Source organism: Mangrovicoccus ximenensis (assembly GCF_003056725.1).
In the GTDB taxonomy this organism is placed as follows: Bacteria; Pseudomonadota; Alphaproteobacteria; order Rhodobacterales; family Rhodobacteraceae; genus Mangrovicoccus; species Mangrovicoccus ximenensis.
Map to the genome: position 1 here is coordinate 579,728 of NZ_QBKZ01000001.1, position 447,989 is coordinate 1,027,716.

Sequence of the window (447,989 nt, forward strand, 5' to 3'; positions counted from 1 at the left end):
ATCATGCAGGATCGCCTTGGCCAGTGAGACGCTCCGTCCGATCTGTCCATTCCTGGCAAACAGGATGCGGTCAACGAAGGCGTCCTCCTCGGAGACTTCGATGCCGAGAACCTCCGCGGACTTTCGGAAATTCGTGGCAAAGATTTTGGTTTCTCGGCTTCCGGGGCGAATGTCGTCGAGGTCCAGCTCCTGAAGGCGACGGTAGGTTTCTCCCGAAGTTTCCGAGAGGATGGCTTCGCGCAGGTCTGCCACCCCGGCGATGATGAGGGATACGCCGCCCGCCGACTGGAGAATGTGCTTCATGGACTGGATCGCACCAAGCTTGTCGCGACCGGCCCCGGGGCGAAACAGGTGGTGGCACTCATCAATCACCACAAGCTGGACGCCGACTAGGGACAGGCGATGCATGACCATTTCCCAAGCATCTGCAGAGCGGAGCTTGGCATCGACGCGCTGATACCCTGTCGCGGCGAGGCCTGGATGGCATTCGCCGGGCAGGGCTCCGCCCGTCCGGCCCTCCGGGGCTCCGACCGGTCCTTCCCCAAACTGTCCGCGGGGACAGTTGCCTCCTGCGGAGGACCGGAGTGACCCCCGCCGGAGGATTTGCCGCTGGCGCGGACCGGCCCGACCTCCCCCGGACGATTTCCTGGGCCTCCTCATACGCCATAGGCCTGCTGGCGGCCGCGACGCCCGGACGGCACCGCGTCCCATTGCATCGAGCGATCGGACCAGACGGTCAGCGATCCACGCTGCTTCAGCGCCTGGTTATGCACTTGCCAGTTGGTGGTCTTGCAGGTCGGCTCCGGCGGTCTGCTAATCGCCGCCGGCTATCATGCTGGATTCGCGCAGTGAATCCCCAGCCGCATCTACGCAACAAGGCTTCCACGCGCAGCTTCCAGCGACAGGCGGCGCATGTCTCCCAACAGCGCGTCCCGGCGCTTGCGGGCTTCGGGCAGGGAGCGGGTCGTTAGGCCGCGTTTGATCTCCTTGCCGAGCAGCTTGCCGTCCCACGGCTTGGGCATGCCGATCAGATGCGGCGGCGTGAGCATCCTGAAGACCCATGACTTGCCGGGTCCCCGCGGCTGGGTGAGGTACTGCATATCGTCCTGATCCACCGTTTTGTGGTCCATAATGGACAACGCCTTGATGGATGTTATGCGGATTTCTTGTTGAATATCAGCATCTTGCGGAAAATGGCGACCCCTTCAGGACTCGAACCTGAAACCGCGGACTTAGAAGGACCGTGCTCTATCCAGTTGAGCTAAGGGGCCGTATGCCCTTCGTTACACCAGCCGCCATGACGGGGCCAAGCCGATTCTTCCCGTTCCGGGACCCGGGTTAGCGGCCGCAGGCCGCGAGCAGAGGCGCTTCCGGAACGGCGCTGTCTTCGGGCTGGTTGGTGAAGCTAAGGCAGGCCCTGGCCGCATCGACCCAGTATTCCTTCAGGTCGACCGCCTCGCCGTCGCCGGTCTCGATCAGCGCCATCGTGTGCAGCACCGGGCCCGGATCGACCTGGCCGAGCCGCCCGGCCATGGCGGGGTCGGGCGGATCGACGCAGACCCGCACGCTGCGCATTGCCGGGGCCGCCACGCCGCAGCGTTCCAGCACGCCGCGCATCGACAGCTGGCCTTCCAGCACGTCCGAAATGCCGGGCAACCGGTGCTCGGCCAGAAGGTCCCGGCACAGGCAGAACGGATTTCCGTCGACCAGGAGCAGGGTCTCGTAGCACAGCAGTTCCTGATCGGGGGCGCATCTCAGGGCGGCCGCCTCGGCGCCGCTTGCCCCGCGGCGCCAGAGCCTTTCGCGGCGCCGCTCCAGCACATGCCCGGCACGGGCCAGATGGTCCGGCAGGTCCAGCCCGCCGGTGATCGGCAGGGTGATCGGGCGGGGCTTCACGAAGATGCCCGAGCCGCGCTGGCTGCGGACCAGACCGGCCTCTGCCAGTGCCGCGACCGCCCGGCGCAGGGTGTGGCGGTTGACGCCGAAGCGGCGGGCAAGGTCGGTCTCGGTCGGCAGCTTCTCGCCCGGCCGGTAGCGTCCGGCAAGAATCTCCGCCTTCAGCTCCTCGGCGATCCCGCTCCAGATGCTTGTCCTGCCCATGCAAAATTCCAGCCCGAAGCTGCTCCCCGAAACCCCCGGAACTCATGGGTTCCGCCCCCTGATCCCAAGTAGCATGCCGCGCAGGCGGGGTCCTTGCGACAAGTCAACCCCAGGCGCCCAATGCCTGCCTCGGCGGCCCAGGCACGGATAACGGAGGTGCATTGGGAGCGGTGCCGCCTGCTCCCGAAGGGCGCTCTCCCCGGGATTTGGGCGCGAGCCGGCACTGACCTTTCCCCCGGTTCCCGGACTGGGGCGATATTCACACTGGCCGGCGATGTCTGCGTGCGCGGAGCGGAGGCCGCCGCCCCGGACATGATGCTGGCAGGCGACAGCCATGCCGGCGCGCTGGCACAGGGCTTCTTCGAGGCGGCCGCCACGGCGGGGCGCGCCGGCTACCAGTACAGCTCGAACGGCTTCCGTCCCCTGCCGGGACTGGAGCAGCGCGGCGATCCGCAATGGGGCCGGCAAAGCGATGCCTTCACGGCCTTCCTGCGCGACCATCCCGGCATCCGCACCGTCTATCTTGCCGTCTACTGGCAGCACCAGGTCTCGGGCTCCACCTACCGCCACAGCGGCGATGTCTGGACCGATGCCGACTATGACGGATCCGGAACCGCCTACAACCCCGTGGCCATGGCCAACGGCTTGGCCCGGCTGGCCGGGATGTTCCCCGACCGCCAGTTCGTCCTGCTCGACGATGTCCCCACCGGGCACATGCAGGACCTGCGGACCGCGGTCCGCGCGATCCGCTTCGGCCATGTGGACGACTGGTCCCGGACCGGAATCGGCGCCGGGGAGGAAAGCGCGCAGCGCGCGCTCTACGAACCGGTCCTGACCGCCGTGGCGGCGGCGCATGCCAATGTCACCTACCAGCCGGTCTTCGCCGGGCTGTGCGGCGAACGCACATGCCCGCTTTTCGACGGGACGACTCCCCTGTACCGCGACGGCGACCATCTCGGTCCGGCCGGATCGCTCCGGATGGCCCCGGTGCTTCTCGAACTGCTGTTCCGCAAGGCAGACGCCGCCGCGCCGTGAGGCATCGCGTGCCTGCAGGCACTTGCCCCTACGAAGCTTTTGCCATCGGCAGGACATGTTAACCCCATCGTGCTAACGCGGAGCGATTTAGAGAGAATCGGGAGAGCCCCCATGGATGGCCAGTTCACAGAGATGCCCCGCCTGGAGGCCGCGCAGGCAAGCAAACCCCTCGAGGGCCGCAAGGTCCTCATCATCGTCGAGAACCTGCCCCTGCCCTTCGACCGCCGGGTCTGGCACGAAAGCCGCACCCTGACCGCGGCAGGCGCCCAGGTGGCGGTGATTTGTCCGACCGGCAAGGGCTACGAGGCGCCCTATGAGGAAATCGACGGGGTCCACATCTACCGCCACAAGCTGCCTCTCGATGCCAAGGGGGCCAGCGGATACCTCCTGGAATACGGCGCAGCGCTCTGGCACGAGACCCGGCTCGCCTGGAAGATCCTCGGGAAACACGGGTTCGACACCATCCAGGGCTGCAACCCGCCGGACCTGATCTTCCTGATCGCCTGGCAGTTCAAGCTCCTGGGCAAGCGCTACATCTTCGACCATCACGACATCAATCCCGAGCTCTACGAGGCCAAGTTCAACAAGCGCGGCTTCTTCTGGAAGCTGATGGTGCTGTTCGAGCGGCTGAACTTCTGGACCGCGGACGTGGTGATTTCCACCAACCAGTCCTACCGCCAGATCGCGATGGAACGCGGCAAGAAGAAGCCGGAGGACATTTTCGTGGTGCGTTCGGGGCCGGACCTGAACCGGCTGCACATCATGCCCCCGAACCCGGAGTGGAAGAACGGCCGCGAGGCCATGGTCGGCTATGTCGGCGTGATGGGCGACCAGGAGGGCATCGACCTGCTGCTGGAGGCCGCGCGCGAGATCGTCTTCGACCGCGGCCGCGACGTGCAGTTCGTGCTGGTGGGCGGCGGACCGGCGCTCGGCGACCTGAAGGCGCTGACCGCCAAGCTGGGGCTCGAGGACCATGTCACTTTCACCGGCCGGGCGCCGGACGCGGAGCTCTTCGAAGTGCTGAGTTCGGCAGATGTCTGCGTGAACCCGGACCGGGTGAACCCGATGAACGACAAGTCGACGATGAACAAAATCCTCGAATACATGGCGTTCTCGAAGCCCATCGTGCAGTTCGAGGTCACCGAGGGGCGCTACTCGGCGGAAGACGCCTCGCTCTATGCAGCGCCCAACGACACCTCCGACATGGCCGGCAAGATCCTGGCGCTGATCGACGATCCGGAACGCGCCGCCGAAATGGGACGGACCGGCCGCGCCCGCGTCGAGAGCGAGCTGAGCTGGGACTATCAGGTGGATTCGCTGATCAGCGCCTATCAGCGCGCCGCAGGCTGAAACAGGGCGGCGGAACATCGTGCGCCGCCGCCTTTCCAGACGCAGTTCACGCGCCCCGGAGCGCCTGGCCCACCATCCACAGCGCCCGCGCGCTGCGCAGCCTCAGCAGCGTCACCGCGGCACGGCGCCTTTCGGTGCCGTCCCTCAGCTTCTGCGATCCGAGAACCTTCGGCAGATGCGCCGGCCCCGAGACCGCCACTGCCAATGCCCGCAGCGCCCATTTCGAGCGGGCCGCCGCAGAAGTCCCGTTGCGATGGAACCCTTCGAGGGTGGTGCGCCGCCATTTTTTCGCCAGCGCCGGCCAGTCCTGCCGGGTCGGATGCGGCACGGCCAGTTCGCCGCGATAGACGAGGGCATGGCCTTTTGCCCTGGCACGGAAACACCAATCCATGTCCTCCGACAGGCCCACGACCATCGGCCCGGTCCGTTCGAACACCGCCCGCGAGGTCACCAGGTTCGCCGTGACCGAGAAGCCCTTCTCCTCGATGTAGCTTTTCTGCCAGAAGGCGAAGACCGTCTCGAAGGCCTCTGCCCCCGAACGCGGGGACGGGGTCTCGTCGAAGGTGTCGATCCGCCCGCCGATCACGTCCGCGCTGCCCGCCAGCCTCCGCGCCGTTGCCAGCCAGTCCGGACCCGGCACGCAATCGCTGTCGAGGAAAGCCAGATGGGGGGCACTGGTCTCGGCCACGCCGCGGTTGCGCGCGGCAGCCGCGCCTTTCATGGATTCCGTAACGAAACGTGCCCAGGGGCAGCCTGCCTTCAGCGCGCCCAGATCGGCAGGACTGTCATTGTCGACAACCACCACTTCGACGGCCGCCCCCGCATCGGCCGCCTGCGGTGCCAGGGCGCCAAGACATTTCCCGAGCCGGGCAAGATCGTTGTAATGCGGGATGACCACGGCCAGTTCGGGCGGGGTCGCGGGGGAGGAGTCGGTCATCGGGTTCTCGGAAATCTCCGCCGGGACAGGGACCGGCGCGGCAGGGTTGCACACAGGGGCAATCTGTCAAATCCCGTTCCCGCGGCAAACCCCCCATTATGCCGCCGACATTCCCCGCAGCCCGTGGTCAGATGTCCCCGCCAACCGCCGGGGCGGGTCAGCGGACAAGTGCAAGGGACAAGAGATGGACGAGATTTCCGTCGGCGTGGTGATCGTAGCCTTCAATTCCGGCCAGGAAGCAGTCGACTGTGCCGAGTCGGTGCTGTCGGCCGCGCGGGCCGCCGGGCTGGGGCTGAGGGTCGTCGTGGTCGACAATGCCTCTGCCGACGACACGGTGGCGCGGCTGCGCGGCTGGGCCTCGGGCCAGGTGCCCTATGCGCCGGGCACGCCCCTGCCCTTCCCCATCGCGCCGCTGCCCAAGCCCCTCGCCCTGCCCGAGGGCGGACCCGGCATGGCCCCGGTGGAGGAGGCGCCGGTGGCGCTGATCCATTCCGGTGCCAACCGCGGCTTCGCCGGCGGGGTGAATGCCGGGCTCGCCTATCTGGCACAGTTTCCCGCCATCCGCCACATGTGGGTCCTGAACCCCGACAGCGTGGTGCCGCCCGAGTCGCTCGCGGCGCTCAGGACGCGGCTCGAGGAGGGCGGAACCTACGGGCTGATGGGCGGAAGGGTCACCTATCTCGATCCGCCGGACATGATCCAGATAGACGGCGGCGGGCGGGTGGACCCGCGCACCGGAGTCACCGCCAACGCCAATCTGGGCGCCTCCCATGCCGCCACCCCGTCCCCCCGGACGGAGGAAATGGATTTCATCATGGGCGCCAATGTCATCGCCAGCCGCGCCTTCTACGACCGGGTCGGCCCGATGCGCGAGGACTACTTCCTCTATTACGAGGAGGTGGACTGGGCGATGCGCCGCGGCGACCTGCCGCTCGCCTATTGCGAGGGCCTGCGGGTATACCACCTGGCCGGAACCTCGATCGGTTCTCCGACGCTTGCGAAGCTGGCCTCGCCCTTCTCGCTCTATTTCAAGCATCGCGGGCGGATGAAGTTCGTGCGCCGCTTCCTGCCCCGGGCCAGGGCAACGGCCTATGCCTATACGCTGGCCTATGCGGCGCGCTGCCTGATCCGCGACCGCCAGCCGACGGCGGCCCTGGCCGTTCTGCGCGGTGCATTCGGACTGCCTGCCCCCCGGGCGATCCGCGACCGGCTCGCTCCCGAAGCCTGCCGCATCGCCTTCGGCAAGTGAACGCTCCCGCTTGGTGCAGATGCCGGGCCTCTGGCTGCAAGGCCCCGAACGCAGGGAACGCCCATGCGGCAAGCCTTGCCTTTGAGGGAGGCTCTCAACGGCAAGGCAGCCCGGGGGATTGCCGGAACGCCGCCCGCGTGCGCAGTCCGGTCCCGGCGGCAGGCCACGGCACGGGGCCGCGCGCCGATCTGACGCTCCGGGGGGAATTGCCCGCAGGTGCGTTCCGCAGCTACATGATTTGTGCGCTTCGCCCGCCGCAAGCCGTATCCGGCCCTGCCGTTCCGACAGACCATTGCCCGGCCGGATTGCCGCGCCGTACCGAGGGAGCCCCCAGATGAACACCATGGCAACCCGCCGAGGGCGCGCCAGCGCGATTGCCCAGGCCCCGGACGACAGCCTGTCCATGCCGATCGTGCTGGGGCTGTTCGTGTTCTCGATCACACAGCCCTACCTGTTCAATTTCGGCGGCTTCATCATGGCCCCCTACCGGCTGCTCCTGCTGATCATGCTGGTGCCGCTCGGGATCAACTGGCTCATGGGAAAGTACAACGGCTTCATCCTGCCCGACTTCCTGGTGATCGGACACATGCTGTGGATGCCCGTCAGCATGGCCGTCAACGGCCAGATGTCGGGCATGCCGGTCTATGTCGGCTCCCAGTTCACCGACATCGTCGGGGGGTACCTGCTTGGCCGGGCAGCCATCCGGAACAAGGAAGACCTGATTTTCTTCACCCGCTGCCTGTTGATCGTGCTGATGATTCTTCTGCCTTTTGCCGCCATCGAGAGCTTCGGCAAGGTGATGATCCTCAACGACATCGCCCAGAAGCTGCCCTTTGCGGAAGCGCACAAGCGCACCACCCTGGACTACCCGCCGCGCTTCGGGATGCAACGCGCGCAGACAGCAACTCCACACCCGATCCTCTACGGCATCACCTCGGCGCTGGCCTTCTCGCTGGGCTGGCTTGTGCTGCGCCATGGCAGGAAGCCGGTCAACGGGATATTCGGACGGCTTGCCTGGAGCAGCGGCAGCCTCGGAGGCGCCTTCTTTGCCCTGTCGGCCGGCGGCTGGATGAACATCCTGATGCAGATCGGCTATCTGAGCTACAACCGGATATTCCGCCAGATCGGCGCCCGCTGGAAGCTGCTGCTCTGGGGCGGCGCGGCCTTCTATGTGTTCCTGATCTTCTATTCCGAACGACCGCCCCTTGTCGTGCTCTCCCGCCTTGTCGCGCTCAACCAGGAAACCGCGTGGTTCAGGTACCTCATCTACGAATACGGCAGCGCGGAAGTCGCCCGTCATCCCGTCTTCGGCATGGGCCTGTTCAACGACTATATCCGCGCGCCCTGGATGATCCCCTCCGTTGACAACCACTGGCTGCTGCAAGCGATGCGATGGGGCTATCCCGGCTTCCTCATGCTGGTCGTCGCCGCCTTCTATCCGATCGTGAAACTCGGGCTGAAGAACTTCCGCGGCAACGAGATGCTGTCGGATTTCCGCTATGCGATGATCTTCTCCATGACGTCCTTCTATATCAGCATGGCGACGGTTGCGGTCTGGAACATCCAGTATTCGCTGATCATGCTGATGATCGGCGCCACGGCCTGGCTGATCAAGATCGATCCCCCCGCCCCCGCAGGCGGCGGCAACGAGGCGGACACCCAGGCCGAAGAGCCTGTCCGGAAAGGGCGCTACACCCGGTTTCCCGGACGGGCGTCCGCAGCCGGCAAGGCCTCTCCTGCCCGGGAAATCCCATCGGACACCCCGGCAGCGGCCGCCAGGCGCCCCCGGAGTTCCCGGTGATTTTCTCCTGACCTCCAGCGCCGTGCCGGTCCCGGGCACGGCCTGCAGGCGGCATCCCCTGGCCTCCGGCACGGGTGCCGGGCACTCCAAGCCGGAAGGCGGCACGCCCGGAGACGGTCACGGCAGCGCCGGTGCGGCCGGCCTTCCGCTCAGCCGCCGAGCTCCTCGCGCAACACCCTGCGCAACCGTTCCAGCAGCGCCTCGTCGACCTCCTCGCCGCGAAGCGTCAGGGTGATCTTCCGGCCCTTGCAGGCGGCGCGCATCTCCAGCCCGTCCCGCAGCTTTTCTTCCGGCTCCTGTTTCGCACGCGAAACGCCCTGGACAGACGGCTGCAGGAAAGCTTCGAGAATCCCGAGCTCATCGGCGGCCTCTTCGGGCGGGGCTTCGGCCAGTCGCCGGCGCAGCTCCGCGCCGCCTCCGTCCCGCAGCTTCGCCACCAGCGCCAGTCCCAGCCGTTCGGGAATGTCGACCGGGAAGCGCAGCACATCGCCCAGCTCCTCGTAGAGCGCCACGAAGCTGCCGATCTTGGAACGCTTGGCGCGGCTCGCCGTGGCGAAGAGGCTGCGCAGCGCGGTGGCCTGGTCGGGAAAGACGCCCCGTCCCGCGGTTTCGGCGACCACCCGAGCGCGCTCGTAATAGCTCAGTCCGACCCGGATCTCGTTTCCCTCGATCATGGCGACATAGCTCTGCCCGGCTTCGCCCGCCGGACGGATCAGCGCGCGCAGCCGGGCGAAGCGGTTCTCGCCGGTCTCCTCGTGCAGTTCGCCCAGGGCGCGCAGCCGCCGCCAGCCCGAGATCAGCCCGTAGCGGGCACCGCTGGCATCCTCGGCGGCAAGAGGGGTCACCTCCGCAGGGCTGCGCTGGCCATGGCTGCGGATCGAGGCCTTGAGCGCGTCGAGCTCTTCGCGGTCGAGATGCACCCGGTCGCGCAGCAGGTATCCGCCCGCGATTTCGGCCAGCGGCAGCTCGACGATCATGCGGCCTTCGGCGCGGGCCGTTTCAATCCCCTCCGCCAGTTCCCGCAGCGCGGCCGCTTCGGCCGACTGGCCCGAGACCTTGGCGATCGGCGGGGCAGCGGCGAAGGACAGGCCCTTGGCTTCGGGCGCTGCTGCAGGAGCCGAGGCCAGATGCCCCGGCTGGGCAGGGGTCAGGCGGCGGCGTGCCATGGGCGGTCTCCTTTCGCCTCGCTGTCCGCAGGAACCGGATAGGATGTTTCGCGCGCGAAACGCGCAGGCCAAACGGGCAGTGCCACAGCGGAGGGGGTCCCCCTGCCCTGCCCGGTCATTCTGCGGCCTCCGCCTCTGCGGCGAGCTCGTCACGCCGCCAGGCACCGACCAGCAGACGCTTGAAGGCGGCATAGGTCGCGTCGAAGGTTTCCCGCCCGCGGATATAGGTCTCGCGGTTGAAGTCGCGGTAATCGGCTTCGTAGATGCCGTTCACCTGCTCCCCGGCCTGGCCGACCAGAGCGGTGAAATCCTGGCGGTAGGGCGAGATGAACGGCGTGATGTAGGCCTGCATCAGATTGGCCATCTCCATCTGCTGCGCGGCATCGAAGCGGGTGACCACGGCGCGCACTGCATCCCATTCGAAGCGCAGCTCCGGCGTTCCCAGCGCCCGCGCCGCCAGGTTCTCGCCCTCCTCGATCGAACCGAAGGTGGCATGGAGCATGTCGAAGAACCGCCCCGTGGAATCGAATTCCAGGAAGGAGGCCCCGAGCGGCACCAGCAGGATGTCCGCGGCAGCCAGCGCGTTGATCGTCAGGTAGCCGAGGGCAGGGGGCGTATCGAGGATGATGACGTCATAGGCTTGGGTCACGCCATCGGCCTCGAGCCGGTCGAGGAGCGCGTCCCAGAGCTTCCAGCCCTTGTGGGCCATCCGCCAGACCGGGATCTGGAACTCGGCCCAGTAGAGGTTCAGCTGTGCGCCGATCAGGTCGATATTCGGCCAGTGGGTCTTCTGCGCCAGATCCGGGGCCCGGATCTTCAGCGCGTCGGCCAGCATGTCGTCCAGCGGCAGGGGCGTCTCGCCGCGGCTCATCCGGATCCGGTTCTCGGCCTGCAGGCTCTCGGCATAGCCGCGCGCCAGGAGCGGAAAGACGGTCTGCCATTCATCCTCGACCTTGCCGCCGAAGATCGAGGTCATCGACCCCTGGCTGTCGAGATCGATCACCAGAACCTTGTAGCCGTCGAGCGCGGCGGACATGGCGAGATGCGCGGCCGTCGAGGTCTTGCCCACGCCGCCCTTGAAGTTGGCCACGGCGGTGATCTTGGCGGGAAGTCCCTTCGGACGGTAGGGAAGGTAGGGCTTTGCCTTGGAGCCTTCCGCCGCGAAATGGCTGCGCAGTCGGAGCACCTCGTCGAGAGTGAACCACTTGGCGCCGCCCTCGGTTTCCGAACGCCCTTGGGGGAGGTCGGGATTGGCTTTCAGAACGCGGCGGAAATGCGGCGTCGCGACCGGGATCAGGTATTTGGTGATTTCCCATGTGGAGAACAGCCGCAGGTACTTGCGGCCTTCCGGGTCGAGCCCGCGGGAGATCAGGTCCTGGCGCCCTTGGGCGGCCATCCGTGCGGCTTCCCCGAAGCCGGCGGTTCCGACCGGGGAGCCAAGCTCTTCGAGGGCTGCATCGGGCGAGATGTTCATATAGGGGGGAAGCTCGGGGCCGGGCGGTTTCGGCGGGGCCTTGCGTGCGGGGCGCATGCGGAGTCCTTCCTGGGTGTTGGAGATCCGGATCGCTTTCCGGGATGGTCTGGCTCGATATCGGCAGGGTTGGAATCCAACCACATGCTCTTTTTTTTCCAAAATACACGAAAACGCAGCATGTCAAAGCAAAACCGATATGCGGTCTAATTTTTTATTTTAAATCATTGTGTTGGAGAAACAGGGAATTGCCTCTGCAAGGGCTGCTTCAAGCTTTTCCTGTTAGAATATGAGTTAATATAGTAGTTACGAGAATAGCAAGAATTCCATTAAGAGTTTGTTTTAAAAAAATAAATTCATTTTTTCTTCTGTCCTTGCGATTCCAGAACCACGATACTCCGACTCCAATCAGGCCCCATCACCCATTTTCAGCCATAGCTCTGCTTCAATGGGCATCTGCCAGTACGAGCAAGTTGCAGGTCTGTTCGTCGCGCTCGCCTTGGGCTAGGTTCACCTTGTCGTTCTAGGATAGGAACGTCGCCAAGAGGCTACAAGCATGACACATGGACCCAAGCGGAGCTCTCCTATTGGCGATCACGCCGAGAAGCGGGCGATCCCCAATCATCCCGACCAGCACGATTTAATCGACTGGGGGACCTTCGGACCGAAAGACCGTCGGATCGAACAGTTGGTATGGGAATTGGCGCAGGATTACGGGCTCCGCCTTGTCCAAATTGAAGCGAAAATTCTAAAATCCCTCTATGATTATAAAGAGGAGTTGGCAGAAGCAAGGCAAGGCCAATCAAGTTCCGGCGCTTCCTCAGATCTCCACTCGGAAAGATAGTGAGATTTAGCGCGGAAAATTAATCTACAGTAGGTATGTCGGCTGCCCTCGCCTCAATCCAAGCTATAACTTCATCGCGTACGGGAGCCGATAGATTAATCTCATGCTGATAGTACGCATGCAGTAGGCGTATTCTGTCAAACACCGTAATTTGGCCACTTAGTCCTGCACGTCGAATTTCCTCGGTGCTGATGACGAAAGGAGCAAGTATCCCCGTACTCGGCTGAACTGCTGAGTCCAGATATTTCATCCAAGACACGGCGCTCGGCGTGTGTATCTTGCTCCTCCAATTGGTCCCACTTGCACATTGCAAAAAATACGTGGGAGTAGCCTCTCGGGAATCTGAGAACTCTCGGTAGCAAACGATATCAAGGCCTCCATCGTTGGCTGAATCTGAGGTCCAAGCGTCCAAACGTAGGCTGCCAAGTGTGTTTAGCCGCCCGCAAAGATTCTCAACAATCATGTCAATGTTGACCGCATTGTCCGGAGACCAACCAGCTCTTACCGTACTCCATCCAGGAAGCAACCCCGGGCAGATTTCTTCCGAAACTTTCTCAAAGAGCTCACCTTGCACCGAAAAGTTTTTGTGCCTTTCGGCCCAGTCCGGGTAAAGTTGAAGAATGGAAAGCATCACAAAAAACGCATGAATTGGCTCTGCGCGCCAATCATCATCAAGCTTCAGTCGGGTTGGTCCAATGACTAAACTCGGGGGGGTGCCCCCCCAAGACTGCCTCAGCCTTATTTCAGCCCACCCTTGATCCGCAATCTCGTTGGCTAAATCTTGATCCCCATCGTTACATATCTGCTCTTCGATAAGCAGATCAACCACGTCACTCTTTGACACCTCGGCTTCATCAAAAAGTACCGTAGCCTCCAGCCAATCCGCCAAAGTACATGTCGCGACATTAATTTTATTTACGGATCTTGCAAAGTTTTTACCGGGAATTTTGAGCATGATTAGATTTCAAAAATCTTATTGAGTTGGGCTACGTTCGAAGAAAGTCGCTGCACAATCCTGATAAGTTTTTCATCGCCAGCATAGTGGTGAATCGAAGAAAGAGCCTCCTCGACGTTGTATGCCGCAGTTGTCATCAACTCATAGAGCTCTTCTTGATCGCCTCCCGCAATCACGAATGCCTTCTCCAAGCTCGGTCGCCTAACCGTTCGGAGGTAATCAAGCCCCTCATCGCTAGCCAACACTTTAGAGAACTTATCTACCTGTCGAGAATCAGTAACGACAGGTGCATTCTCATCATCTCCAAACAGCCATCTAGAGTACTCTTTGAGCCTCGGAACAAATTCCTCAGAAATAGGTGGCTGAACTTGCTCAGGAGGGACCTCAAACTTCTCCCTTAGCCCAAGGAAATTTCTTACATCTGTTCGTGCAAGAGATAGGAAAAGGACACTAAACTTGTCCTCAACCTTTCCGACGTCTAGACCTTCCGTTTCCTCCATTTGCATAAGGATCGAGTAGGCAATGTAATTTCTCTGAACAGTAGGGGTTTTACTCCCAATCTGCCTCATTACATCCCGATAGCTAAGGCCGTTTTGATCGATCAGCTTTGCAATGAATTGAGCTTTCTCTGGGGGCGCCCATTCCTTGATTCCGGTAACGTGGCGAAACCCTAGGAATGCATCTACCTCGCCCCTCTCCTCCAGGCGAATGAACGGCACTTCGGAGAAGAGTTTCTCAGGTTCTTGGATGCCTTCGATGATTTCGAGCCATTTGCGAGAAGTTTCATCCCCGTCATATGCTTTTTTTAGCCTTTTCAAGGCTGCTATCCGACGGTTACCCTCGATCACAACCAAGCGGTCGTCACCATGAATCTCTTCTTCAACGCAAAGAACTGCTTCGTGCGCCCAGAAGCCGCTCTCCAAGAACGAGGTTGCAAGTTCTTCAAGAGACCAATCTCGCATCAAGTCGAAGATTTCGTCCTGCGCCAAGTTTTTCTGATGGGCTGATCGACCTAGGCGCGGATTCTTGGGATCCAGTGCGATATGTGACAGATCAGCGTATTCAATTTTTCTCTGTTTCATAGCATTCCTCTCAGCCCAACCCAGCTATCGGCGCTGTATTTGTAGGGTTCTGGCTGCATTTTAGCTCCTCATTTGGAGAGGTTGCTGAAATCAAGTTTGCCGCCACCGCAGAAATAACATCAACGTTAACTGCATTTCCCAAAGCTTTGTATGCCCTAGTTTTACTCGAGGGCAACTGCTTCAAGCCCTCCATGCTTTGCAAGCGCGCACACTCTCTCATAGTCATATATCGTTTTTCCCAAGGAATGACTGGAACCTGACTCGTGGTTAAAGCCACCAAGGACGGTGCGGTTGCTGGGTTTTTAACACGGATGCCGGAAGCTCTGAATTGAATGACCTTGTCCCATAGGGTTCTACTACCTTCCCTCCAATTCCATTCGAACTTTTGGAAGCTAGGCGCAAACTGTCGAACCTTTGGCAGCCAAAGGTCCAATTGATGTTTATTCTGGTCGTAAAATTCCCGATTTTGAAGAATGAATCTTATCTTCCACCTGGGGAACTTAGTTTCACTTCCTCTCGCATACGAAGGGATGCTCGCAAGCTGCTGTCCTTTTGTTTTCCCTTGAAGGCTTGCGCCGAAGCTTCCGGTAAATCGGGATAGACTGTCTTTCGAGGAGGACTTAGGCGTTGTGTCCTCAACAGGATAGTTCGCTCCGAATTCCATGGCCCAAATCGGAAACGACGGCAGTTTCTTGTCTTCAGGGATAATCTGAAGAAACTCTTCCCAGACCTCTAGGTATTTCAAATAATCATCTGGAAGTTTATCTGAACCTACTGGGTTGACATCCAGGATGGAAGACAAGTGTAGTTCTGATGAGGTAACCTCAGGCCAATCGAAAGCGCTGAGGTCTCGCGCAGCAACGATCAAGGCGCGAGGCCTAACTTGAGGAACGCCGAATTGATGCGGCGAAAGCTCGCTAGCTTTCACATCATAACCACGCAATGACAGGCTATCTTGGATTTTCCTCCAAGTCCTACCTTCGTCGTGCCTAATTATATTTGGTACATTTTCAAAGATTAACATCTTGGGCTGATGACGATCCACTACTTTCAGAATGTAGTCGAATAAATCTCCAGAGGTTTCACACTCAAAACCTCTTTGCGACCCCGCCTTTGAAAAGGGTTGACAGGGGAAACCAGCGCACAAAATATCGTGCTCAGGGACATCCTTCCACGCGAAGCGAATATCTGATGCGGGTCGAATACCGTGATTTATGACATAGAGGTCTTGGAGTCCCTTATCCACTTCGCAAGCAAATACGCATTCGCAGCCAACACGGCTCAATGCGAGATGAAATCCGCCGAGACCGCTAAACAGGTCCACAAACCGAAGTTTCTTATTTTCCATCATTTATACGGACCCCCGGGCCATCGTCATTTGGGGCCAGGAACGTTGCACCCATGTTTTCAAGTGCGGCGCGAATGTCTCGTACGGTTCGATCATACGGCTCACGCTTGCCTGCCTCGAAGTCGGCGAGCGTAGCTACTGAAACTCCGGAAAGCTCGGCCAGCTTCGCGCGGGACAGACTCGCACCAACTCTAGCCATCTTGCACTGGATCGGTGTGAGTGCCACGAGATCGATCACCCTGAACATTTTGCCCTTATGTTAGTTCTTTTAACTCATGTTGTATGATCTGCAAGTGGACAATTCGGTGTCGGGTCCCACCGTCACCGATTTGTCTCGGCGCGGTGCTGCCAATCTGCTTGCGAAAAGCCGACACTGCGACGCGTCTGCGCCGGACATGTCGCGTCAGTCTCTCGGAAGCTCAGGAGCCTCTTGCAATCACTGTTGCGGGCCTTTACCGCCAGCACTCCTACCCCAATGCTTGTCGGCTTGCTGCGCGCATGTGGTTTAAAGAGTGGTATGACACCATGAGTGTAGATTTTTGTAGTTATAAAACAATATAGTAGCCAAAAAGTTCGCCACCCTTCGTCTCCGCCATCATGGCTTTATAATCCTGAAATATCAGGCCCTTGCGGGGCGTTGCGTAAACCCCGTCAGTCAGGGTTTACAATTGTGTTTCGTTTCTCGGTCTCCAGGAGCGATGCAATCGCCCGTTCGGCCAGCTTTGCACGGCTCGCCGCAACTGTATAGCGCGTGACTTCCGCCAGGGAGGTATGCCCGCTGATCGCCATGATTTCATGGGCCGTACATCCGGCCTCCGCAAGCCGCCGGCAGGTCGCCTTCCGCAGCCCGTGCGGCGAGAGACCGGCGGGCAGTTTCGCTTCCTGCACCATGTCATGGAACCAGTTCGTGAAGCCCGGGCCCGTGAAGGGGCGCTGTTGCGCAAATCAGCTGATGACCGCATTTCCCCTTTCCCCAGACACACCTATCCTGCGGCCACGGTCATCGGGATGCCGAGAGCCGTGAAGCGGTTGAGTACCGCCGCGCGGATCTGGACTTCGGCAACCTGGCGGTCGAAGTCGCGCGACATGAGCCGCTGGCCGAGCAGCTTCACGCAGTTCATTCAATCGCCGGGGAAAAGGTCCCCCGGACCTTTTCCCGGTCCGGCTCATATCTCCACCCTGCTGCGCCGGTGGTACCCGCTCCAGTTCCGCCAGATCGCCCGGCCGAGGTGCTTTGACGCCCGCAGGATTTCGTTGCGCGCACGGGCTCCGGCGGTGTCCGGCTTCCATGGCCTCGCCGTCCGCCTCGGCGGAATGACTGCCGCCGCGCCGCGGTCGGCGATGGCGTCGTGGCAGGCGCGCGTGTCGTAGGCGCCGTCGGCAGTGACCGTGGCGATTTGCTGATCCGGGCCGATCTGCTTCAGGAGCTCAGGCAGCATCGGCGCGTCGCCGACATTGCTGGAGGTGATCTCGACGGCCCGGATCTCCAGCGTTTCCTCGTCTATGCCGATGTGGATCTTGCGCCGCGAGCCATGTCCGCCATTGGTCCGAGGACAATGGCGAGCACGGCGCTTCGAGGCGCCGTGTTTGCGGCTGTGCCACTCGCCTTCGCCTTCCACCTTGATGCCGGTGCTGTCCACGAGCAGGTGCAGCTGCCCCTTGGATCCGCGATACGGGATGGTCACGTCCAGGGTCTTCTGGCGGCGCGAAAGGGTGCTGAAGTCAGGCACGGACCAGCCAAGCCCGGACAGTTCGAGCAGGCTCGCCACAAAGCCGATTTGGGGTATACCGGCTGGAGCAAAATGAACTGATGCGGTGGATGCCCCATCCAACGCGAAAATTAGCCTCCGGCAAACCCAGTGCGGTTCAAGGCTTGGAGGACAAGATGGGCGAGACGCAACGGACCGGAACCATCGTCGGCGGCGTGGATACGCACAAGGACCTGCATGTTGCCGCCGTGGCCGACGATCAGGATCGCTTCCTGGCCAGCGGGAGTTTCGCGGCGACGCGGCAGGGATATCGGCTGATGCCGGCATGGATGCAGTCGTTCGGGAGTATCCAGCGGGTCGGAGCCGAGGCGACCGGAACCTATGGCGCCGGCGTGCTGCGCTATTTCCAGAAGGCCGGGGTTCAGGTCCCCGAAGCCGCCGGTCCGGACAAACATGGTCGCCGGGCCCGGGGAAAGTCCGATGACCTCGATGCAGAGGCGGCAGCACATGCGGCCTTCGCTGGCAAGAGAACCGTCACCCCAAAACCCGCGACGGAATGATTGAAGCATTGCGGGTGCTTAAGGCGGTCCGGAGTGAGGCGGCCATGCGCCGCCGGTCCGAGCATGCCGGCGAACGGCGGTCCAGGCACGGCGGATCGCGTTGCAGATGATCGGCAACACCATCGTTTCAGCGCCTGACGCCTTGCGGGACAGCATTCGACACATGACCCGCATGAAGCAGATCCGCACATTGGCTGCCTGGCGCCCGGACATGACCGGCTTCCGTGAAATGGACACTGCCTACCGGATTTCCCTGAAGTCGCTGGCCCGGCGATATCTCGAGCTGCATGATGAAACCACCGATCCCGACGCCATGATCGAGGCCATCGCGGATGAACTGGCTCCAAAGCTCCTGGATCAGAATTCCATCGGCTATCAGTCGGCGGCGCGGCTGCCGGTCACGGCAGGAGACAATCCCGGGCGCCTCAAGTCCGAGGCCAGTTTTGCCGCCCTGTGTGGCGTCAGTCCGGTCCCCGCATCCTCAGGGAAGATCAATCGCCACAGACTGAACCGGGGCGGCGACCGGGCAGCCAACAGTGCGCTGCACATCATCGCCATAGGCCGTCTGCGATGCGACGAGCGGACCCGGAAATACGTCGCGCGGCGGATCGCAGACGGCCTGTCGAAACTCGGGGCCATCCGCTGCGTCAAGCGCTATATCGCGCGGGAAGTCTTCGCCATCATTCGAGACCGGTACAAGGAGATCAACCAGGCCCAGATCGCTGCTTGACAAACGGAAGGGCGTCAAAGGCTCCCAGTACCTGTCCATCAAATACACGGAGCGGCTGGCGGAAGCGGGTATCGAGCCGTCGGTCGGGAGCATCGGCGACAGCTACGACAATGCTTTGGCCGGGCGTTGTTGCAGAAGTCTGGGTTAGGACGTGATTACTTCGAGCACCGCTGGCGACGCCTGCGACACGCGTGCCTGCCACGACGCCGTCGCCGCCCGTGGCGCGGCGGCGGTTCGCCGGGCAAAAGGTCCCCCGGACCTTTTGCTGAACCTCCTCACTTCCGCCCCGCCGAAATGCGCGGCCATGGAAGCCGGACACGGCCGGAGCCAGGGCGCGCAACGAGATCCTGCGCGCGTCAAGGCACCTCGGCCGGGCGCCCGTTGGATGGGGCATCCACCGCATCAGTTCAGGCCAGCTTGAACGCGAGGCAATCATCCTTCCTGCTCATGGAAGCGTTGGCCGTCCATGCATCCAGAAGCCGCCGATAGTCTCCGCTGGCATATTGGATTCCGCGATCGGAATGACAGATCAGCCCCGGCACCGGCCGCCGGTTCTGCAGCGCCATGCGCATCGCGTCCATCGCGAGGCTGCTCTTCAGGCGCCCCGACATCGACCCGCTGCCCGGCTGGCGATTGCGTGCAACCGCCGGATGGGACCGGCGATCTCCATGGTGGCGTTCGCCATCGGTCCCGGAGGTGCCAGCGGCTGCGCCGCCGGTCCGAGCCCGATGGGCGACGGCGCATCCATGACGACTGGGGGGGGGGGGCGCCGCAGCGCCTGCGGCAGGCCCCGAAGATCGCCCGCATCCCGGGAAGAAGCTCCACGCGGCGGCAGGCCTGCCCGCAGACATCGCGGAGACGCTCGGGAGACTGGCGCAGGCAGGGGACGTGGCCGCCGCCTGCGCGCCGCTCTTCGCAGGGTTCGGCTGAGCGCTCAGCCGAAGCGCAGCGGGTCGTAGGGGGCCATGTCGATCCCCGGATCGCCGCCCGTGGCCAGCTCGGCGATCACCTCGCCGGTCTTCGGCGCCATCATCAGCCCGTGATGCGAATGGCCGAAGGCGGCGAAAAGGCCCGGATGAGCCGGGAAGGCGCCGAGCGCGGGCAGGCTGTCCGGCAGGGTCGGACGGCGGCCCATCCACATCCTTGCCGGGCTGTCGGCGACATCCGGGCAGATGCCGCGGGCGATCTTGCGGAAGATCGCCTCGCGCGACGGGTCCGGCGCCGCGTCGATCCCGCCGAATTCGGCCGTGCCCGCGACACGCAGCCCGCCCTGCATCGAGCTAGCCACGACCGTCGCCTCGACATCGGTGAAGGAGTTGTTGAGCGTCACGCCCGGATCGGAGATCTCGATATGGTAGCCGCGCTCGGCCAGGAGCGGCAGGCGCAGCCCGAGCGGCGCCAGGAGCGCGCGCGACCAGGCCCCGGCCGAGATCACCACCTTCTCTGCCTGATGCGTGCCGGCGGAGGTCGTGACCTTCCAGCCCTCGCAATCGCGCGCCAGCCCGGTGACCTCGGCGCGCTCCACGCCGCAGCCGCAATGCCGAAGTGGATTTCCGAGGCGGGAAACGCTCGAACGCGACGCATGCCTCGACGACCGATCCGGAGGCGCGGCTCTGCCGGAAATCGCCCGGCACCGGCGCAATGCTGTGCTTCCTGGGGCATGCGCTGATGGATATGAGGCGTCGTCCGCCATCGGTCCGAGGACCGCGCCGATTGCGCAGCGGCCTGGCCGTCCAGGGCGACCTGACGCAAGCCGACGGACATGCCGAACGCAANGGCGGCGCTCGACATGCTGCACCGGCAGTCGCCGGGATCGACGCGGCGGCTGACGCTCGGCATGGACAAGGCGTACGACGCGGCCGGGGTCGTGGCGGCTTGCCGGCAGGCCTGCCTCCCCCCGCATGTCGCGCAGAAGGCGCGGGTCTCGGCCATCGACGGACGCACCACGCGGCACAAGGGCCATGCGCTGTCGCAGAAGCACCGGAAACGCATCGAGGAGCTTTTCGGCTGGTCCAAGACCGTCGGCGGGGCGGCGCAGACCGTCTATCGCGGCGTGGAGCGGGTGCGCTCGCGATTCATCCTCACGCTGGCGGCGGCAAACCTTGCCCGGCTGCCGCGGTTGCTGGCCATCTGAAGACGGTGGCCGCGGCGCCATTTGCGCCGAGTGGCAAGGAACGGATGGAAGATCACGCCATCAAGCCCAGAAAGACGGAAAACAATTCCCTCCCCCGACTATTTCAGCAGCCTGCTATGCCTCCTTGGCAATGAGCGGAAATACCGGGGCGCCATTGTCGCTGTCGGTCATGCGGGCGGAGCGCCGCCGACTCGGGGCCAGGCCGTTCTCCTTCCTCCGCCGCCGGACCGTTTTCGGGGCCACGACCATGCGCCTGTGGCGGTTCCCGGCATCGGCGCGGCGGCAGCCATGGCCCTCGACCTCGCCGGTAGCCGCCCTGATTTCCGCGATGAGGACGGCGTCTCCTGGCTTGGGGCCGGGATCGCCATGGACGCTGGACCGCGCGCCCCGCATAAGCGCCCGTCCCCGGCGGATCGGGAGCCCCCTTTGGAAACTCGGTCTCGAGCGCCTGGCGTCCGGAACGCTGCTCGAACGCGGCAATCCGGCTTTCACGCTCGGCCATCAACTCGGCCGCCGCCAGGTCGTCGTCGAGCGCGCCAGACTCCACCTGTTCAATCCAGATTCTGATCAGAGCGCGCGACAGGTCGGGGCGGCGGCCTGCTCCGGGGAAGTCATTGCCATGGCGGCAACCGGGAGCAGAACCTCAACCGCCCGAACTCGCCGCGATTTCCGCATCCCCGGAATTGGGCCGCTCACCCTGGCTGATGGCGGCCCTTGCGGCACCTCTCGGCCCGGAGATGCCGCGGCACCAGGTCCGGAGCGGCGATGTGCCGGAGCTGATGATGCGCGTCCCGGAGCCGCAACATTCTCTCCGGCGCCAGACCGGCCAGGCCGTCCCCGCGATCGCGACCCCGGCCGGGGGGACCGAGGGAAGCCGCAGGACGCAGCGGCCGGGCATGCGCGCCGTGCGGGCGGCCTCGGCCACCCGGCTTTCCCAGGCGCTCTGGGCGGCGCAGGCCGATCCGGCCGACAGCGCGGCCATGGCGCAGGCCGCAAGGGCAAGGCGTCGCGGGCTCAATTGATCAGCGACTTTCCGGTCATCTCGGGCGGCGTGTTCAGCCCCATCAGCTGCAGCACCGTCGGCGCGAGATCGGCGAGGATGCCGTCATGCAGCGTGGCGCCTTCCGGCCCGCCGACCAGCGCGACCGGCACCGGGTTCAGCGTATGCGCGGTATGCGGCCCGTTGGTCTCGGGGTCCCACATCTGCTCGCAATTGCCGTGATCGGCGGTCACCACCATGGCGCCGCCGGCCTTCTCCAGCGCGGGCAGCACGCAGGCCAGGCCGCGGTCCACAGCCTCGCAAGCCTTCTTGGCGGCCTCCAGATCGCCGGTATGGCCGACCATGTCGGGATTGGCGTAGTTCACCACGATCAGGTCATAGCCCTTTTCGATTGCCTCGACGAACTTGTCGGTCACCTCGGCCGAAGACATCTCGGGCTGCAGGTCATAGGTCGCGACCTTCGGCGATTGCGGCATGAACCGGTCCTCGCCTTCCTCGGGCTCTTCCTTGCCGCCGTTGAGGAAGAAGGTGACATGCGGGTACTTCTCGGTCTCAGCGAGGCGGAACTGGGTCAGTCCCTGTTTCGCGACCCAGGCGCCCAGCGTGTTTTCGATGGCGCGCTTGGGGAAGACCGTCTGCATGAACGCGCCGTGCTTCACCGAGTAGTCCACCATGCCGAGCATCGCCGCGAATTGCGGGCGCGGCATCGGGTCGAAGCCGTCGAAGCCCGGCTCGCCGAGCGCCGACAGGATTTCGCGGGCGCGGTCGGCGCGGAAGTTCAGGCAGAAGAAGCCGTCGCCGTCCTGCATGCCCCGGTACTCGCCGATCACGGTGGGCTTGATGAACTCGTCGGTCTCGCCGGCCTCGTAGGCTTCGGCCACCGCGGCTTCGGGGTTGCCGGAGCGGCGCGCTTCGGCGGCGGTCCAGGCGCGGTAGGCGCTTTCCACGCGGTCCCAGCGCTTGTCGCGGTCCATGCACCAGTAGCGGCCCGTCACGGTGGCGATCTTCGCGTCGTTCTGCAGCCCCTCGACCAGCTCGGACATGAAGCCTGCCGCCGAGGAGGGCGCCACGTCGCGCCCGTCGGTCACCGCATGGATCGCCACCGGCACGCCGGCATCGCAGAGCACCCGCGCGGCGGCGAGGATGTGCTGGAGATGGCCATGCACGCCGCCGTCCGAGACCACGCCCATCAGATGCGCGGTGCCCCCCGAGTCCTTCATCTTCGCGATGAACGCCTTCAGCGTCTCGTTTCCGGCGAAGCTGCCGTCTTCGATGGCCAGGTCGATCTGGCCCAGATCCATCGCCACGGTGCGGCCCGCGCCGATATTGGTGTGGCCGACTTCGGAATTGCCCATCTGGCCCTTCGGCAGGCCGACGACCGGGCCGTGGGTGGTCAGTTCGGCATTGGGGCAGGTCGCCATGATGCGGTCGAAGACCGGCGTGTCGGCCAGCGCGGGCGCGTTGTCTTCGGTCCGGGAGCTCTTGCCCCAGCCGTCGAGGATGCAGAGGACGACAGGTTTCGGTGCCATGGGAGGGCTCCTCGGTCTTGGAACAGGTTGCGGGATATCTAGCTCATCATGCCGCGCAGGAAAACGCGCTCTTTGGCCTCTCCCGCCGGACGGCGGCAGGCGGCCGTAAACCATGACCTGACTCCGCGCGGGCAGCTGGGGGCAGTTTGAGATAAACATGGGCCAACAATCCGGGGATGCTGCGCGTCCCTTCCGGACAGCCACAGGCGAACAGGACAGTTGCGTGCAGGTACGAGTACGAGACGGCGTTTTTGACGAGATGCTGCGCAGGCCGGCCCCGCTGGCCTGTGCGGAGCGCGGGCTGTGGTCCGCGCAGGCGCCGGAGAACAGCGTTCCGGCGCTGGAGGCGGCCATCGCGGAGGGGTGCGAGCTGGCCGCCTTCGACCTGCGCCGGTCCCGCGCCGCCAATGGCGACGCCCGCAGGAAGCTCGGCGGCAATGCCCCGGTCCGCGGCCGGTGCCTCGACGACCTGCCGGGGGTCGAGCTGCCCGACCGGCTGCGCAACGAGGCCGGGACCGCCTTCCTGACCGGCCGCCCCTATTCGTCGATCTACACCTCGCAACGCCCCGATGGCGGGCTGGTTCTGATCCAGTGGGACATCTGGCCGCTGCACCGGCAGAACGGCCGCATCACCCATTGGATGGACCGGCGCCGCCGCACCTTCGCCGCCTCCGGCCGCCAGGATTCCGACATCCGCTGGCTGCAGCTCGCCGCCGATGCGCTCCGGGCGACCGATGTCGGCGTCTGGCACTGGGACCTGCGCAGCGGCCACATCACCTTCTCGCCGCGGCTGCTGCGCCAGCTCGGCTACGATCCCGCCGAGGCGGAGGGCAGCGAGACCTTCCTCGCCGGGCTGCACCATCCCGACGACCTGCCCAAGATGCGCGCGGCGATCGACGAGGCCATCGCCGGCAGCGGGCATTTCGCCCATGTCGTCCGGCTGATGGACCGCAAGGGGCGCTATCACTGGATCGCCGTGCAGGGCCAGGTGATCATCGATGGCGACGGCACGCCGGTGCGCATCCTCGGCACCGAATCCGACGTCACCGAGGAAACCCTGCTGCGCGACCGGCTGCTGCGCGCCGAACGGATCGCCAAGATCGGCAACTGGTCGCTGAAGCTCGATCCGCCCGGCATGTACTGGTCGCCCGAATGCTACCGCATCCACGGGCTTGACCCCGCGCGGTTCACGCCCACGCTGGCGCAGATCGGCTATCTGGTGCATCCCGAGGACAAGGCCCTGCTCCAGGACGCGCTGCGGCGCACCCTGAAGGACGGCAAGATGAATTGCGGCGACCATGACCGGTTCCGCGCCCGCATCATCCGCGGCGACGGCGAGATCCGCCATTGCGAATGGAACACGCTCCTGGAACGCGACAAGGCCGGCAAGCCCGCCGGGCTGACCGGCACGGTGCAGGACATCACAGATGCGGTCGATACCGAAAAGCGGCTGGTCCAGGCCCAGAAGATGGAGGTCGTCGGCCAGATGGCCGGCGGGGTCGCGCATGATTTCAACAACCTGCTGGCGGTGATCGTGGGCAATCTGGAACTGCTGGAGGAAACCAGCCAGCTGCCCGGCGGCGCCGACCTGATCCGCTCGGCGATCGACGCCGCCAAGAAGGGCGCCGGGCTGACCCGCAACCTGCTGAGCTTCGCCCGCAAGGCCACGCTGGAACCGACCCGCATCGAAATGGGCGAGCTGGTCGGCGAGCTGAACGGCATGCTCAGGCGCGTGCTGCCCTCGACCATCGAGGTGGAGCTCCGCTGCGGCGCCGACACCTGGCCGGTCCATGCCGACCGCAACTCCTTCGAGAACGCGCTGCTGAACCTCGCGATCAATGCCCGCGACGCGATGGACGGCATCGGAAAGCTGACCATCGAGACGCTGAACGTGGCGCTTGACGACCCCTTCCTCGAGGAGGGCCAGGAGGATCTGGCGCCCGGTCCCTATGCCGTCGTGGCGGTCACCGATACCGGCATCGGCATGAGCAAGGCGCAGCTGGCCAAGGTCTTCACGCCGTTCTATTCGACCAAGCCGCCCTCGAAGGGCTCGGGGCTCGGCCTGCCGATGGTGCAGGGCTTCGCCAAGCAGTCGGGCGGCGGCGTGCGGGTCTATTCCGAACCCGGCATCGGCACCACGGTGAAGATCTTCCTGCCTGCCTCGGACGCCGATGCCGCCCGGGTGCGGCGCGCCCGGGCCGCCGCGGAAACCGAGGTGCGGCTCTCGGGCCGGGTGCTGCTGGTCGAGGACGATCCCGGCGTCGCCCGCGTGCTGTCGCTCCGCCCGAACGTTCAGCGTGTCGCCCGCCGGGACACCGGTGACGGCCCACCAGTCGGGACCGCCCGACAGCCCGTCGGCATAATCCGCCGCCGGGGCCGTCTGCGCCGCCCCGCCGATCGAGACCGACAGCGTGTAGCCCGCAGCCTCGCCGCGCCGCGCGGCACTGCGCATCAGGTAGACGCGGATGCGGTAGTCGCCATCAACGGGCAGCACGCCGCTGAACCGGTTGCCCGCCGTCGAGCCGACATGGATTGCTGCCGGATCGCTGCCGCGCATCAGGTTGAAATAGGCGGCGGGGTTGTCGGTCTGGAACTCGACGGTCATGACCTGTCCCGCCCGTGCGCCGAGCAGGTAGTCGGTCATGTCTTCGCCGCTGATCCGGTCGCGGATCGTGGCCCCGGACGCCCCGGCAGCAAAGGTGACACGTTCTTCGGTGATCGGCTGGGCCGGCGCGGCCGCCGGGGACAGGCTCAGGCAACAGAGGAGGACGAGGCTGGAGATGCGCATGGGGCCATCCGTTCGGTCGGGAAACGCTCGGCGGCCCGATGCCGGGCCGCTCGTCGGACTCTCTTTCCGGACCGTCTTGCGTTCAGGCCGGGGCATCGCCGAAACCGCAGCTTGCGGTCCGATATTACCCCGCAAGGCCGCCCTGTCCACATGATGATTTTTTCATGTGACCGGATGTCCGCCGCGGCGGGATCGCCGCCCACCCCCTTTTTGCGGATCAATCGGAAACAATTGCCGGGCCGTGGTGACAATTCGCCCCGAAAAATCGCTCGCAAAGCCGTCCCGGCAACCCTACGCTGAGATCACGGAACCGTGTGCGCTTCCGCATGCGCAGCCCAGAGGAGAAGACCCATGACGACGCGCATCTTTCCCCGGACTTTCCTGCAACGTGCCGTTCCGGCCGCCGCGGTTTCGGCAGCACTGCTCGCAGCAGGCTGCATGGAGACCACATCCTCGGGAAGCATGTCCTCCGGAAGTGCCAGCTTTTCGGGCTCGACCCGCGACAGCGGCGGCGAGAGCGTCGATGCCCGGCTGAACCCGCGCTCCGGCGGCGGCTACACGCTGGTGCTGAAACGCGGCGAGGTGCTCTGCACCGGCGTGTTCGATGACGCGGCCGTGGCAGGCGGCACCGAGCTTGCCAGCCTGAACTGCACCGGCGATCACGATGGCACGGCCACCGTCGTCTATGGCGGCGATGCCGAACCGTCCCGCGTGGTCTTCTCGGTAATCGGGCTCGGCGGCGGCACCGTCTATGTCTGAGGCATGACGGCCGGCATGGCCGGGGCCGCGCGACGGATGCCGCGCGGCCCCGGCAGCGGCGGACCGGACAGGAACCCGGCCGGAAGCGCGCTGGACAAGCCGTCTTCCCGATCGCGCCGACTCGCGGAACTCGACATTGCGCGCAGCGCCGCGCTGGCCGCGATGGCGGTGTTCCACCTTGCCTGGGACCTGACGATGTTCGGCTTCCTGCCCGAGGGCACCATGCTGTCCCCGTTCTGGACCGGCTCTGCCCGCGCCATCGCAGGCAGCTTCCTGTTCCTGTCCGGCGCAAGCCTCTGGCTGGCCCATGGCACCGCCATCCGCTGGCACCCGTTCCTGCGGCGCCTCGCCCTGCTCGCCCTGGCTGCGGCGGCGATCTCGGTCGTCACGTGGCTGGCCATGCCCGGGGCCTGGATCCGCTTCGGCATCCTCCACGCCATCGCGGTCTCGAGCTGCATCGGCCTGCTCTTCCTCCGGGCGCCGCTACCGCTTCTTGCGGCAGCCACCGCGGGCATCCTCCTGCTCGCGCGGCTGGAGCTGCCCGGCTTCGGCGGACCGCTCTGGCTCTGGTCCGGCCTCGGCTCATCGCCGCCCCGGATGCTCGACTACGCACCGCTCGTGCCCTGGCTGGCCGCTTTCCTCGCGGGACTGCTATCGGCAAGGGTCTGTGCGAAGCGGCTGTCCCCGCGCCTTGATCCGGCCGTCCGCGCGGTGCAGGTCCTGTCCTGGCCGGGCCGCCACAGCCTCGCGGTCTACCTCCTGCACCAGCCTGTCCTGTTCGGCGCTGTCTTCCTCGCCAGACGCGCGACGGATCTGGCCATGGGATAACGTCTTCCGTTGATCCGACCGGCAAAGGCGGGAGCTCCCGGACCGGGCTGACCGAATTCTGTTGAACCGCAATGTCGAACGGCTGCTTCCTTGCCGGACTTGCGGCCGTGCCGCTACTAAGCGGCAGCTAGATTTGCACTGCGTGTACAAGATTGGATAATCTGCACCGGCAGAAAAGGGGCTCTCGCCAGCCTTGCGGCGGCGCGGAACCCGCTCTGCCTGTGCCGGACTCGGAACCCGTCATCCGAAACCATGCCATTCTCCAGCTGTCGGCGCGGTGCCGTCGCCGGGGTCGGGAGGGCCGGATGGAGACTCGTCATGTCGAAGATCCGATTGCCTGCCGTGCCCCCCGAAACGCCCGCCCTGGAACAAGGGCCGCCTCATGGGCCAGAAGCGCGCTTTCCTGCCCCGCCATTTCTGGGCCATCCGGGCGCGGCTCGAACTTGCCGGAAACCTGCGGGACCTGGCGCTTCTGAACCTCGCGATCGACAGCAAGCTCCGCGGCTGCGATCTCGTCGGGATGAAGGTGTCAGACGCGGCAATCGGCGACACGATCAAGGAGCGCGCCACAGTCATACAGAGCAAGACCGGTCAGCCAGTCGAGTTCGAGATCACAGAAAACACGCGGAAATCCATTTCCGTCTGGATCGACGCACCGCAGATGGCTGGCTGCGCCTTCCTGTTTCCGAGCCGGAGTCGTGCGTCCGACCACATCTCGCTGCGGCAGTACGCCCGCATGGCGAAGGACTGGGTCAAGATGATCGGGCTGGAGCCGAGCGGCTACGGCACCCATTCGCTGCGTCGGACCAAGGCCTTGCAGATCTACCGCAAGACCGGGACCCTGCGGGCGGTCCAGCTGCTTCTCGGGCATGCGAAGATGGACAGCACGGTGCGCTGTCTCGGCGTCGAGCTGGAGGACGCGCTGACGATTGCCCAGGGCATAGAGCTATGAGCGGCTGCCGGCGCCCGGCATCCTGAAGCTGCCGTCGCCGGTCGCAGGCCCGGCGGCGGATCGCAGCCCAAGGACGAAGCCGCTCACGCGGCATTGGCGCGCTTGGCAGCGGAGCGCGCTGATCGACCGCCTGTCCATTTGGGAATGCGGGCATCTGCCTGACGATTGGGGCCTCTCAATCGACAGACAGGAGGTTCCCATGACGGAGGAGAGAATATTGCCGCTGCGGGCGCGGATGATCGAGGACATGCGCATCCGGGGGATGGGCAAGAAGGCCCAGAAGTCCCACATCCGGGCGATCAAGGGTTTCGCCCGGTTCCTCGGGCATTCGCCGGATGCCGCCACTCCGGAAGAGCTGCGCGCCTACCAGCTGCACATGACCGACACCGGGGTCACGGCCAGCACGTTCAACGTGCGGATCGTGGCGCTCGGCGTTTCCGGGGCTTTCGCGGCGCCACTGGCGCCACGGTCCCCTCCAACTCTTCGGGATGACCAGCGGGCGCGATGAGAGTGAAGCGGACCAGGAAAGGCGCCAGTGGCGCGTTTCCCCGCTGAACGCGGTACATGCAGTTCCGCACGCTGCCGAGGAAGCTGCCCGTCGTGTCCAGCGTCGAGGAAGTCTCCGATATCCTGATGGCGGCGCCGGGACCCGGGCTCAAATGCCGCGCCGCGCTCAGCATTTCCCACGGCGCCGGACTGCGGCGCCGAGGTCTGCAACCTCAAGATCGGCGACATTGTGCCGGAGGCGCGTCTTGGACACGACGACAGCGACCGGGGGCTGGAGGCACGCCGGGAAGGATGGCTGTTTCCCGCTGCCCGGCAGGCGATTGCCTGCAATCGCCGAGAGAGGGCAAGCCGAAGATCAATCCGATCTCGCCGCGCCAGTTGAACCGCGCGTTCACCTCGGCCAAGGCCATGGCCGACATCAGCAAGCCGGCGACACTGCATACCCTGCGGCACAGCTTCGCCACCCATCTGCTGGAAGCCAGCACCGACATGCGGGTGATCCAGGTGCTTCTGGGCCATGCCAAGCTGACGACGACGGCGCAATACACCCATGTCGCGACCAAGACGATCCGCCATCGAACACCATCATGAGGCGCATCAGCGACCTCGGAGAAAACCATGATCCCGGACGGACACATCGCTCATCCGCTTGACAAAGCCGCAATCAGAGAACCGTGCTGCCCTGCGCCGGGACCGTGCCGATGCTGCTCTGGGCGCTGCTGGCCTCCGGCCAGATCCCCCTTCTCGCGGTTTGCAGGCAAACCGCTGCCGGGCAGCGGATGCGCAAGGCCGCCGGCTGGGAGACCCTTTCGCAGCCGCTCGAGCCGATGTCCCTTGGCCCCGCCGCCTGAACGGAGCCGGGTTCACAGGTCCGGAGCACGCCGATCGGCATTTTCCACCACATTCGCGACACGACGCGACATGACGGCGGCGGACTGGAAACGGACCTTGGACGTGACGCTGACCGGCGCCTTCCTGCTGGCCGTTTCGGGCTGCCGCATCTCCGCGAGACGCAGGGAGTGACCCTGAAAATTGCCCTGCAGCTGGTATATGCCAGGGCGCGCGGCTTCGCAGCCCATTCCGCGACCAAGGCGGGACTGATCTCGCTGACCCGGACGTCGGCGCTCGACCTCGCCGTGGACGGCATCCGCGCGGTCAGCCTGTCGCCGGGCGCGGTGATGGCGTCCCGCCTGATCCGGCGGGCCGGCAGCGAAAAGGAAGCGCAGGCGCAGCACGCTCCGCGCCACCCGATCGGACGCATCGGACGCATCGGACCCACGGCGAAGATCGCCGAAACCGCGTTGTTCCTGGTCAGCGACGGGGCCGGATTCATCCCCGGCAGCGATCTGCCCGCCGATGGCGGGTATGCGCTGAAGCAGACATGGGCACTGCCAGATTGCCCCGCCTTGCCCGAATGCTGCCGCGGCGGCCCCTTCGCCAGGCAGTGAGCCTGTCAACGCAGGCTGCCCGGCATTGCCAGGTAGCTTGCCGGGCACTGGCGGCACCGGGCCTCGTTCAAGACGGCGTCCGCGCAGGCTATCCCGGGGAAACGAGCGACGGCGGCGGATGCTCGCATCCGTCGAGGAGCAGTGCAGCGCCTGTGGTCGACCCAAGACGCAGCTCGAGGAGCGGCTCGTAGTCCGCGGAGGAGTACCAAGCGTCGAAGGCAATCCTTGACAGGAATTCCAGAAGGACCGGCGTGCCGAACGTCCAAGTGCCCTCGACGGTCTCGGCAGGTCCGCCGAGCACGAGATAGCGTCCGCCATGGGCCTCGACGGTCGCGAGAACCCCCGACCTGTAAAGGGCGAGCTTGTCGCCATCGGTAACATCCCGGATGTCCACGAGAAAATATACGGCCAATTCCGGCTCCTCCCTTCCCTGCGGGCGCGCGGCCCGCCTTCCGGCGCCGATGGCTCCGCTCCGGCTGCCGCAGCCCATGCCGCGCGGCCGGAACGGCGTCGCCGTCATTCATCCCCGTACGGCGCCTCCTGCCGCGGCTCGATCTCCGGGGGCCTGTGCGCCCTCACCTCCGGCGCCGGCCCGCCGAAGCGCTCCGCCTCGACGAGACAGGTCATCGCAGCCGAGCCCTGGGCGATCTCCGAGGTCAGCACGTTCGGGTTGCCGTGCCGGCAGAGCGTGGGATCGCCTTCCAGGTCCGGATCGTGCCAGGCGCCGGTCGGCAGGCTGATCACCCCCGGACGGATGTCGCGGCCGAGCCGGGCGACGCTCAGGCAGGCGCCGCGATGGTTGAACACCCGCACCATGTCGCCTTCGGAAATCCCGCGTTCCGCCGCGTCCTCCGGGTTGAGGCGGCAGGGTTCCCGGCCCAGGCGCTTGCCCGCCAGGCTTGCCGCGCCATGGTCGAGCTGGCTGTGCAGGCGCCCCTCCGGCTGGTGCGAAATCAGGTGCAGCGGCAGGGCGGCCGAAAGCGCGCTGCCCAGCCATTCCCGCGGCGCGCGCCAGACTTCGGCGAGGAACCCCGGCGCGGCAGGCGGCTGCTCCGGCATCTCGGTGCCGCCGAGCAGCGCCAGGCCCGCGTCGGTCCAGACCAGCAGCCCGCCTGCAAGCGCGACCTGGCCGTCGAACGTGTCCAAGAGCGCGAACGGCATCTCGGCAGCCTCGCCGTCCTCGATAACCGCGCCCTTGCCGGGATCGACCCCGCCGAGGCCGGGCCAGTCCGCCCCTGCCGCGCAGAGAACGCGCCTGTCAGTTCCGCTCATGATCAAAGTCCACCCTTCAATTCCGGCACCCGGCTTGCCTGCGGGTGAGCCGTCACGATTGCCATGGAAAACCCGGATATATCAAGCATGTTCCCCGGCTTTCCACTCAGTCTTCCAGCACGTCGACCGCCGCCTCGCGGCGCGGACTGACCGGCGCGCGGCCCTCTCGGATCAGCACCATGTGATGGCCGATCCGCCACAAGTGGTAGCTGACCCGCTGCAGCCAGCGCATTGCCTCCAGCCGCTGGGCCAGCGCGTCGCCGCCGATGCCGCCGCGGCGTGCCTCGGCCAGCAGCCGCGCGCGGCGAGATCCCCGGCCTCGGCGCCACGATCGGCGATCTCGCGCCGCGGCTCGTGCCTGCGGGGGCCGATCCGCGGGTCGCGCGGCTGACCGTCGAGAACCTGATCACCATGCAGGCCGGGCTGGAACGCACGTCCGGCGCGAATTACGGCGCCTGGGTCTCGTCGCGGAACTGGGTAGCCGACGCGCTGTCGCGCCCCTTCGAGGCCGAGCCGGGCACGCGGATGCTCTATTCCACCGGCAGCTACCACGTGCTGGGCGCGCTCCTCGCCGAAACCACCGGGCAGAGCCTGCTGCAGCTCGCGCGCAGCCGCCTCGGCGCGCCGCTCGACATGCCCTTCGCTCCCTGGGTGGCCGATCCGCAGGGCTACTACCTGGGCGGCAACGACATGGCGACGACGCCCGGCGGACTGCTGCGCTTTGCCGAAATGATCCGCCAGGACGGCAGCTACGGCGGCAGCCGGGTGATCGCGCGGGACTGGATCGAGGACAGCTTCCGGCCGCGCACACGCTCGCCCTGGTCGGGGCTCGATTACGGGCTGGGCTGGTTCCTCGGCCGCGCGGGCGGCACGCGCTACGCGCTGGCGCGCGGCCCGGCCGCCTCTGCGCCCGGTGCCAGCGGACCGCGTGCCGACGGCCCCGGCCCGGCCGATTCCGGCAGCGGGACGGCCATCCCCGTGACGCCGTCCGTCCAGGAAGACCCGCCGACGGCAGAGGACCGCCTCCCGGATGACAGCGGGGATGTGCCTGCCGATGATTTTCCGTCGCCGGGTCCGGCTCCGGACGACCCTTCCGTGCCCGGCACCACCGGGGACACAGGCCCCGGCGGCCCCATCATTGACGGGCCGGAGCCGGAAGAACCGGAGGCTGATCCCGTCGATCTGGAACTCCCGCTCGACCTGATCGACGAAGCAATCGGCGACATCGACCTGTCGCTCGGCGGCGGCGACGCGCCCGCGGCCGATCCGGCGGACGAGGACATCGCCCTCGAGCTCGGCGGGCTCGACCTCGAGATCCCGCTCGATCCCGCCGAGAGCCTGGCCGGCGACATCGACCTGTCGCTCGGCGGCGGCGACGCGCCCGCGGCCGATCCGGCGGACGAGGACATCGCCCTCGAGCTCGGCGGGCTCGACCTCGAGATCCCGCTCGACCCGGTCGAAAGCCTGGCCGGCGACATCGACCTGTCGCTGAGCGCGGACGGGCTGGGGCTGGACGCGGATCTGCTCTCGGACGCCAACGGCTCAGAACTTGATCTGCTCGGAACAGACTCCGGGCTGCTGTCCGGCAACCTTCTCGCCGACGGATCGGGCAGCCTGGCCGACGGGCTCGATGGCGGCGACATTCCGCTCTCCACCGGAGACCTGACCTCGGGAATCGACCAGGTGATCGTCAGCGACAGCCCGGATTCGGGCGGCAGCCTCCTGGGCAAGGTCGGCGGGTTCGGACTGTTCTGAGCGGCCATGATCCGCCAGCACACCAAGCGCGCCTCGGCCCGGGTCATCGCGGTCGCGACCTGCTGCATCGTCCTGCTGGAGCTGGTGGTGCCGCTGACCGTGCTGCAGACCTATGACCGCTTCATCCCGAATGGCAGCGCCGCCTCGCTGGCGGTGCTGCTGTCGGTGGCCGCGGTCTGCCTGGTCGCGGAATACATGCTGCGCCAGTCGCGTTCGGTCCTCTTGAACCTGCGCGGCAGCAGCTTTGCCCACCAGGCCGGCTGCCATGTCATGGACGAGCTTCTGCGCGGCGACATGGCGCTGGCCGGCGGGCAGCGGACAGGCGAGAACCTTGCGCTGCTCAATACCGTGCGGGGCATGCGCGAAATGACCAGCGGGCAATGGCTGTCGAGCCTGGCCGAACTGCTGCTGGTGCCGCTGTCGCTGGGACTGATCGCGCTGATTGCCGGGCCGCTGGTTCTGGTGCCGCTGGTGCTGATCGGGCTTTTCGCGGGCTTCTCCTGGATGGCCGGAAAAGGGCTGGCGGCGGACCGGGCAAGGCGCCAGGACACCGACGCGCACCGGATGAACGCGATGGTCGAGATGTTCCAGGGCCTGCCCACGATCAAGGCGCTGTCGGTCGAGCAGATCATGCGGCGCCGCTACGAGGCCGCGAAATACGGCAGCAGCCTGGCGCATATGAGCGTGATGCGGCGGATGACGGCGCTGTTCGATGCCACCACCAGCTTCGGCACGCTCCTGGTGATGAGCCTGATCATGGCGGGCGCCTTCCTGACCGTGACCGGACAGATCACCGCCGGCGCGATGATCGCCTCGGTGATCCTGTCGGGGCGGACCATGGCGCCGATCCAGAAGGGGCTGAGCCTGATCAACCGGCGCCAGGAATTCCTGATCGAGAAGCGCCATGTCGATGCCCTGCTGGAGACCGGGAAAAGCGCCGCGGCCGGGCTGCCGCTGCTGGAGCCGGCCAATGAGGGCCGCCTGGCGCTGCGCGGCGCCGCGCTGTCGCGCCCCTGGCGCAGGAGCTGGGCGGCGACCTGCCGGAGGCGCTCTCGGCGCTGGCCCGAGATCTGGAAACCGAAGCCGGCGTCCAGACCGAACTGGAGGCCGCTCTGGTCGCCGAGCCGCCGCATCTGGCGCGCGACGGCGGCTTCGTCGCGCCGGGCTTCCACGACGACCTCGACGCGGCGCGCCGGCTGAGGGACGAGGGCAGGGGCTATATCGCTGCCCTGCAAGGGAAATATGCCGAAGCCACCGGAATCAACGCGCTGAAGGTCAAGCACAACAACGTGCTGGGCTATTTCATCGAGACACCCGCCACCCATGCGCAGAAGATGCTGGCCGAACCGCTGGCCGGCCTCTTCAAGCACCGCCAGACCACCGCCAACGCGCTGCGCTTCACCACGCCGGAGCTGAGTGAGCTGGAAAGCCGCATCCTGAATGCCGGGGGCGAGGCGCTGGGGATCGAGGCGCGGATCTTCGCGAGCCTGCGCGAGGCCTGCCTGGCCGAGGCGACCGCGATCTCCACCGCGGCGCGGGCGATGGCGGAGCTCGACCTGCATGCCGGTTTCGCCGATCTGGCCGCCGAGCGCCGCTGGTGCCGCCCGCAGGGGGACAGCGCCAAGGGACTGGCGCCCCGGCGGGGACATCTTCGCCTCGGCCCGTTCCGGGCATGGCGGCCGGAAGGCCGTGGCCGGGCGGCAACATATCTGGTTCGGGCAGCGGCGCGGTCCGATTGCCTGGGGTCCGGCGCGTGGCAGCCCCGAGGCGCGGCCGGGCAGGGACCTGGCTGGCCTCCGCATTTCCCGGCCAAGCACAGTGCGCGTTTCGCCTGGTCCGAAGAAGGCCCTCCCGTGGGCTCTGCCCGGTCCCAGCGGAGCTTCCCCGGGCGGAGGAAGGGGATGGCGGGTGGCGGCGAGGGCCATGTCCCTGTCCGGCCGTCTCGGGCCATCCTGCGCCATGCCCTTCCGGGCAGCGTACCGCGCCGCGCCGGAGGCAAGCTGGCTTGTGTCTGCAGGTTTCATGTCCCGGCCTCAGTCGAACTGCGATGGCCGGAATGCCGTGTCCGGTCTGAGGGGAAGCGCCCCGGAGCCCATGCCGATCCGCCTCATGTTCCGGGCCTGCGCCGACCGCGATCCCCCGGCCAGGGCGCGTCAAAATGGGCGGAGGCCGACGCGCGTCCGGCTGCTGGCCGATTGCCGCCAGCTCTCGCGGCAGGCGGTCTCCGCGGTCCATTCCGGGGGCCGGAGGCGGCCATCGGATGGTCCCGGGAACTCCGGCGCGGCGGGTGGGGCGGCCCCGGTTTGCCTGTCCTGGCGTCAATGTCCCCGGGGCAGCTATCTCCGGCACGGTTGCCTGAACCGCCAATTCCCTATGGTTCGCCCGCCTGTCGCGCCATGGGGCCCGACGGCGAAGGACGTCTCGGGGTGCCAATGCTCGGGCGTGCCATGTTGCCGGCTTCCGTTGTTCCGAGGCGCCACGCCGCACTTGCCCGTGACGGGCACTGGTCATGTCCGCGGTCTTCGGCGCCCGCGCCACGGGGCGTGGCGGCGGAGAGCCTGATCTCCGCTCGCGGGCCTGCCCGCCCGGCCCGGACAGCTCGGGCAGCCACGCGGACCGCACCGCGCCGACCTGCGCGCCGTCTATGCCGCCAAGGGCGTGCCGGCCGCGCAGAGCTCCACCGGCGAGCAGAAGGCGCTCCTGCTGTCGCTGATCCTCGCCAATGCCCGCGCGCTGGCCGAGGATACCGGCGCGCCGCCGCTGCTGCTGCTCGACGAGGTCTCCGCCCATCTGGACAAGGACCGCCGCGCGGCGCTTTATGCCGAATTGCAGCACCTCGGCGCGCAGGCCTGGATGACCGGCACCGGCGCGGAGCTGTTCGAGCCCGGCGAGATCGACGCCCAGAGGTTCGAGGTGAAGGACGTGAACGGGACCAGCCTTGTGGAGGCCTTGCCATGACGCCGCAGCGCGTGACGCTGATCACCCTCGGGGTCGATGACCTCGCCCGCGCCAAGGAATTCTATGCCGCGCTCGGCTGGACGCCCGCAGAGGAGCAGGAAGGCGTCGCCTTCTACCAGATGAACGGGCTGGCGCTCGGCCTGTTCGGCCGCGCCGCGCTGGCCGCCGACCAGGGCCGGCCCGGCGCGGACCTGGGCACGGGCGCAATGACGCTGGCGCAGAACTTCGCCACCGAATCCGAGGTCGACGCCGCCTGGGCGCAGGCGCTCGAAGCCGGGGCCACGCCGCTGAAGGCGCCCGGGAAGGTGTTCTGGGGCGGCTACTCGGGCTATTATTCCGATCCGGACGGCCATGTCTGGGAACTGGCGATGAACCCGTTCTGGCCCCTGGGCGAAGACGGCTCGCTGACCCTGCCCGCATGACCGTCTCCATCGCCGACCTGGCGCTCTATGCCGGAGCGCTCTTCATCCTGTTCATGACGCCCGGCCCGGTCTGGGTGGCGCTTCTGGCGCGCGCAATCTCCGGCGGCTTCGCCTCGGCCTGGCCGCTGGCGCTCGGCGTGGTGGTGGGCGACATCCTCTGGCCGCTGCTCGCGATCCTCGGCGTCAGCTGGATCGTCTCGGCCTATGGCGATTTCATGGCCGTGCTCCGATGGATCGCCGCGGCGATCTTCTGGATCATGGGCGTCGGGCTGATCCGCCATGCCGGGCGCCGGATCGGCCAGGACAGCCGGCTGACGCGCCCGGGCATGTGGGCGGGCTTCGCTGCCGGGATCGCGGTGATCCTCGGCAACCCGAAGGCCATCCTGTTCTACATGGGCGTGCTGCCCGGCTTCTTCGACCTGGCGGCCGTCACCCCCTGGGACATCGCCGCGATCACAGCCCTGTCGGCGGCGGTGCCGCTGGTCGGCAACCTGATCCTCGCGGGCTTCGTCCACCGGATGCGCGCGATCCTCGCCTCGGGCGCGGCGCTGGCGCGGATGAACCGGATCGCCGGCGGCCTGCTGATCCTCGTCGGCTGCGTGATTCCCTTCACCTGAGACCCCGGAAAAAATGCCCCGGATGCGTGACATTTGCGCGCCCGCTTCGTATAAGATGGCAGAATTGAGAAGGACCCGCGTGAATGGCAGACGACGTGCAGACCCCCTCCGAATACGGTGCGGAATCGATCAAGGTTCTCAAGGGGTTGGAAGCCGTGCGCAAACGCCCCGGCATGTATATCGGTGACACCGATGACGGTTCCGGCCTGCATCACATGGTCTACGAGGTCGTCGACAACGGCATCGACGAGGCGCTGGCGGGCCATGCCGACCGCGAGCTCCGCCCGCCGGAATCTTGATCGGCGGGGCCTGCAGCCCCGGCAGGCCCGCAGTCCGGTTATCATTTCCACCGGCGCAGGGTTGCGCTATCCCGGGACAGGCATCGAGGAAGGAACGCACCATGCGGGCAAGCGCAGACATGCCCGGACATCTGATCCGGCGGCTGCACCAGATATCGACCCATATCTTCCACCAGCGGATGCAGCAGGCGGGATACGACCTGACGCCGGTGCAGTTCGCCGCCCTCGACGCGCTGGCGGACCGTCCCGGGATCGACCAGGCCGGGCTGGCCGAGGCCGTGGCCAAGGACAAGGCGACGATCGGGGCGGTGGCAGACCGGCTGGCGCAGAAGGGGCTGGTGGCCCGGGGTCCCAGCAGCCGCGACCGCCGGGCCAAGACGCTGAGCCTGACGCCGGACGGCGCGGCGGTTCTGGCGGCCGTCCTGCCTGTCGTCGAAGCGCTGCAGCGCGAAATCCTGCCCGGCCTCGACGAATCGGAATACCGCCAGTTCATCGCCCTCGCCGCCAAGGCAATGCCGGAAGCGGATCCGGACAGCCCGGGACGCGCGATGTAGCGCCGCCACGGCACCCGGACAGGCCGCCGTCCTTGCCGGAGCTCGCAAGACATGTCGCAAAATCGCGGAAACCGGCCGCTTTCTTCCCTTGGGGCAACGGTTCTCCCCGCAGCCATGCGCCTGGGTCAGAACAGCTTTGCATGAAAACGACTTGCTGCATCGCAGCGCATTCTCTATCTTCCATACCAGACGTTGCGAGTACACAGAGTAACTAGCGAGTGTCTTGAGTTTACAGTTTCCGGCGGTTCCTCCTCCTCCCTGAACCGCGGAAATCGGCGGCGATCCCCTCCTCCTCCCTGGGATCGCCGCCTTCTTTTTTTCTGCATTGCAGCATCGCCCGTCAGAATCCGATATCGGATCCGTCGAAGGCATCCGTCCCGATGCCGCGCAGGGTGATCTGGTCGAGCGTCGCGAGCACGCGGATCACCGTGTCGGCGCCCGAGGCGGCAATCTCGACCTCCGCCAGGCTGCCCGCCGCGCTGCCGGAGAGGTCGATCCGGTCGAAGCCCGGCTCGTAGCCGAGGATCTCGTCGGCGCCGCCGTCCTCCGCGAAGACGAGAACATCCGCCCCGGCGCCGCCCGAGAGGGTGTCATCGCCCGCGCCGCCCGCAAGCGTGTCATCTCCGGCGCCGCCCGCGAGGCTGTCCGCCCCGGCCCGGCAGCTGCCGCGTCGCCGCGAGCAGCACCAGCCCGGCAGGCAGCGCCCGCAGCACCGCGTCGGTCAGCGGGTAGCCCGGCGGCAGCAGCTCGGTGGTGACGATGTAGGTGCTCCCCCAGACCGCCGGGGCGGAGGCGGCCAGAAGCATGTCGAGATTGCGTGCCATCGGAGGCTCCTTTTTATCTTGATGTCGAGATAAAATCGCGAAAGCTTGACGTCAAGATAAAATCCGGCTAGCTGCCGGGCATGGATCAGGTGGACCGGATACTGGAGCAATGGCGCCGCGAGCGCCCGGATCTCGACGTCGGGCCGATGGGGCTTCTGGGGCGGCTGAAGCGGCTGCATGACCGGCTGTCCGAGGAAACCGCGCAGGTCTTCAGGGCCAACGGGCTGACCGCGGCGGGGTTCGACGTGCTGGCGACGCTGCGCCGCGCGGGGCCGCCCCATGCGCTGACCCCCTCGGCGCTGATCGACTGGACGATGGTGACGTCGGGGACGATGACCAACCGGCTCGACAAGCTCGAGGCGGCCGGGCTGATCGAGCGGCGGCCCAATCCGGCGGACGGGCGCGGCGCGCTGGTGGCGCTGACGCCGGAAGGCCTGGACCTGATCGACCGGGTGGCGAGCGCGCATGTCGCCAACCAGCACCGGATGCTCGAAGGGCTGCCGCCCGAGATGCGGGCGCGGCTCGATGCCGACCTGAAGGCCTGGCTCGGGCTCCTGGGCGGCGCCTGATCCGGTGGTTCGGGCTTACCGATACTAAATACTGAATTGATCGGGGCGCGCCCCGCCCGCAGACTCCCTCCCGATGGCTGGCCAAAAAAAAATTCAACAGCCGCATTGGGAGGAAAGAATGGGATTTTTGTCGAAGCTCTTCGGGGGCGGCGATGACGCGCCTGCCGCCGCGTCCGCGAAACCGGCCGTGCCGACCAGCGGGGTGAAGATCCACCCGGCGGTCGACAACGGCGTGAAACCAGCCCAGCCGGGGTTTTCCGGGGGCACGCTCACCTGCAAATGCGGCTCGGACAAGGTCGAGGTCACGCTGACCGGCCAGACCGCGCACAACCATGTCTGCGGCTGCACCAAGTGCTGGAAGCCGTCGGGCGCGATCTTCAGCCAGGTCGCGGTCGTGCCGCGCGACCAGCTCAGCGTCTCCGCCCATGCCGAGAAGCTGTCGATCGTCGATCCCTCGGCGGCGATCCAGCGCTATGCCTGCACGGGCTGCGGCGTGCACATGTACGGCCGCATCGAGAACCAGGAGCATCCGTTCCACGGGCTCGATTTCGTCCATACCGAGCTCAGCCCGCAATCCGGCTGGTCGCCGGCCGAATTCGCCGCCTTCGTCTCCTCGATCATCGAGTCGGGCGTCGATCCGTCGAAGATGGACGGCATCCGCGCGCGGCTGAAGGAGCTGGGGCTCGAGCCCTATGACTGCCTCTCGCCGCCGCTGATGGACGCGATCGCCACGCACATTGCCAAGAAGAGCGGGGCCCTGCCGGCCTGATCGCGGCAGGCGCGGGAGAATGTTGCGTCATGCCCCTCTTTGTTGTTTGGTCGGGGGAGGGAGGAACTGAACATGAAGCATGACCGATTGATTTCGGAGGGCAGGCCCGTGCGGTCTGTCCTCGTTATCGACGACCATCCGCTCTATGCCTATGCGCTGACCACCGCGCTGACGCAGGTCTTCGAGGGCTGCAAGGTGGAGACCGCCACGACGCTGAAGGACGGGCTGAAGGCGGCCGGGACCGGCGCCGGGCCCGATCTGGTGATGCTGGACCTGCGGCTGCCGGATGTCTCGGGCCTGTCGGGGCTGATCCGGCTGCGCGAGCGGCTGCCGGAAACGCCGGTGCTGATCATCTCGGCCCAGACCTCGGCCGACGTGGTGCAGTCGCTGATGGACATGGGTGCCGCGGGCTTCGTGCCGAAGGACCTGCCGCTGCCCGAGATCGAGGCGGCGCTGTCGGAGGTCCAGCAGGGTCGGCGCTACCTGCCGGTCGAGTACCAGAACGCCTTCCGCCGCCGCGCCGCGCCGCCGACGGATCTGGAGAACATCAGCCGCAAGATCGCCGAGCTGTCGCCGCAGCAGATGCGCATCATGAAGCTGATCTGCGCGGGCAAGGCCAACAAGCAGATCGCCTATGAACTGTCGCTGGCCGAGGCCACGGTGAAGGCGCATGTCACCGCGCTCTTGCGCCGTCTCGGGGTGCAGAACCGCACCCAGGCGGCGGTGATGATGGAAAGCGTCAGCCTCGAGGACGAGACCGGGGAGACGCTGAGGGCGCGTGGATAGCCGATGGGCAACCTGATCGCCGATCCCGTCGCGCGGCCCCGGGGGGCCGCGCCCGTTGCCGTTGCCGTGTCGCGCGACCCCGATCCCGGCCGGGCCGTGGCCGATCTGGCGCGCCAGCTTGCCGGAACCGACATCTGCTTTCTTCTGGTCTTCGCTCCGGCGGCGCTCGACCGGGACGCGCTGGCCGAGGCGCTGAACGGCGCCTTTGCCGGTCTGCCGGTCTTCGGCTGCACCTCCGCGGGGCAGATCACGCCCGAGGGCTACGAGACCGCCGCGCTCCTGGCCATCGCCTTCCCGAAGGCGCATTTCCGCTGCGCGTCCCTGCTGATCTCGCCCTTGAAGCCGCTGGCGATCAGCCGGATTTCCCGCGACCTGCGCCGCCTGGCCTCGCGCTTTCCGCGCACCGCCAACTGGAACCGGCTGGCTCTGACCTTTGCCGACGGGCTGTCGAAGCAGGAGGACATGCTGGTCGCCACCATGGTCACCACGCTCGAGGATCTGCCCTGCTTCGGCGGCTCGGCAGCCGATGACCACGAGTTCTCGGAAACCTTCGTGCTGCATGGCGGGCGGTTCCTGACCGATGCCGCCGTCGTGCTCTTGATCGAGACCGACATGGAATTCGCGGGGCTCGGCTTCGACCATTTCCTGCCCTCCGACCAGCACATGGTCGTCACCCGCGCCATCCCCGAAGAGCGGATCGTCGAGGAGCTGAACGGCGCGCCCGCCGCCGAGGAATATGCCCGGCAGCTCGGCCTGTCTGTGGACGAGCTGACCCCCAAGGTCTTCGCCGAGAACCCGGTGCTGGTGCGCAACAACGCCATGTACCACGTGCGCGGCATCCAGCAGGCGCTGCCCGACGGGTCGCTGTCGTTCCTGTCGGCGATCGAGGACGGCATCCTGCTGACGCTGGGCGAGGGGCAGGACCTGATCGCCAAGCTGCGCGCCGGGCTCGATGTCGCCGACACCAGGGGCAGGCGGCCCGATTTCATCCTTGGCTTCGACTGCTACCTGCGCAAGCTGGAGCTCGGCCAGAAATCCCTCACCGGCGCGGCCTCGCGGCTGCTCAAGGAACATCGTGTCATCGGCTTCAACACCTATGGCGAACAGCATTGCGGCGTCCACGTGAACCAGACCTTCGTCGGCGTCGCCTTTTTCGGACCGTCATGGACCACCCTTCTCTGATCAATCCCCAGGACCCGCCCGAGCTGCAGGTGGAAAAGCAGGCGCGCATCATCGACGCGCTGCTGCGCCGGACCGAGCGGCAGCACACGGTCGGACAGTCGGCCTATGCCGCCTTCCAGTCCGCGGTGACGCTGCAGGAACAGGTCTGGGCCAAGACCCGCGACCTGGAACGCGCCTCGACCGAGCTCGAGCAGCTGCGCTTCGACCGCGAGAAGAGCCGCAAGACCCTGACCGAGGCGCTGTCGGTGATGGAGGGGGGCTTCGCGCTCTTCACCGACGGGCAGCTCGACATCTGCAACGACCTGTTCGAGACGCTGCTGCCCGACGTGTCCCACCGCATCCGCGCCGGGCTGACCGTGGCCGAGTATTTCGACGCGCTGCGCGGCTCGGGCCATGTGCTGAACCATGACGGCCGCACCCGCGAGGCGCTGGCGCGGGCCCGCGACATGCCGCGCGGCCAGACCGTCAACACCTTCGTCGTCGGGCTGATCGGCGACCGCTGGTACCAGTTCTCGCTGCAGCGCACCTCGAGCGACAACCAGATCATCCTGCAGACCGACATCTCCGACATCGTGCGGCGAGCGCGGCGCGAGAAGGACCACCTGATCGACATGCACGCCCATTACATGCAGGCGGCCTTCGATCACATGTCCTCGGGGCTCGGCACCTTCTCCCGCGAGGGGGCGCTGCTGATCCACAACGACCGGTTCCGCGACCTCCTCGGCCTGCCGGTGCGGCTGGTGCAGTCGGGGACCTGCTTTGCCGAGATCCTCGATTTCATCCGCACCAGCTACGACATCCATGTCGAGGACCTGCTGGATTTCTCCAATTGGCGGCAGGTGCTGCGCGACGAGGGGCGCATCCGCAAGCGGCTGCGCCATCCCTCGGGGCGGGTGCTGGGCCTGCATGTCCACCAGCTGCCCGACCGCGGCTTCCTCGCCGACATTGCCGACATCACGCTGGAGGTGCAGGCGACCGAGCTGCTGGAGCGCCGCGTCGAGGAACGCACCGCCGAGCTGACCGCCGCGCATCAGGCGCTGCTGGAGCAGCACGAGCACCAGGCCAAGGTGAAGGAAGAGCTGAAGCATGCCAAGGAGCTGGCCGAAGAGGCGGTGACCTCGAAGACCCGGTTCCTCGCGGCCGCCTCGCATGACCTGCTGCAGCCCGCCAATGCCGCCAAGCTGCTTCTGTCCTCGCTGGCCGAGAAGGCCCGCGACAGCGAGCTGATCGGAATGGTGGAGCGGCTGCAGGGCTCCTTCGCCTCGATGGAGTCGCTGCTGCAGGCGATCCTCGACATTTCGCGGCTCGACAGCACCGGCGCGGATCTGAACGCCTCGCCGGTCTGTCTCGGCCCGCTGATGTCTTCGGTGGTCGAGGACCAGCTGCCGCTCGCCGCGCAGAAACGGGTGAAGCTCTCGGTCGTGCCCAGCTCCGCCTGGGTGATGAGCGACCAGCGCTACCTGTTGCGCTCGATCCAGAACCTCGTGGTCAACGCGATCCAGTACACCGCCGAGGGCCGGGTGCTGCTCGGCTGCCGCCAGCGCGGCGGCGAGACCGTGCTCGAGGTTTGGGACACCGGCATGGGGATCAGCCCCGAGGACCAACAGAAGATTTTCGAGGAATTCACTCGCGCGGGCGGGGCGAAGGCGGGGCCCGGCATGGGGCTGGGGCTTTCCATCGTCGACCGCACTTGCCGCCTGCTCGGCCACCGGCTGTCGGTACGCTCGACACCGGGCGTCGGCTCGGTCTTCTCCATCGCCCTGCCGCGCATCGATGCCCCGCGCGAGACGCAGCCAGCGCCGATGGCCTGCCCGGACCTGCCGGGCGAGGAACTCGACCTGCTGGTGCTGGTGATCGAGAACGATCCCGACCTGCTCTTCGCCACGGTGCAGGTTCTGGAAAGCTGGGGCGCCTCGGTCTTCGGCACCTGCTCGGCCGAGGAAGCGCTGGCGGTCACGGCCGATATCGGCATTCCGCCGGATCTGATCCTGGCGGATTACCATCTGGATGACGGGGCGACGGGCGTCGACGCGATCTCTGCCGTGCGCCGCGCGACGGGGGCGTCGATCCCGGCGATCATGGTCACCGCCGACCGCTCGACCGAGCTTCTCTGGACAGCCCGCTCGATGGGGGCGGAGGTGCTGACGAAGCCCGTGGACCTGCACAAGCTGCGCCGCCGCATCGCCGCCGCGATGCGCGGGCGCGACGTCTTTTCCGCGATGACCGCCTCCTGAGGCGCATCGCGGCTGACTTGAGGGAGGAACCGATGAAAACTGGCCTGAAGGCTGCGGCACTGGCCGCTGCGCTGGCGCTGGGCGCGCCCTTCGCGGCAGCCGCCGCCGAGACCGCCGCGCCCTATGCGCTGATGTTCCGCGAGGGCACGCTGGATGCCGTCGCCCATGACAGGGTGCTGACCTACAGCCGCAAGGTCGAGCTGCCCGCGGATGCGGAATTCGCGGCGCGCAGCAGCGGCGCGCTGCGCCTTGCCTTCGCGGAGGAGGCGGAGGACGAGGTGCGGCTGGGCTTCGGTCCCGACCAGCAGAGCACCCATGTGGTCGGCGCCTTTCCGGCAAGCGTCGGCAACCCGCTGGCGATGTACCACATGGAGACGGTCACCCGCGACATGGCGCGGCTCACCGGCGGCAGCCAGTTCTACATCCGCAACCGCATGAAGGACGCGCTGACCCGTCCGGCAAGCGTCGAACAGCTCGAACTGGACGGCGCGGCGGCGCAGGAGGTGGTGTTCCGTCCCTTCGAGGGCGATCCGAATGCCGCCAAGATGGGCGGCTTCGGCGCGCTGGAAATCCGCGCGGTGATGAGCGAGGCGGTGCCCGGCTGGTACCGCAGCCTCTCGGCCGTGGCGCCGGACGGCAAGGGCGGGGTGCTCTACAGCTCGGAAATCGTCTTCGACGGACGGGAGGCCGGGCAATGAGGCTGCTGCTCGCGGCGGGCCTGCTGGCCGGGAGCGCGGCGGCCGCCCAGGGGATCGACGAGCGGTTCAACGATTATCCGACTTCGGCGCGGGCCGATTACGTCTTCGGCTGCATGGCGGTGAACGGGCAGGGGCGCGACGTGCTGGAGCGCTGTTCCTGTTCGGTCGACCAGATCGCCGCGGTGCTGCCCTACGAGAAATACGTCGAGGCCGAGACAGTGCTGTCGCTGCGCCAGGTCGGCGGCGAGCGGATGGCGATCTTCCGCTCCTCGCCCTCTGCCGAAGCGCTGGTGGCCGACCTGCGCCGCGCGCAGGCCGAGGCGGAGATCCTCTGCTTCTGACCGTCCCGGGGCGCCGCAACCCGGAGTCGGCGGCAGGGCCCCGGATCGACCTTGCGGGACTGCGCTTCGGCAGCTCCTGCCGGACGGCGCAGCCTTCGGGAAACGTGCGGTGACGGTCGCAGATGGCGGTCTTGCGCTGTCGGCGCCATGCCGGTCGCTGCCGGCCGATGCCGCGCTCGAACCGCGCCGCCTTGCCCGGCCCGATCTGCGGCATGGCGATGGCATGGAAGCCGTGATCGGTCTGGAACCGCCCGGAATGGCAAGCGCTGCAGCCCGCGCGCCCCTCGAACAGCTGCCGCCCCGCCTCGGCTTCGGGCGGAAGCGGCGCGCCCGCGAGGAAACGGTCATAGGGGCTGTCATCGGCCCGCCATTCGACCGCGATGAAAGCGCCGAGCGCATTGGCGATATCGGTGAAGCGCGGCGGATCGGCGCCGATCTCGGCAAACCGGCTGCGGTAGTCCGGGATCCCCGCGACCCGCGCGGTGATCCGCGCCCAGGCGCCGTCCGGGCCGGTCAGCAGCCCCTGGCGCACCGCGGTCGAGACCTCGTTCTCGCCGTAATGCCCGGCCATCTCGTCGGGGCTGAGCACCGGGAACATGGTCTGCGCCGCAAGAACGCCGTCGAAGCCCGCGACCATCTCCGCGCCCAGCGGCGTGCGGATTCCGCCGGGCTGCGCCGGGTCCGCCTCCAGCCGCCCGTCATGGAACATCACCCGGAATTCGGGGTAGCCCAGATTGAACAGCGCGGTGGCATTCCGCGGCACGCGCTGCTCGGGCAGGTTCTCGGGGTCCGGATGCCGCTCCGGCCCCAGCCCCGCGCCGCCATCGCCCAGCCCGAGGCTCACCCCGTCCGAGGTGCCGAAGCGCGGATGGTGGCAGGTGGCGCAGGCCACCTCGCGGTTGCCGGACAGGACCGGGTCATAGAACAGCAGCTGCCCCAGCGCGGCCTCCGCCGGATCGAACCCCGGGAACTCCCCTGCCCCGGCAGGCAGGGCGAGGAGCAGCGCCGCCAGGACCGCGGCGCCCCGGGCCTGACCCGGGGCCTCCCGGAGCCAGCGCCCCGATGTCAGACGAAGCGGTTCACCCAATTCTCCAGGATCTCCTGCCGGCCCGATTTCGGTTGCGGATCGCAGCCGCGGGCCAGTGCCGCCGCGGCGATCTCCTCCAGCGGCTGCGCCAGCATCGCCTCTGCGCCGGGTTCCTGCCAGCCGCCATAGCGCGTCGCCAGCTCGGCCTCGAGCCCGCCGTCTTCCAGCATCGCCGCCGCCGCCTTCAGCCCGCGCGCGCAGACATCCATGCCACCGACATGCGCCGCGATCAGGTCCTGCGGATCGAGCGACTGGCGCCGGATGCGGGCGTCGAAATTCGTCCCGCCGGTGCCGAGGCCGCCCGCCTTGAGGATGATGTAATAGGCCAGCGCGACTTCCGGCACGTTGTTGGGGAACTGGTCGGTGTCCCAGCCCGACTGGTAGTCGTTGCGGTTCATGTCGATCGAGCCGAGCATTCCGTCGGCCGCCGCCACCGCCAGCTCGTGCTCGAAACTGTGCCCGGCGAGGATCGCATGGCCCTGCTCGAGGTTCAGCTTCACCTCGTTCTCCAGCCCGTATTTCCGCAGGAAGCCGATGCAGGTCGCGGCGTCGAAATCATACTGGTGCTTCGACGGCTCCTGCGGCTTCGGCTCCACCAGGATCGTGCCCTTGAAACCGATCTTGTGTTTGTATTCGACCACTTTGGTCAAAAAGGCGCCCATATGGTCAAGTTCCTGACCGATATCCGTGTTCAAGAGCGTCTCATAGCCCTCGCGCCCGCCCCAGAGCACGTAGTTCTCCCCGCCCAGCCGGTGGGTCGCGTCCATCGCCGCCTTCACCGTCGCGGCGGCATAGGCGAAAACCTCCGGGTCCGGGTTGGTCGAAGCCCCGGCCATCCAGCGGCGGTGGCTGAACATGTTGGCCGTGCCCCAGAGCAGCTTGGTGCCGGTCTCCTCCATCTTCGCGGCGAAGATGTCGGTGATCCGCTCGAGATTCGACACCGACTCCGCAAGGCTCGCCCCCTCGGGCCGGACATCGGCATCATGGAAGCAGAAATAGGGCTGGCCGAGCAGGCGGAACATCTCGAAGGCCGCCTCCGCCTTGGCCTCGGCATGGGCCATGTCGCCGCCTGCCTGCCAGGGCCTGAGGAAGGTGGCGCCGCCGAACGGATCGCCGCCCTCATAGGCCAGGCTGTGCCAATAGGCGACGGCAAAGCGCAGGTGGTCCTCCATCCGCTTGCCCAGGACGATCTCGTCGGGATTGTAGTGGCGGAAGGCCAGCGGGTTCGCGGTTCCGGGTCCCTCGTAGCGGACGGGCTCCAGCCCGGCGAAGAAATCCTTGGTCATTTCAGTACCTTCAAACTGGGATAGAGCGCGCGCCAGGCGGCATAGGCGTCATCATGGGCGGGGATCAGGTCGGCGCGCGGCAGCACGGTCTCGCCGATTTCCGGCCGGGTCATCACCGCATCCGGATCAGCGCCGGTGACGCCGCAGATGGCAAGCCGCGCCGCGCCGAGCGCCGCGCCGAACTCGCCCTTGGCCGGCAGGTCGAGCGGCTGGTCCAGCACCGTGGCCAGCAGTTCCACCCAATAGCGCGAACGGGTGCCGCCGCCGATCGCCAGGCATTGATCCAAGGCGGTTCCGGTCGCCATCAGCGCCTGCTGGCAGTCGCGGAGCGCGAAGCTGACGCCTTCGATCACCGCGCGGGCGAGGTCCTCCGGACCATCGGCGATATCGAGCCCGGTGAAGCCGCCGCGGACCCGGCTGTCATTGTGCGGCGTGCGCTCGCCGGAAAGATAGGGCGCGAAGCGGACCTTGCCGGGCACATCGAGCGCGCCGAGCCCGCCGAGCAGCTCGCCCGGTCCCTTGCCGGTGATCCGCGACAGCCAGTTGAGGCTGTCGGTGGCGGCGAGGATCACGCCCATCTGGTACCAGCGGCCCGGCACGGCATGGCAGAAGCTGTGCACCGCGCTGCCCGGATCGGCCCCGAAATCGTCGCGCGCCGCCAGAAGCACGCCGGACGTGCCGAGCGAAACGAAGCCCTGCCCCGCCTTCAGCGCGCCGACCCCGCAGGCCGATACCGCATTGTCCGCCCCGCCCAGGACGGGCCCGCGGCCAGCGCCAGCCCGGGCAGCGCTGCGGCGCCGGCGGCCAGAAGGCCGGCGGTCAGGATGCGGTTCATGGTGTCTCCTCCCTTGGTGACGGTCAGTTCGGCAGGCTCTCCCTGCCGGTGACGAAGCGGGCGCAGCGTTCGGCGATCATCATCACCGGCGCGTTGGTATTGCCCGAGACCAGCCGCGGCATGACCGAGCAGTCGGCGACGCGCAGGCCGCGGGTGCCGCGCACCTTCAGCTCGGCATCGACGACGCCCATCGGATCGGTTGCCGGTGCCATCTTGGCGGTGCCGGAGGGGTGGTAGACGGTCTTGGCGGTCTGGCGGATGAAGCCGCGCAGCGCCTCGTCGTCATCCACCGCCGCGGCCGTCGGCAGCACGAACTCGCGGCAGAGGCTGGCCAGCGCCGGCGCGCGGTAGATCTCGATCGCCTTCTTCACGCCGCGCAGCATCACCTCCATGTCGTCCGGATCCGAGAAGCTGCCCGCGTCGAACACGATCCTGTCCTTCGGGTCCTTCGAGCGCAGCCGCACCTGGCCGCGCGATTTCGGACGCAGCACGCAGGGATTGATCGACATGCCGTGATCCTCGATCGGATCGCGGTCGATGAAGCCGACGAGCGCGGGAAGGACATGGAACTGCACATCCGGCAGGCCCGCGCCCGACACGTCGGCGAAGCCGCCCGACTCGACCACGTTCGAGGTCAGCAGGCCGGAGCGGAAGGCGAGGTACTGCGCCATGTGGCGCGCCGCCTTCAGCCCCTTGTCCTCGCGGAACAGCGAGATCGGCGCCTTGGTCGCGCATTGCACGTTGGTTTCCAGATGGTCCTGGTAGTTCCGCCCGACGCCCGGCACATCCGCGGCCACCGCGATGCCGTGGCCCTTCAGCGCCTCCGCATCGCCGATGCCCGAGAGCATCAGCAGCCGCGGCGTCTCCAGCGCGCCCGCGCAGAGCACCACCTCGCCCAGGGCCCCGATCCGGCGAGGGCGCGCGCGCCGGAGTGCCCGCCTCGGTGCCGGAACTCAGCTGCGGCAGCGCCGAGGCATCGCCCTGCCGCGCATCGGCCACGATCTGGCGCAGCGCCGCGGCGTCGAGCCGGTCCTCGAGAATGCCGGAGCGCAGGATGAAATCCAGCCGCGCGGCCCTCTCCTCGACCACCGCAGTGCTGTTCAGCTCGCTGCGGATCACCTCGAAGCGGAATTTCTGCCGCTCCAGCTCGACCGTCGCATCCTGGCTCTGCCCGGCGCGGAACGTGTCGAAGACGAAGGTCGCCGCCAGCGTGATCAGCCCGCCGAGCGCGATGCTGACCGGCGTGCGCAATTCCCGCAGCCAGGCCCGGCCGCCCTGCGGCGAGGCCATCCGGTCCGCCCGCTCGATCAGCAGCGTCTTCATGGCGTCCGACAGCCCCGCATCCGCCGCAATCTCGGCGACGCGCCGGTCCAGATCGCCGTCTCCGTTCCTGCCTGCCATGCACCGCTCCTTGCCGCCCGCTCCGAAAATAGCACGGAACTGCCGCGGCAAGGTGCCGGTTTTTCAGACCCTTGCCCGCAAAAATGGCGCCTGTGCCGCAGCGTGCCGGGCTCGGGACTGGCGAAGCCACCCCAGATTGCCTATCAAACCCGGAGGAATGCGGCGCCCGCGCCGAAGAAGGAGACCGATCCATGTCCGAGACCCTGTCCGACCTCGCCGACGCCCTGCTGGCGGCGGCGCGCGCCGCCGGTGCGGAAAGCGCGGATGCCCTGGTGACCCGCGGCGCCTCGGTGTCGATCGGGCTGCAATCCCGCAAGCTCGAGGAAGTCGAGCGCTCGGAATCCGTCGATCTGGGCCTGCGCGTGCTGATCGGCAAGCGCCAGGCCTGCGTCTCCGCCTCCGACAGCCGTCCCGAAACCTTCGCCGCGATGGCCGAACGCGCGGTCGCCATGGCCCGCGAGGCGCCCGAAGATGCGTGGATCGGGCTCGCCGATCCGGAGCAGCTCTCGACCGGCTGGCAGTCGCTCGATCTCGATCTCTGCGACCCGGAACCCGAACCCGATCCCGCCGCACTGGAAGCCGCCGCGCGCGAGGCCGAAGCCGTGGCACTCGACACGCCCGGCATCTCGCAGGTGGAAAGCGCCAGCGCCGGCTACAGCCGCCGCGCGCTGCATCTGGCGGCGACCAACGGCTTCTCGGCCGGCTACGAGCGCACGGACCATGGGCTCTACTGCGTCGCCATCACCGGCACAGGCGGCGGCATGGAGCGCGACTACTACGGCTCCCAGCGCACCCATGGCAGCGATCTCGAAAGCGCCGCCGAGATCGGCCGCCTCGCCGCCGAGCGCACGCTCGGGGCAGGGCGGCGGCAGCGGCGATGGCGAGGAAGCGGCGGCGGGTCAGGGTCATTCCGCGGCTGTCCCCAGCTCGCGGCGCTTCGCGGCCAGCACCAGCGGCACGCATTGGCGCGGGTCGTCATGGATCGTCACGCAATCGAGGCACTGGAAGCATTCGTCATAGGCGATCTTCCCGGAGCGCTCGATCGCGCCATAGCGGCAGCGCACCTTGCAGAGCTGGCAGGGCGAGCCGCAGGCTTCGCGCCGCGGGATCCAGCGCCGCAGCCGCAGCATCCCGCCCACTGCCATCAGCGCGCCCAAGGGGCAGACATAGCGGCAGAAGCCCTTGAAGGTGACCATGGCCAAGAGCAGCCAGAAGGCCGCATAGGCGGCGTAAGGCCAGTCGCGGAGGAAGAAGGTGGTGATCGCGGTCTTGAAGGGCTCGACCTCGGCGGCCTTGTCGATCTGTCCGGGGGCGAGCACGGCAGTGGCGAGAAGCGCGGCGAGGATGACGTATTTCACGCCCTTGAGGCGGCGGTCCCAGGCGGCGGAGGGCTCGATCTGCGGCAGGCGCAGCAGGCGGCCGAGCCGGTCGGCGAATTCCTGCAGCGCGCCGAAGGGGCAGAGCCAGCCGCAGAACAGCCCGCGCCCCCAGAGGAGGAAGCCCGCGATCGCCGCCGCCCAGATCAGGAGCGAGAACGGATCATAGGCAAGAAAGGCGAGGCTGCCACCCTGCAGCGTGGCCGAGAGCACGGCAAGCGGCGTGACGATGGAAAGCTGCCCTTGGCCCCACCAGCCGACGAAGCCGAGCACCACGGCCAGCACGCCCAGCCGGATCGCGCCGAAGCGGGGATGGGCGGCAAGGCGGCTCTGGCCGAAGCCGAGGACGGGGAGCAGCACCGAAAGTCCGAGGCCGAGCGCGATCAGGTCTCCCTGCCGGTTCTCGGCCGCCACGCGCCAGGGCGGCAGCGACCGCGGCGCCTCGGGGCGGAGGAAGAACCGGGCGGGGGTTCCGTGCTCCAGCGACAGTTCGGCGGTGCCGGTCTCGGGCTGGAACATGCCGTGTTCGCGCACCGCCTCGACGGTCAGGGTCCAGGGGCGTGCCGGGTCGAAGCCGAGGCGGCGGTCGGTGCGCAGGATCATCGCCGTGGCATCATGGAGCGCCGCGGGAACCCCGTCGGCCAGCTCCACGAAGAGATCGGCATCGCGCAGCGCCACCGGCAGCCCGTCCTGCTCGGCCGTCAGCCGGTCCGGGGCGGTGTTGCGGACGAAATCTTCGCTGACCAGCCCGTGCCGCCCGGCATCGATCACCAGGATCGGCTCGTCATCGGGCGAAATCGTGCGGAAGTTCTGCAGCTCGCGCGAGGTGTCCCCGGCCAGAACCGCGCGGGCGATGGCGGGCGGGCCGAGATCGACCACGTAGAGATCGAGATAGAGGCCCTCGGGATCGGCGGCGGCCTCCGGGTCGTCATCGGCCCAGACCGTGCCGGCGAAGCGCGCGTCGATTTCGGCATTGCTCACGGCCAGCCGCCCGACGATGCCCTCGGCAACCATGTCTTCCCAGCCGAGCGGCTCGTCATGCGCCATGTCGGGATGGGCGGGCGGCTCGGCGGCGATGCCCTTCATCTTCTCCTGCGCGACGGCGCGGGTTGCGGCCAGCAGGCTCTCATGCGCGATGCGCACGCTCGCCGTCGCCTTGGTCACCCCGTCGAGATAGGTCAGCGGCCCCTCGGCCTTGCCATAGGGGCTGCCCACCACCATCGGGGTGGCGATCGAGAGGCCGCGATATTGCTCGAAGAAGGCATGGAACGGCGCCTCGCCGAGGCCCGAGACGAAGATCGGCTCGTTATGGCGCAGCAGCGAGACATCGAGGAAGCGGCCTTCGAGATCGATCATCACCAGGATGTCGACCGGCGCGCCGGAGAAGCCGGGCAGCGGCGCCAGCGGCTCGGTCTCGAAGACGTAGCCCGCCAGCGCGCCGCCGGAATTCAGCAGCTCGTGGACGCCGCGGTCATTGACCGCCTGCCCGAGCGAGAAGGGGGGCATGATCCGGGCGGCGAGCGTTTCTGGGGAGAGCGGCTCGGAGGCGCGGGCAGGGCCTGAGAGGAAACAGGCCAGCCAGATGAATAGCGCAATGGTTGCCCCCCGGATCATGCCTCCAGATTGCCCGAGCGGCCTGCGCCCGGCCATTCGACCATGGTCGGGCCGGACGATCCGAAGGTCGGTCTAGGCGCGGGAATCGGCGCGGATCATCTCGGCGGCCTTCTCGGCGATCATCACCACCGGCGAGGCGGTGTTGCCGCTGGTGATCGTCGGCATGATCGAGGCATCGACCACGCGCAGCCCCTGCACGCCATGGACGCGCAGCCGCTCGTCGACCACGGCCAGCGGATCGCGGCCCATCTTCGCCGTGCCGACGGGATGGAAGATCGTCGTGCCGACCGCGGCGGCAGCCTCGGCCAGCGAGGCCTCGTCGGCATAGTCCGGGCCGGGGCGGACTTCCTCCGGGCGGAAGGCGGCCAGCGGTTCCTGCGCCACGATCCGCCGGGTCAGCGCGATGGCGCGGGCGGCGGTGCGGCGGTCGCCCTCGGTCGACAGGTAGTTCGGCGCGATCTTCGGCTTGTCCTCGATCCGTTCCGAGCGCAGCCGCACCGTGCCGCGGCTTTCCGGGCGCAAGTGGCAGACCGAGGCGGTGAAGGCCGGGTAGGGGTCGAGATCCTCGCCGAATTTCGGCAGCGACAGCGGCTGGACATGGTATTCCAGATCCGGCGTTGACACCGAGGCGTCGGATTTGGCGAAGGCGCCGAGCTGCGACGGCGCCATCGACATCGGACCCGAGCGCTTCAGAGCGTATTCCAGCCCGATCTTCGCCTTGCCGAACAGGGTCGAAGCGCGCGCGTTCAGCGTGTCGACGCCGCTGACCCGGTAGGAACAGCGCAGCTGCAGATGATCCTGCAGGTTGCCGCCGACGCCTTCCAGCGCCTGCCGGAGCTCGATGCCGTGCTCCGCAAGATGCGCGGCCGGGCCGAGGCCGGAGAGCATCAGGATCTTCGGCGAATTGATCGCGCCCGCCGACAGGATCACCTCGGCGGAGGCGGCGATGTCGCGGACCGCCCCGTTCTGCCGGATGCGGAGCCCGGCGGCGCGGGACCCGTCGAACAGCACCCGCTCGACCTCGGCGCCGGTGATCACGGCGAGGTTCTGCCGTCCCTTCGCGGGCTTCAGGAAGCCTTTCGAGGTGTTCCAGCGCCAGCCCTTGCGCTGGTTCACCTGGAAATAGCTGACGCCCGCGGTGCTGCCGGTATTCAGGTCGTCGACCTTCGGGATGCCGGTCAGCGCGCAGGCGTCGGCGAAGGCGTCGAGGATGTCCCAGCGCAGCCGCTGCCGCTCCACCCGCCACTCGCCGCCCGATCCGTGCAGCTCGGAAGCGCCGCCGAAATGGTCCTCGGACTTGCGGAACCAGGGCAGCACGTCGTCCCAGCCCCAGCCGGTGTTGCCCATCTGGCGCCACTGCTCGTAATCCTCGGCATGGCCGCGCTGGTAGAGCATGCCGTTGATCGAGGAACAGCCGCCCAGAACGCGGCCGCGCGGGTAGCCGATGGCGCGGCCGCCGAGCCCTGCCTCGGGCTCGGTCCGGTAGCACCAGTCGGTCCGCGGATTGCCGATGCAGTAGAGATAGCCGACCGGGATATGGATCCACGGATAGGTGTCGCGGCCGCCGGCCTCGATCACCGCCACGCGGGTTTTCCCGTCCGCGCTCAGCCGGTTGGCGAGCACCAGCCCCGCCGTGCCGCCGCCTGCGATCACGTAGTCGAACCGATCGGTCATGCCGTCCTCCCTGTCTCCTCGGCAGGGACTTTCCATGGCGCACCGCCGCATGTACATGAACGAATATGAACGACAGCTGTGCGGAAACGGACGATGCTCTATCACTGGGACGACATCCGGTTCTTCCTCGAAATCCACCGGGCGGGCAGCCTCACCGGCGCGGCGCGGCGGCTGAAGGTCAGCCACACCACCGTGGCGCGGCACCTCGCGCGGCTGGAGCGCGACCTCGATGTCGAGCTGGTGGAGAAATCCGAGGACGGGCTCCGGCTGACCCAGGCGGGGTTCGACATGCTGGGGCTTGCCCGCGCCATGGAGGATACCGGCACCTCGATCGGCGACCGGATGGCGGCCAAGGGGGCGGCGGTCAGCGGCACGGTGCGGGTCGGTGCGCCGGACGGGGTCGGCAACGCGGTGCTGTCTTCGCTCCTGCCCGCGCTGCGCAAGGCGCATCCGGGGATCGAGCTGGAGCTGGTGCCGGTGCCGGTCACGCACAAGCTGTGGCGGCGCGACGTCGACATCGCGATCAGCCTCGACCGCCCCGAGACCGGCCGCCTGGCGATGCGCAAGCTGGTCGATTACGACCTGCGCCTCTACGGCGCGGCCGAGCTGCTGGCCGGAGGGATGCCGCAGGAGATCGCCGATCTCGCCGGCTTCGATTTCGTCGGCTACATCCCGGACCTGCTCTATACCGAAGAACTGAATTTCAACGCCCAGATCGCGCCCGGGCTTGCCGTGCCCTACCGCGCGGCGACGGTGCAGGCGCAGCTCGACGCGGTGCGGGCGGGCGCGGGGCTGGGGGTGCTGCCCTGCTACATGGCCGACGGCACGGGGCTGGTGCCGGTGCTGCCCGACAGGGTAGGGTTCTCGCGCACCTACTGGCTGCTGATTCCCGAGGAGATCCGCGACTGGCAGAAAGTGCGCCTCGTCGCCGACCACATCGCCGGAGCGCTGCGCCGCGATGCCGGGCGGTTCCGCTTCCGCCGCCCTCCGGTAGCGGAAACCTGAGCGCGTTCCTGCCAATCTGCGCCATTTGCGCGGTTTCCCTTGTAATGTGCGCAACTGCCTCTATGTTCGTGGGAGCTACGTTATTCCGACCGCAACCTGTCTCCTTCACGGCTTCAGTCTGCTTTTCGATCTGACACAGCCGGGCTGCCGCAATCTCGTGGGCAGCATAGGACTCAGGAGATATCACGATGGCCAATGGCACCGTGAAATGGTTCAACCAAACCAAAGGCTTCGGCTTCATTCAGCCGGATGATGGCGGCAAGGACGTGTTCGTCCACATCTCCGCCGTCGAGCGCGCGGGCATCCGGGATCTGCCCGATGGACAGAAAGTGTCCTTCGAAATCGAGACTGGCCGCGATGGCCGCCAGTCGGCACGCGACCTGGAACTCGCCTGATTTCCATCCCGAATCCTCCGGCCGCGCCGGGGGAACGTCAGGAAGGTCCATGACCACTAAGAAATCGTCTCCCGGCTTGTTCCGGGAGACCGGCAAGCCGCTGACCCCGTTCGAAAAGACGGCAGCGGCAGCCAAGGATATCATCGACACCGAAACGCAGAAACGCGCCGACCGGACCGCAGCCCTCAGGGCCGCCCGGATGGAGCGCGACGCCGAAGCGGAGCAGGCCGGGGAACCGGCCGAGCCTTCCAAGGACCGGCGATGATCAGGGGACGGCGGAAACGCCGTCCCTTTTTCTTTGCGCCGATGGCCGCGGCGCTGGCGCTCTTTGCCGGAACATTGCGAACCGGCGGTTCGGCGAGGCTCCGCCGCTGGCCGGTCCTTCACCGCCCGGTGTGTTGCCCGTGAAAACCACCTGACCACATCCTTTCGGAAGTATCCGTGTGTTTCCAGGAGGTTCCCGTGCCGTTCCGCAACCGTTCCCTGCGCATCATGTGCCTGTCCACCGCCCGGCGCCGCGCGCCGGAGGCCGATCGCTGGCTCGGCCTGACGCTCGCCCTGATCGCCGGGTCGCTCAATGCCGGCGCCTTCCTGATGCTGAGCCAGTATGCCTCCCACATGACCGGCCACCTGTCGCAGGTCGCCGGTGCGCTGGCCGGACGCGACTTCCGGCTGGTGGCGCTGAGCCTCGCCGTGCTCGCGCTGTTCGTCTCCGGGGCGGCGCTGGCCTCCGCGATGATCGCCCGCGGCAATTTCCCCCGGGCGCGCGGCACCTATTGCGCGCCGCTGGCGCTGCAGGGGCTGCTGCTCGGCTGCCTGGGATTCGCGGATGCGGTGCCGCAGGCCTGGCAGGGCTGGGCCGGCCTGGGGCTTCTGGCCTTCGCGATGGGACTGCAGAACGCGACGATCACGCGGATCTCCGGCGCGCGGATCCGCACGACCCATGCCACCGGGCTGCTGACCGACATGGGAATCGAGATCGGCCGCGGGCTGTTCGGGCGCGGTGCCGACGGCTATGACCGCGCGCGGCTGGTCCTCTTCGTGCAGCTGGTGGCCTGCTTCGTCCTCGGCGGCATCGCCGGCGTGCATGGCCAGCAGGACATGGGCTGGCGCTTTGCGCTGGTGCCCGCCGCCGTGCTTCTGGCGTTGGCGGCCGCGACCGCGCCCAGGGTGTTCACGGTCTCGATCCCGTCATAGGCGCCGATGATGTCGAGCTTCGGCTGGGCCAGGTCGGCGACGATCACCTTGGCGCAGCCGCCGGCCAGCGCGGCCAGCGCCACCATCATGCCGATCGGTCCGGCACCGGTGACGACGGCGATGTCGCCCGGCTGGATGCGCGCGCGCAGCGCCGCCTGCATGCCGATGGCGAAGGGCTCGACCATCGCGCCTTCGGCAAAGCTCACGCTGTCCGGCAGCTTGTAGGTGAAGGCGGCCGGGTGGATCACCTCGGGCGTCAGGCAGCCATGCACCGGCGGCGTCGCCCAGAACCGCACGGCCGGATCGACATTGTAGATGCCGAGCTTCGACGCCCGCGAATCCGGATCGGGAATGCCCGGCTCCATGCAGACCCGGTCGCCCGGCGCCAGCCCGGTCACCTCGGCGCCGCAGCCGATCACCGTGCCCGAGGCCTCGTGGCCGAGCACCATCGGCGCCTCGACCACGAAATGGCCGATCTTGCCATGCGTGTAGTAGTGCACGTCCGAGCCGCAGATCCCCACGGTATGGGTGGCGATGCGGACGTCCCGCGGGCCGAGCGTGCCCGGAATGTCGAAGTCCCGCAGCGCGAGCCTGCCCTTTTCCTCCAGTACCAATGCCTTCATGCCGGTCTCCTCCCGTCTGGCTGCCCTCCCGGATGGCGGGCCGGGCGGCGGATGTAAACGGAAACCGCCGAACCGGGGCAAAATGCTGCGGCAACGGGAAAATTCGTACCGGCCCGGCGGCGGGCACTGCACAGGCGCCGGGCCCCGGGCCCTCCGCGGCCGCCGCGATTCGACGGCGCCGGACGCGGACGAAGCCGCCGGCCGCGCAGCTCGACGGGCGGGACATGCCGCCGCTGCCGCCCGCGGCCACCGCCCTGATGCAGGCGCTTCTCGAGGCGCTTGCCAACGAAACCGGCAGCAGCCCCCTGCCGGACCGCCCCGCCACCCCGTCCCCGGAGGACCTCACATGACCGACCGCGTCTTCGTCTCCAATCTCTGCCTGCATGCCCATCACGGGGTCTTCCCCGAGGAGAAGCGGCTGGGCCAGAAATTCTATCTCGACATCGACTGCGGCATGTCGGTCGCGGGCGCCGCGAACGAGGACGATTACGGCCAGACGGTCTGCTATGACGGCCTGTGCAAACTGGCCGAGGAAGTCTCCCAGGCCGGGCCCTTCGACCTGATCGAGACTCTGGGCGACCGCATCGCGGGCACCATCCTGGAACGCCATCCGCTGGTCTCCTCGGTGCGCGTCGCGATCCGCAAGCCCGCCGCGCCGATCGCGGCGATGCTCGACCATGTCGGCATCGAGGTGTCGCGCCGCCGCCGCTACCGCGTGGCCTTCTCGCTCGGCACCAACATGGGCGAGAAAGAGCACAACCTGCGCAGCGCGCTGGCGCATCTGGTCGCCCAGGACGAGGTGGAAATCGACGCCGTGTCGAAATTCCACAAGACCGCGCCCTGGGGCAAGATCGACCAGGACTGGTTCCTCAATGCCTGCGCCACCGGCTGGTCGACGCTGGAGCCGCTGAAGCTGATGAAGCTCTGCAAGCGCATCGAGCTGGTCGTCGGCCGGGTGCCCTCGGACCGCTGGGGGCCGCGGATGATCGACATCGACCTGCTGCATGCCGACAACCTGGCGATCGACACGCCCGAACTGACCCTGCCGCACCGCGAGATGTTCAACCGCGCCTTCGTGCTGGAGCCGCTGGCCGAAATCGCGCCCGAGCTGGTGATCTGCGGCCGTCCGGTCGCCGCCGAGGCCGACCGTCTGGTGCAGGCCCAGATCTGACGCGCGGCGCCCTCCCTCTCCCCGCCGGGGAGAGGGCCGGGGTGACGCCGGGACAAGCGGGGCAGGAAACGGCTGCGGGATCGCCGGTGCGCAGCGATGCCGGCCCTGGCCGCTTCTGCCCTGCGCAGGCGCAGCTCTGGCGCCTTGCCGTGGGGATTGTGCAGGCTGCAGGACGCCGCGCCGGATCAGGAACGCGACGTCCTGCCAAAGCGGCGCGGCAGCGGGGCCGGGCCGTGGAACTGCCGTGTCCCGGACGCTTTCCGCCCGAGCTTCCCCCAAATTTCCCGCGGTGTATCCATGCTGGCCGATGCCCGGGGGCTTCCTTCGGCGACGACAGGCCGGAGACATGCCTGTCCTCCATCCGCAACCCGGCCGTTCCGGTGTCCCTGCCGGGTCCGCTTTCGGCCTGGCCATTCAGCAGCGACCTGGCGGCGCTCTCTGCGTCAAGGCTGTCGGACTTGCCATGAAGATAGCGCAGCTGCCGGTTCGGGCGCATGACATCCAGAACAATGTGTCCCGCAGCGGGCAACTCCCGGGACAGCCCGGCACCATCGGAGCCTGTCCCCTCGATGCCGAAGGCTTTGACAGGGCCCAAATCGGCGGCCCATGCCTCGACCTCGCAATAGCCGCGTCGCGTCGCAGGGATTGTCGTGGTGCCGAGACGCGCGCCATGGGCATTGATCGCGACAGCGGCGTGATCGTCGGCTTTGTGCGTGTCCACGCCGATGATGATGTCTTCCATGTCTGCCGTCCCCCCGAGATGGCCCGGGGAGCGATCAAAGAGGACAGGACTGCAAAGATACGCGACCGTCAGGCTCCTGTGACGTCACATCTTGCCCGCTGCCGGGGCAGCCTGATCGCCGACCCGTCAACGCAATGAAACCAGGTCAATCAAGGCATGGGTCAGGCCATCGGACTGCGGTCCCGCACCCCCAGTCCAGGCGATGTCCTGCACCTCGGCTGATTGGTCCCGCAGGATGAAGAGTTTCCCGGCGCCTGGCTTGGCAGGCAGCCGACAGGTCCGGGCCCCGTCCAAGAGCTTGTGGCGGACACGGGAATTGCCCGCGCGGGTGATCGCGCCGCGCCGTGCGGTCTTGCCCGCGGAACATCCGCCGGGCACGGGCCCCGGATCTGCCGTCAGCGTCACCGGGCGTTCGAACCGCCGCACATCCCCGATCCCGGCCAGGAAGCGGACGGCACCGGGAAAGGCGGCGGCGCGCAAGGCCCGGAGCACATGCACCCCGGGGGCGCGGTCCCGCTTTGGCACCAAGGCCTCGATGTGCCTGGCAAGCCGGGCCGCGCCTCCGTGGCCTTGCGCTCGTCCTGCAGCAGGTCCTGCAGGACGATCTGACGGGCGGGATGGCCGAAGCGTCGGCCCTGCAGCCATTGGCGGCAGCGCATCGTCCACGGCTTGGTCCCATGGCAAACCCGCCCTTGGCGCCGCAGGAACGCCGGCACCGGCTGGCGCTTGCGGCGCTGATCTTCCGCGGCCCTGTCCCGGGCGCGGACGAGTTCCCGCCTCGCCCCATGCGTCTCGCCGGGACCGCAGATCGGCGCCAATTCCCCGGCACGCAGGAGCCGCACCAGCCGGATGGCATCCAGCCGAGCGGTTTTCATCCGGGCGCCAGAGTGCACGGCGGAGAGGCAACCACGCATTCGAAACCGACTGCACGCACCTGCCGGCACAGCCCGTAGCCTGCCGGCCCTGCTTCATGGCAAATGCGGACGGTCCTGCGGCGGCCCGCCCGCCTCCCGCGACGCCGCTCCATGCTGGCGCGTGTTCGCGGATGCCGCGGGGCTGCGCACATCGCTTCCCGTGCCGCCAGCGGCGATCGAGGCCGCGAGCTTGTCCTTCGGCACGTCACTGCCGGCGCAGATCACGGTTTGGCCTAAGGTCATGCTGTCCTCCGGCGCAAGCCAGCGGCAAGTGCCGCGACGCGATCCGGATACAGGCTCGCCCCCGGCAGCGCGCCGCTGGAAAAGACATCGGGCCTTACGTGGCCAGATGGATCGGCTCTGCCGCGGCGCCGCGGCGGGGACGCAGCCCGGCCAGCGCCAGGAGGGCCAGCAGGATCAGCAGCCCGCCGGTCAGCGCGAAGGTGACCGGATAGCCCTGCGCCGCGATCAGCGGGGTCGAGACGAAGGGCGACAGGAACTGCCCGGTGAAGACGCTGGTCGTGATCGCCCCCGCCGCGAGGCCGCGACCCCGGCTGGGTCGTGCCCGTCGGGCCGCAGGTGCGTCCGGCGGGCGCTCCCCTCCTTGACCGCGCCGCGCGCGCAGTGGACCGTACGGGGTCCTCGCTGTCAGCCGACATGGATTGCCGAAGACATGCCCCCGCCGCCGCGCAGCCGGGACGGTGCCGGCGGACCTTCCCGCCCGGATTGGCGACCGGCGTGACCTTGAGGCGGCGCAGGTCTTCTGTCCGGCCGTTGGAGGAACCGATGATTTGGGTCTGGTCTTGGCCGAAGAACTGGCTCTCCGGCATGGATATGAGCTTGGTGCCGGTTCCGGCGCATCCGGCCGAAAATCGGCGGGACCGCGTCGTCACGGCGGGCGCCCCCGGAGAAGCTGCACGCATCGATCCGGACCCGCGCGGGCCGTCCTCTGTCGCGATGAGGTCGCATTCGGCAGCCCGGGCTGGTCTCGGTCGGGTCGCATTTCAGCAAAGACATTCCGGCCTCCCCGAAAGGGGGCGAAGGATCACGTCCCCCCTCGGATGGCCGCGTGCCCTTCGCCAGCGCCGCGCCGGGCAGGCCGATCTGCGCCTCTGTCCATCCGGCGGCCATGCCTGCCCCCCCCGAACGGAGAAACCCCGGCCGCGATGGCCGGGGTTCCGAGTCTGTCAGGGCTGTCCGGGATGCCGGACCTCAGCGGTCCTCGACATTCACGTAGTCGCGCTCCGCGGCGCCGACATAAAGCTGGCGCGGACGGCCGATCTTCTGTGCCGGATCGCCCAGCATCTCTTTCCACTGCGAAATCCAGCCGACGGTGCGCGACAGCGCGAAGATCGGCGTGAACATCGAGGTCGGGAAGCCCATGGCCTCGAGGATGATGCCCGAGTAGAAATCGACGTTCGGGAAGAGCTTCTTCTCGATGAAGTAGGGGTCTTCCAGAGCGGTCTTTTCCAGCTCCTTGGCAACCTGCAGCAGCGGGTTGTTCTCGACGCCGAGCAGCTCGAGCACCTCGTCCGCCGATTCCTTCATCACGGTCGCGCGCGGATCGCGGTTCTTGTAGACCCGGTGGCCGAAGCCCATCAGGCGGAAGGGGTCGTTCTTGTCCTTCGCGCGGGCGATGAATTCCGGGATGCGGTCGACGGTGCCGATTTCCTTCAGCATCTCCAGGCAGGCCTGGTTTGCGCCGCCATGGGCCGGGCCCCAGAGGCAGGCGATGCCGGCCGCGATGCAGGCGAAGGGGTTGGCGCCCGAGGACGACGCGAGACGCACGGTCGAGGTCGACGCGTTCTGCTCGTGATCCGCGTGCAGCGTGAAGATCCGGTCCATCGCGCGCGACAGGATCGGATTGACCTCGTATTCCTCTGCGGGCACGGCAAAGCACATGCGCAGGAAGTTGGAGGCGTAGTCCAGGTCGTTGCGCGGATACACGAAGGGCTGGCCGGTGTGGTACTTGAACGCCCAGGCCGCGATGGTCGGCATCTTGGCGATCAGGCGGATCGAGGCGACCTCGCGCTGCCACGGATCGGAGATGTCGGTCGAGTCATGGTAGAAGGCCGACATCGCGCCGACGATGCCCACCATGATCGCCATCGGATGCGCGTCCCGGCGGAAGCCGGAGAAGAAGTTGCGCATCTGCTCGTGCAGCATGGTGTGCTTGGTGACGCGGTTCTCGAAATCTTCCAGCTGCGCACCGGTCGGCAGTTCGCCGTAGAGCAGCAGGTAGCAGACCTCGAGGAAGTGCGATTTGCCCGCCAGCTGGTCGATCGGGTAGCCGCGGTGCAGCAGGACGCCTTCTTCGCCGTCGATGAAGGTGATCGTCGACTCGCAGGAGGCGGTGGAGGTGAATCCGGGATCGTAGGTGAAGACGTCGCCCTGGGCGTAGAGCTTGCGGATGTCGATGACATCCGGGCCCAGCGTGGGCGACATCATCGGCAGTTCCACGGTCTTGTCCCCGAAGGTCAGGGTCGCGGTCTTCGCCGGTTGCGCAGTATCAGGCATTGGCATCCCTCCTTTGCCGACCTGTCCCCCCGGAGCGGGTGGGACAGGCGATGGGTATGTCTTGCGCCGGCCGGGTCAGTCCCGGCCAGTGGATAATACGTCTTCGAGGCGGGCGAGAGTCTCCTCTCGGCCCAGTACGAGCATCATATCGTAGACGCTCGGCGTCACCGTGCGACCTGCCAGCGCGGCCCTGAGCGGACCGGCAAGCTTGCCGAACTTGAGCTCCCGAGGGTCCATGAAGTCGGCGATCACCGCCTCCAGATCATTGCGGGTCCAGCTAGCACTTTGCAACTGCGGCGTCAATTCGCACAGTATACCAATGGATACAGCGTCAAGCGCCTTGGTTGCCTTCTCATCCGGCCGGATCGGGCGGGATGATAGCGCAAATTCCGCCTTTTCAAGCAGATCGGGCAAGGTCTTCGCACGGTCTTTGAGGCAATACATCGCAGCGGAAAGGCGTTCGCGCTGGGTTGCATCCAGTTCCGGCTGTGCGGTTGCAGCAAGAAATCCGTCGATTTCCGCGATCAGCGCCGCGTCGTCCATCATCGCAATGTGATGGCCCGACACATTTTCCAGCTTCTTGAAGTCGAAGCGGGCGGGCGCCTTGTTCATGCCGTCGAAGCCGAACCACTCGAGCGCCTGCGCCGTGGTGAAGACCTCGTCGTCGCCATGGCTCCAGCCGAGCCGCGACAGGTAGTTCCGCAATCCCTCCACCGGATAGCCCATCGCGCGGTATTCCTCGACGCCGAGCGCGCCATGGCGCTTCGACAGCTTCTTGCCGTCGGGGCCGTGAATCAGCGGGATGTGCGCCCAGACCGGCAGGTCCCAGCCCATAGCGGCATAGATCTGCGCCTGGCGCGCGGCATTGGCGAGGTGGTCGTCGCCGCGGATCACATGCGTCACGCCCATGTCGTGGTCGTCGACGACGACAGCCAGCATGTAGGTCGGCGTCCCGTCCGAGCGCAGCAGCACCATGTCGTCGAGCTGGTCGTTGCGGAAGGTGACCTGGCCCTGCACCTGGTCCTCGATCACCGTCTCGCCGTCGCGCGGCGCCTTCAGGCGCACGACATAGGGCGCGTCCGGCCAGTCCGACGGATCGGCATCGCGCCAGGGCGAGCGGTAGAGCGTCGAGCGGCCTTCGGCCTTCGCGGCGTCGCGGAAGGCCTGGATCTCGTCCTGGCTTGCATAGCAGCGGTATGCATGGCCGTTCGCCAGCATCTCCAGCGCGACCTCGGCATGGCGCGGCGCGCGCTCGAACTGGCTGACGATCTCGCCGTCATGGTCGAGCTTCAGCCAGTTCATGCCCTCGATGATTGCGGCGGTCGCCTCGGGGGTGGAGCGGGCGCGGTCGGTATCCTCGATCCGCAGCAGGAACTTGCCGCCCCGGCCGCGGGCATAGAGCCAGTTGAACAGCGCGGTGCGGGCGCCGCCGATATGCAGGAATCCGGTGGGCGAGGGGGCGAACCTCGTCACGACGGGGGCATCAGCCATGGATCGGACCTCGTGTCTTGCTCGATTGAGCGCCGGTTTAGTCGCTGTGCCCGACCGGGTAAAGCGGCAGCCGGTGCCCCCGCAGTCCCTGGTAACCGAGCGACCTTAACCGGCTGTAAACCACGGATCGGCGATGCCGGTATGGTTAACCCTCTGGCAAGGAACCGCGCCGGTGCCGCTCGATGCGCTGATCGCCCCGCAGCGGGGCCATCTTTTCCCCTGGGTGCCGGTGATGCTGGCGCTCGGCATCGGCGGATATTTCGCGCTGCCTGCCGAGCCGCCGGGCTGGGCGGCGGCGCTTGCGGCGGGGCTGGCGGGCCTTCTGCTCCTTGCCAGTCTGCGCGCGTCCGAGTCGGCGGCGCCATGCCGCTGGCGCGAAGCAGGTCGCCGATCCGGGGCCGTCCCTGCGGCGGGGCCCCCTGCGGCGCCTCCGTGCCGGGGCGCCCGGCTGATCTGATCGGCACCGGGTCCATCACTTCCCGTCCAGTCGCTAGGATGGACGGGATTTGGCCTGATCTTGGTTAAATCCGGTTTAACTCAAATTGCCAGCTTCACGATCGCGGTCCGGAACCGACGGATTTCCGGACCGCGGGGGGCCTCCCGCGGGGCGGGAGGCGGCAGGCTCAGGCGGCGGGCGCCGGTTCCATTGCGGCGCGGAAGCGCTCGAACAGGTAGAAGCTGTCCTGCGGGCCCGGGCTCGCTTCGGGGTGGTACTGCACCGAGAAAACCGGGCGGTCGGCCATGCGGATGCCGCAGTTCGAGCCGTCGAACAGCGATACATGGGTCTCCAGCACGCCGTCCGGCAGCGACTGGCTGTCGACGGTGAAGCCGTGGTTCATCGAGGTGATCTCGACCTTGCCGGTTTCCAGATCCTTCACCGGATGGTTGGCGCCGTGATGGCCGTGGTTCATCTTCACGGTCTTGGCGCCGAGCGCCAGCGCCAGCATCTGGTGGCCGAGGCAGATGCCGAAAACCGGCAGGTTCTTCTCGAGCACGCCCTTGATCATCGGCACGGCATATTTGCCGGTCGCCGCGGGGTCGCCCGGGCCGTTCGACAGGAAGACGCCGTCGGGGTTCAGCGCCAGCACGTCCTCGGCCGTCGCGGTCGCCGGCAGCACGGTCACGTCGCAGCCCGCATCCGCAAGGCAGCGCAGGATGTTGCGCTTCGCGCCGTAGTCGATCGCCACGACCTTCGGCGCCGCGCCTTCGCGCGTGCCGTAGCCGTCCGGCCAGGCCCAGCGGGTCTCGTCCCAGCGGTAGGACTGGGCGCAGGTCACGTCCTTGGCGAGGTCGAGCCCTTCGAGGCCGGAGAACTCGCGGGCCTGGCGGACCAGCGCCTCGATGTCGAAATTGCCGTCCGGATCATGCGCCAGCGCGACATGCGGCGCGCCCTGGGCGCGGATCGCGCGGGTCAGGCGGCGGGTGTCGATGCCGGCGATGCCGATGCGGCCCTTGGCGGCCAGCCATTCGGACAGGGTCTGGGCCGAGCGCCAGTTCGACGGCAGGGTCGGGTCCCATTTGACCACGAGGCCCGCGGCCACCGGATCGCCGGATTCGTCGTCTTCCGGGGTGCAGCCCACATTGCCGACATGCGGGAAGGTGAAGGTCACGACCTGGCCTGCATAGGAGGGGTCGGTCATGATTTCCTGGTAGCCGGTCATGGCGGTGTTGAAGCACAGCTCCGCCACGCAGGTTCCGGTCGCACCGATCCCGTGTCCATAGAACAGGGTACCATCGGCAAGGGCGAGACAGGCGGTGGGCGTGGGCATGGGCGACTCCTATCGGCAAATCCGTGGTCAGATAAGCGTAACGGCAAGCCTCTGCAAGCAGGGTTGCGCGGCGAAGCTGCAATGCAGTATAGGCCCGCGGACCACAGACATCAGGGGATGGACGATGGGCAAGGACCTCAAGGCCCGCGTAGGCGAAAGCCTCAAGCAGGCGATGAAGGACAAGGACGCCGTACGGCTTTCTACCCTGCGGCTGATCAATGCCGCGATCAAGGACACGGAAATCGCAGTACGCTCGGCCGCGCCGGGCGATGCGGAGCCGGAACCCCTGTCGGATGACAAGGTGCTGGCAATCCTCGGAAAGATGGTGAAGCAGCGCCAGGAAAGCGCGCGCGTCTACGAAGAGGGCGGGCGGCTGGAGCTGGCCGAGCAGGAACGCGGCGAGATCGAGATCATCGAGGAATTCCTGCCCGCGAAGCTCTCGGCCGAGGACCAGGCGAAAGCGGTCGAGAAGGCGATTGCCTCGACCGGCGCCGAGGGCCTGCGCGACATGGGCAAGGTGATGGCCGTGCTGAAGGCCAAATATGCCGGCCAGATGGATTTCGGCGAAGTCGGCCCGCTGGTGCGCGCCAAGCTCGGCTGAGCTTTTTGCGTCACACGCAGTTCAAGGCGCCCGCGGTCCTGCCGCGGGCGTTCTGCATTCCGGGCCGCCCCCTGGGCGGGGCGGCCAGCTGCGCCGGTCCCGGGGCAGGCACCGTCTGACGTCCCGGGCCGTGTCGCTGGCGGACCGGGTGTTCGAGGCGGCTTTCGGGCGGCAGGTCTCCTTCGATGCCGATGCGTTGCCGGTGCTGGCGGGGCATGGCTGGCCCGGCAACCTGCACGAGCTGGGGCAAGTGGCGCGGATGATGGCGGCCTCTGCGCCTCCGGCGATGTCGGGCAGCCGGCTGCGTCTCGGCCGCGCGGATTTCCCGCCGCAACTTCAGGCGGCGCGCGACGGCGGCGGGGGCGAGGACCGCATCCTCGCCCGCCATCTCCACGATACCGGCTGGAACATCTCGGAGACTGCACGGCGGATGGGCGTCAACCGCTCCACCATCCACCGGCAGATCCAGCGCCACGGGCTCAGGCGGCCCTGAGCCCGCGGCCGGGGGTCAGAGGCTGATCCCGAAGGCCAGCCCGCCGAGCAGGTAGACGAAGGCGGTGATCAGCGCGACGCCGACCAGGTTCAGCACGATGCCGCCGCGCGCCATCTGGCCGATCGTCACCGCGCCCGAGCCGAAGACGATGGCGTTGGGCGGCGTGCCGACCGGCAGCATGAAGGCGCAGGTCGCCGCCAGCGCGGTCGGGATCAGCAGCGTGGTGGCGTCGACGCCGATCCCCGCCGCGACCCCGCCGAGGACCGGAATGAAGGTCGCCGCGGTGGCGGTGTTCGAGGTGACCTCGGTCAGGAAGATCACCAGCGTGACGACGCAGACCAGGATCGCGGCCAGCGGCAGGGTGCCGAGGCCCTCGACCTGCGTGCCGAGCCACATGTCGAGCCCGGTCGCCTTGACCGAGGAGGCCAGGCTGAGCCCGCCGCCGAACAGCAGCAGCACGCCCCAGGGCAGCTCGTCCTGCGCGGTCTTCCAGTCGAGGACCATGTGGCCCTGCCGATCGCCCGGCAGCAGGAACAGCGCGATCCCCGCGGCGATCGCGATGGCGGTGTCGTTGAGCGCGCCGAGCGCGGCGATGCCCGTGATGTCGGACAGGAGGCCCGGCACGATCCACAGGAAGGCGGCGCCGAGGAAGACCGCGGCGACCATCTTCTCGCCCTGGCTCATCCGGCCGAGCGCCGCGACCTGGTCGTCGATCATCTTGCGGCCGCCCGGGATCTCGTCGAGTTTGAAGCGGTAGAGCAGCTGGGTCATCAGCACCCAGGCGACCAGGATGAAGACCAGTGCCAGCGGCGCGCCGAGGATCATCCACTGCACGAAGCCGACATCATGGCCCAGCTCGTCCGACAGATAGGCGGCGACGATCGCGTTGGGCGGGCTGCCCAGCAGCGTGCCGAGGCCGCCGATCGAAGCCGACCAGGCGATGGCCAGCACCAGGCAGACGCCGAAGGCGCGGATGTCCGGATCGGCGATCACGCTCGAGATCGTGCCGCCGCGCTGCAGTTCGGCGCCCACCTCGGCGCCCTGATCCGTGGCGCGGCTGCGCTCCACCACCAGGGTCAGGATCGACAGGCCGATCGGCAGCATCATCAGCGTGGTCGCGGTGTTCGACACCCACATCGACAGGAAGCCGGTGGCCAGCATCATGCCGAGCACGATGCGCTTCGGCTCGACGCCGACCCGGGCCAGCGTCATCAGCGCGATCCGGCGGTGCAGCTGCCATTTCTGCATGGCGATGGCGATCAGGAACCCGCCGAGGAAGAGATAGACGATCGGACTGGCATAGGGCGCCGTCGCCTCGCCGACCGAGCGCCCCGCGAGCAGCGGCAAGAGGACGATCGGCAGGAGCGAGGTGGCCGCCAGCGGGATCGCCTCGGTCATCCACCAGATCGCCATCAGCGTCGCGATCGCGGCCACGGCGCGGCCTTCGGGCGACAGCGCCTCCTGCCCGCCGAGCAGCAGCCAGACAATGGCCGCGCCCGCGATCCCGGCGGCGCGCAGCCCCCAGGTCCATCGCGGGTCGCGTACCGCCTCGACAATCGGGACCGGCCCGTCCTGGTCGTTTTCCGTCACTGGGCACTCCTTGGTAACCTGCATGGATTCCGCGCGGCAATGGGTCATCCGCAGGCAGAAGGCAACAGGTCCCGGCAGCCCCGCCCGGGGACCCGCAGCATCCTGCGCCGCCCGCCAAGGCCTTGCCGCTCAACGGCATTCCTGCATGTGACGCCGCTTCGGTCAAAGCGCCCGGTTGTCCCTTGCGGGCCGGGCGCGATCACTCTTGGGTGAACTCAGAGCTCGAGTTCGATGTCGCTCAGCGGATGGCTGCAGCAGGCCAGGATCTTGCCCTGGTCGATCTCGCGCTTGCGGATGCCGCCGCCGTGGTTCATCTCGACCTCGCCCGAGACGAGCCGCGTCTTGCAGGTGCCGCAGATGCCCCGCTGGCAGGAGGAGAGCGGCCGCAGACCGGCCTCGCGCGCGGCCGACAGCACGGTCATGCCGGGGCTGCATTCCACCACCTTGCCGGATTTGGCGAAGCTGACCCGGAAGGTCTGGCCGCTGACCTCGGGGGCGGCCTCGGGTTCGCCCTCGAAATTGCCCGCGGTCTCGGCGCCGAAATCGAAGCTCTCCTCGTAATACTCCGCCATGTCGTAGCCCGCCTCGCCGAGCATGGCGCGCACGCCTTCCATGAAAGGCGCGGGGCCGCAGCAGAAGATCCGGCGCTCCGTGAAATCGGGCGCGATCAGCTGCAGCATCGGCAGGCTGAGCCGCCCGGTGAAGCCCGCCCAGGCCTCGGCGGCAGGCGCGGTGCCCGAGATCAGCGCCAGCTTCAGCCCGTGGTTGCGCTGCGCCAGAAGCGACAGTTCCTGGCGGTAGATCATGTCGGCAGGGCTGCGTGCGGCATGGAGGAAGGCGAGGTCGAAAGGCGCGCCGAGGTCGCAGGCAGTGCGGGTCATCGACATCATCGGGGTGATGCCGCTGCCGGCCGACAGGAACAGGAGCTTCTGCCCGGCGGTGGCGTCGGTGGTGAACTCGCCCATCGGTCCGGTGACGGCGATTTCGCGCCCGGGCGCATGTGGTCGTGCAGCCAGTTCGAGCCCGGGCCGCCCGGCACGCGCTTGACGGTGATTTCGACCCGGTAGGGCCGCGCTGCCGAGCCCGAGACGGTGTAGCAGCGCTGGATCATCCCCTCGACGGGCAGTTCGAAGGTCATGAACTGCCCCGGATAGAAGCGGAAGGCGCGCGGTTCGCGTCCCGAGAAGACGAAGGTCTTCACGTCATGGGTTTCCTGGCGCACCTGGCGGCAGACCAGCGTGTCGTCGCGCTCCGGGTCCCAGAGCGGAATGCGGGTGGCTTCGGTGAAATTGCCGTCCATGCTCACTCCGCCGCCATCGCGCTGCTGCCGGGCTCGAGGAATTCTCCGAGCCGGTCGATGTACCAGGCGGCGAAGGCCTCGACCATCGGCTCGGTGAAGGGCGAATAGGGGCCGGGACGGTAGGCGGGGTCCGAGACGCCGAGCTGTCCCAGCCGCACGAGGTCGGCATCCTCCTGGTTGGTCATGGTCCAGACCGTCGTCAGGTGGTCGGTCTTGTAGTCCTGGCCCTCGATGGCGTCCTTGTGGACGAGCCAGGTGGTGCGCACCAGCGTCTTGTCCGGGCCGAGCGGCAGCACCGAGAAGGTCACGACATGGTCGGACATGAAATGGTGCCAGGAATTCGGCTGGGTCCAGAAACTCAGCCCTCCGAGCGCCGCCTCGCGGAACCGGCCCAGCAGCTTCTTCGAGGCGACCTTGGTGTCGAGCGTGTGCGACTCTCCGGCGCCCATCAGCGGCAGGCGCATGGCGCGGAAGCCGGTGACCTCGCGCAGCCGGTTCACCTCCGAGGAGGGCAGGCCGCAGGACTGCCAGTGGGCGTGGCGCTCCTCGATGGCGGCCATGTAGGCGGCGGCCTCGTCGGAGCGGCGCTCGTCCAGCTCGTCGGGCGAGAAGCCGAAGCCGAATTCCGACAGCGGCACGGTCAGCTGCGGATGGTTGGTCTCGCAATGGTAGCATTCGCGGTTGTTTTCCAGCGTGAGCTTCCAGTTGCCCTCCTCGACCAGCTCGGACTGGTGGGCGACCTTGCAGTTGGCCAGGTCATGCGGCAGCAGGTAGGGCTCCATCGCGGCGGCCATGCCGTCGATGTCCTCGGGCGGCTCCCCGGCGAGGCAGATGAAGACCAGCCCGGCGATGTCGCGGACATGGACCGGGATCAGCCCGTGGCAGGAGCGGTCGAAATCCTCGCCCATGTGCTCGGCATGGATCAGCTCGCCGTCCTCGCTGTAGCTCCAGCCGTGGTAGCGGCAGACGACGTTGCCGACGGTGGTGCTGCGCGCCTCCACCAGCCGCGCACCGCGGTGGCGGCAGACATTGCGGAAGCCGCGCACCGCCATGTCCTCGCCGCGCAGGAGCAGCACCGAGGCCGCGCCCACCTCCAGCGTCACGCAATCGCCGGGTTCGGGCAGCTCGGGGCCGGCCGCGGCGAAGATCCAGTGGCGGTGGAAGATCGCCTCGATGTCGAGATCGAGGATGCCGGGATCGGTGTAGAACGTGGCTTCGAGCGTGTGGCCCGGCCTGCGGTTTCGGACGAGGGCGGAGATCTCTTCGGGACTTGGCATCGGCACTGCTCCGGATGGGGGAACTCAACGTCATCCTTCCAGCGTGACGCTGCGGCAGTGTCTGAACCTGCGAAATGCGACACTCCGGGGCATGTTTTCGGCGTTTCGGGGCATTTTGCGGTGCCACGGGCCAGAAATGGCCAAGCCTGGATCGCAAGATGCTTAACAGAGCGCCCAAAATGTGTTCGTTTGTGCAGTATCGAAGCAGATTCCCTGGTGCCTTGGTAGTGCTTCCCGCTTCGATGCCTTGCGTTCTCGACAGCCCCGGCGAATGCGACAGGCTTCTGGAAGGGGCGCGGACGGGCCGGGACAGGTCCGCCGCCCATCTCGACAGGGACAAGACCGAACGGAGGTCACAACATGTCATCAACCATCGTCGTCGCCTATGACGGCAGCGGCAGCTCCGAGCGCGCCATGGCGTTTGCCGTGGAGCGGGCCAAGGCCATCGGCGGCAGCATCTTGATTGCCCATGTGCTGGAATGGTCGCCCTATTCCTTCCTGACCGCGGAGGAGCTCGAGGAGCGCCACATCCGCCGCAAGGAGGAAATGGCGCGCGCCAAGCAGGCCCTGGTGGATCCCGAGCTTGCCAAGATCGCCGCGGGCGGCGTGCCGGTCAGCGCGGATATCCGCTACGGCCATGTCGCCGAGACGCTCATCAAGATCGCCGAAGAGGCCGGCGCCATCCAGGTCGTGATCGGCCGCCAGGGCCAGGGCAGCTTTGCCGCCCGCTTCTTCGGCTCGACCGCGGGCACGCTGGTGCAGACCTGCCCGGTGCCGCTGACAATCGTGCCATGACCTTCATGCAGGGGATTGCAATGAAAGATACGTTACGCAAGTTGCCGCTGCCTGCAGCGCTGGCCGCGGCCAGTGCCACGCCGGCGCTGTCGCAGAGCCTCGACGAAACCATCAACAACGCCTTCGCGGCTTCGACCGGCTGGTTCGTCAACCTGATCTTCGCGCCCATCCCGGGCACCGCCTTTCCGTGGATCGTCGCCTGGCTGGTGGTCGGCGCGGCCGTCTTCTCGATCTATTTCGGCTTCGTCCAGTTCCGCGTTCTCGGCCATTCCATCGGGCTGGTGAAGGGCGACTATGCCGACCCGAACGATGCGGGCGAGGTCAGCCATTTCCAGGCGCTGGCGACGGCGCTGTCCGGCACGGTGGGGCTCGGCAACATCGCGGGCGTCGCGGTGGCGGTCGGCATCGGCGGGCCCGGCGCGACCTTCTGGATGATCCTCGCGGGCCTTCTGGGCATGGCGACCAAGTTCACCGAATGCACGCTGGCGGTGAAATACCGCAACGAATACGAGGACGGCCGGGTCTCGGGCGGGCCGATGTACTACATGGTCAAGGGCTTCAAGGTCCTCGGCAAGCCCGGCGGCAAGCCGCTGGCGATCCTCTTCGCGGTCTTCACCATCCTCGGCAGCCTCGGCGGCGGCAACATGTTCCAGGCCAACCAGGCGCATGCGCAGCTGGTCAATGTCTTCGGCGATTTCCCGGGCGTGATCACCGGCGTGGTCTTCGCGGCGATCGTCTTCGCCGTCATCGTCGGCGGCATCAAGTCGATCGCCCAGGTGACCGAGAAGGTCGTGCCTTTCATGGGCGTGCTCTATGTCGGTACCGCGATCGTCATCCTGCTGCTGAACATCGACATGATCGGCTGGGCCTTCGGCCAGATCTTCGCCGGTGCCTTCACCGGGCTCGGCGTCGCGGGCGGCATGGTCGGCGCGCTAATCCAGGGCTTCAAGCGGGCGGCCTTCTCCAACGAGGCCGGCGTCGGCTCCGCGGCCATCGCCCACTCGGCGGTGCGCACCAAGGAACCGATCACCGAGGGCTTCGTGGCGCTGCTGGAGCCGTTCATCGACACCGTCGTGATCTGCACCATGACCGCGCTGGTGATCGTCATCACCGGCCAGCTGATGGTCGATCCGGCCACCGGCCTCTACATCGTCGGCGAATCCGGCGCGATCCAGACCGTGGACGGCAATACCGGCGTGGCGCTGACCTCGGCGGCCTTCTCGCAGAGCATTCCATTCTTCCGCTACATCCTGGTGGTCGCGGTGATCCTCTTCGCCTTCTCGACGATGATCTCCTGGAGCTATTACGGGCTGAAGGCCTGGACCTTCCTCTTCGGCGAGGGGAAGACCACCGAGCTGGTCTTCAAGGTGATGTTCTGCTTCTTCGTGATCGTGGGCGCCGCGGCCAGCCTCGGCCCGGTGATCGACTTCTCGGATGCCGCGCTCTTCGCGATGGCGGTCTGCAACATCATCGCGCTCTACATCCTGATGCCGATCGTGAAGCAGGAGATGAACAGCTATCTCGGCCGGCTGAAATCCGGCGAGATCCGCAAGTTCGCCTGATCTGATCCCCTCCCGGTCCGGCTGCTGCGCCGGTCCGGGACGCTGCCGCCCGCGACGGCATGGCGGCTATGACTTGCCCCGGGACTGTGAGAGCTTACCTTCGTGAGCGGTAACAGTGCAGGAGCTTTCCCCATGACCCCGATCCACGCCATCGGCGACATCCACGGCCAGCTTGCGCAGCTCGAGACCGCGCTGGAGCTGATCGAACGCCATGGCGAGCGGGGCGCTCCGGTGGTGTTCTGCGGCGATTTCGCCGATCGCGGCCCGGACTCGCGGGGCGTGATCGAGCTGCTGATCGAGGGCCAGTCCGCCGGCAATCCCTGGACCTGCCTGATGGGCAACCACGACCGCTTCCTGCTGCGCTATCTCGAAGACCCGCTCTACCAGGACCCGAATGTCTCGCGTCCGCTGTTGTGGACCGACGCTCCCCTGGGCGGACGGGCGACGCTGGCCTCCTACGGGGTGGACGTGTCCGAGGCGCGCGCGCTCGCGGACATCCATGCCGATGCGCGCGAGGCGGTGCCGCAGGCGCATCGCGACTGGATCGCGGGCCTGCCGCGCACCCATGAAACCGGCGGGCAGATCTTCGTCCATGCCGGACTGCGCCCGGGCGTGGAGTTGGAGGACCAGGCCGAGGACGACTTGGTCTGGATCCGCGGCGGCTTCCTCGAAAGCAGCTTTGACTGGGGCCGCCTCGTGGTGCATGGCCATACCGCGCTGGAGCACCCCGAGCTCTACCCGAACCGGCTGAACATGGATGGCGGCGCGGGCTATGGCCGCCCGCTGGTCCCGGCGCTGGTCGAGGGCCGCAAGGCCGCCGTGCTGGAACCGGCCGGCCGCCGGGCGCTCGGCATCAGCGAGCTGGCCGGCGTCTGATCCCGCTCCGGCCGGAGCGATTTCAGCACCGATACCGGCGCGCCCCGCCGCAAGGGGGGTGACATGGCCGGAAGCCCTGCACCGGGATCGGCAGTGCCGGAAGGACTGTGTCCGGCGGCGGCGAGGAGGCCGCCCCGCTTCGGCGCCCTCCGGGGTCTCGATTTTCTTCCGCCATATCGCATCGGCGCTGCCTTGAGCGCCTCTGCGACCGAACCGGACTCCGCGACGATCCGTGTCTCGGTGCTGAGGGACGCCAGCGTCCGGGCCAGTGCATCCGGGCCGCCCGCCATGCGTGGGGCGGCGCAGGGCGCACCGCAGGCGACAGCCCGTCCGTTGATCGCGGTCTCGCCGCAGGACGTGCCTTCAGCGGCAGCGCTCGCCGAAGCTGCCGTCGGAGCAGGGCTCGGGGGCCGAGCCGCGCGGACCAGGCCTCCAGCCGTTCCCGCGGCGGCGGCGTCTCGCGCAGGTCGACGAAGGCGGGCTCCCGCCCGGCATCGGCCAAGGCGCGCCTAGCTTTTCGGCATGTGTCGCAGGTCTTCAGGCCATAGAGGATCATGTGGGGCAGATTCCTTCACATTTGCTGCCTTGCGGCGAAAGATTTTCCAATATTCCTTGCCTTTTTTCAGCCTTGCTTAACCCTTGGGTACAGGGAGCACCATCCCTGGCCCGGCAAGGCGACACCGGGTCCTCGACAGCGGGGCCAGTCCGCGCGGCCCCACAAGTGCAAGGAGATACCGGATGCCCACTGGCACCGTGAAATGGTTCAACACTACCAAAGGTTATGGCTTCATCGCCCCCGATGACGGCGGAAAGGACATTTTCGTCCATATTTCAGCCGTCGAAAGGGCCGGCATGACCGGCCTGGCCGACAACCAGCGGCTCGAATACGAGCTGCGCGAAGGCCGCGACGGCCGGGCTTCGGCCACCGAGCTCAAGAACGCCTGACTCAGGGCTTTCCGCTTCAGGCGCGTCAGTCCCTGATCAGCGCCTGAAACTCCCGCCATTCCCCGGCGCTCATCCCCGACGCGTCCTGGCTGACCTCCTCGCCCTTCAGCATCCGGCGCAGGCAATCGAGCCCCTTGCCCGAAAGATGCGCGCCGTTCATCCGGTAATCCTCGAAGGCGGCATAGGCGGCGGGCACCCAATCCTTGACGATCTCGCAGATGATGTCGGCATAGACGCGGATTTCGTACTGCGCATGGGCATCGGCGCGCAGGCGCAGGAAGTGGAACAGGTTGTGGAGATCCACCTTCCAGTACCACTGGGTGTAGATGTTGGCGGGCAGGTTCATCCGCGCCAGCTCTCGCGCCAGCCCCTGCTGGCCGTCCTGGCTCAGCATCGCCTCGTAATTGTCGTAGGAGCGCATGGAATCGTGGCGCAGGATTTCCAGCACGCGCTGCGCCTCTTCGCCTTCCAGAACCTGGCCGCGGCCCTGGTTGTTCGTGGTCGACTGCGCCGCCAGCTGTTCCGGCGCGGGGATGTAGAATTCCCGGTCGAGGATCGAATAGCGGGCGGAGTATTCGTTGACGTTGGCGGTGCGGTGGCGGATCCACTGGCGCGCCACGAAGACCGGCAGCTTGACGTGCAGCTTCAGCTCGCACATCTCGAACGGGGTAGAGTGCCAGTGGCGCATCAGGTAGCGGATCAGCCCGGCATCGTCGCGCGCCTGCTTGGTGCCCGCGCCGTAGCTGACGCGCGCCGCCTGCACGATCGCGCTGTCATCGCCCATGTAGTCGACGACGCGCACGAAGCCGTGGTCCAGCACGGGATGGATGCTGTAGAGCCGGTCCTCCATCGCGGGGACAGTGGCACGCAGCGTCTGGCGCGGGTTGGCGCGGCTCTCGGCGATGGCTTCCGAAATCGGATCGGTCACGGCTTGGTCCTTCATCTGGCGCACTCTCGCTGCATATTGGGGGTCGCAGACCTCTTAACCCAATATGCAGTGCGTGCAAAGCGAGTCATGGTGTTTTAGCGCAGCCGCGCGCGGATGTCTTCCACTCCTCGGAAGGGGTGGCAATTTCCGGCAGGGCGGTTACCTGTTGGGACGCTAACACCGCGAAACGGGAAGACGCCAATGCACGTGAAGTACCTGCACACCATGGTCCGGGTGAAGGACCTCGAGAAATCGATGGAGTTCTACAAGCTGCTCGGGCTGGAAGAGACCCGCCGGATCGACAATGACAAGGGCCGCTTCAGCCTGGTCTTCCTGGCGCCTCCGGGCCAGCCGGAATGCCCGGTGGAACTTACGTACAACTGGGACGGCGACGAAGGCCTGCCCTCGGACAGCCGCCATTTCGGCCATCTCGCCTATGGCGTTGAGAACATCTACGAGATGTGCGCCAAGCTGCAGGACGCGGGCGTGACCATCAACCGGCCGCCGCGCGACGGGCACATGGCCTTCGTGCGCTCGCCGGACAATGTCTCGATCGAGCTCCTGCAGATCGGCGACGCCCTGCCGCCGGCGGAGCCCTGGGCCAGCATGGAGAATACCGGACACTGGTAATCCGGACATGCGAAAGCCGCGGCGGTCATCCCTTCGGGGATGGTCGTCTGCGGCAACCGGATTGTCTGCGGATATGGGGAGTGTCTGGGGCGCGGAGCTTTGCCGCGGAGGGGCGTTCCGCCCGATGGCCTTCTGCCATTTTCGACACCGGAGGGTTTCCCGGTGGCCTCCTGCCTGAAGCGCGGACCGCTTCGAGAGCCTTTCAGTAGATGTAGCGGATCTGGTCGGTCCAGTACCGCTCCACCCGTCGCAGCGACGTGTTGATGTCGTTGATGCCATCGGGCCCGAGAATGCCGCGGGCTTCCAGCCCTTCGGCGTGGCGCTGGAACAGGTCCTCGACGATGTCGCGGATCTGCTTGCCCTTCTCGGTCAGGCGCACGCGCACCGACCGCCTGTCGATTTCGCAGCGGTTGTGGTGCATGTATCCCATCTCGACGAGCTTCTTGAGATTGTAGGATACGTTCGAGCCCTGGTAGTAGCCGCGGGATTTCAGTTCCCCCGCCGTGACCTCGTTTTCGCCGATGTTGAACAGAAGGAGCGCCTGGACAGCGTTGATTTCCAGGATGCCGACACGTTCGAACTCGTCCTTGATCACATCCAGCAACAGCCGGTGCAGGCGCTCCACCAGGGCCAGCGAGTCGAGATAGGCGGAAATGAATCCCCTCTCCTGCGTCTCGCCGAGTCCGGGGTGTACACTCATACAGTTCCCTCCATGATGAATTTCACATGAAGGGAATGTGAGCAGAATACGGAAAAAAAGCTTTAATGGATACGGTAGCTTATTCCGTTATTTTCCTGAACTTGGTTACTTTTCGGCGGCAATTCGATTCAACTCGGCGATCCGCGTGATCAGGTCGAGATAGCGCGCCGGGGTCGGCTGCTGGCCGGACACCCATTGATAGAGATCGTGGTCGTTCTCCGCCAGCATCGTGTCGTAGAGGTCCAGATCGCCCTCGGGCAGCTGGCGCAGGCCGGTTTCGGCGAAGCGGCCGAGGATGATGTCCATCTCCTTGATGCCGCGGCGGATCGAGCGCATGTGCAGGCGCTTCAGTCGGTTCTCGTGGGTTTCCATGGTCCTATCCCAGTTCCTGCGCCGCCTGGCGCAGCCGTTTTTCCAGCACGCTCACGCGGTTCGCGAAGCGCAGCATCTCCGCCCGGATCTGGCGCATCTCGGCCAGCATCGGCTCGATGTCGTCGGGCCCGAACGCGTCGTCCCCGGGCGGGGCGACGCCCTCGCCCTCGCCGGTCAGGAGCCAGGGCAGCGAGACGCCCAGGAGCTCGGCCAGCATGTTCAGCCGGTTGGCGCGCGGCTCCGCGAGGTCGTCCTCCCAGGACTCCACCGTCGAGAGCTTGACCCGCAGCCGCTTGGCCAGATCCTGGCGCGACAGCCCGCGATGGTCGCGCGCGGCGGCCAGACGGTCGCCGAAGGTGCTGGCCTCGGCGCCGTACCAGTCAATATCAGGCAAGTCGCCCGCCATGGTCCGCTCCTTCTTGCGCCGCTTCCGGCGCCAACCTAGAGAGGTCCGCGTGCGCTTTCAACATGAGGTTCCGCCGATGTCCTTCCTGTCCGATACCCTGTCCCGCGTGAAGCCGTCCCCGACGATCGCGATGACCACCAAGGCACAGGAGCTGAAGGCCGCGGGCAAATCCGTGATCGGCCTCTCGGCCGGCGAGCCGGATTTCGACACCCCCGACCATATCAAGGCCGCCGCGATCGCCGCGATCAACGCGGGCAAGACGAAATACACCGCCCCCGACGGCATGCCCGAGCTGAAGCAGGCGATCTGCGGCAAGTTCGCCCGCGAAAACAGCCTGTCCTACGAGCCCGCGCAGATCAGCGTCGGGACGGGGGGCAAGCAGATCCTCTACAACGCCCTGATGGCGACGATGAACCCCGGCGACGAGGTGATCATCCCGGCGCCCTACTGGGTCAGCTATCCCGACATGGTGCTGCTCGCGGGCGGCGTGCCGAAGCCCCTGCCCTGCGGTCCGGAGACCGGCTACAAGCTGACCCCCGAAGCGCTCGAGGCGGCGATCACGCCGAAGACCAAATGGCTGATCTTCAATTCGCCGTCGAACCCGACCGGCGCGGGCTATGCCTGGGACGAGCTGAAGGCGCTGACCGACGTTCTGCTGCGCCATCCGCATGTCTGGATCATGACCGACGACATGTACGAGCACCTCGTCTATGACGACTTCGCCTTCTGCACCCCCGCCGAGGTCGAGCCCGCGCTCTATCCGCGGACGCTGACGGTGAACGGCGTCTCGAAGGCCTATGCGATGACCGGCTGGCGGATCGGCTATGCCGGCGGCCCGGTGGAGCTGATCTCGGCGATGCGCAAGATCCAGTCGCAATCGACCTCGAACCCCTGCACGATCAGCCAATGGGCCTCGGTCGAGGCGCTGAACGGATCGCAGGACTTCATCGCGGCCAACAATGTCGCGTTCAAGCGCCGCCGCGACCTGGTCGTGTCGATGCTGAACCAGGCCGAGGGCATCGACTGCCCGACGCCCGAGGGCGCCTTCTACGTCTATCCGACGATCGGCGGCTGCCTCGGCAAGACCTCGAAGGGCGGCAAGCTGCTGACCACGGACGAGGAGTTCTGCAACGCGCTCCTGGACGAGACCGGCGTGGCGGTGGTGTTCGGCGCGGCCTTCGGGCTGTCCCCTGCCTTCCGCGTCAGCTACGCGACCTCGGACGAGGCGCTGGCCGATNGCCTGCTCGCGCATCGGCGAGTTCTGCGCCGGCCTCCGCTGAGCCCCGCAGCCCCTTCCGGAAACTGAAAACGCCCGGCCGGAAGGCCGGGCGTTCCCAACTCCGGGAAGGGAGATTCCTCAGGCGCCGAAGCGGCCCGCGACTTCGGCCACGCGCGCGCCATAGGCTTTCGCGGTTGCCAGGTCGCCCGACGGGATCGCGTCATCGCCGGCATCCGACGGCGACTGCACCAGAACGCCGATCGAACCGCCGAGGTTGTTCATGTCCTCGCGGGTGGCCGCCAGCGTGTTCGAGGGCAGCATGCCCAGAGAGACCCAAACGCCGCCATGCTGCGACGCCAGGGTCTGCAGGTAGGCCAGGGTGTTCTGCTTGTCGCCGTTGAGCGATGCGGAGTTGGTGAACCCGCCGAAGACCTTGTCCTTCCAGCCCATGCCGAACCAGATCTTGGAGGTCGCATCGGCGAATTTCTTGAACTGCCATGCCGGGCCGCCCATGTAGGTCGGCGCGCCGAAGATGATCGCGTCGGCCGCGTTCAGCGCGTCCCAGGCTGCCTCGGGGATGTTGCCCTCGGCGTCGACGGCGACCAGCTCTGCGGCGGCGCCTTCGGCGACATTCTCAGCAACCAGTTTCGTGTGGCCGTAGCCGGAGTAGTAGACGACGACAGTCTTTGCCATGTCATGCCTCTTGCGTTTGCGAATTGAACCGTTGAGCCAGGAGATAGGGCACAAGCCGCTGCATTGCAGCGGCAATTTCGGACCGTCCGCGCACGGCCAATGTGCATGGGTGCGGAGACCGGCCTCAGGCGGCGGCCAGCTTGACCTTCCACAGCCGGTGCCACAGCAGCACCGCCGCGCAGCTCAGCCCGCCGGCCAGACCCGCCCAGACGCCGACCGCGCCGACGCCCGCGACGATGCCGAGCACATAGCCCAGCGGCGCCCCCACCACCCAGTAGGAAAACGCCGCCAGCCACATCGGCACGCGCGTGTCCTGCACGCCGCGGAGCAGGCTGATCAGGATGACCTGCGCGCCGTCGGCGAGCTGGAAGATCGCCGCCATGTAGACCAGCCCCACCCCGGTGGCGAGGATCGCATCGCGCATCGGGTCGGCGGCATCGACGAAGAGCCGGATCAGCGGCTGCGGGATTGCCGCGAGGATCGCGATGGTCAGCGCCGCGACCGACAGCGACACCACCAGCGAGGCGACCGAGATGCCGCGCTTGGCCTCCTCGTCGCGGCGGCCATGGGCGCGGCCCATCAGGACGGTGGCGGCCTGCGACAGGCCCAGATGCATCATGAAGGTGACGGTGGCGAGCTGGAGCGCGATGCCATGCGCGGCCAGCTCGGCCACGCCGATCCAGCCGACCATGACCGCGGCAGCCGAGAACAGCGCGGTTTCGGCCAGCGTCGCGATGCCGATCGGCCAGCCGAGCTGGAACACCTGGCGCAGCTCGGCCCAGTCCGGTTTCCAGAGCCGCACGAAGAGCTGCTGGCCGCGGAAGCTCCATTCCGCATAGACCGCCAGCGCCGCCGCCGAGGCGACATGCACCGTCACCGAGGCCGCCGCCGCGCCGCGGCCGCCGAGCTCGGGGAAGCCCCAGTTGCCGAAGATCAGGAGCCAGTTCAGCCCGGCATTGAGGAAGACCGCGCCGATCGTGACCCACATCACCACCTGGGTCTTCGCCTGCCCTGCCAGATAGGCGCGCAGCGTCATGACGGCGAGCGCCGGGAACACGCCCCAGCCCGCGATGTCGAGATACTCCCCGGCGATCCGCGCCATCTCGGGGCTCTGGCCGAGCGCCAGGAAGAGCGGCTCGGACCACAGGAAGACCGGCAGCGCCAGCGCGCCGTAGCCCATCGAGGCCCAGAATCCCATCCGCGTCACCCGGCGCACCCGCACCAGGTCGCCCCCGGCCGAGGCCGCCGCCACCAAGGGCGTCACCGCCCAGGAAAAGCCCGCGCCGACGATGAAGACGGAGAAGAACAGCGAGGTCGCCAGCACCACCGCCGCCAGCACCTCGAGGTCGTAGCGGCCCAGCATGAGCGTATCGATGATCTGGATCGAGACCTGCGCGATCTGCCCGCCGACAAGCGGCAGGCCGAGCACCAGCAGGGCACGGACATGGGGGCGGAGATCGGCAAGCTGAACCATGCATGCCGATTAGACCATATGCGTGCCAACGGGAATGCCCCGCCGCCGCGGGCAGCCGGGGGGTTGCCCGCTTGCCTCAGCCGGCCGGCGGCTCGCCGCGGCGCTGGTCGGGATGCAGCGAGGCGCCGAGGATATGGTCGGAGCGGTCCACCACATGCGAGGCATGGCCGACGATCAGCGGATCGGGCCGCCCGACCACCGCCTCGTCCTTGCCCGGATAGTCGATGCCGGACAGGAAATGCCGCATGCAGTTCAGCCGCGCGCGCTTCTTGTCGTCGGATTTCACGATGGTCCAGGGCGCGTCGGCGGTGTCCGTGTAGAAGAACATCGCCTCCTTCGCCTCGGTGTAGTCGTCCCATTTGTCTAGGCTGGCAATGTCCATCGGCGACAGCTTCCACTGTTTCAGCGGATCGGTCTTCCTCGCGGCGAAACGGCTGCGCTGTTCCTTGCGGGTGACCGAGAACCAGTACTTGTAGAGCCTTATCCCCGAGCGCACCAGCATCCGCTCCAGCTCGGGCGTCTGGCGCATGAATTCGAGATATTCGTTCGGCGTGCAGAAGCCCATCACCCGCTCGACGCCCGCGCGGTTGTACCAGGAGCGGTCGTAGAACACCATTTCGCCGTTCGTGGGCAGATGCTCGACATAGCGCTGGAAGAACCACTGGCCCTTCTCTTCCTCCGTCGGCTTGTTCAGCGCCACGACCCGCGCGCCGCGGGGGTTGAGATGCTCCATGAAGCGCTTGATCGTGCCGCCCTTGCCGGCCGCGTCGCGCCCCTCGAACAGGATGACGAATTTCTGCCCCGCCTGCTGCGCCCAGAGCTGGACCTTCAGGAGCTCCGCCTGGAGCGCCGCCTTCTCGGCCTCGTAGGTGCGGCGCGGCATCTTGCGGGCATAGGGATAGGCGCCGGTCTCGAAGGCGTGGCGGATCGCGTCCGCCTCGACCCGAGGAAAGCCGCGCGCCAAGGTCGGCGCGGCGGGCGCGGGACGGGCCCCGGTCGACGGCTGTCCGGGCTGCGGATCTGCGGGGCGGTCATCTAGGCTCATCGGCAGGGTCCTTTCCCGGTGTCGCTGCCCCTCCGCTAGCAAAGGCCGGGCGGCGGCGCCTTGATCCCTGTCATGAAACCGTCACAAATTCCTTTGCGTCAACGGAAAACCCGGTCAGCCGCGCAGGTTGTCCGAGACCCGGAACCCCTCGGGGATGCGGTCATGGCCGTCGAGCACCAGATCGGCCATCACCCCGGCCACCGCGGGCGCCATGCCGAAGCCGATCTTGAAGCCGCCATTGGCGATGAAGGTCCCATCGCGCCCCGGATGCGCCCCCAGCATCGGCGCGCGCGAGCGCGCCCGCGGCCGGACCCCCGCCCAGCGCTCGATCACCGGCGAGGCGCCGATCACCGGCGGCAGGCGCAGCCGGTCGCCGTCGAAATCGGCTTGGCACGCCTGCTCGCGCGGCGTGCCGATCCGGCGGATGCGGTCGGGGCGGTGATCGGACGTGGCCAGTGGCGCGGCGCAGATTTCCACCCCGGGACTGCCGCCGAGCGCCCGGAACAGGGCCCCGGCAGAGCGCTGCATCTCCTCGACCGTTACCTCGCGGTCCTTGTCGCTGTGGGCCCGGCCCCAGCGCGAGGCCGCGTCATGCCACAGGTTGCCGACGGTTTCTTCGGGCTCCATCAGATCGAGGACGTGCAGCATGGCGGTCACCCATAGATCGCCGCGGCGAGGTCGCGCAGCGCACGCTGCGTGTCCGGCTCGTCGCTGAGCGGTTCGACGATCGCGGTCTCGATCGACCGGTCCACCGGCATGCCGGCCGCGATCATCGTCGCGGCATAGATCAGCAGCCGGGTGGAGACGCCCTCTTCGAGATCCATGCCCGACAGCGCCCGGATCTTTCCGGCCAGGCGCACAAGTGCGGTGGCCCGCGCCTCGTCCAGCCCGCTTTCGCGCATCACCACGGGCGTTTCCACCTGCGGGGACGGGAAATCGAAGCCGATCGAGACGAAGCGCTGCCGCGTGGACGGCTTCAGCTTCTTGAGGATGTTCTGGTAGCCGGGGTTGTAGCTGGCCACGAGCATGAAGCTTGCCGGCGCCCGGAGCTCTTCGCCCGTGCGGTCGATCACCAGCCTGCGGCGGTCGTCGGTCAGCGGATGCAGGACGACGGTCACGTCCTTGCGGGCCTCCACCACCTCGTCGAGATAGCAGATCCCGCCCTCGCGCACCGCCCGCGTCAGCGGCCCGTCGGTCCAGACGGTTTCCCCGCCCTTCAGCAGGTAGCGCCCGATCAGGTCGGCCGCGGACAGGTCGTCATGGCAGGCGACGGTGTGCAGCGGCAGGCCCAGGCGGGCGGCCATGTGCTCCACGAACCGGGTCTTGCCGCAGCCGGTGGGCCCCTTCAGAAGAAGGGGCAGACCGTTGGAATGGGCTGTTTCGAAGAGCTCGCATTCGTCGCCAGCGGGCTGGTAGAACGGCAGGCCGGAGGTTTGCAGGTCTCTCATGGGTCACTCTCCCGGGGCGGCCAGGGGGCCGGGCTTGACGACTTCGCGGCGCACCACGAGCATGGAATAGATGAACAGCAGGGCGCCGAGGACCACGGCCACGCCGGAGCCGAAGCGCATCAGGTAGAACAGTCCCAGCTGGTCCTGCACGTCCATGTAGTAGTCGCCGACGATCCGCTGCATGTGCGTCTGGATGGTGCCCGCGAAGGTCAGCGTGAAGGTCATGAAGGCCATGCCGCCGGTCATCAGCCAGAAGGATGCCATGTTCAGGACCTGGTTGTAGGGATCGCGGCCACGCAGATGCGGCATCGCATAGGTGAACATCGCGAGGTTGAGGGCAACATAGGCGCCGTAGAAGGCCAGGTGGCCATGGGCGGCGGTGATCTGCGTGCCGTGGGTGTAGAAGTTCACCCCGTGCAGCGTGTGCAGGAAGCCCCAGACGCCCGCACCGAAGAAGGCGACGGTGGAGGAGCCCAGCGACCACAGCAGCGCGGCCTTGTTCGGATGGTTCCTGCGGCCCTTCCAGACCATCACGAAAGCAAAGGACATCATGGCGAAGAACGGGACCACCTCGAAGGTCGAGAAGACGGAGCCGATCCATTGCCAGTATCCCGGCGTGCCGATCCAGTAGAAGTGGTGCCCGGTGCCGAGGATCCCGGAGAAGAGCGCGGTGGCGACGATGACATAGAGCCATTTCTCGATCACCTCGCGGTCGACGCCGGTCAGCTTGAGCATCAGGAAGCCCAGGATCGCGGCCATGACCAGTTCCCAGGTGGCCTCGACCCAGAGATGGACGACGAACCACCAGTACATCTTGTCGAGCGACAGGTTGTCGGGGTTGATGAAGGCGAAGACCCAGAGCAGGCAGAGCAGCCAGAGCCCCGTCATCAGGATGTTGGTGATCGCCGTCTTGCGCCCGGCCAGGAAGGTCAGCGACACGTTGGCGAGGAAGATCACCGCGGCGACGAGGATGCCGAACTTGACCCAGAGCGGCTGTTCGAGGAACTCGCGCCCGCCATGGATGCCGACAAGGTAGGAGATCACCGCGCCCAGCGTGCCTATCACCAGGATTGCCAGCTGCAGATAAGCCAGCTTGACCGAGAAGATCTCGCGCTCGCTTTCCTCCGGCACCAGGTAATAGGCGGCGCCGAAGAAGCCCAGCAGAAGCCAGACGATCAGCGCGTTGGTGTGGATCATGCGGATCACGTTGAAGGGCAGGATTTCGGACAGGGTATTGGGCGAGACATAGATCCAGCCCGCCAGCAGACCGCCCGCCACCTGGATGCCGAACAGGGCCATTGCGACGAGAAAATACGCGTAGGCGACCTTTTGCGATTGGTATTTCATGGGGTTTCTGCTCCTCGGTCAGCCCGCGTCGTTCGGCGGCCAGTTCTGGGTGTCGGTCTGATCGGCCCAGCGGAGGAATTCGGACAGCGCCCGCATCTCCTCGTCGGTGATCTCGAAATGCGGCATCTGGCGGCGGCCCTCGATGCCCGAGGGCTGCGCCTGCATCCAGCCGTCCAGGATTTCGTAGGCGCCCTGGGGGTCGTCCGCGACGCCCCAGCGGGTCATCACGTTGCCCAGCTCGGGCGCGAAATAGGCGCCTTCGCCATGGAGCGTATGGCAGTTGATGCAGGAATGGCGCTCCCAGACATGCTTGCCCAGCCGCACTTCGTCGGTCAGGGGCATGCCCGCTGTGGCTTTCTGCGTGATGTGGCGGTGGCTCTGCACCGTCAGGGCCGCGAACACGGCCACGAAGAATATGGATCCTCCGTAGAACACGTTCCTGGCCCGCGATTTGGTGAGTAGGTCTGACATGGCGCGGTCCCGGTGCCTTGTTTGCGATGGCCCAGCTCTAGCGGGGCGTCCGGGGTCGCTTTTTGCGCAATCGCAAAGAACGGGGCGAAAGATGCGCGCAGCATGCGGCTATGAAAGGAAAGCCCATGTCCAAGCCGGATTTCGACGACCCCGACCTGCCGCTGCCGGATCTCCTTGCCGAATGGCCGGAGGCGGCTGCGGTCTTTCTGGAGCGCAAGATGCTGTGTCCGGGCTGTCCGATCTCGCCCTTCCACACGGTGGCGGATGCCTGCCTCGAATACGGTCTGGACGAAGGGGCGTTCCGCGCCGAGCTGTCATTGCGCCTGCGCAGGAGGGCGCCGTGAGGACGGAGCCCTGCCGGTGTGCCGTGCCGGGGGGCGGCCGCCTACCTGTTCCGCGAGGGGCCCGAGGGCGTCCTCGCGGCCAGTTTCGGCCCGGCGAGCCAGGGTCCGATCTTCCAGCACAGCAGGCCGAAGCCACAGACCCAAAGCGCGGCCGACAGATCGATCCCGTCGAGCGGCCCGATCCGCAGCGAGGACCCTGCCACGCGGGCCATGGCGGCCGCGAGGACGAAGGCGAAGGCGGCGGTCAGGGCAGGTCTGGCCGCGGCGGAGCCCTTCCTGGACCGGCATGCGGCCTTGTTCCAGGGGGCGCCGATGCGTCCTTGATCCATGGAGCGGCTGCCGCGGTCCCGGCGGCGCCGACCGGACTGCGGCAGGCGCGGGCACGGGGCCGTGCAGGTCCGGCGCATGTGACGGGGACTGTCCGAGGAGGCCCCTGTCCCGGGATTTCTCTGTGCTGCGCTCGGCGGGCCAGCCGCAAATCCCGCCCATGGGGCGATCTTCGGCCGGGGTCGCCCAACCTGCGCCAAGGGCGCGGAGGGTGGTCCATTGCAAAAGAAAATGCCCGGCGCGGGGGCCATCGGGCCTTGCGCCGCAACCGCGCCGCAGGCCCGTTTGCGGCTCCCGCGGCTGTCCCCGGGATATCGGGCTCACCGGGCGGGGGCGCCCGTCTGTTGCGACGGAGGCCTCCCGGGAGGCGGAAGGACCTAGCGCGCGGCCTTCTGCTCGGCCACGGTGCGTGTGACGAGGTCCTTGTAGAGGGCGCGGATGCGTTCGGTGACCGGGCGCGCACCATCCCCGATGCTGCGGCCGTCGATCTCGGCCACCGGGGTCTGCGCTCCGAAAGTGCCGGTCAGGAAAGCCTCATCGGCCGAATAGGCCTCGTAGAGCGAGAAGTTCTTCTCGAAGACCGGGATCCCCGCTTCGCGGCAGACCTTGATGACATTGGCACGGGTGACGCCGTTCATGCAGTAGTCGCCGGTCGAGGTCCAAACCTCGCCCTTGCGGACGATGAAGAAATTGCAGGCATTCGTGGTGTTCACGAAGCCATGCGGGTCGAGCATCAGTGCCTCGTCCGCGCCCGCCTCCTCGGCCTGCAGGCAGGCGATGATGCAGTTCAGCTTGGAATGGCTGTTGAATTTCGGGTCCTGGCTGTGCGGCAGGCCGCGCACCTGCGGCACCGAGGCCAGGCGCAGCCCCTTCGACAGCGCCTTGGCGGGGACCGAATGCTCGATGATCGCCACGATGGTCGGGCCCCATTTCGACAGGCCCGGATGCTGGAACGGCTTCGCCTTGCGGCCGCGGGTGATCATGAGCCGGCAATGCGCGTCGCCGGTCATGCCGTTCGCTGCCGCGGTCTCGTCGAGGATCGCGCGCAGCTCCCCGCGGGTCTTGCCGATCTCCAGCCGCACCGCCTTGCAGCTGTCATGGAGCCGGTCCATGTGCGCGTCGAAGAAGGCCCATTCGCCGTCGTAGAGCCGCATGCCCTCCCACATGCCGTCGCCCAGCATGAATCCCGAGTCGTAGACCGAAACCACCGCCTGGTCCTTCGGCACGATCTTGCCGTCCACGTAGATCATCACGTGATCGTTGCGGTCGTCGGCTTCGGCGGTATGGGTGGTGGTGTCGGTCATTTCAGGCCTTCAGCGCAAAGGGTTTCAGCGCGTCGTAATGGGGCAGGGCGGCATCGCAGACCGCCTGCAGGTCATCGGGCAGCGCGGGCAGCGGCCCTTCCGCGCCGGCGAAGCCCGTCGAGCGGTGCACCGCGTCGTACCAATGCGGCGCCCAGACCCCGTCATCGGCATGGCCGCCCGCAGGCCAGCGGATCATGCCGGGATCGCGCGGGATCCGCAGCGCGTCGCAGAGCGCGTCCATCATGCCCGCGGGATTGTCGCGGATGTCATGCGAGTCGATCACCACCGGGGTCTGGCCTGCGGCGCGTACCGCCTCGAAGATCTCGGATTGCTGGCGGAAGCCGATATCGTCGAGCACCGGATTCTCGCGCTTCTTGGCATAGCTCGCCAGCACCCGCGCCGGATGGCGGATCAGGAAGAGATGCGTGACCGAGGAGAACCAGTCCCGCGACACGCCCTCGATCATGTGATGGGTCATGTGCTTCTGGTAGAAGACCGGCCTGCCCGAGGGGTGCGGCGCGGCGCAGCGCGCGGCGACCTCGTCCGGGTCGCGCGGACCGGCGGCGATGATCTCGGCGCCCATCGGGTGATCCAGCCCGGTCATCTCCAGATAGGCGGCATAGAAGGGCTCGTCCCAGACAGCGGCATCGCCGCGCGCGCCGAAGGCGTACATCATCGCGGTCGAGAGGTTTCTCGGTCCGGACCAGGCGGCAATGTTGATCGGGGCGGTCATGCGGGGTCTCCGTCAGCTGGATGTCCGCGCCACCCTATGCCGCTGGATCCGGCCGGAGAAAGGCCTGCCGTCGCGTTTCCCGCGCTATGTCGCAGGCCTCAGGGCGGGCACAGCCGCAGGGCGATGAAAGAGAGGGCGAAGCCGCAGGGCAGCGCGGCCAGCAGCGTCCAGCGCGCGGTGCCCGCGCCGATCAGCCCCGCGCCGAGGCCGAGCGCGATCGCAAGGGCGGCAAGCGCGCCCAGCATCACGGCCAGCACCGTGCAGCGGCAAAGATGGATCAACCGGCTCATGCTGCCAGACTGCGCGCGCCCGGGTTGAAATCGGGTAAATCCTAGTCGGTCAGCGCCGTCGCCAGGTTGTAGTCCTGCAATTCCGCCTCGGTGAGGATGTAGATCGCCTCGGGCGGGGTCTCGAGCGCCGGGATGCGCAGGAGCGGATCGACGCCCATCTCCTGCAGGAAGCGCATCGCTTCGGCTTCGCCCTCCTGGATGGAGGATACGCCGACGAAGAGCGGGAGATAGGCCGAGCGGTCGTAATAGGACTGGTGGACGCCGACCCGCGCGCCGCGCGAGACCGTGCGTTCGGGCCCGCCCGCCAGCATGTAGGGACAGGCCGAGAAGCAGGCCGCGCCCGCGACCATCCGGGTCCCGATCCCGCGCGCGCGCAGTTCGCGTCCGATTGCCAGCGCCTCGGCGACCAGCCCGCGCCGCGTGCCACGTTGATCAGGTGCCCTTCCGGGCCGAGCGCGTCGAGAACCGCCGCATCGACCAGGTGCCGGCTCTCGGCGGTGGCAGGCGCGATCACGATCAGCCAGTCGGCCTCGCGGGCCATTTCGCGCAGGTCGCCGTAATAGCGATAGGGCACGCCCTCCTGTTCGCGGCGGCCGTGATAGGCGATCTCCATCTTGAAGACCTCGAGCCGCCGGGCGATCTCCTTGCCGATCCGGCCGAGCCCGAGGATGCCCGCGCGCTTGCCGGTCAGCTCGCCGGTGAAGGGATAGCGCCCCTCGGCCCAGCGGCCCTCGCGCACGAAGCGGTCCGAGGCGATCACCTCGCGCGCCAGCGCCAGCATCAGCGCCAGCGTCAGCTCGGCCACGCAGTCGTTCAGCACGTCGGGCGTATTGGTGACCTGCACGCCCTGCGCGGCCGCGGCCGCCACGTCGATGCCGTCATAGCCGACCCCGAAGGAGGAGATCAGCTCCAGCTTCGGCAGGGCGCGGATCAGCCCGGCATCGGGTCCGTCATGGCCGGTCGTCGAGATGTAGCGCAGCCCGTCCGAGAGGCTTGCGACCAGCGCCCGCGGATCGGCGGCCTCCCAATAGCGGTGCAGCCGGAAATCGCGCTCCAGCTCGGCGGGAATGTCGGGATGGGCCGGCGGGCCCATCAGCAGGATGTCGGGTTTCGTCATGTCACCTCCCCGTTGCGGGTCTTGCCGCGGACGAGCCGCAGGATCAGCGGCAGCATCCAGACCGCGATGGCGGCGATGCCGAGCCCCGCGGCGATGGGCCGTTCGAAGAAGGCGAGGAAGCTGCCGTCCGCCTTGATCATCGAGTTCACGAAATTGTCCTCCAGCATCGGTCCCAGCACGAGGCCGAGGATCGCGGGGGCCAGCGGGATGTTGTTTTCCTCCATCACGAAGCCGATCACCCCGAAGGCCAGCATGATCAGCACGCCCGCGACCGAGTTGTTGATGGCGAAGGCGCCGGTGATGCAGAACACCAGGATGATCGGCATCAGCACCCGCTGCGGCACCGACAGCAGCGTTCCCGCCGCGCGGATCGCCAGCCAGCCTAGGGGCAGCATCATCAGGCTGGCGATCATGAAGACGATGAAGACCGCGTAGATCATCTGCGGGTTCATCAGGAAGATCGTCGGGCCGGGATTGAGGCCCTTCACGTAGAGCACGCCGATCACGATGGCGGTGATCGAGTCGCCCGGGATGCCGAAGACCAGCGCCGGGATCCAGGCGCCCGAGACGGCGCCGTTGTTCGACGCGCCGGCCTCGACCAGACCCTCGACATGGCCGGTGCCGTATTTTTCGGGGGTCTTCGAGAATTTCTTCGACACGGCATAGCTGATCCAGGCCGCGATGTCGGCGCCCGCACCGGGCAGCGCGCCGATCGCGGTGCCGAGGAGCGAGCCGCGGACTGCCTGCGCGGGATAGCGCTTCAGGTTGCCGAACTGCACGCGCAGGATGCTGCCCTTGACGCCGGGCGTGCGCGGGGTGCCGCTTGGCCGGACGTAGTAGCGCAGCACTTCCGAGAGCGCGAAGAGCCCGATCATCGCCGGCACCAGCTGGATGCCCGCGAGCAGCTCGACCGACCCGAAGGCGAAGCGCGCTTCGCCCGCCGGGTTGTTCTGCCCGACCAGCGCCGCGGCCAGTCCGATGAAGAGCGAGACGAGGCCGAGGACCGGCGGGCCGGGCGAGACGAAGACCGCGCAGCTGAGCCCGAGCAGCACCAGCCAGAAATATTCGAAGGACGAGAATTTGAGCGCGATCTCGGCGAGCTGCGGCGCGGCGAGGCTGAGCACGACCGTGCCGACGATGCCGCCGATCACCGAGAAGAAGAGGCACGCGCCGAGCGCTTCGGCGCCGCGCCCGGACTTTGTCATCCGGAAGGCATCCTCGACATAGGCGGCGGAGGCCGGCGTGCCGGGCATGCGCAGGAGCCCGCCGGCGATGTCGCCCGCGAAGATCGCCATGCCGGTGGCGGTGACGATGGCGGCGATGGCCGGAAGCGGGTCCATGAAGAAGGTCAGCGGCACGAGAAGCGCCGTCGCCATGGTCGCGGTCAGCCCGGGAATGGCGCCGACGAACATGCCGAAGGCCGCCGAGAGGAAGATGACCAGCAGCACCTGCGGCTGCAGGACCAGCATCAGGGCGTCGAAATAGAGGGACATGGGCGCGCTCCTACCAGAGGAAACTCAGCAGGCCGCTGCGCGGCAGCGGCACCAGCAGCAGCCGTCCGAAGATCTGCTGCACGGCAATGGCGGCGATCGCCGCGAGCGGCAGCGCGGCGAGGACCGGGGTCCGGTGCAGCAGCATCAGCCCCAGCATGGCGGCGAAGACCAGCGGCACGAAGCCGGTGAGGCCGGACAGCAGGCAATAGCCGAAGCCGCAGGCCAGAACGGCCGCGGCCCCGGCCAGCAACAGCACGGCTCCGGACCGCTCGAGGCTCAGCCAGCCCGCCTCGCGCCGCAGCACCGCCCGCCCGGCCGGAGTCTCGAGCGGTCCCAGCACGCAGTCCGGACCGTTCGCCAGCACCCAGCCGGCCCAGGGCGAGATCCCGCAGGCCTCCTCCACCCCGATCAGCGGCAGGAGCGCCGCCCAGGTGTAGAACGGATCGGCATCGCCCTGGTCGAGCGCTTCTCCGGTTTCGGCATTGAAATTCTCGCCCGCCACCCGGTCCTGCCAGTTCCGCTCGAAGAGATCGCGGCTCCGCGCCGCCAGCCGGGACGCCGCCGCGTCTTCGCCCGCGCGCTTCAGCCCAAGCCAGACGAGGTAGGTCACGTTCGGCCAGATCCGCCCGCGCCAATAGACGTTCTCGGCATAGGCAGGCTGGCACGCGGGGGAAGCCGGCAGCGGGAAAGGCGTGCCGAACATCTCCGGGTCCCCGAGATGCGCCAGCAGATGCGCGGTCTGCGCCGCATCCGCCGCACCGCACAGGAGCGGGTAGAAGGCCGTCGGCGCCAGCGCCTCCACGAAGCCGCCCGAGCGCTGGCGGTTGGCGAAGATCTTCCGCTCCGGATCCCAGAGCCTGTCCCGGATCAGGGCGCGATGGGTCTCTGCCAGCGCCGCCATCTCCGCGGCCGTCTCCGCCTCGCCCAGCTCGGCGGCAATCAGCGCCAGCATCTCGGCATCGAGCGCCACGGCGCAGTTCAGCCCCAGATCCCAGGTCGAAAGGCAGCCGGTCGCCGGGTCGAGCACCGCCTCGTCATGGGTCGCGGAATTGTCCATGCCGGTCTCGTTGCGGGCGGCGAAATGGGTGCCCTTGTAGAGCGCGGTGCCGACATCGGACGTGCCGCAGGAGACCAGTCCGCTGCCTTCCGGATCACGCGCGGCGCGCCACCAGCGCTGATGGCGCAGCAGTGTGGCGAAATGTGCCGCAAGCCCGGCCCGGTCGCCCGAGCGAAGATAGATCATCCAGGCGATCAGCGCCCCCAGCGGCGGCTGGCTGCGATCGGTCCAGGCGTCATGCGAGGAGACCAGCGCGGCAAGATTGCCCTGCGGCGTCGCCGTGCCGAGCGCGATCGCCAGGTTCTCGCGCGCCAGCACCGGGTCGAGCGGCGCGGCGAGCAGCGCCGCATAGGCCTGGTCATTGGCGAAAACGGCGTAATCGCCGAGGTTCCAGACCCGCGACACCGCCGTGTAGCGGCGGCGGTTGGTCCCGTCCCAGACGGTGTTCCAGCCGAGGATGTCACGGATCGCGCCGAGCCCGCCATCGTCTGCGGCAAGGGAAGGTAGAGGCGCCGGGTCGAGCCCGGCGCGGGCCTGTTCCAGCGCCGGGCCGGGCGCATCGGCCACGGCGGCGCACCAGCGTCCCTCCGGCATCATGTCGAGATTGAAGCGCAGCCCCAGCACCGGCGCCGTTTCGGCACGGGTGGCGAGGCTGAAATAGCCGTTCTCCTCGAAATCGGCGGCGAGCGCATCGAGGCTGTCATGGCCGGTGACCTGGATCGCCGGGTCAGAGGTCGCCAGCGCCGCCCAGCGGCTGCCGCAGCGGATCATCACAGCCCCTGCGGCGGGATCGTAGCGCAGCTCGTCCGCCGCCTCCGCCGAGACCGCCAGCGTCACCCAGAACCGCGCGCCCCATTCGCCGGGCACGAGCCGTCTGGCTGCCCGCCGATGCCCGCGGCCCCGAGCGGATCGCGCCGGAATGGTGGCTCGACGATCCGGCCTGGCGCAGCGGCACGCGCGACTACTGGGAAGTGACCACCGCGGACGGCGTGCGGCTGTGGCTGTTCTTCGCCCATGGCGGCGCGCTCTCGCCCGGCTGGTTCTGCCAGGGCAGCTTCGACTGACGCGCCGCGGGCCCCGCCGGTTCCATCGCAAATCCGGCAAATTCTCCGCTTGCAAAATCGACATTCACAAATGAAAATGGACACACCATGGCGGGATTTGTCCCGCCGGGCCGGTTTGCCTCGATGTGCGTGCGGTGGGGGCTGCAAGACATCACATCGGGGCAGACCGCCGAAATTCCCGTGCATCATTTCCGGGGAACACGCCGCCGTCGCGGCCGTGCCGCAGGATCGCCGGAAAAAGCGTCCGGCACCGGCTGCTTTGGGGGCACACTTTCCGGCACCGGACGGGGCGGAGCGCCGCCCTCACCCTCCTTCGCACGCGACTGCGGCGGTTTCGGGGAGCCAAGACGGCAGGAATGCGGCATCCCGGCCCGCCGCCAAACCCCCGCTTGATTTGCCGCCACGGCGCGCCCAAGATGACAGGATGACACTGCAACCTCCCCCGTTCCCGGTCTCCGGAGCAGCCCCCGATGCGGTGGCCTTCCAGCGGGACGAACTCTCGGTCATCCTCACCCTCTACGGCCGCATGGTCGCGGCCGGGGAATGGCGCGACTACGGCATCAGCACGCTGCGCGACCGCGCGGTCTTCTCGGTGTTCCGCCGCACCGCGGAGCACCCGCTCTACCGCATCGAAAAGCAGCCGAAGCTGCGCAACCGCCAAGGCATGTACTCGGTCACCGCGATGGACGGGCAGGTGCTGAAGCGCGGGCATGACCTGCGCCAGGTGCTGCGCGTGCTGGAGCGCAAGCTGATCCGCCCGGTCGACTGAGGGCTCCGCCTCAGCCCTGCTTGAACAGGTTGATCCGGCGCCGCCCGGTCACCTCGCCGCCGCCCTGCGCCTTGATCCGCTCGAGCGCCCTGCCCAGCGGCTCCATCACCACGGCCATGTGATGGGCATTGGCATGCAGCAGGCGGTCGGGCCCGGCCACCCAGCCGACATGTCCCTTCCAGAACAGCGCATCGCCGCGCCGCAGCTCCGCCTCCGCGGACAGCTCGTCTCCGAGCTGGGTGCGCTGGTCGCCGCTGTCGCCCGGGCAATGCAGCCCGCAGGCATGCGCGGACACCTGGACGAGCCCCGAACAGTCGATCCCGAGGCGGCTGTTGCCGCCCCAGAGATAGGGCGTGCCGATGAACATCTCGGCCACCGCCACCGGGTCGGGAAAGCGGCGGTTGGCCAGGCGGCAATGCACCGCCGGAACGAAGCCGCCGCCGACCAGCTCGAGGAAGCCCTTGACCGGATCCGCCTCGGTCGAGAGGCGCGATCCGAAGGACAGGCTCATCAGCTCCGGCGACTTGATGTCGGGTGCGGAATAGACATGGGTCGCCAGCGCCGAGACCCGGTAGCTGAGCGGATGCGGCTCGCCCAGATCGGCGCGGGCCATGATGCCGCGATAGCCGTCGCGCACCGCCTCGATGCCGACATGCTCGCCCTTGTCGCGCAGCACCTTGACCGGCTCGCCGTAAAGCAGCTGGCGCAGCCGCGCGCCGCCGGGCTTGCTGCGGATATCCGCGACCGGCACGGCGACCTGCAGCAGCTCCGGCAGCTTCTTGTCAAACAGCATCTTTTCCGTCCAATCCAAGCACCTGCGGCAAGGCCGCGAAGAGCGCCCGCGCCCCCTGCCCGGCGCCGCCCAGCGGCCGGGCCGAGCGGCCCCGGACCGGCTCCGTCTCCATGGCGTCACGCATCGCCCCCGGCGCGGGATCGTTGGCCCGGCCGCGGACAGTGATTGCGCCCGGCGGCATCCGGGACCGGACCGGCTCCTGCCGCAGCGGCCGACATCGGTCTCTTCCTTGGACGCACGATCCGCTCCCTGCCCTGCGTGGCGCCAAGCTTCGGGCCGCCGCGGCACGCGACCCCCGGAAATCCCTGCCCGAAAGGCATAAGCGCGCGCTTATAAGCCCATGCTTAAGCCGCAAGCCAATGGGAAACCGCCGCCCGCCCCGGCAGATGTCGCCCAGCCGGCAGCGATCCCTGCTGCGGCGCAAACCGTCCAAACAGGAGCTACACATGAAATTCGCCGCAGCCGCCCTCCTCGCCTCCCTTGCCGCCGGCGCCGCCCTTGCCGAGGACCTGACACCCGCCTCGATGCTCGGCCATACCGAGGACGAGGTGAAGGCCACGCTCGTCTCGATGGGCTACGAGGTCCGCAAGATCGAGGAAGAGGACGGCAAGATCGAAGCCTATTTCGTCAAGGACAAGACGATGGGCGAAGTCTATGTCGATCCCGCCTCGGGCATCGTCTCCAAGCTCAGCATGAAGTGAGCCGGCCATGGCCGTCACCGACACCTCCGGCGGGCGCTCCGGCGCCCGCGACGTCCGGGTGTGGGACCCGCTGGTGCGGGCCGTGCACTGGAGCGTCGCGCTGATCGTTCTCGCCAACGGCTATCTCGACGATCCCGAGACGGATCTGCACCACTGGCTGGGCTACGCCGCCGCGGGGCTGGTCGCGCTGCGGCTGGCCTGGGGGCTGGTCGGCAGCCGCCATGCCCGGCTCTCGGCCTTCCCGCCCAGGCGAAGTGAAACCACAGGCATCAGAGGGCTGCGACAGGATCCGGGCGCAATCGCCCGGGGAACGATCCCCCGGATCGCTTCCAGATCCCCCCCATGCCCCGAAGCCTGGCGCGCCCTGGCTCGTCAGGTCCTCCACCAGTCACGCCGTCGCCCGTTGGGCCCGGAGCGATGGCGCTGCAACGGGCGGCCGTGCCTGCGGCACGACGCCATGCCGGACATCTTCAGGCTGCACGGGCCATGACGGCAATCGCGCCGCTGGCCGGATCATGACGCATGGCACTTCTCCTGCTCCCTGCCGCGCAGCCCGTCATGGCGCCCGGCACCTGCCTTCGCCTCCTGCGACAGCGCCGGCGCCTCCGGGGGCATGACCTCGGGCAGGCTGGGCACGGCGTCGGTCAGCCGGTGCAGGAGGTCCAGGACATGGGTCTTGGCGGGGACGTCTGCCTCCAGTGACCATTCCCCTGGCTCCGGGACTGGCCCGACGGGATGGTGGCACTGCTCGGCGGACCGCTGCCGCCGGGCGCGCGCTGGACCGTTTTCGCCGCGGCGCGGGCGGTGAATTCGCGGATCGTCAACTACCTGATGCCCGAGGCCGGGGTGCGCTTCGCCGAGGTCGGGCTGGAGCCGCTGGCGGGGGCGCTGGGACCTCTGGTTCCGGACACGCTCGACAGGGTGTTTTTCGACCAGCCCGCCCCGGGCCTCTACGACTGGGATGGGCGGCACGGCAACCTGCTGAACAGCCTGCCCTGGAGCGGCGGGCTGCGCGACGCGATCGCCGCCCGCGGACCGGTCGCGCTGCAGCTTGTTGCGCTTCTGGAGGAGTGCGGTCCCGGCACCGGCGCCACCCGCAGCTTCGTCTACCGGACCGTCACGCGCCTGATGCAGGACGGGTTCCTCGGAGCGCTGAGGGACTTCTGCGACCGGCGCGGACTGATGCTCTCGGGCCACGAGATCCTGCCGCATGTCGGCAGCTTCGCGCTGAACGGCGGCTTCCGCAGCATCGATCCGCGGGTCTCGCTGGCGACGGATTTCTTCGGCACCGACCGGTTCCGCGACGTGACGGCGGTGGATGCCAACAACCTCGTGCCGCAGCTCGCGCCGCTTCTGGGGCGCAGCGTGGCGCAGGCCTCCGGCCGCACCGGCTGCGAGGCGGAACTCTACATCACCTCGGAGCGCAGCGAGGCGCGCGCGGCAGGGCAGTGGGAGATGGCACCTGCGGCGCTCAGGGCGCAGCTGATCCGGCTGCACATGCTGGGGGCGTCGCGGGTGATCCTGCATGCGCTCTTCGCCGATGCCGGCGATGCCCGGCCCGAGCCGCTCGCGAACCTGCGCTTCGATTTCGCGCCCGGCTACAACCTGCAGCCCTGGTGGCCGGTCATGGGGGAGATGGCCCGCGAGGCCGCCGCCCTGGCGGATTTCGCCGAGGCCGCTGCGCCGGTCCGGCAGGTGCTGGTGCTCTATCCGCTGGAGACGGCGCTGCGGGAGGGGCCGCGCCACGTCCATGCGGAAGCGTTCGTGGCCGCGCGCTGGCCCGAGGCGCGCTTTGCCGAAGAGCCCGGCCGCGTCGGCGCGTTGGCGACGGCGGCCTTCGAAGGCCGCGGCGGCAAGCTGCACCTCATCGGCGCGCCGTTCCAGATCAAGGTCTGGGAGGCGCTGCTGCAGATCCCCTCGGGCCATGTCACAACCTATTCCGATATTGCCAGCGCCATCGGTCATCCGAAGGCGGTCCGCGCGGTCGGCACCGCGGTCGGCCGCAACCCGGTCAGCCTGTTCATCCCCTGCCACCGGGCGCTGCGCAAATCGGGCGGGCTGGGCGGCTATCACTGGGGGCTGACCGTCAAGCGCGCGATCCTCGCTTGGGAGAGCGCCCGTTCGGATGCACACGCAGAGGTCAACTCGGAGTGATTTCGTTTTCCGTCCGTCCGGCTATAGTGACGGCAAAACGACCAACGAGGCGATCCATGATCCGAGCGACCCTTCTGCTGACCACCGCGGCCCTGGTGCTGACGGCCTGCGACCCGGCGATGATGAACACCACCGGCAACCCGAACCAGAACCGCAATGCCGGCGCTCTGACCGGGGCGGCCGCAGGCGCCATCGCCGGCGTTGTGGCGGGCGACCGCGACCCGAAGGCGGTGGTTTTCGGAACCGCGGCGGGCGCGATCCTCGGCGCGGGCGTCGGCGAGTATCTCGACCGCCAGGCGGCCTCGCTGCGCAACGACCTGGGCAATGACGCGATCACCGTCACCAATACCGGCGACAGCCTGCTGGTCAACTTCCCGCAGGACGTGCTCTTCGCCACAGACAGCGCCTCGGTCTCGGCGGCGAGCCGCAGCGACCTGCAGGCGCTGGCGCGCAACCTTCAGCAATATCCCGACACCTCGGTGCAGATCATCGGCCATACCGACAATACCGGCGCGGCGGGCTACAATTTCGATCTGTCGAACCGCCGCGCGGGCGCGGTCGCAGGCGTTCTGGTGAATGCCGGCGTCGCGGGCGGGCGGATCACCTCGACAGGCCGCGGCGAAGACCAGCCGGTCGCGTCGAACCTGACCCCCGAGGGCCGCGCGCAGAACCGCCGTGTCGAGGTCATCATCCGCCCGACCGCCTGATCCCGGCAGGTCCGGTCAGGAAATCGGAGCGGTTCGCGCGGCAGGCGTTGCCCCCGCGGCCGCTCCGGTTATAACATCTGACCAGATCGGGGGCAGGCAAATGACATTCAGACGCATCGAGCCGGAGAAGCTGAGCCAGGCGGTGGTCCGCCAGATCGAGGACCTTATCCTGCGCGGCGTGCTGCGCCCGGGCGAGCGCCTGCCCGCCGAGCGCGACCTCAGCGAGAAGCTCGGCGTCTCGCGTCCCAGCCTCCGCGAGGCCGTGGCGCATCTGCAGGACCAGGGGCTCTTGACCGCGCGGGCGGGATCGGGCGTCTTCGTCGCCGAGGTGCTGGGCTCGGCCTTCTCGCCGGCGCTGGTGCGGCTGTTCTCGACCAACGAGGACGCGGTCTTCGACTATATCGACTTCCGCCGCGATCTCGAGGGGCTGGCAGCCGAGCGCGCCGCGCGGATGGCCTCGGATACCGACCTCAAGGTGATCGACACGATCTACCGCCGGATGGAGCTGGCCCACCGCAAGCGCAACCCGGCCGACGAGGCGCGGCTCGACGCCGAGTTCCACCTGTCGATCGTCGAGGCCAGCCACAACGTCATCACGCTGCACATGATGCGCTCGATGTTCGAACTCCTGCGCGAGGGCGTGTTCTACAACCGCCAGATCATGTTCAAGCAGCGCGCCACCCGCGACACGCTGCTCGGTCAGCATGGCGACATCAACCGCGCCCTGCAGGAGCGCGATCCGACCGCCGCGCGCGAGGCAGTGGCGGCGCACATGGATTTCGTCGGCCGCTGCCTCAAGGAGCAGCAGAAGGCCGACAAGCACGAGGCGGTGTCGCAGCAGCGGCTGGAGCATGAGGAAGCCCGGCGGCTCTGAGCCGTTGACAGCCGGGCCGGGCGGGCGTAGCCCGGAGACAGGTTCCGGCACCTGCCGCCCGCGGCCTTCCGGCCATGGTGAAGTCCGGCTCTGAATGTCCATGCTCCCGACGCTTTTGCGCCCGGACGGCAAGGCGGGCCCTGTCCATCCCGAGGCGCAGTTTTGCGAAAGGACAGGCCATGTCTGCTCTCCCGACCCTCGAGGTCCTGAAATACGAAGCCCGCGCGCTGCGCGCCGAAGCTGCCGCTTCGGGCCGGTCCCTGACCCAGTCGGCGGCACTGGAACAGGTCGCCCGCCGCCACGGGCTGCGCGACTGGAACACCGCCGCCGCGCTGGCGCGGCGCAACGTCGGAACCGTGCTTCGGCGGTTCCCGGTCCAGCGCGTGGTGCTGGTCGCCGACCGCGGCCTTCTGAGCCAGGAGAATATCGGCGAGCTGACGGCCCTGGCTGATCGCGACGGCCGCAAGCTGGCGTTCATCCTGGCCGTCCCCGCGCGCCGCAATGCGGAGCTTGCCGAAACATTCCAAGAACTTGACTTCGATGCCGACGGCCTCGCCGAGGCGGGCTTCGCCGGGCACCGGCTGATCGTCGCCCATGACCCGCTGCGCGCCGGGGAGCGGTCAGACCGCCGCCGCGCCCGCATCCGCGATCTCGGGGACATGGCCGAACGGCTGGCCGGAAAACTGGACAGCCAGGAGTTCGGACCGGACCGCGCAGCGGCAAATCCTCCGGGGGGATTTGGGGCCGAACGGACAGACGGCCCGGGGAGGCCGCGCCTCCGACCGCGGGGCCTGCAGCCGCTTCACCCGCGCCGTCGCCGAAGCCGAGCTCACCCACTTCATCAAGCCCGACCTGCAGGCCGCCCTGTTCAGCTGGAGCCTCGACGCGGCGGCCATTGCCCGCGCCGAACTCTTCGACGGCAAGCCGGCGCAGCGAAGGGCCATTCCGCAGGCCCGCGCAGCGCGCCGGACCTGCCCGCGCGCATCCAGAAGCACACGACGCATATCGGCGACCAGACCTTCACCGGCCTATCGAGGAGCATGCCCGAACAGCTCGATCCATTCGAAGCCCTGGGGCTCCCAAGGCCCGCCTGACAGCCAAGTTATGGCAAATCTCGCAATCCAGGGGGAGCAATATCAATTGCTTATCGATTTTGACGTCGAGCTTGGCGGTGCCACCTTCTGGACGGCGAACGGGTTCCTGCTGGCGGTGGCCGCCCTGCTGGTCCCAATGGTGCTTGACGATGATGCGTCGGCCTGGGCGGAGCGCTGCCTGATCGGAGCCGCTCTGCTCTGGGCGCTTGCGGTCATCAGCTGCGCCGCCTCCGCCCATATCGCGCCGCCGATCCTCGGGCCGCTGGCACGGTTGCAGGAGCTGGGCAAGTCGCGGCTGGGGCGGCGGGCAGTGATGGGCTGGCTCGATCCGCGGATCAAGCCGCGGGACGGGCTGGCGGGCTAACTGACCGCCGGGGTGCTGGACAAGGCGCTGCTCTTCGCAATGATCTATCCGATCCTTCTACCAATCTGCGGTTGGGCTATCTTAGATCATCAAATCACGGTCGGAGATTTTGTTTTCCTCTCTTCGGAATCGCCTATTTGGAAACGAGTACTGCTTTTGGTCACCATATCCGGATCAATGATTTTATTGATCCAAGAGGCGCTGTTGCGCAAATCAGCTGACGACCGCAGTTCGACGAATTGCGGCCGGACCCGGCGCAGCGCGTGGTCTTCGCCTGCGCGACCGGGCTCCGGGCATGGCGGGCGGCGCGGGCGCTGGAATCGGCGGGACACGGACGCACCGCCATCCTCGCCTGACACAGGGGCAACCGGCGCCTCCCGGATGGCGCATGGCCGCCATGTAGCAGAGGCATTTTTCGGCAAAAGCGTGCGCAAAATACGTACGCAAAAATTTTGCACCGCCGCAGCCCTCCCAGCCCCGGCCCGCTGGGAGGGCCCCGCGCCGCAACGCCCTAAAATAAGAAGATTTTCTCAAACCGCCCGCAAAATATGCGAATTCATGCAGGCGGGATGCCAGCTTTCCGGGCAGCCTGGAAACCGCGATTTTCCTGTTTCCGGACCGCTTGTCCGTCCGCATAGTGAGGGCATCGAGTAGAAGCGGTCTGGAGCCATCTCCTGGGCATTGCTCGACAGACCCCTAGCGGATCCCCTGTCGAACGGAGCTGACATGACACATCTGCCCCACCCTCCGGCCCTTGCCATTCCCGGCACCCATCCCTGTCTCGGCTGCCTCTCCGGTCCCGATGCCGCGAAACGCGCCTGTGCCCGGATGCGCCTTCTGGCCGAAGGCCATGCGTCCGAGGTGATCGAAGCGATCGACCCCACCCTCACCTAGACCCGCCAGACCCCGAAAGGTCCCTACCATGCAAGAACGACTGCTGGGCGCCTGCGCCCTCGGCGGCCTGATGGCTGCCTCCTCCGCAATCGCCGCCGACAAGGTCGCCTACCAGCTCGACTGGCTGCCGGGCGGCGACAAGGCGCCGATCTATGTCTGCATCGAAAAAGGCTTCTGCGAGGCCGAAGGGCTCGACGTCACCATCGTGCCGGGCCGCGGCTCCACCGACGCGATCTCGCGCCTCGCGGCAGGCTCCTCCGACATCGGCATGGCCGATATCGGCGCGCTCATGGCCGCGAAGGCGCAGGAAGGCGTCGGCGTCACCGCCGTCATGTCGGTCTTCAACACTGGCCCGCATGCCTTCTACACGCTCGCCGGATCGGGCTTCGGCAGCGTGGCCGACGTCAAGGGCCGCACCATCGCCACCTCGCCCTTCACCTCCTCGAATGTCTACCTTCCGCTGGTGCTGGAGGAAGTGGGCGCCACCGAAGACGACCTCACGCTGATCAAGGCCGATCCCGGCGCGCTGGGGCCCATGCTGATGACCGGGCAGGCCGACGGCATCATCGCCTGGATGACCGACCTGACGCGCTACGGCAACCAGGCCGCCGAGGCAGGCAAGGAAATCGTCGCGCTGCCCTGGTCCGAGGCCGGGCTGGAGCTCTATTCCGCCGCGCTGATCGCCTCCGACGGCTTCCTGGCCGAGCGCCCGGATGTCGCCGCCCGCTTTGTGAGGGCCTTCCGCGCCTCGGTCGAGTTCTGCCGCGAACACCCCGAAGACGCCGCCGCCTCGGTCGCTGCCATCGTGCCGGAACTGGGCGCCGAGGATGTCACCGGCTCGCTCAAGGATGCGCTGCCGCTGATCTTCAACGAGGTCACCGGAACCCACGGCCTCGGCACCTTCGACGCCGACCGGCTGGCCGCCACCTGGGCACGGGTCGCCGAGGCGCAGGGGCTAGATGCCGCCGGGTTCGATCCCGAAACCGCCGTCGCGCGCAGCTATCTGCCGGAGAGCTGAGCCATGGCCCCGCCTCCCGCCATCCGCTTCGACCGGACAGGCCAGGTCTTCTCCGCCCGCTCCGGGCGGGTGGAGGCCCTGCGCGATGTCAGCTTCGAGGTTGCCCAGCACGAATTCCTCGCCGTCCTCGGCCCCTCGGGCTGCGGGAAATCCACGCTCCTGCGGATGATCGCGGGACTGCTGGCACCCACGAGCGGCTCAGTCGAGGTCTATGGCAGGCCGGTGACCGGCCCGCGCGAGGATATCGGCATCGTCTTCCAGAAGCCGACCCTGCTGCCCTGGGCGACGGTGGAGGAGAACGTGACCTTCCCGCGCCGCCACAAGACCGGCCGGGTCAGCCGCGCCGACCGCACCCGGGCGCAGGAGCTATTGGAGATGACCGGTCTGGAGGGCTTCGGCAAGCGCCTTCCCGACGAGCTGTCGGGCGGCATGCAGCAGCGGGTCGGCATCGCCCGCGCCCTGCTGATGGACCCGGAGATCCTCTTGATGGACGAGCCCTTCTCGGCGCTCGACGCGCTGACCCGCGAGGTGATGGGCTTCGACCTCTTGAAGATGTTCGCAGACCGGCCAAAGACCGTGGTCTTCATCACCCATTCGGTCACCGAAGCCGCGCTGCTGGCCGACCGGGTGCTGGTGATGACCGGCCGCCCCGGAACCGTCCAGACCGAAATCGCCGTGCCGCTGGGCCGCGACCGCGGTCCCGAAACCCTCAAGGAGCTTGCCGTCAATGACCTCGCCTCGCATCTGCGCGACCTCCTCATCGGCAAGCGGGCAGCCTGAGATGGCGCAGGAAAGCTGGCCCGCCCCCGCCGTCACCCCCTTTCGCGACGCGCTTGCCGCCGCGCTGCGCCGCGCCGGACAGATACCCGGACTGGCGACGCTCCTGACCCTCGCAGGTACCGTCGCGTTCTGGGAAGTCGCGGTGCGGCTCTTCGCCGTGCCGTCCTACCTCCTGCCCGCGCCCTCGGCGATCCTCGGGACCTTCGGCGTGATCGGCTGGGACCGCTGGGCAACGCATATTGCCGCCACGCTCCGCGTCGCGCTGATGGGCTTCGGCCTGTCGATCCTGATCGCCATCCCGCTCGCAGTGCTGATGATGCGGGTGCAGATCCTCAGCCGGACGCTCTATCCGCTGCTCGTCGTGATCCAGTCCACGCCGGTCGTCGCCATCGCGCCGATCATCATCGTGGTGCTCGGCGCAGGCGACGCGCCGCGGATCGTGATCACGACGCTGATCACCTTCTTCCCGCTTGTGGTCGCCACCGCAACGGGCCTGGCCGCCACGCCGCCCGAGCTGATCGAACTCAGCCGCTCGCTCCGCGCCCCGGGTTTCCGCGAAATGACCCAGATCCGCCTGCCCTTCGCGGTGCCCTACATCTTCTCGGCCCTGAAGATCTCGATCACGCTGGCGGTCATCGGCGCGGTGGTGGCGGAGTTCTGCGCAGCCGAGGCCGGGGTCGGCTATTTCATCCAGGTCTCGACCTCGCTCTTCAAGCTGCCGCAGGCCTGGGGCGGACTTCTCGTCCTCGCCGCCATGTCGCTTGCGCTCTTCCAGACGGTGATCCTGGTGCAGCGGCTCCTCTTCCCCTGGAGCCTGCCGAAATCCCGCTGAACACCCACCGGGCCGTCGCGGCCCGGTCCCCGAAACCCGGAGCAGAAGCGGAAGGGGCACGCGCCCCGGTCATTGCTCCATTCCCCCGCCGGGACAACCGGCCCATGAAATGGAGACTGACATGACCCCCAATGACTACGCCCTTGCCGAACTGAACAAGGAAAGCGCCATCGGCGGCGCAGGCACCACCGTGGCGCGCGCCGTGCCGGTGATCGACCTGTCGGATTTCGAGACCCGCAAGCAGGAGATCGCAGATCAATTGTGGCAGGCGTCCACCGGGACCGGCTTCTTCCAGGTGACCGGCCACGGCATTGCCGAGGAAGACATCGACCTCGCCTTCGACACCGCCTGGGAGTTCTTCGAGCTGCCGAAGAAGGTGAAGGCGCAATATCCGATGCCGAAGGGCACCAATGCCGGCTGGGAATTCAAGGCGCAGGTGCGGCCCTCCACCGGCACGCCGGACAACAAGGAAAGCTACCAGATCACCCGGCCGGACATGGAGGGCCTCTGGCCCGCCGAGGCGGAACTGCCGGGCTTCCGCGAGAGGATGCTGCGCTTCGAGCGGCAGAACTGGGAGCTGGGCATGCGGATCCTCTCCTGCTTCGCGCTGAAAATGGGAATGCCCGAGCATTTCTTCACGCAGGCGCATGACCCGTCCTCCGACCAGTACCAGTCGACGCTGCGGCTGATCCACTACATGTCCATGGAAGGCGCCGATGCCGAGGACTTCAAAGCCTGGCGCGCGGGCGCGCATTCGGATTTCGACTGCCTCACCATCCTGCACCAGAAGGAAGGCGAAGGCGGGCTGCAGGTCTGCCCCGGCAAGGACGCGGCCTCCGGCCAGTGGACCGACGTGCCGCCGAAGCGCGGCCACATCACCTGCAATATCGGCGACATGCTGATGCGCTGGTCCGACGACCAGCTGCAATCGACGCTGCACCGCGTGCGGATGCCGGCGCCGGGCGAATACATGGGCCGCCGCCTGTCGCTGCCCTTCTTCTGCCAGGCCAACCGCGACGCGGTCATGCAGGGCCCCTTGGGCAAGTACGAGCCGATGACCGCGGGCGACTACCTGACCATGCGGATCAACGCGAATTTCGCCGCCGCGAAGTGAACCGTTGATCGGACACGCCGCCCCCGGCAGGATCGGGAGCGGCTTTCCCGCAAAGGATAGGACATGCTGCACGGACGCGCGCTGCGCTATATCGACGAGGTCGCCCGCCAGGGCTCGATCCGCCGCGCCGCCAAGGAGCTGAACGTCGCGGCCTCGGCGATCAACCGCCACATCCTCGAACTGGAGGAGGAGATGGGCGCGCCGCTCTTCGAGCGGATGCCGCGCGGGCTGAAGCTGACTTCGCCGGGGGAAATCCTTGTCGCGCATATCCGCGAGACCCTGCGCGCCCATGAGAAGATGAAGGCCGAGATCGCCGGGCTGCGCGGCCTCAGCCATGGCCGCGTGGCCATTGCAACGATGGCGACGCTGGCCTCGGGGCGGCTCGCCGAGGTGGTGGCGGATTTCCGCGAGGCGCATCCGCATGTCGAGCTGGAGCTGACCGTCTCGGACCGCGGCGGGGTCATGGATCTGGTCGCGGGCGGCGGGGCCGAGATCGCGCTGGCCTACAACCTGCCGCAGGATCCGCGCCTGGCCCGCGTCGCCGAGTACCAGCACCGGCTGGGCGCCGTGGTCGCCCCCGACCACCCGCTGACCGCCAAGGCCAGCGTCCGGGTCTCGGACTGCCTGCTCTACCCGATGGTGCTGGCCCCGCGCGGCATCTCGCTGCGCGAGGCGGTGGAGACCCTGGCCCCCGCCCATGCCGCCATCGAGCCGATGGTGGAGACGAATTCGATGGAGCTGATGAAGCGCCTGACCCGCCGCGTGCCGCATGTCACCTTCCTCAACCGCGTCGATGTCGACCAGGAGCTGCGCGACGGCGACCTCGCCTTCCTGCCCTTGCAGGGCGCGGCCGGACGGCAGCGGCTGACCCTCGTGCACCGCGCGCGCGGCACGCTCTCGCCGGCCGCCAGCCGGGCTGTCCTGCGGCTCCACCGCCACGTCGCAGCCCAGCTCGCCCAGCAGCGCCGCCATCCGCTCGGCCGTTTCGGGCGCCAGCCCGTCGACCAGGATGCGCGGCGCGCGGTAGAGGGTTTCCATGACGCTCTGGACCGGCACGCCGAGACCCAGCGCGATGGAGGCGGCCCGTGACGGCGTGGCGGTTCCGATCGACCGGACGGCCACGCGCATGCCTGCGGTTCCGGACGGCAAAAGTGCGGATGCGAGCGCACCTGGCATGTGCAACCCCCCCGATTATCCGATGTCTGCGATGTACCCGATTTAACCCGAGCCGACGCCGCTGCCTCCTACACGGCGCGGCCCGGACTCAACCCTTGAGGGAACGTTATCATGGATTTGCGCTGGGGCAAGCACTGTTCCGCCAGGGAAAGGAATACCCCCAGCGGACCGGCCGGCCCGGGCTCAGTCCGGCAGCGAGGGCAGCCAGAGCGCCAGCTGGGGAAAGGCCGCGACGATGGCAAGCGTGGCAAGCTGCATCGCCACGAAGGGGATGACGCCCGCATAGATCTCGCCGATCGAGGCGCCGGGCACCGAGGAGCGCAGGTAGAAAAGCGCCATGCCGACAGGCGGCGTCAGGAACGAGGTCTGCAGCACCAGCGCCAGCAGGATCGCGATCCAGACCGGGTCGAAGCCGAAGCCGGTCAGCACCGGCATGACCAGGGGCGCCACGATCAGCACAATCTCCATCCAGTCGAGGAAGAAGCCCAGCAGGAACACCACGCCGATCACGATGGCCAGAACGCCATGCGGCCCGAAGGGAAGCCCGGTCAGCGCCGCCTCCACCGCCTCGTCGCCGCCATAGCCGCGCAGCACGACCGAGAAGCACGACGCGCCGAAGATCAGCATGTAGAGGAAGGCGGTGTGCGCGCCGACTGGTGGCAGACCTCGCGGAAGGACTGCCAGCCGAGCCGCCCGTTGGCGAGCGCCAGCACCGTCGCCCCGGCCGCGCCGATCCCCGAGGCCTCGGTCGGCGAGGCTATGCCCGCCACGATCGAGCCCAGTACCGCGACGACCAGCGCCAGCCGAAGCGCTCCGGCACTCGCCGGGACGACGGAAAATTCCGCAGGGCCCGGATCGGTTCCCGCCTGTTTCCGGGTCCGGCTGCGGCGGTCTTCCGGGCTTCATCCAGCAGGCGACGGGCATGCCGGTCCCGGACCCTCGGCAGCGAAAGCCGGCCGTGCGGACGCGATGGGCTCTTCACGGCCTGATGGGCTGGCCAATCCGGCGCATTGCCTTGAGGAGCGGGAGATGCAGCCCGGCGGAAACGGCAATCGTCCCTGGGGTCTTCGCCGCGCTGCGCATCCTGTTGCACGGAGATCCGGATGGCGGCGCGCGGCTTTTGCCGCGGCCTCGGGCAGTGCTTCGGGCTGCACCGCGGAGACCGCATCGAGCGGGCAGGCCTGCCGTCCCGTCCCTGACCTGCGCGCTGCCGACGGCCCGCGTTCCGCCCGCAACGGCCGGACCTGCCGCGCAATGGCACGGTTATTGCAGCTCCGCCGCCATCCGGGGATCGGGCGGGGAGCTGCCCCGCCCGCGGAATTGGGAGGACATTGCCTTGAAGAACATGTTGATCGGCTGCGCTGCGCTCTTGGCCACGGCGGCCGTCCCGGCGGGGGCGGAGACTTTCCGTGCCGCGGGCTGGGTGAACGGAGAGTCGCCCAGCGGCGTCTTCATCAAGTATTTCGTCGATTTCGCCGAGGAATATTCCGGCGGCAGCCTGGAGTTCGAGGGCTTCACCGGCGGCGTGCTGTTCCCCGCCGAGGGCGAGGTCGCGGGCCTCTCCTCGGGCGTGGCGCACATGTCGAGCGTGACCTCCTCCTACGCACCGTCGGACATGCCGAACGACACGGTGATCACCGACGTGTCCTTCCTGGCCGAGGACCAGCTGGCACTGGCCTTCGCCGCGACCGAGCTGCGGTTCCTGAACCCGGCGCTGCAGGCGGAATATGACGGGCACGGCATCGTCTTCGCCGGCTCCTATTCCCAGAGCGTCTACAACCTGATCTGCGATTTCGTGGTGACGGGGATCGACGACTTCAAGGGCAAGAAGATCCGCATCACCACCAGCTCGCATGGCGACTGGGTGCGCGATGTCGGCGGCGTGATCGTCAGCGTGCCGGGCGGCGAGATCTATACCGGGCTGCAGCGCGGCTCGCTCGACTGCGCCTTCGGCACGCCGCTCTTCCTCACCGACTATTTCAGCCTGATCGAGGTCGCGGAGTCGGACTATCTGCTGCCGATGGGGTCGAATTCCAACGGCGGCTACTTCTTCAACGCCGATTTCTGGCAGGACCGCACGCCGGAGGAGCGCCGCATCCTGCTGAACGCGATCTCGAGCGCGCTGGCGATGAACATGGCGGAATGGGGCGCCAAGGCGGTCTCGGCGCTGGAAGAGGCCGGAAAGGCCGGCGTGACCCTGGTCGAGCCCGAGCCCGCTGCGGTCGAGAAGCTCGACGCGATGAAGGCGCATTTCCTCGACGGGCTGGCCCAGACCGAGATGGACAAGCGCGGCATCGAGGATCCGACCCCGATCATCGAGGGACTGCTCGAGGGCATGGAGCGCTGGAAGGTCCTGCTGGCCGATGTCGACACCACCGACTGGAAAGCGCTGGACGCGCTGATCCAGCGCGAGATCTACAGCAAGGTCGATGTCGAAACCTACGGCATGGGCTCCTGACCTTCTGCCCGGGCGGCCGGGCGGCCGCCCGTTGCGGCAAGGGGCAGGGGATCGGGAGACGACATGAACGAGCATATCTTCGCCACGGTGATGGCGCCTGACGACCGGTTTCTGGCGCTGGCGCCCGAAGAGCCGGTCCTGGAGCCTGAGCTGCCGGTCATCGACACGCACATGCATCTGTGGCACCGGCAGCCGGACCCGCCGTACTTCGTGCCGGAATTCGCGCAGGACATTGCCGCATGCGGCCACAACGTGGTGGGCAGCGTCTTCGTCGAATGCCACACGATGTACCGCAATTCGGGCCCCGACCACCTGAAATGGATCGGCGAGACCGAATTCGCGGCCGGCCAGGCCGCCATGTCCGAAAGCGGCGCCTATGGCGCGCGGGGCATCGCCTCGGCCATCGTCGGCTTTGCCGACCTGCGGTGCGGAGACCGGCTGCGCGACACGCTGGAGGCCCATGTGGCCGCCGCCGGCGGCCGGTTCCGCGGCATCCGCCAGCGGGCGAAATGGGACGCGGACCCCAAGGTCAAGGGCAGCTGGAGCGCCGACGCGCCGCATCTCTATCTCGATCCGGCCTTCCGGGACGGGTTGAGGACGCTGGCCGCGATGGGCCTGTCCTTCGATGCCAGCATCTACCACCCGCAGCTTCCCGACGTGGTGCAGATGGCGCGCGACACCCCGGAGGCCGAGATCGTGCTGATCCATTCCGGCAGCCCGGTCGGGCACAATTCCTACCGCGGCCGCGAAGCCGAGAACCATGCAGTCTGGCTCGACGGGATCAAGGCGCTGGCGGACTGCCCGAACGTCTCGGTCAAGCTGGGCGGCATTCTGATGAACCTGGGCAACTACGATTTCACCGCTGCCGCACGGCCGCCGGGGTCGCAGGAGCTGGCCGATCTGTGGCGGCCCTACATCGAGCCCTGCATCGAGCATCTGGGGGCGGGGCGATGCATGGTGTCGTCGAACTTCCCGGTCGACAAATGCGGCTTCCCGTACCGGACCGTCTGGAACATGTTCAAGCGGATCACTGCCGGATGTTCCGAGGCCGAGAAGGCGCTGCTCTACAGCGGCACGGCGCGCAGGGTCTACAAGATGGCGCCGCAGGACGGCTGAACCGCAGGGCGGCCGGACGGGCCGCCCGCCGCGGCGGACGCAGGCTTGGCTGCCGTGACTGCCCCGCGCTCCGAACCAGGCTCATCCGGCCGCCGCCTTCCGGCGGCCTGCTGTGTTCCGGCTGCCCGGCTTTTGTGCACCCGTTGAACCGGGCTCGCCGGATCCTGATTAAACGTTTAATTCGCCGTTGACCCCAAGGCGAGTCGCTGCTTAATCGTTTCACCAACGAGGGGGCGGCATGGCCAGCATCAAGCAGATCGCACAGGATATCGGCGTTTCGGCCGCGACGGTCTCGAACGCGCTCACCGGCAAGGGGCGGGTGTCGAAGGATCTGGCCGGGCGCATCCGGGCCCGGGCCGACGAGCTGGGCTACCGCCCGAGCAGCGCGGCGCGCGCGCTCAAGACCGGGCAGAGCGGCATCATCGGCCTCGTCATGCCCGATCTCACCAACCCGCTCTTCCCGCGCATCGCGCAGGGCCTGTCGATCGCCGCCGAGGCGCGCGGGCTCGGCATCCTGATCGCCGACTCGCGCACAGGCGGCGCGCGGCGTCCCATGGCGAGAGATCGCCCAGGTCGCGGGTCAGCGGCGGGCGGGCGGCGCCTCCGGGGCGCGGATCGGACAGGCTCGATGCGGCGGTCATGGCAGCGGCTCTTAGGGCGGAACGGGCGGCGGATCAAATGCTGCCTGCGGGAGGCCGGCCGATTCCGCGGAAATCCGGGCAGAGCCCCGTGCCCGACGGGGCTCTGCCCGGATTTTCGGCGCGCCGCGACGGCAACTTGTTATTGCATGAACATTTTCCTTCCCCGGCCGGATTCGCCTCTGCTAGCCTGAATGTGACATTGCCGACGGAGCCCCCCTTGCACCCGACCCTCCCCCCCGTCTTCGACGGTCACAATGACGTGCTGACACGGCTCCTGCCCCATGGTCCGGCTGCGGCGGCCGCGCGCTTCGCCCAAGGCGGCGAAGGCGCGATCAACCTGCCCAATGCCCGCGCGGGCGGTTTCGGCGGCGGCTTCTTCGCCATCTGGATCGCCTCGCCGAGCGACCCGGCGGTCAAGTTCGACCAGATGACCCGGGCGAGCTACGACATGCCCCTGCCCGAGCCTGTGCCCTTCGAGGCCGCCCGCCGATCGGCAGAGGACGAGATCGCCGTGCTGGAGGCTCTGGAGGCTGCCGGAAGCCTCGCCATCTGCCGCAGCGTGGCCGAGATCCGCGCCGCGATGGCGGCGGAGAAGATCGCCGCGATCTTCCATATCGAGGGCGCCGAGGCGATCGGACCGGATCTGGCGGAGCTCGACGGCTACCACGCCCGCGGGCTGCGCTCGCTCGGCCCGGTCTGGAGCCGACCGACGATCTTCGGCCATGGCGTGCCGTTCCGCTATCCGTCCTCGCCCGATACCGGCCCCGGCCTGACCGGCGCGGGCGAGCGGCTGGTCCGGCGCTGCAACGAGCTGAAGATCATGATCGACCTGTCGCATCTCAATGCGGCCGGGGTGGCGGATTGGCGCGGATTTCCGACGCGCCGCTGGTCGCGAGCCATTCGAACGCCCATGCGATCTGCCCGCACAGCCGCAACCTGACCGACGACCAGCTGCGGATGATCGCCGAGAGCGACGGCATGGTCGGCCTGAACTTCGCCGCCGCCTTCCTGCGGGAGGACGGCAAGATGCTGGCCGACGTGCCGGCGGAGATCTGCCTGCGCCATCTCGACCACATGATCGGCATCCTCGGCGAGGACCGGGTCGGGCTCGGCTCGGACTATGACGGGGCGGTGGTGCCGGAGGCGCTGGCCACGGCGGCGGGCCTGCCGGTGCTGCGCCAGGCGATGCTCGACCACGGATACGGAGCCGAGCTTGTGGCGAAGCTCTGCAAGGACAACTGGCTGCGGGTGCTGGAAAAAACCTGGGGGGCGTGACCCGCGCTGCGATCCCCCGGAACCGACAGAGAGGATACGAGATGACAGCGTTCAGCCGCCTGATGGCAAGCGCCGCCCTTGGCGCCGCGGTTCTGGCAGCGGGGATGCCCGCGGCACTGGCGGAAACGCCGCCCAACATGCTGGTGATCGCCAACCGGATCGACGACATCACCTCGCTCGACCCGGCCGAGAGCTTCGAGTTCTCGGGCGCCGACGTGATCCGCAACCTCTACCTGAAGCTCGTCAATCTCGATCCGATGGACATGGAGGCGGGCTACAAGCCCGAAGTGGCGGATAGCTGGGAGGTTTCGGAAGACGGCCGGACCATCACCTTCGAGATCCGCGACGGGCTGAGCTTCCAGTCGGGCAACCCCGTCACGGCGGCGGATGTGGAATTCTCGCTGCGCCGCGCGGTCGTGCTGAACAAGACGCCGAGCTTCATCCTGACCCAGTTCGGCTTCACCGCCGAGAACGTGGCCGAGACCATCGTGGCCGACGGCAGCACCGTCTCGATCACCACCGACAAGCCCTATGCGATCTCCTTCGTGCTGAACTGCCTGACCGCCACGATCGGCGCGATCGTCGACTCGAAGCTCGTCATGGAGCACGAGGCCGACGGCGACATGGGCAATGGCTGGCTGAAGACCCATTCGGCGGGCGCCGGCGCCTATTCGCTCGACGGCTGGACGCCGAACGAAAGCGTCATGATGACGGCCAACCCGGAGTTCTACAAGGGCGAGCCCGCGATGAAGCGGGTGATCGTCCGCCATGTCCAGGAAAGCGCCAGCCAGCGGCTGATGCTGGAGCGCGGCGACATCGACGTGGCGCGCAACCTGAACCCCGAGGATGTCGCCGGCATCGCCGATACCGAAGGCCTGCGCATCGACGAGGAGCTGGGCGGCCAGCTGATGTATCTCAGCTTCAACCAGAAGAACCCGGAGCTGGCCAAGCCGCAGGTCCGCGAGGCGATGAAATACCTCATCGATTACGCGGGGATGGAGGCGTCCTTCCTGAAGGGCCAGTGGGCGGTGCAGCAGAATTTCCTGCCGCTGACCTTCCAGGGAGCGGTCGAGGAAAATCCCTTCAGCCTCGACATCGAGAAGGCCAAGGCGCTCTTGGCCGAGGCCGGCGTGCCCGAGGGCTTCACCATCGAGGCGGGCGTGCGCGAGGCGCAGGAGCGCATCGAGATCGCCCAACGAGCTGAACGGCCAGACCACCGCGACGATGCTGGGCATGGCGCGGATGGTCAGCGCGAAGAAGGACTCGATCGGCGCGCTCATGAGCCGCCGCGGCGGGCTGGCGGAAGACCGCCGCCGCCTGGTCGGGTTGATTCCGGTCGATGCCGCCGATCCGGTGGTGGCGGGAAGCCATCTGCTGGCGCCCGGCGCGCCGCAGGACATGGCGCATGACCAGGGCTGGATCACCTCGGCCTGCTTCTCGCCGCATCTGGGGCACATGATCGGGCTCGGCTTCCTCGAGGACGGCGACAGCCGTCTTGGGCAGGAGATCATCGCCGCCAACCCGCTGGAAGGCCGGAACGTGCGGCTGCGCGTGGCCTCCGCGCATTTCATCGACCCCGAAGGAGGGCGCCTGCGTGACTGACCTGACCCCGATCACGGCGCTCGGCCGCCATGCCCCGCGCGAAGCCTGCCATGGCACGCTGGCGCTGCGCGAACAGCCCGGCCTGGCGCTTGCCTCGCTGGCCCCGGCCCCGTCGGCGAGGCTGCGCCCGTCGACGCCAAGCTTGGCCCAGGCATTGCGCGCGCGGGTCGGGCCGAGGTCGGGGCCGCCATGCTTCAGCGAGCCGCCGACGATGGTCGGGGCGATCTGGTTGGCCTTTTCGGCCCAGGCATCGGCGCCTTCCCAGCCACCCTCGGCCATCTGGTCGCGCAGCAGCTGGCCGACCGACGGGGCGGTGTCCTTCTGCGGCTCGGGCCATTCGAATTCGGCGCCTTTCGACATGCCGACGATCACCACCCGCGGGCGCAGCTGGCTGACGCCGAAATCCGAGGCCGAATAGAGCCGCCAGCCAACCGTGTAGCCGAGCTTTTCCAGCGCCTTGCGGAAATCGTTGCGGAAATCCTCGAAGGTCGGGTCGAGGAAGCCGCGGACGTTTTCCACCATGATCGCGCGCGGGCGGCTTTCGTCGACGGCGCGCAGGAAATCGGGGAAGAGGTTGCGTTCGTCCTCGGCGCCGAGCTGCTTGCCGGCCTTGGAGAAGGGCGGGCAGGGCAGGCCGCCGGCCAAGAGGTCGATGCCGCGATACGGGCGGGCGTCGAAGGTCTTCAGATTCGCCTGGTCGCCCGACAGCACCCGCCATTCCGGGCGGTTGAAGCTGAGCGTCTTGCGGCAGACGGCCTCGACCTCCACCAGGGCTTCATGCGCGAAGCCGGCGCGTTCCAGGCCAAGGGCCTGTCCGCCGGCTCCGGCGCAGACCTCGACTGAGGCAATCTCGCAATGCATCGGGGGGCTGCCATCCATTTCCGTCACTCCGCCGCAATCGCCGAATTATGGGCGTAGGTCTTCCAGTCCGGTTTGTAGTCTGCATCGGCCTGGTTGCCCCAGACCGTCCAGCCTTTCCGGACGCCGCGGCCGAAGAGCTCCAGATACGGCCCCCACGAGCAGGATTCAATCAGTTCGTACTGCTCATCGGGTTTGCGCGAGTGTTCACGCTTGCGGGTTTGCAACATGTTCACCTGGCTGCGCGCCGGGGCGAGGGTGCGGGCATTGCTGCCGCGCGTGCCGAAAAGCAGCAATTCCGTCACGTTGCGGAAGTAGAAGCCGACGCCGCGCCCGTCCGAGCCGCCATCCTTGCGCACCTTGTGCCAGACGATGTTCGACTTGTATTCGAATCCCCAGGCGGCCAGCACCTGCAGTCCTTCGGGCAGCAGCGCATTCGGCACCCACATGTAGCAATGCGCCCGGTCGGCGAGGAAATCCGCAACCGGCAGGGCGCAGATGTCCTGCAGCTCCATCGTCGGATAGCGGGTCAGGCGCCGATGCTCGGGCGCGACCTTGCCGGTGCGGTTGGCAAACCGCCAGGGCGGGTCCGCGAGAACCGTGCCGAAGCGGTCATTCCCGAGAAATTTGCATAAATCTAGGGCCGCTTCATTGGTCATGCGCCAGATGTCGTCCTGCTTGTTCGTGGGTCTTCACGAACACTAAGCGAACACCGGATCCAAGGCAACGCTTTCGTCCCCGCCCGGGCGGCTCAGATCGCGATCTGCTGGTCGAGGCGGCTCTGCACCATGTTGCGCAGCCGCGCAAGCGCCGTGGGATTGGCGGCGCCGCGCGCCTGGGCGCGCAGGATCGCCTCGGCGGCGGCGCAGAGCGGGCCGTCCTCTGCCAGCTGGCCCCGCCATCCTCCGACCGCCAGACGCCCGCGCCGAACCAGCCGCTGCCGCCCGCCGCCCAGATCCGGCCGCCCAGCCCGATCGCATGGTTGACCGGCCAGCCGCCGCAGAACGGCCCGGAGACCCGCCAGCCATCGCCGCCGTCGATCAGGAATAGACCCTTGGTGGTTCCGACCAGAAGACCCGTCCCGGCCATGCCGCCCTCCCTGGTTGCCCCAGGGGAATCATGCCACAGCACGCGCGTCCGGCGAAGCTCAGTCTTCGCCGAGACCGGGAATGGGCAGCGAGGTGGTCGCCTTGATCTCTTCCATCGACAGGAGCGCGGTGACGTTGAAGATCCGCACCTCCTTGATCAGCGCCTGATAGAATTCGTCATAGGCCCGGGCATTCGCCACGCGGACCTTGAGGATGTAGTCGATGTCGCCGGCCAGCCGGTGCGCCTCCAGAACCTCCGGTCTTTCGCGCAGCGTTTTCAGGAACTTCTGCTGCCATTCGGCCTCGTGCTCGGAGGTGCGGATCAGCACGAAGAAACAGGCCTCCAGACCCAGCGCCTCGGGGTCGAGGATCACCGTGTCGGCGGTGATCACCCCGGCCTCGCGCAGCTTGCGGATGCGGTTCCAGACCGGGGTCTTCGACGCGCCGACCCGGCGGGCGATTTCGTCCAGCGACTGGCTGGCATCGCGTTGCAGAGCGTCCAGAATTCTGCGATCTACGGCGTCGAGCTGAACAGCCATGGCCAATCCCTCCCTGAAAGAGCAAGATTATCCTAGCATGCGACATTGCGCGGGACAAAGTTCTTATTTGGAGGGGAACCTAGCGTGAATCGGGGAATTTGTTCTATATAACCCCCAACCAGAGACTGAAGGACGCCCCATGGCCCGTGCATTCACCCCGAAGGTCGTCACCGCCAACGACCTGATCGAAGGCGACGTGATCTATCTGACCGAGACGGATCAGTGGACCCGCCACCACAACGAGGCGGAACTGATCGAGGACGAGGCGCATGCCCAGCTGCGCCTGCTCTTCGCCAGCGGCCAGCCCGCAAAGGTCGTCGGCGCCTATCTGGCGGATGCCAAGGCCGGTCCGGACGGACCCGAGCCCGTGCATTTCCGCGAAGCCTTCCGCGCCAAGGGGCCGTCGAACTACGCCCACGGCAAACAGGAAACCCGGGCCTGAGCCCGCGCAAGCCCTTATCAGGAGCCCGCTCATGTACACGTATTCCGAGTATGACGACGCCTATGTCCGCCGCCGCGTTGCCGAGTTCGCCCAGCAGGTCGAACGCCGCATCGACGGGTCGCTGACCGAGGACGAATTCAAGCCGCTCCGGCTCATGAACGGGCTCTACCTGCAGCTCCACGCCTACATGCTGCGCGTGGCCATCCCCTATGGCACGCTCGACAGCGCCAAGATGGACCAGCTGGCCTATATCGCGGAGAAGTGGGACAAGGGCTACGGCCATTTCACCACCCGCCAGAACATCCAGTACAACTGGCCGAAGCTGCCGGACGTGCCCGCCATCCTGGAGGCGCTGGCCGATGTCGGCATGCATGCGATCCAGACCTCGGGGAACACGATCCGCAACGTGACCGCGGACCATTTCGCCGGCGCCGCCGCCGACGAGATCGAGGATCCGCGTCCCGTCGCCGAACTGCTGCGCCAGTGGTCGACCGACCACCCGGAATTCCAGTTCATGCCGCGCAAGTTCAAGATCGCCATCACCGGCAGCCCGAACGACCGCGCCGTGACCAAGGCGCATGACATCGGCCTGCGCATGGTCCGCAACGAGGCGGGCGAGCCCGGCTTCGAGGTGATCGTCGGCGGCGGCCTCGGCCGCACCCCGATGGTCGGCAAGGTGATCAACGAATTCCTGCCGAAAGCCGACCTGCTGCCCTATTGCGAGGCGATCGTCTCGGTCTGGAACACGCTCGGCCGCCGCGACAACAAGTACAAGGCGCGCATCAAGATCACCGTCGCCGAGAACGGGCTCGACACGTTCCGCGCGCTGGTCGAAGAGCGCTTCGCCGAGATCCGTCCGGAATTCACCGGCGTCGACCAGGAGATCTTGGCCTCGATCGAGAAGGAATTCACGGCACCGGCCTTCCGCAACGCGACCGCCGAAGCCTTTGACGCCGCCTATGGCGCCGACCCGGTCTTCCGCTCCTGGGCGGATACCAACCTGGCCGAGCACCGCGTCGACGGCTATGCGATCGTCACCATCTCGCTGAAGGCCCACGGCCAGACCCCGGGCGACGCCTCGGCCGACCAGATGCGCGTGATGGCGGATCTCGCCCGCCGCTACGGCCATGACGAGCTGCGCATCAGCCACGAGCAGAACGTGATCCTGCCGCATGTCCACAAGTCGGACCTGCCGCTGGTCCATGCCGAGCTGCTGCGCGCCGGGCTGGCCACGGCCAATGTCGGCCTGATCTCGGACATCATCGCCTGCCCGGGCATGGATTACTGCGCGCTGGCGACGGCCCGCTCGATCCCGGTGGCCGAGCAGATCGCGACCCGCTTCGACGAGCTGAAGCTCGAGCACGAGATCGGCGAGATGAAGATCAAGATCTCGGGCTGCATCAATGCCTGCGGCCACCACCATGTCGGCCATATCGGCATTCTCGGCCTCGACCGCGCGGGCGTGGAGAACTACCAGATCACGCTGGGCGGCGACGGCACCGAGACCGCAGCCATCGGCGAGCGCACCGGACCGGGCTTCGCCTATGACGAGATCGTCCCGGCGATCGAGAAGATCGTCGAGACCTACCTGAAAGAGCGCGAGAGCGCCGAAGAGCGCTTCCTCGACTGCTACCGCCGCGTGGGCATCAACCCGTTCAAGTTGGCCCTCTACGGCGAAGACGCGAAAGGCCGTGCCCGTGCCGCTTGAAGCCGTCCCCCTCCCCCCCACGGAGGACCGGGTTGCCTACCTGAACGACAGGTACCGGCACCACTCGGCCACCTCCGTGCTCGAACGCGCGCTGTCCGACCCCCAGGTCGGACGGATCGCCATGGTCTCCAGCTTCGGCGCCGAATCCGTGGCGCTCCTGCACATGGTGGCGGTGATCAACCCGGAGACCCCGGTGCTGTTCATCGACACCCACATGCTGTTCCAGGAAACCCTCGACTACCAGACCGAGGTGGCCGACAAGCTGGGCCTGTCCGACATCCGCCGGATCACCGCGACCCAGGTGCAGCTCGAGGCGCATGACCCCGACGGGCTGCTGCACACGCAGGACACCGATGCCTGCTGCAACCTGCGCAAGACCGTGCCGCTGGAACATGCCCTGTCGCGCTTCGACGCCTGGATCACCGGGCGCAAGCGGTTCCAGAGCTCGACCCGCGCGGCGCTGGAATTCTTCGAGGCCGACGGCCCCAACCGGATCAAGGTCAACCCGCTGGCGCATTGGGCGCCGCAGGATGTCCAGGATTACATGGTCAACAACCGCCTGCCCCGCCACCCGCTGGTGGCCCAGGGCTATCCCTCCATCGGCTGCGCGCCGTGCACGTCCAAGGTGGCGCCGGGCGAAGACCCGCGCTCGGGGCGCTGGCGCAACCAGGAGAAGGAGGAATGCGGGATTCACTTCATCAACGGCAAGATCGTGCGCGGTCCGCTGCCGAAAGGAGACGCAGCATGAGCGTGATCGTCACGGACAGCGGCTTCGCCGCCGAAGACTGGACCGCCGGCTTCATCGCCATGGGCGAGCTTCCGGCCGAGCATGACGGCCCGCTGGCCGTGGATGTGCCCTCGGACGGCAATGTCGCCGAGCTGAAGGACCGGGTCGGCCAGATCGACCTGATCCGCATCGACTTCCCCAGCTTCGCCGACGGGCGCGGCTTCACCCTTGCCGGCCAGCTGCGCCGCATGGGCTTCCAGGGCCGCCTGCGCGCCAAGGGCCATGTCATCGCCGACCAGTACGCGATGGCCCGCCGGATGGGCATCGACGAGGTGGAGATCTCCGAGGAGCTCGCCGCCCGCCAGCCCGAGGACCAGTGGACGTTCCGCGCCGACTGGAGCGCGTTCCACCACCAGGCCCGCCTGCGCGGCTGATCTGGATCAAGGAAAGATGTAACGGCTGTGCGCTTTATGCTGCTATGCAGCAGCGCACCCCCATGCGATGAAGGCCGAGAGTATGACGATTCAAGAAAACATGACCGATTCCGCCATCACCTCCAAGCCGGTGACCCTGCCCGACGCACAGACCGTGACCGAGGTCCAGCATTACACCGACCGGCTGTTCCGCTTCCGCTGCACCCGGCCTGCCAGCCTGCGCTTCCGCTCGGGCGAATTCGTGATGATCGGCCTGATGGGCGATCCCGACCCCAAGACCGGCAAGCAGAAGCCGCTGCTGCGCGCGTATTCCATCGCCTCCCCCTCCTGGGACGAGGAGCTGGAATTCTACTCGATCAAGGTCCAGGACGGCCCGCTGACCTCGAAGCTGCAGCACCTGAAGGTCGGCGACCAGATCATCCTGCGCCCGAAGCCCGTCGGCACGCTGGTGCATGACGCGCTGCTGCCGGGCAAGCGGCTGTGGTTCTTCTCCACCGGCACCGGCTTCGCGCCCTTCGCGTCGCTGCTGCGCGAGCCGCAGACCTACGAGGATTACGACGAGATCGTGATCACCCATACCTGCCGCGACGTGGCCGAGCTGAGCTATGGCGCCGAGCTGATCGAGAGCCTGAAGACCGACGAGCTCCTCAACGAGCTGATCGGCGAGGGCTTCTGGAAGAAGATCCGCTACTACCCGACCACCACCCGCGAGGAGAGCCCGAAGATGGGCCGGATCACCACGCTGCTGAAGGACGGCACCGTGTTCCGCGATCTGGGCATCGACGCAGGCAAGATGGATCCGGCGATCGACCGCGCGATGATCTGCGGCTCGATGGGCCTGAATCTCGATCTTAAGGAAATTCTCGAAGGCTATGGCCTCGAGGAAGGCGCCAATTCCGACCCGCAGCAGTTCGTGGTCGAGAAAGCCTTCGTCGGCTGACACGCCGGCAACAGCCGCAAACGCAGCGGAAGCGCGATTTTCCCCTGAAAACGGGGCAGATCGCGCTTGAAACGCTGCGTTTGCGGCTCTATCTTTACGCACCAATCCCGACCACCATCGAAGGAACGTCGACATAGCTCGCAGACCCCATAACGCGCCCCCGACGCGTGACACCGGCCCCCGCATCAATGGACGGATCCGGGCGCCTGAAATCCGGCTTATCGGTGCAGACGGCGAAAACGTCGGTCTCTGCACGCCCTCGCGCGGCATGGAACTTGCCGAGCGCGCAGGTCTTGACCTGGTGGAAATCTCGCCCAACGCGACGCCGCCGGTCTGCAAGATCATGGATTTCGGCAAATACAAGTACGAGACCCAGAAGCGGGAAAGCGAGGCCCGCAAGAAGCAGAAGATCATCGAGGTCAAGGAAGTCAAGTTCCGTCCGGGGACTGACACCCACGACTACGATGTGAAGATGAAGAACGTCTTCAAGTTTCTGGAAAAGGGCGACAAGGTGAAGGTCACCCTGCGCTTCCGCGGCCGCGAAATGGCCCACCAGAACCTCGGCCGCGAACTTCTGGAGCGCGTCGCCGACGACGTGAAGGAAATCGGCAAGGTCGAGAACATGCCGAAGATGGAAGGCCGCCAGATGGTCATGATGATCGGCCCGACCGCCAAGTAAGCGGACCGGAACCGGAGACGAGGGGCGCCTGGCGCCCCTTTTTCTTTGCCTGATGGCTGCCCGTCCGGCCTATTGACGCAGCGGAATGCACGGAGTTCCGCGCAATCCGCCCCGGTCAAGCCAAGTTCACTTTTACCTTCGCCCGCTCCCCCCTATCTATGAAGGGGTCCGGTCCCGCCGGAGGCAGGGTGCGGGCCGGAACGACAGGCGGAGACTCATTTGCAACGGATCGCATTCTTCCTTCTGCTGGCGCTGATCGTCTACGTGGCTTTCGGGGGGGCTGGCTGATGGCGCGGCGCTACGCTGGCAGCTACAGCCCCGACCCGGCCGAAAAGGCAGCGCCCCGCGCCCACCCCTGGCAGGGCAAGGTCCCCACGCGTCTCGGCGCGCGGGTCAACATCCTGTTCGCCCTGCCCTTCCTCTTCGTCATCCCCGCCTTCTTCTCGCCGCCGATGGAGATGGCCGCCGATCTGGCCGCCTTCGGCGCGATGATGCTCTCGGCCTGGCTGACCCGCGAGGGCATCCGCGCCGAGGCCGCCTATGACGCGCGCACCGTGGCGCGGCGTCCGGCGATCCCGCGCAAGCTGTTCGGCTCGGCCGCGATGGGGCTGGGCTGATCGAGCCGGAAACGCCGCCGCGGCGGCCGCTCTGGATCTTCGGCGCGGGCCATGTCGGCCGGGCGCTGGTCGAGGTGCTGCGCCCGCTGCCCGATTTCGCAATCACATGGGTCGATACCGGACCGGAGCGCTTTCCCGCAGCCATTCCCGGGGGCGTCACCGCCCTGCCCGCCCCCGATCCGGCGCGCGCGCTGGCGCTGGCCCCGCAGGATGCCGAAGTCCTGATCCTGACCTATTCGCACGAGCTGGACCTGGCGCTCTGCCACGCGGCGCTGGCGCGCGGACAGGGCCGGATCGGGCTGATCGGCTCGGCGACGAAATGGACGCGGTTCCGGTCGCGGCTGGCGCAGCTCGGCCATGCACCGGCCACGGTGGCGCGGATCGCATGTCCAATCGGCAACCCTGCCCTGGGCAAACATCCGCAGGCGATTGCCGTGGGCATCGCTGCCGCGCTACTGACGGAGCAAGGCGAGGAAATCACAGCAAGACAGGACCGTACCGGGTGACATCGACAGACGACCTGCTGGTCATCGAAGGGGTGACCAAGGCCTATCCCGGAGTGGTGGCCAATTCCGACGTGTCCTTCCGGATCCGGAAGGGCGAGGTGCATGCCCTGCTGGGCGAGAACGGCGCCGGAAAATCGACGCTGGTCAAGACCATCTACGGGCTGGTCACGCCCGATGCCGGGACCATGGTGCTCGACGGGCTGCGCTACGCGCCGTCCGAGCCCTCGGCCGCGCGCCAGGCCGGCGTCGCGATGGTGTTCCAGCATTTCTCGCTCTTCGATGCGCTGACCGTGGCCGAGAACATCGCGCTCGGCATGGAGACCCCGCCGAAGCGCCGGGTGCTGGCGCGCCAGATCCGCGAGGTCTCCGAGGCCTACGGCCTGCCGCTCTCGCCGCATCGCCGGGTCGGCGACCTCTCCGCGGGCGAACGCCAGCGGGTCGAGATCGTGCGCTGCCTGCTGCAGGACCCGCGGCTCCTGATCATGGACGAGCCGACCTCGGTGCTGACCCCGCAGGAGGTGGAGATCCTGTTCCGCACCCTGCGCCAGCTGAGTTCCGAAGGCACGGCGATCCTCTACATTTCCCACAAGCTCGACGAGATCCGGGCGATCTGCGACACCGCCACGATCCTGCGCCACGGCAAGGTGGTGGGCGATTGCGTGCCCAGCCAGACCTCGGCGCGCGACATGGCCGAGATGATGGTCGCCGCCAAGCTCGACACGCCGGTCAAGCATCCCGGCACGCCGGGGGCCGAGGTCCTCTCGGTCGACGGCCTGTCGCTTCCGGCGGCCAGCCAGTTCGGCACCGCGCTGAAGGAGATCGGCTTCTCGGTCGCCAAGGGCGAGATCCTCGGCATCGGCGGCGTCGCCGGGAACGGCCAGGACGAGCTTTTCGCCGTGCTCTCGGGCGAGACCCGCACCGCGCCGGATGCCGTCACCTTCGACGGCAGGCCCGTGGGCCGGCTCGGCCCGCACGAGCGGCGCGCGATCGGCATCCTCTCGGCGCCTGAGGAACGGCTCGGCCATGCCGCCGCCCCGGACATGAGCCTGACCGACAACGCGCTGATGACCGCCGCGCTCCGGATGAAGCTGGCGCCGGGCGGCTGGATCGACTGGGCCGGCGTGAAGGGCTATGCCGAGACCGTCATCAAGGCCTTCGACGTGCGCACCCCGGGCGCCCATACCGCCGCCGGCGCGCTGTCGGGCGGCAACCTCCAGAAATTCGTCGTCGGCCGCGAGGTGATGCAGGCGCCGCAGCTGCTGATCGTCAACCAGCCGACCTGGGGCGTCGACGCCGCCGCCGCCGCGCATATCCGCAAGGCGCTGATCAAGCTGGCCGAGGACGGCGCGGCGGTGATCGCGATCAGCCAGGACCTGGACGAATTGATGGAGATCAGCGACCGGATCACCGCGATCTGCGACGGCCGCATGGTGCGGCCGCGACCGGCGCAGGGACTGACGATGAACGACCTCGGGCTCATGCTGGGCGGCCGGGACCCCGAAGAGGAGGCCGTGGCATGATCCGGCTGGAACGGCGCCCGGCGCCTTCGAAATCCTGGACCTATCTCGCGCCGCTGCTGGCGGTGGCGGCCACGATGATCGCCGGCGCGATCATGTTCGCGCTTCTCGGCAAGGACCCGGTGCTGGCGATCAAGACGATCTTCTGGGACCCGGTCTTCTCGCCGCAATTCGGCAGCTATTCGCGGCCGCAGCTCCTGATCAAGGCCGGCCCGCTGATCCTGATCGCGATCGGGCTGTCCTTGGGCTTCCGCGCGGGCATCTGGAACATCGGCGCGGAAGGCCAGTACATCATGGGCGCGCTGGCGGGCGCCGGGCTGGCGCTGGCGCTCTACCCGATGGAGCTGCCGGTCCTCTTGCCGCTGATGGTGCTCGCGGGCGCCCTGGGCGGCTGGGCCTGGGCGATGATCCCCGGCCTCCTGCGGACCATGTTCAACACCAACGAGATCCTCGTCTCGCTGCTCCTCGTCTATGTCGCCGAGCAGATCCTCTCGGCGGCGGCGGTGGGCTTCCTGCGCAACCCCGAGGGCGGCGGCTTCCCCGGCTCGCGCAACCTGCAGTCCTATCCGTCGGCCCACAATGCCGAGATCATCGCCAATACCGGCATCCATTGGGGCGTGGTCGCCGCGCTGATCGCGGTGATCGCCGCCTATGTGCTGCTGCAGCGGCACATCCTCGGCTTCCACATCAAGCTGGCGGGCGAGGCCCCGCGCGCGGCGAAGCTCGCCGGCGTCAACCCGGCGCGGCTGATCCTGTTCTGCATGGGCGTCTCGGGCGCGCTGGCCGGCATGGCCGGGCTCTTCGAGGTGGCCGGTCCCGCAGGCAAGATCTCGATCGATTTCGGCGCGGGCTACGGCTTCACCGCGATCATCGTCGCCTTCCTCGGGCGGCTCCACCCGGTCGGCATCCTGCTCGCCGGGCTGCTGATGGCGCTGACCTATATCGGCGGGGAACTGGCGCAGCTGATGCTGAGCCTGCCGGCCGCCGCGATCCAGGCCTTCCAGGGGATGCTGCTGTTCTTCCTGCTCGCCTTCGACGTCTTCAGCCATTACCGGCTGCGCATCGCCACCGGGAGGGCCGCGTGATGGACATTTCGCTGATCAACCTGATCCCGCTCCTGATGGCGGCCTCCACCCCGATCCTGCTGGCGGGCCTCGGCGAGCTGGTCGTCGAGAAATCCGGCGTGCTGAACCTCGGGGTCGAGGGCATGATGATCACCGGCGCGATCACCGGCTTCATGGCCGCGGTCGCCACCGGATCGCCGACGCTGGGCTTCCTCGGCGGCGCGGCGGGCGGCGCGGCGCTGGCGCTGGTCTTCGGCGCGCTGACCCAAGGGCTGATGTCGAACCAGGTCGCCACCGGCCTGGCGCTGACGCTCTTCGGCCTCGGGCTCTCGGCGCTGCTCGGCCAGGCCTTCGTCGGGCTGAAGCCCCCCGTCACCCCCGACCTGCCGATCCCCGGCCTGTCGCAGCTGCCGGTCATCGGGCCGATGTTCTTCGACCATGACCTGATGGTCTATTTCAGCCTCTTCGCCGTCGCCGCGGTCTGGGCCTTCCTGCGCTATTCGCGCCCCGGCCTGATCCTGCGCGCCGTCGGCGAGAACCATGCCGCCGCCCATGCGCTCGGCTACAAGGTGACCCGCATCCGGCTGATGGCGATCCTGTTCGGCGGCGCCATGGCCGGGCTCGGCGGCGCCTATCTGAGCCTCGTGCGGGTGCCGCAATGGACCGAGGGCATGACCGCGGGCGCGGGCTGGATCGCGCTGGCGCTGGTCGTCTTCGCCGCCTGGCGGCCGTTCCCTCTGCTGATCGGCGCCTATCTCTTCGGCGGGATCACGGTCCTTCAGCTGAACATGCAGGCCGCTGGCGTCAACGTGCCGGTGGAGCTCTTGTCGATGTCGCCCTATCTGGTCACGATCCTGGTGCTGGTCGTCATGTCCGCCGCGGGTGCCGCGGCCGGCGCGCCCGGATCGCTGGGCCGGCCTTTCCACGCATCGCGCTGAGCCGGGGACGGAACCATGACGAGAGCCGAAATCCTAGAGGCGCTGGAAGGCGAGCACCCCCGTCTGGGGCGGCTCGTCGCCTTCGCGCTGAACGGGGCGATCGTGCTCTCGGCCGTCGCCATCACCCTGGAGACCATCGACGACCTGCCGCCCTTCCTGCGCGAGGTGATGGCGGTCTTCGAATGGGTCATCCTGGCGGTCTTCACCGCGGAATACATCACCCGCATCATCTGCGCGCCGCGGCCGCTGCGCTACATCTTCAGCTTCTGGGGCATCGTCGATCTGATGGCCTGCCTGCCGGCCTTCGCGCTGCTGCATCCGCAATGGGCCGCGCTCAGGACCCTCAGGATCGTGCGGCTGTTCCGGCTGCTGAAGCTCCTGCGCGCCGCGCATGCGCTTGACCGGCTGATCGAGGCGCTCTCCTCGGTCAAGGGCGACCTGACGGTCTTCGCGCTGCTCGCGGGCATCGTCCTCTACATCGCCGCCACCGGCATCTACATCTTCGAGCATGACGCCCAGCCCGAGGCCTTCGGGTCGATCCCCGAAAGCATGTGGTGGGCGGTCGTCAGCTTCACCACCGTGGGCTATGGCGACAGCTATCCGATCACCGCCGGGGGGAGGCTCTTCACCTCGGCCATCCTATTCGTCGGGCTGGGGGTCATTGCCGTCCCCGCCGCCGTGATTACCTCGGCGCTCATCGAACAGTCCCGGCAAGAACGCAGCAGGAAGGAAAGACATGAGATTTCCCAGCATTTCCGCCATGGCCACCAGCCTCGCCCTCGCCATGGGCGCGGCGACCGGGGCCCTCGCCCAGAACGGTGAGCCGGTCAAGGTCGGCTTCGTCTATGTCGGCCCGGTCAATGACGGCGGCTGGTCGCAGCACCATCACGAGGCCGCCGTCAAGCTGAAGGAGCATTTCGGCGACGCGGTCGAGCTGATCGAACAGGAATCGGTGCCCGAAGGCCCGGATGCGGAGCGCGTCCTGACCCAGATGGCGCTGACCGGCGCCGACATCATCTTCGCCACCTCCTTCGGCTACATGGACCAGGTGGAAAGCGTCGCGGCCAAGTTCCCGAACGTGAAGTTCGAGCACGCGACCGGCTTCAAATCCGGCCCGAACTTCGCCAACTACTCGGCGCGCTTCTACGAGGGCCGCGCGGTGATGGGCACCATCGCCGGCATGATGACCGAGACCGACAAGATCGGCTATCTCGCCTCCTTCCCGATCCCGGAAGTCATCCGCGGCATCAACTCGACCTATATCCACGCCAAGAAGGTGAACCCGGATGTCGAGATCCGCGTCGTCTGGCTGAACACCTGGTACGACCCGGCCAAGGAAGCCGACGCCACCCAGGCGCTGATCGAACAGGGCGTCGATGTCGTTCTGGCGCATACCGACTCCACCGCGCCGCTGGCGACGCTGGAGAAATCCGGCGGCTACGGCTTCGGCCAGGCGGCGGACATGGCGCAATACGCCCCGGCCCCGCGGCTGAGCTCGATCATCGATGACTGGGCGCCCTATTACGAAGAGCGCGTCCAGGCGGTCATGGACGGCAGCTGGGAAACCGCGGCCACCTGGTCGGGCATCGCCGACGGCATGGTCGGCATCGGCGCGTTCTCCGACGCCATGCCCGAGGAGGTGAAGGCGGCCGCGCAGGAGGTCATGGACTCGATCGTCGACGGCTCCTACCACCCGTTCACCGGCCCGCTGAACAAGCAGGACGGCACGCCGTGGCTGGCCGAGGGCGAGGTTGCCGATGACGGCGCGCTGGCGGGCATGAGCTTCTATCTCGAAGGCGTGACCGGCGAGATCCCGAACTGATCCCGTCCCAAGGACCGGAACCGGAAGCGCGCGAGGCCCCTCGCGCGCTTTTTCCGTTTCAGAGCAGGCGGTAGCCGCGCTCGCCCAAGGGCCGCGGACCAGCCTGGGCCTGGGCGAAACGCTCGGCCATGTAGCGGTATTCGGTGGGGATGTCGCGCATCGACAGGATGCCGATCACCATCGCGCCCTCGAGCACCGGCAAGTGGCGGAACCCGCCCTGGTGCATCGCCTGCAGCGCGGCGGCGACGCTGTCGGCCGCGTCGATCACCTCCGGGCCGCGGCTCATCACGTCGCTGACCGGCGTGCCGTCCATCGGCAGGCCTTCGCAGACCGCGCGGTGGATCACGTCGGTCTCGCAGAGAATGCCGCAAAGCGCGGCCTCCTCCATGACCGCCAGCGCCCCGTCCCCGGCCTCGCGCATCGCGCGGCAAGCCTCGCGCAGGCTCTGCCCCGGCAGCACCCTGCCGAAGGGTCGGTCCCGCACCACGTCTCCGACAGTTCTGATGACCATCTGCTCCTCCTCCCGAATTCCGCGGCAAAACGGTCTGTCATGCTCCCGTTACAAACTAGTCCGGTTTCCCGTTAAGTCTCTCCTAACGCCCGCGCTGCTGCACCCCCGGCGCCGGCGCGGTTTTTCCTGACTTCGGGATGCGGAATTTAGCTTGGATCAAGTTATTGCAATCTGTGACGCGCTAGAGACGTCTTCGTCAGCAACCATTCCCGGAAAGGGGCCGACGATGACCTGGGCCGACAAGCTCGACGAGATGAGAACCAACCTGCGCAGCCTCAACCAGGCGGCCCCCGAGATGAGCAAGGGCTTCGGCGCCCTATCGAAGGCCGCCAAGACCGGCAGCGCGCTCGACAAGAAGACGCTGGAGCTGATCGCGCTGGCGATTGCCGTCGCCGACCGCTGCGAGCCCTGCATCGCCTTCCATACCGAGGCGCTGGTGAAATGCGGCGCCACCCGGGAAGAGATCTCGGACATGCTGTCGATGTGCGTGCAGATGGGCGGCGGCCCGTCGCTGATGTATGCCGCCAAGACGCTGGCCTGCTACGACGAGCTGTCGGCCGCCTGAGCGCGGCCCCCGCAGCCGGGGGCCGGGCCTGTCCGGTCTCAGACCAGCATGGTGACCCGGTCATCCGCGCCGAGCGCGCTGTCTCGGAATTCCGAGAACCGCTCCACCAGAAGGCGGTACTGGGTCGGGATGTCCCGCATCGACAGGATCCCGACCAGCTCGCGGCCGAGCATGACCGGCAGGTGGCGGAAATCGCCGTCGGTCATGATCCGCATCGCCTCGGCGAGGCTCGCCGATACGTCGATGCAGCGCGGATCCGCGGTCATGATCGCGGCGACCGGAGTTTCCGTCGTCGGCCGCTCCGCGCAGATCGCGCGGGCGATGACGTCATGTTCGGATACGATGCCGACAAGCTCCCTGCCGTCCAGGACCGCAACCGCCCCTTCGGGCGCGACGACGAGCTTGTGGCAGGCCTCGCGGACAGTGTCGTCCGGAGATACGGTCTGGAGCGGGCGGGCTGTCACGATCGTGGCGATGGACTGATGGATCATTCGGGTCCTCCCTGCGCTGTCCAGATGGATGCAGGGCCAGTCTATGCGGAATCCGCCGCGGAACCGCGCGCTTCCTGCCGGGGCGGTTAACGAACCCTAACCTTCCGCAGGGGCATTGCGGACTGGACATGCGGAAACCGGAATGCTTGGATTTCCGCGGGAGCCGCGCCGCGGCCAGGGAGGAGACCGGAAATGCCCGCCATTGCACGCGATTACCTCGAAGTGGCGAAGGAGCTGGACCGCTACCGCCCCGCCATGCTGGCGCGGCAGATGGTGTCGGGCCTCGCGGATGTCTCGCGCGACACCAGGGCCGAGGCTGCGCTGACGCGGGGCGGCACGTTGCTGATCACCGGATCGAACGGGCTCGGCGACTATGTCGATTTCAACCTGCGACCCGGCCGCCGGCTCGCCGGCTCGTCGCGGCTGGCGGCGCTGACCGGCCCCCTGCCCGTCACCCAGTTCCATGGCGGCTTCCTGCTGCATGCCCTGAAGGTCCACGCCTTCCTGCGCGGGCGCAGGCCGTCCTTCATCGCCGGCCATTCGCTGGGCGCGGCCTCGGCGCAGATCCTCGGCACCGCGCTGCGGGTGCCCGCCATCGGCTTCGCCTCGCCGCAGGTGATCCGGGACGACCAGCCGCAGGTCGCGGGCGAGGGCTGGGTGATGAATGTCGTCTGGAAGCAGGATTTCGTCACCGAGGGCTACAAGCTGAGGAAGCTGCGCTGGCTCGGCTCGGTGCAGGAGCTCGACAGCGCGCGGTCGCATTTCGGCATCGACCATGTGGTGAAGGACTACATCTCGCTCTTGGAATCCGACCGGAGGGCAGCCGCGCCGAAGCTGACCGCGATGTGGCCGCGGCCGCGGGGCGCAACCGCCCTCGCCTGACGCGCGCGCCTTGCCTGTCTCCCTCCGGTTTCGTAGGACAGCCGCGAGAGCCTGGAGGGGTGGCCAATGGAAATCTGCCGAAGCAAGACCGAAATGCGCCGCGCCGCCGCCACGATGCGGGCGGGCGGCGCGCAGAGGATCGGCTTCGTGCCGACCATGGGCGCGCTGCACGAGGGCCATCTCGGCCTTGTCCGGCTGGCGAAATCGCAATGCGACCGGGTGGTGGTGTCGGTCTTCGTCAACCCGACCCAGTTCGAGGATCCCGCCGATCTGGAGAAATACCCGCGCGACGACCAGCGCGACCTCGACCTGCTGCGCTCCGAGGGCGTCGATGCGGTGCTCCTGCCCGCGGTCGAGGAAATGTATCCGCCGGGCGCGCAGACCGTCGTCGAGACCACCGAGCTGTCGAAGGTGCTGATCGGCGCGCTGCGCCCGGGGCATTTCCGCGGCGTGACCACGGTGGTGACCAAGCTCTTCAACATCGTGCAGCCGGATGCCGCCTTCTTCGGCCAGAAGGACTACCAGCAGCTTGCGGTGATCCGCACCATGGTGCGCGATCTCGACGTGCCGGTGGAGATCGTCGGCCATCCGATCGTGCGCGAAGCCGACGGGCTGGCCATGTCCTCGCGCAATGTCCGCCTGGCGGAAGAGCACCGGATCGAGGCGCCGGTGCTGAACCGGGCGCTCGACCGCGCCGAGGAGCTGGCCAAGAAGCCGGTGACCATCGGCGAGCTGCGCGCCGACATCGCGCTGACCCTCGCCGAGGCGCCTTCGGCCGAAGTCGATGCGATCGACATCCAGGACGCCGGAACGCTGGCCGATCTGGACGGTCCGCTCGACCGCCCGGCGGTGATCCTGCTGGCCGTCCGCTTCGGCCCCATCCTGCTGATCGACAACCGCGTCGTGACCCCCGCCTGAGGAGACAGACATGAGCACCCAAGCCCCCATCCGCCGCATCACCGTTCCGCAGATCGCCCGGCGCAAGGGCGGCGAGCCGATCGTCTCGCTGACCTCCTACCACGCCCATACCGCTGCCATCGTCGACGAGGTCGCCGATTTCATCCTGGTGGGCGACAGCCTCGGCATGGTGATGCACGGCATGGAATCGACTCTGGGCGTGTCGCTCGAGCTGATGATCATGCATGGCCGCGCGGTGGTGCGCGGCACCAAGAAGGCGCTGATCGTCGTCGACATGCCGTTCGGCACCTACGAGGAGAGCCCTTCCGAAGCGTTCCGCAACGCCGCGCGGATCATGAAGGAAACCGGCTGCGGCGCGGTCAAGCTCGAGGGCGGCAAGCGCATGGCCGAGACCATCCGCTTCCTGACCGATCGCGGCATCCCGGTGATGGCGCATATCGGCCTGACCCCGCAATCGACGAACGTGATGGGCGGCTTCAAGACCCAGGGGCGCGACGAGGAAAGCTGGCCCGCCCACGAGGAAGACGCCCGCGCGGTGGCCGAGGCCGGGGCCTTCGCGATCGTGCTCGAAGGCATGGTCGAGCCGCTGGCCCGCCGTATCACCGAACAGGTGGCGATTCCGACCATCGGCATCGGCGCCTCGGCGCATTGCGACGGCCAGGTTCTGGTGCTCGAGGACATGCTGGGCCTGAATCCCTGGACGCCGAAATTCGTCAAGGTCTACGGCCAGCTCGGCCCGATGATCAAGGAAGCGGTGCAATCCTATGCCGAGGAGGTCCGCGACCGGTCCTTCCCCGGCGAAGACCAGGTTTACCGGTGAGATCAATTTGCTTGACCTTGCAAAGCCAAAGAGGTTCCATCCGCACGTTGAATTCAGGATGAATGTTTTGGCGGACGGATCATGTCTCTGCTGAGCGCGCTTGCACAGTACAGTCTTGTGAACAGCCGCATCGACTCGCTGCTGATGCGGGACGAGCCGGATACCGCGGACCTGTCGCTTCTGCTGCGCCAGGCCCGCGACCTGCGCGGCGCGCTTCTCGAGACGGAGCCGCGCGACCCGCAGGAGGCCGCGCAGAAATTGGCCTGCATCGTCAACCTGATCCAGCGCGACGCCCAGATGCAGGGCTTCGCGCCCGAGCTGGCCGCGCTGCTGGATGCCGCCCAGGAGGCCTGCGGCGCGCTCAGCCAGGGGCCGCCGCGGCCCCGGCCGCCGCGCTGGCCGACCGCCCCGAGGAGGTTCTGGCCGCCTTCGATCTGGCCACGGAGCTGCCGGATCACGGCTGATGCGGTTCGACATCACCGTGCCCCACCCGTCGCGGCTGCGCGCCGCGAAGGCTGCCTTCGTCACCATCCCCGCCGGAACGGTCCTGCACCGCATCCATCCCGCGCGCTTCGGCGCGGCCGCCTTCAACGATACCGAGCGCGGCAATGCCCGCTTCTCGCCGATCCGCGATCCGGCGGGGCGGATCATCCCGACGATCTATGCCGCCGAAAGCTTCGACTGCGCGGCGGCCGAGATCATCCTGCGCAGCCCGGACGTGCCCGAGACCGATCCGGTCACCGGGCAGCCGCCGCTGACCATCGTCTTTCCGTCGGATTACGCGGGCCATGCCCATAGCACGGTCGCCGTTGCGGAGCCGCTGCTTCTGGTCGACCTGACCGTGGCGGGGCAGCGGGCGCTCGGCGTCGAGCACAATGCGCTGATTGCCGGGCCGACCGCCAGCTATCCGGCCGTGCGGGCCTGGGCGGAGGCGATCCATTCCGCGCTGCCGCAGGCGCAGGGGCTTTTCTACCACTCGCACCAGCTGGGCCCGGCCGGGGCGCTGGTTCTGTTCGGCGACCGGGCGGCTGCGCTGCGGCCCGGAGACACCCGCGCTGTCGCCGATCCGCCCTGCCACCGCGAGATCGTCGCGCTCGCGGACCGGCTGGGCATCGACTACATCGACATCTGAGCCGTCAGGCGGCGGCCTGCTCCATCGGCGCGACGACGCTGCTGCGGAACTGGTCCATGCGGCTGCGCAGCTCGGTGGCGTCGAACTGGCCCAGTTCCAGCCGGCAGCTGGTCTCGGCCCATTCCTCGGCGATCAGGTCCGGCGCCTCGCCCAGCTTGCGGCCGTAGCTCGGCACGATGCGGCGCAGCTTCTCCTGCCAGTCCGGGCTGGCGGCGCGGTCCGGGAAGATGCGCTCCAGCAGGTCCAGCATGATCGGCGCCGCGGTCGAGGCGCCCGGAGACGCGCCGAGCAGCGCCGCGATGCTGCGGCCCGCATCCGAAACGATCTCGGTGCCGAGCTTCAGCTCGCCGCCATGGCCCGGCTCCTTGCGGATCACCTGGACGCGCTGGCCGGCCTGCCACAGGCGCCAGTCGGCATCCTGAGCTTCGGGATAGTAGTCGCGCAGCGCCGCCATCCGGTCCTTCTCGGTCAAGCGCAGCTGGCCCGCGAGATATTCCACCAGCCCGAAATTGCGCACGCCGACCTGCAGCATCGGCAGCAGGTTGCGCCCGGTGATCGAGCCCGGCAGATCCCAGAGCGAGCCCTGCTTCAGGAACTTGGTCGAGAAGGTCGCGAACGGCCCGAACAGCAGCATGTCGCGGCCGCCGATGCAGCGGCGGTCGAGATGCGGCACCGACATTGGCGGGCTGCCGGCCTCGGCCTTGCCATAGACCTTGACGCCGTGCTGGGCGACGATCTCGGGGTTTTCGCAGACCAGGAACGAGCCGCCGACCGGGAAGCCCGCATAATTGCGCGCCTCGGGGATGCCCGACATCTGCAGCAGCGGCAGCGCCCCGCCGCCCGCGCCGAGGAAGACGAAGCGCGCATCGACGCATTCGGTTTCGCCGCCATGGGTCGCGGTGCTGGTCACCCGCCAGCCGCCCGCCGGAGTCCGGCGGATGCCGGTGACGGTGCGGCCGGTGCGCATCGCGAAATTCGGCCGGTCCGCCAGGGCGGCGACGAATTGCCGGGTGATCTCGCCGAAATCGACATCTGTGCCCTGCGGCGCCCAGGTCGCGGCGACCGGCACGTCGGCGGCAAGACCGCGGGTCATCAGCGGCGCCCAGTCCTCGATCTGCGCGCGGTCGTCGGAGAAGCGCATGCCGGCGAAGAGCGGGCTCTTCACCAGCGCCTCGTAGCGCTTGCGCAGGAAGGCGACATTCTCGGCGCCCCGCACGAAGCTCATGTGCGGCGCCCGGCTGATGAAGGATTTCGGGTTCTTCAGGACGCCGGTCTCGACCTGGTGCGCCCAGAACTGGCGCGAGACCTGGAACTGTTCGTTGATGGAGACGGCCTTGGAAATGTCGACCGAGCCGTCGGCGCGCTGCGGCGTGTAGTTGAGCTCGCACAGCGCCGAATGGCCCGTGCCTGCGTTGTTCCAGCCGTTCGAGCTTTCCGATGCCACGTCATCGAGGCGTTCGGTCAGTTCGATTGACCAGCCCGGCTCCAGTTCCTGCAGAAGCACGCCCAAAGTCGCGCTCATGATGCCTCCGCCCACCAGAAGCACGTCCACCTGCCGGTCAGCCCGCCGTTTCCTGAATTCCATCATGACACCCTTTCGTCCAGGGCCTCCCCGCCGCGAAATTATCTTGCGCGGGGCTGACTGCAAGCGCTGCAATGCGGCACGGACACACGCCAGGGTTGCGCACGAAAAAGTGACGCAGGCATGCGGATTTTCAATGCATTGTTTTCCATGATGATTTTTTCGGGAAAGAACACGACCGCCGAAAATTACACGCGAGTGAACCGTCAATGATGCAGATCAAATATGCATCCACCGTATGGCTATGCCGCGGAGCGGCCAAGCGCTTACCCGCCGCATGGTCAGGTTTCATGACCAATTGAGGGAAAAGACGCAGCCTGGCCTCCGTCCGCCGGACCGGCGAGCCGGCCGCAACGCGGCGGACCATCTGGCAGGAATTTGGTCATCTGCGGCCATCCGGGCCGCATCCCGCGGACCGGATGCATGCTTCGCGGCGTCATGTCGCTGGAAAGGCCGGAAAACTCTTGACTGTCCCGGCCCGTCAAGGGAGTGCTGGCCTATATGGGGCACCTGCCCGCGGCACGGCCCTTCCGGCCGAAGCGGCGCCGCGGATCGCCCTTCGGGGAATTGCATGGCGGGGCTGCGGACCGCCGGTTCCGGACAGGACCGGCCGGAGCAACGCGGGGTTTGGTGATTTGATGACGACAAGCGGACGCCCGGACGGGCAGCTGGCCCTCGAGGTCACCGGCATTCGCAAGACCTTCGGCGACCAGGAGGTCCTCAAGGGCATCTCGCTGAAGGCGCATGAGCATGACGTGGTGGCGATCCTCGGCTCATCGGGTTCGGGCAAGTCGACCTTCCTGCGCTGCATCAACCTTCTGGAGACGCCCACCGCGGGCGAGGTCCGCGTCAAGGGCGAGCTGATCGAGATGGGCATGCGCAACGGCGCGCCGCATCCGTCGAACCCGAAGCAGGTCGACCGCATCCGCTCGAAGCTCGCCATGGTGTTCCAGCAGTTCAACCTGTGGCAGCACATGACGATCCTGGAAAACGTCACCGCCGCGCAGATCCACGTGCTGGGCCGCCCGAAAGCCGAAGCAACCGAGAAGGCCGAGGCGATGCTGGCCAAGGTCGGCGTCGCCGACAAGCGCGGGCACTATCCCAGCCAGCTGTCGGGCGGCCAGCAGCAGCGCGTCGCCATCGCGCGGGCGCTTCGCAAAGCTCAAGGAAGACAATCCCGGCATGGGCGTGATCTTCGTCACCCACAACCTCGCCGTGGTGAAGGAAATCGCCACCCATGTCTCGGTGATGTATGCGGGCCAGGTTGTGGAGCAGGGCACCGTCGCCCAGGTCTTCGCCGATCCGCGCCACCCCTATACCAAGGCGCTGCTTGCCTCCGTGCCGGAGAGCGACGCCGCGCGGCTGGAGAGCATCCCCGGCACCGTGCCGCAGCCCGGCGCCATGCCCGAGGGCTGCCGCTTCGCCCCGCGCTGCGGCCATGCCGCGGCCGCCTGCGCCCATCCCCAGCCGCTTCTCGATACCGGCGAGGGCCGCACCACCCGCTGCCTGCGCTGGCAGGACCTCTGGAAGGACGTCGCATGAGCCCGATCATCGAAGCGCAGGAGCTGACCCGCAATTTCCCCTCCCGCTCGGGGCTTCTCGGGGCGAAGCGCGATGTCTGGGCGCTGCGCGGCGTCACCCTCGAGATCGCCCGCGGCGAGACTGTCGGCGTGGTCGGCGAGTCCGGCTGCGGCAAGTCCACGCTCGGCAACATCCTCCTGGGCCTCGACAGCCCGACCGGCGGCGGTGTCCGCTTCGAGGGGAAGTTCCTGCATGATTTCAAGGGCACGCATCGCCGCCAGATGCGCAAGCGGATGCAGCTCGTGTTCCAGGACCCGTTCGGCAGCCTCGATCCGCGCCGTTCGGTCGGCGCCCAGATCGCCGACGGGCTGAGGAACCACGACGTGGTGCCCGGCCCGGAGATCGACGCCGAGGTCGCGCGGCTCCTGACCCTCGTGGGTCTCGACCCCTCGGTCGCGCCGCGCCGCCCCTCGCAATTCTCGGGCGGCCAGCGCCAGCGCATCGCCATCGCCCGCGCTCTCGCGCCCCGGCCTGATTTCATCGTGGCGGACGAGCCGGTCTCGGCGCTCGACGTGTCGATCCAGGCGCAGATCGTCAACCTTCTGGCCGACCTGCGCGAGGAACTGGACCTCGCCATGCTGTTCATCAGCCACGACCTGCATGTGGTGCGCCATCTCTGCACCCGCGTCGTGGTGATGTATCTCGGCCGCATCGTCGAGGAGGGCCCGGCGGAACAGGTCTTCACCGATCCGCGCCATCCCTATACCCAGGCGCTTCTGGCGGCGACGCCCTCGCTGAAGCGTCCGGTCGGCGAGATGGGCGAGGTGCTCGACGGCGAGCTTCCGAGCCCCGCGAACCCGCCCTCGGGCTGCGCCTTCCGGACCCGCTGCCCGCTCGCGGCCGAGGCCTGCGCGTCGGGGGTGCCGCGAAGGGCGGGCAGCTGGCCGTCGCGGCCTTTCCGGCCCGCTGCCTGTCCTTCGCCATCTCCGACGTGCCGGGCGACGCGCCCGAGACCATCGGCTCGGGTCCNCGCCGTCGCCGATCCGACGACCCAGGCCGAGGCGCGGGCAGTGCTCNGGCCGCTACGGCATCGTCCCCGGACCCGGCATTGCCGCCGTCCTGGACAATCCCGGGTTGGAGACGCCGAAGCCGGGCGACTTGAAACTGCTTCGGTCGCACCAACGCCTGATCGCCTCGCCCCAGATGATGCTGGAGGCTGTACGTGCCGCCTCCCCCCTGCCCTGCCACCTGCTGGGCGACGCGATCGAGGGCGAGGCGCGCGAGGCCGGGCGTGTCATGGCCGGCATGGCCCGCGCCGTGTCCGAAGGACGCTCCGCCTTCGACGCGCCCTGCCTTCTGGTCTCGGGCGGCGAGACTACGGTCACTCTGCCGTCTGGGGCGGACGGGCGCGGTGGGCGCAATGTCGAGTTTCTGATGGGGCTTGCNCGATGCGATCGCGGGGNGTTCCGGGCATCTCCGCCCTGGCAGCTCGTCACTTCGATCTCGGCCAGGCCGCAGTCCGACAGGGCGTCGACCAGCCGGATCTTGTCCGAGGCGGCGATCATCGCCGGTTCGTTCTGCAGCCCGTCGCGGGGCGAGACCTCGACGATCGTCACATGCTCAGGCATCGGCCGCCTCCATCGTCAGGAGCAGCATGCCGTCCGACACCTGGTCCAGTTCTGCCACCAGCACTTCCGCCACGGTGCCGTCGCGGGCGGCGGCCAGAGTGTGCTCCATCTTCATCGCCTCGAGGATGATCAGCGGATCGCCCTTGCTGACCATGGCCCCGGCGGCGGCCATGACCCGGGTCACCAGCCCCGGCATCGGCGCCGCCAGCGTGTCGCCCGCAGGCCCGCCTGCGGCCAGGTCGGCCAGATAGATCATCCGCTCGGCGCGGGAAATCGCGTCGAGATGCGCGTCCTCGAGCTCGGTGACCAGCGTGCGCGGCCCGAGGAAAGGCAGCGCCACGCGCCGCGCCGAAGACAGCGTGCGGAGCAATTCGCGGGCCGGACCCGGCGCCTGCCGCCCGGCGGTCTCGTCGAGGAACCGGTCGAGATGGGCCTGCGCCTCGGTGGCCACCGGCCCTTCCATCAGCACCTGCACGTCATGCCAGGTGTCGGCGGCCGGACGGCGGTGCTCAAGCGTGTCCCAGCGCCGGTCGTCGAGGTCGAGCCCGCCGATATAGAGCCGCGTCCGGTCGAACACGGCGAGCTTCTGGTGATGTGTGCCGGGCAGCACTTCGGGCAGGATCAGCCGCTTGACCCGGAGCTTGCCGCCGCGCTCCTCCAGATGGCAGGCCACGCCGGGCAGGTCGCGCAGCGCCTCCTCCCGGTCGGCGGCGGACATCTTGTTCAGCTCGTCCGCCTGTTCGGCCAAATGCTTGCGGATCACCGGCAGGAGCGCGAGCCGCGGCAGCAGCCCCATCCGCGCCGGATGCGGCGCCAGACGCACGGTCAGCCGCCCCGCCCCTTCGGGCAGCCGGTCGCGGAGCCGCTCGAAGGCGCGGGCATGGGCATTGGCCATGCGGTGCAGCTCCGGACGGGCGATCGCATCGAAATCAGACAGGACCAGCGTTACATGCACGCCGCGCCCCAGGACATGCGCGACCAGATCCGCCCAGGTTTCGCCCACCGCCCGCGCGTCGGGCCCGCGCAGCCGCGTGGAAGGATCGAAGACCCGGAAGGATGCATGGATCTCGCGCGCGGCGCCGAGGAACTGCGCCTCCAGCGCCGGATAGGCTTCGGCGGCCGTCAGGCAGACCTGCCTGACGCAGGTCTCCTTGGCGGGTCCCGCGGAGGGACCCGAACCAGGCGCCTCCGGGGCGCGCGCGGCGAGAGCATCCATGGGATCAATCGGCGCTGGCGAGTTCGAGCGCGCCGAAGCTCTCGAAGCTGCGCATCTGCTCGGTGGCCCAGGCCTCGACGCTGTGGCGGTGGGTCGCCGCGCGGATCGACGCCATGCGGTGGCGCCTTGTCTCCTCGTCCATGGCAAGCGCCCGCTCGATCGCGGCATCCATGGAGCGGTGCGAGAACGGGTTGGTGAGCACCGCATCCGACAGCACCACCGCGGCACCGGCGAATTCCGACAGCACCAGGCAGCCGTCGCCATCGGTGCGGGCCGAGGCGTATTCCTCGCAGACCAGGTTCATCCCGTCGGCCAGCGGCGTGATCCAGGCCACGTCGGCCACCTTGTAATAGGCGATCAGGTCCTTGAACGGCACCGGGTTCGAGATGAAGGCCAGGGGCTGCCATTCGAAGCTGCCATAGAGCCCGTTGATGTGCCCGGCGAGCGACTCGAGACCGGACTGCACCTCCTGGTAGGCGGTCATGTTGGCATTCGCCATCACCGAGACATGCATCAGCCGGACCTTGCCGCGCAGGTCGGGGCGGCGTTTCAGCAGGCGTTCATAGGCCTGCAGCTGCTCGATCCCGCCCTTGGTGTAGTCGGTGCGCCCGACCGACAGGATCAGCCGCTTGCCGTCCAGCTCCTCGCGGATCGCGGCGACCTTGGCCCCGGTCTCCTCCGAAGCCGAGAGCTCCTCGATATAGCTCACGTTCACGCCGACCGGCGAGGTCGCCACGGTGATGTCGCGGTCGCGGTAGCGCAGGCTGTGCGGCACCCGGCGGTCGGACAGCGCCCCGCCATCGGTCATCAGGCTCTCGGGCACGTCGCGCCGCCCCGTCACCTCGACGTCCAGGAGCGACTGCGCCGCGCCGACGAAGTTTTCCGCATAGCGCGGGATGTGGAAGCCGACCACGTCGCAGGCGAGAAGGCTCTGCATGATCTCCTTGCGCCAGGGCAGGACGTTGAACATGTCCGCCGAGGGGAAGGGCGTGTGGTGGAAGAAGGCGATCCGCACATCCGGGCGCAGCGCCCGCAGATAGCCCGCGACCAGCCACAGGTTGTAGTCGTGGATCCAGACGATGGCGTTCGGATTGGCCTCGGCGGCGGCGGCCTCGGCGAATTTCCGGTTCACTTCCTGGAAGGTCGGCCAGTCGACGGGGTCGTAGTTGTAGCGTTCCTTGAAGTTGTGGAGGATCGGCCAGAACGCCTCTTTTGAGGTGATGTGGTAGAAGCTCGACACCTGCTCCTTGGTCAGCGGCAGGCGGCTGACGCGGTACTTGCCATAGGCATCGTCGATCTCGATGACCTGCTCGAAGCCCGGATTCTCGGGATCCTCGGCCTGCTTCCACGCAACCCAGGCACCGGTCGGCACCTTGCCGAACAAGCTTTTCAGCGTCGGCACGATCCCGTTCGGCGACTTGTTCTCGCGGTATTCGACTTTCCCGTCGACCTCGACTTCCTCGTAGGGCTGGCGGTGATAGACGATGACAAGATCACTTGGCATGGGCGGTCGCTCCCGTCGGATGAAGGTCGAAATGGGTGATGGCCTCGGCGATGCCCGCGCAGCCATGGCGTTCGGCATGGTGCAGGTTCGGGTGGTCGCCCTTGGCCAGAGCCTCTTTCAGCGGGGCCTCGGAATTCCCGACCGCGACCGCAGGCACCCCGGCCGTCAGCAGCGAATAGTCGTTCAGCGTGTCGCCCGCCGCCAGGACCTTGCCCTCGGCGATGCCCAGATGGGCCAGCAGCCGCTTCAGCGACGGCCCCTTGGAGATGCCCTTGGGCAGCACGTCGAAATAGCGGTTGTCCGAGATCAGCCAGTCATGGCCCATCTCCTCGACCGCCGCCTTGGCGCCGTGGTCGAACTCGCCGGCGATCAGGTCGTAGCTGACGCGGTAGCGGAACGCCGTCGGCTGCAGCCTGAGCCCCGGCCAGCCGTCGAGCCGCGCGCGGACGCGCTCGCCCGCATCGCCCCAGATCTCGGCGATCTGCTCTTCGAGCTCCTCGATCGGCTCCACCCCGGTCTCGGGCGAGACATGGGCGATGGTGGTGCCCACGTCGCCCACAGCATAATCCGGCCAGGGCGTGCCCTCGGCCTCGACCAGGCCCGCAATGAATTCCGGATCGCGGCCCGTGACGAAGATCAGCCCCACGGTGTCGCGGTTGTCCTCGATCCAGTCATACAGGGCGCGCCGCTCCTCCGGGGTGCCGCCCAGGAAGGTGCCGTCGAGATCGGTGGCAAGAACCATCGTCTTCTCGGCAATGTCGGGCAAGGTCACTCGGTCTTGGATGGTCATCACGCCTCCAGGCTTACAGGATGGGGGATTTCGACGGACATCGCCGCCGGTTCGGCTTCGAGCGGGCTCGACCAGAGCGCCGCGAAGCTCTCGCGCAGGTCGGCACCCTCGTGGAGGATGCGGTAGACCGTGTCGCAGATCGGCAGGCGCAGGCCCAGCCGCTTGGCCAGGTCATGGACGGAGCGGGCGTTGCGCTCGCCCTCGACCACCATGGGCTTGCCGTCGAAGCAGTCCTCGCGCGCCATGCCCTGCCCCAGCTGCAGGCCGAGGCTCATGTTGCGCGAGGTGGACGAATTGCAGGTCAGCGTCAGGTCGCCGACGCCGCCCATGCCCAGCACCGTGTCGGTGCGCCCGCCGAGCGCCAGCGTCACCAGCTGGATCTCGCCCAGGCCGCGGGCAATCAGCGCCGCGCGGGTGTTTTCCGCGAAGCCGACGCCGGTCATCATCCCGCAGGCGATGGCGATCACGTTCTTCATGGCGCCGGCCGTTTCGAGGCCCACGAGATCGTCGGACAGGTAGGGGCGGAAGCTCTCGCAGCCGAGGGAAACTGCCAGCCGGGCGGCCGGGCTGCCCTCGGGATTGATCCGGTCGATGGTCTTGAAGTCGAAGGCCAGCGTCGCGGCGGTATAGTCGCCGCGCGCTGCTTCGGCCGCGAAGGTCGGACCCGACAGCGCGCCGACCGGATGGCCGGGCAGTTCATCTTCGACCAGCGAGGACATCAAGAGGCCGGTCTCGGCCTCGATCCCCTTGGCGCAGACCACGATCGGGGTCAGCCGGTGCAGCAGCGGATTGAGCTGCCGTGCCATGCCGCGGATCGAATGCGACGGGGTGACAAGGAATATCGCCTCGGCATCCCTGACCGCACCCGCAAGATCGGTATAGGCCATGATCCCCTCGGGAAGAGGGATGCCGGGAAGATATTTCTCGTTGCGGGCGTTGTCGTTGATGTCCCGGGCGACGTCCGGATCTCGGGCCCAGATGGCCACCTGGCGGCCTGCACGGCGGGCGATTGCGGCGATCGCGGTTCCCCAGGAACCGCCGCCGAGGATGGCGACACGGGAATAGGGACGTATCGCGGCCAGGCTGTCTTCCGGGTTCGGAAGGTCATGCTGCATTGGTGTCTCCTTTGCCATGCGCAAACGCTGCACTCGCGAAAGAGTTCCGGCCGGGACGGAGATTTCCGACGATCCCTCTACCGCAGAGATGCGGGAGCGACCGGATATTGTGCGTTTTGCGCATGCAACGGAGGTAAGCACTCCCCCCCCTCGGGTCAACGGAACGGCCCGCCCCTGCGGCGTTAGCGCATAACATTTGCCCATTTTGTGAGCAATAAGCCTGTTTTATTGCCACCCGGGGGCGGTTTCAGCCGCGATCCGGGCCCGGTCCGGCAGCCGCGTCGCGATACTCATGCCCCGCGCCATGGCGGTCGCGCAGCCGGTAGCAGCCGTCTTCCTGCCCGAGAATCCAGCTGCGCGCGACCGGCACCTTGCCTGCTCCGCCCGGCAGGTCGAGCACGTAATTCGGCACGCAGACGCCCGAATGGCTGCGCCGCAGCGCGTCGATCAGGTCCTGACCCTCGGCAATCGAGGTGCGGAAATGGCCGGTCCCGCGCGCCATGTCGGCATGGTGCAGGTAATAGGGCTTCACCCGGTTGCGCACGAGCGCGCGGAAGAGCCGCCCCAGAACCTCGGCGGAGTTGTTGACGCCTTTCAGGAGCACCGACTGGCTCAACAGCGGAATGCCCGCATCGACGAGCCGCGCGATCGCGGCGCGCACTTCCGTGGTCAGCTCGTCGGGATGGTTGACATGCAGCACCACAAAGGCGGTCGGCCCGGAGCGCAGCGCGGCCAGAAGCTCGTCCGTGACCATCTCGGGCGCCACGGCCGGCACGCGGGTATGGAAGCGCACCACGCCGACATGCTCCACCTGCGCCAGCTCCTCCAGGACCGCGCGCAGCCGCCGCGGCGACAAGGTCAGCGGATCGCCGCCCGAGAAGATCACCTCCCAGATGCGCGGCTCGTTCCGGATGTAGTCGAGCGCAGCCCGCAGCTCCCCCGCATCGAGCCCGCGCGATCCCGGACCGACCATCTCGCGGCGGAAGCAGAAGCGGCAATAGACGGCGCAGGTCTTCAGGAGGTTCAAGAGCACCCGGTCGTCATAGCGGTGGACCACGCCCTTGACCGGCGAATGCGCGCCGTCGCCGATCGGATCGTCGAGCTCGGCCGCGGTCTCCTGCAATTCCTCCGCGGCGGGCAGGTATTGCCGCGCCACGCCGCCCTCGGGGTCGGCGCCGCGGATCGTCTCGATCACGCCCGGCGTCACCGAAACGGCATAGCGTTCGGCCACGCGGGCCAGCTCCGGCGTGACCCCGGCGCCGAGAAGCCCAGCGGCCTGCAGGTCACCGAGCGTGCGTGCGCCCTTTTTCGCGGCCGCCATGGCGGTTCCTTCCCGTGGATGCAGAGATGCCGCCGCCCTTCCGCGTCTCCGGACGGGCGGGCGGCGGACTCTAGCGCCGCGGCAGGATTCCGCAAGGCCCGCAGGCCCTGCCTCAGGCGAAGGCGACGCCGTTCTCGGCCAGCGGCAGCTCGGTCACCAGCCAGCCCCTCCTCGGCCGACAGCTTCGCCGCGCCGTAAAGCGTGTCCGGCCGCGGAACCAAATCCTCGGCCAGCAACGTCCCCGGCGGATAGGCGCCATAGACCGCGCGCGAAGACAGGAACACCGCCGATCCAACCCCGGCCTCGCGCGCCGCCCGGAACAGCGCCAGCGAGCCCCCGGCATTGCGCCGCCGGAACCCCTCGGGATCGTCGCCCTCGCCGCCGCGGTAGCGGCCCGGAACATGGTCGAACGCACAATGCACCAGCCGGTCCACCCCCCGCAGATCCGTCTCCGCCGCGCGGTCCAGCAGGAAGGGCCGGACCTCGGCCGGCCGGGAAAAGGGCGGGTCGGGCTGCCGGGCCCGGCTCAGGACCACGACCTCTTCTCCCGCTGCCAGCAGGTCCTCGACGATGAAGCGGCCGACCAGCCCGGTGCCGCCGGTGACGGCCCAGACGGTCATGGCCGGGGCAGATCGGCCAGCGGCGGCATGTCGCCTCCGGCGGCGATCCGCTGCCAGAGCCCGATCAGCGGCGCCAGCTCCGCCGCTTTCGGATGCGGCTCCTGCCAGGGCTTCTCGTACTGGAAATGCAGGATGCGGATCCGGGACCAGTCCCAGAGCTCCGGCATCGCGAACCAGACATATTGCAGCATGTTGAAATAGATCGGCAGCCCATGCCAGTCCGGGAAGAAGCTCTCCAGGAAGGTCTGGTCGGTGCGCCTCCAGAAGGCGCCGGGCGCATCGAGCGCCTCCATCATCGCGGCGAAGGTCGCCTCCGAGGGCCGCGCGGTGAAGACCCCGGAATTCATCCGGCCGAAATCGGCAAGGCTCTCATAGACATTCGGCGCCGCGCAGAACTCGGGGAACCCGAAGAGCTTGTCGCAAGTCTGGACCGCGATGGCATCGGCATCGATGAAGACGACCGCGCTGTATTCCGTCAGCTGCCAGAGCCGCAGCTTGGCGAAATTGTCCAGGGGCGTATGGAAGGACGGCTTGCCGCCCTTGGTGAAGGGCGCCGCGCCATGCAGCGCCGTCCTCGCATGGGCGGCATTGAAGGCCTCCGAGGTCTCCAGCAGCTCGGTCCGCACCAGCCGCGCGCCCAAAGACCGCAGCTCGGCCAGATCGGCATCGGCCACGCCGCCGGTGAACAGCACGACGCAATCCGCCTGAGTGCCGGTCAGCCTGAGCGAGCGGACCAGCGCCGCCGCCCCGCGGGCGTAATCGGCATTGGTCACCAGCGTCACATAGGCATGCTCGCTCAGCGCAGGCGTACCCGCCAGAAGTCCCGACACTCAGCCGACCTCGCGCAGCGCCTTGCCCTCGGGATCGCGGTCGACCCGCGCGCCCAGCTCCTTGGTCCAGCCCGAGACCGCAGGCACCCGCGAGCGGTCGACGCGATGCGCGAATTTCTTCGCCACGTCCACGACTTCCTCCAGAAGACCCTCGGCCAGCGTGATCGGATCGAGCCCCAGCGCCAGGAACTGGTCGTTCTTCACGATCAGGTCGTTTTCGGCGGCTTCCTTGCGTGGATTCGGCAGGTAGGCGACCTTGGCGCCGGTCATCTTCGAGATCATCTCGGCCAGATCGCGAACCCGGTGGGTCTCGGTCATCTGGTTGAAGATCTTCACCCGGTCGCCGCGCTCCGGCGCGTCGCCGAGCGCCAGCTCGATGCAGCGCACCGAATCCTGCACATGGATGAAGGCGCGGGTCTGGCCGCCGGTGCCGTGCACGGTCAGCGGATAGCCGATCGCCGCCTGGATCAGGAAACGGTTCAGCACCGTGCCGTAATCGCCGTCATAATCGAAGCGGTTGATCAGCTGGTCATGGCGGCGGGTCTGGTCGGTATGGGTGCCCCAGACGATGCCCTGATGCAGGTCGGTGATCCGGAGGCCGTCATTCTGCGCGTAGAACTGGAACAGGATCTGATCGAGCGACTTGGTCATGTGGTAGACCGAGCCCGGGCGCGTCGGATAAAGGATCTCCTGCTCGACCTTCTCGCCGTCGAGCTTGGCGATATCCACGGGCAGATAGCCTTCCGGGATTGCCGCGCCGATCGTCGAATAGCCGTAGACGCCCATGGTGCCGAGATGGACCAGATGCGCGTCGACCCCGGTTTCCACCATCGCCGCCAGCACGTTATGCGTCGCGTTGACGTTGTTGTTGACGGTATAGACCTTGTGGCGGTCGGTCTTCATCGAATAGGGCGCGGCGCGCTGCTCGGCAAAGTGGATGATCGCATCCGGCTTGTTGTCCGTCAGCCAGGCCTTGAAGATCTCGTAGTCCTTGGCGACGTCGATCAGGTGGAAATGGATCCGCCGCCCGGTGACCTCGTGCCAGATGCGGCAGCGTTCCTGCACGCTGTCCATCGGGGTCAGCGACTGCACGCCCAGCTCGGTATCGATCCAGCGGCGCGACAGGTTGTCGATGATGTGGACGTCATGGCCCGCCTCGGACAGGTGAAGCACCGTCGGCCAGCCGACGAACCCGTCTCCCCCCAGAACTGCAATGCGCATGACATGTCTCCCCGATAGTCGCTTGCCGGTTTGCGGCCTAATGTAGCCTCGACGTGACGGTTTTGCGACGGTCCGGGCGCGACATTTTCGTCTCACTCCGCCGGAAGCGGGGGCGGCAGGCCGGTTTCCGCCGGAACCGGCGCCGCTTCGGGCGCAGCAAGCGCCCGGACGGCGTGGCGCCGCCCCAGCACCGCCGCCGGATTCCAGCTCAGCATGATCGCCGAGCACGCCGTTGACGATCGCCACGTCGCCGGGCCGGATCCGCTCCGCCGCCAGCTCCCGCCCCGGCGGGATCGCGCCGACCCCCGACGTGGTGACGAACACCTTGTCCGCCGAGCCCCGCCCGACCACCTTGGTGTCGCCGGTGACGATCCGCACCCCCGCCTTCGCCGCTTCCTCCGCCATCGAGGCCACGATCCGCCGCAGCAGCGCGATCTCCGTGCCCTCCTCGATGATGAAGGCCGCCGAGAGCCACAGCGGCTGCGCCCCGCCCACGGCCAGGTCGTTCACCGTGCCGCAGACCGCGATCTTGCCGATATCGCCGCCGGGAAACTCCACCGGATCGACCACGAAACTGTCGGTGGTGAAGGCGAGCCGCGCGCCCGGCAGCTGCAGCGCCGCCGAACTCAGCCGCGCCTGGTCTTCCATGCCCGGCGGTCCGAAGGCGCTGGCGAAGACGCTCTCGATCAGCTCGCGCATCGCCTTGCCGCCGCCGCCATGGGCCAGCGTGACACGCTCGTCGCGAAAGGCCGTATCCTTGGGCATTGCTTGCTTCCTCTGCCGCGGGGCCGGGGGAGGGGGCCGGGGAGGGGGCGCGCCCCCTCCCCTATTCCGCCGCCGCCCGCGCGCCTCCGTATTGGTAATAAGCCGCGCAGGCGCCCTCGCTCGACACCATCAGCGCGCCGAGCGGCATCCCGGGCGTGCAGCCCTTGCCGAAATGCGGACAGCCCGTCGGTTTCAGCCGCCCGGTCATCACCTGGCCGCAGGCACAGCCCTCGGGCTCCTCGACGACGCGGGCCGCCGCGCCGTAGCCGATGCCGAATTTCGCCTCGGCATCGTAGCCGCGATAGGCCGCCCGGATGCGCAGCCCGCTCTCGTCGATTTCGCCCAAGCCCCGCCATTCGAAGCTCGGCCGCATCTCGTAGACATCGGCGATCGCCGCGATGCTGACCGGATTGCCATGCTCGGGCACGACGCGGGCATACTGGTTTTCGACCTCGGCGCGGCCGTCGCGGATCTGCTCGACCACCATCAGCACGGATTGCAGCAGGTCGAGCGGCTCGAATCCCGCCACCACGATCGGCTTGCCGAAGTCTTCGGCAATGAAGTCATAGGGATGGATGCCGATCACCATGCTGACATGGCCCGGCCCGACGAAGCCGTCGAGCACCATGTCCGGGTCCGACAGAAGCGCGCGGATCGGCGGCGGCACGGTGATGTGGTTGCAGAAGACCGAGAAATTCGCCAGCCCTTCGCGCGCCGCCGCCTGGATCGACAGCGCGGTCGAGGGCGTCGTGGTCTCGAAGCCGAGCCCGAAGAACACCACCTCGCGCTCCGGATTGCGCCGCGCCAGTTCCAGCGCGTCGAGCGGCGAATAGACCATGCGGATGTCGGCGCCCTCCGCCTTGGCCTGGATCAGCGACTTCTGCGTCCCCGGCACCCGCATCGCGTCGCCGAAGGTGGTGAAAATGACCTCGGGCCGTTCCGCGATGGCGATGCATTCGTCGACCCGGGCGCGCGGCAGCACGCAGACCGGGCAGCCGGGGCCATGGATGAACTCGATGCCGGGATGGGTCAGCTTGTCGAGCCCGTAGCGGAAGATCGCATGGGTGTGCCCGCCGCAGATCTCCATGATGTGCAGGGGCTTTTCAGCCGTCGCGCCGATCTCGTCCACGACCGCCGCGATCTTGGCCAGCACCGCCTTCGCCGGTTTCGGGTCGCGGAATTCCTCCATGTATCTCATGCGCGTTCCCCCAGCGCCGCGTCGCCGGCCGCCATCGCCTCGAGGGCTTCCTGCGCCTCGCCGAGCTCGCGCAGCGCGTCGAGCGTCGCCGCCGCCTCGTCCTCGTCGATCAGCGCCATGGCGAAGCCGACATGGATCAGCGCCCATTTGCCGACCAGATCCTCCAGCGGAGCGCTCGCCACGCAGGCGACATTGACCTCGCGGCGCACGCCCGAGACCTCGGCCATCGCCATCTGGCGCGCAGCGTCGGTCACCGCCACGATCCGGCCCGGAATTCCAAGGCACATCTCTTCAGTCCTCCTCGATCCGGTTCGGTTCCGGGATGCCGTAGCGCTCGATCTTCGCCCGGAGCCCCACGCGCGACAGGCCCAGCTCGGCCGCCGCGCGGCTCTTGTTCCATTTCAGCCGTGTCAGCGTCTCGCGCAGGATGCGCATCTCGATCTCCTCGACCCGGTCCTTCAGCGTGCCGGTCCCGGCCAGCACCCGGTCGAAGGACGGGTCCGACCCCTCCCGCGACGGCGTCGCCTGCAGGATGTGCCGCGAGATCAGCTCGGGGCCCAGCACCGTGTCCTGGCTGAAGATCAGCATCCTGAGCATCTCGTTTTCCAGCTCGCGCAGGTTGCCCGGCCAGTCGTGGTTGCCGAGAAACGCCAGCGCATCGTCCGACAGCCCGTGCACGATCTTGCCGTGCCGCGAGGCCGCGTCGAACAGCGCCTCATGCGCCAGCATCCCCAGATCCTTCAGCCGCGCGCGCAGGGGCGGCACCGACAGCGACGCCGCGGCCAGCGCGTAATACAGGTCCTCGCGGAACGCGCCCTCGCCCACCGCCGCGCGCAGGTCGCGATGGCTTCCGGCAATCAGCCGCACGTCGCAGCGCTGCATCTCGGCCGCGCCGATCGGGCGGAACTGCTGGCCGAGCGCCACTGGCAGCAGCTTCAGCTGCATCGCCGGGCTGAGGCTGTCCACCCCGTTCAGGATCAGCGTGCCGCGCTCGGCCTTCTGTATCAGCCCTATCTTGTTGACCTGCAGCCCGGGCAGCGCGCCGCGCCGCGCGCCGAACAGCTCCAGCTCCAAGAGGTCGTCCTCGACGCCCACCAGCGTGATCTCGTGGCAGGGCCGGTCCGAGCGCAGCGACGCATAGTGCATCGCCCGCGCCAGCGCCGCCTTGCCGGTCCCCGGCTCGCCCGAGATCAGGACCGGCACGTCGAAGCTGGCGAATTGGCGGGCCTGCTCGACCACGGCGTTCATCGGGCTGTCGGGGCCGCGCAGCACCTTCTCGAATCCGAGGCCCTCGCGCAGCGCCTTGCGCTGCTCCTCCAGCTTGGTTTCCACCGAGCGGCTGAGATAGCGCATTTCGAGGCTGAGCTGCTCGTGCTCGCGGTTCAGCCGGAACAGCTGCGCCGCGTTCTTGGCCACCATGATCAGCTGGTCCGGGTGCCAGGGCTTTGTGACGATCTGGTAGATGCCCGCCTCGTTGATCGCCGCGATCATGTCGGCGGTCTCGGTATAGCCGGTGATGATGATGCGGATCACGTCCGGCCAGCGGTCGCGCACCTCCGAGAGGAACTCGACCCCGGTCTGGCCCGGCATCCGCTGGTCGCACAGGATGACCTGGACGAACTGCTCCTCCATCACCTTCATCGCCTCGGCGGCGTTCGGGGCGGTGAAGCAGTCGAACTCGTCCTCCAGCGCCATCCGCATCGAATGCAGCGCGTGATCCTCGTCATCGACCAGTAGGATGCAGGGCAGGCTGGTCATCCCGCCAGCTCCGCCTTCTCGGCGAGACGGGCGCGCAGCCAGCCGGTCCAGCCCGCCATGCCCTCGCCGGTCCGCGCCGAAACCCGCAGGATCTCGATCCCTGGATTCACCCGTCGCAGGTTCTCTTCGTAGAGGTCCAGATCGACATCGCAATGCGGCGCGAGGTCGGTCTTGTTCAGGACGGCGAGCCGTGCGGCGGTGAACATGTCGGGGTATTTCAGCGGCTTGTCCTCGCCCTCCGTGACCGACAGGATCGCCACCTTGGCATCCTCGCCCAGATCGAAGGCGGCCGGGCAGACGAGATTGCCGACATTCTCGATGAAAAGCAGGCTGCCCCGCTTCAGCTCCAGATGCTCCAGCGCATGGCCGACCATGTGGCCGTCCAGGTGGCAGCCCTTGCCGGTATTGACCTGCACCGCCTGCGCGCCGGTGGCGCGGATGCGCTCGGCATCGTTGGCGGTCTGCTGGTCGCCCTCGATCACCGCCAGCGGCTGGTCCCCCAGCGCCTCGATCGTCTTGCACAGGAGCGTCGTCTTGCCCGAGCCCGGCGAGGAGACGAGGTTCAGCGCAAGCACCCCCCGGCCGGCGAAAAACGCCCGGTTCACGGCGGCATAGCCGTCATTCTTGGCGAGGATCGAGGTTTCGACCTCGATGATCCGCTCCTGCGTCATGCCTGCGACGGCAACGCCGGCGGCGCCTTCGCCGAAATGCAGGTCACCATGGCGGTGATCATGATGATGGTGGTGACCATGCTCATGGCCGTGATGGCCCTCGACCGTGGCATCTCCGCATCCGCAAACCGTGCACATCAGGCGACCTCCAGATCCTTGATCCGCATTTCATCTCCGCCGACCGGCATCAGCTTGCCGCCGCCGCATTCCGGGCAGGGGTCGAGCCGCTTGGCAATCTCCACTTCGGCCATGCAGTCGAAGCACATCGCCCGGCCCGGCAGGTCGATCATCTCCAGCGCGGCGCCCTCGGCAACCGTGCCGCGCATCACCACCTCGAAGGCGAATTCCAGCGCGGGCTTCTCGACGCCCGCGAATTTTCCCAGTTCCACCCGCACGCGGCGCACCTCGCCGATGGCATGGCGGCGGGCCTGATCCTCGATCACCTCGCGGATGCCCTCGCAGAGCGACATTTCATGCATCATGGGCCTCCTTCAGGGCGACAGGCTGGCACGGGTCCAGGAGCGCAAGCAAGACCTGCGCCTGCCCCGGCGGGCAGGTGGCAAGCGATTGTTCCAGAATGCCGCCGGGCGCAAGCAGATGCCCGGTCGGCGTCCAGCGGCGGAACCGGGTCACCCGGCCGTCCTGCCGGGCGGCCTCGACGGCATAGAGCCCGCGCGAGGCGGGAACGACAGCCACGCCCTGGCGCGGCCTGGCTGGTGCTGGCAAGGCGGAGGAGAGAGCCAGCACCCGCGCAAGCACGCGCCAGAGCGGTCCCCGCCCGAACCGGGCGGAGACGTGGCGCAACAGCGGGAAGGGAGGGAGCTGCGCGACCACGGTGTTCTCGATTGCGGCAGAGGCGGTCATCCGCTCTGCCGACGGCAGCGGCAGAGCGCCGGTCACCGCCGTGCCCGCGGGAAAGCGGGCAATGATTTCGGCCAGAACCCGGGAAACCGGGCAGGCATCGGTCAGAAAGCCCTCGAAATCCGGGCAATCCTTGACAAAGTCTTTAACCTCGCCCGCCAAGGCGAGCGGGTCGGGATGCGGCGCGAGGCCGAGCGCCTTCGGCAGCAGCACGCCGAGAAACAGCGCATGGTCGCGGGCAATGTCCTGCTCCAGCGCACTCCGGTCGGCTTCTGCCACCGGCAGGTCCAGCGCCATGCGGATCGCCAGCCGCTGCGAGGCGCGGCAAAGCGAGAAGATCCGCGGCAGCAGCTCCGCCGCCGCCTCCGCCGGTTTCCCGACAAGGAGCCGCTCCACCGGCAGGGATGCCGGGGTCTCGAAGCGGAGGGCTGCCGCGGCCATGGTCACTCGCCCATGCCGCCGGTGATCACCGCGCGGCGCGGGGGCATAGCTGCCGCTGCGCGCAGCCAGCTCCGCCGTGGCCAGCGGCCCGAGAATCTGGCCGGTGCCGTAGAGCAGCGTCATCCGTGCCATTTCCTGGCCCGAGGCGCCGGGCATGCGCAGCCCGGCGAGCAGCAGGGACAGCGCCACGACGACCACGAAGGCGGCCCCGAAGAGGATCGCCGAGAGATAGGCGAAGACGATGCCGCCGCCTGCGGCGAGCCCGGCCAGCGACAGCGCCTGCAGCGCCATCGCGCCGAACAGCACCGGCGCCAGTCCGAACCAGCGGGAAATGACCGAGCCTGCCATCGCGCCGGCCGCGTTTGCCAGTCCCAGGATGATCCAGGCCGCCGCTGCCGTGCCGCCGCCATGGCCGCTTGCCGCCAGGATGTCGACGCAGAAGGTGGCCCCGACGGCATAGCCCCATCCGGCCGCGAGGTAGCCCGCTCCGAACAGCCAGAACCAGCGCCTTGCGCCGGGGGCGGGGCGGGGTTTCCGCTGTCCTGCGGGGGGCGCCGCGTCGGCTTCGGGCTGCGGCGTGAGCGTCCAGGCAACGGGCAGGAGGAGGGCGGCGAGCCCGGCGAAGACGCCCCATAGCCCGGCCCAGCCGAGATGCGGGCCAAGAAGCAGCACCACCAGCCCGCTGAGGCAGATGCCGAGGCCCAGCCCCATGAAATGCGGTCCCAGATCGGGCCGCGCGTCGTTGCGGCGCAGCCATCCGAGGATGAATTCCGCGGCCAGAAGCATGCCGCCCGCGCCGCTCAGCCCGCCGAGATAGCGCGACACGGCCCAGAGCCAGGGATGGCTGGCCAGGCCCATCATCGCGGTGCTGAGGACGGCGAGCACCAGGCAGGCCCGGAACACTGCCAGCCGCCGCATCGGGTCGCGCAGGCCCGCCAGGAGCAGCACGGCCGAGAGGTAGCCGGCATAGATCAGCGCCCCGAGCAGCCCGGCGCCCTGCTGGGTCAGACCGGCCTCGGCCTGCATCGCGGGCAGCAGCGGCGTATAGGCGAAGCGGGCAATGCCGATGGTCAGCAGATGCGCGGCGATGCCGCCGAGGAAGCGGGCTGCGCGGCGACGCGGCGCTGCGCGATGGCGCGCGGGTCGAGATCCTCGCACCGATGCAGGGGGGCTGAGCCATGTTCTACGGCACCGAGCTGGCGAACCGCCTGATGCTGGGCACGGCCCAGTACCCCTCGCCGCAGATCCTGTCCGAGGCGATCGCCGCCTCGGGCGCCGAGGTGATCACCGTCTCGCTGCGCCGCGAAGGACGCGAGGGCGGCGCCTTCCGCGAAATCCTGAAGGAGGCCGGCCGCCGCATCCTGCCGAACACCGCGGGCTGCCACACGGTCAAGGAGGCCGTGACCACCGCGCAGATGGCGCGCGAGCTCTTCGAAACGCCCTGGGTCAAGCTCGAGGTGATCGGCCATGCGGACACGCTCCAGCCCGATCCCTTCGCGCTGGTCGAGGCGGCGCGCATCCTCTGCGCCGAGGGCTTCGAGGTCTTCCCCTACACGACCGAGGATCTGATCCTCGGCGAGAAGCTGATCGAGGCGGGCTGCCGGGTGCTGATGCCCTGGGGGGCGCCGATCGGCTCCGGCCAGGGGCTGCGCAACATCGAGGGGCTGCGCACGATGCGGGCGCATTTCCCGGGCGTGCCGCTGGTGGTCGATGCCGGGATCGGCGCGCCGAGCCAGGCCGCGCAGGCGATGGAGATGGGCTTCGATGCGGTGCTCCTGAACACCGCCGTGGCCAAGGCGCTCGACCCGGTGGCGATGGCGCGGGCCTTTTCCGGCTTTCGCGCCGTCGCGCAGCCGGCCGAAATCGCGCGCAGGCATGGCGTTCAGCGCATGGTCCAGCGTCTCGGCGCGGGCGATGCAGGCCTCGGCCAGCTCCACCGGCGAGAGCTTGCGCCGCGCGATCAAGCGGCGCGCCTCGATGGCGCCCAGATCGGCAGGGTCGGTTGCATCCGTCATGCGGTCTATTGGTATTCCGCGCTGATCATCGCCTCCGCGGCGCGCGAGCTGGCAGAGGACCCGGATGCGGCGGCGATGTTCCTCGAGGATGGCCAATGGCCGAAGATCTTCGGCTGGACGGCGCTGGCGGATGTGCGGCTCGACCAGTCGGGCATGGCGGCGACGCTGCAGCGGCTGGCCGAAGCCGGGGCGGAGGATTTCTACCGCGGCGACCTGGCTGCCGCGCTGGTGAAGGACGTCACCGCCAAGGGCGGCTTCCTGACGGCGGAGGATCTGGCGGAGTATGCGCCCGACTGGGCCGACCCGCTGGAAATTCCCTACCGCAAGGGCCGCATCCTCGCGGTCCCGGGCCTGACCGCCGGGCCGACGCTCGCGGATTCGGCTGGGGAATGGCAGGCGCTCTATGCCGCCGCNCGAGGCGGACAGCCCCGCNCGCCCATGTCGCGCGGGCCGCTGCGATGCGCNGAGGCTTATNGCGCGGCGGCTGTCGCATATGGGCGACCACGACTNCGGCAAAGGCGCCGGGCTGCACCACGCATTTCTCGATCGTCGATCGCGCGGGCAACATGGTGTCGATGACCCAGACGCTGCTGTCTGTCTTCGGGTCCCGGACGGTCTCGCCCTCGACCGGTCTGGTGCTGAACAACGGCATCATGTGGTTCGACCCCGAACCCGGCAAGCCGAACTCGCTGGCGCCGGGCAAGCGCTGCCTGATGAATGTCTGCCCGGTGCTGGGCGAGACCGGCAACCGCCGCTTCGCGCTCGGCGCCTCGGGCGGGCGCAAGATCATGCCGGCCGTCGGCCAGATTGCGGCGCAGCTCCTGGAAACCGGCGCCAGCCTGCAGGAGGCGGTCGAGGCGCCGCGGCTCGATGTGTCGGGCGGCGATCTGGTGGTTGCCGACGAGCGNGCTGGCCGGGCCGGTGACCGAGGCGCTCGGCGCGAAATGGACGGTCGCGACGGCGAAGCGGCTACCCTTCCCCTTCGCCTTCGCCTGCCCGGCGGCGGTGCTGCGCGAGGACGGGCTGAATTCCGGCACAACCGAAACCCTGTCGCCCTGGGGCGATGCCGTCGCCGAGGAGGGGCACCCAGGCCAAGCGCCGCGCGTCGGCCGTGATCATCGACCACCTGACGCCGCCGCTCACGCGGGCCGAGACCTACGGGCCGCTGCGCGAGCTCGAGGCGTTGGTCGACGAGTATTACCAGGCGGCCGGCGTGGACGCGCGGCGGATCGGCCATCTGCGCGGGCAAATCCTGTCGATGATGTCGGTGACCGGGCTCGACGAGGATGCCGGGCTGGACGGTCTCGACGATGATGCGCGGCTGGCGCGGCTCGATGCCTATCTCTGCGAGCTGAAGGAAAGCCAGATCCGCGACGGGCTGCACATTTTCGGCGCCGCGCCCGAGGGGCGGCTGGCGCGCGACCTGACGGTGGCGCTGGCCCGCGTGCCGAGGGGCGACGGCAAGGGGCGCAACGCCTCATCGCGACCGGACGGACCGGAAGCCGGTGCCGCGGCCGGAAGCGGGCCCGCAAAAGCGCAGGGGGCAGCGCCGGCCCCCGGCGCTGCCCCCTGGAATGTTCCGGTCATGCCGGACCCGGTGCATGCCGCTCCGGACCCGGCCCCTGGCCGTCTCAGAAATGGACGGAGTTGGCAGTCGCCGGTGCGGCGGCAGGCGGCGCGAACTTGGTCAGGTCGATGCCTTCCACCGCGGCCTTGTACTCGTCCGCGGAGGGCGTGCGGCCGAGAATGGCCGAGAGCACCACCACCGGGGTCGAGGCGAGCAGCGACTCGCCCTTCTTCTCGGCGCTGTCCTCCACGACGCGGCCCTGGAACAGGCGGGTCGAGGTCGCCAGCACGGTGTCGCCCTTGGCGGCCTTCTCCTGGTTGCCCATGCAGAGGTTGCAGCCGGGACGCTCGAGATAGAGGATGTTCTCGTACTCGGTGCGGTTCTGGGTCTTCGGGAACAGGTCGTCGAACTCGAAGCCCGAGTACTTCTGGAGGATCTCCCAGTCGCCCTCGGCCTTCAGCTCGTCGATGATGTTGTAGGTCGGCGCGGCCACGACGAGCGGGGCCTTGAATTCGACCTTGCCGTTCGCCTTCTCCAGGTTCTTCAGCATCTGCGCGACGATCTTCATGTCGCCCTTGTGCACCATGCAGGAGCCGACGAAGCCCAGATCCACCTTCTTCTCCGACCCGTAGTAGGAAATCGGACGGATGGTGTCGTGGGTGTAGCGGCGCGACGGATCGGCGTTGTTGACGTCCGGGTCCGCGATCATCGGCTCGTCGATCAGGTCGAGATCGACGACGACTTCGGCGAAGTACTTGGCATTGTCGTCGGGACGCAGCGCGGGCTTCTCGCCCGAGCGGATCTCGGCGATGCGCTTGTCGGCCTTGGCGATCAGGCCCGCAAGCGTGCCTGCCTCGTTGTCCATGCCCTTGTCGATCATCACCTGGATGCGCGATTTCGCCAGTTCCAGCGAGCCGATCAGCGTCTCGTCATTGGAGATGCAGATCGAGGCCTTGGCCTTCATCTCCGCGGTCCAGTCGGTGAAGGTGAAGGCCTGGTCGGCCAGCAGCGTGCCGATATGGACTTCGATGATCCGGCCCTGGAACACGTTGTCGCCATGCTGCTGGAGCATCTGCGCCTGGGTGGCGTGCACCACGTCGCGGAAGTCCATGTGCGGCGCCATCTGGCCCTTGAAGGTGACCTTCACGGATTCCGGGATCGGCATGGTTGCCTCGCCGGTTGCCAGCGCCAGCGCCACGGTGCCCGAGTCGGCGCCGAAGGCGACGCCCTTCGACATCCGGGTGTGGCTGTCGCCGCCCACGATCACGTCCCAGTCATCCACGGTGATGTCGTTGAGCACCTTGTGGATCACGTCGGTCATCGCGTGATACTGGCCCTTCGGGTCGCGCGCGGTCACCACGCCGAAGTTGTTCATGAAGGACATGAGCTTCGGAATGTTCGCCTGGGCCTTCTTGTCCCAGACCGACGCGGTGTGGCAGCCCGACTGGTAGGCGGCATCGACGGTGGAGGAGATCACGGTGGCCGCCATGGCCTCCAGCTCCTGCGCGGTCATCAGGCCGGTGGTGTCCTGCGAGCCGACGATGTTCACCTTCACGCGCACGTCCGAGCCGGCATAGAGCACCTTGCCCTTCGGCACGCCCAGAGCGTTGCGGTTGAAGATCTTCTCGACCGCGGTCAGGCCCTGGCCCTCGGCGGTGACTTCCTTGTTCGGCGCGAAGACCGGGGTCGGCTCGACGCCCAGCGTCTCGGCCGCGAACGTCTGCAGCTTCTTGCCGAACACGATGGCGTAGGACGAGCCCGCCTTCATGAATTCGACCTTCTGCGGCGTGAAGGCCGAGGCGACATCGGCCAGCTCTTCGCTGCCATCCTCGGATTTCAGCTTCTTGGCCTTGGTGTCGATGGTCAGCACGGTGCCGGTGGCGACCGAGTATTTCTGCTCGAGGACCGGGTTGCCCTCGTTGTTCAGCACCGGCTTGCCGTTGTCGTCGAGCTTCTTGACCCAGTTCTTCAGGTCGAGACCGATGCCGCCGGTGACGCCGACGGTCGTCAGGAAGATCGGCGAGATGCCGTTGGTGCCCGCGACGACCGGAGCGTAGTTGACGAAGGGAACGTAGGGCGAGGTCGGCTTGCCGGTCCACAGCGCCACGTTGTTCACGCCGGACATGCGCGACGAGCCCACGCCCATTGTGCCCTTCTCGGCGATCAGCATGACGCGCTTGCCGGGATGCTGCAGCTTCAGCGCCTCGATTTCCTTCTGCGCGGCTTCCGAGATCATGCACTTGCCGTGCAGTTCGCGGTCGGACCGCGAATGCGCCTGGTTGCCGGGCGACAGCAGGTCGGTCGAGATGTCGCCTTCGGCGGCGATGTAGGTGACGACCTGGATCTCGTCCTCGACATCGGGAAGCTTGGTGAAGAACTCGGCCTTGGCGTAGCTCTCCAGGATGTTCTTGGCGACGGCATTGCCGGCCTCGAAGGCATCCTTCAGGCGGGCCATGTCCGCGTCATAGAGGAACACCTGGGTCTTCAGAACCTCGCCGGCCTGTGCGGCGACGGCGGCATCTTCGCCGAGCGCCAGGTCCAGCAGGACGGCAACCGACGGGCCGCCCTTCATGTGCGACAGCAGCTCGAAGGCGAAGTCCGGCGTGATTTCCGCGACCTCGGCTTCGCCCAGGATGATTTTCTTGAGGAAGGCAGCCTTGACGCCCGCGGCGCTCGTGGTGCCCGGCAGCGTGTTGTAGATGAAGAACTGCAGCGAGTCGGCGCGGTGCTCGTTGCCGGCATCCTCGATCTGCGCGATCAGCTCCGCGACCAGGGCGCCATCGTCGATGGGCTTGGGATGCAGGCCTTCCGCCTTGCGGGTTTCGATTTCGTTTAGGTAGTCGGTGTACAAGCTCATGACGATCCCTGGTTCCGGTGCTGACTCGGCTCGAGGCACGGCGGCCCCGCTGGCCCCCGCACGCATTGTGTACGTACGTATACCGAGAACGGCGCGGCATCAAGCGGAACAGCTCCCCGAGGTTGCCATCCGGTTGATGCCTTCTCGCCGCAGGCGCTCTGTGCCGCCGGTTTCCGCACCGGGGCGCCCATCATCATGCGGCCATTCCGGCGCTCATGTCGATCCCATCCTGCCCAAGCGGCCAGTCCCCGGGGCGCGGCGCCGGCTTCCGGCGATGGCGCTGCGTTAAAAATGCGCAGCCTTGGCCCCGCGGCGGGCATCGCCCCGCGGCGCAGCGGACCGGCCCGGTGATCACGGGGACGCAGACGCTCTTCCCCGGCACGTCCGCCCTCTCGAGGCGCTCCCCCGGATCATCCGCTCCCCTGCCGCGGACCGGCATGACCCCGTGGCGATCCTCCTTGCGGCTCGACAAGACGGCCTCCGGCAACCGCCGCGGCCATCCAACTTTCAGATCGGGCCCGGCGCCGGCTGCCGCCCCGCCCGTCCGCTGGGCTGGCAGCGATCTGGCGCCCGGCAGGCAATGGCCTGCAATCGCAGGGAGGCGCGTGGTGACCTCCATTCCCGCCTCCGCCCCCTCCCGGAGCCGCCATCGCTTGCGAACCGGTCCGAGCGGCGACGGCGACGCAGCGCCGGCAGGCGGGCGAGGCCGGGCGCGCGCAGGGGCGGCGCGGTGATGTCGTGCAGGCTCATCTGGCGCTCCGGAGCCGGGGATTGAAGGCGATCGCCAGCATGTCCGCGGCCATGTTGAGGAAGATGTAGGTGGCGGCGAAGATCAGCCCGCAGGCCTGCACCACGGTGATGTCGCGCTTGGCGACGGAATCGACCATCAGCTGGCCCATGCCGGGATAGGCGAAGATCGTCTCGACGATGATCAGCCCGACGACGATATCCGCCAGCGTCATCACCACCACGGCCGAAACCGGCGCGGCCACATTGGGCAGGATGTGGCGCAGCACGATGCGGCCGCGCGGCAGGCCTTTCAGCATGGCGGTGCCGACATAGTCCTGCTCCATCGCCGCGACGATCGCGGCGCGGGTCATCCGCGCGACATGCGCCGTCGAGGTGACGACGAGCGTCAGCACCGGCAGGACCAGCACCTGCAGCACCTCCCAGGGGCTCATGCCCGGGCGCGGAATGGAGATCGAGGGCAGCCAGTTCAGCTCCACCGCCAGAACGGCGATGGCGACATAGGCGAAGAAGAACTCGGGCGTCGCCACGGTCACCATGGTCAGCACCAGCACCGCGCGGTCGATCCAGCTGTCGCGGAAGACCGCCGCCAGCGTTCCGAGCGCCAGCGCCAGCGGCACCGCGACCGCGGCGGCGAGCCCGGCGAGCATCAGCGTGTTGCCGAGACGCGCGGCGATCAGCGCGCCGATCTCGCGGCCATTGGTCAGCGACAGGCCCAGATCGCCCTGCAGGAGCCCGCCGAGCCAGTCCAGGTAGCGCGCCAACGGCGAGGCATCGAGCCCGCGCGACAGGCGCAGCGCCTCGACGGTCTCGGGCGTGGCGGAGGCGCCGAGCAGCTTCGAGGCGAAATCGCCCGGCATCATCTCGCCCGCGAGGAAAAGGAGCAGGGTGGAGGCGAGGACGAGGAGCACCCCCGTCCCGCTCCGGCGGAGCAGAAGCCTGCCCATCAGGCGGCGAGCCAGACGCGCTCGGTGAAGCGCGCGCCCATCAGGTACCAGGAGGGCGTCGGCATCAGGCCGCGCACACGCGGGCTGTAGGCATCGATGAAATCCGCGAAGACCGGGATGACATGCCCGGCATCGGCATGGATGATCGACTGCAGCTCCCAGTACATGTCCTTGCGCTTCGCGGCGTCGAGCTCGGCGCGGGCCTCGACCAGGATGCTGTCGAACCGCGGATCCGACCAGAAGGCCTCGTTCCAGGGCGCATCGCCGGCGAAGATCGTCGACATCAGCATGTCCACCGTCGGCCGCCCCATCCAGACGCCCGAGGTCATCTGCCGCGACGGGTTCAGCCAGATCTGGTCCCAGTAGCCGTCGGCGGGCTGGCGCATCACCTCGATGCCGATGCCCGCTTCCTGCGCCGCCTGGCGGAAGAGCTGGCCGACATTGGCGGAGCCGGCATAGGTCGCGTCCGAGGTGTCGAGCTGGAGCGACAGGCCGTCGAGCCCGGCCTCCTTCAGGTAGTGGCGCGCCTTTTCCGGATCATAGGGGGTCTGGGCCAGCTCGGTGTTGTAGAGCGGATCGGTCGCCGCCACCGGCTGGTCGTTGCCGATCCGGCCGTTGCCGCGCAGCACGATGTCGAGGATCTTCTGCCGGTCGATGCCGTGCTTCAGCGCGCGGCGGACATTGACGTTGTCGAAGGGCGCGAGCTTGCAGTTCGCGGCGTAGCTCCAGAACTGGCCGCCGGCGCTGTTGACGACCTGGGCGGCGCCGCTGCCCTTGAGCATCTCCACCGCGACCGGATCGACCAGGCCGAGCGCGTCGATCTGGCCCGATTGCAGCGCCGCGATGCGCGCCTGCGGGTCGTTCAGCACCAGGAACTCGACCTCGCCGACATGGGCGCGGCCTTCCTTCCAGTAGTTCGGGTTGCGCTCCCAGGTGGCGCGGACGCCCGGTTCGAAGGAGGTCTGGACATAGCCGCCGGTGCCCACGGGATTCATCCAGTCGTCGAAGCCGTCGGGCACGATCGCCATGTGGTCGCCCGAGAAGTTCCAGGGCAGGTCGGCATTGCCCGAGGCCAGGCGGATGCGGATCTGGTGGCTGTCGAGCTTCTCCACCTCCTCGACCGCCGCCATCAGCGCCTTGGCGCCCGATTGCGAGGCCTCGCCGCGATGGCGGTTGATCGAATAGATCACGTCATCGGCGGTCATCGACCGGCCGTCGTGGAATTCGACGCCCTTGCGCAGGTTGAACACCCATTCCTTCGCGCCCGGCGCGGCCTCCCAGCTTTCGGCCAGTTCCGGGGCCAGCGTCTTGTCGGGCGCGATCTCGACCAGGTGGTTGAAGGTCGTGTAGGCGGCCATGACGCCGAATTCGTCCTGGCGCAGCGCCGGGTCGTTGGTGTTGGAACTGGCGCCGAGGGTGCCTGCGCGCAGCGTGCCCCCCGATTGCGGCGCCTCCTGGGCGCGGGCTCCGCCGGGCAGCAGGAGGCCGCCCGCGCCGCGATGCGCTGGCCGGCCTGCGCACCGGCCGGCTGCTGACCGGCTACCGCGGCCGCAGCCCGGCCGATCTGGACGCCGTGATCGACGCGGTGATGTCCGTCCAGGAGCTGGTCGGCGCCCATGCCGGCCGGCTCCGCGAAATCGAGATCAACCCGCTGATGTGCCTGCCCGAGGGCGCGGTGGCGGCGGATGCCCTCATCCGGATGGGAGAGATGGAATGAACGAGATGACGAAACCGGCCTCCGCGGTCCGCACCGAGCGCCGCGGCGCCGTGCTGGAGGTGACGCTGGACCGGCCCAAGGCCAATGCCATCGACATGGCGACGAGCCGCGAGCTGGGCGAGACCTTCCTGGCCTTCCGCGACGACCCCGAGCTGCGCGTCGCGATCATCACCGGGGCGGGCGCCAAGTTCTTCTGCCCCGGCTGGGACCTGAAGGCCGCGGCGGAAGGCGAGGGACCGGATGCCGATTACGGCGTCGGCGGCTTCGGCGGGCTGCAGGAGCTGCGCGGGCTGAACAAGCCGGTGATCGCCGCCGTCAACGGCATCTGCTGCGGCGGCGGGCTGGAGCTGGCGCTGGCCGCCGACATCATCCTGGCCGCCGACCACGCGAGCTTCGCGCTGCCGGAAATCCGCTCGGGCACCGTGGCGGATGCCGCCACCATCAAGCTGCCGAAGCGCATCCCCTACCACATCGCGATGGAACTGCTCTACACGGGCCGCTGGTTCGACGCCGACGAGGCGCATCGCTGGGGCCTCGTCAACCGCATCCTGCCCGGAGGTGAGCTGATCGAGGCGGCCCGCGCCCTGGCCGACGAGCTGGCCTCGGGTCCGCCGCTGGTCTTCGCCGCGATCAAGGAGATCGCCCGCGAGGCCGAGGACATGAAGTTCCAGGACGCGATGAACCGGATCAACGGCAGCCAGTTCGAGACCGTGGAGCGGCTCTACCGCTCCGAGGACCAGAAGGAAGGCGCCCGCGCCTTCGCCGAGAAACGCGACCCGGTCTGGAAGGGCCGGTAAGGAGAGACGAGAATGCCGCTTCGCATGAACCGCAGGCCCTTCATCACCGCTGCCATCACCGGCGCGGGCGCCACGCAGGACAAGAGCCGCCTGGTGCCCCGCTCGCCGAAGGAAATTGCCGGGGCCGCGATCGACGCCGCCAAGGCCGGCGCGGCCATCGTGCATTGCCATGTCCGCGACCCGGAAACCGGCGCGCCCTGCCGCGACCTCGCGCTCTACCGCGAGCTGACCGACCGGGTGCGCTCGGCCGATGTCGATGTCGTGCTCAACCTGACTGCCGGGATCGGCGGCGACCTGACCTTCGGCGCGCCCGAGACGCCGATGCAGCTGGATGCGCCGAATACCGACATGGCCGGGGCCACGGAACGGATGGCGCATGTCCGCGCCTGCCTGCCCGAGATCTGCACGCTCGACTGCGGCTCGATGAATTTCGGCGACGGCGACTACGTGATGACCAACACCACGAACATGCTGCGCGCCATGGGCCGGATGATGACCGATCTGGGCGTGAAGCCCGAGATCGAGGCCTTCGACACCGGCCATCTGTGGTTCGCCTCGCAGCTGGTGAAGGACGGCGTGCTGGACGATCCGGCGCTGGTGCAGCTCTGCATGGGCATCCCCTGGGGCGCGCCGAACGACCTGCACACCTTCATGGCGATGGTGGCGAACGTGCCTGCGGGCTGGACCTGGTCGGCCTTCAGCCTCGGCCGGGACCAGATGCCCTATGTCGCCGCCGCCGCAATGGCCGGGGGCAATGTCCGGGTCGGGCTGGAGGACAACCTCTATCTGGAGAAGGGCGTGCTGGCGACGAATGCCCAGCTGGTCGAGAAGGCAGCAAGCCTGCTGGAGAACATGGGGGCCTCGCTGATGGGACCGCAGGAGGTCCGCGACCTCTTGGGCCTGACCAAGCGCGCGCCCGAAGGGCTGGCGGCATGAGCCGCGCCGCGATCATCGGCGGCGGGCTGATCGGCGGCGGCTGGGCGGCGCGCTTCCTGCTGAACGGCTGGGATGTCGCCGTCTTTGACCCCGATCCGGAGGCGGAGCGCAAGATCGCCGCCGTGCTGGAAAACGCCCGCCGGTCGCTGCCCGCGCTCTATGACCGGGCGCTGCCCGAAGAGGGCAGGCTGACCTTTGCCGCCACGCTGGCCGAGGCCGTCGCGGGCGCGGACTGGGTGCAGGAAAGCGTCTCGGAACGGCTGGAGCTGAAGCACCGGGTTTATGCGCAGATCGCAGAGGCGGCGCCGGGGACGGTGATCGGCTCTTCGACCTCGGGCTTCCGCGCCGCCGATCTGGCCTCGCAGGGCGCGCCGGTCGTGGTCGTGCATCCGTTCAATCCGGTCTACCTGCTGCCGCTCGTCGAGATCGCCGGGGACCCGGAGCTCTGCGCGAAGGCCGAGGCGCTGGTGCGCTCCGTCGGCATGGCGCCGCTCTTGCTGCGCAAGGAGATCGACGCCTTCATCGCCAACCGCTTCCAGGAGGCGGTCTGGCGCGAGGCGCTGTGGATGATCCGCGACGGCATCGCCACCACCGCCGAGGTCGATGACGCGATCCGGCTCAGTTTCGGCCTGCGCTGGGGCCAGATGGGCCTGTTCGAGACCTACCGCATCGCCGGCGGCGAAACCGGCTACCGCCACTACCTGGAACAGTTCGGCCCGTCGCTGGCCTGGCCCTGGTCGCGGCTGACCGACGTGCCGGAGCTCGACGGCGCGCTGGTCGACGCGATCTGCACCCAGTCCGATGCCCAGACGGGGGACCGCACGACTGCCGACCTGGAACGGCTGCGCGACGACAATCTCGTCGGCATGATCCGCGCGCTGCGCCAGAGCGGGTCGGGCGCGGGCGGCGTGGTGCTGGAGCACGAGGCGCAGCTCGGCACGGGGGGCATGCTGCATGGCCTGCCGGTCACCGCGGCGCGGCAAGTGCCGCCCGGCTGGGCCGACTATAACGGCCACATGAACGAGGCCGCCTATCTGGAGGCCGGAACCTGGGCCACCGACGGGCTGATGCAGCTGATCGGCGCCGATGCCGGCTATGTGGCGTCGGGGAAAAGCTTCTTCACCGTCGACACCCGCATCCGCTATCTCGCCGAGATGCATGTCGGCGAGCGGCTGGCCGTCACCACGCAGGTGCTGGAGGGCGCGGGCAAGAAGATGCGGCTTTTCCACCGCATCTTCCGCGCCGACGGCACGCTCTCGGCGACGATCGAGACGCTGCTTCTGCATACCGACCTGACAACGCGCCGCGCTTGCCCGCCGGAGGCACAGGTGGCACGAGAGCTGGACAGGCTTGCCGCGGCGCATCGGGACATTCCCGCCGAAGGGGCCGGACTGGCCGTCGGGCAGCGCGCCGCCCCGGCGAAGGAAAGGGACATCGCATGAAGGACATCGCCATGACCGAGGCCGAACGCAAGGCCCGCGAAGATCTGGCCGCCTGCTACCGTCTGGCAGCGCTGCACCGCTTCACCGACCTGATCTACACCCATATCACCGCCCGCGTGCCGGGCGAGGACGGGCATTTCCTGATCAATCCCTATGGCTGGCGCTGGGAGGAGATCACTGCATCGTCGCTGGTCAAGATCGACGTGAACGGCAACAAGGTCGACGGCAGCCCGCACCGGATCAACCCGGCGGGCTTCACCATCCATTCCGCAGTCCACATGCACCGCCACGATGCCGCCTGGATCATGCACACCCATACCCGCGCGGGCGTCGCGGTGTCCTGCATGGAGGAGGGGCTCCTGCCGCTCAACCAGATCTCGCTGCAGTTCCACAACCGCACCGCCTATCACGACTTCGAGGGGATCGCGCTCGACCTCGAAGAGCGCGAGCGCATCGTCGCGGATTTCGGCAATCACCCGGTCATGGTGCTGCGCAATCACGGGCTGATCGCCACCGGACGCAGCGCGGCCGAGATGTTCTCGCACATGTTCTACCTGGAGCGCGCCTGCGAGATCCAGATCGCCGCGCTCTCCACCGGCCAGCCGCTGCGCCAGGTCGACGAAGAGATCGCCGCCCATGTCCATGGCCAGTACGCCCAGATGCTGGAAGAGGACGGCGACCTCGCGCTGGAATGGGACGCGCATCTGCGCTCGATCGAGGGGCTGGGCAGCGACTGGCGCGCCTGACGCCCCGAGGGGCCGCTCCCGGCGGGGCGGCGCCCGCGGCGATCGGCAGGCCGCCGCTGCCCGGTCCTGCTCCCTGCGGCCATGGCGGTTCCGTCCCGTCCGGGCTGCGGCGTGGCTGCATTTGAAACCCGGGCGGCTTTGGGCCAATGTCGCGGCAGCAACGGGAGATGCGGATGGTCACTGACGCGGGCCGGCAGGATGCCGGCGGAGCGGCCTTGCGGATGGCGGCGGGCGGCGCTGNCGGGGCGCTTCCATGGCTGACATCGTCCTGCGGACCGAGGGGGCGGCCGGGCGGATCACGCTGAACCGTCCGGACAAGCTGAATGCCCTGACCCATGGCATGTGCCTGGCGATCGAGGCGGCGCTCGACGGCTGGAGCCGGGATGACGGCATCGCGCTGGTGCTGATCGATGCGGCGGGCGAGAAGGCGTTCTCGGCGGGCGGGGACCTGCGCTTCATTCACGACGCGGCGGTCGCGGGCGACTATGCGGTGCCGCGGGAGTTCTGGCGCGACGAGTACCGCCTGAACCTGAAGATCGCGGAATATCCGAAGCCGGTGGTCAGCCTGATGCAGGGCTATGCCATGGGCGGCGGGGTCGGGATCGGCTGCCATGCCTCGCACCGCGTGGTCTGCGAGACCAGCCGCCTCGCGATGCCGGAATGTTCGATCGGGCTGGTCCCGGATGTCGGCGGCACCTGGCTGCTGAGCCAGGCGCCCGGGCATGTCGGCGAATTCCTGGCGCTGACGGCCGGGCGGATGGGGCCGGGAGATGCGGTCTTTGCCGGATTTGCCGATCACTACCTGCCGCGCGACCGCTGGCCGGAGCTTACGGCGAAGCTGGCCAGGGGCACGGTCTCGGCGGTGGCCGACATGGCGGAGCCCGCCCCGGCCGCGAGCCTGGAAGGGGACCGCGGCTGGATCGACAGCGCCTTTTCGCTGGGCGGCACCGGGCCGATCCTGGAGGCGCTCGGCGAGATGGACTTCGCCGCGCCGCAGCGCGGGCGCTGTCGCCGCCAGGACGGCAACGGCTGCCCGGCTTGCTCCGCATTGCCCTCCGTCAGCAGCCAGGCGAATGGTGCTCCGGCGGCGCGCTTGTCCAATGGGTTCCCGGCGGCACCGGTCCATGCGGGGTTTCGCGGCGCCTGTCGGGCCGAGACTGCGGCCGCGCTCCCCGGTGCAGTCCGGCGAGCCGAAGCCACGGGAAATGCCGCGCAGGCGCCTGCGCCGTCCGTGCCTCCGGAATGACCTTGAGGACAAAATCAATTCTTATCACCATAAGCTCATCGGCGCGCCGTTCCCGCCGCGACGCGGATCGCCTATCAGAACACCACCCGTTTCCCCTTGGCCCTTCTGCCGAAAGGATTTTCCCCGATGCGCCTTGCCCGCACTGCCCTCTCCGCCACGCTGTTCCTCGCCGCCACCGCGGCATGCGGCACCGCCTTCGCTCAGTCCGCAGAGCGCGATTACGCGGCCGAAGAGGCCAACCGCGCCCTTGTCGTCGAGTTCTACGAGGGCGTGTTCCAGCGGCACGAGGTGGAGAAGAGCGCGGAAGTCCTGGCCGAGGACTACATCCAGCACAACCCGCACGTGCCTGACGGCAAGGCGCCCTTCGTGACCTACTTCACCGGCCTCTTCGCAGAGAACCCCGACGCGCGCTCGGAAATCAAGCGCAGCGCCGCGGATGGAGACCTCGTCTGGCTGCATGTCCATTCCACCGCCGGACCCGAAGACCGCGGCCGTGCCATTGTCGATATCTTCCGCGTCGAGGACGGCATGATCGCCGAACATTGGGACGTGATCCAGCCGGTGCCGGAAAGCTCGGCCAACGACAACACCATGTTCTGAGGCGGGGCCGCAGCCCTACCTGACGCACAGCACATGGCGGGCATTCCGGGAATGCGCGGCTCGCAGGCTTGAGCGCCCGGCCGATACATCATAAGTGTACACATGAAAGCGGCGCCCGGGAAACTTGGCGCCTTTTTCAACCTCCCTGTTGGACTTCGGCCGAGCTTTGTCTCGGCCTTTTTTTTGCCCGAAGCCTGCGCCCGGCGGGCGGCCCGTCAGAAGGCGACCAGCAGCGCGCCCATCAGGGCCGTGGCGAGCGCGGCATAGCCGCCATCCAGCAGCACCAGCTGCAGCGAGCGCCGCTCGGCAAGCGCCAGCATCCTGAGCCAGGGCACGACGAAGAAGAGCCCGCCTTCCAGCCCCGCAACCGATCCCAGAGCCAAGTTGGAGGTCAGCCCCGACACGAAGAAGATGTGCCGCGGAAGCCCGCCGACAGCAGCATTGCCAGCGCGGAGGCAAGGAGCGCCGCCGGGCTGTCCGCCCGGACCGGTGCCACAGGCCTCAGCTTGCGGGCGAAGGGCGCGCGGTACCACAGCAGCCCCGCCGCCCAGGCCGCAGCAGCCGCGGCGATCACGTTCCAGAACCCCATGGCGTTTTCCGCTCACGTGCCGTTGGGGAAATCTGTGCGCATCGTCAGAGGCTTGATCGCCTCGATCTGGCCCTTCAGCTCTTCGAGCCGGTTCGACATGACGCCATGCGCATAGGAGACGAGCGGCAGGCGCAGCGGCGGCTCGGCCTCGGCGGCGACCTCTGGCAGGATCGCGGCCGCGCGCACCGGATTGCCCTTCTGGGTGCCCCAGAGTCCTGCTGCAGGATGCGGCGCAGCCGTCACCGGAGGCCATGGCCCGAGGCCGCCGCGCTTCCCTGAGCCGGTTGCGCCCATTCGCAGCCGCCCACCCTGTCCTGCGCGGACGGCACTGCGTCCTGCTGAACCTGCGCCCCGGTCCGCTCCTGCGCCGCCGCGCCGCCTGACGCGGGAAAGCGGGCCGCCCCTCCCCTGGCGGCCCCGCCCCTCCCCGGCCTCAGCCGAGGATGTTGAAGCCCGGCCCGTAGGGATAGCCGGTGATGTTCTCGGCGCCGTCTTCCGTGATCACGAGGATGTCGTGCTCGCGGTAGCCGCCCGCGCCGGGCTGGCCTTCGGGAATGGTCAGCATCGGCTCCATCGAGATCACCATGCCGGGTTCCAGCACGGTGCCGATGTCCTCGCGCAGCTCCAGCCCCGCCTCGCGCCCGTAGTAATGCGACAGCACGCCGAAGGAATGGCCGTAGCCGAAGGTGCGGTACTGCAAGAGGCCGCGCTCGGCGAGGAAGGCGTTGATCTTCTCCGTCACCTCGTCGCAGCGCGCCCCCGGCACCAGGAGCGACATGCCGAATTCATGCGCCGCCACATTCGCCTCCCAGACCTTCAGGCTGGCAGCGTCCGGTTCCCCGAGGAACAGCGTGCGTTCGAGCGCGGTGTAATAGCCCGAGATCATCGGGAAGGCGTTGAGGCTCAGGATGTCGCCCTGCTGCAGCACCCGCGCCGTCACCGGGTTATGCGCGCCGTCGGTATTGATGCCCGACTGGAACCAGACCCAGGTGTCGCGGTACTCGGCCTCGGGAAACCGCCGGGCAATCTCCAGCTCCATCGCGTCGCGCCCGGCCATCGCCACGTCGATCTCGCGCACGCCCGCCCGGATCGCCGCGCGGATCGCGTAGCCGCCGGCATCGGCGACCTGCGCGCCCTGCTTGATCAGCGCGATCTCGGCCGGGGATTTGACCATCCGCTGCCGCATCGAAGCGGGCGCGATGTCGATGCAGGCGGCGGGCTTCAGGAAGCTGTCCATCAGCCCTTTCTGCGCCAGCGTCAGGTGGTCCGCCTCGTAGCCGATCACCTGCCCCTCGCCCGCCACCGAGCGCACCGCGCGCCAGTAGTTGTTCCGCGCCCAGTCGGTATAGGTGATGTTGTCGCCATGGCAGCGCCGCCAGGGCTGCGCCGCGTCGATCCCGGCGCTGATCGTCACGCTGTCCGCCGCCGTCACCACCAGCCCGTAGGGGCGTCCGAAGCTGCAATGGAGGAAGCCCGAGTAATAGGCGATCGCCTGCATCGAGGTCAGCACGCAGGCGCCGACGCCCTCGGCCGCCATCGCGGCGCGCAGCCCGGCAAGGCGGGCGTCGTATTCGGCAGGGGCGAAGGGCAGCACGCGGCTGCCTTGGTGGAAACGGTAGAAGTCGGGGCGCTCCATGCGGATCATCCTTGGTCGGGCCGGAGCCGCGGACCGGGGGGATCTCCCCCTGCCGCGGCGGCGGCAAAGCAAGATCCCGGCGTGCAGGACGGGGTGACGGGCCCGCTTCGCGCGGCGGCGACGCCATCGCCTGCCCTGCGCGGGATATTTGCCGAGTCCCGCCGCCCGCGCAAGCGCGAAACGCGCTACCCGTCCGGCTCCGCCGTGCCTTCCGGGCGCAGGACCGGACAAGATGATAGGCCAGCTCGCGCAGGCCGCCCGAGGGCGCGGCATTGGGATCGCCCGGAAGACAGACCGGGTACCGGCGCAGCAGCACCTCCCAGGCCAGCTCGAACCGGTCATGGCCGCGCCCCGCCTTCCGGCTCGGGCAGGGCGATGGCGGAGCGCCGTCCCCCGTCCACCTCCCAGGCCAGCACGTTGCCATGGCTGCCGCTGCCCGCGGAGGCAGCAAAGACCTAGAGTTCCGGCACGCCGTCGGCCCCGGGATCGGCCACATCCGGCTCTGGGCCCCATCGCCGCTGTTCATGCAGGCCGGAGACGGGCTCCGCCTGCGCCGCGAGGACCCGAGCGGCGCGCTGCCGGGCATGGTGGACGAGCTGTGCGAATGGCGCGAGGCGCAACCGGCTCCCGAAAGGCAAGCCGCCGAGAGCGGCGCGGGCTGGCAGACCGCGCCGGAACTCTGGCGCGAGTACATGCGCGAGGACATCCCGCGGCTGTTCGGAACCAGCTTCAGCCCGGGCAACTGGAATTCGGGCATCGTGCGCCTCGGCGCCGACCTCGTCCTGCTGACGACCCTGAAGAAAGCGAACATGACGGCCGGCAACCACTATGATGACGGCTTCCTCTCGGCCTCGCGGATGCAGTGGCAGAGCCAGACCCGGACCCGCCGCGACAGCCGGATCGGCCGGATGCTCAAAGGCGCGGAACCGGGAAGCCGCGTGCACCTCTTCGTCCGGAACGGCAAGCTGCGCAGCGGCAGGGCGGCGCCGTTCCTCTATTGCGGCCGTCCGGTCTTCGAGGGCTGGGAGGGCGAGACCCCCATCACCGTCACCTGGCGCCTGCCCGAAGACGTGCCGCCGCACCTGCGCCCTGCGCTCGGGATCGGGACGGCGGTCTGATCGCCGGCTCCCGCCGCCGGCCCCGGTCGTGGCTGTGCGGAGGCCGGTGGTATTTCTGGCGCAGTTGCTCTGTTCAGTTCGAATATGTGAACCCACATATTGACCGCAATGGAGGCTGGCGCCGATGATCTTGGGGTAAATTGGAAGACCGCAGGAATGGAAGCCCCTCAGCACATGACCCGGATGCCCGGCCCGCTTGCTGAGCGCTGCGTCTCCGTCGATCTCGAAGTCGACCCGAAGGCCGCGCGGATCTTTGCCATGGCGGCCGTCTGGCCTGGGGACCGCCGTCCGGCGCTATCCGTCAAGGGCGACAGCCCGGCGGCGCTGGACCGGCTCGAGGCCGCGCCCATCGACACGCTCTGGCTGAACCCGCTGGCCTTCCCGCGCAACCCGTACCACCACCTCGTCAAGCACTACCATGACGGGCGGCTGCAGGCGGGGCATGTGAACGATCCCGAAGAGGACGCGCGGCTGGTCTTCGCCGTGCTGGAGAACCAGATCGCGGCGCTCGGCGAGATGGCCCGCGCCGCGCCGGACTCCGTCGCCGCCTATCACTATCTCGCCACGCGGATGGAGGAGGCCGCCGGCTTCGACGCGGTGTTCCGCGAGCTGCGGCAGGCACCGGTGCCCTCGCCGCAGGAGGCCGAGGCCGCCGTCCGGTCGCGGCCGTCGCGAGAGAGCCCGCGCAGGAGCTTCTCGACGATGTCCGGCCGCACCCCGGCATGGCCGCCATCGCGCAGCGCCTGGCAGGTCTCGGCCAAGTTCAGCGGCAGCGGGTCGTTCTTTTCGGCCTCCGGGGCGGCCTCGCGCATCGCCGCGATCAGGCCGGTTTCCAGCGAGGCGGCTTCGGCCAGCCGGTGCGGCGATTGCCCGGCGACCCCGGCATGGACGAAGGCGGTCACGGCCAGGTCGTTGCGGGCAAGCCCGAAGATCTCCAGATCGGCCATCGCCTTTGACAGCGCCCCGGCCGTCAGCCCGCTGGCCCCGGTCAGGTCGTCGGTGGAGATGCCCTCTTCGGGCGGGGCGTTCATCAGGTGGCGGACGATGTCCAGAAGCTGCCGCCGCCGCGTGCCGGTGATCGCGGCGGTGCCAAGGAGCCGTTCGGCCTCGGCCATGTCGCGGATGCGCAGCGAGGAGGGAAAGACCTGCACCCGGTTCTCCTCGCGGCTGAGCAGCGTCGCCTCCTCCAGCCAGGAGATCGCGGTCTTGACCCGCGTGTCGTCGGTCGCGTCCTCGCGCTCGAATTCGCGGTCCTTCTCGTCGCGGACGATCTCGCCCGTGGTGGCGATGACGGTGCCGCCCTGCTTCATGCGCGTGTCGATCCGGCGCAGCGCCTTCAGGATCGCGCCGATCTCGCGGCGTTCCAGCCGCGACCGGGCCGAGAGCCTGAACTGGCGCTCCACATCGTCTTTCGCGAAAAGCAGCACGCAATCGGCATGGTCGCGGTCCCGCCCGGCGCGGCCCGCCTCCTGCAGGTAGTTCTCCAGCGATCCGGGGATGTCGCCATGGACGACGAGCCGGATGTCGGGCTTGTCGATCCCCATGCCGAAGGCATTGGTGGCGGCGATGATGCGCAGGTCGCCCGTGCGGAACCGCTCCTGGATTTCGCGCTTCTCCTCGGGCGAGCGCCCGGCATGGTAGTGCTCGGCGGCGAGCCCCTGGCTCTTGAGGAACTCGGCCACCTTCTCGGTGGCGGCGCGCGAAGCGCAATAGACCACCGCCCCCGAGGCGCCCTCGGCGGGCAGCTTGGCTTCGATCACGTCGAGGATGTCGCCCATCTTGGTGCCTGCCCTGGTCTCCCGCACCTCGAAGGCGAGATTGAACCGTGCCGCGCCGCCGTCGAGCAGCAGAAGGTCCGTGCCCAGCCGCGCCCGGAAATGCTCGCGAATGTCACGGATGACCTCGGGCTTGGCGGTGGCGGTCAGGCAGAGCACCGGGGCAGGGGGCTCGCCGCCGGAATATTCGCGGATGAAGCGGCCGATATAGCGGTAGTCGGGCCGGAAATCGTGGCCCCATTTCGACACGCAATGCGCCTCGTCGAGCACCCAGAGCCCGACCTCGCGCTGCGTCAGCACCGAGCGCACCGAGGCGCTGCGCAGCTGCTCGGGCGAGATCAAGAGGATCGCGGCCTCGCCCATCCGCACCCGGTCGAGCGCCTCCTGCCGCTCGGGCATCGACAGCATCCCGTTGATGGTGACGCCCGAGGAGATGCCCGTGCGTTCCAGCCCGGCGACCTGGTCGGCCATCAGCGCGACAAGCGGCGAGATCACCACCGTCAGCGCGCCGGTGCGATCGAACTTCGACAGCGCGGGCACCTGGTAGCAGACCGACTTGCCGGTGCCGGTCGGCAGGATGCCGAGCACGCCGGTGCCCTGCATGGATTCCGCGACGATGCGCTCCTGCAGCGGGCGGCCGGTCTCGTCGGCGGGTTCGGGCCGGAAGGCGCCGAAGCCGAACCAGCGCTTCAGCGCGGCACCGGGGTCGGCCTTCTCGCGGCACCAGGCGCATGTGGCAAGGCCGCAGTCGCTGTCGCCGCGGGTCCGCGCCCGAGGTGAAGGTCTCGGACGTGGCGATGGATCACGGCTTCCTGCATTGGGGCCGGTTCTCGCAGGCCTACCGCAAGATGTTCGGCGAGCGCCCCTCGGACACGCTGCAGGGGCGCGGTCCGGCGGTGCTGCCTGCCGGGCCGGCCTATGCCTGAGCGGCCTCAGCGGCGCTGCGGCACGCCGGGCAGGGCGCAGAGCATTTCATAGAGGAAATTCGCGGCGATCACCGCGGTGTTCCCGGCCATGTCATAGGGCGGGGACACCTCCACCAGGTCGCAGCCGACGAGGTTCAGCCCGGCGCAGCCGCGGATGATCTCGAGCCCCTGCATCGTGGTCAGCCCGCCGACCTCCACCGTGCCGGTGCCGGGCGCGAAGGCCGGGTCGAGGCTGTCGATGTCGTAGCTCAGATAGACCGGCGCATCGCCGATCTTGGCGCGGATCTCGGCCATCAGCGGCTTCAGCGAGGTGTGCCAGCACTCCTCGGCCTGGATCACCGTCCAGCCCTGTTTCCGTCCCCAGTCGAAGTCGTCCGCGGCATAGCCCGAGCCGCGCAGCCCGATCTGGAACACCTTGTCGTTCTGCAGGCAGCCCTCTTCCCACGCCCGGCGGAACGGGCAGCCATGCGCGGCGGTCTCGCCGAACATCTCTTCGTTGGTGTCGGAATGCGCATCGACATGGATCAGCGCGACCGGCCCGTGGCGTTCCTTCATCGCGCGCAGGATCGGCCAGGTCAGCGTGTGGTCGCCGCCCAGCGTCAGCGGCACCGCGCCATGGGCCAGCACGCCCCGGTAATGCTCCGCGATGATCTCCACCGATTTCTTCAGGTCGTAGAGATTGACCGGCACGTCGCCGATATCCGCGACCTGCAGATGCTCGAAGGGCGCGGCCCCCGTGGCCATGTTGTAGGGCCGGATCATCCGGCTCTCGTCGCGGATCTGGCGCGGACCCAGCCGCGTGCCCGGGCGGTTCGAGGTGCCGATATCCATCGGAATCCCGAGGAAGCAGGCATCGAGCCCCTCGGCCGTCTCCTGCGCGGGCAGGCGCATCATCGTCGCCGGGCCGCCGGTGCGGGGCATCTGGTTGCCGCCGAGCGGCTGGTTGAAGCGGTGGTCGCTCATCTTGGGTCCTTTCATGGGCAGGCCGACACCGCGCAGGCGCGCGGCGGGGCCGAAAAGAGGGAAACCGGCGGAACCATGCCGTCCGACGGGCCGTTGGCCCTCGCGATATCCGGATTTCGCAACGTGGAGCCAGTCATTTGGAACAGCTCGCCCGCCGCCTCGGCCTGAGGACCGACCCGACGATCTTCTTCCTGTCCGCCGGCATCACCGTCGCCTTCGTGCTGGCGCTGGTGCTTTTGCCCGGCCCGATCGGCGCGGCCTTCGCCGCCGGGCGCGCCTGGATCGTGACCAATCTGGGCTGGTTCTTCGTGGCGGGGGTCAATCTCTGGCTCGGCTTCCTGATCTGGGCGGCCTGCTCGCGCTACGGCCATGTCCGGCTGGGCCGCGAGGGTGCGCGTCCGGACTATTCCAACCTCAGCTGGTTCACCATGCTCTTTGCCGGGGGCATCGGCACGGTGCTGATGTTCTGGGGCGTGGCCGAGCCGGTCAGCCATTTCGCCGCCCCGCCGCTGCCGGGGGTGGAGCCCTTCACCGAAGAGGCCGCGCGCGACGCCATGTCGATCGCGATCTACCATCTCGGGCTGCACACCTGGACGATCTTCACCCTGCCCGGGCTGGCCTTCGCCTATTTCATCAACCGCTACGACCTGCCCGTGCGGGTCAGCTCGGTCTTCTACCCGCTCCTGGGCGAGGGCATCCACGGCCCCGCCGGCAAGGCGATCGACATCGCCTCGATCCTCGGCACGCTGTTCGGCGTCGCGGTGTCGCTGGGGCTCGGCTCCAGCCAGATCGCCGCCGGGCTCGACGCGCTCTTCGGTACCGGCGACGGCGTCGCGGTGAAGGTCGCGATCCTCGCCGTGCTGACCGTGGTGGCGGTCGGCTCGATCGTTGCCGGGCTCGATGCCGGGGTGAAGCTGCTGTCGAACATCAATATCGGCCTCGCCGTGGCGCTGATGGTCTTCGTTCTGGTGACCGGCTCGACGCTGTTCCTCTTGCGCGGCGTGGTCGAGACCTTCGGGCTCTACCTGTCGAACCTGCCGCATCTGGCCTTCTGGAACGACATGCTGGCGGATGAAAATCCGTCGAACGAGGCCTGGGGCTGGCAAGGCAGCTGGACGGTGTTCTACTGGGCCTGGACGGTGACCTGGTCGCCTTTCATCGGGCTCTTCGTGGCGCGGATCTCGCGCGGCCGGACGATCCGCGAATTCGTCTTCGGCGTCCTGCTGGCGCCGTCGCTCTTCACCCTCGTCTGGTTTGCCATCTTCGGCTGGCAGGCGATGGAGTTCGACGGGCTGGGCCTCGCCGCGCGCGAGGCGATGGGCGCCTCCGCCGGCCAGATCAGCGATGCGGTGGCCGAAAGCGTGCCCCTCGCGATGTTCGCCTTCTTCGAGAACCTGCCCTGGACGCCGCTGATCCAGGGGCTGGCGGTGGTGATCGTCGCGATCTTCTTCGCCACCTCCTCGGACTCGGCGTCGCTGGTCGTGGACATGCTCTGCACCGGCGCGGCCGAGCCCGGCCCGGTGCATCAGCGGGTGTTCTGGGGCGCGGCCGAGGGGCTGGTCGCCGCCATGCTGATCGTGCTGGCGGGCGAGGCCGGGCTGAGCGCGCTGCAGGAGGTGATCACCGTCGTCGGCCTGCCGATCTTCGCGCTGGTCTGCATGATGATCCCGTCGCTGATCCGGGGCTTTGCGCTCGAGGACATCGACCATGTCACGGTCGGCCAGCGCCCGGCTCTGGAGGAGTTCGGCCATGGCGCGGAGTCAGGCGCCGCGGTCCGCGAGCCAGTCGGTGATCAGGGCGCGCAGCCGGTCCCCGGAGAATGACTGGAAATGCCCGCCATGGACGGTCCTGACCGGCAGGGCCAGGAGCCGCTCCATGGACCGTACGTAATCCGCGGCATCGGCATGGTAGGTGTCCTCGATCAGCGGCCCGTCATAGACGATGTCGCCGGAGATCAGGATGCCGGTCGCCGCCTCCCAGAGCGCGATGCCGCCCGGGCTGTGGCCCGGCGTGTGGATCACCTCGAACTGCCTGTCGCCCAGGTCGATCACGTCGCCATCCCCGAGAATGCGCGTCGCGGGCGCGGCCTTCACCGCGTAGGTCGCCGATTGGTAGGGGACATCGGGCAGCGCGTCGAAGATGTCGTCGGTGACATAGGGATCGGCCAGGGTCGAGGCGCGGGTTGGGTTGGCCAGAATGTCCGCTTCGCAAGCGTGGCAGAGCCGGTCGGGAAATTCGTGGTGGCAGCCGACATGGTCGAAATGCGTGTGGCTGGCGACGGCATCGAGCGGACGCTCGCTGACCAGCGGCACCCATTGGCGCAAGCTGACCACGCCCATGCCGGAATCCACCATCATGTCGCGGTCGCGGCCGCGGACATGCCAGATATTGCAGCGGTAGAATTCCTTGATGAAGGGCTCGTCGATCCAGGTGATGTCGTCGCCGACCTTGCGCAGCCGGTACCAGTCCTTGGGGGGAATGCGGGTCATGCGGCCTCCGGCAGGATGACGGGATCGCGGCCGAAGAGCTCGACCTCGGCGCCGATCTCGGGATGGGACCCTTGCGGCAGATGCGCGACGAGGCGCATGTCGGGCGCGGCGAGCGGCGCGAAACGGCAGCGGTGATGCGCGCCGAAGAAGGCCGCTTCGGTCAGCCGCGCCCGGCCGAGGCTGAAGCTGCCCGACAATCCGACGCTTTCGGGACGCAGACAGAGGATGCCCTCTGCCGGAGGAACGGGCAGGGGGCCGAGCGGGCTGGCGACGCCTTCGCCTGCGGGACGGACCGGCAGGCGGTTGAGTTCGCCCATGAAATTCGCGGAAAAGAGCGTCCGGGGGCGCAGATAGACCTCTTCCGGCGTGCCGCAATGCTCGATCTGCCCGGCATTCATCACCACGATCCGGTCGGCGATGGCCATCGCCTCTTCCTGGTCATGGGTGACATGGATGAAGGTGGTTCCGACGCGGCGTTGGATCGCCTTCAATTCGTCCTGCATCTGGCGGCGCAGCTTCAGGTCGAGCGCGCCCAGGGGCTCGTCGAGCAGGAGCACGTCCGGCTCCACCGCCAGCGCGCGGGCCAGCGCCACCCGCTGCCGCTGTCCGCCCGAGAGCGCATGGGGTTTCCGCCCCGCCTTGTCGTCGAGCCCGACCATGGCGAGCATCTCCACCGCCTTCGCGTCGCGCGCGCGGCGGGACTGGCCGCGCATCCTGAGGCCGAAACCCACGTTGTCGCGCAGCGTCATGTGCGGGAAGAGCGCGTAATCCTGGAACATGGTCGTGGTGGGCCTGAGCTTCGGGCCGACATGGGTCATGTCGCGGCCGCCGATCAGGACCTGTCCCTCCGATGGCGTCAGGAAGCCGCCGATCAGCGAGAGAAGCGTGGTCTTGCCGCAGCCCGAAGGGCCCAGGAGCACGACGAATTCCCCCGCCGCGATCGACAGGTCGATGCGGTGCAGCGCGGTGAAATGGCCGAACCGGTGCTCGACGCCCCGGATTTCCACGTCTGCGGTCATTTGGATGCCTTTCGGAAGAGAGTCAGTTCCAGCGTCACGACCAGCAGCACCGAGACGAGGAAGACCAGCGAGCCCACCGCATTGGTCTCGGGCGAGAGGCCGGAGCGGAGCATGGACCAGATCTCCACCGGCAGGGTCACGTCGAAGCGGGTCAGCAGGAAGGCGATGATGAACTCGTCCCAGCTGAAGGTGAAGGACAGGAAGAAGGCCGCGGCCAAGGACGGCGCGATCATCGGCGCGAGGATGAGGAGCAGCACCTGCGCCTCGCCCGCGCCGAGGTCCCGTGCCGCCTTCAGCGCGGATTTCTGCGGCGCGCCGATTGCGGCAGAGAGGATGGCGAAGCACAAGGGCAGGTTGATCACGACATGGCCGATGCCGGTCGCCATCAGCGAGGGGCGGACGCCGGCCCAGTTGAACATCTGCAAAAGGCCGAGGCCGATGATCAGATAGCTGACGGTCATCGGCGCGATGATCAGCCCGCGCATCAGCGCCCCTCCAGGCAGGCGCGCTTGCGCGAACCCGGCGGCAGCGAGGAAGCCCAAGGTGAGCGCCACGGCGGAGGACGCGAGCGCCACCAGCATGGAATTGCCGAGCGCCGCCATCAGGTCGCGGTCGCCCAGCACCTTGGCATACCACTCCGCCGTCGGCCCGTTGAAGGGCGGCACCGGCAGCCGACCGTCCTGGAAGGAGAACACCACCAGCACCGCGACGGGCAGCAGGATGAAGCCGAACATCGCCGCCAGATAGGCCCAGGACAGATAGCGCATCAGACCCGCTCCATCTTCAGCCAGCGGGCGCAGCCGGCATAGGCGAGGGTCACCATGACCATGAGGACCACCGACAGCCCCGAGGCCAGCGGATAGTCGCCGCGCCGCCCGAGCTGCAGCATGATCAGCTGCGGCAGGCTCAGCTCGTTGTTGCCGCCGAGAATCTGCGGCGTGATGTAGTCGCCGATGCACAGAACGAAGGTCAGGAAGGCGCCGGTCATCACGCCCGGAAGCGTCAGCGGCAGGATCACCAGCCGGATCACCTGCCAGCGCGAGGCGCCGAGGTCTTCGGCGGCGCGGGCATAGTTCGGCGAGAGCTGCACGAGGTTGGAATAGATCGTCAGGGTCAGAAGCATGACGAAGAAATGGGTGAAGCCGATCACCGTGGCCGCGCGCGTCGCCATGATCTGCACCGGCTCCGCCAGCAGGCCCAGCCCGGTCAGCGCGTTCATGATCACGCCCTTCTCGCCCAGAACCAGCGCCCAGGAATAGGAGCGCACGACATAGGAGGTCCAGAAAGGCAGCACCGCCAGCAGGAGCGCCAGCCGCCGCCAGCGGGCAGGCACCCGCGTGGCGATGATCCAGGCGAGCGGCCAGGCGAGCAGCACCGAGAGCACCGTGACCGTGAGCGTGATCTCCAGCGAGACCCGGATGCCCTTGGCCAGAGATGGGTCGGTGAAGATCCGGGCATAGGTCTGCAGGTCCGGGCCGGGGAGGACCGCGCGGCCCTCCATGTGGCCGAGGCTCATCCAGACCATCGCCGCGAAGGGCAGGACGAAGAAGGCTGCCGTCCAAAGGAGGGCCGGGGCGGCAAGCGCCGCGCCCAGCCGTTTCTCGCTGCGCTCGATGCTCATGGCGTCAGTTCTGCAGCATGTCCGTCCAGAGATCCTGCATCGCCATGTCCGTGTCCGCGTCCGGCACCGGATAGAGCTGGGCGCGCGCCAGATAGGCCTCCTGGTCGTTCCAGCGCAGCACGGCCTTCTCGTCGTCGGTCAGGACCTCGCCCGCGGCCTTGTTGGCGGGCATCCCCCAGTAGCAGGAGGAGGTCGCCAGCCGCGCCTGGCCTTCGGGCGACAGGATGTACCGGATGAATTCCAGGGCCAGTTCGGGCTTTTCCGTGCCCTCGACCATCGCCATGGCCTGCGCCCAGACCAGCCCGCCCTCTTCGGGGATGGTCCAGTCGAGATCGGGGTTCTCGGAATGCAGCACCGCGGTCAGCCATTCGCCGCCGCCGATCAGGATGTCGACCTCGCCGGTAGCGAGCGCCGTCTGGCTGCCGACCACGTCCGAGACCTGGCGCGATGCGGCGCGCAGCCCCATCAGCGGGTCGCGCAGGGTCTCGAGCGCGGCGGCGTCGAGATCGGCCGTATCCACGCCCTCGGCCAGACCGACGAGGCCCAGCACCGGCAGGTAGTAGTCGTAGATCGCGATCCTGCCGTCATATTTGCCGGACCAGAGCGATGCCAGGCTCGCCATGTCCGCCGGATCGACCGCCGCCTTGTTGAAGGCGATGGTGTTGTAGCCGAATTTCTCGGTCACGCCGTAGAGCTGGCCGCCGACCGTCATCGCATCCGTCAGGGCGACCTCCGGGAAGGTGGCGGAGGTGTCGATTGCGCCCCCGGGCAGCGGTGCGAGGAACCCCGCCTCGGCGGCGCGGGCAACGTCGACGCTGTCGATCACCATCACGTCCCAGTCGCCCGGGCGGGACTGTTCGAGGATGGTCAGCCCGGCGGCGGTGCCCTCGTATTCCTTGACGTTGACGCGCACGTCATGGGCCGTCTCGAACGGCTCCAGCAGCGCCGCATCGGCATGGTCGCACCAGATCAGCGCGTTGAGGTCTTCGGCCGCCTGCAGCGCGGTGGTCGACAGGAGCCCGCCGGCAGCGGCAAGGCCCAGGGTCTGCATCCTGAAGGTCATCTGTGGTCCCCGTTGAGCGTATTCTTGGCGTTTTTCTGCCTTCAGCTTGACCAGCCGAATTTCTGTAGTCAATCTGAACTTGAAGTCACTACAGGTTTTTCGGATATGGCAGGTCTGCGGGAGCGGAAAAAAGCGGCAGCGCGGAAACGCATCCTCGATTGCGCCGCACGGATGTTCCGCGAGGATGGCTACGAGGCGTCGCGGATCGAGGATATTGCCGCGGCGGCCGAGCTGTCGGTGGCGACGTTCTACAACTATTTCGGATCGAAGGCGGATCTGCTGCTGGCCGCGGTGCTGGAGGAAACCGCGATGGTGATCGCCTCGGTGGAGGAGTGCATCGCGGCGCCGGAGCCGACGCTGGAGCAGGCCTTCGGCGCGATCATCGCCACCTATTTCGGCAAATCCTTCCAGTATTCCTCGCGCGAGGTCTGGCGGATGGCGCTGGCGCGGACGCTTCTCGATCCGGAGGCGGAATTCTCGCAGCGCTATATCGAAATCGACTGCGAGCTCAGCGACCAGCTCTGCCGCTTCCTGGCGGAGATGCAGCGCTGCGGACTGGTGCGGGAGGGGGCGGATACCGGGCCGGCCGGGCGGCTCCTGTTCAACAACGTCAACATGAACTTCATCGAATTCATGCGGAGCTCCGCCATGACGGCGGAGCAGGTGCGCAACAAGGTGATGGCGGAAAGCGCGCCGGTGCTGTCGCTGCTGGCGGCCTAGACGGCCGCCGCTTCGGCGGCGCGGGGCAGGGGCTGCGGCGCCGGGCCGAAGTGGCGACGCCGGTGCTGCGCTGCGACGGCGCGGCGCTGCAGGGCTTCCGCGACGACCGCAAGGCAGGCCGCGTCGGCGGCACCACCGCGGTGTTCCGCGCCGACGGCATGGCGCTCTATTTCTCCAAGGAAGTGATTCCCTATTCCGACGGCGTGCCGACGGACGGGCCGGAAACCCCGGTCTTCCACCATGTTGGCGTCTATGCCTACCGTCCCTCCGCGCTGGAGGCCTATGGCCGCCTGCCGGTCGGCAAGCTGGAGACGCTCGAGGGGCTCGAGCAGCTGCGCTTCCTCGAGCATGGCCACCCGGTGCTCTGCGTCGAGGTGGAGGCCCGCGGGCGCCAGTTCTGGGAACTCAACAACCCGTCCGACGTGGCCCGGATCGAGGCCATGCTGGCGGCCGGGTCCGGCGATTGACCGCGCGGCGGGGCTGCGTGCGCGCAGTTCCGCCGGGTTCCTCACCTGCGGCGCTGCGCCCGCAGCCCAGCGTTGCAAAACTGTTGCCTAGAGGCTTTAGTTCCAGCACGATGGTCGCGCGGCCGGAAATAATGGAACTTATAAATCGCGGTCCGCGTTGTTTATCTGAGTGCAGTTGCGTGTAAACAAGGGCAAGGTCATGAAACACAAGGTTACCAAGGCAATTTTCCCGGTGGCAGGCATGGGGACCCGGTTCCTTCCCGCCACGAAGTCGATCCCCAAGGAGATCATGACGCTGGTGGACCAGCCTCTGATCCAGTACGCCATCGACGAGGCGCGCGATGCCGGGATCGAAGAATTCATTTTCGTCACCTCCCGCGGCAAGTCCGCGCTCGAAGATTACTTCGACGGCGCGCCCCAGCTCGAAGCCACGCTGCAGCGCAAGGGCAAAACCGCGCTGCTCGACCAGCTCAAGCGCACCGACATGGAAAGCGGCGCCATCGCCTATGTCCGCCAGCGCGAGGCGCTCGGCCTCGGCCATGCGGTCTGGTGCGCCCGCCGCCTGATCGGCGACGAGCCCTTCGCGGTCCTGCTGCCCGATGACGTCATCAAGGCCGACAAGTCCTGCCTGGCGCAGATGGTCGAAGCCTATGGCGAAACCGGCGGCAACATGGTCGCGGCCATGGAAGTCCCGATGGACAAGATCTCCTCCTACGGCACGCTCGCCATCAAGGAAGACATGGGCCACATGGTCTCGGTCTCCGGCATGGTCGAGAAGCCCAAGCAGGAAGAGGCTCCCTCGAACCTCGCCGTGATCGGCCGCTACATCCTCGACCCGAAGGTCCTGTCGAATCTCGACGAGATGAAGATCGGCGCCGGCGGAGAGATCCAGCTGACCGACGCGATCGCAGAGGAAATCGAAGGCACCGGCGTCTACGGCTACCGCTTCCGCGGCGAACGCTATGACTGCGGCTCCAAGGCCGGTTATCTGCAGGCCACCGTCGCCTTCGGCCTCGAGCGCGACGACCTGCGCGACGAGTTCACCGAATTCCTGCGCGACTTCACCGCGATCCGCAGCGCCGCCGAGTAACCGCGCTGCACTTGACCTGATCTTGGTGCGCCGCCCGCGAGGGCGGCGCTTTTTTTGCGCGTCAACCGGGCTTTAAGCAGAAGCGCCGTAGCAACTGGACAGGAGGTTCCCGTGTGCGGCGACTCGATGGATGCCTGTATAAGCTGGTCCTGCGGACCCGCCGCCAGCGGCTGTTCCTGCGCAATTGGCGCAAGGGGCTCGACCTGGCGCCGGTGACGCCGCCGGCATGCCGGGACGGGATCCTGGCCTTTGCCTGCCTGCGCAACGAGGCGCGGCGCCTGCCCGAGTTCCTCGCCCATTACCGCCGGCTCGGCGTCGCGCAGTTCTTCATGGTCGACAATGCCAGCACCGACGGCACTGCGGCACTGCTCGCCGCCCAGCCCGACGTCGCGCTCTGGCGGACCTCGGCGTCCTACCGGCGGGCGCGCTACGGGATGGACTGGCTGGCCGCGCTGAAGCGGCGCCATGGCTGCGGGCGCTGGTGCCTGACCGTCGATGCCGACGAGCTGCTGGTCTATCCGGACTGGGAAACACGGCCGCTGCCGGCGCTCTGCGCCTGGCTCGAGGCCCGCAGCCTGCGCAGCTTTCCGGCGCTGCTGCTCGATCTCCATGGCGGGCCCGGTGCGGCCGGTCCGGAGGGGCGGATCCTCGACCAGGTCCCGTGGTTCGATCCGGGAACCTACCGGGCGCAGCGGGATCCGCGCTACGGCAATGACTGGATCCAGGGCGGCCCGCGGGAGCGCGCTTTCTTCGGCGCCGATCCCTGGCAGGCCCCTGCGCTGAACAAGGTGCCCCTGGTCAAATGGAAATTCGGCCAGACCTATGTCAGTTCCACCCATCACCTGCTGCCGCGCGGGCTGAACCAGCGGCGGGAGGAGGCGCCGACCGGGGTGTTGCTCCATACCAAATTCCTGCCGGGGTTCGCCGAGCGTGCCGAGGAGGAAACGCGCCGCCGGGAGCATTACGGGGATTGCGTCGAATACCGCGCTTACCTGGCGCGGGCTGCCGGGCCGCAGGGGCTCTGGCGGCCCGGCTCGCGGCGCCTTGCCGGATGGCGGCAGCTCGAGGCGCTGGGGCTGATGTCGCGCGGGGTCTGGATATGACGGCCGGCTGCGTGATGCTGTGCCATGGCAGCGAACCGCGCAGCGCCTTGCCGTCCGCCGCGATGGCATTGCTCGCGCCGAGCAGGGCGGCGCCCTCGGCCAGAAGCTGTCCGAAGGCGGCGTCAAGCGCCCTGGGGCCGATCATGCGGAACGCCGCCGGGAAGGTGCCGTGCGGGGGCACGGCATGGCGGAGCTTCGGGACGCCCCTGAAAACAGGTTGCTTTGCCTGGCCGAAGGCTGCCGGCCCGGCGCAGGACGTCGCGCCGCAGAGCACCGAGACCAAGGCAATGACGAGCAGCGCGCCGAGGTCGTGGCGGGCAATGTCCGCGCGGGGATCAGGGACGTCGTCAAAGGCGGAGAGGAACCAATGCATGGCGGCGGCGGACTCCGGCGGCTGGTGTCCGCCATCCAGACTCCATCCTCGCCGACGCGGCAAGGCCGGTCGTTCAGGATCTCAAAGCCAAATGCGATTCTCCTGCGCCGCGACCGGCGGTGGCCGGGGCCGCGCCATGGACGGTCTCCGGTCCGATGGCCGGGCGCCGGGGCAGAACCGTCGGCCGGTTCCGGCGGCGCGGACGGCGGCGACGGGTGCCCGGGCCGCTGAAGGCGAACCGGCACCCGCTGCTCTCCGGCGCCCGGGCCTGCCTGGACGAGCTCCGCGAAGGTCCCCCGTCGCGGTCGCCGCAGACAGCGGCCACGGCCGCACAGAGCCCCGCAGGGCCATGGTCGTTAAGGCCAGGGGACTGGCGGAGCGTCATGACGTCCCCGGGCTCAAGGCCTTCGGCCAGATCGAGGCCACGCGCGCCGCCGACGGCAGAACCACATCGGAAACCTGGATTTCCGCGCTGTCCTGGCTGCCTGCGACCGAGGTCCTGACGGACCCCCTCCGCGCCTACTGGGCAATCGAAATGCGCTGCACTGGCAGCTCGGCATGTCCTTCAGGGAGGACGCAGACCGCAACCGCACGGGTAACGGCCCGGCCGACATTGCCGTCCTGCGCCGCCGCGCGCTGGACATGTGCGGAGGGACACCTCGAAGGGATCGCTCTCCGTCAAGCTGAAGCGGGCAGTCTGGGACGACGAATTCCCCTTCTGACTTCTCCGGCTTTCCGGAAAGTTACGGGATGCGCAGCTCCAAGCGCGATAGCCCTGCGTCGTGGCCGCGCGGGCCGACCGGCGCGCTGCCCTCCGACAGGGAGTGAGGGCGGCCACGGCCTCCGCAAGGCCGCCGCCGCCCATCCCGGAAGCGGTCCCGGCCGTCCCCTCCCTGAAGCAGCCGCTCAGCCCGGCTCGCAGCATCCTCGCGCCACCGAATTCACCCTTCGCGCACTGAGCGGACGCTCGCCGTTCCGCAACCAACTGCTAGGATCGGCCCAAAGCCGCCATTTGCGCGAACAAAATTTTACACTCAGAGCAGACCTTGATGTCGGACGCAGCATCCTTACTGTCACCACATGGGCAGCAGGAACTTCAGATGAGCACCCTTTTTCATTTTGTCGGTCGGGTAGTCCCAGACCACATCCCGCTTACGGTAGCCTATTCGCCAAAATTCGAACGAACTCCATCTCAGCAAGGCGAGCCGAAATGCATGATTGAAGTATCGATTTATGATGGCGAGTTTCGGGTTTCGTTGGAGGTAGCAGAGTATTCTGATCGCGTGGCAATGAGTCTATTTCAGGCGGCCTGGGACGCCGCACAAAACCTGGCCAACACTGTCGGTTTCATTCACGCGGTACCGTATCAAATCATCGTGGATTATTTAGAGCAACCAGATGGAACGATCAAAGCATTAGCATTAGGTGATGAATATCTAAGAAACCTATCAACTTTCACACCAGAAGACATCGAAAACATCTCGGATCTCCTCATTGCAGATCATGCTCTTGGCCAAGCTATGTCAGACCTTCTTTCCATGCTTAGCAAGACACACTATGCGCCGATCAGCTATGGTAGAGTTGCGGAGAGCATAGCGCGCTTGGTCGCACCTTCGGAAAAACCAAAGTCAATGTGGAGCACGACCCGAAACGAACTTAAGGTAAGTGAGGGTTTTTTGAGGCAGCTTACCGATGTATCAACGGATCCGCGACACGGCACGCGGACGCCTGTAAGTGCCGCATCAAACAGACGTTTGAGTGAAATGAGCTGGAGACTGATGGATCGCTACCTGCACTATCGATTGAAGAATGGTGATCTCGACGGCGATAAGTTCCCCATGCTTACCGAATAGGGCTTGGGTATCTGCCTACAATTGTTCGCCCTTAGATCTAAAACGGCCCTAAGCGGACGGTCGACCACGAAATATGCTGCTTTGCAGTATTCCCGGTAGCTGCCGTTCGTCTTGAGCCGCAGCGAACACCGTAACCACCCGATTTGGACCGCCTTGCAATTTTAGAACAGCGGCGATGGGGCCCAGAGCCGGATGCCTTCGCCGAGCGCGGTGCCGCCCGCCAGCATCGCCGAGAGCGCCCGCAGGTCGGAGCCGGCCAGGGACGTTTCGCGTTCCAGCTGGCGCAGCAGCGATCCGTGGCTGTCGAGCACCCGCGTGTCGGGCAGGTCGCCCATGTCGCGCACGAAGTGAAACCAGCCGCCGTGACCGGTCCGGGCCGGGTCGAAGCCCATCTGCGCGATCTCGGCGGCGCGCGGGCGCTTGCCGTTCCTCAGCCGGAAATCGCGGTACTGCGCCTCCAGATCCTCGGCGCCGGATTTCGGGCGCAGCATCTCGCGCAGCATCTCGACGACCTCCAGATCATAGGTGACCGAGCAGCCATCCGGCAGGGACGCGGTACCCGCGAGGATCGCCTCGAGCCGCATGGCGAGGGAGCCGTCGCCCGGTCCGGCCTCCAGGAGCGCCCGGACTTTGGTCAGGAAGATCCGGTGGTTGCCGATATAGTCGATGACGCGCAGGATCTTGCCCTCGATGCGGCGCAGTCCCCGGCCCAGCTGCTGCAGCCAGAGGATGACGCTCTCGGTCGGGCGCAGCATCATGACCGTGCCGATCTCGGGCACGTCCACGCCCTCGTTGAACATGTCGACGGCGAAGAGGATGTCGATCTCGCCCCGGCCGAGCCGCTCCAGCGATGTCGCGCGCGGGGCCGAGCTGGGACCTGAATGCACGGCGACGGCGCGGATCCCGCGGGCGGCGAAGAACTCCGCCATGAAATCTGCATGGCGCTTCGAGCAGCAGAAGCCGATCGCCGGGCCGCTCCGATGCGCTAGGAACTGTTCCAGAGCGTTGGCCGCGCGGGTCCCGGTGGCAAGCGCGGCCTCCAGCGCCTCGGGATCGAATTGCGCGGAGCGCCAGGGGATCTGCGCGTAATCGACCTCGTCCGGCACGCCCATGTAGCGGAAGGGCGACAGCAGCCCTGCCTCGATCCCCTGGAAGAGATCGCAGCGGAAGACCTCGCGATCGTCGCAGAGCGCCAGAAGGTCGGCCCCGTCCGAGCGGTCCGGCGTCGCGGTCAGGCCCAGCAGGAAGCGCGGGGTGAAATGGTCGAGCAGCTTGCGGTAGCTCGCGGCCGAAGCGTGGTGGAACTCGTCAACGACGATGTAGTCGAAGGCATCCGGCGCGAAGCGGCGCAGGTGCCCGGCGCGGCCGATGGTCTGGATCGAGGCGAAGAGAATCTCGGCGCCCTCGTCCTTCTCCTCGCCATCGAAGCGGCCGAAGCGCGCCTCTGGCCGGATGCGGCGGAAGGCGGCCATGGCCTGCGCCAGGATCTCGGCGCGGTGGGCGACGAACAGCACGCGGGCGAAGGGCGCGCTGTCGAAGGCCGCAAGCCAGGTCTTGCCGAGCCCGGTGGCCAGCACGACCAGCCCGCGCAGGGCGCCATCGTTGCGGGCGGTTGCCAGTGCTGCGAGGGCGGAGCGCTGGATCTCGTGCGGTTCGGGCGGCGGGGCAGGGGGCTCGGTGGCCACGATCTGCTGTGCGCCGGGTGACAGCGGAGCGGCCCGGCGGCGTTCGGCATAGGCGGCAATGCGGTCTTCGGTGAGCACATGGGTGCGGGGATCGGACAGAAGCGCTTCGAAGGCAGCGTCGACTTGGTCGGCGGCGCCTTCGGAATGCAGGTTCCACTCGACGCCCGTGGTCAGTGCGGTCCTTGACAGGTTCGAGCTGCCCACCACGGCGGCGCCGGTGCGGTCGGCGGCCCGGAAGAGCCAGGCCTTGGGATGGAAGCTGCCGGTTCCGGTCTCGTGCAGGTGCACTTCTGCGCCGTCGAGATCGAGCAGCAGCCGCAGGGCGGCCGGTTCGGTGACGTCCATGTAGTCGCCGACCACGACGCGGAGGCGGCCTTTGCGCTCCAGAAGTTCCTCGAACCATGGCTTCAGCAGGGACACGCCCGAGCGCATTGCGAAGGCGACGGCCAGATCGACCCGCTCTGCCCGGTCGATGTCGCGGGTCACGAGCGGCAGCAGCGGATCGGCGCCGCCGGTGGTCAGGCGGGTCGCGGCCCCTGCGCTGCCGTCGATCGGCCGCAGATGGAAATGACCGTGCACCGAGGACGCTGCGATGCCCTGCGCTCCCGCCGTGAGGACTTCGCCGATCCGGACGAGCAGCGCGAACTGCTCGGCGGCTGTCAGGTCGGCCCAGTCCGGCACATGGCGCGGGGCTGCAATCAGGGCGCCGGGATCGCGGCAGAGCGGGCAGTCAGTCGTCATGGCGGGCCTTCGGAAATACCTCCCGCCTGTTGACCAGGTTGCAGTGGCCCTGTCCAGGTCCGGACCCGCCGCTGCGACGGCCAGTCGGTCATCTTGGGTCCCGCCGCTGTCCGGACAGGCGCGGCGAGCGCCATCCCGGTGCCCTTGCCGCCATTGCTGCAAGGGCCTCCCCGGCTCAGCGTATCTGCCCGATGACCGGCGGGAGGAGGCCGGAACGGACGATGCCGGGGTGGTTGTGGAGCTCGTCAAGCAGGCCGACATGCCGTGCGAATGTCAGGGCGAGGTCGGCGCGCCCGTGCGGGGGATGGATGACTGTCGAGCGCAGCTGGCGGTCGACCCGCTGCGCCCAGGCGAGGTCGAGCTCCTTCGGCTCGAGGTCTTCCGCGGCCAGATGGCGGAGCAGAAGCGGGACCGGGTTGCTCTTCCGGGGAATTTCCGCTGCCACGATCGCAAGCTGCAGCCGGAACCAGCCATTCGACCAGGGCAAGAGGAGGAAGGCACGGAACGAGCCGAAGGCTCTTGCGACGTCCTGCTGCCTTGCCTGGTCGCCGGGCCAGGCGATATCCGCAGGATCAAGCTCGAGAATCTGGCGGAGCGTGATCCCTTCCGCCCTGCTGGCGCAGACCGTGCGGATCGCGAACCGGATGCTGCGCTCCGTGGAGGCGGACAGGCCCATGGAGGCGAGAAGGGGCTCGAACTGGGCGCTGACGGTTTCCGGGAGCGGGTCGTCGCGCGTCGTGGCGCGTACAGTGCGGCTCTCCAGATCCGGCAGCGCGAGCTCGGTGGTCTTCCGGAGCTGCCGCATTTCTCCCACGGCGGCCCGGATCCGTCCCCTGTAGCGGTCCGGAACGGCGGCAAGCAGCTGGTCGACCCAGGACTGCGTGACGCCGGTCGGGCCGAGGCCATGTTCCAGCGCGAATTTTTTCAGGGCTGACAAGTTATTGAACGCGTTTCCGCCTTCCCAGCCGAGGGATCGCAATTGTGCATAGAGCTCTTTCCAGGCCGCTGCGGCAGCTTCCCTTGCGGGGTCTTTCGGCGGGGCGGGCGGCTTGGCGCGGACGGGCTTTCGGCGGACGCCGAGGGGTTCCGGCGGCAGCAGATGCGCCGGAAGGACACCCCGCATTGCGTCGAGCTGTTCGCAGGCGATGAGGGCGCGGTGCCGCTTGTCCGGGGCCGTCAGGTTCGCTGCAAGCTCCTCTGCTGCGGGCCCGGTCACGTGGCAGGGGGGCATGGCGCGCTCGATGGCGAACCGGGCGAGCACCCAGAGGCAATCCGTGGCGAGCCCGGCTTCTCTGGCTGCCTTGCGCAGGGCGTGCCAGGCCTGCTCGGCGAAGGGCAGGCGGGGGTCGGAGATGCCGAGGGCGGAAATCACGGCGGTGAAGTAGATCCGGCGCGTCTCCTGGCTGGTGGCCGGCATGGGCGCGACAGGTTCATCCGGAAGAAGGGGAATTGCCCCGGCAAGCGTTTCGAGCGTGTCAGTCCAGCCGTCGAGACGGCCCGCTAGTACTCCCAGGCGGTTGACATAGGCAATCGCCAGCCTGGTTCTCTTGTCGACGCGGCTCGCCCGGAGCGCTGCAATGGCGGGCGCCATCCGTGCCTTCCCCGCATGGTGACGGCTTGCCGGCAGCGCATCCGGGCAGTGCAGGGGCAGAAGACCGGCCGCCCGGCAGAACCGGCCCTTGTAGAGGCTGCGGAAGGCGGAAGCCTTCTGCCGGACTGCCTGCCTCCGGCGCTGTGGCACCGCGTCTGCCGCAGCGGACAGGAGCTCCGCGGTGACGTCCCCGGGCCGGGTTCCGGGGGGCAGGACGTTTTGCAGGTCCGCTGCGTATATGCCTTTGTTCCTGTATGGACGGAAATCCAGGTCTGCCGCGCGCTTCAGCGACCGCCAGGGATCACCGTCGGTGTCGCCCGGCGCGGCCTGCATCTGCAGGTCCAGGATGCAGTTGCGCCAGGTGCGGTAGCGTCCTGCCCCGATCACCGGCTCTAGGCGTTCCGGCAGCTCGGCCGGATAGGCGCGGGCGAAGCCCGGCGACGCAAGGCCGAGCCGGGGCACGGCCAGCCCTTCGAACAGGGCCAGCTGCTCGACAGCCGCCAGGGCGGCGATGGGCGCGATGGCCACGGGCACGAGATCGCCGCATGCGATGGCGGCATGGATGTCAGCAATCCGCATCGCCGTCCTCCCCGGTAGTCCGCGCCGGAAGATGGCGGCCGAGTCGCTCGAGCCGGGCCTCGAGACCGGGATCCACGGCCTGGCCGCGGCGGGCGGAGACCTTCCGCTGGACATGCCTGGAGGCGGCGGCGCGCGCCTCCCGCGTCTGGTACTTGGAGGCGGTGCCGGTGGAGGTCTGGTGCTCCACCCTCATCGTATCGAGCGTGCCGTCCATGCCGCGTGCCTCTGCCTGGTCGGTGTGCAGCATTGTCCTCGCCGTCGTGAAGCTGTTGCCGGTGAACTCTTTGAAAAGCCTGGGGATGTATGTCGGACTTGGCGTCGACCCGTCGAGATGCAGGAAGAGCAGACGCTGCTGGCGCAGGGCCCGCTCGCGGACCTGGGGCAGGAAGCGGGGCGGCCGGTTGCCAAGCAGAACCGCGTCGACATGGGCTCCGAATTCGGCAATGAGCTCGATGACGAGTGGCTCCGGATTGTGCTCCAGGGTCTTCCTTATCATGGTGTCGATCACCCAGGCCTGCCCCCTCCAGAAGAGCGTGTGCCCGAGCCGGAGAGCGGCAGAAGCATTGCGCAGGGGCACGATCGAGAAGAGCCCGAGGACGCCGCCGCCGTTGCGCAGCTTGTGGGCCCTCGCGGGATCGGACTCCAGCGCTGCCTCGGCGAACAGCGCATCGGCCGTGTCGGAGACGATGAGCGTCGTGTTCCCCGTCTGTCGCAGGGCTGCGAACTTTTGGGCCTCCTGGCCGTCCTCGAGAAGCTGGTAGCGGTCGCGCTTCTGGCCGAGATGGCCGACGAGGGTGCTGTCGAGCGCCATGCAGCGGGCCAGACGGTGCAGGTCCTCGGCGGTTGCCCGCAGCGTTGCCCAGCGGACCCCGTTCGGCCGCGCCCGCAGGCGCTCCTCGAGCGCACCGAGATAGAGGTCGGCAGCTGCTTCCGAGATATCGTCGGACAGTCCCGCCCGCCGGACGCTCCAGACGAACTGGCACGCCTTCTCCGTCATCCGGTGCACGATGCCGGTGGCCGGAGCGCGGGTTCCGGCGCAGGGCAGGCCCTTCGCAAGCCGGCGCAGAACGGTCTGGATCGCCTCCGGGAGCTGCCAGGGACGGACGGACACTCTCCGCGGGTAGGTCCTCCTGACGTTGGCGCAGGGGTCCCAGGCGCCGGGATGCCGGGCGGGGGCGGGGCCCGGCGGCGCCATGGCTTCGGCGCGGAGCAGCTGTTCCGCTGCGCGGATGTCGCCGGTCCTGCCCGGCGCAATGACCGCAAAGGCAGCCAGGAGCCAGCCCAGGCGCTGCGCCGGGTCATCCTCCGGATCGCCGTCCGCCCAGTAGCGGAAGTCGCGCGGACCCGGATCGGCGAGGCCATGCGCCCGGGCGTGGCGGAGGAAGTCGTCCGCCGTCTCGAGCACGGCCATCGGCAGGTCGTGCAGGCCTGATAGATGCAGGAACGGCATCCAGTGGGGCCCGTCGAGGAGGCCGGCCCTGGCGCTCATGGCCGGTCTCCCTCGATGTAGCGGCGGCGCCTGGAGATGCTCTGCTGGAGCCGTTTCGCCGAACGGTCCCGGTCGACGAAACCGTAGTAGACAGACACGGTCCGCTCGGTGTCGCCCAGGAAATCCGCCAGTTCATGCATCGTGCATTCCCGGTACAGGAGGGCGATGGAACAGCGGCCGTGCCGGAATCTGTGGCTGGTGAGCGGGAGGCCGATCTCGGCCGAGCATAGGGCGAGCCAGGAGTCGAAGGTCTGGGGCACGAGATGGTCCAGGGGCCGGGGGGAGGCGTTGGTGGCGGGCGGGAACAGCGTCTCGGTGCCGCCCGCCCCGAGGAAGAGCGGCCGGACCGTCTCGAGGTACCAGGCGAGGATTTCCGGACCGAAATCCCGCGCACCGTCGTCCCAGGCGCGGATCTCGATCCTGGGCAATGTCTTGCCGCGGATGTCCAGGGAGTCCCGGTTCTTCAATTCGCAGTTTGGGATCTCGATGGCGAGGTAGGGCGGATGTTCCTCCAGGTGGCAGAAGAGGGTCCGGTTGCCGCCGCGATGGCGGAGGCGGAGGATGTTCGTCCGCCGGTAGGGCGCGCCCTCGAGGGCGATGGCGGCATAGGCGGCGGCCGTGCCGAACATGCGCACGCGGCGCAGGAGGCCCTTCGCCCTGCCGCGTTCGCCAGGCGCAAGGCCGGCCATGCGGTTCGGGTCGCAGAGATCGAGCAGATCGAAGCCCAGAGCCGCGGCTTCCTGCTGCGCCTCTCGCGCGATTATGTAGTATTCGACATGCTGGCGTTCGAAGCGCTCGATCCGGGCCGGATCGGCAAGGAGGTCCATGCACCAGCGGACCGTCCCCGGGCTCATCCTCCTTCCGGCGTCGCGGCCCGCCCGGAGCCCGCGCATCTCCTTCAGCCCTTCGAGGAACTCCGCTTCCGGCACGGCATCGTTTCGTCTCAGGATCCGGCAAAGGCTGTCCACATAGGAGAAGTCGGTCTTGTCCTCGCGCTTCGCCTCTGCCGGTGCATTGACCCAGGCAGAGACGACGCTCTCCATCGTTTCTTCGGAAAAGAGGGACAGGAGGGTATTGGCGCCCGCCAGGTCATGGCCGAGCTCGCCCGCGGTCACGGCGTAGCAGCCGAGGGCCGAAGACATGACCTGGCGGGAGCCGGCGGAATAGGCCTCGCCGATGCGCCTCCGAGATTTCCTGCCGGCGAGTCTCGCGGCCCTGTCGACCCAGTCTGACCGTTCGGCTTCCAGATGCGGGGGCAATGCATAGGCCTTTTTCCGCAGGGCAGTGACGCTGGCCAGGGAAACGTTCGGCCGGTAATTTTCCAGTGGCGGCAGGTCGGGCAGATTTTCCATTTTCCGGAGCCCGGCCAGAATGGCGCCCCTTTCTGCCGGGGTCCCGCCGCAATCGAGGACCGGACCGGCATTTTCGCAATCCAGGTCTCGCGGGCCGAGACCCAGCTTGCGGCTGGCATCGGCCAGCCTGGTCATGGCCGTCCTGTCGGACTTGGAAGTGACGCCGGCGGTTTCGAGGATCTGCAGGGTAGCGAGTAAGCCGGTCCATCCATCGGTGCGCGAATTCCGCTCCTCTGCCGCTTCCGTTTCTCCGCTCAGGTAGTCTATGAGCCGCTTCGCAGCCCGCCAGTTCTGCTTGTAGGTGTCGGGCTTTATTCCGGCATGTGCCAGCCGTTCATTGAGCTTCACGTTTGATTTGGCATATTTCGGATACCTGCCTTCCAGGGCGGCAATATCCGCCGGAAAGTCCCGGAACTCCTCGCCGCATCCGTCCATCCGGAAAAGGTTCCTGGCCTTTTCCGCATCCTGAAGGCGCCTGGAATTTCCGTCCCGTTCGGCTTTCCGGACGGCGTGTAGCATGGTGAGGGGCCGGGCCGAAGGTCCGGGCGGGGATTTCGGGCGCATGGCGTTATCGGGCGTAGATGGCGTTACAGGGAGGTCCATAACGTTTCCTCCTTGTCTTTCGGGAACCGAAAGACTGCTGGTTTTCGTTATCCTGCCATTGCAGGGATTATAGGAGATTACAGGGACTTATCCGCAAAATTCCGTTATTGGAGCGGATTCTGCCCTGACAGGCGAGGACTGAACGGTCGCGTCCTGGGAGAAGGGCGGCGGCCGTCCCTCTACAAGCGCTTCGATCTCAGCCGGGATCCAGCGGCGGTCCCTCGGAAAATCAGGGCCTTTTCTCCGCCGCAGAAGCTGCACGGAGGCGGGAAATGAAGATTCGGCATCTCTTGCCTTTTTGCCGAGGGCGGAGACACTTTCTCCCGTGGTGCGGGAAACCCAGGACGCTCGCTGGAGAGGTTTTAGGAGGAGATGGAACTCCTCTGGAGATCCGGGAACAATCTTCAGAACCGCTCGGAATATGGCCAGCGTGGAGTATTTCCTGTTCCGCGCGTTTCCTGAAATGTCCTTCAGGTCGTGTTGCCGGATGAAGTCCGAAACAGAGTTCTTTCCGAGCTGTGTCCATGCTTTCAGTTCCGCCGCGGTCATGACGGTCTTGTTTTCAATCAGTAGCGGCGGAATCTTCCATTCGTCTATTTTGTCGTTGGGCATCATTTTCTCCATCTCGATGCCCAATCCATTTGTACGAATAAAATCGGCATGTCTAACAGTTTCAAAGCCGGGCTAAGAAAGAAAAACAGGATGGTTTTGTTTGATGTTATGTTCAGTATCAACAGTTGACATATTGCTGAAGTTCTGAATGCAAAAAGAGTATTTGATCTGCGAATCTTTGACTTCAATCACACGGCGGAAGGCCGAACTCGGCGCCGTTACCCGGTTCCCAATAAGGGAGCGGTTCGCAAGGGCGCCGACATAGTCGATCCTGAACAACGGGTTCAGGCGGCGGCACGGGCCTGCTGCGGGCCTTGGTCTCCGGTCATGAACACCCACAATGGCGGCGATGAAACCGGCCCAAACGACCCGCAGGTGGGCGAGGACCTTGCGGATGTCCTGGCCGCAGCCGCAGAGCACGGCAGAGATCGCGTCGCCCTCCGTTCCCTTCAACGGACACCGCGCCAGACGGCCATCCTTTTTCACGTGCCCGATCTCGGGCTCGATGGAACTCCGGTGCCATACGTCGGCGCCAGCTTCGGCGTCACGCTGCGGCGCTGGCTGCCGATCAGGATTCTCGCCGTTGTCACCTGGTGTCCGCGGTAGCCGCGGTCGAGCACCACCAGGCTCGGCATCCCGCCGGTCAGCACTTCGACCTGTTCCAGCGCAGCGCCGAGCGTGTGGCCGTCATACGGGTTCCCAGGAAAGCTCCGGGCGCCGACCACGAAGCCCTCGTCCAACGTGGTGGCCAGGCTGTCCTTGCAGCCGAACTCGTAGCGGATACGGGCTTTGCCCTTGGAGATGCAATTCACCGCGGGCTCTTGCAGCGCGTAGATCTTGCCGCGGCTTTTCGGCTTCTGATGCAGCAGCCGCTTCCATATATGCGTCTGAAAACCGTTGCATAACCGAAAAACATGGGAAGTTCGCTATGTAGCGCATTTCGGACCGTGACGTGGTGGCGGGACCTCCGGAGCAACGGGTGTCCCGGCTGAGATCGGCCACGGAATGGAAGCATGATAGCATGCGCAATGCGCTGCGAGCTGGAACTTCCGTGAAAATCCGCGGCACGGCGGGCATCTTGGGCACTTTCGTAAGTCCTTATGGTTCTGGCCAGCCGGTTTTGCCGGGCCCGCGAATATCGCAGGTCGCGCACATCATTCCAATTCCGTCCCGTCCCTGAACGGGGTGGCGGGTGGCTTCGATTGGGAGGCCGGGACGGAGGGAGGCGCCTTCGGCGCAGGGAACTGCACCGTTCCGGCTCAGCGGGCCGTGCCCGGGCGGAGCGAGCTTGCGATGGGCCATTCGCGGCAGTGGAAGATCCCCTGTGTCGATCGGGGGGGACGCTGCGGCGGGGCAGGGCCTGGAGGCTGCGGTCAGCGACCGTGAGAGAGAATGCGGCCTCGCCGGCCGACGGGGGCTCCGCGTGCGTCATCGTGCATGGCCGTCCCGGCGAGTCGCCCGGTTCTGGCACCTGCACCTGCTTGCGCGCCGAGCGCGAGTGACGGATGCCCTTGCCTCGGTCCGGCTGTCTTCGGCGCGTGCCGGGACAAGGGTTTCCCGGAGGCCGTCCTTGCCGAAGTTGCCCGGGCAGCCGGGATCTGCCAGAGCGTAACTCTGACCGCGTCGCGGCCTCCGGCACTTGTCGGCCGATCCGCTTGCAGCCCTCCGGCACCGGCTTTTTCGGCTGCGGCGTTCCGGCATCTCTCCCCCAGCTCCGCCAGGGCCTCGCCGAGCCCGGCGAATCTGCGTCTCTCCGCCTCGGCTTCCGCCTTCTGCGCGGCCCTTCGGCCCGCCCAGCCAAGGACCAGCGCGGCGCTGGCAAGTGCGGCACCTGCGATGGCGATCGGGTCGATTGGCATCATCGTCTCCATTCGTGAACCGGCACAGTCCGCGGGGCGGGGCATCGCTCAGTCTAGCCGCAATCCGGTCTTCCGGGAACCGGCTGCTGCGGCGTCCGGGCCGGAAGGGAGGCCCCCGCGCGTTCCGGGGCGGTCCAGGCGTGGGAGCATGCGGTGATCTCCGGGCATTCGCAGGGGGGCGGACTGGTATTCCCGGGAAAGCGGTTGCCGGGTTGAACCGCTCCGGCTGCGCAGTCCGCCAGTGGGGGATTTTCGAATGCATCTTGCCAAGTTCGTACCGCTATCCGCGGGTCTTTTTCTCGTTCTGGCGTCGGCGGCATCGCCAGCGCCGCAGCTGTCCGGCACGGGAGGTACCTGGCCTGCCGGTCCGGTCACCGAGGATGCGCCCGCTGCAGCCGGGTCCGCGGCCATTCTCGACCGCATCCATGCGCTGATGCCCGGCGGGGTCGAGGTCGCGGCTGCCTGCTGCAAGCGGTGCAAGAAGGGAAAGGCCTGCGGAGACAGCTGCATTTCGCGGGACAAGAGCTGCCACAAGGGGGCCGGATGCGCCTGCGACTGAACCTGCTGCCGGTCGTTGCTCTTGTCCTGGCAACGGCTACTTCTCCGGCCCTTGCCGCAGGTCCGTCCGAGATCTCCGGTGCCGTCCGGCTCAGGGACGGAGATACGCCCGTCGTCGGCGGCGTGCCGGTCCGCCTGGGCGGTCTGACCTGTGACGAGCGGGGCAGCAGGATGGGCGACCGGGCGACAGCGAGGCTTTGGGACATCGCCGGCAAGCGGCACCTGACCTGCTGAGGTGGTCCCCGTTTCCCGGACAGTTTTGCGGAAGGCAGTTCATCCCATTAGGTCATCCGTCAGTCCGATAGGCGCATCGCGCCTGCGGCGGTCTTTTTCATGCGTCCTTATTGCTTTTCGCCCTACATTGCTCCGCGCGGAGGAGTGTGCCATGTGTTTCCCGTATCCGCCCAGCAGCCCGGGGAGAGCTCTCGCAGATGACCGATTTTGCCCATCGCCGCACTCTGATGGTCGATACCCAGGTCCGGCCCGCCGATGTGACCAGGTTCCCGATCATCGAAGCGCTGCTGCGCGTGCCGCGCGAGATCTACGTGCCGGAGGAGCTGAAGGACGCCGCCTATGTCGGCGAGAACCTGCCGCTGGGCGAGGGCCGAGTCCTGCTGGAGCCGCGCACCTTCGCCAAGATGCTCGAGGCCGCGGCCGTCCGGCCCGCCGATCTTGTGCTCGATGTCGGGCCCGGTCTGGGCTATTCGGCCTGCGTGCTGGCGCATCTTGCCGAAGCCGTGGTCGCGGTCGAGGAAGATCCGGACATGGCCCGCGAGGCGGCGGCGAACCTCTCCGAACACGGCGCCGACAATGTCGCGGTGGTCGAGGGGCAGCTGGCCGAGGGCATGGCCCAGCACGGGCCCTATGACGTCATCGTGATCGAAGGTGCGGTAGAATCCATCGGTGATGCGCTATTAGCACAGCTCAAGGAAGGCGGTCGCATCGTCGCGCCGTTTGTGGATGGCGCGCTGGGGGCCGTGCGGGTAGGGTACAAGCTGAACGGATCGGTTTCGTGGCGGTTTGCCTTCAATGCCGGCGCGCCCGTCCTTCCCGGATTCGAGCAGACGAAAGACTCGCGCTCTGAGGGACCGCCTTTTCCGGCGGCGGAGCGCTGCAGGAAAAAGAACGAGGACCCAAGGTGCGCAAGATCAAGACAACCCTGCTGGCCTGCGCGGCGGCACTCGCGGTCACGGCCGCGTCGGCGGAAACCCTGACGGACACGCTGGTTTCCGCCTACAACAACTCCAATCTCCTCGAACAGAACCGCGCCGTGCTCCGCGCCGCCGACGAGGATGTCGCCATCGCGGTCTCCGCGCTGCGGCCGATCTTCGCCTATTCGGCCTCGCGCAGCTATTTCTGGGACCTCGATACCGACGTCATCCAGACCGCCGCGGGACGGGTGCGCGAGAACAGCCAGTCGATCACCAACACGCTGGAACTGACCGCGCAGATGAGCCTGTTCGAGTTCGGCCGCAACCGGCTGGCCGTGGAGGCCGCCAAGGAGGCGGTGCTGGCCGCGCGCCAGGCGCTGGTCGCGCAGGAGCAGGACGTGCTGTTTTCCGCGGTTCAGGCCTATACCCAGGTGCGCCAGGCCGCAGCCTTCGTCGATCTGCGCCGCAACAACGTCCGCGTCCTCGAAGAGGAACTGCGCGCCGCCAATGACCGCTTCGACGTGGGCGAGGTGACCCGCACCGACGTTGCCCAGGCCGAGGCCTTCCTCGCCTCCGCCCAGGCCAGCCTTGTTGCGGCGAACGGCGATCTGGAAACCGCGCGCGAGGCCTTCAACCTGGCGGTCGGCCGCTATCCGGGCGACCTTGCGCCGCCGCCGGCCTTCTCGAACCGCCCGGCAAGCCTGCAGGCGGCCCGCGACGTCGCCGTGCGCGGCCATCCGGCGATCCGCCAGCAGCAGTTCCTGGTCTCCGCGCAGGAGGTCAATGTCGACATCGCCCAGCGGGAAATCCTGCCGGCGCTCAGCGCCACCGGCTCGATCGGCTATTCCGACTCCGCGCAGAGCTCGAACACAAACGACCTGGAGCCGGTCGCCAGCGTCGGCATCGAGTTCGGCGGCCCGATCTACCGCGGCGGCCAGATCAACGCGCTCTACCGCCGCGCGGTCGCGCAGCTGGAGCAGAACCGTGCCGGGCTGCTGCAGACCACGCTGAACGTGCAGGAACGGGTCGGCTTTGCCTGGGCCAACTTCCAGGTGGCGATCGCCAGCCTCGAGGCCACCGAGCGCCAGATCGAGGCCTCGCAGGTCGCCTTCGAGGGCACGCGCGAGGAGGCCACCCTGGGCGCGCGCACCACGCTTGACGTGCTGAACGCCGAGCAGGACCTGCTCGACGCCCGCGGCAGCCGGATCGAGGCGCTGACCGTCGAGCAGGATGCCTACTACTTCCTGCTGTCGACCATGGGCCTGCTGACCGCCGACGATCTGGGTCTCGATGTCGTCGCCTATGACGAGAATGCCTATTACGAGAAGGTCCGCACCGCACCTTCGGTCGTTACCTCGGAGCAGGGCATCAAGCTCGACAAGGTGCTCAAGGCGCTCGGGAAGTGACGGCATGGCAGATAGCGGAAAGACGGAGGCGCAGATGAGCGCCTCCCGCGATCCCGAGGAGGTCCTGGCCTCCATCCGGCGGCTCGTCGCCAAGGAAGTGCAGCACCAGCAGGAGCGGGAGGCCGCCGAGCGGCCGGACCGCGACATGCCGGTGGTCAGCGAGAAGGCCAGCGCCGCCGCGCGGCGGCTGGTCCTGGGCACGGGCGCCCGGATTGCCGCCAACGGGGAACGGCGGCGGCGTCTGACGCGAGGACCGGCAGGAAGGCCTCGGCGCAGCGGGACCGTCCTGTCCGGGGCGCAATGCCGGTTTGGCCGTCCGCGCTCCCGCAGGTCTCCTTGTTGCCCGTTGCCGGTGCAGGGCAGCCGCTCGGAACCGGCGGGAGGGTCAGCGGCTCCAGGTCGCCGGGTCGGTTCGCCGGCGGCGGTTCCGGAAACGGAAAAGGGGCGCCCGGAGGCGCCCCTTCTGGTCTGCGGATCTGCGAAGGATCAGCAGCCGTAGTACATCTTGTACTCGATCGGGTGCGGGGTGTGCTCGTAGGCATAGACCTCGTCCCACTTGAGCGCCAGGTAGCCTTCGATCTGGCCCTTGGTGAACACGTCGCCTGCCAGCAGGAACTCGTGATCGGCTTCCAGCGACTCGAGGGCTTCGCGCAGCGAGGCACAGACGGTCGGGATGCCTGCCAGTTCTTCCGGCTCCAGGTCGTACAGGTCCTTGTCGGACGCTTCGCCCGGATGGATCTTGTTCTTGATGCCGTCGAGGCCGGCCATCAGCAGGGCCGAGAACGCCAGGTAGGGGTTCGCTGCCGGATCGGGGAAGCGGGCTTCGACGCGCTTCGCCTTCGGGGATTCCGCCCACGGGATACGCACGCAGCCGGAGCGGTTCGAAGCCGAGTAGGCGCGCAGCACCGGAGCTTCGAAGCCCGGGATCAGGCGCTTGTACGAGTTGGTGGTCGGGTTGGTGAAGGCGTTCAGCGTCTTGGCGTGCTTCAGGATGCCGCCGATGAAGTACAGCGCCTCGTCCGACAGGTCAGCATATTTGTCGCCTGCGAAGAGCGGCTTGCCGTCCTTCCAGATCGACATGTTGACGTGCATGCCGGTGCCGTTGTCGCCGGAGATCGGCTTCGGCATGAAGGTCGCCGACTTGCCGTAGGCCTGGGCCACGTTCTGCACGACGTACTTGTACTTCTGGATCTCGTCGGCCTGCTTGGTCAGCGTGCCGAAGATCAGGCCCAGCTCGTGCTGGCAGGACGCCACTTCGTGGTGGTGCTTGTCGACCTTCATGCCCATGCGCTTCATGGTCGAGAGCATCTCGGAACGGATGTCCTGGGCGTCGTCGATCGGGTTGACCGGGAAGTAGCCGCCCTTGATGCCCGGGCGCATGCCGGTGTTGCCCATCTCGTACTCGGTGTCCGAGTTCCAGGCCGCGTCGACCGCGTCCACCTGGAAGGAGACCTTGTTCATCGCGACCGAGAACCGGACGTCGTCAAACAGGAAGAATTCTGCTTCCGGACCCATGTAGGCCGCGTCGCCGATGCCCGAGGAGATCAGGTAGGCTTCCGCCTTTTCCGCGGTGCCGCGCGGGTCGCGGTCATAGGCGTCGCCGGTGTCCGGCTCGACGACCGAGCAGTGCAGACAAGCGGTTTTCTCTGCATAGAACGGGTCGATGTAGACGGAATCGGTGTCCGGCATCAGCTTCATGTCGGACTGGTCGATCGACTTCCAGCCGGCGATGGAGGAGCCGTCGAACATGAAGCCCTCTTCCAGGAAGTCCTCGTCGACCAGGTCTGCCAGCACGGTGACGTGCTGCAGCTTGCCGCGCGGGTCCGTGAAGCGGATGTCGACGTATTCGACGCCCTCGTCTGCGATCAGTTTGAGAACGGCTTCTTTACTCATTTGACCGTTTTCCCTTCTCTCTTACGGTTGTTCCAGTGGTTTCCGGGGTCAGAGGGCGGTTTCGCCGTCTTCTCCGGTACGAATGCGAATGGCCTGCTCGACAGGGCTGACGAAGATCTTGCCGTCGCCGATCTTCTTGGTGCGCGCGGCTTCCATGATGACGTTGATCGCGGTTTCGACCATGTCGTCGGAAAGCACAACTTCGACTTTTACTTTGGGAAGGAAATCAACAACATATTCAGCGCCGCGATAGAGTTCCGTGTGGCCCTTCTGACGTCCGAAACCCTTGACTTCGACGACGGAGAGACCTTGGACACCGTTTTCCTGAAGCGCCTCCTTCACTTCATCAAGCTTGAACGGCTTGATGATCGCTTCAATCTTCTTCATTCACCGACTCCTTCGCATCGTCTGGCGTTGGCAACGGACAGATCACTTTCAAACTTGCTCCACAATTGACTAGGGTCGGGCGGCTGCCCGATGGTGGATCGCGGGCGGAGCAAGGCCTTAAAAATGTGCACTGCGCAAGGGAAATAGGCGAAATGAAAACCCCGGGATCCAAAGGGTCGCAGGAGGTGCTCCCGGCTGCGGCGATGCGCCAGCTCGAACAGGCGGCTTTTGCCGCCGGGCGGGCCGACAGCCGCGCGGCGATGGAGCAGGCAGGGCAGGGGGTCGCGGCGGAGATTCTCGCCCGCCGCCCGGTGCCGGGGCGGGTGCTGGTGCTCTTCGCGCCGCCGGCCGGGCCATGCCGCCGCGGCTTTCCCGGCACAGATCGAGGGCGTGCGGCGCCATCCCGCATTCTGCCGGGAGAGCCGCGGCGACGGACCGCCGCGGTCCGGGCTAGCCGAATCCGTCCGTCCCGGCGAGGATCGGGCCAGACGGAGAGGAGACGACCGATGCGCAGACTGCCCGACCGCGAGAAGCTGCACATTGCCGGGTCCCCGGCCTGGCCGCTGGTGACCGCGCTCTTGTTCCTGGCGGCCTCGCTGACGCCCTCGATGATCCCGCGCGGCTGGCTGGTGCAGGGGGCGCTCTCGGGGCTGCTGATGGGGCTCGGCTACCTGATCGGACGGTTCCTGCTGCTGATCTGGCGCAGCCTCGGGCTGACCGCGCTGCCGGGGCGGCTGGCCTGGGCGATCCTCGACGCCGCCCTGGTCGCGGCGCTGGCGGTGGTGGCCGTGGCCTTCTGGCAGCAGGGTCTGTGGCAGGATGACGTGCGGATGCGCATGGAGATGCCGCCCGCCGAGGGGGCGCATCTGCTGCGGATCGCCGGGCTGGCGCTGGCCATCTTCCTGGTGCTGATGCTGCTCGGCCTGCTGGTGCAGCGGGTCTTCGACATGGCGCGCCGCCGCCTGACCCATGTCATGCCGCAGGGCGCGGCCAATGTGCTGGGGCTGGTGGCGGTCGGGCTCGGCATGTTCTTCCTGACCCGCGACGGTCTGGTCGATGCCTTCGTCACCGCGATGGACGAGTCCTACGAGACGGCGCAGCAGCTCTTCGACCCGGAACGCCCGGCGCCTGCCGACCCGCTGAAGACCGGCAGCGCCGAGTCGCTGGTCTCCTGGGGGGCGCTCGGCAAGCCGGGGCGAGATTTCATCGCCGGCGGCGTCGATGCCGCGCGGATCAGCGAATTCACTGGCCGCCCGGCGAAGCAGCCGGTGCGCGTCTATGTCGGCCGCGCCCAGAACGACGATCCCGAGCTGCGCGCCCGCCTCGCGCTCGCCGAGCTGATCCGCCAGGGCGGCTTCGAGCGCAAGATCCTGGTCGTCGCCAGCCCGACCGGCACCGGCTGGCTCGATCCCGGCTCCTTCGACGCGCTGGAGATGATGCATGACGGCGATGTCGCCTCGGTGGCGGTGCAGTATTCCTTCCTGCAATCGCCGCTGGCGCTGATCTTCGACACCCGCTCGGGGCTCGACCAGGCGGCGGCGACGATCCGGGTGATCCACGACTACTGGCGCGACCTGCCGCCCGAGACCCGGCCGAAATTCTACATCCACGGGCTGAGCCTCGGCGCCTGGTCCTCGATGTACGGGGTGAACGGCTTCCGCATGGCGAACGACCCGATCGAGGGCGCCTTCTGGGCCGGGCCGCCGTTTCCCTCGGACATGTGGACCCGCGCCACCCGCAACCGCGACGAGGGCAGTTCCCATGTCCTGCCGGTGCTGGCCAAGGGCGAGGCGGTGCGCTTCGTGTCGCATTACGGCGGCTTCGACCGCGACTACGCCCCCTGGCGCAATGTCCGGGTGATCTTCCTGCAATATTCCACCGACGCGATCGTGTTCTACGACCCGGCCTCGACCTGGCGGCCCTCGGACTGGATGCGCGAGCCGCTCTCGCCCGACATCTCGCCCTCCTTCCGCTTCATTCCGGTGGTGACCCAGTTCCAGATGGCGATGGACATGGCGATCGCGCTGTCGGTGCCGGGCGGGCATGGCCATGCCTATTACCTGCCGGATTACGTGCTGGCCTGGGCCGAGCTGACCGATCCGGAGAACTGGAGCGCGGAGGAAAGCGCGCGGCTGACCGCCTTCTGCGACGCGGAGGTCCAGGAAGGGTGCGCCGGAGATTGATCTGGGCCGGCGCGGTCCTCCTGCTGCTTGTCCTGCTGGCCGGGGCGAACACGCTGCGCAACCGGGCGGGCATCGCCTTGGGCGAGGACACGCTCGACGAGCGCATCGCCGAGCTGGCGCCTGGGGCGCACATGCTGCCCGAAGACGGCGCCGGGCCGCATCCGGTGGCGATTCTGCTTTCGGGCTGCGACGGGGTGCATGACAACATGTACTGGTGGGCCGAAGAGCTGGCGGAGCAGGGCCGTGCAGCGCTGATCCTCGACAGCCACGGGCCGCGCGGGCTCGACCGGCTGGAAAGCTGGCGGCTGGTCTGCGCGGGGCAGGTGATGCCCGGCGCCGAGCGGGCGGGCGACCTGGTGGCGGCGCTGGAGGCGATCAGCCCAGTCCGGGATCCGGGGGAAAGGTCAGTTCTGGAAAGCCGACGCGTCGACGAGCCCTGAAGGCGACTGCCTGGAGTTCAAGCTGCTCCGCGCCGGTGGCTCTGATGCTCCGAAGAGATCAGCCGAAGGCGCAGGCCGCGCCGATGGACAGCGTCTCCGGACCGCCGAAGCCCGAGCTGGTCCACAGCAAGAGGTTCCGGTCGCGCCGCGAGGCCAAGGCGGCGCTGTCCGAATGCCTCGCGATCTTCCGCAACCGGGAGCGCCGTCACGCGAGCATCCGCGACCGGACGCCCGGGCAGGCAGGGACCGGCAGGGCCGCTGCAAGGGCCGCATGGTGAATACCGAACCAGTCCGGGATGCGGGGGGCAAGATCAGCGCGGGACCTATGCCTCCGAGACCGCGAATTTCCACGCGTGACGAAGAATGAACCTCAGCTCTTCGTGCGGGTCTGCGGCACGATCGGGGACCTGCACAACCGGGCCTATCCGCAGGCCCTGGGAGATTTCGCAACCATCCTGCGATTTCCCCGGATCGGTTTCACGTGGGACCGGGATCCGGACGCCCCGCGGAGCGCCTTCCGCAACAAGGACACCATCCCGCCCCAGCGCCTCGAGGGCCGGACCACGGAAGGCTGGGTGAAGATCATCCGGCTCGCCGGGCTCGGCCGGGCGCGGGCCGCCCGCAATGCAGGCGCGGGCCGCCATTCACGGGATCGCGCCCGGCGCCCCCTTCCGCTCGGCGCGCAGCGGGTCTAGGCTCTGCCGGAACAAAGGAGTCCCCGATGCGCGATGCCGCCCCCCAGTCTGCCGCGGAAACCGTCTACCTGAAGGACTACGCGCCCTTCGGATATCTGGTCGACAAGGTCGACCTGGTGTTCCGCCTGCATCCGACCGCCACCCGGGTGGTCAGCCGCATCGCCTTCCGCCCCAATCCCGCCGTGCTGCCGAAGCCGAAATCCGAGTTGCTGCCCGGGCGCACGGCCGACAAGCCGAAGCTCCAGCTGCATGGCGAGAAGCTCAAGCTGATCGGCGCGCGGATCAACGGCGAGAAGGCGGAGCCGCGGCTGACCCGCACCGGTCTGGAATGCACCGTGCCCGAGGGTCCCTTCACCTGGGAGGCCGAGGTCGAAATCAACCCCTCGGAGAACACCGCGCTCGAGGGACTCTACATGTCGAACGGCATGTATTGCACCCAGTGCGAGGCCGAGGGCTTCCGCAAGATCACCTACTATCCCGACCGCCCCGACGTGATGGCGCCCTTCTCGGTCCGCATCGAGGGCGACCTGCCGGTGATGCTGTCGAACGGCAACCCGGGCAAACGCGGCGAGGGGTTCGCCGAATGGCATGACCCGTGGAAGAAGCCCGCCTACCTCTTCGCGCTGGTCGCGGGCGACCTCGTCTGCCATCCCGACAGCTTCGCCACCCGCTCGGGACGCACGGTCGAGCTGGGCATCTGGGTGCGGGAGGCGGACTTGGGCAAATGCGCCTTCGCGATGGATGCGCTGAAGCGCTCGATGGCCTGGGACGAGCGCGTCTATGGCCGGGAATACGATCTCGACGTGTTCAACATCGTCGCGGTCGACGACTTCAACATGGGCGCGATGGAGAACAAGGGGCTGAACATCTTCAACTCCTCCGCCGTCCTGGCCAGCCCCGAGACCGCCACCGACGCGAATTTCGAGCGCATCGAGTCGATCATCGCCCATGAGTATTTCCACAACTGGACCGGCAACCGGATCACCTGCCGCGACTGGTTCCAGCTCTGCCTGAAGGAAGGCCTGACCGTCTTCCGCGACCAGCAATTCTCGGCCGACGAGCGCTCCGCGCCGGTGCAGCGCATCAACGACGTGCTGGCCCTGCGCGCGCGGCAGTTCCGCGAGGACAACGGACCGCTGGCGCATCCGGTGCGCCCCGAGAGCTTCGTCGAGATCAACAACTTCTACACCGCCACCGTCTACGAGAAGGGCGCCGAGCTGATCGGCATGCTGCGCCGCCTCGTCGGCGACGGAACCTATTCCAAGGCGCTCAGCCTCTATTTCCGCCGCCATGACGGCCAGGCCTGCACGATCGAGGACTGGCTCAAGGTCTTCGAGGATGCCTCGGGCCGCGATCTGACGCAGTTCAAGCGCTGGTACAGCCAGGCCGGCACGCCGCGCGTCAAGGTCGAGGAAAGCTGGGAGGACGGCACCTTCACGCTGACCCTCACCCAGAAGACCCCGCCGACCCCCGGCCAGCCGGAGAAGCACCCGCTGGTCATCCCGGTCGCCGTCGGCCTCCTGGCCCGCGACGGCAGCGAGATCGTGCCCACCACCGTGCTGGAGCTCGCCGAACTGCGCCAGAGCTTCCGCTTCCCGGACCTCGCCGACCGGCCCGTGGCGTCGGTGCTGCGCGGCTTCTCGGCACCGGTGATCCTCGAGCGCGGCACGGGCGCGGCCGACCGGCTGTTCCTGCTCGCCCATGACACCGACCCGTTCAACCGCTGGGAATCCGGGCGGCTTCTGGCACGGGACATGCTGCTGTCGATGATCCGCCAGGGCACCGAGCCGGACCCGGCCTATTTCGATGCCCTCTCCGACCTGATCCGCGACACCGAGCTCGATCCGGCCTTCCGGGCGCTCTGCCTGGCGCTGCCCTCGCAGGACGACATCGCCCAGGCGCTGCATGATGCCGGAACCGTGCCCGACCCGGCGGCGATCTACCAGGCCCGGCGCGAGTTCTCGCGCATGATGGCCAGCGCGATGCAGCCGCTCCTCGCCGCGATCTTCGAATATGCGCGCCCCGAGGGCCCCTACAGCCCGGACGCCGCCTCGGCGGGCCAGCGCGCCCTCCAGCGGCACGCCGCTCCCTGCGGGCCGGCTGCAGGCTCTGGCGGAGGTTCCGGGCCTGACCCTTGCCGAACGCCGCCGGTCCCGCTGGGGCGGCTGGGACCTGGTGGAGGCAACGCTGGCCGCGTCCCTGGCGCTGCTCGCCCGGCATCCCGGGCTAACCCATGTCTGCCTGATCTCCGGCAGCTGCCTGCCGCTGCGGCCGATGGCCGAGCTCGACCGCTTCCTTGACGGCCATCGCGGCCGCGACTTCATCGAGTCGGTGCGAATCTGCCGGGCGGACTGGGTGGTCAGCGGCCTGCAGGAGGAACGCTTCCGCTTCCGCTTCCCGTTCCGCTTCCGCGAGCAGCGGCGGTTCTTCGATCTGGCAACGCGGCTGCAGCGGCATCTGCCCGAGGGGTGGCTGCGGGCCCTGCCGGGCGGGATCGATCCCTGCCTCGGCTCGCAATGGTGGTGCCTGAGCCGCGAGACCCTGGAGGCGATCCTCGCCGATCCGGGCCTGCCGCGGATGGCCCGCTATTTCCGCCGGGTCTGGATCCCGGACGAGGCCTTCTTCCAGACGATGGCGCGGCGCCATGGCCGCGACCTGGCCAGCCGGACGCTGACCTTCGCGCCCTTCGACCGGACCGGACGGCCGGTGACCTTCTATGACGACCACATGGCGGAGCTGGCCGCCATCGGGCCGGACCATTTCTTCGTCCGCAAGGTCTGGGAGGGGGCGGAGCGGCTCTATGCCGAGTGCATGGGCAAGGTGCCGGTGCCGTCCGCATCCCGGCAGGGGGCGGCGCGGCGGATCGCGGCGCGGGCAGCGCAGCCGCCGCCGGTGACAGGATCGCCCGCGCCGCGCCGCCGGCCCCGAAAAGCGCCACGGGACCGTCCGCCGCCGCCCAATCCGGCGCCGAACTCGCGAGGTTGGCATAGAAGCCGTAGCCGTCGGTATTGTCCGCCTCGTAGCCGCCGCCCGGCAGGAAGGTCAGCGTGTTCGCGGCACCGATCTCCCGCGCCCTGGGCGTGACGCGCCGCGCGCCGGCCAGGGCAGCCTCCTTATGGGGAATGGTGACATTGGTGCCGACGAACCCCATCCGCGGCATCGCCGACAGGACATCGGCCAGATCCGCGGCCTCGACCTCGAGCGGAACGTAATGGCCCGACAGCGACTGCACCCGCAGCCAGTGCCCGTGCATCCGCGGCGACTTGCTGTGGCCGACCGGATTGCCGATCACGCCGGCGAGAGGGACATGCTTGCTCATCCGTCGATATCCCCGCGCAGGGACAGCCAGTTCAGCAGCTCCAGCAGCGGCAGGCCGAGAATCGTGAAATTGTCGCCCTCGATCCGCGCGAAGAGGCGGACGCCCTCTTCCTCCAGCTTGTAGCCGCCGACCGAATGGCGGATGCTGTCCCAGTTCCGCGCGAGGTAATCCCTGGCGTAGCTATCCGAAAATTCCCGCATCTGCAGCCGCGCGGTTCCGACATGGCGCCAGAGCGGTTCGCCGTCGCGGCAGACCACCGCCGCCGAAAGCAGCATGTGCCGGTCGCCGCACAGCCGCGCGAGATGCTCCGCCGCTTCTTCGGGCGTCTTCGGCTTGCCCAGCACCTCGCCGCGGTGATCCAGTACCTGGTCGCAGCCGAGCACCAGAGCCCCCGGCCGCTTGGCGCTGATCTTCATCGCCTTGGCTTCCGCCAGCGCATCCGCCATGTCGCGCGCGCCGATGCCTTCCGCTTCGAAGGCCGCCCGCAGCGCTTCCTCGTCTATGCGGGCCGGGATAACCTCGACCTCCAGCCCTGCATTCCGCAGAAGTTGCGCGCGTATCTCGGACCCCGACGCGAGGATCAGGTTGTTCGGCATGTGGATAACCCTGTGACTCCTGTTTTGGAGAATCTGTGGCCGGATACCGGATAAGATCCGGCATGGCCAGACGGGGATAAAATCCACCGGGCTGTCCGCGATTCCCACACTGATTCTGCCGGCTGTGAATTGTCTGCTCCGAGATGTGTGGATGCCGGATCTTGCCGGCGATCATCCCCGGACTTATCCACAGGTCTGGGTAAATTCTGAAAATTAACCCCCGGATAACACGATCAAATTTTCTTAATCGTATCTTAACCCGCCGAATTATCCAAAGTTCTCCACATGTGGAGAACTGCGCGGACAAAATGGCAATCCCCATTATCCACAGGGCCTTAAACAACCTCTTCCTTATCTTTCTCTTTATTTCTATTAGGAAGTTAGGAGGCCCCATGATCGCCGAGTTTCTTGCTTCAGCCTACCCGTGGACAAAGTCCCTGCACGTGATCTCCGTGATTACCTGGATGGCCGGCTTGTTCTATCTTCCCCGCCTCTTCGTCTATCACGCAGAGAAGGTCGGTGCCGGCAACGACACGGACGCACTTTTCCAGACCATGGAATACAAGCTGCTCCGCTTCATCATGAACCCGGCAATGATTTCCACATGGGTCTTCGGCCTCTGTCTGGTCTTCACGCCCGGCATCATCGACTGGAGCATGGGCTGGGTGCACGCAAAGGCCGTTGCAGTCCTGGGGATGACCTGGTTCCATCACTGGCTTGGCAGGCGCCGCAGGGACTTCCAGGAGGGCCGCAACACGCGGACTGGCCGGACCTACCGGCTGATGAACGAATTGCCGACCGTCCTGATGATCGTCATCGTCGTCGCGGTGATTGCCCGTCCGTTCTGATTTGACTCGGGGCGTCTATTTGTATATTTGCGCTCAACAGGCGTCCGCCTGCTGATTCCCCTTATCTATACGGTTGATCCCGCCGAAGCGGTCGATCTCTGAGAGAGCATCCATCTTAATGACCGAAGAACGTCTCAACCTGGCCGATCTCAAGGCACAATCCCCGAAGGCCCTGCTTGCCATGGCCGAGGAACTGGAAATCGAAAACGCCTCCACGATGCGGAAAGGCGAAATGATGTTCCAGATCCTGCGCGAACGCGCCGAGGATGGCTGGGAGATCTCCGGTGACGGCGTGCTCGAGGTTCTGCAGGACGGATTCGGCTTCCTGCGCTCGCCCGAGGCGAACTACCTGCCCGGTCCCGACGATATCTATGTCAGCCCGGACATGATCCGCCAGTTCTCGCTGCGCACCGGCGACACGATCGAGGGCGTCATCCACGCGCCGCGCGACAACGAACGCTATTTCGGCCTCGTGAAGGTGTCGAAGATCAACTTCGAAGAGCCCGAGCGCGCCCGCCACAAGATTGCCTTCGACAACCTGACGCCGCTCTATCCCGACGAGCGCCTGAAGATGGAAATCGAGGATCCGACGATCCGCGACCGCTCGGCCCGGATCATCGACCTGGTCGCCCCGATCGGCAAGGGCCAGCGCTCGCTGATCGTCGCGCCTCCGCGGACCGGAAAAACTGTTCTGTTGCAGAACATCGCGACATCGATCGAGCGCAACCATCCGGAATGCTATCTGATCGTCCTGCTGATCGACGAACGCCCCGAAGAAGTCACCGACATGCAGCGCTCGGTGAAGGGCGAGGTCATCTCCTCGACCTTCGACGAGCCGGCGACGCGTCACGTGGCGGTCTCCGAAATGGTCATCGAAAAGGCCAAGCGCCTGGTCGAGCACAAGCGTGACGTCGTTATCCTGCTCGATTCCATCACCCGCCTCGGCCGTGCCTTCAACACTGTCGTCCCGTCCTCGGGGAAAGTGCTGACCGGCGGTGTCGATGCCAACGCGTTGCAGCGGCCGAAGCGCTTCTTCGGTGCCGCGCGGAACATCGAAGAGGGCGGGTCGCTCACGATTATCGCGACCGCGCTGATCGACACCGGATCGCGCATGGACGAAGTCATCTTCGAAGAATTCAAGGGCACCGGCAACAGCGAGATCGTGCTCGACCGCAAGGTCGCGGACAAGCGCGTCTTCCCGGCGATGGACATCCTCAAATCCGGCACCCGGAAAGAGGACCTTCTGGTCGACAAGGCAGACCTGCAGAAGACCTATGTCCTGCGCCGCATCCTGAATCCGATGGGCACGACTGACGCCATCGAGTTCCTGATCTCGAAGCTGAAGCAGACCAAGTCGAATTCCGATTTCTTCGACTCGATGAATACCTGACACGGAGCCGGCCATGGATACCATCTATGCCCTGGCCAGCGGCCAGGGAAAGGCGGGCGTGGCCGTTCTGAGACTTTCGGGGCCGGACGCGCATCGGGCATGCCATGCGCTTGCCGGTCGCCTTCCGCCGCTGCGCCAGATGAGCCTTGCCATCCTGCGGGACCGGAAAGGCGATGTTCTGGACCAGGCATTGGTTGCCATCTTTCCCGACAAGCAGAGCTTCACCGGCGAGCCGGTCACCGAGCTGCATCTGCATGGCAGCCCGGCGGTTGTGTCCGCCGTGATGCGTGAAATCTCCGAACAGGGGCTCGCGCGCCTAGCGCTGCCCGGGGAATTTACCCGCCGCGCTCTGGAAAACGGACAGCTTGACCTAACGGAGGTTGAGGGCCTCGCGGACCTGATCCAAGCCGAGACCGAAGCACAACGGAAACAGGCCCTGAAGGTCATGTCCGGTGCGCTTGGCGACAAAGTCAACCGTTGGCGCGAAGCGCTTGTGCATGGCATGGCGCTTATTGCTGCCAGCATCGATTTTGCCGATGAAGAGCTTCCTGCTGAGATCGTCGCGGAAGCGCGCCGCATCTTCGAAGAGGTGCGCACAGAGCTGTCCGCCGAGATTGACGGGATCTTCGCTGCGGAACGCATCCGGGATGGCTTTCTCGTTGCGATTCTCGGTCGTCCCAATGCAGGAAAGTCGACGCTCCTCAATGCGCTTGCCGGTAGGGAAGCCGCGATCACGTCTGATATTGCCGGAACGACCCGCGACGTTATTGAAGTTCGCATGGACATCGCCGGCCTTCCGGTAACGATGTTGGATACCGCCGGTCTTCGCGAGGGGGGGGACGAGATTGAGCGGATCGGCATCGAACGGGCGCTGATCCGGGCTGCAGATGCGGATCTGAGGATCGTTCTTGTCGATGACAGGGGGCTGCCGCCCGGACTCCAGCTTGCAGAGGATGATCTCGTTCTTCGCTCGAAATCTGATCTTGAGGGGAGTTCCGATGGGATTTCCGGAAAGACGGGGCAGGGCATCTCCGAACTCCTCGATCATGTGGCAACGCGCCTGGTTTCTGCCGCATCCCAAGCCGGCTCCGCAAGCAATGACCGGCACCGCTTTGCCATGTCTGGCGCGAAAACGGCTTTGGAATCAGCGCTTCTTGAGCTAGAGCATGGAGAGGAACGGACGGAGTTTCTCTCGGAACATCTGCGGCAGGCGGCGCGGCACTTGGACGAGTTGATTGGCAAGGTTGATGTCGAGGACATGTTGGATGATATCTTCCGGAATTTCTGCCTCGGCAAATAGGAGTGTTTCACGTGAAACATGGCGAGTTTGATGTAGTCGTGGTCGGCGGTGGCCACGCCGGAACCGAAGCCGCCTATGCCGCGGCGCGCATGGGGGTCCGGACGGCGCTTGTCACCCTGAAATTTGGCAACCTCGGCGTTATGTCCTGCAACCCCGCGATTGGCGGTCTGGGAAAAGGGCATCTCGTTCGGGAGATTGATGCCATGGATGGCATCATGGGTCGCGTTGCCGATGCGGCCGGCATACAATTCCGACTCCTTAACCGCCGCAAGGGGCCCGCCGTCCAGGGTCCGCGAGCCCAGTCAGATCGGAAAATTTACCGCGAGACCATGCAGGCGATGCTGTCTGCGACGCAGAACCTCGAGATCATCGAAGGCGAAGTCACGGATTTCCTGATGCAGGGGACCCGTCTCTCTGGCGTGATGCTCGCTGATGGAAGCGAATTGCGATCGACTTCCGTGATTTTGACGACCGGGACGTTCCTGAACGGGATCATCCATATCGGAGACCAGCGGCAGTCGGCAGGACGCATGGGCGAAAAACCCTCGATTCCGCTGGCAGAACGACTGAAATCCTTCGATTTGCCGCTCGGTCGTTTGAAGACGGGCACGCCGCCACGTCTTAACGGAAAGACGATTGCTTGGGAAAAGCTGGAAAGTCAGCCGGGCGACGATCAGCCGGTGATGTTCTCCTTTCTCAACCGCAAACCCCTGGTGCGTCAGATTTCTTGCGGCATTACGCATACAAATGAGCGGACCCACGAAGTCATCCGGCAAAACCTGGCACGCTCCGCGATGTATGGGGGGCATATTGACGGAATCGGACCGCGGTATTGCCCGTCGATCGAGGACAAGGTCGTGCGCTTCGCCGACAAGACGTCTCACCAAGTTTTCCTTGAACCGGAAGGCCTGGACGATGATACGGTCTACCCGAACGGAATTTCGACGTCTTTGCCGGTGGACGTCCAGGAACTCTATGTCCGTTCGATGGAAGCACTTGAAAACGTGGAGATTTTGCAGCCAGGATATGCGATCGAATATGATTTCGTCGATCCTCGTTCTCTTGATCTCACCTTGGCGCTCCGCGATGTTCCGGGCCTGTATCTTGCGGGGCAGATCAATGGGACAACCGGCTATGAAGAGGCCGCGGCCCAAGGAATGGTTGCAGGTCTGAACGCAGCCGCTCGCGCTCAAGACCGTGAGAAAATCCTGTTCTCCCGTGCTGAAAGCTATATTGGCGTCATGCTGGACGATTTGACGTCACGCGGCGTAACTGAGCCATATCGAATGTTTACATCTCGTGCTGAGTTCCGCCTGAGCTTGCGTGCGGACAATGCCGATCAGCGCCTGACACCGAAGGCGATGGCGCTCGGTTGCTGCAGCGAAGGCCGCAAGGCAGCTTTTGAACGCAAAATGGAGCAACTTTCCGAAGCCAAGACGCTTTTGAATGCGAAATCTTGGACCCCACGTGAATTGGCCGAGCACGGCTTCGATGTCAGCAAGGATGGCAACAAGCGGACGGCTTATGATCTTCTGGCTTATCCTGGCGTGACTTTCGAGAAGGTTCTTCCGCTTGCGGATGGGGCAGAGAACTTGAAGACGGAGATCCGTGTTCAAGCTGCGACAGATGCTCTTTATGCTCAGTATGTCGAACGGCAGAAGAAGGACGCAGCAGCGCTGAAGAGAGATTCCGAACTGGAGATCCCCGATGGGTTTGATTTCGAGGGCCTGTCGGGCCTGTCTTCGGAACTGAAGGGCAAGCTTGTGCGCCAAAAACCTCGGACGCTGGCGCAGGCTGGAAATATCGAAGGAATGACACCAGCTGCTCTGGTGCTCCTGCTGTCCAAGTTGCGCCAGGCCAGTGTGAAAAAGAAGGTCGGCTGAAGTGAAGATATCGTCTTCGGATCTTGCTGTTTCACGTGAAACACTGGAGTTGTTGCAGCTCTATCAGGAGCTTCTTGAGAAATGGAACAAAAAAATCAACCTGGTCGCTCCCGCGACCATTTCTGACAGCTGGAACCGACACTTCCGTGACTCCCTGCAGGTTTTCGGAATGATCCACTCTCCGCCCCAACAGTGGTGTGATTTGGGTTCTGGCGCAGGTTTTCCGGGATTGGTTGCGGCAATTGCAGCAAAAGGGGAAGGATGGACGACAAAATTCATTCTGATCGAGTCCGATCAGCGAAAATGTACGTTTCTAAGAACTGTTTCACGTGAAACAGGCGTGCCGGTGGAAATCATTTCTGACCGCATAGAGCTCTCGCCGCCTCAGTATGCTGACGTCGTTTCAGCTCGTGCTCTGGCTCCGCTTCCAAGACTTCTGCCTTGGGTCAAACGCCATCTTTCAGGCAATGGAACTGCGATCCTGCCGAAAGGCCGGACGTATCTGCAAGAACTTGATGAAGTTCGGGGCAATTATGCTTTTTCTCTTGAAATCCATCCGAGCGCGGTGGATTCAGAGTCTGTCCTCCTGAAGCTCGAGAGTATCCGTGATGTCTGAATTTACCAAACCCCGCATCATGGCCGTGGCCAACCAGAAAGGCGGGGTGGGCAAGACGACGACGACGATAAACTTGGCTGCGGCCTTGGCGCGTCTCGGACAGAATGTCTTGATCGTGGATCTTGACCCCCAAGGCAATGCGTCGACCGGATTGGGAATTGATCCTGACCGTCGGGCCATGTCGACTTACGATTTGCTCATTGAAGGAAAGAGCGCCTCCGAAATCGTGGTCCCGACCGAGGTTCAGGGCGTGTTGATTGCTCCGGCGACAACTGATCTCAGCTCCGCGGATATCGAGTTGGTAGCGAATGAGCGGCGCAGCTTTTTGCTGAAGGATGGCTTGTCCGATCCGGCCATCGATCGATTTGAGCTCGATTATATCCTGATTGATTGCCCGCCATCTCTCAATCTTCTGACCGTGAACGCGATGGTTGCAGCCGACAGCATCCTCATTCCGCTGCAAAGCGAGTTTTTTGCGCTCGAGGGGCTGTCGCAACTGATGTTGACGATCCGTGAGATCCGCCAGGCGGCGAACCCGGGGCTTCGCATCGAGGGCGTCCTTCTTACCATGCACGACAACCGGAACCGTCTGGCACAGCAGGTGGAGCGGGATGCCAGGGATACTTTGGGTGAACTTGTGTTCACAACGATCGTTCCGCGGAATGTGCGGGTCAGCGAAGCACCATCCTTTGCGATTCCGGTCATCGACTACGACCCGCAATCCAAGGGCAGCTTGGCCTATCAGGCTCTGGCTGACGAAATCATTGCACGCTATCAAGGCATGACTGCCGCCCCAATCGAGGCTTGAGGAGAAACCGGATGGAAAAGCGCGGACTGGGACGTGGGTTGTCTGCTCTCATGGCGGATGTAGCGCTGCAGGAGCCAGCGAGAAACGATGCCGGGCGCAATGCCGAGACCATGGTGCCTGTGGAAACGGTTGCTCCGAATCCCGATCAGCCGCGGCGCCAGTTCCGGGAAGAGGATCTGGCTGACCTCGCCGCTTCGATTGCGGAAAAGGGGGTTCTCCAGCCGCTGATCGTGCGGCCGAATCCCGGTGGCTCGCCCAAGTACCAAATCGTTGCAGGCGAACGTCGCTGGCGTGCGGCGCAGCGGGCGCAGGTTCATGCCATTCCGATCATCGTTCGGAATTACACCGACACGGAGATGCTGGAAATTGCGATCATCGAGAACGTGCAACGCGCGGATCTGAACGCAGTTGAAGAGGCTTTGGGATATCGTCAGCTCATGGACAAGTTCGGTCATACCCAAGAGCGTCTGGCCGAGGCTCTCGGCAAGAGCCGCAGCTATATCGCGAATCTGTTGCGGCTGCTGCAGCTTCCTGACGATGTGCTGGGCATGTTGCGTGACGGGCTTCTGAGCGCGGGCCATGCGCGCGCGCTGATTACGTCCGAAAATCCGAGTGATTTGGCGAAGATCGTCGTCGACAAGGGTTTGTCCGTTCGGGATACCGAACGTCTCGCGAAGATGACGGCGGAACAGGCGCAGCGTCCGAAACCAGCCAAGGCTGAAAAGGATGCCGATACCCGGGTCCTCGAGCAGGATCTGTCGAATACACTGGGCATGAAAGTCAGTGTCGATCACAAGCCCGAGGCAAAAAATGGCCAAATGGTGATCAAGTACAAGTCTTTGGATCAGCTGGATACGCTGTGCCGTCTGCTGTCGATGAGCTAAGGGCTTAGCGGCTCGGACGGCTCGGACGGCTCCACAGGAAGAGCATGACGAAGCAGAGGACGACTGCCTGCAGGATCAATGCCCGGACGGGAATGGACAAGGCGATCGAAATTGCGAGGCTTGCAACGATGGTTAGCGTTGCAAGCCTTTTTGCTTTGAGGGAAATCGCGCCGTGCTCGTTCCAGTCACGGATGCTGCGCCCATAGGTCGGATGGGTGATCAGCCAGTTGTGCAGCCGGGGCGAGGATCGGGCGAAACAGAACGTCGCCAGAAGCAGGAAGGGCACGGTCGGCAGCAGCGGCAAGGGAACGCCGAGCATTCCCAGAGCCATGAAAAGCAGGCCTGCCGTGAACCAGATTGCCCGCATCAGCCGGTCATCAGCCTCCGCAGAATCTCGTTGAGAACGAGACGGCCGGAAGCTGTGCAGGCAAGAATATGGTTTTTACAGGAAACCATTCCCATCTCTTCCAGCTCGGACAGGATTCCCGCGTCGAGATGATGGCCGAGCCGCTCCAGGCGGCGCAGATCGGTGCCCTCGGCAAGACGCAGGCTCATCATCAGATACTCTTCCGCTGTCTCGGTCATGGTGAGGACGCTCCGCGCCGTCTCGCCGCTTCCGGTCTTGTTGACCATGTCGAGCCAACGCGCGGGAGCAAGTTCGGTTTCCGTTGCCGTGCGGCCTTCTGAAAGTCCGAGCCGTCCATGGGCGCCGGGACCGATCCCGACCCAATCGCCACCTTGCCAATAGATGCGGTTGTGGCGGCTCTCGCTGCCCGGCCGCGCATGGTTGGAGATCTCGTAGGCCGGCAGGCCGGCCGCGTCGCAGATCTCCTGCGTGGCGTCATACATGTCGGCAGCGGTGTCGTCTTCGGGCAGGTCCCTTAGCCGGCCGGCGGCGAAGCGGTCGCCGAAGGCGGTGCCCGGTTCGATCGTCAGCTGGTAGAGGGACAGATGATCAGCCGCCATATCTAGTGCTTGCTTCAACTCATCACGCCACATGTCGAGAGTTTGGCCCTGACGCGCGTAGATCAGGTCGAAGCTGACGCGGTCGAAGTTCTGGCGTGCGATATCGAAGGCCTTGCGGGCTTCGGCGGCACTGTGAAGCCGTCCCAGCCGCCGTAGATCGTCGTCGTGGAGCGACTGGACGCCCATCGACAGCCGGTTCACGCCGGCCTGGGCATAGCCGGCAAAGCGGCTGGCTTCGACCGAGGTCGGGTTGGCTTCCAGCGTGATTTCGGGGTCGTTCACCATGGGCCAGAGCCGGCGGATCTCGTCGAGGATCGCGGCGACGGTCTCGGGGTTCATCAGGCTGGGGGTGCCGCCCCCGAAGAAGACGGTCGACAGGATGCGCCCGGGGGTCTCGGCCGCGGCGCGGCGCAGCTCGCTCAGATAGGCGGCGGTCCAGGCGCTCTGGTCGATGGTGGCGGCGACATGGGAATTGAAGTCGCAATAGGGGCACTTGGCGGCACAGAAGGGCCAGTGCAGGTAGAGGCCGAAGCCGGCCTCCTGCCATGTTTCGAGTTCAGCCAAGGGCTCCGGCCTTCAGTTTGGCGAAGGCATCGGCGCGGTGGCTGATGCGGTTCTTCTCGGCTTGGTCCATCTCGCCAAAGGTAATATCGTACCCTTCCGGGATGAAGATCGGGTCATATCCATGGCCCTGCTCGCCGCGCATCGGCCAGTCGAGCCGACCTTCGGCCTTGCCTTCGTAGAGTTCGTCATGGCCGTCCGGCCAGGCGATGCAGAGCGTGCAGCAGAAGCGGGCGGTGCGGGGATGCGCGGCGCCTCGCTCCTCCAGCAGGTCCCAGGTCTTCTTCATGGCCATCGGGAAGTCGCGGCCGTCCGGGGTCTCCGCCCAGTCGGCGGTATAGACGCCGGGTGCGCCGTCCAGTCCGTCGACGCAGATGCCGCTATCGTCGGACAGGGCCGGCAGGCCGCTTTCCTTCGCGGCGAAATGGGCCTTGATCCGGGCATTGCCGGCAAAGCTGTCCTCGGTCTCGGCCGGCTCGGGCAGGCCGAGATCGCCGGCCGAGACGACCTCGATGCCATAGGGCGCCAGCAGCGCCGCGATTTCCTTCAGCTTCCCCCTGTTGTGGGAGGCCAGGCATATCTTCTTTTCGGTCAGCTTCCGGGTCATGCCAGCGCTGCCTTCTGGGCGTCGACCAGCGTCTTGCAGCCGGCTTCGGCCAGGTCCATCAGCGTGCTCATCTGGTCGCGCGAGAAGGTGGCGCCCTCGGCGCTCATCTGCACTTCGACGAGCCGGCCCGCGCCGGTCAGGATGAAGTTGCCGTCGACGCCGGCTTCGCTGTCTTCCGGGTAGTCGAGATCGACGAGCGGCTGGCCGGCATAGACGCCGCAGGAGACGGCGGCGATATGGTCGAGCATCGGGTCGGAGGTGCAGATGCCGGCCTTCATCAGCTTGTTGAAGGCGAGGCGCAGCGCGACCCAGCCGCCGGTGATCGACGCGCAGCGGGTGCCGCCATCGGCCTGGATCACGTCGCAGTCGACCACGATCTGGCGTTCGCCGAGCGCGACCCGGTCGACGCCGGCCCGCAGGGCGCGGCCGATCAGGCGCTGGATTTCCTGGGTGCGGCCCGACTGGCCTTTCTTGGCTTCGCGCTGCATCCGGCTGTGGGTCGCGCGCGGCAGCATGCCGTATTCGGCGGTCACCCAGCCCAGTCCGGTGCCTTTCAGGAAGTGCGGCGGGCGGTCCTCGATGGTCGCGGTGCACAGCACATGGGTATTGCCCACCTTGATCAGGCAGGAGCCCTCTGCATGGCGCGTCACGCCGGTTTCGATCGTCACGGGGCGCATTTCGGCGAGCTGTCGGCCAGAGGGTCGCATCGGTCTTCCTTTCCTGGGTTGCCGCAGCCATATCTGCGGCACATATGTGATTTCAAGGCCGATTGACGCCTCATCACGGAGCCGGCAAGCTCGACCAGACATGAAGACCGACATGACCTCAATGCCCGACATGAATGCCCGCTCGCGGGAAGTGTTCCGACGCGTCGTCGAGGGCTATCTCGAAACCGGCGAACCGGTCGGATCGCGCACGCTCACCCGCTCGATGGAAGAGAAAGTCAGCGCGGCCACCATCCGCAACGTGATGCAGGACCTCGAGTTCATGGGGCTCCTCAACAGCCCCCATATCTCGGCCGGGCGGATTCCGACCGAGCTGGGGCTGAGGATGTTCATCGACGGCTTCATGGAGGTCGAGAACCTCACCGACATGGACCGCATCGCGATCGAATCGACGGTGGGCGAGGCCAAGGGCGATGTCGGCTCGATGCTCGACAAGATCGGCTCGGCGCTCTCGGGGGCGACGCACGGGGCGAGCGTAGTGCTGGCGCCCAAGCAGGAGGCCCCGGTCCGCCATATCGATTTTGTCAGCCTGGCGCCCGACCGGGCGCTGGTGGTGCTGGTGATGGCGGACGGCCATGTCGAGAACCGGCTGTTCAGCCCGCCGGCCGGCGTGACGCCGAGCGCGATGCGCGAAGCCGCGAATTTCATCAACGCGCTCGCGGAGGGCCGCACCTTGGCGGAGCTGCGCCAGGTCATGGAAGCCGAGATGAAGCTGCGCCGCCGCGAGATCGACGTGCTGGCCCAGGCGCTGGTCGAAAGCGGCCTGGCGGTCTGGGCGGACGAGGGCTCCGACTCGGAACGGCTGATCGTGCGGGGCCGCTCGAACCTGCTGGACGGGGACGCAGCCGATCTCGACCGCATCCGCACGCTGTTCGACGACCTCGAACGCAAGCGCGACATCGCCGAATTCCTCGAGCTGGCCGAACAGGGCGAGGGTGTGCGCATTTTTATCGGGTCCGAGAACAAGCTTTTCTCACTTTCGGGTTCCTCTTTGGTGGTCTCTCCTTATATGAACGCTGATCGGAAAATCATCGGTGCGGTCGGGGTCATCGGGCCCACGCGTCTCAACTACGGGCGCATCGTGCCGATCGTGGACTATACGGCACAGCTGGTCGGGCGCATCTTGTCCGGCCGGGGATAAGAGGAGAGATCATGGCGGATCCGAAGAAGGACAAGGGCGCGTTCGAGGACATGTCCGGGACCGGAGACGGCGACACCATCGACATCGAGGCGCTGGCCCGCGAATACGAGCGCCAGGCTGCGGCGTCTGATGCCGACGATATGCCGGCCGAGGAAGAACCGGCCGAAGAGGCCGTTTCGGGCCCGAACGTGGATGCCGTCATCGCCGAGCGCGACGAGTACCGCGACCGGATGATGCGTGCCCTTGCCGAGGCTGAGAATGCCCGCAAGCGCGGCGAGCGCGACCGCAAGGATGCCGAGATGTACGGCGGCACCAAGCTCGCGCGCGACCTGCTGCCGGTCTACGACAACATGAAGCGCGCGATCGAGTCGATCACCGAGGAGCAGAAGGCCGAACATGCGGCACTGATCGAGGGCGTCGAGCTGACCATGCGGGAGCTGGTCAACATCTTCGGCAAGCACGGCATCACCCGCGTGGCGCCGGAAGTGGGCGAGAAGTTCGACCCGCAGGTGCATCAGGCGATGTTCGAGGCCCCGGTGCCGAACACCAAGGCAGGCGACATCATCCAGGTCATGGCCGAGGGCTTCATGATCCGCGACCGCCTGCTGCGCCCTGCGCAGGTCGGCGTGTCCTCCACGCCCGCCTGATGGCGGAGGGGCGCCGCGCCGGTTGCGGGGCGCCCGACGACAGGCAGGCCGCCATCGTCATCCTCGGCGCGGCGGTCTGGCTCGGCGAGCTGCACGCCTCGGGCTTCCCGGCCACCGCCGACACGCTGCACCGGAGCCTCGCGGAGGCGGTCGCGCCATGGACGCAGGAGCGTGGCTTCGACGTGATCTGCGAGGCGGCCGGCGCGCTCCGTCGTGCCCGAGGCGCTTCAGGATCCCGCAAAGCGCGGCTGTTTCGCCATCGTCGGCATCCATCCGGCCCGGCGCAGGTCAACCTCGCCCGGCTGGTGCGCAACCGCCAGCAGATCCGCGGATACTGCCGGAATTCGGAGGGCACCTGGCCCGAGGTCCTGGCCTTCCCCGCCGGGAATGCCGAGCGCGTGCGCGGGCTGATCCGCCACCGCAGCTCGCTGCGGGAGGCTGCGGCCGCAATCCGCCTTGCCGGTGCCAAGCGGGCATCGAAGGTCATGGTGATGCAGGAAGGAACGCCATGCGGCTGACCGGAGAGGCCCTTCTCTGTCAATGGAACGACTCCGAGGAGTCTCGCATCGAGAGATTCTCGCACTGGCACAGCTTCGAGCACGTGCCTGAGCGGGTCGCGGCCTCCGTTTTCCTTTCCGGGCGCCGCTATGCGGGAAAACTGCTACATGACGCTTGGCGGCATCGACACGCTGGCGGCGCTGCAGACCCCGGAATACGCGGCGCTGCAGGCCAAGCCGACCGTCTGGTCCGCCCGGATGCGCACCGGCTTCCGCAGCTTCCTGCGGATGCCCCGCCGGAGGCCCGCCTCGGAGGGGGCGGGCAGCAGGCGCGCGGCTACATGATCCCGGCCAGTGCCGCCCAGCCGGAGGCAGCGGCGGCGCTGCTCGACTTTCTGCTTTCTGGCGCGGGCCAGGCTGAGCTGGCACGGGCCGGGCTGATCCATGCCGCGGCGCCGTCCGAAAGCGGGCTGCAACAGAGCGCCATGCGCCCGATCGCGCTGTCGCCGACCCTGCTTGTCGGGCTCGACCAGCAGCGCCGCGCGCAATTCGCCGCGCAATGGCGCGCCGCCTTCGGGCCGGGCGAGGGGCTGCCGTGAGCGCAGCCCGACGCCAACGGCGCCCGCGGGTCCGGCCCGCCGAACGCAGGCGGCAACCCGGAAAGTCTCCGGCCGGATGGCAGCTGGCCAAGCGCCGCAGCATGGCGAGGCGCGTGCTTCGGCAGCCGGAGCCGCCCCCCCGATGCGCATCCCCCCGGGCATGACGGATCGGTGTCATGCAACGGACGGGATGCGGGCTGCAGAACCTCCGCCTCGCTTGGATCATGCCACGGCCTGACCGGACAAGACTGCCGGACACGGGGCGGATCCAGATGGATCACCGGCCCGCGCTGCGGCGGCCACCCCGGGAAGGACGGAAGACGCGCCCCACAGGCGAGAAGCTCATCCGGGCCGGTCGCTGTGCAGAAAGGACTGTCCGGAAAGCGCTGCGCACCTGCGCCGGCCGTTCAGCCGATGGCGTGGCCCTCGGGCTTGGCCATTTCCTCGGGTTCGACATGGATGGTGATCCGCGCGCCCCGGTCTTCCATCCGCAGCGCCTTCTCCACCCGGTCGCAGATCACGTGGCTGTCGCGCACCGTCATCTCGCCCGGCATGATCAGGTGGAATTCGATGAAGGTGACCGGCCCCGAACGCCGCGTCACCAGGTCATGGACCTCGAGCGCCCCGGCCGCGCTGCGCTCGATCACCGCCAGGATCCGCTCCTGCTCCGGCTCTTCGACGGCCTCGTCGAGCAGGCCGGCGAGCGACCCGCGGATCACCGACCAGCCCTGCACGACGATATGCGCGGTCACCGCCAGCGCCAGGAGCGGGTCGAGCAGCGGCCAGCCGGTCGCCCAGGCCAGGCCCAGGAGCTGGCCGATGCCGAGACCGCCGCCCTGGCGGGCCGCAGCCTGCCGCCCGAGCAGCTGCGCAGCCTGCGGAACCTCTGGGCGGAGAGCCGTGCCGAGCTGGAGCTCTGGATCGGCGAGACCGGGGTCGAGCTCAGGGCGCGAGGATGACCACGGCCCCGGCCAGCCCGAGGATCTGCAGCAGGTCGCGCAGGTTGGTGACGCTGCTGTCATAGCACGCGATGGAATCGCCGGGCAGCAGGTAGGGATCGTAGTCGTCGCGGTCGGGGCGGGTGCGCATCACCTCCACCGGGCGGTCGATCACCACGGAGACGCCGGTTTCGGGATTGCGCGAGAACAGCGCGGCATAGCGGTCGGCGCTGGTCGAGCGCGTGCCGCCGACGCAGTTGGTGTTGACGACAGCCTGCATGAAGCGCGTGCCATAGGGGTATTCGCGCACTGACTGGCCGACCGCCGAGGGCGCGTTGCCGGTCGCGGGCACGGTCAGGTTCGACAGGTAGACCGAAATGCCGGGCGGGCTGATCGGACCGGGCGCCATCAGCTCGTCCTGGAAACAGCCGCGGGACGGGACATGGACGGCATCCCCGGCGATCAGCATCACGTCCTGCGCGGCGCTGCCGCTGGCAATGCCGCGCATGTCGACCGCATAGGTCTGCCCGCCGCGGGTCAGCCGCACCGAGGACAGGTCGGCATCGGGCCGGACGCCGCCCGCGTTGCGCAGCGCGACCGAGAGGTTGCGCCCCTCGGTCGAGGCCGCTCCGGCGGCGCTGATTGCGCGGCCCCGGCGATGGCCTCCCGGGCGGCGGCGGCGAGATCGGCCAGCCGCGATCCGTTGCGGAAGTTATCCGCCCATTTCAGCGCCTGCGCTTCGCGGTCGGCGGGATCCTCGAGCCAGCTGCGCGCGAAGGCGAGCGCCAGCGCCTTGACCGGCGTCTCGCCGGGCTTGAGCGTCAGCGGCATCCAGGCCCGGCTGGCCTCAAGGTCCGCGGGCCAGGACGTGCCGTCCCCGGGCCAAATCTGGCTGCGCAGCGCCCCGACCACCCCGGCATTGACGATCGACGACTTGCCGACACCGGAATTGCCGACCAGCATCAGCACTTTGCCTGCCTCGCCGCGGAGCCCGTCGAGCAGTTCCGCCGTCTTGGCCTCGCGCCCGAAGAAATAGGCGCTGCTGCTGGAGCTGCGGGAATGCAGGCCGGAATAGGGATTGGTCTCCCGCCACATTGGCTCGATGTCCGGCGGCAGGTCCGATCTGAGCGCCTGCAACAGCCGGCCAGTGCGGCCGCCAGCGGCGCAGGCCGAGGATCGCGGCCACCGTCGCCAAAGAGACGCCGAGCGCCGCCGGCGAGAGGCTGTCGCGCACCGCCCAAAGCGCCGGGATCTTTTCGGCCAGAGGTCCCGGCTCGGCGTCGAGCGCGAGGCCCAGGAGCTCCTTGGCCTGGCTGGCGAAGATGATCGCCGCGATCCCGGCGGTGAAGCCGACGGTCACCGGGAAGGGGATGAACTTGACGAAGCTGCCGAGCCGCAGGACCCCCGCCGCGGCCAGCATCAGCCCCGACAGGAAGGTGGCGAGGATCAGCCCGTCCGGCCCGTGCTGCGCCACGGTGGCGGCGACGAGAACGATGAAGGCGCCCGCCGGACCGCCGATCTGGAAGCGCGAGCCGCCGAGCAGCGACACGAGGAAGCCGCCCACGACGGCAGTGTGCAGCCCCTGCGCCGGGGTCGCGCCCGAGGCGATGGCAATTGCCATCGACAAGGGCAGCGCCACGATGGCAACGGTCAGCCCGGCCATGGCGTCGGCGCGCAGATGGGCAGGCCGGTAGCCCTCGCGCAGCACGGTGGCGAGCTTCGGGGTGAAAAGCGCGGCGAAGCCCGGCGCCGTGCCGTCTGGTGATGTCGTGTCGGTCATGCGCAGCCGCATCCTAGACAGGAAAGGCCGCGGGCCTGCCGCGGCCGGGAAGGTCAGGGGCCGGTCGGCCCGGATTTGAGGCGGACGCCGCGCCCGCCCTCGAAACTGCGGGCGCCCTCGCCGATCAGCTCCACCCCGGCGCGCTCCAGCGCCTCGACCACGCTGGTCAGGCTGGCGACGACGCCGCGGACATTGCCGGGGCTGGCCTCCATGCGCTGGATGGTCGGCACGGAGAGGCCCGACAGCTCGGCCAGGGTCTTCTGGTCGATCCCGAGCAGCGCCCGTGCAGCCCGCATCTGGGCGGAAGTGATCATGGGTGATGTCCCGGATTGCATTGATGCAGACTTAGACTAGCATATTGATGGCTGAGATATCAAGAGTGCTGCAAATACCGTAAATCCGGTCCATCGGGACGCCCCACGCAATCAGGCCCGCCGGAGCGGCCCCGGCAGGCAATGCGCGGACAGGACGCGTGACGGTCAGGCGACGCGGATGCTGCGGGCGGCGAGACGCCGGCGGGCGGTGTGGAATTTCTCGCGCGCGGCCTCGAACTGCAGCAGCGCGTGCATCCGGCTTTCGTAGATCTGGCGCATGCGCGACCCGGGCTCGCCCATTGCCTCGGCATTGGGCCGCTCGCCCGCGGGGAACCAGCGCTGCACCTCGCCGAGCGCCTCGGTCCATTCCCGGTCCGCTTCGATGTAGCGTTCATAGGTGACGACGAGCACGCGCCGCCGGGTCGCGAGTTCTGGCTGCATGGTCTCCTCCCCAGGAACATGGCTGCGACACAGTGTACCATGTCCGGCGCGCGTTTCAAATGCCGCGCGCCGCCGGGGCATTCACGGCTTCAGGAGGGCAGCACCGCATCGAGCGCGGCGGCGAGCTTGCCGGTGATCTCCGCGACATGCTCCGGCCCGATGATGAAGGGCGGCGCCAGCAGCACATGGTCGCCGACCTGGCCGTCGCGGGTGCCCTGCATCGGATAGCAGATCAGCCCGGCCTCGAAGGCGGCTTTCTTCAGCTTCGGCGCGATCCCCGCCTTGCGGTCGAAGGGCGCCCTGCTCTCGCGGTCCGCGACGATCTCCAGCCCGCGGAACAGGCCGCGGCCGCGGATGTCGCCGACATGCGGATGCTGGCCGAAGCGCTCGGACAGGGCCGCGGCAAGCGCCTCGCCCTGAGTTTGCACATTCGCCAGCAGATCGCGCCCGAGGATCGCATTGACCACGGCCAGGCCGGCGGCGCAGGCGGTCGGGTGGCCAATATAGGTATGGCCGTGCTGGAAGAAGCCCGAGCCCTCGGCAATCGTGCCGTAGATGTCACGGGTGCAGAGCATGGCGCCGATCGGCTGGTAGCCCGCGCCGAGGCCCTTGGCGATGCACAGGATGTCGGGCGCCACGCCCTCGGCCTCGCAGGCGAAGAGATGCCCGGTCCGCCCCATGCCGCACATCACCTCGTCGAGGATCAGCAGCACGCCGTATTTGTCGCAGATTTCGCGGATCCGCCTGAAATAGCCCTCGACTGCCGGGACCGCGCCCAGCGTCGCGCCGACCACCGGCTCGGCCATGAAGGCGATGACCGTGTCGGCGCCGAGCGCCAGGATTTCGTCCTCCAGCTCCTGCGCGACGCGCTGGCCGTAGTCGAAGCTGCTCTCGTCGGCGCGTTTCTCGGCATATTCGTAGCAGGCCGAAATGTGGCGCATGTCGGCGAGCATCGGCTCGAACTGGGCACGGCGCCACTGGTTGCCGCCCGCGGCGAGCGCGCCCAGCGTGTTGCCGTGATAGCTCTGGCGGCGGGCGATGATGTGGCGGCGCTGGGGTTCGCCGCGCTCGACATGGTATTGCCGCGCCAGCTTCATCGCGGCCTCGGTGGCCTCGGAGCCGCCCGAGACGAAATAGACCCGGTCGAGCCCGCCGGGCGCCTTCGAGATCAGCAGGTCGGCAAGCGCCTCCGCCGGTTCCGAGGTGAAGAAGCCGGTATGGGCGAAGGCCAGCGTCTCCACCTGGGCCTGCACCGCCGCGACGATCTCGGGGTCGCCATGGCCGAGGCAGGACACGGCCGCGCCGCCCGATCCGTCGAAATAACGTTTCCCGACCGCATCGACGAGGTAGCAGCCCTGGCCGGTGACGGCGACAGGCGGGGGAGATTTGATCTGGCGTGGGAAGACATGGCTCATCTGGCGCGTCCTTGGAATGGGCCCGGCGGCTGCGGAACGCCGGGATCCGCCCGGCACGGGCCAAGCCAAGCGGATAACTGCACCGGCTGTCAAATCCGCGGAAAATAACATATGTTTTCCCGCGACGACCGGAGAAGCCCATGGACCCCACCCGCAAGACCCGCATCCTGGCCGACCTGAAGGACGGGATCGCCGAGATGACGCCGCAGCTGCGGCAAGCCGCGAAATACGTGATCGACCACCCGTCGGATGTCGGGATCGACCCGATCCGCGACACCGCGCGCAAGGCCGGGGTCAGCACCTATACACTGGTCAAGCTATCGAAAAGGCTAGGCTTTTCCGGATACCAGGGCTTCCGGGAGCCGTTCCGCCAGGCGCTTCTGTCCTCGCCGGAGGCCGGACATGACCAGATCTGGCTGCAGGCCAAGCAGGACCGCGGCGATCTGGGACAGGTCTATGCCGCAGCAGCGGGGAACGCGCTGGGGATCGTCGCGCGCTCGCTCGAGCACCAGGACCTGGAAACCGTCGAGGCGATGACCGCGATGCTGATGCAGGCCGACCGGGTCTATCTGACGGCGGTGCGCGCAAGTTACGCGATGGCCTACTATTTCCATTACGTCGGCCGCATGGCGCTGCCGTCTCTGGAGCTGATCCCGCGCCACCAGAACAGCGCCATCGACGACCTGAACGACGCCCGGCCGGGCGATGTGCTCCTGGCGATCGCGGTCACGCCCTATTCCCGCGAAACCGTCGAGGCCTGCGAGTTCGCGCAATCCAAAGGTCTGAAATTGCTTCTAATTTCAGACTCCGAGGTAATTTCCCCGCGGCTCCGCCCCGAGCACGTGCTGGTCACCTCGGTGCAATCGACCCATGATTTCGGCTGTTTCGCGGGCATGGTGGCGGTGATCGAGGTGCTTCTGGCGATGCTGATGCATCGCGGCGGCGCCGCGGCCCGGGCGCGAATCGCGTCCTACGACAAGCTCCGCGAAGCCAGCTCCGCCTACTGGACAGCCCCGAAAAAACAATAGTTTGGGGATGACACCGCCGCCAAGTTGGTGAACCCTTCCTTCACGCACGCGCGAGCGTACACGTGACATTCAAGGGGAGACCTTCCATGCAGTTTCGTTCCATCCTCGGTGGCCTTGCAGCCGCTGCGGCCATCGCCGTCGGCGGCACCGCCCAGGCGCAGGACACGCAGTTCATCTCGATCGGGACCGGCGGCGTGACCGGCGTCTACTACCCGACCGGCGGCGCGATCTGCCGCCTGGTGAACAAGTCGCGCAAGGAACACGGCATCCGCTGCGCCGTGGAATCCACGGGCGGCTCGGTCTACAACATCAACACCATCCAGGCGGGCGAGCTGGAATTCGGCGTCGCCCAGTCGGACTGGCAGTACCACGCCTATAACGGCACCTCGCAATTCGCGGATCACCCCTTCCCCGAAGAGCGCGCGATGTTCTCGATCCATCCCGAACCCTTCACCCTGCTGGTGCGCGGCGACAGCGGCATCACCAGCTTCGAAGAGCTCAAGGGCAAGCGCGTCAATGTCGGCAACCCGGGCTCCGGCCAGCGCGCCACGATGGAAGTCGTGATGGATGCCTTCGGCATCGGCATGGACGATTTCGCGCTGGCGACCGAGTACAAGGGCTCGGAAATGGCCAAGCAGATCTGCGACGGCAACATCGACGCGATGATCTACACCGTCGGCCACCCGGCCGCGGCGATCCAGGAAGCCACCACCACCTGCGACGTCAAGCTGATCAGCGTCGTGGGCGAGCCCATCGACAAGCTGGTCGCCGACAACCCCTATTACCGCGTCGCCACGATCCCGGGCGGCATGTATGCGGGCAATGACCAGGAGACGACCACCTTCGGCGTCGGCGCGACGCTCGTCACCTCCTCGGCCGTTCCCGAAGAGGTCGCCTATGTCGTCGCCAAGGAAGTGATGTCCAATCTCGACGATTTCCGCGGCCTGCACCCGGCCTTCGCGAACCTGAAGGCGGAAGAGATGGTCAAGGACGGCCTCAGCGCGCCGCTGCATCCGGGCGCCGAGAAGGCCTACAAGGAACTCGGCCTGATCGAATGACCGTCGGCGCGGTCCGCGCCACATGACCTTCCGGTGCGCCCCTCGCGCGGCGCACCGGATCTGACCGACGAGCAGCCAACCGCAGTGCCGGGGAAAAGAGCATGAGCGACAAACCGCAACTATCCGCAGAGGAAATGGTCGCCGCGGCCGATACCGGCGCCCGGCAGGCGGGACCGGCCGTGAGCAAGCTGATCTTCGCGCTCTGCATCATCTGGTCGCTGTTCCAGCTCTACATCGCCTCCAAGCTTCCGGGCGTGCTGGCGCAGATGACCGGCGTGTCGGAATTCGCCAACATCGTCGCCCAGGCCCGCTACGTCCATCTGGCTTTCGCGCTGCTGCTGGCGACGCTCGCCTTCCCGATCATGGGCCATCGCGACCGGGTGCCCGCCTATGACTGGGCGCTGGCGGTCCTCGGGGTGGCGGCCTGTCTCTATCTCGTGGTCTTCCGCTTCGAGATCGCCCAGCGGCCCGGCCTCTGGAGCATGACCGACATCGTCATGTCGGGCATCGGCATGGTTGTGCTGATGGTCGCGACCTTCCGCTCGCTCGGCCTGCCGCTCGTCATCATCTGCTCGCTCTTCCTGGCGCTCGCCTTCTTCGGCGGCTATTCCGCCTGGATCGGCAACCTCACCAACTATGGCGGCGCCTCCTTCTCGAAGGCGATGGGCCATTACTGGATGCAGACCGAGGGCGTGTTCGGCGTCGCGCTCGGCGTCTCCACCACGATGATCTTCCTCTTCGTGCTCTTCGGAGCATTGCTGGAGAAGGCCGGGGGCGGCAACTGGTTCATCAAGGTCGCCATCGCGCTTCTGGGCGCGCTGCGCGGCGGTCCGGCCAAGGCCGCCGTCCTGTCCTCGATGATGACCGGGATGATCTCGGGCAGCTCCATCGCCAACACGGTGACCACCGGCACCTTCACCATCCCGCTGATGAAGCGCATCGGCTTCTCGCCCGAAAAGGCCGGCGCCGTCGAGGTGGCCAGCTCCACCAACGGCCAGCTGACGCCGCCGGTGATGGGTGCCGCGGCCTTCCTGATGGTCGAATACGTCAACATCCCCTATATCGAGGTGGTCAAGCACGCCTTCCTGCCGGCCGTCATTTCCTACATCGCGCTGCTCTACATCGTGCATCTTGAAAGCCTGAAGATGGGGCTGAGGGGGCTCGACAAGCCCGGCCGCGCGATCGGCGTGCCGATGATCCTGATCCTGTTCCTGACCGGTTTCCTCGGCATGGCGGCGATCACCATGGCGGTGATCGGCATCCGGATGCTCTTGGAACCGCTGATGCCCGGCGAGACGATCTATGCCGCGCTGGTGCTCTTGGGGCTTGCCTATGTCGGGCTGGTTTTCGTCGCCTCGCGCTATCCCGATATCGAGGTCGACGATCCGAACGCGCCCGTGGTCTCCGCGCCGCGCCTGACCCCGACGCTGCTCGGCGGCGCCTATTACGCCCTGCCGATCTTCGTGCTCGTTTGGAACCTGATGGTGCGCACCGACACGCTGGAGCGGCTCTCGCCCGCCCTTTCGGCCTTCTGGGCGACCATCGCGATGATCATCGTCGCGCTGACCCACCGCCCGCTGAAGGCGATGTTCCGCGGCGGATCGGCCATGGCCGGCGAAACGCTGGCAGGCTTCGCCGACTTCGTTTCCGGCCTCGTCGCGGGCGCCCGCAACATGATCGGCATCGGCGTCGCCACCGGCGCGGCCGGCATCATCGTCGGCACCATCTCGCTGACCGGCGCGCACCAGATCATCGGCCAGGTGATCGAGACGATCTCGGGCGGCAACCTGATGATCCTGCTGATCCTCGTCGCCATCCTGTCGCTGATCCTCGGCATGGGCCTGCCCACGACGGCGAACTACATCGTCGTCTCCTCGCTGATGGCGCCGGTGATCATCTCGGTCGGCGCCCAGTCCGGCCTGATCGTGCCGCTGATCGCCGTCCACATGTTCGTCTTCTATTTCGGCATTCTCGCCGATGACACGCCACCCGTCGGCCTCGCGGCCTACGCGGCGGCGGCGATCTCGCGCGGGGATCCGATCAAGACCGGCCTCGTCGGCTTCAGCTACGACATCCGCACGGCGCTCCTGCCCTTCATGTTCATCTTCAACACCGACCTCCTCTTGATCGACGTGACCTTCTTCCACGCGATCCTGGTCTTCTGCGTCTCGCTGGTGGCAATGCTGCTCTTCGCCGCCGCGACCCAAGGCTATTTCATCGCAAAGAGCCGCCTGTGGGAAACCGCGGCGATCCTGCTGATCGTCTTCACCCTGTTCCGCCCGGGCTTCTGGCTCGACCGGATCGAGCCCGAATTCCAGGGCTACGAGGGCGCTGCCGCAATCGAGGCGCTCGGCAGCCTGCCGGTCGGCAGCCCGGCCCGGATCGAGGTCGAAGCCCCGGATTTCGACACAGGCGAGCTGGCCTCGACCACGATCGAGATCACGCCGGAAAGCGACGGCGACGGGATCGCGCGGCTCGACGCGGCCGGGCTGACCGTGATGGAGGAGGGCGGCACGCTGCTCCTCGAGGAGCCCTTCCCCGGCACGCCCTTCTTCGAGACTCTGGCGAACGGCTTCGACTTCTACGGCGACGAGCCCGCACGGATCGTTTCGGTCAAGGTCGAGAACGACCGGATGCCGAAGGAAGTGTTCTTCATCCGACGTGCAGCTTGGCGTCCCAGCAGGCGCAGGTCTCGGCAGCCGCCTTGAGCAGAGNCCTGCGTCTCGCCGGGAACCGTGANCATCGACGGNATACCANGAACGGACTTGNAACATCTCCTGTCTCCCCTCAGAANGGCCGGCTGTTTCGCCCGCGGCCGCTGGATCATCACGATNCAGCGCCAGGAGCAGGAAGGCCGGACGGCGCGGCGGGCAGGTCCGGGATCTCGGCGGCGGCCAGCTCGGCCTCGCGGGCGGCGCGGATCTCGGCGCTGCGGTCGGTCTCGGCGCGGTGTTCCTCCTGGAAGAGTGCGACCATCACGGCGCGGGCGACCTCGACGGCATGGGCCTGGCTGGGGAAATCGCCCATCGGCGAGAACAGCGAACAGGCCTTGTAGCCGCCGAGCAAACCGCGGGTATTGTGGAGGAATTCGTACTCGCCCGAGGGGAAGGACAGGACCTCCTTCTCGCCCGCCGCCAGACCTGACCAGTCCTCGCCTTCGGCAGGCAGCAGCACGAGGTTCATGAACCAGGGCGAGATCAGCACGCCGAGCGGACGGCCCTCCCAAAAGCGGAATCCCACCGCCTCGACGCGCAGGAGCTTGTTGACCATCGGCACGTCGCGCATCTTGCCGTGCCAGATCTCGGTGAACTCGTCCTCCAGCCGCCGCGCCAGCGGCGCGAGGCGCTGAGCCTCCAGCACGGCCGCGGCACCGGGATCGTCCTGGACGATGAACTGCTCCTTCGGCGCCCCGCAATTCGGGCAGGACCAGTCCTCGGGCAGCGCCATGAAGGGCGTGCCTTCGAGCACCTGCCGCGTGTCGTCGCCCTCGGCCGGATCGTAGGGGGTCCAGCAGATCTTGCATTCCATGATCGCCAGCGGGCTGATCTTGTCATTTGCCCCGAGATAGGAGCCCTCGAAGCCGCTCACCGGATCGCCTCGATCACGTCGCGGATGCGCCGCGCGCTGTCGGCCAGGTCCTCGGGCGCGGCGATGGCGACCTCGGGCATCTCGGTCACCTCGAACGTGTCGAGGATCAGCGTGTCCATAGAGTTGAAGAACTGCACCCGCCAGACCCAGGGCAGCGCCGTCGCGGTGACCCGGCAATTGCCGTAGCCGCGCGACAGGATCTCGGCCGAGCCCAGCCCCAGCGCCACGTCGAGCCAGGCGAGGTCTTGCTCGGTATGCGGCAGCAGCGTCAGGTTGACGACATGCGTTTCGGTTCCGGCAGTCCAGTTGCGCGAGCGGTCGAAGAGCTCCACCGCCAGCGGCGGCGCGTTGACGACGCCCGGCGCCATCGGGGCCTTCGGGCCCTCGGCCTCGCGGCGCGGATCGAAGGCGCGTTCCCGCGCCTCGGTCGGCATTTCGACGCCGTGCCGTCGCGCACGCTGCAGCCGGGCATGTCGCCCTCTGCCGCGGGCAGCTTCGACACGTTCCAGCGGCGCCAGCAGGCCGCCGCCTCCGATCCCGCCGACATGGCGCAGGTGACCGGCAGCAACGTGAACCTGCGCTCCGGCCCCTCGACCGGCAATGCGGTGGTCGGTCAGGCCCGCGAGGGCGAGCGCGTCGAATGGATTTCCGAACCGGCGCCGGGCTGGGCTTTGATCCGCCATCCGCGCTATGACGGCGACATGTACATGTCCTCGAACTACCTGCAGCGGATCTCCGATTGACCTCACCGACAGGCGGCCGCGGCCGCATCCTGATCACCGGATGCTCGTCCGGGATCGGCCTCGACGCCGCGCGCACGCTCCATGCGCGCGGCTGGACCGTCTATGCCACCTGCCGCAGCGAGGCCGATTGCGCCCGGCTGAGAGACGAGGGGCTGACGAGCTTCCGGCTCGACTACCAGGACGAAGCCTCGATCGCCTCGGCCATGGCCGAGGTAGAGGCCCGCGGCGGGCTCGACGCGCTGTTCAACAACGGCGCCTACGCCATTCCCGGCGCGGTGGAGGACCTGCCCCGCGGCGCGCTGCGCGAGATCTACGAGGCCAACCTGTTCGGCTGGCATGACCTGACCGCGCGCGCCATCCCGCTGATGCGGGCACAGGGGCATGGACGGATCGTCAACTGCTCGTCGATCCTCGGCTTCGTCCCGGCGAAATGGCGCGGTGCCTATGTCTCGACCAAATACGCGCTGGAGGGCCTGACCGACGTGCTGCGGATTGAGATGGCCGACACGCCGATCCATGCCGTGCTGATCCAGCCGGGGCCGATCGCCACCGAGATCCGCCGCAACTCCCGCGCGCCCTTCGAGCGCTGGATCGACTGGCGCGCCTCGCCGCGCGAGGAACAGTACCGCACCAGCCTGCTGAAGCGGCTCTATGTCGAGCCGCCCGCGCCGACGCCCGGCGAACTGGGACCGGAGGCGGTGACCAAGGCGCTGATCCACGCGCTGGAAAGCCCGTCCCCCCGCGCGAAATACCGCGTCACCTGGCCGACCAAGGCGGCCTGGGCGTTCCGGCGACTGCTTCCGGTCCGGCTGCTCGACCGGCTCTGCGCCAAGGGCTGAAGGCCGAATCAGCTTCCCTTCCGCCCCGATATGGCGTAAGGGCGCCTCTCTCAAAGGCCTTGCTGGACGACATCCCGGCTCGTGCCGTTCACTCCAGACACGAAGGAGACACCCGATGTCGATCACGCCCGAGGAAAAAGACCGCCTCATCAAGGAATACGCGACCAAAGAAGGCGACACCGGCTCCCCCGAGGTGCAGGTTGCCATCCTGAGCTCGCGCATCGCGACCCTGACCGAGCACTTCAAGACCCACGCGAAGGACAACCACTCGCGCCGCGGCCTGCTGAAGCTCGTTGCACAGCGCCGCAAGCTGCTGGACTACGTCAACGCGAAAGACCCGGCACGCTACAAGTCGCTGATCCAGCGCCTGGGCCTGCGCCGCTAATCGCGCCAGCCGCGATTGTCTTCAGAACGCCCGCCGGTTCCGGCGGGTGTTTTCGTTTGCGCGGAACCCTGCCGGTTGCCTCCCGTTGATACGGGACCGCAGTGACAGGAGACCGCCCCTTGCCCGACCTCGCCCAAGCCCCCTTCGCCGCCCTGATCCTCGGACTCGCGGCGGCGGCGGCCGTGATCCTGGGCGGAGGCCTGCGGATGACCGACTTGGCCGACCGCATCGCCGACCGCACCGGACTGGGCGAAGCGCTGGTCGGCGGCGCGCTCCTGGGGGCAGCGACCTCGCTTTCCGGCGTGGTGGTCTCGCTCTCGGCGGCGATGGACGGTCGCGCCTCGCTGGCCTTCTCCAACTCGGTCGGCGGCATCGCCGCCCAGACCGCGTTCCTCGCGCTCGCCGATCTGCTGTGGCGCAAGGCCAATCTCGAACACGCCGCCGCCGAGCTGACCAACCTGTTCCAGAGCGCGCTGCTGCTGCTCCTCCTCGCGCTGCCGGTGCTGGCCTATGGCGGGCCGGACATGACGGTTTTCGCGGTCCATCCGGTATCGATGGTGCTGCCGCTGCTCTATGCGCTGGGGCTGATCGGCACGCATCGCAGCCGCCAGGCGCCGATGTGGCAGCCGGTGAAGACCCGCGAGACCCGCGAGGATGTCGACGAGGAGGATGGCAAGGACGATACCCCGACCTGGCGGCTCTTCGCGGTCTTCGGCCTGCTGATGGCGGTGATGGGGCTGGCGGGCTACGCGATCTCGCAGCTTGCGGGCGAGCTCGCCGACCGCACCGGCATCTCGGCCTCGCTGGTCGGCGCGCTGCTGACTGCCGTGATCACCTCGCTGCCCGAGCTGGTGACGACGCTCGCCGCCGTGCGCCGCGGCGCGCTGCAGCTGGCGCTCGGCGGAATCATCGGCGGCAACACCTTCGACACGCTGTTCCTGACGCTGTCGGATATCGGCTACCGCGACGGCTCGCTCTATCACGCGATCGGGCAGGACGACCTGTTCTGGCTGGGCACCGGCATGGCGATGACCTGCATCCTGCTTCTGGGCCAGCTCTACCGCCAGAAGGACGGGCCCGCGGGCATCGGCCTGGAAAGCGTCGCGATGCTGGGCCTCTATGCCGGGGCGGTCGGGCTTGCCGCATTCGCCTGAGTTTCAATCCGCGTGACAGGCCCGGCCGGGCCGGAAGCGGTTCCCGCCCGGGCGGTAGCTTTGGTCCGTTGGCCTTTGTCCCCGCCCCGAATGCCGCCATCGGCTGGGTGACGCCCGGCCGGCGCCGCCTGCATGGGGAGCATTCGCGGCCACCTGCTGTTCGACCACGCCCAGCCCAGCTGGCCGAACGTCTTCTCCCCGGCATGGGCCGCAATCGTCCTGCAGAGGATCGCCGGATCGTTCGCAGCGAAATTGGCCCCGGGGACCATGGGATTCCGGCTCCGGTGATAGCCGGTGCCCCCATCTCCCAGAGCGATGGGAGACCGTTTCCGGAAACTTCCCCTGCACGTATCCGGGGTCCGTCTGCACCGTTTCGCGCCCGGCATTTTCGGGGACCGCGCGGTCCTGCGTGATGTGCCCGAAGGTCCTGACCGCGCCGTTCATCGGGAAATGGACGGCCGGATTGGCGTTCGGCCGGCCGGATTGGCCGATGATGCTGCCGGCGACGCAGAAGCCGTCGCGACAGCCGATTTGGTTGCCCTCTTGCGACCGGGGTGCATCCGCCAAGGCCGATCGGCCGGACGGCAGGGGGCCCCGGTTCAAAATCTCGCAGGGCACCGGCAGGACGGGCCAGGCGGCCCGCCCCGGAAGACAGCGGATCAGGCCGGGCGCTTGGCCTTGCGCAGATAGGGCAGCACGATGTCGAGCTCGCCGAATTTCGCCTTGGCCGCGTCATCGTCGAGGCTCAGCGCGACGATGACGTCCTCGCCGGTGGTCCAGTTGGCCGGGGTGGCGATCGGGTTGCCATAGGTCGCCTGCAGCGCATCGAGCGCGCGCAGCACCTCGGCGAAGTTGCGGCCGACCGACATCGGATAGGTCATCGACAGCTGGAGCTTCTTGTCCGGGCTGATGATGTAGACCGAGCGCACCGTGGCGGTGTCGGCGGGCGTGCGGCCGTCCGGCAGGTAGGCGTCGCCCGGCAGCATGTCGAAGGCCTTCGACACGGCCAGCCCCTCGTCGGCGATGATCGGGAAGGGCACGCGGCAGCCCGCGACCTTCTCGATGTCGCCGATCCATTTCAGGTGCTCGTCGACGCCGTCGACCGAGACGCCGATCACCTTGGTTCCGCGCTTTTCCCATTCCGCCGCTAGCTGCGCCACGGCGCCGAATTCGGTGGTGCAGACCGGGGTGAAGTCCTTGGGGTGGCTGAACAGGATTGCCCAGCTGTCGCCGATCCAGTCATGGAAGGTGATCTCGCCCTGGCTGGTCTGGGCGGTGAAATCGGGAACGGTGTCGTTGATGCGCAGAGCCATGTCTCGCCTCCTGTCTTGACGGTTCCCGTCCTATGTGGCGCGGGGTCCCTGCGGACTCAAGCGGCCAGATCGTCCCGGCTCTTGGCCGCGCCGGCGGGCCTCTCCCAGCCGGCGATCCATCGCTGGGCCATCGACACGATGCGGTCGAACAGCGCGAAGAACACGTCGATGGCGAAGCCGCAGAGGAAGGCCACCGTCAGGAGGGTGATGCTGATCCCGGTCGCGCCAGAGAATTCCTCCATGCCGGTGATGTCGAGCGTGCTGTCCGGCGCAAGGAAGAAGCCGATTACCACCCCGGCGAGGCTGCCCATCGTTGCGCGGATCAGGGTCGCCTGGAAATCCGGATCGGGCAGCGACGGGTTGAGATAGAGGCGCATGGTGAAGACCAGCGCCCCGAGCAGCCCGTAGAGCGCCGGCAGGTACCAGCGGCCATAGAGATAGCACCACTGGCGGATATTGATCTTCTGGGCATCGACGCTCTGGATCGACACCTTGAAGTTCTCCTCGAACTGCTGGTCGCCGAAATAGCAGGACAGCTTGCCGCGCAGCACCGTGGCGACGAAGGAGGCCTTGCTCAGCGCGCTCTTCAGGTCCTGCTCCTGCCAGTATTCCGGCACGCCGACCGTCTTGGCATCGGCGACCTGCCCCTGGAGCAGGGGCGGGGCCGGGTCCGCATCGGCCGCGGTGCCGTCCGCCCCGCCCGCATGGGCCTGCCCGGCGGCGGAATGTCCGGCAGCAGTCCCCTCCCCCGGAAGGCTCGACCCGGGTCTGCCGCCGGGGCTGCGACACGAAGAGCAGCTGGCCTGCCCCCGCGCTGCGCTCGGTGCCGTCCCCGGCGGCGACGGTCACCTTGCCCGAGAGCGGCACCAGCAGCGTGACCCCCGAAGGATCGGTGACGGCGGTGTCGTGCCCGGAAGAGCGCACCCGGCCGACGCGCAGCGCCCCCAGATCGCAGCTGCCGACATCGATTTGCACGGTGCCCGCCTGATGCGGCACGAGCTGCCCGGGACCCGAAAACAGGCCGCTGCGATGCAAGTCCGGACCTGAGCAGTCAATTTTGCGGATCTGCTGGTAATGGCTCATGTCTGCACTGCACTGTCTTCGATAAAATCATCTCGATGCAGCTGTTATTGTACCGCAAATCCGCCAGGTCAGGAGACAGGTCGCCGCAGACCATGCTGCGGCAAACCGCGCGGCGGCCGCTTCCGGCGGATCTGCGCCGCGCAATGCCGGTTGCGGAGCCGGTCTGGCCGCCCGCCATCCCGGCGCTTGCAGCCGGCTCAGCATGGCGGTTCCGTGGCCTTGAAGGATTTGCGCGACGCGATTTCTGCATGCCAAGCCGCGAGCGCCGGATGGCCGTCGCGCCAGCCGAGTCCGGCGAACCGGAAATCGAGATAGCCGAGGGCGCAGCCGAAGGCGATCCACCCGGCATCGATCGACGCGTAGCCCGCGACATCCCGCTCCATCACGTCGAGCGAGCTGCCGATCTTGTCCATCTGGCCGATGAGCCACTCCTCCCACTGCTTTTCCTTCGGGCGCAGCATGGTCTCGTAGCGGGCCAGCACCGCGGCATCGAGCAGCCCGTCGGCCAGGGCTTCGCGGCGCAGCACGTCCCAGACGGCCTCTCCGTCGGGATACATTTTCGGGCCGTCATGCCTTGTGTCGAGCCAGCGGCAAATCACCCGGCTGTCATGGAGCGCGCTGCCATCGGGCAGCAGAGCGGTCGGCACCTTGCCGGTAGGGTTCTGCGCCACGACGCCCGGGTCCCGGTTCACCGGGTTTGCGGCGGAGGCAAGCGTCTCGACCGATTGTCCGGTTTCCGCGGCAAGCACCAGAACCTTGCGGACAAAGGGAGACGTTGCGGAATGAAAAACCTGCACCACTGGAATTCCTCGATCTGTTTCGGTCATTTGTCGGCGCGGAGGCTCACGTCCGCCCGATCTCGATATGGAACGACCTGCCGGATGGATGCGACGGTTTTCTGAAGGACGGGGCGTCGATGCCGGTTCCGGCAGCGTTCGCGACAGGGACACTGCCGCGGAAATCCGCACAGGGCGGGGAGGTTCGGACAGAGGACGACAGCCGGTTTCCCCGGTCGCCGCGCCTCATTGCGCCCGGACTGCCTGCCGAAGCCCGGCCTGAACCATCCGGGTCAGGAAGTGCCATCGCGCCCGGCTGGCATGGGCTGGCGGGCGGGGGCGAGGGCGTCAGGGGAGAGCGGCAGGCCGGTGCGATGCCTTCCGGTGACCTGTCGGCGCCGGACCGGGCTGCCGCGCCTCCGCCGCCGCTGCCAGTGCCGCCTGCCTGTCCATCGCCCTGCCCTCCTGCCTTGCCCGCAGCCTGCGCCCTGCGCGCCGCGGCGTCAATTCCGCCGGCCCGGCGGGTTGTGCGGAGCGCCCCGATGGACGTAGAAGGCCCGGAGCGGCCGAAGGCCGAGTCCCCAGTTCCACCGGAGATCTCCGATGACCCCTACCCGCCTGCTGCCCGTCCTGGCGCTGCTGATGTCCTCCGCCGCCGCCAGTGCCGACACGCTGTATTTCTCGGCCATCCCCGACGAGGACGAGACCGCGCTGGTCGAGCGCTTCTCCAAGGTCGCCGCGTATCTCGGGGAGACGCTGGGCGTCGACGTGCAGTTCGTGCCGGTGAAATCCTATGCCGCCTCGGTCACCGCCTTCCGCAACGACCAGATCCAGCTGGCCTGGTTCGGCGGGCTGACCGGCGTGCAGGCGCGGCTGATGACCCCCGGCGCGCGCGCCATCGCGCAGGGCGTCGAGGACCCGACCTTCATCACCTATTTCATCGCCAACACCGACACCGGGCTGGAAGCGTCCGACGCCTTCCCCGAGGCTGCGCAGGGGCTCAGCTTCACCTTCGGCGCGCAGACCTCGACCTCGGGGCGGCTGATGCCCGATTACTGGATCCGCGAGGAGACCGGCGAGGCGCCGGAAGAGTTCTTCTCGCGCGTCGGCTTCTCGGGCGACCACTCGCAGACGCTGCGCCTCGTCGCCTCGGGCGCCTGGGACGTGGGCGCGCTGAACTATGCCGTCTATGACAAGGCCGCCGCCGAAGGCGCGCCCGAGACGGAGACCGCCAAGGTGATCTGGCAGACCCCGCCCTATCCGGACTACAACTGGACGATCCGCGGCGATGTCGATGCGCGCTTCGGCGAGGGCTTTGCCGACAAGGTGCAGGCCGCGCTGATCGCGATGGACGATCCGGACCTGCTGGCCAGCTTCCCGCGCGGGGGCTTCATCCCGGCGGCGAACGGCGATTACGCGCCGATCGAGGCAACGGCCAAGGCGCTCGACCTGATCGAATGACGCTTCTCCGCCTCCAGGACGAAACGCTGGGCCATGGCGGCCGCGCGGTGCTTTCGGGGGTCAGCCTGACGCTGGCCCCCGGAGAGCGCGTGGTGCTGCTCGGCCGGTCCGGGGCGGGGAAATCGACATTGCTGGCCGCCGTGCATGACCGGCTGCGGGCGGAGACGCGCGTCGCGCTGGTGCCGCAGGAACACGGCCTGGTGCCGCAGCTTTCGGCGGAGAAGAACGCGCTGATGGGGCGGCTCGACGACCACGGGGCGCTGCGCAATTTCCGCACGCTGGTCCGTCCGTGCGCGGAGGACCGCGCCGGGGTCGCCCAAGTGCTCTCGGCGCTGGAATTGGAGGCGCAGGCACGGCAGCGGGTCGAGACGCTGTCCGGCGGCCAGAAGCAGCGCGTCGCGCTGCCGGCCAGCGCGGGCGGGGCCGCGCGCGGCACCGGCAATCTTTCGGAGGCCGCCCGGGAGGCCGATCTGGTGCTGCTCGATGCCTACGGCGTGCTGAATGTCGGCGAGACGCCGATCCCCGGCGCGGCCGAGCGCGTCGCCGCACTGCGGGCCGCGGGAAAGCGGGTAGCGGTGGTTTCGAATTCCGCGGGCTATCCGAAACGCCACATGATGGCCCGCTGGCAGCGGCTGGGCTTCGATTTCTCGGAAAGCGAGGTCACCTCCAGCCGCGAGGCGCTTCTGGAACGGCTGCGCGGCGATCCGCGGCACTGGGGCATCATGCTCGGCACCGGGCACGGCACCGAGGATCTGGGCGATCTGAAGGTCAGCTTCCTCGGCGACGATCCGCGGACCTATGCCGAGGCCGAGGGATTCCTGCTGATCGGCGCCTCGGACTGGACCGAAGCGCGCCAGAAGCTGCTGGAAGCCGCGCTTGCCGCCCAGCCGCGGCCGGTCTTCTGCGGCAATCCCGATCTGGTCGCCCCCCGCGAGAACGGGCTGTCGCTCGAGCCGGGCTACTGGGCGCACCGGCTTGCGGATGCAACCGGCATTGCCCCGGTCTTCTGCGGCAAGCCGTTCCCGGAGATCTTCGATCTGGCGCGCGCCCGGAACGGCCCTGCCCTCCCGCCCGGGCGGGTGCTGATGGTCGGGGACACGCTGCATACCGACATCCTCGGCGCGCAGGCGAGGGGCTTCCGCACCGCTCTGGTGACCGGCCATGGCGCGATGAAGGCGCTCGGCTGCGCGCAATCCTTCGCGCAGGCGGGGCTGCGGCCGGATTTCGTGATGCCGTCAATCTGAGCCGGTGCCTCTGCGGCTCCGGCCGCTGCCTCGCGGCGCGGCATCGCGGGCAGGCCGGGGACGAGCAGGGTCCGCGGAACGATTCCCTGGCGGATGACCGAGAGGAATTCGGCAAAGCGCTGATTCTGCGTGGCTTCGGCGATCGCGAAATGGAACTCGAAATCGAGGTCCCGGGTCGGTTCGCCGAGCGAGACCAGGTTCACCAGCCTGCGGTGGATGTCTATGAGCTTTTCCAGCTGCTTGGCCGAGCGTCGTGCGGCGGCAAGCCCTGCGGACCGGATTTCGACCGCGCTGCGCAGTTCCAGAAGTTCGATCGCGCTGGAGACGCGGGTGATGTCGAGATCGGAGAACGGCTGTTTCTCCTGGTCTGACCGGTCGAGGACGAAGACGCCTGATCCCTTGCGCGCTTCGACGAGGCCCTCTGCCCGGAGCACGGCAACCGCTTCGCGCACAACGGTGCGGCTGACGGAATATTCCCGGGTCAGCGCGGATTCGCTGGGCAGTCTGGCGCCTGCAACATATTGGCCGGACAGCACTCTTTCCTTCAGATCGGTGATGATCCGCGACACGAGCGGGGAAATCTGTCTGGTAGGCATCGGTCTTGTCCTTCCTCTTCGCGCAACCTGTCCGGAATCTTGCGCATATTCTCATATAACCCGGTTCGGCCGACCATTCCACATGGCGGAAAAGCGGGGGTGCGCCCGGGAATTCCTGCGAACATGTATGACTGATATTGACAGAAATAGACAAGATGGATAACCAGTCAGACAACATGACGATACGACCGGGAAATGCGGAGGAGACGCGGTGATCATCAACGACGTGAAGGTGCGGGTCTTCCGCCATACGACGCGGCGCCATTCGGATTCGGCGGGCCATGCCCATCCGGGTCCGGCGCATCAGGTCGAGCAGGCAATCCTGACGATCACCACCGAAGACGGCCATGAGGGCCATTCCTTCACTGCGCCGGAAATCGTCCGCCCGCACGTCATCGAGAAATTCGTCAAGAAGGTGCTGCTCGGCCAGGACCACCGCGACCGGGAACGGCTGTGGAACGACCTGGCGCACTGGCAGCGCGGATCGGCGGCGCAGTTGACCGACCGGACGCTGGCGGTGGTGGATTGCGCGCTTTGGGACTTGGCCGGGCGCACGCTGGACCAGCCGGTGCACAAGCTGATCGGTGCCTATCGCGACAAGGTGCGGGCCTATGGCTCGATCATGTGCGGCGACGAGATCGAAGGCGGGCTGGCGACGCCCGAAGACTACGGCCGCTTCGCCGAGAAGCTGGTCGCGCGCGGCTACAAGGGGATCAAGCTCCATACCTGGATGCCGCCCGTGAGCTGGGCACCGGACGTGAAGATGGACCTCAAGGCCTGCGCTGCGGTGCGCGAGGCGGTCGGGCCCGACATCCACCTGATGATCGACGCCTTCCACTGGTATTCGCGCATCGACGCGCTGGAACTGGGCCGCGGGCTGGAGAAGCTCGGCTTCGACTGGATCGAGGAGCCGATGGACGAGCAGTCGATGTCGTCCTACAAGTGGATGGCCGACCAGCTCGACATCCCGGTGATCGGCCCGGAAAGCGCGGCCGGCAAGCATTGGGGCCGTGCCGAATGGGTGAAGTCCGGCGCCTGCGACATCCTGCGGACCGGCGTCAACGATGTCGGCGGCATCACTCCGGCGATCAAGACCATGCGCCTGGCCGAAAGCTTCGGCATGGAGTGCGAGGTCCATGGCAACACCGCGATGAACCTGCATGTCGTGGCGGCCTCGAAGAACTGCCGCTGGTACGAACGCGGGCTCCTGCACCCGTTCCTCGAATACGATGACGGCTTCGACTACCTGCACCAGCTCTCCGATCCGATGGACGAGCACGGCTATGTCCATGTTCCCGACCGGCCCGGGCTCGGCGAGGACATCGATTTCGACCATATCGAAAACAACCGCGTGCGTTGAGGAGCGCGCGCAATCCCAGGGAGGACCGAATGAGACATCTGATGGCATCGGCGGCGCTGGCCGCCCTGGTGGCGGGCACGGCCGCGGCGGAAACGCCGAAGGACCAGCTGATCGTCGCCTTCAACATGAACAACGTCCTGACCATGGACCCGGCGGCGATCACCGGCGGCGAAGCGGTGCAGATCCTCAACAACGTCTACGACGCGCTGCTGCAGTTCGACGACGAGGGCCGCAACCTCGAGCCGCGCCTGGCCGAGGCTTGGGAGATCGCGCCCGACAACATGTCGGTGACCTTCCATCTGCGGCCGGACATGGAATTCGCCTCGGGCAATCCGGTCACGGCGGAGGATGTCGCCTGGAGCTTCAAGCGGACGCTGACGCTGAACCTCGCGCAGGCCTCGGGGCTGAAGAGCCGCGGCTATTCGGCGGAGAACGCGGACGAGATGTTCGTGGCCGCGGACCCGCAGACCTTCGTGCTGAACCTGCCCGAGCCGGGCGACCCCAAGATGATCCTCATGTACCTCACCCAGGCGGGGATCGGCTCGATCCTCGACAGCAAGCTGGTGATGGAGCATGACGACGGCGGCGACATGGGGCAGGGCTGGCTGACCAACAACTCGGCCGGTTCTGGCGCCTTCTCGCTGCAGCAGTGGCGGTCGAACGAATACGTGCTGATGACCCGGAATGACGAATTCTGGGGCGAGGCGCCCGCGATGAAGCGGGTGCTGATGCGCCACCTGCCGGAAAGCCAGTCGCAGCGCCTCGGCCTGGAGCAGGGCGATCTCGATGTCGGCCTGTCTCTGGCGGCCTCCGACCTGAAGGCGCTTGAGGCCGATGACGACATCACCGTGAAGACCGAGACCAGCGCGGGCTTCTACTATCTGGCGGCCTCGGCGGCGGACGAGAAATACGCCAATCCGAAAGTGCGCGAGGCGCTGCGCTACCTGATCGACTACAAGGGCATCAACGCGGCGATCATGCCGTATTTCGGGGTCGAGCGTCAGCGCGTGGTGAACTCCAAGGCCTTCGGCGCATTGTCCGATCCGGGCTACGCTCTGGATGTCGACAAGGCCAAGGCGCTCCTCGCGGAGGCAGGCTATCCCGACGGGTTCGACACCTCGATCCGGGTGATCTCCACCCAGGAGTTCCTCGACAGCGCGACCGCGATCCAGGGCACGCTCGCCCAGGCCGGGATCAATGCCGAGATCATCACCGGCGATGGCGGCCAGATCTACGGCGCGATGCGCGCCCGGGAGTTCGAGCTCCTGGTCGGCCGCGGCGGCGGCGGGCAGCAGCCGCACCCGGACAGCAACCTGCGGGCGCTGGTCTACAACCCCGACAACGCCCAGGAAGCCGGGCTGACCAACTACCAGGGCTGGCGCACGAGCTTCTTCGACCCCGAGCTGAACGGCCTGATCGAGGAGGCGCTGGTCGAACCCGACCAGGCGAAGCAGACCGAGATGTACGAGACCATCCAGCAGATGATCGACGAGAAGGTGATCCCGATCCAGCCCTTCTCGGAGCGCGTCGTGACGGCGGCCTTCCAGGACAATGTCCAGGGGCTGATGGTCGATCCCTGGACCACCCGCTTCGAGGGCGTCACCAAGGGCGAGTAAGTCCTCCTTCCCGCTTCCTCCCCGGAAAGCGCGGTCCCCTTGCGGGGGCCGCGCTTTTGCATTGCGGGCCATGCGGATCGCGTGCCGGCCGGCATGCGGCGGCAAACAGGGGAGGACGGAGATGTCCGGGAGCCATGATCTTCAGTGCAGCTGCGGGACGGCGGCGATCCGGCTGGAGGGGGCGCCGCGGGTGCGCGGGCATTGCCATTGCCGGGCCTGCCGGGTGCTGCTCGGCGTGCCGTTCCATTCGGTGACGGCCTGGAACCCGGAGCAGCTGGCGGTCACGCGGGGCGGCGGCCGTCTGCTGAGCTTCCAGCACCCGTCGCTGAGCATGAAGAAGGTGTCCTGCCGGGAGTGACGCACGTTCCTGTGGAACACCAATGCCATGGACTGGCGGGTCATGTCGCAGCGGCTGATCGAAACCTGCCTTGGCGCGCTGCCCGAAGAGCTGCAGGGGACGAGCCATTTCCACTATGCCAGCCGGATCCCCGACATCGGTGACGGGCTGCCGGAAAAGCACTGGCCCGGCACCTGCGGGGCAGGGCCGGGCCAGTGTCGTGCCGGAAAGGCGGGGCGCCGCTACATGGCGTTTTCGTAGGCCAGGGACGCCTCGATCAGCTGCCTTGCATAGGGATGCGTGGCGGTGCCGCCGAGGATGGCGTCGCGGCCCAGAACTTCGGTCACCTCGCCGCGCTGCATCACCGCGAAGCGGTCGCACATGTGGTCCACCACCGCCAGGTCGTGGCTGACCATCAGATAGGTGAAGCCCTTCTCCTCGCGCAGCCGCTGCAGCAGGTTGAGGATCTCGGCCTGGACCGAGACGTCGAGCGCCGAGGTCGGCTCGTCGAGAAGCAGCACATGCGGCTCGAGGATCAGCGCCCGGGCGATGGCGACGCGCTGGCGCTGCCCGCCCGACAGCTGATGGGGGAAGCGGTCGAGGAACGACACCGGCAGGCCGACATCGGTCATCGCCTGCGCCATCCGGTCCTCCATGTCGCCGAGCTTGTGGATGCGGATCGGCTCGGAGAGCGCGGTGCGCACCGACTGGCGCGGATGCAGCGAACCGTAGGGGTCCTGGAACACCATCTGCAGGTTGCGGCAGCGCTCCATCACCGACATGTCCCGGACGGACTGCCCGCCGATCGAGATGCGGCCGCTCCATGCGGAGAGCAGCATCGCCACGCAGAGCAGGATGGTCGACTTGCCGGAGCCGGATTCGCCGACCAGCCCGAAGCACTCGCCCGCTTCGACCTCGAAGGACACGTCGGGCAGCACCTTCACCGCCGCCTCGCCCATGCCGAAGCTCATCGACAGGTTTTCGACCTTGACCGGTTTCATGCGCTCGTCTCCATCGGTTGCGACCATTCCGGGCGGCGGTCGAGCACCGGCAGCGGCTGGCGGTTGCCGCCGATCCGGGGCTGCGCGGCCAGCAGGCCGCGGGTATAGGGATGCTGCGCCCGGTCCAGCTCGGCGGCGTTCAGCGTCTCGACCACGCGGCCGGCATACATGATCAGCACGCGGTCGCAGAAGTTGCGCACCAGGTTCAGGTCGTGGCTGATCATGATCAGGCCGATGCCCTTCTCGCGCACCAGATCGTCGAGGATCTTCAGCACCTCGAGCCGCACGGTGACGTCGAGCGCCGAGGTCGGCTCGTCGGCGATCACCAGCCGCGGTTCCGCCAGCAGCATCATCGCGATCATGATCCGCTGGCCCATCCCGCCCGACACTTCGTGCGGGTAGCGGTCATAGACCAGATGCGGGTCGCGGATCTGCACCGCCTCCAGCATCGCCAGCGCGCGCTCCTTTGCTTCCCGCTTCGAGCAGCGGAAATGCGTCAGGTACGCCTCGGCGATCTGCTCGCCGCAGCGCCGGATCGGGTTCAGCGAGAATTTCGGATCCTGCAGGATCATCGACATGCGGTTGCCGCGGATGTCGAGCATCTGCTTTTCCGTGGCGGCCTGCAGGTCGGTCTCGCCGAACTGCATCCGCGTCGCCGTGATCTCCGCGGTGGGCAGCAGCTTCAGCAGCGCCCGGCCGACGGTCGACTTGCCGGAGCCGCTTTCGCCGACGATGCCCAGCCGCTCGCGGCCGAGGGCGAAGCTGACATCCTGCACGGCAGGCTGCGGCGCGCCGCGGTAATGGACGCGGAGGTCCTGGACGTCGAGGATCGGGGTTTCCATGGTCACCTCCGGTTCATCTGCTTGGGATCGAGCGCGTCGCGCAGCCCGTCGCCGAGAAGGTTGAAGGCCAGCGAGACCGTCAGGATGGCGAGGCCCGGGAAGGTCACCAGCCACCAGCTGTCGATCATGTAGCGCCGGCCGGTGGCGATCATCGCGCCCCATTCCGGCATCGGCGGCTGCGCGCCGAGCCCGAGGAAGCCAAGCCCGGCGGCGGTCAGGATCACCGTCGCCATGTTCAGCGTCAGGCGGATCATCACCGAAGGCAGGCACATCGGCACGATGGATTTCCAGATGATCCGCGCCGAGGACGCGCCCTGCAGCCGCGCCGCCGAGATGTAGTCGGCCTTGCGGAAGGTCAGGGTCTCGGCGCGGGCCAGCCGCGCGATCGGCGGCCAGGCGGTCAGCGCGATGGCGATGATCGCGTTGTTGAGGCTCGGCCCCAGCGCCGCGACGAAGGCCAGCGCCAGGATCAGCGAGGGGAAGCTGAGGAAGATGTCGGTTATCCGCATCAGCACGGTATCGACCCGGCCGCCGAAATAGCCCGCGATGGTGCCCACGGCCATGCCGATCGGCCCGACCACGATGGTCACGAGGAAGATGATCCTGAGCGTGATCGCCGCGCCGAAGAGGAGCCGCGAGAGGATGTCGCGGCCGAGCTCGTCGGTGCCGAACCAATGCGCCGTCGACGGTGCTTGCAGCGTGTTCTGCAGATCCTGCGCATAGGGATCGTATGGCGCCAGCAGCGGACCCAGCAGCGCGGTCGCGATGAGGAAGCCGAGGACGATCAGGCCGAAGGCCGAGGTCGGGCTCTTCCACAGGAATTTCAGGATGTTGCCGAAGGCGCTCAGGCCCTGCGGCAGGCGGAGCCGGGCGCCTGCGCGGCCGGTCTCGGAATGAAGCATGGTCATCGTGTCCTCGGGTCGAATACGCGGTAGAGCAGGTCGGAAAGCAGGTTCAGCGCGATGAAGATGACGCCGACCAGCAGCACGCAGGTCATCAGCGCGTTCATGTCGCCCATGCGCAGCGTCGAGGTCAGGTACTGGCCGAAGCCCGGCCAGGCGAAGACCGTCTCGATCAGCACCGCGCCTTCGAGGAGCGCGCCATAGGCCAGCGCCACGATGGTCACGAGCTGCACCTTGATGTTGCCGAAGGCATGGCTCCAGATCGTCTTGCGCTCGCTGAGGCCCTTAACCCGGGCGGTGGTCACGTATTCCTGGTTGATCTGGTCCAGCATGAAGCTGCGCGTCATCCGGGTGATGTAGGCCGAGGAGGAATAGCCGAGCAGTGCCGCGGGCAGGATCAGGTGGTTGACCGCGCTGCGGAACACCTCCCATTCGCCGGCCAGCGCGCTGTCGATCAGCAGGAAGCCGGTGCGGTCGGGGACGAGGCCGATATAGAACTGGCTCATCCGGCCTGCGCCGCCGACCCAGCCGAGCGCGGCGTAGAAGACCAGGAGGCCGATCATCCCGGTCCAGAAGATCGGCATCGAATGGCCCATCAGGCTGAAGACCCGGATCGCGTGGTCCTGCCAGCGGTCCTTGTTCACCGCCGCCAGCACGCCCAGCGGAATGCCGATGCCCGCGCCGATGACGATGGCGAAGGTCGCCAGCTCGATGGTGGCGGGCAGGACATGCAGGATGTCGTCCAGAACCGGCTGGCCGGTCCTCAGCGAGGTGCCGAAATCCAGCGTCGCCACGTCGCGCAGGTAGAACAGGAACTGCTGCCACATCGGCTTGTCGAGGCCGAGCTGCTGGTAGACGTTCATGTAGACCTCGCGGGTGGCCTCCTCGCCGACGATGGCGCGGACCGGGTCCACCGGCATGATCCGTCCGATCACGAATGTCAGGATCAGCAGCCCCAGAAGGGTCACGCCGATCGTCGCCGCCTGGTTCAGGGCGGCGGAAAGCCATCTGGGATTGCGCAAGACGCCTCTCCTCCCTTGATTGCTGCGGGACGCCCGCCCCCTCCGGCGGGATCGTCACAAGTTGTATGACAAGTAGCATACAGAAAGTGATAACAGGATCAAGACGGATTCGGATCCGTCCGGCAGGTAGCGCGGCCTGCCGGAACGCAAAAGCCGCCGCGCCCGGGAGCAGGGGCGCGGCGGCTCACCGCCGGAGGAGGGCGGAACCGTCAGCTCAGGTGGTGCGGGGCCTCGAGCCCCCAGACCGGGGTGTCGATCCCGGCATGGCGCGCCTTGAGCTGCAGCGAGAGGTAGCGGGAATAGTGGCGCGACTGGTGCAGGTTGCCGCCATGGAACCACAGGCCCTCCTGCATGGTCGGCTTCCACATGTTGCGTTGTTCGCCTTCCCAGGGACCCGGGTCCTTGGTGGTGTCGGAGCCCAAGCCCCAGCATTTGCCGACCTTGTCCGCGACCTCCTGGCTGATCAGGTCCGCCGCCCAGCCGTTCATCGAGCCGTAGCCGGTGGCATAGACCACCAGATCGGCCGGAAGCTCGGTGCCGTCGGCGAACTTCACCCCGGTCTCGGTCAGGCAATCGACCGCAGCACCTGCCCCGGATTTCAGCTTGATCGAGCCGTCGATCACCAGGTCGCAGGCGCCCACGTCGATATAGTAGCCCGAGCCGCGGCGCAGGTACTTCATGAAGAGCCCGCTTTCGTCATCGCCGAAATCCAGAAGGAACCCGGCCTTCTCCAGCGCGGCATAGAAGTCTTTGTCCCGCTCCTTGATCTCGTCATATTGGGGCACGTGGAACGTGTGCATGATCTTGTAGGGGATCGAGGCGAAGATCATGTCCGCCTTGTCATGGGTGATGCCGTTGGCCACCGCCTGTTCGGAATAGAGCCCGCCGAGGCAGACCTCCATCAGGCTGTCGGACTTGACGATATGGGTCGAGCTGCGCTGCACCATCGTCACGTCGGCGCCGTTTTCCCAGAGCGCGGCGCAGATGTCATGCGCCGAGTTGTTCGAGCCGATCACCACGACCTTCTTGCCGCGGTACGCGTCGGGGCCGGGATGCTGGCTGGAATGCTGCTGTTCGCCCTTGAACACGTCCTGTCCGGGGAAGACCGGGATGTTGGCCTTTCCGGACATGCCGGTCGCCATGACCAGCTGCTTCGGACGCAGCACGACCTCCTGGCCGTCGCGTTCGACCACCACGGTCCATTCGCCCTTGGCCTCGTCGTAGCTTGCGGATTTGGCGACGGTCGAGGACCAGTAGTTCAGCTCCATGACCTTGGTGTACATCTCCAGCCAGTCGCCGATCTTGTCCTTCGGCGCGAAGACCGGCCAGTTGTCCGGGAAGGGCAGGTAGGGCAGGTGGTCGTACCAGACCGGGTCATGCAGGCAGAGCGACTTGTAGCGGTTGCGCCACTGGTCGCCCGGGCGAGGGTGCTTGTCGATGACGATGGTCGGCACGTCGAGCTGCCGCAGGCGCGCGCCGAGCGCGATGCCGCCCTGGCCGCCGCCGATCACCAGCACATAGGGCTGGTCCTCGTAGCCGAGCCGCCGCGCCTCGTCCTCGCGTTTCTCCTTCCAGGTCCTGCGGTTCGGATCATGGCCGTGCTCGGCGCCCATCGGGCGGCGGAACTGGCGCGGCTCCTCATGGCCCTTCAGCTCGTGCAGCGTGGTCAGGAGCGTCCAGACCTTGCCGTCCTTCATCCGGACGTAGCCGACGCCGCGCCCGGCCTCGGTCTCCAGAACCAGCCAGCCTTCGGTCACGCCGTCCGCTTCGCCGACCTCTTCCGACGGATCGAGCGCCAGCGATTTCGGTGCGATCTGCGGCAGCTGCGCGGCGGACATGGCCCGGATCTGATCCTTGCCCTCGCAGGTCTTCAGGTTCCAGGTGAAGGCGGCCAGGTCGCGCCAGAAACCGGTCTCGAGGAAGCACTCCGCGACGGCATCGGGGTCCTGTGCCACGAGCGCGCGTTCGAGATCGGCAACCAGCGCCTCGAGCGCGCCGCGGGGTGTGGTGTCAAGCATTGGGTCTCCTCCCATTTGACGGTGTTCGGGGGGCGCGGCACGGCGGACCCTCCCCGGTCCCTCCGTGCCGCGCCGCGTCAGGTCAGCTCAGATCGATCAGGATCTTCAGCTGCGTGCCGGCCGGGTCGAGCAGGGCGTCGAAGCCCTCGGTCACCGCCTCGTCCAGGGTGATCTTCTTGGTGACGACAGACAGCGACGGGATCTTGCCGGTGGCGATCAGGTCGATCACCCGCGGCCAGATATGGGTCGGGTAGGCCCAGGAGCCGCGCACATCGACATCCTTGAAGGTCACGTTGTGCCAGTTCAGCCCGGAATTGCCCGGATGCAGCCCGACCTGCACGATCACGCCCTGCTTGCGCACCGCGTCGAGGCAGGATTGCAGCGCCTTCTCGTTGCCGACGCATTCCAGCGCCACGTCGCAGCCGGCGCCGCCCTCGGTGGCCGCGCGGATCGCCGCGCCGATATCGTCGCGCTTGGGGTTCAGCGTGACCAGCTCGGGGATGATCTGCCTGGCCAGCTCCAGCCGGGTGTCGTTCAGGTCCGACACGAAGAGCTTGGTCGCGCCGAAGGCCTTGGCTGCCAGCAGCGTCAGGATGCCGATCGGGCCCGCGCCGGTGACCAGCACCGACTGGCCGGCCGCGACGCCGCCGCGGTCGCAGGCATAGACCGCCACGGCGGTCGGCTCGACCAGCGCGGCCTCTTCGTCGGACATCCCGTCCGGGATCTTCACGACGTTGTAGTCGTTCAGCAGCGCCTCTTCGGCCATGCCGCCCGAGATCCAGCTCAGGCCCGCCAGCGCCAGCTCCTCGCTGAGGTGGAACAGGCCGCGATCGGCATAATAGTCGCCCGAGCGCGGCATGATCAGCGGCTGGACCGAGACCCGGTCGCCGACCTGCACATGGGTGACGCCGGCGCCGACCGCGGTGACGGTGCCGCCGAATTCATGGCCCAGCACCTGCGCGCCCGAGGCGCCGGTGAAGGGATGCGGCTCGGTCGGCACGAAGATCGGGCCATAGGCATATTCATGCAGATCCGTGCCGCAGATGCCGACGAAGCGGTTCTTGATCGCGACCTGGCCGGGACCCGGCACCGGAACGGCGTCGATATCCTCGACCCGCAGGTCCTTGGCGGCGTGAAAACGCAGGGCTTTCATTGGGATCTTCTCCTTGTTCTTGCCGCACCAGCGTGGCGCGGCAGGCAAGGATCCAGAAGCGCGCAAATGCGCGATCAATTGAATCAATTACTTGAGGCAACGCCCTGTTGCACTGCGGTGCACAGTGTTGCATTGCGCTGCAACAGGTTCGCTGCGCTGCGGCGGCAATTGCTGCACCACGCAGACTGCCCGGTTCCCCAGCAACCTCTGGTTAAGCTAGTCTTTGCGGATGCTTGCAGGACGATGGGAGGCGGAATGCAGCGCGATATCGACCATATCCGCGAGATCGAGGCGATTTCCCGCGGCCGCGGCGCCAGCCCGCGCGATCCGAAGGTGCTGCAGAGCTGGCTGCGCTGCCTCGAAACCCACGGGCTCGACCCGACCGACCGGCGCGAGGCCTATATCCTGCCGGAGTCCGAGCTGCGCCTGCACCGCCAACGCTCCGAGGAGCTGATCGGCATCGCGCGCTCGGGCATCGACAATCTCTACAAGCTGGTCGCCGGGCAGAGCTATGTGCTGCTCCTGTCGGACGCGCAGGGCGTGACGGTCGAGTATCTCGGCCAGCAGAAGCACAAGGAGGATCTGCGCCGCACCGGGCTGTTCCTCGGCGCGGAATGGTCCGAGGCGCGGGCCGGGACCTGCGCGGTCGGCGCCTGCATCGAGGCGGGCGAGCCGCTGATCATCCACCAGAGCGACCATTTCGACGTCACCCATGGCGGGCTCTCCTGCACGGCGGCACCGATCTACGACACGTCCGGGCAGCTCTCGGCGGTGCTCGACATCTCGCTGCTGAGCTCGCCCGCGCCGCGCGAAAGCCAGGTGATGGCGCTGAACCTCGTGCGCCAGGCGGCACGGCGGATCGAGATGGCCAACATCATGGCCGAAAGCCGCCGCGACTGGGTGCTGCGCCTGTCGGACAGCCCGGAATTCCTCGATGTCGATCCCGAGGCGGCGCTGACGCTCGACGGCAGCGGCCGGGTGATCGGCATGACCAACGGCGCGGCGCGGCTGATGGCGCGGACGCTCGGCGTCGACTGGCGCGAGGCTTCGCTGCTGGTCGGGCGCCATGTCGAGGATGTCTTCGATCTCGATCTCGACATGCTGGGCGGGCTGACCCGGCAGACCTCGGCGCGGGACCGCTTCATCCAGACCCGCGACGGCTATCGCCTCTTCGCCCATGCGATCGAGCCGAGGCGCAGCCCGGCGCCGCGCCCGGTGCGGGGTCGGCCTGCACCGCGCCGAAGAGCAGGCTCGCCGTCTCGGTCCGCCCGGCGCCGAGCAGGCCTGCCAGCCCGATCACCTCGCCTTCGCGGATCTGCATCGAGACCGGCTCGATCATGCCGCGCCGCCCCAGCCCGTCAATCTCGGCCAGCAGCGTGCCACCCTGCCCGCCATGGCGCTCATGGACCTCCGATTCCAGCTGGCGGCCCAGCATCAGGTGGACGATGTCGCGCGGCGCGCTCCCGGCGAGCTCCCGGGTGCCGACGACGCGGCCGTTCCGCAAGACCGTCGCCCGGTCGCAGATGGCGAAGACCTGGTCGAGGAAATGGGTGATGAAGACGCTGGCGAGCCCGCGCTCCTTCAGCTTGCGGATCACCGAGAAGACCAGCTCCACCTCGTCGCGGTCGAGACTGGCGGTCGGCTCGTCGAGGATCAGCACGCGGCCCGACATTTCCACCGCGCGGGCAATGGCGATGACCTGCTGCACTGCGACCGGGTAATGCGACAGAGGCTCGCGCACATCTATATGCAACCCGTATCCCGCCAGCACTCCGGCCGCCTCCGCCGCCATGCGGCGGCGCGAGACAAGGCCCCAGCGCAGCGGCTGGCGGCCGAGGAACAGGTTCTCGGCGACCGTCAGGTTCGGCAGCAGGTTCACCTCCTGGTAGACCGTGCCGATGCCCAGCCGCTGGCTCTCCTCGGTCGATCCCGGCGAAACCTCGGCGCCGTCGAGCTCGAGCGTGCCGCCGTCGCGCGCATAGGCGCCGGTCAGGCACTTGATCAGGGTGGATTTCCCGGCACCGTTCTCTCCCAGCAAGGCATGCACCTCGCCCGGGCGGAGCGACAGGTCGACATCGGCGAGCGCGATGGCACCGGGAAAGAACTTGGTGATGCCGCGGGCCTGCAGCACCGGCCGGACCTCGTCGGTCATGGCAGCGTCCTCCGAAAAAAGGCCCCGCGCGGACCAGCAGCCGCGCGGGGACGGGGCGGGAAGGGCCCCAGGGGATCGGATCAGTAGCCGAGGCTCTTCTTTTCCTCGTAGACGGCCTTGTTGTCGTCCGCGGCGGTGTAGAGCCGCGACTCCGTCTGGATCCATTTCGCCGGCTCTGTGCCGTCCTGAAGGAAGGCCTGGAGCGCATCCAGCGCCGGGCCCGCCATGTTCGGGGTCAGCTCTATGGTCGCGTTCATCTCGCCGTTGGCGATGGCCAGATGCGCATCCGGAACCGCGTCTATGGCGACGATCCGGATGTCCTTGCCCGGAGCCAGCCCGGCCTCCTTGATCGCCTGGATCGCACCCACCGCCATGTCGTCGTTATGGGCGTAGAGCGCACAGATATTGCCCGCGCCCTCGGCCTTCAGGAAGCTTTCCATCACCACCTTGCCCTGCGAGCGGGTGAAGTCGCCGGTCTGGCTGCGGACGATCTCCAGGTTGTCATGGCCCTCGATGCCCTGCTCGAAGCCGGCCTTGCGGTCGATCGCGGGCGAGGATCCGGTCGTGCCCTGCAGCTCGACAATGCGGCAGGGGGCGCCGTCCATCTCGGCGGCAAGCCATTCGCCCGCGACCTTGCCTTCATGCACGAGGTCCGAGGTCACCGCGGTCAGGTAGAGGCTCTCGTCGGCATCGACCATGCGGTCCATCAGGATCACCGGGATCTCGGCCTCCTGCGCCTCCTCCAGCACATCGTCCCAGCCGGTCGCAACCACCGGCGCCAGCAGGATGCCGTCGACGCCCTGGGCGATGAAACCGCGCAGCGCCTTGATCTGGTTTTCCTGCTTCTGCTGGGCATCGGCGAATTTGAGGTCGAAGCCGCGGGCCTCGGCCTGCTGCCGGGTCACTGTGGTCTCGGCCGCGCGCCAGCCCGATTCAGAGCCGATCTGCGAAAAGCCGATGGTCAGGTCGTCCGCCGCCGCAGCCAAAGGGGCAAGGGCGACGGCGCCCGCGAAGAGCGTCGCCTTGAATGTCATGTGTTCCTCCCTGGTATTCGTCTTTTTATGGGATTCAGTTAAGTATTACTTTATGACTTTTTCAAGCAATTTCTCGAATGCGTGTCACCGGCAATGCGCCCCCTTGCCCTCCAGGTCGTGGGAACCGCCCGGTCGATGCATTCCGTGCAGCCGACGGACTGCTTCTCTCCAGAAAATTGCAGGAGCCAGCCGCGGCTCCGGAGTCAGCACGACCAAGGCCCGGCCAGCTCCGTATCGGCGGCAATCCGGCCCACCAGATCCTCTGGCCGTCGGGATTGCCGCCGCCGGGAAGGACCTTCGCGCCGGAGGCTTCGAGCGCAACCGCCCCGGCCAGCCAGGGGCAGGCAGCGGTTCGGCCGCGCGGATATCTCTGGGATAAGTGCCATTCGCCACGCGGACCGGGCGGCACCAGCAGGCCCTCGGGGTGCTTCCGCCGCCCGCCTTCGAAGACACTGAGGCCGCAATGATTCCGCACGCCAAGGAGCATTGCGCGACCGCCGCCCGCCGCAATGCAGAAGGGGTTGCCTCCTCCGGAACGGCGGCCAGCAGGATGCGCGCAGTTCCGGCATGACATCCGGCCAGGCGGGCATCGCCAGCCTTGCCCCGCTCCCGGGATCGCGCTGGCCATCCTGCCCTGCCTTCCTTCTCAGTCCTCCGGATGGCCCATCTCGCAGAACCAGCCCCCCAGATGCAGCGTGCCCGGTGCCATTGGGTCGGCGGGCGGATGCGCCGCCTCGACCGCCGCCCGGAACGGCTCGGCGCTGTCCTGGGGCACGAAGCCCAGATGTCCGGCCAGCCGGTTGTCGACCGGCTTCACCGCATTGTCCGACAGGCCGAAGGCGATGCTGTGCCCGATCCGCGGCGCGGTCAGCGCCGCCGCAGCAAGGCGCACGCAATCACCGAAACTCAGCCAGGACCAGAGGTTGCGGCGGTCCTTCGGCTCGGGAAAGGACGAGAAAATGCGCAGGCAGGCGGTCTCGATGCCGAACTTGTCCCAATAGAGCCGCGACAGGGACTCGGCGAAGCATTTCGACACGCCGTAGAGACCGTCGGGACGCAGCGGCGCCGCCGCGTCGATCTGGTCCTCCATCCGGTGGAAACCGACGGCATGGACCGAAGAGGCATAGACGATGCGCGGCACGCCGTGTTTCCGCGCGCCTTCGTAGATGTGGTAGGTGCCGCGGATCGAGCTGTCGAGAATTTCGGCCCAGGGCGCTTCCACCGGGGTGCCGCCGAAATGCACGATCGCGTCCACCCCCTCGCAGGCGGCCAGGCAGGCCGCCTCGTCGGCAAGATCGAAGGTCATGGCAGTCTCGTTCGGCGCGAGATCCCGGATCTCCGCCCGGTCCGCCAGCCGCAGCTCGCGCGCCAGCGGCGCCAGGCCATGGCGCAGCTCGGTGCCGAGCCGCCCGACTGCAGTCATCAGCTGATTTGTCCAACAACGCCCTTCCGCAGGCTCCCGAGGAAAGGAACGCATCCATGGAACTTCCGCATCGCGCGACCGCTCCGGTCCGGACGGACGGCGCCCCGGCCTGCGCCCCGGGCGCGGGAGGCCGGACGTGACCGCCCAGCCGATCGTCTCTTCCACTCCGGTCCCGCAGGCGCGCCGCGCCTCCCGGCTTTCGCGCTGGTCTCTGTCGATGCGCATCGGCGCGGCCCTCCTCATGGTCTATGCGGGAATCGCCGTGCTCTCCTTCTTCTGGACGCCCCATGATCCCTACATGCCCGGCGCCGGGCCGAGCTATGCCGCGCCGAGCTGGGCCTTCCCGCTGGGCACCGACCGGCTGGGCAACGACCTGCTGTCGCAGATCATGATCGGCACCCGCTACGACCTCGGCATCTGTGTCGCGGCGGTGTTCATCTCTGTCGTGCTCGGCGCGGTCCTCGGGACCATCGCCGGCTATTACGGCGGCGCGGCCGATCTGGTGATCATGCGCATCGTCGAGATCTTCCAGGCCTTTCCCGGGCTGCTCTTCGCCATGCTGATCGTCCAGGCGGTCGGCGCCGGGGTGCCCAACGTGATCGCCGTGCTGGCCTTCGTCGGCACGCCCGATTTCCTGCGGCTGGCCCGTGCCGAGGTCCGCTCGCGGCGCGACTGGCAATTCGCCGAGGCCGCGCGGCTGGTCGGCAACCGCGGCATCGTGGTCGCCTTCAAGCATCTCCTGCCGAACAGCATGGGGCCGCTCCTGGCCTTCACCTCGGTCAACGCCGCCTTCGCCGTGCTGATCATCGCCAGCCTCGGCTTCCTCGGCATCGGGCTCGACGCGGACACGCCGGAATGGGGCAACATGATCGCCCGCGGCCAGGACGGCATCATGACCGGCCAGTGGTGGGTCTCGCTGTTCCCGGGCATCGCCATTCTCGGCATGACCGGCGCCTTCTACCTGCTCGGCGACGCGCTCTCGGACCTCTTCGATCCGCGGAGGCGCACATGAACGGCCCGATCCTCGAAATCGACGGCTTCAGCGGCGGGTTCGTGTCGCGCGCGGGCGAGTTCACGCCGGTTCTGCACGATGTCAGCTACAGCCTTGAGCGCGGCGCCGTCACCGCGGTGGTGGGCGAGACCGGCAGCGGCAAGTCGGTCACCGCGCTCTCGGTCCTGCAGCTGCAGGCGCCCGGCTTCCGCCGCACCGGCGGGCAGATCCGATTCGACGGCACCGACCTCCTGTCGCTCGACGCGCAGGCCCTGCGGGCGATCCGCGGCCGCCGGATCAGCATGGTGTTCCAGGATGCCCGCGCCGCGCTGAACCCGGTCTTCTCGGTCGGCCAGCAGCTGGCCGACACCTGGCGGCTGCACAATGGCGGCTCGCGCGCCGCGGCCATGGAGAAGGCGGTCGACGCGCTGCGCCAGGTCCAGATCCCGGAACCGGAGCGGCGGGCGCGGCAGTATCCGCACGAATTCTCCGGCGGGATGGCGCAGCGGGCGATGATCGCGCTCGCCGCGCTGATCTGCACGCCCGAGCTGCTGCTCCTCGACGAACCGACCACCGGCCTCGACGTGACCACCCAGGCCGACATCATGGAGCTGCTCCTCGATCTGGCACGCAGCCGCGGCCTGACCGTCTGCCTGATCACCCATGATCTCGGCGTCGTCGCCGAAACCTGCGACCATGTCGTGGTGATGAACCGCGGCCGCGTGGTCGAGACCGGCAGCGCCGAGCGCATCTTCACTGCGCCGCAGGACCCCTACACCCGCAGGCTGCTGGCCGCGAGCGTTCTGACGGAGGATGCCGGATGAAGACCTATCCCGCCAATTACCCGATCCTGCGGGTGCGCGGCCTGCGCAAGCTGTTTCCGGTCGGGCGCGGCCAGAAGCTCCACGCCATCGACGGAGTCGATTTCGACCTGCATCCGGGGCGCACCCTGGCCCTGGTCGGCGAAAGCGGTTCGGGCAAATCGACCGTGGCGCGCTGCCTGGTGCGGCTGATCGAGCCGACGGAGGGCGAGGTCGTGCTGCACGGCAACGATGTCGGGCGGCTCGACGCGCGGCAGCTCTCGGGCATGTACCGCAGCCTGCAGATGGTGTTCCAGGACCCGAATGCCTCGCTGAACCCGCGCATGACGGTCCGCCAGGTGCTCGACGAGCCGCTCCGGCTGCACCTGTCGCTGTCCGCCGCCGACCGGGCGGCGCGCATCTCGGAACTGCTGCGGCTGGTCGGGCTCGGCGACGAACATCTCGGCCGTTATCCGCACGAGCTCAGCGGCGGCCAGCGCCAGCGCATCGGCATCGCCCGGGCGATCTCGATCAATCCCGAGGTGGTGCTGCTCGACGAGCCGACCGCTTCGCTCGACGTCTCGGTGCGCGGCCAGGTGCTGGAGCTGCTGCGGGAAATCCAGCGCGAGCTGAACCTGGCCTATCTCTTCATCAGCCACGACCTGCAGGTGGTGCGCCATGTCGCCGATGACGTGGCGGTGATGTATCTCGGCAAGATCGTCGAGCAGGGACCGGTGCGCGAGATCTTCGAGCACCCGCGCCATCCCTATACCCGCGCGCTGATGTCGGCCGCGCCGGTGGCCCGCTGGGGCGCGAAGCGCGAGCGGGTGCGGCTCGCAGGCGAGATCTCCACCCCGATCGACCCGCCCGCCGCCTGCCGACTTGCGCTGTCGATGCCCGCGGCCTCGTGGCGGCGGGTCGGGTCGAGCCGGTGGCGGTCATGGCAGCGCTGCCAGGACGCGGCGATCTTCGAGCGTGCGGCCGCCTGTCCGGAGGCCACGGCGGCCAGGACCCGATCGGCATGTGCTGTCTGCATTCGTCCCTCCCCGATGCGCGCCGCCCTGGCGGCCTGTTTCCGGGGGAGGACACATTTTCCGGGGCCGGATTGGAAGTCCGACAAATGTCCTGTCCGACCAATGTCGCAGGCCGGACAGGCGGTCTCAGAAGGCGGGCGCGGCGCTGGCGGCCGGGGCGCGGCGGCGGGTCTCGATCCGCTTGCCGGAGGCGATGTCGAAGAGGTGCAGCGCGTCCTGGTCTGGGAAGAGCCACAGCTCGGGCCCGAGCTCTGCGGAGGAGGGCAGGGCGGCGACCAGTTTCTGGCCGTCGATCTGGCCATGGACCAGCCGCTGCGCGCCAAGCTCCTCGACATAGAGGATCTGCATCGCCGCGGCGCCGGGGCTCCAGGGCTGGGCGGGACGCAGGCTTTCCGGGCGGATGCCCAGGATCGCGGGCCCGTCGGGCGCGCCCGGGAGCTGGACCTGGGCATTGCCGAGCATCGCCTTCCCGCCGCGGATTCCCGTGTCGATCAGGTTCATCGCGGGCGAGCCGATGAAGCTGGCGACGAAGGCCGAGGCCGGGCGGTGGTAGAGCTCCAGCGGCTTGCCGATCTGCTCCACCTGGCCGCCGTTCAGCACGACCAGCCGGTGGGCCAGCGTCATCGCCTCGAGCTGGTCATGGGTGACATAGACCGAAGTGGTGCCGAGCCGGTTCTGCAGCTGCTTGATCTCGCCGCGCATCTGCACGCGCAGCTTGGCGTCGAGATTTGAGAGCGGCTCGTCGAAGAGGAACACAGCCGGTTCGCGCACGATGGCGCGTCCCATGGCCACGCGCTGGCGCTGGCCGCCCGAGAGCGCGCGGGGCTTGCGGTCGAGGAACCGGCCCAGTTCCAGCATCCGCGCGGCCTCGTCCACGCGGGCGGCGATTTCCGCCTTCGGCACGCGGCGGTTCCGCAGGCCGTAGGCGAGGTTTTCGCGCACGCTGCTGACCCCGGTCTCGAAGGGCACCTACGAAGAGGCGCTGGCCTCCGGCATCGCGGGCTTCCGCTCGGGCGAGCAGCCGAACATCCTGCAGGTCTTCGACGCCGGCGCCGCCACGATCATGAACGCGCCGGGCGCGACCATCCCGGCCGAGGACCTGATCAAGGACGCCGGCTACGATTTCGACCGCGAGGCCTTCATCAACGGCGTGCGCTATTTCTACGCCGATGCGGACGGCAAGTTCGTCGGCATGCCGTTCAATTCCTCGGCGCCGATCATGTACACCAATACCGAGGCCTTCGAGGCCGCGGGCGTCGAACCGCCGAAGACCTGGGAAGAGTTCGAGGAAATCGCGCCGAAGCTGAAGGATGCGGGCTACATCCCGATGACCGCGTCGCAGCTGACCTGGATGTTCTTCGAGAACTTCTTCTCGCGCAACGACATCCAGATGGCGACCAACAACAACGGCTACGACTCGGTGCAGGACACCCAGATCAACGCCACCGACCCGAACCTCGTCATGATGTTCGAAAAGCTGAAGGAATGGCATGACGACGGCCTGTTCGGCTTCTACGGCGCAGGCTGGGCGGACAACCAGACGCCCTTCGAGCAGAACAAGGTGGCGATGTGGGTCGGCTCCTCGGGGTCCTTCGGCGGCCTGCAGAAGACCGCGGAAATGCCGTTCTCGGCGACCTTCCTGCCCTACTGGAATTCGATCGAGGGCGCAGGCACCAACAGCTTCATCGGCGGCGCCGCGCTCTATGCGATGGCCGGCCATGACGACGCGCAGAACAAGTGCACCGCCGACTTCTTCCAGTTCCTGACCTCGCCGGACGTGCAGGTCTTCTGGCACGAAGAGACCGGCTATGTCCCGATCACCAACGCCGCCTACGAGCAGGCCAAGGCCGAGGGCTGGTACGAGAAGCAGCCGGTCGCCGAAGTCGGCATCCAGCAGCTGAGCCTGCCGGGCGGCGAATGGTCGAAGGGCTACCGCCTGGGCTTCTACCCGCAGATCCGCTCGGTCGAGGAGCGCGAGTTCAACCGCATCTTCTCGGGCGAAACCTCGGTGCAGGACGCGTTCGAGACCATCAAGGAAGAGGGCGACGCCCTGCTGGCGCGCTTCGCCAAGACTTCGGGCTGAGCCTGACCTGATCCGGGACCGGGGCTGCCGCGAGGCCGGCCCCGGTCCTTTCCGTTCCGACTCCGTTCCGACGCCCCTCCACCCGACCGGGAAGACCGACTTGGCCGNAGATCACCGACACCTCCGTTTCCGGCGGCTTCCTCCGCCGCAAGCCCCGCGCCGCGGCCCAGCCCGCCGAGCCCGCGAAGCGGGTGCAGTTCGACCGGCCGCTGCTGCCCTGGATCTTCCTCGCGCCGCAGCTGCTGGTCGTCGCGATCTTCTTCTACTGGCCCTCGGTGCAGGCGGTGACCTCGTCCTTCTACATCGAGGACCCGTTCGGCTTCGGCGCCACCTTCGTCGGGACCGACAACTATGCCGATGCGCTGGCCAGTTCCGAGTACCACCGCGTGGCGCGCTTCACCGCGATCTTCACCGTCGCGGTCACCGCGCTGTCGCTGGGGCTCGGGCTGCTGCTCGCGGTCAAGGCCGATACGGTAATCCGCGGCGCGTCGAGCTACAAGACGCTCTTGATCGCGGTCTATGCCATCGCGCCCCCCGTGGCCGGGCTGATCGGCATGATGTTCTTCGACATGCATATCGGCCCCTTCGTGACGGCCGCGTCGTGGGTCGGCTGGGACANTGCAGGTCGGCATCGACTATTTCGACACCGCCTTCGCGATGGTGACGGTCGCGGTCTGGAAGCAGATCCCCTACAACTTCATCTTCTTCCTTTCGGGGCTGCAATCGGTGCCGGTCTCGGTGCGCGAGGCAGCGGTGATCGACTGCCGCAACGGCTGGCGCAGGTTCCGAACCGTGACGCTGCCGCTGCTGGCGCCGACGGCGTTCTTCCTGCTGATCATCAACATCACCTACGCGCTCTTCGACACGTTCGGGATCATCGACGTGATGCTGAAGGACAAGCCCGCGAACAACCCGGTCACGCTGGTCTACAAGGTCTACAATGACGGCTTCCGCGGCAACGACATCGGCGGCTCCTCGGCGCAGTCGGTGATCCTGATGGCCGTGGTCTTCGCGCTGACCCTCGTGCAGTTCCGCTTCCTCGAGAAGCGCATCCATTACAGCTGAGGCCGTCCGATGCACCGCACCCGCCCCTTCGACCACCTGATCCTGATCCTCGGCGCGATCTTCCTGATGGCGCCGGTGCTGATCGCCTTCACCACCTCGACCCATACCGCCGCCGAGATCCATTCCGGCGGGCTGACGCTGATCCCCGGCGGCAATTTCGCGGAAACCTACGGCACCGTGCTGACCCAGAAGGGCGGCTTCACCGGGCAGGTCACCGGCACGCGGATGCTGATGAACTCGATGATCCTCGGGCTCGGCTTCGCGGTGGGCAAGATCGCCTTCTCGATGCTCGCCGCCTATGCGCTGGTCTATTTCCGCTTCCGCTTCGCGACCTTGCTGTTCTGGATCATCTTCACCACGCTCTTGCTGCCGCTTGAGGTCCGCATCGTGCCGTCCTTCCAGGTGATGGCCGATCTGGGACTGATCAACACCTATCCCGGGCTGATCGTGCCGCTCCTGGCCTCGGCGACCGGCACCTTCTATTTCCGCCAGTTCTTCAAATCCGTGCCCGACGAACTGCTCGAAGCCGCGCGGATCGACGGCGCCGGACCGGTGAAGTTCTTCTTCGACATCCTGCTGCCGCTGTCGCGGACGATGATGGCGGCGATGTTCATCATCATGTTCGTCTATGGCTGGAACCAGTATCTCTGGCCGATGCTGATGACCACGGACGAGGGCATGTTCACGCTGATGCGCGGCATCAAGTCGATCCTGCAGGTCTGGGTCGGCAGCCAGATCCCCGAATACAACCAGGCCTTTGCCCTCGCGGTACTGGCGATGGTGCCCCCGGTGGCAGTCGTCGTCATCTTCCAGCGCTGGTTCATCAAGGGCCTGACCGAGAGCGACAAGTAAGGAGCCGCCCCATGGGAGCCATTTCCGTCCAACANGGTCGGCAAGACCTATCCCGGCGCCGCGAGCGCATCGGTCTCCGGCGTCGACATCGAGATCGCCGAGGGCGAATTCCTCGTCCTCGTCGGCCCCTCGGGCTGCGGGCAATCCACGCTGCTGCGGATGATCGCCGGGCTCGAGACCATCACCGAGGGCACGATCTCGATCGGCGGGCGGGTCGTCAACGGCGTCGACCCGGCCGATCGCGACATCGCGATGGTCTTCCAGAACTACGCGCTCTACCCGCATATGCCTCTCCGGAGGACATGCAAAACCCGGCCGTCAGGCCGGGTTTTTGCGTTTCTCCCTCTCCCCATGGGGGAGAGGGCCGGGGTGAGGGGGATCAGAGCCCGCCCAGATAGGCCGCGAGGATCTCCTCGGCCGCCGCCAGGTCGCTCTTGTGGATCATCTCGCAGACCGTGTGGATGTAGCGCGTGCCGACCACGATGCCGACCGCCCGCGCGCCCGCCGCCGCCTGCTGGGCTGCCGCTCCGTCCTGGCCGCCGGCGCGCAGCATGGTGCGCTGGAACGGGATGCCGCGGCTTTCGGCCAGCGCCGCGATTTCCCCGGCCAGCGCCTTGTCGGCGATGAAGGACGAATCGCGCAGATGCAGCCCGAACCCGTCGCCCTGCTTTGTCACCCGGTCGACCTCGCCGACGCCGGGCGTGTCGCAGGCCAGCGTCGTGTCGACGCCGATGCCGATATCGGGCGCGATCGCATGGGACGCGGTGCGCGCGCCGCGCAGCCCGACCTCCTCCTGGCAGGTGAAGGCGACATGGATCTCGGCCCCGGGCGCCTTGCCGGCGAGGCTCTTCAGCGCCTGGATGCCGAGATAGCAGGCGATCCGGTTGTCGAGCGCCTTCGACACGATCTTGTCGCCCATCTCCAGGAAAGGCTCGTCCATCACCACCATGTCGCCGACCTTGACGACATCCTTCGCCGCCTTGCCGAGGCCGAGATCGACATAGAATTCGTGGACCTCCGGCACCTTCTTGCGCTCCTCGGGCGAGGAAATGTGCAGCCCCTTGCCCGCGGGGTTCATCACGCCCTTCAGGTCGCCGCTCTCGGTGCAGACCATCACCCGCCGGGCGAACAGCGTCCGCGGATCGAAGCCGCCGACCGGCAGGACATGGACCCAGCCCTCGTCGGTCACGTGGCTGACGAGGAAGCCGATCTCGTCCATGTGGCAGAGCAGCATGACCTTCTGCGGCGCCTCGCCCCGGCCGTCCTTGCGGCACAGCAGCGAGCCCATCGCGTCCACCTTCACCTCGTCGCAGAGCGGCAGGATCTCGGCGCGGATCAGGTCGCGCACGCGCTCCTCGCTGCCCGGGACGCCGGGGGTTTCGCACAGCCGTTTCAAGAGATCGAGATCGAGGGGCATCGGGGACTCCGTTTGTCTTTCCGCCCCAGTATCTAGCCGTCCGCGCGGGAAATCCACGTCTGCCCGCGCGGCAGATGGTCAGGCCAGGTGCAGCCCCGGCGCGCCCTGGGACACCCGGCCGATCACCCGCGCCTCGCCGCCCGCGGCGGCAATGGCAGCAACCGCCTCCATCGCCGCCATCGGCGGCAGCGCGGCCAGCAGTCCGCCGCAGGTCTGCGGATCATGCAGCAGCTGTGCCTTGGCCTTGCCGGTCTTGCCGGTCATCTTCCAGATCGCGGCGGCGCGGTTGTCCTCGAAGATGGTCGAGCGGATGCCCGCCTTGCAGAGCTCCAGCGCGCCTTCGCAGAGCGGCACGTCCTTCAGCTTCAGCTCGATCGCCGCGCCCGAGGCCTCGGCCATCTCCAGCGCATGCCCCGCCAGCCCGAAGCCGGTCACGTCGGTCATCGCATGCGCCCGCGGCGCCAGCGCGGCGGCGGCCTCCGCCTTGGCCGCCACCGTCATCTTTTGGCTTTGAGGCCTCAGCCTGGGTCCTGTCCCGCCGCGGCGCAGGCCGCGGCCTCCTCCTCCGGCGGAATGTGCCTGCATTTTGTGCAACCGGACTGCCGGAGGGTCGCGGCGCGGCGCCGCAGATCGCCGCCGCCAATTCCGCCTTGCGCCGTTTTTTTCCGTGTCACAGCAGCGTGAAGCCGAAACTTGGCGTATTTTTCCGCGCCAACCCCTATATGTTGCAGAATGATGAAGTTTCGCCGCGCCCTCTTGCCAGCCGGGCCGGAGCGCGGCACGCTTCGAGTCAGGCCCAAGCCGAAGGAGAGCTGCTTGCCGCACGAAGTCCTGTCCCCGCCCGCTGACCATGACGTGCCGGAGATCGTACTGGAATATCCCGACAACCGATTGCTTGTCGAACTTTGCGGCGAATTCGACCGCAACCTCTCCCAGGTGGAACATGCGCTGCATCTGCAGATCATCCGCCGCGGCAACCAGCTGGTGCTGATGGGCGAGCCCCAGGCCCGGCTGAAGGGGATGGAGGTTCTCGATACGCTCTACCTGCGTCTCGAGAAGGGCCAGCACATCGAACCCGGCGATATCGACGGCGTCCTGCGCATGGGCCAGCAGCCTGCGCGCGAAGCCGGAAACGGCCAGATGGAGATGTTCGCCTCCAGCGGCGTCGAGATCGAGACCCGCAAGAAGACCGTGCGCCCGCGCACCGACGCCCAGAAATCCTATGTGAAGGCGCTCTTCGACCACGAGCTGGCTTTCGGCATCGGCCCGGCGGGCACCGGCAAGACCTATCTGGCCGTCGCGGTCGGCGTGAACATGATGATCTCGGGGCATGTCGACAAGATGATCCTCAGCCGTCCGGCGGTGGAGGCGGGCGAGCGCCTGGGGTTCCTGCCCGGCGACATGAAGGACAAGGTCGATCCCTACATGCAGCCGCTCTATGACGCGCTGAACGATTTCCTGCCCTCCAAGCAGGTCCAGAAGATGCTGGAGGAGAAGAAGATCGAGATCGCGCCGCTGGCCTTCATGCGCGGCCGCACCCTGTCGAATGCCTTCGTGGTGCTCGACGAGGCGCAGAACGCCACCACCATGCAGATGAAGATGTTCCTGACCCGCCTCGGCGAGGGCTCGCGCATGGTGATCACCGGCGACCGCAGCCAGATCGACCTGCCGCGCGGCGTCCAGTCGGGCCTGCGCGAGGCGGAAAGCCTGCTGCCGGGGGTCGAGGGCATCTCGTTCAATTACTTTTCGGCTAAGGATGTGGTGCGGCACCCTCTGGTGGCCCGGATCATTGAGGCGTATGACGCTGCGGATGCAAAATCCGGTTGATATCGTCATCGAACACGAAGCCTGGGAGGCGGTCGGGCTGGACCGCCTCGCCCAGGAGGCTGCCTGCGCGGCGCTGGCCCATCTGGGTCTGGACCCGGGCGAATTCGAACTCTGCGTCATGGCCTGCGACGATGCGCGCATCGCCGAGCTGAACGGCACGTTCCGCGACAAGCCCCGGCCGACCAACGTGCTGAGCTGGCCCGCGGTCGACCTGCAGCCCGACGCGGCCGGAGAGCCGCCGGACCTGGCGGAAGCCGATCCCGAACTGGGCGACATCGCCATTGCATGGGAAACCTGCAACGCCGAAGCGGCCGCGATGGGCAAGCCGCTGGCAGACCACGTGCGCCACCTTTTGGTTCATGGTATCCTGCATCTGCTCGGATATGATCATATCCGCGACGAAGACGCCGCATTGATGGAAGGCCTCGAGGTGGCGATACTTGGTGAAATGGGCCTTGCGAACCCCTATCTGCTCGATGGGGCATAAGAGGCTTTTGACGGATAGTGACAATGTCTGATGCAGAAGGGGCGCATCTCCCTTCAAATGACCAGAGCGGGACCGACCCGGACGAACCCGGGGTGCTTGCCCGCCTCCTCAATCGCTGGCGCAAGGGCGAGGAGGAGGAAGACGAAACATCTGCGCAGGATGGCCCGGCCAACGGCCATCACGCGGCGCATCTGACGCCGGGCCTGTCCAATCTTCGCCGCATGCGGCTGGAGGACGTGGCGATTCCGGTCGTGGAAATCGTCGCAGTCGAGGTCGGCGTCGCGCTGGACGAGCTGATCCGCATCTTCCGCGAAAGCGGCTTCTCCCGGCTTCCGGTCTATGACGGCACGCTCGACACGCCCCTCGGCATGGTCCATCTCAAGGACGTGGCGCTGCATTACGGCTTCAACGGCCACCGCGACGAGGATTTCGACCTGCGCGCCATCCTGCGCCCGATCCTCTACGCGCCGCCCTCCATGCCGATCGGGGTGCTCCTGCAGAAAATGCAGAGCCAGCGGCGCCACATGGCGCTGGTGATCGACGAATACGGCGGCACCGACGGGCTGGTGACCATCGAGGACCTGATCGAGCAGGTGATCGGCGAGATCGAGGACGAACATGACGAAGTCGAGGCCGATCCCTGGCGCCAGGAATCCCCGGGCAGCTACATCGCGCTGGCGCGCGCGCCGCTGCCGGAATTCGAGGCGGCTGTCGGGCGCCGCCTGACCGGTCCGGATTTCGAGGAAGAGGTCGACACGCTGGGCGGCCTGGTCTTCGTGCTGACCGGACGCGTGCCGGCGCGGGGCGAGATCATTCCCCATGCCGAGGCGGCCGTCGAATTCGACATCCTCGATGCCGACCCGAGAACGATCAAGCGGATGCGGGTGCGGCTTCTCGATGATGCTCCGGGCGAGGACTGAGCTCGCGGACATTCTCGAACTGATCGACCGGCGGCTCTGGCTTGCCCGGCTCGTGATGCTTTGGCTGGGCGGCATGATGGCGCTCGGCCTGGCGCCGTTCAAGCTGCCGCTGGTCACCGTGCTGGCGCTGGCGCTGGCGCTCCGGCTGCATGCCCGCGCGCCGAGCCGCCGCCGGGTGCAGTCCGTGCTGGAGCTGTTCCTCGCCACGCTCGACGGCCAGATCCGCGCCACCACCGGGCGGGACCCGGCGCCGTTCCGGGCGCTGATCGGCACGATCTTCCTCTTCGTGCTGGCGGCGAACTGGTCGGGGCTGGTCCCCGGCATCGAGCCGCCGACCGCGGCGCTCGAAACCGATGCCGCGGCGGCGCTGATCGTCTTCGCCGCGACCACCGGCTACGGCATCCGCTACCGCGGGCTCGGCGGCTACCTGAAGACCTTCGCCGAACCCAGCTGGGTGATGATCCCGCTCAACATCATCGAGCAGATCACCCGCACCGTCGCGCTGATCGTGCGGCTGTTCGGCAACGTGATGAGCGGGGTCTTCGTGATCGGCGTGGTGCTGTCGCTGGCCGGTCTCTTCGTGCCGGTGCCGCTGATGGCGCTCGACCTGCTGACCGGGGGCGTGCAGGCCTATATCTTCGCCATCCTCGCCACCGTCTTCATCGGCGCGGCCGTGGGCGAGCCGCCCGCCCGGCCCGCGCCTTCCTCAGAGATACAGGAGGAGACATCCCCATGACCGGAAATCTCGTCGAAATCATCTCGATCCTCTCGGCCGCGATCGCGGTCAGCTTCGGCGCGCTGGGGCCTGCCCTGGCCGAGGGCCGGGCGGTCGCCGCCGCGATGGACGCCATCGCCCGCCAGCCCGAGGCCGCCGGGGCGCTGAGCCGCACGCTCTTCGTCGGGCTCGCGATGATCGAGACCACCGCGATCTACGCGCTGGTGATCGCGCTGCTGGTGCTCTTCGCCAGTCAGCACCGGACACCCGCAGGCAAGGGCCAGCCGCCGCGCCGCGCCCTCATGCGTCGCCGCCGAGCAGAAGGCCCAACCGCCGCCATGGACATGCAGGATCGCCTCGGCGCCGCCGTCATTTTCCGGCACGACCAGCCGCGCGGGAAGGCCGGCATGCATCACCGTCCGCGCCTCCGCCACTTCCGGCAGATCGGCATTCCAGCGCAGGTTGGTCAGCGCCGCCAGCGCCCGCCCGGATTGCGGATCGAGCAGCGTCGGATCGCCAAGCCCGGCATCCTCCGCCGCCAGGCGGTCCAGCACCGCGCGCATGCCGTCCGTGGGACCGCTCATTGCGCCTCCTCCGCGCCGGTCAGGTCAGGCCCGAAGTCGACGATCGTCGCGATATGGTGCGCCAGCAGCGCCTGAAGCCGCTCCACGTCGCGCGCCTCCAGCGCCGCCAGGATCGGCACATGCCGTTCCGCGGTTTCCTCCAGCGCGCGGTTCGGCTGCGAATTCAAGATCTTGTAGCGGTGGGCATGGATCAGGCAGCGGGTCAGGATCGGCGAGACCAGCGGCAGGTCCGCCGCCTCGAACAGCCGCGCATGGAAGGCCCGGTCCTGCACCGACAGCAGGTATTCGTCACCGTCACGCGCCGCGTTGCGCATCGCGTTGAGATGGCCGTGCAGGCCGGACATCAGCCTTGCATCGCTGCGCTCCACGACCCGGTCCAGATGGCGGCACTCGATCTCGCGGCGCAGCTGCAGGAGCGCGCGGGCATCCGCGGCATGGCAGGGCGCCACATGGGTGCCGCGGTTCGGCAGCCGCTTGACCAGCCCCTCCTCGTTGAGCTGCATCAGCGCCTCGCGCACCGTGCCCTGGCTGCAGCCGAAGCGCTGCGCGAGGTCCAGCTCGGTCAGCGCCAGGCCCGGCGCAAGGCTGCCCAGCACGATCTCGCGCTGCAGCGCCACGAAGACCGCATGGCTCCGGCGGCTCGACTGGCGCGGCACGAAATCGGCCAGCGGGGACGTGCTGAAGCTTTCCACGGCCATCTGCCGGATGATCCTCCCTGTGCCGCTAGATGCGGGCTTGTTTCGCGTTGTCATTATCGATAACGTGATCATTATCGATAATGCAAGCCCAAACTTCCGCGGGCAGCAGGGAGGAGACCCCATGGCCGATATCCGTCTGGACGGGATCGTGAAGGATTACGGCGCGCATCGCGCGATCCACGGCATCGACCTTTCGGTGCAGGATGGCGAATTCGTCGCCTTCGTCGGCCCCTCGGGCTGCGGCAAGTCGACGATGCTGCGGATGATCGCCGGGCTCGAGGCGATCTCGGGCGGGACGCTGAGGATCGGCGGCCGGGTCGTCAACGAGGTCGAGCCCAAGCACCGCGACGTGGCGATGGTGTTCCAAGATTACGCGCTCTACCCGCACATGACGGTGCGCGAAAATATTGGCTTCGGCCTGAAGATGCGCGGCCGGAAGCCCGCCGAGATTGCCCCGCGCGTCGACGAGGCCGCGGCAATCCTGCAGATCGGCGATTTCCTCGACCGCAAGCCCGGCCAGCTCTCGGGCGGCCAGCGCCAGCGGGTCGCCATGGGCAGGGCGATCGTACGCGAGCCCTCGGTCTTCCTCTTCGACGAGCCGCTGTCCAATCTCGACGCCAAGCTGCGGGTGGAGATGCGCACCCAGATCAAGCGGCTGCACGCGATGCTGGGCACGACCACCGTCTACGTCACCCATGACCAGACCGAGGCGATGACCCTCGCGGACCGCGTGGTGGTTCTGCGCGGCGGACGGCTGGTGCAGGAGGGCCCGCCGATGGAGCTCTACAACCGGCCGAACTGCCGCTTCGTCGGCGAGTTCATCGGCTCGCCGCAGATGAACATCTTCCCCGGCACGCTCGATCGCAGCGGCACCATCCCGCAGCTGCGCGTCGGCAACCTGGCGCTCGATCTCGGCGAGGTCGCCGCGCGGGACGGGGCGCGGCTCGATGTCGGCATCCGGCCCGAGCACCTGCTCCCCGCCGCGCCCGGCGCGGTGCGGATGAGCCCGGTGGTGGATGTCTGCGAGCCTCTCGGCTCCGACACGCTGGCAATCTGCCGGTTCGGCGGACAGGAACTGACCGCGCGGCTGGCCCCGGACGTAGCGCTGCAGCGCAACCAGGAGATCCCGCTGGGCTACGACACCGCCGACCTGCACTATTTCGACGGCGATACCGGCCAGAGGCTGGAGGCGGCCTGACCCCTGCTCCGGTCCGCCCGGCCAGCCACATGCGCGCGGCGGAAAGATACCGGCAACGGCCGCGATGACGGGCAACAGGGAGCGCCGGCTGTCCGGCGGCTCCCGCCGCGGCCGGGTCCTGACCGGCAGGCGGACGCTCGCCCTGCACGATGCGCCAGACCGCGTCCGAGGCGCGCGCCGCGCCCCATTCATAGGCGGCGATCTGGTGCACGTCGACGACGGCGCGCAGGCCGGTCTCGGGGTCCATCAGGATCGGGGTCGCTTCGGTCACGGCGCCGTCCGGCCCGGCGATCGCGCGCAGCGTGTCGACCNCCGTCGCATTCCGCCTCGGAGAGGTATTTCCAGCCGACGAGGCCGAAGCTGTCCCCGGCCTTCAGGCCGATGCCGCGCAGCACGGCGGCGAGCGAGGGGGCGTCGTCGCGGGCCTGGCCAAGCAGGCTCAGGCTCTGGCACAGCACCCGCTCGGCGCCGGGCAGCGGCGAGAGCGGCGCGTAGTCGATGCTTTCGTTGCCGCAGACCAGCACGCGGCGGCCCTTCGGTCCGAGCACCAGCAGCGCCTCTTCGAAGCGCGGCTCGAAGCCCGTCAGGAAGGCGATGTTCGCCAGATGCTCGCGGTCGGCATAGACCACGGTCCAGTCGGCGCCGGCGCGCTCGAACAGCGTGTCGCAGCGCCCGGCATAAACCTCGGCGGGGATCGCCGGGCAGAGGGTCGGCGTGCCGAATTCGGGGACGGTGAGTTCCTTGAGGACGATGGTCATGCGGTGGCCTTTTCGGCGGGGGTGGTGGCGATGTCGGCGGGGGAGACGTCCCACTCCATGCCGCGGTCGAGCGGATAGGCGGGGCGGTTCAGCTGCGTGTAGTCGAGCCGGGTGACGTCCAGATTGGACGCGCCGTCGGACAGGAGCAGGATGAAGCGCGCGGCGATGTCCTCGAGCTGCGGGTGCAGGTAGCCCAGCTTGACGACATAGACGGCGTGCTCCGTCGGGTGGATGCCCATCATCTCGTAATGGGCGGGGGTGGTGATGCCGATCGAGGCGTCATGGAAGGTCGCCAGCACATGGCCGATGCGGACCCGCGCCCAGGCGCCGCCGCGGCGCAGGTAGGGCTGGAAGCCCGAAGGCTTCAGCTCGCGCCCGCCGGCCTCGACCGTGGCGGTGACCTTGCGGGTCCTGCCGTCGGCGGGCTGGTGCTCGGCGCCCAGCTCGATCTCGACGGTCGCGCCGATTCCGGCCGCGAGGCAGGCCTCGACCGTTTCGGGCGCGGTGATGCCCGCGACGACCACGTCCTTGAGGCCGGGGCGGTCGAGGATCGCCTGCAGCACCCCGGTCGAATAGCCCGCGGCGCCGGCGGTGGTGTTGTCGCCGGAATCCGAGAGGAACAGCGGCGCCTCGGTCACGGTGGCGGCCAGGTCGAGCCCTTCGGCCACCTCGGCATGCTCCATGCTCAGCGTGAAGTTCCCGCGCTCGGACCAGACGCGGCGGGCGAGCTTCGTGGCCATCTCCAGCGCCTGTTCGGGCGACTGCCAGGACTGGCCGATGCAGCTTGCCGAGATCCAGGGCTTGTCGTTCCAGGCGAAGCCGACCAGCAGGTTGGCCTCGGCCATGCCCTCGACCGCGTCGTATTCGGGCAGCGAGCCGTAGATCTCGCGCGCGGGGCTGGCGGTGGTCACGCAGAATTCGCCGGGCAGAAGCATCGGCACCGAGACGCGGGCGATGTGCTGCTTCGTGCCGGTGCGCAGGATGTGCAGCAGCTGGTCGGCGGCGCGGTAGCCGGTGGATTGGTCGTCGCGGTGCGGCGCGGTGCGCAGCACCGAGAGCGCGCTGATCCGGTCGATCATGCCCTGGGTCACCTGGCCGTGCAGGTCGAGGCTGAGCGCGATCGGCACGTCCTTGCCGACGGCTGCGGCCACGTGGTCGAGGAAGTCGGTGTCGGGATTGGCGTCCATGCCGCGGACTTCCATCGCGCCGTGGTTGACCACGACCACGCCGTCGAGCGGACCGGCGGCCTTCAGCCCGGCCACCGCCTCGTCGCGGATCTGCTCGTAGATTTCGCGGGTGAAGCCGCCGCCCGGAAGCGCGGTGCCCCAGAGGATCGGCACCAGCTCGACATCGGTTTCCTCGGCGAAGCGCTCCTCGATGCCGCGGATCATCCACAGGCCCAGGCCGATCATCTCTTCGCCGCGCTGGACCTCCATCGTGGTGGTCGGCACGGTCGAGCGCAGCAGCGCCTCGTAGGAGATGCCGGTGACTGCAATGCGCATTGTCTTAACCTTTCAATTCTGGCGCCCCGCCCCGCGGGCCGGGCGCATCGTCTTGTCTTTACTTGGAGCTGCCGCCGAGCAGGCCGCGGACGAAGGCCTTCTGGAACATCAGGAAGGCGACGAGCATCGGCAGGACGGTCAGCACCGCGGAGGCCATCAGCGGCCCGTGCTGGACCTGGATCGCGCCGACGAAGCCGTTGAGCTTGGCGGTGACGGGCATGGCGGCGTCGCTGCTGGTCAGCGTCATCGCGAAGAGGAGGTCGTTCCAGACGGACCGGCTCTGCACGATCGACAGCGCCGCGATGCCGGTGATGCTGGCGGGCATCAGGATCTTGAAGAAATACGCGGCAGGTCCGCAGCCATCGACCTGCGCGGCCTCGTACATCGAGCGCGGCACGGAGGCGAAATAGTTGCGCATGAAGAAAGTGCAGATCGGCACGCCATAGGCGACATGCACCAGCCAGAGCCCGTAGATCGTGTCGTAGAGCCCGAGCGTCCGGATCACGAAGAAGGCCGGGATCTGCACGATCTGGAACGGCACGAACATGCCCGAGAGCAGCAGGAAGTAGATCCAGCGGCTCTTCTTCGGGTCCATCATCGACAGCGGATAGGCCGCCATCGAGCCGATCAGCACCGACAGCGCCACCGAGGGGATGGTGATCAGCAGGCTGTTGATCACCGAGGGACCGACCTCGCGGATCGCGATGCGGTAGTTTTCGAGGGTCGGCGTCTGCGGCAGCGACAGGATGTCGGTCAGCTCGGAGGGCACCTTGAAGCTGGTGTTGAGCGTGACCAGCAGCGGCACGAAGAAGACCAGGCAGGCCAGCGCGGCGATGCCGTAGCGCAGCACCCGGGCGGGAGAGATGGGATGGGCCGTCATTCGGGCGCCTCCTCGATGCGGCGGGTGATGTAGATGATGTAGGGAAGGATCAGGATGGCCGCGAGGATCAGCTGGACGATGCCGATGGCGCTGGCCTTGCCCATCTGGAAGGTCGCGAAGGCCACGTCGTAGAGTTGCGTCGCCAGCACTTCGGAGGCGCGCGACGGTCCGCCGCCGGTGGTCGACCAGACGATGTCGAAGAGCCGCATCGCCTCGATGCCGAAGAGGCCGAGGACCAGGACCGTGGACGGCCACAGATGGGGCAGGGTGATCTTCCAGAAAATCGTCCAGGCATTGGCGCCGTCGACGCGGGCGGCCTCGAACAGCTCCTGCGGGATCGAGCGCAGGCCGGAGAAGAACACGAGGAAGGAGAAGCCCGCGGTGCTCCAGAGCGCGGCCATCATCACCGAATAGGTGGCGATGTCGCGGTCGCCGAGCCAGTTCTGGGTGGCGCCGGGCAGGCCCATGTCGGTGAGCAGCGTGTTGAAGAGCCCGCCATCGGGCAGGTAGAGCCAGCGCCAGACGGCCGCCACGGCGACGGGGGCGATGATGTAGGGCAGGAAGATGAAGGTCTTGATCGCGCCTTCGCCCTTCAGCTTGCCGTCGACCAGCAGCGCCAGCAGGAGCCCGGTGACGCTCGGCACGACGAGGTAGAAGACCAGCCAGCGCAGGTTGTTGGCAACGGCATGCCAGAAGCGCGATTCGCCCATCAGGCGTTCGTAGTTGCCCAGGCCGATGAACTGCATGGTCGGCGAGATGCCGTCCCAGCGGTGCAGCGACACGAAGCCGGTATAGCCCACGGCATAGACATAGGCGGCGAGGAAGAACGCGATCGGCAGGGCGAGGAACGCGGCGAAGACCAGGGTCTTCTGCAATTTGTGGGTGCTGCGAGCGTGCATGGGCATGTCCCGGCGGCTCCTTCTTGGGGGTCAGGACGGATGCGGGCGGGGGCGCCGCCCGCATCCTCGACGGTCGGCGGGCTTACCAGCGCACGAATTCGCCGGTCTCGAGCATCTCCTGGCGCATGTCCTCGAGGGTCTCGAGGATGCCGTCCAGGTCGTCGGCATCGGGCGCTTCGGCATAGGCGGCGATCAGCGTGCCGAACTCGTCGCCGAGACGCACCGGCAGCAGGTTCTTCAGGTTCGGGATGACCGCGGCGGCCGAGCCGATCTCTTCCGCGGCAGCCTTGCCATAGGCGGAGTAGCCGTCGGTGGCGGCCAGCGGGTTCGGCGCGACCGAGACCTTCACGTTGTTGAAGGCGGCCTGGCCCTCGGGCGAGAGCGACGCGCGCAGGAAGTCGGCGCCTGCTTCGGCGGCGGCCTCTTCGATGCCGCTGGTCATGGCCATGACGTCCATCTGCATGACGACGCTGCCATCCATGCCCGGCGCCGGGAAGAAGCCGTACTGGTCGCCGTAGTCCCAGCCTGCATCGGCCAGATAGGCCGACAGCCAGTCGCCGACCTGGTACATGGCCACGTCGCCATTGGCGAAGACGCCGCCGGTGTCGGACCAGGTGTAGCCGGTCCAGTCATCCATGAAATGCTCGGCATAGGTCTCGGACCATTCGGTCAGCGCGGCCTTCACGGCCGGGTCGGTGAAGGCCATCTCGCCCGAGCCGAGCGCGTAGTAGCCGTCTTCGCCGAGGCCGCCATAGAGGAAGCTGTAGGTGGTGTACATCGTCCAGCCCGGGCCGCCGGCATTGCCCATCGCCTGGTAGCCGGCCTCTTCGATGGCGGCGGCGACGGCCTGGAATTCCTCGGCATTTGCCGGGGCTTCGAGGCCCAGCTCGTCGAAGATCGCGCGGTTGTAGAAGACGTTCGACACGACATGCATGTTCAGCGGCACGCCGTAGAGCTGGCCGTCCACCGACACCACGCGGCGCACGCCGTCGGGCAGCTCGGCGGCGCCTTCGACGCCTTCGACATAGGCGTCGATCGGGGCGATGCGGCCGGCATCCACGAAGCTCTTGAGTTCCTGCGCCATGCCCGACTGGTAGACGGCGGGCGGCTGGCCGCCGAGGAAGGCGGTCTGCAGCGCGCGGCGCATCTCGGCGGTGTTGCCGGTGATGACGCGGGTGGCCAGCGGCGTGTCGGGATACTGCTCTGCGGTGACGCCCATCAGCGCGGTCAGGGCGTCGGCCTCGGCGCCGCTGGCCCAGTAGGTCCAGATTTCCGCGTCCTGCGCCTGGGCCGCACCTGCGAGTCCGAGGGCCGTGGAGGCGGCGAGGATACTTTTTGCGAGGGGCTTCATAAATATTCTCCTGTTGGGGCCGCAAGTGCTGCGGACAAGGCCTCTGGAACCTTCCCCCGTCCGGATTCGCAATATTTATGATTGGAGTCGGAATAAAATATGGGCCTCAAACAAAAAAGGGCGCGTAAATAATCAGAAATGGAATAATAATGGTTAAAAAATAGTCATATAAATCATATTAATGTGGGGTGTCGGAAAAATAACAGGGCGGATCTGGTGCCGGCGGGAAGTTTCCGTATGACTTTTGACGACCCGCATCAAAAAGGCCGTCCCCGTGCACCCGTCCTATGTCAGGAAGTACAACGCATCCCGCATCTTCCATGCGCTCCGGTCCAATCCGGGGGCGACGAAGCGCGAGCTGAGCGAGCTGAGCGGCTGCGACAAGTCCACGACCTCCCTTATCCTGCGCAGCTTCGAGGAGATAGGCCTTGCCGTCACCGAAGCGGCGCAGAGCGGCGCGCGGCGCGGGCGGCCCTCGGTGGCCTACCGGCTGTCCACGGTCAACGGGCTGCTGATCGGCGTGCATCTCGAATTCGAGCAGATGGTGATCGTCGCGGCCGGAATCGACGGCCAGCCGATCGGCAAGTTCGAGCAGCCGCTGCCTGCGGAGCCCGCCGCGCTCGGCAAGGACCTGCGCCGCGGCATCCAGGCGCTCTGCACCGATCTGGGCCGCGACCTGGCCGAGATCCGCGCCATCGGCTTCACCCTGCCGGGCCTCGTCGGCGCGGCCGGCGGGCTGGCGCAGTCGCCCAATCTGGACTGGAACGAGATCGACGTGGCGGCGATGCTGCGCGAGGAAATCGGCGCGCCGGTCCATGTCGACAACGACACCAACGCCTCGGCGCTGGCCGAGTACCTGTTCGGCGCCTGCGGCGACATCAGCGATTTCGTCGTGATCGACGGCGGGCTCGGGCTCGGCGGCGGGCTGTTCATCGACGGCCGCCCGTATCGCGGCGCGTCCGGCTTCGGCGGCGAGCTCGGCCATATCAAGGTGGTGCCCGACGGCAAGATCTGCGGCTGCGGCGCGCAGGGCTGCCTGTCGGCCTATCTGGCCGCCCCGCCGCTGCTGGCGGCCGCGCAGCGCCATATCCGCATCCGCACCATCGACGAGCTGGTGCGCGCCGCCGCCGACGGCAACGAGCCGATCCTCGAGCTGCTCGACGACTCGGGGCGCTATCTCGGCCGGGCGCTCGCCGACATCGTCAACATCTTCAACCCGTCTGCCATCGTGCTGGGCGGGATCGTGGGCCGCATCTGGCCCTATGCCGAACGAACCGCCCGCCGCGAGCTGGGAAAACTCGCCATGCGCGCCTCGCTGAACGACGCGGAGATCCTCCTGTCCCAGCTCGGCGCGGACGGAATTCCGGTCAGCAGCATCGCGCTGGCCCTGGACGGGTTCACCTCCCTCGACACCCAGGAAACCAGCCCCTGGTAATCCCCCAAACGCACGGACACACGGACACGCCCCATGGCCACACTCTCCCTGAAAGCGGTCAACAAGACCTATGAAAGCTACCACGCGGTGCGCGGGATCGACCTGGAGATCCCCGACAAGGCCTTCGTCGTCTTCGTCGGCCCCTCGGGCTGCGGCAAGTCGACGACGCTCAGGATGATTGCCGGGCTCGAGGACATCTCCAGCGGCACGGTCGAGATCGGGGACAAGGCCGTCAACCATCTCAGCCCCGCCGACCGCGACATCGCGATGGTGTTCCAGAACTACGCGCTCTATCCGCATATGAGCGTGCGCAAGAACATCGCCTTCGGCCTGCAGCAGCGCAAGGTGCCGAAGGCCGAGGTCGACCGCCAGGTCGAGGAAGTCTCGCGCCTGCTGGAACTCGACGCGCTGCTGGAGCGCAAGCCGCGCGAGCTGTCGGGCGGCCAGCGCCAGCGCGTCGCCATGGGCCGGGCCATGGTGCCTGACCTGATCTCCCGGGACCGGCGCAAAGGCGCGGCACCCGCTGGGAGCTGTCCTGCGATCGACCGGCGCCCTGTGCCGGTCCGGGATGCGGCAGCAAGCGCGGCCGAGGACGCTCTCGAGACAGGGGAACTGCCCATCACCGGCCCGGCGGAGGACATCCGCCCGCCGGGCGTCGCAGCCCGGCGCTGGCGAGAACACGATCGGCCTGCGGCTCGCGGATGTCATGGTGCTGGGCTCGAAAACCGTGCTGCACGGCGCCGTCCATGGCGAGGACCGGGTGATCTGCGAACTCCCCGGCATCCGCACCGGGTTCCGCCGCGGCGAGGCGATAGAGCTCGGCTGGCCGGTCGCCGACACGCTGATCCACGAGACGGCGGCATGACCGGGCGCCTCGACCGGATCGGGCTGCTCGCGGTCCCGGCGCTCGGCGTCCTCGCGGCGGTCTACGCGCTGCCGCTGGCGATGCTGCTGGCGAAATCGGTGCAGACCGCCGACGGCTTCAGCCTCGCCGAATACCGCGCCTTCTTCGCCGACGAGTACAATATCCGCGTTCTCGCCCGCACGCTGCGCGTCGCCGCGCTGACGACGCTCCTGGCCTTCGTCATCGCCTATCCGGCCGCCTTCGCCATGTCGCGCGCCAAGGGCATCTGGCTGACCGTCTTCCTCGTCGCGCTGGTGCTGCCGATGTCGCTGGGCGTGGTGGTCAAGGCCTTCGCTTGGTCGATCCTGTTCCGTGCCAACGGCGTTCTGAACTCCATCCTGATGGGCATCGGCCTGACAGAGCGTCCGGTGCGGATGCTCTTCACCGAGACCGCGCTGATCGTCGGCGCCGCCAATGTCTTCCTGCCCTTCATGGTGCTGCCGATCTATTCGGTGGTCCGCCAGCTCGATGCCCGGCTGCCCGAGGCCGCGGCCAGCCTCGGCGCGACGCCCTGGTTCCGCTTCACCCGCGTGACCCTGCCGCTGACCCTGCCGGGCGTGGTCGCCGGATCGGCCTTCGTCTTCTCGATGTCGGTCTCGATGTACGTGATCCCCTCGCTGATCGTCGGCGAGCGGCAGCAGAACCTGCCCATGCTGATCGCGCGCTCCTTCCTCTATCTCAGGAACGAGGCGCTCGGCTCCACCATCGCCGCCATCCTGCTGGCCATCGCCATTGCCGTGGTGCTGCTCTCGGGCTGGGCGGCCTCGCGCCTCGGAGCCCGCCGATGACCCGCGCCGACCGCTTCGCCCTCGGGCTCGCCTGGACCATGGGCTTCGCCTGCATCGCCTTCCTGATGCTGCCGATCGTGATCACCGTCGTGGTCAGCTTCACCGACTCGCCGGTCTACACGCTGCCGCCGCCCGGCTGGTCGCTGAAATGGTACGCCGAGGCCGCCACCCGCCAGGGGCTCTGGGATGCCGTCCTGTTGTCGCTGAATCTTGCGGCCGTCTCGACCGCGGCCTCGCTGGTTCTCGGCACGCTCGCCGCCATCGCGGTGGCGCGCGGCCAGTTCCCCGGCCGCGAGGCGATCGCCACGTTCGCGGTCTCGCCCCTGATGATGCCCGGCCTCGTCGTCGGCGTCGCGCTCCTGCAGTTCTTCCGCGAGATGGGGCTGCGCGATGCGTACTGGTCGCTTCTGCTCGGCCATGTGGTGATCACCCTGCCCTTCGTGATGCGCACGCTGCTGGCGGCGATGAACGCCTTCGATTTCTCGCTGATCGACGCGGCGCGGACCCTGGGGCTGAGCTATCCGAAATCCATCCTCAAGGTGATGATCCCGAACCTCGCCCCGGCCTATCTGACCGGGGGGCTCTTCGCCTTCCTCGCCTCGATGGACAACTACCCGATCTCCATCTTCCTGACCGACGCGCGCAACAAGACGCTGCCGATCAAGATGCTGCAATATCTCGAGGAACAGCCCGACCCATCGCTCGCCGCGATGTCCTCGGGGCTGATCCTCCTGGCCATTCTGGTGCTCGCCTTCGGCGCCCGCACCGTCGGCCTCAACCGCATGATCCAAGGATGACGACCATGACCGACCGGCGCGATTTCAAGGGATATTTCGGGCAGGAGCCCGCCCCCTGCTGGCCCGGAGGCGCGAAGCTCGCCCTGTCCTTCGTGGTCAATGTCGAGGAGGGCGCGGAGCTGTCGATCGGCGACGGCGATCCGAGGAACGAGGACACCTACGAGATCCGCGAAGAGGTGACCGGCGCCCCCGATCTCTGCATGGAGAGCCATTTCGCCTATGGCACGCGCCAGGGCTATGCCCGCATCGCCCGCCTCTTCGACCGCTACGGGGTCAAGGCGACCTTCTCCGCCTGCGGCCGCGTGGCGGAGCGCGCGCCCTGGCTCCTGAAGGATGCCGCCGGACGCGGCCACGAGGTCTCCTGCCATGGCTGGCTGTGGCAGCGGCATGCGGGCATGGAGCTCAAGGCCGAGGAAACCGCCATCGCCCACACCCATGGCGCGATCACCGATGCGACCGGCATTCCCCCGGTCGGCTGGCACACCCGCTCCTCGCCCTCGGCCAATACCCGCGGATTGCTCAGGGCGCGCGGCGATTTCCTCTATGACAGCGATGCCTATGACGACGACATCCCGCGGATGGAGGGCGACCACGTGATCCTGCCCTATGCCTTCGACACCAACGACATGCGGTTTTCCCCCGGCGGCGGCTTCGTGCAGGCGCGCGACTTCTCGGACTACGTGACCGGCGCCTTCGAGCGGCTGCATGCCGAAGGCGCAGCGGCCGCGCGGATGATGTCCGTGGGCCTGCATCTGCGGATCATCGGCCGTCCCGGCCGGATCGCCGGGCTCGAGACGGTTCTGCAGCACGTGACAGCCCGCGGCGATGTCTGGATCGCGCCGCGCCGCGACATCGCCCGCCACTGGGCGGACACCCATGGGGGCGCCGCATGACGCCCGCAGAAGAAGACAGGAAGGACCGGCCGATGCGCCTTCTGCTCGTGAACCCCAACATGACCGCCGCTATGACCGACTGCATGGCCGGGATCGCCCGCGGCATCGCCGGCAGCCGCGCCGAGATCGTGCCGCTGACCGCCGCGCGCGGCTTCCCCTATATCGCCTCGCGCGCCGAGGCGCAGATCGGCGGCGCCATCGCGCTGGAGATGATCGCGGACAATCTCGAGGGCATCGACGCGGTGATCATCGCCGCCTTCGGCGATCCGGGACTGGCCGGCGCGCGCGAACTCTTCGACCTTCCCGTGGTGGGCATGGCCGAGGCCGCCGCGATGTCGGCGGCGATGATGGGCGACCGCTTCTCGGTCGTCACCTTCTCGCCCTTGATGACGCGCTGGTACGACGACTGCATCCGCGCCACCGGCCTGGGCGGCCGCTTCACCGGCGTCCGCACGCCGGAAGCGCGGGAGGTCGACGTCGCCAATGTCCGCACCGGACTGCGCGCTGAGCTGATCCGCCTGGCCAACCGCGCCGCCGAAGAGGACGGGGCGGACGTGGTGATCCTGGGCGGCGCGCCGCTGCGCGTCGCCGGTCGCGGCGGCGGCGCTTTCCTCGATCAGCCCGGCGCCCATCAGCTCGGCGGTGATCGCCGTCACCGTCGCCTGGCTGAGCCCGGTGCGGCGCGCGAGATCGACCCGGGCGATGGTTCCGGCACGCCGGATCTCGCCCAGGATGGCATGCCGCCCCTGGCTGCGCTGGTCGCGGATCATCGGCCTTCCTCCCCTTTGCCAAGATGGCGGGATTCCGCGGCGGGAGCCAGAATTTATTTTGCCTGCCGAATTTAACTCTGCTAGCGATAGTCATGGCGTTCAACCGGAGGGGAGTCCGGGCGGCGCCGCAACGGGAGGAAATCATGAACACCATCAGGATCACCGCTCTGGCGGTGCTTGCTGCGACTGTCTCGTCGGCAGCGCTGGCGCAGGACATCACCGTGGGCGTGAGCTGGTCGAATTTCCAGGAGGAGCGCTGGAAGACCGACGAGGCGGCGATCAAGGGCGCTCTGGATGCGGCGGGCGCGGCCTATGTCTCGGCGGATGCGCAGTCGTCCTCGGCCAAGCAGCTCAGCGATGTCGAGAGCCTGATCGCCCAGGGCGTCGATGCGCTGATCATCCTGGCGCAGGACAGCCAGGCGATCGGACCGGCGGTGCAGGCGGCGACGGACGAGGGCATCCCGGTCGTGGGCTATGACCGCCTGATCGACGATCCGCGCGCCTTCTACCTGACCTTCGACAATGTCGAAGTCGGCCGGATGCAGGCCCGCGCGGTGCTGGAGAAGGTGCCCGAGGGCAATTACGTGATGATCAAGGGCTCGCCCACCGATCCGAACGCGGATTTCCTGCGCGGCGGCCAGCAGGAGGTCCTGCAGGAGGCGATCGACGCGGGCAAGATCACCATTGTCGGCGAGGCCTATACCGACGGCTGGCTGCCCGCGAACGCGCAGCGCAACATGGAACAGATCCTGACCGCCAGCGACAACAAGGTCGACGCGGTGGTGGCCTCGAATGACGGCACGGCGGGCGGCGCGGTGGCGGCGCTGACCGCGCAGGGCATGGACGGCATTCCGGTCTCGGGGCAGGACGGCGACCATGCCGCGCTGAACCGCATCGCGCTCGGCACCCAGACGGTGAGCGTCTGGAAGGATGCGCGCGATCTGGGCCGCGAAGCCGCGGAGATCGCCGTCGCCATGGCCGGGGGCACCGCGATGGCCGATATCGAGGGCGCCGAGATGTGGAGCTCGCCTTCGGGCCAGGAGCTGACCGCGAAATTCCTCAAGCCGGTGCCGGTCACCGTCGGCAACCTTACCGCGGTCGTCGATGCGGGCTGGATCAGCCAGGAGGCGCTCTGCCAGGGCGTCACGGCCGGGCCCGCGCCCTGCAACTGACCGGGCCGGGCGGGACAGGGGAGGGTCCCGCCTGAAGCCCCTGCCGGGCGGTGCGCCGCCCGGCCGCATTCCAGAGCTGCCGGAACGGGAGGACGGTCATGGCCGGAAGGACGGGCGCCGCCGCGGCGCCGAAACAGGGTTTCCTGAAATCGCTGGAGATCGACACGCGGCTGCTGGGCATGATCGGCGCCTTCATCGCCGTCTGCCTGGTCTTCAACCTGATGACCGACGGCCGGTTCCTGACCGCGCGGAACATCTTCAACCTGACGATCCAGACGGTCAGCGTGGCGATCATGGCGACCGGCATGGTCTTCGTCATCGTCACCCGCCATATCGACCTGTCGGTCGGCTCGCTGCTGGCGACCTGCTCGGCGGTGATGGCGATGATGCAGACCCGCTGGCTGCCGGACATGCTGGGGCTGGAGATCGGCCATCCGCTGCTGCCCTGGCTGTCGATCCTCGCGGGCATCATCACCGGCGGCGTGATCGGCGCCTTCAACGGCTGGCTGGTCGGCTACCTGACCATTCCGGCCTTCATCGTGACGCTGGGCGGGCTCCTCGTCTGGCGCAATGTCGCCTGGTACATGACCAGCGGACAGACCATCGGCCCGCTCGACCCGACCTACGTGGCCTTCGGCGGCATCAACGGCACGCTGGGGCCGTCGCTCAGCTGGATCCTCGGGCTCGCCGCCACCGCGGCCGCGGTTTTCGCGCTGATCTCGGCACGCCGCGCCAAGGCGGGCCATGGCCAGCCGGTCAAGCCGCTCTGGGCCGAGGCGGTGCTGGCCGGGCTGATCGCGGCGGCGATCCTCGGCTTCGTCGCGGTGCTCAACGCCTATGACATTCCCTCGGCGCGGCTGGCGCGGATCTTCGAGGCCCGCGGCGAAACCATGCCCGAGGGCTACGCCGAGGGCTACGGCATTCCCTATTCGGTGCTGCTGCTGATCGTCATCGCCATCGTCATGACGGTGGTGGCGCAGCGCACGCGGCTGGGGCGCTACATCTTCGCGACCGGGGGCAACCCGGATGCGGCGGAGCTGTCGGGGATCAACACGCGGCTGCTGACCGTCAAGATCTTTGCCATCATGGGCGTGCTCTGCGCGCTCGCGGGCATGGTCGCCTCGGCGCGGCTGGCCAACCACTCGAACGACATCGGCACGCTCGACGAGCTCAGGGTGATCGCGGCGGCGGTGATCGGCGGCACGGCGCTGTCGGGCGGTATCGGCACCATCTACGGCGCGATCCTCGGCGCGCTGATCATGCAGTCGCTGCAATCCGGCATGGCCATGGTCGGCGTCGACGCGCCCTTCCAGAACATCGTGGTCGGCGGCGTGCTGGTGCTGGCCGTGCTGATCGACATCCTCTACCGCAAGCGCACGGGAGCCCGCTGATGAGCATCGACCGCACAGGCACGCCGCTGGTGGAAATGGACGACATGTGCATCGCCTTCGGCGGCGTCCATGCCGTCGACCATGTCAGCGTCAATCTCTGGCCCGGCGAGGTGGTGGGGCTGCTCGGCCATAACGGCGCGGGCAAGTCGACCCTGATCAAGATCCTCTCGGGCGCCTACCGCGCCGACAGCGGCACGATCCGCATCAATGGCGAGGAGGCGCATATCCACAATCCGCGCGACGCGCGGCGCTACAACATCGAGACGATCTACCAGACGCTGGCGCTGGCCGACAACCTGAACGCCAGCGCCAACCTGTTCCTGGGGCGCGAGCTGGTGACGGCGACGGGGCTGGTCGACGATGCAAGGATGGAGGCGGAGACCGCGAAGATCATGGCGCGGCTCAACCCGAATTTCCGCAAGTTCCGCGATCCGGTCAGCGCGCTCTCGGGCGGGCAGCGGCAATCGGTGGCGATCGCGCGGGCGGTGTATTTCAATGCGCGCATCCTGATCATGGACGAACCGACCGCCGCATTGGGGCCGCACGAGACCCAGATGGTGTCCGAGCTGATCGAGGAGCTGAAGCGCCAGGGGATCGGCATCTTCCTGATCAGCCACGACATCCATGACGTGATGAAGCTTTGCGACCGGGCGAGCGTGATGAAGAACGGCCAGCTGGTCGGCACCGTGGATGTCGCGAAGGTCACCGATGACGACCTCCTGGGGATGATCATCCTCGGCAAGCATCCGGGCGAGCATGCGGCGGCGTGACCGAGGCAGGGGGGAACCGAGGGTTCCCCCCTGACCCCCCTCCTGCCGCCGGCTGTCGACCTTCCGGCCGCGGTCGGGTAGGGCGGGGCGAGCCCCGACGGAGGACGCCCCATGACCAAGCTCTACATTGATGCAGATGCCTGCCCGGTGAAGGCCGAGGCGGAGCGGGTGGCGACACGGCTGAAGGTGCCGATGCTGCTGGTATGCAATGGCGGGCTGCGGCCGTCGCAGAACCCGCTGGTGGAGCTGGTCATCGTGCCCGACGGGCCGGACGTCGCCGACCAGTGGATCGCGGAGCGCTGCGGCCCGGGCGATGTCGTGGTGACCGCCGACCTGGTGCTGGCCGACCGCTGCCTCAAGGCCGGTGCGGCGGTGATCCAGCATGACGGCGAGGTGCTGAGCGCGGCCAATATCGGCGGGCGGCTGGCGACCCGCGACCTGATGGCGGACCTGCGTTCTCGCGGAACTGCCGGCGCAGTGCAGCGGCGTGCTCGCCGCTCCATGACCGGCATGATCAGGGCCGCCCTGGCGGCGGCCGCGCTGGCTTTCGGTGCCGGTCCCGCCGCCGCCGCGCCGAAGCTCGACCATGTCGGCAACTTCGTCTGGAAGAACCCCGAGGCCACAGGGCTCTCGGGGATCGAAGTGTCGGATGACGGCAATACCTTCATCACGATCTCGGACCGCGGCAGCCGCATCGACGGCAATTTCCGCCGAGAGGACGGCCGGATTGCCGCCGTCATCGCCCGTCCCGCGGTGCCGCTGCGCAAGCGCAACGGCGAGCCGGCGACCGAAAACGCGATGGATGCCGAGGGGCTGGCCTGCCGGGTGGTGGAACTCGGGGCGGCCTGCAACGTGTCCTTCGAGATCATCCACCGGGTGGTGCATTTCGACGGGCCCGACGCGGCCGCGCGGAACTGGCCGCGGCCGGAGGCCTTCCGCGAGCTGCAGAGGAATTCCGGGCTGGAGGCGCTGGCCCTCGACCCGCAGAACCGGCTGGTGGCGATCCCGGAGCGCTCGGGCGCGCTCGACCGTCCGTTCCCGGTCTACCGGCTGGAGAACGGCGCCTGGACCGTGCCCTTCACCCTGCGCCGCGATCCGCCCTTCCTGCCGGTCGGCGCGGATTTCGGCCCGGACGGCAAGCTCTACGTGCTCGAGCGGCATTTCACCGGCTTCGCCTTCCAGAGCCGGGTGCGGCGGCTGACGCTCGACGGCGACCGCGTGGCGAAGGAAGAGACGCTGATGTCCACCTTCCCGTTCCAGCACGACAATCTCGAAGGCATCGCCGTCTGGCGCGAGCCCGGAGGCGCGATCCGGCTGACGATGATCTCGGACGACAACGAGAACGTGTTCCAGCGCACCGAAATCGCCGAATACCGGCTGGTTGAATGAGGCGGGCGGCACCTTGCGCCGCTTCGCGCGTTTCCCTTGGGGCCGGCTTGGCCTAGGAAGGGACACGGAAAGGCAGGGACCCGGACATGCTGCACGTCACCGACAAGATCGCGATCCAGGACTGGGAGATGACCGAGGTCTTCACCCGCTCCTCCGGGCCGGGCGGGCAGAACGTCAACAAGGTCTCGACCGCGGTCGAGCTGCGCTTCGAGGCGGCGCGCAGCCCGTCGCTGCCGCAGCCCGTGAAATCGCGGCTGAAACGGCTGGCCGGCCGGCGCTGGACGCTCGATGGCGCGGTGATCATCCGGGTGGAGGACACCCGCAGCCAGGCGCGCAACCGCGAGATCGCCAAGGAACGGCTGGCCGAGATGATCGAGAAGGCCACGCATGTGCCGAAGCGGCGGATTCCGACCAAGCCCACCAAGGGCAGCCAGCGGCGGCGTATGGATGCCAAGACCGCGCGCGGACAGGTCAAGAGCCTGAGGGGAAGGGTGGCCGACGATGACTGAGACGCTGGCGGAGCGCCGCGCGCGGCTGATGGGGCCGAACGTGCCGACCTTCTACGAGGACCCCGTCCACATCGTCCGCGGCGAGGGCGTCTGGCTCTGGGACAATCATGGCCGCCGCTATCTCGACTGCTACAACAACGTCCCCCATGTCGGGCATTGCCACCCGAAGGTGGCCGAGGCGATCGCCCGGCAATCGGCGCGGCTGAATACCCATACCCGGTACCACCACACGCTGATCCTCGACTATATCGAGCGGCTGACTGCCACGATGGGGCACGGGCTGGGCCAGATGATCCTGACCTGCACCGGCTCCGAGGCGAATGACGTCGCGCTCAGGATGGCGCAGGCGGTGACCGGCAAGCGCGGCATCATCGCCACCGACAACACCTATCACGGCAACACGCTCGCCACCTCGCAGCTCTCGACCCGCCGTCCGCCGATCGGCGGCTATCCCGGCCATGTCCGGCTGGTGCCCGCGCCCAGCTCGACCGATCCGCTGGGCGGCTCGATGGAGGCGCAGCCGCAGGCCTTCGCCGACGGGATCGCCCGGGCCATTGCCGAGCTCGAAGCCGAGGGCTGCGGGTTCTCCGGCATGATGCTCTGCCCGTCCTTCGCCAACGAGGGCCTGCCCGCGCTCGCTCCCGGCTTCTTCGATCCGGCGGCGGAGGTGATCCGCAAGGCGGGCGGGCTGATCCTCTGCGACGAGGTGCAGCCGGGCTTCGGCCGGCTCGGCAGCCATTTCTGGGGCCATGAGCGGATGGGCTTCGCCCCCGACGTGGTCACGCTGGGCAAGCCGATGGGCAACGGCTATCCGGTGGCGGGCGTCGTGGCGCGGCCCGAGATCATGGCCGCCTTCCGCGGCGCCTTCGGATATTTCAACACGTTCGGCGGCAATCCGGTCGCCTGCGCCGCCGCGATGGCGGTGCTCGACGTGATCGAGGAGGAACGGCTGATGGCCAATGCCGCCGCGGCCGGGGCGCATGCGCTCGACCGGCTCGAGGAGCTGTCGCATCCTATGATCGCCGAGGCGCGCGGCACGGGGCTGTTCTTCGGGCTCGAGCTGGCACAGCCGGACGGCAGCCCGGCGACGGCCTTCGCGGCGGCGGTCACCGAGGAAATGCGGCGCCGCGGGGTGCTGCTCAACCGGATCGGACGCGACATGAACATCCTGAAGATGCGCCCGCCCATGCCCTTCACCCCCGAGCATGCGGATATCGCGGTGAACGTGCTGGGCGAGGTTCTGGCGGAGCTGCCCCATGACGGATGAGCTGATCGCACAGGCCGTCGCGGCGGCCGGGGCCTGGGGCGGACTCGCCGGCCCGCCCGAGCTGATCCAGGCCCGCGAAAACGTGGTGTTCCGCGCCCGGCTGGCCGACGGCACCGAGGTCGCGCTCCCGTCGCCGCTGCGGTGCCTGCCGCCCCGGCCACGAAGCGCGAGCGGCGGATGATGCGGCGCGGGCTGGCCTTCGTGGCGCCCGCCGCGCTGCTGATGCTGGCGATCTACATCGTGCCGGTTCTGGTTCTGGCCGGGTTCAGCGTCACCGACTACCGGCTGGGCGCGCTCGACTGGGGCTTCGTCGGCACCGGCAATTTCGCGCGGGCCTTCTCCGATCCGGTCTTCCTGCGCGCGCTCGCGAACACGCTGATCTATGCGGCCATCGTCATTCCGGCGGGGGTCGGGCTGGCGCTCGGCGTGGCGCTGCTGGTCCATGGCACCAAGCGCACGCGCGGGTTTTGGGAGGTCGCGTATTTCCTGCCCGTCACCGCGACGCTCGTCGCCATGGCGACGGTCTGGCAGTTCCTGCTGCATCCCTCGCTCGGGCCGGTCAATGCCGCGATCCGCTGGCTCGGCTTCGAGCCGGTCTCCTTCCTCGCCGATCCGGCGCTGCTGATCCCGACCATGGCGCTGATGGGGGTCTGGCAGGTGCTGGGCTTCAACATGGTGCTGTTCCTCGCCGGGCTGACCGCGATCCCGAAGGACCTGACCGAGGCCGCGCGGCTCGACGGCGCGAAGTCGCCGATCGACCGCTTCCTGACCGTGACCTGGCCGATGCTGGGGCCGACGACGATGTTCGTCGTGGTCACCACCTCGATCTCGGCCTTCAAGGTGTTCGAGCAGGTCGCCGTGCTGACCAAGGGGCGGCAGGGCTCCGAGACGCTGCTCTACGCGATCTACCTCGAAGGCTTCGAATACGCCGAGACCGGCTATGCCGCCGCGCTGACGCTGATCTTCCTCGCCCTCGTGCTGATCCTCTCGGTCGGCCAGACCTTCAAGCTCGACCGCAAGGTGCATTACTGATGGCCCGCTACCTTCCGCATGTGGTCCTGGCCCTCGGGGCCTTCCTGATGCTGCTGCCCTTCTACTGGATGGGACTGACCGCGATCCGCTCGCCGTCGGAGATATTCGACATCTCGCTCTGGCCGGTCCCCGACCAGTTCTCGGCGGCGCGCAATTTCGGCAAGGTCGGCGAGCGCGTGCCGATGGGGCGGTTCATGCTGAACGGCGTGATCGTCTGCGCGGGCATCCTGATCGTGCAGATCCTGACCGCGGTGCCGGCCGCCTATGCGCTGGCCAAGCTGAAATTCCCGGGCCGCGGCGTGTTCTTCGCGCTGGTGGTGGGGGCGCTCTGCGTGCCGATGCAGGCGCTGGCGCTGCCCCTTTTCGTCGGCCTGGCGCAGCTGAAGCTGCTGAACACCTATTTCGCGCTGATGGTGCCGTTCTTCCTGTCGGTCTTCGCCATCTTCCTGTTCCGCCAGTCCTTCCGCTCCTATCCCGACGAGATCATCGAGGCCGCACGGCTCGACGGCTTCTCGGAATTCGAGATCTGCTGGCGGCTGGTGCTGCGCGGCTCGCTGCCGTCGCTGGCCGCCTTCTCGATCTTCTCGGTGGTGGCGCATTGGAACGACCTCTACTGGCCGCTGATCGTGGTGCGCGACACCGCTCTGGCGCCGCCGCCGCTGGGGATGCTTTATTTCTCCGACGCGGAATCCGGCGCCGATTACGGCGCGCTGATGGCCGGCGCGGCGCTGGTCACCGCGCCGATGGTCCTGTGCTTCCTGCTGGCGCGCCGCCAGTTCATCGCCGGCATCACCATGACCGGGGTCAAGTGACCCCGGCCCGCCTTTCCCTCTCCTTCCCAACGACGAAACGGAGCCTCCGCATGTCGATCCTTTCCCGCCTCCTGACCGGCGCCGCCGTTCTGGCCGTGCTGCCTGCCGCCGTCTCGGCCGAGCAGGTCACGCTCAACGTCCTCTACAACCTGCCGGGCTTCACCCGCTTCCACCAGCCGATCGCCGAGGCCTTCATGGAGGCCCATCCCGACATCAAGATCGAGTTCCAGGCGCCCGCCGTCGCCTATAACGAGGGCCACCAGCAGGTGCTGCGCTCGGCGGTGACCGGCGACATGCCGGACGTGTTCTTCTCGGGCTACCACCTGCTGAGCGAACTGGTCGAGACGCTGGAGCCGCGCGGCCAGATCACCCCGATCGAGGGCTTCGTCGCGCAGGAAGACGCGGCCTGGGTCGACGAGAACTACTCGCCGAAGATGTATGCGCTCGGCAATATTGGCGGCACCCAGTGGGGCCTGCCGGTCAACGCGTCCTCGCCGATCATGTACGTGAATGCCGATCTCGTCCGCCAGGCGGGCGGCGACCCCGGGCACATGCCCGATACCTGGCCGGAGCTTCTGGACCTCGCCGTCAAGATCAACGCGCTCGGCGACAACATCGCGGGCATGGCCTATGACATCGGCGGCTGGCCGGATGACTGGCTGTGGCAGGCGATGGTCTACCAGCAGGGCGGCCAGCTGACCGATCCCGAGACCGGCCGCGTCGCCTTCGACAACGAGATCGGCCTGAACGCGCTGAACTATTTCCGCGCCTTCGTCACCGATGCCGGCCAGCCGGTGCTCGACTGGGACCAGTCGCGCCAGCAGTTCGGCGCAGGGCTGACCGGCCTGATCTTCTCGACGCCGGCGCATGTGCAGACCATCGAGGAACTGGTCGGCGACCGCTTCGAGCTGGCCACCACCACCTTCCCGATCGACGACAAGGAAAACGGCGGCGTGCCGACCGGCGGCAACGCGGCGGTGATCCTGACCCAGGACGCGGCCAAGCAGGATGCGGCCTGGGAATACCTCAAATGGGTCACCGGCCCCGAGGCGCAGAACATGATCGTGCGCATCACCGGCTATCTGCCGACCAACAAGCGCGCCACCGGCGAAGAGTTCCTGGCGCCCTATTACCGCGAGCACCCGAATGTCGAGACCGCCTCGCACCAGGCCGACCGCTCGCAGCCCTGGGCCGGCTATCCCGGCGGCGACAGCGTCCGCATCTGGCGCACCCAGCGGGACATCATCGCCCAGGTGATGCGCGGCGAGATTTCCTCGGAAGAGGGCCTTGCGCAGATCGTCTCGGCGACCAATGGCCTGATGAACTGACCCTGCGCTCCGGGCGGCGCCCTGCCGCCCGGAGCCCCTGCCGCAGCCGCGGCCGACCAACGGACCTCCTCCCCCATGCCGCTTTCCTCCCGCCTTTCCGCCGGCGCGCTCGCGCTCGGCCTGGCCACGGCCGCCCAGGCCGAACCCGTCGCCCTCGAGGTGCTCTACAACCTCCCCGGCTTCACGCGCTTCCACCAGCCGCTGGCCGAGGCCTTCATGGAGCGCAATCCCGACATCAGGATCGAGTTCCGCGCCCCCGCCGTCGCCTATAACGAGGGCCACCAGCAGATCCTGCGCTCGGCGGTGACCGGCGGCCTGCCGGATGTCTACTTCTCCGGCTACATGCTGCTCGGCGATCTCGTCGCCACGCTCGCGCCGCGCGGCCAGATTGCCAGCCTCCAGCCCTTCCTCGAGGCCGAGCCCGCCGGCTGGGCCGCGGAGAACTACGCCCCGTCGATGCTGTCGCTCGGCCAGATCGGCGGCGAGCAATGGGGCCTGCCGGTCAATGCGTCCTCGCCGATCATGTACGTGAATGCCGATCTCGTCCGCCAGGCCGGGGGAGATCCCGAGGCCATGCCCGACACCTGGCCGGAGCTTTTGGACCTCGCCGTCAGGATCAACGGGCTCGGCGACAGCATCGCGGGCATCGGCTACGACGTTTCGGGCTGGCCGGATGACTGGCTGTGGCAGGCAATGATCCTGCAGCAGGGCGGGCAGATGACCGATCCGGTGACCGGCCAGGTCGCCTTCGACAACGAGCTCGGCCTGAAGGCGCTGACCTATATCCGCGATTTCGTCTCGGAGGCGGGACAGCCGGTGCTCGACTGGGACCAGTCGCGCCAGCAATTCGGCGCCGGGCTCACCGGCATCATCTTCTCGACCCCCGCCCATGTGCAGACCGTCGAGGAGCTTGTCGGCGACCGGTTCGAGCTGGTGACCGACACCTTTCCGCTCGATGACAAGGAGGCAGGCGGCGTGCCCACGGGGGGCAACGCCGCGGTGATCCTGTCTGAGGATGCCGGAAAGCGCGCGGCCGCGTGGTCATACCTCAAATGGGTCACCAGCCCCGAGGCGCAGGACATGATTGTGCGCATCACCGGCTATCTGCCGACGAATGTCCGCGCCACCGGCGAGGACTACCTGGCGCCCTACTATGCCGAGCATCCGAACACCGAGACCGCTGCCCGCCAGGCCGGCCGGGCGCGGCCCTATCTGGGCTATCCCGGCGGCGACAGCGTCCGCATCTGGCGCGCCCAGGCGGAGATCATCGCCCGGGTCCAGCGCGGCGAGCTGAGCCCCGAAGACGGCTTGGCCGAACTGGCCGCCGCCACCGGCAGCATGATGAACTGACCCAGAATTCCGGCCGCCCGGCTGCGGGCGGCCGCGATGCCACGGAAGAAAAAATGAAAATCATCCAGATCACCGACACCCATCTCGTCCCGCCGGGCGAGAGCCTCCACACGCTCGATCCGGCGGAGATGCTGCGCCGGGGCATCGCCCATGCCTGCGAGCACCATGCCGATGCCGACCTGCTGGTCGTGACCGGCGACCTGTGCAACGACGGCGACCCGGAAGCCTATGCGCTCCTGCGCGAGATCCTGGCGCCGGTGCGCTGCGGGATCCGCCTGCTCCTGGGCAACCACGACGCGCGCCCGGCCTTCCGGGAGGCCTTCCCGGACCAGCCCGTGACCGCGTCGGGCCATGTCCAGAGCCATCTCGACACGCCGCACGGGCGGCTCCTGTTCCTCGACAGCCACGAGCACGGATTCATCGGCGGCCGGTTCTGCGAGGCGCGGCTCGGCTGGCTGCGCGAGGCGCTCGCGGGCGCGGGCGACCAGCCGGTGACGGTCTTCATCCATCACCCGCCGGTGCATCACGGACTGGCGCATTTCGAGCATATCGGCCTGCATGACGCGCCCGCGCTGATGGACTGCCTCGCCAGCCATGGCCCCGGCGTGCGCCACATCGTCTTCGGCCATATCCATGTGCCGCTTTCCGGCACCAGCCCCGAGGGCATCGCCTTCAGCTCCGGCCAGGCGATGTCGCACCGTTTCATCACCGCGATTGACGAGCCTGCCCCCTGTTGGACCGGCGGCAACCCGACCTACCGGGTGATCCAGATCGACGCAAACGGCTTCCGCGCCTATGGCGCCGAGGCCGGGCAGGAGGTCCTGGTCCGGGCCGAGGCCTGCGCGGGGCCGTGACCGGGAAAGCGCCGGGCCTGCATCCGCGGGCCCGGCACGGCCGTCATTTGATGGCCAGCGGCGTGCCCGGCGAGCCGGTCGCGCCGGCAAAGGGCACCGGGCTGAAGATGTAGGTGAAGACATAGGTGCGGTCCTCGGACAGTTCCGAGAGGACCATGCTTTCCTGCGCGACGATGCCGTGGCGGGTCTGCAGGAAGGAATGCACGCAGACCGAGCAGTCCGGATCGGAGGACGGATAGGCCTCGATCGCTAGGTTGTCTGCGCCGGTCAGGCCGGCCTGGACCTCCTCGGCGACCCAGCGCGCCACTTCCATGCCGATCCCCGGCGAATGCCCGCCATAGCTCTCCGCGTCGGTCCAGTGCCGTTCCCAGCCGGTGCGGAACAGGAGCGCGTCGCCCGGCTGGAATTCGAATTCCGCCATGTCCTGCGCCGCCAGCGTGTCGCGGATGTCGGCCATGGTGATCTCGTAGCCGTCGGGCAGGGGGCCGCCCTTGGCGGCGGCGACGTCGAGCAGGACGCCGCGCGCGACGATCGGGTGCAGCTTCTCGATGCCGAGCTTTTGCAGCCCGTAGGAGCCCTTGCCGCCATCCCACATCTCGGCAGAGGTGAAGCCGTTGTAGAACCGGGTCTCGTTCAGGTCGCCGGCCTCGCCGATCTGGATGCCGCTATGGGCCAGGCCGTCGAACTGGGTGCCGATCTGGCCGAGCTCGCCCGCGACGTAGTCGTCGTTGTAGACGAAGCCGTTCGCCCCCGAGGCACCGATCGTCGGCATGCCGGGCACGCGCATCACGAAGCTGCGCGCCCCGAAGAACGGCATGTCGGGCGAATAGGCATGGCCGAGCCGGTAGACCTTCTCGCCGGTCGAGGCCGAGAGCGCGCGCTGCAGCACCTCGGGCTGGGTGTACCAGTTGGTCGAGCCCGCCTCGTCTTCGCCGCCCCAGAGCGGGTTCGGCCACCAGGCCGAGCCGATCGGCGTCTCCATCGTGTCGCCGTCGACCCAGGGCTTGCCGAGGCAGCCGTCCCAGCTGCCCGGGCCGCAATCGGATTGGGCCTGGGCCAGCGTGCCCGCGGCGCAGGCCAGCACGCCCGCGACGAGGGCGGCAAGCCGGGAATTGCTTCGGTGAATCGGGCACCTGCGCGGCGGCCGCGGCGGCGGAGACCGCAAGCACCGCGGCTGCCGCGCGGATCACTGGCCGGACTCCAGCAGGGCGTCGCCCATGTCGTTGACCAGCGGCACGCCCGCCCCGGCCAGGATGGCGTTGATCTCGCCCTGGTTGCGGCGGATCAGCGAATTGAGCTTGTGCTCGAAGGTCTTGTCGCCCGGCCGCACGCCCATGGTGATGCGGAAGAACAGCCGCGGCGGCAGGGTCTCCCCGAGCAGCGGAATGACCTTGAGGCCGGGATGGTCCGACTTGGCCAGCGGTCCCCAGAGCACGGCGGCATCGGTTTCGCCCGCATCGACATCGTCGAGCATGTCGAGCGCCGGAGATTCCACCCGCCGGTCAACCGTCAGGTTATAGGCCTTCGCCTTGCCGATCAGCCCGTTGCGGGCCATGTGCGTGGCCGGCGGGCTGCCGGCGATCACGCCGATCCGCAAGCCCTGCAGCCGCGGGTCCGAGAGCGTCGCGACATCGGCCAGCGGGCCGTCCGCGGGCACGGCCAGGGCGTAGGCCGAGGTCATGTAGTGGTTGGTGTTCTGCACCAGCTCGTGGCCCTGGGCATAGCCGATCACCACGTCGCATTTGTTGGCGCGCAGAGTGTTGCGGATGAAGCCCGTCGCCATCGGAAACCAGGCGTATTGCACCGGCAGGCCGAGCTCCGCGGCGAAGAGCTCCGCCAGCCGGTTCTCGTAGCCCTCGCCCCTGTCATTCGACATCGGCAGGTTGGCCGGATCGGCGCAGACCCGGAAATGCGTGGTCGAGACCAGGTCCGTGACCTGCCCCTGCGCCGCCCCGGCCGCGAGGGCCAGGCCGAGCGCGGCGGCGGCAAGCGGCTTACATGCCAAGGCAGGCCTCCTCGGCCGCGCGGATATCGTCGGATTTGTCTTCGCGGCCGCCCGGACGGCCGCGCGGAACGACATCGGCACCGCGCGCCTTCAGGTAGACATAGATGTCGTCGATGTAGCACATCACGTTCGGGTTGTCGCCGAAGGCGGGCATGACCGAGTTCTCGGCCGCATTGACCTTCTGGCGGCCATTGGTGACCACGTCGAGGAAATCGTAGTAATCCATGTCGACCGCCGATTCCTTCAGCGCCGGGGCATAGGACGAGCCCTCGCCCTCGGGGCCGTGGCAGACATGGCATTCGGAATGGTAGCGGCGGAAGCCGGAATAGGTCAGCCAGTCCACCGTTCCGTCCTCGCCCACATTGTAGGTCGGGACGTCGTCCTCGGTATAATACCGGCCACCCTCTTCATAGGCGGCGGTCAGGTTGTCGACTTCCTGTGCGGCAGCCGGTCCGCCCAGGGCGGCCACGGCAAGACCGGCGGCGAGAACGCTTACGGTAAACTTCATGATGCGATCCTGTGTATGGGGGCTGGCCGGCACGCGCGATGGCGTGCCGGCCGACTGAAGGGGCGTCGCCCGCGATCAGTCCGGCAGGGCGAAGACGGTCAGCTGTCCGCCGAGCGCGGTGTAGTCGCTCAGCGAGGAATAGCCGCCCACGGCGCCCAGGCCGTCATTCGGGTTGGTGAGGCCTGCCGCCAGGCCGATCCCGGCCCAGCCGCCGACGCCCGAGAGCACCGCGACATACTGCTTGCCGTCCTGCTCGTAGGTCATCACGTTGCCGATGATGCCCGACGGGGTCTTGAAGCGGTAGAGCTCGTCGCCGGTCTCCGCATCGACGGCCTTCAGGTAGCCTTCCAGCGTGCCGTAGAACACCACGTCGCCCGCGGTGGCCAGGGCGCCCGACCAGACCGAGAACTGCTCGGGGATCGACCACTTGATCTCGCCCTTCAGGTTGTCCCAGGCGATGAAGTTGCCCATGCCGCCATGGCTGTCAGGCGCCGGATACATCGCGAGGGTCGCGCCGACATAGGGCTGGCCCGCAGTGTAGCTCACACGGAACGGTTCGTAATCCATGCAGACATGGTTGGTCGGCACGTAGAACATCTGGGTGTCGGGATGGTAGGCCGCCGGCTGCTGGTCCTTGGAGCCGAGCGCCGCCGGGCAGATGCCGGTCGAGTTGACGTCCTCGCCGTTCTGCTCGGTCGAGTATTCCGCCACCACGGCCGGACGGCCATAGGTCTCGGAATTCGGGTCCATGTCGACGCCGCTGGTCCAGTTCACCGCCGGATCGTATTTCTCGGCCAGCAGCAGCTCGCCGGTGACGCGGTCCATCGTATAGGCCAGGCCGTTGCGGTCGAAATGGGTCAGGAGCTTGCGCATTTCGCCATCAACTTCCTGCTCCGTCAGGATCATTTCGTTGATGCCGTCATAGTCCCATTCGTCATGCGGGGTCATCTGGTAGACCCACTTGGCCATGCCGGTATCGGCGTCGCGGGCGAAGATGGTCATCGACCACTTGTTGTCGCCGGGACGCTGCGCCGGGTTCCAGGTCGAGGGGTTGCCCGAGCCGTAATAGATCAGGTTTTCCTCGGCGTCATAGGAATACCAGCCCCAGGTGGTGCCGCCGCCGATCTTCCACTGGTCGCCTTCCCAGCTGTTGAGCGAGCTGTCGGCGCCCACAACCTTGCCGAGTTCGGTGGTCGTCTCCGGGTCGAACAGGATCTGGTCGTCCGGGCCGGTGGAATAGGCCCGCCAAGCCATTTCGCCGGTTTCCATGTCATAGGCGGTGACATGGCCCTGCACGCCGAATTCGCCGCCCGAGATGCCGACGATGATCTTGTCGCCGACCGGCATGACGGTCGCGGTGTTCGTCTCGCCCTTGGCCGGGTCGCCGTTCATCACGCCCCAGAGTTCCTCGCCGGTCTCGGCATCGAGCGCGACCACGCGGGTATCGGCCTGGTGCAGGAAGATCTTGCCGTCGCCATAGGCCACGCCACGGTTGACGGTGTCGCAGCACATCACGCCGATCACGTCGGCATTCTGCTTCGGCTCGTATTTCCACTTGATCCGGCCGTCATTCGCCAGGTCGAGCGCATAGACGATGTTCGGGAACGGGGTGTGGACATACATCGTGTCGCCGACCACGAGCGGCGAGCCTTCGTGGCCGCGCAGGACGCCGGTCGAGAACGTCCAGGCGACCTGCAGGTCGTCGACGTTGTCCTTGTTGATCTGGTCTAGCTTGGAGAACCGCTGGTTCTTGTAGTCGCCGGTCTGCAGCACCCACTGCTCCGGCTTGTCGATTTCGGCCTGCACGCTTTCGCTGGCCATAGCTGCGCCGGCCGCGGTCATCGCGAGCACGGACGTCAGGGTCATGAACGTCTTCATTGCTACCTCCCAAAACGGTGTGTCCCTGCGTGCCGGCCTTGGATGCCCACCATAGCATCGTCTGCTCTTGTTCGGCGCGAGGGCTCCCCCAATGCAGGCTCCTCTCCTGCGGGCGGGGGCATTAAGAAATCGTGACTGTCCTCCTTGGTGCGGGTCCCGGCGGCTGTCGGAGCCGCCGGGAAGGTTAAGCTTGTCCTGCGGCCTTACTGGAAGGTCGCGAGATAGGCGATCACGTCGGCGCGCTCTTCATCCTTGCGCAGGCCGGCGAAGGCCATCTTGTTGCCCGGGATGAAGCCCTTCGGATCGGCCAGGTAGGCATCGAGCTCCTCGACCGTCCAGACATGGCCTTCGGCGCCTTTCGCGGCCATGGCGTCGGAATAGTTGAAATCGGCGACGGCGGCAGTGGTCCGCCCGACGATGCCGTTCAGTTCCGGCCCGACCTTGTTCTTGGCGCCCTCGCCGACGGCGTGGCAGGCCATGCACTTGCGGAACACCTTCTCGCCCTTGGCGGCATCGCCGTCCTGGGCGGCGGCCGGCAGGGCAAGGCTCAGGGCTGCAAGGGAAAGGGCGAAGATCTTGGCTGTCATGGTCAAGTAGTCCTTTTCTGGCTCAGACCGCTCCGAGACGCTCAGCGTGCCACTTCACGTGGTCCTCGGCAAACGTCGAGATGAAGTAGTAGCTATGGTCGTAGCCCGGCTGCAAGCGCAGGATGCCGGGCTGGCGGCGGCGGCCCATCGCGGCGGCAAGCGCCTCGGGGCGGAGCAGGTCCAGGAACTGGTCCGAAGCCCCCTGGTCGATCAGCAGCTCGCCCTTCCAGCCGCGCTCCTCGAGGAGGATCGAGCTGTCATGCATGGCCCATCCCGCTTCGTCCTCGCCCAGATAGGCCGAGAGCTGCTTGCGGCCCCAGTCGGACTGGGTCGGGTTGGCGATCGGCGCGAAGGCCGAGAGCGAGTCGTAGTTGTCGGGGTTCCGCAGCGCGACGGTCAGCGCGCCATGTCCGCCCATCGAATGGCCGGTGATGCCGTGGCGGCCGTTCACCGGGAATTCCTTCGATACCAGGGAATATAGCTCGTCGGTGACGTAATCCCACATCCGGAAATGCGGCGCCCAGGGATCGCGCGTCGCGTTGACGTAGAACCCTGCGCCCTGCCCCAGATCATAGGCATCGTCATTGGCCACCCCCTCGCCGCGCGGCGAGGTGTCGGGGAAGACGACCGCCAGCCCGTGCTTCGCGGCATGCTCCTGGAAGCCGCCCTTGGTCATGGCGTTCTCGTGGGTGCAGGTCAGCCCCGAGAGATACCACAGGCACGGCACCGGCCCCTGCTTGGCCTGCGGCGGCAGGTAGACCGCGAAGGTCATCTCGCAGGAGGTGGAACTGGCGGCGTGCTTGTACACGCCCTGCACGCCGCCGAAGCTCTTGTTTTCCGAGACGATCTCGAAAGCCATCAGTACTGCACCACCGCGCGGATGGATTTGCCGGCATGCATCAGGTCGAAGCCCTTGTTGATGTCTTCCAGCGGCAGGACATGGGTGATCATCGGATCGATCTCGATCTTGCCTTCCATGTACCAGTCGACGATCTTCGGAACGTCCGTGCGGCCGCGCGCGCCGCCGAAGGCGGTGCCGCGCCAGGACCGGCCGGTGACCAGCTGGAACGGACGGGTCGAGATTTCGGCGCCTGCGGGCGCCACGCCGATGATGATGCTCTCGCCCCAGCCCTTGTGGCAGGCCTCGAGCGCGGTGCGCATCACGTTCACGTTCCCGGTCGCGTCGAAGGTGTAGTCCGCGCCGCCCTTGGTCAGGTTGACGAGATACGGAACCAGGTCGCCCTCGACTTCCGCCGGGTTGACGAAATCGGTCATGCCGAAGCGCTTGGCCATCTCGACCTTGGCCGGGTTCAGGTCGACGCCGACGATCTGGTCGGCCCCTGCGAGGCGCAGGCCCTGGATCACGTTCAGGCCGATGCCGCCCAGGCCGAAGACGATGGCGCGGCAGCCGATTTCCGCCTTGGCGGTGTAGAGCACGGCGCCGATGCCGGTGGTCACGCCGCAGCCGATGTAGCAGATCTTGTCGAAGGGCGCGTCTTCGCGGACCTTCGCCAGGGAGATCTCCGGCAGCACGGTGTAGTTCGAGAAGGTCGAGCAGCCCATGTAGTGCAGGATCGGCGTGCCGTCGAGCATCGAGAAGCGCGAGGTGCCGTCGGGCATCAGGCCCTGGCCCTGGGTCGAGCGGACCTTCTGGCAGAGGTTGGTCTTCGGGTTGAGGCAGTATTCGCACTCGCGGCATTCCGCGGTGTAGAGCGGAATGACATGGTCGCCGGGCTTCAGCGATTTGACGCCGGGGCCGACCTCGACCACCACGCCAGCGCCCTCATGGCCCAGGATCGCCGGGAACAGGCCCTCGGGATCGGCGCCGGAGAGCGTGAATTCGTCGGTGTGGCAGATGCCGGTGGCCTTGATCTCGACCAGAACCTCGCCCTCTTTCGGGCCCTCGAGGTTCACGTCCATCACTTCGAGCGGTTTGCCGGCCTCGATGGCCACGGCTGCTTTGGTGCGCACGTTTCTCTCCTTCATGGCCGCTAGGGGCGGCCTTTACTGATTGACCAAGACGGTAGAGCCGCGGCTTGGCCGGAACAATTCATACCTTCGGATGTGCCATGGCATACAAGCTGCCGATGGACACGTCCCTGCAGCTTGGTATCCTCTGCGCGGGGGAGGCAAAAGAATGATTGCGAAATATTTTCCGAGCTTTGCGACAGCGGCGGTGCTGGCGGCGGCAGGCGCCGCGACGTCAGCCCAGCCCGCCGCGGATCCGGACTGGCCCTGCATCCAGCGCAAGGTGGAGCAGCTCTCGCCGGGGCTGATGTGGCCGCATCCGATCCCGGAGATCAAGCTCGACCCGGCCACGGCCGAAGCCGCGCAGGAGGTGATCGACCGGCTGGTGCTCAGGCGGATGCCGCTCGAGGAGGCGCAGCCCGCGCTCGACAGCTTCGCCGAAGCCCATGGCCGCAGTCCCGAGATGATGTCCCATCTCTTCGGCGAGAGCTTCGGAACCCTGTCGCATCTGCGCACGCGGATCATGAAGGGGATCGAGGACTACGCCCGGAGCCAGATCGCGCTGTCGAAGCGGATCGACGCGGCGCGCAGCGAGATGGACGCGCTGATGGCCGCGGACGATCCCGATTTCGACCGGGTCGACGCGCTCGAGGTGCAGATCGACTGGGACGAGCGCATCTTCACCGACCGGCAGCGCTCGCTGACCTATGTCTGCGAGACGCCGGTCCTGCTGGAGAAGCGGCTCTACGGCATCGCGCAGATGCTGCAATCCGAAATCGAGAGCTGAGCCCGCGGGCTCACTCCCATTCCAGCTCGGCATAGGCGACGGTGGCGTTGCGCGGATTGTTCAGGCCGAACATCTCCCAGTTCTCCGCCTCCGAGGCCGCCACCGTGGCGGTCGCCTCCGCCATCCGCAGCCCCCGGTCGATCGCCGCGCGGGTATCCGCCGCCAGCACGTCGAGATAGCGCATGAGCGGCGCCGCGCCGCCGGCGGCCTGACCCTCGCCGACCTCGCCGAGCCCGCGCCGCTCGAGGCGCCCTTCCCCGTCACCTGCCGCGCCGCCGACATCACCGACCGCGCCGCGCTCGACGCGCTGGTGACGCCCGAGACCCAGGTGATCTTCCACCTCGCCGCCGTCGTGTCCGCCCATGCCGAGGCAGATTTCGACGCCGGCATGCAGGTCAATCTCTTCGGCACGCTGAACCTCCTGGAACGCTGCCGCGCGCTCGGCACCTGCCCGGTCGTGGTCTTCACCTCCTCGCTGGCAGTGTTCGGCGGCGAGGTCCCGGATCCGGTCACCGACTGGACGATCCCGAACCCGCAGACCTCCTACGGCGCGCAGAAGGCAATCGGGGAACTCCTGCTCAACGACTATTCGCGCAAGGGCTATGTCGACGGCCGCGGCTTCCGCCTGCCGACCATCGCGGTGCGTCCGGGCAAGCCGAACCGTGCCGCCTCGTCCTTCATGTCCTCGATCATCCGCGAACCGCTGAACGGCGAGCCGGCCGTCTGCCCGGTCGATCCCGACTTCGAGCACTACTATCTCAGCCCGCGCCGCTGCGTCGAAAACCTGATCAAGGGCGCCGAGCTCGACGCTGCCGCGCTGGGACAGCAGCGCTGCATGATCATGCCCGGACAGCGCCTGTCGATCCGCCAGATGATCGACGCCATGACCGAAGTCGCGGGACCGGCCCCCGCCAAGCTGATCCGCTGGGAGAAGCAGCCCGAAATCGAGGCCATCGTGAAGGGCTGGCGCTACGACTACCGGCCGCAGAAGGCGCTGGATCTGGGGCTTGCCGCCGATGCCGGTTTCGCCGAGAACGTGGGCTTCTATCTCGAGGACGACACGCCCGCCCCATGACCGGCCTGCCCCGCCTGGACCCGATCGACCAGAAGCCGCGCTACCGCCTCGTCGCGGAGCGCATCGCCGCGCGCATCCGCGCGGGCGACTACCCGCCCGGCACCAAGATGCCCGCCGACAAGGACCTGGTGGAGCAGCTGCGCGTCAGCCGCACCACCATCCGCGAGGCGATGATCGCGCTGGAGCTGATGGGGCTCGTTGTGACCCGCTACGGGGCCGGCGCCTTCGTCGCGCAGGCGCTGCCGCCGGAACCGGCGGAGACCGCGACCCTGCCGGGCTTCTTCGAGCTGGTCGAGGCACGCCATGCCTTCGAGCCCGAGATCGCCGCCATCGCCGCGGGGACGCTCGATGCCGGGCAGATCGACCGGCTGCGGGCCTGCATCGAGGGGATGTGCGACGAGGCCGCCACGCTGGCGGAATGGGAGGCGCAGGACCGCGCCTTCCACCTGACGGTCGCCGAAGCCACCGGCAACGCCTTCTTCGTGCAGATCGTCGGCGAGTTCTGGCAGGCCCGACAGCAATTCCCGGAATGGACGCGCCAGAACAACCGCCAGGGGCCGGACGACATCGCGCAATTCTCGCGCGGCGAGCACGAGGCGATCGTGCGGGCGCTGGAGGCGGGCGATGCTGCGGCGGCGCGGGCGGCGATGCAGCTGCATTGCCGCAATTCCGGACTGCCGCTGCTCGAGCGCTGGCGCCGCCTCGAAGAGGCCGGCACATCCCGGCGCGGCGCAATCCGGCGGCAGTGGCGCGGGTCAGGCGGGACAGGATGGGGGCGGCTTTGTCCAAGGGACGGCTCCGGTCGGTGGCGGCGGCTGGCGACAGATGGGCCGGATGGCGGGCAAAGTGCAACCCCGGCCCGGGGTCTGCCTTGCCGCACCGGCCCGGCGGGGCGGCTTGCATTGGCCCGGCATCTTGCCCAAGATGCATGCCGGACAGAAGATCAGGACCCAAGCATGCGCCCAGCCGACCGCAAGCTCGACGATGCCGCCCGCGCGGCCTGGCTGGCCTATATCGGCGGCATGAAGCAGGACGAGATCGCCGCGGTGATGGGGATCTCCCGCCAGTCGGCGCAGCGGCTGGTCAGCCAGGCGATGAGCGCGGGTCTGGTCAAGGTGCGCATCGACCATCCGGTGGCGCGCTGCCTGGAACTGGCCGAGCGGCTGCGAGACCGCTTCGGGCTGGGCCTTTGCGAGGTCGTGCCCACGCTCGGGCCGGGCGAGGGGGCCGGGCGAGGCGTCGCCCATGCCACGGCGGATATCCTGGAAAGCTGGCTGACGCGGGAGGCTCCGGTCGTGATCGGGCTCGGCACCGGGCGGACGCTGCGCTCGGCGATCGAGGAGCTGCCGCATCTCGACTGCGCCCAGCACAAGATCGTGTCGCTCACGGGAAACATCTCGCCCTCGGGTTCCACCGCCTATTACAACGTGCTCTTCACCGTCTCCGACAAGGTCAGCGCGCCGACCTATCCGCTGCCCCTGCCGGTGATCGCGGCAACGCGGGAGGAGCGTGACCTGCTGCTCGGCCAGGCGACGCTGCGGGCCAACCGCGAACTGGTGCGCGAAACCGACGTGCGCTTCGTCGGCATCGGCCAGATGCTGGAGACGGCGCCCCTGGTGCTCGACGGCTTCATCACCGGAGCAGACCAGGCGCGGCTGGTTGCCAAGGGCGCGGTCGGCGAGATCACTGGCTGGGTCTATGACCGCGACGGGCGGCTGGTCGAGGACGAGACCAACGGGCGGGTCAGCTCGGCGCCGCTTGTCGCGGGCAGCGACGCGCCGATCATCGCCTGCGCCTGGGGGCCGGGCAAGGTCGAGGCGATCCGCGGCGCTCTGACCGGGCGCTTCGTCAACGGGCTCGTGACCGACGAGCGGACGGCCGAGTCGCTGCTCTGAGCCCGGACCGGGCCGTCTCGCGGCAGTTTTAGCCAGATCTCAACAAACTGATTTCACAAGGAATCCGGTGTTTTCGCACCGGAATTGCCGCGCTGCGGAGAGTTTTCCCTGTTGACCGTTCGTCAAACCGTGTGAATAAATGCCCACAAGCAAGGCAAAAGCTCATTCTTGGGAGGAGAGTAATGACTGCTTCGATCCGCGCCCTTCTGGGGGCCACGGCGCTCTGCGCTGCGGGCCTTCCGGCGGCAGCCGAAACCACCCTGACCATCGCAACCGTCAACAATGGCGACATGATCCGCATGCAGGGGCTGGCCGCCGACTTCACGGCCAAGCATCCCGACATCAAGCTCGACTGGGTGACGCTCGAGGAAAACGTGCTGCGCCAGCGCGTGACCCAGGACATCGCCACCAAGGGCGGACAGTTCGACGTGATGACCATCGGAACCTACGAGGTTCCGATCTGGGCCAGGCAGGACTGGCTCGAGCCGCTGACCGGGCTCAGCGACGACTATGACGCGGGCGACATCCTGCCGGCGATCGCGGGCGGGCTCAGCATCGACGGCACGCTCTATGCCGCGCCCTTCTACGGCGAAAGCTCCATGGTCATGTACCGCAAGGACCTGATGGAAGCGGCCGGGATGCAGATGCCCGAGGCGCCGACTTGGGACGACATCGCCAAGGCGGCCGAGGCGATGACCGACAAGGACGCGGAGATCTACGGCATCTGCCTGCGCGGGAAAGCGGGGTGGGGCGAGAACATGGCCTTCCTGACCGCCGCCGCAAACTCCTTCGGGGCGCGCTGGTTCGACATGGACTGGAAGCCCCAGTTCGATGGCGAGGCCTGGAAGACCACGCTGACCACCTATCTGGACCTGATGAACAATTACGGTCCGCCCGGCGCCTCCTCGAACGGCTTCAACGAGAACCTGGCGCTGTTCCAGTCGGGCAAATGCGGCATGTGGATCGACGCCACCGTGGCGGCCTCCTTCGTGACCAACCCGAACGACTCCACCGTCGCCGACAAGGTCGGTTTCGCGCTCGCGCCCGATGCCGGGCTCGGCAAGCGCGGCAACTGGCTCTGGGCCTGGACGCTGGGCATTCCGGCCGGCACCGATGCGCCGGAGGAGGCCAAGACCTTCATCGAATGGGCGACCTCCAAGGCCTATCTGGAGCTCGTCGCCGAGAAGGAAGGCTGGGCCAACGTGCCTCCGGGAACCCGCACCTCGCTCTACGAGAACCAGGCATATCTTGAGGCCGCGCCCTTCGCCGAGATGACGCTGAAATCGATGGAAGCCGCCGACCCGACCAATCCGGCGGTCGATCCGGTGCCCTATACCGGCGTGCAGTTCGTCGCGATCCCGGAATTCCAGGGCATCGGCACCGCCGTCGGCCAGCAGTTCTCGGCTGCGCTCGCGGGCCAGGTCACGGCCGAGCAGGCGCTGGCCAATGCCCAGGCCCTGACCGAACGCGAAATGAAGCGCGGCGGCTACATCAAGTAAACCGCGCCACCTGACCCGCATCCGGGGAGCGGCTGCGCTCCCCGCGCCCCGGGAACCCCGGCGGAGCCCGCCTCCAAGCGCTCCGCCTCTTCCCGGAACCGGCCCCGCGCCCCGCGGCCGGGCCGGTTCCCCCACGCCACGCGAAGAGGCAAGTCCCATGTCGACGAAAGCGTCCCGTGCCGCTGCGCGGCTCATGATATCGCCCTCGGTCATCCTGCTGCTGGGATGGATGCTGATCCCGCTGGGCCTGACCCTCTACTTCTCCTTCCTGCGCTACAACCTGCTGATGCCGGGCGACAATCCCTTCGTCGGCTTAGAGAACTACAGCTACTTCCTGACCGATCCGGGCTTCACCGCGGCGATCTGGAACACGCTGGCCCTCGTGCTTGGCGTGCTCGTCATCACCATCGGCGGGGGCATCGTTCTGGCGCTGCTCTTGGACCAGCCGATGTGGGGGCAGGGGATCGTCCGCATCCTGGTGATCGCGCCCTTCTTCGTCATGCCGACCGTTTCGGCGCTGGTGTGGAAGAACATGTTCCTCAACCCGGTGAACGGCCTCTTCGCGCATCTCTTCAAGGCGCTGGGGCTCCAGCCCTACGATTTTCTCGCCCAGGCTCCGCTGCTGTCGATCATCGGCATCGTCAGCTGGCAGTGGCTGCCTTTCGCCACGCTGATCCTCCTGACCGCGCTGCAGTCGCTCGACAGCGAACAGCTCGAGGCCGCAGAGATGGACGGTGCCAAGCCGCTGTCGCGCTTCTGGCATATCATGCTGCCGCACCTGGCGCGGGCGATCACCGTGGTCGTGCTGATCCAGACGATCTTCCTTCTGTCGGTTTTCGCCGAGATCCTCGTCACCACCAATGGCGGACCCGGATACGCCTCGACCAACCTGACCTACCTGATCTACGTCCAGTCGCTCCTGCAATACGACGTGGGCATGGGCAGCGCGGGCGGCGTCGTCGCCATCATCCTCGCCAATATCGTCGCGATCTTCCTGATGCGGATGATCGGCAAGAACCTGGAGGCCTGAGCCATGGCGCGTGCCGTCAAGACGCAGCGCAAGGCGCTGAACACCGCGATCGCCTGGGGCGTGGGCCTGCTGATCTTCTTCCCGATCCTCTGGACCATCCTGACGAGCTTCAAGACCGAGGCCGAGGCCATCGCCGATCCGCCCGTCTGGTTCAACTTCTCCTGGACGCTGGAGAACTACTTCACCGTGCAGGAGCGCTCCAACTACTTCCGGCATTTCTGGAACTCGGTGGTCATTTCCGTGGGCTCGACCCTGATCGGGCTGATCATCGCCGTTCCCGCCGCCTGGGCCATGGCCTTCGTGCCCGGCAAGCGGACCAAGGACGTGCTGATGTGGATGCTGTCGACCAAGATGCTGCCGCCGGTGGGCGTGCTGGTGCCGCTCTACCTGATCTTCCGCGATCTGGGTCTTCTCGACACCCGCATCGGGCTGGTCTTCGTGCTGACCATGATCAACCTGCCGATCATCATCTGGATGCTCTACACCTATTTCCGCGAGATCCCCTCCGAGATCCTCGAGGCCGCGCGGATGGACGGGGCGGGGCTGAGGGAAGAAGTGCTGCACGTGCTGATGCCGATGGCGGTGCCCGGCATGGCCTCCACCGTGCTCCTGAACATCATCCTCGCCTGGAACGAGGCCTTCTGGACGCTGAACCTGACCGCCGCCAAGGCCGCGCCGCTGACCGCCTTCATCGCCAGCTATTCCTCGCCCGAGGGGCTGTTCTACGCCAAGCTCTCGGCCGCCTCCACCATGGCCATCGCGCCGATCCTCATCATGGGCTGGTTCAGCCAGAAGCAACTGGTCCGGGGGCTCACCTTCGGCGCCGTGAAATAAGGGGGAACAACCCATGGGAAAAATCACGCTCTCGCAGGTCACGAAAAGCTTCGGCGACGTGCAGGTCATTCCGCCGCTCGACCTGGAAATCAACGATGGCGAATTCGTCGTCTTCGTCGGCCCCTCGGGCTGCGGCAAGTCCACCCTCCTGCGGCTGATCGCGGGGCTCGAGGACGTCACCTCCGGCCGCATCGAGATCGACGGCGCCGAGGCGACCGAGCTGCCGCCCGCGAAACGCCGCCTCGCCATGGTGTTCCAGAGCTACGCGCTCTATCCGCACATGTCGGTCCGAAAGAACATCGCCTTCCCGATGAAGATGGCGAATGTCCCAGAGGACGAGCAGGCCCGCCGCATCGAGTCCGCTGCCAAGGCGCTCAACCTCACCGACTATCTCGACCGCAAGCCGGGGCAGCTCTCGGGCGGCCAGCGCCAGCGCGTCGCCATCGGCCGCGCCATCGTCCGCGAACCGGCGGCCTTCCTCTTCGACGAGCCACTGTCGAACCTCGACGCCGCCCTGCGGGTGGGGATGCGGCTGGAAATCAGCGAGCTGCACGAACGCCTCGCCACCACGATGATCTACGTGACGCATGACCAGGTCGAGGCGATGACCATGGCCGACAAGATCGTGGTGCTGCGCGCGGGCCATATCGAGCAGGTGGGCTCGCCGCTCGACCTCTACCGCGCGCCGCGCAACCTCTTCGTCGCGGGCTTCATCGGCTCGCCCAAGATGAACTTCATCGAAGGCCAGACCGCGGCGGCCCATGGCGCCCACACGATCGGCATCCGGCCCGAGCATATCGAGGTCTCCGCCACCGAAGGCCTCTGGCAAGGCCGCGTCGCAGTGTCCGAGCATCTGGGCAGCGACAGCTTCTTCCATGTCCATGACACCGGACTGGCGGATGTGATCACGGTCCGCGCCTCGGGCGAGATCGGCTTCCGCCACGGCGACACGATCTTCATGACCCCGCGCGAAGACCAGCTGCACCGCTTCGGGGCCGACGGGCTCCGGCTGTGACCGCGGGCGGAGCCTGCCTCCGCCGGACAATCCAGGCGGCGCCTGCGGGAGCCGCGCCAATCCATAGATGGGACCATGCCCATGCCGCTCCGTCTCTCGAATTCCGCCCTGTCCTCGCTGCCTGCCAATGTTGCGGGTCCCGGCTATGACCGCGCCCGGCTGACCCCCGGCATCCTGCATTTCGGCCTCGGCAATTTCCACCGTGCGCACCAGGCCGAGTATCTCGACCGGCTCTTCGCCATGGGCGAGGGGATGGACTGGGCGCTGGTCGGCGCCGGGGTCTTCGAAGGCGAGAAGCGTGGCCGCGACATCCTCGCGGCGCAGGACTGGATGACCACGCTTGTCGAGCAGGAGGCGGAGAGCAGCCGCGCCAAGATCATCGGCTCGATGGTGAACTATGTCGAGCCGGCCAATGCCGACGCGATCATCGAGCGCATGTCCCGGCCCGACATCCGCATCGTGTCGCTGACCATCACCGAGGGCGGCTATTTCCTCGACAGCGAAGGCCGTTTCGATCCGGCCCATCCGGCGATGGCGGCCGATGCCGCCACGCCCGAAGCGCCGAAGACGGTCTTCGGCATGATCCTCGCCGCGCTGGAACTCCGCCATGACCATGGTCTTCCGCCCTTCACCGTGATGTGCTGCGACAACATTCCCCATAACGGCGTCGTCACGCGGAACACGCTGACCGGGCTGGCGCGGCTTTCCGATCCGGCGCTGGCGGACTGGATCGAGGCGAATGTCGCCTTCCCGAATTCCATGGTCGACCGGATCACCCCGGCCACCACCGAGCGCGAGCGCGGCATCCTGCGCGATGAGTTCGGGCTTGAGGACGGCTGGCCGGTCTTCTGCGAGGGCTTCACCCAATGGGTGATGGAGGACAACTTCCCGCTCGGCCGCCCGCCGCTGGAAAAGGCTGGCGTGCAGTTCGTCCCCGATGTTGCGCCCTACGAGCTGATGAAGCTGCGCATCCTCAACGGCGGCCATGCGGTGATCGCCTATCCGGCCGGGCTGATGGACATCCATTTCGTCCATGAGGCGATGGAGCATCCGCTGATCCGCGGCTTCCTCAGGAAGCTCGAGGAGACCGAGATCATCCCGAACGTCCCGCCGGTCCCGGATACCAGCCTGGCCGGGTATTTCGATCTGATCGAAACGCGGTTCTCCAACCCGAAGATCGGCGACACGGTGCGCCGCCTCTGTCTGGACGGCTCGAACCGCCAGCCGAAATTCATCCTGCCGACGCTGCGCGACGCGCTCGCTTCGGGCGGCCCGATCGAGGGGCTGGCACTGGAATGCGCGCTCTGGTGCCGCTACTGTGCCGGGGTGACCGACAGCGGCGCCGCGATCGCGCCGAACGATCCGAACTGGGACAGCCTCGCCGCCGTCGCGCAGGAGGCGCAGTCCCGACCGCAGGCCTGGCTCGGCCAGAAGGCAATCTACGGCGATCTCGCCGGAAACGCCCGTTTCGCCGAGGCCTTCGCCCGCAATCTGCAGGCGCTCGGGAAGGACGGCACTGCGGCGGTTCTGTCCCGCTACCTGGAGGGCTGAGCGATGCCGGAGCGGCTGGTCATCTTCGATTGCGACGGGGTGCTGGTCGACAGCGAACCGATCTCGCTCAACGTGCTGGTCGGCTATCTGGGCGAGCAGGGCTGCGATCTAGATCACGACACCGGCTACCGCGCGCTTCTCGGCCGCTCCATGGCCTCTGTCGCGGACTGGCTGCGGCGCGAGCGCGGCTTCGAGCTGACCGACGGCATGCTGGCCGGGATCCGCGCCCGGCTCTTCGAGCGCTTCGATGCCGAGCTGAGGCCGATCCCCGGCATCGCCGAGGCGGTCGGCGCCATCGGCGGTCCGGTCTGCGTCGCCTCGTCGAGCCAGCCCGAGCGCATCCGCCGCTCGCTGACCCTCACCGGATTGCTGCCGCTTTTCGAACCCAACGTCTTCAGCGCCACCATGGTCGCGCGCGGCAAGCCTGCCCCCGATCTTTTCTTCTTCGCTGCCTCCCGCATGGGCGCGGACCCGGCCGCCTGCGTGGTGATCGAGGACAGCCCCGCCGGTCTGGCCGCCGCCAGGGCGGCGGGCATGCGCGCCGTGCGGCAGGAAGGCCCGGCCCGGCGGGGCCCGGGACGACAGACCAACGGAAGCCGGGTCGGGCCCCGGCCCGCAAGGAACGGCAGCGCGGGCTGGCAGGCGTCATGCCGGGGGCAGGAGCACGCCCGGGTTCATCAGGCCTTCCGGATCGAAGGCCGCCTTGATGCCGCGCAGGATCTCCAGCCGCACCGGATCGCCGAGGCGGGACATCTCCGTCGCCAGCTTGCGCCCGATGCCGTGCTCGGCCGAGAAGCTGCCGCCATGGCGCGCGACCACGTCGTGGATGGCGGTCTCGACCTCCATCTCCTTCGCGATCGGATCCGCATGTGCCGCCCAGGCATCCTGCGGGAACATCACGATGTAATGGACATTGCCGTCGCCGATATGGGCGGTGATGGCGCGTTCCGCCTCGGGAAAGCGCGCCTCGGTGACCGCATCGGCATCGGCGATGAACTGCGCGATCCGGCCCGGACGGACGGAGGTATCCATGACCACGCCGACGCCCTGGCGGGCATTGGCTTCGGTCACCGAATGGCGGAAATGCCAGATCTCCGCCCCCTGCCCCGCGCTCTGGGCGATCACCGCGTCGCGGATCAGCCCGTCCTCGAAGGCAGATTCCAGCGCGCATTCCAGCAGCCCCTGCATCCCGGCATCCGCGCGGGTAGAGGCGAGTTCCACCATCAGCGACCAGGCAGGCGTTTCCGCGAAAGGCATGCGCGTGCCGGGGATGTGGCGCTGGACGTAAGAGACTTGCGCGCGGTCGAGAAGCTCAAGCGCCTCCAGCACGTCGCCCGCCTCAGCGCGCAGGCGGGAGGCCAGCTCCAGCGCCTGCTCCGCGGTCTCCACGGCAAGCCAGGCGTGGGCGCGGTCCTGCATGGCAGGGGACAGCCGCAAGGTTGCCGCCGTCACCAGCCCCAGCGTGCCCTCGGCCCCTGCCACCAGATGGCGCAGCGGATAGCCGCGGTTGTCCTTCGGCAGCGCCGCGAGATCATCGAGCACGCGGCCGTCGGCCAGCACCAGCTCGACCCCCGCCACGAGATCCCGCATCGCTCCGTAGCGCAGCACGCCGGTGCCGCCGGCATTGGTCGAGATCAGCCCGCCGATCTGCGCCGTGCCCTCGCTGCCCAGGTGCAGCGGGAACTGCAGGCCTTCCCGGGCTGCGAATTCGTGCACCTCCGCCAGGGTCATTCCGGCCTCGACCGTCAGCAGCCCCGAGGCCCGGTCGAAGCCGCGCACCGTCCGCATCCGCGACATCGCCACGACCAGCCCGTCCCGCGGCACCGCGCCGTAGCAGAGCCCGGTATTGCCGCCCTGCGGAAAGACCGGCAGCCCGGTCGGCTCGGCGGCGGCGATGGCGGCTGCGGGGCTCTGCGCGGCGCTCGGCGGCACCAACGAACAGGTGGAGAACGCGGCGGAGATCGCGCTCGAGCACCATCTGGGCATGACCTGCGACCCGGCTGCGGGCCTCGTGCAGGTGCCCTGCATCGAGCGCAACGCGCTCGGCGCGATCAAGGCGGTCTCGGCGGCCTCTCTGGCGCTGCGCGGCGACGGCGAGCATTTCATGCCGCTCGACAACTGCGTCCGGGTCATGCTGGAGACCGGCCGCGACATGAACGAGAAGTACAAGGAAACCTCGCAGGGCGGCATCGCCGTGAACCTGCGGACGAGATCGCGCGCAAGGTCGCCGAGGCGGCGCGCATGGTCCATATCGACCACCTGCTCGGGCGGCTGCCGCAGAACCTGTCCGGCGGCCAGCAGCAGCGGCTCGCCATCGCGCGGGCGCTGGTCAAGGGCGCGGGGCTCCTGCTGCTCGACGAGCCGCTGGTCAATCTCGACTACAAGCTGCGCGAGGAGCTGCGCGCCGACCTGCGGGGCATCTTCCGCGACGGCGGGGCGACGGTCGTCTATTCGACGACGGAACCCGACGAGGCACTGCAGATGGGCGGCACCGCCATCGTGATGGACGAGGGCCGCATCCTGCAGTCCGGCCCCGCCGCCGAGGTCCATGCCGCCCCGGCCTCGGTCAAGGTGGCGGAGATCTTCTACGACCCGCCGATGAACGTGATCGGCGGCCGGATCGAGGACGGCCAGCTCTCTTTCGGGGGCAACCGCGTGGCGCTGCCGGCGCATATGGAGGGCCGCCTCCGCGGCCCCTGCCGTCTCGGCGTGCCGCCGCACCGCATCCGGCCCGCGCGATGCCCCGTCCCGCGCTACCCCGTGCAGGTGGCCAGTCATAGGGGGACCGCCCGTGTTCCAGAGCTTCACCTCCACCGCAAGCCCCGACCAGGGCCCGCCGCGGCTCGCCGCCTTCCGCAGGGCGCTGGCCGAAGACGGGCTCGACGGCTTCATCGTGCCGCGCGCCGATGCCCATCAGGGCGAGTATGTCGCCGGCCATGACGACCGCTTGGCCTGGCTGACCGGCTTCACCGGTTCGGCGGGCTTCGCCATCGTGCTGCCGGAGATCGCGGGCGTCTTCGTCGACGGGCGCTACCGGCTGCAGGCACGGGCGCAATGCGATGCCGAGGCCTATACCCCGGTCGACTGGCCCGAGACCCGGCCCGCCGACTGGCTGAAGGACCAGGTCGCGGACGAGGCGCAGATCGGCTTCGATCCCTGGCTGCACACGGTGCAGGAGATCGAGACGCTGCGCGCGGGGCTGGCCGGGACCGGCATCACGCTGGTGGAATCGCCGAGCCCGGTCGACCGTCTCTGGGAGGACCAGCCGCCGCCGCCGATGGCCCCCGCCACCGTCTATCCCGCCGATCTGGCCGGCAAGCCGCAGGACGAGAAGCGCCGCGACCTGGCCGCGGGGCTGGCCAAGGCAGGCGAGGATGCGGCGGTGCTGACCCAGCCCGACGGCATCTGCTGGCTGCTGAACATCCGCGGCGGCGACATTCCCCGCGTGCCGGTCGCCCATGGCTTCGCCGTGCTCCATGCCGATGCCACGCTCGACCTGTTCATGGCCCCGGAAAAGCTCGCCGGACTCGGCAACCATCTGGGCAGCGGCATCCGCATCCATGAGCCGGACAGCTTCGGCCCGGCGCTGGCCAAGCTGTCCGGCAAGGTGCGTCTCGACAAGTCGAGCGTGCCGGTCGCGGTCCATGCCGCGCTGGTCTCGGCGGGCGCGGAGGTGGCCTTCGGCCGCGAACCCTGCCTCCTGCCCAAGGCCTGCAAGTCGGAGACCGAGATCGCTGCCGCGCGCGGCGCGCATTCCCGCGACGCCGCCGCAGTGGTCGAGTTCCTCGCCTGGCTGGAAAAGGCCACCGACCGGCTGGCCGCGGGCGGCGAGGCCCTGACCGAGATCGACGTGGTGAAGAAGCTCGAGGCGTGCCGCGCCGCCACAGGCGCGCTGCGCGACATCTCCTTCGACACGATCTGCGGTGCCGGGCCGAACGGCGCGATCATGCATTACCGCGTCACCGAGGAGACCAACCGCCCGCTGAAGGCCGGCGAGCTGGTGCTGGTCGACAGCGGCGGACAGTATCTTGACGGCACCACCGACATCACCCGCACCATGGCCGTCGGCAGCGCAGGGGCCGAGGAGAAGACCTGCTACACCCGCGTGCTGCGCGGGCTGATCGCGATCTCGATGGCGCGCTTCCCGAAGGGCGTGGCCGGGCGCGACCTCGACGCGCTGGCGCGGATGCCGCTCTGGCAGGCGGGGCAGGATTTCAACCACGGCACCGGCCATGGCGTCGGCCAGTACCTGTCGGTCCATGAAGGCCCGCAGCGGATCTCGCGGGCGAGCACCGAGGTGCTGCAGCCCGGCATGATCCTGTCGAACGAGCCCGGCTACTACCGCGACGGGTCCTTCGGCATCCGGCTGGAGAACCTGATCGTTGTGCAGGAGGCCCCGGCGCTGGCGGGCGGCGACGCGGAGCGCGGCATGTTCGATTTCGAGACGCTGACCTATGTGCCCTTCGACCGCCGCATGATCCTGGCCGACATGCTGACGCCGCCCGAACGCGCCTGGCTCAACGCCTACCATGCCGAGACCTGCGACCGGCTGGCGCCGCTCGTCAGCCGCGGCGCCGCAGCCTGGCTGGAACGGGTGACCGAGCCGCTTTGACCTAGCGGTAGGGAATACCGCAATACCGCGGCGGGCCGGGTTGGGGTACTCAAGCTGCGTGGACCATGGACCTGCCAGTCCGGACAGTCCCCTCCCTCTTTCATTGCGCAAGACAGGCCGGTTCCCAGGAACCGGCCTTCTTTTCTCCGCTCAGAAGGCGAGCGCCCGGAGCGGCAGGCAGGCCGCGCCGATCGCCGGGGTGTCGCCGCCGAGCCCGGAGACCACAAGTTCGGGCAAGGGGTTCAGATGGCCGTGCCGCGGCCGCGCGAAGAACTGCGCCCGGGCGATGAAGGTCTCGGCCAGGGCGCGCGGGATCTGGCCGCCGAAGACGATGCATTCGGGATCGGCCACCGCCGCCAGCGCGTTCAGCACCCGGTCGAGCTGCGGCATCGCCGCGCCGAGCACGGTTTCGAGCAGCGCACCGTCCAGCTCCGCCGCCAGCCGCGACAGCGTCTCCGCCTGCGCACGGGCCAGTCCCTCGCGCGCCGCGAGCCGCTGGAACTGCCGCGTTTCAAGCAGAACCGACCCCGCAAGACCCGCAAGCACGGCAGCCAGCAGGGCCGCCGACAGGAGCGAACGGGACACCGGCCTCATTGCCGGCCCGCGGGAGAGCAGGATTGCAGCTTCATGCAGCCATGGAAATCGGCACGTGAACCTGCGTCAACACCCCTTTCGTCTGCATCTTTCATGGCCTCGCGCGGAAAAAGCGTTCCTGTCAGGTTTGTTGCGCTTGCCCCGCCGCGAATTGCGCGCAAGAATTTCCCCGAAAGCCAGCTTCCGCCAGCCGCACGCAGCCAGCCCGGGCCAGCCACGCATCCCGAAGGGAGCGCAGCAAGCCGGAGCCAGCGACGCAGGCTCCGGCCCTATTTCGTCAGGATCAACTTTCCCATCCGCGTGATGCGCAGCGTATAGACCTGCCCGTCGAGATGGATGAGCGCCGTCGTCCCTTCCGCAACCAGGTCGCGCGCCTCGTATCTGGGCGTCTGCCCGAAGCTCTCTGCCGTACTGCCGCCATCCTGCATGTCTGTCTCCTGTCGAAAGCCGCTCCTGCGGCGGATGGGATTGCCGGGCCAGCCGGTCAGGCGCCCCGTGCCGGAATGCGGCCGATGCTGTCGAGGAACTGCCGCGTGTCGTTGCCTTCGCAAAGCAGGAACGCATGGCGGGCGGCCAGGTCAGGCTCGCCGCGGCGGACATGCCGGAGGCAGGCCATGAACTGGCGCTCATGCGGGGTCAGCTTCGCGGCGCAGCCGGGGCAGTTCGGGTTCGAGAAGCGGAAGACCGAGCGGCGCGACAGGCACATCGCCTCGACCGCTTCGACCAGCGCAGTGAGCAGCCCGGGCGGTCCGCCGAGCCGTTCGGAGGCCGCAATCGCGTGGCGCCAGGACTGGCTGCCGGGTCGGCCGAACGTGTCGAAGAGATGCCGCGCGATGCCGAGGATCGCGGCATCCTCCTCTGAGAGCACGTGATCAGGCGGGCGGCGGGAGGGGCGCTGCTTCGCGCGGCCGCGGTTGGTCGGGGTGCGGGGCCAGATGCTCATCGTCGGTCTCCGGATCTGTTGCAGGACTGGCTCTGTCCGGACGACGGCAGGACACGCTGGCGGGTGGATTGCGCCGGAACGGGGCTTGTCCAGCTATTACCTGATTTTTTATGTCGGATATCTTGCCGGTGCAAGCATGATCGGCTTCGGCACTCCGCTTCAAGTGGATGGCCGGGCCAGTCGCTTGGTCAGGCTTGCAGAATAATTCAGTATATTGACGGAACTTCGATCATATAGTCTATATGTAGGTGCTTCGGTTCCTGCGGCGTGAGTCGCGGGCTAAGAGGGAAGCCGGTTCGATGCCGGCGCTGCCCCCGCAACTGTAAGCGGCGAGCGATGGTCGCGAATGCCACTGGGTTCTCCCGGGAAGGCGCGGCCGGAGCGGTGACCCGCAAGCCAGGAGACCTGCCGCAGCCAGACAGGATGACCGCGAACGGAGGGTTCGGGGCGTGCACCGGCAAGGCAGGGCACCCCCCTGCCCGTCCCGCGCGTCCTCATGCCCCGCAAAGAGGATGCAGCAATGACCGTAACCGTCTATTCCAAGCCCGCCTGCGTGCAATGCACCGCCACGACCCGCGCGCTCGACGCGAAGGGCATCGCCTATGCGCTGGTCGACCTGACCGAGGATGCCGCCGCCCTGCAGCGCGTCACCGGGCTGGGCTACCGCCAGGCGCCGGTGGTGATCGCCGGAGAGGACCATTGGTCCGGCTTCCGCCCCGACCGGATCGCCGGGCTGGCCGCCTGATCCCTTGGCCGGCCTCGTCTATTATTCTTCCGCCAGCGGCAACACCGCCCGTTTCGCCGCGCGGCTGGGACGTCCGGCCGTCCGGATTCCGGCCAGCCCCGGCGATCCGATGCCGGAGGCGCCCGGCCCCTGCCTGCTGATCTGCCCGACCTATGCCGATGGCGCAGGCCGCGGCGCGGTGCCGAAACAGGTGATCCGCTGGCTGAACGGCCCTGCCCGCCGCGCTGCGCTTTGCGGCGTGATCGGCACCGGCAACCGCAGCTTCGGGCCGACCTTCGCGCTGGCGGGGCGGATCATCGCGGAAAAATGCAGCGTCCCGCTGGTCCATTGCTTGGAACTGGCGGGAACCCCTGACGACATCGCCCGCGTCTCGGCCGGGCTCGACCTCATCGAGGAGCGGACATGCTCGATACCCCTGATCACGGCCTGAGCGCCGGGCTCGACCACCACGCGCTGAACGCGATGCTGAACCTCTACGATAGCGAGGGGCGTATCCGTTTCGAGGCGGACCGCATGGCCGCGCGGCAGTATTTCCTGAGCCACGTCAACCAGAACACCGTGTTCTTCCACTCGCTCGACGAGAAGCTCGGCTATCTGGTCGACGAGGGCTATTACGAGACGCAGGTGCTGGAACAATATCCGCGCGCTTTCCTGCGCCGCATCTGGGAGGCCGCCTTCGCCAAGAAGTTCCGGTTCGCGACCTTCCTCGGCGCCTTCAAGTACTACACCAGCTACACGCTGAAGACCCGTGACGGCGCGCGCTATCTGGAACGCTACGAGGACCGCGTCGTCATGGTCGCGCTGGCGCTGGCGCGCGGCGACGAGGCGCTGGCGATGTCCTTCATGGAGGAGATGCTCGAGGGCCGTTTCCAGCCCGCGACCCCGACCTTCCTGAACGCCGGCAAGAAATCGCGCGGCGAGCTGGTCTCGTGCTTCCTGCTCAGGCTCGAAGACACGATGGAGTCGATCGGGCGCGGCATCAATTCGGCGCTGCAGCTGTCGAAACGCGGCGGCGGCGTGGCCTTGATGCTCACCAACATCCGCGAGCACGGCGCGCCGATCAAGGGGATCGAGAACCAGTCCTCGGGCGTGATCCCGATCATGAAACTGCTGGAGGACAGCTTTTCCTATGCCAACCAGCTGGGCGCGCGGCAGGGGGCGGGGGCGGTGTATCTCAATGCCCATCACCCGGATATCCTGCGGTTTCTCGACACCAAGCGGGAGAATGCCGACGAGAAGATCCGCATCAAGACGCTGTCGCTGGGCGTCGTCATCCCGGACGTGACCTTCGAGCTGGCGCGGCGCAATGCCGAGATGCACCTGTTCTCGCCGCATGACGTCGAGCGGGTCTACGGCCTGCCCTTCTCGGAAATCTCGGTCACCGAGAAATACGGCGAGTTGGTCGACGACAAGCGCATCCGCAAGACGAAGATCAACGCCCGCGCCTTCTTCCAGACGCTGGCCGAGATCCAGTTCGAATCCGGCTATCCCTATATCCTGTTCGAGGACACGGCGAACCGCGCCAACCCGATCGCGGGCCGCATCACCATGTCGAACCTGTGTTCCGAGATCCTGCAGGTCGCCGAGGCCAGCAAATTCAACGACGACCTCAGCTACGCGCATCTGGGCACTGATATCTCCTGCAATCTCGGCAGCCTCAACATCGCCCGCGCGATGGATGGCGGCGATCTGGGCCGCACGGTGGAAACCGCGGTGCGCGCCCTCACGGCGGTCAGCGAGATGTCCGCCATCGACTCGGTCCCCTCGATCCGCCGCGGCAATGACGAAAGCCGCGCCATCGGCCTTGGGCAGATGAACCTGCACGGCTTTCTCGCCCGCGAGTGCATCCATTATGGCAGCAAGGAGGCGATCGACTTCACCTCCTGCTATTTCGCCGCCGTGGCCTACCACGCCCTGCGCGCCTCGAACGCGCTGGCCCGCGAGCACGGGCGGAGCTTCGCCGGTTTCGCGGACTCGGCCTATGCCGATGGTTCGTTCTTCGCGAAATACGTCACGCGCGACTGGCTGCCGGAGACGCCGGAGGCGGCCGCCCTGTTCGAGCGCTTCGGCATCGATCTTCCCTCCCGCGGCCACTGGGCAGCGCTGAGGGACGCGGTGATCGAGGACGGGCTCTGGAACCGCTACCTTCAGGCGGTGCCGCCCACCGGTTCGATCAGCTACATCAACAACGCCACGTCCTCGATCCATCCCGTCGCGGCGCGGATCGAGATCCGCAAGGAAGGCAAGATCGGCCGCGTCTACCATCCCGCGCCCTACATGACCAACGACAATCTCGGCTACTACCGCGACGCCTACGAGATCGGCCCCGAGGCGGTGATCGACACCTATGCGGCGGCGACCGAGCATGTCGACCAGGGGCTGAGCCTGACGCTGTTCTTTCCCGCCGAGGCCACGACCCGCGACATCAACCGCGCCCAGATCCATGCCTGGAAGAAGGGCATCAAGACCATCTACTACATCCGCCTGCGCCAGGACGCCCTCGAGGGCACCGGGGTCGAGGGCTGCGTCTCCTGCACGCTGTGAGAATTGCCATGAAAGACATGACCGGAACCCGCCCGCTCCGCGCGGTCAACTGGAACCGCGTGGCCGACCCCAAGGATCTGGAGGTCTGGAACCGCCTGACCGCGAATTTCTGGCTGCCCGAGAAGGTGCCGCTGTCCAACGACGTGCAGAGCTGGGCCCAGCTCAGCGAGGCCGAGCAGCGGCTGACGATACGGGTCTTCACCGGGCTGACGCTGCTCGACACGATCCAGGCCGGAACCGGGGCGCCCGCGATGATGGCGGATGCGCAGACCCCGCACGAGGAGGCGGTGCTGGCCAATATCGCCTTCATGGAGGCGGTGCATGCGCGCAGCTATTCCTCGATCTTCTCGACGCTCTGCCCGATGGCCGAGGTGGACGAGGCCTTCCGCTGGGCCGAGGAAAACCCGCATCTGCAGGCCAAGGCGCGCGCGGTCAGCGACACCTATGCGCCCGGTGCCGACCCGCTGAAGCGCAAGATCGCCAGCGTCTTCCTGGAATCGTTCCTGTTCTATTCCGGCTTCTACCTGCCGATGCACTGGTCATCGCGGGCGCGGCTGACCAACACCGCCGACCTGATCCGGCTGATCATCCGCGACGAGGCGATCCACGGCTACTATATCGGGCTGAAATTCCAGCAGGCGGCGGCCCGCGAAAGCGACGGCCGCCGGGCAGAACTGAAGGACTACGCCTTCTCGCTCCTCTTCGACCTCTACGGCATCGAGGCGCTTTATGCCGGGGACCTCTATGACGGCAGCGGCCTGACCGAGGAAGTGAAGGCCTTCCTGCACTACAACGCCAACAAGGCGCTGATGAACCTGGGCTACGAGGCGCTCTTCCCGCCCGAGGCCTGCCAGGTGAACCCGGCGATCCTCGCCGCGCTGGCCCCCGACAGCGAGAACCACGATTTCTTCTCCGGCTCCGGGTCCTCCTATGTCATCGGCCGGGCCGTGCCGACCGAGGATGAGGACTGGGCGTTCTGAACAGGCAGCGGCGGCCCGTTAAGGCCGCCGCTGCCCCTTTCAGGCGGCGCGCAGCCGGCGCTGCGACAGGGCGACAGCGATCTCGACCGCCGCGAGAACGGCCATTGTCAAACCCACCAGCGGAAAGAAGATCCCGCCCGCCACGGCCATCGCCAGCAGCGTGCGCGGGATGCGCCAGCCGGCGGGGACCTGCGGCACGCCGAGCGCCCCCGACGGACGCCGCTTCCACCACATGACTGCCGCCGAGACGCAGAGCGCCACCATCGCCATGCAGGCGATCAGAAGCACGATCTGGTTCGCCAGTCCCCATTCCTGCCCCATGTGCACGCTGATCCCCCATTCCGCCCAGCGGCCGAGCGTGCCGAGGTCGGCAAAGCCCGCATCGTAGAGCACCTCGCCCGTATACTGGTCGAGATGGATCACCCGCTCGTCATGGATGTCGTCGGGATAGACCGAGGCAGTGAAAACGCCCTGCGGCCCGGATGGCATGGAAACGGCATAGCCCGGCACGATGCCGCGCGCTTCGACTTCGGCCACCACCCTGTCCAGCGCCACCGGCAGGCCCGACGCGGCTCCGGAGAGCGGCACGGGCTGCTTTTCCATGATCCACGGCACCCGATCGGCCACATCGGCGGCAGGGACCGTCGAAACCGGCTTGCCGGACCAGTAGCCTTCCGGCATTCCGAGCCCCAGCGCGTAGGAATAGTCATAGAACTTGCCGCCCCAGACCGAGGACCAAGGCAGGCCGGTCATGGCGAGAAAGACGATGAAGGCGCCGGCATAAAGGCCGGTCACCGCATGCAGGTCGCGCCACCACGGGCGGCCCTTCGCGGCCTTGATCGCGACAGTGCCCAGACCGCGCCCGCGCGGCCACCACAGGTAGATGCCGCTGGCGACCAGCAGCACCATCCAGCCGGCTGCCGCCTCGATCATCCGGTTGCCGAGCCAGCCCGCATATTCCAAGGAATGCAGCTTGCGCACCACATGCATGGCCGGGCTTCCGGCGGCGGCGCCATCCCACAGGCTGCCGAGTACCGTTCCGTCATGGGGATTCACGTAGATCGTGTCCTTCAGCCCGTCCGGCCCGAGGATATCCACCTCGGCCGAGCGGTTCGGAGCGGCGGGCGGCGCATAGGCCTTCAGCTCGCCGGGATGCGCCTCCAGCGCGGCGGCGGCGATCTGCGACGGCGCGAGCGCTGCTGCCGCGGGCTCGACGAAGCGGAGTCTTGCATGGGCCGCGTCGTTGATCTCGTCCTTGAAGAGATAGATGCCGCCGGTGACGGCGAGGATCAGGACGAAGGGCAGGACAAGAAGTCCCGCGATGAAATGCCAGCGCCAGACGGCGCGGTAAAGCGCGGCCTCCGCCGCGCGTCGGGTCGTGTCGGTCATGAAACCATTTCCTTGGGCCCGCCGAGGCGGGCACGTGCCGAGGGGCCGGGCGGAAGCCGCCCGGCAGCGTGTCCGGATGCGGGACGGCGGATGCCGTCAGGCCGCGGCCGGGGGCGCCCTCGGGGAATGGTTGAGATCGCGCGCCTGCGCTGCGCGCCAGAGGTCCCTGCCCCGGCGCCAGCCGTCATGCGGCACCAGCAGGAATTCGATCCCGGCATGGCCGGTTACCGGGGTTTCGGGCAGGCCGTGGCAGAACGGACAGTGATGCTCCGGCGCCGCGTCTCCGCCGCAGAGATCGCCGTGCTGAATGGCATGGCCGTGCATCATCGCGCCGATGGCCAGACCGGCCCGGTCCGGCGCCATCATCCGCGCCGAGGTCACGCTGGTCGCGGCCAGAGCTGCCGCCAGCAGCACACCGAGGAGGGGAAGAAGGACACGGGCCGTCATGGCCCGCCCCATGCCATGACGGGCGCGGACAGGGAAGGCCCTGTTTCGGCGCTCCGCCGGAGCACCGCTCAGGCAGGCCGGATCAAGCGGCGGACGCCTGCGCGGCCCTGCTGCCGCCGAGCCCCGGGATGTCATCGGCTTGACCCGCACGCGGCATCGTGGCTGACCAGCATGACGGCACAGCCCTCGGTCTCCGCCAGCAGCCCCATGACCTCGCGCTGCGGGATAGGCGCGAGAGCGCGCCCGGTTCCAGCCCGGCGCGCTCCACCAGCCGCGACAGGACCGCGGGCGGCGTCACGTCCCGGAGCGACAGCGCGATGTCATAGGTCGGCTGCGCCGCCTCGGTCCGGCGCATCGCCAGCTGCAGCGCAGAGGCCGAGGCCTGCCAGTCGAGCGTCGAGGCCAGCCGGATGTCGCTTCCCTCGATGGTCGTGCGCTGGATCGCCATCCTGGCCAGCGGGTTGACGATCAGGCTGCCGCGCAGGTCCGATGTCGCCATCGTGACGGTTTCCAGCGGCGTCGACAGCCGCTGCTCGTCCGGCCAGACCGCGATGATGTGGTTCGGCTTGTAGCTCAGCGACAGCAGCTGGATGAACTCCGCCGACCAGGCGACGCCGGTCTCGGGATCGGCCAGCTCGGGCGCGGAGATCGTGGTGTCGAAGCGGTTGGGAAAGCCCGCGGTGTCGACGCTGTCGTAATTGGCGACCCAGGCCTCGGCCTCGCGGTCGTCGAACCAGGTGCGGATCGCGTTCTCCGTGGCATGCGCCCCGTAGAGCCAGTAGCCGCTCCAGCCGATGGCGGCGGCAAGAATTGCGGCGAGCAGATATTTCATGGGGCTCCCTTCCATCCCGGTTGCTGCCCTGTGTACAAGTCGGGGCAAAGGAGGGCCAGCGCCATGGCGACACGCGATCTCTGGGTTTTCGGCTACGGCTCGCTCCTGTGGAGCCCCTGCTTCGATCCGGCGGAACGCCAGCTTGCCCGGCTCGACGGCTGGCACCGCTCCTTCTGCATGTGGTCGGTGCATTACCGCGGCACGCCCGAGACGCCCGGGCTGGTGCTGGCGCTCGATGCCGCCGAAGGCGCGTCCTGCCTCGGCGTGGCGTTCCGCGTGGCGCCGGAGGGACGCGAGGCGGCGATCGAAGCGCTGCGCGAACGCGAGCTGATCTCGTCCGCCTATCGCGAGGAATGGCTCGACGTGTCGCTGACCGACGGCCGCTCGGTCGAGGCGGTGACCTATGTGGTCGATCCGGCGCATCACCAATATGCCGGCGGGCTCAGCCTGGAGGAGCAGGCGGGAATCATCGGCGGCGCCACCGGCGAGAAGGGGCCGAACCGCGACTACCTGGCGAACACGCACCGCCACCTGATCGAGCTGGGGCTCGAGGATGCCGACATGGCCTGGCTCGCCCGTGCGCTTTCGGTGTGACAAAATTGTAGTTCGGGGCGCCGGGGCGAAGGTCGCGATTCTCCGGGCGTCCGCAATCGGCTAGACCGGAGCCATGGCCATGTCCGAACAGAGTTCCGCGCCCCAGTTTTCCCAGCCGGTCCGCCAGATCTTCATGATGGTGACCGTCTCCGCCGCCTTCGGGGCCGGCGCCTGGCTCCTGCTGCCGCGGGTCTGGAGCGTGTTCTCCGCCAATCCCTATCTCAACGGCGCCATCGGCGTGGTCTTCGTGATCGGCGTGCTGGCCTGTTTCTGGCAGGTCGCGCAGCTGATTTCCTCGGTCCGCTGGATCGAGGGCTTTGCCGCCGAGCGCCCCGGCATTGACCTGGCACGGCCGCCGCGGCTCCTTGCCTCGCTCGCCGCGCTGATGCGGTCGCGCCGCGGCCGGATGCAGATCAGCGCGGCCTCGTCGCGCTCGATCCTCGACACGGTCGCCACCCGCATCGACGAGGCGCGCGACATCACGCGCTATCTGGGCAACCTTCTGATCTTCCTGGGCCTCCTCGGCACCTTCTACGGGCTTGCCACCACGGTTCCGGCGGTGGTCGACACGATCCGCTCGCTGGCCCCGGCCTCGGGCGAGGATTCCGCGGCGGTGTTCGGACGGCTGATCTCGGGGCTGGAAACCCAGCTCGGCGGCATGGGCACGGCCTTCGCCTCCTCGCTTCTGGGGCTCGCCGGGTCGCTGGTCGTCGGCCTGCTGGAGCTGTTCGCCAGCCACGGCCAGAACCGGTTCTACCGCGAGCTCGAGGAATGGCTGTCGACCATCACCCGGCTCGGTTTCGCCGGCAATGACGGCGAGGGCGGCAGCGACGGGGCGGCGATCGCCGCGGCGCTCGACCAGGTCGCGCTTCAGATGGGCGAGCTGCACAGCGTGATCCGCGAATCCGAGGCGCACCGCGTCGCCATGGACAGCCGCCTTGCCGGGCTCGGCGCCGCGCTCGACAGGCTGCGCGCGGGTCTCGCGCAGGTCCGGCATGCCGTCCTCCAGCGCCATGACGCCGCCGCGCGTGCCCTCGACCAGCGGCGCGATCGCCTCCCCCGAGGCAATGGTCTGCTCGAATTCGCGCGGCGCCGACGGCCCCAGCGCGATCACCGCGTCGAGATCGCCATCGGTGATCCGGTAGAGCCCGATCTCGGGCGCGTCGAACTCCGCCTCGAACCGGCCCGGGCTGACCTCCCCGGCCTCGAGCTCCCAGCTTTCGCCGCCGGGCCCGGTCACGGTGATCGTGCCGATCCCGTCCTCCAGCGTGCGGCGGATCACGGTCATCGACTGGCCCTCGGCCTCGGCCCAGAGCGCCTCTTCCTCCAGTTCGGGCTCCTTCATCATCCAATGCGCGAGGCGGCGCAGCAGCTCGAGCTGCGGCCCGCCGCCCTCGAAGCCGCGGTTCCACAGCCAGGCATGGTCGGAGGCCAGCAGCGCCACGCGCCCCTCTCCGACCCGGTCGAGCACCAGCAGGGGCTTGTCCTCCGGCCCCGACATCACCGTCTCGCCCGATTTCGGGTCGAGATCGATCATCCGGAACCAGCGGCCCCAATGCGGCGCCGTCTCGCCCTCGGGCGCGTTCTCCGCCCCCCAGGCATCAAGCCCCTCGGTCACCGGATGCCGCCGCCCCAGATCGGTCAGGAGCGGCTTGAACCCCTCCTCGTAGACCCGCGCGGTCGGCTCGGCCGGGATGATCTCGCTCAGCGGCGTGCGGTAGATCGAGGTGGCGCCCGCGAAATCCGGACCGGCGGCGACCAGCACCGCGCCGCCATCCATCACGTATTGGCGGATGTTGTCGAGATAGATCACCGGCAGGATGCCGCGCCGCTTGTAGCGGTCGAAGATGATCAGGTCGAACTCGTCGATCTTCTCGAGGAAAAGCTCGCGCGTCGGGAAGGCGATGAGGCTGAGTTCGGTCACCGGCACGCCGTCCTGCTTCTCGGGCGGGCGCAGGATGGTGAAATGGACGAGATCGACCGAGCTGTCGGATTTCAGCAGGTTGCGCCAGGTGCGCTCGCCCGCATGCGGCTCGCCCGAGACCAGGAGCACCCGCAGCCGGTCGCGCACGCCGTTGATCTGCAGCACCGCGGAATTGTTGCGGTCGGTCAGCTCTCCGGGCGCATCCTCCAGCGTGAACTGGATCACGTTCATCCCGCCATGGGGCAGCACCACCGGCAGGTCGATGTCCTGCCCGACCGGCACGCGGTAGGTCTGCGGCTCGCTGCCATCGACCGACAGCGCAAGGTTCGCCGCGCCGCCGATGCCCTCGGGCACGTCGCCCTGGTCCTCGATCCGCAGCGTCAGGTGGAATTCCTCGTTCAGGATGGCGAAGGCTGGCGCGTTCCTGACGATCAGGCGGCGGTCCCAGTCGGTGTCATGCCCGGTCATCAGCAGATGCACCGGCGCGGGCACCGCGGGCATCTGCGCCATGTCGTGGATCTGGCCATCGGAAACCACGACGATCCCGGCGACCCGGGCGCGCGGCTCGTCGGCCAGCGCCTCGGAGACCGCCTGCATCACCAGCGACCCCTCGTTGCCCTCGGCATCGCGCACGGTGACCTCGCGCAGCTCGGTATTCGGACGCGCGGCGACCTCGGCGCGCAGGCCTTCGAGCGCGGCCTCCGTCTGGGCGAACGGGACAAGTGGCCGCGCCGGACCGGCGGCGACTATGTCCGCTCCGAGCGCCAGGTCCTGCGGCGCCTGCCGCGGAGCCGCGCGGTGGTGTTCTCGATCCACACGCTGGTGCTGCGCCTGTGCGACATGCCCGAGCCCTGGCGCAGCAGCCTGCAACAGGAGGCTCCGGCGCCCGGCTGAAGGGACGGTCCGCCCTTGGCGGTTTCAACGGGGGCGGTGCTGGCGGCAGCTGCACCCGGTCCTCGAAAGCCTCTGGCATGCCGGAGCGGTCTCCCTTCCCGGGGCCCGTGCCGCAGCCCGGAACTTCCGGCGCAACCGGGGTGCTCCGCCTGCGCGGAGACTGCCGGAAAACCGCCCGTCTGCGGGAAAAGGGCGGCTGCTGCGCATTGGCGCTCCGGAAGCCGAGCTTGCCGCCAAGATGGAGAAGGCCGGTGCCGGGCGGCGGCGGTGGCACGCAGGCAGGGGCGCCCGGCGTCGCGAACCAGACGGTCAGCGCTCCACGCTGCCTCAGCGTCTGATTATACGCTTGCCAGTTGGTGGTCTTGTAGGTCGGCTTCGGCGGTCTGCTCATGCAAGCCCGCTACTACATTGGATTCACGAAGTGAATCCCGGAGCCTCTTTGTGCAACAAGGCCGAATGGTGCGATGCAGCCAATTTGCCGCTCTGTGCAGCTCACGGTTTGCGCAAGGCCATCTGCTGCCCGATCGCAGAAGCGGGCGGGCAGCCTCACGAGATCATGTCGGTAAGCGGCCATGGCACCTTGGCCGAAGCGCAGCGATACACAGTGGACTTCGGCCGGAAATGTCTGGCGGATTCCGCGATTGGTCGCCTCCCGCATGGGGCAAAAGGCGGACAGAGTTTGGTGAACCACCCTGGCAGGTTCGCCAGGAAAATCCGTAACTCCTTGGCGGATAAGGAGAAATAGATAGGGTTTGGTAGGCCCGGAGGGACTTGAACCCCCAACCAAAGTGTTATGAGCACTCTGCTCTAACCATTGAGCTACAGGCCCGCCTGCCGAATGGCTAGCAGACCGGTGCCCGGCGTCAAGGGGCCGCAGGCCGCGAGACGATTGCACTGTTGCCGGGACTGCTATAGGCGGAGCCCGCGCAGCGAAGGATCACAGACATGAGCGACGGAAAGAACGGGCTGACCTATGCCGAGGCAGGGGTCGATATCGCGGCAGGCAACGCGCTGGTGGAGCGGATCAAGCCCGCGGCCAAGGCGACGGCCCGTCCGGGAGTTATGTCGGGTCTCGGCGGCTTCGGCGCGCTTTTCGACCTGAAGGGCGCGGGCTACCAGGATCCGATCCTGGTCGCAGCCACCGATGGCGTCGGCACCAAGCTGCGGCTGGCGATCGATACCGGCCACGTGTCCACCGTCGGCATCGACCTTGTCGCCATGTGCGTCAACGACCTGATCTGCCAGGGCGCGGAGCCGCTGTTCTTCCTCGACTATTTCGCCACCGGCAAGCTCGAGCTCGATGCGGCCACCCAGGTGATCGAGGGCATCGCCAAGGGCTGCGAACTGTCGGGCTGCGCGCTGATCGGCGGCGAGACCGCCGAGATGCCGGGCATGTATCCGGCGGGCGATTTCGACCTCGCGGGCTTTGCCGTCGGCGCGATGGAGCGCGGCGCGCATCTGCCGGCGGACGTGGCCGAGGGTGACGTGCTGCTGGGCCTCGCCTCGGACGGCGTCCACTCCAACGGCTATTCGCTGGTGCGCAAGATCGTCGAGTCGGCCGGGCTGTCCTGGGAGGACCAGGCGCCCTTCGTCGGCGAGAGCCTCGGCAAGGCGCTGCTGACGCCCACCCGTCTCTACGTGAAGCCGCTCAAGGCGGCGATCGCGGCGGGCGGCGTGCATGCGCTGGCGCATATCACCGGCGGCGGGCTGACCGAGAACGTGCCGCGCGTCCTGCCGGAGGGGCTGGGCGTGACCATTGACCTGTCGAGCTGGACGCTGCCGCCGGTCTTCGCCTGGCTCGCGGATGCGGGCGGGCTGTCGCAGGCCGAGCTGCTGAAGACTTTCAACAGCGGCATCGGCATGGTCGTCGCCGTCGCGGCCGGCCGGGCCGACGAGATCGAGGCGCTGCTGAAGGCGGAAGGCGAGACCGTCACCCGCATCGGCACCGTGACCGCGGGCGAGGGCGTGACCTACGAGGGGACGCTGGCGTGACCAAGCGCGTCGCGATCCTGATTTCCGGCGGGGGCTCCAACATGGTGGCCCTCGTCGATTCCATGACCGGCGACCATCCGGCGCGGCCCTGCCTCGTGCTGTCGAACAATGCCGAGGCGGGCGGGCTGGAAAAGGCCGCTTCGCGCGGCATTCCGACGGCGGTGGTCGACCACCGGCCCTTCGGCAAGGACCGCCCGGCCTTCGAGGCCGAGCTGACCCGCGTGCTGGAAGCGGCCGAGCCCGACATCATCTGCCTCGCGGGCTTCATGCGGGTGCTGACCGAAGGGTTCTTCGCGCGCTGGCAGGGCCGGATGCTGAACATCCACCCGTCGCTGCTGCCGAAATACCGCGGCCTGCACACCCATGCGCGGGCGATCGAGGCTGGGGATGCCGAACATGGCTGCACCGTCCACGAGGTCACGCCCGAGCTCGACGGCGGCCCGATCCTCGGCCAGGCGCATCTGCCGATCCTGGCCGGAGACACGCCCGATAAGCTCGCCGCGCGGCTGCTGCCGCTGGAACACCGGCTCTATCCCGAGGCCCTGCGCCGCTTCGCCTGCGGAGACCGCAGCCGCTTCACCTTGGCTTGACATCGCACGGGCCGGGGCCTCATCTTTGGCCATCGCGCCAAACCTACGGAACGCAAAGAAGAAAAAACTGATGAAGACCCTGACCACGACGGAAGAGCTGCGCGAATTCTGCAACCGTGCCGCCCAGCACCCCTACGTGACGGTGGATACGGAATTCCTCCGCGAGCGGACCTATTATTCCAAGCTCTGCCTCTTGCAGATCGCCTATCCGGGCGAAGGCGAGGAAACCGCCGTGCTGATCGATCCGCTCGCCGAGGGGATCGACCTGCAGCCGGTCTATGACCTGTGCAGCAATACCAGCGTGGTCAAGGTCTTCCATGCCGCCCGCCAAGACGTGGAAATCTTCTACCATGACGGCGGCGTCATCCCCGAGCCGCTGTTCGACACCCAGGTCGCGGCGATGGTCTGCGGCTTCGGCGAGCAGGTCGGCTACGAGACCCTGGTCAAGCGCATCGCGCGGGCCAGCCTAGACAAATCCTCGCGCTTCACCGACTGGAGCCGCCGCCCGCTGACCGATGCCCAGCTGAGCTATGCTCTGGCCGACGTGACCCATCTGCGGGTGATCTACGAATACCTCTCCGCCGAGCTGGAGAAGGCGGGCCGCAAGGCTTGGGTCGAAGAGGAAATCCAGGTCCTCACCGATCCCGAGACCTATATCTCCCGTCCCGAGGAGGCCTGGAAACGGGTCAAGACGCGGACCAACAGCGGCAAGTTCCTCGGCGTCGTCGCCGCGCTGGCCGAGTTCCGCGAGCGCTATGCGCAGGAACGCAACATTCCCCGCAGCCGGGTCTTCAAGGACGATGCGCTGGTCGAGCTTGCCTCGACCAAGCCGCGCAATGCCGCCGACCTGTCGCGGTCGCGGCTGCTGCTGCGCGAGGCCCGCAAGGGCGAGATCGCCGACGGCATCCTGGCAGCGGTCGAGAAGGGGATTGCCACCCCGCCCGAGGCCGTGCCGCGCAAGGAAGAGGCCGACAAGTCGAATGTCAGCCAGGCGCTGGCGGAACTGCTGCGGGTGCTGCTGAAGGCCAAGGCCGAACAGTCCGGCGTGGCGCAGAAGCTGATCGCGACCACGGCGGAACTCGACGCGATCGCCGCGGGCGAGCGCGACCTGATGGCGCTGAAAGGCTGGCGCCGCAAGGTCTTCGGCGAGGATGCGCTGCGGCTCTGCGAGGGCGGCCTTGCGCTTTCGGCCGACGGCGGCGCGATCCGCATCGTCGAGCTCTGAGCCCGCAGCCCCGGGATTGCGGCCGCGCAGCTGCGGCCGGGTCCGGGGCAGGCCATCGCCCGCGGCGCTCCCCGGTGCGGGAAGGAGGCAGGGCAGTCCCGGATTTCCCCATCGGAACGCCAGCCGCCCGGCCAAGGGGGCGGAATGGGCTCTCCCTCTGCGCGCTGCCGTAAAACGGTCCGGTCGCTTGAGCACGCCAAGTCGCCAGGCAAACGGCGCCGCAAGGCATGGCGGAGTTCGGCACCGTGGCCGTCTGTCCGGCAGCGGCTGCATCATGCGCTTTCGAAGGAAAATGCCCGCGGCGCGGCCATCCGGTCCGCCAAGGCAAGCGGAACGGCGCTTTGGCGCCGCCCCGCTCGGGGTCAGCGGCGGCTGGTGCGGCTGTTGGTGGCGCCGGTGACGGTGATGCTGCGCACCCCGGCCAGTTCCGGCGCGGGAATGAATTGCGCGGCAGTGACCTGCTGGCTCGGCACGCCGCCCGGCGCGGGCGTCTCGAGCGGCGGGCGCACACGGAATTCCAGGACGGCTTCGGCAGGATTTTCGCGCTGTCCGGGCGGCGGAACAAGGGCAATGTCCCAATAGCCGGGCGGCACGCGGCCGGTGGCGGTGACGATGATGCCGCCGGGGGTCGGCTCGACCGACATCGTGTCGACCGTCTGGATCAGCGCGCGGTCATCGGCGCGCAGCACCGGATAGCCGCCTTCGGGCTCCAGCGTCTTCGGGGGCTCGCGCCCGCAGGCCCCGGCCAGGCCGAGGGCGGCAAGCGACAGGATGGCGGCGCGGCGGGTCGTCAGCATGCGTGTCATGCCCGATCCGATAGCCCAAAACCGGGCACGGGGGAAGCCGCTTCGGCGCCCGGGATGCACTGGACGCTGCGGCGGAAAACCCCTACCTGTCAGGCGATTGAGATGGAGGCCACGATGGCGAGCGAAGCGTTCGAAGAGATAGCGGAAACTTTCGAGTTCCTCGATGACTGGGAAGACCGCTACCGCCATGTGATCGAGCTGGGCAAGGCGATGGAGGGTCTCGACCCCGCGCTGCAGGTGCCCGCAACCAAGGTGGACGGCTGTGCCAGCCAAGTCTGGCTGCATCCCGAGATCGCGGGGCAGGGGCCGCAGGCGGTCTACAGCTTCAAGGGCGAAAGCGACGCGATGATCGTGCGCGGGCTGATCGCGGTGCTGCATGCGCTCTATTCCGGGCTGCAGGTGGGGGACGTCCTGAAGGTTGACGCCCATGCCGAATTGGCGCGGCTCGGCCTCGACGAGCACCTCTCGGCACAGCGCTCGAACGGCGTGCGGGCCATGGTGCAGCGGATCCGCGAACAGGCGGCCGCCGCCGCAGGCTGAGTCTCAGCGCCGCGGCACGGCCGCTGCCGCTGCGATGGCCAGCGGCAGCGCGCGCGGCGAGGACCCCGCCTGCATCAGCACCGGCTGCCCCTGCGGGCTGCGCGGAATGCCGAGCGGCCCCTTCACCCGGACGAAGGGCCCGTCGTGATCGGCCGCCCGGATGCGCGACGTGTCGGCGAAGACGCCGCTGCCGCGGTCCATCACCAGCGCCTCCGCGTCCCAGCTGTCCCACAGCTTGGTGCAGGCCTCCAGCACGTCATCGGCCCGGTCATAGCGGGTCTCCTTGTCCGGCATCGCCGGGAGCCCGAAATTCCGCGCCTCGCAATCCATGGTCGAGGACACGATGTTCCAGGCCGCGCGGCCGCCCGAGACAAGGTCGAGCGAGCCCAGGCTGCGCGCCAGGTGGTAAGGCTCGTTGAAGGTCGTCGACAGGGTCGCGCCGAGCCCCAGCCGCGTCGTCGCCGCTGCCATGATCGGCAGCGCGATCATCGGATCGAGCAGGCTCGCCTGCCCGCCGCGGCCGATATAGTCGTCGATCCGCCCCTTGTAGAGATCGGGCAGCGCCAGGTTGTCGGCGAAGAAGCCCGCATCGAAGCAGGCGTTCTCCAGCAGCCGCGCGAGGCTCTGGTAGCGCTCCGGCGACCAGACATCGTCCAGCGGCGCCGCCGGATGGCGCCAGCCCCCGGCATAGCTGGCAGTGGAATTGGTGCGCAGATAGGCGACCAGATGCATCTTCGGGCGCCGTGTCATGGCTGACCTCCGCTCCGGCCCGGCAAGCGGGCACTCGTTGACTGCCCGGACCCGGCACATCCGGGTCCGGCCTGGCGGGCCGCGGGAAGGACAGCCGCCTAGCGGCTTGCCTTCAGGCTTTCATAGGCCCGTTCGATATGATGGCGCAGCGCCGTCTCGGCTGCCTCCGGATCACGCGCTGCCACTGCCTCGGCAATCCCGCGATGCTCGCGTCCAGCGCGGCGGCTGGCCTCCTCGTCGAGCCGGGACAGCCGCTCCGCATCGAGGAAGAATTCCTGGTACTGCGCGATCATCGCCACCAGCCGCGGGTTGCGCGACATCTCGCGGATCAGGTCGTGGAAGCGCGCATTGTTCGCCGAGCGGCCCTCGGCATCGGCGATCTCCATCGCCTCGCGTTCCTCGACCAGCACGAAAAGCTGCGCCAGTTCCTCTTCGGTTGCCCGCGCAGCCGCAAGCCGGATCGCCACGCATTCGAGCCCCACGCGGATCGCATGGATGTCGTCGCGCTCGCTTTCGACATCCACCACCTCCACGCCGCCCTTCGACAGCGGCGTCAGCAGCCCGTCGCCCGCCAGCCGCGACAGCGCCTCGCGCAGCGGCGTGCGGCTCGCGCCGAGCATTTCGGCCAGCTCGACCTCGCGCAGCCGCGTGCCGGCGGCGATCTGCCCGCCGATGATCGCGCTGCGCAGGTTGCGGTAGATCTGCTCGGCCAGCGATATGCCCCTCTGGGCCGGTTTCATGCCTCCGCCCGCTATCTCCATGCGCTCATCCGCTCCCTGCCGAACCGCCCCTTGATTTTCTGTATACAGCATGCATTCCTGCGGGAAGCTGTCAAGACCAGGTCCGCAGGCAGCCTCCCCAGAAGCAGCGGACCGCATGCGGAACGACCGAACCATGAGCACATTCGCCCTCCCCTTCGACCATCCGGCGGCCCTGCCGGAGCGGACATGACCGGCACGCTGGCCTGGCTCGAGCGGCTGGTCGCCGAGCCCTCGCTGAGCCCCGCCCCGAACCTCGCGCTGGTCGGCGCCATCCGCGCGCAGCTCGAAGCCGCCGGAGCGGACTGCACGATCTTCCCCGATGCCACCGGCACCAAGGCCAACCTTCTGGCCCGGCTCGGCCCCGACCGCCCGGACGGGCCTCGGCGCCGAGCCGCCGGTGCGCCTGCGCCATCTCGGCGCCGACAGGTCCGCCGCCGAGGACCAGCAGGTGACGCGGGCAGTCGCGGAGCCCGAAGACGGACTCGTTGGTCAGCACCTCGACGGCATCGATGCCGGGCAGGTCCGGCACCATCGGCCGCGAGCCGGTGGCAATGACGAAGCGGCGCGCCGTGATCTCGTGGCCGCCCGCCTGCATCCGGTCCTTCGCGACGAAGCGGCCGCTTTCGCGGATCACCCGGACGCCCAGGCCCTCGAAACGGTCCTGGCTGTCATGCGGGGCGATCTGCGCGATCACCGCGGCCACATGGTCCTTCACCGCCGCGAAATCGACCCGGGCCGCGCCCGGCGCGATCCCCATCCCGCCGGTCCGGTGCGCCTGCGCCAGCTTCGCCGCCGCCAGCAGCGCTTTCGACGGCACGCAGCCGGAATTCAGGCAGTCGCCGCCCATCTCGCCTCGCTCGAGCAGGACCACATCGGCCCCCATCTGCGCTGCACCGGCCGCAAAGGACAGGCCGCCCGAGCCGGCGCCGACCACGCAGACATCGCATGTGATCCGTTCCATCAGAGCGGCTCCTTTCCCCGCAAGGCGCGGATTGCCATCGGCAGCGCCGCCAGCGCGGCGAGGCCGAGCAGCGGCAGCAAGATGCGCGGCTCGAAGATCAGCCCCAGATCGGGTGTCTCGCCGCGCGCGAAAATCTCGCCCAGCCCCGCCCCGAGCGACGTATAGACCAGTGCGCCGGGCAGGATGCCGAGCCCGGTGGTGACGGCAAACCGCGCGAAGGGCACGCCGACCAGCGCGGGCAGCAGATTCGCAACGAAGAACGGAATCACCGGCACCAGCCGGATCAGGAACAGCATCTCCCACTGGTTGGCGTCTATTCCGGCCTTGATCCGGCGGATGCGTCCTTCGGAGGCATCCATCTTGGCCGCCAGCCGCGCCCCCAGCCCGGCACGCGCGGCGAGGAAAATCGCGCAGGCCCCGGCGGTGGCGCCCGCGATATTGAAGAGGACGCCGGGAAAGGTGCCGAAAAGGAATCCCCCGGTCAGCGTCGCCACGGTGGCACCGGGCAGGCTGAAGGCCACGGCCAGCGCATAGAGAAGGACGAATCCGGCCGCCGCGGCTGCATAATGGCTGTCACGCAGCGCCAGAAGCGCCTCCCGGTGCTCCGCGAGGCTCTCGAAACTCAGCCGGTCGCCCAGCAGGACAGTCCCGGCAATGCCGCCGGCAACCAGGAGAATCAGCGGCAGATGCCTTGCGGCCGACCGGGAAGAAGTGTTCTGTGTCACGCGTCGGGCTCCTTTCCCCGCAGGCAATAGCCTAGCACGGAGCGCCGCCGCAGCCACATGACAGGCTTGTCACGGCCGCTTGATGCCCGGTGACCCGGCGGATCTGACGGGAACCGGCCTGCTGTTGCGCAAATGCGGCAGATTCACTGGACAGGCAATTGACTCGCTGCCGATGACGGCTTATGGGCGGCGTCTCATAAGAATTCGGCGCCGCCTGCTGCGGGGCCTTGCCGGAGTAGAACACATGAAACGCACTTTCCAGCCGTCCAACCTGGTGCGCAAGCGCCGTCACGGTTTCCGCGCGCGCATGGCCACCAAGGCCGGTCGCAAGATCCTGAACGCTCGCCGCCTGCGTGGCCGCAAGTCGCTCTGCGCGTAATGGCTGCCGGGCTGTCCTTTGAATACAGAGGCGCCCAGCGGACCAACCCTGCCGCATCCGCAGATCCTGCGGAAGCGCGCTGACTTCCTGCGTGCCGCCCGTGCCGGGCGCGCTCACACGGATGCCTTCACCCTTCAGGCCCGCCAGCGGAACGACAGTTCCGGGGCGGGCTTGGTGCGTGTGGGGTATACCTGCTCGAAGAAGGTCGGCAATGCCGTCGCCCGCAACCGTGCCAAGCGGCGCCTGCGCGCCGTTGCCGCCGAAATCCTGCCGGCACTCGGCCGCCCCGGCTGGGACTATGTCCTGATCGGGCGTCCCGGCATGACCGCGACGCATCCTTTCGATTCGATGCTGGCGGATCTGCGGCGCGCCCTCGAAAAGGTGCATCGCCCGCGCGAGCCGAAGCGGTGAGCCCCGCCGCGCGCCTCCTCGCGCTGCCGGTGCGCGCCTACCGCCTGCTGTGGTCGCCCTGGGTCGGCCATGGCTGCCGCTTCCAGCCGACCTGCTCGGCCTATGCGCTGGAAGCCCTTGAAAAGCATGGCGGCCTGAAGGGCGGCTGGCTGACGATCCGGCGGCTGCTGCGCTGCCATCCCTGGGGCGGCTCGGGCATCGACAACGTCCCTGACTGACGCTCCGGGCAGGCCCGCATCCGCCGGGCGCCCGCCACCGCCCCACGGAGGCCCTGCCATGTTCGACGACGACGCCGACGACATCCATCCGCTGTTCCACGGCGCCCCCTCGACCACCGAGTTCAAGAAGCTCCGCAAGCGGATCGTGCGCGACACCCGCGAGGCGATCGAGCAATACGGCATGGTGGAGCGCGGCGCGCGCTGGCTGGTCTGCCTGTCGGGCGGCAAGGACAGCTACACGCTGCTCGCGGTGCTGCATGAGCTGCAATGGCGCGGACTGCTGCCGGTGGAGCTGCTGGCCTGCAACCTCGACCAGGGCCAGCCCGGATTCCCCGCGACCGTGCTGCCGGAATTCCTTGAAAAGATGGGCGTTCCGCACCGGATCGAATACCAGGACACCTATTCCATCGTGATGGACAAGGTCCCCGCGGGCCGGACCTTCTGCGCGCTCTGTTCGCGGCTGCGGCGCGGCAATCTCTACCGCATTGCGCGCGAGGAAGGCTGTTCCGCGGTCGTTCTGGGCCATCACCGCGACGACATCCTGGAAACCTTCTTCATGAACCTGTTCCACGGCTCGCGGCTGGCGACGATGCCGCCGAAGCTGGTGAACGAGGAAGGCGACCTGTTCGTCTACCGCCCGCTCGCCCATGTCGCCGAGGCCGATTGCGAACGCTTCGCCAAGGCAATGGACTATCCGATCATCCCCTGCGATCTCTGCGGCAGCCAGGACGGGCTGCAGCGCCAGCAGGTGAAGGCGATTCTCGACGGCTGGGAAAAGAACGCGCCGGGCCGCCGCCAGAAGATGTTCCGCGCCCTCATGAACACCCGGCCGTCGCACCTGCTTGACCCGAAAATCTTCGATTTCGCAGGGCTCGAGCGCCGTTCGGTCGAATTGAGCGAAGATTCCGCAGAGCCGGGCGTTCCCAGATTAACGCTTGAATGACGTCCTGTCCCTAGGCTGCCCCTGCGGCACCGATGGGATGGATGAAGACAGATGAAGTGGCCCCTGCCCGGCCTGCGGCGTGACTGGCGCGCCGAGGCGCTGACCTTGCCGAATCTGCTGCTCGCAGTTCCGGCGCTGACGCTCGGTGCCTACTGGCTGTCGGGCGAAGCGGGGCTCTATCTCGCGGCGCTCGGCCTGCCGGCCGCCGCAGCGCTCCTGTCGATGTCCCGGAACGGGGCATCGGCCGCAACCGGTCCCTGGCAGACGCCGTTCGACATCGAACGCACGAGGCTCGAGGAAGCCGCCGAAAGGATCCTGCGCGACAGCGCGGAAACCGGCCGCACCACCGCCTGCATCCTGGTATCCATCGATGATTTCAGCCGGATGCGCGACCGCATGGGCATGCGGGCCGCGGAAGAGATCCTGGCCCAGATCGCCAGGCGGCTGCAGGTCGGCATGCGCCGGAACGACACCGTTGCCAGCTTCGGCGACGGCATCTTCGGCATCGTCCTGACGCCGACCGCCCGCGCCGATCTGGAATCCCTCATGCAGATCTGCGCCCGGCTGCAGAAATCCGCGGCTGATCCCGTCCTGTTCGAAGGCGCCCAGCTGCATGTCTCCGTCTCGGCAGGGTTCAGCCAGCCGGACCGCCTGCCCGACGCAACCGGCCACATCCTGGTCGAGGCCGCCGAAGCCGCCTTGCGCGAAGCGCATTCCCGCGGCCCCGGCACGATCCGCGCCTATACCGAGGAACTGCACCGCCGCCGCGTCACCCAGTCCAAGCTGATCGACGAAGTGCGCGATGCACTCGAAGCAGGCCAGATCCGCCCGTGGTTCCAGCCACAGATCAGCACGGATACCGGCCGGATCACCGGCTTCGAGGCGCTGGCGCGCTGGTCGCATCCCGAACGCGGCCTGGTCCCTCCGGCGGAGTTCCTGCCTGCGCTCGAGGCCGCCGCCCTGCTGGAGCGCTTGGGCGAGGTGATCCTCTACAACAGCCTGTCGGCCCTGAAATCCTGGGACCGCGCGCAAGTCGAGGTCCCGTCCATCGGCGTCAATTTCTCGCTGGCGGAACTGCGCAATCCGACGCTGGTCGACCGGATCGCCTGGGAACTCGACCGGTTCAGCCTCGCCCCGGAGCGGCTGACGGTCGAGGTCCTGGAAAACGTGATCTCGGAAAGCGCGGATGACAGCATAAGCCGCAACATCACCGGGTTGTCGCGGCTCGGCTGCCGGATCGACCTCGACGATTTCGGCACCGGCCATTCCTCGATCACCAATATCCGCCGCTTCACCGTGAGCCGGCTGAAGATTGACCGCTCCTTCGTGCAGCGGGTCGACGAGGACCGCGAACAGCAGCGCATGGTGGCCGCGATCCTCACGATGGCGGAACGGCTCGATCTCGACACCCTCGCCGAAGGTGTCGAAACCGTCGGCGAACACACGATGCTGTCGCAACTCGGCTGCGGCCATGTCCAGGGCTACGGCATTGGCCGCCCGATGCCGTTCGAGGATACCATCGGCTGGCTCGCAGAGCACAATGCCAAGCTCGTCGCCCCGCCTGACATAGGCCGCTGGACCGGCTGACTCTCATCTCGCGGCTCCGCCCGCCGCTCCCTCGCCGGACGGTCGGCTTCTGGCCGTTCGCACACCGGACCAAGCCTGTGCGGGAAGTCTGCCGCACATCCTCGGCTCATCTGCGGCAGGAGCGCGCAAGGCTTCTGCAATGGCCACAGGCCCGGACGGATGGCGGCGCGGCACGCGCCCTGCGGCAGCGTCAGAACGGACGTTTTCCGGGTCCACCGGACGTCGGTGCAGACCCCGCCACGGGTCCGGCTGCACGCCTTCAATCCGGTGGCTCAAGACTCGCCACAGCGGAGGCGGCGCTGCCCGCCACCACACCGCCAACGGGACCGCCCGGGGCGGCCCGACCCCGCTCCCGACAAAGGGACTCGCGCCGCCGTCCCGCCGATGGCCGGGCTGCACATGCCTGCTTCCTCCGCCGGAAACACTGCCGCGCAAGCCCCCCCACAGGGGCGTCATCCGGTCAAATCCGGCTATATCCGCTTGACCTTTGGCCCTCCCGCCTGTTGAACCGGCCCAACCTGGTAACCCCAAAGGCTGCGTGTGGGATGGATGATCAAAACAAGAACCTGATTCTAGCAACGGTGCTGTCCTTTGTCGTTCTCATGGGCTGGTTCTTCCTGTTCCCGCCACAGGAGACGCCGCAGACCGAGACGCCGGTCGCGGAACAGACCGCCGATGCCGCCGACGACGGGGTCGCTCCCGCGCCGCCCGGTCTGCAGGAAGGCAGTGCCGCCCAGAATGTCGATGCCGCCGCGGCCGCCGTCTCGGAGGCCGCGCGGGTCGAAATCGACACGCCCAGCCTGACCGGCTCGATCTCGCTGGCCGGCGGCCGCATCGACGAGCTGTCGCTGCGCAACTACCATGAAGAGCTGGACCCCGAGAGCCCGCTGGTCGAGCTGCTTTCGCCGGTCGGCCGCACGCAGGCCTATTACGCCTTCTACGGGTGGACCCCGGCCGGCACGCTGGACTTCGACCAGGTTCCCGGCGCGACCACGCCCTGGACCGTGGAAAGCGGCAGCAAGCTGGCGCCCGGCCAGCCGGTCACGCTGGTCTGGGACAATGGCAACGGCCTGATCTTCCGCCGCACCATCTCGGTCGACGACAAGTTCATGTTCTCGGTCACCCAGAGCGTCGAGAACACCACCGATGCCGCGCTGCGCCTCGCCCCCTACGGCCTGGTCGCGCGCCACGGCGAGCCGGACAGCCAGAGGTTCTTCATCCTCCACGAGGGCGTCGTGCGCATGAGCGACGGCGCGCTGGAAGAGGTGAAGTACAACAAGATGCCCGACCTCGATGTGGTGGCGAACGAAGGCGCTCCGGCCGAAGTCCTGCAGGTCGCCGACAAGGGCTGGATCGGCTTCACCGACAAGTACTGGATGACAACGCTGATCCCGGCACAGGGCAGCGGCTTCACCTCCGTCGCGAAATACGTGCCGGGCTCCGACATCTACCAGACCGAGGCACGGATGCCGACCGTCACGGTCGAACCGGGCCAGACGCAGGAAGTCACCTCGCAGCTCTTCGCCGGCGCCAAGGAATGGGAATCCATCAAGGGCTACCAGGAAGCCGGCGTCGACCGCTTCGTCGACTCGATCGACTGGGGCTGGTTCTTCTTCCTGACCAAGCCGATCTTCTGGCTGCTGCACAACCTGCATGCGATCTTCGGCAACATGGGCTGGTCGATCATCGTCCTGACCCTGATCCTCAAGGTCATCCTCTTCCCGCTGGCCTACAAGTCCTACGCTTCCATGGCGAAGATGAAGGAACTCCAGCCGGAGATGGAGAAGATCAAGGAAACCGCCGGCGACGACCGCATGAAGATGCAGCAGGCGATGATGGAACTCTACAAGAAGGAAAAGGTGAACCCGGCCGCGGGCTGCCTGCCGATCCTTCTGCAGATCCCGATCTTCTTCTCGCTCTACAAGGTGATCTTCGTCACGCTGGAACTGCGCCACGCCGCCTGGCTCGGCTGGATCCGCGACCTCTCGGCGCCCGATCCCTCGTCGATCCTGAACCTGTTCGGCATCCTGCCCTGGGGCGTGCCGGACCCGGCCAGCTTCTTCGCGATCCTGTCGCTCGGCATCCTGCCGATCCTGCTGGGCATCTCGATGTGGCTGCAGCAGAAGCTGAACCCGGCGCCCTCCGACCCGACGCAGCAGATGATCTTCGCCTGGATGCCTTGGGTCTTCTGTTCATGCTGGGCAACTTCGCCAGCGGCCTGGTGCTCTACTGGATCACCAACAACACGCTGACCTTCATCCAGCAATATGCGATCATGCGGCGGCACGGATACAAGCCGGACATCTTCGGCAATATCAAGGACAGCTTCAAATTCCTGAAGCGCAAGAAGAAAGGGGCCGAATGACCCTGACGCTCGCCCATATATGGCGGCACCCGATCAAGGGAATCGGTACCGAAGGACTGGACTCGGCTCATCTTGAGCCGGGTCTTCCTGTTTCTGGGGACCGGGCATGGGCGCTTCTGCGCGAAGGCTGCGAGGAAACCGGCGGCTGGCAGAAATGCTCGAACTTCCTGCGCGGGGCCAACGGGCCGGCGCTAATGGCGATCGAGGCGACCACGACCACACAGGGCATCGACCTGCGCCACCCCGGCCGCGCGCCGCTCAGCTTCGACCCCGCCACCGAAGGCGGTCGGCTGATCGACTGGCTCGGCGATCTCTGGCCCGAGGGCATGCCGCGCCCCGCCAAGCTGGTGAAGGCGCCACCGGAGGGCATGTCCGACATGGATTACCCGTCGGTTTCGATCCTGAACCTCGCTTCGCTGCGCGAACTGGCGCAGAAGCTCGGCGTGCCCGCGCTCGACATGCGCCGGTTCCGCGGCAACCTGTGGATCGACGGGGCGGATCCATGGGCGGAATGGGACTGGGTCGGCCGCCGCATCGCGATCGGCTCGGCCGTGCTGGAAATCGTCGAACGCAACACCCGCTGCCTCGCCACCCATGCCAATCCCGAGACCGGCCGGCGCGACCTGGACGTGCTCCCGGCGCTGAAGGAGGGCTGGGGCCACCGCGATTTCGGCGTCTATGCCAAGGTCGTCTCCCGCGGCGAGATTTCGGCCGGCGACGCCATGGCGGTGCTATGACCGGTCCCGATCCGGACGTCCTGCACCCGATGCCCCATGCGCCGGCGGTCATCTTCCTGGCGCCGCTGGCAAAGGACCGGCCCAATGTCTCGGCGGGCCGGTTCAGCTACTGGGACGACGCCGGGGGCCATGGCGACTTCTTCGGCCGCCAGGTACTCTACCACTATGATTTCATCGGCGACCGGCTGGAAATCGGCCCGTTCTGCGCGATCGCGGCCGGGGTGCAGATCGTGATGAACGGCGGCAGCCACGCCATGTCGGGTTTCTCGACCTTTCCCTTCAGCATCTTCGGCCATGGCTGGGAGGAAGGGTTCGATCCGGAGACCTGGACGGCGGAACGGCGCGGCGACACGGTGATCGGCCCGGATGTCTGGATCGGCCGCGGCGCGGTGCTGATGCCGGGCGTGACCATCGGCGCGGGCGCGGTGATCGGCGCAGAGGCGGTTGTCACCGGCGACCTGCGCCCGTATGCGGTCGCGGCGGGCAATCCGGCCCGCGAGATCCGCCGCCGCTTCGGCGACGCCACCGTCGACAGGCTGCTGGCCGTCGCCTGGTGGGACTGGCCGGCGGACAAGATCACCCGCAACCTGAACGCCATTCGCGGCGCAGACATCGAGGCACTGGAGGCCGCCACATGACGCAGCTCCCCTTCCCGCTCGCCGAGGAACCGGACGACATCTCCCGCGAGGCGGGGCGCAAGCTCTTCGCCGGCGACACCAATTTCGTGAAGGGCGTGGTCGCGATGTCCGGCCTGCCCCCCGCGGACCGCGTCGAAATCTGCTTCGCCGGCCGGTCCAATGTCGGAAAATCCTCGCTGATCAACGCGCTCACGGGCCGCAAGGGGCTGGCCCGCGCCTCGAACACGCCCGGCCGCACCCAGGAGATCAACTATTTCGAGCGCGACGCGCTCTACCTGGTCGACCTTCCCGGCTACGGTTTCGCCAATGCGCCGGTGGCGACGGTGGCGAAATGGCAGGAGCTGATGAAGAACTACCTGTCGGGCCGCCCGACCCTGCGCCGCGCCTTCGTGCTGATCGACAGCCGCCACGGCGTCAAGAAGGTCGATGACGAAATCCTGTCGCTGCTCGACCGCTCGGCGGTCACCTTCCAGGTGGTGCTGACCAAGGCCGACAAGATCAAGGCCAGCGAATACCCGAAGCTGCTCGATCAGGTCGCCAAGGCGCTGTCGAAGCACCCGGCCGCCTATCCGGAACTGATCCTGACCTCCTCCGAGAAGGGCGAGGGCATCCCCACCCTGCGCAGCACGATCAACGGCCTTCTCGCCGACTGATCGCGCCCCGGGGGAGAGGGTGCGGGAGAGGGGGGCTCCCCTCTCCTGCCCGGCTCAGGCCCCGAAGGGTTCGGCCGCGTACTCCGCCTGATCCGCCGCCACCGCCGCTTTCAGATCCTGCATCAACGCAGGGTCTGCCGCATGGACGCGGCTCCAGTTCGGCATCGACGGGCTGCCATGCGGGCTTTCGAGGAAAATCTGCCCGGCCCGGGTGATGTTGTCGGCGAAAAGCTCCACCGTCAGCTCCTCGCGGTGCCGGTCGAGGCTCAGCCCGTTCATCTTGGCGTCATGGGCATAGACTTCCACCATGTCGAGCGCGCGCCGGTAATAGACCGCCTTCAGCGTCCGGAACGTGTCGGTGGTGAAGACCGTGCCGTCGACCGCGAGCTTGCGGAAGATCGCCTTGCAGATATCGGTCGACATCCGGTTCAGCCCGTCGGTCGCGACATCGGCGCTGACGTCCTGGTGCTTGTGGTCATAGGCGTCGGAGATCTCCACCTGGCAGACCGCGCCGGGCCCCAGGTTGCGCCAGGCCTCGGAAAGCACGCCGATTTCCAGCCCCCAGTCCGAGGGAATGCGCAGGTCGGGCAGGATGCCCGTGCGCAGCGCAAATTCCCCCGACAGCGGATAGCGGAAGCTGCGCAGGTAATCGATGTAGTCGCGGTCGCCGATCACCTTCTTCAGCGCGATCAGCAGGGGCGAGACCAGGAGCCGGGTCACCCGCCCGTTCAGCTTGCCGTCGCCGATCCGCGGATAGAACCCCTTCGACAGCTGGTAGGGGAAATTCGGATTGGCCACCGGATAGACCAGCCGCGCCAGCATCTCCTGGTCATAGGTGACGATATCGCAGTCATGCGTCGCCATCACCGAGGAATCCGCGCAGGCGATCAGGTAGCCCATCGAAGTCCAGACATTCTTGCCCTTGCCCGGCTCCGGCGGCGCGAGGCCGAGCGCGGCGAGCCGCTCCTCGATCTGCAGCATCCGCGGCGAGCTGTTCCAGATCACGACGTGGTTCTGCGGCAGGCGGGCGAAGAAGTCCTTCGCCATCCGGTACTGGCGCTCGTCGGCACGGTCGAGCCCGATGATGATCCGGTGCAGATAGCGCACCTTTCCCAGCTCGGCGAGAATGTTGGCCAGCGCCGGGCCTTCGAGTTCGGAATAGAGCGACGGCAGGATCAGGCTGATCTTGCGGGTCTGGGCATAGGTCTCGATCTCGTAGACCATCTCCTCCAGCGGGCGGGAGCGGAGGTTGTGGAACTGCGCGATGTTGCCGTTCTGGTGGAAGTCAGCCATGTCAGCTCTCCTGCGGCGCAAGGCCCGCGGTCAGATCCAGGATTGCGGCGTTCCAGCCTGCGGGGCCTTCGGCCTCCGTGCGCCGGATGCGCCCCTCTGCCTCGCCTGCCAGCTCGGGCAGGCCGGGGCCGTGGTCGTTGCGGATGATCACGCCATGGGTGGCGGCCTCGATCATTTCCCGGTCATTCGGCGCATCGCCGAGCGCCACCACCGTCTTTGCGCCGTAGCGCGCCGCGATCTCCGCCATGCGTCCGGCCTTGGTCGCGCCGAAGGACAGGGTCAGGAACCGGCCGCCGGAGCGCGCCGAGATCCCCAGCTCGCCGAGCGCCCCGAGGAAGGCGCCGCGCTCCGCTTCGGTTCCCTGCCACAGGCCCGGTTCGGAGAATTGCCGCCGCGTCGACGGTCCGCGCGGCATGGGCCGCTTGGCAAAGCCGCAGCCGGGCCCGCGGCGATGCCGAGGCGGGCATCCCCGGCAGCGGGGCAGGTTCGAACCCGCGAGACCATGGCGGGCCAGGACATGTCGCGCATCCTCCCGAACTTGCGCCGGAAACATCGGGCTGGCCCAGGCGCGGCCTGCACCGGACTGGGCCAGCCCCAAGTTTCGTCGCCGTTTGAAAGGCATGCCAGAGCGCACATCGTCCGGATCGGTTCATCTGTGCGCCGCACGCCTTCTGACGGCTGGATATGCGTGCTTTGGGGGTATGCGTCTCGGAGATCGTCGGCTCAATGCCCGCGCTGGGAGCAAGCACGCGGTCTCGGCAGTCATTGCGCCGGGGCCGCTGCACGGCAAAGCTCCCGGATCGTTTCCGGCCAAGAGCCCGGACCGCTCCGTGCGTCTCCACTGCGCTCGATGCAGCTGCGGTCCCATGCCCGATCCCGGTTTTCGGAGCCGCCGTGGCCTGCAGGTGCATTCGTCAAATCTCGGATCGTACCGTCGGCGGCGGCCGAATTTCCTCCCTTGCACGGCGAGGATGCAAGGGGGGCGGAGCTTCCCGGCGCATGGCCGGCGCCCTGCCTTCCCCGGAAGGGAGCATTGCCGTAGCGCAGCGGTTTCATCCAGCACAGGAACCTGAGGCAAACGGCAAGGCCCTGTGCTTCTGCCGGACGGGACGGTGCGGATCAGATGCCGACTGCGCCGGTCACGGATGCGGCGCCCTGTCTCCCGGCGGCGGTTGCGCGGCGGCTGCGGCGGGGCGGGGCGCAGGGACGGCAGCTGGAAGCGGCGGTTCGGTGGGCTCGATCTCGATCCCTTCGGGCAGATGGGCGCGGATGCGTTCGAGGATTTCGGGGCGCCGGAGCGGCTTGGTCAGGTAGAAATCCAGCCCCGCCTCCAGGATGCCCTGGTCGTCGCCGTCCATCGCATGGGCGGTCAGCGCGCAGATCGGCGTCCGCTCCAGGCCTTCCGCCTGTTCGATCCCGCGGATTTTCCGGGTGGCTTCTTTGCCGTCCATCCGCGGCATCGAGATGTCCATGAAGACGAGATGCGGGCGCGTGCTCTGGAATTTCTCCACCGCCTCGATCCCGTCATTGGCGAAGGTGATGTCCAGATCCAGCTGCTTGAGCATCTTCGAGAAGACCAGCTGGTTGGTCTTGTTGTCCTCCGCCGCCAGAATGCGCATCCGCTGGCGCGGCGGCAGCACGGCCACGGCGGCCGCCGCCTGCATCGCGGCGGCGAGTTCGCGCAGCTTCATGTGCAGGTCGCGCCGCAGCAACGGCTTCTGCACGACGGCGAAGATCGCGCGGCTCTCCTGCTCCTGCGCAGCGAGATGCGAGGGGTTGGCCGTCATCAGGATCAGCGCGCTGCCGCTTCCCTTGGCGCGCATCCGCTCGGCAAAGGCCAGCCCGTCCATTTCCGGCATGTCGTTGTCGAAGAGCACCAGATCGAACCGGCCTGGATCGTCGTTCAGCGCGGCCCCGGCGGAGCGGTAGGTCGCCACCCGCAGCCCCATCGCGCTGAGCTGCTTCTCCAGGATCATCCGGTTGATCGGGAGGTCGTCGACCACCATGGCCGAGCGCAGCCGCTCGGGCAGGGAGAAATCCTGCGGCAGAGGCGGCTCGACCGCGTCGATCGACAGCTGGAAGCCGAAGCAGGAGCCTTCGCCGGGTACCGAGTCGACCCAGATCTCGCCGCCCATCATTCCGACCAGCTGCTGGGTGATGGCAAGGCCCAGCCCGGTGCCCTCGAACTGGCGGTTGCGTTCGTCCTCGACCTGGCTGAATTCGCCGAAGATCAGCTCCAGCTTGTCGGCGGCGATGCCGATGCCGGTATCCTCGACCGTGACATGCAGGTTGAAGCGGGGGCTGCCCTCCTCGGCATAGCCGGTGACCCGCACCAGCACATGGCCAGCCGGGGTGAATTTCACCGCGTTGCCGATCAGGTTTGTCAGGATCTGGCGGATGCGGCCGGGATCGGCGACGAAGCGGGTCGGCAGGAACATGTCGTAATCGACCAGCAGGTCGATGCCCTTGTCGGCGGCGCTGGATTGCAGCAGCACGAGGATCTCGTGGATGGCGCGCTCCAGATCGAAGGGCTCGGGGTGGAGCACCAGCTTCTCGGCCTCGATCTTGGAATAGTCGAGCACGTCGTTGATGATGACCAGCAGCGCCTCGGCCGAGTTCTTGATCGTTTCGGCATAGAGCCGCTGCTCTTCGTCGAGATCGCTTTCGATCAGCAGCTCCGACATGCCGACGACGCCGTTCATCGGCGTGCGGATCTCGTGGCTCATGTTGGCGAGAAAGGCGGCCTTGGCGCGCGCGGCGGCCTCGGCGCGCTGGCGGGCATCCTCGATGTCGCGCTCGTAGCGGATCGTGTCAGTGATATCGAGCACCAGGCTGACGAGGTCGCCGTCCTGTCCGCGCCGGTCCATCAGCTTGACATAGGTGTCGTTCCAGAGCCTCAGCACCACCGGCTCGATGGTCTCGCCGGTCCAGCGCGCCAGCATCGCGTCATGCCAGGCGCCCGCGGCCTCGGTGCCGGTATCGACGACGCCCTCGTTGAGCAGAAGCTGCAGCAGCTCGCCATAGGTGATGCCGGGGCGGATGCCGTCGAGCCCGTCGAACAGCGACAGGTAGGAGCGGTTGGCGATCAAGAGCTGGTCGCGGCGGTTGAACACGGCGAAGCCGTCCTGGATGGTTTCCAGCGCGTCCCAGAGCCGCCGTTCGGCGACGGTCGCCTGGCGGTGGGCGCGTTCCAGATCCTTCTGCGCCTGGCTGGCCTGGCCCTTCAGCGCCTCGGCCTCGGTGCGCACCTCGCGCACCTGGCGGCGCTGCTGGATGATCTCGTCGGTCAGCTGGCGGGCATGCAGTCCGAGGCGCCGGTTGGCGCGGGTCAGCTCGGCATGCTTGGTCTCCAGGAGCTGTTCGGCGGCAAGCCGCGCGCGCCGTTCGGCAGCCAGCAATTCCTGCAAGCTGGGGCTCTGCTCCTTCGTCATCCGCATCCTCGGGGGCTCTCCGCAAGGATGCTTAATCGAGGGGGATGAACAGAGGCTGAACGGGGGCGGGGGCTGCCCCCGCCCGCCGGTCTCAGAGCCGTTCGATGGCCAGCGCGATGCCCTGGCCGCCGCCGATGCACATTGTGGCGAGCGCGCGCTTGCCGCCGATCCGCTCCAGCTCGTAGAGCGCCTTGATCAGGATGATCGCGCCGGTCGCGCCGATCGGATGGCCGAGCGCGATCGCGCCGCCGTTCGGGTTCACCTTGTCCGGGTCTAGCCCCAGCCCGCGGCTGACCGCCAGCGCCTGGGCGGCGAAGGCCTCGTTCGACTCGATCACGTCGAAATCCGCCGCGGAAAGGCCGGTGCGCGCCAGCAGCTTCTCGACCGCCGGAACCGGGCCGATGCCCATCACCTCGGGGCGCACGCCGGCATGGGCATAGCCGAGGATGCGGGCCTTGGGCGTGAGCCCGGCCTTCGACGCCGCTTCCGCCGAGGCCAGCACCACCGCACCCGCCCCGTCATTGAGGCCCGAGGCATTGCCTGCGGTGACCGAGCCGTCCTTGCGGAAGGCGGGGCGCAGCCCGGCGAGCTTCTCGGCCGTGGTGGCCTTCGGATGCTCGTCGGTGTCGAAGGCGATTTCCTCGCGCTTCACCTTGACCATGACCGGCACGATCTGGTCCTTGAAGCGCCCGCCCGAGATCGCCGCGGCCGCGCGGGCCTGGCTCTCGGCGGCGAAGGCGTCCTGGTCCTCGCGGCTGATCTGGTGCTCGGCGGCGACATTCTCGGCGGTGATGCCCATGTGGCCGGTGCCGAAGGGGCAGGTGAGGGCGCCGACCATCATGTCCTGCATGCCCATGTCGCCCATCTTCTGGCCCCAGCGCACCGCCTGGCTGGAATAGGGCGCGCGGCTCATGCTTTCGGCGCCGCCCGCCAGCCCGAATTCCGCGTCGCCCATGGCAATCGACTGGATCACCGAGATCGTCGCCTGCAGCCCCGAACCGCAGAGCCGGTTGACGTTCATCGCCGGCGTGCCCTCCGGGATGCCGGCCTCCATCGCCGCGGCGCGGGACAGGTACATGTCGCGCGCTTCCGTGTTGATCACGTGGCCCATCGCGACATGGCCGATCTGCGCCGGGTCCACGCCGGAGCGCTCCAGCGCCGCCTTGGCCGCGATCGCGCCGAGCGCGATCGGCGTGGTGCCTGCGAGACTGCCGCCGAAGCCGCCGATCGCCGTGCGCGCGCCGTCCAGGATTACGACGTCCTCCATGGGATTCCCTCCTCGTTCTACCCCAGCTCGACGATAGCGATTTCGGGGGGCACGCCAATCCTCAAGGGGAGGCCGGAATAGCCGATGCCGCGGCAGACGATCAAATGATTGCCGTTTTCGCATATGTGCCCGCCGGCATAGCGGCTGCCGAACTCCGAGGGCACGGCCGGGGTCCGTCCGATGAGCTTGACCTGGCCGCCATGGGTATGGCCGCTGACCTGGAGGAAGGCGCGGGGATCGGCTTCGGCGAAATAATCGGGTTCGTGCGCCAGATGGATCGCTGGCGCGCCCTCGGGAACCGCGGCAAAGGCGGCATCGGCGTCGAGATGGCTGACATAGCGTGTCCGGCCGTCCTGCCGGATCTTGCGGGCGCGCTGGCTGTCGGTGCCGACCAGCCAGAAGCCGCCCCCGCCATGGGGGATGTGCCGTGCCTCGTTGCGCAGCAGCGGAAGCCCCTGCGCCCCATGCGCCTCGATCACCGAATTGCGCAGGTGGTCCGTGTCGCGGGACAGGTCGCAATCGCCCCAGTCATGGTTGCCGAGGATCGACCAGACTCCCAGCGGCGCCCGCAGGCCGGCGAGCCGCCCGACGATCCCGGCGGCCGGCTCGAAGCGCGAAAACGGCCACATGTTGCGGTCCAGAAGCAGGTCGCCGGCCAGGAAGGCGATGTCGGGCGCCAGCGCATTGATCTGCGCGACGATGCGCTCGAGGAGCGCGAGGGAAACCCAGGGCGCGCCGACATGCAGATCCGACAGCACCGCGGCGCGCATCGGGGGCAGCGTCCAGCGGGGATCGGAGATGCGGTGGGTGACCACGCGGGGCAGGCGCCGGATGGCGCCCCAGCCGCGGGCGGGGGCAGAAGAACGGAACATGGCGGCACCTCGGAACTCTGTCCCGACTGTCCCCGTTCCGCCCCGCCGAAACAAGAGGGCCCCGGCGGCCTGCAGGGGAAGTCCCGCAGGCCGCCGGGGCCGGTCAGGTCCGCAAGGGACCGGTCAGGCTCAGGCGACGTCGAAGGCCAGCGGCTTGACCGCCTGGAACTTGCCGAGCGCCTCGAGCTTGCCGACCAGCTCCGGCTTCACCATCTCGTCGAGATGGATCAGCGCGATCGCGTCCTCGCCGTTGGCGGTCCGGCCCAGCGTGAAGTTTGCGATGTTGTAGCCCGCCTCGCCCACGGTGATGCCCAGCGAACCGATGACGCCGGGGACGTCCTTGTTCGTGGTGTAGAGCATGTAGGGCGCCACTTCGGCGTCGATGTTGATGCCCTTGATCTGGATGAAGCGCGGCTTGCCGTCGGAGAACACGGTGCCCGCGACGGTGCGGGTGCGGCTTTCCAGCTCGACGGTCAGCTTGATGTAGCCGTCGAACACGCCGGACTTGTCCTGCTTGGTCTGGCTGACATGGACGCCCTTCTCCTTGAACATCACCGGCGCGGAGACCAGGTTCACGTCCGGCGTGGTCGGCTTCAGGAAGCCCGCCAGCACGGCGCAGTCCAGCGCCTTGAGGTTCATCTCGGAGGCGACGCCGTCATAGGTGATGTTGATCGACTTCACCGGCTCGTCGGTCAGCTGGCCGACGAAGCTGCCCAGATGCTCGGAGAGCTTGATCCAGGGGCCCATGACCTTGGCTTCCTCGGCGGTCACCGCGGGCATGTTCAGCGAGTTCTGCACGGCGCCGGTCATCAGGTAGTCGGACATCTGCTCGGCGACCTGCAGGGCGACGTTTTCCTGCGCTTCGGTGGTGGCGGCGCCGAGATGCGGGGTGCAGACCACGTTCTCGAGGCCGAAGAGCGGGTTCTCGGTCGCCGGTTCCACGGAGAACACGTCGAAGCCAGCACCGGCGACATGGCCGGATTTCAGCAGTTCGGCCAGCGCGGCCTCGTCGACCAGGCCGCCGCGGGCGCAGTTGATGATCCGCACGCCGGGCTTGGTCTTGGCCAGGTTGTCCTTCGACAGGATGTTGGCGGTCTTCTCGGTCTTCGGAACGTGCAGCGTGATGAAGTCGGCCTTCGGCAGCAGCTCGTCCAGCTCGACCTTGGTCACGCCCAGCTCGGCGGCGCGCTCTTCGGACAGGAAGGGGTCATAGGCCAGGACCTTCATCTTCAGGCCGAGGGCGCGGGAGGCGACGATCGAGCCGATATTGCCGCAGCCGATCAGGCCCAGCGTCTTTCCGGTGATCTCGACGCCCATGAAGCGCGACTTCTCCCATTTGCCGGCCTGGGTGGAGGCATCGGCGGCGGGGATCTGGCGGGCGACGGCGAACATCATCGCGATGGCATGTTCGGCGGTGGTGATCGAGTTGCCGAAGGGCGTGTTCATCACGATCACGCCCTTCTTGGAGGCCAGCGGGATGTCGACGTTGTCGACGCCGATGCCGGCGCGGCCGATGACCTTCAGGTTGGTCGCGGCTTCCAGCACGTCGGCGGTCACCTTGGTGGCCGAGCGGATCGCCAGGCCGTCATACTCGCCGATGATTTCCAGCAGCTTGGCCTTGTCCTTGCCGAGCTTCGGCATGAAGTCGACCTCGACGCCGCGGTCGCGGAAGATCTGGACGGCGGTTTCGGAGAGGGCGTCGGAGACGAGAACCTTGGGCATGGTCTTAGTCCTTGTGGCAGGTGCCGGGCACGGGGCATCGGGCCGCCGTCCGGCTGTCCGGAGCGGGACCCCGCCGGAGGCGGCGGGGAGCGGTATTCAGGGGGAATGTCCGGGGCGGGGCGCGCCCCGGAAGGCCGGTTACGCGGCTTCGGTCAGCGCGGCGATTTCCGCTTCGAAGGCATATTCCAGCCAGGGCAGCAGCGCCTCGACATCCGAAGTCTCGATCGTGCCGCCGCACCAGATGCGCAGGCCGGCCGGCGCGTCGCGATAGGCGCCGACATCGAGGGCGACGCCCTCGGCTTCCAGGCGCTTCTGCACGGCTTTCGCGAAGGCGGCGCCGTCGGTGATGCGCGGATCGGTGAACTTCAGGCAAACGCTGGTGTTCGAGCGGGTCGCCGGGTCGACGGCCAGGTTGTCGATCCAGTCGCGCGCTTCGCAGAAGTCCCAGATCGCCTGGGCATTGGCATTGGCGCGGGCCTGCAGCCCTTCGAGGCCGCCGACGGATTTCGCCCAGTCGAGCGCCACCAGGTAGTCCTCGACGCAGAGCATCGACGGGGTGTTGATGGTCTCGCCGACGAAGATGCCCTCGATCAGCTTGCCGCCCTTGGTCATGCGGAAGATCTTCGGCAGCGGCCAGGCGGGGGTGTAGGTCTCGAGGCGCTCGACGGCGCGCGGGCTGAGGATCAGGATGCCGTGCGCCGCTTCGCCGCCCAGCACTTTCTGCCAGGAGAAGGTGACGACGTCGAGCTTGTCGAAGGGCAGGTCCTGCGCGAAGGCCGCGGAGGTCGCGTCGCAGATGGTCAGGCCCTGGCGGTCCGCCGGGATCGCGTCGCCGTTCGGCAGGCGGACGCCCGAGGTGGTGCCGTTCCAGGTGAAGACGACGTCGGTGTCGAAATCGACGGTCGCGAAGTCGACGATCTCGCCGTATTCGGCGGTCTTCACTTCGGCCTCGATCTTCAGCTGCTTGACCACGTCGGTGACCCAGCCGGCGCCGAAGGATTCCCAGGCGACCATGGTGGCCTTGCGGGCGCCGAGCAGCGACCAGAGCGCCATCTCGACGGCGCCGGTATCGGAGGCGGGCACGACGCCGATGCGGTAATCGGCAGGCACGCCAAGAATTTCACGGGTGGTTTCGATCGCGGCTTTCAGCTTGTCCTTGCCGACCTTCGCGCGGTGCGAGCGGCCCAGGGCAGCATCGGCGAGCATGTTCAGCTCGAAGCCGGGGATCTTGGCGCAGGGGCCAGACGAAAAACGCGGATTTGCCGGGCGCGTTGCCGGGGCATTGATAGCCATTTTTGGTATCCTTCCAGATAGCCGCGCTGCGTTGGGGCAGCGTGTCCCGAAGCCGCCTTTAAGGGATGCTCCGGGGTCGGGCAAGAGGGAAAATGCGTCGTTTCCGGCCTGTCGCAAAAATTTCCCGTTTCGGCTGCCGCGCCGGGAAATGCGCCGCGATGCGGTGGCCGCTCGGCGCGGCAGCTATCTGTCCACGAACGGAAAAAGCGGCCTGCGGCCGCCCGGAAGTGTCGCAACCTCTGCCGCAAAAATTCTCTGGCAAAATGCGCCAAATTGCCGGTTTCGGCATGCGCGGCAAGGGGTTCCGCGGGGTGCGCAATGGGATTCCGATGCCGGTCGCGCGGCTCTGGCAGGGCAGGGTCCGGCCTGCGGAAAGAGGGAGGGCGCCGGGGCCGGCGCCCCCGTCAGCGGCGCACCATCGAGATGGGCGTGTAGAAGCGGCTGGTCAGCTCTTCGCCGAAGATCCGGACGAGGGCGTCATAGGTGATGCGGGGCACGGGCATGGGACTCTCCTTGGTCACGTGTACCGTCGTTGGTTTTTTGTTAACGGTTCAAATGAAATAAAGTTTCTATGTAAGCGCAGTCAATAATACTAAAGTTGCTTAGATAGGGCGCGTAGGGATTTCCGGTCCGGAGTCCGGTGAGGATTCCGGACCACTGCATGCCCAAGTTGTTGAATTTGCGGCGCCGCCGCGCCGCGTCACGCCGGGACTGGTTTTTCCCTTGCAGCCATGGGATAGGGGCGCCGAACCGATCCGGAGGCCTCCCATGTACATCGCCACGCTCCTGACCAATCCCGCCGCGCCCTGTCTCGATGCCGCGACGGCCGAGTCGCTGGCGGAGGCCTGGGGCGGCGGCGCGCTGCGCTGGCTGGCGCCGGGCGAGGCCGCGGAATTCGCGCTCGGGACCCTGCCGGAGGACCTGTGGGACCGCTGGGAGGCGCTGCAGGCACAGGGCATCGACCTGGCGGTCCAGCCGGCCGATGGCCGCCGCCGCCGGATGCTGCTGGCGGACATGGACAGCACGATGATCGGCCAGGAATGCATCGACGAGCTTGCCGACATGGCGGGCGTGGGCGAGCGGGTGAAGGACATCACCGCCCGCGCGATGAATGGCGAGCTGGATTTCGAGGGCGCGCTGGCCGAGCGGGTCGGGCTTCTGGCCGGGCTGCCGGAAAGCGTGATCGCCGAGGTATATGACGCGCGCATCACCATGGCGCCGGGCGGCAAGGTGCTGATCGCGACGATGAAGGCCAATGGCGGCCATGCCGCGCTGGTCTCGGGCGGCTTCACCGCCTTTACCGAGCGGGTGGCGGCCGAGCTCGGCTTCGACGAGCACCGCGCCAACACGCTGCTGGCCGAGGGCGGCAAGCTGACCGGCGATGTCGGGCGGCCGATCCTCGGGCGCGAGGCCAAGGTCGAGGCGCTGCACCAGATCAGCGCGCGGCTGGGCTTTTCTGCCGCCGAAGTGATCGCGGTTGGCGACGGTGCCAATGATCTGGGCATGCTGCACGAAGCGGGGGCAGGCGTGGCACTCCATGCCAAGCCGTCGGTGGCTGCACAGGCCAAGCTCCGGGTGAATCACGGAGATTTGACGGCGCTGCTGTTCCTGCAAGGCTATTCCAAGGCGGAATTCGTGCTGTGAGGGCTGCTGCCCGGGGTCACATCCCGGGGGCTGCATTTGGAATCGGTTCGAAGCTGCGCTATCGTCGCGGCGACTGAGGCAAGTGCCGGGCAGGCCGCCGCCAAGAGCGGGCCGTTCCGGTACGGAAGAGGTTTAGGAGGCGGAATTGATCAACCGGCTGGTTCTCGGACTGGGGATGGGGCTCGGCATGTGGCTGACCCCCGCCGTGGCGCAGGTTGCCAACAATCCGGTCGGGGCGAAGACCGACTGGACGATCTATGTCGAGGATGATCCCAAGCAATGCTGGGTCGTCGCGGCGCCCGAAGCGGGCAAGTCCACTGCCACGCGGGGCGGCCGTCCGGTCGCGGTCCAGCGCGGCGACATCTTCCTGTTCGTCTCGTTCTGGCCGAAGGATGCCAGCGGCGGCGGCATGGGCGAGGTGTCGTTCATGGGCGGCTACGACTTCGCAGATGGCGAACCGGTGGTGCTGGAGATCGGCGACTCGAAATTCGACCTCTTCGCCGAGGGCGACGTCGCCTGGGCGACCTCCGCCGAGCAGGACCGCCAGATCGCGGCCGCGATGAAGGCCGGGGCCGAGGCGAAGATCACCGGGCTGTCGCAGCGCTCGGGCACCACGACGCAGGACACGTTCTCGCTGATGGGCTTCACCGCCGCCTACGAGGACGCGGAGCGCCGCTGCGGCCAGTGAGCCGCACCAGGGGGGCGGCCGGATGCGGCCGCTGCCTTCCCGCCGTATCTCAGACCTTTACGAGTGTCCCGAAGATCCGGTCCTTGTGCTCGTCCATGTAGATCCGCAGCCAGGGCGTGAACCGTGCCGGGCGCCGCGCCACTTCGGCGGCGAGGTCGTAGATGCCGATCCATTCGACCTGCATCACTTCCTCGGGATTGGGCCGCACCGGGATCTGCCGGTTGGCATGGGCCAGGAAGATGTCCACGACCTCGTGCTCGATCATGCCGTTGCCGACATCGGCACGGTATTCGACCGTGTCGCGCAGCGCCGGGTAGAGCCCGGTGATGCCCAGTTCCTCGCGCAGGCGGCGCACCGCGCAGTCAGAGGATTTCTCGTTCCATTTCGGATGGGTGCAAACCGTGTTCGCCCAGAGCCCCGGCGTATGGTATTTCGACATCGCGCGGCGCTGGATCAGCACGTTCTGCCCGTCCATCACGAAGACGGATACCGCAGGGTGTTTCAACCCGTTGCGGTGCACCTCCAGCTTGTCGAGAGGCGTCAGCTTGCCATTGACCCATGCCGGGATCTTGTCTGTCATGCGTCGGTCTTGGTTGCGGGACTCTGTACTGGTCGGAGGGCTTTCGGCCCGGGATTCCGCGCGGGGCGGGTGTCGTGCGGACCGCCAGCCGGCGGCCTGCGAGCAATCTACGCGGGGTTGGACCGGCTTTGCACGCCGACAACATGACACAGGCGGGGCCGGATTGCGCGACGGGGGCGCGACGAAGGTGCCGCCGCCTCATCTGGGTGCGCTGCTTTCGTCGGCGTTTGCCCATTCGCGCGGCGATTGGGCTGGTCCGGGCGGAGATCATGGTTAAGTCTGCGCGGCGGCGCAGCCGCGCCGGTCCGTCATGCCGCATGCAGGAGAGAGTTGCCATGTTCCACCGTACCGTTCCCCCCCTTGCCGCGCTGCTGCTTTTGGCGGCGCCTGCCCTTGCCGACGGCGATCCTGCCGCGGGCGAGAAGGCGTTCCGGCAATGCCAGGCCTGCCATGTGGTGCGCAATGATGCGGGCGAGGTGCTGGCCGGGCGTACGGCGAAGACCGGGCCGAATCTCTACGGGCTCCACGGCCGGGTGATGGGCGCGGAACAGGATTTCGCCTATTCCGAGGCCTTCGGCGAGGCACATGGGAACGGCCATGTCTGGGACGAGGAGTCCTTCGTCGCCTATGTCCAGGACCCGGCGGGCTATCTGGAAGAGGTGATCGGCCACAAGGCGCGCAGCAAGATGACCTTCCGGCTGCGCAAGGAGCAGGATGCCCGCGACATCTGGGCCTTCATCGGCACGCTCGACTGACCGGCGGCCGGGCCCGCCGCCTCAGCGGGTCCTGTCGGTGCCGTAGCGGGCGAGGAACATGTCGACCGCCGAGGTGATGATCCGCTCGACATCCTCCTCGGTAACCTCGGAAATCATGTTGAACATCAGCCGCGACCACAGATGCGCCTTGCACAGCTCGGTGAACTGTTCGGCGGCGAAGTCGCAATCCTCGATCTCGAGCTCGCCCGCCTCGACGGCGCTGCGGAAGAAATCGGCGATGCTGCGCCGCGCCTGTTCCGGCCCCGAGCGGTAGAACTCGCGGCCGAGCTCGGGGAAACGCTCCGCCTCGGCGACGCAGAGCCGGAACACGCTCTGGCCGAATTCCGACAGCACGAAGCCGGTCAGCCGCTGGGCGATGTCGGTCAGGGTCTCGCGCACCGAGCGGCCGGTCTGCGCCAGCGCGCGGGCCTGTTCGCTCTGGCGCTGGCATTCGCAGCGGGCAACCTCGAGGAACAGCTGCCGCTTGTCGGAGAAATAGCTGTAGAGCGTCGCCTTCGACACCCCGGCGGACTTGGCGATCGCGTCGACGCTGGCGCCTTCGAAACCTTCCTGCATGAAGATCTCGCGGGCGCCGGCGACCACCTGGTCGTATTTGCGGCCGCGTTTCACCTCGGGACTGAGATCGTTCACGCCTGGTCCTCCTGGGCATTGCTGTGCTCGGCGGGTCCGGCATCCCCTCCGGTCCTGTCTTCCAGATAGTATGCCGGGATGGCCGCGGGAAGTGAACCATGCGGTTCAACCTGCCGGGACCCGCGACCCGATGCCCGGTGCTCCGGCGCGGCGCCCGCGCTATCACGGGGGCGCCAGGGCGATGCAGGAGACGGCGATGACAGTGGATGCGGTGATTTTCGACATCGGCAACGTGCTGATCGAATGGCAGCCCGAACGGTATTACGACCGGACCGTGGGCGAGGCGCGCCGCCGCGCGATGTTCGAGGCGGTCGATCTGCATGCGATGAATGACGAGGTCGACCGGGGCGGCGATTTCACCGCGACGATCTATGCCGCCGCCGAGCAATATCCCGAGTTCCGCGACGAGATCCGGCAATGGCACGACAACTGGATCGAGCTGGCGAGCCCGGAGATCCCGCGCTCGGTCCGGCTGCTGCGGGCGCTGCGGGCGAAGGGCGTGCCGGTCTTCGCGCTGACCAATTTCGGCATCGGCAGCTTCGACTATGCCGAGACGCAATACCCGTTCCTCGGCGAGTTCGACCGCCGCTACATCTCGGGGCACATGCAGGTGATCAAGCCCGATCCGCGGATCTACGAGATGGTGGAGCAGGATTGCGGCCTCGCGCCGGAGCGCCTGCTTTTCGCCGATGACCGCGCCGACAACATCGCCGCGGCTGCCGCGCGCGGCTGGCAGGTGCATCATTTCACCGGCCCGGAAGGCTGGGCGGAGACCCTTGTCGCCAAGGGGCTCCTGAGTGCGGCGGAGGCGGCCTAGGCCACGGCCACGGAGCGCTCGCGCACCGGCAGGTGAACGACAACGCTGAGCGCTCCGACGACGACCCCGACCCACCAGACGGCGGTATAGTCGCCGGTCAGGTCGTACATCCGCCCGCCCAGCCAGACGCCGAGGAAGCTGCCCAGCTGGTGCGAGAAGAACACGATGCCGTAGAGCGTGCCCATGTAGCGCAGCCCGTAGAGATGCGCGACGAGGCCCGAGGTCAAGGGCACGGTGGCCAGCCAGAGCGCGCCCATCACCACCGAGAAAACCAGCACGGTTGCGGGGGTGATCGGCATCAGGATGAACCAGGCCGAGATCAGCGTCCGCCCGGCATAGATGCCCGAGAGCAGGTATTTCTTCGGGAATCGGTTGCCGAGCCAGCCCGCGGTCAGCGTGCCCGCGATATTGGCCATGCCGATCACCGCGATCGACACCGCGCCGAGCGCCGAGGTGGTGCCGATGCCCAGGTTTGCCAGCAGCGAGCCGTCGAGGATCGGGCCGCACATCTCGGTGACCAGCGCCGGGAAATGCGCGGTGACGAAGGCCAGCTGGTAGCCGCAGGAGAAGAAGCCGATGAAGATCAGCCCGTAGGACGGATCGCGCAGCGCCCGGCGCAGGATCTGGCCCAGCGTTTCCTCCAGCTCGGCGCGCGGCGCGACCGGCGCGCGCATCATCGGCAGCGCGAAGAGCGCCAGAAGGATCGCGGCGGCGAAAACCAGGAAGACCTGCTGCCAGGCCATGATGGACAGCAGCCCCTCGGCGACCGGCGCGCCGATCACCTGGCCCGCGCTGCCCGCGGCTGTGGCGATGGCCAGAGACATCGAGCGGTGCTCGGGCGCGGCGGCGCGGCCGACCACGGCGAGGATCACGCCGAAGCCGGTCCCGGCGATTCCGAAGCCGACGGCGATTTCCAGCAGCTGGTGCTGCAGCGGCAGGGTCGAGACCGAGGACAGCACCAGCCCCGCGGCATAGAGCAGGGCGCCCATGACGATCGCCTTGCGGTCGCCGATTTTCTCGGCGACGGCGCCGAAGATCGGCTGGCCGATCCCCCAGGCGAGGTTCTGGATGGCGATGGCCAGCGAGAAATCCGCCCGCATCCAGCCGAACTCCTCGGCGACGGGGATCTGGAACACGCCGAAACTGGCACGGATCGCGAAGCTCACCAGCATGATGATGCAGCCTGCGACCAAGACGGGGGTAATCAGGGGGGCACGGGTCATGGGTCAGCAATGGCGACGTTCCCGAAGCCCGTCAAATTCCATTTGCTGATGGCCGCCATCACGCCGGGCGATGGACGTCAGCCGGCGTCGCGCTGCCGCTCCGGCGCAGCGGGCACGTCATGCAGCGGTCCGACCTGGCCCTGGCTCCACTTGGTTTCCAGCAGCCAGGCGATCTGGTCGGCCGGGATCGCCTTCTCGAAGAGGAACCCCTGTCCCAGCGAGCAGTCGAGCGATTGCAGGAAGCCCAGATCGGTTTCGGATTCGATGCCCTCTGCGGTCACGTCCAGCTCCAGCCCGTTGGCGAGCGCCATGATCCCCGACACGATCTTCTGGTTCTGCGGCTCGGCGGCGATGTTGGTGACGAAGCTGCGGTCGATCTTGATCCGGTCGAAGGGCAGCTTGCGCAGGCTGGCGAGGCTGGAATAGCCGGTGCCGAAATCGTCGAGCGCGACCTTGATGCCGAGCGCCTTGAGCGCGTCGAGCTTGGCGCGGGCCATGTCGAAATCGTGGATGATCGAGCTTTCCGTCACTTCGATGGTCAGCCGGGCGGGATCGAAGCCGCACTCCTCCAGGATCTGCTTGATCTGCTCGACCAAGGTGGCATCGCGGAACTGGAAGGGCGAGAGGTTGAAGGAAATCGACAGCTTCGGGTTCCAGCTCCGGGCCGACTGGCAGGCCTCGCGCAGCAGGCCGAAGCCGAGATTGCCGATCTGCCCGCTGTCTTCGGCGATGCCGATGAAGACATCCGGCGGGATCGGACCGCGGACCGGATGGGTCCAGCGGGCCAGCACCTCGAACCCGGTCAGCGTGCCGGTCTCGATCTGGATGATCGGCTGGAACCAGGGCTGGATCTCGGATTTGGCGATGGCCTCGCGCAGGTCGGCTTCGATCGCGGCGCGTTCATGGGAGCGGCGGTCGAGCTCGGCATCGTACCAGGTGACCTGGCCGCGCCCGGCGCTCTTCGACATGTAGAGCGCCTTGTCGGCGCGGCGCAGTGCTTCGGACCAGGGGCTGTCGGTCCGCCAGGACACCAGCCCGATGCTGCAGCCGACGAAGATCCGGCTCTGCCCGAATTCGACCGGGCTTTCCATCAGGTGCAGGATTCGCCGCGCCATGCGTTCGGCCAGACGCGCATCGACCTCTTCCGAGAAGATCACCGCGAATTCGTCGCCGCCGAGCCGCGCAAGCTGGCCGTTGCCGTCCAGTTCCGTGCCGATGCGCCGTGCCACCGCCTGCAGCGTGGCATCGCCCGCGGCATGGCCGTAGAGATCGTTGACCGGCTTGAACCGGTCGAGATCCATCATCGCGATGATCCGGTCGCTGCGGCACGGCCGGGCCTGCCCGATCTCTTCGAGCGCCCCGGAAAAGGCGCGGCGGTTCATCAGGCCGGTCAGCGGATCGTGGCGGGCATTGGTTTCCGCGCGCTGCTTCAGCCTTTCGCGCTCCGCGTTGAGCAGGTTCAGCCGGCGCCACTGGTAGATGCTGGTGAAGGTCAGCGCGGCGGTGAGGTTCAGCACCAGGAGCGCCAGCTCGTCGAGCTCCATCTCCTCGTGGGCCCGGCTGAAGTCGTAGAAGTGTTCGAACAGCTCGAACTGCGTCAGCAGCGGCCAGCTGCCGATCGCGGTGGCAAAGGCCAGGATCGGGACGGCGTGGGTCCTGGCCGTCTCCCGCAGGTTCTGCAGAACTTTCCACCGCATGCCGTTCCCCTGGCGCCGCTTCAGGGCCGTGGCGTAGCCGGGAAAGCCCTATCGGGCGGTAAAGCAGCGCCGGGAAAGTGCCTCCCAGTTTAATCCAATTGTCGGGAAACCGGGGGGGCAGCGGGCCGTCAGCCGGCGTCGGCGGCGTAGCGCAGGCCGATCTCGCCGCGGATCCGGTCCATGGCCGCCATGACCGCCACCGTGTCCGCGGGGCTCATGCGCGGGTCGGCGCGGCGGCCCGCCCGAGCACCGCTTTCCCTGCGAGGCCTGCGGCGCCACGATGCGCTTCGACCCGCGCCAGGGCGCGCTGGCCTGCGACCATTGCGGCCATGTCGCCGAGATCGACGACCGCAACGGCCCCTGGGGCCGCCCCGGCGCGATCCGCGAACTCGATTTCCGCGCCGCGCTGGCCAACCAGCTCGATGCCGCGGACCTGGAGGAAACCCGGGTCTTCCATTGCCGCTCCTGCGGGGCGGAGGTCGAATTCAGCCCCGGCGTCCATTCCGGCCAATGCCCGTTCTGCGCCACGCCCGTCGTCGGCGACAGCGGCCCCAGCCGCCATATCAGGCCCAAGGGCCTCGTACCCTTCGCGGTCGGCGAGGCCGAGGCGCGCGAGGCGATGACCCGCTGGCTCGGGCGGCTCTGGTTCGCGCCCTCGGGCCTGCAGCAATACGCCCGCAAGGGCCGCCGGATGGAGGGGATCTACATCCCCTACTGGACCTTCGACGCCCAGACCCGGTCAAGCTATTCCGGCCAGCGCGGCACCGTGCATTTCCAGAGCCGCCGCCGCAGCGACGGCAGCATCGAGCAGGTCGCCAAGGTCCGCTGGAGCCCGGCGCGCGGCCGGGTGGCGCGGTTCTTCGACGACGTGCTGGTGCCGGGCAGCCGCAGCCTGCCCGCCGAGATGATGGCCGGGCTGCCGCCCTGGGACCTGTCGCGGCTCGAACCCTACAAGCCCGAATACCTCGCCGGGCTTCGCGCCGAGGCCTATGGCATCGAGCTCGACGAGGCCTTCCACGAGGCCCGCGCCCATATGGACCGGACGATCGCCCGCGACGTGCGCTTCGACATCGGCGGCGACCGCCAGCGCATCCACCAGATCGACACCGAGGTCAGCGCGGTGACCTTCAAGCATGTGCTGCTGCCGGTCTGGGTCGGGGTCTACCGCTACCGCGGCGAGGCCTACCGGCTCCTGGTCAACGCCCAGTCGGGCCGGGTCCAGGGCGCGCGGCCCTGGTCGGTCTGGAAGATCGCCGTGGCGGTGGCGCTCGGCCTCGCGGCAGCGGCGGCCATCGGCTATGTCATGGCGGTCAGCGAGGGCCTGTAGCCCGCCGCCATGCGGCAACGCAGCGCAATTTCGTCCCGACGTCCGTCCGGATCGTTCAAGACCGGGCGGCGCCCTGCCCCTAGCCTCTTCCCGATGCCGGGCAGAACCGCCCGGGGACCATTCCAGGGAGGAACAGGATGGCGAGGAAACTCGATGCATTGGTGATCGGCGCCGGCGTGGCCGGGCTCTACCAGCTCTGGCAGCTGCGCCGCGACGGACTCGACGTGCATGGCGTGGAGGCCGGGACGGATGTCGGCGGCACCTGGTACTGGAACCGCTATCCGGGCGCGAAATTCGACTCCGAGAGCTATATCTACCAGTATCTCTTCGACGAGGCGCTCTACAAGGACTGGACCTGGAGCGAACGCTTCCCCGCCCAGCCCGAGATCGAGCGCTGGATGCATTACGTCGCCGACCGGCTGGACCTGCGCCGCGATTTCTCCTTCGCGACCAAGGTCACCAGGGCAGAGTACAGCGAGGAAACCGGCCGCTGGCGGGTGGAGACCGACACCGGCGAGACCTATGACACGCAGTTCCTGATCGGCTGCACCGGCATGCTCTCGGCGCCGCTCGAAAACCGCTTCGAGGGACAGGGGAGCTTCGCGGGCACCATCCTGCACACCGCGCGCTACCCGAAGGAGGGGCTCGACCTCGAGGGCAAGCGCGTCGGCGTGATCGGCATCGGCGCGACCGGCATCCAGGTGATCCAGACCATCGCCCCGGCGGTCGGCTCGCTCAAGGTCTTCGTGCGGACGCCGCAATATGTCCTGCCGATGAAGAACCCGAAATACGGTCCCGGCGAGGCGCAGGGCTACAAGGCCCGCTTCGACGAGCTGAAAGGCACCCTGCCCGGCACCTTCACCGGCTTCGAATACGATTTCGTCCATAAATGGGCCGACCTCACGCCGGCCGAGCGCCGCGCGGTGATGGAGGAAATCCATGCCGACGGCTCGCTGAAGCTCTGGATCGCCTCCTTCGCCGAGCTGTTCTTCGACGAAGCGGTCAGCGCCGAGATCTCTGCCTTCGTGCGCGGGAAGATGGAGGCGCGGCTGAAGGATCCCCGGCTCATCGACATTCTGGTGCCGAAGCCCGGCGATTACGGCTTCGGCACGCACCGGGTGCCGCTCGAGACCAACTATCTCGAGGTCTACCTCCAGCCCAATGTCGAGGCGGTCCCGGTCAGGGACAACCCGATCGCCCGGATCGTTCCCGAGGGCGTCGAACTCGCCGACGGCACGGTCCATGCGCTCGACGTGATCATCATGGCGGTGGGCTTCGACGCCGGCACGGGCGCGCTGGCGCGGATCGACATCTCCGGGCGGGACGGCATGACGCTCGCGGGCGAATGGGCGAAGGACATCCGCACCACGCTCGGGATGCAGAAGCACGGCTTCCCCAATCTCTTCATGACCGGCGCGCCGCTGGCGCCCTCGGCGGCGCTCTGCAACATGACCACCTGCCTGCAGCAGCAGACGGAATGGATCACCGGCTGCATCCGCCACTTGCGCGAGACCGGCGCCACGGTGATCGAACCCACCGCCGCAGGCGAAGACGCCTGGGTGCAGCACCATGACGAGGTCGCCAACGCCACATTGATCGCGAAGACGAACTCCTGGTACACCGGCTCGAACGTGGCGGGAAAGCCGCGCCGCGTGCTCAGCTATACCGGCGGGGTCGGCGCCTACCGGCAGAAATGCCGCGAGGTCGCCGAGAAGGGCTACGAGGGCTTCGCGCTCGGCCGTGCCCCCGCCGCAGCCGAGGCCGCCGAGTGATCCGGCGCGGTCCGCCCCCGGACCGCGTCCTCCCCAGGCGGCGGTCTCGGGCCAGTCCGCGGCGCGGGCCAGATCCTCGATGCTGGCGATGCCGCGCCCGGCCGCCTGCAGATGCGCCAGCAGCAGCCCCAGCGCCGGACGGCGCGCGGATTCCTCCGGCGTGAAGATCATGCCGATCTCGCCGGCATTGCCGAAGCCGCCGCGCAGCAGGTCGCCCTCGCTGACGATGCCGGCGCCGAAGCCGTAGTTGAAGGACAGGTAGGCGAGGTTGCGGTGGCGCCGCCCTGCCCCGAACATCGCCTCGCAGAGCGCCGCCGTGTTCGCCGTGTTGTCCGTCCAGCAGGCCAGGCCGAAGCGCTCGGAAACCGTCCGCGCCAGGTCGATCTCCGACCAGTGGACCAGCGGATCGGGCGGGTTGTAGCGGCCCGATTTCATCAGGTAGCCGGCGATCGCGAAGCCGATGCCCAGCACGTCGCCGGGCGCGAAGCGGGCCTGCTCGAGAAGGCCTTCGGCTTCGGTGCCGATCCGGTCCAGCACCGCCGCCACGCTGTCCCCCGCGATCGGGAAATGCCGGGTCAGGTGGCCGCCGGCGAAATCCATGCAGGCCAGCCCCACCCGGTCGGTATCGAGCGACACGCCGAGCGCGCAGCCGAAGCGCGGGTTCAGCAGCACCTGCGGGCTGGGCTTGCCCTTGTGCTTCGGCGGCACCAGCGGCCCGAACAGGATCATCCCATCCTGCTGCAGCCCCGACAGCAGCCGGTGCACCGATTGCTGCGCCATGTCCATCCGCGCGGTCAGCGCGGCACGGGTCTGCTCCGGCGCCTGCCAGAGCAGCGACAGGAGCCGCCTTTCGCTGGGGCTGGCAGGGCTCCCGGCGGCGCGGCGGAGGCGCGGCGCCAGCAGCGCGGAGGGATCGGGCGGAAAGGTGCGGAACGCGGCAGTCATGTCCTCACATCCCATGGGAGATGAACATGCTTCAAGCAATATCGGGCCGGAGCCGTTTCGTCACTTCTTTGTCACACATAATGTGTAATGAAAGCGCCATGCCGATCCCGGCCTCCCTGTCCCTGCTCTCCGAGGACCCGTCATGCTGAAGACAACCGCCCTTTCCGCGCTGGCGCTGAGCGCTGCCGCCGCCCATGCCGCCGATATCGACTTCTGGTACGGCAATACCGGCACCGGCGAGGCCGCCATCCAGGCCGCCTGCGCCGCCTTCAACGAGGCCCAGGACGACCACCGCGTGACCTGCATCGGCCAGGGCGGCTACGAGACCGGCATGCAGAAGGCGATCGCCGCCTACCGTTCGGGCCAGCATCCGGCGCTGATCCAGTTCTTCGACGCGGGCACGCTCGACCTGATGCTCTCGGGCGCGGTGATGCCGGTCGCCGAGTTCGCGCCCGATGCGGATTGGGACGGCTACATCACCGGCGCGCGCTCCTATTACGAGACCTCGCAGGGCGCGCTCTATTCGCAGCCCTATAACGGCTCGACGCTGATCTTCTACGGCAACCGCGCGCTGCTGGCCAAGGCCGGGATCGAGGCGCTGCCGCAGAGCTGGGAAGGCGTCGCCGAGGCCGCCCGCGCGCTGAAAGCGGCAGGGGTCGATTGCCCCTTCGTCACCGATGGCCATCCCTGGCGCGTGCTGGAGCAATTCGCCGCCCGCCACGGCCTGCCGGTCGCCACGCGGAACAACGGCTATGGCGGGCTCGATGCCGAATACGTCTTCAACCAAGGGCCGGTGGCGCAGCATCTGCAGAACCTGGCGGACTGGCGCGACGACGGCCTCGTGAAGCTCGACGCCGACACGGCCGCGGGCAACTACGCCACCGCCTTCAATACCGGCGAATGCGCGATGATGGAGGGCTCGACCGGCTCCTACGGCGCAGCCCACGCCGCGCTCGGCGACAAGGTCGAGATCGCCATGGCGCCGATTTATGACGGCTACGCGCGGCACAACACCCTGATCGGCGGCGCCTCAATCTGGGTGATGAAGGGCCATTCCGAAGCAGACTACGACGCCGCCCGCGCCTTCCTGGATTTCCTGCGGCAGGACGAACAGCAGATCGAGTTCACCCGCGCCACCGGCTATGTCCCGGTCACGGAAAGCGCGCTGGCCGCGCTTCAGGCCTCGCCCGAGGCGGCCTCGCTGGAATTCGCCACCGCGGGCGTCGGCGTCGACAGCCTGAACCAGCCCGGCAATCCCGACAGCCGCGGCATCCGGCTGGGCTTCTACGTACAGTTCCGCGACATCTTCATGGAAGAGACCCAGAAGGCCTTCACCGGCGGGCAGAGCATGCAGGCGGCGCTCGACAACGCCGCCGCGTGCGGCAACGCGCTGCTGCGCCGCTTCGAGCAGACCTATCAGGGCGTCGCGCTGCCCTGATCCCGTTCCGGCCGGTTCCCCCGGGGACCGGCCGCCCCTTCCTGACGAAAGGCCCTGCCGATGAAACAGGCCATCTTCCGGTCGCGGCTGCTGCCCTGGGCGCTTGCCGCGCCGCAGCTGATCGTGCTCTTCCTGTTCTTCTACCTGCCGATCCTCCTCGCCTTCTTCTGGGCCTTCCACCTCGAGCAGCCCTTCGGCGGCGGCTCGCAATTCGTGGGGCTGCAGAATTTCCGCCGCGTGCTCGGCTCGGCCGAGTTCTGGTCCTCGGCGGGGGCGACGCTGCTCTACATGGTGCTGGCTTCGGGCAGCTCGATCCTCGCCGCGCTGATCCTGGCGCTGGCTGCCGACCGGGCGCTGAAGGTCTCGCCGGTGGCGCGCAATGTCTTCCTCTGGCCGAAGGCCGTCGCCTCGGCCTCGATCGGGGTGGTCTTCGTGTTCATCCTGAACCCCTATCTCGGGATCCTCGCGCCGCTGAACGACCTCTGGCCGGGCATCTGGAACCCGCGCACCAATGCGGTCCACACTTGGATCATGCTCTTCGCGGCGAATGTCTGGAGCGCGATCCCGTTCAGCTTCATCATCCTGCTGGCCGGGCTGCAGGCGATCCCGCAGGAGCTTCACAAGGCGGGCGCGATGGACGGGGCCGGACCGTGGCGGCGCCTGCGCGACATCCAGCTGCCGCTGCTGACGCCGCAGCTCTTCGTGGTGATCGTGCTCGAGGTCGCCGACAGCCTCTCGGGCAGCTTCGGACTGATCGACACGATGACCCAGGGCGGGCCCGGCGGCGCGACCAACCTGCTTGTCTACAAGATCTATGCCGACGGGTTCAAAGCCTACGACCTGTCGGGCGCGGCCACCCAGACGGTGATCCTGATGGCGCTCGTCGCCTGCGTCACCGGCCTGCAATACGTCTTCCTCGAGCGCAAGGTGAAGTACGACCGATGATCGAGAACACCCGTTCCATCGACCGCGCGGCGGGCGCGGTCCTGATCGCCGGCCTCGCCTTCGTGCTGGCGCCGCTCGCCATCGTCGTGGTCACCGCGACCCAGAGCTACGAGGATTTCCTGGCCCGCAACTTCTCGCTCGTTCCGGGCACCCACCTGATCGGCAACCTGCGCGAGATCTGGACCCGCACCGACCTGCCGCGCCAGACGCTGAACTCGGTGATCGTCGCCGCGATCGTGGCCACGGGGCGCGTCGGGCTGGCGCTCTGCACCGCCTATGCGGTGGTGTTCTTCACCGGGCGCGGCCGCGGGCTGGTCTATGCGGCCGCCGTCGCCTCGATCATGCTGCCGCTCGAACTGATGATCATCACCGCCTATCAAGTCACCGCCAATGTCGCGCTGCCGGTCAATGCGGTGGCCAACATGGGCGGCTGGTGGGCGGCGCTCACCGGCGGGCCGCTCGATCTGCACTGGAACCTGCTCGACAGCTATGCGGGCATCTCGCTGCCCTTGATGGCGCAGGGCTCGGCCACGCTGATCCTGGTGCAGTTCTTCCGCACCCTCCCGCCGCAGCTGGCGCGCGCCGCGATCATCGACGGCGCCGGGCCGCTGAGGTTCCTGCGCGACATCCTGCTGCCCTTGTCGAAGGGGCCGCTGACCGCCTTGGGCATCTACATGTTCATCGGCGCCTGGGTGCAGTACATGTGGCCGCTGGTGGCCGCCTCCTCGCCCGCCCGGACCATGGCTGTGGTCGGGCTCGCCCGGCTGCAGGAAGACGGCGAGCGCATCCCCGATTTCCCGCTGCAGATGACCGGCGCGATCCTCGTGACCCTGCCCCCCCTGATCCTGATTGCCCTGTTCCAGCGCCGGATCGTGCGCGGGCTGGCCCTGTCGGAGAAATGACCATGCACGACCCCAGACCCACCGCCGGGATCGGCCTGCACGGGCTGTCCAAGTCCTATGGCGGCGCCCCGGTGATCCCCGGCCTCGATGCCGAGCTGCGCGCGGGCGAGTTCACCGTGATCCTCGGCCCCTCGGGCTGCGGCAAGTCCACCCTGCTCAACTGCATCGCCGGGCTGGAACGGATCAGCGCGGGCCGCATCACCATCGGCGGGCGCGAGGTGCAGGAGGACGAGCCGAAGGACCGCCGCCTGGCGATGGTGTTCCAGAGCTATGCGCTCTACCCGCACATGACCGTGGCGGAAAACATCGGCTATGCGCTGAAGGTCGCCCGCGTGCCCAGGGCCGAGCGCATGGCCCGCATCGCCGCAGCCGCGAAGCTGGTCGAGCTCGGAGATTACCTCGGCCGCCGCCCGGCCGCGCTTTCCGGCGGACAGCGCCAGCGCGTCGCCATCGCCCGCGCCGTGGTGCGCGAACCGGAGGTGCTGCTCTATGACGAGCCGCTCAGCAATCTCGACGCGAAGCTGCGCCAGGACATGCGGATGGAGCTGGCCCGGCTGCACCGCCGGATCGGCGCGACCAGCGTGTTCGTCACCCATGACCAGGTCGAGGCGATGACGATGGCCGACCGGATCATGGTGCTGAACAAGGGCCGGATCGAGCAGTTCGACACGCCCGAAGCGATCTACCACCGCCCGGCCTCCACCTTCGTGGCGGGCTTCATCGGCTCGCCGGCGATGAAGGAGATGACGGCGGGACGGCGGGCGCCGGACGGCGGGCGCTGGCCGGCGGCGCCGGCGGCGATCTGCTGGCCGCGGGGGAAGGCGATGACAGCCTCGACGGCGGCGTCGGCGACGACATCCTGATCGACGGGGCGGGCAGCGACACCCATGACGGCGGTGCCGGGCGGGACGCGGTGATCTTCGCCGCCGGCATCGCGGAGGCCGAGTTCGTCTTCCACGCCGACGGCACGATGTCGGTGGTCCATGGCAACGCGACCGACCGGCTCCACGGCATCGAGACGCTGGTCTTCGCCGATGCGGCCTTTGACGCCGTCCGTGCGGAACATGTCGACACCATCGACTATGCGGGCGGAAACCGCGATCTCGGCGGCACGGCCGCCAACGACGTGCTGGCCGGCGGCGCCGGGGACGACGCCATCGAGGGCTTTGCCGGGGCCGACCAGATCTTAGGCGGGGCGGGCAACGACAAGCTGCGCGGCGGGCTCGGCCGAGACACGATCGGCGGCGGCAACGGCGACGACCGCCGGGAAAAAAACCGGGAAAAAAAGACATCGGAGCGATTCAGGATCGCCACCCGGATCCGGACCTCGGCAACCCGGCGGCAGACGTGGCGGAACATCGGCCGCTGGCCAAGGAGCTTCACGCAGGTCCTCCGGATACTTTCCTGTTCCGGCGCATATGTCCCGCCCCTGCTGCGGCGCTGATCCCCGCTCCAGTTCTGCCAGGGTGCCCGGCCGAGTTGCTTCGATGTCCGCAGGAACCCGTTGCGCGCGCACTCCGGCCGTGTCCGGCTTCCACGGCATGCATGTCCGGGGGGGCGGAAGCGGGGAGGACATGCAAAAGCTCCGGGGGGACCCTTTTGCCCGGCGAACCGCGGCGGCTCCGCGGGCAGAGATGGCGTCGCGGCGATCTCCCCGTCCGCCGGGAACCGGGCAAGCAGGTCCGGCAGCATGCCTCGCCGGTCCGCGCGGACCGGCGGCCAGACATCGCCGGCATTGCCGGAGCTGCCTCGACGGCCCGGAGCTCCGGGCCGTCGATGCCAAGATGGATCCTGCACCATGAGCGGGCCCGCCACCGGTCAGGGCGGACCCGCGACTGCGCCGCTTGGCGCGCCGTGCTTTCGCCTGCCGCCTCGATGCCATTCGGCATCGTCCCCGGACCGATGGCGGTCGATGCCCCAGTGTCCGCGAGCAGGTGCGGCCGTCCCTTGGAACGGCATTGTTGCAGACCTCATCGGTCAGGCGGATACACCTTGGGAATGCGGTAAGTTAATGGCCTCGCATGACGAAGCCCGAGCCAGCGCGCTACCGCACGACCAACCGGAAATCCTGCAGTGAGCCGTTGCTGCGTCCTTGGTCCGAGCGCAAGGGCGAACGTGCTCAAGCGGCGCGGCTCGCTGCTCGTCTGGCCGGACAAGGACATGGCCTGGTTCGCGCCGAAAACCGGCAAGACGGGACGTCCGCGGGTGTTCCCTGAATCAGCAGGATCAGCAGACGGTCCCCGGGGGGAGGTTCGATCTGCGCAAACGGCAAATCCTCCGGGGGAGGATTTGAGGCCGAACGGGCGGAGCCCTGCCCGGCGAATGCAATCCAGTTCCGCCTGATGGTGAAGGTGCTTTTCGGCCTGCCGATCCGGCAAGCGGCGGGCATGGGGTCCGGCATCCCCGAGAGGGCAGGGCTGGACTGGCCGTTTCCCGGCTTTTCCACGCTCAGCCGGCGCCGAAGCGAGACGGGACCGTGGCGCGAGCGGCGCGGCGAAAGCCCGATGAATGAATGGCTGGCGAGGACGCATGGCCCCCGCCGCCGCCAGCAACGCAAGGTCCATGCGGCGATGGACACGGCGGCGGACGACTTCAGGGCGGTGGAAGTCACCTGCAGCCGCTAGGGCGACCGTCCGGTTTTGCGGGAACTCCTCGACCCGATTCCGCAAGACGAGGAGATCGGCACTGTCATGGGCGAGTTGCCAGCGGATGCGCCGTCGCCCCTCGGGCTCGGACCGATGGCGCCGCGATGGGCAACGTCGAGCACCGCTGGCGACGCTTTCGGCACCCACAGGTGCCATTCGGCGATGCTGGTACGTGGCGGCACGGCGGTCATTCCCATCCGCAGTAACGGCCGTTTCCGGAAGGAGGACTGCCCTGCCGCCCTCGCCCGCAGCGGCATCCCGCGGGCAACTCGGCGCGTTGGCCGGACTTTCGCGGCGCGACTGGCGCCACGGTTCCGGCTCGCTCGGCAGCGATGGCCGGGCGACAATGTCCGCAACCGGATCGGGGTCGGAATGAGGAACCTCAAGTCCTTCGGCGAACGGATTGCCTCGAAGGACCCAGACCGCTGAAATCCACATCCGAGTTGCCCTGACGAACCGCTTCAACGTCCTCGGCACCGCCGGGATCGAACGCGTGGCCTGACCGCAGCCGGGTCAAGGGGCATCGCGTCCCGACGCCGACTTCTGCAACAATGCGCAGCCTGTCTCCCCCCATTCCCGGGGCTCTGCACCGGTCCATCCGGCGCGCCCTTCGAACGGAGAATGCCGCGGGACAGATCGCTGGCCGAGTCACCTCAGTCCGCGATCATTGGGGCTGCGCGCATGCATTCACGGAAGGGCACCCTTGCAAAATCGGCGATTGCGCTAACGGGCCATTCGTGGTGCCTTGCGGATGCCGCATTGCAGCGGAGCCTCCGGCATGCCCGGGGCCTTTCTTGCGATGCGTTCCCGCAATGACCAGTGATTCAGTTGGGGTTTTCCCATGACCTATCCGGACGCCCAGATCCGCCGGACCATCCTTGCGCTCGCCCTCGGCGCCTTTGCCATCGGCGTGTCCGAATTCGCGACCATGGGGCTGCTGCCCTACTATGCACGCGATCTCGGCATCTCCGAGCCTGTCGCGGGCCATGCCATTTCCGGCTATGCCTTCGGCGTGGTGATCGGCGCGCCGGTGCTTGCCGTGCTGGGCGCGCGGCTGCCGCGCAAGCTGTTCCTCGTGCTGCTGATCGCCTTCTTCGCGCTGGCCAACGCGGTGGCGGCGCTGGCGCCGACCGCCAACCTGCTGATCGGCTCGCGCTTCCTGTCGGGGCTGCCGCATGGCGCCTATCTGGGGATCGCGATGCTGTTTGCCGCCGACATCCTGCCCAAGGGCAAGCGCGCGCAGGGCGTGGCCAAGGTGCTGATGGGGCTGACCATCGCCAACGTGATCGGGGTCCCGGCCGCGGGCGCGATCGGCCAGAGCTTCGGCTGGCGCTGGTGCTTCGTCATCGTGACGGCGATCGCCGCGGCCTCCGCGCTGTTGATCAAGCGGGTCGCCCCGGTGGAACCCGCGGATCCCTCGGCGAGCCCGCTGCGCGAGCTGGGCGTGCTGCGCAGCCGGGCGATGTGGCTGACGCTGATGGTCGGCTCGGTCGGCTTCGGCGGCGTCTTCGCGGTCTATTCCTTCTTCTCGGCGGCGATGATCGATGCGGCGGCGGCGCCGTCCTGGGCGATCCCGCTGGCGCTGTCGGGCTTCGGCCTCGGGCCGCGCGGCGAAAGCACCGAGAACTTGGCCTTCATGGCGGCCATCGACCGCCAGTTCCTTGCAACGCCGTGGTACGGATCACGGCAGATGGCCCGCCACATGCAGAGAGAGAGGCACAAATGCGGGCGGCACCGCGTCAGGCGGCTGATGAAGCTGATGCGGCTGGTGCCGATCCGCGGCCCGGCAGGGCATTGCGCAGCAATGTCCCGAGAGGGGACCAGGAACCGGAGACCAGCAGGAAGCACCCTGAGAACAAGATATACCCGTATCTTCTGAAGGACTTGCCCATCACCCGGCCGAACCAGGTCTGGTGTGCCGACATCAGCGTTCGGCATCTCTCTCGGACCGATGGCGTTCGATGCCTCACTCCCGATGCGCCGGGGATTCCTGTACCTCGTGGCCGTCATGGATTGGCACAGCCGGAAGGTGCTGAGCTGGCGTTTGCCGAATTCCATGGACGCGGCGTTCTGCGTCGAGGCGCTCAAGGAGGCACTGGCGAAATACGGCACGCCGGAGATCTTCAATTCGGATCAGGGATCGCAATTCACCAGCACCGACTTCACCGGCGTGCTGCACGACGCGAAAGTGGGGATCTCGATGGACGGCCGGGGGCGCTGGACCGACAACCGGACGATCGAACGTTTGTGGCGGTCCTTGAAGTACGAGTGCGTCTACCTGAACGCCTTCGAGACCGGCTCGGAGACACGCAAGGGGATCGGCGCATGGATCTCCTATTGCAACGAAAGACGCCCGCACTCATCGCATGGGCTGCTGACCCCAGACGAGGCCTATGGTACCCGGACTCCGAACCTGAAAATTGCCGCCTGACGTGAAACCAAGGCTATAGCTTAGCCCGGCGGCAAACTGGCCGGAAAACCGGGACCACCGCTGATCTCGGCATCGAGCTCGGCAAGCTGACGCTCGACCAGCGTAAGCCGCACTTTGACCTGACGTTTCAGAACCGGGTTGATTTGCACATGGCTGCGGTTGCGCAGGCGCGTGCGTTCCTTGACCAGCGCTATACGTGCTGCGCGCACGGTCAGCGCCGCCTGCGCGCCCTGCGGCACCAGCAGGCCCAGCGTCATCGGCCGCACCGCGCCGGTCAGCGGCACGAAGCGCAGCCGTCCGCCATCGGGGGCCATGTCGGTCACCGGGCGGATATTGGCGATCGAATAGCCGAAGCCGTTGGCGACCAGCGAGCGCATCACCGCCATGTCGCGGGTCCGCTCGGCAATGTCCGGGGTTACCCCCGCCGCGCGGAAGAAGGACAGGAAATACTCGGCGCTCAGCGGCAGGTCGAGCAGGATCATCGGGAAGCCCGCCAGCATCTCGGGCGTGATCTCGTCGAGATGCGCCAGCGCGTGGTCCTCGGGCAGCAGCACATAGGGCGGCAGCGACACCAGCGGCACGAAGTCGAGATCGTTCGGGATGTCGAGGTCGTAGGTGACGGCGAGGTCGAGCTTGGCCGAGCGCAGCCCGTCGAACAGCTCGGCCTGGTCGCGCTCGAACTGGCGGAAGACGACATCCGGGTATTGGTCGACGAAGCCGCGCCGCACCTGCGGCAGCACGATCTGCGCGAAGGTGACGAGGCAGCCGACATTGAGCGGGCCGCGCACCTGGCCGGTGATGTCGTTCGACAGGTCGCTGAGCCGCCGCGCCCGGTCGAGCACGTCGCGGGCATGGTCGAGGAAGCGCTGGCCGCCCTGGGTCAGCGACAGGCCCTGGGCATGGCGGCGCACGAAGAGCTGCAGGCCGAATTCGGCCTCGAGCTGCGAGATCGCGGCCGAGATCGAGGGGGAGGACACGTTGACCTTCTCCGCGGCGAGCGCGATCGAGCCGCATTCGCCGACGGCCACGAAATATTCGAGCTGTCTCAGGGTGAAGCGCAACGCCATGCCGACCCCGTCCCACGGTTCAGAAACGCCAACCAATGTCGGTGCGGGACGGGGCAAGGTCAATGGCTCCGGCTCAATACGTGATCCAAACCGTCTTGAGCGCGCTATATTTGTCGAAGGAGTGGATCGACAGGTCGCGGCCGAAGCCCGACTGCTTCATCCCCCCGAAGGGCGTCATCGCCGAGAGCGCATCGACCGTGTTGACCGAGACCGTGCCGGCGCAGAGCCGGTTCGAGACCTCCATCGCACGGCTGAGATCGCGGGTCCAGACCGAGGCGGCCAGGCCGTAGACCGTGTCATTGGCGATCTCGACGGCCTCGTCATCGCTGGCGAAGCTCTGGACCGACAGGACCGGGCCGAAGATCTCGTCCCTCGCGATCTCCGCGTCGCGCGGCACGTCGGCGAAGATGGTCGGGCGGATGAAGGCGTCCGAGTCCCCGATGGTGACGCGCTCGCCGCCGGTGACGAGGCGTGCGGAGGCGCAGCCCTTATCGAGGAAGCCCGCCACGCGGGAGGCGTGATGCGCATCGACCATGGCGCCCATCTGGGTCCTTGGATCGAGCGGATCGCCCAGCCGGATCGCCTCGGCCTTTTCCTTCAGCCGCGCGATCATCTCGTCCGCGATGCTTTCATGGACGAGGAGCCGGGAGTTGGCCGAGCAGACCTCGCCCTGGTTGAAGAAGATGCCGAAGGCGGCCTTCTCGGCGGCCTTGTCCAGATCGGCATCGGCGAAGATCAGGTTCGGGCTCTTGCCGCCGGTCTCCAGCCAGACCTGCTTCATGTTGCTCTCGCCGGCATAGCGCTGGAAGAGCTTGCCGACCTGGGTGGAGCCGGTGAAGACGAGGCAGTCGACATCCATGTGCCGTCCCAGCGCCTGTCCGGCATCCTCGCCGAATCCCGGCACCACGTTCAGCACGCCGTCGGGCAGCCCGGCTTCCTTCGACAGTTCCGCAAGTCGCAGCGCCGACAGCGGCGACTGCTCGGCAGGCTTCAGCACGACCGAGTTGCCCGCGGCCAGAGCGGGCGCCAGCTTCCAGGTCGCCATGTCGAGCGGGAAGTTCCACGGCACCACCGCGCCGATCACGCCCAGGGGCACGCGGCGGATCAGGGCGATGTCGCGCCCGCCGGTCGGAGCCACCTCGTCATAGAGCTTGTCGATGGCCTCGGCATGCCACTGGAAGAAATGGGCGGAGCCCGGCACGTCGACATTCACCGTCTCGGAGATCGGCTTGCCCATGTCGAGCGTGTCGGTCAGCGCCAGCTCTTCGAGGTTCTCGCGGATGAGGGCGGCGAGCCTGAGGATCACCTCCTTGCGCTCGCCCGGCGTCTTGCCGGACCAGCGGCCATCGGCAAAGGCGGAGCGGGCGGATTTCACGGCCAGGTCGATATCCGCAGCGCCGCCGCGGGCGACCTCGGCCAGCACCTTGTCGGTCGCGGGGTTCACCGTGGCGAAGGTCTCGCCCGACAGGGCGGGGCGGAAGGCGCCGTCGATCCAGATCCCGGTGCGGAACTCGATCGCCTCGGCGGCGGCCCGGTAATGGGCGTGGCTCTGCATCATTCGTCTCCCGGCACGCCGTAGGAGGGCGCGTCCGTCGGGTTCAGGGCACGGGTGACATAGGCCTCGGCCTGGGGCTTGTAGACCTCCCAGGCGGCGGCGATGGCGGCGATCGGACAGTCTTCGGTCCAGTCGCAGCGCAGCTCGGTATAGGGCCAGGCCTGCTTGTCGGCGACCAGCATCCCTGCCGAATGCACGGGGCCGGCCTCGCCGCCGGCGGCAAGGCCGGCCTGCATCGCCGCGATCAGCCGGTCGCCATCGGCCCAGTCCGCGATCCGGGGGCAAGCTCAGTGTCCGGGGAAAGGGGAAATGCGGTCGTCAGCCGATTTGCACAACAGCGCCGGCTCCATAGCTAACTTGACCACTTGCCGGATCTTCCGCAGCGGATGCCGGGCGGGGATACGCGCCTGCAGATCGACATAGCTGAACAGCGACCCGCTCGTCTCGTCGGCACCGCGCATGCCTGTCTCCGCCGTTGATCCGCAGAGGGTGAATCATGTTCTGCAAACGGCGTCGAGGTCCGACTATTTCAGCAGCCTGTTAGCTGATTTGTGCAACAGCGCCCCTGAACAGATAAAAATATTTATTTATAAAACGAAACTGAGGCCGCAGCCAAATAAATCCATCCATTAGCAACTGAAAAAAAAGCTATCTTAAAAGGCAACGAAACCACAGCGGGCGGCACCATCATCATGCCCATCGACATCAAAACTGCTGCCGTCACCAAATCAATAACCAAAAAAGGAAGAACAACAAAAAATCCGACGGCAAACGCATGCGAAACCTGCCCTAACAAGAACGACGGCAGAAGGATATCGACTGATACTTCATTTCCAGACGATCTCCATTCCAACCCAGACTTAGCGTCACTGAGAAGAATTAAATCTTGTTCATCAACATTATTCCTCATAAAATCAATAAATGGTTCACTAATCAATTTCAACGAGTCCCCAAATGAAGATTGCCCATTAATGAAGGGTATAACACCATTGCTCCAGGCCTCTTCTAGAACTGGCGACATAACAAAATACGTAAGAAAAATACAAAGGAAAATTAACAATACATTAGGAGGTGACTGCTGTAGGCCAATGGACTGGCGACAAATCGAGAAAACAATAATGAAAAACGGAAAACATGTGCAGCACAGAACCAATACCGGAAGAATCGCGGCAGCACCAATTGAAACCGCCGCGATCTGAAAGGAATGAACCACCTGCGCTTCCAACGGAAAAGCGCTTTGCGCAAACATTTCCAAAGGCAATACCGAGAAGTAAACAAAAAAAGAAAAATTTTTCTAATCATTTTTAAAGATCTCAATTATTCTTACGCCCAGCATGCCCTCACCGGTGCATTCTACCTCTTCCAGCTCTCCGTATCCAATAAGCCGATCACCGACATACAAATCCACAGGATCCCGCAAATTTCGGCCGAGGGGAACAATCGTGTCCTTTGGAATATCTATCATCTCTGAAAAAGTGAGGCGCCCAATTCCAACGACGACTTTCAACTCTAAAATAACACCCAAAACACCAAACTTCGCCTTAGCGGACGATACATCAGTCTTCATCCGTTTTTTCCTCCGAAAGATTTACTGTATAAAGATGCTTCATTTTCAAAATAAGATCACTTAATGAAAAGTGTATCTCCTCATCCGAAAATCTAATAACTGCAGCTACATCAGTATCCCTCATAGACTCCTCGTATCGTTCCTGTGATGGCTGCGAAATCATATCGAATAATTCTGACGAAGACGAAATATCGAAATTCTGTAGAACCATTTCACCATGCAGATGCTCAATCTGCTCCTTTATCTCCTTCAAAATCGCCTCATTTTCAATTTCACCGAATATTAAAGATAATACTTTCAAGGTGAAATCTGAGCTAAGAATCGATAGATTTCTGAGTGCCCTCCGAAACTCAAAAATTACGTCATCCACAGATGGAATGCTCGGTGACAATTCGACTTCTCCAGCTTTTGATCTTATGGCATCCTGCCAGCCGGATTTGTACCCCTTCTCAAATGCTAGAATTTCGACCACAGCCTCCGGCTTATAATTACTTTTTGTGCATGGCGGGTCAGAGAACTTCTCATACAGCTGCGAAAACGTTATCTTCCTCACAATTTTATCTCATCCGAGCCAATGCTATCCGGAAACAAAGCGGTCAGTATCTAGCCAATCTCTTAAGATTTCCATTGCATCTTCCTTCCTCGACTCAATAGTCTCGACTAACTTTCCAACCGGCGAAATATTCAGTTCTTCGTTTGCAAAATCAAATGTTTCAAATTTGGGCATGGATTCGCCATCAGATATACCGTCTGATATCTTCGGCAACCCAAGATTATCGGCCACATCCATTAATCCATCGCCCCTGCCGTTCTGCTCCATATTGTTTTCAAAAATACTTTCAGAAGGTTTCGCTCCTAACGAGTAAATTCCACGATCTAAAATTGCTGGCTTGAGAACAAAGAAGGCAAGAAGTGTAGTTGTTACTGCAAATACCGCTGTTTTAAAATGCGTGAAAATTGAATTTCTTAAAAATCCACCGTGGACTGCATTCGAGCTTTCGGACGCATATGGACTAATAGCAAACTGCATAGACCTAATAGTCAGCTGATCTCCTCTCTCTTCGTTCACTCCTAAAGCGGATGCAACGAGAGCCTCGAGATCAGAAATTTCAGTGTCCGTTCGTGCTCTCCAAGTAGTAGTTCCGATATCGTTCTCTTCCCAAACTCCATCGACAAGAACAGCAACGGACATTCTCTTTATGCCACCAGGCTGTTTTTCGACTTCCCGTCTTACTTCAGAAAACTCATAATTCTTCCGTTCAATATTTTCGTTTTCACTTTTCGTACTGATTATTTGGTTCTCGCCAACTCCATTTCCACTCGGAAGATTTGATGAAACTGTTACGCCGCCATTATCTGTATCTTCTGATGAATTCGCCACCTCACGAGTTTCAGAGCTAATCTCAACCTTTTGAGCGGGATCAACTTTTCTTTCAACTAATTGCTCAACCTGCCTTTCGGATTCTATAGAAATTTCTACGCGACTTTTTCCAAATCCTAAATAGGCATCGAGAATCCGCTCCGCACGAAGTTTTAATTCACTTGTGTCCGAAATTGAATTCATTAGGTCATTCGTTGTATCATCAGCAATGATCCCCGTTTTAGCGTTGACTACTGTGACATTTTTTTTGTCTAAACCGGCCATTGACGAAGCTACCAAGTTCTTAATTGCCTGCGCTTGATCGTTATTGACACTCGGGCCATTTGGATACACCAGAACAGACGCTGCGCCGCGATCTTTAGGTCCCCATGAAGGATTGTCTTGAAATGATAAATGCACTCGTGCCCATACAATGTTCTGATTAGACGTGATAGTTCTAGAAAGCTCACCTTCTCGAGCTCTCAAAAATGCTGCATCAAACATTTGTGATGTGGTTCCAAATCCGTTTATCGAATCCAGTATCTCGTAGCCTTGCGGCAACCGCCCTGGCGTCGAATCTAAAGACATCAAAATATTTTCGATTTCCCTAGACGGAACGTAAACAGTCCCATCTTTGAAGTCATATTTAATTCCCCAGTCGTCAAGCTCTACGATAACATCTCGTATTTCAGCGGCTGTAAGGCTGGAATACAAAGGAGTCATCCTCGGTGAGAAAAGCAAATGCAACATTGAATATAGAATTGCTGATATTGCAAGTATTATTCCAATTGACGAAAGCAGCCGGAAGTTTATTATACGTCCCCACCCGTCAAATAGACGTTCTTCTTTCATTGTCTTACCACAATAAATTTTTATGTCTTTTCTAAAATACTGCAGTTATCTTAACGAATAGTTAGCTGAAATTTTCTATCTAAAGACAACCTGTGAGGTAGCAATGACTGACGAAGCCACCCAATACCAAAAAAACTTTACAGTAATTTCATTGGGAATTGCTAGTGTTTTAGGTGCTGTATCATTTGGAGTTTCTTTCGTAATAGGTGGAAGTGAAATTCTTTCGGAGCCTTCTCGTGAATTAACCGCCACGAATCATCAAAGTGAAGCTACCGGTATAACTACTGAATTTTTTCCATTAAACTCCTTGCAAATTTCGTTTGGTTCCAATTCCACTGAAAAACAAGTGAGATTCGAAGGATACATCGAAATATCTTCTGCGCACATCCAAGAGGTACAGCGTCAGGTTCCTAGAATTGATGATGCTTTAAACACATATCTAAGATCACTAGCATTGGAAGATTTCAATGAACCCGGTTCAATATTCAAGATTAAACTACAAATGCTTCGTAGAATTCAATTAATTATTGGAGAAGATATCGTGAAAGATCTACTAATATCAAAATTTTTAATCGTATAGTTATGTCTAATATTAGCGGAATTGATACTATTCTACTTATAGGCATTGCATCGTCTATTTTACTTTGCATCAACATTGGAATCCGATTGGTAAACATCAAAAAACACGAGAGGAAATCCGAGAGAAACATTTATATACTTACCTCTCATGTGGAAGAATTGTATCGAGCCTTGAAAGAAATTGACGCAAAGATTAGCATTGGCGAACTTTCCTTGAACGAAAAGATAGATGTTGCATCGAAAGTTTGCGAGAATTTGGATGAATTGCTTTTGCCATTATCGAAGTCGCCCCAATTGAACGATCAACGAAAATCTGAGATTGATAAACACAACACAACACTCCCGAAATTTGTACGAAGAAATCAGCGAAAAAGAAGAAGTTGATATGGCATTAATGACGAATCGTTCCGTTTTGACAAACTCTGTTTTGACTTCAGTAGCTATTTTATCGATGAGTTCAGGTTTGTTCGCAAAGATTACTACGGCGTCTGCACAAAATGCAGATCGGTCTGGCATAGATGAAATACAGTCAAATGAAAACTTACACTCATCTAGGTCTAGCGAATACGATTCATCCTTTGAGACACTAAAAGTAGAGCTTGAAAGATTGAGGAAAAAAGAAGCTGACCTCCCAAGTTCGACGTCAAAATCGATAAGCAATTGACAGGAGACGTCTTCGCTCCGCAAGGTCATCGGCGGCCCCGCGTCCGCCAGAGCAGCAGGGCGAAGACCGGGGCGCCGACCAGCGCGGTGACCACGCCGACCGGCAGCACCTGGCCCGGCAGGACCAGGCGCGACAGCACATCCGCGACCACCATGAAGACCGCGCCGGCCAGCGCAGAGGACAGGATCAGGCGCCCATGGGCCGGGCCGACGAAGAAGCGCGCGGCGTGCGGGATGACCAATCCGACGAATCCCACCGCGCCGACGATGCTGACGACGCTGGCGGTGAGCAGGGCGGTGAGCGCCAGCAACTCGATCCGCACCCGCCTGACCTCCACCCCGAGCGATGCGGCGGCATCCTCGCCGAAGGCGAAGGCGTCTAGGGCGCGCGCCCGGTAGAGGCAGAGGGCCAGCCCGGCCAGCAGCATGGGCAGGGCCAGCGCCGCGTCCGGCCAGCGCACGCCGCCAGCTGTTCAATGCCGTGACATCCTTCGTCGTCACCTCCTCGGCCAGCGCCGAACAGACCCGCGGCATCCTGTTCTGGCTGCTGGGAAGCCTCAGACCTTGCCGCCATTCTGGAAGGTCCGCACCTCCGGGTCGCGCCCGAGGTTGCCGATCAGAATGACCTTGTTCACAGACCCCGCCATGGGTTCTCCCTTCCTTGTCTTGGCTGCGGCTATCCTGTTACTTCAGCCGGCCGGAGGCGGCAAGCCGATGGGCGGGCATATGGGCCGGGTTCCCCGGTTCTTCTGGATCTTGAGGAAAGTTGAAGATATAAACCCGGCAAGAAAAACGGCAGGGGTCTTGTGCATGCAGGCTGGATTTCGGACGAGCGCGGCCATCGCGGCTGCGGCCATAGGTTTGATTGTTTTTTCGGCGGCGGCGCAGGCACAATCGGTGTCCTCTGACCGCGGGCAGCTTTTCCGGCAGCAGACGAGCTTTCTCGACAAGCGCGGTGCCACCCAATACGCCTATTCCGAGCGGCTGATGCCGCCGTCGTCCTGGGACGGCAAGCTGAGCCTGCCGCCCGCCCGCGGCGGCAATTCCAAGTACCGCAAAATCTACATGCCGATGGCTTCCGAGGCGGCGCGGCGCCACGGGATCCCCGAGAGCCTGTTCACCCGCCTGGTGCAGCAGGAAAGCGGCTGGAACCCCAATGCGCTGTCCCACAAGGGGGCGATCGGGCTGGCGCAGCTGATGCCGGGCACGGCCCAGTATCTGGGCGTCGATCCGAAGGATCCACGCCAGAACCTGGAAGGCGGGGCGCGCTACCTGCGCCAGCAGTACAACCGCTTCGGCTCCTGGCGGCTTGCGCTGGCGGCCTACAATGCCGGGCCAGAGGCGGTGAGCCGCCATAACGGCGTGCCGCCCTACAACGAAACCCGGAAATACGTTCAGGCGATTCTCGGCGGCCTCGGCTGACGGCGGGCAACCGTCCGCCGACATTTGCAGGCCCCCGATCGCGGCGGGCCTGTTCGACGTTCTCCATGACCGCTGATTGACGGCAGTCGGATCCCGGTGACATCCGGCAGCTCAAGCCCGTGCCTGCGCGGCCGGGTTGCCGCCGTGCGGGGCCGGGCTTGCCATGCCGGGTCCGCCCTCTCTGATTCTGTCCGCCAGCGCCCGGAGCATCGCTCCGGGAGCCGCATCCCGCCCATGGATACGGATTGTTCCATGATTTGGAAACAAAACATGGTTAACGGATGCAATTTAGTAAAATTATATATTAATAATTTGTTACAGATATTAGTTCGCACTTTAAGTAACTTTTGAGGGATTGTATTTTGAGCCGTGCAATTAAAGGGAGAGTTGTAATGAACTGCATTTCGAGTGTTTTCGCGGCCGCTGCCCTCAGCCTGGCCGCTTCGGGTGGCGCGCTGGCGGCCACCTGCTCCGCCAGCGGATTTCCCGGCATCTCCGACAACGTCGTCGCGACGCCGAGCGGCACGAACAGCGGCTGCTGGCTGGGCGGCGACAGCCAGGACGGGGTCGGCGGCAGCGTGCTGGATGTCAACGCCGACGGGATGTTCGGCGTGTCCACCTGGGAGTTCCTGGGCAAGAACTTCTTCGTCTCCGGCGATGACGAATCCGGCACCTGGAACGTCGGAAGCACCATCTTCGACACGTATCTGGGCTTCATGATCGTGCTCAAGAGCGCCAACGAGAGTGCCAACCCGACGCCGGACAAGTATGTCGGCTATGCCTTCACCGCGCCGGACGGAACCTCCGGCACCTATGCGACGCCGTTCTCGAAGAGCGGGCCGATGGGCATCAGCCACTACTCGCTCTACGCGGTCAAGAGCGGCGGCTACGTTCCGCCGGAATGGCTGCGCAGCGAGGTGCCGCTGCCTGCGGCGGCGTGGATGCTGATCTCGGGGCTGGGCCTTCTGGGCGCGGCCTCCGCACGGCGCCGCAAGGCCTGACGCGCCTCCGGCCGTCCGGTCCGGTACCGAACGCCGTCCGCAGCTCCTGCGGGCGGCGTTCCCTTTTTTGCGGCAGCGCGCCCGTCCGCAGGCTCCCGCGTTTTCCGGGTCTCCGACTTCTGCCGCCTTGACAGGAAGTTATGTCGCGGCGACGCTTGGTGCGGGAGTGTCATGCGCCGCGGGGGCGGCGCATCAAACTGGAGGAACGGAATGCAAGTCGGACAGATCCTCAAGTCCAAGGACGTGAGCGGCGTCATCACGGTGTCGCCGGACCAGAGCGTGGCAGAGGTGGCGGCGCTGCTGTCTGTGAAGAAGATCGGCGCCGTCATCGTCTCGGCCGATGGCAGCAGCGTCGACGGCATCCTGTCCGAGCGCGACATCGTCCGCGAACTGGGCCGCCGCGGGGCGGGCTGCCTCGAGGACCGGGCGCGGCAGATCATGACGGCCAATCCGTCGAGCTGCAGCAGCGCCGAGAACAGCGACGAGATCTTCGGCAAGATGACCGAGGGCCGGTTCCGCCACATGCCGGTGGTCGATGACGGCGAGATGGTCGGTTTGATTTCGATCGGCGATGTCGTCAAGGCGCGGCTCTCCGAGATGGCGATGGAGAAGACCGCCCTCGAAGGCATGATCATGGGATTCTGACGGCCGGGGACCTGCGCGGCTCAGCGTTGCCGCGCGGTCCTGAACGCGACGATCCAGAGCACCGCCAGCGCCAGCGAGATCAGCGCATTGTAGTTCGGCATGGTCAGGCCGAACATCTGCCAGGCGATCTCGTCGCAGCGCACCAGCGGCGCGGCCATGATTTGGTCCATCAGCTGGTCCGGGCTGAGCGCGCCGATCGGCCCCGAGGTGCAGGTGTTCGGACCTTCCCACCAGCCGCGCTCCACCCCGGAATGGAACACGCCCAGACCGGCGCTGACCGTCATTGCGGCAGCGCCGATCAGCGCGGGCAGGCGGGTGATGCCGGTGGCGGCGACGGTCAGCCCGAGAACCGCCCCGAGCGCATGCGGCCAGCGCTGCCACAGGCACATCGGGCACGGACTCAGCCCGCCGATATGCTGGAAGGCGAAGGCCCCGAGCAGGAGCGCGAGCGATCCCGCTCCGGCGGTCTGGGCGGCAAGGCGGGAAATCTTGGTCGTCATCGGGCTGTCCTGTTGGTCGTCACAGGTACTTCACTACGGCAAAGCCGCCGACAAGCAGAACGCAAAAGACGGTGAACATCAGTCCCAGGCGCTTTTCGATGAAATCCCGGATCGGCGGCCCGAACTTCCACAGCAGCCCGGCGACGATGAAGAAGCGCAGGCCGCGCGCCACGATCGAGGCCAGCACGAAGATCGCCAGCGACAGGCCGGTGGCGCCGGAGGTGATGGTGATCACCTTGAACGGGAAGGGGGTGACCCCGGCGATCAGCACCGCCCAGGCGCCCCATTCATTGTAGCGCGCCTTGAACTCGTCGAAATATTCGAGCTTGCCGTAGAATTCCAGCACCGGGCGGCCGACCGTCTCGAACAGGCCCCATCCGATGTAATAGCCGAGCAGCGCCCCCGCCACCGAGGCAATGGTGCAGACTGCGGCGATCCTCCAGGCGCGGTGCGGCGCGGCGATGATCATCGGGATCATCAGGATGTCGGGGGGAATCGGAAAAACGGAACTTTCGACGAAGGAGACCGCTGCGAGCGCCCAGAGCGCATAGCGGGTTTCGGCCAGGCTCAGCGTCCAGTCGTAAAGCTTGCGGATCATACTCGGCACCCTGTTGAACGGATCCTCATTGCCCTTGCTTCCTGCCGCGGTCAATCTTGCTGCCGCGGCTTGTGCCACGCTGTCGCAGAAGGCGGCCGGAGGGGGCCGAGGCAGGGGAATCGCATTTGGCCCTGAGGTCCCGAGGCGCCGCGCTTGCAGCGACACCGCCACCGCCCGCCCGGTGGCGCAATGGATCGTCGACGGCGCCGACCCGACCATCGGCGCCGCGCTGAAATCGCTGCGCGCCATGCCGCTGACCGAGCTCTTCCGCCGCCCGCAGAATGCCGCCGTGCCGACCTTCGAGGTGGCGCTCTTCTACAATCCCGAGCAGCGCACCGAGGTGAACATCGTTCCCGGGCTGGTCGGCATCATCCTGACCATGACCATGGTGCTCTTCACCTCGGCCGCCATCGTCCGCGAAAGCGAGCAGGGCAACATGGAGATGCTGATCAACACCCCCGTCCGCCCGGCCGAGCTGATGCTGGGCAAGATCGTGCCCTACCTGCTGATCGGGCTGATCCAGGCCAGCCTGATCCTCGGGCTCGGCCGGATCATCTTCGGCGTCTCGATCGCCGGAAGCCTGTGGCTGCTGTTCTGGGGGATGCTGCTCTTCATCGCGGCGAGCCTGTCGCTCGGCCTCGTGTTCTCGACCATCGCGAAGACCCAGCTGCAGGCGATGCAGATGACCATCTTCGTGGTGCTGCCCTCGGTGCTGCTCTCGGGCTTCATGTTCCCCTACGAGGGCATGCCGGAGCCCGCGCAATGGCTGTCCAACCTGCTGCCGGTCACCCATTTCCTGCGGCTGATCCGCGGGATCGTGCTGCGCGATGCCGGGCTCGCGGAGATCGCGCCGCAGATGCTGTGGCTCGCCGGCTTCGCGCTCGCCGGGCTGGCCGCCGCCTCGGCGCGCTTCCGCAAGCGGCTGGACTGAGCCGTCCGGGACCGCGTTAACCCCGCGGTCAATCCGCTTGCGGCGCGGTCCGCCTCAGGGGGCGGTGAACCGCCAGCGCGTCACCTGCTCCGCGGCGCGGCCGCCCCTGACGAGGATCGACGGGAAATTCGGGTGGTTGCAGGCATCCGGCCAGCCCTGCGGCTCGATCGCCAGGCCGCAATAGGCGCCGTTGCGGCGGCCGTCATGGCCGGGCGCGCCGCCATCCCTGAAATTCGCGCCATCGTAGATCTGCACGCCCGGCTCGGTGCTCGACACGGTCATGGTCACGCCGGAGCGTCCCTCCAGCGTCAGGATATCGGTCAGCGGGCGGCGCTGCTCGGCCAGGCAGAGATTGAGGTCGATCTGCGGATCCTGCCCGGGATGCAGCACGGTGCCCTGCCGGAAATCGAAGAAGCTGCCCTCGACCGGCGCGATCTCGCCGGTGACCAGCGAGCCCTCGCCCATGACGCAGCGCCGGTCCGCGGCGACGGTCAGCTTGTGGCCGTCATAGGTCTCGCCGCCATCGAGGTTCCAGTAGCCGTGATTGGCGAAATTCACGATCGTCGTGCGGTCGGTGGTGACCGCGAGGCGCATCTCCAGAACGCCCGGCGCGACCAGCGCATAGCGCACCGCAACGGCACGGTTGCCGGGAAAGCCGCCCTCGCCATCCGCAAGGCCGAGCTCGAGCGTCACCGAGATGTCGTCGAATTCGGCGATCTCCCACAGCTTGTTCTGCGTGCCCGCCGCCCCGGAATGCCGTGTATGCCGGCCGTCTTGGTTGCGCTCGAACGCGAAGGCCTCGCCGTCGATCACGGTCCGTGCCCCCGAGATGCGGTTGATCACCGGCCCGATCAGCGACCCGCAGGAGCGCATCTCCGCGAGATAGGGCCCGACCGTGTCGGTGCCGATTGCCAGGCTGCGGTCGACGCCCCTGAGCCGCACCTCCTGCAGGATCGCGCCCTGGGTCAGGACCGCCACGCCCAGCGTGCCGTCGGAGAGCACCACGCGTTCCACCGCCCGGCCGTCGGGGCGCGTGCCGAAGGGATAGAGGCCGGGGATCATCGATGCCATCATGGTCTGCGCTCCGCTTGCATGGTCCGGCCCCGGTCTCGCCCGGAGCCGTCAAATTGTCCAAGAGCCTTGGCGCCGCAGGCTCAGCCGAGCCGCTTCCACGCGGCGGCAAGCCCGGCCACCGTCATCGCCGCCTCGTCGGCCTCGAGCGCCGGAACGCCCTGGGCCGCCAGCGCCGAGAGCTGCCAGCCGGCCCAGCCCGAGGATTTGAGCGCGGCGCGGGCGGTCTCGACCGCGCGGTCGACCAGACCGGCATCCGCTTTCGGGATCGGCGGCAGGGCGCGTCCGTCCGAGGGGGCCGCGAGATCGAGCGCGGCTTCGCCGGCGACGAATTCCCCGCCGATGAAATGTGCGGTGGGCAGGGCCAGGTCGGCAGGGTCGAAGGCGAGGGACATCGGGCGCTCCGGTCTCGTGGTTTCGGCTGGCTCCGTCCTAGCGCCCGGGCAGGGGCCGCGCCTATCGGCGGGGCGTGCTGGTCCGGTGGAAACCGCAGGCTGGACCTAAGGCGGGAGGGATTTGCCCGCGGCTTGGGCAGGACCGGCGCGGCGGAGGCCCCGGCTCTTCGGCCGGGGCGGGACAGGGCTTGCCTTCGGCGGTGCGGTCTGGTCAGTCATGTCTATACATTAAGAGGTGCCCGATGCCCGACGACTCCCTGCTGCGCCCGGAACTGGCCGCGCTTGCCCCTTACAATGCCGGCCTGACGATCGCGGAGATCGCCGCGCGGCCGGGCGTCACGCGGGTCGCCAAGCTCGGTTCGAACGAGAACCTGCACGGGGCCTCGCCGAAAGTGGCCGAAGCGCTGGCGGCGGCGGCGCAGGCGACGCATCTCTATCCCGATCCGCAGGGGCGTGCGCTGGCGGCGCGGATCGGCGGGCTGCTGGGCGTGCCCGCCGATTGGGTGGTGCTGGGCGACGGCTCCGAGGATCTGCTGAACGTGCTGGCCCGCGCGGTGCTCAGGCCCGGCGACAAGGTGGTGACGCTCTATCCCTCTTTCCCGCTGCACGAGGATTACGCGCTGATGATGGGGGCGGAGGTCGTGCGGATCGGCGTGACGCCCGAGGGCCGGGTCGATGCCGATGCGCTGGTGGCGGCCATGGCGGAGCCGGTGCGGATGGTGCTGATCGCCAATCCGATGAACCCGGCGGGCGCGTGGCTCGACCCGGCGGCGCTGGAACGGGTGCTGGCGGCGCAGCGGCCCGGCACGCTGCTGGTGATGGACGAGGCCTATGTGGAATATGCCGCCCATGGCGATTTCCGCTCGGCGGCAGAGGTGCTTGGCACGCATAAGCTGCCGCTTGTGGTGCTCAGGACCTTCTCCAAGGCCTGGGGGCTGGCGGCGCTCAGGATCGGCTTCGGCGCGACCAACGACGCGGAGCTGCGCCGCGGCCTCGACCTGGTGCGGACGCCGTTCAACACCAGCCATCTGGCGCAGGTCGCGGCGCTGGCGGCGCTGGACGACCCTGCCCATATGGAGGCGGGCGTCGCCGCGACGGTGGCCGAGCGGGACCGGCTGGCGGCGGAACTGGCAGGCAGGGGCCTGCGGGTGATGCCGTCGCTCGGGAATTTCCTGTTCGTCGATGCCGGGCAGCCCTCGGCAGCGCTGGCGGCGCGGCTCCTCGATCACGGCGTCATCGTCAAGCCGTGGAAGCAGCCCGGCTATGACAGCTGGTTCCGCGTCTCGGTCGGCCTGCCCGCGGACAGCGCGCAGTTCCTCGAGGCGCTCGACGCGGTGCTCTAGCCCCCTGCAGCGGCCCGCCGGACCGGGGAAGGCGGCGGCGCGGCGCGGCCGGCTGGCCAGCGGCGCGCCGGTACGGAAGGGCAGGCCGGTCGGATCGGGGATCACGGGCGGGTCTCCTTGGCAGGCGGTCAATGAACGGGGGCGGCGGCGCCCCCGCAGTCTTGGACAGGGATCAGTTGGCCAGATAGGCCGCCATGCTGTCGTCGAGCGCCTCCTTCCAGGGCGTGTGATGCACCGGCGCCATCGTTCCGGTGATCACCGAGCGGTAGGAATTGTTGCGGAATCCCATGATGTTCTGGGCCTTGTGCTTCTTCCATTCGAAGAACGCCTCGCAGGCGCCGTCGATGTCGAAGCTCGGATAGTCGGTCTCGGCGACCAGCTCCTTCACGTAATCGGCCTGATAGCGGATCGCGTATTTGGTGTCGTCCGAAGCTTCCTCGCGCGCCTCGCGCTCGGCCACGTCGGCCATCAGCACCTGCTTGTCGGCGGGCACCTCGATGCGGCCGAGGATGATGTCGCGGACATACCAGGCCTGGGCATCGAACATGTTGAAGGTGAACCACTGGTCCTGCATCCCGAGATAGAACAGCGCCGGATTGTGGACATAGGCCACGCCCTTCCACAGGTCGGCGGTCGCCAGCCGGTTCGCCGTCTTCAGCCGCAGGTCGTCGGGCAGGAACGGGAAGTAATGGCGGTAGCCGGTGCACAGGATGATCGCGTCGACCTCCTTGCAGCTGCCGTCGGCGAAGAAGGCGGTGCGGCCCTCGACGCGGACCAGCCCCTGCTTCTCCTCCCAGTTTTCCGGCCAGTCGAAGCCCATCGGCGCCGAACGGTAGCAGGTGGTCACCGATTTCGCACCGTATTTCCAGCATTGCGAGCCGATGTCTTCGGCCGAGTAGGAGGCGCCGACCAGCAGCACGTCCTTGCCCTCGAATTCGCGGGCGTCGCGGAAATCATGGGCATGGACGATGCGGCCGTTGAACTGGTCGAAGCCCGGATATTCCGGCACGTTCGGCGAGGAGAAATGCCCCGAGGCGACGATCACATGGTCGAAGGTCTCGCGGTACACCCGGTCCTCGGCCATGTCATGCACGGTGACGGTGAACAGCCCGGTCTCCTGATCATGCTCGACCCAGCGGATCACCGAGGAGAAGCGGATCCAGCCGCGCACGTCGGCCTTCAGCACGCGGCCCTCGATATAGTCGAAGAGCACCGCCCGCGGCGGGTAGGAGGCGATCTGCTTGCCGAAATGTTCCTCGAAGGAATAGTCCGCGAATTCGAGGCCTTCCTTCGGTCCGTTCGACCAGAGATAGCGGTACATCGAGCCATGGACCGGCTCGCCGTGCTCGTCGGTGCCGGTGCGCCAGGTGTAGTTCCACAACCCGCCCCAGTTCGACTGCTTCTCGAAGCAGACGATCTCGGGGATCTCGGCGCCCTTCTGGGCGGCGGACTGGAAGGCGCGGAGCTGGGCAAGGCCGGAGGGGCCGGCACCGATGACGGCAACACGTTTCTTCATGGAGTATCTCCCTGCATTCTGTCGGGTTCTGGTTTGGACCAATATTAGAAATTGGTTCCTCTTATTGGTTTTGGGTGGTCCAAAATTTTCTGGTGGTCAACGAAATTTCTTTCGGGGAATATGATTCCGGACCGGGCGGAAGATTTTTGACTATTCGTTGGGCAGGAGGCGGGAATTTGGTCACGACATCATTGGCGCAGCGGCTGCTGGCCACCGGAAACCTGCCGCGGCTGAGCGTGCGCGACCGTGCGCCGGTTCGGATCGGGGCGCTGGTGCCGCTCTCGGGGCCGCAGGAACCCTGGGGACGGCCCGGCCTCGACGGCTGCCGGATCTGGGCGGATTCGATCAACCAACATGGCGGCCTGCTGACGGGGGGCACCCGCCGCCATGTCGAGCTGATCGCGGCGGACAGTTCCGGCGGCGAGGAGGCGGTGCTCGAAGCCGTGCGCACCATGGTCGAGACCCAGCGGGTCCGGCTGGTGCTGACGCTGGGCGGCGCCGGCATGGGGCTGGCGCTGGCCTATCTGATGGACCGCCGGGTGCTGACCGCGACGCTGCTGCCCTCGGATCTCTCGCCCGACCACCCGTTCCTGATCGCGCCGAGCGAGGTGCATCCCTTCTTCAATGTCACCGGCGTCGAGTGGCTGGCCGAACGCCGCCCCGGGGCCCGCCGGGTCGCGCTGTGTTCCCAGGACGACCGGCTGGGCCTGCCCTCGCTGGCCACCTACCGCGCCGCCTTCCGCGTCGCCGGGCGCGAGATCGTCCACGAAACCCGCTATGATCCGGCCGAAGCGGATGCCGCCGCGATCGTCGCCGGGATGATGGCGGCGGAGCCGGACGTGCTTTGCTGGTGCAGCTCGGCGCCGCCGATGGTTGACGCGCTGACCGCCGCTGCCTTCGACGCGGGCTTTGCCGGGGAAATCCTCTCCTGCACCTGCGACGGCTACGAAAGGCTGGTGGCGCGCACCTCGGCGGCGTTCATGGAACGCTTCACCTTCCAGTTCCCGGATTTCGACGATCCGGCGCTCGAAGATGCGGAATTCTTCTTCCGGCGCCCGCGCGCCTTCTACGATGCCTATTGCCGCCGCTTTCCCGGCCAGTGGACCGCGGTCAGCTGGGAATACGCGGCGATCCTCGACATGTGGCATGCCGCGGTCGAAACCGCCGACAGCCTGGCCGCGCCCTCGGTGCTGGCGGCAATGAAACGCGGACGGCAGATGCCGCACGCTTTCGGCATGGCGAAATGGTGGGGCACCGAAGTCTACGGCATCGACAATGCGCTGGTCGGCGACTGGCCGGTTGTGGCGATCCGCGGCGGCAAGGCGCGCATCCAGGGCTTCGGCTCGGTGCTCGGCTGGCTCGAGGCGCATGGCGCGGTGCTGATGGAGGAACTCGGCGCGGTGGACCAGCTCTGGCACCAGCGCCACAAGCCCGATCTCGACCGCGCGCTGAGCGGCACATGACGGCCGGGCAGGACAGGACGGAGGACGGCGCATGAAGGCACCGGCAAAGACGGCATCCGGACAGAACCCTCACGCTGTTCGCGATGTTCGCGAGAACGCGCCGCCTGCCACTTCGCGTCCCGGCAGCTCGGGGAGGCCTCTGCCAGACAAGTGGCCTGACCCCCGTCCCCGTTTCCGCCGCGCTCCCCCGCGGCTTCCCCTTCCGGCCCGCGCCCGGCGCGGCCGCTGCTTCCACGGAGTATCCATGTCCTATCGTGTCGGAGTCGATATCGGCGGCTCGTTCACCGATTTCGCGTTCTTCAATGACCAGACCGGCGACCTGAAATCGCTGAAGGTCTTTTCCCGCCCGGACGAACCCGGCGCCGAAGTCACCCGCGGCATCGCGCGGGCGGGGGAGCTCTACGGCATCGCGCCCGGCGACATCAGCTATTTCACCCATGGCACCACGGTCGGCATCAATACCGTGATCCAGCGCAAGGGGCTGCAGCTCGCGCTCTTCGCGACCGAAGGCTTCATCGACGTGCTGGAGCTCGAGCGGCTGAAGATCCCCGACATGTACAACATCCTGTCGAAGCGCCCCGATCCGCTGATCACCCGCGACATGGTCTGGGGCATCCCCGGCCGGCTCGACGCGACAGGCGCCGAGAAGACGCCGGTCGATGCCGAAGCCGTGCGCGCCGCCGCGCTTTCGGCCAAGGCGGCAGGCGCCGAGGGCGTGGTGATCGCGCTGATCCATGCCTATCGCAACCCGGCCCATGAAGAGCAGGTCGCGCAGATCGTCGAAGAGGCGACCGGCCTGCCGGTGTTCCTGTCTTCGAAGACCTGGCCGATCATCCGCGAATACGAACGCACCATCACCGCCGTGATCGGCGGCTATGTCCAGCCCCGCGTCGCGCATTACCTGACCCAGCTGCAGGCCGCGCTGAAAGGCGCGGGCGTCACGCCGGAGCCGCGGCTGACCAAGTCGAATGGCGGGCTGATGACCGCCGAGGAAGGCAAGAGCCAGTGCGTCGACATGATCCTGTCGGGCACCGCCTCGGGCGTGATCGGCGCCTCCTATGTTGCGGGGATCGCGGGCATCGGCAATTGCATGAGCCTCGATATCGGCGGCACCTCGGCCGACGTGGCGGTGATCGAGGACGGCAAGCCCGCCTTCGGCACCGGCGAGCAGATCGGCGATTTCCGCATCTACATCCCCTCGGTCTCGGTCAGCTCGATCGGCGAAGGCGGCGGCTCCATCGCCTGGGTCGACCGCCAGAACGTGCTGCGCGTCGGCCCGGAAAGCGCAGGGAGCACCCCCGGCCCGGCCTGCTACGGCAAGGGCGGCACGCGGGCGACGATCACCGACGCCTTCGTCGCGCTCGGCATGGTCGGCCATTCGGGGCTGGGTTACGATACCGTCACCGTCGACCGCGCCCTCTCCGTCGCCGCCATCGAGCCCCTGGCCGGGGCCACCGGGCAGAGCGTCGAGGACACCGCCGAGGCCATCATCGAAATCGCCGTCTCGTCCATGTTCGCGGGCGTCTCCGGCCTGGTCTCGCGCTTCGGCATCGACCCGCGCGACTTCTCCATGCTGGCCTTCGGCGGGGCCGGCCCGATGCTGGCCTGCTTCCTCGCCCGCGAACTCGGCATGCGCGAAGTCGTCGTGCCGACGACGCCGGGCGTGCTCTCGGCGCTCGGCGGGCTGATTGCCGACGTGAAGAACGACTTCCTGCGCACGGTCTATGCCGACCTGACGCCTGACGTGCTCCCCTCTCTGGCGGAGGCCTTCGCCGAAATGGAAACCGCCGCAAAGCAATGGCTGGTCGAGGATCAGGGCCATGCCGGGAACTACACGATCCTGCATTCCGCCGAGATGCGCTACCGCGGCCAGAGCTTCGAGATCGAGACGCCGCTGACGCCGGAAATGCTGGCCGGTGACGGCGCCGCGCTGGCCGAGGCCTTCCACGAAGAGCACCGCCGCCTCTACGGCCATGCCGATCCTGAAGCCACCGTCCAGGTCATCGCCCTGCGCCTCGTCATCGCCGGGACCACGGCGAAGCCCGTCCTGCAGACCGCCGAACCGGTCGCGGCCGAGGCCGCGCCCATCGGGCAAACCACGATCCGCGTCGATGGCGCCGCCCGGGAGGTCAGCCTCTACCGCCGCACCGAGCTGAAGCCCGGCCACTGGCTGAAGGGCCCGGCCATCGTGCTGCAGGACGACACCACCACGGTGATCCCGCCGGGCTTCCGGCTGGATACCGACCGCTTCTCCAACCTGCGCATCTCCGAGGAGGCCTGAGCCATGCCCCGCGACACCCAGGCCCGCGCGGCCAATATCCAGGTCCTCGCCAATTTCTGCGCCGCCGCCGCCGAAAGCATGGGCTACACGCTCATGCGCACCGCGCATTCGACCTTCGTCAAGGAGACCGAAGATTTCTCCTGCCAGATCCTCTCGCCTGAGGGCCTGACCGTCGCCTCGCCGACCACGATGGGCGCGACCTGGTACACAGGTCTGGACTATTCCGGCGTGATCGACCGCTTCGACTACCGCGAAGGCGACATCTGCGTCGTCTCCGACCCCTATAGCGGCTTCGTCGCCACCCATGCGCCCGACCTGCACATGTGGCGGCCGGTCTTCCATGAGGGCGAGCTGGTCTGCTTCGTCGGCAACCACATCCACAACACCGATGTCGGCGGCGCGGTCCCGGCCTCTCTCAGCCGCACGCTGACCGAGGTCCATCAGGAGGGCCTGCGCATCCCGCCGATGCGGCTCTTGCGCGACGGCAAGCTCAACGAGGACCTGCTGGCGCTGATCGAAACGAACGTGCGCCTGCCCGAGCAGAACCACGGCGACCTGCAGGCCCAGATCGCCTGCACCGAGGTCGGCGTCCGCAAGATGCAGGACATCGTCAAGCGCTTCGGTCCCTCCGGCTTCAAGGCCGGTCTGGCGAAGCTGATGGACTATGCCGAGCGCCAGAGCCGCGCGGTGATCTCCGAACTGCCCGACGGCGAGTATTTCTTCGCGGATTACGCCGACGAGGACCAGACCGGTGGCTATCCGGTCCGCATCTGCGTGACGCTCCGGGTCAAGGGCGACGAGCTGGAGGTGGATTACACCGGCTCCGACCCGCAGCTTGTCTCGTCGCTCAACATGCCGACGGGCGGCAACCCGCGCCATTCGCTGGCCATGGTCGGCGTGATGTATGCGCTCTATGCGCTCGACCCGACGATGATGCTGAATTACGGCCTCGTGCGTCCCGTGACCGCGATCCTGCCCGAGGGCTCGGTGGTGAACCCGGTGAAGCCCGCCGCGGTCGGCATGCGCTCGCTGCTGTCGAACCTGGCGCAGACCGCCGTGCTGGGCGCCTTTGCCCAGATCGTGCCCGACAAGCTCCCGGCCTCGCCCGGCAACGGCGTGTCTATCCTGAACGTGCGCACCTCGACTAGGGACGGCCGCTCCGTCATGGCCTCGATTGGACCCGTGGGCGGCGGCGCGGGCGGCGGCCCCTTCGCCGACGGCGCAGAGGGCTGCGGCGCCAACATGTCCTTCCTGAAGAACACGCCGGTGGAGATCAACGAGGCCGAGGTGCCGATCGAGATCCTGCGCTACGGCCTCGTGCCCGACAGCGGCGGCCCGGGCCGCTACCGCGGCGGCTCGGCGCTGGAGATGGAATTCTCGCTGGCCGCGCCGCAGTCGATGGTCACGGCGCGGAACCGCGACCGCTCGCGCTTCGCTGCCTGGGGTCTTGCAGGCGGACAGGCCGGGCGGCCGTCCCGCTTCACCCGCAACCCCGAGGGCGACAGCCCCGAGGAGCTGGGCTCGGTCGACATCGTCCATTGCGCGCCGGGCGACATCATCCGCCTGCAGGGTCCGGGCGCCGGCGGCTATGGCGACCCGCTGGAACGGCCGATCGAGGAGGTCGCGGCGGATGTCGCCAAGGGCTTCGTCTCGGTGGAGAATGCAAAGCTGCAATACGGGGTGATCGTCAATGCGGAGGGAGAGGCGGATCTGGCTTCCACCGCCACCTTGCGCGCCGAGATCGCGGCGTCCCGGCCGCCGGAAACAGGCTATGGCCCGGCCCGCGAAGCCTATGAAGCAGTTTGGACACGTCCGCGCTATGCGGCACTGACCACGATCCTCGCGGGCATTCCCGTGAACTGGCGCTACTTCGCCAAGCACGCGATCTTTGCCGAGGTCGGCGACACGCTGCCCGCAACGCCGGAGGACATCTCTGCGGTGACCGGGGCCTATGCCAAGCTGCGCGCGCGCTTCCCCGAACTGCCGGAGGTGGCGCTGTGATCCTCGCCCCCGGAAGCCTCGCCGACCGGACCTTCCTCGTGACCGGCGCCACCGGCGGAATCGGGCAGGCCATAACGGCCTGTCTCGCCGCAGCAGGCGCGAAGGTCGTGATCCACTACGCATCGAACCGGGAGCGGGCCGAAGGGCTGCTGTCGGAGATCGGCGGCGCGGGCTGGATCGTGCAGGGCGATCTCGCGACCCGCGAAGGACCGACGCAGCTCTGGGACGACGCTCTGGCCGAAGCCGGACGGATCGACGGCATGGTGATGAATGCAGGCCTGCGCACCGAAGCGCTGATCGGCGGCGATCACGGGCCGTGGCGCGGTGCCTGGGAGCTGGAGATGGCGGTCAACCTGCTCGCCCCCGCCGACATGCTGCGCGCGGCGCTGCCGCATTTCCGCGCCAATGGCGGCGGGCGGATCGTCTCCATCGCCAGCCGCGCGGCGCAGCGCGGCTACATGGAGGACTACCTGCCCTACGGCGCCTCCAAGGCCGCGCTGATCAACCTGACGAAATCCGTGGCGCGCAACTGGTCGAAGGACGGGGTGATCGCCGTCACCGTCTCGCCCGGCTTCGTCCATGCGGGCATGGCGGAGGCCTACATTGCCGAGCACGGCTACGCGGCCACGGCCTCGGACATCCCGACCGGACAGCTGGTTTCGGCGGAGGAGCTGGCGGCAACGGTCGGCTTCTGCCTGATCCCCGCCAACATGGCCGTGAACGGCGCGACCATCGACCTGAACGGCGGCAGCTACATCCGCTGACCTGCCGTCCTGCGGAAAGGGCGCCCCGGTTCCGCCGGGGCGCCCTCCGTCATTCCGCGGCCTCGGCCAGAGCGATAGACGGGAAGTCCGGGAAATCCGCCCGCACCGCGCCGAGCGCGGCCAGAACGTCGCCCTCCATCCGGCGGAAGATCTCGGTCTTGGCGAAGAAGCGCCAATGCAGCGGCAGCGCATCGAGAATGGCAGTCAGCTGGTCATAGGCGGCAGGGGTCCAGACCGCCTCGAAGGCCTCGCGCTCGGGACCGAAGCGGAAATGCCCCTGCCCCATGCGCGGGGCCATCGCCCGGCGGCGCTCGGCCGTCGCCTCTTCGTCCACCGCGCCGCCGCGCAGGACCACGCCGTAATCCGCCAGCGCCGCGCTTTCGGAGACATAGCCACGCTCGACATCCAAAAGCACGCGCCATGGCTCCCGCTCCAGGGGCGAGCCGCGCCCGCCGCCGCCGGCGGAGTGGATATGCAGCACGTCGCCGGGCTGAAGCACGGCGATGTCGGTATTGCCCAGCGGCTGCTCGTTCGGCTTGCCGGGGTTGATCATCATGTCCGACGGCCCGGCCGCGCGGCCGCCGAGGATCCCCCAGGGCCGGAAGACCGAGCGGTCGCGGTTGCGCGCGGTGATCCGCGTGCCCGGCGTGAAAACCCGGAACTCCATGACGGTGGCCAGCCCGCCGCGCCAGCGCCCGGCGCCGCCCGAATCCTGCAGGAGACCGTAGCGCTCGAACCGGACCGGGGTCTCGGTCTCGGTGATCTCGATCGGGGTGTTCTTCAGGTAAGCGGCATCCGCGCCCGAGCCGTTCGAGCCGTCGCGATGCGGCATGCCGCCGCCGCCGCCGACCACCGGGTTGATCGCCGCAATCACGGATTTGCGCGTGCGCTCGTCGGTGGTCATCACGTTGACGATCGAGGAGGACCCGGCCGGCGCGGCGGGCATCCGCTCGGGGATGGCCAGACCGAAGGCGCCGAAGATCAGCGAGCGCAGCCGCGCGCAGGTCAGCGAGCGCATGCCGACCGCTGCCGGGAAGACCGGGTTCAGGACGGAGCCTTCGGGCGCGATGCAGGTGAAGGGCCGCGTCAGCCCGGTATTCAGCAGGATCTTCGGGTTGAGCGTGTAGAGCACGTAATAGACTCCCACCATCAGGAGCGTGTGGCGCGGGTCCGATCCGGTGGGCACGTTCAGCGAGGAGGCAAGCTGCGGGTCCGAGCCGGTGAAATCGAGCACCGCCTCCTCGCCGCGGATGGTCAGGGCCAGCTTCAGCCGCACCGGGTTGCCGCCCTGCGCATCCTCGTCGGCATAGTCGCAGAAGGTGTAGGTGCCATCCGGGATCGAGCCCAGGATCTCGCGCGCCTGCGCCTCGGCATAGTCGAGCATGCCGTCGAGCCCGGCGCGGAAAGTGTCCACGCCGAACTTGGCGATCATGCCCTCGACCTTCTTCGCGCCGGTCTTCAGCGCGCCGATCAGCGCCTTGGTGTCGCCGATGTTCAGGTCGGGCTTGCGCACATTGGCGGTCATGATGCGCATGACCTGCTCGTCCATCACGCCCTCGTTCACCAGCTTCATCGGCGGGAAGCGGATGCCCTCCTGATGGATTTCGGTCAGGGATCTGGACAATGAGGCCGCAACGGCCCCGCCCATGTCAGTATTGTGGATGTGGCCCGCCGCATAGCAGACGATTTCGCCCTCGTGGAAGACCGGCATCCACAGATGCGTGTCGGGCGCATGGGTGGCGACGAAGCCCGAATAGGGATCGTTGGTGAAGCCGATGTCGCCGGGCCGGTAGTCCCCGATCATGTCGATCGCGCCGTCATAGGTGATGCCGACATGCCAGGTCGCGCCCAGATCCATCGGCACGGCGATGGTCCGGCCCTGCGGATCGAGGATCATCACGGTGAAATCCTCGGTCTCCTTGACGAAGGTCGAATGCGCGGTGCGGTAGAGCGTGTGCGCCATGTTCTCGGCGGCGGCACGGCTGTGATTGGCGAGGATCTGGAGGGTGACCTTGTCCAGCATGGCGCTCACGCCTCCTGTTCCAGCATGATGTTGAGATGGCCGTCGACGCGGGCGAAGAAGCCCGCCGGGATGGCGAAGGTGGTGTCCTCCTGCGCGACGATGGCGGGGCCGGCGAAGCGGTGCCCGGCTTCGAGCGCCTCGCGCAGGAACAGCGGCACCTCGCGCCAGGCGCCGTCGAGCCAGACCTCGATCAGCCGCTCGGGCAGCGCCCCGGCCTCCGTCAGCGGCGCGGGCGGCGTTTCCAGCCCCGGACGCTGGCCGATCTTGACCAGCCGCAGGTTGATCAGCTCGACCGGCGTGCCCGGATCGTTGAATTCGTAGACCTCTTCGTGGCGCGCATGGAAGGCGGCGGCGATGGCGGCATGGTTGCCCCCGGCGATCCATGCCGGGTCGAGCGCAGTTTCCAGCTCGAAGCTCTGCCCGGCATAGCGCAGGTCGGCGGTGACCTGCGACAGGGCCGGACCGTCGAATCCCTGCCCCTGCCGCAGCCAGGCCTCCCCCTCGGCCTCCAGTTCCGCCAGGGCGCGCTTGAGCCGCGGCATGGCGCCGGATCCGACCTCCTCGAAGACAGTGCGGATGAAGTCGCTCTTCAGATCCGCCACCAGCCCGCCGAGCGCCGAGACGACGCCCGGACGGCGCGGCGCCATGACCTTGGCGCAGCCGATCTCGCGCGCCAGGAAGGCCCCCATCAAGGGCCCGGCCCCGCCGAAGGGCACCAGCGTGAAGTCGCGCATGTCGATGCCGTAGCGCGCGGCCATCTTCTCGACCTCGACGAACATCTCGGAAACGGCGATCTCGACGATGGCCTCCGCCGTGGCCTCGATGCTGCGGCCCATGGCATCGGCCAGCGGCTGGATGGCGGCGCGGGCGGCGCCGACGTCCATGGAGAGCTGGCCGTAAGCGATGGCCGAGTGTCCCAGAATGCCCATCACGGCCATGGCGTCGGTGATCGTCGGCTGCGTGCCGCCGCGGCCATAGCAGACCGGCCCGGGGGTGGAGCCCGCGCTTTCCGGGCCGACCTTCAGCACGCCGAACCCGTCCACCGAGGCGATGGAGCCGCCGCCCGCGCCGATCGAGCTGACGGAGACGGAAGGAACGTGCAGCGGGAAGTCCCCGATCATCTCGCCGGTGCCGAATTGCGGCTTGCCGTCGATGATCACGGCGAGGTCGGCCGAGGTGCCGCCGATATCCAGCGTCAGGATGCGGTCCTCTCCTGCCTGCCGCGCCAGCCAGGCTGCGCCGATGACGCCGGAGGCCGTGCCCGACAAGAGCATGTTCACGCAGGCCGTCCGCCCCTCCTCGGCCTGCATCAGCCCGCCATTCGACTTGGTCAGCAAGGGCTGCGCGGGGGCGCCAAGCTCGTCCAAGGTCGCGTAGAGCCCGTCGAGATAGCCTGCAATGCGCGGATGGACGTAGCCGTTCAGGATCGCCGTGGTGGTGCGCTCGTATTCGCGGATCACCGGCCAGACCTCGGCGGAGGCGAAGGCATAGAGATCGGGGGCGAGCCGCGCCAGTTCCGCCTTCACCGCCTGTTCCTGCGCGGGGTCGCGATAGGCGTGGAGCATGGCGACGATGATGCCGTCCGCCCCCTTGGCGCGGATCGCCTCGACGATCCCCGGCAATGCCGCGAGATCCGGCGCGGTCTCCTCGCGCCCGTCCGACAGCATCCGACCCGCGATGCCGAAGACCATGTCGCGGGTGATCAGCTGCTCGGGGCGGGTGCAGAACAGCGAATAGACCTGCGGCATCCTGAGCCGCGCCAGCTCGATCACGTCCTCGAACCCGGCATTCGTCACCAGCGCCAGCTTGGCGCCCTTGCGCTGGATGATCGTGTTGATGCCGACCGTGGTGCCGTGCATGAAGCCGTCGATAGACGCGGGATCGACGCCGTGGCGGTCCTGCAGCAGGCGGATGCCGGTGCCCAGCTCTTGGCCCGGCGCGCCGGGCGTGGTCAGCACCTTCAGCGTGCAGATCCGGTTGGTCTCCGCCTCGAAGGCGCAGAAATCGATGAAGGTGCCGCCGATATCGACGCCCAGTTTCCAGCTCATGGGGCTCTCTCTCCTGCTCGTCCCCAGACTGGCCGGGACGGGCGGCAGAGGTCCAAGCGGAAAAAAGCGCCAGCCGATAACCCCAGCTTATCGGTTCTGCGCCTCCTCCAGCCGCTTGCAGGCGGCGCGCAGGTGGTCGCGCATCATCTTGTGGCTGGCCGAGAGCGGCCGGTCGGCATTGCTCAGGATGGCGATCGGCATGCGCGTCACCGGCCGGAACGGCCGTACCGCGATGCCCGGGAAATCCGCCCAGGGCACGAGCCCGTCGAGGATCGCGACGCCGAGCCGCTGGCGCACGAAGGGGAAGGCGGTCATCGAGACGTCGATCTCGATGGCGGGAGCGTAGCTCATGCCCTCGGCCGCCGCGACCCCGGCCAGCGCCCGGCCCGGCAGCGTGTTCACCCGGTAGGAGATCAGCGTTTCCTCCGCCAGGTCGGGGAAGCGGATCTCGGATTTCGCGGCCAGCGGATGGTCCTGCGGCATCAGGCAGACCATCTCGGCATGGCCCACCGTCTCGACCTCCAGATCGTGCACCGCCTGGTTGTTCATCGCCACGGCAAGCGTCGCGTCGTTGTTCCGGAGCATGTCGACGATGTTGAGATAGGGCGCGATCAGGGACCGCACGATGATCTCGGGATGCTCGTCGCGGAAGGCGGCCATGGCATGGGGCACGATCGACAGCGAGGGCGGCGTCGAGGCGGCGAGCCGCACCAGCCCGGTCCGGCCATGGCGCATGTCCTGGGTGCGGCGGCGCAGCGCACCGAGCTCGGAAAAGATCCGCTCGGCCTCGGGATAGAGCTCCTCGGCCTCCTGGGTCGGCACCAGCCGGCCTTTCACGCGGTTGAACAACTTGAAACCGAGTTCGTCCTCGGCATGCAGCAGCACCTGGCTCAGCGCGGGCTGCGAGATGTTCAGCATCGCCGCCGCCCCGGTCACCGTGCCGCAGCGCATGATCATGCAGAAGACTTCCAGCTGGCGTGCGCGCATGGGAGGACCCTCATAGTTTTGCCTTATAGGCTATTAGCCAGCCTGTCTTGGACATGGCAACCCGCCCGGCCGAAGCTCGGGCCGAACTGCAACCGGAGACCGCAAGATGACCGCCCCCCTGCCCAAATCGGACCCATATTGGTGGGAGGCCGCGCGGCCCGCGCCGCTGCCCGAGGCGCCGCTGCCGGAAACCGCCGACGTGGCGATCATCGGCGCCGGCTATGCCGGGCTGGGCGCGGCGATCCCCTCGATTTGCGCAACAAGGCCCATCTCCGGTCACCTCCGCCCGGCGCCACGCGCTCCAGCCCGCATCATGAAAGCGGCCCGCCCGCCCCGTTGGACGCTGCCGCGCATCCGCCGGCCGCAGGCGCCCTGCTCATGGGGGCCGGGCAACCTCCGCGCCATCGCCATGCACCGGCATCATGCCGGATCTGCACCCCAAGCGATTGCCGCGACGCAGCGCGCCGGCTATGGTAGCGCTATCAGTTGACGAGTTCTTCTGCGGTTCCTCCTCCTCCCTGAACTGCGGAATTCGGCGGCAGCCCGCTCCTCCTCCCCTGGGCTGCCGCCATCCTTCCCTTCCCCGGAATATCCTCCTGCCGGACGGCCGCCAGGCCGTGTCCGTCCCCCCGGGCCCCTCCTGCAATGCAGCGCGATGGCAGGGCCGGCGCGCTCGCCTTCGGCTATGCCCGCGGCATCAGGGCGCTGAAATCCCGCGTCCGGCCCGAGAACCGCGACCCCGAGCCCGTGCCGGATCCGGAACCCGATCCGCAGGCGCCGCTCTCCGATGCCGAGCTCGACCGCTACATGCGCCAGATCCTGCTGCGCGAGGTCGGCGGGCCGGGACAGATGAAGCTGAAGCGCGCCCGGGTGCTGGTGATCGGCGCGGGCGGTCTGGGCGCGCCGGTGCTGCAATACCTGGCCGCCGCGGGCGTCGGCACGATCGGGGTGGTCGACGACGACACGGTCGATGTCTCGAACCTGCACCGCCAGATCATCCACACCGCCGACCGCCTCGGCATGCCCAAGGTCTTCTCCGCGCAGATGGCGCTGAAGGAGATCAATCCGCATGTCCTGATCCGCCCCTATCACCGCCGCCTCGACGAGGACATCGCCGCCGAGCTGATCGCCGAGTACGATCTGGTGCTCGACGGCACCGACAATTTCGCGACCCGCTACCTCGTCAACCGCGCCTGCGCGGACACCGCGACGCCGCTGATCTCGGGCGCGATCACCCAGTGGGAAGGCCAGCTGAGCCTGTTCGACCCGGCGAGGGGCGGCCCGTGCTATCAATGCGTCTTCCCCGAGCCCCCCGCCCCCGGGCTGGTGCCGACCTGCGCCGAGGCCGGCGTGATCGGTCCGCTGCCGGGCGTCATCGGTTCGATGATGGCGGTCGAGGCGCTGAAGTTCCTCGCCGACGCAGGCCAGCCGCTCAGGGGCGAGATGGTGCTCTATGATGCGCTCTGGGGCGAAAACCGCAAGCTGCGGCTGAAACCGCGCGCCGATTGCCCGGCCTGCCAGGGCCGTGGCGCCTGAGCGCGGAAAATTCCGCGCGCCCTCTCGCCATTGGCAGGATCACGGCTTAGCTCTTGGGGAAAAGGAGTCCCGCAATGAGCAACGCGCTGACCGAAGACTGGACCACCGAGTTCGACCTGCCGCCTTTCGACCGCATCGAGGACGCCCAGTTCCGCCCGGCTTTCGACGAGGCGATGGCGCAGTCACGCGCGGCAATCGCGGCAATCGCGGAGAATGACGAGCCGCCCAGCTTCGCCAACACGATCGAGGCGCTGGAGCTGGCCGACCGGCTGCTGAACAAGGTGCTGGGCGTGTTCTACAACATGGCGGGCGCCGACTCGAATCCCGAGCGCGAGGCACTGATGCGCGAGTTCTCCCCGGCGCTGGCGGCCTATTCCTCCGAAGTCTCGATGAACCGGCGGCTCTTCGCGCGGGTCGATGCGCTCTGGCAGCAGCGCGAACGGCTCGACCTGACGCCGGAACAGGCGCGGCTGCTGATGCTGACCCGGCGGGGCTTCGTCCGTTCGGGCGCCGAGCTCGAAGGCGCCGACCGCGAGCGGCTGGCCGAGATCACCGCGCGGCTCGCCGTGCTCGGCACGCAATTCACCCAGAACCTGCTGGCCGACGAGCGCAGCTGGTTCATGCCCCTGTCCGAGGACGACCTCGAGGGCCTGCCGGACTTCGTCACCGCCTCGGCCCGGGCGGCCGGCGAGGAGAAGGAGCAGGACGGCCCCGTGGTGACGCTGTCGCGCTCGCTGATCACGCCCTTCCTGCAATTCAGCCCGCGCCGCGACCTGCGCGAAAAGGCGTTCCGCGCCTGGGTGGCGCGCGGCGAGAATGGCGGCGAGACCGACAACCGCGGCGTGGCGACCGAGATCCTGAAGCTGCGCGAGGAACGCGCGCGGCTCCTGGGCTATGACAGCTTCGCGGCCTTCAAGCTGGAAACCGAGATGGCCAAGACCCCGGCGGCGGTGCGCGACCTGCTGATGCAGGTCTGGGCGCCCGCCAAGGCCCAGGCCGAGGCCGATGCCGCGAAACTCGCGCAGATGATGCACGAGGACGGGGTGAACGGCGACCTGGAGCCCTGGGACTGGCACTACTATGCCGAGAAGCAGCGCGCGGCCGAACACGACCTAGACGAGGCGGCGCTGAAGCCCTACTTGCAGCTCGACCGGATGATCGAAGCGGCCTTCACCTGCGCCAACCGGCTGTTCGGGCTCGAATTCGCGCGTCTCGACGTGCCGCTCTACCATGCCGATTGCCGCGCCTGGGAAGTGACCCGCAACGGCCGCCACCTTGCCGTCTTCATCGGCGACTATTTCGCCCGCGGCTCGAAGCGGTCGGGCGCCTGGTGCTCGGCGATCCGCGACCAGCAGAAGCTGGCCGGCGACATCCGCCCGGTGGTGGTCAATGTCTGCAACTTCGCCAAGCCGCCTGCCGGGAAACCGGCGCTGCTGAGCTATGACGACGCGCGGACGCTGTTCCACGAATTCGGCCATGCCCTGCACCAGATGCTGTCGGACGTGACCTATTCCTCGGTCTCCGGCACCTCGGTGGCGCGCGATTTCGTCGAGTTGCCGAGCCAGCTCTACGAGCACTGGCTGGAGGTCCCGCAGGTGCTTCAGGAATTCGCCACCCATGCCGAGACCGGCGCGCCGATGCCGCAGGACATGCTGGACCGGCTGCTGGCGGCCAAGAATTTCGGCCAAGGCTTCGCCACGGTGGAATATGTCGCCTCGGCACTGGTCGATCTCGACTTCCATTCCGGCACGGCGCCCGAGAACATCATGGCGCGCCAGAAAGAGGTGCTCGACGGGCTCGGCCTGCCGCATGCGATCACCATGCGCCATGCCACGCCGCATTTCGCCCATGTCTTCTCGGGCGACGGCTATTCCAGCGGATACTACAGCTACATGTGGTCCGAGGTGATGGATGCGGACGCCTTCGAGGCCTTCCTCGAACAGGATGACGCCTTCCACAACGACACCGCCGCGAGCCTCGAGCGCAACATCCTCTCGGTCGGCGGCTCGGCCGATCCGGCGGAGCTCTACAGGGCGTTCCGCGGCCGGATGCCGGGCCCGGAGGCGCTGCTGAAGGGGCGCGGCCTCCTGCCCGACGCGGCCTGATCCTGCGGGGCGCCGGCCTGCCTCAGGGCAGGTGCGGCACCGCGTTGCGCAACAGCGTCCGCCAGCCGGCGTAATCGATGTTTGCCGGATCGGGATCGCGCAGCCACAGCTTCCGGAGGCGGCCCAGGAACAGGTTGCCCCCGGCATGTTCCACCGTGCCGACCTGGTCGGGCTGCTCGGCCGCGACCACGTGAAGGACCCGCCCCGGACCGCGGGAGGCAACCGCCGCCGCGATCTTGCGGATATGGGACCCGGCCAGGCCGGCGTTGTCCTTGTAGACGAACATGTGCCGCCCCGAGGCCAGCTGCCGCAGCAGCCGGTCGCGCATCGCCAGGATCTTGTCGCGCTCCTCGAGATGCAGCCTGCGCCGCTCGGCCTCGTCATGGACGAAGGCGCCCCCGGCGGACTGCATGGCGCTGTGGAAGCCGAGGCCGGTCGCCTGGTCGGTCACCATCTTTGGATTGCGCGGCTGGAGATTGGCGAAATCATAGATGCCCTCGAAGCCGCTGGCTATTCCGCGCAGAAGCGGCTCGGGCTGGACCAGCGCCCATCTCAGCAACCCGCCCTGACGCCAGCCGCAGTCATGCTGCACGAAGCCGAATTCGCAATTGAAGCCCAAACTCTCGAACTGGGAGGCCAGCTCCCGGTCGTCAACACATACACTTGTGCCCACAATCAAACACCCTGAGCGATATAAAAACACTTAAGAGGTTAACATGGGTCACGGGTGATTCCGCGCCCGATGGCGGAGGCGCGGCAAGATGGCGCAAAGTGCAAGTTTTCATGGAAAACCTATGGGAGCCGATTGCTATTTTCGGCCAGCTTGGCGGCGTTGGCGCATTTCCCGGGCATGAGGCGTTACGTCCCCTTGCCCCGGTGACGCCATGCCGCACTGACGATCCCGAGGATGCCGGGGGCGTTCAAGCGGGTCAAGACCGGGCGGCAAGCGTCCTCGCTCCGGGCGCGGCCGCGACGGATCCGGATATGGAGACCGGCGGTCCGGCGGCCGGGGTCTCTTGCCGCGATGCGTTTGCCGGAGGATTCCAGGCCGCGCCTCTCCGCCCCGATCCGGCTGCGGGCGCGGCGTCCGGTCCAGCGGTTCCAGAACGCCCGGCCATCGCGCCGACTGGCGCCGGAGCGGTTGACCGCGATCACCTCCATGCCGCGCTCCGCCAGAAGCCGGATCGCCGCGCCGCCGATGGCGCCCGAGCCGAGCACGACGGCGCGCTTGCCGCGGAGCGGCCGGACGAAATCCGGGGCCCAGTCATGGCGGCGCTGCTTTTCCTGGAAGGCGGGAATGCGGTAGTTCAGCAGCAGCACCGATGCCAGCACGAATTCCGCGCCCTTCTCGGCATGGACGCCCGAGGCGTTGGCGAGGATCAGGTCGGCAGGCAGCGTCGGCAGCAGGGTCTCGACCCCCGCCGAGATGATCTGAACCCATTTCAGCGCCGGCGCCCGGGCGCGCAGCGCGCCCAGATCGGTCTTGGTGTTGGTATAGAGGATCTCCGCATCGCCGATCTCTTCGGCCAGCTTCGCGAGGTCATGCGAGACGGCAACCTCGAGCCCGCCAGCCTCCTCCAGCCGTGCCAGGAGCGCGTCCTCGTCGAAGGTCAGCGTGCCGGGCGCGTTCAGCACATGCAGCCGGGTCATGCGCCGCTTCCCGGCCGGTAGGCGGTGGCTTCGGCCTCGATCAGCAGGCTCGCGGGCTGGAGCGCCACGATCAGGGTCGAGCGGCAGGGATACGGCTCGGAGAAATAGCTGCGGTAGATATCGTTAAGCTCGGCGAAATCCCCGGCGCGGGTCAGGAACACGGTGACCTTCATCACGTCCGACATCTCCATCCCGGCATTGGAAAGCAGCGCGCGAATGTTGGCGAAGGCCCGGTGCGCCTGTTCGGCGAAGCCCGGCCCAACGATTTGGGCTGTGTCCGGATCGATGCCGACCTGGCCCGAAGTCATGACCCAGTCGCCGCGGCGGAGCGCGGGTGTCAGGGGCGCCGGGCCAAGCGGCCGCGACTCCGGCGGGTGGCCGGGATAGTTGACGATCTGCACGTGTGTCTCCTGAATGTATACGATCATACAATATGGCAATCCATCCGGGCTACAACCACGAAATTCAGGAGAATGTGCAGGGCCGGAAGGCGCGGCGGTCGGCACGCCGCGGCGCGAAACGTCACTTTGCCCGGCTTCGGGTGCCGGGGATCGCCACCGGCATTTTCGGCAGGCGCGTAGGGGAAAAGGGCAGGGGGACCGGCTTGCCGCCTGCCGGGAGCCTGCGGCAATTCCCGCGGAAGGCTCCTGCCAAGGAGGTGCCGATCACAGCGGCCCCGTCACGGTGCCCGTTGCTCCGGAGGAGCTCTCTGCGCATCGCCCGCTGCCCCGGAGGTCGCGGTGTTCCGGCACCGCGCTCGGAGTGCCGCGCGGGCGACCTGAACATGCTGGCTCTCAGGCGGACACCCTTGCAGCATCGGGAACAGGCGCCGCTGCATCCAGTGCGCCACGCTCGCCTGCGCGCTCGGGCTATGCCGCCGATGCAGTCCCAGTCTGGGCAGCGCGGAAAAACGCTGCCGGGCGGGGCAGAAGGCGATCCGGCGCTGGACTGCCGAATTCGGGGACAGAACACGCAGCGATCCGCGCCAAAAGTGCCGTCCCGGCGGCGAAGGTCGCGGGCAGCTCCTTCAGGCTCCGGCGTGCCGTTGATCATCATGGCGCCGTGCTCCGCGATCACCTCCAGCCAAGGCGGAGCAAGCGGGCCGCGCAACAGGGTCCGGGGGGATGCAGGAGCGGGCGGATCGTCACCGGCACGCTCTGCGCCTGCGGCGCCATGCCAAGGGGGGGCGGATTCATCGGCATGGCCAAGCCGCCCCTGATGCTCTTCGCGACAGGGCCTGGCAGTTGCCGAACGCGGGGCGGCTGGCGCGTCTGCCCCGCCGGGAAACCTGCTGCCCCGCCGGGCAGAGACATGTGATATCCGCGTCCGGCTCGGCGGCAGCCAGGTCTTGCGTGGCGACGGGCAGGGCGGCCTGCAATGCCGGCCCGAACGGCTCGGGAAAGCGCACGGCACCGCATGGCCCCTTGGGCGATCTTTCCCGTGGCGGAGCACCCGCCAAGAGATTGCAGGCAGGCCGTCTTGGCGGATGCCACGGTGCGCGGCGTGCCGGGGCGGGCTGGCACGGCCATCTTCGCCTTTGCCCTGGCCAGGATCGCCGGGAGGGGAGCGCGACGGGCAGGCCGCCGGACAGACGGAGACCGTGTCCTGCGCGTTTGCCGCGATCGGGTCCAGCGGGACCGGGCCCCCGACAGTGCTGCCGGACATGCCCGGCTGCCCGATCCGCCGCAGGGGCTGATCCTCGGCTATGCCGCCTTCGATGAAGACCTGCTGGCACGCGCGGCGGAAGAGCTGGCCGCCCTCCTCGTCCGCGCGGCCGGCTAGCGGGTCACTCGGCGGCGAGGACCGGCGCGGCGCCCTCCACGTATTCTTCCTCGCCATTGTCGTGGAAGACCTGCAGCAGGCGCTTGCGCATGATCATGCCGGGCCGGTCGGTGACCATGTGCAGCTCGGTGCGCATCTTCAGGTCGAGCACCACCTCGGGATCGGTGCATTCCAGCATGTCCTTGTCCTCGCGCACGATCGCCTCGTCCCAGGCGACCAGATCGGCGGCGGGGCAGTCCTCCTCGGTGTCGTTGCGGAACAGGATCTGCGTCAGCTGCATGTTGCCGTCGTCGATCGGCGTCGCGCAGTTGAAGATGATGTGGCGCAGCCCCGACGGATACTCGATGTCGAGCCGCCGGTAGAACGGCACGTACCACTTGTTGACCATGTTGCGCATGGTCTTGCCCGCGGGCTCGCCGGTGATCTTCTGCGCGTGGGCCGGGTTGACGACCTCCTGGCGCACCGAGGCGGTGAAGCCCTCCGCGGTTTCCTCGATCTTGTACTGCTCGGGCACCGGATCGTTGATGTCGCCGAAGGTGTTGCGGTGGACGAAGGCGATATGGGCGGCGTCGAAGGAGTTCTCCATCAGCCGGAAGGGCGAGGTCTTCCAGTGTTCGTAGAACTGCGGAATGCGGCGGAAGCCGGCATCCACGTCCTCGGGCACGTCGGGGATGTCCGCGATCGGGTCGTCGAGCGCGACCCAGACCTGGCCGTAGCGTTCCTGCGCGTGGAAGCCGCGGGTGCGGGCATTCGGCACCGCCTGGCGCTCGGGGAATTGCGGGACCATCACCAGCTTGCCGGTGCGGTCATATTCCCAGCCGTGATAGCCGCAGACGATATTGCCGTCCTTGCACCACCCCGTGGACAGCTTCGCCGTCCGGTGGCAGCAGCGGTCTTCGAGCGCGGCCGGCTTCCCCTCGCCGTCGAGGAAGAGCACGATCTTCTCGCCCAGAAGCGTGAAGGGCTTCGGTCCGTCGGCGAGATGCTCCATCGGCATGATCGCGTACCAGAAGCGGCGCAGGGTTTTCTGTTTGGTGTTCAGCATGGTCTCAGCCTTGGGTGCCGCTGGCGTCTAGGAACTCCAGCGTGTAGGAGGTGGTTTCGTCGAAATCCCCGGCCAGCAGGCCTTGCGATTTCAGCATGTCGGCATGAGCCTTCCAGGCCTCGGGACTCATCTGGCCGATCTCGGACGGATCGGCTTCGTAGAGCAGGTGCTCGCTGACCATCTTCTCCAGCGCGAAGCGCATCTGCCCCTCGGTCTGGTTCGGGTCGCGGGCGGAGATGCTGGCCATCGCCGGGGCGGGGTCTTCGATGAAGTCCTGCCAGCCCTTGACCGAGGCGCTGACCAGGCATTGCACGGCCTCGGGCTGCGCTTCGATCAGCGTGTCGGGCACCACCACGAGCCCGCCGAGCGAGACATAGCCCATGTCGGCGATCAGGAAGTAGCGCGCGGCCTCGCCGGTCTGCTGTTCGTAGCGGTAGGGTTCGGAGGAAACATAGCCCTGCTGGATCGCGTCCGGGTTCGACATCCAGACCGCGATCTGGCCGTTATAGGCGCGCAGGTCGTCATCCGAGAGGCCGTATTTCGCCTTCATGAACGGCCAGATCGTCACCCGGTTCGACTGCGACAGCAGCATCGGGTGCCCCGCCATGTCCTCGGGCGTCTCGATGCCCTCGCCCTCGTGATACATCAGGATCTGCGGGATCTTCTTGAAGGAGGACATCACCGCCTTGGCGCCGAAGCCCGCCTCGTTGAGCCGCATCACCCCGTCATTCTGCGAGACCAGCGCGATATCGACCGCGCCGGTGGTCAGGAGCTGCGCGGTGTCCATGCCGGGGCCGCCGTCGCGGATCGTCAGGTCGACGCCGCAGTCTTCGTAATAGCCGCGGGCGAGCGCCTGGTGATAGCCGCCATGTTCGGCCTGGGCCTTCCAGCTCATCTGGAAGGTCAGCGGAACAAGGTCCTGCGCGATGGCCGGGGCGGCGCCGAGCACCGCTGCGGCGGCGAGGGTCGAAAGCTGGGTGAGGAAGCTCAAAGCCTTGCCTTTCTCCTGTTGGAAACCGGGTTTTCTGATTGGGGGCAGCGGCCCGTCCGCAGGCGCGGCGGGTGGGCGGTCTCCGGCATCTCCGGGTGCTTTGGCGGACCGGCCGAGCCCCGCCATCGGCGGGCCAGCATGGCCGGTGCGCTACCTGTCCGGGAGGTCCGGGGCGCTGTCATCTTGCCCCATGGACCGAGACTGGCACGAAGGGCCGGGACGGAAAACCATCATTTTTGCCGCCATGGATTGCCTTTCCGGCAACGCTGCCGCGCGGAGGAACCGGCCGGGCCGATGGCGGGTCACGACTGGCCGCCCGGCCGCGGCGCCGGACCTGCGCCCCAAGTCATCAACGGCACAGGACGTTCAGCATGGCCGAAGCCTCAGGCGGCGAAAGCCCCGTCACGGTCATCGGCGCCATCGTGGCCAACCTTGCCATCGCGGTTGCCAAGTTCGCGGCCGCGCTCGTCACCGGCAGCTCCTCGATGCTGGCCGAGGCGATGCATTCGGTGGTCGATACCGGCAATGAGGGCCTGCTGCTCTTCGGCCTGCGCCGCAGCCGCAGGCCCGCCGATGAAAAGCACCCGTTCGGCCACGGGCAGGAGCTGTATTTCTGGTCGCTGGTCGCTGGTCGCTGGTCGTTGCGATGGCGCTCTTCGCGCTCGGCGGCGGGCTCTCGTTCTACGAAGGCGTCGCGCATTTGCGCCATCCCGAGCCGATCGAGCAGCCGGTCTGGAACTATGCCGTGCTCGCCGTCGCCTTTCTGGCCGAAGGAGCGTCGTGGTTCATTGCGCTGAAGGCGTTGCGCAAGGCCAGGAAGGATGGCGAGAGCTACTTCCGCGCCTTCCGCCGCAGCAAGGACCCGTCGGTCTACATCGTGCTGGCCGAGGACTCCGCGGCGCTGGTCGGCATCGTCGCGGCGGCGGCGGGCGTCTGGCTGTCGGTGACCTTCGACAAGCCGTATTTCGACGGGCTCGCCTCGATGGTGATCGGCGCCGTGCTGATCGCGGTGGCGGCGATGCTGGTGCACGAGACCCGGTCTCTGATCATGGGCGAGGCGGCCGATCCCGAGGTCGTGGCCTCGGTGCGCAGGATCGCGATGGAGGAAGAGGCCGTCGCCGGGGCCGCGCATCTCTTGGCCATGCATCTGGCCCCGGACCAGGTTCTGCTGACCCGGGAGCTGCGCGTCCGGCCCGGCGTGCCCGCGGAGCGGATTTTCTCGACCGTCGGGCGGGTCGAGGCGCGCATCCGGGCGGCGCATCCGCAGATCGGGCGCATCTTCGTCGAAGCCGAAGCCTTCCGGCGGGGCGATCCGCAGGCGCTTCCGCAAACCGCCGGGTAGATACGTGAAAGCCCCCGGGAGTTCCGGGGGCTTTCAATTTGCGGCGGTGCCGGGGTCAGGTCGCGACCGGCTCCGGCGCAGTGGTCTGCCGCGAGGTGGCGATGCCGAAGACCATCATGGCCAGTGCGCAGATCACCGCCGGGATGGCGAAGAGCAGGAAGTTCTGCTGCAGCGGGTATTGCTGCGCCAGCAGCAGCCCGCCGAAGGTCGGCCCGACGATGGCGCCGATCCGGCCCACGCCCGAGGCCCAGCCGAGCCCGGTGGAGCGCACCGACAGCGGATAGAGCTGCGCGACGGAGGCATAGAGCAGGATCTGCGTGCCGATTGTGGTGGCGCCCGCAACGAAGACCAGCGCGAAGAGCACGAGGTCGGGCGGGGTCGAGCCGATCAGCGCGATGGACGCTGCCGCGGCGATGAAGAAGCCGACCACGACCTTCGGCAGCCCGAACCGGTCGCCCAGCCGTCCGCCGAGGATCGCCCCGGCCATGCCGCCGAAATTCAGCCCGAAGAGGTTGAGGAGGCTCGCACGCTCGGCATAGCCCGCTTCCTGCAGCACCTTGGGCAGCCACGAGGACAGCAGGTAGACCAGCAGCAGGCAGCAGAAGAATGCGCTCCACAGCATCAGCGTCGGCAGCAGGCGGCGGTTGCGGAACAGTTCCGCCATCGAGGTCGAGCCGCCCTTGGCCTCGCGATAGCTCAGCTCGTCGGCGGCGCGCAGCTCGAGCGCGGGATCGACTTTGGCGAGGATGGCGCGGGCCTTGTCCTGATGGCCTTCGCGGATCAGGAAGCCGAGGGACTCGGGCAGTTTCCACAGGATCACCGGCAGCAGCATGAGCGGCAGGACGGCGACGAAGAACATCGGCTGCCAGCCATGGGCCGGGATCACCCAGATGCCGAGGATCGCAGCCACCATGCCGCCGACCGAATAGCCCGAGAACATCAGCGCCACCATGGTGGAGCGCAGCCGCTTCGGCGCGTATTCGTTCATCAGCGCCACGGCATTCGGCATCAGCCCGCCGCAGCCAAGCCCGGCGATGAAGCGGAAGACCTTGAACTGGGCCGGGGTCTCGGCAAAGCCGGTCAGCAGCGTCGAGACGGTGAACAAGAGGAAGCTGATCGCGATGCCCTTCTTGCGGCCGATCCGGTCGGCGAGCGGGCCGAGGATCAGCGCGCCGAACATCATGCCGAAGAGCGCCCAGGCCTGCAGCGCGCCGGCTTGCGGTTTCGTCAGCCCCCATTCCTGGATCAGCCGCGGCAGCACCGTGCCCGCGACGAAGACGTCATAGCCGTCCACGATCAGCAGGAGCGCGCAGAGCGCCACCACGGACCATTGGAACCGGCCGAAGGGTATCTTGTCGATGTGATCCGTCACGTCGATCTTGCGCATGGGGTCTCCTCCCTGATGTGTCGTTCGCGCGTGGAGAAATCTGAGGGGCAGGCCGCCTCCCGCGGCCTGCGGCGGGGCGTCAGCCCGTGTCGCCCCGGCGGGGCGCTAGCCGGTGTCGCCGCCCGCAGCGCAGGAGACGCGCGGCACCTCAGCGCCCCCGAGGCGGACCGCCGGAGGTCCGCCGAGCCATGATGGCCCCAGAGCGGAACAGCCCCGGCGGAACAATGCGGAGGGACAGCCCGACCATACGCCACACGCACCGCTTCGGCACGTGCCACGGGAGCGCCGCGCCGGAGGTGCCGCGTTCGCCGACATGCCTGCTGAGAAACGCCGGTTCCGGGGCCCGGGGGCGAACAGGCGGCCGGTTCCGTGCGGTCCGCACGAAAGGTTGCAACCGAGGCCAGACAATTGCGCCCCCCCCCCCCGGTTGGCTGTGTCCGGCGCCGCCTTGCCGAGACCGGGACCGTATGCCCCCGGTGCGCCCCCGGGAGCTGCGACGCAACCCTGCTTTTGCTCAAGCATTTGTTCCACGGCCTTTGTTCCGGCGGCACTGGGCGCAACACAATGCAGATGCGAAGGAAAAGAACGGACCTTGAGATGGCGGCCGGGGACGTGTCCAAGCAGGAGTTGGCGACACCATGGCCGCAGTTGGGCCTCGGGCCTGCGCCGCCCCGACGGACATGCGCCGCTTCCGGCTCGTGACAGGGCCTGCGTCTCCTTCCCGCGGACAGCCCCGATGCGCCGAGCAGCTGGATCGACGCGCCTTCCCGGACTGCGACCGACATCCGGCGGCGCCCGGCGGCGCGGGCTGGGCAACCGCTCGGGCGCGGCCAGCACGACGCCGACGGCGCTGGGGGGATAGCCCTGCCCCGACGCAGGGGCCGCGACCGCCAAGGCGAACGCAAGATGCAGGAAGGGGAACCGGCCGGGATGCCGGGCGGGGGACAGGCGCATGCGCGGCCTCCTTGGCGGCGCCGGTCCTGCCGGTCCGCGATGTCAGATGGGGGAAGCTCCGGTCCCGGACGGGAACCGGAGCGGCGCGTCAGCCCAGATTGGCTTCGGCGAACTCGTAATTGGCGAGATTGTCGAGGAAGTTCGTCACGTAATCCGGGCGGCGGTTGCGGAAATCGACGTAGTAGCTGTGCTCCCAGACATCGAGGCCGAGCAGAGCCTTGCCCTCGCCGGTGGCCAGCGGGTTCGCGCCGTTCGGGGTCTTGGTCACGCCGAGGCGGCCATCGGCCTTCTGGATCAGCCAGGCCCAGCCCGAGCCGAACTGCCCGACCGCCGCCGCCTTGAACGCATCCTTGAAGTCCGCAACCGAACCGAAATCCTCGATGATCTTCGCTTCCAGCGCGCCCGGGATGCCGCCGCCCTTGGGCGACAGGGCGTTCCAGAAATGGATGTGGTTCCAGTGCTGGCCGGCATTGTTGAACACCGCCTGGCGCGCATCGTCGCCATAGGCCGCGGCGACGATCTCCTCGAGGCTCAGGCCCTTGAGGCTGTCATCGGCCTCCACGAAGCCGTTCAGCGCGGTGACATAGGCCTGGTGGTGCCGGTCATGGTGCAGCTCCAGCGTCTCCTGGCTCATGCCGCGCGCGGCGAGGGCTGCATGGGAATAGCTCAGGGCGGGCAGATCGAATGCCATGTCGCGTCTCCTTCATGCGCCGGGCTTGCGGATCGCGGCCCGGGGCGTTATTAAAACAAGCAGGTGCTTTGAAAAACATCCGGACGAATATGTCAAGCGATCACTTGGAAAAAGAAGGGCGGCCTGCGCAGAGCCCGTCCGAGCGCGTTCTGATGGCGCTGAAGATGCACGGCGCCCAGACCTCGGCCGAGACCGGCCGCCGACTGGGCATCACCGGCGAGGCGGCGCGCCAGCAGCTGCAGAAGCTGGCCGAGCAGGGGCTGGTGACGGAAGAGCGGCGCTCTTCCGGGCGCGGGCGGCCCTCGGTGCACTGGCATCTGAGCGAGGCCGGACAGGCGCGGTTTCCCGATACCCATGCGGCGCTGACCGTGGGGATCCTGCGCTCGGTGCGGGATCTGCTGGGCGAGGAGGCGCTGGACCGGATCATAGGCGACCGCGAGCGGGCGGCGCGCGAAGACTACGCCGCTGCGATGCAGGGCTGCGCCAGCCTGGCCGAGCGGGTGGCGCGCCGAGCGCCCGCCCCGCTCCGCCGCCTGAGGGCGGCACCCGTTCCGCCCTGCCCCGCCGGACCCCGCCGCACCCCTGATCCGGGTGCCGACCGGGACCGGTTTCCCTTGGATTCAGGACAGGCATGCGAGGCAATTTCCATGCGCGGACGCTATCAGGCCCTGGCGATGCTCGCCCTGGGCGCAGGCCTCGGGGGCGGCGTGGCCCTCGAACGGTACCACCTTTCCGCCCCTGGGGCACAGGAAGGCGGACCTGAAATTCTCTACTGGGTCGCGCCGATGGACCCGAACTACCGCCGGGATGCGCCCGGCAAGTCGCCCATGGGCATGGACTTGGTCCCGGTCTACGAGGGCCAGGAACCGGCGGGCGATCCGGCGGAGGTGAGGCTCTCGGCCGCCGAGATCAACGCCATCGGCGTGCGCACCGCGGTGGCGCGCAGCGAGGAAATCGCGCGGGAGATCCGCACCGTCGGCTATGCCGGCTGGGACGAGCACCGCACCGCCCATGTCCATACCCGCGTCGAGGGCTGGATCGAGCGGCTGGACGTGCGCGCGATCGGCGACCGCGTGGAAGCGGGCGACCTGCTGTTCGAGCTGTTCTCGCCGGAGGTCGGCGCCGCCACGGCGGAACTGGTGCGTGCCATCGAGGACAGCCCGCGCGCCCGCATCGTCGAGATCGCCAAGAACCGGCTGCGCAGCATCGGACTGTCGGATGCCCAGATCGAGGAGATCGCCCGGACCCGCGAACCCGCGCGCAACATCCGCATCCATGCCCCGCAGGACGGGGTCGTCGTGGCGCTGGAAGCGGCGGAGGGCATGTACCTGAAGCCGGATGTCCGGGCCATGACGCTGACCGATCCCGGCCGGATCTGGCTGATCGCCGAAGTGTTCGAGCGCGATCTGGGACGGCTGTCGCCCGACATGCGGGCGGAGGTGCGGTTCGACCACCTTCCCGGCGAAGTGTTCGAGGGGCGGATCGACTACATCTATCCCGAGCTCGACAGCGTGACCCGCACCCTGCCGGTGCGGCTGGTTCTCGGCACGGCGGAGGGGCGGTTGCGCCCCGGCATGTTCGGCTCGGTCCGGCTGCTGCCTGCCGCGGCGCATGCGGCGGTCACCGTGCCGTCGGAGGCGCTGATCCGCACGGGCCGCCAGACCGTTGGCCCTGGCCCAGAGGGTTGCGGCGTCCGACGGCGGCGCGTTCAGGATCGGGGCACGGAGCATGCTGGTCATGGCCCTTCTGCAGCACGCGCCGCCGCCGCCGCCAAGGAAAATGCGCGCCGCGCCCGGCCTTCCCCTGCGCCACGCCCGGAATGCCGCAACCGGAGGCTTCACCGGCGCCCGTTCCGGCAGCATTGCGCACGCCTCCGTGCGCTGCGCTCCGCAAGTGTCACTGCCGCGTGTCAATGGTTGCAGCGGGGTTGAGTTTGCCGCGGCTGGGCGGCATCTCTGGGAACATTCCCGCCCCGAGCCAGCCAGCAGGAGTCGCGCCGATGGTGCCCGAACGTTTCAGCTTTCCCGGCCATGACGGAGCAGAGCTGGCCGCGAGACTGGATCTGCCCGACGGTCCCCGCCTTGCCACCGCCCTGTTCGCGCATTGCTTCACCTGCGGCAAGGACATCGTGGGCGCGCGCCGGATCGCCTCGCGGCTGGCGGCGATGGGCATCGCGGTGCTGCGCTTCGATTTCACCGGGCTCGGCCATTCCGCAGGCGAATTCGAGAACACCACCTTCACCACCAATGTCGCCGACGTGATCGCCGCCGCCCGGGCGCTGGAGGTCCGCGGCATGGCGCCCGACCTGCTGATCGGCCATTCGCTGGGCGGCTCTGCGGTGCTGCGGGCCGCAGCCGAGATCCCTTCGGCCCGCGCCGTGGTGACGATCGGCGCCCCCTTCGATCCCGGCATGGTCACCCGCAACTTTGCCGAGGCCCTGCCCGAGATCGCCGCCGCGGGCGCGGCCGAGGTCAAGCTCGGCGGGCGGCCGGTGCGGATCGGCCAGGGCTTCGTCCGGGACGTCTCGGAGGCACAGCTCGAACCGGCGATCCGCGATCTCGACAAGGCGCTGCTGGTGCTGCACGCGCCGCGCGACGAAGTGGTCGGCATCGACAACGCCACCCGCATCTTCCGCGCCGCGCGCCACCCGAAAAGCTTCGTCACGCTCGCCGATGCCGACCACCTGCTGAGCAATCCCGAGGATGCCGAATATGCCGCCGAGGTGATCGCCGCGTGGGCCGGCACCAAGATGCGGTTGCGCCAGCCTGCCCCGCCGATCGGCGCCCCCGAGGGCATCGTGCGGGTCTCGGAGGCCGATTCCGAGGGCTTCCTGCAGGACGTGACCAGCGGCCCCTACCACCATGCGCTGGCCGACGAGCCGATGGCCTATGGCGGCACCAACAAGGGCATGTCGCCCTATGGCTTCCTCGCCGCGGGCCTCGGCGCCTGCACCTCGATGACCATCCGGATGTATGCCCGCCGCAAGGGCTGGCCGCTCGACCATGTCTCGGTCGACGTGACCCATGACAAGGTCCATGCCCAGGACTGCACGCCCGAGATCGCGTCGAAAATCGACCAGTTCAAGCGCACCATCCGGCTCGAGGGCGACCTGAGCGAGGCGCAGCGGCAGAAGCTGATCGAGATCGCCGACCGCTGCCCGGTGCACCGCACGCTCGAGGCCAGCTCGCGCATCCTGACCTCGCTGGCGGAGTGACGCGCATGCGCGCTTTGCGCTTCTGGACCTGCCGGCCCGTTCTGCGCTAGGCCAAGGACGATCCCTCGTGACCAGTATCCTCCCGGAGACCGCCAGTCCCATGTCCAGCAAGCAGACCGAAACCCTGTCCCTCCTGGGCAAGGAACTGGGCCAGTTTCTCCTGATCTGCGGCCTCGCCTTCGGGCTGATGCGGCTGACCGAGCATTACTGGCAGGACGTGCTGACCATGCTGGGCAGCAGCGCCGCGATCATGGCGGCGATGCTCCTGGTCAAGCGCAGCTTCGCCGTGGCCGTCACCGGGCTGGCCGCTGCGGTGCTGGGTCCGACCTTCGCCATCCATGCGGTGAAGGCCGGGGCGCTCAGCTTCGCCGCGCCGCATCTCGAAGGCATCCCGGCCTGGCTGTTCCCGGTCTGGGGCGCGGGCGGCATCTTCTTCGCCAGCCTCTACCAGTTCCTGCGCGTGCTGATCGCCCAGGCCGAAACCCTGCGCGCCAATGATCCCGGCTCAGAGGACAGCTAGGCTCGCCCTCCTCCTCGCCGCGCTGGCGGGTCCGGCGGCCGCCGAGCCTGCGATGCTGCCGCCCGAGGCCCATGCCGGCTGGCAGGCGATCGGTCGGCTGAACACCCTGGGCTACCGCAACCGCGCGATGTGCACCGCGACGCTGGTCGCCGCCGATACCGCCGCCCGCGAGGCGATGGGCTGGACCGCCGCACCTTTCGACGTGCCCGAGGAGATCCGCCGCGCCTGGGGCCGGGTCACCGAGCGCGGGAATACGCTTCGCGCTGCCTGGGCCGCCCGCGTGAAAGCGAGCCCCAAGGCCGAAGCCTTCGCCGCTTCGCTCGCCCGCCCCGATGCTGGCACGCTCGATGCGGCCATCACGGCCTACAAGGCGCGGCTTGCCAAGGACGCGCCCAAGGTCGCCACCCGCAAGGCCAGCGAGATGGCGCTGGAAGTGGTCAACGACACGCTTCCGAACAGCATCGGCGGCTCGGCCGACCTGACGGGGTCGAACAACACGAAGACTGCGGCGATGCGGCCGGTCACCCGCGACGACTATGCCGGCGACTACCTGCATTACGGCATCCGCGAACATGCGATGGCCGCGGCGATGAACGGGATCGCGCTGCATGGCGGGTTCTTCGCCTATGGGGGAACCTTCCTGGCCTTCGCCGATTACTGCCGCCCGGCGATCCGGCTCTCGGCCCTGATGGGCGTACCGGTGGCCTATGTGATGACCCATGACAGCATCGGCCTCGGCGAGGACGGTCCCACCCACCAGCCGGTGGAGACCATCGCCTCGCTCCGGGCGATGCCCAACCTGACCGTGATCCGCCCCTGCGATGCGGTGGAGACGGCGGAGGCGTGGCAGATTGCAGTGGTGTCCCCTGCCACGCCGACGCTTCTCTGCCTGTCGCGCCAGAACCTGCCCACGCTCCGGACCCGCCATATCGACGCCAACATGGTGGCGAAGGGCGCCTATCTGCTGCGCGATCCCGCCCGCCGCGACGTGACGCTGATCGCCACCGGGTCCGAGGTCGAGCTGGCCATGGCGGCGGCAGAGCAGCTGGCCAGCGAAGGCGTGCAGGCCGCCGTGGTCTCGGCGCCGAGCTTCGAGCTCTTCGCGACGCAGCCGGAGGAGTACCGGCGCGAGGTCCTGGGCAAGGCCCCGAGGGTCGGCTGCGAGGCCGCGATCCGCCAGGGCTGGGACCTGATGCTGCGCCCCGAGGACGGCTTCGTCGGCATGGCGGGCTTCGGCGCCTCCGCGCCTGCAGAGGAGCTTTACCGCCATTTCGGCATCACGGCAGAGGCCATCGCCGATGCCGCCCATGCAAGACTGTGAGGGGGAGACCATGACGACCAAGGTTGCCATCAACGGCTTCGGACGGATCGGCCGCAACGTGCTGCGCGCCATCGCCGAAAGCGCCCGCAACGATATCGAAGTGGTCGCGATCAACGATCTCGGACCCGTCGAAACGAACGCGCATCTGCTGCAGTTCGACTCGATCCACGGCCGCTTCCCCCGCGAGGTCACGGTCTCGGGCAACGCCATCGACATCGGCCACGGTCCGATCGAGGTCACGGCCGAGCGCGACCCGGCCAAGCTGCCCTGGAAGGACGTGGACGTGGCGCTGGAATGCACCGGCATCTTCGCCGAACGCGCCAAGGCGGCGCTGCATCTTGAGAACGGCTCGAAACGCGTGCTGGTCTCGGCCCCCGCCAATGGCGCGGACAAGACCATCGTCTTCGGGGTCAACCATGAAAGCCTGACGGGCGGCGACCTCGTCGTCTCGAACGCCTCCTGCACGACGAACTGCCTCAGCCCGGTGGCCAAGGTGCTGCACGCGGCGGTCGGCATCAGGCGCGGCTTCATGACGACGATCCACAGCTACACAGGCGACCAGCCGACGCTCGACACGATGCACAAGGATCTCTACCGCGCCCGCGCCGCGGCGATGTCGATGATCCCGACCTCCACCGGCGCGGCACGGGCCGTGGGGCTGGTGCTGCCCGAGCTGAACGGCCGGCTCGACGGCGTCGCGATCCGCGTGCCGACGCCCAATGTCTCGGTCGTCGACCTGGTCTTCGAAGCGGCCCGCGACACGACGGCGGAGGAGATCAACGAGGCGATCCGTGCCGCCGCCACGGGGCCCCTTCAGGGCATCCTCGGCTTCACCGAACGCGCCAATGTCTCGATGGATTTCAACCATGACAGCCGCTCCTCGGTTTTCCACATGGACCAGACCAAGGTGATGGACGGCAACATGGTCCGGATCCTGTCGTGGTACGACAATGAATGGGGCTTCTCGAACCGCATGGCCGACACCGCCGCCGCGATGGGGAGGCTGATCTGATGGCCGTTCCCTCGATCCTCGATGCCGATGTCCGCGGCCGCCGCGTGCTGGTGCGCGCCGACCTGAACGTGCCGGTCGAAGACGGCCGCGTGACCGACGCCACCCGCATCGAACGCTTCGCCGAGGGCATGCGGGTGCTCTTGGAGCGCGGCGCGCGGCTGGTCATCCTGACCCATTTCGGCAGGCCCGATGCGGGCGAGCGCAACCCGGACTTCTCGGTCGACAAGCTGCGCCCCGCCCTGTCGAAGGCGCTCGGCGTGCAGGTGAAATTCTCCGATGTCTGCGCCGACGAAAGCGCGGTGATCCTCAGCCGCTCCCTGAGAGACGGCGAAGCTCTCCTCTGCGAGAACCTGCGCTACAACGCGGGCGAGACCGGCAACGATCCGGGCTTTGCCGCCGAACTGGCGCGGCTCGGAGACCTCTACGTGAATGACGCGTTCTCCTGCGCCCACCGGGCGCATGCGTCGACGCATGCATTGGCGGGCCTCCTCCCCGCCTATGCCGGGCCGCTCCTGATCGGGGAACTCGATGCGCTCTCTGCCTCCCTGGACGCGCCGGAGCGGCCCGCCTGCGCCATCGTCGGAGGCGCCAAGGTCTCCACCAAGATCGCGGTGCTGAAGAACCTCGTGACGCGGCTCGACCACGTCATCATCGGCGGCGGCATGGCCAATACCTTCCTCGCCGCCCGCGGCGCGCCGATGGGCCGCTCGCTGCACGAGCCGGGCGAGCTGGAGACGGTGCAGGAGATCTTCGCCCTCGCCCAGGGCCATGGCTGCCGCCTCCACCTGCCGCTCGACGTGGTGGTGGCGCGCGAGTTCCGCGCCTTCGCCCCGGCCGACACGGTCGCGTCCTTGCGGGCGCGGCCGGCGGGCTGCTTGCGGGCAGCCTCGGGCTTCTCGACGCGGCGACCTTCCGGGCGCCGGAGTCGATCATGCTCTTCGCGCTGGCCGTGGTCGGCGGCGCCGGGTCCTGGCTCGGCGTGGTGATCGCGGGCATCCTCTACCGGGTGCTGCCGGCGCTGTTCAATAACTGGGGGATAGATGCCGACCTGACGCTGGTGATTTTCGGCGCGGCGCTGCTGCATGCGCTGATCACCGCGCCCGAGGGCCTGTCGGGGCAGATTCTCGCCCTCTTCCGCCGGAGGGCGAAGGCATGATCGAGATCTCGGACCTGACCGTCAGATTCAGCGGCGTCACGGCCATCGACGCGCTGAGCGTCGCCTTCACCCGGCCGGTCAACGGCATCATCGGCCCGAACGGCGCGGGCAAGACCACGACGATGAACGCGATCTCGGGCTTCGTCGCCTGTTCCGGCAGCCTGCGCCATGACGGCGAGGAGATCGGCCGCCTGCCGCCCTACCGGCGCACCCGCTGGGGGCTGCGCCGGTCCTTCCAGCGCGAGCAGATCGCGGGCGATCTGAGCATCGCGGAGAACCTCCAGGCGATCCTCGACGGCCTGCCCATGTCCCGCGCCGAGAAGCGCCGCGCGCTCGCCGAGGCGCTGGAGGCGACCGGGCTCCGCGCGGCTCGCCCAGGGCAAAGCCGCCGCGGCCGCCGGGCTCGGTCTGGCGCAGCGCGTCGATCGTCACGCGGAATTCGCCGAGCGCGCCCTGCGCCTTGCGCAGCCGTCCCTCGATCACGTCGAAGGCGCGGCTGTCGGGCAGCTCGCCTGCCTGTTCCAGAAGCACGGTGACGCCCAGGTGCGGGGCAAGCTGCGCCGCTGCTTCCAGCGCGGCTTCCGCCTCGCCGAGGATCAGGCAGAGCCCTTCGGACACCACGTCGAGCGACTTCTCGGGCGCGGCGGGCAGCAGCGCCTCGGCGACGAGGGCGGACATTTTGGGTAGTTTCGACGCCGGATCGGCGCTCCACCCGGCCCGGTCGCGGAGGTCTAGAAGCGGGGCCGGCTCCACCCCAAGCTCTTCGGCGAGGGCCTCGAAGGTGCGCGACTCCTGGGTGCAGCAGATCACCGCTTCTCCCTGCGTCAAGGCCTTGGCCGCGAGGTCGATCTGAGCGGTGCAAAGCGCCTTGCAGGGGGTCCGGACCGCCACGCCCGCCGAGTCGGCCAGGGCCTCTGCCCCGATCGTCTGGGTTCCCATGCAATCACATGTTATCAGGGTCTTGGTCACGCTTTCCTCCCTGGCGGGCAGGCCTGATCGGCGCCTGCCGTCGCTCGGCTAGACCCCCAGCTATCCTTGATTCGCCCCGGTCCACAACTCAATTTCTGCGGGCGCTGGCGCCTGCGGGGGCGGCCTGCGCGGCGCGGATGGCCCGGGTGATTCGGATGCCGCGGCGCAGCACTCCGATCCGCCAAATCGCCGCCCCGGACAGATTGTCCTTGATACCTTCAGCACCCCCTTGGGGCAGGACAAAATGTCCAGAGTTCGCCCAAGAATTGAGCGCGTTGCGAATTGGCCCTTTCTTGCGGCGAATTACCTGCTTCTATCGGGAGCGGAGAAGGACGGGATATCGTGACAGGCCATCCGAGCAACGACCAATACATGCCGGTGGGCGTCGTGATCCGGCGCACCCCGGGCGTCACCCGCTGGGCGAAATGGGCCTGGCAGGCGGTTGCCGTGCTGCCCGGCGCCGGGCCGGCGGACTGGCGCGAGCTGCGCCGCGAGGGCGAAGCCGTGGAATACCATGCCGCCACCGTGCCGCTCGAACTCTACCGGGCCGAGACCGAGGCCTATCTGCACGGCATCACCGCCCGCACGCCCAGCGTCTATGTCGTGATGCGCCATTGCACCGGAGACCATCCCTTCGAGATCGCGCTGATCACCGCTTCGCCCTACGAGGCGCAGGACTACTGCGACAGCGGCGAGGACATCGTCGAGAAGGTGCCGATGCCCGCGGGGCTTCTGGCGTGGGTCGGCGATTTCGTCGAGCGCCACCATCACGAGGAAGAATTCGTCAAGCGCCGCCGCGACCGCGCCAAGGTCGACGGCAAGCAGGACGGGATCGGCGATCCGCGCATCGCCAAGCCCGGTGACATCTACGCCTCGCCCGCGCTCAAGCGGGAGCGGCTGCAATGAGCGATTTCTGGTCCCGCCGCCGCGCTGCCGTCGAGGCCGAGACCCGCGCCGAAGAGGCTGCGCAGGAAGAGCTGCGCCGTGCCGAGACCGAGGCCGCGCTGGACGAGAAGACCGACGAGGAACTGCTGGAGGCGGCGGGGCTGCCGCTGCCCGAGGAGATCACCGGCGGCGAGATGGCGCGCCGGTTCCTCGAGGCGCAGCTGCCGAAGCGGCTGAAGACCCGCGCGCTCAGGGCGCTGTGGCGGTCGAACCCGGTGCTGGCCTGCCTCGACGGGCTGAACGACTACGACGACGATTTCACCTCCGCTGCCGCGCAGCCGCTCCTCGACACGACCTACCGGGTCGGCAAGGGGCTGCAGGCGCATCTGGACCATATCGCGAAGGCGGCCGAGCCCGCGGAGCTGCCCGAGGCGGAACCCGGGGCGGACCAAGACGCCGCCGCGGTGCTGGCCGAGGCCGGGACAACGCCCGCCTGGCCGTCATAGGCGCCGCCCTGGCCGACGGTGTCGAGATGCGAGCCGACATGCAGCGCTGGCGCGCTGCGGTCGGCGCCGGCCATGCGGGCAAAGAGGTTGCCTGCCGCGTCGGTCGAGATCTCCAGCCCGAGCGCGGCCGCCTCGTCGCGGATCACGTCATGGGCGCGGCTTTCGAGGTCCGAATAGGACGGCCGGGTCCAGCCGGGTCCGTCCCGGCCGATGTCATTCACCCGGGCGAGCACCCGCTCGACGGTCTCGCGGATCGCGCTCATGCTCCCGCCGCCTCCGTGCCCAGCCGGTCGGCATTCACGCAGGTCGCGGGCAGTCCGCCCTTCAGCACGGTGACGACATTTGCGGCCGCGCCGCGGGCGACGCGGATCAGCGCCTCCTCGGTGGTGGCGCCCAGATGCGGGGTGAAGATCACCTGCGGGAAGGCCGCGAGCGGCCCTTCGGGCGCACCATGCTCGTAGACGTCGAGCCCGGCCGCCGCGACCTGGCCAGAAGCCAGCGCGCCGGCCAGCGCTGCCTCGTCCAAGATGCCTTGGCGCGCGGTATTGACCAGGATCGCCCCTGGCTTCATTGCGGCGAAGCGGGCGGCATTCATCATGTGGCGGGTCTCGGGGCGCATCGGCGTGTGCAGCGACACCAGGTCGGCGCGGGCGAGCCCCTCCTCCAGCGTCGCGACACGTTCGTAGCCGCCGGTTTCGGGCGCGCGCGGCGAATGCACCAGAACGGTCATGCCGAGCGCCAGATCCAGCATCGCGGCAAGCTGCCGGCCGATATTGCCCCAGCCGACGATCAGCGCGGTCTTGCCCTGCAGCTCCATGAAGGAGGCGCTTTCGCGGAAGCCCTTCTGTCCGGCGCGCTCTGCCCGGTCGCCTCCGGCGATGCCCCGCGCCGCTGCCAGAGCGAGCCCCAGCGCGATTTCCGCCACCGAGCGGGCATTGGCGCCGGGCATGTTGCAGACCGGGATGCCGCGGGCCGAGGCGGCATCCTTGTCCACCGCGTCGTGGCCACTGCCATGGACCGAAATCGCGCGCAGCTTTCCCGCGGCGGCGATCGCGTCGCGCGACAGCCCGGCATCGCGGGTGATGACGGCATCGCAATCGCCGATCAGCCCGGCGACGGTGCCCATGTCGGCGGCCGGACAGCGCACCGGCTCGATCCCCTCGGCACGCAGCAGCGCGTGACCTTCCTCGTGAATCGGCTGGATGATGAGACATTTCATGAACGGCGGGCCTTCTGGTCTTCGAGCGCGTCGAGCCGTTCGAGGACGGCATCGCGGGCATGGGAAAGGTGGTCGGTCATCAGCCGGGCGGCGGCATCGCCGTCGCCCCGGCCGAGGGCGTCGAGGATCGCGAGATGCTCCTCGAAGCCGCTGAGATAGCGTTCGGGCACCTGGGAACGGTCGAACATGCAGGTGCGGCGGCGCAGCCCGGCGACCACATCGATCACCGCGCGGTTGTTCTGCGCGTCGAGCATCATCGCGTGGAATGCGTCGTCGAGCTCCCACTGGCCGCCATTCCCGCGGCCGGCGATGAAGGCGCGGGTGCGCGCGGCCATCTCCTCGATCCGCGCGGGGGCAAGCGCCGTGGCGGCGGCCCGGGTGGCTTCGGGCTCCAGCTGGAGGCGGAGGAAGAAGATTTCCTCGATCTCGGCACGGGGCAGGCGGCGCACCTTGAGGAAGCGGCCCTCCTGCACGGCGAGCCCCTCGCTCTCGATCCGCTTGATCGCCTCGCGCACCGGCGTGCGCGACATGCCGAGCGCCTCGCCGCCGCCCGGCAGCTCCGCCGCGCGAACGCCGGATGCGGGACCAACCGGCCCGGCCGCGGCTGCTGCGCCCCCCTCCGGACAGAGCCATGCCGATTGAGGGACGGACGCTCGCAGGAGGGACGCACCAGCCCGGCGCCGGTGCTAGCCCGCGACTTCGACGCTGAGAACCGTGGGCAGGTGGCGGGCGATCTCCTGCCAGCTCTCGCCCTCGTCGGCGCTGGCGAAGACCGAGCCGGTATTGGTGCCGAAGAACACGGAGGCCGGGCGGCCCGGCCCGACCGCCATCGCCTGGCGCAGCACGGTGAAATAGCAGGCCTCCTGCGGCAGGCCCTCGCGGCAGGCGCGCCAGCTTTCCCCGGCATCCTCCGATTTCCATACCGCCGCCTTCGCCCCGGGCGGAAACCGCCCCTGGCTGTCGCCGTTCAGGGGCAGCACCCAGAGCATGTCCGGGTCCCCGGGATGGACCCCCACCGGGAAACCGAAGGCCGAGGGCAGCCCCTCGGCGATGTCGTCCCAGCTGCGCCCGCCGTCGCGGGAGCGGAAGACGCCGTGATGGTTCTGTTGATAGAGCACCCCGCCCGGCCCCCGGCCGATGTTGTGGACGCAATGGCCGATCTCGTCCGGCGCCCCGAAAGGACTGCGCGGCGGCGCGGCGGTGTTCGAGCGCCGCACGCGCCGTTCCCAGCTGGCGCGGCCATCCTCGGTGGCGAAGACCCCGGCGGCGGAGATGCCGACCCAGAGCGCGGCGGGACTGTCGGACGCGCCCGCAGAGGCGCTGCCCCCCGCCGCGGAGCGGCTGCCGCGCAATCCGCGGATCATCGATCTCGCGCGGCTCGGCCATGTGCCCGGTCGGCAGGGCGGCGAGCTGCGCATCATGATCGGCAGCCAGCGCGACATCCGGCTGATGCCGATCTTCGGCTATTCGCGGCTGATCGGCTATGACCGCAACCTGGATTTCGTCGCCGACATCCTCGAATCCTACGAGATTTCCGAGGACCGGGTCTTCACCTTCCGCCTGCGCGAAGGCCACCGCTGGTCGGATGGCAGCCCGCTGACGGCGGAGGATTTCCGCTATGCCTGGGAAGACGTGATGATGGACCCGGACCTGCCCGGCGTGCCGATCGAGCTGATCCCCGACGGCGTCCCGCCGGACTTCTCGGTCATCGACGCGCGGACGGTCCGCTATGAATGGCCGGTGCCGAACCCGGGCTTCCTGCCGGCGCTCGCGGCGCCCTCGCCGCCGCAGCTCGTCGCGCCCTCGGCCTATCTCAAGCAGTTCCATGCAAAGTACCAGACCGTGGCGGCGCTCGAAACGGCGGTCGAGGCGAACCGGGTCGATGACTGGCGGGCGCTGCACACCAAGATGTGCCGGACCAACCGGCCGGAAAATCCCGACCTGCCGACGCTCGAACCCTGGCGGCCGCGGACCGCGCCGCCCGCCCAGCGGTTCGTGTTCGAGAGGAACCCCTATTTCCACCGCACCGACGAGACCGGAGTCCAGCTCCCCTATGTCGACCGGGTCCTCCTGGATGTCAGCTCCTACGAGATCATCCCCGCGAAGGTGGCCGCCGGGGACAGCGACCTGCAGGCCACGGCGATCAGCTTCAACCACTACACGGTGCTGAAGGAAGCGGAGAAGCGCGTGCCGGTCAACGTGCTGCTGTGGAAGGGCACGCAGGGCTCGCGGCTGGCGCTCTATCCCAACATGACCTGCCAGGATCCGGTCTGGAGCGTGCTGTTCCGCGATGTCCGGGTGCGCCGGGCGCTGTCGCTGGCGATCGACCGCACCGAGATCAACAAGGCGCTGTTCTTCGGCCTGTGCACCGAAAGCGCCAATACCGTCCTGCCCGCGAGCGCGCTGCACCGGCCGGAATATTCCGCCGCCTGGGCCTATCACGATCCAGACCAGGCGAATGCGCTGCTCGACGCGGCGGGGCTGTCGCGGCCCGCGCTCGACGGGCGGCGGCGGCTGCCGGACGGGCGGGTTGCCGGGATCATCGTCGAGACGGCCGGCGAAAGCTCCGTCGAGACCGACGTCCTGGAACTGATTACCGAGCATTTCCGGCGGATCGGGCTGGCGCTGTGGACCCGCAGCTCCCAACGCGACATCTTCCGCAGCCGCATCCTGGCCGGGCAGGTGCTGATGTCGGTCTGGGTGGGGATCGACAACGGCATTCCCACCAGCGAGATGCCGCCCTCCGAGCTGGCGCCGACCTCCGAGGACCAGCTCCAATGGCCGGCCTGGGGACTGCACTACATGTCGGGCAGCCGCCAGGGCACGGCGCCCGAGCTGCCGGAGGTGCAGCGGCTCGTCGATCTGATGAAGGCGTGGAAGCGCACCCGCTCGGCCGCCGAACGGCGGGCGGTCTGGGGCGAAATGCTGGCGATCCATGCCGACCAGGTGTTCTCCATCGGGACGGTCTGCAACGCGCCGCAGCCGGTGCTGCGCGCGCGCGACCTGCGCAACGTCCCCGAAGAGGCGTATTTCGGCTACAGCCCGACCTCGATGCTGGGGATCTACAATCCCGACACCTTCTGGCGCGACACGGACGGGAGCTGAGGCGATGCTGAGATACATAGCCTGGCGCATCCTCGTCATGGTGCCGACCCTGGTCCTGATCTCGATGCTGGTCTTCGCCATCATCGAGCTGCCGCCCGGCGACTATTTCGAGAGCTACATCCAGGAGCTGCGGGTCCTCGGCGAGCAGGCCGACCTGCAGGAGATCATCGAGCTGAAGGCGCGCTACGGCTTCGACGACCCGCTGCCGCTGCGCTATTTCAACTGGGTCACCGGCATGCTGCACGGCGATTTCGGCTATTCCTTCGACTACCGGATGCCGGTCAGCGACGTGGTCGGCGACCGGCTGTTCCTGACCATCCTGGTCTCGGTGCTGACCATCGCCTTCACCTGGATCGTCGCCTTCCCCATCGGGCTCTACTCGGCCACGCACCAGTACAGCTGGGGCGATTACGGCCTGACCTTCCTGGGGCTGATCGGGATCGCGATCCCGCAATTCATGATCGCCATCATCATGATGTATTTCGGCAATATCTGGTTCGGCATCTCGATCGGCCACCTGATGGATCTCGAATATCTCGGCCAGCCGATGAGCTGGGACAAGGCCGTGTCGATCGCCGAGCACATCTGGATCCCGGTGATCATCATCGGCACGGGCGGCACGGCGGCGATGATCCGGCGGCTGCGCGCGAACCTGCTCGACGAGCTGCGCAAGCAATATGTCACCACCGCCCGTGCCAAGGGGCTGTCCCCGGCCAAGGTCGTGGTGAAATATCCGCTGCGCATGGCGCTGAACTTCTTCATCGCCGATATCGGCTCGCTCTTGCCGGCGATCATCTCCGGGGCCGAAATCACCGCGATCGTGCTGTCTCTCGAGACCACCGGGCCGATGCTGATCCGGGCGCTGCAGGCGCAGGACATGTATCTCGCGGGCTCCTTCCTGATGTTCCTCGCCTTCCTGACGGTGGTCGGGGTGCTGATCTCGGATATCGCGCTGGCGCTGCTCGACCCGCGGATCCGGCTGGACGGGACGCGCCGCGGATGACGAACCCCCTTCCCCGCCCCGGAGCCCCGCTCGAGCACTATGTCTCCGCCAGCCCCTTCGAGCCCGCCGAAGAGCAGGGCGCCGGCGCGCTGTCGCAGAATTCCCAGATGCGCATCATGTGGCGCAAATTCCGCCGCCACCGGATCGCGCTGGCCTCGGGCATCTTCCTCTTGATCGCCTATCTCTCGCTGCTGGTCACCGAGTTCCTGGCGCCCTACACGCTCGAACACCGCGATCTCGACTTCATCTACGCCCCGCCGCAACAGGTGCACCTGTTCCACGAAGGCAGCTTCGTCGGTCCCTTCGTCTACGGGCAGTCGATGACGCTCGACATGGACGCGCTGCGCCGGGTCTACACGGACGACACCGCCGACGTGCAGAAGCTGCGGTTCTTCTGCCGGGGCGAGAGCTACGACTATTTCGGCCTCTTCACTGCCGACCTGCACCTGGTCTGCCCGGCCGAGGGCGGCCGGATGTCGCTCCTCGGGACCGACCGGCTGGGCCGCGACGTGCTCTCGCGCATCCTCTACGGCGCCCGGATCTCGCTGACCATCGGCCTTCTCGGCACCGCCGTGGCCTTCGCGCTGGGGATCACCATCGGCGGCATTGCGGGCTATCGCGGCGGCACCTTCGACATGGCGGTGCAGCGGCTGAACGAAGTGCTGCAATCGATCCCGTCGATCCCGCTCTGGATGGCGCTGGCCGCCATCATTCCGGTCTCCTGGAGCCCGATCCTGGTCTATCTGGGCATCACGCTGATCCTCGGCATGCTCGACTGGACGGGCCAGGCCCGCGCGGTGCGCTCGAAGATCTTCGCCCTGCGCGAGGAGGATTACGTGGTCGCCGCCGAGGTCATGGGGGCAAAGCCCGCGCGGATCATCTCGCGCCACCTGATCCCGGGCGTCTTCTCGCACCTGATCGCCAGCGCCAGCCTCAGCATCCCGGCGATGATCCTCGGGGAAACTGCTTTGACGTTTCTCGGGCTTGGCCTTAGACCGCCGATCACGAGTTGGGGAATTCTGCTGACGGAAGCGCGGGGCATTGAGATCATCGTCCTTTATCCATGGCTCCTGTGGCCGGTGGTGCCGGTGTCTCTGGTGGTGCTTGCATTCAATTTCCTCGGTGACGGATTGAGAGACACGGTGGACCCTTACAGATGACCCATGCCGGAGAACCCAACCCTCCCGTCCAGTCCTTCGCGGATGCGAAGATCCTGATCTACAGCCACGACACCTTCGGGCTCGGCCATCTGCGGCGCTGCCGCGAGATCGCCCATGCGCTGGTGGCGGCCTATGGGGGCATCTCGGTGCTGATCATCTCCGGCGCCACCATCGCAGGCGCCTTCGAATACCGATCGCGGGTGGATTTCGTGAAGATCCCCAGCGTCATCAAGCTGCGCAACGGCGAATACACGTCGCTGGCCGAGCACATCCCGCTGGCCGATACCCTGGCCATGCGCGAGACCATCATCCGCAACACCGCCGAAAGCTTCGCTCCGGACATCTTCATCGTCGACAAGGAGCCGCTCGGGCTGCGCGGCGAGATCGAGGGCACGCTCGCCATGCTGAAGGCGCGCGGCACGCGGCTGGTCCTCGGCCTCCGCGAGGTGATGGACTCGCCGCGCCTGCTGGCTGCCGAATGGGCCGGGACCGGCAAGCTGGAGAAGATGCAGCGCTATTACGACACGCTCTGGGTCTACGGTCCCAAGGGGTTCAACGAGCCGCTGAAGAAGATGGACGCCCCGCCCGAGCTGCTGTCGCGCATGCGCTATACCGGCTTCCTGCGGCGCAGCGCGCGCCCGGCCGGCCAGGCCGGCAGTTCCGCGGACGGGCGCGGCGGCTACATCCTGGTGACCACCGGCGGCGGCGGCGACGGCGAGGAGCTGACCCGCCAGGTTCTGGCCGCCTACCAGACCGCAGCACCGCCGCAGCACCGCGCGATCATCACGCTCGGCCCCTACCTGCCCGCGCGGGCGCGCGAGGAGATCAAGGCGATCGCCGAAGGCATTCCCGCGGTCGAGCTCCTCGATTTCGACAACCGGCTGGAAGACCTGATCGCGGGCGCCGCCGCCGTCGTCGGCATGGCGGGCTACAACACCTTCTGCGAGATCCTGTCCTTCGACAAGCCCGCGCTTCTGGTGCCGCGCACGCAGCCGCGCGAGGAACAGCTGATCCGCGCGCAGCGGGCCTCGGCGCTGGGGCTCGCGCGGATGCTGCTGCCCGAGCAGGCCAATGACGCGGAGGTCCTGGCCGAGATGCTGCGCGACCTGCCCGGCCAGGCGCCGCCCTCGGCCTCGGGCACCATGACGGCCGGGCTCGGCGGGCTCGACACCATCGTCTCGGATGTCGGCGGATGGCTGAACGAGCGGCATTCCCGGGCGAGATCGGGCACAGATGGCTGAGCGTCCGGACTGCCGCGCTCCGGCCGCGGCGGACGGGTCTGCCGCGGGCAAGCTGGTGATCGTCCTCAAGGGCTATCCCCGCGTCTCGGAGACCTTCATCGCGCAGGAGATCCTCGGGCTCCAGCAGGCGGGCGCCGATATCCGCATCGTGTCGCTGCGGCCGCCCTACGACGCCTTCCGCCATCCGGTCCACGCAAAGATCACCGCGCCGGTCCTCTACCTGCCCGAAACGCTCGGCGACGGGCCGCGACGGGTCGCGGCGGCCCTGGCAAAGGTCCGGCGCCGCCCCGGCTTCCGCCGCGCGCTCGGCCAGTTGGCAGCGGCGGCGCCAGCCGCGCCGGAGCGCCGGGCCCATCGGGCGGTCCTCCTCGGGGCGGAAATCGGTCATGCGGGGCCTCCTCTCCCGCGCGGGTCCCGGTCGGGGACGAGTCGCGCCTCGGCCGCTTATAGCAGGCATGCGGAAAAAATTGCAGGCCTGCGACGGAACCCGCGCCAGCCGCCGTTTATGGGATGAACGCGGCAAGAAGCCTCGCCGCGTCGCAGTCACACGAAAGGCATGACCGATGACCAAGAAGATGATCGCCCTGACCGCCGCAATCGCCGCCGGCCTGGCGCTTCCGGCGCTGGCCGAACGCGGCCATGACGGTCCGCACGGCATGATGGGGCCGGCCGGGTTCGGCCATGGCGAGCGCCCCGCGTTCTCCGAGCTCGACGCCGATGGCGACGGCACGGTGACGGCCGAGGAATTCAAGGCCCACCGCCAGGCGCGCTTCGACGCGGCCGATGCCGATGGCGACGGCCAGCTGAGCGCCGAGGAGATGACGGCCGCGGCCATGGCGCGGATCGAGGCCCGGATGGCCGCCCGATTCGCCAACATGGTGGAGTTCCGCGACCAGGACGGCAGCGGCGGCCTGACGCTGGCCGAGATCGAGGGCGAAGACCGTGGCGCGCGCATGGAGCGGATGTTCCGCGCGATGGACCGCAACGGGGACGGCGTGCTGAGCGGGGAGGAAATGGCGCAGCGCCCGATGATGCACGGCCCGGAAGGCGGGCGGCATGACGGCAAGGGGCCGCATGACGGCAAGGGCATGGGCGGCAACTGACGCCTTGACCGGTGTTCCTCGGCCCCCTAGCCCGGTCGGCGATGACGGCTGACACTGCGCCCGGCACCTCTGCGGAGGATGCGGAGCTGCTCGCGGCCTATGCCGCGGGCGACCCGCAGGCGGCCCGCATGCTGATGCTGCGGATCGCCCCGCGGATCCATGCCCTGGCGGTGCGCATGCTGGGCGACCGGGCCGAGGCCGAGGACGTGACGCAGGAGGCCATGCTGCGGCTGTGGAAGATCGCGCCGGACTGGCGCCACCGCGCGGCGGCAGGCCCGGGCGGCACCGGCTGGAGCGTGCCCGAAGCGGTCGACGTGCCGAACAACAATTCCTCGATCGCGGCTGCCCGGCTGGCCTCGGGCGAGATCGCGATGATCTGCAATCCGGTGAATGCCGCCATGTCGCAGAGCCGCCGCGCGTCGCTCTATGACGAGCTCGGCGAGGAGGATGACCGCCCCGATGCCGACACCGCGGGCGGCTGCGTGCCGGTCTGGGGCGTGGAGCGCGCGCCGGTGGCGCTGTGCCTCTCGGGCGACGACGGGCGGAGCTTCCCCGAACGCTACCTCGTCGAGGACGGGCCGGGGACCTGCCTGAGCAACAATTCGGTCGACGGCAAGAACCGCGAGCTGTCCTATCCGTGGCTTCTGGAAACCCCCGACGGCTGCCTGCATCTGAGCTACACCTTCCACCGCCGCGCCATCAAGCATGTGCGGCTGGCGCCGGGCTGGCGGAACCGGCTGCCGCGGCTCTGAGGCGCGGGGCAGGGCGGCCGGATGCCTCCGCCGTCCTGCCATGTCCGGCCGGGCCATGGCCTGCAATCCTGATCAGGGTTGAGGCAGGTCAAGGCGCTGCACGCTCTGCGGGCGCTTGATCGGACTGTCCGCCGGCCGGGAGAGGAGACCCGGCCGCGCGGGCGGCACGATCATCAGGGGAGGCAATCATGACTGCAATCAAGGGTATCCTGACCGCCATTCCGGTCCTGGCACTCGCCGCCGCGGCCGCGTGGGGCGACGAGATGGGAAAGCAGGACTACATGCAGGGCTGCGCAGGCTGCCATGGCGAAAGCGGACTCGGCCAGGGGCCGGTCGCAGATCTTCTCAATGTCCCGGTGCCCGACCTGACGCACCTGTCCGCCGCCAATGGCGGTGAGTTCCCGATGCTGAAGGTCATCCATATCATCGACGGGCGCACCGGCATGCGGGCGCATGGCGGCCCGATGCCGATCTGGGGCGCGGTCTTCAAGGCGGAGGCCGAGGGCGCCAGCGGGCTCTATGGCGGCGACGAGGCGGTGACCCGCGGCCGCATCCTGTCGATCGCCTACTATCTGGAGTCGATCCAGCAATAGCACCTGCCGCGCCGCCCGTGCCGGTCCTGCCGCTTTGGCAGGCAAAGCGCGGGCGGAGACGCATGAATTCTGGCCGTCCGGCGCTGCGCAGGGGCGGCCCGGCCTGTCGGCTGGACGGGAGGCTTGCCCGCCGGCCGGAGCTCCGCTGCAATCGGACTGAATATACGCAACGTATATTTCATGGGACGGCCTCCGGGCGGTCCGGTCCGGAGGGCCCCGCAAGAGGGTTCAGGACATCGAAGGTACCTTTCGGTCCAACAGCAAGGAGTCGAGGCCATGACCTCACGCAAGACCATGCAGACCAAGACGGCGGGGCTCCGCCGGATCCTCGCGGCGACCGCCCTGGGCAGCACCCTGCTCGGCGGGGCGGCAACGGCGGCGCTGTCGGCGGAGACCGAGATCCGCGCGCTCGGCTACACCTCGAACCTCTACCTGTGGAACATGGAAGAGGCGTTCTACGGCACGGCCTTCCCCGAAGCGGCGGGCGACCTCGTGTCGATCGAGGCGGTGCCTCATGACCTGGCGGGCCTCAAGGGCCCCGAGGTGCTGTCGATGCTGCAGGACGGCACGCTGCAGCTCGCCGTGCAGAACATGAGCTACATGGCCGGCGAGGATCCGCGTTTCGAGGCGCTCGATCTGGCGGGCGTCACCCTGACCAATGCCGACGCGAAGAAGGCCACCGAAGCCTACAAGCCGGTGCTGGCCCGCGTCATGGAAGAGAAGTTCAACACGCATCTGCTGGGCATTGCGCCGCTGCCCTCCCAGGTCTTCTGGTGCCGCGAGGAAATCTCGGGGCTGAACGATCTCGACGGCAAGAAGGTCCGCGTCTTCAACTCGACCCTGTCGGATTTCGTCACCGGCGCGGGCGGCACGACCGTGACCATTCCCTTCGTCGAGGTGATCCCGGCCTTGCAGCGCGGCGTCGCCGATTGTGCCGTCACGGGCACGTCCTCGGGCAATACCGCGCGCTGGTTCGAGGTGACGGACTACCTCTATCCGATGAACGTGGGCTGGTCGATGGTGTTCTGGGCCGCCAACAAGGACCTCTGGGACAGCCTCTCGGAGGAGCAGCAGGCGCTGCTGGCGGAGCAGTACGGCAAGCTCGAGGCCGAGGCCTGGGCGGTGCAGGAGGAGCAGGATACCGATGCAGTGTCGTGCTCGACCGGCGGGGCCTGCGAGCTCGGCGTCTCCGCAGACATGACGCTGGTGCCGGTGTCGGATGCCGACATGGACAAGCATGCCGCGATCATCTCCGACTACGTGCTGCCGAACTGGGCGGAGCGCTGCGGGGCCGAGTGCACCGCGGAATGGAACGAGACCGTCGGTGCCGTTCTGGGCATCGAGGCGCCGCTGCCATGAGGGCAGGCGCGCAGGCACTGGCGCAGGGTCTCGACCGCCTCCTCGCGGTCCTGCGCGCCGTCTCTTCCGCCGGGGTCTGGGCCGGCGGGCTGATCCTCGTTGTGCTGGCGCTCGGCGTCGGCGCCGAGGTGCTCCTGAGGAAGCTTGCCGCCACCAGCATTGGCGGGCTCGACGAGCTCGGCGGCTATGCGCTGGCCATCGTCGCGGCGCTGGCCTTCACCGAGGCGCTCTTCGCCCGCAGCCATATCCGCATCGGCCTGATCCGCGACGCGCTCGGGCCGCGGCTTCGGGGGCTGATGGACATCCTGTCGCTCGGCGGGCTGATCTGGTTCCTGTCGCTGCTCCTGTGGTTCGCGGGCAAGCTGGTGCTGCGCAGCGCGGTGATGGGCACGAAATCGATGACGCCGCTGGCCACCCCGCTGATCCTTCCGCAGGCGCTTTGGTATGCCGCGCTGGTCCTCTTCGGCCTTTCGGCGCTCGCGCTGCTGCTGCGCGCGCTGCTTTCCGCGGTGCTCGGAGACTGGGACGGCATCGCCGCCCGGATCGGGCTGCGCGACGCCGAGGAGGAACTGCGCGACGAGCAGATCCTCTCGGCCGAAGCCGCGGGAGAGACCCTGCCGGGCCAGCCGACACGGGAGATCCGGACATGATCGCCACCACCCTCGCCGTGCTTTTCGGCCTGCTGCTCCTGTCGCTGCCGGTCGCTGCCGTGCTCGGCCTGACCGGCGTGGTGCTGAGTTCCTCCTACAGCTTCATCCCCGCCACCCGCGGCATCGGCACGATCAGCTGGAGCGCTCTGAATGACGGGGTCCTCGTCGCCGTGCCGCTCTTCGTGCTGATGGGCGAGCTGCTGCTGCGCTCGGGCCTCGCCGCGCGGATGTACGGCGCGATGGCGGCCTGGCTCAACTGGCTGCCCGGCGGGCTGATGCATGCCAATATCGCCACCTCGATGCTCTTCGCCGCCACCTCCGGCTCCTCGGTCGCCACCGCTGCCACGGTCGGCACCACGGCGATCCCCGAGATCCGCCGCCACGGCTACAACGAGCGGCTGTTCCTCGGCTCCATCGCCGCCTCCGGGACGCTTGGCATCCTGATCCCGCCCTCGATCAACCTGATCATTTACGGCGCGCTCACCAACAGCTCGATCCCGCAGCTCTATCTCGCGGGCTTCCTGCCGGGCATCGCGCTGGCGGCGATGTTCAGCCTCGCGGTCTGGATCGCCTGCCGGATGCGGCCCGACTGGGGCGCCTCGCCGATTGCCGTCAGCTGGCGCCAGCGCATCGCCGGGCTGCCGCACCTGATCCCGCCCGCAGGCATCTTCCTCCTGGTCGTAGGGTCCATCTATGCCGGCTGGGCGACGCCTACCGAGGCGGCGTCGCTCGGCGTGCTCGGCGCGCTGGCCATTGCCGCCGCCACAGGCAGCCTGACGCGGGCAATGCTGCGCTCGGCCTTCGCCGGAACGATGCGCACCACGGGGATGATGATGGCCATCGTCATGGCGGCCTATTTCCTCAACTACGTCTTCGGCAATATCGGCCTGACCACCAAGGTCGTCGCCTTCTTCAACGACCTCGACATGGGCGCCTACCAGACGCTGTTCGTCATCATCGGCTTCTATCTTGTGCTCGGCCTCTTCATGGAGACGCTGTCGCTGATGGTCGCCACCGTGCCGATCTTCACCCCGATCATCGTCGCCATGGGCTTCGACCCGGTCTGGTTCGGCATCCTCGTCATCATGCTGATCGAGACCGCGATGATCACGCCGCCCGTGGGCATCAACCTCTTCGTGGTGCAGGGCGTGCGGCAGGGCGGGGCGCTCTCGGATGTCGTCCGCGGCGTGCTGCCCTTCCTCGCGGCGCTTTTGCTGGCCATCCTCGCGCTGGTGCTGGTGCCCGGCATCGCGCTCTGGCTGCCGGGGTGGCTGGCATGAGCGCGCTGGCCGATCTCGGCACAAGCGGGCTGCGCGGCCTCGATCAGAGCGCCCGGTGGCCGATGTCGCGGCGGCAGAAGCCCTCGGGCCAATCGAGCGCGTCGATCAGCGCATAGGCGCGGTCGCGCGCCTCCTGCAGCGTCGCACCGCGCGCGGTCGCGTTCAGAACCCGCCCGCCGGTGGCCAGCACCTTGCCGTCCTGCGCGGTGGTCCCAGCATGGAACATCACGCGGTTGCCGTCTTCCTCCAGCGCAGAGAGGCCGCGGATTTCCGTGCCCTTCTCGTAGCTGCCCGGATAGCCCTTGGCGGCCATCACCACGGTCATGGTGCAGTCATCGGCCCAGTTGACCTTCATGCCGGCCAGGCGGCCGTCGACGCAGGCCTCGATCAGGTCCAGCACCTGGCCGCCGAGCCGAAGCATCAGCGCCTGGCATTCAGGATCGCCGAAACGGGCGTTGTATTCGACCAGCCGCGCGCGGCCATCCTCGATCATCAGCCCGGCATAGAGCACGCCGACATAGGGCGACCCGCGCCGCGCCATTTCCTTCAGCGTCGGCTGGACGATTTCCGCCATGGTCTGCGCCACGACCGCATCCGACAGGACCGGCGCCGGGGAATAGGCGCCCATGCCGCCGGTATTCGGGCCGGTATCGCCTTCGCCCACCCGCTTGTGGTCCTGCGCCGTGCCGATCGGCAGCGCGGTCTCGCCGTCGCACATCACGAAGAAGGACGCTTCCTCGCCGGTCATGAATTCCTCGATGACCACGGCCGCGCCCGCGGAGCCGAAGGCGCCGCCGAAAATGTCCTCGACCGCATCCAGCGCGTCCTGCAGCTCCATCGCCACGATCACGCCCTTGCCCGCGGCCAGGCCGTCGGCCTTGATCACGATCGGCGCGCCCTGCGCCTTCACGTAGTCGAGCGCGGGCGCGGCCGACTCGAACCGTGCATAGGCCGCGGTCGGCGCCGCGCAGGCATCGCAGACCGCCTTGGTGAAGGATTTCGACGCCTCGAGCTCGGCCGCCGCCTTCGACGGGCCGAAGCAGCGCACGCCCGCCTCGCGCAGCCGGTCGGTGACGCCCGCCACCAGCGGTGCCTCGGGACCCACGATCACCAGGTCCACGGAATTTTCCTGGGCGAACTCGACCACGGCGCCGCCGTCATTGATGTCGAGCTGCGCGCATTCCGCAATCTCGGCGATCCCGGCATTGCCCGGCGCCACGATCAGCCGGTCGCATTTCGGGTTCTGCTTGACTGCCCAGGCCAGCGCATGCTCGCGCCCGCCGCCACCGAGAATGAGAATGTTCATGCCGCCTCCGCTGCGTGTTGCGCCTGCGTCCTAGGCAGGAAGCGCCCCGGAGGCAAGCGCGTTGCCCCCGGGACCGCCGGGAACCTGTGGCTCCGGCGGCGGTTTTCCCCTCAGGAACCGACGAAAGGAGAGACCCATGTCCGGCCTGCGCCCCGCGGCCTACTTCCTGGCCCCCGCCCCCGCTGGCGGCACCGCCTGGGTGCTGCATAGCGACCGTTGCCATGGCGCGGCACTCGACGGCCCGGCCGAGCTGGTCGGCCGGTTCGACCGCTGCGCCGACGCCATTTTGCCGAAACCGCGGTCGCGGAACCGGAGCTGGCGCCGCAGGCGCTCTGCGCCGCGCTCGACGACCTGGATGCCGGAAAGGACAGGCTGGCCGACTGGACCCGCTGGATCGCCGCGCGCGGCGCGGCGGTGAATGCAGGCCTCGCACCGCTGGCCGACGCGGTCGAGGCGGACCTCCTGGACCTGCCTGCGGAGGAGGCTTTCGAAGCCGCCTATGCCGCTTGGTGGCTGCCCTTGGCGATGGATGCCGAACCTTGCCTGCGCGGTTTCACCCATTGGGCGCACGAAGACGCGATCAAGCGGTTCCGCGCACTCGACGGGGCGGCCGCCGGCATGGCGGCAGGCCAGGTGATGGCACGCATCAACCACGGCCTGCCCGCGCGGGACCAGGTGCCGCGCAAGTCCGAGCTGGGGGTGCTGCGCCACCAGCTGGGCTTGACCCGGCCGAGCCTGCCGATCCGCGCGCTGATCGCCGAAATGCCCGAAAGCTTCGCCCGGCTCGCGCCCTGCGTGCTGATGTCGCCGCTCTCGGTTGCGCAGTACCTGCCGCCCGGACAGGCCGCCTTCGACCTGGTGATCTTCGACGAAGCCTCGCAGATCACCACCTGGGACGCGATCGGCGCCATCGCCCGCGGCCGCCAGGCAGTCATCGTCGGGGACCCGAAGCAGCTGCCGCCGACCAATTTCTTCGGCCGCAGCGACGACGGCGACGAGGACCTGCCCGAAATGGAGCGCGACCTCGCCTCGATCCTCGACGAGGTGGCCTCGGCCGGGGTGCCGACGCAGCAGCTCAACTGGCATTACCGCAGCCGCGACGAGTCGCTGATCGCCTTCTCGAACTGGCACTACTACGGCGGCCGGCTGGTTACCTTCCCCTCGCCCGATCCGGGCGCGGGCGCGGTGCGGCTGCATCGGATCAAGGGCACCTACGGGCGCGGCCGCGGCCGCACCAACGAGGCCGAGGCGCGTGCCGTGGTCCAGCTGGCGGTGGAGCGGCTTGCCGCTTGGGCGGCGCTGCCCGAGGAGGAGCGCCCGACGCTCGGCGTGATCACCTTCAACGTCCAGCAGCAGGAGCTGATCCTCGACCTGCTCGACGAGGAGCGCCGCCGCAATCCCGATCTCGAATGGTTCTTCGAAGATGCCCGCGAGGAGCCGGTGATCGTCAAGAACCTGGAGAACATCCAGGGCGACGAGCGCGACGTGATGCTGTTCTCGGTCACCTTCGGACCGGATGCGGCCGGAAAGCTGTCGATGGCCTTCGGCGCGCTCAACAGCGAGGGCGGCGAGCGTCGGCTGAACGTTGCGGTGACCCGCGCGCGCGCCGAGCTGCATGTCTTCGCCTCGCTGGAGGCTTCCCAGATCGACCTGAGCCGCACCCGTGCCACCGGCGTCGCGCATCTCAAGGCCTTCCTCGATTTCGCCGCCCGCGGCCCCGAAGCGCTGCCCGCGCAGGACGAGGGCTCCCTCGGCCCGGTGGAGAACGGCTTCGAGGCGGCGGTGATGGCCGCGCTCGAGGCGAAGGGCTGGGAGGTCCGTCCGCAAATCGGCGTCTCGGGCTTCCGCATCGACCTTGGGATCGTCCATCCCGACCGCGCCGGGGCCTACCTGGCCGGGGTGGAGTGCGACGGCGCCAGCTACCATTCCTCCGCCACCGCGCGCGACCGCGACAAGATCCGCCAGGCGGTTCTGGAAAATCTCGGCTGGACCATCCTGCGGGTCTGGTCCACCGAATGGTTCCGCAGCCCTGCCCCGGTGATCGGGCGGCTGCACGACGCGCTGTCGGCCCGGCTGGCCGAAGACCGCGCTGCCGCAGCTGAAGACGCAGCCGAAGAGCCCGCGGAGGAGCTGCTCGACTGGGAAGACGCCGCGCCCGATCCCGGGCCCGCGGACAGCCTGCCCGCTCTGCCTGCGCCGGAGGTGCTCGAGGGCACGGATCAACGAGGAAGGCTGCATGCCCTATTTCAACGTTTCGCGGCCGCAGAGCCGCGGGACGGTCATGGCGAAATCCGGCGACCCGGGCGAGCTGCCGGAGCTGGATCCGAATTTCCTGTCGGCGCCGGATGATCTGCGGGTCCTGCGCGAAGGTCTGCGGATGATGCGGGACATCCTTGCGCAGCCGGCTTTCGACGGCATCCGCGGCGAGGAATACGCCCCCGGAAAGGGCGTGGTGTCGGATGCCGAGCTCGACGAGTACATCAGGAACGACTGCAACAGCGTCTACCACCCGGTCGGCACCTGCAAGATGGGCTCGGACAGCATGGCGGTCGTCGACGACGAACTGCGGGTGCACGGGCTCGGAGGGCTGCGCGTGGTCGATGCGTCGATCATGCCGACGCTGACAAGCGGCAACACCAATGCCCCGACCATCATGATCGCCGAGAAGGCTGCCGACATGATCCGCGCGGCCGCCTGACCTGTCCGGCCGCCGCAGACTGCGGCCGCAGGGCCGGAAAAAACTCAACCAGACGCGGCGCGCGAACCGGCACGCTGCCTTCGCCAAGTATCGGGAGGTTCCCATGAACAAACAGTTTTCCTTCGACAATCCGCTTGACCAGATCAGCCCCGAGACGCGCTCTTTCCTCGAGGCCAGACACCGGCTGTTCATCGACGGCGCGTCCGTCGAGGCCGTCGAGGGCGGCCGCCGGGATGTGGTCGATCCGGCCACGGGAAAGGTGATCTCCAATGTTGCGGATGCGACGCAGCGCGATGTCGACCTGGCTGTGGCAGCGGCCCGCAGGGCTTTCGACACCGGCCCGTGGCGCGATGCGAAGCCGATCGATCGCGTCAAGCTGCTGTGGCGGATCGCCGAGCTGATCGACCAGCACTCGGTGCAGCTGGCCGAACTCGACACGCTCGACGAGGGATCGCCCTACGGCGTGGTCAAGAACGGCTACATCGCCGGCGCGGCGGAACATTTCCGCTATTTCTCGGGCTGGGCCAACAAGATCAACGGCGATACGCTGCCGGTGAGCCTGCCAGGCAGCTGGCACGCCTACACGACGCGCGAACCGGTCGGTGTCGTCGCGCAGATCCTGCCCTGGAACGTGCCGTTCCTGATGATGGCCTGGAAACTGGCCCCGGCGCTGGCGGCCGGCTGCACGGTCGTGGTGAAACCGGCCGAGGACACGCCGCTCTCCGCCATGCTCTTTGCCGAGATCTGCCGCGAGGCCGGGGTGCCCGAGGGGGTCGTGAACATCGTCACCGGCGACGGCCGCATCGGCGCGGCGCTGGTCGACCATGCCGGGATCGACAAGGTCGGCTTCACCGGATCCACCGCGACAGGCCAGGCGATCGTGCGTGCGGCGGCGGGCAACCTCAAGCGCGTCAGCCTCGAGCTCGGCGGCAAGAGCCCGGTCTTCGTGTTCCCCGATGCCGACATCGAAGCGGCGATCCCGCAGGTGGCGGAGTCGGTCTATCTCAACAGCGGCCAGGCCTGCAGCGCGGGATCGCGCCTCTATATCCACGAGGACGTCTATGACCGCGTGATCGAGGGGGTCGCGGCCTATTCCGAAGGGCTGAATCTTGGCCATGGCCTCGACCCCGCGACCAACATGGGCCCGATCATCTCGGCCAGGCAGTTCGAGCGGGTGAAGCGGCTGCTGGAGACCGGCGTCAAGGAAGGGGCCAGCATGGTGACGGGCGGCGATGCCGGCATGGAGGGCTTCTTCGTGCGGCCGACCCTGCTGCGCGACGTGACGCCCGAGATGTGCGTCTACCGCGAGGAGATCTTCGGTCCGGTCATCAGCGCCATGAAGATGACCACCCGCAATATCGAGGAACTCGCCCGCGAGGCCAACAATACCGAATACGGCCTGGCGGCGAGCATCTGGACCAATGACCTGAAACTGGCGCACCAGCTGTCCGGCCGCATCCGGGCAGGCACGATCTGGCTGAATGCGCATAACATGATCGACCCGTCCATGGGCTGGGGCGGCTTCAAGCAGTCCGGCTGGGGCCGCGAAATGGGCCGCTCGGCGATGGACATCTACACCGAGCAGAAGACCGTGGCGATGAAAGTCGGCTGAACGGAGGGGATGGCGTTCCCCCGGGGCGCCATCCCGGGCCTCCTTGTGCGCGCGGCCGGAGAAGGGCGCAGGTGCCGGCCGGTTTCGCCCTGCTCGGCGGCCAGGAGGACATGGCGCTGATTTGCGGACGGAAGATGCTGCGCGTTGTTCCGGCGGGGTGCCGAGATGGCCGTGTCAGGCGGCGCAGTCTCCATGCCGACGGACGCCGCCGGGATCACCCGTGGGGCCTGGCGTTGCAGATCAAGGCGGGCAGGCCGGGGACGGCGATGCGCGCCATCCAGCCTGAACGTGCCATTTCCGCGGACGGGGCCCCTCGGCGAAGGGGCGGCGCTGCGGACGTTCGGGGCGGGCAAGCGAAGGCGATCGGGCAGGAGAAGCCGCCTGCTGCCTGAGTTCAGGAAACCGTTTCCCGGGACAGCATGGGTCTTGCGGAACAGACCGAGGAAGGATCAGGACATGAACAAGGCATTTGCATCTGCCGGGGACCTCGAGGAGAAGGCCGTCAGCTTCACGCAGGTGGGGGAGGGGCTCTATGCCTTCACGGCCGAGGGCGACCCGAACACGGGCGTGATCATCGGCGACGAAAGCGTGATGATCGTCGAGGCCCAGGCCACGCCGCGGCTGGCGCGCAAGGTGATGGAGTGCGTGCGCTCCCCGAGGCCTGGGCGGCGGTGGCCTATGTCGGGCTCTTCGCGGCGCTCGCGGCCTTCATCCTCTGGGGCTACGGC

The 447,989-nt window shown here is 67.6% G+C and carries 400 protein-coding genes, 2 tRNA genes, 71 pseudogenes and 1 riboswitch (2 of these 474 running past the window's edge); of the genes and pseudogenes, 265 read left to right on the forward strand and 208 right to left on the reverse strand.

Going from position 1 to position 447,989, the window contains the following annotated elements; all coding sequences use genetic code 11:
• The 5 genes and pseudogenes from C7T91_RS03275 to C7T91_RS03295 all read right to left on the reverse strand — a co-directional run.
• Nucleotides 1-711, reverse strand: partial view of a TniB family NTP-binding protein gene (locus C7T91_RS03275; RefSeq protein ID WP_330848801.1) — the 5' portion only. It extends 150 nt beyond the left edge of the window; 711 of the gene's 861 nt are visible here — the first part of the coding sequence; its start codon is at nt 709-711; its stop codon lies beyond the left edge, outside the window.
• Nucleotides 666-818: pseudogene (locus C7T91_RS03280) on the reverse strand (IS5/IS1182 family transposase); the annotation flags it as partial. The pseudogene C7T91_RS03280 and the gene C7T91_RS03275, both read right to left, overlap by 46 nt.
• Before the next feature lie 48 nt (nt 819-866).
• Nucleotides 867-1,130: a hypothetical protein gene (locus C7T91_RS03285; protein ID WP_108257975.1), complete on the reverse strand. Its 264-nt coding sequence runs from the start codon at nt 1,128-1,130 to the stop codon at nt 867-869.
• 64 nt (nt 1,131-1,194) lie between these two features.
• Nucleotides 1,195-1,271, reverse strand: a tRNA-Arg gene (locus C7T91_RS03290).
• 67 nt (nt 1,272-1,338) lie between these two features.
• Nucleotides 1,339-2,100, reverse strand: a complete 762-nt coding sequence (locus C7T91_RS03295; RefSeq protein WP_108257976.1) for a GntR family transcriptional regulator — start codon at nt 2,098-2,100, stop codon at nt 1,339-1,341.
• A 282-nt stretch (nt 2,101-2,382) separates the two neighbouring features.
• On the opposite strand from C7T91_RS03295, the gene C7T91_RS03300 reads away from it, so the two are divergent.
• On the forward strand, nt 2,383-3,135 hold the full coding sequence (locus C7T91_RS03300) for an SGNH hydrolase domain-containing protein (RefSeq protein ID WP_161555723.1): 753 nt from the start codon (nt 2,383-2,385) through the stop codon (nt 3,133-3,135).
• A gap of 111 nt (nt 3,136-3,246) precedes the next feature.
• Nucleotides 3,247-4,485, forward strand: coding sequence for a glycosyltransferase family 4 protein (locus C7T91_RS03305; RefSeq protein WP_236637949.1), 1,239 nt, complete (start codon nt 3,247-3,249; stop codon nt 4,483-4,485).
• Nucleotides 4,486-4,531: 46 nt separating this feature from the next.
• Here C7T91_RS03305 and C7T91_RS03310 read toward each other — a convergent pair whose 3' ends face one another.
• Entirely contained in the window at nt 4,532-5,422 is an 891-nt protein-coding gene (locus C7T91_RS03310) for a glycosyltransferase family 2 protein (protein WP_108258482.1), read from the reverse strand.
• A gap of 184 nt (nt 5,423-5,606) precedes the next feature.
• On the opposite strand from C7T91_RS03310, the gene C7T91_RS03315 reads away from it, so the two are divergent.
• Together C7T91_RS03315 and C7T91_RS03320 are read left to right on the forward strand one after the other, a co-directional pair.
• Nucleotides 5,607-6,671 (forward strand): glycosyltransferase family 2 protein, encoded by a 1,065-nt coding sequence (locus tag C7T91_RS03315; protein ID WP_108257978.1) that lies wholly within the window; start codon nt 5,607-5,609, stop codon nt 6,669-6,671.
• Nucleotides 6,672-7,005: 334 nt separating this feature from the next.
• Nucleotides 7,006-8,472 (forward strand): hypothetical protein, encoded by a 1,467-nt coding sequence (locus tag C7T91_RS03320; RefSeq protein WP_108257979.1) that lies wholly within the window; start codon nt 7,006-7,008, stop codon nt 8,470-8,472.
• 149 nt (nt 8,473-8,621) lie between these two features.
• On the opposite strand, the gene C7T91_RS03325 is transcribed toward C7T91_RS03320, so the two are convergent.
• Both C7T91_RS03325 and C7T91_RS03330 read right to left on the reverse strand, forming a co-directional pair.
• Complete coding sequence (locus C7T91_RS03325) at nt 8,622-9,638, reverse strand: ParB/RepB/Spo0J family partition protein (RefSeq protein WP_161555724.1); 1,017 nt, start codon at nt 9,636-9,638, stop codon at nt 8,622-8,624.
• A 115-nt stretch (nt 9,639-9,753) separates the two neighbouring features.
• On the reverse strand, nt 9,754-11,169 hold the full coding sequence (locus C7T91_RS03330; RefSeq protein ID WP_108257981.1) for an AAA family ATPase: 1,416 nt from the start codon (nt 11,167-11,169) through the stop codon (nt 9,754-9,756).
• 496 nt (nt 11,170-11,665) lie between these two features.
• Between C7T91_RS03330 and C7T91_RS31345 the strand changes: the two genes are divergently transcribed.
• The gene (locus C7T91_RS31345; protein ID WP_145962759.1) at nt 11,666-11,953 is read left to right on the forward strand and encodes a hypothetical protein; all 288 of its coding nucleotides are present in this window, start codon (nt 11,666-11,668) and stop codon (nt 11,951-11,953) included.
• Nucleotides 11,954-11,972: 19 nt separating this feature from the next.
• Here C7T91_RS31345 and C7T91_RS31350 read toward each other — a convergent pair whose 3' ends face one another.
• From C7T91_RS31350 to C7T91_RS03350, 6 genes and pseudogenes are all read right to left on the reverse strand, one after another.
• The gene (locus C7T91_RS31350) at nt 11,973-12,908 is read right to left on the reverse strand and encodes a hypothetical protein (RefSeq protein ID WP_145962760.1); all 936 of its coding nucleotides are present in this window, start codon (nt 12,906-12,908) and stop codon (nt 11,973-11,975) included.
• A 2-nt stretch (nt 12,909-12,910) separates the two neighbouring features.
• Nucleotides 12,911-13,990, reverse strand: a complete 1,080-nt coding sequence (locus C7T91_RS31355; RefSeq protein WP_145962761.1) for a hypothetical protein — start codon at nt 13,988-13,990, stop codon at nt 12,911-12,913.
• Nucleotides 13,991-14,000: 10 nt separating this feature from the next.
• The gene (dcm, locus tag C7T91_RS03335; protein WP_108258483.1) at nt 14,001-15,338 is read right to left on the reverse strand and encodes a DNA (cytosine-5-)-methyltransferase; all 1,338 of its coding nucleotides are present in this window, start codon (nt 15,336-15,338) and stop codon (nt 14,001-14,003) included.
• Nucleotides 15,328-15,585, reverse strand: coding sequence for a helix-turn-helix domain-containing protein (locus C7T91_RS03340; protein ID WP_176715476.1), 258 nt, complete (start codon nt 15,583-15,585; stop codon nt 15,328-15,330). The genes dcm and C7T91_RS03340 overlap by 11 nt, the downstream gene beginning before the upstream one ends.
• Before the next feature lie 404 nt (nt 15,586-15,989).
• Nucleotides 15,990-16,229: a tyrosine-type recombinase/integrase gene (locus C7T91_RS03345; protein ID WP_108257982.1), complete on the reverse strand. Its 240-nt coding sequence runs from the start codon at nt 16,227-16,229 to the stop codon at nt 15,990-15,992.
• Between the two features lie 92 nt (nt 16,230-16,321).
• A pseudogene (locus C7T91_RS03350) lies at nt 16,322-17,173 on the reverse strand (IS5 family transposase); the annotation flags it as partial.
• Between the two features lie 50 nt (nt 17,174-17,223).
• Between C7T91_RS03350 and C7T91_RS03355 the strand changes: the two are divergent.
• Together C7T91_RS03355 and C7T91_RS03360 are read left to right on the forward strand one after the other, a co-directional pair.
• Nucleotides 17,224-18,337, forward strand: a pseudogene (locus C7T91_RS03355) (IS110 family RNA-guided transposase).
• A gap of 154 nt (nt 18,338-18,491) precedes the next feature.
• Nucleotides 18,492-18,714 (forward strand): annotated as a pseudogene (locus C7T91_RS03360) (hypothetical protein); the annotation flags it as partial.
• Between the two features lie 30 nt (nt 18,715-18,744).
• On the opposite strand, the gene C7T91_RS31360 reads toward C7T91_RS03360, so the two are convergent.
• Together C7T91_RS31360 and C7T91_RS03365 are read right to left on the reverse strand one after the other, a co-directional pair.
• Nucleotides 18,745-18,948 (reverse strand): DDE-type integrase/transposase/recombinase, encoded by a 204-nt coding sequence (locus C7T91_RS31360; protein ID WP_145962762.1) that lies wholly within the window; start codon nt 18,946-18,948, stop codon nt 18,745-18,747.
• 323 nt (nt 18,949-19,271) lie between these two features.
• Nucleotides 19,272-19,862 (reverse strand): NAD(P)/FAD-dependent oxidoreductase, encoded by a 591-nt coding sequence (locus C7T91_RS03365; RefSeq protein ID WP_161555725.1) that lies wholly within the window; start codon nt 19,860-19,862, stop codon nt 19,272-19,274.
• On the opposite strand from C7T91_RS03365, the pseudogene C7T91_RS03370 reads away from it, so the two are divergent.
• Nucleotides 19,853-20,471 (forward strand): annotated as a pseudogene (locus C7T91_RS03370) (transposase); the annotation flags it as partial. The gene C7T91_RS03365 and the pseudogene C7T91_RS03370 sit on opposite strands and share 10 nt — an antisense overlap.
• An 896-nt stretch (nt 20,472-21,367) precedes the next feature.
• Nucleotides 21,368-21,493, forward strand: a complete 126-nt coding sequence (locus C7T91_RS37720; RefSeq protein WP_269099706.1) for a hypothetical protein — start codon at nt 21,368-21,370, stop codon at nt 21,491-21,493.
• Here the strand turns inward: C7T91_RS37720 and gpmI are convergent.
• Nucleotides 21,486-23,000 carry a 2,3-bisphosphoglycerate-independent phosphoglycerate mutase gene (gpmI, locus tag C7T91_RS03385; protein WP_108257986.1) on the reverse strand — a complete coding sequence of 505 codons (1,515 nt, stop codon included), beginning with the start codon at nt 22,998-23,000 and terminating at the stop codon, nt 21,486-21,488. The genes C7T91_RS37720 and gpmI overlap by 8 nt on opposite strands.
• A 223-nt stretch (nt 23,001-23,223) precedes the next feature.
• On the opposite strand from gpmI, the gene C7T91_RS03390 reads away from it, so the two are divergent.
• The 7 genes and pseudogenes from C7T91_RS03390 (at nt 23,224) to C7T91_RS03425 (ending at nt 30,282) form a co-directional block, all read left to right on the forward strand.
• On the forward strand, nt 23,224-26,088 hold the full coding sequence (locus C7T91_RS03390; protein WP_161555726.1) for a hybrid sensor histidine kinase/response regulator: 2,865 nt from the start codon (nt 23,224-23,226) through the stop codon (nt 26,086-26,088).
• 51 nt (nt 26,089-26,139) lie between these two features.
• A complete protein-coding gene (locus C7T91_RS03395; RefSeq protein ID WP_108257988.1) occupies nt 26,140-26,547 on the forward strand; it encodes a hypothetical protein in 408 nt (135 codons plus the stop codon).
• A gap of 15 nt (nt 26,548-26,562) precedes the next feature.
• Complete coding sequence (locus C7T91_RS03400; protein ID WP_161555727.1) at nt 26,563-27,375, forward strand: heparan-alpha-glucosaminide N-acetyltransferase; 813 nt, start codon at nt 26,563-26,565, stop codon at nt 27,373-27,375.
• A 382-nt stretch (nt 27,376-27,757) separates the two neighbouring features.
• A complete protein-coding gene (locus C7T91_RS03405) occupies nt 27,758-28,327 on the forward strand; it encodes a tyrosine-type recombinase/integrase (RefSeq protein WP_108257990.1) in 570 nt (189 codons plus the stop codon).
• Between the two features lie 199 nt (nt 28,328-28,526).
• Nucleotides 28,527-29,425 (forward strand): annotated as a pseudogene (locus C7T91_RS39035) (tyrosine-type recombinase/integrase).
• A 77-nt stretch (nt 29,426-29,502) separates the two neighbouring features.
• Nucleotides 29,503-29,685, forward strand: a pseudogene (locus tag C7T91_RS03420) (hypothetical protein); the annotation flags it as partial.
• Nucleotides 29,686-29,853: 168 nt separating this feature from the next.
• The gene (locus C7T91_RS03425) at nt 29,854-30,282 is read left to right on the forward strand and encodes an SDR family NAD(P)-dependent oxidoreductase (RefSeq protein WP_161555728.1); all 429 of its coding nucleotides are present in this window, start codon (nt 29,854-29,856) and stop codon (nt 30,280-30,282) included.
• A gap of 88 nt (nt 30,283-30,370) precedes the next feature.
• Here C7T91_RS03425 and C7T91_RS03430 read toward each other — a convergent pair whose 3' ends face one another.
• From C7T91_RS03430 to C7T91_RS37725, 3 genes are all read right to left on the reverse strand, one after another.
• Nucleotides 30,371-30,694: a DUF1330 domain-containing protein gene (locus C7T91_RS03430; protein WP_161555729.1), complete on the reverse strand. Its 324-nt coding sequence runs from the start codon at nt 30,692-30,694 to the stop codon at nt 30,371-30,373.
• Nucleotides 30,695-30,798: 104 nt separating this feature from the next.
• On the reverse strand, nt 30,799-31,554 hold the full coding sequence (locus tag C7T91_RS03435) for a molybdopterin dinucleotide binding domain-containing protein (RefSeq protein WP_145962763.1): 756 nt from the start codon (nt 31,552-31,554) through the stop codon (nt 30,799-30,801).
• Nucleotides 31,555-31,660: 106 nt separating this feature from the next.
• Nucleotides 31,661-31,786: a hypothetical protein gene (locus C7T91_RS37725; protein WP_269099714.1), complete on the reverse strand. Its 126-nt coding sequence runs from the start codon at nt 31,784-31,786 to the stop codon at nt 31,661-31,663.
• A gap of 59 nt (nt 31,787-31,845) precedes the next feature.
• Here C7T91_RS37725 and C7T91_RS34605 point away from each other — a divergent pair.
• From C7T91_RS34605 to C7T91_RS34615, 9 genes and pseudogenes are all read left to right on the forward strand, one after another.
• Nucleotides 31,846-32,448, forward strand: a pseudogene (locus C7T91_RS34605) (serine hydrolase domain-containing protein); the annotation flags it as partial.
• An 867-nt stretch (nt 32,449-33,315) separates the two neighbouring features.
• Nucleotides 33,316-34,509 carry an ABC transporter transmembrane domain-containing protein gene (locus C7T91_RS34610; protein WP_108257995.1) on the forward strand — a complete coding sequence of 398 codons (1,194 nt, stop codon included), beginning with the start codon at nt 33,316-33,318 and terminating at the stop codon, nt 34,507-34,509.
• Nucleotides 34,510-34,529: 20 nt separating this feature from the next.
• A pseudogene (locus tag C7T91_RS38310) lies at nt 34,530-34,694 on the forward strand (hypothetical protein); the annotation flags it as partial.
• Between the two features lie 1,228 nt (nt 34,695-35,922).
• Nucleotides 35,923-36,267: pseudogene (locus tag C7T91_RS03455) on the forward strand (DNA replication/repair protein RecF); the annotation flags it as partial.
• Nucleotides 36,264-36,689, forward strand: a complete 426-nt coding sequence (locus C7T91_RS03460; protein WP_108258485.1) for a VOC family protein — start codon at nt 36,264-36,266, stop codon at nt 36,687-36,689. The pseudogene C7T91_RS03455 and the gene C7T91_RS03460, both read left to right, overlap by 4 nt.
• On the forward strand, nt 36,686-37,306 hold the full coding sequence (locus tag C7T91_RS03465; RefSeq protein WP_108257996.1) for a LysE family translocator: 621 nt from the start codon (nt 36,686-36,688) through the stop codon (nt 37,304-37,306). Before C7T91_RS03460 ends, C7T91_RS03465 begins: the two co-directional genes overlap by 4 nt.
• 83 nt (nt 37,307-37,389) lie before the next feature.
• A pseudogene (locus C7T91_RS03470) lies at nt 37,390-37,572 on the forward strand (ATP-binding protein); the annotation flags it as partial.
• 134 nt (nt 37,573-37,706) lie between these two features.
• Nucleotides 37,707-38,159, forward strand: a complete 453-nt coding sequence (locus C7T91_RS03475) for a MarR family winged helix-turn-helix transcriptional regulator (protein ID WP_108257997.1) — start codon at nt 37,707-37,709, stop codon at nt 38,157-38,159.
• A gap of 380 nt (nt 38,160-38,539) precedes the next feature.
• Nucleotides 38,540-38,677, forward strand: a complete 138-nt coding sequence (locus C7T91_RS34615; RefSeq protein WP_236637950.1) for a hypothetical protein — start codon at nt 38,540-38,542, stop codon at nt 38,675-38,677.
• An 83-nt stretch (nt 38,678-38,760) separates the two neighbouring features.
• On the opposite strand, the pseudogene C7T91_RS39040 reads toward C7T91_RS34615, so the two are convergent.
• Together C7T91_RS39040 and C7T91_RS03485 are read right to left on the reverse strand one after the other, a co-directional pair.
• Nucleotides 38,761-38,856 (reverse strand): annotated as a pseudogene (locus tag C7T91_RS39040) (hypothetical protein); the annotation flags it as partial.
• Nucleotides 38,810-38,983 (reverse strand): annotated as a pseudogene (locus C7T91_RS03485) (EamA family transporter); the annotation flags it as partial. The pseudogenes C7T91_RS03485 and C7T91_RS39040, both read right to left, overlap by 47 nt.
• Nucleotides 38,984-39,063: 80 nt before the next feature.
• Here C7T91_RS03485 and C7T91_RS03490 point away from each other — a divergent pair.
• From C7T91_RS03490 to C7T91_RS03520, 7 genes are all read left to right on the forward strand, one after another.
• Nucleotides 39,064-39,552: a MarR family winged helix-turn-helix transcriptional regulator gene (locus C7T91_RS03490; protein WP_108257998.1), complete on the forward strand. Its 489-nt coding sequence runs from the start codon at nt 39,064-39,066 to the stop codon at nt 39,550-39,552.
• Between the two features lie 118 nt (nt 39,553-39,670).
• A complete protein-coding gene (gene gfa, locus C7T91_RS03495; protein WP_108257999.1) occupies nt 39,671-40,321 on the forward strand; it encodes an S-(hydroxymethyl)glutathione synthase in 651 nt (216 codons plus the stop codon).
• Nucleotides 40,322-40,429: 108 nt separating this feature from the next.
• Nucleotides 40,430-41,107, forward strand: a complete 678-nt coding sequence (locus C7T91_RS03500; protein WP_236637951.1) for a response regulator — start codon at nt 40,430-40,432, stop codon at nt 41,105-41,107.
• Between the two features lie 3 nt (nt 41,108-41,110).
• A complete protein-coding gene (locus C7T91_RS03505; protein ID WP_108258001.1) occupies nt 41,111-42,289 on the forward strand; it encodes an FIST N-terminal domain-containing protein in 1,179 nt (392 codons plus the stop codon).
• On the forward strand, nt 42,271-44,523 hold the full coding sequence (locus C7T91_RS03510) for a hybrid sensor histidine kinase/response regulator (RefSeq protein ID WP_236637952.1): 2,253 nt from the start codon (nt 42,271-42,273) through the stop codon (nt 44,521-44,523). Before C7T91_RS03505 ends, C7T91_RS03510 begins: the two co-directional genes overlap by 19 nt.
• A gap of 32 nt (nt 44,524-44,555) precedes the next feature.
• The gene (locus tag C7T91_RS03515) at nt 44,556-45,221 is read left to right on the forward strand and encodes a hypothetical protein (protein ID WP_108258002.1); all 666 of its coding nucleotides are present in this window, start codon (nt 44,556-44,558) and stop codon (nt 45,219-45,221) included.
• Entirely contained in the window at nt 45,218-45,562 is a 345-nt protein-coding gene (locus C7T91_RS03520) for a hypothetical protein (protein WP_108258003.1), read from the forward strand. Before C7T91_RS03515 ends, C7T91_RS03520 begins: the two co-directional genes overlap by 4 nt.
• A 154-nt stretch (nt 45,563-45,716) precedes the next feature.
• Here the strand turns inward: C7T91_RS03520 and C7T91_RS03525 are convergent.
• The 5 genes and pseudogenes from C7T91_RS03525 to C7T91_RS03540 all read right to left on the reverse strand — a co-directional run.
• Nucleotides 45,717-46,574 (reverse strand): annotated as a pseudogene (locus C7T91_RS03525) (cytochrome-c peroxidase); the annotation flags it as partial.
• A gap of 53 nt (nt 46,575-46,627) precedes the next feature.
• Nucleotides 46,628-47,935 (reverse strand): xylose isomerase, encoded by a 1,308-nt coding sequence (gene xylA / locus C7T91_RS03530; protein WP_108258004.1) that lies wholly within the window; start codon nt 47,933-47,935, stop codon nt 46,628-46,630.
• On the reverse strand, nt 47,932-48,690 hold the full coding sequence (locus tag C7T91_RS03535; protein ID WP_108258005.1) for a xylulokinase: 759 nt from the start codon (nt 48,688-48,690) through the stop codon (nt 47,932-47,934). Before C7T91_RS03535 ends, xylA begins: the two co-directional genes overlap by 4 nt.
• A complete protein-coding gene (locus C7T91_RS37730) occupies nt 48,642-48,770 on the reverse strand; it encodes a hypothetical protein (protein ID WP_269099727.1) in 129 nt (42 codons plus the stop codon). The genes C7T91_RS03535 and C7T91_RS37730 overlap by 49 nt, the downstream gene beginning before the upstream one ends.
• A gap of 23 nt (nt 48,771-48,793) precedes the next feature.
• Nucleotides 48,794-49,678: a GMC family oxidoreductase gene (locus C7T91_RS03540; RefSeq protein ID WP_269100152.1), complete on the reverse strand. Its 885-nt coding sequence runs from the start codon at nt 49,676-49,678 to the stop codon at nt 48,794-48,796.
• A gap of 684 nt (nt 49,679-50,362) precedes the next feature.
• Between C7T91_RS03540 and C7T91_RS03545 the strand changes: the two are divergent.
• A pseudogene (locus C7T91_RS03545) lies at nt 50,363-50,965 on the forward strand (PmbA/TldA family metallopeptidase); the annotation flags it as partial.
• Between the two features lie 111 nt (nt 50,966-51,076).
• On the opposite strand, the gene C7T91_RS03550 reads toward C7T91_RS03545, so the two are convergent.
• Nucleotides 51,077-53,161 (reverse strand): 4Fe-4S binding protein, encoded by a 2,085-nt coding sequence (locus C7T91_RS03550; RefSeq protein ID WP_108258006.1) that lies wholly within the window; start codon nt 53,159-53,161, stop codon nt 51,077-51,079.
• Between the two features lie 72 nt (nt 53,162-53,233).
• A complete protein-coding gene (locus C7T91_RS03555; protein WP_108258007.1) occupies nt 53,234-54,835 on the reverse strand; it encodes a GMC family oxidoreductase in 1,602 nt (533 codons plus the stop codon).
• Nucleotides 54,836-54,928: 93 nt separating this feature from the next.
• On the opposite strand from C7T91_RS03555, the gene C7T91_RS03560 reads away from it, so the two are divergent.
• The 4 genes from C7T91_RS03560 (at nt 54,929) to C7T91_RS03575 (ending at nt 57,432) form a co-directional block, all read left to right on the forward strand.
• Nucleotides 54,929-55,840, forward strand: a complete 912-nt coding sequence (locus C7T91_RS03560; protein ID WP_108258008.1) for a LysR family transcriptional regulator — start codon at nt 54,929-54,931, stop codon at nt 55,838-55,840.
• A gap of 188 nt (nt 55,841-56,028) precedes the next feature.
• Nucleotides 56,029-56,235 carry a cold-shock protein gene (locus C7T91_RS03565; protein WP_108258009.1) on the forward strand — a complete coding sequence of 69 codons (207 nt, stop codon included), beginning with the start codon at nt 56,029-56,031 and terminating at the stop codon, nt 56,233-56,235.
• 49 nt (nt 56,236-56,284) lie between these two features.
• Nucleotides 56,285-56,500, forward strand: a complete 216-nt coding sequence (locus tag C7T91_RS03570; protein ID WP_145962764.1) for a hypothetical protein — start codon at nt 56,285-56,287, stop codon at nt 56,498-56,500.
• A 329-nt stretch (nt 56,501-56,829) separates the two neighbouring features.
• Nucleotides 56,830-57,432 carry a YoaK family protein gene (locus tag C7T91_RS03575; protein WP_236638032.1) on the forward strand — a complete coding sequence of 201 codons (603 nt, stop codon included), beginning with the start codon at nt 56,830-56,832 and terminating at the stop codon, nt 57,430-57,432.
• Here C7T91_RS03575 and C7T91_RS03580 read toward each other — a convergent pair.
• Nucleotides 57,384-58,055 (reverse strand): annotated as a pseudogene (locus C7T91_RS03580) (alcohol dehydrogenase catalytic domain-containing protein); the annotation flags it as partial. The gene C7T91_RS03575 and the pseudogene C7T91_RS03580 sit on opposite strands and share 49 nt — an antisense overlap.
• Nucleotides 58,056-58,401: 346 nt before the next feature.
• On the opposite strand from C7T91_RS03580, the gene folK reads away from it, so the two are divergent.
• Nucleotides 58,402-59,226: a 2-amino-4-hydroxy-6-hydroxymethyldihydropteridine diphosphokinase gene (folK, locus tag C7T91_RS03585; RefSeq protein WP_161555730.1), complete on the forward strand. Its 825-nt coding sequence runs from the start codon at nt 58,402-58,404 to the stop codon at nt 59,224-59,226.
• On the opposite strand, the gene C7T91_RS34620 is transcribed toward folK, so the two are convergent.
• The 4 genes from C7T91_RS34620 to gltX all read right to left on the reverse strand — a co-directional run bounded on the left by C7T91_RS34620 (nt 59,117) and on the right by gltX (nt 64,890).
• Entirely contained in the window at nt 59,117-59,968 is an 852-nt protein-coding gene (locus C7T91_RS34620) for an IS110 family transposase (RefSeq protein ID WP_236637954.1), read from the reverse strand. The two genes, folK and C7T91_RS34620, sit on opposite strands and share 110 nt — an antisense overlap.
• Before the next feature lie 126 nt (nt 59,969-60,094).
• Nucleotides 60,095-60,940 (reverse strand): transposase, encoded by an 846-nt coding sequence (locus C7T91_RS39045; protein ID WP_108258012.1) that lies wholly within the window; start codon nt 60,938-60,940, stop codon nt 60,095-60,097.
• Nucleotides 60,941-62,094: 1,154 nt separating this feature from the next.
• Nucleotides 62,095-63,399 (reverse strand): citrate synthase, encoded by a 1,305-nt coding sequence (gene gltA, locus C7T91_RS03605; protein WP_108258014.1) that lies wholly within the window; start codon nt 63,397-63,399, stop codon nt 62,095-62,097.
• A 75-nt stretch (nt 63,400-63,474) separates the two neighbouring features.
• Nucleotides 63,475-64,890, reverse strand: a complete 1,416-nt coding sequence (gene gltX / locus C7T91_RS03610; protein ID WP_108258015.1) for a glutamate--tRNA ligase — start codon at nt 64,888-64,890, stop codon at nt 63,475-63,477.
• Between the two features lie 172 nt (nt 64,891-65,062).
• On the opposite strand from gltX, the gene C7T91_RS03615 reads away from it, so the two are divergent.
• Nucleotides 65,063-65,347, forward strand: coding sequence for a hypothetical protein (locus tag C7T91_RS03615; protein WP_108258016.1), 285 nt, complete (start codon nt 65,063-65,065; stop codon nt 65,345-65,347).
• A gap of 166 nt (nt 65,348-65,513) precedes the next feature.
• On the opposite strand, the gene carA is transcribed toward C7T91_RS03615, so the two are convergent.
• Nucleotides 65,514-66,659: a glutamine-hydrolyzing carbamoyl-phosphate synthase small subunit gene (gene carA / locus C7T91_RS03620; RefSeq protein WP_108258017.1), complete on the reverse strand. Its 1,146-nt coding sequence runs from the start codon at nt 66,657-66,659 to the stop codon at nt 65,514-65,516.
• A 124-nt stretch (nt 66,660-66,783) separates the two neighbouring features.
• On the opposite strand from carA, the gene C7T91_RS03625 reads away from it, so the two are divergent.
• A complete protein-coding gene (locus C7T91_RS03625; protein WP_236637955.1) occupies nt 66,784-67,260 on the forward strand; it encodes a GatB/YqeY domain-containing protein in 477 nt (158 codons plus the stop codon).
• 130 nt (nt 67,261-67,390) lie between these two features.
• Nucleotides 67,391-67,753 (forward strand): helix-turn-helix domain-containing protein, encoded by a 363-nt coding sequence (locus C7T91_RS03630; RefSeq protein WP_201741951.1) that lies wholly within the window; start codon nt 67,391-67,393, stop codon nt 67,751-67,753.
• A 15-nt stretch (nt 67,754-67,768) separates the two neighbouring features.
• On the opposite strand, the gene C7T91_RS03635 is transcribed toward C7T91_RS03630, so the two are convergent.
• The 4 genes from C7T91_RS03635 to C7T91_RS03645 form a co-directional block, all read right to left on the reverse strand.
• The gene (locus tag C7T91_RS03635; RefSeq protein WP_201741952.1) at nt 67,769-69,343 is read right to left on the reverse strand and encodes an SLC13 family permease; all 1,575 of its coding nucleotides are present in this window, start codon (nt 69,341-69,343) and stop codon (nt 67,769-67,771) included.
• A 215-nt stretch (nt 69,344-69,558) separates the two neighbouring features.
• Nucleotides 69,559-70,308: a flavin reductase family protein gene (locus tag C7T91_RS03640; RefSeq protein WP_236637956.1), complete on the reverse strand. Its 750-nt coding sequence runs from the start codon at nt 70,306-70,308 to the stop codon at nt 69,559-69,561.
• Nucleotides 70,230-70,643 carry an FAD-binding oxidoreductase gene (locus C7T91_RS34625; protein WP_236637957.1) on the reverse strand — a complete coding sequence of 138 codons (414 nt, stop codon included), beginning with the start codon at nt 70,641-70,643 and terminating at the stop codon, nt 70,230-70,232. The genes C7T91_RS03640 and C7T91_RS34625 overlap by 79 nt, the downstream gene beginning before the upstream one ends.
• 2 nt (nt 70,644-70,645) lie before the next feature.
• Nucleotides 70,646-71,920 (reverse strand): aromatic ring-hydroxylating oxygenase subunit alpha, encoded by a 1,275-nt coding sequence (locus C7T91_RS03645; protein ID WP_108258020.1) that lies wholly within the window; start codon nt 71,918-71,920, stop codon nt 70,646-70,648.
• A 360-nt stretch (nt 71,921-72,280) separates the two neighbouring features.
• Here C7T91_RS03645 and C7T91_RS03650 point away from each other — a divergent pair, with 360 nt between their 5' ends.
• The 4 genes from C7T91_RS03650 to C7T91_RS03665 all read left to right on the forward strand — a co-directional run bounded on the left by C7T91_RS03650 (nt 72,281) and on the right by C7T91_RS03665 (nt 76,098).
• Nucleotides 72,281-72,715: a universal stress protein gene (locus C7T91_RS03650; protein WP_108258021.1), complete on the forward strand. Its 435-nt coding sequence runs from the start codon at nt 72,281-72,283 to the stop codon at nt 72,713-72,715.
• A gap of 20 nt (nt 72,716-72,735) precedes the next feature.
• Entirely contained in the window at nt 72,736-74,277 is a 1,542-nt protein-coding gene (locus tag C7T91_RS03655; protein WP_108258490.1) for an alanine/glycine:cation symporter family protein, read from the forward strand.
• Nucleotides 74,278-74,409: 132 nt separating this feature from the next.
• Entirely contained in the window at nt 74,410-75,153 is a 744-nt protein-coding gene (locus C7T91_RS03660; protein WP_108258022.1) for a metallophosphoesterase, read from the forward strand.
• 738 nt (nt 75,154-75,891) lie between these two features.
• Nucleotides 75,892-76,098 (forward strand): cold-shock protein, encoded by a 207-nt coding sequence (locus C7T91_RS03665; protein WP_108258023.1) that lies wholly within the window; start codon nt 75,892-75,894, stop codon nt 76,096-76,098.
• A 25-nt stretch (nt 76,099-76,123) separates the two neighbouring features.
• Here C7T91_RS03665 and thyX read toward each other — a convergent pair whose 3' ends face one another.
• Entirely contained in the window at nt 76,124-77,041 is a 918-nt protein-coding gene (gene thyX / locus C7T91_RS03670) for an FAD-dependent thymidylate synthase (RefSeq protein ID WP_108258024.1), read from the reverse strand.
• Nucleotides 77,042-77,227: 186 nt separating this feature from the next.
• Between thyX and C7T91_RS03675 the strand changes: the two genes are divergently transcribed.
• Nucleotides 77,228-77,656, forward strand: a complete 429-nt coding sequence (locus C7T91_RS03675; protein WP_108258025.1) for a VOC family protein — start codon at nt 77,228-77,230, stop codon at nt 77,654-77,656.
• A gap of 202 nt (nt 77,657-77,858) precedes the next feature.
• Here the strand turns inward: C7T91_RS03675 and C7T91_RS03680 are convergent, their stop codons facing one another.
• The 3 genes from C7T91_RS03680 to C7T91_RS03690 form a co-directional block, all read right to left on the reverse strand.
• Nucleotides 77,859-78,356 carry a MarR family winged helix-turn-helix transcriptional regulator gene (locus C7T91_RS03680; RefSeq protein WP_108258026.1) on the reverse strand — a complete coding sequence of 166 codons (498 nt, stop codon included), beginning with the start codon at nt 78,354-78,356 and terminating at the stop codon, nt 77,859-77,861.
• 105 nt (nt 78,357-78,461) lie between these two features.
• Nucleotides 78,462-78,728: an FAD assembly factor SdhE gene (locus tag C7T91_RS03685; protein WP_108258027.1), complete on the reverse strand. Its 267-nt coding sequence runs from the start codon at nt 78,726-78,728 to the stop codon at nt 78,462-78,464.
• A 4-nt stretch (nt 78,729-78,732) separates the two neighbouring features.
• On the reverse strand, nt 78,733-79,134 hold the full coding sequence (locus C7T91_RS03690) for a helix-turn-helix domain-containing protein (RefSeq protein WP_108258028.1): 402 nt from the start codon (nt 79,132-79,134) through the stop codon (nt 78,733-78,735).
• Nucleotides 79,135-79,210: 76 nt separating this feature from the next.
• Here C7T91_RS03690 and C7T91_RS03695 point away from each other — a divergent pair.
• Nucleotides 79,211-80,414 (forward strand): annotated as a pseudogene (locus C7T91_RS03695) (pyridoxal phosphate-dependent aminotransferase).
• A gap of 77 nt (nt 80,415-80,491) precedes the next feature.
• Here the strand turns inward: C7T91_RS03695 and C7T91_RS03700 are convergent.
• The 7 genes and pseudogenes from C7T91_RS03700 to C7T91_RS03730 form a co-directional block, all read right to left on the reverse strand.
• Entirely contained in the window at nt 80,492-81,046 is a 555-nt protein-coding gene (locus tag C7T91_RS03700; RefSeq protein ID WP_108258029.1) for a flavodoxin family protein, read from the reverse strand.
• A 124-nt stretch (nt 81,047-81,170) separates the two neighbouring features.
• Nucleotides 81,171-82,520, reverse strand: coding sequence for an MATE family efflux transporter (locus C7T91_RS03705; RefSeq protein ID WP_108258030.1), 1,350 nt, complete (start codon nt 82,518-82,520; stop codon nt 81,171-81,173).
• A 76-nt stretch (nt 82,521-82,596) separates the two neighbouring features.
• A complete protein-coding gene (gene ppk2 / locus C7T91_RS03710; protein ID WP_108258031.1) occupies nt 82,597-83,565 on the reverse strand; it encodes a polyphosphate kinase 2 in 969 nt (322 codons plus the stop codon).
• A 114-nt stretch (nt 83,566-83,679) separates the two neighbouring features.
• Nucleotides 83,680-83,898 (reverse strand): annotated as a pseudogene (locus tag C7T91_RS33245) (FAD-dependent oxidoreductase); the annotation flags it as partial.
• A 320-nt stretch (nt 83,899-84,218) separates the two neighbouring features.
• The gene (locus C7T91_RS03720; RefSeq protein WP_108258033.1) at nt 84,219-85,013 is read right to left on the reverse strand and encodes a CbbQ/NirQ/NorQ/GpvN family protein; all 795 of its coding nucleotides are present in this window, start codon (nt 85,011-85,013) and stop codon (nt 84,219-84,221) included.
• 3 nt (nt 85,014-85,016) lie between these two features.
• The gene (locus tag C7T91_RS03725) at nt 85,017-86,360 is read right to left on the reverse strand and encodes a cbb3-type cytochrome c oxidase subunit I (protein WP_108258034.1); all 1,344 of its coding nucleotides are present in this window, start codon (nt 86,358-86,360) and stop codon (nt 85,017-85,019) included.
• Between the two features lie 18 nt (nt 86,361-86,378).
• The gene (locus C7T91_RS03730) at nt 86,379-86,831 is read right to left on the reverse strand and encodes a c-type cytochrome (protein WP_108258035.1); all 453 of its coding nucleotides are present in this window, start codon (nt 86,829-86,831) and stop codon (nt 86,379-86,381) included.
• A gap of 125 nt (nt 86,832-86,956) precedes the next feature.
• On the opposite strand from C7T91_RS03730, the gene C7T91_RS03735 reads away from it, so the two are divergent.
• Nucleotides 86,957-87,175, forward strand: a complete 219-nt coding sequence (locus tag C7T91_RS03735; RefSeq protein ID WP_108258036.1) for a DUF1858 domain-containing protein — start codon at nt 86,957-86,959, stop codon at nt 87,173-87,175.
• A gap of 41 nt (nt 87,176-87,216) precedes the next feature.
• Here C7T91_RS03735 and C7T91_RS34630 read toward each other — a convergent pair whose 3' ends face one another.
• The 7 genes from C7T91_RS34630 to C7T91_RS03770 all read right to left on the reverse strand — a co-directional run bounded on the left by C7T91_RS34630 (nt 87,217) and on the right by C7T91_RS03770 (nt 94,363).
• Nucleotides 87,217-87,504: an NnrS family protein gene (locus C7T91_RS34630; protein WP_236637958.1), complete on the reverse strand. Its 288-nt coding sequence runs from the start codon at nt 87,502-87,504 to the stop codon at nt 87,217-87,219.
• A 375-nt stretch (nt 87,505-87,879) separates the two neighbouring features.
• Nucleotides 87,880-88,806: an aminotransferase class IV gene (locus tag C7T91_RS03745; protein WP_108258038.1), complete on the reverse strand. Its 927-nt coding sequence runs from the start codon at nt 88,804-88,806 to the stop codon at nt 87,880-87,882.
• A gap of 1 nt (nt 88,807) precedes the next feature.
• Nucleotides 88,808-89,527 carry a sulfotransferase-like domain-containing protein gene (locus C7T91_RS03750; RefSeq protein ID WP_108258491.1) on the reverse strand — a complete coding sequence of 240 codons (720 nt, stop codon included), beginning with the start codon at nt 89,525-89,527 and terminating at the stop codon, nt 88,808-88,810.
• Nucleotides 89,528-89,637: 110 nt separating this feature from the next.
• Nucleotides 89,638-89,829 carry a hypothetical protein gene (locus tag C7T91_RS03755; RefSeq protein WP_145962766.1) on the reverse strand — a complete coding sequence of 64 codons (192 nt, stop codon included), beginning with the start codon at nt 89,827-89,829 and terminating at the stop codon, nt 89,638-89,640.
• 49 nt (nt 89,830-89,878) lie between these two features.
• On the reverse strand, nt 89,879-90,946 hold the full coding sequence (locus C7T91_RS03760; protein ID WP_108258040.1) for an NAD(P)-dependent oxidoreductase: 1,068 nt from the start codon (nt 90,944-90,946) through the stop codon (nt 89,879-89,881).
• Nucleotides 90,943-92,439 (reverse strand): tripartite tricarboxylate transporter permease, encoded by a 1,497-nt coding sequence (locus C7T91_RS03765; protein WP_108258041.1) that lies wholly within the window; start codon nt 92,437-92,439, stop codon nt 90,943-90,945. The genes C7T91_RS03760 and C7T91_RS03765 overlap by 4 nt, the downstream gene beginning before the upstream one ends.
• 10 nt (nt 92,440-92,449) lie before the next feature.
• Nucleotides 92,450-94,363, reverse strand: a complete 1,914-nt coding sequence (locus C7T91_RS03770) for an MGH1-like glycoside hydrolase domain-containing protein (RefSeq protein WP_108258042.1) — start codon at nt 94,361-94,363, stop codon at nt 92,450-92,452.
• A gap of 621 nt (nt 94,364-94,984) precedes the next feature.
• On the opposite strand from C7T91_RS03770, the gene C7T91_RS03780 reads away from it, so the two are divergent.
• Nucleotides 94,985-95,329 carry a DUF2794 domain-containing protein gene (locus C7T91_RS03780; protein WP_108258043.1) on the forward strand — a complete coding sequence of 115 codons (345 nt, stop codon included), beginning with the start codon at nt 94,985-94,987 and terminating at the stop codon, nt 95,327-95,329.
• Between the two features lie 10 nt (nt 95,330-95,339).
• Here the strand turns inward: C7T91_RS03780 and C7T91_RS03785 are convergent, their stop codons facing one another.
• The gene (locus C7T91_RS03785; protein ID WP_108258044.1) at nt 95,340-96,122 is read right to left on the reverse strand and encodes a C40 family peptidase; all 783 of its coding nucleotides are present in this window, start codon (nt 96,120-96,122) and stop codon (nt 95,340-95,342) included.
• Between the two features lie 446 nt (nt 96,123-96,568).
• Between C7T91_RS03785 and C7T91_RS32175 the strand changes: the two genes are divergently transcribed.
• The 14 genes and pseudogenes from C7T91_RS32175 to C7T91_RS03855 all read left to right on the forward strand — a co-directional run bounded on the left by C7T91_RS32175 (nt 96,569) and on the right by C7T91_RS03855 (nt 107,743).
• Entirely contained in the window at nt 96,569-96,823 is a 255-nt protein-coding gene (locus tag C7T91_RS32175) for a PepSY domain-containing protein (RefSeq protein ID WP_161555733.1), read from the forward strand.
• Between the two features lie 7 nt (nt 96,824-96,830).
• The gene (locus C7T91_RS03795) at nt 96,831-97,313 is read left to right on the forward strand and encodes a cytochrome b/b6 domain-containing protein (protein ID WP_108258046.1); all 483 of its coding nucleotides are present in this window, start codon (nt 96,831-96,833) and stop codon (nt 97,311-97,313) included.
• Between the two features lie 1,262 nt (nt 97,314-98,575).
• Nucleotides 98,576-98,977: pseudogene (locus C7T91_RS34635) on the forward strand (methylated-DNA--[protein]-cysteine S-methyltransferase); the annotation flags it as partial.
• A 56-nt stretch (nt 98,978-99,033) separates the two neighbouring features.
• A complete protein-coding gene (locus C7T91_RS03810; RefSeq protein WP_108258048.1) occupies nt 99,034-99,684 on the forward strand; it encodes an OmpA family protein in 651 nt (216 codons plus the stop codon).
• Nucleotides 99,685-99,784: 100 nt separating this feature from the next.
• Entirely contained in the window at nt 99,785-100,558 is a 774-nt protein-coding gene (locus C7T91_RS03815) for a FadR/GntR family transcriptional regulator (protein ID WP_108258049.1), read from the forward strand.
• 179 nt (nt 100,559-100,737) lie between these two features.
• Nucleotides 100,738-100,890: pseudogene (locus C7T91_RS34640) on the forward strand (glyoxalase superfamily protein); the annotation flags it as partial.
• 21 nt (nt 100,891-100,911) lie between these two features.
• Nucleotides 100,912-101,652, forward strand: a pseudogene (locus C7T91_RS03820) (hypothetical protein); the annotation flags it as partial.
• A gap of 46 nt (nt 101,653-101,698) precedes the next feature.
• Nucleotides 101,699-102,016, forward strand: a complete 318-nt coding sequence (locus C7T91_RS03825) for a hypothetical protein (protein ID WP_108258050.1) — start codon at nt 101,699-101,701, stop codon at nt 102,014-102,016.
• 726 nt (nt 102,017-102,742) lie between these two features.
• On the forward strand, nt 102,743-102,910 hold the full coding sequence (locus C7T91_RS32180; RefSeq protein WP_161555734.1) for a hypothetical protein: 168 nt from the start codon (nt 102,743-102,745) through the stop codon (nt 102,908-102,910).
• A 28-nt stretch (nt 102,911-102,938) separates the two neighbouring features.
• Nucleotides 102,939-103,928 carry an ABC transporter substrate-binding protein gene (locus C7T91_RS03835; protein ID WP_108258051.1) on the forward strand — a complete coding sequence of 330 codons (990 nt, stop codon included), beginning with the start codon at nt 102,939-102,941 and terminating at the stop codon, nt 103,926-103,928.
• 3 nt (nt 103,929-103,931) lie between these two features.
• Nucleotides 103,932-104,708 (forward strand): ABC transporter ATP-binding protein, encoded by a 777-nt coding sequence (locus C7T91_RS03840; RefSeq protein WP_108258052.1) that lies wholly within the window; start codon nt 103,932-103,934, stop codon nt 104,706-104,708.
• A gap of 1 nt (nt 104,709) precedes the next feature.
• Entirely contained in the window at nt 104,710-105,540 is an 831-nt protein-coding gene (locus C7T91_RS03845) for an ABC transporter permease (protein ID WP_108258053.1), read from the forward strand.
• A 121-nt stretch (nt 105,541-105,661) separates the two neighbouring features.
• Entirely contained in the window at nt 105,662-106,654 is a 993-nt protein-coding gene (locus tag C7T91_RS03850; RefSeq protein WP_108258054.1) for an isopenicillin N synthase family dioxygenase, read from the forward strand.
• Between the two features lie 63 nt (nt 106,655-106,717).
• Nucleotides 106,718-107,743, forward strand: coding sequence for a LysR family transcriptional regulator (locus tag C7T91_RS03855; protein WP_108258055.1), 1,026 nt, complete (start codon nt 106,718-106,720; stop codon nt 107,741-107,743).
• Nucleotides 107,744-108,013: 270 nt separating this feature from the next.
• Here the strand turns inward: C7T91_RS03855 and C7T91_RS03860 are convergent.
• Nucleotides 108,014-108,600, reverse strand: a pseudogene (locus tag C7T91_RS03860) (TRAP transporter large permease subunit).
• A gap of 575 nt (nt 108,601-109,175) precedes the next feature.
• Between C7T91_RS03860 and C7T91_RS03865 the strand changes: the two are divergent.
• From C7T91_RS03865 to C7T91_RS33260, 6 genes and pseudogenes are all read left to right on the forward strand, one after another.
• A complete protein-coding gene (locus C7T91_RS03865; RefSeq protein WP_236638035.1) occupies nt 109,176-110,288 on the forward strand; it encodes a C4-dicarboxylate TRAP transporter substrate-binding protein in 1,113 nt (370 codons plus the stop codon).
• Between the two features lie 63 nt (nt 110,289-110,351).
• Nucleotides 110,352-111,404 carry an amidohydrolase family protein gene (locus tag C7T91_RS03870; RefSeq protein WP_108258057.1) on the forward strand — a complete coding sequence of 351 codons (1,053 nt, stop codon included), beginning with the start codon at nt 110,352-110,354 and terminating at the stop codon, nt 111,402-111,404.
• Between the two features lie 238 nt (nt 111,405-111,642).
• Nucleotides 111,643-112,236, forward strand: a complete 594-nt coding sequence (locus C7T91_RS03875) for a LacI family DNA-binding transcriptional regulator (protein ID WP_108258058.1) — start codon at nt 111,643-111,645, stop codon at nt 112,234-112,236.
• Between the two features lie 26 nt (nt 112,237-112,262).
• Nucleotides 112,263-113,320, forward strand: a pseudogene (locus C7T91_RS33250) (dipeptidase).
• A gap of 41 nt (nt 113,321-113,361) precedes the next feature.
• Nucleotides 113,362-114,729: an ABC transporter substrate-binding protein gene (locus tag C7T91_RS03885; RefSeq protein WP_201741954.1), complete on the forward strand. Its 1,368-nt coding sequence runs from the start codon at nt 113,362-113,364 to the stop codon at nt 114,727-114,729.
• Nucleotides 114,677-114,922: a glycine cleavage T C-terminal barrel domain-containing protein gene (locus C7T91_RS33260; RefSeq protein ID WP_236637960.1), complete on the forward strand. Its 246-nt coding sequence runs from the start codon at nt 114,677-114,679 to the stop codon at nt 114,920-114,922. The genes C7T91_RS03885 and C7T91_RS33260 overlap by 53 nt, the downstream gene beginning before the upstream one ends.
• A gap of 273 nt (nt 114,923-115,195) precedes the next feature.
• On the opposite strand, the pseudogene C7T91_RS33265 reads toward C7T91_RS33260, so the two are convergent.
• The 3 genes and pseudogenes from C7T91_RS33265 to C7T91_RS03905 form a co-directional block, all read right to left on the reverse strand.
• Nucleotides 115,196-115,801: pseudogene (locus tag C7T91_RS33265) on the reverse strand (DNA cytosine methyltransferase); the annotation flags it as partial.
• Nucleotides 115,802-115,806: 5 nt separating this feature from the next.
• Nucleotides 115,807-116,439, reverse strand: a complete 633-nt coding sequence (locus tag C7T91_RS03895) for an MT-A70 family methyltransferase (protein ID WP_108258059.1) — start codon at nt 116,437-116,439, stop codon at nt 115,807-115,809.
• A gap of 488 nt (nt 116,440-116,927) precedes the next feature.
• A complete protein-coding gene (locus tag C7T91_RS03905) occupies nt 116,928-117,407 on the reverse strand; it encodes an Lrp/AsnC family transcriptional regulator (protein ID WP_108258060.1) in 480 nt (159 codons plus the stop codon).
• Nucleotides 117,408-117,546: 139 nt separating this feature from the next.
• Here C7T91_RS03905 and C7T91_RS03910 point away from each other — a divergent pair, with 139 nt between their 5' ends.
• The 13 genes from C7T91_RS03910 to C7T91_RS03970 all read left to right on the forward strand — a co-directional run bounded on the left by C7T91_RS03910 (nt 117,547) and on the right by C7T91_RS03970 (nt 128,801).
• Nucleotides 117,547-117,849, forward strand: coding sequence for a DUF2849 domain-containing protein (locus C7T91_RS03910; protein ID WP_108258061.1), 303 nt, complete (start codon nt 117,547-117,549; stop codon nt 117,847-117,849).
• A 31-nt stretch (nt 117,850-117,880) separates the two neighbouring features.
• Nucleotides 117,881-119,557: a nitrite/sulfite reductase gene (locus tag C7T91_RS03915; protein WP_108258062.1), complete on the forward strand. Its 1,677-nt coding sequence runs from the start codon at nt 117,881-117,883 to the stop codon at nt 119,555-119,557.
• Nucleotides 119,547-120,305: a phosphoadenylyl-sulfate reductase gene (locus C7T91_RS03920; protein WP_108258063.1), complete on the forward strand. Its 759-nt coding sequence runs from the start codon at nt 119,547-119,549 to the stop codon at nt 120,303-120,305. Before C7T91_RS03915 ends, C7T91_RS03920 begins: the two co-directional genes overlap by 11 nt.
• A complete protein-coding gene (locus C7T91_RS03925; RefSeq protein ID WP_108258064.1) occupies nt 120,302-120,718 on the forward strand; it encodes a DUF934 domain-containing protein in 417 nt (138 codons plus the stop codon). The genes C7T91_RS03920 and C7T91_RS03925 overlap by 4 nt, the downstream gene beginning before the upstream one ends.
• Before the next feature lie 100 nt (nt 120,719-120,818).
• A complete protein-coding gene (locus C7T91_RS03930) occupies nt 120,819-121,658 on the forward strand; it encodes a ferredoxin--NADP reductase (protein ID WP_236637961.1) in 840 nt (279 codons plus the stop codon).
• A 184-nt stretch (nt 121,659-121,842) separates the two neighbouring features.
• A complete protein-coding gene (infC, locus tag C7T91_RS03935) occupies nt 121,843-122,337 on the forward strand; it encodes a translation initiation factor IF-3 (RefSeq protein ID WP_269100157.1) in 495 nt (164 codons plus the stop codon).
• A 287-nt stretch (nt 122,338-122,624) separates the two neighbouring features.
• Nucleotides 122,625-122,954 carry a hypothetical protein gene (locus C7T91_RS03940; RefSeq protein WP_108258067.1) on the forward strand — a complete coding sequence of 110 codons (330 nt, stop codon included), beginning with the start codon at nt 122,625-122,627 and terminating at the stop codon, nt 122,952-122,954.
• A gap of 65 nt (nt 122,955-123,019) precedes the next feature.
• On the forward strand, nt 123,020-123,460 hold the full coding sequence (locus C7T91_RS03945; RefSeq protein ID WP_407943256.1) for an XdhC family protein: 441 nt from the start codon (nt 123,020-123,022) through the stop codon (nt 123,458-123,460).
• Complete coding sequence (locus C7T91_RS03950; protein ID WP_201742004.1) at nt 123,457-124,980, forward strand: ABC transporter ATP-binding protein; 1,524 nt, start codon at nt 123,457-123,459, stop codon at nt 124,978-124,980. Before C7T91_RS03945 ends, C7T91_RS03950 begins: the two co-directional genes overlap by 4 nt.
• Nucleotides 124,977-126,062 (forward strand): ABC transporter permease, encoded by a 1,086-nt coding sequence (locus C7T91_RS03955; protein WP_108258069.1) that lies wholly within the window; start codon nt 124,977-124,979, stop codon nt 126,060-126,062. The genes C7T91_RS03950 and C7T91_RS03955 overlap by 4 nt, the downstream gene beginning before the upstream one ends.
• The gene (locus C7T91_RS03960; protein ID WP_108258070.1) at nt 126,062-126,979 is read left to right on the forward strand and encodes an ABC transporter permease; all 918 of its coding nucleotides are present in this window, start codon (nt 126,062-126,064) and stop codon (nt 126,977-126,979) included. The genes C7T91_RS03955 and C7T91_RS03960 overlap by 1 nt, the downstream gene beginning before the upstream one ends.
• A gap of 15 nt (nt 126,980-126,994) precedes the next feature.
• On the forward strand, nt 126,995-127,801 hold the full coding sequence (locus tag C7T91_RS03965) for an ion transporter (protein ID WP_108258071.1): 807 nt from the start codon (nt 126,995-126,997) through the stop codon (nt 127,799-127,801).
• Entirely contained in the window at nt 127,716-128,801 is a 1,086-nt protein-coding gene (locus C7T91_RS03970; protein WP_108258072.1) for a BMP family ABC transporter substrate-binding protein, read from the forward strand. Before C7T91_RS03965 ends, C7T91_RS03970 begins: the two co-directional genes overlap by 86 nt.
• 58 nt (nt 128,802-128,859) lie before the next feature.
• Here the strand turns inward: C7T91_RS03970 and C7T91_RS03975 are convergent, their stop codons facing one another.
• Nucleotides 128,860-129,312, reverse strand: coding sequence for a CBS domain-containing protein (locus tag C7T91_RS03975; RefSeq protein WP_108258073.1), 453 nt, complete (start codon nt 129,310-129,312; stop codon nt 128,860-128,862).
• 226 nt (nt 129,313-129,538) lie between these two features.
• On the opposite strand from C7T91_RS03975, the gene C7T91_RS03980 reads away from it, so the two are divergent.
• The gene (locus C7T91_RS03980; RefSeq protein ID WP_108258074.1) at nt 129,539-129,877 is read left to right on the forward strand and encodes a carboxymuconolactone decarboxylase family protein; all 339 of its coding nucleotides are present in this window, start codon (nt 129,539-129,541) and stop codon (nt 129,875-129,877) included.
• 38 nt (nt 129,878-129,915) lie between these two features.
• Here C7T91_RS03980 and C7T91_RS03985 read toward each other — a convergent pair whose 3' ends face one another.
• Nucleotides 129,916-130,368, reverse strand: coding sequence for a CBS domain-containing protein (locus tag C7T91_RS03985; RefSeq protein ID WP_108258075.1), 453 nt, complete (start codon nt 130,366-130,368; stop codon nt 129,916-129,918).
• Between the two features lie 192 nt (nt 130,369-130,560).
• Between C7T91_RS03985 and C7T91_RS03990 the strand changes: the two genes are divergently transcribed.
• The 4 genes from C7T91_RS03990 (at nt 130,561) to C7T91_RS04010 (ending at nt 134,120) form a co-directional block, all read left to right on the forward strand.
• Nucleotides 130,561-131,250 carry an alpha/beta hydrolase family protein gene (locus C7T91_RS03990; protein WP_108258076.1) on the forward strand — a complete coding sequence of 230 codons (690 nt, stop codon included), beginning with the start codon at nt 130,561-130,563 and terminating at the stop codon, nt 131,248-131,250.
• Between the two features lie 66 nt (nt 131,251-131,316).
• Nucleotides 131,317-132,168 carry a pantoate--beta-alanine ligase gene (panC, locus tag C7T91_RS03995; protein ID WP_108258077.1) on the forward strand — a complete coding sequence of 284 codons (852 nt, stop codon included), beginning with the start codon at nt 131,317-131,319 and terminating at the stop codon, nt 132,166-132,168.
• A 10-nt stretch (nt 132,169-132,178) separates the two neighbouring features.
• Nucleotides 132,179-132,988, forward strand: coding sequence for a 3-methyl-2-oxobutanoate hydroxymethyltransferase (gene panB / locus C7T91_RS04000; protein ID WP_108258078.1), 810 nt, complete (start codon nt 132,179-132,181; stop codon nt 132,986-132,988).
• A gap of 463 nt (nt 132,989-133,451) precedes the next feature.
• Nucleotides 133,452-134,120 carry an RES family NAD+ phosphorylase gene (locus C7T91_RS04010; protein ID WP_108258080.1) on the forward strand — a complete coding sequence of 223 codons (669 nt, stop codon included), beginning with the start codon at nt 133,452-133,454 and terminating at the stop codon, nt 134,118-134,120.
• A 4-nt stretch (nt 134,121-134,124) separates the two neighbouring features.
• On the opposite strand, the gene mqo is transcribed toward C7T91_RS04010, so the two are convergent.
• A complete protein-coding gene (mqo, locus tag C7T91_RS04015) occupies nt 134,125-135,708 on the reverse strand; it encodes a malate dehydrogenase (quinone) (protein WP_108258081.1) in 1,584 nt (527 codons plus the stop codon).
• A 632-nt stretch (nt 135,709-136,340) separates the two neighbouring features.
• Here mqo and C7T91_RS39050 point away from each other — a divergent pair.
• The 4 genes and pseudogenes from C7T91_RS39050 to C7T91_RS39055 all read left to right on the forward strand — a co-directional run.
• Nucleotides 136,341-136,802, forward strand: a pseudogene (locus C7T91_RS39050) (ATP-binding cassette domain-containing protein); the annotation flags it as partial.
• An 82-nt stretch (nt 136,803-136,884) separates the two neighbouring features.
• Entirely contained in the window at nt 136,885-137,244 is a 360-nt protein-coding gene (locus tag C7T91_RS04025; RefSeq protein ID WP_108258082.1) for an oligopeptide/dipeptide ABC transporter ATP-binding protein, read from the forward strand.
• Nucleotides 137,241-138,137 (forward strand): annotated as a pseudogene (locus C7T91_RS04030) (ABC transporter ATP-binding protein); the annotation flags it as partial. The gene C7T91_RS04025 and the pseudogene C7T91_RS04030, both read left to right, overlap by 4 nt.
• Nucleotides 138,138-138,193: 56 nt before the next feature.
• Nucleotides 138,194-138,385: a hypothetical protein gene (locus C7T91_RS39055; protein ID WP_407943257.1), complete on the forward strand. Its 192-nt coding sequence runs from the start codon at nt 138,194-138,196 to the stop codon at nt 138,383-138,385.
• Here the strand turns inward: C7T91_RS39055 and C7T91_RS39060 are convergent.
• The 16 genes and pseudogenes from C7T91_RS39060 to C7T91_RS04115 form a co-directional block, all read right to left on the reverse strand.
• A complete protein-coding gene (locus C7T91_RS39060; protein ID WP_161555736.1) occupies nt 138,306-138,851 on the reverse strand; it encodes a hypothetical protein in 546 nt (181 codons plus the stop codon). The two genes, C7T91_RS39055 and C7T91_RS39060, sit on opposite strands and share 80 nt — an antisense overlap.
• Entirely contained in the window at nt 138,844-140,067 is a 1,224-nt protein-coding gene (locus C7T91_RS38315; RefSeq protein WP_108258084.1) for a biotin/lipoyl-containing protein, read from the reverse strand. Before C7T91_RS38315 ends, C7T91_RS39060 begins: the two co-directional genes overlap by 8 nt.
• 4 nt (nt 140,068-140,071) lie before the next feature.
• The gene (gene ggpS / locus C7T91_RS04055) at nt 140,072-141,571 is read right to left on the reverse strand and encodes a glucosylglycerol-phosphate synthase (protein ID WP_108258085.1); all 1,500 of its coding nucleotides are present in this window, start codon (nt 141,569-141,571) and stop codon (nt 140,072-140,074) included.
• Nucleotides 141,561-142,361 (reverse strand): HAD-IIB family hydrolase, encoded by an 801-nt coding sequence (locus C7T91_RS04060; protein WP_108258086.1) that lies wholly within the window; start codon nt 142,359-142,361, stop codon nt 141,561-141,563. The genes ggpS and C7T91_RS04060 overlap by 11 nt, the downstream gene beginning before the upstream one ends.
• A complete protein-coding gene (locus tag C7T91_RS04065) occupies nt 142,361-143,476 on the reverse strand; it encodes an NAD(P)H-dependent glycerol-3-phosphate dehydrogenase (RefSeq protein WP_108258087.1) in 1,116 nt (371 codons plus the stop codon). Before C7T91_RS04065 ends, C7T91_RS04060 begins: the two co-directional genes overlap by 1 nt.
• 247 nt (nt 143,477-143,723) lie before the next feature.
• Nucleotides 143,724-144,797 carry a lysine-2,3-aminomutase-like protein gene (locus tag C7T91_RS04070; RefSeq protein WP_108258088.1) on the reverse strand — a complete coding sequence of 358 codons (1,074 nt, stop codon included), beginning with the start codon at nt 144,795-144,797 and terminating at the stop codon, nt 143,724-143,726.
• Complete coding sequence (locus C7T91_RS04075) at nt 144,680-145,417, reverse strand: NAD-dependent epimerase/dehydratase family protein (RefSeq protein WP_108258089.1); 738 nt, start codon at nt 145,415-145,417, stop codon at nt 144,680-144,682. Before C7T91_RS04075 ends, C7T91_RS04070 begins: the two co-directional genes overlap by 118 nt.
• Nucleotides 145,414-146,247 (reverse strand): glycosyltransferase, encoded by an 834-nt coding sequence (locus tag C7T91_RS04080; RefSeq protein ID WP_236637964.1) that lies wholly within the window; start codon nt 146,245-146,247, stop codon nt 145,414-145,416. Before C7T91_RS04080 ends, C7T91_RS04075 begins: the two co-directional genes overlap by 4 nt.
• Entirely contained in the window at nt 146,248-147,468 is a 1,221-nt protein-coding gene (locus tag C7T91_RS33270) for an NAD-dependent epimerase/dehydratase family protein (RefSeq protein WP_201741990.1), read from the reverse strand.
• 209 nt (nt 147,469-147,677) lie between these two features.
• Nucleotides 147,678-148,233: pseudogene (locus C7T91_RS33275) on the reverse strand (AIR synthase related protein); the annotation flags it as partial.
• Nucleotides 148,234-148,294: 61 nt separating this feature from the next.
• Nucleotides 148,295-149,431: a hydrogenase formation protein HypD gene (gene hypD / locus C7T91_RS04090; RefSeq protein WP_108258091.1), complete on the reverse strand. Its 1,137-nt coding sequence runs from the start codon at nt 149,429-149,431 to the stop codon at nt 148,295-148,297.
• Entirely contained in the window at nt 149,428-149,718 is a 291-nt protein-coding gene (gene hypC / locus C7T91_RS04095; protein WP_108258092.1) for a HypC/HybG/HupF family hydrogenase formation chaperone, read from the reverse strand. The genes hypD and hypC overlap by 4 nt, the downstream gene beginning before the upstream one ends.
• Nucleotides 149,719-149,722: 4 nt before the next feature.
• A complete protein-coding gene (locus C7T91_RS04100) occupies nt 149,723-151,189 on the reverse strand; it encodes a sigma-54-dependent transcriptional regulator (RefSeq protein ID WP_108258093.1) in 1,467 nt (488 codons plus the stop codon).
• Nucleotides 151,186-151,998 carry a hydrogenase nickel incorporation protein HypB gene (gene hypB, locus C7T91_RS04105; RefSeq protein WP_108258094.1) on the reverse strand — a complete coding sequence of 271 codons (813 nt, stop codon included), beginning with the start codon at nt 151,996-151,998 and terminating at the stop codon, nt 151,186-151,188. The genes C7T91_RS04100 and hypB overlap by 4 nt, the downstream gene beginning before the upstream one ends.
• Nucleotides 151,998-152,339: a hydrogenase maturation nickel metallochaperone HypA gene (gene hypA, locus C7T91_RS04110; protein WP_108258095.1), complete on the reverse strand. Its 342-nt coding sequence runs from the start codon at nt 152,337-152,339 to the stop codon at nt 151,998-152,000. Before hypA ends, hypB begins: the two co-directional genes overlap by 1 nt.
• On the reverse strand, nt 152,332-154,320 hold the full coding sequence (locus C7T91_RS04115; RefSeq protein ID WP_108258096.1) for a YbfB/YjiJ family MFS transporter: 1,989 nt from the start codon (nt 154,318-154,320) through the stop codon (nt 152,332-152,334). Before C7T91_RS04115 ends, hypA begins: the two co-directional genes overlap by 8 nt.
• Before the next feature lie 20 nt (nt 154,321-154,340).
• On the opposite strand from C7T91_RS04115, the pseudogene C7T91_RS04120 reads away from it, so the two are divergent.
• The 4 genes and pseudogenes from C7T91_RS04120 to C7T91_RS04140 all read left to right on the forward strand — a co-directional run.
• Nucleotides 154,341-154,994: pseudogene (locus C7T91_RS04120) on the forward strand (thiazole synthase); the annotation flags it as partial.
• 57 nt (nt 154,995-155,051) lie between these two features.
• Entirely contained in the window at nt 155,052-155,756 is a 705-nt protein-coding gene (locus C7T91_RS04130; protein WP_236638037.1) for a gamma-glutamyltransferase, read from the forward strand.
• Nucleotides 155,744-156,292, forward strand: a complete 549-nt coding sequence (locus tag C7T91_RS04135) for a gamma-glutamyltransferase (protein WP_236637965.1) — start codon at nt 155,744-155,746, stop codon at nt 156,290-156,292. The genes C7T91_RS04130 and C7T91_RS04135 overlap by 13 nt, the downstream gene beginning before the upstream one ends.
• Nucleotides 156,250-156,657: pseudogene (locus C7T91_RS04140) on the forward strand (cobaltochelatase subunit CobN); the annotation flags it as partial. The gene C7T91_RS04135 and the pseudogene C7T91_RS04140, both read left to right, overlap by 43 nt.
• Nucleotides 156,658-156,808: 151 nt before the next feature.
• On the opposite strand, the gene C7T91_RS04145 reads toward C7T91_RS04140, so the two are convergent.
• The 3 genes from C7T91_RS04145 to C7T91_RS04160 all read right to left on the reverse strand — a co-directional run bounded on the left by C7T91_RS04145 (nt 156,809) and on the right by C7T91_RS04160 (nt 162,653).
• Nucleotides 156,809-159,601: a bifunctional aconitate hydratase 2/2-methylisocitrate dehydratase gene (locus C7T91_RS04145; RefSeq protein ID WP_108258097.1), complete on the reverse strand. Its 2,793-nt coding sequence runs from the start codon at nt 159,599-159,601 to the stop codon at nt 156,809-156,811.
• A gap of 746 nt (nt 159,602-160,347) precedes the next feature.
• The gene (locus C7T91_RS04155) at nt 160,348-161,295 is read right to left on the reverse strand and encodes an ABC transporter permease (RefSeq protein WP_108258099.1); all 948 of its coding nucleotides are present in this window, start codon (nt 161,293-161,295) and stop codon (nt 160,348-160,350) included.
• Complete coding sequence (locus C7T91_RS04160; protein ID WP_108258100.1) at nt 161,295-162,653, reverse strand: ABC transporter substrate-binding protein; 1,359 nt, start codon at nt 162,651-162,653, stop codon at nt 161,295-161,297. Before C7T91_RS04160 ends, C7T91_RS04155 begins: the two co-directional genes overlap by 1 nt.
• A gap of 173 nt (nt 162,654-162,826) precedes the next feature.
• Between C7T91_RS04160 and C7T91_RS34670 the strand changes: the two genes are divergently transcribed.
• From C7T91_RS34670 to C7T91_RS04195, 7 genes are all read left to right on the forward strand, one after another.
• A complete protein-coding gene (locus C7T91_RS34670) occupies nt 162,827-163,012 on the forward strand; it encodes an acetate--CoA ligase family protein (RefSeq protein ID WP_236638038.1) in 186 nt (61 codons plus the stop codon).
• A gap of 5 nt (nt 163,013-163,017) precedes the next feature.
• Nucleotides 163,018-163,809 (forward strand): carnitinyl-CoA dehydratase, encoded by a 792-nt coding sequence (locus tag C7T91_RS04170; RefSeq protein ID WP_108258497.1) that lies wholly within the window; start codon nt 163,018-163,020, stop codon nt 163,807-163,809.
• 12 nt (nt 163,810-163,821) lie between these two features.
• Entirely contained in the window at nt 163,822-164,745 is a 924-nt protein-coding gene (locus C7T91_RS04175; RefSeq protein WP_108258102.1) for a BKACE family enzyme, read from the forward strand.
• Nucleotides 164,742-166,187 (forward strand): carnitine 3-dehydrogenase, encoded by a 1,446-nt coding sequence (locus C7T91_RS04180; protein ID WP_108258103.1) that lies wholly within the window; start codon nt 164,742-164,744, stop codon nt 166,185-166,187. The genes C7T91_RS04175 and C7T91_RS04180 overlap by 4 nt, the downstream gene beginning before the upstream one ends.
• Nucleotides 166,184-166,933 (forward strand): class II aldolase/adducin family protein, encoded by a 750-nt coding sequence (locus tag C7T91_RS04185; RefSeq protein WP_236637967.1) that lies wholly within the window; start codon nt 166,184-166,186, stop codon nt 166,931-166,933. The genes C7T91_RS04180 and C7T91_RS04185 overlap by 4 nt, the downstream gene beginning before the upstream one ends.
• Nucleotides 166,934-167,186: 253 nt before the next feature.
• On the forward strand, nt 167,187-168,179 hold the full coding sequence (locus C7T91_RS04190) for an enoyl-CoA hydratase/isomerase family protein (protein WP_108258104.1): 993 nt from the start codon (nt 167,187-167,189) through the stop codon (nt 168,177-168,179).
• A 126-nt stretch (nt 168,180-168,305) separates the two neighbouring features.
• Complete coding sequence (locus C7T91_RS04195; RefSeq protein WP_108258105.1) at nt 168,306-168,779, forward strand: nuclear transport factor 2 family protein; 474 nt, start codon at nt 168,306-168,308, stop codon at nt 168,777-168,779.
• 215 nt (nt 168,780-168,994) lie between these two features.
• Here C7T91_RS04195 and C7T91_RS04200 read toward each other — a convergent pair whose 3' ends face one another.
• The 4 genes from C7T91_RS04200 to C7T91_RS04215 all read right to left on the reverse strand — a co-directional run bounded on the left by C7T91_RS04200 (nt 168,995) and on the right by C7T91_RS04215 (nt 171,004).
• The gene (locus C7T91_RS04200; protein WP_108258106.1) at nt 168,995-169,183 is read right to left on the reverse strand and encodes a DUF1761 family protein; all 189 of its coding nucleotides are present in this window, start codon (nt 169,181-169,183) and stop codon (nt 168,995-168,997) included.
• Nucleotides 169,171-169,368 carry a hypothetical protein gene (locus tag C7T91_RS04205; RefSeq protein WP_108258107.1) on the reverse strand — a complete coding sequence of 66 codons (198 nt, stop codon included), beginning with the start codon at nt 169,366-169,368 and terminating at the stop codon, nt 169,171-169,173. Before C7T91_RS04205 ends, C7T91_RS04200 begins: the two co-directional genes overlap by 13 nt.
• 12 nt (nt 169,369-169,380) lie before the next feature.
• Nucleotides 169,381-169,662 (reverse strand): Rossmann-fold NAD(P)-binding domain-containing protein, encoded by a 282-nt coding sequence (locus C7T91_RS04210; protein ID WP_108258108.1) that lies wholly within the window; start codon nt 169,660-169,662, stop codon nt 169,381-169,383.
• A gap of 139 nt (nt 169,663-169,801) precedes the next feature.
• Complete coding sequence (locus C7T91_RS04215) at nt 169,802-171,004, reverse strand: M24 family metallopeptidase (RefSeq protein WP_108258109.1); 1,203 nt, start codon at nt 171,002-171,004, stop codon at nt 169,802-169,804.
• A gap of 422 nt (nt 171,005-171,426) precedes the next feature.
• On the opposite strand from C7T91_RS04215, the gene C7T91_RS04220 reads away from it, so the two are divergent.
• Nucleotides 171,427-172,122 carry a DUF3427 domain-containing protein gene (locus C7T91_RS04220; RefSeq protein WP_108258110.1) on the forward strand — a complete coding sequence of 232 codons (696 nt, stop codon included), beginning with the start codon at nt 171,427-171,429 and terminating at the stop codon, nt 172,120-172,122.
• A 633-nt stretch (nt 172,123-172,755) separates the two neighbouring features.
• On the opposite strand, the pseudogene C7T91_RS04230 reads toward C7T91_RS04220, so the two are convergent.
• Nucleotides 172,756-174,644: pseudogene (locus C7T91_RS04230) on the reverse strand (RecQ family ATP-dependent DNA helicase); the annotation flags it as partial.
• Between the two features lie 29 nt (nt 174,645-174,673).
• Between C7T91_RS04230 and C7T91_RS04235 the strand changes: the two are divergent.
• Nucleotides 174,674-174,823, forward strand: a complete 150-nt coding sequence (locus tag C7T91_RS04235) for a helix-turn-helix domain-containing protein (protein ID WP_236637969.1) — start codon at nt 174,674-174,676, stop codon at nt 174,821-174,823.
• Nucleotides 174,824-174,829: 6 nt separating this feature from the next.
• Here C7T91_RS04235 and speB read toward each other — a convergent pair whose 3' ends face one another.
• Nucleotides 174,830-175,786, reverse strand: a complete 957-nt coding sequence (gene speB / locus C7T91_RS04240) for an agmatinase (RefSeq protein WP_108258113.1) — start codon at nt 175,784-175,786, stop codon at nt 174,830-174,832.
• A gap of 137 nt (nt 175,787-175,923) precedes the next feature.
• Between speB and C7T91_RS04245 the strand changes: the two genes are divergently transcribed.
• Nucleotides 175,924-177,609, forward strand: coding sequence for a BCCT family transporter (locus tag C7T91_RS04245; protein ID WP_108258114.1), 1,686 nt, complete (start codon nt 175,924-175,926; stop codon nt 177,607-177,609).
• Here C7T91_RS04245 and C7T91_RS04250 read toward each other — a convergent pair.
• Genes C7T91_RS04250 through C7T91_RS04270 form a run of 5 tightly spaced genes read right to left on the reverse strand, consistent with a single transcriptional unit; the run spans nt 177,547 to nt 181,978 of the window.
• Complete coding sequence (locus tag C7T91_RS04250; RefSeq protein WP_108258115.1) at nt 177,547-178,275, reverse strand: MBL fold metallo-hydrolase; 729 nt, start codon at nt 178,273-178,275, stop codon at nt 177,547-177,549. The two genes, C7T91_RS04245 and C7T91_RS04250, sit on opposite strands and share 63 nt — an antisense overlap.
• Nucleotides 178,272-179,294, reverse strand: coding sequence for an ABC transporter ATP-binding protein (locus tag C7T91_RS04255; protein WP_108258116.1), 1,023 nt, complete (start codon nt 179,292-179,294; stop codon nt 178,272-178,274). Before C7T91_RS04255 ends, C7T91_RS04250 begins: the two co-directional genes overlap by 4 nt.
• Nucleotides 179,291-180,061, reverse strand: a complete 771-nt coding sequence (locus C7T91_RS04260; RefSeq protein ID WP_108258117.1) for an ABC transporter permease — start codon at nt 180,059-180,061, stop codon at nt 179,291-179,293. Before C7T91_RS04260 ends, C7T91_RS04255 begins: the two co-directional genes overlap by 4 nt.
• Nucleotides 180,061-180,915, reverse strand: a complete 855-nt coding sequence (locus C7T91_RS04265; protein WP_108258118.1) for an ABC transporter permease — start codon at nt 180,913-180,915, stop codon at nt 180,061-180,063. Before C7T91_RS04265 ends, C7T91_RS04260 begins: the two co-directional genes overlap by 1 nt.
• Nucleotides 180,916-180,919: 4 nt before the next feature.
• Nucleotides 180,920-181,978 (reverse strand): extracellular solute-binding protein, encoded by a 1,059-nt coding sequence (locus tag C7T91_RS04270; protein WP_108258119.1) that lies wholly within the window; start codon nt 181,976-181,978, stop codon nt 180,920-180,922.
• Between the two features lie 105 nt (nt 181,979-182,083).
• Here C7T91_RS04270 and C7T91_RS04275 point away from each other — a divergent pair, with 105 nt between their 5' ends.
• The 4 genes and pseudogenes from C7T91_RS04275 (at nt 182,084) to C7T91_RS04290 (ending at nt 185,358) form a co-directional block, all read left to right on the forward strand.
• Nucleotides 182,084-182,698 carry a TetR/AcrR family transcriptional regulator gene (locus C7T91_RS04275; RefSeq protein ID WP_236637970.1) on the forward strand — a complete coding sequence of 205 codons (615 nt, stop codon included), beginning with the start codon at nt 182,084-182,086 and terminating at the stop codon, nt 182,696-182,698.
• Nucleotides 182,699-182,727: 29 nt separating this feature from the next.
• Nucleotides 182,728-183,165 (forward strand): annotated as a pseudogene (locus C7T91_RS04280) (cytidylyltransferase domain-containing protein); the annotation flags it as partial.
• A 199-nt stretch (nt 183,166-183,364) separates the two neighbouring features.
• Complete coding sequence (gene galU, locus C7T91_RS04285) at nt 183,365-184,255, forward strand: UTP--glucose-1-phosphate uridylyltransferase GalU (RefSeq protein ID WP_108258121.1); 891 nt, start codon at nt 183,365-183,367, stop codon at nt 184,253-184,255.
• Nucleotides 184,256-184,368: 113 nt separating this feature from the next.
• Entirely contained in the window at nt 184,369-185,358 is a 990-nt protein-coding gene (locus tag C7T91_RS04290; protein ID WP_236637971.1) for a glycosyltransferase family 2 protein, read from the forward strand.
• Between the two features lie 118 nt (nt 185,359-185,476).
• Here the strand turns inward: C7T91_RS04290 and C7T91_RS34680 are convergent.
• A pseudogene (locus C7T91_RS34680) lies at nt 185,477-185,731 on the reverse strand (transposase family protein); the annotation flags it as partial.
• A 1,100-nt stretch (nt 185,732-186,831) separates the two neighbouring features.
• Here C7T91_RS34680 and C7T91_RS31365 point away from each other — a divergent pair.
• The gene (locus C7T91_RS31365) at nt 186,832-187,584 is read left to right on the forward strand and encodes a hypothetical protein (protein ID WP_145962767.1); all 753 of its coding nucleotides are present in this window, start codon (nt 186,832-186,834) and stop codon (nt 187,582-187,584) included.
• A 161-nt stretch (nt 187,585-187,745) separates the two neighbouring features.
• Here the strand turns inward: C7T91_RS31365 and C7T91_RS04300 are convergent, their stop codons facing one another.
• From C7T91_RS04300 to C7T91_RS34685, 6 genes and pseudogenes are all read right to left on the reverse strand, one after another.
• On the reverse strand, nt 187,746-190,010 hold the full coding sequence (locus C7T91_RS04300; RefSeq protein WP_108258122.1) for a DEAD/DEAH box helicase family protein: 2,265 nt from the start codon (nt 190,008-190,010) through the stop codon (nt 187,746-187,748).
• Between the two features lie 175 nt (nt 190,011-190,185).
• Nucleotides 190,186-192,180 (reverse strand): hypothetical protein, encoded by a 1,995-nt coding sequence (locus C7T91_RS04305; RefSeq protein ID WP_108258123.1) that lies wholly within the window; start codon nt 192,178-192,180, stop codon nt 190,186-190,188.
• The gene (locus C7T91_RS04310; RefSeq protein ID WP_108258124.1) at nt 192,167-193,669 is read right to left on the reverse strand and encodes a hypothetical protein; all 1,503 of its coding nucleotides are present in this window, start codon (nt 193,667-193,669) and stop codon (nt 192,167-192,169) included. Before C7T91_RS04310 ends, C7T91_RS04305 begins: the two co-directional genes overlap by 14 nt.
• Nucleotides 193,666-195,369: a hypothetical protein gene (locus C7T91_RS04315; RefSeq protein ID WP_145962768.1), complete on the reverse strand. Its 1,704-nt coding sequence runs from the start codon at nt 195,367-195,369 to the stop codon at nt 193,666-193,668. Before C7T91_RS04315 ends, C7T91_RS04310 begins: the two co-directional genes overlap by 4 nt.
• Nucleotides 195,370-195,711: 342 nt before the next feature.
• Nucleotides 195,712-196,236, reverse strand: coding sequence for a thioredoxin domain-containing protein (locus C7T91_RS31370; RefSeq protein ID WP_145962769.1), 525 nt, complete (start codon nt 196,234-196,236; stop codon nt 195,712-195,714).
• A gap of 336 nt (nt 196,237-196,572) precedes the next feature.
• Nucleotides 196,573-197,108 (reverse strand): annotated as a pseudogene (locus tag C7T91_RS34685) (IS5/IS1182 family transposase); the annotation flags it as partial.
• Between the two features lie 1,976 nt (nt 197,109-199,084).
• On the opposite strand from C7T91_RS34685, the pseudogene C7T91_RS04335 reads away from it, so the two are divergent.
• Both C7T91_RS04335 and C7T91_RS04340 read left to right on the forward strand, forming a co-directional pair.
• Nucleotides 199,085-199,717: pseudogene (locus tag C7T91_RS04335) on the forward strand (protein-L-isoaspartate O-methyltransferase family protein); the annotation flags it as partial.
• A 74-nt stretch (nt 199,718-199,791) separates the two neighbouring features.
• Nucleotides 199,792-201,210 carry a TolC family outer membrane protein gene (locus C7T91_RS04340; protein ID WP_108258130.1) on the forward strand — a complete coding sequence of 473 codons (1,419 nt, stop codon included), beginning with the start codon at nt 199,792-199,794 and terminating at the stop codon, nt 201,208-201,210.
• A gap of 486 nt (nt 201,211-201,696) precedes the next feature.
• On the opposite strand, the gene glnA is transcribed toward C7T91_RS04340, so the two are convergent.
• Entirely contained in the window at nt 201,697-203,103 is a 1,407-nt protein-coding gene (glnA, locus tag C7T91_RS04350; RefSeq protein WP_108258132.1) for a type I glutamate--ammonia ligase, read from the reverse strand.
• 48 nt (nt 203,104-203,151) lie between these two features.
• A complete protein-coding gene (locus tag C7T91_RS04355) occupies nt 203,152-203,490 on the reverse strand; it encodes a P-II family nitrogen regulator (protein WP_108258133.1) in 339 nt (112 codons plus the stop codon).
• Nucleotides 203,491-203,996: 506 nt separating this feature from the next.
• On the opposite strand from C7T91_RS04355, the gene C7T91_RS04360 reads away from it, so the two are divergent.
• From C7T91_RS04360 to C7T91_RS38320, 6 genes are all read left to right on the forward strand, one after another.
• Nucleotides 203,997-205,673, forward strand: a complete 1,677-nt coding sequence (locus C7T91_RS04360) for an alpha/beta hydrolase (protein WP_108258134.1) — start codon at nt 203,997-203,999, stop codon at nt 205,671-205,673.
• Entirely contained in the window at nt 205,670-206,113 is a 444-nt protein-coding gene (locus C7T91_RS04365; protein WP_108258135.1) for a dienelactone hydrolase family protein, read from the forward strand. The genes C7T91_RS04360 and C7T91_RS04365 overlap by 4 nt, the downstream gene beginning before the upstream one ends.
• 44 nt (nt 206,114-206,157) lie before the next feature.
• Nucleotides 206,158-206,391, forward strand: coding sequence for an IS3 family transposase (locus C7T91_RS34690; protein ID WP_236637972.1), 234 nt, complete (start codon nt 206,158-206,160; stop codon nt 206,389-206,391).
• Between the two features lie 102 nt (nt 206,392-206,493).
• On the forward strand, nt 206,494-206,808 hold the full coding sequence (locus C7T91_RS04370) for a hypothetical protein (protein WP_108258136.1): 315 nt from the start codon (nt 206,494-206,496) through the stop codon (nt 206,806-206,808).
• Between the two features lie 26 nt (nt 206,809-206,834).
• Nucleotides 206,835-209,108: an aminopeptidase N gene (gene pepN / locus C7T91_RS04375; protein WP_236637973.1), complete on the forward strand. Its 2,274-nt coding sequence runs from the start codon at nt 206,835-206,837 to the stop codon at nt 209,106-209,108.
• The gene (locus C7T91_RS38320; RefSeq protein ID WP_330848817.1) at nt 208,996-209,892 is read left to right on the forward strand and encodes a beta-1,6-N-acetylglucosaminyltransferase; all 897 of its coding nucleotides are present in this window, start codon (nt 208,996-208,998) and stop codon (nt 209,890-209,892) included. The genes pepN and C7T91_RS38320 overlap by 113 nt, the downstream gene beginning before the upstream one ends.
• A 19-nt stretch (nt 209,893-209,911) precedes the next feature.
• Here C7T91_RS38320 and C7T91_RS38325 read toward each other — a convergent pair.
• Together C7T91_RS38325 and C7T91_RS04390 are read right to left on the reverse strand one after the other, a co-directional pair.
• Nucleotides 209,912-210,127: pseudogene (locus C7T91_RS38325) on the reverse strand (shikimate dehydrogenase); the annotation flags it as partial.
• A complete protein-coding gene (locus C7T91_RS04390; protein ID WP_108258138.1) occupies nt 210,124-210,723 on the reverse strand; it encodes a Maf family protein in 600 nt (199 codons plus the stop codon). The pseudogene C7T91_RS38325 and the gene C7T91_RS04390, both read right to left, overlap by 4 nt.
• A 392-nt stretch (nt 210,724-211,115) precedes the next feature.
• Between C7T91_RS04390 and hemJ the strand changes: the two genes are divergently transcribed.
• The 7 genes from hemJ (at nt 211,116) to C7T91_RS04425 (ending at nt 218,452) form a co-directional block, all read left to right on the forward strand.
• The gene (gene hemJ, locus C7T91_RS04395) at nt 211,116-211,571 is read left to right on the forward strand and encodes a protoporphyrinogen oxidase HemJ (RefSeq protein WP_108258139.1); all 456 of its coding nucleotides are present in this window, start codon (nt 211,116-211,118) and stop codon (nt 211,569-211,571) included.
• Nucleotides 211,572-211,689: 118 nt separating this feature from the next.
• The gene (gene rho, locus C7T91_RS04400; RefSeq protein ID WP_108258140.1) at nt 211,690-212,961 is read left to right on the forward strand and encodes a transcription termination factor Rho; all 1,272 of its coding nucleotides are present in this window, start codon (nt 211,690-211,692) and stop codon (nt 212,959-212,961) included.
• A 13-nt stretch (nt 212,962-212,974) separates the two neighbouring features.
• On the forward strand, nt 212,975-214,261 hold the full coding sequence (gene mnmE / locus C7T91_RS04405) for a tRNA uridine-5-carboxymethylaminomethyl(34) synthesis GTPase MnmE (RefSeq protein WP_108258141.1): 1,287 nt from the start codon (nt 212,975-212,977) through the stop codon (nt 214,259-214,261).
• A 2-nt stretch (nt 214,262-214,263) separates the two neighbouring features.
• On the forward strand, nt 214,264-216,144 hold the full coding sequence (gene mnmG, locus C7T91_RS04410; RefSeq protein WP_108258142.1) for a tRNA uridine-5-carboxymethylaminomethyl(34) synthesis enzyme MnmG: 1,881 nt from the start codon (nt 214,264-214,266) through the stop codon (nt 216,142-216,144).
• A gap of 1 nt (nt 216,145) precedes the next feature.
• Nucleotides 216,146-216,760: a 16S rRNA (guanine(527)-N(7))-methyltransferase RsmG gene (rsmG, locus tag C7T91_RS04415; RefSeq protein WP_236637974.1), complete on the forward strand. Its 615-nt coding sequence runs from the start codon at nt 216,146-216,148 to the stop codon at nt 216,758-216,760.
• Nucleotides 216,753-217,568: a ParA family protein gene (locus C7T91_RS04420; RefSeq protein WP_108258143.1), complete on the forward strand. Its 816-nt coding sequence runs from the start codon at nt 216,753-216,755 to the stop codon at nt 217,566-217,568. Before rsmG ends, C7T91_RS04420 begins: the two co-directional genes overlap by 8 nt.
• Before the next feature lie 11 nt (nt 217,569-217,579).
• Nucleotides 217,580-218,452, forward strand: coding sequence for a ParB/RepB/Spo0J family partition protein (locus C7T91_RS04425; protein WP_108258144.1), 873 nt, complete (start codon nt 217,580-217,582; stop codon nt 218,450-218,452).
• Nucleotides 218,453-218,456: 4 nt separating this feature from the next.
• On the opposite strand, the gene C7T91_RS04430 is transcribed toward C7T91_RS04425, so the two are convergent.
• From C7T91_RS04430 to rph, 4 genes are read right to left on the reverse strand one after another with little or no spacing between them, the layout of a single operon-like run.
• Nucleotides 218,457-218,819, reverse strand: a complete 363-nt coding sequence (locus tag C7T91_RS04430; RefSeq protein ID WP_108258145.1) for a YbaN family protein — start codon at nt 218,817-218,819, stop codon at nt 218,457-218,459.
• Entirely contained in the window at nt 218,819-219,982 is a 1,164-nt protein-coding gene (hemW, locus tag C7T91_RS04435; protein WP_108258146.1) for a radical SAM family heme chaperone HemW, read from the reverse strand. Before hemW ends, C7T91_RS04430 begins: the two co-directional genes overlap by 1 nt.
• Complete coding sequence (gene rdgB / locus C7T91_RS04440) at nt 219,975-220,586, reverse strand: RdgB/HAM1 family non-canonical purine NTP pyrophosphatase (RefSeq protein ID WP_108258147.1); 612 nt, start codon at nt 220,584-220,586, stop codon at nt 219,975-219,977. The genes hemW and rdgB overlap by 8 nt, the downstream gene beginning before the upstream one ends.
• Nucleotides 220,583-221,293, reverse strand: coding sequence for a ribonuclease PH (gene rph, locus C7T91_RS04445; RefSeq protein WP_108258148.1), 711 nt, complete (start codon nt 221,291-221,293; stop codon nt 220,583-220,585). The genes rdgB and rph overlap by 4 nt, the downstream gene beginning before the upstream one ends.
• 100 nt (nt 221,294-221,393) lie before the next feature.
• On the opposite strand from rph, the gene hrcA reads away from it, so the two are divergent.
• The 5 genes from hrcA to C7T91_RS04470 all read left to right on the forward strand — a co-directional run bounded on the left by hrcA (nt 221,394) and on the right by C7T91_RS04470 (nt 224,195).
• A complete protein-coding gene (hrcA, locus tag C7T91_RS04450; RefSeq protein WP_108258149.1) occupies nt 221,394-222,452 on the forward strand; it encodes a heat-inducible transcriptional repressor HrcA in 1,059 nt (352 codons plus the stop codon).
• Between the two features lie 140 nt (nt 222,453-222,592).
• Nucleotides 222,593-223,099: a nucleotide exchange factor GrpE gene (locus C7T91_RS04455; protein WP_236638039.1), complete on the forward strand. Its 507-nt coding sequence runs from the start codon at nt 222,593-222,595 to the stop codon at nt 223,097-223,099.
• Nucleotides 223,099-223,617: a hypothetical protein gene (locus C7T91_RS04460; protein ID WP_108258150.1), complete on the forward strand. Its 519-nt coding sequence runs from the start codon at nt 223,099-223,101 to the stop codon at nt 223,615-223,617. The genes C7T91_RS04455 and C7T91_RS04460 overlap by 1 nt, the downstream gene beginning before the upstream one ends.
• Before the next feature lie 147 nt (nt 223,618-223,764).
• On the forward strand, nt 223,765-223,941 hold the full coding sequence (locus C7T91_RS32195; protein ID WP_161555738.1) for a hypothetical protein: 177 nt from the start codon (nt 223,765-223,767) through the stop codon (nt 223,939-223,941).
• Nucleotides 223,938-224,195, forward strand: coding sequence for a hypothetical protein (locus C7T91_RS04470; RefSeq protein WP_108258152.1), 258 nt, complete (start codon nt 223,938-223,940; stop codon nt 224,193-224,195). The genes C7T91_RS32195 and C7T91_RS04470 overlap by 4 nt, the downstream gene beginning before the upstream one ends.
• A 407-nt stretch (nt 224,196-224,602) precedes the next feature.
• Here C7T91_RS04470 and C7T91_RS32200 read toward each other — a convergent pair whose 3' ends face one another.
• On the reverse strand, nt 224,603-224,947 hold the full coding sequence (locus C7T91_RS32200) for a cation diffusion facilitator family transporter (RefSeq protein WP_161555739.1): 345 nt from the start codon (nt 224,945-224,947) through the stop codon (nt 224,603-224,605).
• Here C7T91_RS32200 and C7T91_RS32205 point away from each other — a divergent pair.
• Complete coding sequence (locus tag C7T91_RS32205) at nt 224,936-225,154, forward strand: hypothetical protein (protein ID WP_161555740.1); 219 nt, start codon at nt 224,936-224,938, stop codon at nt 225,152-225,154. The two genes, C7T91_RS32200 and C7T91_RS32205, sit on opposite strands and share 12 nt — an antisense overlap.
• Here C7T91_RS32205 and C7T91_RS04480 read toward each other — a convergent pair.
• The 6 genes and pseudogenes from C7T91_RS04480 to C7T91_RS04505 all read right to left on the reverse strand — a co-directional run bounded on the left by C7T91_RS04480 (nt 225,138) and on the right by C7T91_RS04505 (nt 229,083).
• Entirely contained in the window at nt 225,138-225,776 is a 639-nt protein-coding gene (locus tag C7T91_RS04480) for a polysaccharide biosynthesis/export family protein (protein ID WP_407943258.1), read from the reverse strand. The two genes, C7T91_RS32205 and C7T91_RS04480, sit on opposite strands and share 17 nt — an antisense overlap.
• Complete coding sequence (locus C7T91_RS38330) at nt 225,671-226,228, reverse strand: nSTAND1 domain-containing NTPase (RefSeq protein WP_330848802.1); 558 nt, start codon at nt 226,226-226,228, stop codon at nt 225,671-225,673. The genes C7T91_RS04480 and C7T91_RS38330 overlap by 106 nt, the downstream gene beginning before the upstream one ends.
• Nucleotides 226,229-226,268: 40 nt before the next feature.
• Nucleotides 226,269-226,913 (reverse strand): annotated as a pseudogene (locus tag C7T91_RS04490) (SulP family inorganic anion transporter); the annotation flags it as partial.
• Nucleotides 226,914-226,966: 53 nt separating this feature from the next.
• Nucleotides 226,967-227,227 (reverse strand): helix-turn-helix domain-containing protein, encoded by a 261-nt coding sequence (locus C7T91_RS04495; RefSeq protein WP_108258155.1) that lies wholly within the window; start codon nt 227,225-227,227, stop codon nt 226,967-226,969.
• Between the two features lie 165 nt (nt 227,228-227,392).
• On the reverse strand, nt 227,393-227,668 hold the full coding sequence (locus C7T91_RS04500; protein ID WP_108258156.1) for a hypothetical protein: 276 nt from the start codon (nt 227,666-227,668) through the stop codon (nt 227,393-227,395).
• 89 nt (nt 227,669-227,757) lie between these two features.
• Nucleotides 227,758-229,083 carry an aspartate aminotransferase family protein gene (locus tag C7T91_RS04505; protein WP_108258157.1) on the reverse strand — a complete coding sequence of 442 codons (1,326 nt, stop codon included), beginning with the start codon at nt 229,081-229,083 and terminating at the stop codon, nt 227,758-227,760.
• 140 nt (nt 229,084-229,223) lie between these two features.
• Between C7T91_RS04505 and C7T91_RS04510 the strand changes: the two genes are divergently transcribed.
• The 3 genes from C7T91_RS04510 to C7T91_RS04520 all read left to right on the forward strand — a co-directional run bounded on the left by C7T91_RS04510 (nt 229,224) and on the right by C7T91_RS04520 (nt 233,877).
• On the forward strand, nt 229,224-230,111 hold the full coding sequence (locus C7T91_RS04510; protein WP_108258158.1) for a MurR/RpiR family transcriptional regulator: 888 nt from the start codon (nt 229,224-229,226) through the stop codon (nt 230,109-230,111).
• A gap of 86 nt (nt 230,112-230,197) precedes the next feature.
• Nucleotides 230,198-231,169 (forward strand): TAXI family TRAP transporter solute-binding subunit, encoded by a 972-nt coding sequence (locus tag C7T91_RS04515; RefSeq protein ID WP_108258159.1) that lies wholly within the window; start codon nt 230,198-230,200, stop codon nt 231,167-231,169.
• A gap of 101 nt (nt 231,170-231,270) precedes the next feature.
• Nucleotides 231,271-233,877 (forward strand): TRAP transporter permease, encoded by a 2,607-nt coding sequence (locus tag C7T91_RS04520; protein WP_108258160.1) that lies wholly within the window; start codon nt 231,271-231,273, stop codon nt 233,875-233,877.
• A 118-nt stretch (nt 233,878-233,995) separates the two neighbouring features.
• Here the strand turns inward: C7T91_RS04520 and C7T91_RS04525 are convergent, their stop codons facing one another.
• Together C7T91_RS04525 and C7T91_RS34700 are read right to left on the reverse strand one after the other, a co-directional pair.
• Nucleotides 233,996-234,697, reverse strand: coding sequence for a [NiFe]-hydrogenase assembly chaperone HybE (locus C7T91_RS04525; RefSeq protein ID WP_456237831.1), 702 nt, complete (start codon nt 234,695-234,697; stop codon nt 233,996-233,998).
• A gap of 56 nt (nt 234,698-234,753) precedes the next feature.
• A pseudogene (locus tag C7T91_RS34700) lies at nt 234,754-235,191 on the reverse strand (hydrogenase expression/formation protein); the annotation flags it as partial.
• Between the two features lie 36 nt (nt 235,192-235,227).
• On the opposite strand from C7T91_RS34700, the gene C7T91_RS34705 reads away from it, so the two are divergent.
• From C7T91_RS34705 to C7T91_RS04550, 4 genes are all read left to right on the forward strand, one after another.
• Nucleotides 235,228-235,500 carry an SH3 domain-containing protein gene (locus tag C7T91_RS34705; RefSeq protein WP_236637975.1) on the forward strand — a complete coding sequence of 91 codons (273 nt, stop codon included), beginning with the start codon at nt 235,228-235,230 and terminating at the stop codon, nt 235,498-235,500.
• Nucleotides 235,497-236,339 carry an SDR family NAD(P)-dependent oxidoreductase gene (locus C7T91_RS04540; RefSeq protein ID WP_108258164.1) on the forward strand — a complete coding sequence of 281 codons (843 nt, stop codon included), beginning with the start codon at nt 235,497-235,499 and terminating at the stop codon, nt 236,337-236,339. Before C7T91_RS34705 ends, C7T91_RS04540 begins: the two co-directional genes overlap by 4 nt.
• A gap of 115 nt (nt 236,340-236,454) precedes the next feature.
• Complete coding sequence (rpsO, locus tag C7T91_RS04545; protein WP_108258165.1) at nt 236,455-236,724, forward strand: 30S ribosomal protein S15; 270 nt, start codon at nt 236,455-236,457, stop codon at nt 236,722-236,724.
• Nucleotides 236,725-236,843: 119 nt separating this feature from the next.
• Nucleotides 236,844-237,878 carry a sodium:calcium antiporter gene (locus tag C7T91_RS04550; protein WP_236637976.1) on the forward strand — a complete coding sequence of 345 codons (1,035 nt, stop codon included), beginning with the start codon at nt 236,844-236,846 and terminating at the stop codon, nt 237,876-237,878.
• A gap of 659 nt (nt 237,879-238,537) precedes the next feature.
• Here the strand turns inward: C7T91_RS04550 and C7T91_RS04555 are convergent.
• The 3 genes from C7T91_RS04555 to C7T91_RS04565 form a co-directional block, all read right to left on the reverse strand.
• Complete coding sequence (locus C7T91_RS04555) at nt 238,538-239,191, reverse strand: peroxiredoxin (protein WP_108258166.1); 654 nt, start codon at nt 239,189-239,191, stop codon at nt 238,538-238,540.
• A 56-nt stretch (nt 239,192-239,247) separates the two neighbouring features.
• A complete protein-coding gene (locus C7T91_RS04560) occupies nt 239,248-239,808 on the reverse strand; it encodes a hypothetical protein (protein ID WP_108258167.1) in 561 nt (186 codons plus the stop codon).
• Nucleotides 239,809-240,471: 663 nt separating this feature from the next.
• Complete coding sequence (locus C7T91_RS04565; RefSeq protein ID WP_330848803.1) at nt 240,472-241,074, reverse strand: glutathione S-transferase family protein; 603 nt, start codon at nt 241,072-241,074, stop codon at nt 240,472-240,474.
• A 579-nt stretch (nt 241,075-241,653) separates the two neighbouring features.
• Here C7T91_RS04565 and C7T91_RS04570 point away from each other — a divergent pair.
• Both C7T91_RS04570 and C7T91_RS04575 read left to right on the forward strand, forming a co-directional pair.
• A complete protein-coding gene (locus tag C7T91_RS04570; RefSeq protein WP_108258168.1) occupies nt 241,654-242,511 on the forward strand; it encodes a putative selenate ABC transporter substrate-binding protein in 858 nt (285 codons plus the stop codon).
• Nucleotides 242,508-243,755: an HAD-IIA family hydrolase gene (locus C7T91_RS04575; RefSeq protein ID WP_236637977.1), complete on the forward strand. Its 1,248-nt coding sequence runs from the start codon at nt 242,508-242,510 to the stop codon at nt 243,753-243,755. The genes C7T91_RS04570 and C7T91_RS04575 overlap by 4 nt, the downstream gene beginning before the upstream one ends.
• Before the next feature lie 137 nt (nt 243,756-243,892).
• Here C7T91_RS04575 and C7T91_RS04580 read toward each other — a convergent pair.
• Nucleotides 243,893-244,351 (reverse strand): annotated as a pseudogene (locus C7T91_RS04580) (FadR/GntR family transcriptional regulator); the annotation flags it as partial.
• Between the two features lie 211 nt (nt 244,352-244,562).
• Here C7T91_RS04580 and C7T91_RS04585 point away from each other — a divergent pair.
• From C7T91_RS04585 to C7T91_RS04600, 4 genes are all read left to right on the forward strand, one after another.
• On the forward strand, nt 244,563-245,711 hold the full coding sequence (locus C7T91_RS04585) for a mandelate racemase family protein (RefSeq protein ID WP_108258169.1): 1,149 nt from the start codon (nt 244,563-244,565) through the stop codon (nt 245,709-245,711).
• A 29-nt stretch (nt 245,712-245,740) separates the two neighbouring features.
• Nucleotides 245,741-247,327, forward strand: a complete 1,587-nt coding sequence (locus C7T91_RS04590; protein ID WP_108258170.1) for an ABC transporter substrate-binding protein — start codon at nt 245,741-245,743, stop codon at nt 247,325-247,327.
• A 121-nt stretch (nt 247,328-247,448) separates the two neighbouring features.
• A complete protein-coding gene (locus tag C7T91_RS04595; RefSeq protein WP_161555742.1) occupies nt 247,449-247,685 on the forward strand; it encodes a GFA family protein in 237 nt (78 codons plus the stop codon).
• 27 nt (nt 247,686-247,712) lie between these two features.
• Nucleotides 247,713-247,925 carry a hypothetical protein gene (locus C7T91_RS04600; protein ID WP_108258172.1) on the forward strand — a complete coding sequence of 71 codons (213 nt, stop codon included), beginning with the start codon at nt 247,713-247,715 and terminating at the stop codon, nt 247,923-247,925.
• On the opposite strand, the gene C7T91_RS04605 is transcribed toward C7T91_RS04600, so the two are convergent.
• The 11 genes from C7T91_RS04605 to C7T91_RS04650 form a co-directional block, all read right to left on the reverse strand.
• Nucleotides 247,907-248,665, reverse strand: a complete 759-nt coding sequence (locus C7T91_RS04605; protein ID WP_108258173.1) for an ABC transporter ATP-binding protein — start codon at nt 248,663-248,665, stop codon at nt 247,907-247,909. The genes C7T91_RS04600 and C7T91_RS04605 overlap by 19 nt on opposite strands.
• The gene (locus C7T91_RS04610) at nt 248,662-249,507 is read right to left on the reverse strand and encodes an ABC transporter ATP-binding protein (RefSeq protein WP_108258174.1); all 846 of its coding nucleotides are present in this window, start codon (nt 249,505-249,507) and stop codon (nt 248,662-248,664) included. Before C7T91_RS04610 ends, C7T91_RS04605 begins: the two co-directional genes overlap by 4 nt.
• A 2-nt stretch (nt 249,508-249,509) precedes the next feature.
• Nucleotides 249,510-250,415 (reverse strand): nickel transporter permease, encoded by a 906-nt coding sequence (nikC, locus tag C7T91_RS04615; protein ID WP_236637978.1) that lies wholly within the window; start codon nt 250,413-250,415, stop codon nt 249,510-249,512.
• Nucleotides 250,412-251,329 carry an ABC transporter permease gene (locus C7T91_RS04620; RefSeq protein WP_108258504.1) on the reverse strand — a complete coding sequence of 306 codons (918 nt, stop codon included), beginning with the start codon at nt 251,327-251,329 and terminating at the stop codon, nt 250,412-250,414. Before C7T91_RS04620 ends, nikC begins: the two co-directional genes overlap by 4 nt.
• Before the next feature lie 311 nt (nt 251,330-251,640).
• Nucleotides 251,641-253,449, reverse strand: coding sequence for an NAD(P)-binding domain-containing protein (locus tag C7T91_RS04625; protein ID WP_108258176.1), 1,809 nt, complete (start codon nt 253,447-253,449; stop codon nt 251,641-251,643).
• Nucleotides 253,450-253,531: 82 nt separating this feature from the next.
• Nucleotides 253,532-254,602, reverse strand: a complete 1,071-nt coding sequence (locus C7T91_RS04630) for a 2,3-butanediol dehydrogenase (RefSeq protein ID WP_108258177.1) — start codon at nt 254,600-254,602, stop codon at nt 253,532-253,534.
• 216 nt (nt 254,603-254,818) lie between these two features.
• A complete protein-coding gene (locus tag C7T91_RS38335; protein WP_330848804.1) occupies nt 254,819-255,316 on the reverse strand; it encodes a hypothetical protein in 498 nt (165 codons plus the stop codon).
• Nucleotides 255,317-255,345: 29 nt separating this feature from the next.
• Complete coding sequence (locus C7T91_RS34715) at nt 255,346-255,747, reverse strand: hypothetical protein (protein WP_236638059.1); 402 nt, start codon at nt 255,745-255,747, stop codon at nt 255,346-255,348.
• Nucleotides 255,744-256,754 (reverse strand): sugar ABC transporter ATP-binding protein, encoded by a 1,011-nt coding sequence (locus tag C7T91_RS04640; RefSeq protein ID WP_161555743.1) that lies wholly within the window; start codon nt 256,752-256,754, stop codon nt 255,744-255,746. Before C7T91_RS04640 ends, C7T91_RS34715 begins: the two co-directional genes overlap by 4 nt.
• Nucleotides 256,755-256,834: 80 nt before the next feature.
• Complete coding sequence (gene ytfQ, locus C7T91_RS04645; protein WP_108258180.1) at nt 256,835-257,788, reverse strand: galactofuranose ABC transporter, galactofuranose-binding protein YtfQ; 954 nt, start codon at nt 257,786-257,788, stop codon at nt 256,835-256,837.
• A 646-nt stretch (nt 257,789-258,434) separates the two neighbouring features.
• Complete coding sequence (locus tag C7T91_RS04650; protein WP_236637980.1) at nt 258,435-259,211, reverse strand: NAD-dependent epimerase/dehydratase family protein; 777 nt, start codon at nt 259,209-259,211, stop codon at nt 258,435-258,437.
• A 136-nt stretch (nt 259,212-259,347) separates the two neighbouring features.
• Here C7T91_RS04650 and C7T91_RS04655 point away from each other — a divergent pair, with 136 nt between their 5' ends.
• From C7T91_RS04655 to C7T91_RS39065, 3 genes and pseudogenes are all read left to right on the forward strand, one after another.
• Entirely contained in the window at nt 259,348-260,223 is an 876-nt protein-coding gene (locus C7T91_RS04655) for an ABC transporter permease (protein WP_108258182.1), read from the forward strand.
• Nucleotides 260,220-261,026 carry an ABC transporter ATP-binding protein gene (locus tag C7T91_RS04660; protein WP_108258183.1) on the forward strand — a complete coding sequence of 269 codons (807 nt, stop codon included), beginning with the start codon at nt 260,220-260,222 and terminating at the stop codon, nt 261,024-261,026. Before C7T91_RS04655 ends, C7T91_RS04660 begins: the two co-directional genes overlap by 4 nt.
• Nucleotides 261,023-261,829 (forward strand): annotated as a pseudogene (locus C7T91_RS39065) (ABC transporter ATP-binding protein); the annotation flags it as partial. The gene C7T91_RS04660 and the pseudogene C7T91_RS39065, both read left to right, overlap by 4 nt.
• Here the strand turns inward: C7T91_RS39065 and C7T91_RS34725 are convergent.
• Nucleotides 261,769-262,038, reverse strand: coding sequence for a hypothetical protein (locus tag C7T91_RS34725; protein ID WP_236637982.1), 270 nt, complete (start codon nt 262,036-262,038; stop codon nt 261,769-261,771). The pseudogene C7T91_RS39065 and the gene C7T91_RS34725 overlap by 61 nt on opposite strands.
• Before the next feature lie 124 nt (nt 262,039-262,162).
• Nucleotides 262,163-263,005 (reverse strand): ATP-binding cassette domain-containing protein, encoded by an 843-nt coding sequence (locus tag C7T91_RS04675; protein ID WP_236637983.1) that lies wholly within the window; start codon nt 263,003-263,005, stop codon nt 262,163-262,165.
• On the opposite strand from C7T91_RS04675, the pseudogene C7T91_RS04680 reads away from it, so the two are divergent.
• The 4 genes and pseudogenes from C7T91_RS04680 to C7T91_RS04695 form a co-directional block, all read left to right on the forward strand.
• Nucleotides 262,983-264,119 (forward strand): annotated as a pseudogene (locus tag C7T91_RS04680) (extracellular solute-binding protein); the annotation flags it as partial. The gene C7T91_RS04675 and the pseudogene C7T91_RS04680 sit on opposite strands and share 23 nt — an antisense overlap.
• Before the next feature lie 191 nt (nt 264,120-264,310).
• Nucleotides 264,311-265,184, forward strand: a pseudogene (locus C7T91_RS04685) (carbohydrate ABC transporter permease).
• 9 nt (nt 265,185-265,193) lie between these two features.
• A complete protein-coding gene (ugpE, locus tag C7T91_RS04690) occupies nt 265,194-266,036 on the forward strand; it encodes a sn-glycerol-3-phosphate ABC transporter permease UgpE (protein ID WP_108258185.1) in 843 nt (280 codons plus the stop codon).
• A gap of 36 nt (nt 266,037-266,072) precedes the next feature.
• Nucleotides 266,073-266,333: pseudogene (locus C7T91_RS04695) on the forward strand (ATP-binding cassette domain-containing protein); the annotation flags it as partial.
• Between the two features lie 82 nt (nt 266,334-266,415).
• Here the strand turns inward: C7T91_RS04695 and C7T91_RS04700 are convergent.
• Nucleotides 266,416-267,453, reverse strand: a complete 1,038-nt coding sequence (locus C7T91_RS04700) for a M42 family metallopeptidase (RefSeq protein ID WP_108258186.1) — start codon at nt 267,451-267,453, stop codon at nt 266,416-266,418.
• 78 nt (nt 267,454-267,531) lie between these two features.
• Complete coding sequence (locus tag C7T91_RS39070) at nt 267,532-268,305, reverse strand: AIR synthase-related protein (RefSeq protein WP_108258505.1); 774 nt, start codon at nt 268,303-268,305, stop codon at nt 267,532-267,534.
• On the opposite strand from C7T91_RS39070, the gene C7T91_RS04710 reads away from it, so the two are divergent.
• The 5 genes and pseudogenes from C7T91_RS04710 to C7T91_RS04730 all read left to right on the forward strand — a co-directional run.
• Entirely contained in the window at nt 268,270-269,280 is a 1,011-nt protein-coding gene (locus C7T91_RS04710; RefSeq protein WP_236637984.1) for a PhoH family protein, read from the forward strand. The two genes, C7T91_RS39070 and C7T91_RS04710, sit on opposite strands and share 36 nt — an antisense overlap.
• Nucleotides 269,252-269,767, forward strand: a complete 516-nt coding sequence (gene ybeY, locus C7T91_RS04715) for an rRNA maturation RNase YbeY (RefSeq protein WP_236637985.1) — start codon at nt 269,252-269,254, stop codon at nt 269,765-269,767. The genes C7T91_RS04710 and ybeY overlap by 29 nt, the downstream gene beginning before the upstream one ends.
• 23 nt (nt 269,768-269,790) lie before the next feature.
• On the forward strand, nt 269,791-270,687 hold the full coding sequence (locus tag C7T91_RS04720) for a hemolysin family protein (RefSeq protein WP_108258188.1): 897 nt from the start codon (nt 269,791-269,793) through the stop codon (nt 270,685-270,687).
• Nucleotides 270,668-271,423, forward strand: coding sequence for a F0F1 ATP synthase subunit A (locus tag C7T91_RS04725; protein ID WP_236637986.1), 756 nt, complete (start codon nt 270,668-270,670; stop codon nt 271,421-271,423). The genes C7T91_RS04720 and C7T91_RS04725 overlap by 20 nt, the downstream gene beginning before the upstream one ends.
• Nucleotides 271,420-271,656 (forward strand): annotated as a pseudogene (locus tag C7T91_RS04730) (F0F1 ATP synthase subunit C); the annotation flags it as partial. The gene C7T91_RS04725 and the pseudogene C7T91_RS04730, both read left to right, overlap by 4 nt.
• Nucleotides 271,657-271,982: 326 nt before the next feature.
• Here C7T91_RS04730 and C7T91_RS04740 read toward each other — a convergent pair.
• Nucleotides 271,983-272,684: a GntR family transcriptional regulator gene (locus tag C7T91_RS04740; protein WP_108258189.1), complete on the reverse strand. Its 702-nt coding sequence runs from the start codon at nt 272,682-272,684 to the stop codon at nt 271,983-271,985.
• Nucleotides 272,685-272,805: 121 nt separating this feature from the next.
• Between C7T91_RS04740 and C7T91_RS04745 the strand changes: the two genes are divergently transcribed.
• Nucleotides 272,806-273,882 carry an ABC transporter ATP-binding protein gene (locus C7T91_RS04745; protein ID WP_108258190.1) on the forward strand — a complete coding sequence of 359 codons (1,077 nt, stop codon included), beginning with the start codon at nt 272,806-272,808 and terminating at the stop codon, nt 273,880-273,882.
• Nucleotides 273,883-274,636: 754 nt separating this feature from the next.
• Here C7T91_RS04745 and C7T91_RS04755 read toward each other — a convergent pair.
• From C7T91_RS04755 to C7T91_RS04770, 4 genes are all read right to left on the reverse strand, one after another.
• Complete coding sequence (locus C7T91_RS04755) at nt 274,637-276,142, reverse strand: M81 family metallopeptidase (protein ID WP_108258192.1); 1,506 nt, start codon at nt 276,140-276,142, stop codon at nt 274,637-274,639.
• Nucleotides 276,143-276,200: 58 nt separating this feature from the next.
• The gene (locus C7T91_RS04760; protein WP_108258193.1) at nt 276,201-277,022 is read right to left on the reverse strand and encodes a carbohydrate ABC transporter permease; all 822 of its coding nucleotides are present in this window, start codon (nt 277,020-277,022) and stop codon (nt 276,201-276,203) included.
• Complete coding sequence (locus C7T91_RS04765) at nt 277,019-277,897, reverse strand: carbohydrate ABC transporter permease (RefSeq protein ID WP_236637987.1); 879 nt, start codon at nt 277,895-277,897, stop codon at nt 277,019-277,021. Before C7T91_RS04765 ends, C7T91_RS04760 begins: the two co-directional genes overlap by 4 nt.
• A 106-nt stretch (nt 277,898-278,003) precedes the next feature.
• On the reverse strand, nt 278,004-279,272 hold the full coding sequence (locus C7T91_RS04770) for an ABC transporter substrate-binding protein (RefSeq protein WP_108258195.1): 1,269 nt from the start codon (nt 279,270-279,272) through the stop codon (nt 278,004-278,006).
• Nucleotides 279,273-279,546: 274 nt separating this feature from the next.
• Between C7T91_RS04770 and C7T91_RS04775 the strand changes: the two genes are divergently transcribed.
• The 6 genes and pseudogenes from C7T91_RS04775 to C7T91_RS34735 all read left to right on the forward strand — a co-directional run.
• Nucleotides 279,547-280,707, forward strand: a complete 1,161-nt coding sequence (locus C7T91_RS04775; protein WP_145962775.1) for an ROK family transcriptional regulator — start codon at nt 279,547-279,549, stop codon at nt 280,705-280,707.
• A gap of 33 nt (nt 280,708-280,740) precedes the next feature.
• Nucleotides 280,741-281,187, forward strand: a pseudogene (locus C7T91_RS04780) (ABC transporter ATP-binding protein); the annotation flags it as partial.
• Nucleotides 281,182-282,399, forward strand: a complete 1,218-nt coding sequence (locus tag C7T91_RS40315; RefSeq protein ID WP_456237832.1) for an ABC transporter permease — start codon at nt 281,182-281,184, stop codon at nt 282,397-282,399. The pseudogene C7T91_RS04780 and the gene C7T91_RS40315, both read left to right, overlap by 6 nt.
• Entirely contained in the window at nt 282,396-283,196 is an 801-nt protein-coding gene (locus C7T91_RS04795) for an ABC transporter permease (RefSeq protein WP_108258197.1), read from the forward strand. The genes C7T91_RS40315 and C7T91_RS04795 overlap by 4 nt, the downstream gene beginning before the upstream one ends.
• Before the next feature lie 5 nt (nt 283,197-283,201).
• Nucleotides 283,202-284,089 carry a polysaccharide deacetylase family protein gene (locus tag C7T91_RS04800; RefSeq protein WP_108258510.1) on the forward strand — a complete coding sequence of 296 codons (888 nt, stop codon included), beginning with the start codon at nt 283,202-283,204 and terminating at the stop codon, nt 284,087-284,089.
• Between the two features lie 83 nt (nt 284,090-284,172).
• Nucleotides 284,173-284,613, forward strand: a pseudogene (locus C7T91_RS34735) (aspartate/glutamate racemase family protein); the annotation flags it as partial.
• Between the two features lie 147 nt (nt 284,614-284,760).
• On the opposite strand, the pseudogene C7T91_RS04805 reads toward C7T91_RS34735, so the two are convergent.
• Nucleotides 284,761-284,859, reverse strand: a pseudogene (locus tag C7T91_RS04805) (hypothetical protein); the annotation flags it as partial.
• A gap of 143 nt (nt 284,860-285,002) precedes the next feature.
• Between C7T91_RS04805 and xylF the strand changes: the two are divergent.
• The 13 genes and pseudogenes from xylF to C7T91_RS04865 all read left to right on the forward strand — a co-directional run bounded on the left by xylF (nt 285,003) and on the right by C7T91_RS04865 (nt 296,733).
• Nucleotides 285,003-286,031, forward strand: a complete 1,029-nt coding sequence (gene xylF, locus C7T91_RS04810; RefSeq protein ID WP_108258198.1) for a D-xylose ABC transporter substrate-binding protein — start codon at nt 285,003-285,005, stop codon at nt 286,029-286,031.
• Between the two features lie 98 nt (nt 286,032-286,129).
• On the forward strand, nt 286,130-287,422 hold the full coding sequence (locus C7T91_RS04815; protein WP_108258199.1) for a sugar ABC transporter permease: 1,293 nt from the start codon (nt 286,130-286,132) through the stop codon (nt 287,420-287,422).
• Nucleotides 287,422-288,192, forward strand: coding sequence for an ATP-binding cassette domain-containing protein (locus C7T91_RS04820; RefSeq protein ID WP_108258200.1), 771 nt, complete (start codon nt 287,422-287,424; stop codon nt 288,190-288,192). The genes C7T91_RS04815 and C7T91_RS04820 overlap by 1 nt, the downstream gene beginning before the upstream one ends.
• Before the next feature lie 111 nt (nt 288,193-288,303).
• Nucleotides 288,304-288,651, forward strand: a pseudogene (locus C7T91_RS33280) (YaiI/YqxD family protein); the annotation flags it as partial.
• Between the two features lie 51 nt (nt 288,652-288,702).
• Nucleotides 288,703-289,581: an esterase-like activity of phytase family protein gene (locus tag C7T91_RS04825; protein ID WP_236638042.1), complete on the forward strand. Its 879-nt coding sequence runs from the start codon at nt 288,703-288,705 to the stop codon at nt 289,579-289,581.
• An 86-nt stretch (nt 289,582-289,667) separates the two neighbouring features.
• Complete coding sequence (gene arfB / locus C7T91_RS04830; RefSeq protein WP_108258202.1) at nt 289,668-290,090, forward strand: alternative ribosome rescue aminoacyl-tRNA hydrolase ArfB; 423 nt, start codon at nt 289,668-289,670, stop codon at nt 290,088-290,090.
• On the forward strand, nt 290,083-291,357 hold the full coding sequence (locus C7T91_RS04835) for an aspartate aminotransferase family protein (RefSeq protein ID WP_108258203.1): 1,275 nt from the start codon (nt 290,083-290,085) through the stop codon (nt 291,355-291,357). Before arfB ends, C7T91_RS04835 begins: the two co-directional genes overlap by 8 nt.
• Nucleotides 291,347-291,538: a hypothetical protein gene (locus tag C7T91_RS04840; RefSeq protein ID WP_108258204.1), complete on the forward strand. Its 192-nt coding sequence runs from the start codon at nt 291,347-291,349 to the stop codon at nt 291,536-291,538. The genes C7T91_RS04835 and C7T91_RS04840 overlap by 11 nt, the downstream gene beginning before the upstream one ends.
• Entirely contained in the window at nt 291,535-292,389 is an 855-nt protein-coding gene (locus C7T91_RS04845) for a carbohydrate ABC transporter permease (RefSeq protein WP_108258205.1), read from the forward strand. The genes C7T91_RS04840 and C7T91_RS04845 overlap by 4 nt, the downstream gene beginning before the upstream one ends.
• Nucleotides 292,389-293,201, forward strand: coding sequence for a carbohydrate ABC transporter permease (locus C7T91_RS04850; RefSeq protein ID WP_108258206.1), 813 nt, complete (start codon nt 292,389-292,391; stop codon nt 293,199-293,201). Before C7T91_RS04845 ends, C7T91_RS04850 begins: the two co-directional genes overlap by 1 nt.
• 50 nt (nt 293,202-293,251) lie before the next feature.
• Nucleotides 293,252-294,529 carry an ABC transporter substrate-binding protein gene (locus tag C7T91_RS04855; RefSeq protein WP_108258207.1) on the forward strand — a complete coding sequence of 426 codons (1,278 nt, stop codon included), beginning with the start codon at nt 293,252-293,254 and terminating at the stop codon, nt 294,527-294,529.
• A gap of 75 nt (nt 294,530-294,604) precedes the next feature.
• Nucleotides 294,605-295,879 (forward strand): ABC transporter substrate-binding protein, encoded by a 1,275-nt coding sequence (locus tag C7T91_RS04860; protein WP_108258208.1) that lies wholly within the window; start codon nt 294,605-294,607, stop codon nt 295,877-295,879.
• A gap of 53 nt (nt 295,880-295,932) precedes the next feature.
• Nucleotides 295,933-296,733 (forward strand): phosphodiesterase, encoded by an 801-nt coding sequence (locus C7T91_RS04865; protein ID WP_108258209.1) that lies wholly within the window; start codon nt 295,933-295,935, stop codon nt 296,731-296,733.
• A 43-nt stretch (nt 296,734-296,776) separates the two neighbouring features.
• Here the strand turns inward: C7T91_RS04865 and C7T91_RS04870 are convergent, their stop codons facing one another.
• The 7 genes from C7T91_RS04870 to C7T91_RS04900 form a co-directional block, all read right to left on the reverse strand.
• Nucleotides 296,777-297,817, reverse strand: coding sequence for a cyclase family protein (locus C7T91_RS04870; RefSeq protein WP_108258210.1), 1,041 nt, complete (start codon nt 297,815-297,817; stop codon nt 296,777-296,779).
• A gap of 102 nt (nt 297,818-297,919) precedes the next feature.
• Nucleotides 297,920-298,738 (reverse strand): substrate-binding domain-containing protein, encoded by an 819-nt coding sequence (locus tag C7T91_RS04875; RefSeq protein WP_236637988.1) that lies wholly within the window; start codon nt 298,736-298,738, stop codon nt 297,920-297,922.
• The gene (locus C7T91_RS04880; protein ID WP_108258212.1) at nt 298,728-299,246 is read right to left on the reverse strand and encodes a c-type cytochrome, methanol metabolism-related; all 519 of its coding nucleotides are present in this window, start codon (nt 299,244-299,246) and stop codon (nt 298,728-298,730) included. The genes C7T91_RS04875 and C7T91_RS04880 overlap by 11 nt, the downstream gene beginning before the upstream one ends.
• Before the next feature lie 75 nt (nt 299,247-299,321).
• The gene (locus C7T91_RS04885; protein WP_108258213.1) at nt 299,322-301,124 is read right to left on the reverse strand and encodes a methanol/ethanol family PQQ-dependent dehydrogenase; all 1,803 of its coding nucleotides are present in this window, start codon (nt 301,122-301,124) and stop codon (nt 299,322-299,324) included.
• Between the two features lie 203 nt (nt 301,125-301,327).
• A complete protein-coding gene (locus C7T91_RS04890) occupies nt 301,328-301,711 on the reverse strand; it encodes a c-type cytochrome (protein ID WP_108258214.1) in 384 nt (127 codons plus the stop codon).
• A 22-nt stretch (nt 301,712-301,733) separates the two neighbouring features.
• Nucleotides 301,734-302,570, reverse strand: coding sequence for an S-formylglutathione hydrolase (fghA, locus tag C7T91_RS04895; protein WP_108258215.1), 837 nt, complete (start codon nt 302,568-302,570; stop codon nt 301,734-301,736).
• Nucleotides 302,570-303,682, reverse strand: coding sequence for an S-(hydroxymethyl)glutathione dehydrogenase/class III alcohol dehydrogenase (locus C7T91_RS04900; RefSeq protein ID WP_108258216.1), 1,113 nt, complete (start codon nt 303,680-303,682; stop codon nt 302,570-302,572). Before C7T91_RS04900 ends, fghA begins: the two co-directional genes overlap by 1 nt.
• A gap of 166 nt (nt 303,683-303,848) precedes the next feature.
• Between C7T91_RS04900 and C7T91_RS04905 the strand changes: the two genes are divergently transcribed.
• The 9 genes and pseudogenes from C7T91_RS04905 to C7T91_RS39075 form a co-directional block, all read left to right on the forward strand.
• Nucleotides 303,849-304,466 (forward strand): hypothetical protein, encoded by a 618-nt coding sequence (locus C7T91_RS04905; protein WP_108258217.1) that lies wholly within the window; start codon nt 303,849-303,851, stop codon nt 304,464-304,466.
• A complete protein-coding gene (denD, locus tag C7T91_RS04910) occupies nt 304,387-305,541 on the forward strand; it encodes a D-erythronate dehydrogenase (RefSeq protein WP_330848805.1) in 1,155 nt (384 codons plus the stop codon). The genes C7T91_RS04905 and denD overlap by 80 nt, the downstream gene beginning before the upstream one ends.
• The gene (locus tag C7T91_RS38340; protein WP_108258218.1) at nt 305,538-307,436 is read left to right on the forward strand and encodes a sugar-binding domain-containing protein; all 1,899 of its coding nucleotides are present in this window, start codon (nt 305,538-305,540) and stop codon (nt 307,434-307,436) included. Before denD ends, C7T91_RS38340 begins: the two co-directional genes overlap by 4 nt.
• Nucleotides 307,437-307,618: 182 nt before the next feature.
• Nucleotides 307,619-308,935, forward strand: a complete 1,317-nt coding sequence (locus tag C7T91_RS04920) for an ABC transporter substrate-binding protein (protein ID WP_108258219.1) — start codon at nt 307,619-307,621, stop codon at nt 308,933-308,935.
• Nucleotides 308,936-309,092: 157 nt separating this feature from the next.
• Nucleotides 309,093-309,965, forward strand: a complete 873-nt coding sequence (locus C7T91_RS04925; protein WP_108258220.1) for a carbohydrate ABC transporter permease — start codon at nt 309,093-309,095, stop codon at nt 309,963-309,965.
• Between the two features lie 3 nt (nt 309,966-309,968).
• Complete coding sequence (locus tag C7T91_RS04930) at nt 309,969-310,799, forward strand: carbohydrate ABC transporter permease (protein WP_108258221.1); 831 nt, start codon at nt 309,969-309,971, stop codon at nt 310,797-310,799.
• A 13-nt stretch (nt 310,800-310,812) separates the two neighbouring features.
• Nucleotides 310,813-311,814, forward strand: coding sequence for an ABC transporter ATP-binding protein (locus tag C7T91_RS04935; RefSeq protein WP_108258222.1), 1,002 nt, complete (start codon nt 310,813-310,815; stop codon nt 311,812-311,814).
• An 81-nt stretch (nt 311,815-311,895) separates the two neighbouring features.
• Nucleotides 311,896-313,365, forward strand: coding sequence for a mannitol dehydrogenase family protein (locus C7T91_RS04940; RefSeq protein WP_108258223.1), 1,470 nt, complete (start codon nt 311,896-311,898; stop codon nt 313,363-313,365).
• Between the two features lie 3 nt (nt 313,366-313,368).
• Nucleotides 313,369-313,851 (forward strand): annotated as a pseudogene (locus C7T91_RS39075) (HAD family hydrolase); the annotation flags it as partial.
• Nucleotides 313,852-314,010: 159 nt separating this feature from the next.
• On the opposite strand, the gene C7T91_RS04950 reads toward C7T91_RS39075, so the two are convergent.
• Nucleotides 314,011-315,351: an FAD-binding oxidoreductase gene (locus tag C7T91_RS04950; RefSeq protein WP_145962776.1), complete on the reverse strand. Its 1,341-nt coding sequence runs from the start codon at nt 315,349-315,351 to the stop codon at nt 314,011-314,013.
• Between C7T91_RS04950 and C7T91_RS04955 the strand changes: the two are divergent.
• From C7T91_RS04955 to C7T91_RS04965, 3 genes and pseudogenes are all read left to right on the forward strand, one after another.
• Nucleotides 315,242-315,568: pseudogene (locus C7T91_RS04955) on the forward strand (L-serine ammonia-lyase, iron-sulfur-dependent, subunit alpha); the annotation flags it as partial. The gene C7T91_RS04950 and the pseudogene C7T91_RS04955 sit on opposite strands and share 110 nt — an antisense overlap.
• A gap of 8 nt (nt 315,569-315,576) precedes the next feature.
• Nucleotides 315,577-315,672 (forward strand): annotated as a pseudogene (locus C7T91_RS34760) (hypothetical protein); the annotation flags it as partial.
• 484 nt (nt 315,673-316,156) lie between these two features.
• Nucleotides 316,157-317,977, forward strand: coding sequence for an aminopeptidase P family protein (locus tag C7T91_RS04965; protein ID WP_108258224.1), 1,821 nt, complete (start codon nt 316,157-316,159; stop codon nt 317,975-317,977).
• A gap of 150 nt (nt 317,978-318,127) precedes the next feature.
• Here the strand turns inward: C7T91_RS04965 and C7T91_RS04970 are convergent, their stop codons facing one another.
• The 3 genes from C7T91_RS04970 to C7T91_RS04980 form a co-directional block, all read right to left on the reverse strand.
• A complete protein-coding gene (locus C7T91_RS04970) occupies nt 318,128-318,562 on the reverse strand; it encodes an ROK family protein (protein WP_145962777.1) in 435 nt (144 codons plus the stop codon).
• Nucleotides 318,563-318,840: 278 nt separating this feature from the next.
• The gene (gene hemP / locus C7T91_RS04975) at nt 318,841-318,999 is read right to left on the reverse strand and encodes a hemin uptake protein HemP (protein ID WP_108258226.1); all 159 of its coding nucleotides are present in this window, start codon (nt 318,997-318,999) and stop codon (nt 318,841-318,843) included.
• A 56-nt stretch (nt 319,000-319,055) separates the two neighbouring features.
• On the reverse strand, nt 319,056-319,514 hold the full coding sequence (locus C7T91_RS04980) for a hypothetical protein (protein ID WP_108258227.1): 459 nt from the start codon (nt 319,512-319,514) through the stop codon (nt 319,056-319,058).
• Nucleotides 319,515-319,751: 237 nt separating this feature from the next.
• A riboswitch (cobalamin riboswitch) is annotated at nt 319,752-319,941 on the forward strand.
• Nucleotides 319,942-320,034: 93 nt separating this feature from the next.
• Here C7T91_RS04980 and nrdH point away from each other — a divergent pair.
• Genes nrdH through nrdF form a run of 4 tightly spaced genes read left to right on the forward strand, consistent with a single transcriptional unit; the run spans nt 320,035 to nt 323,783 of the window.
• Nucleotides 320,035-320,259 carry a glutaredoxin-like protein NrdH gene (gene nrdH, locus C7T91_RS04985; protein ID WP_108258228.1) on the forward strand — a complete coding sequence of 75 codons (225 nt, stop codon included), beginning with the start codon at nt 320,035-320,037 and terminating at the stop codon, nt 320,257-320,259.
• 4 nt (nt 320,260-320,263) lie between these two features.
• Nucleotides 320,264-320,689 carry a class Ib ribonucleoside-diphosphate reductase assembly flavoprotein NrdI gene (nrdI, locus tag C7T91_RS04990; RefSeq protein ID WP_108258229.1) on the forward strand — a complete coding sequence of 142 codons (426 nt, stop codon included), beginning with the start codon at nt 320,264-320,266 and terminating at the stop codon, nt 320,687-320,689.
• Entirely contained in the window at nt 320,662-322,803 is a 2,142-nt protein-coding gene (nrdE, locus tag C7T91_RS04995; RefSeq protein ID WP_108258230.1) for a class 1b ribonucleoside-diphosphate reductase subunit alpha, read from the forward strand. Before nrdI ends, nrdE begins: the two co-directional genes overlap by 28 nt.
• An 8-nt stretch (nt 322,804-322,811) precedes the next feature.
• The gene (gene nrdF / locus C7T91_RS05000; RefSeq protein WP_108258231.1) at nt 322,812-323,783 is read left to right on the forward strand and encodes a class 1b ribonucleoside-diphosphate reductase subunit beta; all 972 of its coding nucleotides are present in this window, start codon (nt 322,812-322,814) and stop codon (nt 323,781-323,783) included.
• Between the two features lie 39 nt (nt 323,784-323,822).
• Here nrdF and C7T91_RS05005 read toward each other — a convergent pair whose 3' ends face one another.
• The 3 genes from C7T91_RS05005 to C7T91_RS05015 form a co-directional block, all read right to left on the reverse strand.
• Entirely contained in the window at nt 323,823-325,172 is a 1,350-nt protein-coding gene (locus tag C7T91_RS05005) for a PepSY-associated TM helix domain-containing protein (protein ID WP_108258232.1), read from the reverse strand.
• Between the two features lie 96 nt (nt 325,173-325,268).
• On the reverse strand, nt 325,269-325,619 hold the full coding sequence (locus tag C7T91_RS05010) for a hypothetical protein (RefSeq protein WP_145962778.1): 351 nt from the start codon (nt 325,617-325,619) through the stop codon (nt 325,269-325,271).
• Between the two features lie 82 nt (nt 325,620-325,701).
• The gene (locus C7T91_RS05015) at nt 325,702-326,451 is read right to left on the reverse strand and encodes a DUF2125 domain-containing protein (RefSeq protein WP_161555746.1); all 750 of its coding nucleotides are present in this window, start codon (nt 326,449-326,451) and stop codon (nt 325,702-325,704) included.
• A 63-nt stretch (nt 326,452-326,514) separates the two neighbouring features.
• Here C7T91_RS05015 and C7T91_RS05020 point away from each other — a divergent pair.
• Nucleotides 326,515-327,027: pseudogene (locus C7T91_RS05020) on the forward strand (gamma-glutamylcyclotransferase); the annotation flags it as partial.
• On the opposite strand, the gene C7T91_RS39080 reads toward C7T91_RS05020, so the two are convergent.
• Nucleotides 326,918-329,737: a hypothetical protein gene (locus C7T91_RS39080; RefSeq protein WP_407943259.1), complete on the reverse strand. Its 2,820-nt coding sequence runs from the start codon at nt 329,735-329,737 to the stop codon at nt 326,918-326,920. The pseudogene C7T91_RS05020 and the gene C7T91_RS39080 sit on opposite strands and share 110 nt — an antisense overlap.
• Nucleotides 329,738-329,749: 12 nt before the next feature.
• Here C7T91_RS39080 and C7T91_RS40320 point away from each other — a divergent pair, with 12 nt between their 5' ends.
• A complete protein-coding gene (locus C7T91_RS40320) occupies nt 329,750-329,863 on the forward strand; it encodes a hypothetical protein (RefSeq protein WP_456237833.1) in 114 nt (37 codons plus the stop codon).
• Between the two features lie 298 nt (nt 329,864-330,161).
• On the opposite strand, the pseudogene C7T91_RS05035 reads toward C7T91_RS40320, so the two are convergent.
• Nucleotides 330,162-330,254 (reverse strand): annotated as a pseudogene (locus C7T91_RS05035) (IS5/IS1182 family transposase); the annotation flags it as partial.
• 362 nt (nt 330,255-330,616) lie between these two features.
• Nucleotides 330,617-330,692 (reverse strand) — tRNA-Ile (locus C7T91_RS05040).
• A 116-nt stretch (nt 330,693-330,808) separates the two neighbouring features.
• On the opposite strand from C7T91_RS05040, the gene purM reads away from it, so the two are divergent.
• The 3 genes from purM to rnd all read left to right on the forward strand — a co-directional run bounded on the left by purM (nt 330,809) and on the right by rnd (nt 333,670).
• On the forward strand, nt 330,809-331,855 hold the full coding sequence (gene purM, locus C7T91_RS05045) for a phosphoribosylformylglycinamidine cyclo-ligase (protein ID WP_108258237.1): 1,047 nt from the start codon (nt 330,809-330,811) through the stop codon (nt 331,853-331,855).
• Entirely contained in the window at nt 331,852-332,445 is a 594-nt protein-coding gene (gene purN, locus C7T91_RS05050) for a phosphoribosylglycinamide formyltransferase (RefSeq protein ID WP_108258238.1), read from the forward strand. Before purM ends, purN begins: the two co-directional genes overlap by 4 nt.
• 70 nt (nt 332,446-332,515) lie before the next feature.
• Complete coding sequence (rnd, locus tag C7T91_RS05055) at nt 332,516-333,670, forward strand: ribonuclease D (protein ID WP_108258239.1); 1,155 nt, start codon at nt 332,516-332,518, stop codon at nt 333,668-333,670.
• Between the two features lie 362 nt (nt 333,671-334,032).
• Here rnd and C7T91_RS05060 read toward each other — a convergent pair whose 3' ends face one another.
• Nucleotides 334,033-334,476: a hypothetical protein gene (locus C7T91_RS05060; protein WP_145962780.1), complete on the reverse strand. Its 444-nt coding sequence runs from the start codon at nt 334,474-334,476 to the stop codon at nt 334,033-334,035.
• Nucleotides 334,477-334,590: 114 nt separating this feature from the next.
• Here C7T91_RS05060 and C7T91_RS05065 point away from each other — a divergent pair, with 114 nt between their 5' ends.
• Complete coding sequence (locus C7T91_RS05065; RefSeq protein ID WP_108258513.1) at nt 334,591-335,016, forward strand: SufE family protein; 426 nt, start codon at nt 334,591-334,593, stop codon at nt 335,014-335,016.
• 3 nt (nt 335,017-335,019) lie between these two features.
• Here C7T91_RS05065 and C7T91_RS05070 read toward each other — a convergent pair whose 3' ends face one another.
• The 4 genes and pseudogenes from C7T91_RS05070 to C7T91_RS05085 form a co-directional block, all read right to left on the reverse strand.
• Complete coding sequence (locus C7T91_RS05070; RefSeq protein ID WP_108258241.1) at nt 335,020-335,766, reverse strand: LLM class flavin-dependent oxidoreductase; 747 nt, start codon at nt 335,764-335,766, stop codon at nt 335,020-335,022.
• Between the two features lie 98 nt (nt 335,767-335,864).
• The gene (locus C7T91_RS05075) at nt 335,865-336,506 is read right to left on the reverse strand and encodes a GntR family transcriptional regulator (protein ID WP_161555747.1); all 642 of its coding nucleotides are present in this window, start codon (nt 336,504-336,506) and stop codon (nt 335,865-335,867) included.
• Between the two features lie 355 nt (nt 336,507-336,861).
• A pseudogene (locus C7T91_RS34770) lies at nt 336,862-337,488 on the reverse strand (FAD-dependent oxidoreductase); the annotation flags it as partial.
• Entirely contained in the window at nt 337,488-338,213 is a 726-nt protein-coding gene (locus C7T91_RS05085) for a TVP38/TMEM64 family protein (protein WP_108258244.1), read from the reverse strand. The pseudogene C7T91_RS34770 and the gene C7T91_RS05085, both read right to left, overlap by 1 nt.
• A gap of 244 nt (nt 338,214-338,457) precedes the next feature.
• Between C7T91_RS05085 and rpmH the strand changes: the two genes are divergently transcribed.
• From rpmH to yihA, 9 genes and pseudogenes are all read left to right on the forward strand, one after another.
• The gene (gene rpmH, locus C7T91_RS05090; protein ID WP_108258245.1) at nt 338,458-338,592 is read left to right on the forward strand and encodes a 50S ribosomal protein L34; all 135 of its coding nucleotides are present in this window, start codon (nt 338,458-338,460) and stop codon (nt 338,590-338,592) included.
• Between the two features lie 3 nt (nt 338,593-338,595).
• Complete coding sequence (gene rnpA / locus C7T91_RS05095; protein ID WP_108258246.1) at nt 338,596-339,003, forward strand: ribonuclease P protein component; 408 nt, start codon at nt 338,596-338,598, stop codon at nt 339,001-339,003.
• The gene (gene yidD, locus C7T91_RS05100; RefSeq protein WP_108258247.1) at nt 339,000-339,221 is read left to right on the forward strand and encodes a membrane protein insertion efficiency factor YidD; all 222 of its coding nucleotides are present in this window, start codon (nt 339,000-339,002) and stop codon (nt 339,219-339,221) included. Before rnpA ends, yidD begins: the two co-directional genes overlap by 4 nt.
• Before the next feature lie 58 nt (nt 339,222-339,279).
• Nucleotides 339,280-340,164, forward strand: coding sequence for a tRNA 2-thiocytidine(32) synthetase TtcA (gene ttcA / locus C7T91_RS05105; RefSeq protein ID WP_108258248.1), 885 nt, complete (start codon nt 339,280-339,282; stop codon nt 340,162-340,164).
• A gap of 51 nt (nt 340,165-340,215) precedes the next feature.
• Nucleotides 340,216-341,751 carry a putative bifunctional diguanylate cyclase/phosphodiesterase gene (locus C7T91_RS05110; RefSeq protein WP_108258249.1) on the forward strand — a complete coding sequence of 512 codons (1,536 nt, stop codon included), beginning with the start codon at nt 340,216-340,218 and terminating at the stop codon, nt 341,749-341,751.
• 545 nt (nt 341,752-342,296) lie between these two features.
• Nucleotides 342,297-344,116 (forward strand): annotated as a pseudogene (gene yidC / locus C7T91_RS05115) (membrane protein insertase YidC).
• Entirely contained in the window at nt 344,113-344,853 is a 741-nt protein-coding gene (locus C7T91_RS05120; protein ID WP_108258250.1) for an MOSC domain-containing protein, read from the forward strand. The pseudogene yidC and the gene C7T91_RS05120 overlap by 4 nt, the downstream one beginning before the upstream one ends.
• Nucleotides 344,850-345,491: a CatB-related O-acetyltransferase gene (locus C7T91_RS38345; protein ID WP_108258251.1), complete on the forward strand. Its 642-nt coding sequence runs from the start codon at nt 344,850-344,852 to the stop codon at nt 345,489-345,491. The genes C7T91_RS05120 and C7T91_RS38345 overlap by 4 nt, the downstream gene beginning before the upstream one ends.
• Nucleotides 345,488-346,144, forward strand: a complete 657-nt coding sequence (gene yihA, locus C7T91_RS05130; protein WP_108258252.1) for a ribosome biogenesis GTP-binding protein YihA/YsxC — start codon at nt 345,488-345,490, stop codon at nt 346,142-346,144. The genes C7T91_RS38345 and yihA overlap by 4 nt, the downstream gene beginning before the upstream one ends.
• A 54-nt stretch (nt 346,145-346,198) precedes the next feature.
• Here yihA and C7T91_RS05135 read toward each other — a convergent pair whose 3' ends face one another.
• The 7 genes from C7T91_RS05135 to C7T91_RS05165 form a co-directional block, all read right to left on the reverse strand.
• A complete protein-coding gene (locus C7T91_RS05135; RefSeq protein WP_108258253.1) occupies nt 346,199-347,437 on the reverse strand; it encodes a glycosyltransferase family protein in 1,239 nt (412 codons plus the stop codon).
• 1 nt (nt 347,438) lies between these two features.
• Nucleotides 347,439-347,852, reverse strand: coding sequence for an HAD hydrolase family protein (locus tag C7T91_RS34780; RefSeq protein WP_330848807.1), 414 nt, complete (start codon nt 347,850-347,852; stop codon nt 347,439-347,441).
• 724 nt (nt 347,853-348,576) lie between these two features.
• Nucleotides 348,577-350,868, reverse strand: a complete 2,292-nt coding sequence (locus C7T91_RS05145; RefSeq protein ID WP_108258514.1) for a hybrid sensor histidine kinase/response regulator — start codon at nt 350,866-350,868, stop codon at nt 348,577-348,579.
• A 91-nt stretch (nt 350,869-350,959) separates the two neighbouring features.
• Entirely contained in the window at nt 350,960-352,135 is a 1,176-nt protein-coding gene (bktB, locus tag C7T91_RS05150) for a beta-ketothiolase BktB (RefSeq protein WP_108258255.1), read from the reverse strand.
• Between the two features lie 17 nt (nt 352,136-352,152).
• The gene (locus C7T91_RS05155) at nt 352,153-353,007 is read right to left on the reverse strand and encodes a metallophosphoesterase (protein ID WP_108258256.1); all 855 of its coding nucleotides are present in this window, start codon (nt 353,005-353,007) and stop codon (nt 352,153-352,155) included.
• Between the two features lie 129 nt (nt 353,008-353,136).
• A complete protein-coding gene (gene serA, locus C7T91_RS05160; protein WP_108258257.1) occupies nt 353,137-354,729 on the reverse strand; it encodes a phosphoglycerate dehydrogenase in 1,593 nt (530 codons plus the stop codon).
• Between the two features lie 138 nt (nt 354,730-354,867).
• Nucleotides 354,868-356,022, reverse strand: coding sequence for a phosphoserine transaminase (locus C7T91_RS05165; RefSeq protein WP_108258258.1), 1,155 nt, complete (start codon nt 356,020-356,022; stop codon nt 354,868-354,870).
• A gap of 768 nt (nt 356,023-356,790) precedes the next feature.
• On the opposite strand from C7T91_RS05165, the gene serB reads away from it, so the two are divergent.
• Nucleotides 356,791-357,666, forward strand: a complete 876-nt coding sequence (serB, locus tag C7T91_RS05170; RefSeq protein WP_108258259.1) for a phosphoserine phosphatase SerB — start codon at nt 356,791-356,793, stop codon at nt 357,664-357,666.
• Between the two features lie 145 nt (nt 357,667-357,811).
• On the forward strand, nt 357,812-358,354 hold the full coding sequence (locus tag C7T91_RS05175) for an invasion associated locus B family protein (RefSeq protein ID WP_407943248.1): 543 nt from the start codon (nt 357,812-357,814) through the stop codon (nt 358,352-358,354).
• A 49-nt stretch (nt 358,355-358,403) separates the two neighbouring features.
• Here C7T91_RS05175 and idi read toward each other — a convergent pair whose 3' ends face one another.
• Nucleotides 358,404-358,934, reverse strand: a complete 531-nt coding sequence (idi, locus tag C7T91_RS05180; protein ID WP_108258260.1) for an isopentenyl-diphosphate Delta-isomerase — start codon at nt 358,932-358,934, stop codon at nt 358,404-358,406.
• A gap of 335 nt (nt 358,935-359,269) precedes the next feature.
• On the opposite strand from idi, the gene C7T91_RS05185 reads away from it, so the two are divergent.
• Entirely contained in the window at nt 359,270-359,689 is a 420-nt protein-coding gene (locus C7T91_RS05185; RefSeq protein WP_108258261.1) for a c-type cytochrome, read from the forward strand.
• A 21-nt stretch (nt 359,690-359,710) separates the two neighbouring features.
• Here the strand turns inward: C7T91_RS05185 and C7T91_RS05190 are convergent, their stop codons facing one another.
• Nucleotides 359,711-360,340, reverse strand: coding sequence for a TetR/AcrR family transcriptional regulator (locus tag C7T91_RS05190; RefSeq protein ID WP_108258262.1), 630 nt, complete (start codon nt 360,338-360,340; stop codon nt 359,711-359,713).
• A gap of 196 nt (nt 360,341-360,536) precedes the next feature.
• Between C7T91_RS05190 and C7T91_RS05195 the strand changes: the two genes are divergently transcribed.
• Nucleotides 360,537-361,157 carry an HAD-IA family hydrolase gene (locus C7T91_RS05195; protein WP_108258263.1) on the forward strand — a complete coding sequence of 207 codons (621 nt, stop codon included), beginning with the start codon at nt 360,537-360,539 and terminating at the stop codon, nt 361,155-361,157.
• Here the strand turns inward: C7T91_RS05195 and C7T91_RS05200 are convergent.
• Together C7T91_RS05200 and C7T91_RS05205 are read right to left on the reverse strand one after the other, a co-directional pair.
• Nucleotides 361,154-362,380: an MFS transporter gene (locus C7T91_RS05200; RefSeq protein ID WP_108258264.1), complete on the reverse strand. Its 1,227-nt coding sequence runs from the start codon at nt 362,378-362,380 to the stop codon at nt 361,154-361,156. The two genes, C7T91_RS05195 and C7T91_RS05200, sit on opposite strands and share 4 nt — an antisense overlap.
• A gap of 77 nt (nt 362,381-362,457) precedes the next feature.
• Nucleotides 362,458-364,077: a putative bifunctional diguanylate cyclase/phosphodiesterase gene (locus C7T91_RS05205; RefSeq protein WP_108258265.1), complete on the reverse strand. Its 1,620-nt coding sequence runs from the start codon at nt 364,075-364,077 to the stop codon at nt 362,458-362,460.
• Nucleotides 364,078-364,357: 280 nt separating this feature from the next.
• On the opposite strand from C7T91_RS05205, the gene C7T91_RS05210 reads away from it, so the two are divergent.
• Nucleotides 364,358-365,404 (forward strand): primosomal protein N' (replication factor Y) - superfamily II helicase, encoded by a 1,047-nt coding sequence (locus C7T91_RS05210; protein WP_108258266.1) that lies wholly within the window; start codon nt 364,358-364,360, stop codon nt 365,402-365,404.
• Nucleotides 365,405-365,541: 137 nt separating this feature from the next.
• Nucleotides 365,542-367,176 (forward strand): flavin-containing monooxygenase, encoded by a 1,635-nt coding sequence (locus tag C7T91_RS05215; RefSeq protein ID WP_108258267.1) that lies wholly within the window; start codon nt 365,542-365,544, stop codon nt 367,174-367,176.
• Nucleotides 367,177-367,398: 222 nt separating this feature from the next.
• Here C7T91_RS05215 and C7T91_RS39085 read toward each other — a convergent pair.
• A pseudogene (locus C7T91_RS39085) lies at nt 367,399-368,136 on the reverse strand (ROK family transcriptional regulator); the annotation flags it as partial.
• A 127-nt stretch (nt 368,137-368,263) separates the two neighbouring features.
• Between C7T91_RS39085 and C7T91_RS05225 the strand changes: the two are divergent.
• From C7T91_RS05225 to C7T91_RS05270, 10 genes and pseudogenes are all read left to right on the forward strand, one after another.
• Nucleotides 368,264-369,559 carry an extracellular solute-binding protein gene (locus C7T91_RS05225; protein ID WP_108258268.1) on the forward strand — a complete coding sequence of 432 codons (1,296 nt, stop codon included), beginning with the start codon at nt 368,264-368,266 and terminating at the stop codon, nt 369,557-369,559.
• 60 nt (nt 369,560-369,619) lie between these two features.
• Nucleotides 369,620-370,504: a carbohydrate ABC transporter permease gene (locus tag C7T91_RS05230; RefSeq protein ID WP_108258269.1), complete on the forward strand. Its 885-nt coding sequence runs from the start codon at nt 369,620-369,622 to the stop codon at nt 370,502-370,504.
• Nucleotides 370,501-371,406: a carbohydrate ABC transporter permease gene (locus C7T91_RS05235; protein WP_108258270.1), complete on the forward strand. Its 906-nt coding sequence runs from the start codon at nt 370,501-370,503 to the stop codon at nt 371,404-371,406. The genes C7T91_RS05230 and C7T91_RS05235 overlap by 4 nt, the downstream gene beginning before the upstream one ends.
• A 2-nt stretch (nt 371,407-371,408) precedes the next feature.
• Nucleotides 371,409-372,211, forward strand: a pseudogene (locus C7T91_RS05240) (ABC transporter ATP-binding protein); the annotation flags it as partial.
• A pseudogene (locus C7T91_RS39090) lies at nt 372,212-372,271 on the forward strand (hypothetical protein); the annotation flags it as partial.
• 48 nt (nt 372,272-372,319) lie between these two features.
• On the forward strand, nt 372,320-372,850 hold the full coding sequence (locus C7T91_RS05245) for a calcium-binding protein (protein WP_108258271.1): 531 nt from the start codon (nt 372,320-372,322) through the stop codon (nt 372,848-372,850).
• A 577-nt stretch (nt 372,851-373,427) separates the two neighbouring features.
• A pseudogene (locus C7T91_RS05250) lies at nt 373,428-373,628 on the forward strand (hypothetical protein); the annotation flags it as partial.
• A 102-nt stretch (nt 373,629-373,730) separates the two neighbouring features.
• A pseudogene (locus tag C7T91_RS34790) lies at nt 373,731-374,553 on the forward strand (transposase); the annotation flags it as partial.
• Nucleotides 374,554-374,892: 339 nt separating this feature from the next.
• Nucleotides 374,893-375,600: pseudogene (locus tag C7T91_RS05265) on the forward strand (MFS transporter); the annotation flags it as partial.
• A 51-nt stretch (nt 375,601-375,651) separates the two neighbouring features.
• Nucleotides 375,652-376,482, forward strand: a pseudogene (locus C7T91_RS05270) (IS3 family transposase); the annotation flags it as partial.
• A 20-nt stretch (nt 376,483-376,502) separates the two neighbouring features.
• On the opposite strand, the gene C7T91_RS05275 reads toward C7T91_RS05270, so the two are convergent.
• From C7T91_RS05275 to C7T91_RS05300, 8 genes and pseudogenes are all read right to left on the reverse strand, one after another.
• Entirely contained in the window at nt 376,503-377,549 is a 1,047-nt protein-coding gene (locus C7T91_RS05275; RefSeq protein WP_108258274.1) for a LysR substrate-binding domain-containing protein, read from the reverse strand.
• 73 nt (nt 377,550-377,622) lie between these two features.
• Nucleotides 377,623-379,104, reverse strand: coding sequence for an aldehyde dehydrogenase (locus C7T91_RS05280; RefSeq protein WP_201741959.1), 1,482 nt, complete (start codon nt 379,102-379,104; stop codon nt 377,623-377,625).
• Nucleotides 379,104-379,361 (reverse strand): annotated as a pseudogene (locus tag C7T91_RS05285) (DUF1028 domain-containing protein); the annotation flags it as partial. The gene C7T91_RS05280 and the pseudogene C7T91_RS05285, both read right to left, overlap by 1 nt.
• Nucleotides 379,362-379,451: 90 nt before the next feature.
• Nucleotides 379,452-379,565, reverse strand: a pseudogene (locus C7T91_RS32220) (IS5/IS1182 family transposase); the annotation flags it as partial.
• Between the two features lie 122 nt (nt 379,566-379,687).
• Nucleotides 379,688-380,353: a flagellar type III secretion system pore protein FliP gene (locus tag C7T91_RS05290; protein WP_108258276.1), complete on the reverse strand. Its 666-nt coding sequence runs from the start codon at nt 380,351-380,353 to the stop codon at nt 379,688-379,690.
• 45 nt (nt 380,354-380,398) lie between these two features.
• Entirely contained in the window at nt 380,399-380,671 is a 273-nt protein-coding gene (locus C7T91_RS05295; protein ID WP_108258277.1) for a FliM/FliN family flagellar motor switch protein, read from the reverse strand.
• A complete protein-coding gene (locus C7T91_RS31385) occupies nt 380,661-381,224 on the reverse strand; it encodes a hypothetical protein (RefSeq protein ID WP_145962782.1) in 564 nt (187 codons plus the stop codon). Before C7T91_RS31385 ends, C7T91_RS05295 begins: the two co-directional genes overlap by 11 nt.
• A gap of 24 nt (nt 381,225-381,248) precedes the next feature.
• A complete protein-coding gene (locus tag C7T91_RS05300) occupies nt 381,249-382,883 on the reverse strand; it encodes a flagellar M-ring protein FliF (protein ID WP_145962783.1) in 1,635 nt (544 codons plus the stop codon).
• 103 nt (nt 382,884-382,986) lie between these two features.
• Here C7T91_RS05300 and C7T91_RS05305 point away from each other — a divergent pair, with 103 nt between their 5' ends.
• A complete protein-coding gene (locus tag C7T91_RS05305) occupies nt 382,987-383,463 on the forward strand; it encodes a flagellar basal body-associated FliL family protein (protein WP_108258278.1) in 477 nt (158 codons plus the stop codon).
• Between the two features lie 688 nt (nt 383,464-384,151).
• Here the strand turns inward: C7T91_RS05305 and C7T91_RS05310 are convergent.
• Together C7T91_RS05310 and C7T91_RS05315 are read right to left on the reverse strand one after the other, a co-directional pair.
• A pseudogene (locus C7T91_RS05310) lies at nt 384,152-384,589 on the reverse strand (FecCD family ABC transporter permease); the annotation flags it as partial.
• A 96-nt stretch (nt 384,590-384,685) separates the two neighbouring features.
• Nucleotides 384,686-384,772: pseudogene (locus C7T91_RS05315) on the reverse strand (single-stranded DNA-binding protein); the annotation flags it as partial.
• 163 nt (nt 384,773-384,935) lie between these two features.
• On the opposite strand from C7T91_RS05315, the gene C7T91_RS05320 reads away from it, so the two are divergent.
• The 3 genes from C7T91_RS05320 to C7T91_RS05330 all read left to right on the forward strand — a co-directional run bounded on the left by C7T91_RS05320 (nt 384,936) and on the right by C7T91_RS05330 (nt 387,193).
• Complete coding sequence (locus tag C7T91_RS05320; protein ID WP_108258279.1) at nt 384,936-385,547, forward strand: lytic transglycosylase domain-containing protein; 612 nt, start codon at nt 384,936-384,938, stop codon at nt 385,545-385,547.
• Between the two features lie 392 nt (nt 385,548-385,939).
• Nucleotides 385,940-386,548, forward strand: coding sequence for a VPLPA-CTERM sorting domain-containing protein (locus C7T91_RS05325; RefSeq protein WP_108258280.1), 609 nt, complete (start codon nt 385,940-385,942; stop codon nt 386,546-386,548).
• A gap of 210 nt (nt 386,549-386,758) precedes the next feature.
• A complete protein-coding gene (locus C7T91_RS05330) occupies nt 386,759-387,193 on the forward strand; it encodes a CBS domain-containing protein (RefSeq protein ID WP_108258281.1) in 435 nt (144 codons plus the stop codon).
• A gap of 20 nt (nt 387,194-387,213) precedes the next feature.
• Here C7T91_RS05330 and C7T91_RS05335 read toward each other — a convergent pair whose 3' ends face one another.
• Both C7T91_RS05335 and C7T91_RS05340 read right to left on the reverse strand, forming a co-directional pair.
• Nucleotides 387,214-387,693: a disulfide bond formation protein B gene (locus tag C7T91_RS05335; RefSeq protein WP_108258282.1), complete on the reverse strand. Its 480-nt coding sequence runs from the start codon at nt 387,691-387,693 to the stop codon at nt 387,214-387,216.
• A gap of 19 nt (nt 387,694-387,712) precedes the next feature.
• Nucleotides 387,713-388,291, reverse strand: coding sequence for a YqaA family protein (locus C7T91_RS05340; RefSeq protein WP_108258519.1), 579 nt, complete (start codon nt 388,289-388,291; stop codon nt 387,713-387,715).
• 181 nt (nt 388,292-388,472) lie between these two features.
• On the opposite strand from C7T91_RS05340, the gene C7T91_RS05345 reads away from it, so the two are divergent.
• Nucleotides 388,473-389,222, forward strand: coding sequence for an ABC transporter permease (locus tag C7T91_RS05345; protein WP_236637992.1), 750 nt, complete (start codon nt 388,473-388,475; stop codon nt 389,220-389,222).
• Between the two features lie 54 nt (nt 389,223-389,276).
• On the opposite strand, the gene C7T91_RS05350 is transcribed toward C7T91_RS05345, so the two are convergent.
• Together C7T91_RS05350 and C7T91_RS05355 are read right to left on the reverse strand one after the other, a co-directional pair.
• The gene (locus C7T91_RS05350; RefSeq protein ID WP_236637993.1) at nt 389,277-390,296 is read right to left on the reverse strand and encodes an aldose epimerase family protein; all 1,020 of its coding nucleotides are present in this window, start codon (nt 390,294-390,296) and stop codon (nt 389,277-389,279) included.
• A gap of 80 nt (nt 390,297-390,376) precedes the next feature.
• A complete protein-coding gene (locus C7T91_RS05355) occupies nt 390,377-390,688 on the reverse strand; it encodes a hypothetical protein (protein ID WP_108258284.1) in 312 nt (103 codons plus the stop codon).
• Between the two features lie 242 nt (nt 390,689-390,930).
• Here C7T91_RS05355 and hisC point away from each other — a divergent pair, with 242 nt between their 5' ends.
• Nucleotides 390,931-392,031 (forward strand): histidinol-phosphate transaminase, encoded by a 1,101-nt coding sequence (gene hisC / locus C7T91_RS05360; protein ID WP_108258285.1) that lies wholly within the window; start codon nt 390,931-390,933, stop codon nt 392,029-392,031.
• 172 nt (nt 392,032-392,203) lie between these two features.
• Here the strand turns inward: hisC and C7T91_RS05365 are convergent, their stop codons facing one another.
• On the reverse strand, nt 392,204-393,547 hold the full coding sequence (locus C7T91_RS05365; RefSeq protein WP_108258286.1) for an NAD(P)-binding domain-containing protein: 1,344 nt from the start codon (nt 393,545-393,547) through the stop codon (nt 392,204-392,206).
• Between the two features lie 176 nt (nt 393,548-393,723).
• Here C7T91_RS05365 and C7T91_RS05370 point away from each other — a divergent pair, with 176 nt between their 5' ends.
• From C7T91_RS05370 to C7T91_RS05385, 4 genes are all read left to right on the forward strand, one after another.
• Nucleotides 393,724-395,010: an ABC transporter substrate-binding protein gene (locus C7T91_RS05370; RefSeq protein WP_108258287.1), complete on the forward strand. Its 1,287-nt coding sequence runs from the start codon at nt 393,724-393,726 to the stop codon at nt 395,008-395,010.
• A gap of 244 nt (nt 395,011-395,254) precedes the next feature.
• Nucleotides 395,255-397,291: a hydantoinase/oxoprolinase family protein gene (locus C7T91_RS05375; RefSeq protein ID WP_108258288.1), complete on the forward strand. Its 2,037-nt coding sequence runs from the start codon at nt 395,255-395,257 to the stop codon at nt 397,289-397,291.
• Nucleotides 397,292-397,294: 3 nt separating this feature from the next.
• Nucleotides 397,295-399,292: a hydantoinase B/oxoprolinase family protein gene (locus tag C7T91_RS05380; RefSeq protein ID WP_108258289.1), complete on the forward strand. Its 1,998-nt coding sequence runs from the start codon at nt 397,295-397,297 to the stop codon at nt 399,290-399,292.
• Entirely contained in the window at nt 399,289-400,056 is a 768-nt protein-coding gene (locus C7T91_RS05385) for an SDR family NAD(P)-dependent oxidoreductase (RefSeq protein WP_201741960.1), read from the forward strand. The genes C7T91_RS05380 and C7T91_RS05385 overlap by 4 nt, the downstream gene beginning before the upstream one ends.
• A gap of 49 nt (nt 400,057-400,105) precedes the next feature.
• Here the strand turns inward: C7T91_RS05385 and C7T91_RS05390 are convergent, their stop codons facing one another.
• The 3 genes from C7T91_RS05390 to C7T91_RS05400 form a co-directional block, all read right to left on the reverse strand.
• On the reverse strand, nt 400,106-402,079 hold the full coding sequence (locus C7T91_RS05390) for a hydantoinase B/oxoprolinase family protein (protein WP_108258290.1): 1,974 nt from the start codon (nt 402,077-402,079) through the stop codon (nt 400,106-400,108).
• A 5-nt stretch (nt 402,080-402,084) separates the two neighbouring features.
• Complete coding sequence (locus tag C7T91_RS05395; protein ID WP_108258291.1) at nt 402,085-404,127, reverse strand: hydantoinase/oxoprolinase family protein; 2,043 nt, start codon at nt 404,125-404,127, stop codon at nt 402,085-402,087.
• 87 nt (nt 404,128-404,214) lie between these two features.
• On the reverse strand, nt 404,215-405,114 hold the full coding sequence (locus C7T91_RS05400) for a LysR family transcriptional regulator (protein ID WP_108258292.1): 900 nt from the start codon (nt 405,112-405,114) through the stop codon (nt 404,215-404,217).
• A 106-nt stretch (nt 405,115-405,220) separates the two neighbouring features.
• On the opposite strand from C7T91_RS05400, the gene C7T91_RS31390 reads away from it, so the two are divergent.
• From C7T91_RS31390 to C7T91_RS05410, 3 genes are all read left to right on the forward strand, one after another.
• On the forward strand, nt 405,221-405,604 hold the full coding sequence (locus C7T91_RS31390) for a hypothetical protein (RefSeq protein WP_145962784.1): 384 nt from the start codon (nt 405,221-405,223) through the stop codon (nt 405,602-405,604).
• A gap of 155 nt (nt 405,605-405,759) precedes the next feature.
• Nucleotides 405,760-406,650, forward strand: coding sequence for a HesA/MoeB/ThiF family protein (locus C7T91_RS05405; RefSeq protein ID WP_108258293.1), 891 nt, complete (start codon nt 405,760-405,762; stop codon nt 406,648-406,650).
• A gap of 74 nt (nt 406,651-406,724) precedes the next feature.
• Nucleotides 406,725-408,755, forward strand: a complete 2,031-nt coding sequence (locus tag C7T91_RS05410) for a M3 family metallopeptidase (RefSeq protein WP_108258294.1) — start codon at nt 406,725-406,727, stop codon at nt 408,753-408,755.
• Nucleotides 408,756-408,777: 22 nt separating this feature from the next.
• Here the strand turns inward: C7T91_RS05410 and C7T91_RS05415 are convergent, their stop codons facing one another.
• From C7T91_RS05415 to C7T91_RS05425, 4 genes and pseudogenes are all read right to left on the reverse strand, one after another.
• Complete coding sequence (locus C7T91_RS05415; RefSeq protein ID WP_145962785.1) at nt 408,778-409,428, reverse strand: hypothetical protein; 651 nt, start codon at nt 409,426-409,428, stop codon at nt 408,778-408,780.
• A 302-nt stretch (nt 409,429-409,730) separates the two neighbouring features.
• Nucleotides 409,731-409,886: pseudogene (locus C7T91_RS34800) on the reverse strand (IS5/IS1182 family transposase); the annotation flags it as partial.
• 6 nt (nt 409,887-409,892) lie between these two features.
• Nucleotides 409,893-410,405: pseudogene (locus C7T91_RS34805) on the reverse strand (NAD(P)-dependent oxidoreductase); the annotation flags it as partial.
• Nucleotides 410,402-410,806: a RidA family protein gene (locus C7T91_RS05425; RefSeq protein WP_161555749.1), complete on the reverse strand. Its 405-nt coding sequence runs from the start codon at nt 410,804-410,806 to the stop codon at nt 410,402-410,404. The gene C7T91_RS05425 and the pseudogene C7T91_RS34805, both read right to left, overlap by 4 nt.
• A 1,078-nt stretch (nt 410,807-411,884) precedes the next feature.
• Here C7T91_RS05425 and C7T91_RS05430 point away from each other — a divergent pair.
• A complete protein-coding gene (locus C7T91_RS05430) occupies nt 411,885-412,187 on the forward strand; it encodes a hypothetical protein (protein ID WP_108258298.1) in 303 nt (100 codons plus the stop codon).
• Nucleotides 412,188-412,191: 4 nt separating this feature from the next.
• Here the strand turns inward: C7T91_RS05430 and C7T91_RS05435 are convergent, their stop codons facing one another.
• Both C7T91_RS05435 and C7T91_RS05440 read right to left on the reverse strand, forming a co-directional pair.
• A complete protein-coding gene (locus C7T91_RS05435; RefSeq protein WP_108258299.1) occupies nt 412,192-413,232 on the reverse strand; it encodes an aromatic ring-hydroxylating dioxygenase subunit alpha in 1,041 nt (346 codons plus the stop codon).
• Nucleotides 413,233-413,236: 4 nt separating this feature from the next.
• Complete coding sequence (locus C7T91_RS05440) at nt 413,237-414,223, reverse strand: ABC transporter substrate-binding protein (protein WP_161555750.1); 987 nt, start codon at nt 414,221-414,223, stop codon at nt 413,237-413,239.
• Nucleotides 414,224-414,594: 371 nt separating this feature from the next.
• Between C7T91_RS05440 and C7T91_RS39095 the strand changes: the two are divergent.
• Nucleotides 414,595-414,777 (forward strand): annotated as a pseudogene (locus tag C7T91_RS39095) (cation transporter); the annotation flags it as partial.
• Nucleotides 414,778-414,857: 80 nt separating this feature from the next.
• On the forward strand, nt 414,858-415,565 hold the full coding sequence (locus C7T91_RS05445; RefSeq protein ID WP_269100178.1) for a cation diffusion facilitator family transporter: 708 nt from the start codon (nt 414,858-414,860) through the stop codon (nt 415,563-415,565).
• A gap of 55 nt (nt 415,566-415,620) precedes the next feature.
• Here the strand turns inward: C7T91_RS05445 and C7T91_RS05450 are convergent, their stop codons facing one another.
• A complete protein-coding gene (locus C7T91_RS05450) occupies nt 415,621-416,952 on the reverse strand; it encodes an MFS transporter (RefSeq protein ID WP_108258301.1) in 1,332 nt (443 codons plus the stop codon).
• Between the two features lie 1,042 nt (nt 416,953-417,994).
• Complete coding sequence (locus tag C7T91_RS05455) at nt 417,995-418,597, reverse strand: superoxide dismutase (protein WP_108258302.1); 603 nt, start codon at nt 418,595-418,597, stop codon at nt 417,995-417,997.
• A 152-nt stretch (nt 418,598-418,749) separates the two neighbouring features.
• Between C7T91_RS05455 and C7T91_RS05460 the strand changes: the two genes are divergently transcribed.
• From C7T91_RS05460 to C7T91_RS05505, 10 genes and pseudogenes are all read left to right on the forward strand, one after another.
• Nucleotides 418,750-420,528 (forward strand): efflux RND transporter periplasmic adaptor subunit, encoded by a 1,779-nt coding sequence (locus C7T91_RS05460; RefSeq protein ID WP_330848809.1) that lies wholly within the window; start codon nt 418,750-418,752, stop codon nt 420,526-420,528.
• A 68-nt stretch (nt 420,529-420,596) separates the two neighbouring features.
• Nucleotides 420,597-421,811: a bifunctional alpha/beta hydrolase/OsmC family protein gene (locus tag C7T91_RS05465; protein WP_108258303.1), complete on the forward strand. Its 1,215-nt coding sequence runs from the start codon at nt 420,597-420,599 to the stop codon at nt 421,809-421,811.
• 100 nt (nt 421,812-421,911) lie between these two features.
• A complete protein-coding gene (locus C7T91_RS05470) occupies nt 421,912-422,331 on the forward strand; it encodes a hypothetical protein (protein WP_108258304.1) in 420 nt (139 codons plus the stop codon).
• Between the two features lie 136 nt (nt 422,332-422,467).
• Nucleotides 422,468-423,652, forward strand: a pseudogene (locus C7T91_RS05475) (transketolase-like TK C-terminal-containing protein); the annotation flags it as partial.
• 10 nt (nt 423,653-423,662) lie between these two features.
• The gene (gene gap / locus C7T91_RS05480) at nt 423,663-424,664 is read left to right on the forward strand and encodes a type I glyceraldehyde-3-phosphate dehydrogenase (protein WP_108258306.1); all 1,002 of its coding nucleotides are present in this window, start codon (nt 423,663-423,665) and stop codon (nt 424,662-424,664) included.
• Entirely contained in the window at nt 424,664-425,650 is a 987-nt protein-coding gene (locus C7T91_RS05485; protein WP_201741962.1) for a phosphoglycerate kinase, read from the forward strand. The genes gap and C7T91_RS05485 overlap by 1 nt, the downstream gene beginning before the upstream one ends.
• Entirely contained in the window at nt 425,596-425,820 is a 225-nt protein-coding gene (locus C7T91_RS05490; RefSeq protein ID WP_201741963.1) for a hypothetical protein, read from the forward strand. Before C7T91_RS05485 ends, C7T91_RS05490 begins: the two co-directional genes overlap by 55 nt.
• Entirely contained in the window at nt 425,817-426,356 is a 540-nt protein-coding gene (locus tag C7T91_RS05495) for an ATP-binding cassette domain-containing protein (RefSeq protein WP_108258307.1), read from the forward strand. Before C7T91_RS05490 ends, C7T91_RS05495 begins: the two co-directional genes overlap by 4 nt.
• 805 nt (nt 426,357-427,161) lie before the next feature.
• The gene (locus tag C7T91_RS05500; protein ID WP_108258523.1) at nt 427,162-427,695 is read left to right on the forward strand and encodes a DUF3305 domain-containing protein; all 534 of its coding nucleotides are present in this window, start codon (nt 427,162-427,164) and stop codon (nt 427,693-427,695) included.
• A complete protein-coding gene (locus tag C7T91_RS05505; RefSeq protein WP_108258308.1) occupies nt 427,692-428,180 on the forward strand; it encodes a DUF3306 domain-containing protein in 489 nt (162 codons plus the stop codon). The genes C7T91_RS05500 and C7T91_RS05505 overlap by 4 nt, the downstream gene beginning before the upstream one ends.
• A 259-nt stretch (nt 428,181-428,439) precedes the next feature.
• On the opposite strand, the gene C7T91_RS05510 is transcribed toward C7T91_RS05505, so the two are convergent.
• The 3 genes and pseudogenes from C7T91_RS05510 to C7T91_RS05520 form a co-directional block, all read right to left on the reverse strand.
• Complete coding sequence (locus C7T91_RS05510; RefSeq protein WP_108258309.1) at nt 428,440-429,399, reverse strand: NAD(P)-dependent oxidoreductase; 960 nt, start codon at nt 429,397-429,399, stop codon at nt 428,440-428,442.
• Complete coding sequence (locus C7T91_RS05515; protein WP_108258310.1) at nt 429,396-429,929, reverse strand: GntR family transcriptional regulator; 534 nt, start codon at nt 429,927-429,929, stop codon at nt 429,396-429,398. Before C7T91_RS05515 ends, C7T91_RS05510 begins: the two co-directional genes overlap by 4 nt.
• A 156-nt stretch (nt 429,930-430,085) precedes the next feature.
• A pseudogene (locus C7T91_RS05520) lies at nt 430,086-430,694 on the reverse strand (WD40/YVTN/BNR-like repeat-containing protein); the annotation flags it as partial.
• A 154-nt stretch (nt 430,695-430,848) separates the two neighbouring features.
• Between C7T91_RS05520 and C7T91_RS05525 the strand changes: the two are divergent.
• From C7T91_RS05525 to C7T91_RS05575, 11 genes are all read left to right on the forward strand, one after another.
• A complete protein-coding gene (locus C7T91_RS05525; RefSeq protein ID WP_236638048.1) occupies nt 430,849-432,504 on the forward strand; it encodes an ABC transporter substrate-binding protein in 1,656 nt (551 codons plus the stop codon).
• A gap of 4 nt (nt 432,505-432,508) precedes the next feature.
• Entirely contained in the window at nt 432,509-433,507 is a 999-nt protein-coding gene (locus C7T91_RS05530; protein ID WP_108258311.1) for an ABC transporter permease, read from the forward strand.
• The gene (locus C7T91_RS05535; protein WP_108258312.1) at nt 433,504-434,667 is read left to right on the forward strand and encodes an ABC transporter permease; all 1,164 of its coding nucleotides are present in this window, start codon (nt 433,504-433,506) and stop codon (nt 434,665-434,667) included. The genes C7T91_RS05530 and C7T91_RS05535 overlap by 4 nt, the downstream gene beginning before the upstream one ends.
• The gene (locus tag C7T91_RS05540; protein ID WP_108258313.1) at nt 434,664-435,908 is read left to right on the forward strand and encodes a glycosyltransferase family protein; all 1,245 of its coding nucleotides are present in this window, start codon (nt 434,664-434,666) and stop codon (nt 435,906-435,908) included. Before C7T91_RS05535 ends, C7T91_RS05540 begins: the two co-directional genes overlap by 4 nt.
• 55 nt (nt 435,909-435,963) lie before the next feature.
• A complete protein-coding gene (locus C7T91_RS05545) occupies nt 435,964-436,422 on the forward strand; it encodes a colanic acid biosynthesis glycosyltransferase WcaL (RefSeq protein ID WP_145962786.1) in 459 nt (152 codons plus the stop codon).
• A 49-nt stretch (nt 436,423-436,471) separates the two neighbouring features.
• Nucleotides 436,472-437,011, forward strand: coding sequence for an EF-hand domain-containing protein (locus tag C7T91_RS05550; RefSeq protein ID WP_108258315.1), 540 nt, complete (start codon nt 436,472-436,474; stop codon nt 437,009-437,011).
• 41 nt (nt 437,012-437,052) lie between these two features.
• The gene (locus C7T91_RS05555) at nt 437,053-437,763 is read left to right on the forward strand and encodes an exo-alpha-sialidase (protein ID WP_108258316.1); all 711 of its coding nucleotides are present in this window, start codon (nt 437,053-437,055) and stop codon (nt 437,761-437,763) included.
• Between the two features lie 188 nt (nt 437,764-437,951).
• Nucleotides 437,952-438,356, forward strand: a complete 405-nt coding sequence (locus C7T91_RS05560; RefSeq protein ID WP_108258317.1) for a c-type cytochrome — start codon at nt 437,952-437,954, stop codon at nt 438,354-438,356.
• A 276-nt stretch (nt 438,357-438,632) separates the two neighbouring features.
• On the forward strand, nt 438,633-439,715 hold the full coding sequence (locus C7T91_RS05565) for a TRAP transporter substrate-binding protein (RefSeq protein ID WP_236637994.1): 1,083 nt from the start codon (nt 438,633-438,635) through the stop codon (nt 439,713-439,715).
• Nucleotides 439,712-440,365, forward strand: a complete 654-nt coding sequence (locus tag C7T91_RS05570) for a TRAP transporter small permease subunit (protein WP_161555751.1) — start codon at nt 439,712-439,714, stop codon at nt 440,363-440,365. The genes C7T91_RS05565 and C7T91_RS05570 overlap by 4 nt, the downstream gene beginning before the upstream one ends.
• Nucleotides 440,362-441,645 carry a TRAP transporter large permease gene (locus C7T91_RS05575; protein ID WP_108258319.1) on the forward strand — a complete coding sequence of 428 codons (1,284 nt, stop codon included), beginning with the start codon at nt 440,362-440,364 and terminating at the stop codon, nt 441,643-441,645. Before C7T91_RS05570 ends, C7T91_RS05575 begins: the two co-directional genes overlap by 4 nt.
• Before the next feature lie 43 nt (nt 441,646-441,688).
• Here C7T91_RS05575 and purD read toward each other — a convergent pair whose 3' ends face one another.
• Entirely contained in the window at nt 441,689-442,951 is a 1,263-nt protein-coding gene (gene purD / locus C7T91_RS05580; protein ID WP_108258320.1) for a phosphoribosylamine--glycine ligase, read from the reverse strand.
• A gap of 216 nt (nt 442,952-443,167) precedes the next feature.
• Here purD and C7T91_RS05585 point away from each other — a divergent pair, with 216 nt between their 5' ends.
• The 5 genes and pseudogenes from C7T91_RS05585 to C7T91_RS32225 all read left to right on the forward strand — a co-directional run.
• Nucleotides 443,168-445,300, forward strand: a complete 2,133-nt coding sequence (locus C7T91_RS05585) for an AAA domain-containing protein (RefSeq protein ID WP_236637995.1) — start codon at nt 443,168-443,170, stop codon at nt 445,298-445,300.
• Nucleotides 445,233-445,649 carry a GMC family oxidoreductase gene (locus C7T91_RS05590; RefSeq protein WP_236637996.1) on the forward strand — a complete coding sequence of 139 codons (417 nt, stop codon included), beginning with the start codon at nt 445,233-445,235 and terminating at the stop codon, nt 445,647-445,649. Before C7T91_RS05585 ends, C7T91_RS05590 begins: the two co-directional genes overlap by 68 nt.
• Before the next feature lie 103 nt (nt 445,650-445,752).
• Nucleotides 445,753-447,261: an aldehyde dehydrogenase family protein gene (locus C7T91_RS05595; protein WP_108258321.1), complete on the forward strand. Its 1,509-nt coding sequence runs from the start codon at nt 445,753-445,755 to the stop codon at nt 447,259-447,261.
• Between the two features lie 456 nt (nt 447,262-447,717).
• Nucleotides 447,718-447,915, forward strand: a pseudogene (locus tag C7T91_RS34810) (MBL fold metallo-hydrolase); the annotation flags it as partial.
• 17 nt (nt 447,916-447,932) lie between these two features.
• Nucleotides 447,933-447,989, forward strand: partial view of a DMT family transporter gene (locus tag C7T91_RS32225; RefSeq protein ID WP_236637997.1) — the 5' portion only. 171 nt of this gene lie beyond the right edge of the window; 57 of the gene's 228 nt are visible here — the first part of the coding sequence; the start codon lies at nt 447,933-447,935; its stop codon lies beyond the right edge, outside the window.

What these genes read in the sequence shown, in the direction of transcription:
- C7T91_RS03960 (WP_108258070.1), top strand. Translation starts at nt 126,062, where the DNA reads ATGGACATTTCGCTGATCAACCTGATCCCGCTCCTGATGGCGGCCTCC.
- C7T91_RS04595 (WP_161555742.1), top strand. Translation starts at nt 247,449, where the DNA reads ATGTCCGGGAGCCATGATCTTCAGTGCAGCTGCGGGACGGCGGCGATC.
- xylF (WP_108258198.1), top strand. Translation starts at nt 285,003, where the DNA reads ATGAACACCATCAGGATCACCGCTCTGGCGGTGCTTGCTGCGACTGTC.
- C7T91_RS03330 (WP_108257981.1), bottom strand. Translation starts at nt 11,169, where the DNA reads ATGCGCCCCGCACGCAAGGCCCCGCCGAAACCGCCCGGCCCCGAGCTT.
- C7T91_RS31365 (WP_145962767.1), top strand. Translation starts at nt 186,832, where the DNA reads ATGAGCACCCTTTTTCATTTTGTCGGTCGGGTAGTCCCAGACCACATC.
- C7T91_RS03675 (WP_108258025.1), top strand. Translation starts at nt 77,228, where the DNA reads ATGCACGTGAAGTACCTGCACACCATGGTCCGGGTGAAGGACCTCGAG.
- C7T91_RS05390 (WP_108258290.1), bottom strand. Translation starts at nt 402,079, where the DNA reads ATGCTGGACAAGGTCACCCTCCAGATCCTCGCCAATCACAGCCGTGCC.
- C7T91_RS05350 (WP_236637993.1), bottom strand. Translation starts at nt 390,296, where the DNA reads ATGATGGCATCGATGATCCCCGGCCTCTATCCCTTCGGCACGCGCCCC.
- C7T91_RS38345 (WP_108258251.1), top strand. Translation starts at nt 344,850, where the DNA reads ATGACCGGTCCCGATCCGGACGTCCTGCACCCGATGCCCCATGCGCCG.
- C7T91_RS05495 (WP_108258307.1), top strand. Translation starts at nt 425,817, where the DNA reads ATGATCGAGATCTCGGACCTGACCGTCAGATTCAGCGGCGTCACGGCC.
- C7T91_RS05455 (WP_108258302.1), bottom strand. Translation starts at nt 418,597, where the DNA reads ATGGCATTCGATCTGCCCGCCCTGAGCTATTCCCATGCAGCCCTCGCC.
- C7T91_RS03520 (WP_108258003.1), top strand. Translation starts at nt 45,218, where the DNA reads ATGAGGCTGCTGCTCGCGGCGGGCCTGCTGGCCGGGAGCGCGGCGGCC.
- C7T91_RS04170 (WP_108258497.1), top strand. Translation starts at nt 163,018, where the DNA reads ATGACGAAACCGGCCTCCGCGGTCCGCACCGAGCGCCGCGGCGCCGTG.
- C7T91_RS40315 (WP_456237832.1), top strand. Translation starts at nt 281,182, where the DNA reads ATGGTGCCTGACCTGATCTCCCGGGACCGGCGCAAAGGCGCGGCACCC.
- C7T91_RS03655 (WP_108258490.1), top strand. Translation starts at nt 72,736, where the DNA reads ATGAAAGATACGTTACGCAAGTTGCCGCTGCCTGCAGCGCTGGCCGCG.
- folK (WP_161555730.1), top strand. Translation starts at nt 58,402, where the DNA reads ATGACCGACCGCGTCTTCGTCTCCAATCTCTGCCTGCATGCCCATCAC.
- C7T91_RS05530 (WP_108258311.1), top strand. Translation starts at nt 432,509, where the DNA reads ATGCTGAGATACATAGCCTGGCGCATCCTCGTCATGGTGCCGACCCTG.
- C7T91_RS03975 (WP_108258073.1), bottom strand. Translation starts at nt 129,312, where the DNA reads ATGGTCATCAGAACTGTCGGAGACGTGGTGCGGGACCGACCCTTCGGC.
- C7T91_RS05275 (WP_108258274.1), bottom strand. Translation starts at nt 377,549, where the DNA reads ATGGCGTTGCGCTTCACCCTGAGACAGCTCGAATATTTCGTGGCCGTC.
- nrdF (WP_108258231.1), top strand. Translation starts at nt 322,812, where the DNA reads ATGAAAGACATGACCGGAACCCGCCCGCTCCGCGCGGTCAACTGGAAC.
- C7T91_RS05460 (WP_330848809.1), top strand. Translation starts at nt 418,750, where the DNA reads ATGGCGCTGAAGATGCACGGCGCCCAGACCTCGGCCGAGACCGGCCGC.
- C7T91_RS05595 (WP_108258321.1), top strand. Translation starts at nt 445,753, where the DNA reads ATGAACAAACAGTTTTCCTTCGACAATCCGCTTGACCAGATCAGCCCC.
- C7T91_RS03785 (WP_108258044.1), bottom strand. Translation starts at nt 96,122, where the DNA reads ATGCTGTTTGACAAGAAGCTGCCGGAGCTGCTGCAGGTCGCCGTGCCG.
- C7T91_RS04260 (WP_108258117.1), bottom strand. Translation starts at nt 180,061, where the DNA reads ATGCGCTATCTGTCCTGGGCCTATCTGGCGGCGATGTTCGGCTTCATC.
- C7T91_RS05070 (WP_108258241.1), bottom strand. Translation starts at nt 335,766, where the DNA reads ATGACACGGCGCCCGAAGATGCATCTGGTCGCCTATCTGCGCACCAAT.
- yihA (WP_108258252.1), top strand. Translation starts at nt 345,488, where the DNA reads ATGACGCAGCTCCCCTTCCCGCTCGCCGAGGAACCGGACGACATCTCC.
- C7T91_RS05570 (WP_161555751.1), top strand. Translation starts at nt 439,712, where the DNA reads ATGAGGGCAGGCGCGCAGGCACTGGCGCAGGGTCTCGACCGCCTCCTC.
- C7T91_RS04640 (WP_161555743.1), bottom strand. Translation starts at nt 256,754, where the DNA reads ATGACCGACGAGGTCCGGCCGGTGCTGCAGGCCCGCGGCATCACCAAG.
- C7T91_RS03660 (WP_108258022.1), top strand. Translation starts at nt 74,410, where the DNA reads ATGACCCCGATCCACGCCATCGGCGACATCCACGGCCAGCTTGCGCAG.
- C7T91_RS04850 (WP_108258206.1), top strand. Translation starts at nt 292,389, where the DNA reads ATGGCCCGCTACCTTCCGCATGTGGTCCTGGCCCTCGGGGCCTTCCTG.
- C7T91_RS04925 (WP_108258220.1), top strand. Translation starts at nt 309,093, where the DNA reads ATGTCGACGAAAGCGTCCCGTGCCGCTGCGCGGCTCATGATATCGCCC.
- C7T91_RS04740 (WP_108258189.1), bottom strand. Translation starts at nt 272,684, where the DNA reads ATGGCCGTGGAAAGCTTCAGCACGTCCCCGCTGGCCGATTTCGTGCCG.
- C7T91_RS04505 (WP_108258157.1), bottom strand. Translation starts at nt 229,083, where the DNA reads ATGAGCCATGTCTTCCCACGCCAGATCAAATCTCCCCCGCCTGTCGCC.
- C7T91_RS03720 (WP_108258033.1), bottom strand. Translation starts at nt 85,013, where the DNA reads ATGAGAGACCTGCAAACCTCCGGCCTGCCGTTCTACCAGCCCGCTGGC.
- C7T91_RS04755 (WP_108258192.1), bottom strand. Translation starts at nt 276,142, where the DNA reads ATGCGCATTGCAGTCACCGGCATCTCCTACGAGGCGCTGCTGCGCTCG.
- C7T91_RS31370 (WP_145962769.1), bottom strand. Translation starts at nt 196,236, where the DNA reads ATGCCCAACGACAAAATAGACGAATGGAAGATTCCGCCGCTACTGATT.
- C7T91_RS31350 (WP_145962760.1), bottom strand. Translation starts at nt 12,908, where the DNA reads ATGCTCAAAATTCCCGGTAAAAACTTTGCAAGATCCGTAAATAAAATT.
- C7T91_RS05155 (WP_108258256.1), bottom strand. Translation starts at nt 353,007, where the DNA reads ATGTTCCGTTCTTCTGCCCCCGCCCGCGGCTGGGGCGCCATCCGGCGC.
- C7T91_RS05165 (WP_108258258.1), bottom strand. Translation starts at nt 356,022, where the DNA reads ATGGCTATCAATGCCCCGGCAACGCGCCCGGCAAATCCGCGTTTTTCG.
- C7T91_RS03510 (WP_236637952.1), top strand. Translation starts at nt 42,271, where the DNA reads ATGGACCACCCTTCTCTGATCAATCCCCAGGACCCGCCCGAGCTGCAG.
- C7T91_RS05410 (WP_108258294.1), top strand. Translation starts at nt 406,725, where the DNA reads ATGAGCAACGCGCTGACCGAAGACTGGACCACCGAGTTCGACCTGCCG.
- C7T91_RS03865 (WP_236638035.1), top strand. Translation starts at nt 109,176, where the DNA reads ATGTTGATCGGCTGCGCTGCGCTCTTGGCCACGGCGGCCGTCCCGGCG.
- C7T91_RS37725 (WP_269099714.1), bottom strand. Translation starts at nt 31,786, where the DNA reads ATGCGCTGGCTGCAGCGGGTCAGCTACCACTTGTGGCGGATCGGCCAT.
- C7T91_RS05515 (WP_108258310.1), bottom strand. Translation starts at nt 429,929, where the DNA reads ATGTCGCGCACGCCGGTGCGCGAGGCGATCAAGCGGATCGAGAGCGAG.
- C7T91_RS03460 (WP_108258485.1), top strand. Translation starts at nt 36,264, where the DNA reads ATGACGCCGCAGCGCGTGACGCTGATCACCCTCGGGGTCGATGACCTC.
- C7T91_RS04860 (WP_108258208.1), top strand. Translation starts at nt 294,605, where the DNA reads ATGCCGCTTTCCTCCCGCCTTTCCGCCGGCGCGCTCGCGCTCGGCCTG.
- C7T91_RS05465 (WP_108258303.1), top strand. Translation starts at nt 420,597, where the DNA reads ATGGTGCCCGAACGTTTCAGCTTTCCCGGCCATGACGGAGCAGAGCTG.
- hemP (WP_108258226.1), bottom strand. Translation starts at nt 318,999, where the DNA reads ATGCAGGATGGCGGCAGTACGGCAGAGAGCTTCGGGCAGACGCCCAGA.
- C7T91_RS04010 (WP_108258080.1), top strand. Translation starts at nt 133,452, where the DNA reads ATGCGGTTCGACATCACCGTGCCCCACCCGTCGCGGCTGCGCGCCGCG.
- C7T91_RS03955 (WP_108258069.1), top strand. Translation starts at nt 124,977, where the DNA reads ATGATCCGGCTGGAACGGCGCCCGGCGCCTTCGAAATCCTGGACCTAT.
- nrdH (WP_108258228.1), top strand. Translation starts at nt 320,035, where the DNA reads ATGACCGTAACCGTCTATTCCAAGCCCGCCTGCGTGCAATGCACCGCC.
- C7T91_RS04250 (WP_108258115.1), bottom strand. Translation starts at nt 178,275, where the DNA reads ATGACCCGCATTCCCCCCAAGGACTGGTACCGGCTGCGCAAGGTCGGC.
- C7T91_RS05470 (WP_108258304.1), top strand. Translation starts at nt 421,912, where the DNA reads ATGTCCAGCAAGCAGACCGAAACCCTGTCCCTCCTGGGCAAGGAACTG.
- C7T91_RS03965 (WP_108258071.1), top strand. Translation starts at nt 126,995, where the DNA reads ATGACGAGAGCCGAAATCCTAGAGGCGCTGGAAGGCGAGCACCCCCGT.
- C7T91_RS05235 (WP_108258270.1), top strand. Translation starts at nt 370,501, where the DNA reads ATGATCGAGAACACCCGTTCCATCGACCGCGCGGCGGGCGCGGTCCTG.
- C7T91_RS03725 (WP_108258034.1), bottom strand. Translation starts at nt 86,360, where the DNA reads ATGAAATACCAATCGCAAAAGGTCGCCTACGCGTATTTTCTCGTCGCA.
- galU (WP_108258121.1), top strand. Translation starts at nt 183,365, where the DNA reads ATGAAACACAAGGTTACCAAGGCAATTTTCCCGGTGGCAGGCATGGGG.
- C7T91_RS04210 (WP_108258108.1), bottom strand. Translation starts at nt 169,662, where the DNA reads ATGGGCGCAACCGGCTCAGGGAAGCGCGGCGGCCTCGGGCCATGGCCT.
- hypC (WP_108258092.1), bottom strand. Translation starts at nt 149,718, where the DNA reads ATGTGCCTTGGAATTCCGGGCCGGATCGTGGCGGTGACCGACGCTGCG.
- C7T91_RS03930 (WP_236637961.1), top strand. Translation starts at nt 120,819, where the DNA reads ATGACCGATTCCGCCATCACCTCCAAGCCGGTGACCCTGCCCGACGCA.
- C7T91_RS04155 (WP_108258099.1), bottom strand. Translation starts at nt 161,295, where the DNA reads ATGGGCAGGCTTCTGCTCCGCCGGAGCGGGACGGGGGTGCTCCTCGTC.
- C7T91_RS05540 (WP_108258313.1), top strand. Translation starts at nt 434,664, where the DNA reads ATGACCCATGCCGGAGAACCCAACCCTCCCGTCCAGTCCTTCGCGGAT.
- panB (WP_108258078.1), top strand. Translation starts at nt 132,179, where the DNA reads ATGAGCACCCAAGCCCCCATCCGCCGCATCACCGTTCCGCAGATCGCC.
- C7T91_RS04160 (WP_108258100.1), bottom strand. Translation starts at nt 162,653, where the DNA reads ATGGCCGCCTACACGACCTTCAACCACCTGGTCGAGATCGCGCCCGAC.
- C7T91_RS03845 (WP_108258053.1), top strand. Translation starts at nt 104,710, where the DNA reads ATGGCGCAGGAAAGCTGGCCCGCCCCCGCCGTCACCCCCTTTCGCGAC.
- C7T91_RS04215 (WP_108258109.1), bottom strand. Translation starts at nt 171,004, where the DNA reads ATGGAGCGCCCCGACTTCTACCGTTTCCACCAAGGCAGCCGCGTGCTG.
- C7T91_RS03850 (WP_108258054.1), top strand. Translation starts at nt 105,662, where the DNA reads ATGACCCCCAATGACTACGCCCTTGCCGAACTGAACAAGGAAAGCGCC.
- nikC (WP_236637978.1), bottom strand. Translation starts at nt 250,415, where the DNA reads ATGACCATGCTTCATTCCGAGACCGGCCGCGCAGGCGCCCGGCTCCGC.
- gpmI (WP_108257986.1), bottom strand. Translation starts at nt 23,000, where the DNA reads ATGGCACCGAAACCTGTCGTCCTCTGCATCCTCGACGGCTGGGGCAAG.
- C7T91_RS03550 (WP_108258006.1), bottom strand. Translation starts at nt 53,161, where the DNA reads ATGATCCGGGGGGCAACCATTGCGCTATTCATCTGGCTGGCCTGTTTC.
- C7T91_RS04425 (WP_108258144.1), top strand. Translation starts at nt 217,580, where the DNA reads ATGGAAAAGCGCGGACTGGGACGTGGGTTGTCTGCTCTCATGGCGGAT.
- gfa (WP_108257999.1), top strand. Translation starts at nt 39,671, where the DNA reads ATGGGATTTTTGTCGAAGCTCTTCGGGGGCGGCGATGACGCGCCTGCC.
- C7T91_RS05400 (WP_108258292.1), bottom strand. Translation starts at nt 405,114, where the DNA reads ATGCGCGCACGCCAGCTGGAAGTCTTCTGCATGATCATGCGCTGCGGC.
- C7T91_RS04360 (WP_108258134.1), top strand. Translation starts at nt 203,997, where the DNA reads ATGCGCAGACTGCCCGACCGCGAGAAGCTGCACATTGCCGGGTCCCCG.
- C7T91_RS34630 (WP_236637958.1), bottom strand. Translation starts at nt 87,504, where the DNA reads ATGGATCAAGGACGCATCGGCGCCCCCTGGAACAAGGCCGCATGCCGG.
- C7T91_RS04060 (WP_108258086.1), bottom strand. Translation starts at nt 142,361, where the DNA reads ATGACCATCCAAGACCGAGTGACCTTGCCCGACATTGCCGAGAAGACG.
- C7T91_RS05215 (WP_108258267.1), top strand. Translation starts at nt 365,542, where the DNA reads ATGGCGAGGAAACTCGATGCATTGGTGATCGGCGCCGGCGTGGCCGGG.
- C7T91_RS04795 (WP_108258197.1), top strand. Translation starts at nt 282,396, where the DNA reads ATGACCCGCGCCGACCGCTTCGCCCTCGGGCTCGCCTGGACCATGGGC.
- ppk2 (WP_108258031.1), bottom strand. Translation starts at nt 83,565, where the DNA reads ATGAGCCTAGATGACCGCCCCGCAGATCCGCAGCCCGGACAGCCGTCG.
- thyX (WP_108258024.1), bottom strand. Translation starts at nt 77,041, where the DNA reads ATGAAGGACCAAGCCGTGACCGATCCGATTTCGGAAGCCATCGCCGAG.
- C7T91_RS05375 (WP_108258288.1), top strand. Translation starts at nt 395,255, where the DNA reads ATGTCCTATCGTGTCGGAGTCGATATCGGCGGCTCGTTCACCGATTTC.
- C7T91_RS03650 (WP_108258021.1), top strand. Translation starts at nt 72,281, where the DNA reads ATGTCATCAACCATCGTCGTCGCCTATGACGGCAGCGGCAGCTCCGAG.
- C7T91_RS04520 (WP_108258160.1), top strand. Translation starts at nt 231,271, where the DNA reads ATGAGCGACAAACCGCAACTATCCGCAGAGGAAATGGTCGCCGCGGCC.
- C7T91_RS03780 (WP_108258043.1), top strand. Translation starts at nt 94,985, where the DNA reads ATGACACTGCAACCTCCCCCGTTCCCGGTCTCCGGAGCAGCCCCCGAT.
- C7T91_RS05110 (WP_108258249.1), top strand. Translation starts at nt 340,216, where the DNA reads ATGAAGTGGCCCCTGCCCGGCCTGCGGCGTGACTGGCGCGCCGAGGCG.
- C7T91_RS04855 (WP_108258207.1), top strand. Translation starts at nt 293,252, where the DNA reads ATGTCGATCCTTTCCCGCCTCCTGACCGGCGCCGCCGTTCTGGCCGTG.
- C7T91_RS05015 (WP_161555746.1), bottom strand. Translation starts at nt 326,451, where the DNA reads ATGAAATATCTGCTCGCCGCAATTCTTGCCGCCGCCATCGGCTGGAGC.
- C7T91_RS04800 (WP_108258510.1), top strand. Translation starts at nt 283,202, where the DNA reads ATGACCGACCGGCGCGATTTCAAGGGATATTTCGGGCAGGAGCCCGCC.
- C7T91_RS05555 (WP_108258316.1), top strand. Translation starts at nt 437,053, where the DNA reads ATGACGGCTGACACTGCGCCCGGCACCTCTGCGGAGGATGCGGAGCTG.
- C7T91_RS04100 (WP_108258093.1), bottom strand. Translation starts at nt 151,189, where the DNA reads ATGACCAGCCTGCCCTGCATCCTACTGGTCGATGACGAGGATCACGCG.
- C7T91_RS04575 (WP_236637977.1), top strand. Translation starts at nt 242,508, where the DNA reads ATGACGCTTCTCCGCCTCCAGGACGAAACGCTGGGCCATGGCGGCCGC.
- C7T91_RS03745 (WP_108258038.1), bottom strand. Translation starts at nt 88,806, where the DNA reads ATGACCGACACCACCACCCATACCGCCGAAGCCGACGACCGCAACGAT.
- C7T91_RS04620 (WP_108258504.1), bottom strand. Translation starts at nt 251,329, where the DNA reads ATGCCGGTGGACCCGGTCCGCGCCATCGTCGGCGAGGAGGCCACCCGC.
- C7T91_RS04930 (WP_108258221.1), top strand. Translation starts at nt 309,969, where the DNA reads ATGGCGCGTGCCGTCAAGACGCAGCGCAAGGCGCTGAACACCGCGATC.
- C7T91_RS34620 (WP_236637954.1), bottom strand. Translation starts at nt 59,968, where the DNA reads ATGGAAGACATCATCATCGGCGTGGACACGCACAAAGCCGACGATCAC.
- C7T91_RS03855 (WP_108258055.1), top strand. Translation starts at nt 106,718, where the DNA reads ATGCTGCACGGACGCGCGCTGCGCTATATCGACGAGGTCGCCCGCCAG.
- C7T91_RS38335 (WP_330848804.1), bottom strand. Translation starts at nt 255,316, where the DNA reads ATGGGTGACGTCGAAATGGTCGCTCTGGTGGATGATCAGCGGCTCGCC.
- gap (WP_108258306.1), top strand. Translation starts at nt 423,663, where the DNA reads ATGACGACCAAGGTTGCCATCAACGGCTTCGGACGGATCGGCCGCAAC.
- C7T91_RS03515 (WP_108258002.1), top strand. Translation starts at nt 44,556, where the DNA reads ATGAAAACTGGCCTGAAGGCTGCGGCACTGGCCGCTGCGCTGGCGCTG.
- C7T91_RS03640 (WP_236637956.1), bottom strand. Translation starts at nt 70,308, where the DNA reads ATGGGCGAGTTCACCACCGACGCCACCGCCGGGCAGAAGCTCCTGTTC.
- mnmE (WP_108258141.1), top strand. Translation starts at nt 212,975, where the DNA reads ATGGATACCATCTATGCCCTGGCCAGCGGCCAGGGAAAGGCGGGCGTG.
- C7T91_RS05200 (WP_108258264.1), bottom strand. Translation starts at nt 362,380, where the DNA reads ATGACCCGTGCCCCCCTGATTACCCCCGTCTTGGTCGCAGGCTGCATC.
- C7T91_RS03475 (WP_108257997.1), top strand. Translation starts at nt 37,707, where the DNA reads ATGCGGGCAAGCGCAGACATGCCCGGACATCTGATCCGGCGGCTGCAC.
- C7T91_RS03925 (WP_108258064.1), top strand. Translation starts at nt 120,302, where the DNA reads ATGAGCGTGATCGTCACGGACAGCGGCTTCGCCGCCGAAGACTGGACC.
- C7T91_RS32195 (WP_161555738.1), top strand. Translation starts at nt 223,765, where the DNA reads ATGACGCTTGGCGGCATCGACACGCTGGCGGCGCTGCAGACCCCGGAA.
- C7T91_RS04420 (WP_108258143.1), top strand. Translation starts at nt 216,753, where the DNA reads ATGTCTGAATTTACCAAACCCCGCATCATGGCCGTGGCCAACCAGAAA.
- C7T91_RS05575 (WP_108258319.1), top strand. Translation starts at nt 440,362, where the DNA reads ATGATCGCCACCACCCTCGCCGTGCTTTTCGGCCTGCTGCTCCTGTCG.
- C7T91_RS03910 (WP_108258061.1), top strand. Translation starts at nt 117,547, where the DNA reads ATGGCCCGTGCATTCACCCCGAAGGTCGTCACCGCCAACGACCTGATC.
- C7T91_RS05135 (WP_108258253.1), bottom strand. Translation starts at nt 347,437, where the DNA reads ATGGCTGACTTCCACCAGAACGGCAACATCGCGCAGTTCCACAACCTC.
- C7T91_RS05365 (WP_108258286.1), bottom strand. Translation starts at nt 393,547, where the DNA reads ATGAAGAAACGTGTTGCCGTCATCGGTGCCGGCCCCTCCGGCCTTGCC.
- C7T91_RS04185 (WP_236637967.1), top strand. Translation starts at nt 166,184, where the DNA reads ATGAAGGACATCGCCATGACCGAGGCCGAACGCAAGGCCCGCGAAGAT.
- rpsO (WP_108258165.1), top strand. Translation starts at nt 236,455, where the DNA reads ATGTCGATCACGCCCGAGGAAAAAGACCGCCTCATCAAGGAATACGCG.
- C7T91_RS05435 (WP_108258299.1), bottom strand. Translation starts at nt 413,232, where the DNA reads ATGCTGAACACCAAACAGAAAACCCTGCGCCGCTTCTGGTACGCGATC.
- C7T91_RS04070 (WP_108258088.1), bottom strand. Translation starts at nt 144,797, where the DNA reads ATGGCGGCCGCGAAAAAGGGCGCACGCACGCTCGGTGACCTGCAGGCC.
- C7T91_RS34725 (WP_236637982.1), bottom strand. Translation starts at nt 262,038, where the DNA reads ATGCAGACAGCACATGCCGATCGGGTCCTGGCCGCCGTGGCCTCCGGA.
- C7T91_RS04270 (WP_108258119.1), bottom strand. Translation starts at nt 181,978, where the DNA reads ATGACCTTCAGGATGCAGACCCTGGGCCTTGCCGCTGCCGGCGGGCTC.
- C7T91_RS04835 (WP_108258203.1), top strand. Translation starts at nt 290,083, where the DNA reads ATGACTGAGACGCTGGCGGAGCGCCGCGCGCGGCTGATGGGGCCGAAC.
- C7T91_RS04745 (WP_108258190.1), top strand. Translation starts at nt 272,806, where the DNA reads ATGGCCGATATCCGTCTGGACGGGATCGTGAAGGATTACGGCGCGCAT.
- C7T91_RS03570 (WP_145962764.1), top strand. Translation starts at nt 56,285, where the DNA reads ATGACCACTAAGAAATCGTCTCCCGGCTTGTTCCGGGAGACCGGCAAG.
- C7T91_RS04720 (WP_108258188.1), top strand. Translation starts at nt 269,791, where the DNA reads ATGTCTGATGCAGAAGGGGCGCATCTCCCTTCAAATGACCAGAGCGGG.
- C7T91_RS05210 (WP_108258266.1), top strand. Translation starts at nt 364,358, where the DNA reads ATGCGCTTCGACCCGCGCCAGGGCGCGCTGGCCTGCGACCATTGCGGC.
- C7T91_RS04590 (WP_108258170.1), top strand. Translation starts at nt 245,741, where the DNA reads ATGAGACATCTGATGGCATCGGCGGCGCTGGCCGCCCTGGTGGCGGGC.
- C7T91_RS03870 (WP_108258057.1), top strand. Translation starts at nt 110,352, where the DNA reads ATGAACGAGCATATCTTCGCCACGGTGATGGCGCCTGACGACCGGTTT.
- C7T91_RS05320 (WP_108258279.1), top strand. Translation starts at nt 384,936, where the DNA reads ATGCAGGCTGGATTTCGGACGAGCGCGGCCATCGCGGCTGCGGCCATA.
- C7T91_RS31390 (WP_145962784.1), top strand. Translation starts at nt 405,221, where the DNA reads ATGACCGCCCCCCTGCCCAAATCGGACCCATATTGGTGGGAGGCCGCG.
- C7T91_RS04470 (WP_108258152.1), top strand. Translation starts at nt 223,938, where the DNA reads ATGATCCCGGCCAGTGCCGCCCAGCCGGAGGCAGCGGCGGCGCTGCTC.
- C7T91_RS03295 (WP_108257976.1), bottom strand. Translation starts at nt 2,100, where the DNA reads ATGGGCAGGACAAGCATCTGGAGCGGGATCGCCGAGGAGCTGAAGGCG.
- ytfQ (WP_108258180.1), bottom strand. Translation starts at nt 257,788, where the DNA reads ATGACATTCAAGGCGACGCTCTTCGCGGGCGCCGTCGCCCTTGCCCCT.
- C7T91_RS05395 (WP_108258291.1), bottom strand. Translation starts at nt 404,127, where the DNA reads ATGAGCTGGAAACTGGGCGTCGATATCGGCGGCACCTTCATCGATTTC.
- C7T91_RS05010 (WP_145962778.1), bottom strand. Translation starts at nt 325,619, where the DNA reads ATGACGGCCCGTGTCCTTCTTCCCCTCCTCGGTGTGCTGCTGGCGGCA.
- C7T91_RS03990 (WP_108258076.1), top strand. Translation starts at nt 130,561, where the DNA reads ATGCCCGCCATTGCACGCGATTACCTCGAAGTGGCGAAGGAGCTGGAC.
- gltA (WP_108258014.1), bottom strand. Translation starts at nt 63,399, where the DNA reads ATGCCTGATACTGCGCAACCGGCGAAGACCGCGACCCTGACCTTCGGG.
- C7T91_RS05065 (WP_108258513.1), top strand. Translation starts at nt 334,591, where the DNA reads ATGGCGAGCGAAGCGTTCGAAGAGATAGCGGAAACTTTCGAGTTCCTC.
- C7T91_RS05510 (WP_108258309.1), bottom strand. Translation starts at nt 429,399, where the DNA reads ATGAAATGTCTCATCATCCAGCCGATTCACGAGGAAGGTCACGCGCTG.
- C7T91_RS04180 (WP_108258103.1), top strand. Translation starts at nt 164,742, where the DNA reads ATGAGCCGCGCCGCGATCATCGGCGGCGGGCTGATCGGCGGCGGCTGG.
- C7T91_RS04500 (WP_108258156.1), bottom strand. Translation starts at nt 227,668, where the DNA reads ATGCAGCCAGAACTCGCGACCCGGCGGCGCGTGCTCGTCGTCACCTAT.
- C7T91_RS05060 (WP_145962780.1), bottom strand. Translation starts at nt 334,476, where the DNA reads ATGACACGCATGCTGACGACCCGCCGCGCCGCCATCCTGTCGCTTGCC.
- C7T91_RS34715 (WP_236638059.1), bottom strand. Translation starts at nt 255,747, where the DNA reads ATGAAGCGGTCCCGCGCCGAGGTCTGCCGGGTCAGCCCGCCCAGCATG.
- C7T91_RS03325 (WP_161555724.1), bottom strand. Translation starts at nt 9,638, where the DNA reads ATGGCACGCCGCCGCCTGACCCCTGCCCAGCCGGGGCATCTGGCCTCG.
- C7T91_RS05500 (WP_108258523.1), top strand. Translation starts at nt 427,162, where the DNA reads ATGCCGGTGGGCGTCGTGATCCGGCGCACCCCGGGCGTCACCCGCTGG.
- hypA (WP_108258095.1), bottom strand. Translation starts at nt 152,339, where the DNA reads ATGCATGAAATGTCGCTCTGCGAGGGCATCCGCGAGGTGATCGAGGAT.
- carA (WP_108258017.1), bottom strand. Translation starts at nt 66,659, where the DNA reads ATGCCCACGCCCACCGCCTGTCTCGCCCTTGCCGATGGTACCCTGTTC.
- C7T91_RS04650 (WP_236637980.1), bottom strand. Translation starts at nt 259,211, where the DNA reads ATGACTGCAGTCGGGCGGCTCGGCACCGAGCTGCGCCATGGCCTGGCG.
- C7T91_RS04700 (WP_108258186.1), bottom strand. Translation starts at nt 267,453, where the DNA reads ATGCCCCTCGATCTCGATCTCTTGAAACGGCTGTGCGAAACCCCCGGC.
- C7T91_RS04065 (WP_108258087.1), bottom strand. Translation starts at nt 143,476, where the DNA reads ATGCAGCATGACCTTCCGAACCCGGAAGACAGCCTGGCCGCGATACGT.
- C7T91_RS04310 (WP_108258124.1), bottom strand. Translation starts at nt 193,669, where the DNA reads ATGAGCGCCAGGGCCGGCCTCCTCGACGGGCCCCACTGGATGCCGTTC.
- C7T91_RS03810 (WP_108258048.1), top strand. Translation starts at nt 99,034, where the DNA reads ATGATCCGAGCGACCCTTCTGCTGACCACCGCGGCCCTGGTGCTGACG.
- C7T91_RS37730 (WP_269099727.1), bottom strand. Translation starts at nt 48,770, where the DNA reads ATGAACCGCATCCTGACCGCCGGCCTTCTGGCCGCCGGCGCCGCAGCG.
- C7T91_RS03565 (WP_108258009.1), top strand. Translation starts at nt 56,029, where the DNA reads ATGGCCAATGGCACCGTGAAATGGTTCAACCAAACCAAAGGCTTCGGC.
- C7T91_RS05225 (WP_108258268.1), top strand. Translation starts at nt 368,264, where the DNA reads ATGCTGAAGACAACCGCCCTTTCCGCGCTGGCGCTGAGCGCTGCCGCC.
- C7T91_RS04660 (WP_108258183.1), top strand. Translation starts at nt 260,220, where the DNA reads ATGAACGGCCCGATCCTCGAAATCGACGGCTTCAGCGGCGGGTTCGTG.
- C7T91_RS04570 (WP_108258168.1), top strand. Translation starts at nt 241,654, where the DNA reads ATGACCCCTACCCGCCTGCTGCCCGTCCTGGCGCTGCTGATGTCCTCC.
- C7T91_RS04355 (WP_108258133.1), bottom strand. Translation starts at nt 203,490, where the DNA reads ATGAAGAAGATTGAAGCGATCATCAAGCCGTTCAAGCTTGATGAAGTG.
- C7T91_RS04390 (WP_108258138.1), bottom strand. Translation starts at nt 210,723, where the DNA reads ATGCCGAACAACCTGATCCTCGCGTCGGGGTCCGAGATACGCGCGCAA.
- C7T91_RS04825 (WP_236638042.1), top strand. Translation starts at nt 288,703, where the DNA reads ATGATCAGGGCCGCCCTGGCGGCGGCCGCGCTGGCTTTCGGTGCCGGT.
- arfB (WP_108258202.1), top strand. Translation starts at nt 289,668, where the DNA reads ATGCTGCACGTCACCGACAAGATCGCGATCCAGGACTGGGAGATGACC.
- C7T91_RS03465 (WP_108257996.1), top strand. Translation starts at nt 36,686, where the DNA reads ATGACCGTCTCCATCGCCGACCTGGCGCTCTATGCCGGAGCGCTCTTC.
- hypB (WP_108258094.1), bottom strand. Translation starts at nt 151,998, where the DNA reads ATGTGCACGGTTTGCGGATGCGGAGATGCCACGGTCGAGGGCCATCAC.
- C7T91_RS04195 (WP_108258105.1), top strand. Translation starts at nt 168,306, where the DNA reads ATGCGCCTTGCCCGCACTGCCCTCTCCGCCACGCTGTTCCTCGCCGCC.
- C7T91_RS03505 (WP_108258001.1), top strand. Translation starts at nt 41,111, where the DNA reads ATGGGCAACCTGATCGCCGATCCCGTCGCGCGGCCCCGGGGGGCCGCG.
- rho (WP_108258140.1), top strand. Translation starts at nt 211,690, where the DNA reads ATGACCGAAGAACGTCTCAACCTGGCCGATCTCAAGGCACAATCCCCG.
- C7T91_RS04145 (WP_108258097.1), bottom strand. Translation starts at nt 159,601, where the DNA reads ATGAGCTTGTACACCGACTACCTAAACGAAATCGAAACCCGCAAGGCG.
- purD (WP_108258320.1), bottom strand. Translation starts at nt 442,951, where the DNA reads ATGAACATTCTCATTCTCGGTGGCGGCGGGCGCGAGCATGCGCTGGCC.
- C7T91_RS03765 (WP_108258041.1), bottom strand. Translation starts at nt 92,439, where the DNA reads ATGTCCCTCTATTTCGACGCCCTGATGCTGGTCCTGCAGCCGCAGGTG.
- gltX (WP_108258015.1), bottom strand. Translation starts at nt 64,890, where the DNA reads ATGGCTGATGCCCCCGTCGTGACGAGGTTCGCCCCCTCGCCCACCGGA.
- C7T91_RS05120 (WP_108258250.1), top strand. Translation starts at nt 344,113, where the DNA reads ATGACCCTGACGCTCGCCCATATATGGCGGCACCCGATCAAGGGAATC.
- C7T91_RS34625 (WP_236637957.1), bottom strand. Translation starts at nt 70,643, where the DNA reads ATGGACGGCAATTTCACCGAAGCCACCCGCATTCCGCTCTGGGACCCG.
- C7T91_RS05505 (WP_108258308.1), top strand. Translation starts at nt 427,692, where the DNA reads ATGAGCGATTTCTGGTCCCGCCGCCGCGCTGCCGTCGAGGCCGAGACC.
- C7T91_RS04255 (WP_108258116.1), bottom strand. Translation starts at nt 179,294, where the DNA reads ATGACCGCAGACGTGGAAATCCGGGGCGTCGAGCACCGGTTCGGCCAT.
- C7T91_RS05590 (WP_236637996.1), top strand. Translation starts at nt 445,233, where the DNA reads ATGGCGAAATCCGGCGACCCGGGCGAGCTGCCGGAGCTGGATCCGAAT.
- C7T91_RS04880 (WP_108258212.1), bottom strand. Translation starts at nt 299,246, where the DNA reads ATGAAGTTTACCGTAAGCGTTCTCGCCGCCGGTCTTGCCGTGGCCGCC.
- C7T91_RS05340 (WP_108258519.1), bottom strand. Translation starts at nt 388,291, where the DNA reads ATGATCCGCAAGCTTTACGACTGGACGCTGAGCCTGGCCGAAACCCGC.
- panC (WP_108258077.1), top strand. Translation starts at nt 131,317, where the DNA reads ATGGAAATCTGCCGAAGCAAGACCGAAATGCGCCGCGCCGCCGCCACG.
- C7T91_RS05450 (WP_108258301.1), bottom strand. Translation starts at nt 416,952, where the DNA reads ATGCGCAAGATCGACGTGACGGATCACATCGACAAGATACCCTTCGGC.
- C7T91_RS04300 (WP_108258122.1), bottom strand. Translation starts at nt 190,010, where the DNA reads ATGACGACTGACTGCCCGCTCTGCCGCGATCCCGGCGCCCTGATTGCA.
- ggpS (WP_108258085.1), bottom strand. Translation starts at nt 141,571, where the DNA reads ATGCCAAGTGATCTTGTCATCGTCTATCACCGCCAGCCCTACGAGGAA.
- C7T91_RS04305 (WP_108258123.1), bottom strand. Translation starts at nt 192,180, where the DNA reads ATGCGGATTGCTGACATCCATGCCGCCATCGCATGCGGCGATCTCGTG.
- C7T91_RS04820 (WP_108258200.1), top strand. Translation starts at nt 287,422, where the DNA reads ATGAGCATCGACCGCACAGGCACGCCGCTGGTGGAAATGGACGACATG.
- C7T91_RS04845 (WP_108258205.1), top strand. Translation starts at nt 291,535, where the DNA reads ATGATGCGGCGCGGGCTGGCCTTCGTGGCGCCCGCCGCGCTGCTGATG.
- C7T91_RS05295 (WP_108258277.1), bottom strand. Translation starts at nt 380,671, where the DNA reads ATGAAGACTGATGTATCGTCCGCTAAGGCGAAGTTTGGTGTTTTGGGT.
- C7T91_RS04555 (WP_108258166.1), bottom strand. Translation starts at nt 239,191, where the DNA reads ATGGCTCTGCGCATCAACGACACCGTTCCCGATTTCACCGCCCAGACC.
- C7T91_RS04890 (WP_108258214.1), bottom strand. Translation starts at nt 301,711, where the DNA reads ATGACAGCCAAGATCTTCGCCCTTTCCCTTGCAGCCCTGAGCCTTGCC.
- C7T91_RS34690 (WP_236637972.1), top strand. Translation starts at nt 206,158, where the DNA reads ATGCTCCGAAGAGATCAGCCGAAGGCGCAGGCCGCGCCGATGGACAGC.
- C7T91_RS04935 (WP_108258222.1), top strand. Translation starts at nt 310,813, where the DNA reads ATGGGAAAAATCACGCTCTCGCAGGTCACGAAAAGCTTCGGCGACGTG.
- speB (WP_108258113.1), bottom strand. Translation starts at nt 175,786, where the DNA reads ATGAGCGACCACCGCTTCAACCAGCCGCTCGGCGGCAACCAGATGCCC.
- hisC (WP_108258285.1), top strand. Translation starts at nt 390,931, where the DNA reads ATGCCCGACGACTCCCTGCTGCGCCCGGAACTGGCCGCGCTTGCCCCT.
- C7T91_RS03315 (WP_108257978.1), top strand. Translation starts at nt 5,607, where the DNA reads ATGGACGAGATTTCCGTCGGCGTGGTGATCGTAGCCTTCAATTCCGGC.
- C7T91_RS04515 (WP_108258159.1), top strand. Translation starts at nt 230,198, where the DNA reads ATGCAGTTTCGTTCCATCCTCGGTGGCCTTGCAGCCGCTGCGGCCATC.
- C7T91_RS37720 (WP_269099706.1), top strand. Translation starts at nt 21,368, where the DNA reads ATGCGCGCCGTGCGGGCGGCCTCGGCCACCCGGCTTTCCCAGGCGCTC.
- C7T91_RS04630 (WP_108258177.1), bottom strand. Translation starts at nt 254,602, where the DNA reads ATGAAAGCCCTGCGTTTTCACGCCGCCAAGGACCTGCGGGTCGAGGAT.
- C7T91_RS03730 (WP_108258035.1), bottom strand. Translation starts at nt 86,831, where the DNA reads ATGTCAGACCTACTCACCAAATCGCGGGCCAGGAACGTGTTCTACGGA.
- C7T91_RS05560 (WP_108258317.1), top strand. Translation starts at nt 437,952, where the DNA reads ATGACTGCAATCAAGGGTATCCTGACCGCCATTCCGGTCCTGGCACTC.
- C7T91_RS32175 (WP_161555733.1), top strand. Translation starts at nt 96,569, where the DNA reads ATGAAATTCGCCGCAGCCGCCCTCCTCGCCTCCCTTGCCGCCGGCGCC.
- C7T91_RS03310 (WP_108258482.1), bottom strand. Translation starts at nt 5,422, where the DNA reads ATGACCGACTCCTCCCCCGCGACCCCGCCCGAACTGGCCGTGGTCATC.
- C7T91_RS04815 (WP_108258199.1), top strand. Translation starts at nt 286,130, where the DNA reads ATGGCCGGAAGGACGGGCGCCGCCGCGGCGCCGAAACAGGGTTTCCTG.
- C7T91_RS34780 (WP_330848807.1), bottom strand. Translation starts at nt 347,852, where the DNA reads ATGCCGCGCGGACCGTCGACGCGGCGGCAATTCTCCGAACCGGGCCTG.
- C7T91_RS05195 (WP_108258263.1), top strand. Translation starts at nt 360,537, where the DNA reads ATGACAGTGGATGCGGTGATTTTCGACATCGGCAACGTGCTGATCGAA.
- C7T91_RS04460 (WP_108258150.1), top strand. Translation starts at nt 223,099, where the DNA reads ATGGCGGAGGGGCGCCGCGCCGGTTGCGGGGCGCCCGACGACAGGCAG.
- purM (WP_108258237.1), top strand. Translation starts at nt 330,809, where the DNA reads ATGAGCGACGGAAAGAACGGGCTGACCTATGCCGAGGCAGGGGTCGAT.
- C7T91_RS03625 (WP_236637955.1), top strand. Translation starts at nt 66,784, where the DNA reads ATGGGCAAGGACCTCAAGGCCCGCGTAGGCGAAAGCCTCAAGCAGGCG.
- C7T91_RS03405 (WP_108257990.1), top strand. Translation starts at nt 27,758, where the DNA reads ATGGGCCAGAAGCGCGCTTTCCTGCCCCGCCATTTCTGGGCCATCCGG.
- C7T91_RS04865 (WP_108258209.1), top strand. Translation starts at nt 295,933, where the DNA reads ATGAAAATCATCCAGATCACCGACACCCATCTCGTCCCGCCGGGCGAG.
- rnd (WP_108258239.1), top strand. Translation starts at nt 332,516, where the DNA reads ATGAAGACCCTGACCACGACGGAAGAGCTGCGCGAATTCTGCAACCGT.
- C7T91_RS05325 (WP_108258280.1), top strand. Translation starts at nt 385,940, where the DNA reads ATGAACTGCATTTCGAGTGTTTTCGCGGCCGCTGCCCTCAGCCTGGCC.
- C7T91_RS04510 (WP_108258158.1), top strand. Translation starts at nt 229,224, where the DNA reads ATGGACCCCACCCGCAAGACCCGCATCCTGGCCGACCTGAAGGACGGG.
- C7T91_RS38340 (WP_108258218.1), top strand. Translation starts at nt 305,538, where the DNA reads ATGACCGGCCTGCCCCGCCTGGACCCGATCGACCAGAAGCCGCGCTAC.
- C7T91_RS03795 (WP_108258046.1), top strand. Translation starts at nt 96,831, where the DNA reads ATGGCCGTCACCGACACCTCCGGCGGGCGCTCCGGCGCCCGCGACGTC.
- C7T91_RS04770 (WP_108258195.1), bottom strand. Translation starts at nt 279,272, where the DNA reads ATGAAGCCCCTCGCAAAAAGTATCCTCGCCGCCTCCACGGCCCTCGGA.
- C7T91_RS05230 (WP_108258269.1), top strand. Translation starts at nt 369,620, where the DNA reads ATGAAACAGGCCATCTTCCGGTCGCGGCTGCTGCCCTGGGCGCTTGCC.
- C7T91_RS04760 (WP_108258193.1), bottom strand. Translation starts at nt 277,022, where the DNA reads ATGACGGCCCATCCCATCTCTCCCGCCCGGGTGCTGCGCTACGGCATC.
- C7T91_RS39045 (WP_108258012.1), bottom strand. Translation starts at nt 60,940, where the DNA reads ATGAAGCAGGGCCGGCAGGCTACGGGCTGTGCCGGCAGGTGCGTGCAG.
- nrdE (WP_108258230.1), top strand. Translation starts at nt 320,662, where the DNA reads ATGCTCGATACCCCTGATCACGGCCTGAGCGCCGGGCTCGACCACCAC.
- C7T91_RS03835 (WP_108258051.1), top strand. Translation starts at nt 102,939, where the DNA reads ATGCAAGAACGACTGCTGGGCGCCTGCGCCCTCGGCGGCCTGATGGCT.
- ybeY (WP_236637985.1), top strand. Translation starts at nt 269,252, where the DNA reads ATGACGCTGCGGATGCAAAATCCGGTTGATATCGTCATCGAACACGAA.
- C7T91_RS31345 (WP_145962759.1), top strand. Translation starts at nt 11,666, where the DNA reads ATGACACATGGACCCAAGCGGAGCTCTCCTATTGGCGATCACGCCGAG.
- C7T91_RS04610 (WP_108258174.1), bottom strand. Translation starts at nt 249,507, where the DNA reads ATGGAAACCCCGATCCTCGACGTCCAGGACCTCCGCGTCCATTACCGC.
- C7T91_RS05565 (WP_236637994.1), top strand. Translation starts at nt 438,633, where the DNA reads ATGACCTCACGCAAGACCATGCAGACCAAGACGGCGGGGCTCCGCCGG.
- C7T91_RS05330 (WP_108258281.1), top strand. Translation starts at nt 386,759, where the DNA reads ATGCAAGTCGGACAGATCCTCAAGTCCAAGGACGTGAGCGGCGTCATC.
- C7T91_RS05550 (WP_108258315.1), top strand. Translation starts at nt 436,472, where the DNA reads ATGACCAAGAAGATGATCGCCCTGACCGCCGCAATCGCCGCCGGCCTG.
- C7T91_RS03575 (WP_236638032.1), top strand. Translation starts at nt 56,830, where the DNA reads ATGCTGAGCCAGTATGCCTCCCACATGACCGGCCACCTGTCGCAGGTC.
- C7T91_RS03700 (WP_108258029.1), bottom strand. Translation starts at nt 81,046, where the DNA reads ATGGCAAAGACTGTCGTCGTCTACTACTCCGGCTACGGCCACACGAAA.
- hemJ (WP_108258139.1), top strand. Translation starts at nt 211,116, where the DNA reads ATGATCGCCGAGTTTCTTGCTTCAGCCTACCCGTGGACAAAGTCCCTG.
- C7T91_RS32205 (WP_161555740.1), top strand. Translation starts at nt 224,936, where the DNA reads ATGCGCGGTCACCGCCAGCGCCAGGAGCGGGTCGAGCAGCGGCCAGCC.
- C7T91_RS03985 (WP_108258075.1), bottom strand. Translation starts at nt 130,368, where the DNA reads ATGATCCATCAGTCCATCGCCACGATCGTGACAGCCCGCCCGCTCCAG.
- C7T91_RS03345 (WP_108257982.1), bottom strand. Translation starts at nt 16,229, where the DNA reads ATGGTGCAGGAAGCGAAACTGCCCGCCGGTCTCTCGCCGCACGGGCTG.
- C7T91_RS34615 (WP_236637950.1), top strand. Translation starts at nt 38,540, where the DNA reads ATGCCGCGCAGGGTGATCTGGTCGAGCGTCGCGAGCACGCGGATCACC.
- denD (WP_330848805.1), top strand. Translation starts at nt 304,387, where the DNA reads ATGTCTGCGAGACGCCGGTCCTGCTGGAGAAGCGGCTCTACGGCATCG.
- C7T91_RS04885 (WP_108258213.1), bottom strand. Translation starts at nt 301,124, where the DNA reads ATGAAGACGTTCATGACCCTGACGTCCGTGCTCGCGATGACCGCGGCC.
- C7T91_RS04940 (WP_108258223.1), top strand. Translation starts at nt 311,896, where the DNA reads ATGCCGCTCCGTCTCTCGAATTCCGCCCTGTCCTCGCTGCCTGCCAAT.
- C7T91_RS03340 (WP_176715476.1), bottom strand. Translation starts at nt 15,585, where the DNA reads ATGTTCAGGGTGATCGATCTCGTGGCACTCACACCGATCCAGTGCAAG.
- C7T91_RS04905 (WP_108258217.1), top strand. Translation starts at nt 303,849, where the DNA reads ATGATTGCGAAATATTTTCCGAGCTTTGCGACAGCGGCGGTGCTGGCG.
- ttcA (WP_108258248.1), top strand. Translation starts at nt 339,280, where the DNA reads ATGTTCGACGACGACGCCGACGACATCCATCCGCTGTTCCACGGCGCC.
- C7T91_RS03885 (WP_201741954.1), top strand. Translation starts at nt 113,362, where the DNA reads ATGACAGCGTTCAGCCGCCTGATGGCAAGCGCCGCCCTTGGCGCCGCG.
- C7T91_RS34705 (WP_236637975.1), top strand. Translation starts at nt 235,228, where the DNA reads ATGTCGCCCTCTGCCGCGGGCAGCTTCGACACGTTCCAGCGGCGCCAG.
- C7T91_RS04920 (WP_108258219.1), top strand. Translation starts at nt 307,619, where the DNA reads ATGACTGCTTCGATCCGCGCCCTTCTGGGGGCCACGGCGCTCTGCGCT.
- rdgB (WP_108258147.1), bottom strand. Translation starts at nt 220,586, where the DNA reads ATGACCCGGAAGCTGACCGAAAAGAAGATATGCCTGGCCTCCCACAAC.
- C7T91_RS05185 (WP_108258261.1), top strand. Translation starts at nt 359,270, where the DNA reads ATGTTCCACCGTACCGTTCCCCCCCTTGCCGCGCTGCTGCTTTTGGCG.
- C7T91_RS03940 (WP_108258067.1), top strand. Translation starts at nt 122,625, where the DNA reads ATGGCGCGGCGCTACGCTGGCAGCTACAGCCCCGACCCGGCCGAAAAG.
- C7T91_RS03395 (WP_108257988.1), top strand. Translation starts at nt 26,140, where the DNA reads ATGACGACGCGCATCTTTCCCCGGACTTTCCTGCAACGTGCCGTTCCG.
- C7T91_RS03815 (WP_108258049.1), top strand. Translation starts at nt 99,785, where the DNA reads ATGACATTCAGACGCATCGAGCCGGAGAAGCTGAGCCAGGCGGTGGTC.
- C7T91_RS05535 (WP_108258312.1), top strand. Translation starts at nt 433,504, where the DNA reads ATGACGAACCCCCTTCCCCGCCCCGGAGCCCCGCTCGAGCACTATGTC.
- C7T91_RS38330 (WP_330848802.1), bottom strand. Translation starts at nt 226,228, where the DNA reads ATGTGGCGGGAGACCAATCCCTATTCCGGCCTGCATTCCCGCAGCTCC.
- rpmH (WP_108258245.1), top strand. Translation starts at nt 338,458, where the DNA reads ATGAAACGCACTTTCCAGCCGTCCAACCTGGTGCGCAAGCGCCGTCAC.
- C7T91_RS03840 (WP_108258052.1), top strand. Translation starts at nt 103,932, where the DNA reads ATGGCCCCGCCTCCCGCCATCCGCTTCGACCGGACAGGCCAGGTCTTC.
- C7T91_RS05380 (WP_108258289.1), top strand. Translation starts at nt 397,295, where the DNA reads ATGCCCCGCGACACCCAGGCCCGCGCGGCCAATATCCAGGTCCTCGCC.
- C7T91_RS33270 (WP_201741990.1), bottom strand. Translation starts at nt 147,468, where the DNA reads ATGCGCATTGCAGTTCTGGGGGGAGACGGGTTCGTCGGCTGGCCGACG.
- C7T91_RS04205 (WP_108258107.1), bottom strand. Translation starts at nt 169,368, where the DNA reads ATGGGGTTCTGGAACGTGATCGCCGCGGCTGCTGCGGCCTGGGCGGCG.
- C7T91_RS03705 (WP_108258030.1), bottom strand. Translation starts at nt 82,520, where the DNA reads ATGGTTCAGCTTGCCGATCTCCGCCCCCATGTCCGTGCCCTGCTGGTG.
- C7T91_RS04220 (WP_108258110.1), top strand. Translation starts at nt 171,427, where the DNA reads ATGGCTGCCGCTGCCCGCGGAGGCAGCAAAGACCTAGAGTTCCGGCAC.
- C7T91_RS03555 (WP_108258007.1), bottom strand. Translation starts at nt 54,835, where the DNA reads ATGACCGATCGGTTCGACTACGTGATCGCAGGCGGCGGCACGGCGGGG.
- C7T91_RS05490 (WP_201741963.1), top strand. Translation starts at nt 425,596, where the DNA reads ATGCTCTTCGCGCTGGCCGTGGTCGGCGGCGCCGGGTCCTGGCTCGGC.
- C7T91_RS05205 (WP_108258265.1), bottom strand. Translation starts at nt 364,077, where the DNA reads ATGCGGTGGAAAGTTCTGCAGAACCTGCGGGAGACGGCCAGGACCCAC.
- dcm (WP_108258483.1), bottom strand. Translation starts at nt 15,338, where the DNA reads ATGGAAAATAAGAAACTTCGGTTTGTGGACCTGTTTAGCGGTCTCGGC.
- C7T91_RS04600 (WP_108258172.1), top strand. Translation starts at nt 247,713, where the DNA reads ATGGACTGGCGGGTCATGTCGCAGCGGCTGATCGAAACCTGCCTTGGC.
- C7T91_RS03690 (WP_108258028.1), bottom strand. Translation starts at nt 79,134, where the DNA reads ATGGCGGGCGACTTGCCTGATATTGACTGGTACGGCGCCGAGGCCAGC.
- C7T91_RS38315 (WP_108258084.1), bottom strand. Translation starts at nt 140,067, where the DNA reads ATGGATGCTCTCGCCGCGCGCGCCCCGGAGGCGCCTGGTTCGGGTCCC.
- hypD (WP_108258091.1), bottom strand. Translation starts at nt 149,431, where the DNA reads ATGAGATACATGGAGGAATTCCGCGACCCGAAACCGGCGAAGGCGGTG.
- C7T91_RS03915 (WP_108258062.1), top strand. Translation starts at nt 117,881, where the DNA reads ATGTACACGTATTCCGAGTATGACGACGCCTATGTCCGCCGCCGCGTT.
- C7T91_RS04980 (WP_108258227.1), bottom strand. Translation starts at nt 319,514, where the DNA reads ATGAGCATCTGGCCCCGCACCCCGACCAACCGCGGCCGCGCGAAGCAG.
- C7T91_RS05355 (WP_108258284.1), bottom strand. Translation starts at nt 390,688, where the DNA reads ATGTCCCTCGCCTTCGACCCTGCCGACCTGGCCCTGCCCACCGCACAT.
- glnA (WP_108258132.1), bottom strand. Translation starts at nt 203,103, where the DNA reads ATGAGTAAAGAAGCCGTTCTCAAACTGATCGCAGACGAGGGCGTCGAA.
- C7T91_RS03905 (WP_108258060.1), bottom strand. Translation starts at nt 117,407, where the DNA reads ATGGCTGTTCAGCTCGACGCCGTAGATCGCAGAATTCTGGACGCTCTG.
- C7T91_RS03320 (WP_108257979.1), top strand. Translation starts at nt 7,006, where the DNA reads ATGAACACCATGGCAACCCGCCGAGGGCGCGCCAGCGCGATTGCCCAG.
- C7T91_RS03875 (WP_108258058.1), top strand. Translation starts at nt 111,643, where the DNA reads ATGGCCAGCATCAAGCAGATCGCACAGGATATCGGCGTTTCGGCCGCG.
- C7T91_RS05290 (WP_108258276.1), bottom strand. Translation starts at nt 380,353, where the DNA reads ATGTTTGCGCAAAGCGCTTTTCCGTTGGAAGCGCAGGTGGTTCATTCC.
- C7T91_RS05300 (WP_145962783.1), bottom strand. Translation starts at nt 382,883, where the DNA reads ATGAAAGAAGAACGTCTATTTGACGGGTGGGGACGTATAATAAACTTC.
- bktB (WP_108258255.1), bottom strand. Translation starts at nt 352,135, where the DNA reads ATGGAGGACGTCGTAATCCTGGACGGCGCGCGCACGGCGATCGGCGGC.
- C7T91_RS04840 (WP_108258204.1), top strand. Translation starts at nt 291,347, where the DNA reads ATGACGGATGAGCTGATCGCACAGGCCGTCGCGGCGGCCGGGGCCTGG.
- C7T91_RS34610 (WP_108257995.1), top strand. Translation starts at nt 33,316, where the DNA reads ATGATCCGCCAGCACACCAAGCGCGCCTCGGCCCGGGTCATCGCGGTC.
- C7T91_RS03735 (WP_108258036.1), top strand. Translation starts at nt 86,957, where the DNA reads ATGTCCAAGCCGGATTTCGACGACCCCGACCTGCCGCTGCCGGATCTC.
- C7T91_RS03680 (WP_108258026.1), bottom strand. Translation starts at nt 78,356, where the DNA reads ATGAGTGTACACCCCGGACTCGGCGAGACGCAGGAGAGGGGATTCATT.
- C7T91_RS03305 (WP_236637949.1), top strand. Translation starts at nt 3,247, where the DNA reads ATGGATGGCCAGTTCACAGAGATGCCCCGCCTGGAGGCCGCGCAGGCA.
- ugpE (WP_108258185.1), top strand. Translation starts at nt 265,194, where the DNA reads ATGCACCGCACCCGCCCCTTCGACCACCTGATCCTGATCCTCGGCGCG.
- C7T91_RS03645 (WP_108258020.1), bottom strand. Translation starts at nt 71,920, where the DNA reads ATGCCAAGTCCCGAAGAGATCTCCGCCCTCGTCCGAAACCGCAGGCCG.
- C7T91_RS03285 (WP_108257975.1), bottom strand. Translation starts at nt 1,130, where the DNA reads ATGGACCACAAAACGGTGGATCAGGACGATATGCAGTACCTCACCCAG.
- C7T91_RS05335 (WP_108258282.1), bottom strand. Translation starts at nt 387,693, where the DNA reads ATGACGACCAAGATTTCCCGCCTTGCCGCCCAGACCGCCGGAGCGGGA.
- C7T91_RS03435 (WP_145962763.1), bottom strand. Translation starts at nt 31,554, where the DNA reads ATGAGCGGAACTGACAGGCGCGTTCTCTGCGCGGCAGGGGCGGACTGG.
- C7T91_RS05405 (WP_108258293.1), top strand. Translation starts at nt 405,760, where the DNA reads ATGCAGCGCGATGGCAGGGCCGGCGCGCTCGCCTTCGGCTATGCCCGC.
- C7T91_RS04605 (WP_108258173.1), bottom strand. Translation starts at nt 248,665, where the DNA reads ATGAAACCGGTCAAGGTCGAAAACCTGTCGATGAGCTTCGGCATGGGC.
- C7T91_RS32180 (WP_161555734.1), top strand. Translation starts at nt 102,743, where the DNA reads ATGACACATCTGCCCCACCCTCCGGCCCTTGCCATTCCCGGCACCCAT.
- C7T91_RS39070 (WP_108258505.1), bottom strand. Translation starts at nt 268,305, where the DNA reads ATGGTCAGCGGGCGGGGACAGGACTTCGTGCGGCAAGCAGCTCTCCTT.
- C7T91_RS03755 (WP_145962766.1), bottom strand. Translation starts at nt 89,829, where the DNA reads ATGAGCCGGTTGATCCATCTTTGCCGCTGCACGGTGCTGGCCGTGATG.
- C7T91_RS04075 (WP_108258089.1), bottom strand. Translation starts at nt 145,417, where the DNA reads ATGACCGTCTGGGCCGTCACCGGCGGCACCGGGCTGGTCGGCCGCTTC.
- C7T91_RS04950 (WP_145962776.1), bottom strand. Translation starts at nt 315,351, where the DNA reads ATGCCCAGATGGTGCTCGAGCGCGATCTCCGCCGCGTTCTCCACCTGT.
- C7T91_RS03560 (WP_108258008.1), top strand. Translation starts at nt 54,929, where the DNA reads ATGCTCTATCACTGGGACGACATCCGGTTCTTCCTCGAAATCCACCGG.
- rph (WP_108258148.1), bottom strand. Translation starts at nt 221,293, where the DNA reads ATGCGACCCTCTGGCCGACAGCTCGCCGAAATGCGCCCCGTGACGATC.
- C7T91_RS04625 (WP_108258176.1), bottom strand. Translation starts at nt 253,449, where the DNA reads ATGCTTGACACCACACCCCGCGGCGCGCTCGAGGCGCTGGTTGCCGAT.
- hrcA (WP_108258149.1), top strand. Translation starts at nt 221,394, where the DNA reads ATGAAGACCGACATGACCTCAATGCCCGACATGAATGCCCGCTCGCGG.
- mqo (WP_108258081.1), bottom strand. Translation starts at nt 135,708, where the DNA reads ATGATGGAATTCAGGAAACGGCGGGCTGACCGGCAGGTGGACGTGCTT.
- C7T91_RS03685 (WP_108258027.1), bottom strand. Translation starts at nt 78,728, where the DNA reads ATGGAAACCCACGAGAACCGACTGAAGCGCCTGCACATGCGCTCGATC.
- C7T91_RS05485 (WP_201741962.1), top strand. Translation starts at nt 424,664, where the DNA reads ATGGCCGTTCCCTCGATCCTCGATGCCGATGTCCGCGGCCGCCGCGTG.
- C7T91_RS31355 (WP_145962761.1), bottom strand. Translation starts at nt 13,990, where the DNA reads ATGAAACAGAGAAAAATTGAATACGCTGATCTGTCACATATCGCACTG.
- C7T91_RS04190 (WP_108258104.1), top strand. Translation starts at nt 167,187, where the DNA reads ATGGCTGACATCGTCCTGCGGACCGAGGGGGCGGCCGGGCGGATCACG.
- C7T91_RS04265 (WP_108258118.1), bottom strand. Translation starts at nt 180,915, where the DNA reads ATGAGCATCGAGCGCAGCGAGAAACGGCTGGGCGCGGCGCTTGCCGCC.
- C7T91_RS31360 (WP_145962762.1), bottom strand. Translation starts at nt 18,948, where the DNA reads ATGTCGGGGCGCCTGAAGAGCAGCCTCGCGATGGACGCGATGCGCATG.
- C7T91_RS03895 (WP_108258059.1), bottom strand. Translation starts at nt 116,439, where the DNA reads ATGACCAATGAAGCGGCCCTAGATTTATGCAAATTTCTCGGGAATGAC.
- C7T91_RS03980 (WP_108258074.1), top strand. Translation starts at nt 129,539, where the DNA reads ATGACCTGGGCCGACAAGCTCGACGAGATGAGAACCAACCTGCGCAGC.
- C7T91_RS05075 (WP_161555747.1), bottom strand. Translation starts at nt 336,506, where the DNA reads ATGAAACCGGCCCAGAGGGGCATATCGCTGGCCGAGCAGATCTACCGC.
- C7T91_RS03760 (WP_108258040.1), bottom strand. Translation starts at nt 90,946, where the DNA reads ATGACGAAACCCGACATCCTGCTGATGGGCCCGCCGGCCCATCCCGAC.
- serA (WP_108258257.1), bottom strand. Translation starts at nt 354,729, where the DNA reads ATGCCCAAGGTTCTCGTCTCCGACGCCCTCTCCGAAACCGCCGTCCAG.
- C7T91_RS04455 (WP_236638039.1), top strand. Translation starts at nt 222,593, where the DNA reads ATGCCGGCCGAGGAAGAACCGGCCGAAGAGGCCGTTTCGGGCCCGAAC.
- idi (WP_108258260.1), bottom strand. Translation starts at nt 358,934, where the DNA reads ATGACAGACAAGATCCCGGCATGGGTCAATGGCAAGCTGACGCCTCTC.
- C7T91_RS03665 (WP_108258023.1), top strand. Translation starts at nt 75,892, where the DNA reads ATGCCCACTGGCACCGTGAAATGGTTCAACACTACCAAAGGTTATGGC.
- C7T91_RS05145 (WP_108258514.1), bottom strand. Translation starts at nt 350,868, where the DNA reads ATGACGAAGGAGCAGAGCCCCAGCTTGCAGGAATTGCTGGCTGCCGAA.
- C7T91_RS04495 (WP_108258155.1), bottom strand. Translation starts at nt 227,227, where the DNA reads ATGATCACTTCCGCCCAGATGCGGGCTGCACGGGCGCTGCTCGGGATC.
- C7T91_RS04725 (WP_236637986.1), top strand. Translation starts at nt 270,668, where the DNA reads ATGCTCCGGGCGAGGACTGAGCTCGCGGACATTCTCGAACTGATCGAC.
- fghA (WP_108258215.1), bottom strand. Translation starts at nt 302,570, where the DNA reads ATGGCTTTCGAGATCGTCTCGGAAAACAAGAGCTTCGGCGGCGTGCAG.
- C7T91_RS04175 (WP_108258102.1), top strand. Translation starts at nt 163,822, where the DNA reads ATGCCGCTTCGCATGAACCGCAGGCCCTTCATCACCGCTGCCATCACC.
- C7T91_RS04025 (WP_108258082.1), top strand. Translation starts at nt 136,885, where the DNA reads ATGGGCGTGATCTTCGTCACCCACAACCTCGCCGTGGTGAAGGAAATC.
- C7T91_RS05005 (WP_108258232.1), bottom strand. Translation starts at nt 325,172, where the DNA reads ATGACCGACACGACCCGACGCGCGGCGGAGGCCGCGCTTTACCGCGCC.
- C7T91_RS04275 (WP_236637970.1), top strand. Translation starts at nt 182,084, where the DNA reads ATGGCAGGTCTGCGGGAGCGGAAAAAAGCGGCAGCGCGGAAACGCATC.
- C7T91_RS05305 (WP_108258278.1), top strand. Translation starts at nt 382,987, where the DNA reads ATGACTGACGAAGCCACCCAATACCAAAAAAACTTTACAGTAATTTCA.
- xylA (WP_108258004.1), bottom strand. Translation starts at nt 47,935, where the DNA reads ATGACCAAGGATTTCTTCGCCGGGCTGGAGCCCGTCCGCTACGAGGGA.
- C7T91_RS03490 (WP_108257998.1), top strand. Translation starts at nt 39,064, where the DNA reads ATGGATCAGGTGGACCGGATACTGGAGCAATGGCGCCGCGAGCGCCCG.
- C7T91_RS03970 (WP_108258072.1), top strand. Translation starts at nt 127,716, where the DNA reads ATGAGATTTCCCAGCATTTCCGCCATGGCCACCAGCCTCGCCCTCGCC.
- C7T91_RS03400 (WP_161555727.1), top strand. Translation starts at nt 26,563, where the DNA reads ATGGCCGGGGCCGCGCGACGGATGCCGCGCGGCCCCGGCAGCGGCGGA.
- serB (WP_108258259.1), top strand. Translation starts at nt 356,791, where the DNA reads ATGTACATCGCCACGCTCCTGACCAATCCCGCCGCGCCCTGTCTCGAT.
- pepN (WP_236637973.1), top strand. Translation starts at nt 206,835, where the DNA reads ATGCGCGATGCCGCCCCCCAGTCTGCCGCGGAAACCGTCTACCTGAAG.
- C7T91_RS05280 (WP_201741959.1), bottom strand. Translation starts at nt 379,104, where the DNA reads ATGCAGAGCCACGCCCATTACCGGGCCGCCGCCGAGGCGATCGAGTTC.
- C7T91_RS05525 (WP_236638048.1), top strand. Translation starts at nt 430,849, where the DNA reads ATGCCGATCTTCGGCTATTCGCGGCTGATCGGCTATGACCGCAACCTG.
- C7T91_RS04430 (WP_108258145.1), bottom strand. Translation starts at nt 218,819, where the DNA reads ATGCGGGCAATCTGGTTCACGGCAGGCCTGCTTTTCATGGCTCTGGGA.